Below are 461,373 nucleotides of genomic sequence, written 5' to 3'. Positions count from 1 at the left end.
CGATCCTCGAACCCGACAGCATCGAGGAGCATCGGTTCCGCAATCCGTGGGATCTGTCCGAGGTGCGCACCTTCGGTCGTGACGCCGACGAGGTCGCGGGCGAGCTGCGTGCACGGGCACTCTCGGCAGTCGAGAAGATGCAGGGTGCGAGCGACAACGTTCGCCAGGCGGCCACGCAGATCCTGGAGCGGTTCGACGACAAGCAGTCGACGCTGGCCCGCCAGTGCCTGCTGACGTCGTCTCCGGCGTACCTGCGTGCGTGGTCGAAGATGGCCCGCAATCAGCAGCATGCGCTGAGCGCTGAGGAATCCCGCGCGATCGCCGAGGTCCGCGCGATGTCGCTGACCGACGCCAACGGCGGCTACCTGGTTCCCTTCCAGCTCGATCCGACGGTCATCGTCACCTCGGACGGATCGCGCAATGACATCCGCCGGTTCGCCCGGCAGGTAATTGCCACCGGCGATAAGTGGAACGGTGTGTCGGCGGGCGCCGTGTCTTGGTCGTGGGACTCGGAAGGTACTGAGGTCTCCGACGATTCGCCGACCTTGGGTCAACCGTCCATCGATGTGCACAAGGCGTCCGGCTTTGTGCCGATCTCGATCGAGGCACTCGAGGATGAGCAGAACGTCACCGCCGAGGTGGCCAAGCTGCTCGCCGCTGGCAAGGATGACATCGAGGCACCGGCCTTCATCACCGGCTCCGGGACGGGTCAGCCGAAGGGCCTGATCACCGCACTCTCCGCGGTACCAGGGTCGATCGTCGCCCCGGCGACCGCCGAGACGTTCTCTCTGGCAGACGTGTACGCGCTTCGGAGCTCGCTCCCGGCACGGTACCGGACGAACGCGGCATGGCTGGCGAACGATCTGATCTACAGCAAGATCCGCCAGTTCGACACCGCCGGTGGTGCGGGGCTGTGGACGTACCTCGGTGGCGATCGGCCGGACGAGCTGATCGGCAAGCCGGTCGGTGAGGCCGAGGACATGGACGACACCCTCAACCCGGCGGTCACCTCCGCGCACAACTTCCTGTTGGCGTTCGGTGATCTGTCGAACTACGTCATCGCCGATCGGGTGGGCATGTCGGTCGAGTTCATTCCGCACCTGTTCGGCGCCAACCGGCGTCCGACCGGGCAGCGCGGCTGGTTCGCGTACTACCGGACTGGCGCTGACGTCGTGAACGCGGGCGGTATCCGCGTGCTGGATATCCCCACCACGCTCTGATCCGACGAGCCGAAGGGCGGTCACCTATCGATGGCCGCCCTTCGGCGACCCCAGACTCCACCACTACGAATCGAGGCAATCCCAGATGTCCATACTTCGTGCACGCGAGGCGTTCGCATTCACCGACTCGCAAGGCGTACCGCGGGTCGTCCGGCCTGGAGATCTGTTCGACGACAGCGATCCGTCCGTTGTTGGCCGCGAGAAGCTGTTCGAGCCCGTCGAAGTCGCCGCCCATCGGGCCGAGGCCGCGGTCTCGGGAGGTGTCGAAGCGGCAGTAGCGGCTCCCGGCGAGAAGCGGTCGGTGACGACCACGGGCCGAGGCGGGCGTGGCAGGGGTGCCGCCAAGGCTGCGGCGGACGAGGCTGCTGGCCAGAATGAAACCGGCGGAGCATCCACAGCGCCGTGATCGACTTCTCGGAGTACCCCAACCTGTGCGACTATCCCAGTCCCGAGACTGCGATGGCGGCCGACCTCGTACGTGGGGAATGTGGTTGGCACATCGCCCCCGCGCATGAGGTGACGCTATTCCTCGACAGCGATGGCGGGCAGGTTCTGTCGCTGCCATCACTGCATGTGGTGAGCGTGTCGGCGGTGACCGACGCCGACGACGAGGCGATCGAAGGTTGGGAGTTCTCCACCATGGGACTCCTCGAGCGCACGGGCGGTCGCCGCTGGCCACGAGGTCGCCGCGCCGTGAAGGTTACGTTCACACACGGGCTGGCCGCGGCACCGCATGCGATCATCGCGGTGGTCAACGACATTGCCGACACGCTGGTGGTGTCGCCCGACTTGGTGGGGGTCAAGCAGGTTGCGCATGACGGTGCATCGATCACCTACGGGGATGCTGGTGTTACCGCCATCGGTCAGAGGTACGCGCACGTTCTGAAAAGGTTCAGCCTGTGAGCCGCGATCCGCTGGCCGTGTTCTACACCTGGCCGATCACCGTCGAGCGATACCTCGGCGGCAACGCCCGCGGCAAGTCATACGACGCACCGGACAAGTCGCTCAAGGCGAAGGTCACAATCACTCGTGATGTTGTGACGGACGCGGACGGCCGCGAGGTTGTCACCAAGGCACGGATCTCGCTTCCGGTGGGCACACCCACGATTCCTGCCGAATCGCTTGTGACCCTTCCTGAGCGATTCGGCGGCGCCAAGGTCAAGGTCGTCGCAGAAGCGATCACCGACAGCGGTCTGCCGGCACTGCCCAAGTTCTATCGGCTCGACCTCTCGTGAGGAGGTTCAATGGCCCAGCTCCGTTGGCAACCGAATGTGGTCGGCGCGGACAGCGAGGACCTTCGACTGTGCGGGGAGGCTCTCCTCGATGACGCCAAAGCTCTCGCCCCCGAGTTGTCGGGTGACCTCAAGCGCAGCGGATTCGTCCGTGTCGAAGGGGACGCCGTCAAGATCGGGTTCGGCGCCGAGTACGCCGTGAAGCAGCACTATCGACAGGACTTCGAGCACCCCCGTGGCGGCGAAGTGTTCTTCCTGATGAAGGCTGTCGAGGAGTTCGGACCGGTCGTCGAGCAGATCCTCGCGGAGCAGCTCCGGCGGAGGCTCGGCGGATGACGACGTTCTCCACCACCAGCAACGAACTGCTCAAGGCGCTCGGTCTGCGGCTCGTCGAGCTGGACCTGGTCCAGTACAGCGAGGCTGACGACGTCGTCTACGAAGAGGATCCGGAGCTACCGGCGTACGTGTGGCGGGAGTTGCCCGCCGAACCGGACACCGCGGTGTCGGCGACCGTCACCAACGATGCCCGGGACCGCGACCACTGGAACCCGGACTACTACGTGCGGCTTCGAATTCGCACCGCTGAGAACACCTCTGTTGACGCGGACGATCTTGCCGACCGGTTCTTCAACCATCTCCACGTCCCGGATCACTACTACCAACCACAGACGTGGCCTGGCGGTGTCCGGGTCATCGATGTCCGCAGGGTCGTGCGGGCGCAGTCCGTCCCGGACTCGAACAACCGCTTGATGCGGGCCGACTCCTATCGGATAACCCTCAACCCACCAGGAGAAATATCATGACCGCACCCCTCATGCCCCCGGACACCTCGAACATGGACGCCACACTCGCCCGGAACTGGGCGGTCCGCGTCAAGATCGACGGCGTCTGGACCTGGATCAAGGGCATCAACAGCTTCGACGCTCCGATCTCCGATTCCCTGCAGGAGGCCGGCGACTATCATTCCGGCGCCTGGGGTGCCCAGATCTCCACCGAGAAGGCGTGGGTCGCGACCATCGGTGTCGGCCGCAAACTCGATCCCACCAAGGCTCCCGACCCTGGCGTGGAGTACCTGCGCGCCAAGGGTGTCGAGGTCGGTTCCGACGGCATGGCCGAGATCCAGTGGTGGCGCACCGACGGCCTGCCCGACGCGTACGAGGGTCGCGGCACCGTCAACTTCACCTCCGCTGGCGGCGACAAGACGGGTCTGCAGGGCGGCACCATCACGATCACCGGATACGGCAAGCTCAATGTGATTGAGAAGCCGACCGCGGTCGCGGTGAACGAGGTCCAGCGCATCGACATCGTGAGCGCCCCGACCAGCTTCAAGGTGAAGGTGCTCGCGGCCGAGACGGCCGCGTTGACCGTGTCCTCGCTCGATGCGGCCACGCTGCAGACCGCGATCACGGGTCTCTCCCCCATCGGCTCCGGCAACGCCACCGTCGCGGGCAGCAACGCCGCCGGGTACGTCGTCACCTTCGGTGGTGCACTGGCTGGCGTGGATGTGCCCACCCTGCAGATCACCACCCTCGTCGGTGGTACCTCTCCGGAGGTCACCGTCACGGTGGTAACCCAGGGTCACCCCGCCGGATAGCCAGTGTCATTCGACGCTGTCGACGAGTACCTCGACCCGGGCTTCCGTATCACCATCGGTGGTCGGGAGTTCCGGGTCGAGGCCGCCTCGGCGGACACGGTGTTGCGGTTGCAGCGCAAGCTCGCAGATCAGCCGCGGTGGTCGAGACGGCAGGAACTCGACGAGATCCGCCGCCTGCTCGGCTCGGCATGGGACGACCTCGTCGCCGCGAGAATTGCTGCAGAGAAGGTCCTCCGCGTCGGGCGGGCCGTGACCGCGAAGTACACCCTCGACGAGAGCGCCGCCGTTGAGTACTGGACTACCGGGACGGTCGCTCCGAAGTCTGCGGCTACAGAACCTACGGCGCCGAAGGATGATTCGGCGCCCGGCCGGTACGGGCCGTTCGACCCCGGTGGTGGCACGTACCGGGAAGAGTTCGGTGACCGCGAGTGGTACAACCCACCGCACATGGCCCCGGCGTTCAGGAAGCAAGCGCAGGCGCGCAAGCGACGCATCACCTGGCCCGATCTCCTCGAGCTGTGGACTGAGCTCGAGCTGGACTTCCAATCCGAGGGGATCGACCTCGGCTCCGACATCCTCACCCGCCGCCCGTGGCGCTGGTTCGAGGTCCGTGTCGCACGCTTCGTGCGCACCCCGACCTCTCAGCTACGGCAGGCGATCGACGAGCGAAAGGATCACGATGGCAACGATCCTCACTGATCTCGACGAGATCTACGACCCCGACCTGTACCTGCCGATCCGCGGCATGGTGTACCGGATCCCGTCGCCCACCGTGAGTGAGGCCGACCGGCTCGCTGAGCTGATCTGGAAGAAGAAGCTGCACCCGCAGGTGATGCATGAGGAGATCATCAAGATCCTCGGGCCGGCGCACGACCAGATGGTCGAGGATGAACTCCCTGCCCCATTCCGGAACCACGCGGGTCGCACCGCGATTATCCACTTCGCAGTGGATGTGGACATGGGCCGGCAGTTCTGGCTGTTCGATCACCTCACAGAGGTCATCGACATCGATGTCCTGATCGAGCGACTGATGTCGCAAGACGACGCGGCGCCGGTGGCCGAAGCGGTGGCTGATGGCGACTAGAGTCGCCGAGCTGTACGCGGAGCTGACCCTCCGTGACGACAGCCTCAACGAGGGCCTCGAGGGTGCTCGCGACAACCTGAACCAGCTGGGTCAGGCGTCGGATCAGGCGGCCACGCAGGCGCAGCGCGGTGCGGCGCGGCAGGCTCAGGCGTATCGGGAGCTGGCGAAGGACACCGAGAAGGCGTACACCGCTGCCCGTACACAGGCGTCCCGCGCTGTCACCGCCCAGGAGCGTGTCGAGGTCGTCCAGCGTCGGCTGGCCGACGCGGTCCGCGAGCACGGGCAGGCGTCGGAGCAGGCGCAGCGAATCGAGCGGCAGCTCACGCAGGCGCGTGGTGACGCCGAACGGATCGCCCGGAACGCTGAGCGGGCGAACGACAACTACACGATCTCGCTGCAGCGGTCCGAGCGCGCGCAGCGGGAAGCGTCCCGCGCGGCCGAGCAGGCGGGCACCAGTCTGCGCGATCTGATGCAGACCAGCGAACGCGCGGGCCGCAGCATGCGCGAGGCCATCCCGGACGACGGCCAGGTCAACCGGTTCTCCAGCGCGCTCGGCCGCGCCGCGCAGTCGGCGGGTCAGTTCGGTGCATCCGGTGGAGCGATGGGCGGCGAATTCCTGTCCGGATTCGCCGACAAGGTCGGTGACCTTGCGGGCAAGACGGGCCCGATTGCAGGGTCGCTGCTTGGTGTCGCCGCTCTCGGTCTCACCGCCGGCGCACTCCTCGCGAAGGCCATTCAGGACGGCATGGCTCAGGAGAAGAATCTCGACCTGTTCCAGGCGCAGACCAGGATCACTGAGGAGCAGGCCCGGAAGTTCGGCCTGGCGGCCGGCGAGGCCTACGCGGATGTGTTCGGTGAGTCCGTCGAGGGGAACCTGTCAACGTTGAAGCTGTCGCTGCAGAACGGCATCATCGACCCTGCTGCCAGCCAGCGTGACGCCGAAGCGGTGATCGCCAATCTGGACACCATCTCGACTGCCCTCGATGGTGACGTTGCGACATCGGTGAAGGCGGTGTCGGCGCTGATGTCGACGGGGCTGGCATCCTCCGCGCAGGAAGCGTCGGACATGATCGCCAACGCAGTCGGCGGCAGCGCGAACAGGGGAGAGGATCTCCTCGAGGTCATCTGGGAGTACTCGGCTGGCTGGAAGAATGCGGGCGTATCCGCCGAGCAGGCCCTTGCCCTCATCGAGCAGGCTACTGACAACGGTGCCTGGAACGCGGATGCTCCGGGTGATGCCCTGAGAGAATTCGGGCGCCGAATCGACGAAGAGGGCGACACCATTGTCTCCACTCTCAACGACATCGGCCTCAACGGTAAGGAAATGTACGACGCCTTCGTCGAAGGTGGGGACAAGGGCAACGAGGCCTTTGACCAGATGTTCGACAAAATCCGGTCGCTGAAGGACCCGATCAAGCAGGAGCAGGCCATCCTCGCGCTGCTCGGCGACACCTCGGGTGACTTCATGGAGGTCTGGAAGTCATGGGACCCGTCGGAGGCGCTGAAGAACTTCGGTGAATTCGAAGGTGCCGCAGGCAGACTCGCCAGCACCATCGGCGGCAACGCGGCCACCTCAGTCGAAGGTGCCTCCCGGGCAATCGGCCTCGCAGCGGACGGACTCAAGGGGGCCCTTGCGCAGGCAGCCGGTCCGTACATCCAGAACTTCGCAGACACGATTTCGAACAACCGGGCCGGTGTCATCCAATTCTTCATCGACATGGGCAACGCGGGATTCGAAGCAGCGAAGGGTGTGCTCCACTTCGTCGAAGGGGGCCTCCGCGGCCTCGCAGACTTCTCGGGATCGGCCGCAGAGGCAGGCGCGTCGTTCCTCGAAATGGGTGCGAATATCATCTCGGTCGGCGACGCCATACCCGGATTCGGCCAGTTGATGGGGCTCGCCACCGGTGACGCCGCGGGCAAGCTCCGCGACCTCGCAGACGCAACCCGCACCGGCGGCGAAGGCGTCCACGACGTGCTGATTGGGGCGGCGGACGGTATCCGCGACACCCTGCTCCCCGCGGTCGATCAGATGCAGGTCAAGTGGAACGAAGCCGCCGGAGACATGAAAGACTCGGCTGCCTTCAACGACGCCACCGCCAAAATGTCGAAGTCGATCGGTGAGGTCGGGATCCAAGCGGACGGGTCGAAGATGAAGCTCGAGGGCTTCACCGGGGCAGCGGGCCAGATGGTTCCGCCCGGACTCGCCGCCTCTATCACGGAGGTGAAGGACGGACTCGCCGAGCAGGTCCGTACCGGCATCGAAGCGGGCAACACCATCGAGCAGCTCACCGCGCAGTACGGCAACAACCGAGTCGCGCTGATCGAGCAGCTGATGTCCCTGGGCATGACGAACGAGGCCGCCCTCAACTACGTCAACACCCTCGGTCTCACGCCGGAATTGATCAACACGGTCATCAATCAGGAGGGCATGCCGGAAGCGCAGTACGCGCTCGACGTGCTCAAGGGCAAGGTGATCGATGTCCCAGACAGCAAGACGATTCACACCCAGGCGCTCACCGAGGAAGCGATCTATCAGCTCCGCGAGGTCGGCTACATCGTAGAGACACTTCCCGACGGCACTGTGAAGATCACCGCCCCGACCGATCAGGCAGAGGCGGACGTCAGGGCGTTCATCGAGCGTGACCGCTGGGCGACCGTGAAGCTGAGGGCTGAGTTCTACGCCAACGCCTACTTCAACGCGGACGGGTCCCCGAAGAATGTGGCCGGACCGACGAACTATGGCGCCGGCAACAACGGACCGCAGTACGGGCCCGCAGCACCGCGGGCTGACGGTGCCATCATGGCTGGGAAGTTCGCCGCCGGCGGGTTCAACGCGGCACCAGGATTCGACAAGCTCCCGGACTGGGCGACGATTATGTCCCCGCGCAACAACCTGATTCAGTGGGCGGAACCGGAAACACAGGGCGAGGCGTTCATCCCGCTGGCATTCAACAAGCGGGCTCGGTCGATGAACATCCTTGCCGAAGTGGCCCGCCGCTTCGGGATGCGCTTGATCAACGACGAGTACAACAAGGTCTTCAAAGGTGACCCCAGCAGCCTCACCGCGGACACCGATCCCACGGGGTGGCGGGCACTGCTGGGTGGGCAGTACTCGAATCGGTCCCGCCGGTTCAGTGTCGAGGAGTCCAACCCGTTGGTTGCCGCGGCCCTCGGTATGCGGCAGATGATCGTGAACGGCAACTACGACAGCAACCTGCGCGCTGTGGGGATTGAAGAGGACCACTCTGTGGTCGATGCCGTACTGAGGGGCCGGAAGATGGCCTTCGCGGATGGCGGAATCGTCGACAGCCTGATCGGCATCCAGCAGTCGAAGTTCCCGGCCCTCCAGGTGACCGACACCTACCGGCCCGGAGCTGCGGACCTACACGGTGCCGGGCAGGCGGTGGACTTTTCCAACGGGTCGGGCAACACGGACGAGCAACTGGCGTTGGCGAACTACCTTGCCGACAACTACAAGGACCAGCTCGCCGAGCTGATCTACATCGACCCGAGGTTCGGGCGTTGCATCAAGAACGGTGAGTTCGTCCCGGATAGCTTCTACGCGGACGCCGGTGACCACACCAACCACGTGCACGCGGCCGCGATGGAGCCGTTGGGGGAGCCGTCCACCAAGTCGTCGACCGGCCCGGACAACCGCACCGAGCGCGAGAAGCTCGTCGACACGATCGTCGCCGAGGGCCGCCGCCGGGGCATCTCCGAGAAGGGCATCAAGGCCGCCATCGCCGCCGGGCTCGCCGAGACGGATCTCCAGAACCTCGACCACGGGATGGACGGCGACAACGCTGGCATTCTGCAGCAGCGGGACAACGGCGCGTGGGGGACCCTCGAGGACCGGAAGGATCCGGCCAAGGCGGTCGGCATGTTCTACGACAAGCTCGACGACTTCGACTACGAAAGCATGGACCCGGCCGACGCCGCGCAGAAGGTGCAGCAGTCGGGCACCGCGGATGGGTCGAACTACCGGGCTGAGCTCGCCGAGGCTGACCAGCTGTATGCCGACTCGGTTGCCCGTGGCGCGAGCACATCACCCGCGTCCGGTGACTCGTCTCCGTCTCCCTCGTCTTCGTCGATGTCAGGTGGCACACAGGACGTTCGTGTGACGAACTTCGGTGACCTCGTCGACGCGTTGAAGGCCGGCGCCGACTCGGCGAAGCCAGAGGAGCGGCAGCCGAAGGTGATCGGGAATCTCAAGATGTACGCCGGCGGCGGCATCGAGGACCACTCACCGCAGATCGTCCGCCCCAGGCGACTACCGAGTGTTCGGCGAACCGGAAACCGAAGGCGAAGCCTACATCCCGTTTGCGATGTCGAAGCGCGCACGAGCACTGGCGATCTGGCGTGAGACCGGACGTCGGCTCGGCGTCACGGAGTACTCCGGCGGCGGATTCGGCGATTACTCCGGGCCGGACACCGAGGATTACATGAAGCCGAAGAACCTCTACGACGCCGCCGCCCTGGCGACCGGCATCGGATTCACCGCGGTCTCCGGCGCCTCGAACATCATCGGCATGGCCCAGTCCGGGAAGTGGGACCTGTCCAAGATGGTGCCCTCGTTCGACACCGGCAACAACGACATCCCCGGCCTGAGCCAGGCGTTCGATCAGATGACGCAGCAGCTCGAGGAGATCACCGAGACGCTGCAGAAGGGGGGCATGATCCAGGTGGATATCGACGTCGATTCCAACGGTGTGCCGACCGTGTCGTTCACGAAGGCCGGTCTCGCGTGAGGCCGGAGCAGTTCACCATCGTCGGTGTCGACGAGGTGGAGTGGCCGATCGGTGAGATCGACGAACCTGGCACGTTGATCCGGACCCTGAACCCGACCGGTCTCGGTGGTGCTGGTTTCAGTCACGATGACGACCAGAACGCCAACCAGGCTGGTGTGTCGTGGCGCGACACGATGTACGACCCGAACGTCATCGGGATGACGATCCGTTCGCAGCTGATGCCGGGTGATCAGGCGGTGTCGGTGGAGAAGGCGCTGCGTCGCTCGCTCGGGTTCCAGGCTGGGCGACGGCTGGGGGAGTTCTGGGTGGACTCATTGCAGGAGGGGCAGCCGCACCGCAGGTTTCAGGTGTGGCGGCTGGCGTCTGTGCTGCCCAGTCCGACATACAGCGTGACGCAGCGGCTCGGGTACTTCGAGATCAGGGACGTTGCCCTGAGGTCGGATGAGTCGTGGTGGCGCACCGACCCGTACGTGCGCACCCTATTCGCGGCGGATTTTGCGGGCGCGACCGTCGACAACGTCTCGGACGAGGACGTGTGGCCGCACTTCGCGCTGACCGGTCCGATCACTTCGCCGACGCTGGGCCTGAATGGTGAGGCGGTGCCGTTGCCGACGATCGGCGCCGGCCAAACGTGGACGATCGAAACGGATCCGAACTGGTTCGAGATCCACGACCACACCGGCGCTGACCGCACTTGGCCCGGCCGCCGGTGGTACAGAAAGGCGCCCGCCGACACTCTCGACATCCCGCTGACGATCACCGGTACGGGCACCACCTCGGCCACGAAACTCGTCGTCACCCTGCCCCAGCTGTACGGGACGGCAGCGTGATCAACGCACCCGGGTATGCGCGTCCGACCGCCGCGCCGGTGGACGGCTTCGACATCGAGCTCGGCAAACGTAACGGAACGAAGATCGAGTGGACACCGCTCGGCTCCTACAAGGCCGCCGAGTTCGGATGGCACTTCTTCGATCCCGCGAACTTCCAGATCGACCTCAAGCCCGACCACCGCCTCATCCCCGAGCTGACCGGACTGCGCCGCAAGGCCATCCACGTCCGCACGTTCCGGAATGGGATCCCGTATACCGGCCGCCTGATGCAACGCCGACTGACCGGGAAGCCCGGCAAGGAATCCGTGTCGCTCACCGGGTTCGACTACAAGTTTCAGATGCAGCGCGCCACCGCGTGGGTCAACCCGTTGTTCCCGCCGGAGGTCCAGGTGGGCCTGACCGGCAAGCAGGACATCATGGCCGGTGATCCCGACTTCCTGTGCAAGTACTTCGGGGCGAAGAACTGGACACGCCTCGACAAGCCGATCTATGCGTCGCTGCCACTGCATTCTGTCGGGGAGGACCTCCCGGACCTCGACGACATCGCCACCCTCGACGACCTCCTCGAGCTGGTGAACACAGCCGTCGGGAACGTCGCGGTCGTCTCCGCCCGGTTCACGCAGCTCGACGAACTCTTCAAGCTCACTCGCAACCGGTTCGAGTTCGGCTACAAGATGGACCTGTGGGACGGCACCGGCACGCCGCCGCACGTGTTCAACACATCGAATCTCGCCCAGCTCCAATCGGTGATCGATGCCACGTCGGACAACTTCCTGAACTTCCTCAACCCGGACAATTTCCTCGGACTCCTCGACCCCGACTCCTGGGGGAAGATGGACCGCGCCGGATACGTGTTCGACACTCGCAAGAAGCGGGACATGCGCAAGCTGCAGTGGAACACCGATGGCGGGCAGATCCTGCACGTCGACATGAGCGAGGACCATGCCGACGCTACCCGCGCCATCGTCGGCGGCAAGGCACCCGAGATTATGAACCAGGTCATCGAGTGGGGTGCGAACTTCGCAATCCAGCTGTTGCTCAACGCGATCGCCCCGGGTCTCGGTCTCGGCCTGGTCGTCGGCGACCTGTTCGACAACATCTTCTTCGCGTACCAGCAGTTCTACGACGAGGACCTCGAGGACGACATCGGCAAGGACGACGCGTTCGGTGAAGTGTTCGCCGACAACACAGCCGCATGGTCAGCCGATTCCTACGCCGTCGGCCAGGGCTCACTGAAGGACCACTCCGGCGGCGAGACCATCGCGCTGACCGTCGCCTCCGGCGGCCCGGACGGGCGCGGCAACAGCTTCGGCGTCGACGACAACACCGGCCGCCGGTACGACGTCGGCGACATCCACACGTTCTACGACCGCGGCACCACCGTCGAGCAATACGTCTCCTCGGTCACGGTGAAGGACTCCCGCGACGGCCGAATGGTCGAAACACCAATCCTCGGCGAGGACAAACGAGTCCGCGGCGCGTGGACCAACTTCATCACAAACATGCAGGGCTTCGCGCAAACCACGCGGGGCATCGCAAACAGCGTCTAGGAGAACCATGGCACCGAAGTTCTTCCCGGTCGGCCGCGACTTCTACATCACCAGCGGATTTGGGTTCCGCACCTTCGACAACTCGATGCACTGGGGCACCGACTACGGCCGCAACGGCGGGTCAGGCGGACAGCCGATCTACGCCGCGCAGGGCGGAACCGTCACGGCGGCAGGCCCCGCGACTGGGTTCGGCCGGTGGATCAACATCGATCACCCGGCTGAGGACGGAAGCGGACTCACCGTGTACGGGCACGTGATCCCCGAGGTGCGCGTCGGCCAGCGCGTCGCGGCCGGTCAACGCATCGGTCGCATTGATCCCGACAGCAGGACCAACGGCGGAGTGGCGCCGCACCTGCACTTCGAGGTTCACCGCTACGTCTGGTCGCCACCCGGCCCGAACCGGCTTGATCCCGTTCCGTGGCTGGCCGGCGCCGCTTACCCCGGCGCCGCACCACCACCCGCACCAGGAGGTACTCCCTTGGGACAGCTACAGGCTGACGTCACGATGCTCTCGCCCAACGACTCAGGCCCGCGTAACCCGGCGCACTGCACGCTCGCGATCGTTCACACGGACGAGGGCGACCCCAACGGCCGGATCGAGGATCTCCTCGGCTGGCTCGCCCAGCAGCGGGCGCAGGCGTCGTACACGCTTCTCGTCGGGCGGGATGGACGGATCGGCCGGTCGAACGACGACAACTACATCCCCTGGGCCGCGGGCTCGCCCGCCAACGAGCGCGGCATGCACCTGTGCTTCAAGGGCCGCGCCTCACAGTCCCGCGCCGAGTGGCTCGCGCAGGGTCGCCAGCTCGACGCTGGCGCTCGCGTGCTGCGCGACTGGCATGACCGATACGGCATCCCGCTCGTGAAGCTCAGCGGCTCACAGATGCGAGCTGGGCAGAAGGGTGTCGGCGGCCACGCAGACACCGTCGATGCCTGGCACTCGACCGATCACACCGACCCCGGCCCCGGATTCCCGTGGGATGTCTTGCTCGCCAAGGCCGCCGGGAACACAACAACTCCTGAGGAGGGGTTTCTCATGGCACTGTCCGATGCCGAGCAGCGACGCATCTACACCGAACTGACCCAGAAGCTGCCGTCACGATCGAAGTACCGCATCAACGATGAGCCGGTCGACACGCTCGCCGGGATGGTGCTCAACATCGACGCCCGGATTCACGAGGAGTCGACCGAGCGTGACGCGCTCAACGGCGTAAAGGCCGCGATCGACCTCGTCCGCCGCGAGGCAGACAAGGGCGACGCAGGCGCACAGGCAGTACTCGCAAAGATCAACGGAGGTAAGTGACCATGGCTGAGTTCCCGAACAATATCCCCGTCACCGTGGAAGCAACGGTCGAGCTCCGCAGCCTCGACTCGCGGGCATTCTGGCTGGACGCCCTCGACCGTGCTGGTCGATCGTTCCTGCAGAACGTCCTGGTGTTCTTCGGCGCCGGTGTCACCATCGTGTCGGTGTCGTGGACCAGCCTCCTCGGGGCCGCCGCGCTGGCCGCCCTGGTGTCGTTTGTTCTGGCGGTGTCGAGCGCGACGGCTGTCACGTCGGGGAACTTCCTCGTCGACCTCGCCGACCGGGCCGTACGCACCGGCGCCGGATCCCTCGCCGCCGCGATCCCAGTCACCGGCAGCATCACTGATATCGACTGGCCAAGCTCGCTGACGATCGCGGGCACCGCCGTCCTGCTGTCCGTCCTGACGTCACTGTTGACCGAGAACCGCGGTCCCGCGAAGGGCCTTCCCACCCTCGCACCCATTGACGGTGAGGTAATCGAGGTCAGCGACACCGAATTCGGTGAGTGATGCAGATCCTCACGCCCTCCGCGTGGGAGGGGGTCGGCACGGTGACTGTGGTCATCGTGTTCTTCCTCCTCCTCGGGGTGTCGTTGGTGCGTGGCTGGATCGTGTTCGGGCCCGCGCACCGCGAGATCGTGAGGGCGAAAGACGACGCCATCGCGCACGAACGTGGTCGGTCGCTCGAGGACCAGAAGATCATCGCCACCCAGGCGGCGACTCTCGCCGAGCAGAAGGTGTCGGGCGAGCTGACCGCGCACGTGGTCCAGGCCATTCGTGAAGCGACCGGGAACGTGGGTCCGACATGAGGTGGCCGTGGTCGAAGGACATCGAAGCCGCCCGCGCACAAGCACGCGAAGCAGCCGAGGAGCACGCGCACTCCGTGGTCCGGCGCCTCGAAACAGAACATGAGCACAGTGAGGCGGTTCAAGTGACAGACGTATTGTGGGCGGAACTGAGCCGCAATGGGTGGACTGAGATGCTCCGTCAGGCGTGGGGCGGTGCTCGATGACAGAGGCTGCGGACTGGGCGCTACTCGGGGTCACGTCGATGTCGGCGGTCTTCACCATGCTGTACCTCGCTCGGTCCCCCTGGTGGCGAACACAGCTCGGGAAGATCTACCTGTCGAAGTCGGTTGTGCTCACCCTCGTCCTGGTCCAGAACGCTGTCGCCGTGTGGATCTCCACGGACTACACCGGCCGCCAGTCGATTCGCTTCGCGATCTACCTGCTCGGCGCGATCGTGTACGTACCGATGGTGTGGTCGTTGCTGCTCGAGCAGCAGCGGGATCGCGCGCGCCGTCGGGCCGCATGCGAGGCCGCGAGACGTGAACGGCAGAAGCATGTACCTGCGGTCGCCGCAGAGGATGCGTTGGAGGACTGACCGGTGGAACACCTACCCCGCCGGGTTCCTGCCGGTGACATCAATCTTCTCGACTACCTGGTACCGATGCTGCAGGAATTTGTCGGGGACGTGCCGATCCTCGGCGACCTGATAGAGATCCTGTCGGGGGTCGAGGACGGCACTGTCGACGACGTCGGGTCCTGGGTGAACAACCTGGTCGCCAACCTCACTGGCCTCGGCAAGAACACCAACCGGGCCATCATGGAGATTCAGGCCAAGCTGGCTGAGGGCGCAAAGTTCTCCGACACATTCGACCGGGCGGACAACCACACTTCCCTCGGCAATGGATGGATCCAGGGCGGCGAGGGTGAGGGCCTCGGCATCATCGACAATGCTGCGCGACTCGACAACCGGGATGGGGTCTTGGCCTCGACGGGCCGCCGGTACGCCATCTGCCCGCAGACTGCCGATGACGATGACTGCACCGTAGCTGCCGGCGTAAACAACGCGGGTGTCGCTATAGACGCAATGACGTCGTTGTTCATCCGGTCCAACTCGAGCCTCACTGAGTTCGTCTTCGCCAACATTTATGGCAAGTCCGTCTACATGGGGCGGGGCACCCGGTCGGGCAACACCTGGTCGTTTACTGACTGGACCTCGAAGACCTCTGGGATCAACATTCCTGAGGGCGCACTCATTGAGCTACAGGCCGATGGGGCCGACTACTCGCTCAGCGTCAACGGCTCCACCCTCCTGAGCCACACCGATGTTTCGGGCTATCCCATCGACGCTTCACACCGCACCGTCGGCTTTGCCTCGGAGACCCGGACCTCCGGCCTTGGTGGACTCCTCCGGTCATTCTCCTGGGGACTCGTCGCCTTCACGATGCGATCAACGGTCGTGCTCACTGCTATTGACTCGGCATTCAGCAACGCGGCGGCCGCCGTTACTGCGGCAAACGATGCCAGCGACGCGGCTGACACTGCTGTCGTAGCAGCGACTGATGCGACGGATACTGCGGTCGGCGTAGCCAACACCGTTAATGAGTACATCTCAGGCGACGAGGCTGCCGGGGTTGATGGGCAGTCCTACTATGCCAGCTTCCCTGGGCCAGACATTGACCCTATCTGGGTCACCACCACGCCCGGCGAGGTATCAATCAACGGTGGCGCCCTCGGCATCAACTCGAGCGGCTCTGAGGGTACGTTCGCGTACCGATTCAACGCCGCAGTCGACACAGACGACATGGCCGTCAAGTGCGTCCTCACATCTGCTGGTGTGGACTATGCGAACGACGCCCACACCACCCTCTATGCCCGCCTAGCCTCTGGTGGAGGCTCCTTTGTCTACTGCAAGCTTTTCAAAGATCGCATCGAGATTGGTAAGGGGTCGGGTGCATTCCTGACGTTTGACACCCCCTGGGCCACAAAGACGATCACCCTGAAGGCTGGCTACACCATCGAGTTCCGCATGGTGGGCAACGACTACTCCGTCAGGATCAATGGCACGCAGGTATTGGCAGCAACCAATGCCACTGCTACGGTCGGGGCAAGCAATAGATACGGCGGCGTAGCATTCAGCCGCAACAATGTCCCGCCATTCGGATACCTTGCCAGCGCGCGCATCTCGTCGTGGTCGCTGCTGGACCTGTCGGGTACGGAAGTCAACGGAACTTGCTGGACAATGTTTCGGGCCAGCACGAGCGCAATTAACTTTCCCGGCTCTGGATACCAGATTGCACCCAGCGGAACCTTTGACACCTTCCCTTCCGCTATAATCAACAATGTCCAGATCTTTACTGCATCTGGCCAGGTTGTGATTCAAAAGGCCGGGCCTTATTCCATCACGGTCGGGTTTGATACTGCTGCCGGCGTTGCAGATGAAGGTGTGGACAGGATTCCCTGCTTGTTCAAGGCTGGCGACATCATGAGCCCATTCGCCTTGTTCCGAATCGGCCAGGCATCTACCGACATTCGACCCATCGCCTGCACCTGGACCGAGTACCTTGAGGTTGGGCAGGTTCTAGTTCCCGGCCTCTCCGCCGGAGTAAGGGATCAAGTCACCGGCGACACCCTCGGCACCAAAACCTTCTTCACCGGAGCGCTCGTCGCGAATCCCGTAGGCCGTAAGGGAGATAAGGGCGACAAGGGCGACCAGGGCGACCAGGGAATCCAGGGCGTTCCAGGCCCGGGGCTTGCACTCGAAGGCACCGTCGCAACGTACGGGGCGCTACCTGCGCTCACTCTCGGGGACGCCGGCAAGCAGTATCTCGTGTCCGGTGAGAACCGCGCCTACCTCTGGTTGGGAAATGCGTGGCATGCGACGGCGGGCAACGGCATCCAGCTCAAGGGTGATACGGGTACACCCGGCACCAGTGTGACCATCTCCCGCGTCACCAGCCTGCCAGCCTCCGGAACCACGGGTGTCATCTACTGGATCCCGGTGTAGCCATGAGCGGACACGTCTACAACGGGACCACGTGGGAGCGCGTCAAGACGATGCACGTGTGGAATGGCACCGTCTTCGAGCAGGTCAAGGAAGCGTGGCGGTGGACCGGATCGGGGTGGGAACTGCTCTACGCGGTACCGGTTGCGATCTTCGATGACTTCAACCGGGCGAACTCCTCGACTATCGGTGGCCCGTGGGTGAAGTACGGCACGAACTCGGCGATCTCCTCCAACAGCTACGCCACCTCGGGAACCTCGGACGGCTCCCGAGGGATCGTCACCAGCAGCCAAATCAATACCGACGACGGATACGTGGAAGCCGTCCTCGGCGGTGCCATCGCACCGAACGGGAACGCGGACACCTCCATCATGGCGAGAGTCAACGCCGCTGGCACAGTCGGGCTGTCGGCGAACTTCTACAGCGACAGGGTGTACCTGTCGAAGTTCTCCGACGTGTCCGGGCTCACTGCCGGCTACGACTCTGGCATGACGGACATCGCGTCGAACACCTCGGTGTCCTTCGCGTCCGGCGACACGGTCCGACTGGAGTTCGAGGGTGACAACTACGTGGTCCGCAAGAACGGCACCGCGGTGATCACCACCAGCGACGCATCGGTCACCCGCGGGCCAGGCCAGCGGTACGGGGCGATCCGCGTCGAACGCGCCCCCTTCAATAACTCTTGTGCCATCAACAGCTTCAAGATCGCCGACATCGGCGCCTGAACAGGAGGACACCTGTGGTCATCATCAAGGACACGCTGGTCGATCTCGTCGGCGACGCCGACTGGGATCCGAAAGCGTACGCAGAGATCTGGTCGACGGACGAGCTGCGGGACTCCGGCGGGACCACGGTCACCGACAAACGCCGCCAGATCCCCATCACCGCCGAGGGGCTCGAGACACCTGAGCTGGCGGCCGGGACCGCGTTCATCCGGCTCCACCTCGGAACCCTCCGGCCATCGCTCGGGCCCTACGCGATCACCATCCCGGACACCACGGGGGAGCGGCGCATCGTCGAGCTGCGCACCGAGCTCCCGCCGAATGCGGACCCGCCGACGACGATCGACGCGACACGGGTGAACGGTCTGCCCGCCGCGATCGAAGAGGTCGGAAACAGTATTTATGCCCCGTCCTTCCCGGCTGCCACGACCATCACCTACGACGGCGACAACGTGGACACCGTGACGGAGAACGGGATCACGACGGAATACACGTATAACGCCGATGGCAGCGTGGCCACGGACTCACGCACCGTTGGCGGCGTGACCACGGTTCGCACCTACACCTACGACGGCTCAGGAAACCTGACCGGGATTGCGAGCGCATGATGGATCCCGTAACCCTCGGCATGGCCAAGGCCGACGCCAAGCGGAAGTACGCACCCGTCTCGGCGATCCGTGAGATCCCGCTAGTCCGCTCGATCGTGGCCGAGTTGGTCGACGGGAACGTATGGGCCACCGATGTACGCAGCGGCCGACGCAATCAGATCACTGACGGCCTGACGATCACCGCTGGACCCACGGTCGCCGGTGAGGGGATCGTTTTCACCTCGACCGAAGACGGGCCGCAGTGGGTGCACGTTTCCGGTGGCGACGCCCGGGACGCGGCAGCGGACTACACGGCGATGGCTGGGTTTGGCTCATCAACCATGAACGGGCTGCACTCCCGGCTGGGCGCGGTAGCGTCGGCGTACGGCGCATTCTTCTGGCAGGGCGGCGGGTCCGGCCAGCTGATCCAACACATCGCCGCCCGCATCGGATCGCGGCCCGCGCAGATCGACGCCTTCACCATCGCCGCTGGCACCACCCCGGTCACCGTCACCTGCCCGAATCTCCCGGCCGCAGCGAACGGTGCATTCTCGTTCCTCTGCACGGTCAACGGAATCGAGGGCACACTCGCGAAGGCGAGCGGTGGGTCCGCTCCGGTGACGTTCACGCGCACCGTTGCTGGTTCTGCCACCGCAGTCCCTGCGCTCACACCCGCGCTGCCCGTGTTCGATCACGACTACCGCCAGGGTGTCTGCGTCATCAACCTCGGCAAGAATGACGCCACCGGACAGACTGGCGCGCTGAGTATGGATGAGGTCGTCGAGATCACGGACGCTGCCCACGACTACCTCGGGCCGTTGTCCCGCCCAATCCTCGTGTTGGGTCACTTCGTGGATACGAATACCCCTGCGGTGTCGGCGGTCCGCGACAACGTGCGGCTCCTCAACGACCACTTCTCGCAGCGGTACGGCGGCCGGTTCCTCGACGTCGGGGCATACCTCACCTCGGCGCAGGTGTGGGTCGATTCTGGAATCACACCAACGTCTACGGACCTTGCTCAGCAGGCGATCGGCAACAAGCCGCCCAGCCTGTCATCCGACGACCTGCACCTGAACGGTGCCGGCAACGATGTGGTCCGCACACTGATCAAGTCCAAGCTCGATGAGCTGGCGTGGTTCCCGCCGCAGTCCGTCGAGCTGGTGGCCGATGACTTTAACCGCGCCAACGGGGCACCCGGCTTCACCAGTGTCGGCAACCGGGCGTGGGCGGACATCTCCGGGAACTGGGCCATCGCCTCCAACCAGCTGTCGGCATCCGCCCTCACCGGAACGTCACCATTGCTCGTGGAGACCAGCGCATCCGACGAGACGATCGAAGCGACACTCACCGCGGTCGGTTCCACGGCGGCGACAGCTCAGGGTGGACTCATCGTCCGAGGTTCGGATGCGAGTAACTACTTCTGGTTGTCCACTCGCGTGAGTGGTTCGACAGCCGGTTACCGCTTCTACCGCCTACAGGCTGGCACGGCCACCGCCGTGGGCACACAGACAGCGACCACCCCGGTAGCAGGTGCTCGCCTGAAGATCGTCGCGAATGGGCCTCTGCTGATCGGCTACGCCGATGGTGTCGAGGTCGCTCGGGTCACTGATGCCACGTTCAACCAGACGGCAACGCTGGCCGGAATCCTGGGCGCAACAGGCGGCCTGGCGTCCCGGTGGGATGACTTCGCTCGGACCGCTTAGCTCACCTGCGAGGGCACTCGGATTTGTTCGGGTGCCCTCGCTTTCTCGGTGGCACGGGTTGTCACTCCGAGCCCGACCAGTAGAAACGCCAGGTAGGAGATCGGAAGCGTGTCGATCGCAGACCCGGTGAGGCCCATCGCCAGCAAGCCGACTGCGGATACGACGGCGACCTGCCCCTGAGCTGTCTTCAACGTCAGGCGTCGCAGGACTGCAACGGCAAGGAATAGAACCAGACCGAGACCGATCAGTCCGCCCTCGACAGCGAACTTCAACAGGAGGTTATGGGGGGTGACGTGCTGCGCGGAGATCCCGAAGAGGCTGCCCAGGGTGTCACCTGCCGAGCCGGCGCCCCAACCGTAGAACGGCGACGAAAACATGAGGTCTCGACCCTCCAACCATTCCGGAATGCGGTTCTGGAACCGGCCATCGGTGGAGTATCCCGAGATCGAGTCAACTGTCGTAGTCAGACTCCCACTGCCATAGGTCATCACCGCGAACGTTGCGACACACCCCACCGCCAGGAGATACAGCCGCTTGGTACGCACCGCACCGGACGCCGACGCGAAGACCGCAACCGCGAGCACCAGCGCGATCGCCACATAGGCGCTGCGCACGTAGGTGAAGTAGGTGACGAGGACCCCGATAACCAGGGCGACGAGTGCTGTCTTCGGGTGCTGCTTGCGGCGGATCAGCGCCCACCCGATTAGAAGGATGCCAGCGGCAGCCACGTGGAAGGGCCCAGAGAACAATCCCTGTAGCCGCTCCTCGCCGCGGTATAGCGCGGTGTACTTGTCCGCGGCCCTCGGCACCAACTCGGCAATCTCCGGGATGAAGAAGTACCCGACGAGCGAGATCGCTGCGGCCAGGGACACCAGTCGCACGACGAGAAGTTCCACCTTCGGCACCAGCGAGGGCTTGATCGCGCAACCCAGGACGATCCCGCCCAGCGCGAGCACCGTTTTCCGGAAGCCCAGCATGCCGACATCGAAGCTGGGAACGTTCGGATGAAAGATGAGCAGAGCCCAATAGGCGGTGACCAGTGCGCATGCCAGCACCACGATCCCGCCCCGCCGATCAGTCTTCGGAGTCAGCAACCACATGATGTAGCCGATCATCAACCCGAGGATCTGGATATACAGGCCGATGCTGCCCGGGACGATCGAGCTGAAGGTGAACACCGTCAAGAACAGAATTAGCGGACGCGGTAGCGCTGTGGACGGCCACGGCCCGACGAACCACACCAGTAGCGCGAGCGCGCCGAGGATGAGGAATGCGCCGGTAGTCGAGTTCAGCAACGCCAGAGTTTGGCTGCCCATGCGAGATCTTCCTGCCGAAGGGGAATTTGCCAGTCACTCACATAGGAGCGTCTTCCTGAGCCAGCCGAGCGTGTTCGTTCCCGCAGTACACCGCTCCTGGCGGCCGGTAGCCTTGGTTCGCGGGCACGATGATCGGGCACCGTTCGCCGTCGAGGTCGGCATACTGGCACTGGTGCTGCACGTCGTCGGCCACCCGCTCGTACTGGTCGTCAGGGGTGGTCAGCGCAGCGAAGAACTTCTTCAGGATTCCGGCCATGAGAAGCATCATCCCGTACCACCCGGTCTGCGCAAATCGGCCGCCTGAATGACGCGTCGTTTCGTCAGAGTCGCGAGAGGTGAAGCGGCCTGTATTCTCCCTCGGGACCGGAGGGGAATCGCATGGGATCGATCAGCACGTCGTTCAATCGACGAAGAAACAGCTTGAACTTCATTCGACTGGTGTTCGCTCTCGCCGTCATCGTCTCGCACACTTGGCCGCTGACTGGCGCCGGACCTGAGCCGATGCTCGGCGACATGACACTTGGCCATTGGTCTGTTGCAGGATTCTTCGCGATCTCTGGATACCTCATCACAGCCAGTCGCATGAATGACGATTCCACGCTGCGATACCTATGGCGAAGAGTGCTTCGGATCTACCCGGCGTATTGGGTTTGCATTGCCCTCGTGGGCTTAGTCGCCGCACCAGCGGTTTGGTACCTGAGTGGCCATGGAGGGCTCGGCGTCTACACTCGCACGGACGGTGGGTTGGCGTACATCGTTAAGAACGCCACGCTCTTCCGGGGCCAGGCGGACGTTGCGGGAACAACCATCGACGGGTTCCCGCATTCTGGCGAGTGGAACGGGTCGTTGTGGTCGCTGCCCTTCGAGTTCGCCTGCTACGTCATCGTCGCGGTGCTGGGTGTCACAGCAGGGCTACGGAAGACGAAGGTGCCCCTGTGTGTCACCGCGGTGGCACTACTGATCCTGAACATCATCTACCAGTACGGGCCTCTGGAGATGGACAGCTACTACATCTCGCGCTTCCTGACGTTCGGATTGTTCTTCTTCGGTGGTGCCGTGCTGTGGGCTTTGTCGGACCGGCTGCCACTGACGTGGATACTCGCGGCAGCTTCTGCGGTCGCGATGGTTGTGTTTGCCTGGTTGGGAGTGACTGAGATTCTCTCGGCGCTCCCGCTCGCTTACGTTTGCATCTGGCTCGGCGAGGTGCTGCCCCTCGACTCGGTCGGGTCGGTCAACGATATTTCTTACGGCGTCTACCTCTACGCATTTCCAATCCAACAGCTCTTGGTCTTCGCTGGGATGCGATATGGCGGACCGTGGTTCTTCGCGTTCATAGCCGCGCTGTCCTCCGTTGTCGTTGCGTACGCGAGCTGCAAGCTAATCGAGCAACCCGCGCTCCGGTTGAAATCATGGGCACCGACACGCCGTCCGCGGAACCCGCAGCCTGGGGAGACTCCGGTTGGAGCGGGTGAGGTATTCACCCGCCCATAAACCCACATTATGCCCCGCTTCACACCGAACGGAGCGCCGCATATGCAATCATCTTGCGATGCCAAGACGATCACGCGATGAGCTCCTCGAAGCCCTCGATGAGCAGAGGCAATTTCTGCGCAGATCCGCCGAGGACTACGACGAAGGCCACTTGATCGAGGCTAAACGGATGGCGGTTACTCTCCGCGTTCTGTTTCACAACACATCGTCGTCGCACGCGCTGCTGAACCAGTTGATGCTTCACAACGTACTGACGTGGGTCGACTCGGCTGGAGAAGTCACACCCGAAAATCTCTTGCCGCAAGCAACCCTCACTCACATGCGGATGGCGACCGGTGCGGAGCGAGCGGAGGTCGAATACGTGGCGGGACTCGACGATCGCCCACCCGGCCCGATCCGGGTCAATGGTGTAGACGTGCCACGCAACAGTCGCATCGCATTCAAGACTTGGTGGTCAGAGCGCGTGGTAAGGGACGGAGCCCATGACTACTACACACGGAGTTCTCTCGTCCTGGCGCTGTCCAACCAGGAAGGCGGTGCGCATGTCGACCCCAAAGTGCGGTCCGCCTACTTCAAACTGGCGAAGAGCAACTCCCTCGGGTGGACCGTATCTGACGCCCAAGGCGAACGGCCGTTGGACAGCAACCCCGTCTACCCGTCGGTCAGGCAAATTACCTACGAGGTACTTGAATCCCTGGTACAGCAGGAACACTTGCTCGTCTAGTTCCTGGTTCTTGGAGGCATTGAGTTGGGGGTTGGAACGGTTCGCTGCTTGGTGTAGCTTGGCATCAAACGTTCCACCCCGCCGACAAGAGCCCCTGGGCTTTCCGCAAGGTAGGCGGGGTGGTCACCTTTTCCAGTACTCGGTATGGCCGTATCTGAACAGATTGAATTCTGTCCAGTAAATTCCCTTGAGCGATGTCCGAGGCTGCTCATCGTGACTCTCTACGAGCCGATACCATGCCCACGAGAAATAGTCGGCGATCTGGCCGTTCATGTCGGATTTCACAGGGTGAAATAGCAATCGGAATGGTACGTGCAGGCTCTTCAGCTTGGGTTTCACCGCTGCCTTGAACGCAGACTGTTGCTTTTTGGTCAGCACTGAATCGAAGATCATGATGACCTGGTCGTGCTCTTTCGCGACGACGGTTCCCAGCCATTTCCCCATCGCTGTACCAAAGATGCTGAAAAGTTCGACAGGGTCCTGCTTGGACGGGTGGGTATATCGCTTGTCGATCCACAAGGTGTGAACGCGAATGTTCTCAAGTTCGCGGATCCGGTCGGCGACCCGAGCGCGCGTCCCCTTGGAATTCTCAGTTGCGTGGAACTCGAGATCCCCGCTGCCTGAAGACATCAGGTCATACTTCAAGTCTTGCAGGCGTGCAGCCGAGACACAGGGGTCGTCGGTGTACACAGCGGACAGGATGAAGTGGCCGCTCGCCTTCGGGCCAAACACCATGTCCCCGGACTCATCCAGGAACACGTAAAGCGTCCGCGTAGGGGTTGTCATCTGCGAGGTGGTCCTCCTGCTCGTTGGAATGTGAAGTCGATACCGATCACTCCGACCGGCCCTGCAGCACCGAGCATTGCCGATTGTCGTCCAACGTTCAAACAAACCTGTGCATGGGTTTGTGGAGAGTGTGTGGATGAATTTTGTAATAACGTGTGGAGTGTGCAGCGTATGGATTGTGGGCAACTAGAGGGCGATGCAGGCCACGCCGTTTAATCGTGTGGAGAAAACTATGTTCGGCGTGTCGTTTCATTCCCGGCGTGTCGCGGCCATCTTGCACGCTGTCTGCGGGGGCGGACATGGCGCGAGTCTCGAATTCTGCTGCGTGAGTTAGGCCCCGCCGATCGCGCTTCGGGTTCGGCGGCCGCGTTCACGCTTTCGCTGCCGCGCGCCGACGGACGCAGCAGCCAATGCCATCGCAATGATGGCGATCGTCTACTTCACCTGCGCACCGAATTGCACGCTCTCCTTTGTGCTTCAGCGTTCGGTCGTAGGCAGAGCAGGCTGCATGGGCTAGTCTTTCGTGAGGTTGTCCAATTCCACCTTCGATGCTGCAATGAATTCCTTGCGCAGTGTCGAGCGCCAAGCCTCGTCATGCGAATAAGCTGACCGAATCCTGGGCAGCACGGAGAGGAAGACATCCTCGACAAGCTTATGTCCGAAAGTGTTTGACGTGTGGTCGGCGACGTTTCGGTCCTTATAACGGCTCGACCTGAACACAGAGTACCCGCCGTCGTGCCAAAGATGGAGGTCGTAGTCGGCCTCGGGATCCAGGTCATCATGTACGGAGATCTTGGCCGGACCGAGCCGAGCCTGACCTTTCGCGATCATCGCCAGCAGATCGACCCGGTCTACTCCAGCTCCAGATCCATACCGGCCGCGTCGGCTCTGTAGGTCAAGGGAGTCAATCTCATCCACATCCGTGATGGTGAGACCCCTCCCAACTTCCTTCGAAGTGGACTTGTGGCGATATAGCAGCCACAGGAACAAATCGGGGTCGAGTTCCTCTGGAAGATTGTCCGAGGACACGGTCGCACCGGGGTCAGCAGCGTTCATCAAATTTTCAAGCGCGGGGATGACATCAGCTCTCGTGTGCTTTGTCTCGCGAGTGCTGACGAGGACCGAATGATCCGATTCCTGTCCGCCGTCGAAGATCACCACATCGAAGGCGTCACGCTCGTGGTAGTGCCGCCATCCTGACGATTCGCCGTAGCTGCGTTTCAGGGTGGAGCTCACCCGATCCCAATAGAAACGCAGACGTATTCGCTCGGCGGTTCCATTTTCGCGAAGTACTCGCTGGGGCATCCCACCCGAAAACGCCACAGTTACTACCTGGCCAATGTGAACGTTCGAATCCCAAGAACTTCCCCAGCCGGTGGTTTGATGCTCGGGGTCAATTGGATAGCGAAGCCCGACAGCGGCATCGTAGATCTTGTCGAGAGACATCGACGTCCGAAGCTTGTAGATGCGGATGTTCAGCTGCCCCTTTGTAAGTATGCCCATCTATGTCGACCTCACCTGGAATCCATCAACTCCCTTGTCGATACCTACTAGTCGCCCAAACGGGATTCTCGTCGATGCTGGCCGTAGTCTTGCTGAAAAATCCAGAGGTGCTGCCATCATCGGCCCGCTCGCGAGCGGACGGATAGCGATCTCAACTGAGTCGTTCACACCAATTCTCAACCCATTGTTGATATGGAACGTAATCTGACTTGGAGTGACGTCCACCTCAGGTGCATAGCTTTGTTTCGATAGCGCCACAAGTCCGGTCGGCCTAAATGACAAAACGAGATCCAGGGGCCGGCCGATGGTCCAGGCGCATACCCAGCGCGACATGGGAGTTGTGCCGGCAGCGTGAAATTGCAGCTGTATGACGCGTCGGCCGTTTACTGGAATAGGCAGGTCCGGGCGCCCTATGGCAAGTACTTCCTCTTTTAGATACCACATTAGGTGTACTGTGGGACGCCCTAGTGCGACCTCGAAGATGCCGTACGTAATGACACCCGCAATGAGGGCTAGCAAGATCTGTTTGAGGACGTCTGCCCACATCGCATCGAACTCTGGGGCTTTCCATTCGAAAAGCCTGAATACGCCGACGCAGATTGCGAACTTTATACTTTCTTCGAACCAGATTCGAAGCTTGCTCACTCCACAAGCCTCATATGCATGGCTTCCGCGAGCCCTTTCTTTACGTCCGCGGCCGTCGAGTCGTCAGCGGTAAGCACGCCATCTTGCGCGAGCGCGATGACGCCACCACCAGGACTCCGCAGGCGAACGCGGGAAACATAGACGCCGGCCATCATCTTCGACTCATGGAAGTTGCGTGCAAGCTCAACGTCGCCCGCGTCCATCGCGACAAGCAGTGGAGCAGCAAGTTGCTCGCTGCGATCTTCCTCGATCGGCGAGAAGTGTCGATCGACGAGATCAACAGAGATGGTTTGAAAGCCAAGTGCGGCCAACTTGGCGGCCACCTCGACGAGATCGTTCGATCCGAGGAGTAATGCATGCCCGGATTTGGAGCTGAACGCTTCGGGAGCGGCCTGCTTCGGATTGGGTAGAACCGCGAGACCCGCGAACTCATCCTCGGGTTGCGTTACGACGAGTTGGAGAACTGACACACCAACCTCCTCGATCGCCTTCAGTGATACGAGACACCGCCGTGGTCCTCGAAGATCCGTCAATTACAGCACAGCGTTTTCAACAGGTGCAGCAGTTGGTGTATCTCGCTATTCGGGGCATCCGTTACCGCGAGAGTAACCGCGACCAACTCGACTCAAACAATCTCGATGAGCTTGAGGGTTCACCCCGTCAACTCAAACGCCGGTCAAATGCTGCGGCCTGGGGCCCGTCAGCGAGTGCGCGACGCTGACCTTGATGGGGGCCATTGACGACGAGTCGATTGTCTAGTACCCCGGGCGGCTTCCCTCCGCACCGGGGCGTGAGCGACGCTATCAAAGTTCGAACGTGTGTGCGAAGCTTCCGATATGCATTCGAGCGAGCCCGCGCCGAGCCGATGCCCGAACGGGCACGGCCTGGGACCGTACGCGTGCCTTGTCGGCTGGGAGGTGTGTGGGTGCATGACGGCGAGCAACGGTGGGCACAGGACGCACTACTGCCGCGAGTGCGGCGAGACGGTGAGAACGCCGCCGTGCGCTGGCGCCGAACCGCAGCGTGACCGCTGGGCGAATTGAGACGGAGGGTGCGACTCTCCACTTACTCTCCACTTTGGTCGACACAACCAGGCACAAGTGGGAACAACCGTTCGAGCGAAACGCGGATGGGAGTTCGGAATCCGCTGGTAATTGGCCCTTTTGACATATTCCCACTTGTGCCTTATGTGCCCCCGGCAGGATTCGAACCTGCGACCAAGAGATTAGAAGGCTCTTGCTCTATCCCCTGAGCTACGGAGGCGCGGTCGAAATATTACCTGTTGCCCGGACGCCGCTCGAGCACGGCTGCATTGCTCGTGTCGTCAGCTGATGGAAGCAGCCCATGCCAGCATCCCGGCCAGAACGAGCTCGACGACAAAGTAGAACCAGACGGGGCAAAAGCGCTGGGGTCGATCGACGAGCCCGGCGACGATGCGCCCCACGGCCATTCCGACGAGTGCCACGGCCACCACGACGGCGGCCACCGATCTGATGCCCTCGACGTCGAATGCGGCGAATCCGAGCAACGCAGCCACCGCGACGCCGAATCCGCCGTACACCGCACGAACCTCGGCGCGGGCGGTCGGCGAGTCGGCGGTCAACCCGAACGGCGCCACCAGCCGGGCAGGCATGACCAGGCCGTAGAGGCCCATCCCTGCGAAGAACAACGCCACCAGAATGATCAGAAGCGCGGCCATACTGTCTCCTCGACTCCGCGGAACGGGCTTCCGCCGACGGTAGCGGAGCATCCGCCGACCCTCGGTCTCCGACACGGCGTCGTAGGTCCTACCCTGGAGGTATGGCTACACCCCAGCTCACGGCCTCCGACTCGACGTCCAACAGTCCGGCTCGGGCCGATTCCACGGCCCTGTTCGTCGTGGCGGGACTCATTGCCGGGCTGGTCGCTGCACTCGTCGTCGGCTTGTCTGCCGCTCAGGCCCTCGTGCTGCTCGGTATCCCGGATCCGGGACCGGTTACCACCTATGGTCTGCCTGCGTTGCGGGCGGTGTCGGAGATCGCGGCCGTCGTCACCATCGGATCACTCCTGCTCGCCGCCTTCTTCGTACCGCCTCAGAAGTCAGGGGTACTGGACGTGGACGGCTACCGTGCGGTCCGGACGGCGTCCTATGGCGCCATTGTGTGGGCGGCGTCCGCGCTGGTCCTCGTTCCACTGACGCTGTCGGACACCTCCGGGCAACCGTTCACGGAAGCGGTGAAGCCGAGCAACATGTTCGCCGCGATCGACCAGGTGGAGCTGGCCGGGGCGTGGCGCTGGACGGCGATCATCGCGGTCGTCCTCGCGATCGTGTCCCGGTTGGTGCTGCGATGGTGGTGGACGCCGATCCTGCTCGTCGCAGGCATTCTGGGGCTGATGCCGCTGGCACTGACCGGGCACTCGTCCTCCGGCGGCTCCCACGACCTGGCTACCAACAGCCTGATCCTGCACCTGGTTGCGGCATCGCTGTGGGCCGGCGGGCTCTTCGCCCTGCTCGCGCACGCCCGTCGGCGAGGCGCCCACACCGATGTCGCGGCGAGGCGTTTCTCCGCGGTGGCAACCGTGTGTTTCGCCGTGATGGCAGCCAGCGGCGTGATCAACGCCCTGGTGCGTGTGCCCATCGGCGACCTCGTCGACACCACCTACGGGCGCCTGGTGGTGGCCAAGACGGTCGCGCTCGTCCTCCTCGGCGGGTTCGGCTGGGCGCAACGCCGCCGGGCTCTGCCCGCACTGCAGAAAGACCCCTCGAACCGCGGCAACCTCATCAGGTTCGCGGGCGCGGAAGCCATTGTCTTCGCCGCGACGATCGGTCTCGCTGTCGGATTGGGTCGGACGCCCCCGCCTGCACCGACTAGAGCACCGACTCTCACCGAGGTCGAACTCGGTTACAACCTCTCCGGACCGCCGACGTTCGCCCGACTGATGTTGGACTGGCGGTTCGATCTGCTCTATGGCACCGCTGCACTGGTGCTCGCCGTCGTCTATGTACTCGGTTTGCGCAAGCTCCACCGCCGCGGCGACGGCTGGCCGCTCGGCCGGACGCTCGCCTGGATGTGCGGATGCGCGGTGCTCCTCCTGGCCACGTCGTCCGGGGTGGGGCGCTACGCGCCCGCGGTGTTCAGCGTGCACATGGGTGCGCACATGGCGCTGTCCATGCTGGCCCCGGTTCTCCTCGTTCTCGGGGCTCCGATCACTCTCGCGCTGCGAGCACTCGATCCGGCGGGCAAGGACGGTGCGCCGGGGCTACGGGAATGGATCCTGGCCGCGCTGCACAGCCGGTTCTCGCAGTTCATCACTCACCCCCTCGTCGCGGCGGCTCTGTTCGTCGGCGGTTTCTATGCGCTGTACCTGGGCGGAATCTTCGGCGCCACCGTCGACTCACACTCGGCTCACCTCTTGATGAACCTGCACTTCCTGCTCAGCGGGTACCTCTTCTACTGGGTGGCGATCGGCGTCGACCCCTCCCCGCGTCAGCTGCAGCCCGTGACGAAGCTCGCGATGGTGTTCGGGTCGCTGCCGTTCCACGCCTTCTTCGGGGTCGCGCTGATGAGCATGGGCGCCGTCATGGGGGAGTGGTACTACCGTTCGCTCGGCCTCGGCTGGAACTCGGACCTGGTGGGGGACCAGAAACTGGGCGGCAGTATTGCGTGGGCCACGGGCGAAATCCCTCTAGTGCTCGTCATGATGGCGCTCCTCATCCAGTGGTCGCGCAGCGACGACCGCACCGCGCGACGCGTGGACCGGGCGGCCGACCGGGACGACGACGCGGACCTCGCCGCCCACAACGCCATGTTCGCCGAGCTCGCGAAACGCGACCGCGAGGCGGGACTCTGACCGCTAGCACGCATCCCCGACACTGCGGGCTGGTCATTCCCGGTTTTCGGTCGGTTGTCCACACCCGGCCCGTTTCTCCACAGATTCGTCGCGGGCGACGATTGCGCGGTTCCACAGAGGCAGGCTGTGTCCAATGGCAATCGCAGAACGACACAGGGGGAGCGCGATGTACGAGACACACGGCACGGTGGTCGGCACGGTTATCACTACACCGGTCACACGATCCGGATCCGCCGGCGAGGAGTTTCTCGCCTTCCGGATGGCCAGCACGGTACGCCGCCGCGACTACACGACGGGGGAGTGGCGCGACGGCAGCACGCTGTACCTCACGGTCACCTGCCGGCGCCGACTGATGTCCGGCGTGGTGCACTCGCTGGCGAAAGGGGATCCGGTGATCGTCACCGGTGAACTGCGGACCAACGAATACACGACGCGAGACGGCGTCGCTCGGACCGATCTCGAGTTGAGCGCTACCGCGGTCGGACCCGATCTCGCGCGGTGCACAGTCGTCCTCAACCGGGAACCTCGGACCGTTGCACCCGTGGAAGCAACGGAAACTTCTTCCACGGAATCTGTCTCCACAGATTCGATCTCCACAGAACAGGTAGCCGCAGAGACGCTCGTCGCCTGATGCCTCGCCCGGGCGCCCGCGCAGCCGGGTGCCCGGGCGAGCCGGAAAGCATCCGTTCACCTCTTCCACGATCCGCAAATGTGGGTTCGACGCCCTACACCATTAGGCTGGCCACATGGCTGAGTTCATTTACACGATGAAGAAGGTGCGCAAGGCGCACGGTGACAAGGTCATCCTCGATGACGTCACGATGAGCTTTTACCCCGGCGCCAAGATCGGTGTGGTCGGCCCGAACGGCGCGGGTAAGTCCAGCATCCTCAAGATCATGGCGGGGCTGGATCAGCCGGGCAACGGTGAGGCATTCCTGGCTCCCGGTGCCTCCGTCGGAATCCTGATGCAGGAACCCAAGCTCGACGAATCCAAGACTGTTCGCGAGAACGTCGAGGAGGGCATGGGCGAGACCATGGTCCAGCTCAAGCGGTACAACGAGATCGCCGAGCTGATGGCAACCGACTACTCCGACGAGCTGATGGAGGAGATGGGCAACCTTCAGGAAAAGCTCGACCACGCCGATGCCTGGGAGATCGACTCCCAGCTCGAGCAGGCCATGGACGCATTGCGCTGTCCGCCGCCGGAGGAGATGGTCACGCACCTCTCCGGTGGTGAGAAGCGCCGCGTCGCGCTCTGCAAACTGCTGCTCAGCAAGCCCGACCTGCTGCTGCTCGACGAGCCCACCAACCACCTCGACGCGGAGAGCGTCCTGTGGCTGGAACAGCACCTGGCGGCCTACCCCGGCGCCATCCTGGCCGTCACCCACGACCGGTACTTCCTCGACCACGTCGCACAGTGGATCTGTGAGGTCGACCGCGGCCGCCTGTACCCGTACGAGGGCAACTACTCCACCTACCTGGAGCAGAAGGCCGCCCGGCTCGAGGTCCAGGGCAAGAAGGACCAGAAGCTGCAGAAGCGCCTGAAGGAGGAGCTGGCCTGGGTCCGCTCCGGAGCGAAGGCCCGCCAGGCCAAGAACAAGGCTCGCCTCGACCGGTACGAGGAGATGGCGAACGAGGCGGAGAAGACCCGCAAGTTGGACTTCGATGAAATCCAGATTCCGGCGCCGCCGCGCCTCGGTGACGTGGTGGTCGAGGTATCGAACCTCGACAAGGGTTTCGACGGCCGTGTGCTGATCAAAGATCTGTCCTTCACACTTCCGCGGAACGGAATCGTGGGCGTCATCGGTCCCAACGGTGTCGGTAAGACCACACTGTTCAAGACCATCGTCGGTCTCGAGGAACCGGATGCCGGTGAGGTGAAGATCGGTCAGACCGTCAAGCTCAGCTACGTAGACCAGAACCGCACCGGGATCGACCCCGACAAGACGGTGTGGGAGGTCGTATCGGACGGTCTCGATCACATCGTCGTCGGCCAGACCGAAATGCCGTCCCGCGCGTACATCAGCTCATTCGGCTTCAAGGGGCATGACCAGCAGAAGCCTGCCGGTGTGCTCTCCGGTGGTGAGCGGAACCGGTTGAACCTGGCAATGACCCTCAAGCAGGGCGGCAACTTGATCCTTCTCGACGAGCCGACCAACGACCTCGACGTTGAGACGCTCGGCTCGCTGGAGAACGCGCTCGAACAGTTCCCCGGCTGCGCCGTCGTGATCTCCCACGACCGGTGGTTCCTCGACCGGACCTGCACGCACATCCTTGCGTGGGAAGGCGGCTTCGGTGACAACGAGGCTGCCTGGTACTGGTACGAGGGCAACTTCGAGGGCTACGAGGAGAACAAGGTCGAGCGCCTCGGACCGGACGCGGCACGTCCGCACCGTGTCACGCACCGCAAGCTCACCCGGGACTGACGTGGGAGAGCCGGCAGTCTTCACCTACGAAGTGCAGGTGCGGTGGGGCGACTCCGACAGACTCGGGCACGTCAACAACACCAGATTCGTCGAGTACATGCAGGAAGCGCGGATCCATTTCCTGACGACGGAATTGGCTGCTGCCGGTGCGCGTCCCGGTGCGATGGTTGTGCGCAAGATGGACGTCGAGTTCCTGCGCATCATCACCGACGACTCCGGTCCGTTGAAGGTTGACGTGACAGTGCAGCACGTGGGCACCTCGTCGTACACGATTCGGCATGTCGTCACCGACCGATCCGGGGCAGTGTGCGGGACGGGTGACGCCCTGCTGGTGGCCTTCGACGTCAAGACCGAACGCTCACGCCCGCTGTCCGACGCCGAACGTGCCGGGCTGGGGCGTTACCTCGCACCGGTCAGCACCGGCTGACCAGCGGGGTACGCGGCGGGCTGAAGTTCACCCTCCGTTCCGACCGCCGCGGGATAGTCTCGAGGAGTACTGCCCGCGGCGATCGGACGAAGAGGATGTGATCACCGATGACGGAATCGGCAGCGCTGAGGGATGCGGAGTGGGCCCGGAACCTGCCCGAGGCGCTGAGATCTCAGGTGCCGGCCCTCGCTGCCACGTACTTTCGCCATGTCGATCGTGGAGACAGTGAAAGCGCGGTCAACGGTGCCTCCGACGCCGTGCTCGCCGCCCACCTGACACTCGCGCTGCAACGCCCGCCGGAGCGAGCCGTGACCCGGGTGTATCGCCCCGGAGACGGCCACCACCTGGGCGCATCCCTGCAGATCGTCAACGACGACATGCCGTTGCTGGTCGAATCGATCACCGGGCTGCTCAACCGACTCGGTATCGGCATCAGCGAATTCGTCCACCCCATCATCTCGGTACACCGCGATCCCATCGGGGCGCTGCGCGGAATCCTGCTCGGCGACAAGGGTACTGACACCACCGAGCATCGCCTCACCGAGTCCTGGATTCACGTTCAACTCGACCCCCGCGCGGAAGCCACCGTCCTGGACAGGCTGGAGACGGAAGTCGGGAACGTCCTGTCGGATGTTCGCCAGGTGGTCCGGGACACCGACGCCATGCGGACTCTCCAGCGGAACCTGGCCGACCAACTCGAGGCGTCGGCGCCGAGGCCGGGCGCGACGAAAGAAGACTTGGAAGACTGCGCCGACCTACTTCGGTGGATGTCGCAGGGCAATTACGCGGCCCTGGGATACCGCCGATTCGAGCTGGGCGAGCCCGACTCGTCAGGACAGCGGAAACTGGAGGTCGTCCCGGGTAGCGGACTGGGACTGCTGCGGTCCGACACCGTCACCGACGGACAGTTCGGCCTGCCCCCGGCGGCGGAGATTCCGGACCGCCCGCTGCTGGTTCTGACCCAGGGGTCGTTTCCGGCCACCGTGCACCGTTCGGTGTACCCGTTCTATGTCGGGGTCAGCATTCTCGACTCGAACGGCACCATCGTGGGCGAGCACCGGTTCCTCGGTGTCTTCACGGTCACCGCACTGCACGAGAACGTCCTCGACATCCCGGTCATCGCACGCCGCGTGCGTGCAGTGATCGATCGGGCAGGCTTTCAGCTGAACTCGTACTCCGGGCAGGCCATGCTCGAGGTCATCCAATCGTTCCCGCGGGCGGAACTGTTCTCCAGCGACGCCGACACGTTGTTCGACACCGTCACGGCCGTGCACAGCATCGGGTTGCGCCGGCAGCTCCGTCTATTCGTGCGGGAGGACTTTCTGGGCAGGTTCGTCTCCTGCCTGATCTACCTTCCCCGGGACCGATACACGACGCGGGTGCGGATCGCGATGCAGAACATTCTCCTACGGGAATTGGGAGGGGGCACACTCGAGTACACCGCCCGGGTCACGGAACTCGACCTTGCGCTGTTGCACGTCACCATCCGCAGGACCGCTGAGGAGATGGGCACCAGACTGGCTCCGTCGGACGCCGATCGTGAGCGCATCCAGGCGATGCTGTCCGAGGCGAGCCGCAGCTGGGACGATCATCTCGGTGATCTCGTCGCGGTCACACCTGGCGCGGATTCGGTTCTGGTGCAACGTTATGCGGACGCTCTTCCGGAGGGGTACAAGGAAGACTTCGACCCCGCGCGTGCTCTGGACGACCTGGTTCGACTCGAAGCTCTGGACGAGGGCACGATCGATCTTCATCTCTACCGTGACCCCGACTCCGTGGTCGGGCACTGGCGTCTCACCCTGTACGTCGGGGGTGAGGGGATCTCGCTGAGCAAGGTGCTCCCCGTCCTGCAGAGTCTGGGAGTCGAGGTACTCGACGAACGGCCCTATGCGGTTCCGCGGCCGGACGGCTTCAGTTGCTGGATCTATGATTTCGGGCTGTCGGTTCCGGCCGAGTTGCTGCGCGATTCGGTGGAGGACGACCTGGATGCCGAGTTGGCGGACGAGGGTGAGAGCTCGGCGCCGAAACTGCAGGAACGCTTTACTGAAGCTTTCACCGCTGTGTGGTTCGGACGTGCCGAGGCGGACCGGTTCAACGAACTGGTCCTCCGGGCCGGGTTGGCGTGGGGGCAGGCGGCAATCCTGCGTGCGTACGCGAAATACCTGCGGCAGGCCGGGTTTCCTTACAGCCAGTTTCACATCGAGGGCGTGGCACTGGCCAATCCGCGTTCGGCGTGCACCCTGGTCGAACTGTTCGAGGCCATGTTCGATCCCGAAACTCCGTCCGTCGAACGGGTGTCCGAGCTCGAGACCCGGCTGAGGCACTTCATCGACAGAGTCGTCAGCCTCGACGCGGACCGCATCCTGCGGGGTCTCTTCGGTCTGATCCAAGCCACCTTGCGTACCAATTACTTCGTCACGGACGAGGCCGGCAACCGACGTGAGTATCTGTCCGTCAAGCTCGATCCGTCGAAAATTCTCGAGTTGCCGAAGCCACGCCCGAAGTTCGAAATCTTCGTCTACTCACCGGACGTCGAGGGCGTCCATCTACGATTCGGGCCGGTAGCCCGCGGTGGTCTTCGCTGGTCGGACCGACGCGAGGATTTCCGCACCGAGATCCTAGGCTTGGCGAAGGCGCAGGCCGTGAAGAATGCCGTCATCGTGCCGGTCGGTGCGAAAGGTGGATTCGTCGTCAAGAATTCGCCGGTTCCCACGGGCGATGCGGCGCTCGACCGGATGCAGGCGCTCGAGGCCGGTCAAAACAGGTACCGCACCTTCATCTCCGGGCTGTTGGACCTCACCGACAATGTCGACCAGGCGTCGGGCAAAGTGGTACCGCCCCCCGGGGTCGTGCGCCGGGACGGTGACGACCGGTATCTGGTCGTCGCCGCAGACAAGGGCACCGCCAAGTTCTCGGACCTCGCCAATTCTGTTGCCCAGCAGTACGGATTCTGGTTGGGTGACGCCTTCGCATCCGGTGGGTCGGCGGGATACGACCACAAGGAAATGGGCATCACCGCGCGGGGTGCGTGGGAGAGCGTGAAGCGGCATTTCCGGGAAGTGGGGTTGGACACGGCGCGCGAGGACTTCACCGTCGTCGGTGTCGGGGACATGAGCGGTGACGTCTTCGGAAATGGAATGCTGCTGAGCCGGCACATTCGTCTGGTCGCGGCATTCGACCATCGCCACGTTTTCCTCGACCCCGATCCCGATGCAGCGCAGTCCTTTGCGGAGCGATCCCGCCTGTTCGCTCTGCCTCGTTCGTCGTGGGCCGACTACGACACCAGCCTGATCAGCGACGGCGGGGGCGTGTGGGACCGGACTCGCAAATCGGTTCCGATCAGCGCTCCGGCCCGCGCAGCTCTCGGGCTGGACGACACGATCACCGAACTGTCCCCGCCGGAACTTGTCCGTGCCATCCTGCGGGCACCGGTCGACCTGTTGTGGAACGGCGGCATCGGTACATACATCAAGGCCTCGGGCGAAACCAATGCGATGGTCGGAGACAAGAGCAACGACGCCGTCCGGATCGACGGCAACGAGGTCCGTGCCCGAGTCGTCGGGGAGGGTGGCAACCTCGGGGTGACCGCGCTGGGACGAATCGAATACAGCCAGAACGGTGGACGAATCAACACCGACGCCATCGACAACTCGGCAGGGGTCGACTGCTCCGACCACGAAGTGAACATCAAGATCCTGCTCGATTCCCTCGTGAACAGTGGCGCGTTGCCGTCCGAGGAGCGCAACCCGCTCCTGGCCTCGATGACCGACGAGGTCGCCGACCTCGTCCTCGCCGACAACGTCGCGCAGAACAACCTGCTCGGTGTCTCACGGACGAGTGCGGTACCGATGCTCACCGTGCACCGGCGGCAGATCGCCGACCTGGTGAAGCGGCGCGGACTCGATCGGAAGATCGAGGTGCTGCCCACCGACGCCGAGATCACGCGCCGCCGTCAGGCCGGTCAGGGTCTGACGTCGCCGGAACTCGCCACGCTCGTCGCCCATGTGAAGCTGGCGCTGAAGGATGATCTCCTCGCCACCGACCTGCCCGACAGCGATACGTTCGCGCCGCGGCTCCCGCGGTACTTCCCGAAAATACTGCGGGAGCGCTTCCGGACAGCGATCAAGGCGCACCCCCTGCGCAGGCAGATCGTGGCGACCATGCTCGCGAACGAAACCATCGACAACGGCGGCATCACCTTCGCGTACCGGTTGGCGGACGAGGCCGGAGCAAGCAGCACCGACGCCATTCGTGCCTACGCCGCAGTCACCGAAATTTTCGCCCTCCCCGATGTGTGGGCGCGCATCCGGTCCGAGCGCCTGCCGGCCGCACTCGAGGACGATCTGATTCTCGAATCGGGGCGGGTCCTCGATCGTGCGTCGCGGTGGTTCCTCACCAACCGGCCGCAGCCGCTGGCCGTGGGAGCGGAGATCGCGCGCTATTCCACCGATGTCCGGAAGATGTCCCCCAAAGTCCCACACCTGCTCAAAGGCCATCAGGTCGAGGACCTCGAAACCCGGGTACGGCCGCTGATTCTCCGCGGGGCGCCCGAGGGCATCGCCTTCGAGGTATTCCGCCTGCTCGACCTGTACTGCCTCCTCGATATCAGCGACGTGTCGGACATCGCCGAACGGGATATCGACGAGGTGGCCGAGCTGTACTACGAACTCGACGCCCACCTCGGGATCGACTGGCTGCTCAGCGCTGTCTCCACGCTGGCTCGCGGTGACCGGTGGCATTCACTGGCACGGCTGGCGTTGCGGGACGACCTCTACAGTTCGCTACGGCAGCTCACGATGGAGGTGCTCCTCGGCGGCGAGCCGGACGAGAGTCCGCGCGAGAAAATCGACGACTGGGAATCGACCAATGCCTCCCGACTCGGTCGGGCGAGGTCCGCTCTCACCGAAATTTTCGAGTCTGGGACCCTTGACCTCGCGACGCTCTCGGTGGCGGCGCGTCAGGTACGCAGCATGGTGCGAGGTGTGGGCACCCGATCGGAGGTATGACGTTGAGCGAGGGTTTTCACGCCGAGGTCGAAGTTCGGTGGTCGGACATGGACGTTTTTCAGCACATCAACCACGCTCGCATGGTCACGTTGCTGGAGGAAGCGCGGATTCCCTGGCTGTTCGAGAACGATCGTCCGACGGTCACGCTGCGCGACGGCGCCGTCGTCGCCGACCTCCACGTTCGTTATCGCGGGCAGCTTCGGCACAGCGACTCTCCACTCGACGTCCTGATGTGGGTGCAGAAGGTGCGGGCGGTCGACTTCACGATCGCGTACGAAGTGCGCCCCAAGGGGGTCGACATATCGGTGCCGGCGTCGATCGTGGCGTCGACGCAGATCGCGGCCTTCGACATCGACACGCAGCGGCTGCGCAGGCTCACCGCCGTCGAGCGCGAGTATCTGGAGAGCTGGCAACGTGCATGAGCGGACCCTGTCCATTCCGGATTCCACGGAGCGGGGTGACCTCGCCACGTTCGTCGCACGCGTCGTCCGTTTGGACGAATCCGCGGTGGTCCGCCTGCGCCAACGGGGCGCGAATCGGCTGACCGTCTGGGCGGCAACAGGATTCGATGTCCTCGCAGTGCGCACAGTCGATGGGTCCGTCTCTCCGGACGATACGTCCGCCGCCGGTGACCAGCTGCTCACGGCACTGCGATCGGTGAACGCGGGTGACATCGACCCCGGATACTCGATGGACTCGGCGTGGCGGGGCGCACTGCCGCCGGCGGAGGGTTTCGTGCACATCGACGACGTCCCGGCGCGGGTGCTGGTCGACCTCGCCCAACGCGGAGCCGCCCTGGCGCAGGAGCACGGAAGCAGTCAGGGCCCTCCCGCGTCGCTGCTCGATCAAGAGGTGCTGCAGGTGCACGGTGCCGGGCAGACGGTGGGTGTGGCCATGCGGGTGGTGTTCGCCCTCACAGCACTCGGATTCATCCCGCACGCGGGCTCGGATCGCTTGACTGCCGACATCGACCTCGCACGCATCGACGCCTCGGAGCTGGTCCGGGTCCGCGCCACCGCGTCGTGGCTGCGGGTGGATGCTCGGTTCGGGTCCGTCTACCGTCACCGCGGCGGGACGATCCCGCTGTCGGTCATCCGGTAACACCTCACGGTGTTCGGAGCGTGCTCACCGCGAGGACGGCAAGTGACGCGACCACCGCGGCCATCCCGATGCCCGCGACGAGGGTCAGTTCCTCGCCGAGTATCGCGGTACCCAGGAGCGCCGCGACGACGGGCTCGGTGAGCGTGAGCGTGGCAACCGTGGCGGGCGGGAGACGGCGCAGCCCGGCCGCGAACAGTAAGTAGGCCAGCACCGTCGGAACGAGCACCAGATAGCCGGCCGCGGCGGCCCCCGCCGCCGTGTTGAGACCGCCGGGCCAGGTCGCGATCAGAACGGGCAGCAAGAACAAGCCGCCGAACCCGAACATCTGTCCCATGGCGGCCTCGGGACCTGCCCCAGCTTCCATCAGGGACGAGCCCGCCACCGTGTAGGTGGCGTAGCCGAGGCCCGCGATCAGCGCGGGGACTGCGCCGGCGAGCATGTCGGACGAGTCGGTGTTTGCGCCGGTCCCCGTCACGATCAACGCCATTCCGGCCACCGCGATCACCGTGGACACCGCCCATAACGGGCCGGGCGGGTGTCGATGGACTGCCCATTGGAGTGCGCCGGTGAATGCGGGGCCGGAGCCGAGCGCGATCATCGTCCCGGCCGCGACCCCCGCGCTCTGCACACCACTGAAGAACCCGAGTTGGTAGGCGGCCAGACCCAGTCCGCCGCACACGGCCGGCAGGTACCGACGGGCTCCGGGAGCGCAGTCGAATCCGAGGCCTCCCCGTAGCGCCGCGAAGGCGGCGAGAAGAGCCCCGGCTGCCGCTACCCGGGCAGAGCCGACTGCCAGCGGGTCGAGATCGAACCCGAGTGAACGGGAGGCGAGTGCCTGAGCGGTCCCTGTGGTTCCGAACAGGATCGAGGCGGCGACGACGGCCGCGACGGCGGGGGTGCGCGTCAGATGAGCCACGCAGCAGCGTTAGGGGGAAGCTGCCCGTCGACGAGGGGAGCGCTGCTCAGAAGTACTTCGCCCGGCGGCAGCGAGATGGGTGCATCGGTGGCGTTCAGCGCGCAGATGAGGCCACCGCCACGACGGAACGCGAAGCAGCCAGGGGGACTCCCGTACCAGTCGACGCCGGGACCGGAGAACTCCGGGCGGAGCTCGCGCAGTTCGAGCGCAGCGCGGTAGAGGGAGAGAGTGGAGGTGACGTCCTCGAGCTGCGCCTCCGCCGTGAGCGTCGACCATTCCGCGGGCATCGGAAGCCACGTCGACGCGCCGGTGGTGAACCCGAAGGGCGGTTCGGTGCCTTCCCAGGGGAGCGGGACTCGGCACCCGTCACGACCCCGCTCGGTGTGTCCGGAACGCTCCCACACCGGGTCCTGCAGGGCGTCGTCGGGAAGGTCCACGTTGGGCAACCCCAGCTCGGCGCCGTTGTAGATGAACGTGGTGCCGGGCAGCGCCAGTTCGACCAGCGCCATGGCGCGGGCGCGGGCGAGGCCGATCACACCACCGCCGTAACGGGTGACCTCCCGGTCGACGTCATGATTGGACAGCGTCCAGGTGGGCGTGGCACCCACCTGTTCGACCGCTGCCAGGGAATTCTCGATGGCCTCGCGCACGGATTCCGCCGAGAATTCGGCCTCGGCAAGGCGGAAATTGAAGCCGAGATTCAGCTCGTCGGGGCGGATGTACTCACCGAAGCGCACGTTGTCGCGCACCCAGATCTCCCCGACCGCCATGGCGCCGGGGTATTCGTTCAGGATCTTGCGTATCCCGCGGTGGATGTCATGGACGGACGGGTGGTTGAACCGCGGGTCGTCATCGGAGTTCTGTAGAAGTGCGTTGGTGTCCCAGTCGTGGTCCGGCAAGCCCTCGGGTTTGGCCATTCCGTGGGCGACGTCGATGCGGAACCCGTCGACGCCCCGATCCAGCCAGAACCGGAGCGTCTTCTCGAGGTCCTCGAACACCTCGGGGTTGTTCCAGTTCAGGTCGGGCTGTTCCGCGGCGAACAGGTGCAGATACCACTGCCCGGGCCTGCCGTCGGGCTCGGTGATCCTCGTCCATGCGGGACCACCGAAAATGCTCGGCCAGTTGTTCGGCGGTTCGGAGCCATCCGGTCCCCGGCCGTCCCGGAAAATGTAGCGGTCCCGTTCGGGGCTGTCCGGCGACGCCTGCAGGGCGGCGCGAAACCACTCGTGCTCAATGCTGGTGTGATTGGGGACCAGGTCCATCGTGACTTTGATCTGACGAGCGTGCGCGGCTTCGATCAAGTCGTCCATGGCGTCGACGTCGCCGAACAGCGGATCGATGTCGCGAGGATCGGACACGTCGTAACCGTGATCGGCCATTGGTGACCGCATCACCGGGCTCAACCAGAGGGCGTCGACACCCAGCAGTTCCAGGTATCCCAGTTTCTCCTGCACACCTCGGAGGTCGCCGACACCGTCACCGTTCGCGTCGGCGAACGAGCGCGGGTAGATCTGGTAGAAGACCGCTTCGGACCACCAGGGTGCCGGCTGCATGTCGTCGGCGGACGTTTCGGCGGGAGTACTCACAAACGCCCATCGTGCCAAAGGTTCGCGTGCACCACGAGTCGACCGGCGGAATCGACGCAGCGCCCGTTCAGAACGCGGAGTTCACCATCGACGCCGCAGCCATCTCCATGTAGTCGGTCAGGGCGCGCCGATGTGCGTCGTCCAGGGTTTCCGCATCGATGGAGGCAATCGCCGTGTGCATGCATCGCAGCCAGGCGTCGCGCTCGAGGGGGCCGATCTTGAAGGGGTGATGGCGCATCCGCAGGCGCGGGTGTCCCCGTTCGTCGGAATAGGTGTGCGGTCCACCCCAGTACTGCTCGAGAAACATCCGCATCCGGCGCTCGGCCGGACCCAGATCTTCCTCCGGGTACAGGGGCCGGACGATGTCGTCCTTGGCGACTTCCTCGTAGAACCGCGCAGTGAGCTTGCGGAACGTCTCCGCTCCGCCCACTGCCTCGTAGAAGGTCTGCTGCACGTCAGTCATGGCATCTCCCATTGTGCACGTGCCTTCGGGGAACTCGTGCCGCCGGATACCCCGGCCGTTCCCGGCAGGGCGTTTCCACGGCGGCGTCACCGTCCGTTCATCCGCCGTCCCTGCAAGTTTGTCGAAAAATGGGCGTGCACGGGCAGGCATTTCATGATGCACTTGGTGGCAATCTCTCGGAGGTCGCATGAAGAATCGACACAGCGCCCGCGCGCACCGACAACGTGTGCCCACTGATGCCCGGAGTGCCGAGGTGTCAGGGGCGTTTGCACTACAAGTGATTACCGAAGGCTCCGCGCAGCGCGCAGGGCCTTCTTTCCCGGTCGAGAACGCGGTACCCCTCTGGGTCAAGCGCCGGGTGCTGCTGCTCAATGTCACCTACGAGCCCCTCACCGCCCTCCCGGCCCGACGCGCAGTCGTACTCATGACCTGCGGAAAAGCCGACACGGTCCACGAAGACCCGCAGGCGCCGGTCGTGCACTCCGAGCAGTGGTCGGTGCAGGTACCGTCCGTGATCCGTCTCCGGAACTATGTCCGCGTGCCCTATCGCGCCCGCATCCCGATGACCCGTGCGGCACTCATGCACCGCGACCGGTTCCGCTGCGCGTACTGCGGGGCCAAAGCAGAGACCGTCGATCACGTCGTTCCCCGCAGCCGCGGTGGGGAGCACTCGTGGGAGAACTGCGTGGCCTGCTGCGCGCCGTGCAACCATCGCAAGGCGGACAAACTCCTCAGCGAACTCGGATGGACGCTGCGGGCCGCCCTGGTACCGCCCTCGGGGCCGCACTGGCGTCTGCTGGCATCCACCAAAGATCTCCATCCCTCGTGGATGCCCTACCTGGGCGAAGGCGCAGCCTGACACTCCGGTCGCTCGCTCGCGGAGAACTTCGGCCCTGACGCTTCGTCGCACACCGTTCTCGGCTACCGTTTGCCGTGTGAGCATTCTCGAGACAGTGCTGATATTCGTAGGAATCCCGGCGTTGATCACCGCTTTCTTCGCGGCGATGTCGTTCGTCGGCAAGAAGACGCCCGGTCCCGTGCCGCCTGCATTCCACCTCGGTGAGGAATGGACGCACGCACCCGTGTTGTGGAGTGCCGTCGACGAGGTGACCACCCATGGTCACCACGGGGGGCACCATTCCGCTGTGGCCGGCTCGGCAGATCTGATTGGAGGCAGGGCAAGTGGCAAGTGGTGATCTGATTCCCGCGTCCCGGGTATCCGAGGAAGATCTGCCCGTGGGCCACGTGGTGACGGCCAGTGGCCGGATCTCGGGCGTGCACCGCGCGGGTGAGCCTTTCGAGGACGACCTGCCGTTCACGACGGACGAACTCGTCCGCCTCGACGATGCTCTCACCGAAGGCACCCGGAAGACGAAGGTGCGGTTCAACGCCTACATCGGCGATCTCGGCGTCGACACCGCTGTCGGAGCGGATGCACTGTTCCCGAGCACGCCGGAGGCGGAGCGTTCCGTTCTGATCGCAGTCTCGCCGAACCAGCGGACGGTCGAGATCCGCAGCGGCGTCGCAGTGGCCGACCGAGTGACCGACCGTGTCGCCCAGCTCGGCGCCACCGCCGCCGTCGCCTCGTTCGGCGACGGCGATCTGATCGACGGACTCGTCAGCGCTATCCGCGTGATGAGTGCGGCGATCTCTTCCCCGTAACTCCGGCAGTACCGGCTTTTCAGACGGCCCGGCGAGCTTCAGTCCACTGAACCCCGCCGGGCCGTCGGCTGTCGAACGGCTGTCGAATGGGTGCCGACGAGGGGGCGTGCGCCTTCCGCGACGAGGACACTCGACTTCTGTCGGTGGTCGATGCGAACATATGTTCGTGTCGTCATCTTCGCGCCCCCGGATCTCGAGCGGTCCCGACGCGACCATCCTGCATGCCGACCTCGATGCGTTCTACGCCTCGGTGGAGCAGCGAGACGATCCCAGCCTGCGTGGCCTGCCGGTGATCGTCGGCGGCGGTGTCGTGCTGGCAGCCAGTTACGAGGCAAAGGCCTACGGGGTCCGCACGGCCAGCAGCGCGTCTCGGGCGCTTCACCTGTGCCCGCATGCAGTCGTGGTGCCTCCGCGTATGTCGGCGTACGCGGCCGCGAGCAAGGCCGTGTTCGACGTGTTCGCGCACACCACCCCGCTCGTGGAAGGCCTGTCGATCGACGAGGCTTTCCTCGACGTCGCCGGTCTACGCAGGATCGCGGGGACCCCGGTCGAGATCGCCGCACGACTGCGCCGCGAGGTTCGCGAGCAGGTGGGCTTGCCCATCACCGTCGGCGTTGCCCGCACCAAATTTCTCGCGAAGGTGGCGAGTGCGGTGGGCAAGCCCGACGGCCTGTTGCACGTGCCGCCCGATCGGGAACTGGAGTTCCTCCATCCACTGCCGGTCGAGCGGCTGTGGGGGGTCGGTGCGATCACGTCCGGAAAGCTCCGCGACGTGGGGATCGGGACAGTGGGTCAGTTGGCCCACTACCCGGAAGAGGTGTTGGTCACCATCGTCGGCCCCGCCGTGGGTCACCACCTACATGCGCTCGCGTGGGCCCGCGATCCCCGTCCGGTGGAGGTCGGCCGCAGGCGGAGATCGGTGGGCGCCCAGCACGCCCTCGGTAGGCGGCCGAAGTCGCGGGAGGACGTCGACGCCGCCCTCGTCACATTGGTCGATCGGGTGACGCGCCGGCTTCGCCGCGGTCGACGGGTCGGGCGAACGGTGGTACTCCGACTGCGTTTCGACGACTTCACCCGGGTCACCCGCTCGCATACTCTCGTGCAGCCGTCGGCGCAGACGCAGACCATTCTTCTCTCGGCGCGGGGCTTGCTGGACAAGGCGATGCCGATGATCGAGTCGAAGGGAATCACCCTCGTCGGTGTCGCCGTCGCGAATCTCGAGGACGATTGCCCGCAGCAGCTGGCACTGCCGTTCGATCCTTATTCCAGCAGTTCCCTCGACACCACACTCGACAGCGTCCGCGACCGCTTCGGGTCTTCTGCCGTCACGCGCGCCGTACTCCTTGGCCGGGACCCCGGCATTTCGGTGCCGATCCTGCCGGACTGACACGTCCTCTGACTGGCTCGTACGTCCTGAGCGGACGCTGCGGGGCGAAGGAACCTTTCGGCGCACCTGACGCGTCGAAAGATTCATTCGCCCCGCGACGCGGTCAGCTCGCGTCGAACTTGCGTGCTGCCAGGGAGCGGACGATGCCCGCGCGGCCTTCCACCACCAGCCGGCGTAGAGCGGGCGGGTGGTCACCGGCGAGGAATTCGTCGGCCGCTGCCACCGACTTCTCGCTGATCGACCAGGACGGGTACAGGCCGACCACGACGGTCTGTGCCACCTCGCTCGACCGCCGCTCCCACACCGCGGGAATGTCCGCGAAATAGCGGGCCACGTACGGCTCGAGCAGTTCCGACTGACCAGGTCCGGAGAACCCGCCGATGATGGCGCGGGCGGTGATGTTCGGCAGCGAGTCGTCGCCGATCACCTTGGTCCAGGCCTGCTCTTTGACGGCCGCCTGCGGCCGGAGCGTGGCCGCGGCCGCAGCCTGGCGGGCCCCTGCGGCCGTGGGATCGCGCTTGGCTTCGGCGTCGATGAACGGCGATTCGACGCCGTCCGCATCGATCTCACCGGCTCCGGCCAGTGCCCCCACGATCCGCCAACGGAGATCGGTGTCGACCACGAGGCCGGGCAGCCCGACGGTGTCGGGTTCCGCGTCGAGCAGCTCCTGCAGGACCTCGGTGTGCCACGCCGACAGCTGCGCACCGGTCAGCGCGTTCACGAACGCCAACTGGTGGTCCGATCCTGCCTCGGCCTCCCGGGCCAGTTCGAGGAGCCGGTTCGCGAAGTCGGGCCAACCGTGCTCCTTCGCCCACTCGGGGTCGGCGTAGCTTCCGAGCGCGGTGTGCGCCTGCATCAGGAGCCGCTGCACCACACCGACTTCGGTTTCGGCGCTGATGCCGCGCTGTACCAGAGCGACGAAGTCCCGTGCCTTCAGCTCTGCCTGACGTGTCATCTCCCACGCTGCGGACCAGACGAGGGTGCGGGGGAGGGATTCGGCGATGTCCCCGATCCGCTCGATGGCCGTGGCGAGGGAGTCCGGATCGAGGCGCACCGAGCAATAGGTGAGGTCGTCGTCGTTGACCAGGATCAGTTGGCCCCGCTCCACACCCACCAGTTCGGCGACGTCGGTGCGTTCCGTGGCCTCGAGATCGAGTTCGGCCCGATGGGTACGCACCAGCTTGCCGTCTCGATCGCCGTAGACGCCGACGGCGATGCGGTGCACGCGGCGCTCGCCGGCACCCGGTGCGGCACCTTCCTGAATGACGCTGAAGCGAGTGAACTTACCGTCGGCGTCCACCTCGAAGTCGGGGCGCACGATGTTGAGGCCGGTGGTCTTGAGCCATTGCGCACCCCAGTCCGACAGGTCGCGGCCCGAGGACTTTTCGAGCGCGCCCAGCAGGTCGTCGAACGTCGCGTTGCCGAACGCATGCTCGCGGAAGTAGTCCCGCAGCCCCGCCAGGAACGGCTCCAGCCCGACGTAGGCGACGAGCTGCTTGAGGACGGACGCGCCCTTGGCGTAGGTGATGCCGTCGAAGTTCACCTCGACGGCGGCGAGATCGGGGATGTCGGCGGCGATCGGGTGAGTGGACGGCAGTTGGTCCTGACGGTAGGCCCACGACTTTTCGACATTGGCGAAGGTCGTCCAGGCGCTGGTGTACTCGGTCGCCTCGCTCTGGCACAGCACCGATGCGAAGGTGGCGAACGACTCGTTGAGCCACAGGTCATCCCACCAGCGCATGGTGACGAGGTCGCCGAACCACATGTGCGCCATCTCGTGCAGTACGGTCTCGGCCCGGCGTTCGTACGACGCCCGGGTCACCTTGGACCGGAACACGTAGTCCTCGAGGAAGGTGACGGCGCCGGCATTCTCCATTGCCCCGGCATTGAACTCGGGCACGAAGAGCTGATCGTACTTGCCGAACGCGTAGGGCGTGCCGAAGTTGCGGTGATAGAACTCGAAGCCCTGCTTCGTTTCCGTGAAGAGACGCTCGGCGTCCATGTGCTCGGCAAGCGAGGTGCGGCAGAAGATTCCGAGAGGAATGGCACCGTGCTCGTCGGAATACGTGTCGGTCCACTCGGCGTAGGGTCCGGCGATGAGCGCCACCAGGTAGGTGCTCATCTTCGGGGTGGTGCGGAAGAGATGGCGGCCGGCCTCGGCCTTGACGGATTCGACGGTGGCAGAGTTCGAGATCACCTTCCAGTCGGCGGGGGCGGTGACGTGCACGTCGAACGTCGCCTTCAGATCCGGCTGATCGAAGCAGGCGAACATTCGCTTGGCGTCGGCAGTCTCGAACTGCGAGTACAGGTAGACGGCCTGATCGGTGGGATCGACGAATCGGTGCAGTCCCTCACCGGTATGGGAGTAGACGCAGTCGGCCTCCACGACCAGTTCGTTCTGCTCGGACAGGTCGGTGAGCGCGATACCGGTGGCCTCGTCGTAGTCCGCCACGTCGACGGGGGAACCGTTCAAGGTGGCCGAATGCACCCGGGCCGCAACGATGTCGATGAAGGTGGACGTGCCGGCGACGGCGCCGAAGGTGACGGTGGTGCGTGAGCTGAACGTCTCCGCACCGGGCTTCCCGGCCCCGTCGGTGAGATCGAGTTCGATGAGGTAGTTGTCGACGGTCAGCAACCGGGCGCGTTCGGCTGCCTGTTCGCGGGTCAGGTTCGGTGGGGCCACAGAGGTCTCCTCGGGGATGGGCGGCGGTGCTCGTACTCGATGCTGCCATCCCATCACGAGTGGACCGGGGCCGTTAACCGGAGACGTCGACCAGTGGGACTGCCGGATCGGCCAGACGGTCGGGGTCGACCGGAGCCGACGAGGACACCAGTTGCTTGATCTGATCTGTGACGTCCCAGATATTGACGTTCATTCCGGCGAGCACCCGGTTACCGGAATCGAGCCAGAAGGCGATGAACTCGCGGGTGGCGTAGTCGCCGCGCACGATGACCCGGTCGTAGGAATCGTGCGGTGCGTATCCCACGTACTCCATGCCGAGGTCGAACTGGTCGGTGAAGAAATACGGCAGGTTGTCGTAGTGCGCCGTGTGGCCGAGCATCGTGGCTGCGGCGACTGCGGGCTGGTTCAGCGCGTTCGCCCAGTGCTCGACCCGGATTCGCGTTCCGAGCCGTGGATGCAGATGCGCGGCGATGTCGCCCACTGCGACGACGTCGGGATCGCTGCTCTGCAGTCCCGCGTCGACGAGGACGCCGCCGCCGTCGACGTCGAGTCCCGCCTGCTCGGCGAGTTCGATGTTGGGGGCGGCGCCGACCGCTACCAGGACCGCGTCGGCGGGCAGCACGGTGCCGTCGCCGAGTCGCACGCCGGTTGCCCGGCCGTGCTCGACCAGTATTTCTTCGACCTTGGCGGCCAGATGCAGGTGGACGCCGTGCTCGCGGTGCAGCTCCGCGAAGACCGTCCCGATCTCCGGGCCGATCGAGCCGCTCAGTGGGACCTCCGCAGCCTCCACCAGTGTCACGTCGGCGCCTCGTTCCCGCGCCGACGCGCCGACTTCGAGCCCGATCCAGCCGGCACCGATCACGACCAGACGGTCGTGCTCGCCGACTGCTTCGATGAGGGCGTCGGACTCGTCCACAGTGCGAAGGTAGTGAACCCCTGCAGCGTCCGACCCCGAGATGGGTGGCCGGCGCGACCGGGAGCCGGTGGCGAGTGCCAGCTTGTCGTACGAGAGGGTCGAACCGTCCGGGAGCGTCACGGTGTGGGCGGCGAGATCGAGGGCGGTGGCAGCGGTGCCGAGCCGCAGATCCACGTGGTGGTCGCGGTACCAGTCGCCGCGGTGCACGATGAAATCGGCGAGCGCCTTCTTGCCTGCGAAGTGTTCCTTCGACAGTGGAGGCCGCTCGTAGGGGAGGTGGTCCTCCTCGGACAGGAGGATGATCGAACCGTCGAAGTCTTTGGCGCGCAACGCCTCCGCAGTTTTCGCACCTGCGAGACCGCCGCCGACGACGATGAACGTACGAGTGGAAGACATTGGGGAACTCCCTTCCAGCCGGTGCCCCTGGCTGATCATCTCGACCCTACTGCGGCGCGGGGGACCGGCGGGAAGGATTGGCCGCGACTCCGTGTTGACACCCGTAGACCTGGAATGGGCCGACGACACCACCGAGAAGGAGCAACACGTGAGTGCTGGTACGAACGCTGGAACCACGAAGGACACCGCGGATTTCTGGTTCGATCCGCTGTGCCCCTGGTGCTGGATCACGTCCCGATGGATCCTCGAGGTCGCGCAGGTCCGTGACATCGAGGCCAACTTCCACGTGATGAGCCTGGCGGTTCTCAACGAAGGTCGGGACCTGCCCGAGCAGTATCAGGAATTGATGGAGAAGGCGTGGGGGCCGGTGCGGGTGCTGATCGCGGCTGGGCAGCAGCATGGCGACGACATCCTGCTGCCCCTGTACACGGCGATGGGCACGAAGATCCACAACGAAGGCAACAAGGATTTCGCCGACGTCGTGGTCAAGTCTCTGGCCGAGGTGGGACTGCCCGCCGAGCTCGCGGGCGCGGCCGAGTCCGACCGGTACGACACCGCGTTGCGTGAGAGCCACGCCGCGGGCATGGACGCCGTCGGACCCGATGTCGGAACACCGACCATCCACGTCAACGGTGTCGCGTTCTTCGGCCCGGTGCTCTCACGCATTCCGCGCGGTGAGGACGCCGGCAAGGTGTGGGACGGCGCTGTCGCGTTGGCCGGCTACCCGCACTTCTTCGAGCTCAAGCGCACGCGCACCGAAGACCCTCAGTTCGACTGAGGTTCGATCACATCCGGGCGGGCCCGGCCGGGTCGATCGCGTACTGCAGCTGCTGTGGATCGCGGTAGATCTGGCCGGGCTTGACGAAGAGATGCCCGTGTCGGGTGCGGTTACGCAGCGCCGCCGCACGCCAGGTGAGAACCGGATGTCCGGACAGCAGATTGACGAACCACGGAAAGAAACCGCGTTCGGTGGTGGCCCGATCGGCGAGCTCGTCGAAGCCGACGACGCTGACGAGGTATTTGCCCGCACCGAGGACGCCCATCGCGCCGCGAGCGCCCTGGGGCCGCACGCAGAAGCCGTGATTGTCCGCGGTGTACTCCATGGACCGGAACAGCGCCGATCCGACGACGGGAATGTAGTTGGCCGCGAACTGTCCCAGCTGCCGCCAGTAGGAGGCGTGACCCGCCGCGATGTGTCCCACCTCATGGCCGATGATGAAGGCGAGAGCGTCCGGTTCGCGTGCCTCCCCACCGATCTCGAAGAGGTCGCTGTACACCACGACGAAACGTCGGAATCCGTGCCCGGACGCGAATGCGTTGATCCGGCCGTTCCCGAGCACCACATAGGCGTCGGGCGGCTCGGCCATACCGAACCGTGCCGCCGCCTCGGCCACCATGCGGTATCCGTCCGGGAACTGGGTGGGCGTCATCTTGATGCCGTTCACCTGTTGCGAGCCGTACAACTGCCCGCGAGCGATGGCGATGAGAATCGGGGCGACGAGCACGACCACAACCCAGGTGGAGACCACACCGAGTACGAGCGACACGATCGCCGCCGTGTAGGCCACGACCGTGAGGGCGACGGCGCACACCAGAAGCGGAATCTCCCATGAATGCCGCGCCGGGCGGTCGTTCGGCATCAACCCCGGGGCGGGCAGCGGGGGAGGTGTCCATCCCATTCCGCTGTTCCACTGCGGCTGCCTGGATGCCGGCAGGTGTCCCGGATGCACGTGTCCCCAGTTCTGTCCGTTATCGGGATACATGCTGATCACGATAGGCGCACCGGGGTCGTGACACGATTCGCTCCCATCGCCTGACAGAATCTCCAGTCATGCGCGTATACCTGGGTGCCGACCATGCCGGATTCGAACGTAAGAACGAGATCATCGACCACCTCACCGCCACCGGTCACGAGGCCGTCGACTGCGGTGCTCGCGTCTACGACGCCGTCGACGACTACCCCGCCTTCTGCATCGAGGCGGCTCGCCGGGTGGTCGAGGACGAGGGCAGTCTCGGCATCGTTCTGGGCGGTAGCGGCAACGGCGAGCAGATCGCAGCGAACAAGGTGCCCGGCGCCCGCTGCGCGCTCGCGTGGAGCGTGGAGACGGCTCAGTTGGCGCGTCAGCACAACAACGCCCAGCTGATCGGGATCGGCGGACGCATGCACTCACTCGAGGAGACCCTGGCGATGGTCGACGCCTTTCTCACCACGGAGTGGTCGAACGAGGAGCGGCACCAGCGCCGGATCGACATCCTCGCCGAATACGAGAAGACCGGCGTCGCCCCGGCAGTGCCCGAGGCCTGACGAGAGAACTTCCATGCCCGAGGGCCCCACACTTCACCGGCTGGCGCGCTTGCATCAACGCCGATTCGGCCGTGCTCCGGTGCGGGTGTCCAGCCCGCAGGGCAGGTTCGCGGAAGAGGCGGCGATTCTCGACGGGCGCGTCCTCCTGAAGGCGGAGGCGTGGGGCAAGCATTTGTGGCACCACTACGAGGGCGGGTTCGCCGTCCACGTTCACCTCGGTCTCTACGGCACCTTCATGGAGGCGCCCGTTCCGATGGACCCGCCGGTGGGCCAGGTCCGGATGCGGATGGTCGGTGCCGAGTTCGGCACCGACCTTCGGGGTCCCACCGCGTGTGAATTGCACGACGAACTTCAGGTCGCCGCTGTGGAGGCCAGGCTCGGACCTGATCCACTCCGCAAGGACGCCGATCCCGAGAAGGCGTGGAATCGGATCTCCTCGTCGAAGACGGCAATTGGAGCCCTGCTCATGGACCAAGCCGTCGTCGCAGGAATCGGCAACGTCTACCGGGCGGAGGTGCTCTTCCGGCATTCGATCCACCCCGAGCGGCCCGGCCGCGAGCTGTCCCACGACGAGTGGGACGCAGTGTGGGCCGATCTCGTCGACCTCATGAAGCTGTCGGTGCGCCGCGGTCAGATTCATGTGGTCCGGCCCGAAGACGACCACGGCGAACCGCCCTACGCGAAGGGGCGTCCCCGAACCTATGTCTATCGTCGGGCAGGCGAGCCGTGCCGGATCTGTAAAACAGCGGTTGCCCATTCGGTCATGAAGGGGCGCAACCTCTTCTGGTGTCCCACCTGCCAGCCGTCCTGACCCGGCGGCGTCGCGCACACCAACTCCCGGTCACGAGACGGCGGCTCAGATGTCGAAACCGCCGAAACCGCCGTCGCCGCCGAAGCCCATGAACCCATCGCCGCCGCCGCTCATATCGCCGCCGGCGTCGCCGCTCATATCGCCGCCGGTGTCGCCGCCACCTCCACCGTCTCCGCCCGAGTCTCCGGCGCCGGCAGCGGCGTCGCCCTGACCGCTTTCCCAGTCCTGGGCGCCGTACGCCACCCCTGACATTCCGGAGAACATCGCGGAGAACAGGAACATCGAGCCGACGCCCCAGGCGCCGGCAATGAGCGCCGGTTTCCACCACGGCTCCGAGTACCAGCCGGCGGGGACGGGGCGGCCGGCGACTCGACCGCCGGGGAAGTAGTTGGGGGTTCTCGGCGAGGGATTCGGTGACGCGGCTACCTGACGCCCCTCGAAGTCGACCTCCCGGTCCTCGGTGACCTGACCGGCCACCTTCTGGCCTTCGAGGGTGGGAATCTCGGGCCCGGGGTCCATCCCCATCGCGATGCGCGCGGCGCGGATGTAATACAGTCCCTCGAGGGCGGTCTGCTTGGCGAGACGCGCCTGCATCGGGGTGTCGGCCTGATCGATCTGCGATCCAGCGGCGATGTAGCGCTCGGACGCGTCGGCCAGCGCCTGCTTGGACGCGTCGTCCGAACCGACGAGGTTGTAGACCTGTCCGCCGAGACGCTCGATGGCCTGCCGGGCGTCCGCCTTGGCATCCTCGAGTTGGTGTGCCGTCTGCTCCGCCCGCGTGTTGCGGCCTCGCACGACCAGGAACCCGACCGCGGCGATGATCACGAGGATGAGTAGGAGTTCCACGAGAGCCTCCAAGGGCCGAGCGGCCGTCGCCAGGACGAATCGGACAACTCCCAGCCTACCGAGGAAACCGGGGATTACGCGTTGGGCGAACGCGGGGACGGTCGGGGAGCGGGATCTCCAAGTTTGTGACGCATGTCACAAGGCCGTGGATTGCCTGCCCGGCCACCAAAGCACGAAAAAGGAGCGCTTCCGCGACGGGAAACGCTCCTGTGTGGAGGGGATGACGGGAATCGAACCCGCGTAATCAGTTTGGAAGACTGAGGCTCTACCATTGAGCTACATCCCCGTGCATACGACAACCTGGGATCGCCATGCATGTCGTCTGCGATGTCAGACTGTACCCAATCCCGCTTTGGATTTCATAATCGGGGGGCCGTAGGATTCTTCCTCGGGTCCTCGCGAGGTTGGCGAGAGCCTGCTCGGACCGGGGTGTAGCGCAGCTTGGTAGCGCATCCGCTTTGGGAGCGGAGGGTCGCAGGTTCAAATCCTGTCACCCCGACCAGAACCACAGGGCAGGCAACTGCCGCACAGTAAAGAGCACGACCACACGAAGGAGCCAGTCCGTGAAGAGCACCGTCGAGCAGCTCAGCCCGACGCGAGTCCGTATCAACGTTGAGGTGCCCTTCGAGGAGCTCAAGCCTGATTTCGACAAGGCCTACAAGGCCCTCGCGCAACAGATCCGTCTCCCCGGCTTCCGTCCGGGCAAGGCACCGGCCAAGTTGCTCGAAGCTCGTGTCGGACGTGGAGCCGTCCTGGAGCAGGTCGTCAACGATGCACTCCCGTCCCGCTACTCCGAGGCCGTCACCACGGCTGCGGTGAAGGCGATCGGTCAGCCCGAGATCGAGATCACGAAGATCGAGGACGGCGAGCTCCTCGAGTTCACCGCCGAGGTCGACGTGCGTCCCGAGATCACGCTGCCCGACTACAGCGAACTCAGCGTCACCGTCGATCCCATCGAGATCACCGACGAGGCCGTCGAGGAGCAGCTGCTGTCGCTGCGTCAGCGCTTCGGCACCCTCACCGGCGTCGATCGTCCGGTTCAGGACGGCGACTTCATCTCCATCGACCTGTCGGCCACCGTCGACGGTGAGGCCGTTCCCGAGGCCACCGCGAGCGGACTGTCGCACGAGGTCGGCTCCGGTCAGCTGATCGAGGGCCTCGACGAGGCCGTCATCGGTCTCTCCGCCGGCGAGTCCAAGGAGTTCACCTCGACACTCGTCGCCGGTGATCATGCGGGCAAGGAAGCCGTCGTCACCGTCACCGTCGGCACCGTCAAGGAGCGCGAGCTCCCGGCGGAGGACGACGAGTTCGCTCAGCTGGCAAGCGAGTTCGACACCCTCGATGAGCTGAAGGCCGACCTGCGCGAGCGCGTCGGACGGGTTCGCAAGGTCGAGCAGGCGGGGCAGATCCGCGACAAGGTCCTCGAGACCCTGCTGGAGACCGTCGAGGTTCCGCTGCCCGAGGCAGTCGTCAAGGCCGAGGTCGACGCGGCACTGCACGACGCCGTGCACAGCCTCGACCACGACGAGGACGCCCTGAACAAGGCTCTCGAGGAGCAGGGCACCAGCCGCGAAGAGTTCGACAAGGACGCCAAGGAGAGCGCCGAGCGCTCGGTGAAGACCCAGCTGCTGCTGGACGCCATCGCCGACGCGTCCGACGTCACTGTGGGCCAGGACGAACTCACCGAGCGCATCCTGTTCCAGGCCCAGCGCTACGGCATGGCTCCGGAGCAGTTCATTCAGCAGATCCAGCAGGCCGGCCAGCTCGGTGCCGTCTTCGCCGACGTGCGCCGCGGCAAGGCTCTCGCCGGTGTCGTCGAGCAGGCCACCGTCACCGACACCACGGGTGCCACGGTGGACACTGCGGAACTGTTCGGCAACGGCGAGACCGAAACCGATGAGCCCGCCGCGGATTCCGCCGAGGGCGAAGACCAGAGCTAACGCTGGTCGCGGGGTGTTTCCCGCATGTTCGGCGGTGAGTTGTTTTCCGCTTTGAGCGAAGTAGGGCGGCACCGGGACTCCGGTGCCGCCCTCCTTCGTTAGTGTCTGTGTCAGCAATCAACGATTTACGGAGAAGGCAGGTACCGTGACTTCCAATCACCTGGAGACTTTGCAGAGTCCCGCCATGACTTCAGCCACCGCTGGGTTGAACCTCAGCGATTCGGTGTACGAGCGCCTGCTGCGCGAGCGCATCATCTTCCTCGGTACCCAGGTCGACGACGACATCGCGAACAAGCTGTGCGCTCAGATCCTGCTGCTGTCGGCAGAGGATCCCAATCGGGACATCTCCCTCTACATCAACTCGCCCGGCGGCTCGGTCAGCGCCGGAATGGCGATCTACGACACGATGCAGTTCGCGGAGTGCGACGTTGCCACGTTCGGAATGGGTCTTGCCGCCTCGATGGGTCAGTTCCTGCTCTCCGCCGGTGCGAAGGGCAAGCGTTACGCTCTCCCGCACGCCCGGATCATGATGCACCAGCCGTCCGCCGGTATCGGGGGCACCGCCAGTGACATCGCGATCATGGCCGAGCAGTTCGCCCACACCAAGCGTGAGATGGCCGAGCTGATCGCCGAGCACACCGGTCAGACCGTCGAGCAGATCACCGCCGACTCCGACCGCGACCGCTGGTTCACCGCCAATGAGGCTCTCGAATACGGCTTCGTCGACCACGTCGTCTCCCGCGCACGCCAGGCGGGTGGAACCGGTAGCTGAATCCGGCCCCTGACCCTCCCCGTGTCCCACACATCCTTGGAGAACTGATGACCAACCTGTTCGATCCCCGCAACCTGGGAGGCCAGGCGCCCGCCGCCCCGCAGTCGCGCTACATCCTGCCGTCGTTCATCGAGCACTCGAGCTATGGCGTCAAAGAGTCCAACCCGTACAACAAGCTGTTCGAGGAGCGCATCATCTTCCTCGGCGTCCAGGTCGACGATGCCTCGGCAAACGACGTGATGGCTCAGTTGCTCGTCCTGGAGTCGCTCGACCCCGATCGCGACATCACGATGTACATCAACTCCCCGGGTGGTTCGTTCACCTCGTTGATGGCGATCTACGACACCATGCAGTACGTGCGCGCCGACATCACCACGGTGTGCCTGGGTCAGGCGGCGTCGGCTGCGGCCGTGCTGCTGGCCGCCGGGTCGCCCGGCAAGCGCCTGGCGCTGCCGAACGCTCGCGTCCTCATCCACCAGCCGGCCTCTGGTGGCATCCAGGGCCAGGTGTCCGACCTCGAGATTCAGGCAGCCGAGATCGAGCGCATGCGCCGCCTGATGGAGACGACGCTGTCGAAGCACACCGGCAAGACGCCGGATGTGATTCGCAAGGACACCGATCGCGACAAGATCCTCACCGCCGAAGAGGCGAAGGAATACGGGATCATCGACGACGTGCTCGAGTACCGCAAACTCAGCGCCCAGAAGTGATGTATTGCCGCCCCGGCTCGGGCGACACGCCGTGAGGGTGGAGTTGCGACGGGCCGGGTGCGGCGTCGGTAAGGCTGGCGTTCCCAGAAGATCGGCGAGCGAATCACCGACAACCAGTCGACCTCGCTCGCGATCTGCGGGTACGGTCACATAACGGGCTTTCGTTTTCGATGGGTGCGCAGCATGCGTGTCATCGGGATTCGGTGGTTGCACGTAAACGAAGGAAGTAGGGACCTGACGAGATGGCACGCATCGGTGACGGCGGGGATCTGCTCAAGTGCTCTTTCTGCGGTAAGAGCCAGAAGCAGGTCAAAAAGCTCATTGCGGGGCCTGGGGTGTACATCTGCGACGAGTGCATCGACCTCTGCAACGAGATCATCGAAGAGGAGCTGGCCGAGTCCAGCGAGGTCAAGCTCGACGAGCTGCCGAAGCCTGCCGAGATCCGGGACTTTCTGGAAAATTACGTGATCGGCCAGGACGCCGCGAAGCGGACCCTCGCTGTCGCCGTCTACAACCATTACAAGCGCATCCAGGCCGGTGACAAGGGACGCGACGCGCGTGGTGAGACGGTCGAGCTGGCCAAGTCGAACATCCTCATGCTCGGCCCCACCGGCTGTGGCAAGACCTACCTTGCTCAGACGTTGGCGAAGATGCTCAACGTCCCGTTCGCGATCGCCGACGCCACGGCACTCACCGAGGCCGGTTACGTGGGTGAAGACGTCGAGAACATTCTGCTCAAGCTGATCCAGGCCGCCGATTACGACGTCAAGCGCGCCGAGACCGGCATCATCTACATCGACGAGGTCGACAAGATCGCCCGCAAGAGCGAGAACCCGTCGATCACGCGCGATGTGTCCGGTGAAGGCGTGCAGCAGGCGCTTTTGAAGATCTTGGAGGGAACGCAGGCGAGCGTGCCTCCGCAGGGCGGGCGTAAGCACCCCCATCAGGAATTCATCCAGATCGACACCACCAACGTGCTCTTCATCGTGGCCGGCGCCTTCGCCGGACTCGAGCGGATCGTCTCCGACCGGGTCGGCAAGCGCGGAATCGGCTTCGGCGCCGAGGTGCGTTCCAAGGCGGAGATCGATACGCAGGACCACTTCGCCGAGGTCATGCCCGAGGACCTGATCAAGTTCGGTCTGATTCCCGAATTCATCGGTCGCTTGCCGGTGGTGGCGTCGGTCACCAACCTCGACAAGGAATCACTCGTCCAGATCCTGTCCGAGCCGAAGAACGCGCTGGTCAAGCAGTACAACCGGCTCTTCGACATGGACGGCGTGGAGTTGGAGTTCACCACGGACGCGCTCGAGGCCATCGCCGACCAAGCGATTCTTCGCGGCACCGGTGCCCGCGGTCTCCGCGCGATCATGGAAGAAGTTCTTCTCCCGGTCATGTATGACATCCCGAGTCGCGACGATGTCGAAAAAGTCGTGGTCAGTGCCGAAACGGTCAACGACAACGTTCTGCCGACCATCGTGCCGCGCAAGCCCGACCGTGGGGAACGCCGGGACAAGTCCGCGTAGGCGGAGGCGCGCTGTATCCTGATTGCGGACTAACTCACTAGTTCGTACATACGGAGGTAACGCGCGCGATGACAGCTCCAGGACCGATCTTCGTTCTGAACGGCCCCAACCTGAACTTGCTCGGGCAGCGCCAGCCCGAGGTGTACGGATCCGAGACGCTCGATGACGTCGTCGAACTCTGTCGCACTTCGGCTGCGCAGGCCGGTCGGGAGATCGTGGCTCGTCAGTCCAATCACGAGGGCCAACTGATCGACTGGGTGCACGAAGCGCGGACCACTGCGTCGGGTGTGGTGATCAACCCCGGTGGATACACCCACACCTCGGTGGCGCTACGCGATGCACTCGTCACGCTCGAGGTGCCGTTGGTGGAGGTTCACATCAGCAATGTTCACGCGCGCGAGGAATTCCGGCGACACTCGTACGTCTCCGGCATTGCCACCGGCGTGATCGCCGGGCTGGGTATTCTCGGGTACGGGCTGGCCGTCGACTTCATCTGCAACAAGGGCTGAGTACGTCGTGGCAGAGCGGATCCGGACAAGTGTCGCCACCGTCTCCCTCAGCGGGTCGCTGGAGGAGAAGGTCGCCGCGATCGCCGCCGCGGGTTTCGACGGGTTCGAGGTGTTCGAACCCGACTTTGTGAGCTCGCCGTGGTCTCCACGTGAACTCGATATCCGCGCAACTGATCTCGGGCTCACGCTCGATCTCTATCAGCCGTTCCGTGACCTCGATTCGACGGACGATGCGACCTTCGCCCGCAACCTGGTCCGGGCCGAACGCAAATTCGACATCATGGAGCAGCTCGGCTGCGACACCATGCTGGTCTGCTCGTCTCCGCTGCCGGAGGCGGTACGCGACGACGGTCTTCTCACCGCGCAACTCCACATTCTTGCCGAACGTGCGCACGCCCGTGGACTGCGGATCGCGTACGAGGCGCTGGCTTGGGGAACGCACGTCAACACCTATCGTCATGCGTGGAAGATCGTGGCGGACGCGGACCATCCCGCCCTCGGAACGTGTCTCGACAGCTTCCACATCCTCTCGCGCGGCGACGACCCGTCGGGTATCCGCGACATCCCGGGTGAGAAGATCTTCTTCCTGCAACTCGCGGACGCACCACGCCTGTCGATGGATGTCCTGCAGTGGAGTCGGCATCACCGAAACTTCCCGGGGCAGGGCAACTTCGACCTCGCGGCGTTCGGTGCGCACGTGCAGGCGGCGGGGTACCAGGGCCCGTGGTCACTCGAAATATTCAACGACACGTTCCGGCAGTCGTCCACCGGTCGCACGGCGGCCGACGCTCACCGTTCGTTGTTGTATCTGCAGGAGGAAGTAGGCCGAGTTCTGGCGGAACGCGGCGAAGAGGCCGACGGCGGGCCCGTCCTCTTCCGGCCACCGCCCCGCGCGCCGCTCGAGGGAATCGTCTCCTTGCGCCTCGCGGCGGGTCCCGGAAAAGAAGCGGACCTGCGGCAGGCACTGCAGCACATCGGTTTTCAGCTAGCGGGGCGGCATCGCAACCACGACCTCCAGTTGTGGCGGCACGGGCCGTTGACCGTCATCGTCGACGCCACGGCCGGTACCGTGTGGACTGCCCCGGGCCTGCCTGCGCACTTGCCGGTGCTCACCCAGATCGGTATCCGGTCGAGCGACCCAGATGCGTGGGGTGAGCGGGCGGCAGCGCTCGAGGTGCCGGTGCACGAGGTTCAGTTGCCGGGCGTGGACACGGCTCTCGAGTCAGATGTAGTGCGGCTGAAGATCACCGATGCGACCTCGCTGGACCTGCGAGGGCCCGGGAGTGCGGCTGCGTGGCAGTCGGCGTTCGACCTGTACCCCACCGAGTCGCGATGGCAGGACGACGTTCCCGTCTTCACGGGTGTGGACCATGTGGCTCTGGCGGTGCCGTCCGACAACTGGGACGGCATCATGCTGCTGCTGCGGTCGGTGTTCGCGATGGCGCCGCACGAGGGCCTCGATGTCACCGACGCGGTCGGAATGATGCGCAGTCAGGCGCTGACGATGGATCAGACGGGTGTGGACGGCGTCGACCGGCCGCTGCGCATCTCCCTGAACATGGTTCCGGGCGCAGCGCCCGGCAATTCGCACATCGCCGCGACCAGGCGTGGTGGGATCAGCCATGTGGCGTTCTCGTGCAGCGACATTTTCACTGCGGCGGCGGCGATGCAGTCCAACGGGTTCGAGCCGTTGTCGATTTCACCGAACTACTACGACGACCTCGAGGCCCGGTTCGGGCTGTCGCGGGAGTTGCTGGACCGGATGAGCAGTTCGGGCATCATGTACGACGCCGATCCGCACGGGGAGTTCTTCCACGTGTTCACCAGGACGGTGGGCGCCGACCTGTTCTTCGAGGTGGTGCAGCGGATCGGCGGGTATGAGGGCTACGGCGACGCCAACTCGGCGATGCGCTTGGCCGCCCAACTGCGGGCGGCCGGCTGAGGGGCCCGGCGCGGCGTCACTTACCGGTCGTCCGGACTCCGGATCGAGGATCGCTGGACCATCTCCACTGTGACGCGTTCACCCGTCTCGAGTGACTCGACCCCCGCAGCGCACACTGCGGCGGCCGCGTAACCGTCCCATGCGTCCGGCCCGTCGATGTAGTTGCCCGTCCTGAACCCCGAGCGGACAGCATCGACCCACCGCTGAATCTCGATGTCGTAGGCCTGCCCGAACCGCTCCGTGAAGGTCCGCGTGATCCGACCGCTTCGAATGCCGGGCGTGCTCGTACGAATCAGTCCTACATCGAGACCGATCATTGCGCTACCCGATTCCCCGACAACCTCTGTACGGACCTCGTAGGCGACCCCGGTGGTGACGAACACCTCCACGTCGACGTGCATGCCGGACGTGGTGGTGAACAGGGCGATCTGCGGATCTTGCAGGCCCTCCGGTGCTCGCGGGTTGGGTCGGGGCGTGATGATCTGAACGGAGGAGATCTCCTCGTTCAGCAGGAAGCGGGTCACATCGACCTCGTGCACCAGCGAATCCTTGACGATCATGGCGCTGTCGAAATGAGGTGGCACGCTCGGGTTTCGGTGGATGCAGTGCAAGAGCAGGGGGCGCCCCAATTGCCCCGAGTGGAGGAGGGCCGCGAGTTGCCGGTACTCGGGATCGAATCGGCGCATGAAACCCACTTGTATGAGCTTCGTGCCCAGCTCCGCTTCACGCGCGACCACTTCGAGTGATGTGGCGACGTCGGTAGTGAGGGGCTTCTCGCACATCACCGGCTTGCCGTGCTCGAGGCACGCAAGCAGTTGCTTCTCATGGGCCGGGCCGGGAGTGGCCAGCAGTACGGCGTCGACGTCAGGGTCCGCGATCGCATCTAGCGGATCTTCGACGACGCGGCATCCCGGGATGGTCGCGGCGAGTCGCGCAGCCTTCTCGACGACGTAGTCGTTGACCACCGCGACCCGGGCACCAGAGATTGTGGAGGTAATGCGTGTGACGTGATCGGCGCCCATCATTCCGACGCCCAGTACGGCGATGCGGAGGTTCCGGCTTGCGGTCATCGGGGAACGAACTCCTGACGTTGTCAGTGGAAGCGAACGGAACCTATCCCGCAGCCCTCCAGATACTTTCGAGTGCGTTGCGCGATCGGCAAGGGGACGTGGGGGGCGCAGGGATAGAGGTCTTGCTCGACGATGGCGAATACGTCTATATCGAGCGTGTCGATCGCCGCGAGGACAGACGGCATGTCCGGGATTCCCAGCGGAGGCTCGATCATGACGGCGAGCTGCACGGCTTCACCGAACGGCAGGTCGCCGGCTTCGACCGTGGCCCGGACCTCGGGATCGACCTGCTTGAGGTGCAAGTAGCCGATACGCTCGGCCGCGCGCGCGATGATCGCGAGATTGTCGCCACCGCAGTAGCTGATGTGCCCGGTGTCGAGGCACAGATTGACGAATTTTTCGTCGGTGGCATCGAGAAAACGATACACCCGCTCCTCCTCGTCGATATGGCTGTCGGCGTGCGGGTGGTACTGCGCTTCGACACCGTACTGCTCGAACATTCTCTTGCCCAACTCGTTCATTCCTGCGGTCTTGTTCGTCCATTGTTCCGCGGTGAGGTTGCGATCTTCGAGGACCTTGCCGCTGCCCGGATCGCGCCACATCTCGGGGATCACGACGACGTGCCGGCCACCGACAGCCGCAGTGAGGGCGGCGACGTCCTCGATCCGGGACCAGACGGCTTCCCGGGAATCGGGTCGATGCAGGTGCTCGAACACCGTCCCGGCGGACAGTTTCAGGCCGCGGGCGTCGAGTTCGTCACGCAGCTTCTCCGGCTGGGTGGGCAGGTAGCCGTACGGGCCCAGTTCGATCCATTCATAACCGGCTGCGGACACCTCGTCGAGGAAGCGGTCGTAGGAAATCTGCCGCGGGTCGTCGGCGAACCAGACACCCCAGGAATCAGGGGCTGATCCGACGCGGATCGCGCTCATCTCGGCGCTCCTTTCGGGTTCTTGGGTAGTCGCTCTAGTTTCCGGAGGGACGCAGGAAGGGGCGTTGGATCTTCTTCCACTGTGCGTACGTCTCGTAGGCGGTTCGGGTCGAGTCGAGCGTGGACGTGGAAGACACCGGAACGTCCCACCAGGATTCACTGTCCGGGCCCGGGGAACGCGGATCGGTTTCCACGTGGATGACAGTAGTCGTCTCGCCGGCCTTCGCGACCTTGACGGCGTCGGCGAACTCCGCAGCTGTCTGCACGCGAATGACATCTACGCCGAGACTGGCTGCGTTGGCTGCCAAGTCGACCGGGAGCACCTCGCCGTCGAGCCGGCCCGATGCGCCGCGGCGACGGTACTCCGTGCCGAATCTCTGGGATCCCACCGACTCGGAAAGCGATCCGATCGAGGCGAAACCGTGATTCTGCACCAGGATGACGATGAGCTTGAGATTCTCCTGCACTGCAGTCACCAGCTCGGTGGCCATCATGAGGTACGAACCGTCACCGACCATGACGAAGACGTCGCGGTCGGGACAGGCCATTTTGACGCCGACTCCGCCGGCGATCTCGTATCCCATGCAAGAGAAGCCGTATTCGACGTGGTAGCCCTTCGCATCACGCGTCCGCCACAGCTTGTGGAGGTCGCCGGGCAGGGAACCAGCGGCGCCGACCACGACGTCACGTGGGTCCGACAGGGTGTTCGCCAAGCCGATCACCTGGCTCTGGTTCACCTGCCGAGTGTCGTCGGTGATGCGGTACGCCGACTCGACTTTCGCTTCCCAGCGGGATACGAGCTCGCGTGTCCGCGTGCGGTACTCCTCGGATACGCGATAGTCGCCGAGCAAGGGGCCGAGCGCCTCGAGCGCTTCCCGGGCATCCGCGATGACGCTGACTCCGCCCTGTTTCACCGAATCGAGCGATGCCACATTGATATTGACGAACTGCACGTTCGGGTGTGCGAACGCGGTCCGCGACGCCGTCGTGAAATCGCTGTACCTGGTACCGATGCCGATGACCACATCGGCGTCGGTGGCCAACGTGTTGGCCGCCGTGGTTCCGGTCGAGCCGATGGCTCCCAGCGACTGTGGGTGATCGGAAGCGAGCGATCCCTTGCCTGCCTGCGTCAGACCGACAGCGACGCCGGTCTGCTCGACGAACGCGACGAGGGCGTCGGTCGCACCGGAGTAGATGACACCACCACCGGCGATGATGAGCGGGTTCTGTGCCGAGCGAATGATATCGGCAACGCGGGTGAGCACGGACCGTTCGGGCAGGTGCCGGGCGACGTGCCAGGTGCGAGGGGCGAAGAGCGAGCGCGGCCAGTCGAATGCCTGTGCCTGAACGTCCTGCGGGATGGCGACCGTGGCGGCGCCGGTCTCGGCCGGGTCGGTCAGCACGCGCATCGCTCCGAGCAGCGCCGCCGGCAGCTGCTCCGGGCGCCACACCCGGTCGAAGTATCGCGACAGCGGCTTGAAGGCGTCGTTGACGGTGACATCACCGCTGGACGGCAATTCGAGTTCCTGGAGAACCGGGGCACTCGCACGGGTCGCGAACGTGTCGGCAGGCAGCAGTAGCACCGGCAACCGGTTGATCGTGGCGAGTGCCGCACCGGTAAGCATGTTGGTCGAGCCCGGCCCGACACTGCTGGATACCACCCACGTCTGCAGGCGGTTCTTCTGCCGCGCGTACGCGACGGCTGTGTGCACCATCGCCTGCTCGTTGCGGCCGGGCACGTAAGGCAACTCGGGTGTGGTCCCGGCTTCGGCGGCGTCGATCTCCGCCTGCAGCAGCGCCTGTCCCACACCGGCCACGTTGCCGTGGCCGAAGATGCCGAGGCAACCGGCGAAGAACCGGTTCCGTGCGCCGTCCCGCTCCACATACTGGTTTTCGAGGAACCTGAGGGCCGCCTGGGCCACAGTGAGGTGCACGGTGCCCTCGGCGTCGGGATCTTCGTTCTCCGATCGAGGCGCGATGGTCACCACGTCATGCTCCGTTCGGAAAGGTGGAGCGGTGCAGGGGCAGTCGTGGATCGACGGTCTGGTGCTCCCAACTGGTGCGGACCCAGGCGTGCGCCGGGTCGTCGCAGATCTTCCAGGACCGCTCGTCGCTGGGACCGGCCATGACGTTCAGGTAGTACATGTGGTGGCCGGGTGCGGCAATCGACGGGCCGTGATACCCGTGCGGAACGAGGACGACGTCGCCGGTTCGTACTTCCTCGAGCACCTCGATCGGCCGCTCGGGTGTGCCGTACACGCGGTGGTAGCCGAATCCGGTGCCACTGAAATCTGTTGTCCGCGAATGTGCCTGGGCGATCTCGAAATAGTAGATCTCCTCCAGCTGGGATTCGGCAGCGCTGTTTTCGTCGTGCTTGTGGCTCGGATACGACGACCAGTTGCCGCCGGGCGTGATCACCTCGCACGCGATGATCGAATCTGCCTCGAACCGGTCTGCGGTCGCGAAGTTGTGCACCTGCCGGCTGCAGTTGCCCGCGCCGCGCAGTTCGACGGACACGTCTGCGGCGGGTACATATCGGAACGGGAACTTCTGCCGGGCCCGGGCGCCGCAGAGCGCGAAGCGTCCACCGTTCGAGGCCGTCATCCGGTAGGCGGAGTCGATGCCGACATACGCGAAGTCGGTGGGACCGTCGAACACCGATCGTCGCCCGGCGAGGACGAACTCCTCGGTCGCGCAGGACACCGTCACCGATCCCGAGAGGGGAACGACGAGAATTTCTTCTGCGCCGGTGTCGAATTCCGCAGAGCCGTCGAGAGGAAGTGTCAGAACGCGCAGGCTCGACTCGGTCCAGCCCGCGGATTCGGGCGTCACCTCGAGGTCGAAGGGGCCGGTGGCGGCCGAGCCGACGGGCAGGTAATACTTGCTGCTCATCGCATCCCCTCCGGCGCGGTCAGTGGCGAGTCGCGATGCGCACAGGGGACGAACGTGTCAGACATCGATGACCTCCGCAGTGTCGACTTCGGCACGTGCGCGTACCTCCTCGGCCGTCGGCATCGCCGTGGAGCATTCGAGGCGGGACGCCACAATCGCCCCTGCGGCATTGGCGTATCGCAGTACTTTCTCGAGCGGCCATCCGGACAGAAGTCCGTGGCACAGGGAGCCGCCGAAGCTGTCACCTGCGCCGAGTCCATTGACCACCTGCACGTCGATCGCGGGTACGGTGACGCGCTGGCTGCGCGTCTTTCCGAGCACACCATGCGGGCCCTGTTTCACTATCGCGAGTTCGACACCGAAGTCGAGGAGGGCGTCGGCGGCGTTGTCCGCGTCGGTCTCACCGACCGCGATCTCACATTCTTCGCGGTTGCCCACCGCAATGGTGACGTGTCGGAGAGCGCGCTGCATCTGCACGGTGGCCTCGGCCGCACAGGCCCAGAACATCGGCCGGTAGTCGAGATCGAGAACGGTGTGCTGCTGAAGGCCCCGCGATTGCCAGGCTGCGAAATGAGCACTGCGACTCGGTTCCTCGGACAGTCCGGTCGCCGTGGACCAGTACAGCTTCGCCTCTCGCACTGCGGCGGTGTCGATGTGCTCGGGGGAGATCTGCAAGTCGGGGGCCGCGGGCTTGCGGTAGAAATACAGCGGAAAGTGGTCCGGGGGAAAGATCTCACAGAACGTGACCGGTGTCGGGTATGCGGGGTCGATGTGCACGTAACGGTTGTCTACTCCGAGGTCGGTGAGCGCCGAGCGCACGAACCGTCCGAACGGATCGTCGCCGACGCCGGAGATGAGGGCACTGCGGCAACCGAGGCGCGCGGCGGCGACGGAGACATTGGCTGCGCTGCCGCCGAGGAACTTGCCGAATGTCTCTACCTGCTCGAGCCCGACCCCGGTCTGGAGTGGGTAAAGGTCGACCCCACAACGACCGATAGCGAGGACATCCCAGCCGGGGCGGCTGCGGTGCGTGCTGTCCGTGGTCAATGCTGACTCCCGGGAGGTCGTTGCGGCGCTCTGCGCTGGTGTGAGATCTGATGGAGACTGTTCTCCACATCGCGCGCACTGTCAACGCTTTGTCCTGACATTAAGACGTAACGTTCACCGGGTGTTAGTCTTTTCAGCGCCGCTCTGGGCGGGAACGAGGATCGGGGTGATCCGTGTGAGTGCGCAGCTCGCAGTCGAGCTCGACAGATCCAGCCCCATCCCGCTCTATTTTCAGCTGGCACAAAGGATCGAGAAGGCGATCATCGCTGGCGAACTCGCGCCGGGAGATCGATTCGAGAACGAACTCTCACTGGCCAAGCGTCTCAATCTCTCGCGCCCCACAACTCGGCGTGCGATCCAGGAAGTCGTCGACAAGGGGTTGCTCGTCCGAAAGCGCGGTGTGGGGACGCAGGTGGTGCACAGTACGATGCACCGGCCGGTGGAGCTGACGAGTCTGTTCGACGACCTCACCAGGACGGGGCAGAGCCCCACCACTACGCTGCTCGAGTTTCGCGTGACGGCGCCCGGAGCGAACGTCGCGGCCGAACTCGGCCTGGAGCACGGCGCGGAAGTGGCGTGCATCCGGCGACTCCGCGGCGCCAACGGGGAGCCTCTCGCGCTGTTGACGAACTTCCTCCCGATTGCCCTCGCGCCGGACCCGGAGGAACTGGAAGAGTCCGGGTTGTATGCCGCACTGCGAGCACGCGGAGTGCACATTCGGTTGGCTCGGCAGCGGATCGGCGCATCACTGGCGACCGACGCCGAGGCACTGCTGCTCGAGGAGAAGGCCGGTGCACCGTTGCTGACCGTGAACCGGACTGCCTTCGACGATTCCGGCCGCGCTGTCGAATGCGGTAGCCACTGCTACCGGGCGTCTCGCTACAGCTTCGACACGACCGTCGTCGACAAATAGGCCTCGAGTCCGGTACCTCGACACGAAGAACGCGCCCGGCAAGGTGCCGGGCGCGTTCGATGGTCGTGACGAGATCAGACTTTCAGCTTCGCGAGCGCGACGTCTTCCTTGTCGAGTTCGAGGAGCGGGGTGCGCGAGTTCTCCTTCGCGGTGGCGGCGGAGGCTCCGGCGACGAGTGCGCACACTGCTGTGAAGACTGCGACGGGCACCCAGTTCTTGGGGTCGGCACCGCGGAGTGCCTGGGCGATGGTGGGGGCGAATCCGGCGAGCGCGAACCCGAGCTGCGTGCCGATCGCCATGCCGGAGTAGCGAACTCGGGACGAGAACATCTCGGCGTAGAAGGCGGGCCAGATGGCGTTGGTCCCGGCGTACACGCCACCCATGAGCAGGATTCCGGCGAGGAAGATCAGTGTGACGTTGCCGGTGCCGATCGCGGCGAAGTACAGGAAGATTCCGGCGGCGGAGCCGATCGCGCCACCGATGAAGACGGGCTTGCGGCCGATGCGGTCGGACAGGATGCCGAGCAGCGGCTGTGAAATGAGCGCGACGCAGTTGGCGGCGATCGCGACCCACAGCATGGTGGTCCGGCTCATCCCGATTTCCGGAGTGGTGGCGTACGCGAGGCCGAATACGGAGAAGACGGTGCTGACGACGGCGATGAATGCGCAGAACACGACCCGCAGTACGTCACGCCAGTGCGTGCGGAACAGGTCGACGACGGGAAGTGGCGCGGGGGCCTCGTCCAATGCCTCCTTGTTCGCAATGAAGATGTCGGGCTCTTCGAGCTTGCGACGCACGATGTAGGCGACGACGAGGACGAGGAGGCTGCACCAGAACGGGACACGCCAGCCCCAGCTGTAGAGGGTCTCGTCCGGCATCGCGGCGACCGGGATGAACGCGAGGCTGGCGACGATGAAGCCGGCCTGGGTGCCGGTCAAGGTCCAGCTGCAGAAGAATCCGCGACGGTGGGCGGGGGAGTGCTCGAGGGTGAGGGAACCGGCTCCTGACTGCTCGCCGGCAGCGGAGATGCCCTGACAGATACGCAGGAGAACCAGCAGCGCCGGTCCGACCATGCCCGCGGTTTCCGAAGAAGGCAGACAACCGATCAGGAAGGTGACGACACCCATGAGCACCAGGCAGAACATCATCACCTTCTTGCGCCCGGCCCGGTCGCCGAAGTGTCCGACGAACACCGCACCGACCGGACGTGCGACGTAAGAAATGCCGAAGGTGGCCAGCGACAGCAACAGCGGGTTCTTCGAGCCTTCGAAAAACACGTGGGGGAACACCAGCGCAGCAGCCGAGGCGAAGATATAGAAGTCGTAGTACTCGAGCAGGCTGCCGAAGAAGGCGGCTTTCGCGGCCTTCTTCGCGTTGGTGGGATCGGCGTTGGGGTCGACGGCGGAACGGCCGTTGCCGTCACCGCCTCGACCGGAGACTCCGGTGCCGTAGTCGATGGTCATCGATACTCCTGGGGAGCGAGGAGGGCGAACACGCTGCGCTCGGCGAGCGGCTGTTCGAAGGTTGTGCAAGCAAGGTAACCCCCGTCACACGCTCTCGTCAATAATGGTCGAAATGGTTAGTTCATAATTTCCCGGGCTGCTGGAGGTAGGCGAGGACGACGTCACCGAGCATCGTGCGCAGGTGGGGGCGGTTCTCGGCGCCCGTGAGATCCCAGTCGAACAGCGCTCTGAAGGTGTACCGGTTGGCTACGCGAAAGACGCAATACGCGCTGATGAGCATGTGAATATCGAGGGCGGTCGTATCGGCACGGAAGATTCCGGCATCCTGCCCGCGCTGAAGAATTTTCTCGAGTGTGCGGATGGCGGGGGTCTGCGTTTCCTGTAGGCCCTCGGCCTGGCTGAGATTCGCGCCCCGATTCGTGTTCTCGATGGCGACCAGCCGGATGAAGTCGGGGTGCGCCTCGTGGTGATCGAAGGTCAATTCGGCGAGCGCTCTGATCGCCTCCGACGGATCGAGGTGGTCGATGTCGAGCTGCGACTCTTCGTAGCGAATCTCCTCGTACGCGCGCTGGAGCACCGCTCGATACAGGCCGTCCTTGTCGCCGAAGTAGTAGTAGAGCATCCGCTTCGTCGTGGCGGTCTTGGCTGCGATCTCGTCGATGCGGGCACCGGACAAACCTTTGTCGGCGAACTCCTTCATCGCCACGCGAAGGATGTCCTCCTTGGTCTTCTCGGGATTCCGAGTGCGTTTGGCACCCTCGTGCCGGGGTGTCTTCTCCGTAGCGTCACTTCGTGTCATCCCGAGAACTCCTGTTCATCGCTGTTGCTTTCGCGCGGTATGGAGGTATGCTACCGTGACATAACTCACTAGATAGTTAATTAGCTCCCGTAAGTCCTCTCCCGGAAGTGAGCACCATGATTTCTCCCGACCTCGACACCGTTGCCGTATCCCGCCCGTCGTACCTGTGCGGGCTCATCGGTTCGGGAATCTCGAAGTCCCTGACGCCTCCTCTGCACGAGTCGGAGGGTCAGGCGCAGGGAGTCGGGTACGTCTACCGCATTCTCGATCTCGACACGCTCGCGCTGGGTGAGGATGGGTTGCCACGGCTCCTCGCCTCGGCGAAGCTGCTCGGATTCGATGGTCTCAACATCACGCATCCCTGCAAGCAGGCCGTCATCCCGTTGCTCGACGACCTGTCGGACGATGCGCGCACGCTCGGCGCGGTCAACACGGTGCACATCGCTAATGGACGGCTCATCGGCCACAACACCGACTGGTCCGGATTTGCGCGGAACATGGAGGAGGGCCTCGGCGGCGCGCCGACCGATCGTGTGGTCCAGCTAGGCGCAGGCGGCGCGGGCGCGGCCGTCGCATACGCGGCGCTGACCCGTGGGGTCCTGCACTTCACGATCATCGATGCCGACGCCACCCGTGCACAGCTGCTGCGGGATTCACTCGCCGCCATGTTCCCGGACCGCGTCGTCGTCTCCGGTGACCTCTCCGCGGTGCCCGCCGCTGTCGGGCAAGCGCAAGGTCTCATCAATGCAACCCCGCTCGGAATGGCGCAGCACCCCGGTATGGCGCTGGATGCCGAACTGCTCCGGCCCGACCTATGGGTTGCCGACGTCGTCTACCGGCCAGCAGAAACTGAGCTTCTGCGACGTGCCCGCGACATCGGGGCGCGCACCCTCAGCGGTATCGGAATGGCCGTCGGACAGGCGGTCGATTCGTTCCGCATCTTCACCGGACTCGAACCCGACGTCCTGCGGATGCAGGAGCACATGCGACGGCTGCTCGCCGAAGAGGACAGCGCCACCCTCGCCGCATCACCGTCGTGAACCGTGACGGGGCCCTCGCAGGCAGGGGGATTCGGCGGCAACCTCGACCAGCGACGTCCTTGTCTTCGGGACGTCCTTGTCTCCGGGTTGCTGATCGCAACGGGCTTGGCAGGGTTGGTGAGGACCAAGGTCGATGCAATCTGGCCTCGCGCTTGGCGCTTGGCATTTGCATGACGGCATGCCGGCTCTGCAACAGGAGTGGTCCTGTTGCAGAGCCGGCAAGTGTGTGTCGCGCCTCGGGGGTCAGGCCGCTCGGGGTCGGGCCTGGTTGTGCGCGGGGATGGGTGTGCGTTCCCAGTCGACTTGCCGGGGCGGAATGAAGGCGGGGTGCCGGTCTGCCCCCATTTCGATTTCCCAGTCACTGTGGTGGAGCAGTCGGTGATGGAACCCGGTCCACGCGACCCCGTCGACCGCGAACAGCGACGGGTCGGTCGCGCAGGCGCCGCGCTGATCTTCTGCGCTGGCGCCGGTGTGGTTGGCGTGGTCGGCGAGGTCTTTGACGTTGATGTGGAGGGAGACGTGGGGTCGTTCTCCGCCTTCTTCGCCGGCGATTGCGGAGTTGAGGTAGCGGCGCAGCAGTTCGGTGAATCCGTCGGCCCTGCGCTGTCCGGGGGTGCGGGTGTCTGTGGTTCCGTCCTGCGCGGGTCGCGGCTGGGAGAGTCCGGAGAGCGCGGAGAGCAGCATTTCGCCGGTGACGGCGTCGAGGTCGCCTTTGACGGCGACGCGTCCGTTGAGTGTTCGGGAGGCGTGGAATTCGTTGAGTTCGGTGTCTTCGGCGGGCGGCGGGTCGTCGGATTCGAAGGCGCGTTCGAGTCGCGCGATGACGGCCCGCACGGCGTCGGTGTTGGCGGTAGGACCGCTCGCCGCGTACAGCAATGCGGTGCGGCAGTCGTCCATCGCTTCGAGTGGCATGCCTTTGGGCGGTCTCTCGCAGAATTTCATGATCAGTGCGGCGTGCTCCGCCGACATTGTGGTGTCGAAGTATGCGTCCGCGATTTCCGGTTGGGAACGTAAACCTCGTCCCAACATCACGATTCGTCCCGCCGCACCGACCTCGAGCAATGTTGTGGAGGCCAGCCACATCTTGGTGTTCGGAAACCCGAGCACATCGACCTTGCAGCGGTGGTCGACGGCACCGACGAGCCTGACCCGCAAAGCCTCGAGTCGCTGAATCTCCTCCGACACAGCAACCACCGATTCGAGCAACTCGGCCTCGGCCAGACGCCACGCATCACCGACCGCAGTCGCCAAAATCTCGCCCGGCAACGCCCCCTGGATATCCTCCCCGACCCCCATGATCGAATCCTACTTCGAACGCATGTTCGAGTCAATGGCCCGCCACCCCGCCCAACGACATCGTCGTCAAGCGGACAATGGGGGCATGGCAACTACCGGGGTGGTCCGTAGCTGGGACATCGGGAGGATTTCAGCTCCGTCGCGGGCCCAGGCTTCCGTTCGCTGACGCCAGGACAGCACGTCACCTTCGAACCCGAGAGAGTGGTCAGCGGGACGCAGGACGGCCACAACTACCGCGCACTCGATGTTCGAAGGTGACGGAGACCAGCCGCGACCACCCGATCAGGACACCGGCTGTACGGTCCTCAGACAACTCGACTTCTGAGCCCCTGAGGATTCGGGTGCACTGATCGCATCGATGTGCGCGCGAGGGGTTGAACTGCTGGGTCTGCGAGGGCGACGATGTCAGACTCGTTCGAAGACAGCAGCGAGTCCCTGGCCGCCTCCGATGCACATCGTTTCGAGTCCGTAGCGGGTTTCGCGGCGGTCCATTTCCCGCAGCAGGGTGGCGAGAATCCGCCCACCGGTGGCACCGACGGGATGCCCGAGGGAGATGCCCGATCCGTTGGGGTTGAGTCGCTCGTCGGTGGGGTCGAGGCCCCAGGTTCTGAGCACCGCGAGGGCCTGCGCGGCGAAGGCCTCGTTCAGCTCGATTACGCCCATGTCGGACAGCGACAGTCCAAGTTGTCCGAGAGCCTTCTCCGTCGCCGGCACGGGACCGATGCCCATCGTGCGCGGTGGAACTCCGGCCACTGCCCAGGACGCCATACGGGCGAGCGGCCTCAGCCCGAGCTCCTTGGCCTTCTCGGCGGTGGTCACGATGCACACGGCGGCACCGTCGTTCTGCCCGCTGGCGTTACCCGCGGTGACGGTCGATGCCGAGTCGATCTTGGAGCGGATGGCGCGGAGCTTCGACAACGACTCCACCGTGGTGTCGGCCCGCGGGTGCTCGTCGGTGTCCACCACGACGGGTTCGGACTTTCGTTGCGGCACAGTGACACCGACGATTTCCTCGGCGAAACGGCCGGCCCGCTGTGCCGCCACCGCCCGCTGATGCGACTGCACTGCGAGCGCGTCCTGATCTTCGCGGCTGATGTCGAACTCTGCCCGCAGATTCTCGGCAGTCTCGATCATGCCGCCCGGAACAGGGAAGTTGTCGCCGCCTGCGGTGACGCGGGCGCGGGCGAGGCGATCGGCGAGCTGCACGCCCTCGCCCTTCACTCCCCAGCGAATGTTGGGGTGGGTGTAGAACTCAGCCTGGCTCATCGATTCGGTACCGCCGGCGAGGACGAGGTCGTTGCCGCCGGACGCGACCTGCAATACCGCGGTGATGACCGCCTGCAGGCCGGATCCGCATCGGCGATCCACCTGCATCCCGGGAACGTCGATACCGAGGCCGGCGTCGAGCGCGGCGATCCGGCCGATCGCCGGAGCCTCCCCGCCCGGAGATGCTTGACCGAGGATGACGTCGTCGATCGCGCTGCCGGCGATGCCGGTTCGTTCGACGAGTGCGGTGATGACGGTGGCAGCGAGACTTTGGGGAGTGAGGTCTTTGAACACTCCGCCGAAACGCCCTACCGGGGTGCGCAGGGGCTCACAGATGACGACGTCACGCATGGGAAACCTTTCATAGCTGTTCTGAACGGACCACGTCAGCGATTGACTGTGGCGAGGTCGCGTTCGATGTCGTGCGCGGCATGACGCAGCGCGGGAATCAGATCGGAGTACAGGTCGTCGAGGCTGTACCGGGCAGCATGGGTGGAGATGTTGACAGCCGCCACCGTCTCGCCGGAGGCCGACCGAATGGGCGCAGCCATCGAGCGCAGCCCCGCCTCGAGTTCCTGGTCGAGTAGGCAGTAGTCGTTCTTCCGAACCTCGAGAATTGCTGATCTCAGATCAGCGGGAGCGCTGATGGTGCGTTCGGTGAGCGGCTCGATCTCGATCCGCGAGAGATACGCGTCGAGTTCCTCGTCGGACAGTCCGGCCAACAGCACGCGTCCCATCGAGGTGGCATAAGCCGGGAACCGCGTGCCGATGGTGATGCCCACCGTCATGATTCTGCTGACCGGCACCCTTGCGACGTACACGATGTCGTCGCCGTCGAGAATCGACACCGACGACGACTCGTGCACCTGGTGACTGAGCTTCTCGAGGTGCGGCTGCGCAACCTCGGGCAGCGAGAGGCTCGACAGGTAGCTGTAGCCCAGTTCGAGTACGCGCGGCGTGAGCCAGAATGCCGAACCGTCGGTGGCCACGTACCCCAGTTCGACGAGTGTCAGCAGGAAGCGACGCGCGGTGGCCCGGGTGAGATCGGTCGCGCGGGCGACATCGCTGAGTGTGCGTCGCTGGTTCTGCTGGTCGAAGCAGCGGATCACCGCGAGGCCACGGGCCAGCGACTGCACGTAGTCGGGGGAGGGGAGAATCTTCTCCGTCGGTTCGGTTGCGGTCATGTCTGCGAATCATCCTCGCTGTCACCCGGCGACAGGTCGGCGAGGGCCTTCTTTCCGAGCGCAAAACCTCGGTTGCTGTTGGGAACACCGGCATAGACGGCGGTGTGCAGCAGTACTTCGCCGATCGTGTCCGCATCGACGCCGCCGCGCAGCGCCGCGCGAATGTGCATGTCCAGTTCGTGCTCGTTGCCGACGGCGGTGAGGACGGCGATGGTGAGAAGGCGCCGCGTCGTGTGGTCGAGGCCCGGCCGTGCCCAGATGTCACCCCAGGCCGTGCGGGTGATGAAGTCCTGGAATGGTGCGGTGAACTCTGTGGTCCCCTCGATCGACCGATCGACGTGTGCGTCACCGAGAACGGAGCGTCGTACCTTCATGCCCTCGGCGTGCGCTGCCCGGCGTCCTCGTGCGTACCCACCACCGAGAATGTGCTCGCGCAGCAAGGCGGTGACGGCACCGGCCTGTTCGAGGTTGGCCACGTGCGCAGCGGGGGAGAGGATTTCGAATCGAGCACCCGCGATCCCGTCGGCGAGCACCTGCATGACGGAGGGCGGTGTCGACGGATCGTCGGCGCCGGCCAGAACAAGCGTGGGTGCGGCGATGCGGGAGAGATCGGCGGTGAAGTCCCAATCGGCCAGAGCGTCGCAGCATGCGGCGTAACCCTCGGGGGAGGTCGCCGCGATCATCTCCCGGTAATGCCGCACGAACTCGGGATCACGCTTGGCGAGCCCCTCGCTGAACCATCGTGCCACGACGGCATCCGCAAGTGACTCCGGACCGTCGGTGCGCGAGGCGGCAGCACGCTCCACCCATGCGTGCGGTTCGCCGAACTTCGCTGCCGTGCACAGCAGCGACAGGGACAGCACCCGGCGCGGAGCGTGGGCTCCGAGCCATTGCGCAATGGCGCCGCCCATCGAGAGCCCCACGATATGGGCGGCCTCGACATCGAGGACGTCGAGCACCGCGAGGACGTCTTCGGAGAGTTCGCGCACGGAGTACGGCCCGTCCGGTGCGGGCGACTCGCCGTGGCCGCGCTGATCGACGGCGACGACCCGGCAGTCGTCGGACAGCGCAGCGATCTGCGGATCCCACATCGACCGATTGGAGCCGAGGGAGCCGAGCAGTACCACGACGGGGGCGTCGGGCGATCCGTTCCTGGGGCCGGAGACTTCATGTGCGAGTGCGACTGTCATCGCGTTCCTTCCCGTCCGCGGGTCACTGTGTCCAGTGCGCGGTCGACGATGTCGTAGGCGTGGCCGAGGTAGCCGGCCGGGTCGAGAAGCGCGCGGATCTCGTGCGCCTCGAGGTGTTCGAGAAGCGCGGGATCCTCGTCGAGGGGACGTCCCGTGCGGCAGGCGGCAGTCACGAGGTCGCGCGCGTTGTGGGTGCGCGTGGACAGGGCGCCGGTGACCCGTTCGGCGAGCAGAAGTCCCCCGGTGAGGTCGAGGTTGCGGGCCATCGCGTCGGGATGCACCTCGAGGTCGCCGAGGCAGTCGGCGATGCGGGCGACGGCCCCGCCGGTGAGGCGCAGCAGGTCCGTGAGTGTTTCCCATTCGGCGTGCCAAGCTCCCGCCGCCCGTTGCTGCTCATGGTCCATGGAGGCGAGGACAGTGGCGACGAGGCCGGGAACGCGTCGGGCGCCGGCACGGGCGGCGATGGCGGCCACCGGGTTGCGTTTGTGTGGCATGGCGGAGGAACCACCGGGCGTGCCCTCGCTGACCTCTCCGATTTCGGTGGCGGAGAGGAAGACGATGTCGGTGGCGATCTTGGAGACCGCACCGGCCGCGGTTCCGAGGGCCGAGGCGAGGATCGCGATGCGTGTGCGGTCGGTGTGCCAAGGGACGTCCTGACGCGGCAGACCGAGTTCGTCGGCGAGGGCGTCCGCCACCTCGAGGCCGTGCGGATAGAGCGCCGCCGACGTTCCTGCCGCGCCGCCGAGCTGCACCGGCAGATCAGTGAGCGCGTCGTCCAGGTTGCGGGAAGCTCTGTGCAGTGCGGTCATCCAGCCCGCGGCGAGAACGCCGAAGGTGGTGGGCAGTGCCTGCTGTCCGAGTGTGCGGCCGGCGATCGGCGTGGTGCGTTGCGCCCGCGCCAGCGCCTCGGCGCACACGAGCGCCTCATCCAGCAATGCCAGTACGTGAGCGCCCGCTCGGCGGGCCAGAAGCACGAGCGCAGTATCGAGGATGTCCTGACTCGTCGCACCTTTGTGGACATGACCTCCGGGGACGGCAGGATCGGCGGCCGCGAGTTCGGTACGCATAAGTTTCACGAGCGGTATCACGGGATTGCCGCCCGCCGCCGCTGCCTCACCGAGGTCACCGACGTCGATGGTGCCCGCGGCAACCAACTGCCCGAACAACGACGAGATGGTGTCGGCGGACGTGGTGGGGATGACTCCGCATTTTCCCTCCGCCCTGGCCAAGGCAGCTTCCACCTCGACCATCGCGGTCACCCATGCCTGGTCGGAGAGCAGCGTCGACAACTCCCCGGCGCCGAACGTCGGGTCGAACAATGCGCCTCGGATGGGCGAATTCACGCGAAATCCTTTCACCGATCGGTTACAGGGCGAAGAACGGCGTTTCCCGTCCTTCCGCATTCTGCACGTGGATCGTCAGGTGGTACCCGCGATCGGTCTTCGCGGCGATCAACTTCGGACGGTCCGCTTCGGGAACGGCGGCGAGGACGGGGTCCGCTTCATGAGCCTCGGTGTCCTCGGGAAAGTAGAGACGGGTGTAGAGACGCTCGAGCATTCCGCGGGCGAAGAGACCGACGTTGATGTGGGGCGCCTCCGCAGTGCCGTTCTCCGCGGGGAGAGCGCCGGGCTTGACCGTGTGCACCACGATCGTGCCGGTGTCGTCGGCGAATACTCGTGCCAGACTCCGGAAACCGGCCGGAGTCGCCTCCGCCGCACCGCGGGGATCGGCGGGAGTGTCGAAGCGGCCTTCGGCATCGGCCTGCCAGGTCTCGATCATCGCGTCCACGATGGGCTGCCCGGCGCCGTCGAGCACCGTGAAGGAGACGTCGACGCGTCCCGGCGCATCCTCGGGAACAGTGGTGCCGCTGTTCTCCCAGCGGGGTAGCAGGCCGATGTGCACATACGGTCCCACCGTTTGGGAGGGGGTGACGCCGAAGGGCACTTCGTCCTGACTGCGCGCGAAGACGGGGTAGCGGGGTGCGTCGGGATTCTGGGTGTCGATCATCAGTGGCCCCCTGTCTCGGTGGACGGCTCGAACGGAGTGGCGTCCCGGCCGCGCAGGACGATGTCGAATCTGAACCCGACCGCCCAGTTCTCGCGGGTGTGGTCGTAGTCGAACGTAGCGATCATCCGCTCGCGAGCGGCTTCGGGAACCGAGTTGTAGATCGGATCCTGGAAGAAGAACGGATCGTCCGGAAAGTACATCTGGGTGACCAGTCGCTGCGTGAACGCCTGGCCGAACAGGGAGAAGTGGATGTGCGCCGGCCGCCAGGCGTTGTGGTGATTGCCCCACGGGTAGGCGCCGGGCTTGACGGTGGTGAATTCGTAGTGGCCCTGCTTGTCCGTCAGGCAACGAGCCACACCGTTGAAGTGGGGATCGAGAGGTGCCGGCCAGGAGTCGTTCTTGTGGCGGTAGCGTCCGCCGGCGTTGGCCTGCCACACCTCGATGAGGGTGTCGGGGATCGGTTTGCCGGCGCTGTCGAGGACCCGCCCGTGGACGATGATGCGCTGTCCCTGCGCCTCGCCACCGTTGGCGTGAGTCATGTCGTTCTCGCCCTTGGCGACATCGCCGTCACCGAAGACCGGGCCCGTGATCTCGCCCAGACGCTGGGGAATCAGGATCAGGTCATTCTTGGGACTGCGTAACCGGGTCGTCTTGTACTCGGGGAAGAGCAACGGCGCATTGGCTTCGTGCCCAGCCCGGTGCGCTGGTAGGTGCAGCATGAAATCCTCGCGTTCTCGATGTGAACAGTCGCCCGCTATACGTACATAGTAGGCGGGATCTGTGATGGGGCCAACAGCCGGGGCGGAACTTGTTCGCAATGTGGATGGGTGTTCACTGTGTGAACATTTTCGGGTAGCCTGGGTCACATGGTCAACAAAGTCTTCCCAACAGCGGCCGAGGCTGTTGCCGATGTCCCCGACGGTGCGTCCCTTGCCGTGGGCGGCTTCGGCCTCGTCGGCATCCCCTCGGTGCTGATCGACGCCCTCCTCGCGCAGGGTGCGACCGACCTCGAGACCGTCAGTAACAACTGCGGCACCGATGGTTTCGGTCTCGGGCTCCTGCTCGAGCAGCACCGCATCCGCCGCACGATCAGCTCGTACGTGGGCGCCAACAAGGAATTCGCGCGCCAATACCTGAGCGGCGAACTCGAGGTGGAACTCACTCCCCAAGGCACGTTGGCGGAGCGCATGCGCGCCGGGGGAGCGGGCATTCCCGCCTTCTACACCCCGGCGGGGGTGGGAACGCAGGTCGCGGAGGGCGGACTGCCGATCCGTTACGACGGCCAGGGCGGTATCGCCGTGGCAAGCAAGCCGAAGGAAACGCGTGAATTCGACGGCGAGGCCTACGTCCTCGAACGTGCCATCCGCACCGACTTCGCGCTGGTCCACGCCTGGAAGGGCGACCGACTCGGCAATCTCGTCTACCGCGAGACGGCCCGCAACTTCAACCCCGATGTCGCGGGCGCGGGTCGCATCACCATCGCGCAGGTCGAGTACCTGGTCGAACCCGGTGAGATCGATCCGGCCGAAGTCCACACACCCGGCATTTTCGTTCAGCGTGTGGTCGAGGTCGGCAAGCAGGAAACGGGAATCGAGAACAGGACGGTGCGGGCATGAGTTGGACGCGGAACGAGATGGCAGCACGAGTCGCCGCAGAACTCGAAGACGGACAGTATGTGAATCTCGGCATCGGGATGCCTACATTGATCCCCGGCCACATCCCGGCCGGCAAGGACGTCATCTTGCATTCGGAGAACGGGATCCTCGGCGTCGGGCCGTACCCCACCGACGACGAGGTAGACCCCGAACTGATCAATGCGGGCAAGGAAACCATCACGGTGGCACCCGGTGGGGCGTTCTTCTCGTCCTCCGATTCGTTCGCGATGATCCGCGGCGGCAGCGTGGACGTGGCCGTTCTCGGCGCCATGCAGGTCAGCAGCCACGGCGACCTCTCCAACTGGATGGTTCCCGGGGCAATGGTCAAGGGGATGGGCGGCGCCATGGACCTTGTTCACGGTGCAGGCAAGGTCATCGTGATGATGGATCATCTCACCAAGAAGGGTGAGCACAAGATTCTCGAGGAGTGCACGCTGCCGTACACAGGCAAGCGGTGCGTACAGAAGATCGTCACCGACCTTGCCGTCATCGACGTGACGGCGAACGGTCTGCGCCTCGTCGAGACCGCGCCCGGCCACAGCATCGAAGAAGTCCAGGCGGCAACGGGCGCCACGCTGCTGGTCGACGCCACCGTGTAGTCCGAGACTTCCGTGTAATCCGAGACTTCGGAGGGCGCGCGGATCGTCGTCGGCTCCTTCGTCAGCCGATGGGTGTCACAGCGGGAGGCCCGCGACTCGTCCTGCGGGCACTGTCCGGCCGCACATCACGAGGGCGAGGTCTTCATCCGAGCCGAGGAGTTCGGTACCCGACCCGAATGCCCAGTCCATGTCCGTGGCCACCAGCCGCCGGCCCTCGATGTCGATGCCGAAGCGAGCGTGTTCGCCGCCGTGCGTGAGATCGTCCAGCACGGCCCGGATGGTCTCGTCGGGTACCCGGCGGGTGCATCCGAGCGGCACGGTGGCATCGAGGCCATGGATTACCACGTGGTTGAGGGCGCCGTGATAACCGCCGCCCGGCGGTGTCCAGTGCTGCATCACCTCGGAACGCAGGTTGTCCACGAGCTCGGTTACCGGGAGGCGGGCATCCTCCCGGGCGATCTGGTTGGACAGCCGGGTGAAGTCGAATTGGCAGTCCTGCAACTTGGCCATGAACTCGTCGCCTGAATAGCGCGCCGCCATGGTCAGATGGGCAATCACTTCGCGCACCCTCCACCCTTCGCAGAGCGATGGCGTGTCCCACCGTGCGTCGGAGAGTGTCTCGAGTTGATCGGCGAGTGCCGAGAATTCTGCAGCGACCGCGGGTTGGAGATGCGCGTCGTCATCAGTCATCGCAGACCTTCCCGCCTCCACGTGTTCGGCGACTCCCCGCCGTGTACACCCACCGTAGACCCGGCTGCACGGAGGTTGGGCTTAATCGGGCCTGCATGGTCAGTGTGTGCCGGCGTTCCCCGTTACCGTCCTCGTGCGGTCATGATGGGGCGGTGACTGCAGACCCTCCTGCTCGAGCCGTGCGCCGGCGGTTTCCGTTCCGCGCGGCCGCGACGCTTCTCCTCGCCGCATTCCTGATGTGGATCAGTGCCGCCTGGTATTTCGGTTCACTCGACTACCCGCTGGACGATTCCAACGGTGCATTCGTCGAGTGTGGATCGCCGTTTTCACCCACACCTCGGGAAAGCCTCGCAGTCACTCCGGAGGGTCGACAGGCTGTGTCAGAGGAGGAGCTGTACCGGTTGTGTGCGGCTGCACTGGACGGCACGGCGCGCATCTCGCTGGTAGCCGCCGTGTTCGCGGTGGGTGTCGCTCTTCTCGGCGCACGGTTGCTCCGGAACTTCGTGCAGGGCACGAACTGACCGGACGCCGTCCTCCCTCCGGCGATAGTGTGGATGGCATGGTCCTGCTCGTACCTCACCGTTTTCGCGGGCCCACGGCGTCGGGCAACGGCGGGTACGTCGCTGGACTTCTTGCCGCGACGCTGAATCACGACGACGCCCCGGCGGCTCCGGTGACCGTGACCCTGCGCAAACCCCCACCGCTGGAAGTTCCACTGAAGGTGGTGAGAAGCGGAGGGCACTCCAGCGCCCAGGACCGGGACGGCACGACCATCGCCGACGCCGAGTCGGCCACTGTCAACGAGCTACCACAGGTCGCGGCAGTGGGCCTCGACGTTGCTCGTGCCGCGTCCGAGAACTATCCCGGCCGAGACCGTCATCCGTTCCCGCAATGTTTCGTGTGCGGCCCCGACCGCGCAACCGGTGATGGAATGCGCCTGTTCCCCGGCCGGATCGCGGACGGCAGCACCGCGTGCGTGTGGTGTGTCGACCCCGACCTCGCGGGGCAGGCGGCTTTCGTGTGGGCGGCGCTCGATTGCCCTGGCGGCTGGGCCGCACCGATCGAAGATCGCCCCATGGTGCTGGGCAGGATCACCGCTCGGATATCGGCGCTGCCCGAGCCTGGCGAGAACTGCGTGATCACGGGCCGACTGATCGGCTCCGAAGGGCGCAAGGTGTGGACTGCGACGACGGCCTACGGAGCCGACGAGCGTGAACTCGGTCGTGCCTCCGCTACGTGGATTACCCTGTGAGTTGGCCGCTCCCGCTGCATCGAGGGGGACCTGGAAAAAAGTAGGATCCGAACGGCAGCGGCGGCGACCTCAGTCGGCGATCGCCTGTGCCAATTCCGCGACCTCCTGGATGACCGGTTCAGGCACACGGACCGTACCGGGGGTGTAGGTGACCGATCGCAGTCTGCCGGTGAAGCGGAAAGTCCCGCGGCGCTCTCGAAGCTCCCACACCACCGGTCCGCGGGCGTCGACGCCCACCGAGATCCCGGTCCAGGGCGCCATGCCGACCAGCTGGAACTGGTCGTCGAGGGTGGCCACGTCCCTCGTGACCCCGGCCGAGTCGGTGAGGGCGACGGTGAAGTTCCACCGGACGGATTCGGTGGCCTCCGCCCGCACCTGCACACCCACCACACCCGCGCCGAGGGGTGCGGAGGTGTGCGCAACCCGGCCGTAGCTGTTGACGGCGAACAGAATTCGACCGTCTTCGACGTAGAGCACGTATCCGCCGTGCGGGTCGCCGTGGGCCACGAGCACGCCTTCGTCGTCCCCGGTGATCTCGTGTGTGGCGACGTCAATGGTGAAGTCGCGGTACTGGTCAGCACACTGGACCGATAGCGTTCCAGCGTCGGCGTGCCCGCGAGGATCTTCACCGGCTCTGCCAGCCGACGCTCGTCGGGGCGCCGCTGCACAGCTTTGCGGTCGTTCAGAATAGGGAACACCGTGTTGTGCCAGGCCGCCCGGTCCCAGGCCTCGGCGAGTTCGCGCACCTTCTCGGGAAACAGATGTGCGACATCGGTGGTCTCGGCCGGGTCGGACTCGACGTCGAACAGCTGCCACTGCGGATCGTCGACCCGGGTCGGATCCGTGTGCAGCGACAGTAATTTCCAGCCGTCCCGGTAGAACCCGCGGTGACCGCCGAACTCGGCGTACTGCTCCGTGTGGGGTGTGGGCTGCGCAGCGTCCCGCAGGATGTCGGCGATGCTGACGCCGTCAGGCTCTTGGGCGAGAAGTCCGTTCCGGTGGCTCGGAGTCACGAGTCCGGCGAGATTCAGGAGGGTCGGGGTGATGTCGGTGACGTACGAGTAGTGCCTGCGCAGCCCGCTGTCACCGGCAGCACGCCGGAGCCCGGCCGGCCAGGACAGCAGAAACGGCACCCGCACACCACCGGCGAACGTCTGACCCTTGTAGAACCGGAACGGGGTATTCGACGCCTGCCCCCAGCCGCGCGGGTAGTGGACGCCGATCTTCTCCGAGCCGATCAGTTCCTCGTCGTGCGGAACGTCACGCACCCAGTCGTCGGGGACGGGTCCGTGCACGAATTGACTGAAGTATGAGCGTGTTCCCACCGCGCCGCCCTCGCCGGTGCCCCCGTTGTCGGACGTGAACACGATGATCGTGTTGTCGGTCTCGCCGAGTACGTCGAGGGTGTCGAGAACCCGGCCCACGCTCTGGTCGATGCTATCGACCATCGCGGCGTAGACCTCCTGGTACCGCGCGAACCGCAGCTGCTCTTCTTCGGTGAGCTCGTCCCACGGCGGCGCGTCGTAGCCGGGTTCGGTGTTGCGTTCGGCCATCTGGGTGCCTGGCGGGAAGAACCCAGCCTCGACCTGTGCGTCGAAGCGGCGGCGTCGCACAGCGTCCCAGCCCTCGGTGTAGTGGCCACGGTACTTGGCCCGGTCTTCGGGCTTGGCCTGGTGCGGTCCGTGCATCGCGATGTGCGAGAAGTACAGGAAGAACGGCTTGTCGGCGTCGTGGGCGCGCAGGCTCTTGATGCGCGAAATGGCCTTATCCGTGATGTCATCGGTGACGTAGTAGTCCGGCGGATACTCCTCGACGTCGACCACGGAGTTGTCGGAAATCAGCTCGCTCGGGTAGTAGAACGAATTCAGTCCCTCGAGCGAGCCGTAGTAGCTGTCGAATCCACGCTGCAGTGGCCAGGAGTCGCGGGTGCGACCCGGCGCGAGGTTGGTGTCGCGCGCGAGATGCCACTTACCGACCGCGTGGGTGGCATAGCCGTTCGCGCGCAGAATCTCGGCGAGGCTGAGTGCGTACTTCCCGGACAACCCGAGAAGACGGTACGGGTGCCGATCCCGCCCATCAGTATTTGAAATCAAGTGGATTTCAAGCCCGCCGGACTGGCTGCCCCGTGTCGGCCTCGCCCGGGGGTCGTACCAGCGGTACGTTCGTTCGATCTGACGCAACGAACGTCCCGTTCGTGCGGAGTGCAGGGGTCGGCGGAGTACAGGGGTCGGCGGGGCAGCAGGGGGATCTGTGAAGTCGTATCAGGGAAGGCCGCACGCAGAAACGGCGCACGCACGGACAACGGATAAGGCGACTCGGCCCCGTATCCGGGAGTTGTGGCCGTACGCGCGCGAGCATCGGCGGCTTCTCGGTGCGGCGGTGGTGTTGTCGGTGGCTGCGGCCGGGGTGAGTCTCGCGCAACCCCTGGTGGTGGGTGGAATCATTGCCGCAGTCAGCGACGGACGATCATGGGGCGGGATGGGGTGGGCGCTGTTCGGCTTGCTGGCCGTCGAAGTCGGCGTGGGGACGATGCAGTATTACCTGCTGCATCGGACCGCAGAAGGTGTGGTCCTCGGCGCCCGCACCGATCTGATCCGTCATGTGCTGCGCTTACCGATCAGCGAGTACCGCCGCCGTGATGTCGGTGATCTCGTCTCCCGGGTGGGATCGGACACGACGCTGCTTCGCGGTGCACTGACCGAGGGGCTCGTCGATGCGCTCGGCGGTGTCTTCGTTCTGGTCGGTGCGCTGGCAGCGATGCTGCTCCTCGACCCGGTGCTCGCCGGGGTGACGGTGACGGTGACCGCGATAGTCGTGGCCGTCTCCCTGCTGGTGGGCAACCGACTGCGCAAGTTGATGTTCGACACCCAGAGCCACCTCGGCGACCTCACCGGCGATCTGACCCAAACACTGTCCGCCGTCACCGTGGTTCGTGCCAACGGCGCTACCGAACGGGCACAGGCTCGGCTCGACGATCGGGCTGCAGCCGCATTCGCTGTCGGCGTGCGCGCGGCACGGTCGAGCGCTGCGATACAACCGCTCGGCCGGGCCGCGGGTCAGGCGTCGCTGCTGATCGTCCTCGGCATCGGCGGCTACCGGGTGGCCGCGGGACATATGACGGTGGCCGAGTTGGTCACCTTCGTTCTCTTCATGTTCTTGTTCATGGGCCCGGTGAATGTCGGGTTCGCCGCGGTCCAGTCCGTCGCAGGGGCGCTCGGTGCCCTGCAACGCATCACCGAAATCCGCCGCGTGCCCATCGAGGACGCCGCCGACACCATCCGCCACCGCGCTCTGCCGAACACAGTTGGACCCATGCTGCAATTTCAGGACGTTCACTTCGCCTACACGCCGGGGCATGCCGTGTTGAATGGGGTGAGCGTCAGCGTGGAGCGCGGCTCCCGTACCGCAGTGGTCGGGCCGTCCGGGGCCGGTAAAACTACACTCCTGGCCCTGATCGAACGCTTTTACGACACCGACCGCGGCCGAATCGCCATCGGTGGCATCGATATCACCGAGTTGCCCCGCGCAGTCCTGCGCGAGCAGATCGGGTACGTGGAGCAGAACTCACCCGCCGTGGCCGGGAGTATCCGCGACAACCTCACGTTCGGAGCCCCGCACGTGAGCGACGAGCGGTGCCGCGCGGCGCTGAAAGCTGTCGACCTCCTCAGCCGGGTCGATGCCGAGCCCAGGGGTCTCGACGCACAGATCGGCGAGAACGGTGTCCGCCTGTCCGGCGGGGAGCGGCAACGGCTTGCGCTCGCCCGTGTACTTCTCGCCGAGCCGCCGCTGCTTCTGCTGGACGAGCCCACGTCGAGTCTCGACAGCCGCAACGAGGAAATCTTTCAGATCGCTCTCGACGCCACCGCCTCCGATCAGACGGTGCTCATCGTCGCGCATCGTCTCGCGACGGTGAAGAACGCCGACCAGATCGTCGTACTCGACTCCGGCCGCATCTCCGCTGTGGGTACCCACGACGAACTGTTGACCTCCAGCCCGCTGTACCGCGAACTCGCCCGTCACCAGATGATCGGCGCCCCGAATCGGTAGGAATCCTCGCAGGGAAGCGGACAGACCCCGAATTATTCCGACGGCGCGACGCGCAGCGGCCGTACCCTCGACGCATGGGTGTGAGCGTTCGTGCCGTAACCAGGAAAGACATCTCCGAGTCGGCCCGGGTCCTCGCCGACGCCTTCTTCGACGACCCCGTCATGGAGTGGATGTGGCCCGATCCGGCTCGCCGACGACGCGGACTGCCGCTGCTCTTCGCGGCCGATATGAAATATCACCACCTTGCCGGGGGAGGGGCCGAACTCGCCGTCGATGCCGACGGCGTCGTGCGCGGCGCCGCGATGTGGGATCCGCCCGGGCGGTGGAAGCAGTCCACGTGGTCGTCGGTTCTCAGCCTTCCGCGCCTGGTGCAGGCATTCGGTGGGCGCCTCGGCGTCGGTGCGGCAGTAAGCGGAACCATCGATTCGGCGCACCCGGCGGAGCCGCGGCACTGGTATCTCGCGACGATCGGGACATCGGGTGCCGGCCGTGGCGGTGGCTACGGCAAGGCACTGATGCAGTCGCGGCTCGACCGCTGTGACGCCGAAGGGTTGCCCTCCTACCTCGAGTCCAGCAAGCAAGGAAACATCCCGTACTACGAGCGCTTCGGCTTCGAGGTCACGCGGGAGATCCGGATACCGGACGGTGGCCCCGCAGTGTGGGCGATGTGGAGAGAGCCCAGAAGGGATCCCTTAGGATAGGCTCGCCAAGCCTGAACCGGAGCGAACGTTTCGCCCGGCGAACGAGAGGGTCGCCTGCATGAACCTGGGTCAACAGAGAGCCGGCCTGAGCCGCCGCGGTTTCCTCGTCGGTACCGGGGGAGCACTGCTCGCTTTCGCCGCGGCCTGCAGCAGTTCCGGTGACTCGGGCGGTGACGATCCCTCGGGACCCCTGGTGGCGCACAAATACGGGGAAACCCAGGTGCCGGTGGATCCGCAACGCATCGTGAGCGTCGGCTACAACGACCACGACACAATTCTCGCTCTCGGTGGCACTCTCGCCGGCACGTTCGACTGGTACGGCGACTACCCGTACGGAGTCTGGCCCTGGGCGCAGGATCTGCTGGGCGACGCGCAGCCGGAAATTGTCGGCACCGCCTCCACCAACATCGACTTCGAAAAGGTCGCGACGGTGGGGCCCGACCTCATCGTCGGCACCTACTCCGGCCTGACACAGGCGCAGTACGACAAACTCGGGGCCATCGCTCCGACAGTGGCGCAGCCATTGGGTTTCGCCGACTACGGCGTTCCCTGGCAGGACCAGACGCGCGTTCTCGGCACTGCCCTCGGTAAGGAGGACAAGGCAGCCGAACTGGTGTCCGCGGTGGAGAAGCAGTACGCCGACGTCCGAGCCGCCAACCCGTCTTTCGCCGGCAAGACCGTGCTCGTGGGCGCACTCAAGGGTCCTGGACAGTTCGGGGTTTACGGGCCGGAAGACCCGAAGGTGCGATTCTTCACCGACCTCGGCTTCGTCAATCCTCCTGTCACCCAGCAGATCACCGGCAACTTCGCGGAAATCAGCACCGAGCAGCTGTCGCTGGCGAATGTGGATCTGCTCGTCTGGTACGCGGGCGGTGGTTACGGTGACAAGTTGCGCGAAGAACTCGCCAAGACGCCGATCTACCAAGAACTCGACGTGGTGAGAGCCGGCCGCACCATCATCCTCGAGGACGCCGCCGCCGAGGCGATGGCCTGGAGTACGGTGCTGAGCCTGCCGTACGCCCTGACCGAAATTCCGCCGCGGATCACACCGCTCATCGACTGACCACGCGCGGTATCGAACGTCTCGGCCTTTCAGCGGCGCGACGCTCGGCGAGGTCCGACGACACGCGGCGTGTCCGTGGTACCAACGAACCGTGACCGCGATTCCTGAACTCCACGCCGGAACTCCATTCGACGATCTCGACGACTATCTGACTCTCGGCCGCCTGGGCGGCCTGGTGCTGTCCCCGGACGGGCGCCGTGTCGTCGTCGCGCAGTCGACACTCGACGCGAAAGCGACCAAATACGTCACGGCGCTGTGGGAGATCGATCCCACCGGAGAACGGGCGGCACGTCGACTGACACGAGGGCGGACCGGTGAAACCAATCCGGCGTTCACGAGCAACGGTGACCTCCTCTTCACGTCCTCGCGGCCGACGCAGGACGAGGAGGAATTGCCCGAATCCCTGTGGCGGCTCCCCGTGGGCGGTGGTGAGGCGGCCGTGATCGCTCACCGTAGCGGTGGGATCACCGGGGTGCGGGCGGCGCGGTGTGCTCCGCGGTTCGTCGTGACCACCGGCGTGCTGGGACGGTCGGGGGAGAAGGACGAGGACGAGCGCCTGCGCGCCGAGCGCAAGGACAAGAAGGTGTCCGCGATCCTGCACTCCGGTTACCCGATCCGGTACTGGGACCACGACCTCGGACCCGATGTTCCCCATCTGCTGTCCGGGACGCTGGGCGACGCGTCGCAGGACGAGGCGGTAACGGACCTCGTCGACCTCACGTCCATGCCCGGCCCTGCACTGCGTGAAGCGAACTACGCGCTGAGTGAGGACGGTACCTTCGTCGTCACGTCCTGGACGGTTCCCGGTCCGACGGCTTCCATCCGGACGATCCTCGTGCGCATCGATACCGAGACAGGGAATCGGACGACACTCGTCGACGATCCCGCCGCCGACCTGTCGAATCCGGTGATCTCGCCCAGCGGCGAGTACGTGGTCTTCAGCAGGGAGTCGCACGCGACTCCGGACGGTGCACCTCGATTCACGCTGCACCGCTACAGCTTCGAGACGCGAACCGTGGCGGACGTGGCACCGGGCTGGGACCGCTGGGCCACTTCCGTGCAGTGGCTACCCGACGGCTCGGGGCTGGTGCTGACGGCCGACGACCACGGCCGTGCACCTCTCTTCGTTGTCCGCGGCGGTGCGGAACCGACGCGGGTGACGACGGATGATTACGCCTACACCGATATCCACGTGGCCCCGGACGGATCCGCGGTGTTCGCCCTGCGGGCGTCGTACGCGGCTCCGCCCCACCCGGTGCGCGTCGACCTCGCCACGGGCGCGGTCACGGTGCTGCAGGCGCCGCAGGATTCCCCCGAGCTTCCCGGAACGCTGACCGAGGTCGAGACCGCCGCGGACGACGGGGTGCCGGTGCGGGCCTGGCTGGCCTTGCCGAACGGCGCGTCCGCACACGCACCCGTCCCGTTGGTGTTGTGGGTGCACGGCGGACCGCTGGGCTCGTGGAACACGTGGTCGTGGCGTTGGAACCCGTGGTTGCTGGTGGCACGCGGCTACGCGGTGCTGCTGCCCGACCCGGCCCTGTCCACGGGGTACGGACAGGAGTTCGTGCAGCGGGGCTGGGGACAGTGGGGCAAGGCGCCGTTCACCGACCTCATGGCGATCACCGATGCGGCGGTGGCATTGCCCGAGATCGACGACAAGCGTACGGCAGCGATGGGCGGATCGTTCGGCGGATACATGGCCAACTGGATCGCGGGGCACACCGACCGATTCCAGGCGATCGTCACCCATGCGAGCCTGTGGGCGCTGGACCAGTTCGGACCCACCACGGACGCCGCCTGGTACTGGCAGCGGGAGATGACTCCCGAGATGGCCGTGGAGAATTCACCGCACCTCTACGTCGCCGACATCGTGACGCCCATGCTGGTGATCCACGGCGACAAGGACTTCCGCGTTCCCGTCGGCGACGGGTTGCGGTTGTGGTACGAACTGCTCTCGGAGTCGGGGCTGCCCGCCGACGACGAGGGCCGCACGGCGCACCGCTTCCTGTACTTCCCGGACGAGAACCATTGGATCCTCAGCCCGCAGAACGCGAAGATCTGGTACCAGGTGGTGTTGTCGTTCCTGTCCGAACATGTTCTCGGTGAAGAGGCACCCCTGCCGGAAATCCTCGGATGATCGGCCCGGAAATCCGCCGAGGGGCCTCTCGCCGAGGCGCCGGGAGGCAGGTGGGCAATTCGGACAAGACGTGCGACACGTCGGCTGGATGACGTGAAGTAGCGATTCTCTCGCTACGGTGTTCGATAAGCACCCCGAAATGAAGGAGACATCGTGGCACTTCCCCAGCTCACTGACGAACAGCGGGCCGCAGCTCTCGAGAAGGCCGCAGCCGCTCGACGTGCGCGTGCAGAACTGAAGGGCAAACTCAAGTCGGGTGACGTCACTCTCAAGCAGGTCCTGTCGAAGGCCGACGTAGATGACATCATCGGCAAGACCAAGGTGAGCGCCATCCTCGAGGCTCTGCCCAAGATCGGGAAGGTCAAGGCTCAGGAAATCATGGCCAACCTCGAGATCGCCCCGACTCGGCGCCTTCGTGGCCTGGGTGATCGCCAGCGTGACGCCCTGCTGGCTCACTTCAGCTGACACTGCCTCGGGAACCGCACCGCACCGCCGTTCGGGGTGCGGTGCGGTTTTCCGTTGAAGGACCCCCGACACCTCGCCCTCTGTGCAACCACTGGGTTGCGCAACGGCGATCAATGTGCAACCCTGGGGTAGCACATATGCGGCGAGGTGAGGATGATCATGAGCACTTCCGAGGTGTCGACCGACCGGATCGAACGCGAAATCTTCATCGCGGCCCCAGTGGAGCGGGTGTACCGGCTGGTGAGCGAGCCCGGCTGGTTCATCGGTGACGGAGACCCGAGTGCACGCACCATCGTTCGTGAGGGCGACGTCTACGTGGTCGAATACCCGCCGTACGGACGATTCCCCGTTCTGCCCGTCCGGGCCGACGCTCCGCACTACGTCTCGTTCCGTGGGGGAGACGAGCCTGGTACGCCCGTGAACGAGGGCAACTCCACGCTGGTCGAATTCTTCCTGTCCGAGCACCGTGACGGCACGATGCTGCGGGTCGTCGAGAGTGGATTCGACGCACTGTATGCGAGTGCAGAACGGCGGGCTGCCGCTCTCGACGACAATTCCCGAGGCTGGGAAATGCAGCTCGCGATCGCAAAGCGGGACGCCGAGCGGTTGTAGCGAACGATTGGTGCGCGTGTTGCAGCGTCAACTGCGCGGTCCGCAGCGAGTTGGGGGCATACTCGACATAGAGGCCGGACCGAATCTCGGGAACCCGGAGATGTGTACACGGCCCCCCACCCGCTTCAATCAGCGGAACTGCCGCGGCCCGCTACGGCAGACGAACCGGAGGAAACCTTGACCCACCAGCATGTGCAGCTCTTCTCCGAGCAGCACCCGCCCGCCGGAACCACGCCCCTCCCGCGTGGAGACGAGGGCGACGAGCCGGCGCAGTCCGTGGACGCCCACCATCCCACGGCAACCGAGATTCACCTCACACTGTTCAGCGACCGGTAGAGAGCAGCAGTCGGCAGCCCGATACCGCAGTCGGTCGCTCTCGGCGGCCCGCACGTTCGAGGGCCGCGTCCGCGTTCACTAGACTCGACGGGTGACCAGTGCAGCTCCCGAAAATTCCCAGAACCGCGCCGATGCCCTCCCGAAGAGCTGGGATCCCAGCTCCGTCGAGGCCGACCTGTATCAGGGCTGGGTAGACGCCGGTTACTTCCGTGCCGATCCTTCCAGCAGCAAGCCCGGTTACTCCATCGTGCTGCCGCCGCCCAACGTGACCGGCAGTCTGCACATGGGTCACGCACTCGACCACACGCTGATGGACGCCCTGAGTCGCCGCAAGCGCATGCAGGGTTACGAAGTGTTGTGGCTGCCCGGCATGGACCACGCCGGCATCGCCACGCAGAGCGTGGTGGAAAAGCAGCTCGCCGCCGACGGCAAAACGAAGGAAGATTTCGGCCGCGAACTCTTCATCGAGAAGGTCTGGGACTGGAAACGCGAGTCCGGCGGAACCATCGGTGGGCAGATGCGCCGCATCGGCGACAGCGTCGACTGGAGCCGCGACCGTTTCACCATGGACGAGGGACTGTCCCGGGCAGTCCAGACCATGTTCAAGCGGATGTACGACGACGGACTCATCTACCGGGCCGAGCGTCTCGTCAACTGGTCGCCCGTGCTGCAGACCGCCATCTCCGACATCGAGGTGAAGTTCGAGGACGTCGAGGGCGAGCTGGTGTCGCTTCGTTACGGCTCGTTGAACGACGACGAACCGCACGTCGTGGTCGCCACCACCCGCGTGGAGACGATGCTCGGTGATACCGCCGTGGCCGTCCACCCGGACGACGAGCGGTACAAGCACCTGATCGGAACGACGCTCGAGCACCCCTTCACGGGGCGCGACATCCCGATCATCGCGGACGAGTACGTCGATCCCGAATTCGGTACCGGCGCAGTGAAGATCACCCCGGCGCACGACCCCAACGACTTCGAGATGGGTCTTCGGCACAACCTGCCGATGCCGACCATCATGGACAAGACCGGCAAAATTGCCGACACAGGAACTCAATTCGACGGGCTCGATCGTTTCGACGCGCGGGTCAAGGTGCGGGAGGCGCTGGCCGAGCAGGGCCGCGTTGTCGCCGAGAAGCGCCCCTATCTCCACAGTGTCGGCCATTCGGAGCGCAGCGGTGAGTCCATCGAACCGCGCCTGTCGCTGCAGTGGTGGGTCAAGGTCGAGTCCCTCGCGAAGGCGGCCGGCGATGCGGTTCGCAACGGCGACACCGTGATCCACCCGACGAGCCAGGAGCCGCGATGGTTCGCCTGGGTCGACGACATGCACGACTGGTGCATTTCGCGCCAGCTGTGGTGGGGCCACCGGATTCCCATCTGGTACGGACCCGACGGTCAGGTGGAATGCTTCGGGCCCGACGAGACCGTGCCCGAGGGCTGGGAGCAGGATCCCGATGTTCTCGACACCTGGTTCTCTTCCGGACTGTGGCCGTTCTCGACCATGGGCTGGCCGGAAAAGACCCCCGAGCTCGAAAAGTTCTATCCCACCAGCGTTCTCGTCACCGGGTACGACATCCTCTTTTTCTGGGTGGCGCGGATGATGATGTTCGGCACCTACGTGTCGGAGGACGAAGCCCTTGCGGCCGGAAAGTCCGGCCCGCAGGTTCCGTTCGAGGACGTTTTCCTGCACGGCCTCGTCCGCGACCAATTCGGCAAGAAGATGTCGAAGTCGCGGGGCAATGGCATCGATCCCCTCGACTGGGTCGACCGCTTCGGCGCCGATGCGCTCCGGTTCACTCTCGCCCGCGGTGCCAACCCCGGGAGCGACCTGTCGGTCGGTGAGGATCACGCGCAATCGTCGCGGAACTTCGCCACCAAATTGTTCAACGCGACCAAGTTCGCGTTGATGAACGGCGCTGCGCCCGCTCCGCTTGCCGATCGTGGGGAGCTGACCGACGCCGACCGGTGGATCCTCGACCGTCTCGAGCAGGTGCGCGGTGAGGTCGATGCGGCTTTCGACCGTTACGAGTTCAGCAAGGCCTGCGAGGCGCTGTTCCACTTCGCGTGGGATGAGGTCTGCGACTGGTACCTCGAGTTGGCCAAGGTGCAGTTCGCCGAGAACGACACCGTTGCCGCGACCACCCGAAGCGTTCTGGGCACCGTGCTGGACGCAGTGCTCCGGCTGCTGCATCCGGTGATCCCGTTCGTCACCGAAACGCTGTGGAAGGCGCTGACGGGCGGTGAATCCGTCGTTGTCGCAGAATGGCCGCAGAGCACCGGAGCGGAGGCGGATCCGGTTGCAGCCCAGCGCATCGAGGACATGCAGCGCCTCGTGACCGAGGTGCGCCGTTTCCGCAGCGATCAGGGGCTCAAGCCCTCGCAGCGCGTGCCTGCCCGCGTGAGCGGCATCGTGGAGGCGGATCTGAACACCCAGGTCGCCGCCATCACGTCGCTGGCACGGCTGACGGCGCCGGAGGAGGGTTTCGAGGTATCGGCGTCCGTCGAGGTGCGCCTGAGCAAGGGCACCGTCACCGTCGACCTCGACACCTCCGGCAACGTCGACCTCGGCGCGGAGAAGGCCCGGCTCGAGAAAGACCTCGCTGCGGCGGAGAAGGAACTCTCGGGCACTGCCGCAAAGCTGTCCAACGAGGCCTTCCTGGCGAAGGCTCCCGACGCTGTCGTAGAGAAGATCCGCACCCGCCGGCAGATCGCCACCGAAGAGATCGAACGCATCACCAAGCGACTGAAGGAGCTGGAAGGCGCGTGACCTCGCCCGACTCCACACCGGAGAAAGTCAGCCCGGTCGACCTCGCCGAACTGGCATTGGTCGAGGCGGAACTCGACAAACGCTGGCCCGAGACGAAGATCGAACCCTCGCTCACTCGCATCGCAGCGTTGATGGACGTGCTCGGTTCGCCACACAGGGGATACCCCGCTATCCATGTCACCGGAACCAACGGCAAGACGTCGGTGACGCGGATGATCGACGCCCTGCTGACCGCACTGCACCGCCGGACGGGACGCACCACCAGTCCCCACCTGCAGCTCGCCACGGAGCGGATCAGTATCGACGGGCGTCCGGTGTCACCCCGGCGGTACGTAGACACGTATCGCGAGATCGAACCCTACGTCCAGATGATCGACCAGCAGTCGGAAGCTGCGGGTGGGCCGCGGATGAGCAAGTTCGAAGTACTCACCGCGATGGCCTACTCGGCCTTCGCCGAAGCGCCGGTCGATGTCGCCGTGGTGGAGGTGGGTCTCGGCGGGCGCTGGGATGCGACGAATGTGATCGACGGCGAGGTCGCCGTGATCACACCTGTCAGCCTCGACCATGCCGAGTATCTCGGCGACGATCTCGCCGGAATTGCCGCGGAGAAGGCCGGGATCATCAAGAAGGGTCGCGAGGATGCCCTCGTGCCGCGCGACGCGGTCGCCATCATCGCCGAGCAGACGCCCGAGGTCATGGACGTGCTCCTACGCCGAGCCGTGGAGGTCGACGCTGCCGTGGCTCGGGAAGGGGCCGAATTCACTGTCCTGGCGCGGCAGATCGCCGTCGGGGGTCAGCAGTTGGAACTGCAGGGCCTCGGCGGCGTGTACACGGACATCTTCCTGCCACTACACGGAGAACATCAGGCGCGCAACGCCTCTCTCGCACTGGCTGCCGTCGAGGCGTTCTTCGGTGCCGGCCCCGACCGCCAACTCGATCAGGAGGCGATTCGGGCGGCCTTCGCCTCGGTGGTCAACCCCGGTCGCCTCGAGCGTGTGCGCAGCGCCCCCACCGTCTTCCTCGACGCCGCCCACAACCCCGACGGCGCACGGGCGCTCGCCGCGGCGCTCACCGCCGAGTTCGACTTCCGCAAGCTCGTCGGGGTCGTCAGCGTCATGGGGGACAAGGACGTCGAGGGCATCCTCGCAGCGCTGGAGCCCGTTTTCGACGAACTTGTGGTGACCCACAACGGCTCGCCTCGCGCCATGGACGTCGAGGACCTCGCCAATCGGGCGGTCGCGAAATTCGGTGACGAGCGCGTCGTCGTGTCTCCCACTCTCGCGGATGCGCTGGAGACAGCCATCGGTCTGGCCGAGGAAGTTGCGGAACCGGGTGAGGCAGTATCGGGTGCGGGCGTGGTGGTCACCGGATCCGTGGTGACCGCCGGTTCGGCCCGCACCCTCTTCGGAAAGGACCCAGCGTGAGCGAGCCAGATTCGAGTGCCCCGGACTTCGGCCCGCCGGCCAAGGATCCCTGGAAAGGTTTCCGCGGTGTGGTCGCCGGATCGCTGGTTCTCGAAGCGATCGTCGTGCTCCTCGCCCTGCCCGTCGTCGCCACCGTGGGTGGGGGAATCACCTGGGTGTCGGGTTCCTACTTGGTGGGTCTCGCCGTGCTGATGATCCTCGGAGCCGGCTTGCAAGGCCGGTCCTGGGCTATGACCTACAACCTCTTGCTGCAGGTCGCGCTCCTTTTCGGCTTCTTCGTGCACGTGTCGATCGGCGCGGTCGGCGTGGTCTTCGCCATCCTGTGGGGATACCTTCTCTACTTTCGGAAGAATGTCCGAGAAAGAATGGAGCGGGGCCTGCTTCCTGGGCAACGGGACTGACCATTTAGGCTGTCCGCCGTGACTGAGCGCACCCTTGTACTGATCAAGCCTGATGCTGTTGCCCGCGGTTATGTAGGAGAAATCCTCGGTCGGATCGAGCGGAAGGGTTTGACGATCTCTGCGCTCGACCTGCGCACCGCACCCACCGACGTCGCGGCAACCCACTACGCCGAGCACGAAGGACGTCCCTTCTACCCGAGCCTGCTCGAGTTCATCACCTCGGGACCGCTCGTCGCGGCGGTACTCGAGGGTCCGCGGGCAATCGCAGCGTTCCGTCAGCTGGCCGGCGGCACCGACCCCGTGGAGAAGGCGTTGCCGGGAACGATCCGCGGCGACTTCGGGCTGGAAGCCCAGCATAATCTGGTTCACGGTTCCGACTCGGTCGAGTCGGCCGAGCGGGAGATCGGCCTCTGGTTCCCGCACCTCGCCTCACGCTGACCAATACTTCCCCGCCGCGGCGTGGCGTCCGTCAGAACGTGTTGCAGACGGATCGGTGCGCCGCTGGCACGGAGTGCGGCACACGTGTGGGATACTGAGGGCGGTTGAACCGCAAATTGTGCTTCACGCGGCTTCGACCGGATGACACCTCGGCTCGATGCCCTTCATCGCTGCCCCTACGTCAACAGGAAGTACCTGGGCGTATCGGCAAGCTGGATGATCAGGCGCTCGCGCCGCGGACTCCCGCCATCCGCAAGGCACTACATGGATGTGCAGTGAAAACGGACACTGCATGCGCCGTGTGGAGCGAGACCAGACAATCTCGCGCTCACAGCAGTGGCGCGAGTACACACACTGCGCCCTCGCGTGGCCGCGTGACATTCCCAGACAGGGGAGTGGACGCGCCCGGGGGCTGAGGAGACTACGTGGCCGATCAAGCGCCGCCCACAAATTCAGAACCGAACGCCGACAGCGCAGGACGTACGGTTCCTGTTCTTCCGGAAAAGATGCGCGTCCACGCTCTGGCCAAGATCCTGGGCGTCACCAGCAAGCAGGTTCTCGCCGAGGCTGCGGCCCTCGGAACCGAACTGCGCAGCGCGCAGTCCAGTCTTCAACGTGAGGTAGCCGAGCGCGTGTACGCAGCGTTCGCGCCCACCGACGTCCCTGAGCCGGCGGTCGAGGCCGAACCGGCCGTTCCTGAGCCCGAGCAGGCGGCTGAACCAGAACCGGCAGTCGCCGCTGAGCAGGCCGTTTCCGAACCGGAGCAGGCCGTCGAAGCCGAGTCGGTAGCTGCAGCCGAGCCGACAGCTGAAGCCGAGCCGGCGGCGGCGGTCGAGGACGCCGCACCCGAGGCGAGCGCGCCCGACCAGGTACGGGCTGAGAAGGAACTCGGCCGCGACCTGTTCACGACCTCCGCGTACGAGGTCGAAGCCCCCGCAGCGGAGCCCGGCCCCGAGACCACTCCCGCCGTCGCGCAGGTTCCGTTGTTCCTGCAGCCCGACCCCGCTGCGGTCGAGACGCCGCGTCGTCGTCGCAGCCGTCGGGACGCAGGAACGCCGGACGCCGCTTCCGAGCAGGCGCAACCCGCCCCCGAGAAGCGGGACGTCCCCGCTGAGCCCGCACGGTCCGCCGACACCGGAACCACAGAAGCCGAATCCGACGATGCCGATGCCGATGGCGACCAGCCGCGCCGCCGCCGCCGGGGACGCCGGGGCCGCGGCCGCGGCCGCGGCGAGCAGCAGAACGAGCAGGGCACCGAGACCGACTCCGACACCGAGTCCTCGGACACTGTCGACACGGTCGAGCAGACAGGGGAAGAGAAGGCGGGGGACGAGAAGACCGCCGACAAGCCTGCCCGCGAATCCGCCGACGCAGCCGAGAAGGAGCCGGCCGAGGCCGCGGAGTCGGACGAGACGGATTCGGATCAGACCGGTGACGAAGAGTCCGGCGACGCCGACTCGGACGGTTCGAGCCGTCGCCGCCGCCGCCGTCGTCGGCGCAAGTCGGGTACCGATGCTTCCGGCGAGAGCGTTTCCGAGGACGATCCGCCCAATACCGTCGTCCACGAGCGTGAACCCCGCAACAAGAGCCGGGCGAAGGACGAAGTCCAAGGCATCACCGGGTCGACACGACTCGAGGCGAAGCGTCAGCGTCGCCGCGACGGTCGCGATGCCGGCCGCCGTCGCCCGCCGATTCTCACCGAATCCGAATTCCTGGCTCGCCGCGAGGCGGTGGACCGCGTCATGGTGGTCCGTGACCGGATCGCCACCGGGCAGCCCCACGCCACCACGCAGGTTGCGGTTCTCGAGGACGGGGTTCTCGTCGAGCACTTCGTGACCACGTCCGCGTCGGCCTCCATGGTCGGGAACGTGTACCTCGGACGCGTCCAGAACGTTCTGCCCAGCATGGAGGCGGCGTTCATCGACATCGGCCGCGGCCGTAACGGCGTGTTGTACGCGGGTGAGGTCAACTGGGAGGCCGCCGGGCTCGGCGGGAACTCCCGCAAGATCGAGCAGGCGCTCAAGCCGGGCGACCAGGTCCTCGTGCAGGTGAGCAAGGATCCGGTCGGGCACAAGGGTGCGCGGCTGACCACGCAGATCAGCCTGGCCGGCCGATTCCTCGTGTATGTGCCGGGCGGCACCTCCACCGGAATCAGCCGCAAGCTGCCCGACACCGAACGCAAGCGTCTCAAGGACATCCTCCGCGACATCGTTCCGGCGGACGCCGGTGTGATCATCCGCACCGCTTCCGAAGGTGTGAGCGAGGAAGAGCTGGCGCGTGACGTCACCCGTCTGCAGGAGCAGTGGGCCGGAATCGAAGAGCAGGCCGCCAAGGCGGACGCCGGCAAGTCCGGGAATCCGCAGGCCCTCTACGAGGAGCCGGACCTGCTGGTCAAGGTGATTCGCGACCTGTTCAACGAGGACTTCTCCAGACTCGTCATCGAGGGTGAGAAGGCGTGGTCGACGGTCGAGTCCTACATCAAGTCCGTGGCTCCCGACCTCTTGCCGCGGCTCGAGCAGCACACCGGACACAACGGTGTCGACGTCTTCGAAGCGCACCGCATCGACGAGCAACTTGCCAAGGCACTTGACCGCAAGGTGTGGTTGCCGTCGGGTGGCACGCTCGTGATCGATCGCACCGAGGCCATGACCGTGGTCGACGTCAACACCGGCAAGTTCACGGGTGCCGGCGGCAACCTCGAGGAGACCGTCACCCGTAACAACCTCGAAGCCGCCGAGGAGATCGTGCGGCAGATGCGCCTGCGCGACATCGGCGGCATGATCGTCGTCGACTTCATCGACATGGTGCTCGAATCGAACCGGGACCTGGTGCTGCGGCGTCTCACCGAGGCCCTGGGCCGCGACCGCACCCGCCACCAGGTGTCGGAGGTCACGTCCCTCGGCCTGGTGCAGATGACCCGCAAGAAGTTGGGTACCGGCCTCGTCGAGGCGTTCTCCACCACCTGTGAGCACTGCCACGGACGAGGAATCATCGTCCACGCCGAGCCGATCGACGCGAAGGTCTCCGAGGACAACGGGGCACGGGGGTCCTCCCGCGGCGACGCCGGCGGCTCCCGCAAGAAGCGCGGTCGCGACAAGTCCTCCGGTGCCGATGTGTCGCCGACGCCCCCGCAGGAGACTGTCGTCCCGGCCGTGGATGCCACCGTGAAGCGGGCGCATCCGGTGGCTCTGGCCATGGCCCACCACCATCACGAGGACGCGGCAGCGCCCGAGCGGCCCCGCGAAACGGCAGCGCACGACGCACCTCGTGACGAGGCTGTGCACGACGCATCTCGTAACGAGGCTGTGCACGACGCGCCTTCTGCCGAGGCGGCGCAGGTGGATGCTCCGGCCGCGGAGGTCGCCGAGGCTACGGAGCAACCGTTCGTCGCTTCTACCGCGGCGGAGCAGACGACGGACGGGACGCCCACGGCGGACCTGGCCGGAATCGAAGAGGCCGTTGCCGAGGCACCGGCGGCAGTCGCCGGCGAAGCGGTGACGGCACCGGAACCCGTGGTCGAGCCCGTGACGCCCGAAACTGCGGTGACACCGGAACCTGCTGTCGCGCCGGAACCTGCTGTCGCGCAGGAACCTGCTGTGACATCCGGACCCGTGACTCCGCAGCGGCGTCGTAGTCGCCGAGTATCGAGGGCAGCGGCCGCACCGGTGTCCGAAACCCCGGCAGCGGGCACCGTCTTCGTGATTCCTGCCTCGTCGGAGTCGGAATCGGAGTCTCGGTCGGAGAGGGCTCCGGAATCAACTCCGGAACCGGCGATGTCCTCATCGGCGCCGAGCGGGTCGGCCGGTTCCTCGCCCTCCGGCACGGGTGTGCAGCCTGCGCCTCGTCGGCAGCGTCGTCGCGCAGCGGCGCGTCCCGCCGGTCCGCCGGTGGACGCCGACAACTGATCAGAGGCTGCGGGAAGGCAATCCGCCCAGTTTGTATGGAACGGTTGCCTTCCTGTAACCTTGACCAGTCGCTACTCGGCGATAAGGGTCAGCTGTGCCTTCACTTGTGAAGGCTGCGCGATCTCGACCGAGCTAGCCGTACCAACAGACCAGTCGCGCACTTCGTGGCGCGAGCAAGTTCGAAGAAGCAAGGGGTAGCCCTCCGATGGCAACGTACGCGATCGTCAAGACCGGCGGAAAGCAGTACAAGGTCGCTGTTGGTGACCTCGTCAAGGTCGAGAAGATCGAGGGTGAGCCCGGCACTGCTGTCTCGCTTGCTCCGGTTCTCGTCGTCGACGGATCCGATCTGACGACCGACGCCGACAAGCTGGCCAACATCTCGGTCACCGGCGAGGTCGTCGAGCACACCAAGGGCCCGAAGATCCGCATTCACAAGTTCAAGAACAAGACCGGCTACCACAAGCGTCAGGGCCACAGGCAGAAGCTGACGGTCCTCAAGGTCACCGGTATCAAGTAACTAGAGCTTCAGAGCTGATTTCACCCGAGGAGGGTCAAGAAACATGGCACATAAGAAGGGTGCATCCAGCTCCCGTAACGGGCGCGATTCAAATGCACAGCGACTCGGCGTGAAGCGCTTCGGCGGTCAGTCCGTCAGCGCCGGCGAGATCCTGGTGCGTCAGCGCGGAACCCACTTCCACCCCGGCGTCAACGTCGGACGTGGCGGCGACGACACGCTCTTTGCTCTCTCCGCCGGTGCCGTCGAGTTCGGCACCAAGCGTGGACGCAAGACCGTGAACATCGTTCCGGCGGCGGCAGAGGCCTAGTCCTGCCGCGAGTATGTACCGTCCTGACATAGGACGTACCAAGCTCCCGAATAGGGGCGGACCAGGGTCGAGATACCCGGTCCGCCCCTATTGTTTTTTTCGAGTTCATTTATTGACTGAGGAAGGATCCGGCAGTCATGTCCCGATTCATCGACCGCGTCGTGCTGCACGTCAGCGCCGGCAAAGGCGGCAACGGCTGCGCCTCCGTACACCGGGAGAAGTTCAAGCCGCTCGGCGGCCCGGACGGCGGTAACGGCGGGCGTGGCGGTGACGTGGTGCTCGAGGTGGACGGCAATGTCCACACCCTCCTCGACTTCCACTTCCATCCCCATGCGAAGGCCACCAACGGCAAGCAGGGGATGGGAAGTAACCGGGACGGCGCCCAAGGTGAAGACCTCGTCCTGAAGGTCCCCGACGGCACCGTCGTCCTCGACGAGAACGGCAAGGTTCTCGCCGACCTCATCGGTATCGGCACCCGGTTCGAGGCCGCCCAGGGTGGGCGTGGTGGGCTAGGAAACGCCGCGCTGTCTTCCAAGGCACGCAAGGCGCCCGGCTTTGCCCTCCTCGGTGAGGACGGCGTCGAACGCGAGCTCGTCCTCGAACTCAAGTCTGTCGCCGACGTCGGGCTCGTAGGCTTTCCCTCGGCCGGCAAGTCCTCCCTCGTGTCCGTGCTCTCGGCGGCAAAGCCCAAGATCGCCGACTACCCGTTCACCACTCTCGTCCCCAACCTGGGTGTCGTGTCCAGCGGTGACACCACCTTCACCGTCGCCGACGTGCCCGGGTTGATCCCCGGGGCGAGCGAGGGCCGTGGCCTGGGGCTGGACTTTCTGCGGCACCTCGAGCGCTGTGCTGTGCTGGCGCATGTCGTCGACTGTGCGACCCTCGACCCCGGTCGTGACCCGATCTCCGACATCGACGCCCTCGAAGCTGAGCTCGCGGCCTACAAACCCGCGCTGTCCAGCGACGCCAGCCTCGGTGACCTCGCCGATCGTCCTCGCATCGTGGTCCTCAACAAGGCCGACATTCCGGAAGCTGCGGAGCTGGCCGAGATGGTCACCCCCGACCTCGAGGCCCGCGGTTGGCCGGTGTTCACGATCTCCGCGGTGAGCCGCGAAGGATTGCGTCCGCTGATCTTCGCGTTGGCGAAACTTGTCGAGGAGTACCGCACGGCGCATCCGCCGGAAGTCCCCAAGCGGCCCGTGATTCGCCCGATTGCCAACAAGGACAACAGCTTCAGCGTTATAGCCGACCCGGAGGTGCCCGGCGGCTTCATCGTCCGGGGAACACGTCCCGAGCGCTGGGTGCGGCAAACCCAGTTCGACAACGACGAGGCTGTGGGTTACCTGGCCGACCGTCTCGCTCGACTCGGAGTGGAGGACGCCCTCGTCAAGCAGGGAGCCGAACCCGGCGCGTCCGTCACGATCGGTGACGTGAGTTTCGACTGGGAACCTCAGACGCCCGCAGGTGTCGATCTCACTCGCACCGGCCGCGGTACCGACCCACGTCTCGATCAGGTGGAACGTATCGGCGCGTCGGAGCGCAAGCACGCACACAGGATCCGTCGCGGTCTCGAAGGCCTCGACCCCGAAGAGCAGTGAGCGCCACCCGGCGCACGATTGCGTCGGCCGACAGCATTGTCGTGAAGATCGGATCGTCGGCGCTGACCAGTCTGGTCGGCGGACTCGACGTGGGTCGTCTCGATGCGCTGGCCGACGCAATCGAGGCACGGATGCGTGCCGGCTCCGACGTGATCGTGGTGTCGTCCGGTGCCGTCGGCGCCGGTCTGGCGCCACTGGGGCTCACGCGGCGACCGCGCGACCTGGCCACCAAGCAGGCCGCCGCAAGTGTCGGGCAGCTGGCCCTGGCCCACGCCTGGGGAACGTCCTTCTCCCGGTACGGCCGAACCGTGGGGCAGGTGCTGCTCACCGCCGACGACATCGCACGCCGTGCGCAGCATCGCAATGCCCAGCGGACCCTGGACCGTCTGCGGGCGCTGCATGCCGTGGCGATCGTCAATGAGAACGACACCGTCGCCACCGCCGAACTCCGGTTCGGTGACAACGACCGCCTCGCTGCACTCGTGGCGCACCTGGTCGGTGCCGACGCCCTCATCCTGTTGTCGGACGTCGACGGTCTCTACGACGGCGATCCACGCAAGGGGAACGCCACCCTGATCCCGGAAGTGAACAGCCCCGAGGACCTCGACGGAGTGGTCGCCGGTTCGGGTGGTGCCCTCGGGACGGGCGGCATGGCGTCCAAACTGTCCGCGGCCCGTCTCGCCTCGGATGCCGGTGTGCCGGTGTTGCTCGCGGCAGCCTCGGAGGCGGGTACGGCGCTGCAGGACGCGGCCGTGGGAACAGCTTTCGCGGCCCGGCCCACCCGGCTGTCCGCACGCAAGTTCTGGGTGCGGCATGCCGCGGACGAACAGGGAATCCTCCACATCGACGAGGGCGCGGTTCGTGCCGTCGTCACCAAGCGGCGGTCGCTGCTGCCCGCCGGGATCACTGCCGTTTCTGGCCGGTTCTACGGCGGCGACGTGGTTTCCCTGCTCGGCCCCGAGGAGCGTCCCGTAGCGCGGGGCGTGGTGGCCTACGACTCCACCGAGATCAACGACATCCTGGGGAAGTCGACAACCGAATTACCGCCGGAGATGCAGCGACCTGTGGTGCACGCCGACGACCTCGTTCCGCTCTGACGAGGGTGCCTGTCACGCTGACATCGCGGTGGATGCGTCGAGCAGCGCCCGCAGCGCGTCCGAGCAACCCGCATCGAGTGTGAGGGTGGCGAACTCGTCACCTCTCGTCGACCCGCGGTTGACGATCACGATCGGTATCGAGCGCTTGGCGGCGTGCCGGACGAACCGTAGTCCCGACATGACGGTGAGCGACGAACCGGCCACCAGCAGCGCTTCCGCTTCGTCGACCACGGCGTAGGCAGCCTCGACCCTCGGCTTGGGAACCGACTCGCCGAAGTACACGATGTCCGGTTTCAGGAGCCCGCCGCAGGCCTCACAGTCGACCATCCGGAAATGCTCCGTGCTGGTGACGACGGCGTCCGCATCCGGTGCGATCTCGACTCCCTCCGCGGCGGCCACGGTCTCGGCGAACCCGGGGTTGGCTCGCTCGAGACGCTCGGCCAGTGTTGCCCGCGAGATCAGTGCACCGCACGACAGACAACGCACCTGTGCGTACGTGCCATGTAGATCGATGACCCGGCGACTGCCTGCCTTGGTGTGGAGCAGATCCACGTTCTGCGTGATCACCGCGTGCACGGCGCCGGCGCGTTCGAGACCGGCCAGGGCCCGATGACCGGCGTTGGGCCGGGCGGCGTCCATGTGCCGCCAGCCGAGATGATTCCGGGCCCAGTAGTGACGACGGAAGTCGGGGTCGCCGGTGAATTGCTGGAAGGTCATCGGGTTGCGCGGGGGAGAGTCGGGACCCCGGTAGTCGGGGATTCCGGAATCCGTGGAAATGCCGGCGCCGGTGACCACACACAGACGCCGGCCGCTGAGTACGTCGAGCAGTCGGTCGAACACGCACTCCAGGGTAGCGCCGGGTCAGTAACCGACGACCGGATCGATCAGGGCGGTGAGCCGCTCACCGGCGACGAAACGGGTCACGTTCAACGCCACATGATCGGCGAAAGCGGGCGGACGCACGGACGGCGGGTTGGAATCGTGGGGGGTGATGATCACATTGGGCAGTTCCCAGAGCGGGTGACCGTCGGGAAGCGGCTCCGGATCCGTGACATCGAGTCCGGCGCCGCCGATGCTGCCGTTCCGCAATGCCTGCACGAGGGCATCGGTGTCGATGAGCGACCCGCGGGCCACGTTGATCACCCACGACGTCGACTTCATCTGAGCCAGTTCGGCGCCGCTCACCAGGTGATGTGTCGCGGACGTGGCGGGCGCCCCGATGACGAAATGGTCGGCCCGCGGCCACACCTCGTTCAACCTGGTGGTCGGAAGCGTTTCGATGGCACCCGGAACGGGGCTGCCCGAGCGATTCACGGCGATCACGTCGGCTCCTAGCGAGGCCAGCATGGGAATGAGTGCCCGGCCGATTCCGCCTGCGCCCACCATGGCGACCATCGCACCGCGCAGGGTGCCGACCTTGGAGTAGAAATCGTGCTGACGCCACGTTCGGGCCGCCATGTGTTCCGGCAGTGCCCTCACTCCGGCCAGGAGGAGCGTCAGGGCATGTTCGGCGACGGTGGCCGCGAACGCACCCGCGGCCGACGTCCACATGATCGGGGTATCGGGTGTGATGAGTTTCGCATCGAACCACTGCTCGACTCCGGCGGAATCGAGCTGCACCCACCGAATATTGTCCGGGAGCGGGTCGGGAAACCCGATCGGGCCCGCGGTCCACACCAACGCATCGGCGGACTCGAAGGGCGATAGACGGGCGCCGCCCCGGCGCACCGCGTCCTCGAGGAGCGGGTCCGGGGCGGGTCCGATGGCAACAGCTGGAACAGCAACGTCGTCGGCCATGGTTCGACGCTACGCGGGAACCTCGATCAACGGGTAGACACCATTCTCGTCGTGCACCTCACGTCCCGTCACGGGCGGGTTGAACACGCAGAGCATGCGCATTTCGGTCTCCGGCTCGACGCGGTGCCGTTCGTGCCCGTTCAGCAGGTACATCGATCCGGGGCCGAGGTCGTAAACCTTGTCGTTGTCGAGGTCGACCAATTTGCCCGTGCCCTCGACCAGCCACACGGCCTCGACATGGTTGGCGTAGTGGAACTCGTTGACAGTTCCCGCCTTGATCGTGGTTTCGTGGAAGGAGAAGCCCACCTTGTCACCGCCGAGGACGATGCGCTTGCTGCGCCAATTGCCGTCCTCGCTGGTGATGTCGCGCTCGGTGTCGGTGATTTCTGCGGTGGTGCGAACGATCATGGGTACTCCCATCCTCTCTCTAGCTGCAAACCTTGCCGGTCGCCTCGGCGAGAATGCCGAGTCCGTGGTCGAGTTCCTCGTCGGTGATGGTGAGCGCCGGTAGCAGCTTGACCACCTCGTCGGAAGGTCCGGAGGTTTCGGCGAGCAGTCCCTCGTCGAAGGCGAGTTTGCAGACCTTGCCCGCATTTTCGGGCTCGTCGAAGACGAGACCCTGAACGAGGCCTCGACCGCGGGTGAAGACCTTGCCCTCGAACTGGTTGGACAGTGCGGTGAACGCCTGATGAATCTTCTCGCCCTTGGCCAGCGTCGACTGATGCAGGGCGTCGTCGGACCAGTACTGGTCCAAGGCCACTTTGGAGGTGACGAATGCGGGATTGTTGCCACGGAACGTGCCGTTGTGCTCGCCCGGACCCCACACGTCGAGTTCGCGTTTGAACAGCGTGAGCGCCATGGGGAGCCCGTAACCGCTGATCGACTTCGACAGGCAGACGATGTCGGGGGTGATCCCGGCGATCTCGAAGGAGAAGAACGGGCCGGTGCGTCCGCAACCCATCTGAACGTCGTCGACGATCAGCAGGATGTCACGCTCGGCGCACAGCTCCGCCAAGGCGCGCAGCCACTCGGCCCGAGCCACGTTGACGCCACCTTCGCCCTGAACGGTTTCGACGATCACGGCGGCCGGACGGTTCAGGCCACTGCCCGAGTCGTCGAGGACCCGGGAGAACCAGTGGAAGTCCTCGGTGACCCCGTCGAAGTAGTTGTCGAACGGCATCGGAGTGGCGTGCACCAGCGGGATGCCGGCCCCGGCACGTTTCATCGAGTTACCGGTGACCGAGAGCGCGCCGAGCGTCATGCCGTGGAACGCGTTGGTGAAGTTGATGATCGACGAACGGCCCGTGACCTTACGGGCAAGCTTCAGCGCGGCCTCGACGGTATTGGTGCCGGTGGGCCCGGGGAACTGGACTTTGTAGTCGAGGCCCCGCGGCTTCAGGATCTTGTCCTCGAAGGTCTCGAGCAGTTCGCGTTTCGCGACGGTCGACATGTCGAGACCGTGAGTGATTCCGTCACCGACGATGTAGTCGACGAGTGCCGATTTGAGCACCGGGTTGTTGTGCCCGTAGTTGAGCGAGCCGGCGCCGGCGAAGAAGTCGAGGTAGTCCTTGCCGTTCTCGTCGCGAATCCACGATCCGGACGCCGTTTCGAAAACGGTCGGCCACCCGCGGCTGTAACTGCGAACCTCGGATTCGAGGCTCTCGAAGATATCGGTATGAGCGTTAGTCGTACTGGTGTCAGTCATGTTGCTGCATTCCTCCGGGGCATGCTCTTAGCCGATCGTGTACAGATCTTCGGCTTCGTGTCCATCGGGAAAATCGTTGGGCGAGAATAACGTCTGCTTGGTGATCGCCGTATCTCGGCGACGCGCCAATGCGGTGAACAGCGCGATCGATGCCTCGTTGTCGGGGCTGATCGTCGTCTCGAGATGGGTGATCCCTTCAGGCGCAAGACGATCGAGCAAGGCGCCCAGCATGCGTCCGGCAATTCCCTTGCCACGCTGGTCTGCGTCTACGGCGACCTGCCAGACAAACAGTGTCGCCGGGGATTCGGGGCGGATGTAGCCCGAAACGAATCCCACTGCTCGTTCGTCGACCACTGCGACGATCGACGTGCGGCTGAAATCTCTGCACCACAACAGGTAGGCATAACTCGAGTTGAGGTCGAGCACTTCCGTGTTCCTGGCGATCTCCCAGAGCCGGACTCCATCAGAGATCTGTGGACTTCGAAACAACACCGCGTCCGGCGCGGTGGTCGGGATGGCACTCTTCTGAACAGGCGTCATTGGAAAAACCAACCTAACAACCATCTATGCCGATTTCACGTGCGTCGCGAAATTGGCCCGTCCGGGCACAGAGCCTTCGCAGGTGAGACGGGCAATGTGACGCTGATCACGTTATGTAACTTTTCGGTGATCCGCAAGCGACACACTTGTCCTTTTCGAGATCTCGTGGCACTCGACAGCCCTGGGGAGTCACTTCACGGCTGCCAGGGCGAAAGGCAGCACCGAGGTGGCGCCCGCCGCCCGCAGCGTGCGGGCAGCCATCGTCAGGGTCCAGCCGGTATCGGTGAGGGTGTCGACGAGCAGAACAGGCCCCGTGGAACCCGGAAGTTGAGGGGTTTCCCACGCGTCTGCCAGACCGGCCACCCGGTAGGCGGAGTTGGCCGCAGAGACCGGCGGATGGCCGGGTCGTTGCCTCAGGACTCCCAGGTGCTCGAGCCGTCCGATCTGGGCGAGCCGCTCCGCCAAGGAGGCCGCGAGAAGGGGATGGGTGGTCGATTCGACGGCCATGACGGCGGTGGGCCGCTGCGTCCAGTCCCACGATGCCAGCACGGCGATGCAGGCCTGCAAGACGTTCTCCGGTGCCGGACCGTCCGGTCCGTCCATCAGAGTGCGCAGTCGTTGTCCCCAGCCGAGGTCGGACAATCGGCCGAGGACACGACCCGGTTCCGGCCCGTCCGTAATTTTCCCCGACAGCGCGACACCGAGCTTTCTGAGCCCCGAAGGCCACTGTTTCCGAGGCGCGAGGTCGATGCCCGGCCTCTCCAGCCGCGATCGGGTCTGAGCCACGGCGTCTGCATCCACAGCGGTGTCGTAGTGCTCGCCTGTGCAGTTGTCGCACCGACCGCAGTCGGACGCCCCCGCTACCAGTCCCGGGTCGTCGAGCTGCTCCCTCAGAAACGCCATCCGGCACGTGGTGATGCGTTGATAGTCGAGCATGGCCTGCTGCTCGGACTCACGGGCCCGTTCGAGACGTTCGTAGCGTTCGGCGTCGTAGGTCCATGGCTGCCCGGTTCCCACCCAGCCCCCACGGACCCGGCGAACCGCACCGTCGACATCGAGAACCTTCAACACCATCTCGAGCCGCGTCCGCCCCAGTTCCACCAGCGGCTCCAGGGCCTGTGTGGACTGCGGCCGGTCGGGGTCGAGAACCTCGATGACCCGCCGCACCATGTGCTCACGGGGAAACGCCACCGATGCGAAATAGCTCCAGATCTGCCGGTCTTCCGAGCCGGGGAGCAAGATCACTTCAGCGCGATCCGTGGAACGCCCCGCACGGCCCACCTGCTGGTAGTACGAGATCGGGGACGACGGCGCACCGAGGTGCACCACGAATCCGAGGTCGGGCTTGTCGAAGCCCATGCCGAGCGCCGACGTAGCCACCAGGGCTTTCACGCGGTTGTCGAGTAGATCCTGCTCGAGGCCTTCCCGTTCGCCGGCATCCGTTTGTCCCGTATAGGCGGCGACGGTGTGCCCCTGCTCGGTGAGCAAGCTCGCCAGATCTCGTGCCGCCGACACCGTCAACGCATAGATGATCCCCGACCCGGGCAGGCTGTCGAGCTTCTGGGCGAGCCACGCGGCGCGGGCCGTGGCCTCAGGAATCTGCACCACCGACAGATGCAGCGATTCGCGTTCGAGCCCGCCGCGCAACACCAGCGTTTCGCCGCCGCCCACCCCGAGCTGGGTCGAGACATCGGTGACCACGCGGTCGTTTGCGGTGGCCGTGGTCGCAAGCACGGGAATACCCTGCCCGAGCTCGCCGATCAGCGTGCGGATGCGCCGATAGTCCGGGCGGAAGTCGTGGCCCCAGTCCGAGACGCAATGGGCTTCGTCGACGACGACCAGGCCGGCGTCGGCGGCGAGGGAAGGAAGAACCTGGTCGCGGAAGTCGGGGTTGTTCAGGCGTTCCGGGCTGACCAACAAGACATCCAGCTCTTGTGCCGCGACACGGGCGTGAATTTCGTCCCACTCCGTGACATTGCCCGAGTTGATCGTGGCGGCCCGGACTCCCGCCCGTTCTGCCGACGCCACCTGATTCCGCATGAGGGCCAGAAGCGGCGACACGATGACGGTCGGCCCGTGCCCGTCGGCCCTCAACAGCTTGGCCGCGATGAAGTAGACAGCTGATTTACCCCACCCGGTCCGTTGGACGACGAGCGCGCGTCGTCGGCCCACGACGAGCGCCTCGATGGCAGTCCACTGGTCGTCCCGCAGCCGCGCTTCGGGTCCTGCCAGCTCTCGGAGCAGGCGTTCGGCCTCGTCGCGGAGTGCGGGCGTGGTGGCGGTGGTCATGACCCCATGGTGCACGACTGCTGTGACACTCCACCTGCGGAGCGGGGGAACGACCTGCTCAGCGGTGCAGAGCGGTCTCGATGGCGGTGCGGGTGGGGGAGGATGTCGAGGCTCCACGCCGGGTTGTCGCGAGTGCGCCTGCCGCGGTCGCGAACGGCAGTGCGGTCTCGGGGCCGCGCATCCACGACACCGCCAGGGCGCCTGCGAACGCGTCACCGGCACCCGTCGTGTCGACTACCTCGACCGAGGGGGCGTCGGCATGTACGGCGGCGCCGCCCGGGTTCGTGTACTCGGCGCCGGATCCGCCGAGCGTGGTCACCAGATGGGGGACGGCGGAAATCACGTCGGGCCCGAGTTGCGCGGCTTCTGTCTCGTTGACCACCAGCACATCGACGAGTGCTACGAGTTCTCGGGGAAGCGGCTGAGCAGGTGAGGGATTGAGCATCACCACCGTGTCGTGTTCGGCGGCGTGCGCGACTGCGGCGAGCACGGTCGCGACCGGGATCTCGAGTTGGCAGAGGAGCACGTCGGCGGCAGAGATGGCCTCGAGATCTGCCGGTTCGAGAGCGGTCAGAGTGCTGTTGGCGCCCGGGACCACCACGATGCTGTTCTGTCCGGCGGCGTCGACGGTGATGGCCGCGATTCCACTCGGCCCGTCGACCTCGCGCAGGTGGGTGGTGTCGACCTCGGCCTCCACCAGGGTTTGGCGCAGTTCGAGGGCGAACGTATCGGATCCGACGGCGCCGATGAACGTGACCCGTCCCCCTGCCCGCGCCGCGGCGATGGCCTGATTCGCGCCTTTGCCGCCTGGGGTGGCGGCAAAGGCGCTGCCGAGAATGGTCTCGCCGGGGGCGGGTAATCGTTCGGTCGCCGTCAGCAGATCCATGTTGACGCTGCCGACCACGGCGATCCTGGGAGCGGACATGATGGAAACACTATCCCGCGTCGACGCCGTCCGCCTCGTGCTCGGACCTCGGTGACTCGCCGGCCTTCGTCCGCCGCAACCGGCCGAGGACACGACGAGCTTCCGCCTCCGTGGCGACGGCAGGCGGCGATCCCTCGAGCGGCTTGCGGGCGGTCTCGGAGATGAGGAGTACCGCGATGGCCCCGATCACTGCGGCCACCATCATGTACATCGGAGCGACGAGATCGCTGCCGGTCGCGTCCTGCAGGGCGGTCAGCACCAGAGGCGTGGTACCACCGAAGATCGAGACGGCGAGGTTGTATCCGATCGCGAGGCCGCCGTAGCGGATTCCCGTCGGGAAGAGAGCAGGAAGGACCGAAGGGAAGACGCCGACGAACAGCAGCAGCAGTCCGCCGAGCATCGCGAGGCCGACGAAGACGGTGAAGTAGTGCCCGACGCCGATCAGCAGGTACGCGGGCAGCGACAGCGCGAAGAAGCCGACGAAACCGGTCAGCAGCAACGGTTTACGACCCACCCGGTCGGACAGCTTTCCGACGAAGCTGATGCACACCATCATGATGAGCATCACGATGATCATGAGGACGAGGCCGTGCGACTCGTCGTAGCCGAGCGTGTTCGACAGGTACGTCGGCATGTAGCTGAGCAGACCGTAGTGCGCGATGTTGTAGGCGGCGACGAGGATGACGCACAGTACGAGGGGTCGCCAATTGTCGACCAGTGTCTCGCGCAACTTTCGGCCGGTGGATTCTTCTGCGAGAGAACGTTCCTCAGCCTGCTGTTGCTGCTGGAAGGCCGGCGTCTCTTCCAGCCGCAGACGCAGGTAGAGGCCGATGAGTCCCAGGGGACCGGCGAGCAGGAACGGGATTCGCCATGCCCAGTCGACCAGAGCGTCGGCACTGACAGCGCTGCTGATGACGGTGACGAGCCCCGCCGCCGCGACATACCCGGCCAACGTGCCGAATTCGAGAAAACTCGCGAAGAAGCCGCGACGCTTGTCGGGCGCGTACTCGGCGACGAACGTACTGGCGCCACCGTATTCGCCGCCGGTCGAAAATCCCTGTACGAGGCGAAAGAGCACGAGAAGGATCGGTGCCAGGATGCCGATCGATTCGTAGCTCGGGATCACGCCGATCGCGAAAGTGCTTCCCGCCATGAGGATGATGGTCGTGGCAAGCACCTTCTTGCGGCCGATACGGTCGCCGAGCGGGCCGAAGAAGAAACCGCCGAGCGGCCGGACGATGAAGGCTGCAGCGAAGATTGCGAACGTCGACAGTAGCTGCGCCGTGCCGCTGGCCTCGGGAAAGAACACCTGGCCGATGGTGGTCGCGAGGTAGGCGTAGACGCCGAAGTCGAACCATTCCATGGCGTTGCCGAGCATGGTCGCTTTGACGGCCCGCGAGACCGAGGCCTCGTCGATGACGGTGACGTCGGGTGACTGCGCCACCTCGTCCGCAGTGATGGAGTGATCTGGTGCATTCATGAGTCGTGCGCTCCCCAGCGCCGGTATCACCCACGCGGGGCACGTACCTGATGCACGCATCTTTTCGTCGCCCGCCGGGTGAAGTGCTGGTTCGGGTCTCCTGGCCACGGGCCCTTCGGCGCGATGCGGCCCCCGCCGATCGGCTCTGGCTCGTGGCTGGTCCCGCCCCACCGTCCGGGGTGCGGGACTACCAGCTGTAAGAGTGATTACCGTAGCAAAGGATGCGGGGGCTTGTCGGTCCGAGTCTCAGTACGCCCGGGCGTACTGCGCTGGAATCTGCGGCGTCACCTGCGCATTCAATGCCAGTGCGGCTTTTCGCGGCCAATACGGGTCGCGCAGCAGTTCGCGCCCGAGGAACACGGCGACGGCTTCTCCCGACTCCACGATCCGCTCGGCCTGCCCCGGCTCGGTGATGAGCCCGACGGCGGCGGCCGGGACCGTGGTCTCGTTCTGGATGCGACGGGCGAACGGGACCTGGTAGCCGGGCCCGACCGGGATCCGGGCGGACGCGACGCCACCGCTGGAGACGTCGACGAGGTCGACGCCGAGGTCCGCGAGGGCCTCCACGAGGGACACGGTCTGATCCGGCGTCCAGCTGTCCGCGTCGAGGCCGGGCTCCTCCGAGAGCCAGTCGGTTGCCGAGACCCGGACGAAGACGGGCAACTCGGCCGGCCAGACCCCGCGTACCGCGTCGACGACCTCGAGCAGCAGGCGAATGCGGCGCGCGAAGCTGCCGCCGTACTCGTCGGTGCGGTGATTGCTGACCGGTGAGAGGAACTGGTGCAGCAGATAGCCGTGTGCCGCATGGATTTCCACCACCTTGAAACCGGCCCGCGACGCCCGCTCGGCGGCGGCGGCGAAATCGGCGACCACCTTCCGGATGTCGGCGGACGTCGCCGCGGCCGGCGGGGTGTGGTCGCCGAAACCGATCGCGCTCGGCGCCACCGTCTGCCAGGACAGCCGATCGTCGCCGTCGAGGCTTCCGCCCCCGCGCCACGGGACATGCGCGGAGCCCTTGCGCCCGGCGTGACCGAGCTGGATGCCCGGGACGGCGCCGAAGTACTCGAGCTGTGCGTTGATCTCCGCGAATGCCTCGGCCTGGGTGTCGTTCCAGATGCCGAGGTCGGCGGGGCTGATGCGGCCCTCCGGGCTGACGGCCGTCGCTTCGGTGAGGATCAAGCCGGCACCGCCGATGGCGCGCGTCACGAGGTGCGTCCGGTGCCAGTCATTGGGAACTCCCACATCGCGGCCCGTCACGTCGGCCGAGTACTGGCACATCGGCGCCATCCACACCCGATTGGGGACGGTGACTCCGCGGAAGGTGATGGGTTCGAACAACACGCTCACTACAGCACTCCTGCCTCTGATGGTCTCGACCAGTCGCAACCTGCGCGGGGGACGAAATCATTCCCGGTCGTTCCCGCGCCGCGCTGCACAGACCCCGGTATATAGGCTGTCTTCATGACTGCAGTGACCTCCACCGCGTCGACCGGTGCCGTGGACACCCGTGAGGCCGTTCACGCGGCGGCTCGTCGTGCCCGCACCGCGTCGCGGGTCCTTGCTCTGCTCACCACCGCGCAGAAAGACGCGGTCCTGCACGCCGCCGCCGATGCGGTGCTGGCCGCTACGGCTGACGTCCTTGCCGCCAACGCGGCCGACCTCGAGTCGGCCCGGGCGTCCGGCACCGAGGAATCCCTTCTCGACCGGCTCCGGCTGACCGAGGCTCGGATCGAGGGAATCGCCGCCGGACTCCGTCAAGTAGCGGGTCTGCCCGACCCGATCGGAGAAGTGGTGCGCGGCTCCACACTGCCCAATGGGCTCGAACTGCGACAGCTCCGAGTGCCGCTGGGTGTGGTGGGCATGGTGTATGAGGCCCGTCCCAACGTCACCGTGGACGCGTTCGGCCTGGCCCTGAAGTCGGGCAACGCTGCGCTTCTGCGTGGATCCTCGTCCGCGGCGAAGTCGAATGCGGCGCTGGTCGTCGCCTTGCGCGCCGCGCTGGCTGCGCAGGATCTGCCGGAAGACGCGGTGCAATTACTGCCCACCGAGGACCGCTCGAGTGTCACCCATCTCATCCAGGCGCGCGGTTTGGTCGACGTCGTCATCCCTCGGGGCGGCGCCGGACTGATCAGCGCCGTCGTGCGAGACGCCTCCGTCCCCACCATCGAGACGGGCGTGGGTAACTGCCACGTCTACATCCATTCCGCCGCGGACCTGGAGATGGCCGAACGAATCCTGCTCAACTCGAAGACGCGGCGGCCGAGCGTCTGTAATACCGCGGAGACGGTTCTGGTCGACGCCGGCATTGCCGACGTCGCCGTCCCGAAGCTCCTGCAGGCGCTGCAGACGCACAGTGTCACCGTCCACGGAGATCTTCCCGGCATGGTGCCCGCCACCGAGACGGACTGGTCGGACGAATATCTCACCCTCGATGTGGCGCTGAAGGTCGTCGACGATCTCGATGCCGCGGTAGAGCACATCGATCGATATGGAACCGGTCACACCGAGGCCATCGTGACCGCCGACCTGTCGGCCGCGCGCGAGTTCACCGCCCGCGTCGATGCCGCCGCCGTCATGGTCAACGCGTCCACCGCCTTCACCGACGGCGAGCAGTTCGGGTTCGGCGCCGAGATCGGGATCTCCACCCAGAAGCTCCACGCCCGCGGTCCGATGGGGCTGCCGGAGCTCACCTCCACGAAGTGGATCGTGTGGGGGGACGGGCACACGCGTCCGGCCTAGCGCCACAGTTCGACCACCAATGTCCGCAAGCCCATCGAAAGGAGCGAGCGTGGATCGCGCACTACCCACCACGACGCCGTTGTTCGCGAGCGTCGACGACGTGATCGCCCGGCTCGCCGAAACCGGCTACCTGGCAGACAAGGGCACCGCGACCGCGGTGTTTCTCGCCGACCGGCTCGGTAAGCCCCTGCTCATCGAGGGACCGGCGGGTGTCGGCAAGACCGAGCTGGCCCGAGCCGTCGCGCAGACCACCGACGCCGAACTGGTGCGGTTGCAGTGCTATGAGGGCGTCGACGAGGCTCGCGCGCTCTACGAGTGGAACCACGCGAAGCAGATCCTGCGCATCCAGGCCGGGGCGAGCGCAGCGACGGGGAATCTTCACGGCCGCGACAGCAGCTGGGACTCCACCAAGGCGGATGTCTTCTCGGAGGAGTTCCTGCTGTCGCGTCCGCTGCTGACCGCGATCCGGCGCGAGGATCCGACGGTGCTGCTCATCGACGAGACCGACAAGGCGGACGTCGAGATCGAGGGCCTGCTCCTCGAGGTGCTGAGCGATTTCGCGGTCACCGTTCCCGAGCTGGGAACGATTACGGCCGTCCGGAAGCCGTTCGTGCTCCTCACCTCCAACGCCACCCGTGAGTTGTCCGAGGCGCTCAAGCGTCGCTGCCTCTTCCTCCACCTCGACTTCCCGGATGCCGAACTCGAACGCAAGATTCTGGCGAGTCGAGTCCCGGAGCTTCCGGAAGCGATCGCCGAGCAGTTGGTGGCGACCATCCGGGTGCTGCGCGGAATGCAGTTGAAGAAACTGCCCTCGGTAGCCGAGACGATCGACTGGGGCCGCACGCTCCTCGCACTCGGGTTGGACACCCTCGACGACGACGCCGTGCGGGCCACCCTGGGCGTGGTCCTCAAACACCAATCCGACCAGCAGCGCGCCGCTGCCGAACTGCGACTGAACTGAGGGTTCCCATGGCTGCAGGTGGTCCTCCCACGTCCCGGTCGGCAACATCGGGGCCCGCCGCGCCGCACGGGTTACCCGGCCACCTGGTCGACTTCGTCGAGGCGTTGCGGCGACGCGGCATCATGGTGGGCCCGTCGGAGACCGTCGACGCCGGGCAGGTCATGTCCGTCCTCGACCTCCTCGACCGCGAGGCACTCCGAGAGGGACTGGCGTGCGCCCTGCTGCGCCGTCCCACTCACCGCTCCACGTTCGACGCTCTTTTCGATCTGTGGTTCCCCGCGGCCGTCGGGAATCGGTCGAGCGGGGCCGTTGACACCAGGCTTCCGCGAACCGAGAAGGGCGACATCGATTACGACGCCCTGCGTGAGTTGATCGTCGAGCTCCTCGCCGACGGGTCGCCCGAAGCGCTCGAACTCACCGAACTCCTGACCGCGCAGATGGTCGAAGAACTCGGGCAGTACCAGTCGGCGAACGGGCCGTCGTTCTCGGCCTACCAGGCGTTGCGGGATGTGGCGCCCGAGACGCTGCTGAAGAAGATCCTCGACGGACTCCTGGGCAATCAGCAGGACGGCCAAGCCCGAATGACGGACAGCTACGAATCCGAGGTGGCCAAACGCACCGCGGCGCAGCGGATCGCCGACTTCCGCAAGATGGTCGAGAAGGAGACGCGTCGGCGGTCGGCCGAGAACCTGGGCAAGGAGCGGGTGGCGTCGTACGGCGTGCCGCGGCTGGCCGAGGAAGTGGACTTCCTGCGCGCGTCGGACTCCGAGCTGACCGCTCTCAAACGTAACGTCACCCCGCTCGCCAGACTGCTGGCCAGCCGGCTCGCGGTGCGCCGCAGTCGTCATCGCGCCGGGTCGATCGATCTTCGGCGGACCCTGCGCAAGTCGATGTCCACCGGGGGAGTTCCCATCGATCTCGTCCAGCGCAAGCCGAGACGCGCACGCCCGGAACTGGTGGTGATGTGCGACGTGTCGGGTTCGGTGGCGGGGTTCAGCCACTTCACATTGCTGCTCGTCCATGCGTTGCGGGAGCAGTTCTCGCGGGTGCGGGTGTTCGCTTTCATCGACACCACCGACGAAGTCACCCGATTCTTCGACACCGGCGCAGACCTCGGGAACGCGATGTCGCGGATGATCCGCGAGGCCGACCTCGTCAGCTACGACGGGCACTCCGACTACGGCAACGCATTCGGTGTGTTCGCGGAGCGGTTCACCTCGAGCATTACCTCACGCACCTCACTGCTCGTCCTCGGGGACGGCCGCAACAACTATCGCGACCCCAATCTGGAGGCGCTGGCGCGTCTGGTGTCGGTGGCCAAGCATGCGCACTGGCTCAACCCCGAGCCACGCGGACAGTGGGGTTCCGGGGATTCGGCCGCCAAGGTGTACAACGAGGTCATCAGCATGCACGAGTGCCGCTCCGCGCAGCAGCTCGCGTCGGTGGTCGCCGGGTTGCTCCCGGTATGACCACGTAAGCTCGGCACTCGTGGAACAGGGAACAACGGGCGCACGTCGGCGCCGTCTCGGGGTCATGGGCGGCACCTTCGACCCCATTCACCACGGTCACCTGGTGGCCGCCAGTGAAGTCGCCGACCGGTTCGGCCTCGACGAGGTGATCTTCGTCCCCACCGGCAGGCCCTGGCAGAAGCAGGGGAAAGTGGTCAGCCCCGCGGAAGACCGGTACTTGATGACGGTCATCGCCACTGCATCGAACCCACGGTTCTCGGTGAGCCGGGTGGACGTCGATCGCCGGAAGATCACCTACACCGTCGACACTCTGCGCGATCTCGCCAGCTTCCATCCCGACGCCGAGCTGTACTTCATTACCGGTGCCGATGCCCTGGCGAGTATTCTGTCGTGGCAGGACTGGGAGGAACTGTTCTCACTGGCGAAATTTGTGGGAGTGTCGCGCCCGGGATTCGATCTCAATACCGAACATCTGGCCGCTCATCTCGACGCGCTGCCGGAGGACGCGGTCACGTTGATCGAGATACCGGCGCTGGCGATCTCCTCGACGGAATGTCGGCGGCGCGCCAGCCGGCACCGGCCTGTGTGGTATCTGGTGCCGGACGGCGTGGTCCAGTACATCTCGAAGCGGAACCTGTATCGGCCGCCGGACGCCGAGCGCCTGGACGGCGCGACGACGATGTCCGAACCGGCCCCCGGCAAGACCAAGAGCTAGCACTTTTTTCTACGAACTGGAGAACATCGAGTGAGCGCAACGACCGAAGCCATTGCGATGGCACGCATCGCGGCAGTGGCGGCCGACGAGAAGCTGGCCTCCGATGTGGTGGTGCTCGATGTTTCCGAGCAGCTGGTCATCACCGACTGCTTCGTCATCGCGTCGGCGCCCAACGAGCGCCAGGTGAACGCGATAGTCGAGAACATCGAGGAACGTCTGCGTGAGGCCGGTCACAAGCCGGTGCGCCGTGAAGGCACCCGGGAGGGTCGGTGGGCGCTGCTGGACTTCGTGGACGTCGTCATCCATGTGCAGCACAACGAGGAACGTAACTTCTACGCACTCGAGCGGCTCTGGAAGGACTGCCCCACCGTCCCGGTCGACGGGATCGGCCTGCACGCCCCCGCGACCAACGGTGCCGATCCCGGCTCCGCGAACAGTGAGGAATCCGAGCAGTGACGGACGCTCCGCGCGCCCCGCGACGGCTCATTCTGCTGAGGCACGGCCAAACCGAGTACAACGCCGGAAACCGCATGCAGGGTCAGCTCGACACCGACCTGTCCGAACTCGGCCGGAGGCAGGCCCGCGCCGCTGCCGCCGTCCTCGTCGGTCGCTCACCGATCTCTATCGTGTCCTCGGACCTGCGGCGTGCGTACGACACGGCGGTGGAGATCGGCGACAACGCCGGACTGCCGGTGCAGATCGACGAGCGCCTGCGGGAAACCCATCTCGGTGAATGGCAGGGGCTGACTCACCTCGACGTCGACGCGCGGGCACCGGGTGCTCGCGCGGCGTGGCGTAGTGACGCGACGTGGGCACCGCCCGGCGGAGAGAGCCGCGTCGATGTCGCGCGCCGCAGCACGCCGGTGGTGGCCGAGCTGCTCGAGAAGTACGAGGATTGGGCCGAACAGCCCGTCGTCCTGGTCGCCCACGGCGGATTGATTGCTGCACTCACCGCGGCGCTTCTCGATCTTCCTGTCAGTCATTGGCCGGTGCTCGGTGGTCTCGGTAACACCAGCTGGGTTCAGCTCAGTGCGCACGGAAACTCCGACTCGCCGAGCTGGCGCCTGGACGTCTGGAACGCATCCGCGAGCGTGGCAAGTGACGTCCTCTGACTTGGAGGCCGGTTCCGGAGAGCGGCCGGTCCTTCTCGTGCTCGCCGATTCACTGTCCTACTACGGGCCCAAGGGCGGCTTGCCGTCCAACCATCCCGATATCTGGCCCAACATCGTTGCGCGCGAGTTGGAGTGGGACGTAGAGCTCGTTGCGCGGATCGGTTGGACCAGCCGTGACGTCTGGTGGGCGCTGACCCAGGACCCCCGCGTGTGGTCGGCCGTCCCCCGGGCGGGTGCTGTGGTGTTTGCGGTCGGGGGAATGGATTCGCTCCCGTCCCCGCTGCCCACCGCGCTGCGGGAGCAGCTCCGCTACATTCGCCCGCCCGCGCTGCGGCGGGTCGTGCGTACTGCCTACCAATGGTTGCAGCCGCGGCTGTCTCCGCTCGGATGGCCGGTCGCCTTGCCCCCGAAGTTGAGCGTCGAGTACCTCGAAAGCTCCCGGGCGGCGCTCGAATACATGCGACCGGAACTGCCCGTCGTCGGCACTCTCCCGTCCGTCCACCGCAGTGAGGCCTACGGCAAGGTGCACTCCGGCCGGCCGGGTGCTGTCGCGGCCATCACGGCGTGGGCGCAGGACAAGAACGTTCCGCTCGTCGACCTCGCGGAGGCCGTGCGAGCCGACATCTTCGGTGGCCGAGGAAATCCGGACGGAATCCACTGGGGCTGGGACGGTCACGCCGAGGTAGCGGCGGCCATGCTGACCGCTCTTCGTGCCACCGGAGCGGCACCCCCGCTGGGTGCAGACGTCACTGCCGCGGACGCGGTGTCGAGCAGGGCCGAGTAGTCCCATGCCCGTTGTCGTTGTCACCGATTCCTCGGCCTCGCTCGTCCCCGAGGTCGTCGAGGAGCAAGCAATCCAGGTCGTGCCCCTTCATGTTCTCAGCGGCGACGAGGACTTTCGCGAGGGAATCGACGTCATTCCGGAGGACCTCGCCGGCGTCACCACCGCGGGTGCCTCGCCTGGCGAGCTGTCCGAGGCCTACGCGGCGGCGTGGGAAGCGAGCGAGGGCGCCGGCGTGGTCGCCGTGCACATTTCCCGCCAGTTGTCGGGAACCTGGGAGGCCGGACGACAGGCGGCGCAGGAGTTCGACGGTCGCGTGCGCATCGTCGATTCCCAGTCGGCCGGAATGGGTTTGGGATACCCGGTACTGGAAGCAGCACGGCTGGCGAAGAGTGGTGCCGACCTCGAGACGGTGTACCGGCGGGCTGTCGACGTAGCGGGTCGCAGCCGTTGCCTGATTGTCGTGGACCGGCTCGATCAGTTGCGCCGCGGGGGGAGGATCGGCGCGGCGGCCGCGTTGCTCGGCACCGCGCTGGCGATGAAACCGGTGCTGCATCTCGTCGATGGACGACTCGTCCTGAAGGAGAAAACCCGGACCTCCACCAAGGCGATGGCGAAGATGATCGATTCCGCCGTCGAGCTGGCAGGGGTGGACAGAACCTCGGTGGCTGTGCATCACATGCATGCACCCGACCGAGCCGAGTCGGTGGCGCAGCGGCTGAAAGAACGGATTCCGCAGGTCAGCGACCTCGTCGTCACTGATTTCAGTTCGGTGATCGGGGTCCACGTGGGGGCAGGCGCTATCGGCGTCGTTCTCTGCCCAGAGCCCGCCGAGGGTTATGCAGACGCCGATTCATCCACAACCTCGAGCTGATCCACAGGCCAATTTTTCTCGCCCACAACCTCGCTGATCGGCCGCCGCGACGTTCTACCTTCTCTGCATGGGCAACAGGGAAGAGCGTTCGCGAGGACGGAGCCGTCTTGCGTTCATCACGTCGGGGGAGGACGCGCATCTTCCTCCGGGTGCGGTAGCCCCGTCCGGCCCCTCCACACCGGGATGGTTGGCGCACGCCGAGGACGCCGAACCCGAAGACGCGCCGTCGTGGTCTGCGCAAGGGCGATGGTCCCGCGCCCTTCCCGAACGCTGGCGGGATGCGCGCGTCGACCCCGGCCGCGCAGGCGCAGCCGTCCTCGTCATAGTGGGGCTGATTCTGGCGACAGTCGCCGTGATCAGTGTTCGCAGCGGTCAGCCGGAGGCGCAGGCCGTGCCCTCCCTTCCCCTTGCGCACGTCCGTTCGGAGGCCACCCCCGCCGCGGAGCCAGCCGAGGCGGCTCGGCCGCAGCTTCCGCCGCCGGTGGACGAAATAGTGGTGAGCGTGGTCGGTTTGGTGAGCACGCCCGGGCTCGTGCGGCTGCCGCCTGGCTCACGGGTTGCCGACGCACTCGCCGCCGCGGGAGGAGTGCGCACCGGCGGCGACACCCTCGCTCTCAATCTGGCGCAACGACTTTCCGATGGTGATCAGATCGTGGTCGGGGTGGCCGCGCCCGTCGCGGCGCCCAGTGCGGTGGGCGGCGTCTCCACTCCGGGCGCCGCACCGGCGGACGGGAAGGCAACGACGGGCGGGCTCGTCGATCTGAACACGGCCACGGTGACCGAGCTCGATGCCTTGCCTGGCGTCGGCCCGGTGACCGCGGCAGCCATCATTGCGTGGCGCACCACCAATGGGAAGTTCACGGACGTCGCCCAACTCGGTGAGGTGGACGGGATCGGGCCGGTGCGCCTCGAGAAGCTACGGTCCCAGGTCACCGTGTGAGGTCCGAGCGGGAGTCGCACCGGCTCGACGTCCGCCTCGTTCCCTTCGCTGCGGCCTGCTGGGCAACGACCGGAAGCGGGATCCTGTGGGGTTCACGAACCGCGTGGTGGGTGGTGGGAGGCGCGTTTCTCCTTGCTGTTGCGCTGGTCGCGGCGAGTATCCGGTCGGGCGACTCCCGGTGGACGGCGCATCGGACGACGGCACTGGCGCTTCTGCTGTTCGGATGCGCGTGCAGCACGGCCGTCGCCGTGCGGGTACAGGCCGCCGAGACGCACCCGATGGTGAACCTGGCGTCGAACGGGGCGTGGGTGACGTTGGTGGTCGAAATCGCCGACGACCCACAGAAACTCGCGAGTTTCGGCCGACGGGTCCGCGTCGACGCGCACCTGCGCGAGATACGCAAACCCACCGAGACTGTTCACGCGAGTGGGTCGATAATCGTTCTCGCCCCGTCCGGTGGGTGGTCCGGTCTGCTGCCGGGACAGCAGGTGGTCCTGCGAGGGCAGGTGAGCCCACCGATGCACCGCGACCTGACTCTGGCCACGGTCCGGGTGTCCGGTCCGCCCTCGAAAGTGGGTCCGGCACCTCCTCACCAGCGATGGGCGGGCACCCTGCGCGCCCGGTTCACGGCCGCGGCCGCCGTTCTACCGCCCGACGAGGCCGGACTGCTGCCGGGGCTGGTGGTGGGGGACACGTCGTCGCTGTCGGCCGAAGTGAAGGACGATTTCACGACGACCGGACTGACACACCTGACCGCGGTGTCCGGCGCGAACGTCAGCATCCTCCTGGGGGCGGTATTGCTCCTGGTCCGGGCGCTCGGACTCGGCCCGCGGGCCGGCGCAGTTCTGGCCGCCGGCGCGCTGGTCGCTTTCGTCGTGGTGGCGAGGCCGTCGCCCAGCGTGCTGCGCGCCGCGGCGATGGGCTCTGTTGCGTTGCTCGCTCTCGTGAGCGGTCGGCGAAAGCAGGCGGTACCGGCTCTCGCCGCGGGTGTCATCCTGTTGCTGATGTGCTTTCCGGCGCTGGCCGTGGATTTCGGTTTTCTCCTGTCCGTCACGGCCACCGCGGCGTTGATCGTCGTCGCGCCGGTCTGGGTCGACCTTCTCGTCGGGCGGCGATGGCCGCGCGCGGCAGCGGAAATGGTGGCCGTCGCAGTGGCTGCATTCGCGGTGACCGCGCCCATCGTCGCCGCAATGACGGGGACCGTCAGCGCGGTGTCGGTGGGGGCCAATCTCCTGGTCGCGCCTGTCATCGGAATCGTCACGGTGCTCGGCGCCGTCACCGCCCTCGTATCAGCGATCTCGGTGCCGGTCGCGGAAGTGACGGTACGCCTGACTCAGTGGCCACTCTGGTGGCTCGTCACCGTGGCCGACCAGGGGTCGCGGATCCCCGGGGCGTCGATACCGGTCCCGCCGGGGCCGGTAGGCGCACTGTCCGTCCTCGCCTGCACAGTCTTGATCGGGGTGGCGCTGCGCGTCCGACGATTCCGGCTGCTGCTGTTCGGGGCCGCGGTCGGTCTCGCGCTGCTCTGGGCACCGGTGTGGCCGTCCTCTCTCGCCGGCGCTGTGTGAGTACGCCGCCGTGCGGGCAACCTGCTCGGAACTCGACGACACAGGAGGATTCCTCATGCAGGTCGGTTTCAAGCTCATGGCCGAAACATTCGATCCACGGGAAATCGTGCGCCAAGCGGTGGAGGCCGAGCGTGCGGGTTTCGACTTCGTCGAGGTGAGTGATCATTACCATCCTTGGCTCTACAGCCACGGACACTCGGGATTCGTGTGGTCGATGCTCGCCGCGGCCGCCGCCCGAACCAGCAACATCGGCTTGGCAACGGGTGTCACCTGCCCGTTCGTCCGCTACCACCCCGCAATCATCGCGCAGGCCGCCGCCACCACGGCAGTGCTGAGCGAAGGGCGCTTCACACTCGGTCTGGGCTCGGGAGAGCGTCTCAACGAACATGTGGTGGGCGGGGGGTGGCCGTCGGTGCGGGTGCGGCACGAGATGCTGCGCGAATCGCTCGACATCATTCGCCTGCTGTGGTCGGGTGGCTACCACTCCTACGAGGGCAAGCACCTGACGTTGGACGACGCCCGCGTGTACGACCTGCCCGAGGTGCCGCCCACGATTGCCGTCGCGGCGGGGGGCGCGGAAGCCGCGCGGCTCGCCGCGGAACTGGGGGACGGCTTGTTCGCCACCGAACCCGACGCCGAACTGGTGCGGGCGTACTCCGACGCCGGCGGATCGGGGCCCAAGTACGGTGAAGTGCCGCTCGCGTGGGCGCCGGACGTGGAGTCGGCCGTGAACTCGGCGCACGACAAGTTCCGTTTCGGTATGACGGGATGGAAGGTGCAGGCGGAGCTGCCGAACCCGATCAACTTCGAGGCGGCCACGGCGACAGTACGTCCGGAGGACGTCCGGGAGGGGATGGCGTGTGGTCCTGACGTGCAGCGTCATCTGGAGGTGGCGGGTAAGTTCGTCGACGCCGGGTTCGATCGTCTGGCGCTGATCAACGCGGGTCCCGACGTCGATGGATTCTTCGAATTCTTCTCGAACGAACTGAGCGAACCGTTACGGGCACTTCGGTAGGCCGCACCGATTGCGGATTCGATGCGCGATGTGTGTATGCCGCGCGGCAACTACGACTACCATCCGGTGACAAATACTGCGGCGAATGGTCCTGAAGTGCATCCGCATTGGAGGTGAGAGGTATGTCGGAAGCTGAGCAGGCAGATCTCGATGTGGACGATGTCCTCGACGCGGGTCAGGTTCGCCGGGCGCAGCGCGTCGTCGCCGCATCATCGCTGGACGCCGACGATTGCCGGTTGCTGCTGTCCATGCTGGGCATTGCCGGGAACCCGGAGGCCGCCGAGCTGGAGTGAAGTCGGGGGCTGTGCGGGTCAGCTCAGGGTCTTGTGGTGGTGAACGATGATTTCCTCAGCCAGCGCCGAGATCTTGATGTTCATTTCCTGAGATGTTGCCTGCAGGATCGCTAGCGCCTGGTCTTCGGTGATGTTGTGAAACGCCATCATCAAGCCCAATGCCTTCCCAATCTCCCGGTTGCTGGTCAACCCCGCCCGTAACGTCTCCGCTTCGAGGTGCTCATGCGCCGCGGTGAGGGCTACAGCGGCGAACGATGCGAGCATGATCCCTTGTTCGACGGATGCTGCCGTCAACGCGCCGGGCGTATCGGCGAAGAGGTTGAGAGCGCCGACCTTGCGACGCCGGACGACGAGGCGGAACCCGGCTGCACCGCGAACCGGGGTCTCGGCGAGCACCCGGCGCACCAACCGTGGCCACTCGTGTGCGGCGGCGAGGTCCGGTACCAATTGCGGTGTCTCCTCGACGATGGCATCGACACAGGGACCTTCGTTTTCGCTCCGCTCCAATTCGTCCACCCGGGCGGCGACGGTGTCATTGGCAGCGGCGGTGACAAATCGCCCCTTCTCGTGAAGCATCAGGCTGGCGTGGGAACAGCCGTCGACGAGAATGGGGGCGACGTCGCAGACTGCTTGCTGGACATCGCGAAAGTCCGCGCCGGCGTATACCAGTTCGGCCAGTCCGGTCAACGATGCCGACGCTTTGTCGACAGGCTGTGAGCGAGTCGCTTCCTGCTCGTCGTCCCGCATCGGGTCCTCCACATCCGGGCACACCCAGTGTTGACGCCCAGTCTGCCAGATGGTGGTCGGGCCGGGCCCTGGCTGAGACAATTCCCGGACCCTGGCTGAGACAATTCCCGGACCCCGGCTGAGACAATTCCCGGACCCCGGGGTGGAGAATTCCTGGAACCGACTCGTGAATCCTTGTCGGCAGCGAAGATGGCGGCATGGTGCCGTCCACCGATAGTCCACTCGTGACCATCGCTCAGGGAACCGCGCGAGGCGTGCGCCTCGCTCGCGCACTGGTGTGGAAGGGGATACCCTATGCGGCTCCGCCGATCGGCGACCGGCGCTTCCGTGCCCCCGGGGCCGCCGAGGCGTGGGAGGGCGTGCGCGACTGCTCGGCGTTCGGGCCGATAGCACCGCAGAACGAGCACGGGCCGCTGCCCATCGACCCCGGCCTCACGGTCGACGAGGATTGCCTGTCACTGAACGTCTGGGCCCCCGAACGTCCGCAGAATCGGCCACGCCCCGTCATGGTGTGGATTCATGGTGGCGCCTACTACCTCGGGTCCTCGGCGCAGCGGATGTTCGATGCCTGCCATCTGGTGGAGCGCGGCGACGTCGTGGTGGTCACGCTCAATTATCGACTGGGTGCTCTCGGTTTCCTGGACTTCTCGTCGTTCTCGACGGCAGAGCAGCCTTTCGATACGAACCTCGGTCTCCGCGATCAGATCGAGGCGCTGACGTGGGTGCGAGCGAACATCGCCGCGTTCGGTGGTGACCCGGCCGATGTGACTCTGTTCGGCGAGTCCGCGGGGGGCGGCGCGGTGACCACGCTGATGACGTCGCCTGCCGCGGAGGGACTCTTCCACCGGGCGATCGCCGAAAGTTCACCCGCGACCTCGGTCTACGGCAGCGAGCGTGCGGCGTCCATCGCCGAGTCGTTCCTCGAACTGATAGGCCTGGCCCCCGCCGAGGTGGGACGTCTCCGCGATCTTCCCGTCGACGTGTTGACGGCGGCCTGCGTGGAACTCGTGCAGCAGGTGCCCGCACGCGTCCCCGGCACGCTGGCGGTTGCGCCCACCGTGGACGGTGACGTGGTACCGCACTACCCGGTCGCCGCGTTCCGTCACGGCCTCGCGCACAAGGTGCCGCTGCTGATCGGGACCAACAAGGACGAGGCATCGATGTTCCGGCTGATGAAGTCTCCGCTCATGCCCATCACCCCGGACGCCGTCCACCAGATGTTCGTGGCGATCGCGGCCGACCACCCCGACCTGCCGGTGGACGAGGAGCAGCAGGTGGAGGCGGCATACCCCGATTACCCGAAGAAGCGGTCCGCAATGGAGATCTCGCGGGACGCCGCTTTCCGGATGCCCACTTTGTGGATCGCCGAGGCACACAGTCGCGTCGCACCCACATGGTTGTATCGGTTCGATTACGCCACGCCATTCCTCCGGGCGGCGCGAATCGGTGCCACCCACGGGACGGAAGTGCCCTATGTGTTCGGGAACTTCGGTGTCGTCCCCCGAGACCCCACCTTCAAGCTCGGTGGCCGCCGGACCGCCGCTCACGTATCCGATCGGATTCAGCGGCGGTGGCTGTCCTTCGCGTCGGCGGGCAACCCGGACGGCGGGGAAACCGAAACGCCCTGGCCACGGTACGACGAGACGGACCGCGCCACGCTGTTGATCCGCAATGCGGATGCGGTGGTGGCGGACCCCGATCGGGATCTTCGCCGTGCGTGGGGTGAAGAGGTGATCGGCTTCACCTGAGCGGGTGCTCCGGTTTCGTATCGACCGTTCGGGGGATACCTCTCGGATGGGCGCTGCAGCAAGGGAATCGGTTCGAAACCTCACCGTCGGCGTCGAGGAGGAGTTTTTTCTGGTCGACTCCTCGGGGCATCTCTCCGACGCGGGACCAGATGTGGTGGCGGAAGCCGGTGAGGAAATCCAGGGACTGCAGCGGGAACTGTCCCGGCCCCAGATCGAAACGGCGACCGGTGTGTGCTCCACCGGTGAAGAGGTGCACGAGCAATTGCGCACTCTGCGCAGCAGTCTGGTGAAGGTTGCCGCGGAGCGCGATCTCCTGCTCCTGCCCAGTGGCACCCCGCTGATGGTCGAGGAAGGTCCCGCTGCGATCACGCCGACACCGCGCTACCAGAAGATGGCTCGTCGTTTCGGGCCGATCGTCGATTCGGTCACTACGTGTGGCTGCCATGTTCACGTGGGGATACCGAACCGTCAGATCGGTGTACAGGTGAGCAACTACATCCGAGGATGGCTGCCCGTCGTGCTGGCGCTGGCCGCGAACTCGCCCTTCCACTGCGGGCAGGACACCGGCTACCACAGCTGGCGTCACATCCTGTGGTCGCGCTGGCCGTCCGCAGGCCCGCCGCCGCGTTTCGATTCCGCCGAGGAGTACGAGGACACCGTGACCGCGATGATCGCCAGCGGCGCTGCTCTCGACCGCGGCATGATCTATTGGCACGTTCGGCTGTCCGACGCACAGCCGACCATCGAGATTCGGATCGCGGACGTTGCCATGACCGCCGCGCACACTTCCGTGTACGCCATTGCGGTGAAGGGGCTGGTCGCGAGGGCGATGCGGTACATCGACGACGGGGTGTCCGTCGACTCACCGCGGATCGAACTCTTACGTGCGGAGCAGTGGCGGGCAGCCCGAGAAGGGCTCGACGGGGAATGCACGAGTCCGGTTTCGACCCGGCCACTGGCGATCCGGCGGCAACTCGAGTTGATGCACGACACGGTGTGTGACGTCCTCGGCGCGGAGGATCGGGGCTTCCTCGAAGCCGGACTCGATTCGATGCTCCGTGACGGAACGGGCGCAGAGCAGCAACGCGCCGTGTTCGAACGGCGCGGTTCACTGGCCGACGTGCTGGCATTCCTGACGCGAGAGGTGATCAGTTGAGGGCGCGTCCGTCCGGTAGGCGCCGGGGGTCGCCGTTCGTGTCCGCCGCCCGTGGCACGATTGTCGCGTGAGCACCCCAACCCAGCTCGAACAACTTCACCTGGTCCTCGGTGACGAGGAATTCCTCGTCGAACGCGCCGTGTCGACCGTGATCGCCCAGGTCCGGGCCACTGCGGCCGTCGCGCCGGGTGCTGAACTGCCCGTCAACCGGCTGCGGGCCGGTGATGCCGGTGCTGCAGAACTGGCCGAGCTGCTGAGTCCGTCCCTGTTCGCGGAAGACCGGGTGGTGGTGCTCGAGTCCGCCGCGGAGGCGGGCAAGGATGCGGTCGCGCTCATTCTCGACGCCGCAGCAGACCCGCCGCCCGGTGTCGTACTCGTGGTTCTGCACTCCGGCGGTGGGCGTGCGAAGGCGATGACCGGCTCACTCGAGAAACTCGGCGCGGTCACTCACCCGTGCGCCAAGTTGAAGTCCGGTGACATCATCGGCTTCATCCGCGGCGAGTTCCGCACGCTCGGCGTCCGGGTGTCACCGGAAGTGGTGCAGACCGTGTTCGAGGGAGTGGGCTCGAATCTGCGGGAACTTGCGGCCGCCTGCTCACAGCTCACCGCTGACACCGGCGGAAAGATCGACGTGGCTGCCGTTCAGCGGTACTACTCGGGCAAGGCTGAGGTGACCGGGTTCGATGTCGCGGACAAGGCTGTGGCCGGGGACACGGCGGGTGCCAGGGAAGCGCTGCGATGGGCCATGCTTCGCGGGGTACCACACGTGCTGCTCGCCGACGCGCTCGCCGACGCGGTGCACTCGATTGCGCGCGTGGCGCCCGCAGGCAGGGGGGATCCGTTTCGGATGGCGTCCGAGCTGGGCATGCCGCCCTGGAAGATCAAGAAGGTGCAGGCCATCGCAAAAGGGTGGACTCCCGCGTCCGTCGGTGAAGCGCTGCGTATCGTCGCCGCTCTCAACGCAGACGTGAAAGGTGCCGCCGCGGACGCGGACTATGCCGTCGAGCGCGCGGTCGGACGCGTGTCGCTGTTACGGCAGCTCTGATCGGCGCACGACAACAGCCGCTCGATCCGAGGACCGAGCGGCTGTTGGAGAGCTACGACGAAGGTGTCGTCAGATCTTGTTGAGAGCCTGCGCGAGAGCAGACTTCTTGTTGGCAGCCTGGTTGGCGTGAATGACGCCCTTGCTGGCCGCCTTGTCGAGCTTGCGGCTGGTGGCGACGAGGAGCTCGTTGGCCTTGTCCTTGTCACCGGCCGCCGCAGCCTCGCGGAACGAGCGGATGGCCGTGCGCAGCGAGGACTTCACCGACTGGTTACGGAGTCGGGCCGCCTCGTTGGTACGGATCCGCTTCACCTGGGACTTGATGTTGGCCACGCGTAAAATCCTGTCGTCTTAAGCTGGATACGGTCTAGAAAGCTGTGGGCGCACACTTATGCACCGACAGGCGAGATTACCAGTGATCGGGGTCCGATCTCAAACCGGACCCCGGACGCGCCGGGGACAGGGCGGCTGCGCTGCTGAACGGGTGTGCATGTAGCAGCATGTCTGGGATGACGCCCCCAGCATCGAAGTCGTCAACAGTATCGAAGTCGCAGGGAACCTCGAAGGTGCCGGCTCCCACCTCGGGCGACAGCAGACAGAAGGGCGTGAAAGCGTCAGCAGTTCAGTCGCGAGCCTCTGTGACGACCCGATCACGCAAGCCGGCGCGGCCCGCGCACGTGTTCGACGGCTATGTCGACGTGGGAGGGTACGGGCTGGCGTTCGACGAGATGTTCGACCGTGACGGCAGTGTCCGGCCGCCCTACAAGGGTGTCTTCAAGGCCCTCGAGCCAGCCGACAGCGCCGATCTCGCCGCCCGCTCCGAGGCGCTGGGCAGGGCCTTCATCGACCAGGGCGTGACATTCTCCCTCTCAGGTCAGGAACGGCCGTTTCCGCTCGATCTCGTCCCCCGGGTGATCGCCGCCGCGGAGTGGACGCGTCTCGAGAAAGGGATCAAGCAGCGCGTGAAAGCGCTGGAGATGTTCCTCCACGACGTCTACGGGGAGCAGCGCATCCTCCGCGATCACGTCCTCCCGAAACGATTGGTCACCTCGTGTGAGCACTTCCACCGGGAGGCGTCGGGCATCGTTCCACCCAACGGTGTGCGCATTCACGTGGCCGGTATCGACCTCGTTCGTGACGAGAACGGGGTGTTCCGCGTACTCGAGGACAACCTGCGCTCGCCGTCGGGAGTGTCCTATGTGATGGAGAATCGCCGCACCATGGCGCGCGTCTTCCCCGACCTCTTCATGTCCCACCGCGTGCGTTCGGTCGGCGACTACTCCACGCATCTACTGCGCGCGCTGCGGGCGTCTGCCGCGCTCAACGAGGCCGATCCCACCGTGGTGGTGCTCACTCCCGGTGTCGCGAACTCTGCCTATTTCGAGCATTCACTGCTCGCGCGCCAGATGGGGGTGGAACTCGTCGAGGGCCGCGACCTCTTCTGCCGCGACAACATGGTCTACATGCGCACCACCGAGGGTGAGCGCCAGGTGGACGTGATCTACCGCCGCATCGACGACGACTACCTCGACCCGATGCATTTCCGGCCGGATTCGGTATTGGGCGTGGCCGGTGTTCTCAACGCCGCGCGGGCCGGCAACGTCGTCATCTCGAGTGCCGTCGGAAACGGTGTCGCCGACGACAAGCTGGTCTACACCTATGTGCCGCAGATCATCGACTACTACCTCGGTGAGAAACCGCTGCTCGCGAACGTCGACACGTTCCGGTGCTGGCTCGACGACGAGTGCGAGCAGGTGCTCGACCGCGTGGACGAACTGGTCATCAAACCGGTGGAAGGTTCGGGTGGATACGGCATCGTCTTCGGTCCCGACGCCTCACCCAAGGAACTGAACACGATCACCCGGAAAATCAGGGCAGACCCGCGCGGATGGATCGCCCAGCCGCTGGTCCAGTTGTCCACGGTGCCGACCAAGATCGGTGACGAGCTCGTGCCCCGGCACGTCGACCTTCGCCCGTTCGCGGTGAACGACGGCGAGGACGTGTGGGTGCTGCCGGGGGGACTGACCCGGGTTGCCCTGCCCGAGGGTTCTCTCGTGGTCAATTCCAGTCAGGGCGGTGGCAGCAAGGACACCTGGGTGCTCGCCAGCCGAACCTCGGATGAGGAACAGGAACTCGCGGGCGAGGAACTCGTCACCGAACCTGCGCAGACCGCAGAAGCCGAACAGGGTCCCGAACTCAGTACGTCGCAACAGCAACAGCAACAGCAACAGCAACAGAAGTGTGGAGGTGAGGGCTGATGCTGGCGAGAAACGCGGAATCGCTGTACTGGATCGGCCGGTACGTCGAGCGTGCCGACGACATGGCGCGGATTCTCGACGTCGCGGTGCATCAACTGCTCGACGATGCGTCGGTGGATCCGGACCGAACGTCCCGGCTGCTCCTGCGGGTTCTCGGGATCCCTGCTCCGAGTACGGAACTCGACGTGCGCTCGGTCACCGAACTCGTCGCCTTCAGTCGTAATCAGGTCGGCTCGATCATCGACTCGCTCGCCAGCGCGCGCGAGAACGCCCGAGGCGCCCGCGAGGTCACGTCGAGTGAGATGTGGGAGTGCCTCAACGCCACGTACAACGGTCTGGCGGAACGCGAACGCGCAGCCAAACGGCTTGGGCCGCACGAGTTCTTCCGCTACGTCGAGGAGCGCGCGGCGATGTTCGCCGGTCTCGCCGACTCCACGATGAGTCGTGACGACGGCTACCGCTTCCTGCTGCTCGGCCGCTCGATCGAACGTGTCGACATGCTGGCGCGAATGCTGCTGTCCCGCGCGGGCGACCGACCGTCGTCTCCGGCGTGGGTGACGGTTCTACGTTCGGCGGGCGCTCACGACACGTACCTGCGCACCTACCGCGGCGCGCTCGACGCCAACCGCGTCGTCGAGTTCATCCTCCTCGACCGCTTGTTCCCGCGGTCGGTGTTCCATGCCATCCGGCAGGCGGAACAATGTCTCGCGGAACTCGACCATCAACCCGACAGCCGGGTGGGACCGCGCGCCGAGGCGCAGCGTCTGCTGGGACGGGCGCGGAGCGAACTCGAGTTCCTGCCCCCCGGCGTTCTCCTCGAGGACCTCCAGGACCGGTTGGTGGGCTTGCAGGACACCTGCCGTGAGCTCGGAGAAGCGATCGCACTGCAGTATTTTCACGCCGCGCCGTGGGTGGCGTGGACCGATGCACGAGCCGTCGGCGCAGAAGCCGTCGTGGAAGGAGAGTTGTGAGCTGGCGAATGAGGGTGGTGCACACCACCGGTTATGCCTACGACGCGCCGGTGACGTCTTCATACAACGAGGCGCGGCTCACGCCCCGCGGCGACAGCAGGCAGACGGTGATTCTCAACCGAGTGGAGACCACCCCGGCCACCCGTTCGTATCGCTACACCGACTACTGGGGTACCGCGGTCACCGCCTTCGATCTGCATGCGCCGCATCGGGAACTCGAGGTCACAGGGCTGTCGGTCGTGGAGACGGAACCGTTCTCGGCTCCCGAGGAGTCGGTGGATTGGGACGAACTGGCGGGGCCGGCGGTGACGGACCGGTTCAACGAGCAGCTCAGCAACACCGAGTACGCGCCCCGCCACCGGAAGCTCGACGCGATCGCTCGCGACCTCCGCAAGGGGTGCACGCCCGAGGAAGCCGTTGTGGCCGCAGCGGACTGGGTGCACGCGGAAATGGCGTACGTTCCCGGGACCACGGGCGTGCACACGTCGGCAGTCGAGGCCTGGGCCGAACGGGAAGGCGTATGCCAGGATTACGCCCACCTGACGCTCGTCCTGTTGCGGAGCATGGGGATTCCCAGCCGGTACGTGTCGGGATATCTGCACCCGAAAGCGGATGCGGCACTGGACGACACGATCGCGGGGGAGAGCCACGCCTGGGTGGAGGCATGGACCGGCGCGTGGTGGGGATACGACCCCACCAACGCTGTGGCCGTCAACGAGCAGCACGTGTCGGTGGGTGTCGGGCGTGACTACGCCGACGTCCCGCCGCTCAAGGGAATCTTCTCGGGAGGGCAGGCAACAGACCTCGAAGTCGTCGTGGAGATCACACGCCTGGCGTAAAGTCCGGCGCAGAACTGTGGAAAGCAAGGACTAACGATCCATTCCGACGAAGGTGGGTTCAATGTCTCCAACCGCACAGGAATACGTAGAGGTCGAGCCGATCTCGGACATCAAGAAGTACTCGGCGGAGGCAATCGGCACTTTCGTGCTGGTTTTCTCGGCAGTGGGCACGGCGGTGTTCGCCGGAGCCAAGGTCGGCAATCTCGGTGTCGCCCTGGCTTTCGGACTGACGCTCCTCTTCCTCGTCTACGCCATCGGTCCCATTTCCGGGTGTCACGTCAATCCGGCCGTCACCATCGGACATCTGGCCCTCGGCCGAGTGTCGGTGGTCCGGGCCGGTCTGTACATCGTGGCCCAGGTGATCGGCGGCCTCCTCGCAGGACTCGTCATCTACGCAATTGCGCAGAGTCTGCCGTCGTACGACCGCAAGGCCGACGGGCTCGGGGCCAACGGCTGGGGTGAGCACAGCCCCTCGGCGATCAAAGGCCCGCTGGGCGGCATTCTGGAGAACGGATACGGCATCGGTGCTGCGATGATCGTCGAGGTCCTCCTCACCGCTTTGCTCGTGTTCGTCGTCCTGGCCTCGACCGACCAGATCTCGGATGTACCGCTGGCGGGTGTGTCCATCGGCTTCACCCTCGCGGTGATCCACCTGGTGTCCATTCCGATCGACAACACGTCGGTGAACCCCGCCCGCAGTCTCGCTGTGGCCCCGTATCAGGTCGGCGCGCTGTCGCAGGTGTGGTTGTTCCTTGTTTTCCCGTTGATCGGCGGTGCGGTGGGCGCCCTGGCCTACCGCTCGCTGTTCGGCAGGTACGACCGCCTGCAGAGCTGACGAAAGCCGGCTCCCTTTGACGAACGCCGGGCACGGCTCACCCGGACGAGCGGGCGATGGCCGCCATCGCCGAGATGGTCGCGGTGGATCTCACTGCCAGCTGAAATCGGCTCTCAGCCGCCTTGCCACGAGCTCGAACGTCGTCCGCTCCATGACGGCGCCCTCGCGCCGGATCCCTTCCTCGGGCACGTCGAGCACCCGGTCGAGGCGGACCCAGCTCGGGCGACGCTCGGAGTCCCAGGAACCCGAGCCGACCGCCACCCAGTCGCGGTCACCGTCGTGCTTGCTCTGCGAGGACAACATGAGGCCCAGGAGCGTCGCGCCGTCCCGCCCGACGACCAGTACCGGCCGATCCTTGCCCTGTGCAGGATCTTCCTCGTACGCCACCCAGGTCCACACGATCTCGCCCGGGTCCGCGCGCCCGTCCAGATCGGGGGAGTACTGCACCTTGCGGGCACGGTGGGCAGTCGGCGCGGAGTTCGCGGTAACCGGGCGGCCAGGGCTCGGCTTCGGCGCGGTGGTCGCCGAACCGGTCAGCACACCGGCTGCGCGGTCGAGTGCGCCGGACTTCTGCAGCTGCTGCAGCAACTGGGGGCCCTTGTCTCGCGCCAGTTTGGCCAGTGTCTTCCCGATGCTGCTCCACGTGCTCGCCATGGCCGTCGAGCTTAGTGCGTGTATGCCGCAGCAGCCGGAGTCCGGTGGCTTGGATATCCTGACAGGTGACAGTGGCCCGGAACCGGGCCGGTGCCGGTCCAGGTAAGGGGTCCCCCATCAGCAGCTTCGCCGACAAGACGTTCACGGATCCCGCACAGATCCGGAATTTCTGCATCATCGCGCACATCGATCACGGCAAGTCGACGCTGGCCGACCGCATGCTTCAGCTCACCGGCGTGGTCGAAGAACGGCAGATGCGGGCCCAGTACCTCGACCGCATGGACATCGAGCGCGAACGCGGCATCACGATCAAGGCGCAGAACGTCCGGTTGCCGTGGAAGGTAGGTGACGAGGAATTCGTCATGCACCTCATCGACACGCCCGGGCACGTCGACTTCACGTACGAGGTCTCGCGCGCCCTCGAGGCGTGCGAGGGCGCGGTGCTGCTGGTCGACGCCGCTCAGGGCATCGAGGCGCAGACACTGGCCAACCTGTATCTGGCGATGGAGAAGGACCTCACCATCATCCCGGTGCTCAACAAGATCGATCTGCCTGCCGCCGATCCCGACCGCTACGCCGAGGAAATCGCGCACATCACCGGCTGCGAGCCGGGCGACGTGCTGCGCGTGTCCGGCAAGACCGGTGTGGGCGTCAAGGAACTTCTCGACGAGGTCGTGAAGCAGATCCCGGCGCCGGTCGGCGACGCCGACGGACCGGCGCGCGCGATGATCTTCGACTCCGTGTACGACGCCTACCGCGGTGTCGTCACCTACGTCCGCGTGGTCGACGGGCGGATCTCCCCACGCGAGAAGATCACCATGATGTCGACCGGCACCACCCATGACCTCATCGAGGTCGGCATCATCTCGCCGGAGCCGAAGGCCAGCATCGGACTGGGTGTCGGCGAGGTGGGCTACCTCATCACCGGTGTGAAGGACGTGCGGCAGTCGCGCGTCGGCGACACCGTCACCGCAGCCCGTGGCGGCGCCACGGAACCGCTCGTCGGCTACCGCGACCCCAAGCCGATGGTCTATTCGGGTCTGTATCCCCTCGACGGCTCCGACTACCCGGTGCTGCGCGATGCCCTGGACAAGCTGCGCCTCAACGACGCCGCACTCGCTTACGAACCGGAGACGTCGGTGGCGCTCGGATTCGGTTTCCGGTGCGGGTTCCTCGGACTGCTGCACATGGAGATCACCCGCGACCGCCTCGAGCGCGAGTTCGGCCTCGAACTCATCTCCACGTCACCCAACGTGGTGTACCGCGTGGTGATGGAGGACGGCGCCGAGCACGTCGTCACCAACCCGTCCTACTGGCCGGAGGGCAAGATCCGCGAGGTGTACGAGCCGATGGTGAAGTGCACCGTCATCGCGCCCAGCGAATTCATCGGGGCGATCATGGAGCTGTGCCAGAACCGGCGCGGTGAACTCGGCGGCATGGATTATCTGTCGGAGACCCGAGTCGAGCTGCGCTACGAAATGCCCATGGGCGAGATCATGTTCGACTTCTTCGACGCGCTGAAGTCCCGCACCAAGGGGTATGCGAGCCTCGACTACGAAGAGTCCGGTGAACAGCAAGCGGATCTGGTGAAGGTCGACATTCTGCTCCAGGGCGAGGCCGTCGACGCGTTCTCGTCGATCGTGCACCGCTCTGCCGCCGGCGCCTACGGCGGCAGGATGACGTCCAAGCTGCGCGAGCTCATTCCGCGCCAGCAGTTCGAGGTGCCCATCCAGGCGGCCATCGGCGCGAAGATCATCTCCCGTGAGAACATCCGCGCGATCCGCAAGGACGTGCTTGCCAAGTGCTACGGCGGCGACATCAGCCGTAAGCGCAAGCTGCTCGAAAAGCAGAAGGAGGGCAAGAAGCGCATGAAGACCATTGGCCGAGTGGAAGTTCCCCAGGAGGCTTTCGTCGCCGCGTTGTCCTCCGAAGCGGTCGGCGACAAGCCGAAGAAGTAACGCAGCCCCGCCTGGAGGCGTTCCCTCCGGGGTGTCCGAACGAAAGTAGGTACGCGGCGTGGCAATCGAAACCTGGCTGACCCGGACTCTCGGGATCGAGGTGCCGATCTTCGGAGCCCCGATGGGCGGGCGGGCAGGCGGCACTCTCGTCGGTGAGGTGTCGAAGGCGGGCGGGCTCGGCCTACTCGGGGCAGCCCGCTATGCCACCCCGGAGTGGATCGCAGACGAGGTGGCGATCGCGCGCGGTATCGGCGGGGACGCCTTCGGGATCGGCCTGATGACCTGGGCGCTCGACGACGATGACGCGTTGCTCGACGCCGCTCTGGCTCAGAACCCGCGGGTGGTCTCGCTCTCGTTCGGGAACCCCGCACCGTATGTGGATCGGGTCCACGACATCGGTGCGCTCGTGGTGTCGCAGGTCAACACCGTCGAGGACCTTCGCGTGGTGGAAGCTGCCGGCGTGGACGTCGTCATCGCCCAGGGCGGTGAAGCCGGTGGTCACACCGGCCGAATCGGGACGCTGCCCCTGCTGCAGGAGATCCTCGAGGCCACGTCGTTGCCCGTGCTCGCCGCAGGAGGAATCGCGACCGGCCGCGGCCTTGCCGCGGTGATCGCCGCCGGCGCCGAGGGCGCGATGATCGGGACCGTCCTGCTCGCGAGCCCGGAGACCGTCGGCCCGGAGTATGCGCGGAGTAAACTGATCGCCGCGGGCAGCGCCGACACCGTCTACACCTCGGTGTTCGACCAGGCCCGCAGCCAGCCGTGGCCTTCGCGGTGGGGTGGCCGGGCGCTGCGCAACGACTTCACCGGCAAGTGGCACGACGCCGGCGCCGCAGAGAGCGAACTCGCCACGGCGTACGACCCCGCGAATCCCGACCTCGGGGTCGTGTACGCGGGCGAAGCGGCCGGGTTGGTCACTTCCGAGCAGCCAGCGGGAGAGGTGGTCCGCCGGATCGCCGCCGACGCGGAGCGACTGCTGACGCGTTTCGCGAAGTGACGGCAATGAAGGTGTAGCGCCGAGTTCTCCGATATGCCAAGGTTAGCCTTGGCTTATCGGAGAGGGGTGCGCTGTGCGTGGAGGTTTGGTCATCGCGGTCGTGTTGTCGGTGATGTTCGCCGGTGCCGGCTGCAGCGTCGACGCTCGTTCCGACGAGGTAGCCGAGCGGCAGATCACGGTCGAACATCGCTTCGGCACGACGACCGTGGAGGGCGCACCGACCCGGATCGTCGCGACGAGCAGCCAATGGCTCGACGCGTTGCTGGAATTCGGCGTCCAGCCGGTGGGATATCTTTCAGCTGGTCCGATGGGGGACGAGCGGGGACTGTATCCCTGGGAATCCGACGTTGCCGAGTCGGCGGTCGAACTGGACCGCGCGTCGGTGACCCAGTCGGGTGCGCCGTTGCCTGCCGAAGAAATCGCCGCCATGAATCCCGACCTGATCCTCGGTTCGTTCGCCATCACGGATCAAGACGACTTCGATCGAATCTCCGGCATCGCACCCACCGTTGCGGCGATCGGCAATGAACAGGTCGACCCGTGGGAATTACAAGTCGAGACGCTCGGTCGACTGCTCGGTAAGGAGGGGCAGGCAGCCGAGATCGTCGCGAAGACCGACGGATTCGTGAACGGCCTGACCGAGCGCCTGCCCGGCCTCGCGGGCAAGACGGCTGTCCTCTCCCAATTCATGTTCGCCACCGATCAATTGGTGGTGGTGGCCGATCCTGACGACGGCGCGAGTACCGTCTTTCGCCGGCTGGGGCTGACATTGCCGCCGGATCTCGTCGAGGAGGCGGGTGCCACGGGCGGTCGGCTGATGCTGAGCCCGGAAAGGGTCGACGCCCTGGACGCCGATCTCGTCGTCATGTTGCCCAACGGCGGCACGCGCGAGGACCTGATGGCACTGCCAGGATTCGCCGAGCTCCCGTCGGTGCGTGGCGGTGGGCTCGCGGCCCAGGACTACGCAACCGTGGTGGGATTCAACACGCCGTCGAGCCGCTCGCTGGTGTATTCCCTGAACCGGATCATGCCCCAGCTCGAGGCAGTGGCCACCTGATCAGACGGTCTGATGCGCAGGTTGGAAGCCGCCCGCGGCGGCCTCTTCGGCGCGGATGACGTGAACCACTGCGTTGATCAACGCCAGGTGGGTGAACGCCTGCGGGAAGTTGCCCAGATGTCGTCCCGACGCCGGGTCGATTTCCTCCGCGTACAACTTCAGTGGACTCGCGAAGCCCAGCAGCCGGTTGCACAAATCCTTGGCGCGGTCGAGCTCACCGATCTCGACGAGCGCCGAGACCAGCCAGAAGGAACAGATCGTGAACGTGCCCTCCTTGCCCTCGAGTCCGTCGTCGGTGGTCTCCACCTGATAGCGCAGGACCAGGCCGCCCTCGGTCAGCTCGTCGGCGATGGCGAGGACCGTGGCGCGGATACGCGGATCGTCCGCTGGAAGGAACCGCAGTAGCGGGGCAAGGAGCAGTGAGGCGTCGAGGTCGTCGCTGCCGTAGCGCTGAGTGAAGACACCGCGACGATCCACCCCGTGCTCGAGGATGTCCTCCTTGATCTCGTCGGCCAGGTCCGACCACTGCTGGGCATAACTCGCCTCACCCTGCTGCTCGGCGAGTTTCGCGCCGCGGTCGAGAGCGACCCAGCACATGATCTTCGACGAGGTGAAGTGCTGTGGTTCGCCGCGCACCTCCCAGATGCCGCGGTCCGGGTGCCGCCAATGCTTGACTGCTTCCTCGACCTGACGTTTGAGCATCGGCCACAACGTTTCGAAAACTCGCTCCCGCGACTTCACGTGCAGATAGACCGAGTCGAGGATCGTTCCCCAGATGTCGTGCTGGTTCTGGTTGTATGCACCGTTGCCGATGCGCACCGGCTTCGCCCCGCCGTACCCGGACAGGTGGTGCAGTTCGGCCTCTTCGAGGGTCTGCTCGCCCCCGACGCCGTACATGACCTGGAGCGGATGATGGTGGCCGTCCTCGGAGGCAGAAACGTCATAGATGAACGAGAAGAAGTCGTTGGCCTCACGGTCGAGCCCGAGACTGTACAGACCCCACAACGCGAAGGTCGAATCGCGAACCCATGCGTAGCGATAGTCCCAGTTGCGCTCGCCGCCAGGTGTTTCCGGCAAGGAGGTGGTGGACGCGGCCAGAAGGGCACCCGTGGGCGCGTACGTCAAACCCTTCAGTGCGAGCGCGCTCCGCTGCAGGTAACCGCGCCACTTGTGGTCGGGGAAACGGCCGATGGTGATCCATTCGCGCCAGCACTTCGCGGTGTGCCACATCTTCTGGGCGGCCTCGTCGAACGTCTGGGGTGCGGGCAGGTGCGACCAGGACAGCGCAACGAACACGTTGTCCCCCTCGACCATGCGGGTTCGGGCCCTGGCCTCGCGGCCCTCGAGGCCGATCTTCAGGTTGGTGGTGAGCCGCAGCACCGGGTGATCACCCGGGCCGCTCGCGTTGCAGGTGGCCGTGGCCTCCTCGTACACCTTCCCCGTGTACTCCCAGTGCGCTGTGCCACGGTGATAGTCGAAGGCAGGTTCGCAGCTCATCTCGAATTCGACTGTTCCGTTGACGCACTTGACCGTTCGCAGCAGAACATGCTCGGCGTCCCAGTCGGTGGGTGTGCGCCGATGCGAACGGGAGCGTTGCTCGGTGTTGTGCCACGGGCCGAGGACCAGCGCGTCACGGACGATCAGCCACCCCGTCTCGGTTTGCCAGGTGGTCTCGACGATGAGCCCGCCCGGCAAGTAGCGGCGGGCTGCCGGCACGTTCTGCCCGTACGGACCGATGCGGAAGTGGCCGGCGCTGCGGTCGAGGATCGCGCCGAAGACGCTGGGGGAGTCGGGACGTGGGATGCACATCCATTCGACGGCCCCGTTACGGGCGATCAGGCACGTGGTTTCACAGTCCGAGAGGAACGCGTAGTCGTCGATCGGTGGAAACGTGTCGTGCCGATGGTGCCCGCCGGATGCGGTCTTACCAGGGGTCGTCGGCCCGAACGGAAGCTTCTGGTTCTCGGTGGACACCATCTGGACATCATCGACCGCCTGCGTCGCGCCGTCCACCTGTGCGGCCTCCCGGCATCGGCGGGCGATAGGGTGGTGCGGTGGAATTGATGGCGGGTTGGTGGGACGGCTTCGAGCTGTGGATCGCCGGCCTTCCCTTCGTTCCTCAAGTCGCTCTCGTGCTGCTGGTCATGGTGCCGGTGTGCCGCGGCGTCGCGTGGCTGCTCGATCGAGCACTGGCCGCAGTCTTCGTCCTGCTCAGGCGGGATGTTCCCACAGTGGAGGAACCCTGATGCCGCGCTCCCGCGTCACACTCGCCTTGCTCGCGCTCCTCGTTCTCGTTGTCGTCGCCTGGCTGCTCACCCGATAGCTCGGTTCGATTCGAGAGGCTGGTTCAGCCTCTGCTACAGTCCACGGCGTGTCTGAAGCCGCTGTACACCAGGTCCGCCATGAATTGGCGTTGATCGCTGTCGGCATGCTTGCAGTCGCCGACATCGACTGTTGTTGATTCTCACCTCGCACCCAGCAGTCGGCGTTTCCCGCATCGAGCAGTTCCGCCGCCGATGCCGCATCGCTCTTTCCGTTGCGTTCCTGCGGGTGCCGACGGGCGCGTCCCCTCTTTCGTTTCCTACTACTCCTCTGTCAATATTTCCCAGGAAGGTTTCTCCATGAAACGCCGTTCTCGTAGCCTTCTCACGGCCCTCGTGACACTCGGAGCTGTGGCGCTGACCGCGTGCAGCGGCGGCGCGAGCGACACCGTCGGCAGCGACGCGGTGGGTGCAGACGGCAGTGCCGGCACCATCAACCTCTTCGCGTACGCGGTGCCCAAGCCCGGCTACGACAAGCTGATGCCCGCGTTCAACGCCACCGAAGAAGGCAAGAACGTCGCGTTCCAGCCGTCGTATGGCGCGTCCGGTGACCAGTCTCGCAAGGTCAAGGACGGTGCCGAGGCCGATTTCGTCAATTTCTCGGTCGAGCCCGACGTCACTCGTCTCGTCGACGCGGGACTGGTCGACAAGACGTGGAATCAGGATGCTTACAACGGAATCCCCTTCGGTTCGGTGGTCACGATCGTCGTGCGTGAGGGCAACCCGAAGAACATCCGAGACTGGGACGACCTCCTGCGCCCCGACGTCGAGGTGGTCACGCCCAACCCGTTCAGCTCCGGATCGGCGAAATGGAATCTGCTCGCACCGTATGCCGCGAAGAGCAACGGCGGCCAGGATCCGAACGCCGGTCTCGCCTACATCACCTCGCTGGTCAACGACCACGTGAGGATTCAGCCGAAGTCGGGCCGCGAGGCGTCGGAGGCGTTCCTGCAAGGCACCGGTGACGTGCTGCTCAGCTACGAGAACGAGGCGCTGTTCATGGAGAGCAACGGTGATCCGGTCGAGCATGTGACCCCGCCGACCACCTTCAAGATCGAAAATCCGGTCGCCGTGCTGTCCAACAGCAAGCACCTCGACAAGGCCAACGCGTTCAAGGACTTCCTCTACACCCCCGAGGGGCAGAAGCTGTGGGCGGAGGCCGGGTTCCGTCCGGTCGACCCGGCCGTGGCGACGGAGTTCGCCGACAAGTTCCCCCAGCCGGCGAAGTTGTGGACCATCGCCGACCTCGGCGGCTGGTCGAAGGTCGACCCCGAGTTGTTCGCCAAGGACACCGGGTCGATCGCCGTGATCTACGACAACGCAACCAGGTAACACCGACATGAGCGACGCACCAACGACGACGGCGGTCGGCACCGGCACCACGGTGCCGTCCCCGCCCGATCGCCGCACCCGTAAGAAACTCGTTCAGGTCACCGGCGCGGTCGGACCGTTGGGCATCGGTGTCGCGACCCTGTGGCTGAGCATCATCGTGGTGCTTCCCCTCGCCGCCCTGACCGTTGCGTCGTTCGGTGACGGCATCGGCGGCTTCGTCGACGCCATCACCAGTCCGGTCGCGTTGGCCTCCCTGCGGGTCACCATCATGGTGTCGGTCGTGGTGGCGGTGATCAACGTGGTGATGGGCACGCTGATCGCGTGGGTGCTCGTCCGCGACGAGTTTCCGGGCAAACGGATCGTCAATGCGCTGATCGATCTCCCGTTCGCACTCCCGACGATCGTGGCCAGCATTGTCCTGCTGGCCCTCTACGGGCCGGAAAGTCCCATTCACATCTACCTCAACGCGACGCAACCCGGACTGATCGTGGCACTCGCATTCGTGACGCTGCCCTTCGTGGTGCGTTCGGTGCAGCCGGTACTGATTGAGGTGGACCGGGAAGTGGAAGAAGCTGCGGCGTCGCTCGGTGCAGACAATGTGACGATCTTCCGGCGAGTCGTCCTCCCGACCCTCATGCCTGCGATCATCAGCGGTGCAGGGCTGGCGTTCGCCCGCGCGATCGGCGAATACGGGTCGGTGGTCCTCATCGGCGGAAACATTCCGCGTGAGACCCAGATGGCATCGCAGTACATTCAACAACAGATCGAGATCGATCGGCCTGCCGCTGCGGCGGCCGTGTCGGTGGCACTTCTGGCCATCGCGTTCGTGACGTTGTTCGTTCTGCGGCTTCTCGCGAGTCGTGGCCAGCGTCGTGAGGAGCAGGCGGAATGAAACTGTCGGGACCCACCCGCATCACTCTGCGCACCGTCGCGCTGCTCTACCTGTTCGGCCTTCTCGTCGTGCCGATCGCGGTCATTCTCTACCGAACGTTCGAGCGTGGCATCGGTGCGTTCATCGACTCCATCTCGACCCCGGCGGCAATCTCGGCGCTCAACCTGTCGATGCTGATCGTCGCCATCGTCGTGCCGATCAACGTGGTGTTCGGAATCGTGACCGCCCTCGCTCTCGTACGGGGACGATTCCCGGGTCGTGGTCTGGTGCAAGCCGTGGTGGATCTTCCGTTCGCCGTGTCCCCGATCGTCGTGGGTGTGTCGCTGATCCTGCTGTGGGGTACCAATGGCTGGTTCGGGGGAGTGGAATCGCTCGGGTTCAAGGTCATCTTCGGACTGCCGGGAATGGTGATTGCCACGTTGTTCGTGACGCTTCCGTTCGTGGTGCGCGAGGTGGAGCCCGTGCTGCACGAGATCGGGGAAGAACAGGAGCAGGCGGCCGCGACGCTCGGAGCAAACAAGTGGCAGACCTTCTGGTTGATCACCCTCCCTGCCATCCGGTGGGGTCTGACGTACGGGGTAATTCTCACCATCGCCCGCTCGTTGGGCGAGTTCGGCGCCGTCATCATGGTGTCGTCCGGGTTCCCCGGAGTCTCGCAGACCCTGACACTGCTGGTGCATTCGCGGTACATCGACGACCACAACACCTTCGGGGCATATTCGGCGGCCACCCTGCTGATGGGCATTGCCGTACTCAGCCTGCTTCTGATGACTCTGCTCGACCGTAAGAGGAGCACCACATGATTACCGTGACCGGCGCGCGCAAGAACTACGGATCGTTCGCTGCCCTCGACGACGTGACCATCGACATCCCCTCGGGTTCGCTCACTGCGCTCCTCGGTCCGAGTGGTTCCGGCAAGTCGACACTGCTGCGCTCCATCGCCGGCCTGGAGGCACTCGACTCCGGCACGGTGGTGATCGGCGGGAAAGATGTCACGAACGTCTCGCCGCAGAAACGTGACATCGGATTCGTGTTCCAGCACTATGCGGCGTTCAAGCACATGACGGTGCGCGACAACGTCGCATTCGGACTCAAGATTCGTAAGAGGCCGAAGCCGGAGATCGACAAGAAGGTCAACGAGCTCCTCGGAATCGTCGGGCTCGACGGGTTCCAGCACCGATACCCGGCTCAGCTGTCCGGCGGGCAGCGACAGCGCATGGCGCTCGCCCGGGCATTGGCTGTCGATCCACAGGTGCTGCTCCTCGACGAGCCGTTCGGTGCCCTCGACGCCAAGGTGCGGACCGACTTGCGCACCTGGCTGCGCCGGCTCCACGACGAGGTGCACGTGACCACCGTCCTCGTCACCCACGATCAGGAGGAGGCACTCGATGTCGCCGACCGGATCGCCGTGCTCAACAAGGGCCGCATCGAGCAGATCGGTGAACCGGCAGACCTCTACGATCGTCCGGCCAACGATTTCGTGATGTCGTTCCTCGGTTCGGTGGCCAAGCTCAACGGCCAGCTGGTCCGTCCTCACGACATCCGGCTCGGCCGCGACCCCGACATGGCACTTGCCCAGAAGGCGGGAACCGCGGAGTCGCTCGGGGTGACACGGGCCACTGTGGAACGGGTGGTGCATCTCGGGTTCGAGGTGCGGGTCGATCTGCGCAACGAGGCGACCGGCGAGCGTTTCTCGGCCCAGGTGACGCGGGGTGACAGCGCGGCGCTGCACCTGCAGGAGGGTGAAACTGTGTACGCGCGGGCCACCCGGGTACCGGAGCTTCCCGAGGCGGAAATCCCGGTGTCTCTATAACCCGGTGTCTCTATAACCCGGTGTCTCTCTAGCCCGGTGTCTCTGTAATCCCGAGCCGACGAGGGGCGATTGTGACAACTCCGGCAGTGCCGGCGACCCGTGACAACGTGCTGATCGTGCACTGGCACGATCTCGGCAGGCATCTGGGTTGTTACGGTGCGTCCGGTGTGCGAAGTCCGAACCTCGACCGGCTCGCCGCGGAGGGAGTGCGGCTGACCGACGCGCACGCGGTGGCACCCCTGTGCTCCCCGTCGCGGGGCGCATTGTTTTCGGGCCGGTACCCGCACAGCAACGGTCTCGTCGGACTCGCCCATCACGGATGGCAGTATCACGACGACGTGCAGACGTTGCCGTCTGTTCTGTCGAACGCCGGGTGGTACACGGCCCTGTTCGGCATGCAGCACGAGACGGCATACCCGAAGCGGCTCGGCTACCACGAGTACGACGTGACGAATTCGTACTGCGACTACGTCACCGATCGTGCGTCCGGGTGGTTGTCCCGATTCCCTCCACAGCCGTTCCTGTTGACGGCTGGATTCTTCGAGACGCACCGCCCGTACCCGGCGGACCGCTACCGGCCGGCCGACCCGGAGAGCTTCGCGGTGCCGTCGTACCTGCCGGACCGGCCGCAGGTGCGCGAAGACCTGGCCGGGTTTCACGGTTCGATCGAGGTGGCTGACGCGGCCGTTGGACGGCTGCTGCACACGCTGGAGGCCGAGGGACTCGACGACAGCACGTGGGTCGTGTTCTTCACCGACCACGGCGAAGCGTTCCCCCGGGCCAAGTCGAACCTGTATGCGCCGGGTACCGGGATCGCGACGATCATCCGCCCACCGCGCCGGTTGCGCGCGGCGCCCCGTGTCTACGACGGATTGTTCAGTGGTGTGGATCTGGTGCCCACTCTTCTCGACCTGCTCGGTGTGCCGGTGCCCGCGGAGGTGGAGGGCGTCTCCCACGCCGAACAATTACTGGGTGCGTCGAACGACCAGGCGCGCGAGGTGGTGTTCACCGAGAAAACCTTCCACGACACGTTCGACCCGATCCGCGCTGTGCGATCGAAGCAGTACAGCTACATCGAGAACTATGCGCCCCGGCCCGTTCTCGACCTTCCGCTCGACATCCAGAACAGCCTGTCCGGTGACGCGATGGGTACCGAGCACCTCGGGCCGCGTCCGAGCAGGGAGCTCTACGACCTCGCTGCCGATCCGGACGAACGCGTCAACGTCGCAGACACCGAATCCTTCGCCGGCATCCGGGCCGAGTTGTCGCTCGAGCTTCACGCGTGGCGACGGGACACCGGCGACGCCATTCCGAGCGATGAGGAGGGCACCGCCTACGCCCGAACCCCAATGGAGAAGTATCTCGCCAAACTGGACCGCACGCCCGATGTGCGGTCGGCGTACAGCGCGGAGCGCGGCATCCTCGACGAACCGCGGAACAACACCGACACCTGACCGGCCGGATCGAAGATCCGGTTCAGCCCTCGCACGCCCCGCGGCAGTGGTGCACTGAGAGCGTGAGCATCGACTGCCCGTCCCGTCCGCCCACACCTCTGCGCGAGGTGCTGCGCCGCCTCGGCGGGGCGGCAGTGCTCTTCGGGACCGGGGAGGAAGTCGTGACGGGTATCAGTCAGGACTCGCGTCTCGTCCGTCCGGGCGACCTCTATGCGGCGCTGCCCGGCCAGCGCTGGCACGGCGCCGCGTTCGCCGCCGAAGCCGTCTCGCGTGGTGCGGTCGCGATGCTGAGTGACCACCCGTCGGAACTCCTGCCGACCATCGTCGTGGACGATCCGCGGTGTGCTGTAGGGCCGCTCGCTTCCGCACTCTACGGAAATCCCTCCGGCGCACTCGATGTCTACGGCGTGACGGGAACGAACGGAAAGACCAGCACCGCATATCTACTCGAGGCCGGTTTGCGCGGCGCCGGAATTGCCGCCGGACGGATTACCGGCATCACGGTGCGGGGATGCTGCGGTTCGCGGGACGCTGTCCGGACCACTCCCGAGGCATCCGAACTCCAGCAGACTCTCGCCGCTTTCAAAGACCAGGGTGTCTCCGCGGTGGCGATGGAGGTGTCCAGCCACGGGCTCGCGCTGCATCGCGTCGACGGAACGTCGTTCGGTGTAGCCGTATTCACCAATCTGGCACGGGACCATCTCGATTTCCACAAAGATATGGATTCTTATTTTGCCGCGAAGGCGAGGTTGTTCAGCGCCGAGCGTTGTGCGACTGCGGCAATCGGCATAGACGACGAATTCGGTCGCCGCCTTGCCGCCACTGTGTCCGTGCCCCGGCTGACCTTTTCCTCGAGGTCTGTGGCGGCAGATATTTACGGCGACGACGTGCACGCCGACGAGGGCGGAACGTCGTTCAGGTTGCACGGCCCGTCGGGGACGACCACGATTCGACTGCGGCTCCTGGGCGCCCATCAGGTGGACAACGCACTTGCCGCTGTCACGGCCCTGACTGTGCGCGGGGTCGACCTCGACGGCGCGATCGCCGGAATCGAGGGCCTCGACACCGTGCCGGGTCGTCTCGAAGCGATCGATGCCGGACAGCCCTTCCTGGCCTTCGTCGACTACATGCACAACACGGGAGGTCAGCGGCGGTTGTTCCCGTATCTTCGCTCCCTGACCCGGGGCAAGGTCATCGTCGTCATCGGGGCGACCGGCAATCGTGATCCGGGTAAGCGTGCCCCGCTGGGGACGACGGCGGCCGAGCTCGCCGACATCGTCGTCGTCACAGACGAAAGCCCATTCTCGGAAGATGCCGAGGTGCTGCGGGACGACGTCGCAGGAGCGGCGCGGAGGGTGAAGACCGCTGAGGTACTCGTCGTCCCCGAACGCGGCGAGGCCATCGCGACCGCGGTCACGCTGGCCGCACCCGGTGACGTCGTCGTCGTAGCGGGTCGCGGTTCCGACGCCGTGCAGGATTTCGGCCGGGTCCGGCGACCTTTCGATGATCGCGTCGCCCTTTACGACGCCGTACTCCGGTCCGCGCGGGCGTGAGCAGACCCGGCCTCGGGCCTCCACGGCGCCGCGCCAGCGCTACCGAACCTCGTGTCGGGCCAGTACGGCAAGGATGCGTTGGACGAGTTCGTCGAGATCGGCGCCCGTGGTATCGAACGCGAGGTCCGGATCATCAGGCTCCTCATAAGGCGCGTCCACACCTGTGAGGCCGCGCAGCTCGCCGGCCCGCGCGCGAGCGTAGAGGCCCTTCGGGTCTCGTCGTTCGCATTCCTCTACCGGCGTGCTCACGTGAATCTCGAGGAACGGCAGTCCCGCCGCCCCGTTGAGGGCCCTCGCAATGGTGCGATCCGACCGAAGTGGAGACACCATCGAGGCGATGGCGACCACCCCGGCGTCGGCGAACAATCGGGTGAGGTGTCCGACTCGCCGAATATCTCGGCGCGGTCCCCCGGGCTGAACCCCAGATCGTCGGAGATTCCGTGCCGCACATTGTCGCCGTCGAGCAGATATGCCGTTCGCCCGCATCGACGAGCGTGCGTTCGAGTGCTACAGCGACCGTCGACTTCCCCGAGGCGGGAAGCCCGGTGAGCCAGATGGTGGCGCCGCGGCTGACCCGTCGCCGCCCATCGACGGCCACGGTCGAGAGAGGAAGGGTGCCAGGTGATATCGCGTCTCGTCTGCGCTCCCGGTACCACTTCCCGGGAGTCGAGGACAGTGCCGGCGCCGATCGTGTCGTTACTGCTCTCGTCGATGAGGATGAATGCGCCGCCATCCCGGTTTTTCGCATACGTGTCGGCGAGGACGACGGTACTGGTGCGCAGCGTTATCCGGCCGATGTCGTTGAGAGCGAGTTCGGCGGGGGAGTCGTGTTCGTCGAGAGTTTCCGGGTCCAGTCGAGTGTGCGACGCCTGCACCGTGGCGGAACGGTGCGGGAGGTGTGCTTCACGGCGATGCGATCGCCGGCACGCAAAGGGGTTTCACCGAGCCAGCACACGGCCGCATCGATCTCTCGCGCCGGCATCGGCGCCGAGGCATCGGCGTGGGCACTGATGATGAGATCGCCCCGTGCGATATCGATGCCGTCGGCAAGTTCCAACGACACCGAGAGGGGCGCGACGGCGACGGAGCGTTCGGGGTCGAGCGTATCGAGGGCCGTCACCGTGCTTCGCGTGCCCGCGGGCAACACCACAACTTCGTCGCCGACTGTGAGAGTGCCGGCCGACAGTCGACCGGTTTAGCGCCGTCGGCGGCCTTCAGTCGGGCGCGCAACCCACTGGACGGGCAAGCGCAGCTGAGCGGTGTTCGCCGAGGGGGCAGCGAGTTCCACGGATTCGAGATACTCGAGCAGAGTGGGACCTGCGTACCACGGAGTGGTGGTGGAGCGGTGCACGACGTTGTCGCCCAGTGTCGCCGACACAGGGATGACGGTGAGATGGGCCGCCCCCAGATGCCCGGCAAGTATGCGTAGATCGGACTCGACCTCCCGGAAACGTGCCTCGTCGAAACCCACCGGATCGATCTAGTTCACGACTGCCACCACGTGGGGCACTGCTTCTGTCAACCAAAAAGACGCAGTTCAGGAGCATTTTGGATTGCTGGATGCGACGCGGGATTCCGGCACAAGATTGGTTCTGTACTACGTCGATATTAATTAGCCTGATCGCAATTGCCTGCGTGCGCTCAGCCTTTACGGCAGACCAGCACCGGGCACCGTGCGTGGTGGATCAGGCTCTGACTGGTGGAGCCGATGAACGACGCGGTGAAGGGGCTGCGCCCGTGACTGCCGACGGCAATCAACTGCGCCCCGAACGAGTACTCGAGGAGCACTTTCATCGGCCCGCCCCGCTCGAGGCACCGCGTGACCTCCACCTCAGGGTACTGCTCGCACCATCCGGCAAGGCTCTCTGCGAGCCAGGCCTCCTCGTGCTGAACGAGGTCGGTCCAGTCCATGAATCGCCGCGCCTCCGAGTACCACGCCCCGAACGTGGAGTGCTCCGCCCAGGTGTGCACGGCGACCAGTGGGGCGCCGAAAAAGGACGCGAATTCGAAGGCGTGGGACACCGCCATGTCGCTCAGTTCACTGCCGTCCACACCCACCACGATCGGGCGATTGCCGCTGACCTCGTGGCCCTGGATCCCACGCCACACAACGACCGGGCATTCGGCGTGGTTCGACACCCGCACGACGTCGGAACCGGCATACACCGATTTCATTTCACTGGTGGCCGCAGGCCCGAGGACGATCATCCGCGCGGTACGGGACAGATCGATCAACACTCGTGCCGGGGGTCCGTCGACGATGCTCCGCTCGATCTCCATGTCAGCACGACCATCACGCAACGCGCGTTCCGCTGCCGCGAGGAGCGCCTCTGCCTCGGCGCGGAAGTCGTGCCGGGGCTCGCCCGCGGGCACCCGGCCGCGTGACTCGGGATGCTTGGGCAGCACGTGGACCAGGCGCAGCGGCTCCTCGAAGCGCTCCGCTGCGGAGGCGGCCCACTGCGCCGCCTCCACTGCGCCGTCCGATCCGTCGATGCCTGCCACGATTCCGTGCCGGATGATCTCAGTAGCCATGGTGGACTCCCTCGCCTCTGTTTCAGTTTGATCCAGAAAGACGGCGGTGCGCCAGAGGCGAATGAATGCGTCGCGAGGGGTTGATCCTGTTTTCGTGCCGGGCGGCGGGTGCTCAGGCGGACAAGACAGTGCACGTCCGCGACTCGGTGCGCATGTCCGCATACCGATCGAGCATGACGTCGAGCAGCCGAGAGTGCGGTCCGATGGTGGCGGAGTACGTGATGTCGCCTGCGCAGGACTCGGCTGCACGGCTCAGCCGGTCGGTGAGCAGTCCGGGGGCGAGGAACCACGGCGCGATCACGATGCGTGACGCACCTGACGCGTGAAGATGCGCAATCGCCTGCTGCACCGTCGGTTCGGTTGAAGTGGCGAAACAGGTGACAGCGCCGGACCATCGGGTGCCGGCGAGAAGTGCGTCGGCCAGCCTCCGGGTTCGGTCGTTCGCTGCCGGGTCCGAGGAGCCGACCGCCGCGAGGACCACCCCGAGACCGGACTCGCCGGTGGAGCCGCCGGCCTCGACGATCCGGTCACGGACGGCGTCGAGGAGCCGGGGATCATGCCCGAGTACGTCGGCTTGACGGACCTCGAGCCGGGGGTGCCGTCGCCGGGCGGCGTCGAGAAGTGCGGGTAGGTCGACCCGGGCGTGGAAGGCAGCGCCCAGTAACATCGGTACGACCACCGCCGAGTCATGGCCCTCCGCGGCCACCGCGTCGATCACCTGATCGACCGACGGCGCAGTGAGGTCGAGGAAGCACAGACGGACATCGAGGTCCGGACGTCTCTCGCGCAGCGCCGACACGGCAGCCGCCACCACCTGCGCACTGCGCGGGTCGCGACTGCCGTGTGCGACAGCGATCAGCGGCGTCACTGCACTCAGACGCGCTCGCCGAGCTCCACCGAGGCGATGGCGTCTCCGACGAGTCCTGCGGCGAGCGTGTTGCCGCCGGCCGGATCGATCAGCAGGAAGCTGCCGGTGTGGCGGTTCACCGTGTAGTCGTCCGCGACGATCGGTTCGGCGACACGCACCGAGATCTTCCCGATCTCGTTGAGCTCCAACGACTCCGGGTTGGGCTCGGAGGTGAGTTCCTGCTCGTTGAGACGCTCGACCAGGGTGCCGACGATGGCCTGGGTGGTGCGGGTGCCGTGCTTGAGGAGCAGCCGCGCCCCGGGACGCAGCGGCTTCTCGGCCAACCAGCACACGGTGGCATCGAAATCACCGAGCGGTTCCGGCGCATCTGCGGGCGAGGCGATGACGTCGCCACGCGAGACGTCGACGTCGTCGGCGAGAACCAGGGTGACGCTTCGGCCTGCGTGTGCGCTGTCGAGTTCACCGTCCGCGGTATCGATCCGGGTCACCGTGGTGCGCACACCGGACGGCAGGATCACCACTTCGTCCCCGGGCTCCACCGCACCTGCCGCGACCTGCCCGGCGTATCCGCGGTAATCCGGGAATTCGGGGGTGCGGGGTCGGATCACGTACTGGACCGGGAAGCGGAGGCCGACCCGGTGCGGTTCGGCGTCCACCGGCACGGACTCGAGGTGCTCGATCAGAGTGGGACCGTCGTAGTACGGCGTGTTGTCCGATCGGACCGCGACGTTGTCGCCGTGCAGTGCTGACACGGGGATCTCGAGGACGTCCTCGGACGCCCAGCCGAGTGAACTGGTGAGCGAGTTGAACTCCGCCGAAATTTCGGCGAACACACTGGCCGGATCCTCGACGAGGTCGATCTTGTTGACCGCCAGCACGAGCTTGGGAACCCCGAGCAGAGCCAGAACTGCAGCGTGCTTACGGGTCTGCGAGATCACACCCTTACGGGCGTCGACCAGCAGAATCACCAGCTGGGCGGTGGACGCGCCCGACACGGTGTTGCGGGTGTACTGGACGTGCCCCGGGGTGTCGGCCAGCACGAAGGACCGGCGCGGGGTGGCGAAGTACCGGTAGGCGACGTCGATGGTGATGCCCTGCTCGCGTTCGGCGCGCAGACCGTCCACCAGCAGCGACAGGTCGGGGGTGGACAGACCCTTGTCGACCGAGGCCCGAGTGACGGCATCGATCTGGTCGGCGAGTACCGACTTCGTGTCGTACAACAGTCGGCCTACGAGAGTGGACTTGCCGTCGTCCACACTGCCGGCGGTGGCGAGCCGAAGTAACTGGGTGCTTCGGGGGCTACCCACGTGGAGGTCGCTCATGATCAGAAGTAGCCCTCTCGCTTGCGGTCTTCCATGGCCGCTTCGGAAACTCGGTCGTCGCCGCGTGTCGCGCCGCGCTCGGTCAATCGGGATGCCGCGACCTCGGCGAGGATCGCCTCGTTGTCGGCGGCGTCGGAAAGGACTGCGCCGGTGGTCGATCCATCACCGACAGTGCGGTATCGCACCGACAAGGTCTGCAGTTCCTCGCCTTCGGTCGGACCGCCCCACACGCCCGGGGTCATCCACATGCCGTCGCGCTGGTACACCGCACGCTGGTGGGCGTAGTAGATGCTGGCGAGTTCGACGTTGTCGCGGGCGATGTAACGCCAGATGTCGAGTTCCGTGAAGTTGCTGAGCGGGAAGACGCGGACCTGCTCACCGGGGGAGTGTTTGCCGTTGTACAGGTTCCACAGTTCGGGGCGCTGCTTCTTCGGGTCCCACTGGCCGAACGCGTTGCGCAGGGAGAAGATGCGCTCCTTGGCCCGGGCGCGTTCTTCGTCGCGGCGAGCGCCACCGAAGACGGCGTCGAAACGGTTCTCGGCAATCGCGTCGAGCAACGGCACAGTCTGAAGGGGGTTGCGGATCCCGTCGGGACGTTCGGTGAGGCGACCGTCGGCCAGGTAGTCCTCGACCTTCGCGACGTGCAGGCGCAGGTTGTACTTCGAAACCACATGGTCGCGGAAGTCCAGCACCTCCTGCAGGTTGTGGCCGGTGTCGACGTGCAGCAGGGCGAAGGGCAGCGGTGCAGGCCAGAACGCCTTGATGGCCAGATGCAGCAGCACCGTCGAGTCCTTGCCACCCGAGAAGAGGATGACCGGGCGTTCGAACTCGCCGGCGACCTCACGGAAGATGTGGATCGCTTCCGACTCGAGTGCGTCGAGTGTGTCGAACTGAGTGCCGTTCAACTGCGGGCGAACGCCCGTGTCGGCAACGGAGGTGGAGAAATCGATGCTCATGAGGCGTGCAACCCGCATTCTGTCTTGGCCTGACCGGCCCAGCGGCCGCTGCGCGGATCGCTGCCGGGGGCTGGCTTGCTGGTGCACGGAGCGCACCCGATGGACGGATAACCTTCGTCGACAAGCGGATTCACGAGAATCGAGTGCTCGTCGATGTAGGCCTGCATGTCTTCGTCGGACCACGCGGCGATCGGGTTGATCTTCACCAGACCGAACGCCTCGTCGAACGAGATCAGCGGCGCGTTGGCCCGCGTGGGGGCCTCGACCCGCCGGATACCGGTGACCCAGGCCTTGTAACCGGCGAGAGTCTTCTTCAGCGGCGCGACCTTGCGCAGTGCGCAGCACCGGTTGGGCTCACGGGCGAACAGATCCTTGCCCTCCGCCGCGTCCTGCTCGGCCACGCTGGCCTCGGCGCGCGCGTTGATGATGTTGACCCCGTACACCTGCTCCACGGCGTCGCGGGTGCCGATGGTCTCCGCGAAGTGATAGCCGGTGTCGAGGAACAACACGTCCACGCCGGGATGAACCTGGGCGGCGAGATGAACCAGAACACCGTCCTGCATGTTCGACGCGACGATGTAGCTGTTCCGATACCCCGTCGCGTCGCTCGCACCGTCCCCGAACGTCTCTTCCGTCCACTGCAACAGTTCGTGCGCGGTGGCACCTTCGAGGTTCGCTGCTCCGCGCTCGGCAAGGAGCCGGAGATCGTCGTGTGTGGCTGTGGCGAGATTCACCGCAAGTCTCCTTCGTCAGCTCGAACGACCCATTCCGCGAAGCGCTCACCTTCGTTGCGATGCTTCACGAACTGGCGGACGACGCGATCGATGTAGTCACCGAGTTCGGTGCTGGTGACCTTGTGTTGCCGGAGCTTCCGGCCGAAAGCTGCATCGAAACCGAGGCTGCCACCGAGGTGGACCTGGAAGCCCTCCACCTGATTGCCTTCGCCGTCGTCGACGAGCATTCCCTTGAATCCGATGTCGGCGACCTGGGAACGGGCGCACGAGTTGGGGCAGCCGTTGATGTTGATCGTGATCGGCACATCGAGCTGCGCGTTGATGTCGGCCAGCCGCTGCTCGAGTTCGGGAACCAGTACCTGCGAGCGCTTGCGCGTCTCCGCGAACGACAGCTTGCAGAACTCGATGCCCGAGCAGGCCATCAGGTTCTTGCGCCAGTGCGACGGACGAGCGGGCAGACCCACCTCGTCCAGGTCGGCGATCAGCTGGTCGAGCTTGTCGTCGGCGACGTCGAGGATGATCAGCTTCTGGTAGGGCGTGAAGCGGATCTTGTCGCTGCCGGCGCGTTCGGCAGCGTCGGCGACCTTCGCGAGAATGGTGCCCGACACACGGCCGGCGATGGGCGCGACCCCGACGGCATTGAGGCCGTTGCGGGTCTTCTGCACGCCGACGTGATCGATGGGACGCAGCGGCTTCTCCGGCGCCGGGCCGTCGATCAGCTTGCGCTTCAGGTACTCGGTCTCGAGCACCTCACGGAACTTCTCGATACCCCAGTCCTTCACGAGGAACTTGAGGCGGGCCTTGGCGCGCAGCCGGCGGTAGCCGTAGTCACGGAAGATCGAGACAACGGCTTCCCAGACGTCGGCGACCTCGTCGAGCGGCACCCACACGCCCACGCGCTGCGCGAGCATGGGGTTGGTGGACAGTCCGCCGCCGACCCAGAGGTCGAGGCCGGGACCGTGCTCCGGATGGTTGACACCGATGAACGCGACATCGTTGATCTCGTGGACCACGTCCTGCTGACCCGAGATGGCGGTCTTGAACTTGCGCGGCAGGTTGGAGTACTCGGGCTTGCCGATGTAGCGGCGGACGATCTCGCCGATTGCGGGCGTGGGATCGAGGACCTCGGTCAGCGACTCACCGGCGAGAGGCGAACCCAGCACCACGCGCGGGCAGTCGCCGCACGCTTCAGTGGTCTTGAGGCCGACACCTTCGAGGCGCTTCCAGATTTCCGGCACGTTCTCGACCTCGATCCAGTGGTACTGGACGTTCTCGCGGTCCGAGAGGTCGGCGGTGTCGCGGGCGAACTCCGTGGAGATACCGGCGATGGTGCGGAGCTGTTCGACGTTGAGTGCGCCGGCGTCGCACCGCACCCGCATCATGAAGTACCGGGCCTCGAGCAGGTCGATGTTCTCGTCACCGGTGAAGGTGCCGTCGTAACCCTGCTCGCGCTGGGTGTAAAGACCCCACCAGCGCATGCGGCCACGTAGGTCGCTCTTGTCGATGCTGTCGAAACCTTGCTTCGAGTAGATGTTCTCGATGCGTGCCCGGACGTTGAGCGGGTTGTCGTCCTTCTTCGCCTGTTCGTTGGCGTTGAGCGGCTCGCGGTAGCCGAGGGCCCACTGTCCCTCGGCCCGTCGGCGGGTCGGCTTCGCCGTGCGGGTGCGAGTGGGCGCGGGAGCTGCGTCGGTGGCAGCGGGGAGGCGTCGGTGGTCGACGTCATGGAGCACTCCTGTGTCTCACGGTGCACCGGCTGAGGCCGAGGAGGAACGTTGTTCCTCGCTCGGGGCGTACGAATCCGGCCGGAAGTCGAGAAGAATGATGAACGGGCTGACAGGCTGGTTTACTGCGCGCAGCAGGGCAGACAACAACAGCTGCAGACACGCTTGAGATCGACGTGGCGACGTGCCACCAGTCGCACTCCGGGTCCGGTCATGCGGTCCATTGTGCCACGTCAGATCGCTGACTCCGAGCCGGGGACCGATTTCCACCATTTTTGCGGGAAATATCACGCTTGCGCGCATTTCTTCCGGTCGGTCGGGCGGTGGACACGTCCCGTGGAATCGCCGCGACGCAACCGTGGACACTGGAGGAGTGAGCGGAACTAGTACGACCCCCGGCAGTCTGCGAGAGGCGGGCCCCTTCGTGCTGCCGGAACGGTCCCTTGCCGGCGTGGGGAGTCGTCCGTTCGGCATCTACATCCACGTTCCGTTCTGCGCCACACGCTGCGGTTACTGCGATTTCAACACCTACACGGCCGGTGAACTCGGCAGCTCCGCGTCCCCGCAGTCGTGGATGGAGGGATTGCGCCGCGAACTCGACGCGGCAGCGGAGCTGACCGGGGCGCCGGCCGTCGACACGGTGTTCGTCGGCGGCGGTACCCCTTCACTGCTGGGCGGTGACGGTTTGGCCGACGTGCTGGGCGCCGTCCGCGCGAGCTTCGGGCTGGCCGATGGCGCCGAGGTCACCACGGAATCGAACCCCGAGTCGACATCGCCGGCGTTCTTCGACCGGCTCCGCGCAGGCGGGTACACCCGCGTCTCGCTGGGCATGCAGTCCGCAGCCCAGCACGTCCTGAAAGTGCTCGATCGGACGCACACTCCCGGTCGGGCGGTCGCCGCCGCCCTCGAAGCGCGGGCCGCCGGGTTCGAGCACGTCAACCTCGACCTCATCTACGGCACACCGGGTGAACGCGACGAGGACCTCGACCTCTCGCTGGATGCGGTGCTCTCGGCGGGGGTCGACCACGTCTCGGCCTACGCGCTGATCGTCGAGGACGGTACCGCGCTGGCCAGGAAGGTCCGCCGCGGTGAACTGCCCGCACCGGACGACGACGTGCTGGCATCGCGCTACGAACGTATCGACGCCCGCCTCGCCGACGCCGGCCTGACCTGGTACGAGGTGTCGAACTGGGCTGTGAGCGGAGCGGAATGCCGGCACAACCTGGGGTACTGGGACGGTGGTGACTGGTGGGGAGCCGGCCCGGGCGCTCACAGTCACGTCGGGGGCGTGCGCTGGTGGAATGTCAAACACCCGGCCCGCTATGCCGAGCAGCTCGCGGCCGGATCGCTACCGGTCGGCGGAAGTGAACACCTCACCGACGACGACCGCCACCTCGAACGGGTGATGCTGACCGCACGGTTGCGGACGGGCCTGCCGGTCGCCGAGCTCGACGCCGGGGAACGCCGCTCCGCCGACGCAGTAGTGAAGGACGGGCTTCTGCTGCGAGACGGCGATCACCTGGTGCTGACCGATCGGGGTCGGCTCCTCGCCGATGCCGTTGTCAGGACCGTTCTCCGGTAGCCGGACCGCGATCAGGCGGTCACGATGCCGGGCATCTCGTCGTAGTCGAACACCCGCGCGTGCAGCACCACCCGGTTTCGCAGGGCCGAGCGCACCGCCCGGTGTAGTCCGTCCTCGAGGTACAGCACCCCATGCCACTGCACGGCGTGCGGAAAGAGGTCGCCGTAGAACGTCGAATCCTCGGACAGCAGCCGGTCGAGTTCCAGAACCTTGGTCGTGGTGACGATTTCGTCGAGTCGAACCTGCCGCGGCGGGATCTTGGACCAGTCGCGCAGCGACAATCCGTGGTCCGGGTAGGGCTTGCCGTCCATGACACCTTTGAAAATCATCGCCTCGTCATCCGCCCGTAGTCGTGCCGTGCGCTCATCGACGCCCGAATATCCAGCTGGTCACCGATGCGCGACTTCCGGTCACCACAGTAAGGCCTCGACGGGTGCGGGCGTCCGGACGATTAGACTGGATCGAGCCGCGATGCACGTGCCTACGCACGGAGCTCAGGGGACGTGAGGGCCTCACCGAACCCGGTTCGGTGAGGGCCGTATTCGTGATGATCGAGAACTGGAGGTGGATGGCGGTGTCGAGTACTGACGACAGACGTTTCGAGGTTCTACGCGCGATCGTCGCCGACTACGTCTCCACACAAGAGCCCGTGGGGTCCAAAGCGCTGGTCGAGCGGCACAACCTGGGGGTTTCCAGCGCCACCGTGCGCAATGACATGGCCTTCCTCGAGAACGAGGGATACATCGCCCAGCCGCACACGAGTTCCGGCCGCGTGCCCACGGACAAGGGTTACCGGCAGTTCGTGGACCGCATCGCCGAAGTGAAGCCGCTGTCGACCGCGGAACGGCGCGCCATCCTGGAGTTCCTCGAGTCGGGTGTCGACCTGGACGACGTGCTCCGGCGGGGCGTGCGGCTCCTCGCGCAACTGACGCGGCAGGTCGCGGTTGTGCAATATCCCACACTTTCGGCGTCGAGCGTTCGCCATCTCGAGGTGGTCGCCCTGACACCCGCTCGGCTGCTGCTGGTGCTGATCACCGACTCCGGCCGCGTCGATCAACGCATCGTCGAACTCGGTGACGTCCTCGACGACGAAGACCTGGCACGACTGCGCAGGCTCCTCGGCGGCGCTCTCGAAGGCAAGCGGCTGGCGGCGGCGTCGATCGCCGTGTCGGAACTCGCCGAAGAGGCGCCCGAAGACCTCCGCGACGCCGTGGTCCGTTCGGCCACCGTGCTCGTGGAAACGCTCGTCGAACATCCCGAGGAGCGACTGGTGCTCGGCGGCACGGCGAACCTCACCCGCAATGCCGCCGATTTCACCGGTATCAGCGGGCTGCCCGGTTCGTTGCGGGCCGTCCTCGAGGCGCTCGAGGAGCAGGTGGTGGTCCTGAAACTGCTGGCCGCCACCCAGGATGCCGGCACCGTCACCGTGCGGATCGGCGAAGAAACACAGGTGGAGCAGATGCGCGGCACCTCGGTCATTTCCACCGGCTACGGCGCCGCCGGCACCGTGCTCGGCGGCATGGGAGTGCTCGGACCTACCCGAATGGACTATCCGGGAACAATCGCGTCGGTGGCAGCCGTTGCCAGATACATCGGCCAGGTACTCGCCGAGCGGTAACCGCCGGACCCATGAGCTCGACGGGAGCCGGGGACGCGAAGACGGATCAATAGCGAGATGACGAAGTAGAGAAGGACGAGAGACTCAACGTGGCACGGGATTACTACGCAACGCTCGGCGTCGACCAGAAGGCGACCGACCAGGAGCTCAAGCGCGCCTACCGCAAGCTTGCGAGGGAACTGCATCCCGACGTGAACCCCGACGAGTCGGCGCAGGCTCGGTTCCGGGAGATCTCGACGGCCTACGAGGTGCTGTCCGACCCGGAGAAGCGGCGCATCGTCGATCTCGGTGGCGACCCGCTGTCCTCCGGCGGTGGTGGTGCGGGTGCCGGCTTCGGAGGCGGTTTCGGTGGCGGCCTCGGCGACGTGTTCGAAGCGTTCTTCGGTGGCGGAGGTGGCGCGGGACGCGGTCCCCGCGGCCGGGTGCAGCCCGGAGCGGACTCCCTCCTGCGCACCCGTCTGACGCTGGCCGAATGCGCGACCGGCGTGAGCAAGCAGGTCGCGGTCGAGACGGCGATCCTGTGCGACAGCTGCACCGGCTCCGGCACCAACGGAAACTCCAAGCCCGTGCGCTGTGAGACGTGTGGCGGTGCCGGTGAAGTGCAGTCGGTCCAGCGTTCGTTCCTCGGTCAGGTGATGACCTCCCGTCCGTGTCCGACGTGCCGCGGCGCGGGCGAAACCATTCCGGATCCCTGCCACAAGTGCGGCGGCGACGGCCGCGTGCGCGCCCGCCGCGACATCACCGTCAAGGTCCCTGCCGGCGTCGCCGGAGGTATGCGGATCCGGCTCGCCGCGCAGGGCGAGGTCGGCCCCGGCGGTGGTCCGGCCGGTGACCTGTACGTCGAGGTCGTCGAGCAGGCACACGAGGTATTCGTCCGCGACGGCGAAGATCTGCACTGCACCGTCCGGGTGCCGATGGTCGACGCCGCGCTCGGAACCACGGTCACCATCGACACCATCATCGACGGCCCCAAGGACATCGTCATCGAACCCGGCACCCAGCCCGGGTCGGTGACGGTCCTGCGCGGACACGGCATGCCGAAGCTGCGCTCCGGTGTACGCGGCGACGTGCACGCGCACCTCGAGGTCGTCGTGCCCTCGCGCCTCGACCACAAGGAAGCCAAGCTTCTCCGCGAGCTGCGCGATCTGCGTGACCGGGACGTCGCCGAGGTCGTCTCCACCCAGTCGCAACACAGCGGCGGGCTGTTCTCCCGTCTGCGCGAAGCGTTCAGCGGCCGCTGACGGTGGCGGCCACCGTCTTCTTCCTCGACCCCCTGCCCGAGGTCGGGCAGACCGCGGTGCTCGACGGCCCCGAGGGCAGGCACGCGGCCACCGTGCGCCGAATCGGTGTCGGTGAGCGGATCGTCCTCGCCGATGGACGCGGCGGCCTCGCGGACACCGAAGTCACCGCAGCCGGAAAGGACCGGCTCGAACTCACCGTCCACGAGCGTCGTCAGGTATCTGCGGCGTCCCCCACGGTCACGGTGATCCAGGCACTGCCGAAGGCGGACCGCTCGGAGCTGGCCGTCGAACTCGCCACCGAGGCCGGTGTCGATGCGATCATTCCTTGGCAGTCGTCGCGGTGCGTGGCCAAGTGGGAGGGTCCCAAGGTGGCGAAGGGCGTCGCCCGCTGGCGTAGCGCCGCACTGGCCGCCGCCAAGCAGTCGCGGCGGGCGATCGTGCCCGAGGTGTCGGAGCTGCACCGCACCGCCGGAATGCTCGCCGTCGTGCGTGAGGTGGTGGGCCGCGGCGGAGTCGTCGCGGTGCTGCACGAAGCGGCCACACAGGGTCTCGCCGAACTGCCACTGCGTTCGGCCGCAGAGATTGTGCTCGTCGTTGGACCCGAGGGCGGCCTCGCCGACGACGAGGTCGCCTCGTTGACGGAGGCCGGCGCTGTTCCCGTACTGCTGGGACCGCACGTCTTGCGGACCTCCACGGCAGCCGCGGTCGCCCTCGGGGCCCTCGGCGTGCTCACGGACCGCTGGGGCGCCGCCCCCATCGCCTGACGCTGCGTCTTCGTCGCCGATTAATCTGACTGGCCGTGGACCGCATTCGTATCGCCTACGGCACCGAACCGCAGCAGTTCGGGCACTTCTACGCCCCCGAGGAGCCGGTCGAGGGTCCCGTCCCCGTGGTGATGGTCGTGCACGGCGGGTTCTGGAGCGGCAAGTACCACCTCAACCTGGGAACGAGCTTCTCGGTCGATCTGGCGCGGCACGGAGTCGCGGTCTGGAACATCGAGTACCGCAGATTGGGTGCGGGTGGGACGTGGGACGAGATGTCCGTCGACGTCGTCGCCGCGCTGGAGGCAATCGCCGGTCCGGTCGCCGAGCAGTCACCGGTGGCCTTCGACTTGTCTCGCGTTCGGGTGGTCGGGCACTCGGCCGGGGGACAGCTGGCCGTGTGGCTCGCAGGCCAATCGCACACCGCGGTGCGGCCCGACATGGTGGTGGCACAGGCCGGGGCGCTCGACCTCGCGTCGGCGGCGGAGCGTGGGCGGCGTATCGGGTACATCGAGGACCTTCTCGGCGTTCCCTTCGGCGACGATCCCGAGCGCTACCGCTCGGCGTCTCCTTACCACCGGATTCCGATCGGCGTACCGGTCGTCTGCGTGCACGGCACGGAGGACGTGCAAGTGCCTGCGAAGGTGAGTGTGCGGTACAGCGAGGCCGCGCGGGCGGCCGGGGACCCGATCGCGCTGCATGTCGTCGAGGGTGAAGACCACTACGCCTTCCTGAATCCCGAGACCGACTGTTGGAAGATCTCGCGGCATGCGCTGTTGACCGGTCCGGTCGACGGGTGACGTTTCCCCGCCGCCGTCGCCGATCATGCCTGTGTTGTCACGTAATCGGGTGGGCGCGCTGACCTGCGAGCGATAGACTGCGGAGAGCACGGCGACCGCCGTGAATCGCCGGGAACCGGAAGTAGGCCATATACCTCACGTGAGCGAACAAGACCAGAATGGCGAGACGTTCGGCGCCACGCGCCCGGCGGAACGCACCGTGCGTTCGAGTATCGATCTCCCACCCGAAACGGTCCCGCCCCTCCTCGGTTCTGCCGACGAGAATCTGCGAGCTCTCGAGCGGGTCCTGGATGCAGACATCCACGTACGCGGCAATGCGGTCACACTCACCGGAAAACCCGGGGACGTTGCCCTGGCCGAGCGCGTGATCACCGAGCTCGCCGCCATCGTGGGCCGGGGACAGCCGCTCGCACCCGATGCGGTGCGGCGCACCGTCGGGATGCTGACCCAGGGGTTGAGCGAGTCCCCCGCCGAGGTTCTCACTCTCGACATCCTGTCGCGGCGCGGCAAGACCATCAGACCCAAGACACTCAATCAGAAGCGGTACGTGGACGCGATCGACGCCAACACGATCGTCTTCGGTGTCGGCCCCGCCGGCACGGGCAAGACGTACCTGGCGATGGCGAAGGCCGTGCAGTCGCTGCAGACCAAGCAGGTGTCGCGGATCATCCTCACCCGCCCCGCGGTCGAGGCGGGCGAGCGGCTCGGATTCCTGCCCGGCACGCTGCACGAGAAAATCGACCCATACCTGCGGCCACTGCACGACGCGCTGCACGACATGATGGACCCCGAGGCAATCCCGAAACTGATGCAGTCGGGCATCATCGAGGTCGCGCCGCTGGCGTACATGCGAGGTCGCACGCTGAACGACGCGTTCATCATTCTCGACGAGGCACAGAACACCACCGCCGAGCAGATGAAGATGTTCCTCACCCGGCTGGGCTTCGGTTCCAAAGTGGTCGTCACCGGTGACGTCACCCAGGTGGACCTGCCGGGAGGTGCGCGATCGGGCCTGCGAGCCGCCAGCGAGATCCTCGGCGACATCGACGACATCCACTTCGCCGAGCTGAACAGCAGCGACGTGGTCCGGCACCGGCTGGTATCCGACATCGTCGACGCCTACGAGCGTTTCGAGGCGGACCGCGACGGCAAGGTGGAGCTCGGAAACCGCGCACAGCGGAGAGCGGCGCACTCGCGTTCTCCGCGACGGTAGGGTGAGTGTCGCCGGAACCAGGAGGAAGCGACACACATGAGCATCGAAGTCTCGAACGAATCGGGCATGGACGTCTCCGAAGAGGAGCTGATCAGCGTTGCCCGCTTCGTGATCGCACGGATGGATGTCCATCCCGCGGCCGAGTTGTCGATGGTCCTCGTGGACTCGGCCACCATGGCGGACCTGCACATGCGGTGGATGGACCTGCCGGGCCCCACCGACGTGATGTCCTTCCCGATGGACGAGCTCGAGCCGGGTGGTCGGCCGGATGCGCCGGACCCCGGACCGTCGATGCTCGGCGACATCGTGCTGTGCCCGTCCTTCGCAGCGGATCAGGCCGACAAGGCCGGTCACCCGCTGGCCCACGAACTCGCGCTGCTCACCGTCCACGGAGTGCTGCACCTTCTGGGCTACGACCACGCGGAGCCCGAGGAAGAGAAAGAAATGTTCGGCCTGCAGAACCAGCTCCTCGAAGAGTGGTACGAGGACCTTCGCCGCGCCGAACGGGACGCGGCACTCGCTGCCCGCGATCAGAAGTTGCTCGGCAAGGCCGGGTTCTTCGACTCGCCGGATCAGTAACCGCGACGTGAAGGGTTCTTTGTGACTAGCGCCATCGCGCTGATCGTCCTCGCGATCGTTCTCGTCCCCCTCGGCGGTGTGTTCGCCGCCGTCGACTCCGCACTCAACACCATCTCGTCGGCGCGCGTCGAGGAGATGGCCAAGGAGGATCGGGCCGGCGCCCACCGGGTCCTCCGCATCCTGTCGGATCGCCCACGCTACGTGAATCTCATGGTGCTGCTTCGCATCCTGTGTGAAATCACCGCCACTGTGGTGCTCGTCGGCGGGTTGATCGACCTCCTCGAACCGGTGTGGGCCCTCACGGTCACCGCCATCGTCATGGTGCTCGTCGACTATGTGGTGATCGGCGTCGGCCCGCGCACACTCGGCCGTCAGCACGCCTACTCGATAGCGCTCATCGCGTCGTTCCCCTTGCAGGTCATCGGTACCCTCCTCGGCCCGATCAGCCGCCTGTTGATCCTCATCGGTAACGCGATCACGCCGGGCCGTGGTTTCCGCAACGGCCCCTTCGCTTCCGAGATCGAGCTTCGAGAACTCGTCGACATGGCGCAGGAGCGTGGCGTGGTGGCCGACGAGGAGCGGCGCATGATTCAGTCGGTGTTCGAACTCGGCGACACCTCGGCCCGTGAGGTGATGGTCCCGCGCACCGAAATGGTGTGGATCGAGAGCGACAAGAGCGCCGGACAGGCGACGTCCCTCGCCGTCCGCAGCGGTCACTCGCGGATCCCGGTGATCGGCGACAACGTCGATGACGTCCTCGGGGTGGTCTACCTCAAAGACCTGGTCCAGCAGACGTACCACTCGCGTGACGGTGGGCGCAGCGTCCGCGTCCGCGACGTGATGCGCCCGGCCGTGTTCGTGCCGGATTCCAAACCACTGGACAGCCTCCTCGCCGAAATGCAGCGCGACCGCAACCACATGGCGGTGCTGGTGGACGAATACGGCGGAGTCGCCGGGCTCGTCACCATCGAAGACGTCATCGAGGAAATCGTCGGGGAGATCGCCGACGAGTACGACCAGGACGAGACACCGCCGATCGAGGACCTCGGTGACGGTATGTACCGGGTGTCGGCGCGGCTGCCCATCGAGGATCTCGGCGAACTGTTCGGACTCGAACTCGAAAACGATGAGGTGGAGACCGTCGGCGGGTTGATCGGATACGAACTCGGCAGGGTGCCCCTTCCCGGCTCCGAGGTCGTGTCGGAGGGGCTGATCCTGCGCGGCGAGGGCTCCCCCGACGTGCGGGGCCGGGTGCGGATCAGTACGGTCTTCGTGCAACGCGCCCCCATCTCGGAAGACGATCACGACGACGAACGCGAACGGGAGAGCGACGATGCCTGAACTCGATACCGAGGACGCCAAGCTGATCGTGCTTGCGCGGGGAGCCCTGGGACGCAGCGGAAGCGGGCAGGGCGCTGCCGTCCGCGACCTCGACGGCCGCACCTACGCCGCAGGCGCCGTCACCTTGGCCGCGTTGTCGCTGACAGCTCTGCAGGCGGCCGTCGCCGCGGCGGTGTCGAGCGGCGCCGAAGGATTCGAAGCGGCTGTCCTGATCGGCGCAGCCCCGGACGACCCCGGCATCGCCGCACTACACGAAGTCAGTGCGCAGGCGGCGATCGTCTTCGCGCGAACCGATGGATCCGTGATCGAGGAGAAGCATGAGTAAACCCGAATTCCGTTCCGGATTCGTCTGTTTCGTCGGGCGGCCCAACACGGGCAAGTCCACACTCACCAACGCGTTGGTGGGCAGCAAGATCGCGATCACGTCTTCGCGTCCGCAGACGACCCGGCATACGATTCGCGGCATCGTGCACCGCGAGCACGCGCAGTTGATCCTCGTCGACACCCCGGGGCTGCACCGGCCCCGGACGCTCCTCGGTCAGCGCCTCAACGACCTCGTGCGCGACACCTACTCCGAGGTCGACGTGATCTGCCTGTGCATTCCCGCGGACGAGAAGATCGGTCCCGGCGACCGGTGGATCGTGCAGCAGGTTCGCCAGATCGCGCCGAAGACGACGCTCATCGGCATTGTGACGAAGATCGACAAGGTCACCAAGGACAAGGTCGGGCAGCAGCTGCTGGCCGTGTCCCAGATGCTCGGACCGGAATCCGACGTCGTGCCGGTCTCGGCTGCGTCGGGTGAGCAGGTGGAGGTCCTGGTGGACGTGCTCGCCTCCAAGATGGAGGAAGGGCCCGCGTTCTACCCGGACGGCGAGCTCACCGACGAACCCGAAGAAACGTTGATGGCCGAACTCATCCGTGAGGCGGCGCTCGAGGGCCTCGGCGACGAACTGCCGCACTCTCTTGCGGTGGTCATCGAGGAAGTGATCCCCCGCGAGGGGCGCACCGAAAAGCAGGGCGAAATGCTCGACGTGCACGCCCTGCTGTACGTCGAACGCCCGAGCCAGAAGGGCATCGTCATCGGGAAGGGTGGCGCCCGGCTCCGGGAGGTCGGGACCAAGGCCCGCCTGCAGATCGAGAAGTTGCTGGGCACCCGGATCTTCCTCGAGCTGCACGTCAAAGTCGCCAAGGACTGGCAGCGCGACCCGAAGCAATTGGGCCGCCTGGGCTTCTAGGCGGCTGCGCCGCCCGTGAGTGGTTAACGAGTCCTGAGGCTCGTCAACCACTCACGGGCGCGGAGCGCCTACCGACATGGGACACTGGACCGGTGAGGCTGTATCGAGACAATGCGGTGGTCCTGCGCCAGCACAAGCTGGGCGAGGCCGACCGTATCGTCACACTCCTCACCCGCCAGCACGGTCTGGTGCGCGCGGTGGCCAAGGGGGTGCGCCGCACCAAGTCCAAGTTCGGGGCCAGGCTCGAGCCGTTCGCGCACATCGACGTGCAGTTGTATCCGGGCCGAAACCTCGACATCGTCACCCAGGTGCAAACTGTCGATGCGTTCGCCACCGACATCGTCGACGACTACTCCCGGTACACCACGGCGTGTGCAATCCTCGAAACCGCCGAACGACTGGCCGGTGAAGAGCGCGCTCCCGCGCTGCAACTGCACCGCCTGACGGTGGGTGCGCTGCGCGCCGTCGCCGAACACCATCGGCCGTGTGAGCTGATTCTCGATGCCTTCCTGCTGAGGGCAATGGGCTACGCAGGATGGGCACCTGCACTCGACGAGTGTGCGCGGTGCAGCGCACCCGGACCCCACCGGGCATTCCACGTGTCCGCTGGCGGCGCGGTGTGTACCCACTGCCGCCCACCCGGTGCGGCCACCCCGTCTCCCGGGGTGCTCGCACTGATGGACGCGCTGTTCCGTGGGAACTGGGCAGAAACCGAAAATGTGGCGGCGCCGCTGCGCAGTCAGGCCAGCGGACTGGTCGCCGCGCACCTGCAGTGGCATCTCGAACGACAGCTGCGCACCCTTCCCCTGATCGAACGGTCCCGTCCGCATCCGGCCGTCGGGCCGGAGAATTCGGTCAGGCAGGATGGGGACCGTGATTCGACGACGCGAACCTCGAACTCCGCTTGACGGTGCGGCCGAACGCCACATTCGGCCGCCCGACCCGCATCCGTCGGGGGCTCGGCCGCCGGGCCTGCAGACCGAACTGATACCTCGGCACATCGCGCTGGTCATGGACGGGAACGGCCGTTGGGCGCAGGAACGGGGACTGCCCCGGACTGCGGGCCATGAACGCGGTGAAGCCGTGCTGATGGACGCGGTCTGCGGTTGTATCGAGATGGGTGTCGAATGGCTGTCGGCGTATGCCTTCTCGACGGAGAACTGGAAACGCAGTCCCGAAGAAGTCCGCTTCTTGATGGGCTTCAACCGGGACGTGATCCGCAGGCGCCGCGACGAAATGCACGAGATGGGTGTGCGCGTGCGCTGGGCGGGACGCCGACCACGGTTGTGGCGCAGCGTGATCAAGGAACTCGAGATCGCCGAGGAGTTGACGAAGCACAACACGGTGATGAACCTGACGATGTGCGTCAACTACGGTGGTCGCGCCGAGATCGCCGATGCGACGAAGGAAATCGCACGCAGGGTTGCGGCGGGACAACTCGATCCGGAGAAGATCACCGAGGCGACGGTGGCCCGGTACCTCGACGAGCCGGACATGCCGGATGTCGATCTGTTCCTGCGGCCGTCCGGTGAGCAACGAACGTCCAATTTCTTGATCTGGCAGTCCGCGTACGCGGAAATGGTCTATCAGGAGAAGCTGTTTCCCGACTTCGACCGGCGCGATTTGTGGGCGGCCTGCGTCGAATACGCCTCTCGGGACCGCAGATTCGGTGGCGTCAAGTGACGGCCGACGGAGCGCCGGCACTTCTGGCGCGCGCCGAGAATGCACTCGCTCATTTCGCCACGGTCGACAGGGCGGACGACGGCTCGCTCAGTTTCGAGTACGCCGGAGCGCTGTGCTCGATCAGTGCGATGACCCTGACCGAGGGACTGGACGTGTTGTCGATGACCTGTGTCCTCGCCTGGGATCGCCCCGTCAGTGCGTCACTGCACAAGAAGGTGGCCGAACGAAACAGCGCCCTCCAGTTCGGCTCGATCGCCGTGTTCGGACACGGCAGACTCGCCGACGTCATCCTGCGCTACACGTTCCCCGCCGCCGGCCTCGAGGACGAGGCCCTGACCACGATGTTGCTGCTGGCCCTGTCCGGGGCGGACACGGCTCGTCAGGGACTGATTCCCTGACGCTCACCGCGGCGCGTTGCAGTCCTTGCAGACGCCGAAGATCTCGATGGTGTGGCTGACGTCGGAGAATCCGTGATCGTCGGCGATCGACTGCGACCACTGTTCCACGGTGGGTCCTTCGACCTCGACGGTGTAGCCGCAACTGCGGCACACGAGATGATGGTGGTGCCCCGACGAGCACCTGCGGTACACCGATTCACCCGTGTCCGTTCGCAGGACGTCGACCGTCCCGGCATCGGCCAGCGTCTGCAGCGTGCGGTAGACGGTGGTGAGACCGATGCCTTCTCCACGTTTACGGAGTTCGTCGTGGAGTTCTTGTGCCGAGCGGAATTCCTCGATGTCGTCGAGGAGGGCGGAGATCGCACTGCGCTGCTTGGTGGCGCGCACTCCGACGACCACAGGTTTGCGATGCTCGGCGTTCTGGGTCGACATTCTCATCCTTCCTCGGCGTGCGCGACGGCGTCCACGACGATGTGTGCGAGGTGGTCGTCGACGAGCCGGTAGAGAACCTCGCGCCCGGTGCGTTCGCCGCGCACCACTCCGGCAGCCTTCAAGACGCGAAGGTGCTGGCTGATCAGCGGCTGGGTGACTCCCAGCGCCCCGACGAGTTCGTGCACGCAGCGCTCCGATTCGCGCAGTTGCAGCACGATGGCGATGCGGACCGGTGCAGCGAGCGCGCGCAGAATGTCACCTGCCGCAACCAACGTCTCCTTCGACGGCACAGGCGCGGGCGGTGCGGTGTCGAACGGATGAAGATCGCCGGTATCGGTCACGCTCACAGCGGATCTCCTTCGGTATGCCGGACACGAAGCGACAGAATGGTCGGGGAGCACGTTCGGTCAGCTCGTCGCCCATCTTATTGCAAATCGATTCCATTTTGATATGCATGAATTCGCATGTCAACCAGGCGGGTGAACCGGACGGAAACGGGCAGATAGGCTAGGAGCCGAAAACTGCACGTAAACCATGCATCTATTACCCAGATGGAGAGCACTCGAGTGGCACCGAAATCCAAAGTCGAAACCGTCGTCAACCTGGCCAAGCGTCGTGGCCTCGTCTATCCGTGCGGTGAGATCTACGGGGGCACGAAGTCGGCCTGGGATTACGGCCCCTTGGGTGTCGAACTCAAGGACAACATCAAGAAGCAGTGGTGGCGCAACATGGTCACCAGCCGCGAAGACGTCGTCGGTCTCGACTCGTCGGTAATTCTTCCGCGGGAGGTATGGGTGGCGTCCGGCCACGTCGGCGTGTTCAACGACCCGTTGGTCGAGTGTCTCAACTGCCACAAACGCCACCGTCAGGATCACCTGCAGGAGGCGTACGCGGAAAAGAAGGGTCTCGATAACCCCGACGACGTCACCATGGACGTCATTGCCTGCCCCGACTGCGGCACGGTGGGGCGTTGGACCGAGCCCCGCGACTTCAACATGATGCTCAAGACGTATCTCGGCCCGGTCGAGAGCGAAGAGGGAATGCACTACCTGCGGCCCGAGACGGCGCAGGGCATTTTCGTCAACTTCGCGAACGTGCTCACCACGTCGCGTAAGAAGCCGCCCTTCGGCATCGGCCAGATCGGTAAGAGCTTCCGCAACGAGATCACCCCCGGCAACTTCATCTTCCGCACTCGCGAGTTCGAGCAGATGGAGATGGAGTTCTTCGTCAAGCCCGGTGAGGACGAGGAGTGGCACCAGTACTGGATCGACTACCGCATGGACTGGTACACGGGCCTGGGTATCAACAAGGACAACCTGCGCCTGTACGAGCACGCCGCGGACAAGCTGTCGCACTACTCCAAGCGGACCGTGGACATCGAGTACCGGTTCCACTTCCAGGGCAGCGAGTGGGGCGAGCTCGAGGGTGTGGCCAACCGCACCGACTTCGATCTGTCGACGCACTCGACGCACTCGGGCACCGACCTCAGCTATTACGACCAGGCCAGTGGTGACCGGTACACGCCGTACGTCATCGAGCCCGCCGCCGGCCTCACCCGGTCGCTGATGGCCTTCCTCGTCGACTCCTACACCGAGGACGAGGCACCCAACGCGAAGGGCGGCGTCGACAAGCGCACGGTGCTGCGGCTGGACCGTCGCCTCGCGCCGGTGAAGGCCGCGGTGCTGCCGTTGTCCCGCAATGCCGATCTGACGCCCAAGGCGAAGGATCTGGCCGCGACGCTTCGTCAGAACTGGAACGTCGAGTTCGACGATGCCGGCGCCATCGGACGCCGTTACCGTCGTCAGGACGAGATCGGTACGCCGTTCTGCATCACCGTCGACTTCGACACCCTCGAGGATCATGCGGTCACCGTCCGTGAGCGTGACTCGATGGCTCAGGAGCGTGTCGCGCTCGATCAGGTGGAGGGCTACCTGGCCCAGCGCCTTCTGGGCTGCTGATCCGGAAGACGAGCAGGGTGAGCAGTTCCCCGGTTGCGGTCGATTCCCGACCGCAACCGGGGATCTGTTGTAATTGCCTCAGACGAAACGGGGGCATTGATGAGTGATGTGCTGGTATGCGGTGCGCTGCTGATCGGGAGCGCAGGTTTTCTGGGACTGGCGGTGGCCCTGTTCGGGTCGGCTGGTGCCCGCTCGTGCAGCGACGTCGAGTAGGCCGCGGAAGGTCAGAAGCGGCCGCCTCCGCTGATTCGGCCCGAGCTGCGCGGACCACCGAAGGAGCCCGGCCCACCCCCGAAACCGCCACCACCGAAACCGCCACGGGAGCCTCGGCCTCCCCAGCTGCCGCGGCCGCTGAATCCGCCCCGCATGACGCTGTCGATCAGGATTCCGCCGAGGACCGCCCCGGCGAGGTTCCCGCCGGCCCCCGGCCCGGCGCCTTGCCGAAGTTCCCAGTCCTGCACGTCGTTTCGGGCAGAATTCAGGGCGTCGACGGCGAGAGTCGACGCGGCCTGCGCATGCTGCAGGGCGCCGGAGACATCGGTCTCGCGGAGCTGACGCGCGGCGGCGAGATGACGCTGGGCCTCGGTGAGCCGGGTCCTGGCCTCCGCACCGATCGCACCGCGCCGGGTGCCGATGAAATCCGAGGCCGCGGTCACCTGTGACTGCGCTGCCACCAGGTTCTGGTCGAGACGCTGCTGCGCGCGTTCGCTCTGTCGGCGGGATTCCTGGGCTGCTGCCAGGACGGCGTCGAGTTCGGCGTCTGCCTTGACGATCGCGGTGAAGGTGCCGAGCGGGTCGGCATCTTTCGAGGTGCGTGCCGATGCGAGCGCTGCCTGGGCGGCGTCCCGCGCCGATTCGAGCGGGGGTCCACCCTGCTCGGTGAACTGGGCGGCAGCGGCCACCCCGTTCTCGAGGTCGGTGATCGCCGCGGGCAGGGCGGCGATCGCGTGGCGAATGTTGTCGGCTGCGTGATCGACGGCGTCGAGCAACGTCCGGGCCTGCTCGAGTGCGCCCTCGGCACTGCGGATCGCAGACACGGCCGGCCCCTGCTTTCCCGGCGGCAGGGCGATGGTGTCCCGCGCCTCGCTCACTGCCTGCTCCGCAAACGCCAGCCGTTCCTGCGCCATCGTCACATTGGCCGCGACGGACGCCAGCGTCTCGGCCGGGAACTGGGTGTGCAGTGCCTCGAGTGTGCGGGTGGACTCCGGAATGCGGACGCTTGCCGCGACGATGTCGCGGGTCAGCGCGTCGAGTCGCTCGGGTGCGTTGATCAGGAGATTTCGCAGACCGTCGAACTCCTGAACCCGTTCGTCGAGTTCCCGGTCTGCCCGGCCGCAGGAGGAGATGATGTCGATCAGCATCTCTCGCTGCTGCTGGGGAGTCTCGGGAATCGCGTCGTCGAGTCGTTGACGGACGGTGAACGCGGCGGCCAGCGCCGCCTGCGCCTTCTCGAACGCCGTGGTGAACGACGCGGTCGACTGCTCCCCGAACTCGCCCCGGGCGAGGTCGAGTTCTTCGCGGCTGGTGCGCAGCGCGTTGTCCGTGTCGACCAGAATTTCCCTGGCCCGCTCGTCCAGCGTGGGCAGCGGCAGGGCGGCAAGTGCGTCGGTGTCCTCGGGGTCGATGTTCCTCGCGGCCGCGACAGCGTCAGCGGCTCGGTCGTTCTTCTTCTTGCGGGAGTACAGGACAATTCCGCCGACGCCTGCCGCCACCACGCCGCCGCCGATGAGCAGCGTGCGCACCGACATTCCGCCGCTCGCGCTCATCGCATCGCCGAGACCGCCCGCCGCGGCAATGGCGCCACCCGCCCAGTCATCCTCGCGCAGAGCGGGTTCGACGGCGTCGACCCGGATGCTCTCCGCTTCATCGGAAGATATTTCCTCGAGGCCGTCCGAGGCGATGAGAGCGTATTCGCGGTCGACGGTGGCGACAGCCAACAGCGCGTCCCGGTCGCCGAGCGAGGAGGCCTGCGCGGTGCGATCGGCCCACGGTCCTGCGCCGAGACCGTCGAAGTCGGCGACATAGACCACCCACAACCGCACCTTGTGCTCGTCGTAGAGCTGATCGATCGCGGCCTCGACCTCGGTTCGCTGATCCTCGTCCAGCGCGCCCACGTTGTCCGTCACCTGAGTGGGCAACCGGAAGGGTGCATCGGCCGACGCGACCGCCGGTCCCCACAGGATCGTCACCACACCGAGGACGGCTGCGACCGCACCCAGGACCGAGAACCGTCGAGCAGGTGGAGCGAGGATTCGTCGGCGGGACGACGGCAACTGCTCGAGTGGCGATGCGACTGGCATGGCAGCAAATCTATCCGGTGTGGCGAGTCGTCAGCGGGACAGTTCGACGGCAGCTGGCAGAATCGGGGAGTGAATACTGCACCGAGCCGTGAACGCCACGACCTGCCGCGCGCCGAGGCGCGTCTGGGTTTCGTCGGCACGTTCGCGCGGTGGACCCGCCGGGTGATCGTCGGAGTGGTCCTGATCGCCGTCGCCCTCGTGTTCGGCACGGCAGTCCGGGTGTGGCAGGTGGCGCGGATCGACGACGTCTCCAGCGCCGACGCCATCGTCGTCCTGGGAGCCGCGCAGTACTCGGGGACCCCGTCGTCGGTGTTCGAGGCCCGACTCGAACAGGCCTACAAGCTGTACGAACAAGGCGTGGCTCCCGAGGTCATCACCGTGGGCGGGAAGCAGGAGGGCGACGAGTACACGGAGGCGGCGTCGGGTAAGAACTACCTGATGTCGCGCGGGGTCCCCGCCGATAGCATCACCGCAGTCGAGGAGGGGTCCGACACCCTGCTGAGCATCGAGGCCGTCAGCGAGACCATGGGGGAGCAGGGCATCAACTCGGCGGTCCTGGTCAGCGACCCCTGGCATTCACTGCGCACCCGCACGATGGCGCGCGACGCCGGACTCGATGCCTGGACTGCGCCCACCCGGCAGGGCCCGGCCGTCTTCACGCGCGAATCCCAGCTACACGGGATAGCGCGGGAAACCGGGGCCCTGATCTGGTACCAGCTCACCCACTTCTCCGCGGACTTCCCCTACACGGCAGGACAATGATGGCCGGATACTCGACTCACGACGTCGCACGGCGCGTCTCCGAGCCGCCCAAACGGGCCGGTCTGCCGGGGAGCCAGATCGCCGCGGCCCAGCACCGCTCCGATTTCTCCCGGGACCGCGCCCGCGTGCAGCACTCCGCTGCGTTACGCCGGCTCGCGGACAAGACACAGGTGGTGGGACCGAGGGACGGTGACACACCCCGTACCCGGTTGACTCATTCGATCGAGGTCGCACAGATCGGGCGGGGAATTGCGGACGGACTCGGATGTGACCCCGATCTGGTGGATCTCGCGGGGCTCGCGCACGACATCGGCCACCCGCCCTACGGACACAATGGTGAGAAGGCACTCGACGAGGTCGCGGCGAGCTGCGGCGGCTTCGAAGGTAACGCCCAGAATCTGCGAATCCTGACCAACCTCGAACCCAAGGTCCTCGATCCCTCGGGCGCCAGCGCCGGACTCAACCTCACGCGCGCGGCGCTGGATGCGGCCATCAAGTATCCGTGGACGAGGCCCCGGCCGGGTGCCAAATTCGGGGCCTACGACGACGACGCCGAAGTGCTGATCTGGGTGCGCGAGGGCGCACCGGAGAATCGTCGGTGCCTCGAGGCGCAGGTGATGGACTGGGCCGACGACGTGGCGTATTCGGTTCACGACGTCGAGGACGGGGTGATCGCCGGGCGCATCGATCTGCGTTCGCTCGCCGACCCAGTGGAACAGCGGGCGCTGGCGGAACTGGGTGTCTCCGAGTTCCCCGGGCTGGTTGTCGACGATCTCGTCGAGGCGGCGCATCGGCTCAGCCTCCTGCCTGTAGTGGTGGAGGTGGGCAGCTACGACGGAACGCTGACCAGCGCCGTCGCCTTGAAGAATCTGACCAGCGAGTTGGTCGGCCGTTTCGCCACCGCCGCAATCAGCGGCACACGGAAGGTCAACGGGGACGAGCCGCTGGCCCGGTACGACGCGGACCTGGTGATCCCCCCGGTGGTGGCCTCCGAAGTGGCCCTTCTGAAAACCGTTGCGCTGTATTACGTGATGTCCGACTCCGGTCACAAGGCGCGGCAGGAGCGGCAGCGCGACCGCATTCACCGAGTGGCCGAATGGCTCCTGGCCACCGCTCCGGCGGGACTCGACTCCCTGCTGTTGCCGGCCTGGGACAAGGCCGGCGACGATTCCGCGCGGGTCCGGGTGATCGTCGACCAGATCGCCTCGTACACCGAGAGCAGGCTCGAACGCGTAGACAAGGCCAGCCTGGGGGCGCAAGCGAGCTGGGGCTGACGAGAAACGGACCAATCCGTCCGCTCCGGTGCAACGAATACGGTGCGAGAGCGCTCACACGACCTGCACAGGGAGCCCGGATGAAGTCTGTACTGCGCAAGATCATCGGTTCGATGTCCGCCGCCCTGGCGGTTGCGGTCCTCGACGGCATCCGGGCAGCGCAGCGACTGCCGCAGACCGGTCTGGGCGTCGGCCCGGTGGGGTTGGCGGGATACTCCGGTGGCGCCATGGCAACTAATTGGGCGACGGCACTCGCGCCGACCTACTCGCCCGAGCTCGACATCGTGGGCGCAGCCCAGGGCGGTACCCCGGTGAACATCGGCGAATTGGCCGACCGGTTGGGCGGCGCCCCCTCGGACGCCTTCGGTCTGGGTTTCGCGGCCGCCATCGGACTCGAACGCGAGTACCCGACGCGCTCGCCCCTGGGAAACGGCCTCAACGACGAGGGTCTCGAGCTCCGCGACCGGATGAGCAACCTGTGCCCGATTCGATCCTCGCTGCCGGTGCCGGCATGTCGCTGGCCGAACTCACCGACGGTCCGAGCATCCTCACCGATCCCTCGGGACGGTCGGTCATGGACGAGAACAGTGTGCAGCTGTACCCGGGCGTGCCGAGAACGCCGATGTACGTCTGGCACGGCAGTGCGGATCCCCTGGTAAACATCGGGCCGGTACGCGAGACCGTCGACAAGTACTGCGCGCAGGGCGCGAGGGTTCAGTTCGACGTGATCCCGGGCGCCGACCACGGCGCCGCCACCGTGCTCGGTGTGGGGCCGGCGTTCAGCTACCTCGGTGACCGGTTCGCGGGGATTCCGGCGCCGTCGAACTGCTGATTCCGAGTCGGAAATTGCGGCCCCGGCGGAGCGCCTAGACTGTGTGCCGTGGCTGGCAGAATCCCTGATCGAGACGTTGCGGCCATTCGCGAGCGCACCCGCATCGAGGACATCGTGGGGGAGTACGTGTCCCTCAAGCGTGCCGGCGGTGACTCGATGAAGGGCCTGTGCCCGTTCCACGACGAGAAGTCGCCGTCGTTCCATGTTCGGCCCAATCATGGGCACTATCATTGCTTCGGCTGTGGTGAGGGCGGCGACGTCTACTCGTTCCTGCAGAAGATCGACCACATCAGTTTCGTCGAGGCTGTCGAGCAGCTGGCCGATCGGCTGAACTACTCGATTTCGTACGAGGGTGGCGGCACCTCCGTCCAACGCGACCGCGGCACTCGTGCGCGGCTGGTGGCGGCCAATGCGGCAGCCCAGGAATTTTATGCCGCGCGTCTGCAGGAACCGGACGCGCAGGCGGCCCGCGACTACCTGACGGAGCGCAACTTCGACGCGCACGCCGCGCAGCAGTTCGGTTGCGGTTACGCGCCCGACGGCTGGGACGTGCTCACGAAGCATCTGCTGGGCAAGGGTTTCGAGGTCAAGGAACTCGAGGCGGCGGGGCTGTCGAAGGCCGGCCGCCGCGGCCACATCGACCGCTTCCATCGGCGCCTGCTCTGGCCGATCCGCAACCTGTCGGGCGACGTCATCGGCTTCGGTGCGCGCAAACTCTTCGACGACGACACGATGCCGGGGAAGTATGTGAACACCCCGGAAACCATGCTGTACAAGAAGTCTCAGGTGCTCTTCGGTCTGGATCTCGCCAAGCGCGACATCGCCAAAGGGCATCAGGCGGTCGTGGTCGAGGGCTACACCGATGTGATGGCGATGCACCTCGCCGGGGTGAAGACGGCCGTTGCCGCCTGCGGAACCGCGTTCGGTGAGGACCACCTCGCCATGCTGCGTCGTCTTTTGATGGACGACAGCTATTTTCGCGGCGAGATCATCTACACGTTCGACGGCGACGCAGCCGGGCAGGCCGCGGCGATGAAGGCTTTCGAGGGCGATCAGAAGATGGCCGGGCAAACCTTCGTGGCCGTCGCCCCCGATGGTATGGACCCGTGCGAACTGCGGCAGAAGTCCGGTGACGCGGCTGTCCGCGATCTGGTGGCGCGCCGGACACCGATGTTCGAATTCGTGGTCAAGTCGATCCTCACTGAGCACGACCTCGAGACCGCAGAGGGACGTGTGGAGGCGCTGCGCCGCACGGTGCCGGTGGTTGCTCAAATCAAGGAAGCGACGCTGCGTGACAGTTACGCCGTCCAGCTGTCCGGTTGGGTGGGCTGGGACGATATCGCCGCCGTTCGTCAGCGGGTGCGCGACGAGGCGCGCAAGCGGGCGTCGACGCGGGGTTCGGTGCCTGCTCCGCCGCGCCGCAAAGCGGGCAGGGACGACAGCGATGCGCCGCAGCTTCCGGTGGGCCTGTCCCGTCCCCGGCCCAACGACCCCACGCTGTGGGCGCAGCGGGAGGCGCTGAAGAGCGCGCTGCAGCACCCGTCGATCGCCGGCACGGTGTTCGACTCACTGCCCGTCGAGACCTTCACGCACCCGGCGTACGTGATGATCCGCGAAGCGATGATCGCCGCCGGCGGAACGAGTGCAGGCCTCGGCGGAGGCGAGTGGGTCGACGCCGTCAGCCGGGGAGTGGGAGACATCACGGCGGCATCGCTCGTCTCCGAGCTCGCCGTCGAGCCGCTCCCCGCCGAAGAAGATCGAGTGCCCCGATACATTTCGGGCGTACTCGCACGCCTGCAAGAGGTGTGGGTCGGTGAACAGGTGGCCGAGCTGAAGTCCAAGCTCCAGCGCATCTCCCCGGCCACCGAATCGGACGAATTCCACTCGCTGCTCGGCGACCTCGTCGCGTTGGAGCAGTACCGCCGCAGTCTCCTCGATCAGGCGATCGGCGACACCACCAGGGACGGGATGGCCGGCTGAACGCCTGCGGCGCTCACCGGTTCTTCAACTGCTCGTGGGGAACGAACACCGTGGTGTCCTCGTCGATCGGCTTCATCGGCTCGAGTTTGGGCTGCGTGTTCAGGGAATCGGACAGCTTCTGCCGCGACACCTGCAACACCTTCTTGGTGGCCGGACTGGTGGCCACAGCCCTCGTTGCCCGGCTGATCTGTTCGTAGCGTGCACGTCCCGCCCGCGTACCCAGCACGTACCCCGCCGCGATACCGATCAACAACCGCATCATTCCCGCTTCCTCCCGGTGCACATCGACCGTCCCCATCCTGCCTGATACGTCGACAGGCAGCCGATTTGGTACTGGGGTAGGGCTATGCGCTACAGTTTCTCAGGCGTCGCCGGGAACGGCGAAGCACAGCAGAATAATCCCCTGTAGCTCAATTGGCAGAGCTTCCGACTGTTAATCGGACGGTTGCTGGTTCGAGTCCAGCCGGGGGAGCAACGAAACCCCCGCCCGGATCTTTCCGGGCGGGGGTTTCTGCTGTCCCGGGCCAATCCCGATCGGTGTGCGTGCCAGGCGGGTACATTCCCGCTGTATCGGCAGCAAACGACCGCGGGGTGTGCGATGAGCGAGGACGGCGGCCAGGCGGAGCGGACCCGGTCAGCCGGAGGCATTGGTCCGCGCGACGCCCCACGCTGGCTGCGACCGGCCGTCTTCTACGTGCTCCTCGCGGTGGCCGCCTACCAGATGTCGGGCTGGCTGTTCCACAACCTGCGAGGCTTCCTGGGACTGCTGTTCCTCGCGTGGTTGTTCAGCATCACCATCGAGCCGGTCGTCGATTGGATGGCCTCTCGGGGTGTTCGCCGGGGCGCCGCCACCGGACTGGTTCTGTTCGCACTGTTCGTCGCGGCAATCGCCTTCCTGGCCCTGTTCGGGACGCTGCTCGCCCAGCAGCTGGCCCAGCTGCTGAAGGCACTGCCCGGCGCGCTGTCCTCGGTCACCGAATGGTCCAATCGCGTTCTCGACACCGATTTCGCGACGGGCGAAGACTTGATTCATCTCACCCCCGACACCATCCGCGACCTGGCGCAGCGTTTCACCCCAGGGGTTCTGGGCGTCTTGTCGTCGCTACTCGGCGTCGTGTTCCAGATGCTGACGCTGCTGTTGTTCGTGTTCTACATGTCCGCGCAGGGACCCACCCTCCGCCGGACGATCTCGAGCTGGTTCCCGGCACGGCAACAGCGCGTCATCTCCACCGTCTGGGCAATCTCCGTCGAGAAGACCGGCGGATACATGGTGTCGCGGCTGATCCTCGCCGCGGTGAGTGCAGTCGCCACCGGAATCTTCCTCGTGATCATCGGCGTCCCCTATTGGCTGCCGCTCGCGCTGTGGACCGGGGTCGTCTCACAATTCGTCCCCACCCTGGGCACATATCTCGCCATTGCCCTGCCCGCGGTCATCGCGGCGGCGGCCCAGCCGATCGACGGCGTGTGGGTAGTGGTGTTCGGAACGGTCTATCAGCAAGTCGAGAACTACATCCTTCACCCGCGAATCACGTCGCGGACGGTGTCGATCCACCCTGCGGTCGCGTTCGGATCGGTCATCGTCGGCGCGTCGCTGTTCGGCGCGGTCGGGGCACTGATCTCCGTTCCCGTGGTAGCGGCGATCCAAGCGCTGGTCGAAACCTACGGGCGACGTTACGAACTCGTCGCCGACGAGAGACCGATCGACCCAGGGCAGTCGACAGTTACCTCAGTCGAACAGCGCGAACACGCGCGCGACGAAAAAGGCCCCGATCCCCAGGATGAGTAGGCCGACCAGCACGAAAGTGAGCACCGGCAGACTGCGTCCCGGCATCGGTTGAGGATGGGACAAGCCAGAGGTCTGCCCCGCGTCGGGTGGTGTATCCCCCGCGGGAACACCGCCGCCCTCGTCGAGTGTGGGTGCATCATCCGGGTCCGGTCCTGGATTCTGAGTGCTCACATTGCTCCCTTCACGAACCGCGATCACGTAGCGACGACGGCTGACAGCAGAGGTACCCGCGACCGCGTCATCCCACACACCCAGCGCCACGACCGGCAGCCGAAGCGGGGCGTCTCGAAAGCCCAAGGCGACAAGGACGCGACGCCGCGGAAGCCCCGAGATTCGCTCTGCATCCCGCGTGCCACCTCACGGCCGCGGCACGGTAACATCGGCTCGCCGCAGTCCGGACATGCCGCGGCGATGGGGCGGTAGCTCAGTCGGTTAGAGCCGTGGACTCATAATCCATTGGTCGCGGGTTCGAGCCCCGCCCGCCCCACCCCTTTCACTGCGGCGCGGAATTCGTGACCGGCGTCCGGAATTCCCTGCCACGGCGATGAGCCGATCTCCTGCGTCCGAGCCGTGGTCGCGGATAGAATCGGGTTTCTGCGCTGGACGGGGGGGCTCTCGGATTGGAGCTGATCTCGGATGGCCGATCAGGCGAAACTCCTCGACTATTTGAAGCGGGTCACCGCAGAGCTCTATCAGGCGCGGGCGAAGTTGCGCGAGGCCGAGGGGGTCAGTCGCGAACCGATCGCCGTCATCGGAATGGGTTGCCGGTTCCCTGGCGGGGTGCGGTCACCGCAGGATTTGTGGCGGCTGGTGGAATCGGGTTCCGATACCGTCACCGAGTTCCCCGAGGACCGCGGCTGGGAGCTGGCGGATCTCTACGATCCGAAAGCCGAGCAGGCCGGCAAGACGTACACGGTGCAGGGCAGCTTTCTCGACGATCCCGCGGGCTTCGACCCGGAGGTCTTCGGCATCTCGCCCCGCGAAGCGCTGGCCATGGACCCGCAGCAGCGACTTCTCCTCGAAACGAGCTGGGAAACGTTCGAACATGCCGGCATCGATCCGCGGTCCATGCACGGTCGCCAGGTCGGCGTCTTCACCGGGTTGTCGGGAATCGACTACGCAGCGCGGGCGGGCGGCATGCCGCCCGAGGACCTCGAGGGGTACTTCATCACCGGCAACGCCATGAGCGTTGCCTCCGGCCGGGTGGCATACAGCTTCGGCCTCAGCGGACCGGCGATCACGGTCGACACCGCCTGCTCTTCGTCGCTGGTCTCCATCCACCTCGCCATGCAAGCGCTGCGCAGCGGTGAGTGCGAACTGGCTCTGGCGGGCGGCGCGACCGTGATGTCGACCCCCGCGGTGTTCGTCGAGTTCAGTCGCCAGCGCGGACTGGCTCGCGACGGGCGGTGCAAGGCGTTCTCCGCCGCGGCAGACGGCACGGCGTGGGGTGAAGGCGCGGGGATAGTGGCGTTGGAACGTGTTTCCGACGCAGAGCGCAATGGTCGCCGGATCCTGGCCGTCATCCGCGGCAGTGCGGTGAACCAGGATGGCGCGAGCAACGGCCTGACCGCTCCGAACCGGCAGGCCCAGGAGCGGGTGATAGGGCAGGCACTGTCCAACGCGGGGCTGGGACCGGCCGACGTCGACGCGGTCGAGGCGCACGGAACCGGCACGAAGCTGGGCGATCCGATCGAGGCATCGGCCCTGCTGGCCGGCTACGGCCGGAATCGTCCCGTCGACCAGCCGCTGTGGCTGGGCTCGGTGAAGTCCAATCTCGGACACACCCAGGCCGCCGCCGGCGTTGCCGGCGTGATCAAGATGATCATGGCGATGCAGCACGGGGTTCTCCCGCAGACGCTGCACGTCGACCGGCCGACCCCGCACGTCGACTGGTCAGCCGGTGCGGTGTCGCTACTCACCGAGCAACGGAAGTGGCCCGAGGTCGATCGGCCCCGCCGGGCAGCGGTGTCGTCGTTCGGCATCAGCGGCACCAACGCCCATGTCATTCTCGAGCAGCCCCCGACGTTCGAGCCGGTGACCACCGGATCGCCTTCTCCGGCAGACGAAGTCGTGGCGTGGTGCGTGTCCGGGCACACCGAACCCGTGTTGCGCACCCAGGCCGCGAAGTTGCGCGACTACGCCGCAGACCATCCCGAACTGACGCCTGCCGCGGTAGCCGGCGCACTGCTCGGCTCACGTGCCACCTTCGACTACCGGGCCGCGGTGATCGGGGCGGAGCCGCGGGTGCTGCTGGCCGGCCTCGACGCGCTCAGCCGAGGCGTGCCCAGCCCTCACGTGGTCAGTGGCGTGGCCTTGGAAGCCGGGGACCGGCCGGTGTTCGTCTTTCCCGGGCAGGGCTCGCAGTGGGTGGGGATGGCCACGGAGCTACTGGATTCTTCGCCAATCTTCGCCGACAGTGTGCAGGAGTGTGCCGACGCGCTTGCCCCCTTCACGGACTTCTCGCTGCTCGAGGTACTGCGGGATCGAGATCCGGCCTCACTGGACCGGGTCGATATCGTGCAGCCGGCGCTGTTCGCGATGATGGTCGGTCTCGCGCAGTTGTGGCGTGCACACGGCGTCGACCCGGCGGCGGTGGTCGGTCACTCGCAGGGCGAGATCGCGGCCGCCTACGTCGCCGGCGCACTGAGCCTTTCCGACGCGGCGTTGGTCGTCGCGGCGCGCAGCAAGGTGATCGCCGCATCGGCCCGGCGTGGCGGTGGAATGGCCTCGCTGGCATTGCCGCACGACATCGTGCGGGAGAAGATCCAATCCTGGTCCGGTGCCATCGAGGTTGCGGCGATCAACGGTCCGTCGGCGACGGTGGTCTCGGGTCCCGTCGATGCCCTCGACATCCTCGTCGAGCAGGTGCAGGGCGACGGCGTCCAAGCGAGGCGGATCGCGGTGGAATACGCCTCCCATTGCGCCGACGTTTCGGTGCTGCGCCAACCGATTCTCGACGCCCTGGCCTCGATCGAGCCGCACCGGTCACAGATTCCGTTCTACTCGTCGGTGTCAGGTGGTGCGTTGGACGGCAGCGCGCTCGACGCGGACTACTGGTACCGGAATCTGCGCCGCACGGTTCGATTCGAACAGGCGACGAGAGCCCTTGTGGCAGAGGGATATCGATTCTTCGTGGAGTCGTGTGGCCACCCTGTCCTGACCGTGCCGTTGCAGGAAACGCTCGAGGCGGCGGGCGTCGCCGGACGAGCCATCGGCACCCTGAGACGCGACAATGCAGGCCTACGCCAGTTCACCGCCGCACTCGCCGAAGCCCAGGTACACGGAGTGCACGTCGAGTGGGACCGGGTGCGGTGGGCTCACCGCGACGATCGGCAGCAGTGGGTCGACCTGCCCACGTACGCATTTCACCACCGCCGCTACTGGCTGGAAAGTTCGGTGCCGCAAGGCGACGTCGCATCGGCGGGCATGGAGACCGGGGGACACCCGATGCTCGGTGCGTCGGTCGAACTCGGCGACGGTCGTGGCGCTGTGTTCACGGGAGTGCTGTCGCCGCACCGTGTTCCGTGGCTGAGTGATCACGCGGTGAACGGCACGGTCATCCTGCCGGGCACGGCTTTCGTAGAGCTCGCCCTGCACGCAGGAAGCCGCGTCGCGTGCGGACGGCTCGAAGAACTCACCATCGAGGCGCCCTTGATGATCCCCGGCGACGGTGAGGTGGCCGTGCAGGTGAGCGTGCTCGCCGACGGCGAGGCCGGCCATTCGACGGTGTCGGTGCATTCTCGACCCGCGGATGCGTCGGGGGATGCTCCGTGGACCCGGCATGCCACCGGCGTGCTCACCGCAGACGTGGACAGCGCCGACTCCCCCGAAGAGTGGCCGCCGGCTGATGTCACACCGATCGACGTCAGAGGGCTGTACGAGGTGCTCGACGACGCCGGCTACGGGTACGGCCCGATGTTCCGGGGGTTGCGCGCAGCGTGGCGCCGCGGTGACGAGCTGTTCGGCGAGGTGCGGCTGGGCGGAGAGGACCCGGCTGCGGCGGTGGCGGGATACGGAATTCATCCGGCCGTGCTCGACGCCGCGCTGCACGTTATCGCGTTCGGAGTCGCAGACACCGGCGCACGCGACGTCCGGCTGCCGTTCGCCTGGGGGACAGTGCAATTGCACGCGGTAGGCGCAACCGCCTTGCGCGTGCACATCACCACCATCGGGCCCGAGCGATATCGGGTATCGGCGTACGACTCCGCCGGCAAGTCGGTGCTGACCGCGGACTCGTTGGCGCTCCGGCCGCTGGGAGAAACCGGGGTGTCACCCGCCGGGGCCGGCGAAAGCCTCTACCGCGTGGAGTGGATGCCCGTCGGGGCATCCGCTGCGGCCCCGGCCGAGCTGCTGCCCCTCGCGGAGGCGCTTTCCGGAGCCGATCCCGACGGCCGCGTGCTGTGGCTGGCCGGCGAACCGGGTGATCAGTCGGACGTGCCGACGCGGGCGCACGCCGTCGCCGAGTCGACGCTCCGGGCGGTCCAGTCCTGGCTCCGGGACGAGCGCCTCGCCGAGACCCACCTACTGGTCACGACCCGGCTCGCGGTAGCCGTCCGCGACGACGATCCGATCGACAACATCTCTGCCGCGCCCGCGTGGGGACTGATCGGGGCGGTGCAACACGAGCATCCGGACCGCATCACCCTGGTCGACCTGGACATGCAGCCCGGCGACCTGTCCGATCCCACGCTGTTGTCCATGGCGCTGGGATGCAACGAACCTCAGCTCGCCATCCGCGAAGGGGTTCTACTGGCACCCATGCTCGTCGCCGCAGCGCCCGCCGCCGCGGCGCCCGACGCGGGACCGGCACCCTTCGGTCCGGCCGGCACGGTCGTGATCACAGGTGGGACCGGGACTATCGGCAGACTGATCGCGCGCCACCTCGTGGCGCGGTACGGGGTCCGCCGGCTGGTGCTCACGGGCCGGAACGTACTCGATGCCGAGAGTGCGGCCCGACTGCGAGAGGAGGTTGCCGAGCCGGGTGTCGAGATCCGTGCGGTCGCCTGCGACGTGGCCGACCGCGCAGCTGTGGCGGACATGCTCGCCGACATTCCCGACCTGTCGGGCGTCATCCACGCTGCCGGTGTGCTCGAGGATGCCACCGCCGCTGCCGTGACCCCGCAGCAATTGCACGCCGTTCTGCGTCCCAAGGTGGACGGTGCCTGGCATTTGCACGAACTCACCCGCGACCGCGAGTTGTCGGCATTCGTGCTGTTTTCCTCTGCGGCGGGTGTGCTCGGTGGCGCCGGCCAAGCGAATTATGCAGCGGCGAATGTTTTTCTCGACGCACTCGCGCAGCACCGCCGCCTCCGCGGACTGCCGGCGATCTCCATGGCCTGGGGATTGTGGGACCGCCCGAGCGGGATGACGTCGCATCTCAATGCGGCCGACCTCGACCGGTTGCAGCGCACGGGCATCGACACCCTCAGCCCGGAGTCGGGGCTTGCGCTGTTCGACGCGGCGCTTGCCGTCAATCGTCCGTTGATCGTGCCGATACGGTTGTCGGCGCGTTCCTCGAAGTCCGACGGTGAGTCGGTGCCGCCCATCCTGCGCCGCGTGCTGGGTATCCGCCACCGCCGCGCTGCCGCCGCCGACGCGCCGACGGGCCTGGCCGACGAGTTGCGCGCACTCGGTCCCGCAGAGCGGCACGGCCGGGTGCTGGACATCGTCACCACCCACGTTGCGGCCGTACTTGGGCACGAGGGGAAGGAGGCGATCGACCCGGAACGGGCGTTCAAGCAACTCGGTTTCGACTCGCTGACCGCCGTGCAACTGCGGAATCAACTGACGACTGCCACCGGCGTGCGGCTCGCGGCGACAGTCGTTTTCGACCATCCCACTGCTGACGCGCTGACTCAGGAGTTGGTCGCGCGACTTCTCGGCAGTTCTGCTGCTCCGCAACCGACCCAGAAAGCGCGAACCCGCAGAGACGACGACCCGATTGTCATTGTCGGAATGGCGTGTAGATATCCGGGGAAGGTGTACGGCCCGGACGACTTGTGGCGGCTCGTCCGCGACGGCCACGACGCGGTGGGGGCGTATCCCGACAATCGAGGCTGGAATCTCGACGAGGTGTACGACCCGGACCCGGACCGCAGCGGCACAACGTACATGAGTGAAGGAGGGTTCCTGTACGACGGAGACGAATTCGACGCCGCATTCTTCGGAATCAGTCCGCGCGAAGCCGTCGCGATGGACCCCCAGCACCGCCTGCTGCTCGAGTGTGCCTGGGAAGCGTTGGAAGCGGCGGGGATACGGCCCGATTCCCCCGACCTCACCGACACCGGCGTGTACGTGGGGATGATGGGCGGTGACTACGGGTTCCACCTGATGAGCCAACGCAATGTAGATGCCGAGGGCTATCTGATGACCGGGACCAGCAACAGCGTGGCCTCCGGTCGGATCTCGTACTCTCTCGGATTCACCGGTCCCGCAGTCACCGTCGACACGGCCTGCTCGTCGTCGCTGGTGGCCATGCATCTCGCGGCGCGGGCGCTGCGCGACGGCGAATGCACCCTCGCGCTGGCCGGTGGAGCGACGCTGATGGCTACGCCCGGTGTTCTCATCGAGTTCAGCCGCCAGCGCGGGCTCGCCGCGGACGGGCGGTGTAAACCGTTTTCGGATAGGGCCGATGGCACAGGGCTCAGTGAAGGCTCGGGGATGGTGGTGCTCGAGCGGCTCAGCGACGCAGAACGCAACGGTCACCAGGTATTGGCGATCGTCCGCGGATCGGCGGTCAACCAGGACGGTGCCTCCAATGGATTGACCGCACCGAACGGGCCGTCGCAGGAGCGGGTGATCCGCCAAGCGCTGGCCAATGCCGGGGTCGGCCCCGCCGACGTCGACGCCGTGGAAGCACACGGCACCGGCACGACGCTCGGTGACCCGATCGAAGCGCAGGCACTGCTGGCTGCGTACGGGCAGGAGCGGGACGGACGGCCGCTGTGGCTCGGTTCGGTCAAGTCGAACATCGGCCATTCTCAGGCGGCGGCGGGCGTGGCCGGTGTGATCAAGATGGTGATGGCCATGCGGCACGGGGTGTTGCCCCCGAGTTTGCACGGTGATGCCCCGACGCGGCACGTCGATTGGACGGCGGGTGAGGTCTCTCTGCTGGGCGAATCGGTTGCCTGGCCGGAGACGGGACACCCCCGCCGGGTCGGGGTTTCGTCGTTCGGCATCAGCGGCACCAATGCACACATGATCCTGGAGCAGCCGGCCGGCTCGGCCACGCCGAAGGTCTCGCCCCCGTCGGCATCGCCGTTGGTCTGGGTGATCTCCGGAAAGACCGGGGAGGCATTGCGCGCGCAGGCCACACGGTTGACCGTCTTCCTCGATCGCGACGACGCGGAACTCCCGGATCCCGCCGACCTCGCCTACTCGCTGGCCACCACTCGATCCGGTTTCTCCCACCGCGCCGCCGTGGTCGGGGAAACGCTGACCGATCTGCGCGACGGCTTGGCTCGCATCGCCCTGGGCCGACCTGGCGGCAACGTCCTCAGCGGGACGAGTTCTCGCGGCAAGACGGCGTTCATGTTCACTGGCCAGGGTGCGCAACGGATCGGGATGGGCCGCGGTCTCTACGGCGCCTACCCGGTGTTCGCCAGGGCTCTCGACGAAGTCTGCTCCGCCCTTGATGAGCATGTGGAAAGCGCTGTCCGGCAGGTGATGTGGGACGAAGCTGACGGTGGCGCCGCAAAGCTCGACAGCACCGAATACACCCAACCGGCGCTGTTCGCGGTGGAGGTCGCGCTCTCCCGGTTGCTGCGGGACTGGGGCATCACCCCTGACTACCTGATCGGTCATTCGATCGGCGAGATCACCGCAGCACACGTCGCGGGAGTGTTCAGCCTGCCCGATGCCGCCGCCCTGGTGGGTGAGCGCGGACGGTTGATGCAGTCCACCCGTCCGGGCCGGATGATCGCGGTACGGGCACGCGCGGACGACGTCGTGGCCCAGCTCGACGGCCGGGTCGATCTCGCGGCCGTGAACGGTTCCGAGTCGGTGGTGCTCGCGGGCAGCGAGCACGACATCGACGCCGCCGCAACCGAGCTGTCCGCCGCGGGCATGAAGACGACGAGCTTGCGGGTAGAGCGAGCCTTCCATTCGACCCTGATGGAACCCATCCTCGACCAGTTCGTCTCGGTCGTGTCGAGGCTGACCGCGCAGCCACCGAAAATTCCGGTCGTCTCCAACGTGACCGGGCGGATCGCCTCCGCCGAGGAGCTCACGTCACCGAGATACTGGGCGCAGCACATCCGCCAACCTGTGCTGTTCGCCGACGGCATTGTGGCCCTGGACGATCTGGGCGTCACCCGACTCGTCGAAGTAGGTCCCGGCGCAGCCTTGGCCGCGAACGCCGCGGAGGTCGTCCCGACTGCATTCGCCGCACTGCCCGGACGCGGCGACGAGGCGCACGAAATCATGGAAGTCGTCGCGGCGGCCTATGTGTCGGGTGTCTCGGTCGACTGGGAGCGGGTGATGTCGGGTCGTAGCCGGGTACCTCTGCCCACCTACGCATTTCAGCGCCGCTCCTTCTGGCCGTCCGCGGCCGCGCGTAACGCCGGCGATCCGACGGAGCTGGGGCTGAGTCCGGCGGATCATCCACTGCTCGGCGCGGCGGTGACACTCGACGACGATGAGACGTTGTTCACCGGACAGCTTTCGCTGCACCGGGATTCATGGCTCGTGCCGCCGCCGGCCGATGACGGTAGCCCATCGACGGCCGACGATTCGCACACGGTAATGCCCGCAGTGCTGGTCGAGCTCACGTTGCACGTAGCCCACCACGTCGGTCTGGACCATATCGACGAACTCACGCTGCACCACCCACTGACCCTTCCGGAGTCGGGGCTGGCCTCACTTCGCGTGTTGGTGTCGCCGAACAACGACACCGGCGGCCGCACCGTCACCATTTCGTCGAACGTGGGTGAGGCCGGCAGCGCAGACACCTGGGTTCGGAACGCGTCGGCGACCATCGACGACGTCGTCAGCTCCGAATCCGAAGTACGGCAGCACGTTTCCGCGGACGACGATGGCGAAGTTCGCCTCGGTGAAGGCGTCGACACCAGCGGCTTCGGCATCCATCCGGAGCTGCTGCAGGCAGCGCTCGAGCCCCTCCTCGAAGGGGACGGCTGGCCACTCACATGGTCGGGAATCCGTCTGCACACCGTCGGTGCGGAGGCAGTATCGGTACGTTTCTCGACGACCGAGGACGGGCGATACCGCATCGTCACTGCGGACCCCGAGGGTTCGCCTGTGTTGACCATCGATGCGCTGAAGGTGGTGCCGCGAGCGGTCGGCGGGGAAGGAGCGGGCCGCTCGGCAGGCCTGCCGCTGCACCGGCTTACATGGATTCCGGTCGAGGGCGGAGCGTCCGAGCCGGCCCTCGGCCCGGCGGTCATCCTCGGCGCAGAGGGATTGGGCGGCGACGGGATCGGTTCCACCTTGCCGAATTATCCCGATATGGCGGCATTGCGGGCCGCACGGGAGTCGCTGCCCGACGGAGACGACCGACGTCCGTGGACGGTGCTCGTCGGGTGTGGCACCGAGGGCGGAGGCGGGCCGGAAGCGACCCATGCGCTGTGTGCTCGGGTGCTGCGTCTGCTGCAGTCGTGGCTCGACGACGACGAGGTTGCCGACATCTCGCTCGTGATCGTGACCCGTGATGCGATGGTCACCGAGGACGGTCGGGACCGAGGCGATCACCTCGAGGCTGCGGCAGTGTGGGGTCTTGTCGGCTCCGCGCAGAACGAGAACCCGGGCCGGATCGTCCTGATCGACCTCGACGATGCATCGGACGCCGAATCCGCCGTTGCCGCGGCGGTGGCGAGCGGAGAACCTCAGCTGGCAGCTCGGAACAACACCTTGCTCGCGCCTCGGCTGCGGCGTCTTCGCGCCGTCGACGAATCCGGCTCGGCCGTCGATCCCCGCTCGCCCTTCGATTCTCGCGGTACCGTTCTCCTCACCGGCGGCACCGGCACCGTGGGAGCACTGGTCGCTCGCCACCTGGTAGCCGAGCATGGGGTCCGGCACCTGTTGGTGACCAGTCGGCGCGGGCCCGACGCCGAGGGTTCCGACCAACTGCGGAGCGAACTGAGCGGCCAGGGGGCCGAGGTGAGCATCGTGGCGTGCGATACCTCCGACGAATCGGCAGTCGCCCACTTGCTGTCCCGAATACCGGAGGAGCACCCACTGACGGCTGTGATCCACGCGGCCGGAGTGATCGACGATGCCACCTTGTCCTCGCTGACCCCCGAGCGACTCGACGCCGTGCTGCGGCCCAAGGTCGACGCGGCCTGGAATCTGCATCGGCTGACCGCCACGTGCGATCTGCGCGCGTTCGTCATGTTCTCTTCGCTCGCCGGAGTCCTCGGGGCGCCTGGGCAAGCGAACTATGCTGCCGCGAACATGTTCCTCGACGCGCTCGCCCGTCACCGCAGCGCCTTCGGGCGGCCCGCGCTGTCGATCGCCTGGGGCATGTGGGCACCGCCGAGTGCCATGACCGACAATCTCGGTGCGATCGATCTCGCTCGTGCCCGTCGCAGCGGGATGGTTCCGATGACCGCTGCCGAAGGCCTGGCTCTCTTCGACAGTGCGTTGACCGCCGGTGTGCCGACCGTGGCGGCCGCTCGGTTCGACCTGTTCGGTTCGGCCGCTCCGTACGTTCCCGCCCCACTGCGTGGTCTGATACGGGAGGTGCGTCCACGCGCTGCAGGTGCGGACTCGGCGGCGACCGGATCCAGCGGGTCCGGGACCTCGGATTGGGCTCACCGCCTTGCTGATCGGTCGACGCCCGAGCAGCGGCACCTGATGCTCGATCTGGTTCGGGGTGGGGCTGCAGCCGTCCTCGGCTACGACTCTCCTGACGCGGTAGACGCCGACCAGGCGTTCAAGGAACTCGGTTTCGACTCGCTGGCCGCCGTTGCGCTCCGCAACTACCTCGGCGCCGCCACGGGCCTGCGGTTGCCGCCGACGATGGTGTTCGATCACCCCAGTCCGCGTGCCGTCGCCGAATTCCTGCGCGGAGAACTTGTTCCGGATCCGGTGTCGGTCGCCCTGTCCGACGTCGACCGACTTCGCGCTGCCATCGCCGAGCTCGGCACCGACATCGAGGCGCGGTCGGCCGTCGCGAAGCGGCTGGAAAATCTTCTGGCAGAGGTGGCGGCGCCCGAAGAGGCGCACGCCGACACGGTCGACAAGATTCACGCCGCCACCAGTGAGGAGATCCTCGATTTGATCGACCGCGGTTTGTGAACCGCCGGACTACAGACTGCGCGCGAGGGTAGGTTCGGACGAGTGGCCAGCGAGGATCCCGATCGGCTCTCCGCCGATGACGCGCGCATCCTGGCGCTCGAATCGGCGGAAATCACCGGTCATACGCTGAAGTTGATCGTCCTCGAGCCGGATACCGGACCGCTCGACCTCGACGCCCTGAGATCCTCGGTAGCGGCGCGACTTCCCGGTCGACCCCGCGCGAGGCAGCGGGTCGACACGTCGGGACCGGAGCCGCGCTGGGTCGACGCTGACGACTTCGAGATCAGCGACCATGTCCGGCGTCTGGCAGAGCCCGCTTGCGTCTCGCGGGCAGATTTGTGGCGGGCCGTCAGCAAGCTGATGTCCGAGCGACTCGACCATGACCGACCGTTGTGGACAATCGACGTGATCGGCCCGCTCGGCGACGGCCGCGAAGCGATCGCGGTCCGGATTCACCATGCGATGGCCGACGGGATCACGGCGGTCCGCTTCCTCGATGCCGTGCTCTGGGATCCGCACCCGTATCCGGACTCCGGCAAGGTGGCGCGACCGGGCATTCGCTCGGCTGCGGCGAAGCGGTCGTGGTTCGCCGAGGCTCGGCGGATGCCCGGAGCGGTCTGGCGGGAACTCGTCTCGCGCGGGTCGCGCTCTCCTTTCGACCACCCGATCGGTGTCTCACGGGAGGTGGCCTTCACGGTCGCCCCGCTGGCAGAGCTGAAGTCGATCGGGAAGTCGCGTCCAGACCACACAACGGTCAACGACGTTCTCCTCGCGATCGTCGCCGGTGGGGTGCGCCGATGGCTCGGCGAAAGCGCGGCGGGGCTTCCGCGACTTCGTGCCCAGGTTCCGGTCAGCCTCCATCACCGAACGGAGAGCGCGGGGGAGTTCGGGAATCGGGACTCGTTCCTCAACATCGATCTACCGCTGGGGGAGACCGACCCGCTCGAACGGCTCGACCGGATTGCCCGAGAGACGAGGGAGCGCAAACTCCTCGGCGATGCCGAAGAACTCTACGACCTGTTCCATGCCCTCGGGCGCACGAAGCACCTCGGCAGCGCTGTGGAACGGCTCGCCGGGAGCGCGCGAGAATTCAGCCTGTCGATTTCGAACGTTCCAGGCCCGGCCGTACCCGTGGGGGTGGCCGGGCGCCGGGTCGAGCATCTCTTCTCGTCTTCGGAGCCGGCCGCGCACCACGCCCTCCGTATCGCCGCGATCTCGTGCGCCGGGAGCATGGGGATCGGGCTTTGCACCGACCCGGCGACGCTGCCCGATGTCGCTCGGCTCGCGGCCGCGATCGACGACTCGTACACGGAACTGCGCAGGGCGGCGATCGGGTGAGGGTGATCGCCGAACCCTACGATGGCGGACATGGCGATCACTCCCGACACCAAGAACTGGACCTGGGTGCTCGAACGAGCTTGTCCCGACTGCGGGTTCGACTCCGCGGAGGTCCGGTACACCGACATTCCCGATCTCGTGCGCGCGAACGCCGCGGCGTGGGTGCCGGTTCTGGAGCGGCAAGATGTGGCTGTGCGCCCGGACGAGGGGACGTGGTCGGCGCTCGAGTACGCCGCCCACGTGCGTGACGTGTTCCGCATCTTCGACGTGCGACTGCAGTCGATGCTGGACGAGACGGATCCGGTGTTCCCCAACTGGGATCAGGACGAAACGGCAGTGGCGGAGCGGTACAACGAACAGGACCCGGTGGTGGTGGGGAGGGAGCTGGCTGCGGCGGCGGCCTCCGTGGCGGATGGCTTCGACGCCGTCGAAGCCGAGCGACGCGACCGGACCGGGCGGCGTAGTGACGGCGCGTCGTTCACAGTGGAGTCGCTGGCTAAGTACTTCGTCCACGATCCGATCCACCACCTCCACGACGTGACCCGGTAACAGTTTCGGATTCTGGGGCCCCGATTCGGTAGAACGTGTTCCAATTCTGGCTGATTGTGTCTATCGTCACATCAGCAGATGCGCAGACATGAATGAAGGGTTGGAAGTCACATGAAGACCAAGGGTGCGATCCTGTGGGGCCTGAACGAGCCGTGGTCGGTCGAGGAGATCGAAATCGGCGATCCGGTTGCGGGTGAGGTGCAGATTCGCATGGAAGCCGCCGGCATGTGCCACTCCGACCACCACATCGTCACCGGCTCGATGCCCATGGCATCCTTCCCGGTGATGGGCGGCCACGAAGGGTCCGGCGTCATCACCAAGCTCGGGCCGGAGGTGAAGGACCTCGAAGTCGGCGACCATGTGGTGCTCTCGTTCGTGCCTGCCTGCGGACGCTGTCCGGCGTGCTCGGCGGGACACCAGAATCTCTGTGACCTCGGGATGGGGCTCCTGAGCGGGTTGGCAATCAGTGACGGCACCTTCCGCATCCACGCGCGCGGCGAGAACGTCATTCCGATGTGTCTCCTCGGCACGTTCTCGCCCTACATGGTCGTGCACGAGACCTCGGTCGTGAAGATCGACAAGGATATTCCCTTCGACGTCGCCGCCCTCGTCGGCTGCGGAGTTCCCACCGGGTGGGGGTCGGCCACGCGGATGGCGGAGGTGAAGCCGGGTGAATCCGTCGTCATCATGGGTGTCGGCGGCGTCGGCATGAGCGCCCTGCAGGGTGCGGTGGCGTCCGGAGCGCGCCAGATCTTCGCCATCGATCCCGTTCCGTGGAAGCGGGAGCAGGCACTGAAGTTCGGGGCCACCCACGCGTTCGAGAGCGCCGCGGCCGCCATCGAGCCGATCATCGCCCTCACGAACGGGTTGATGGCGCAGAAGACGATCATCACGGTCGGGGAGATGCGCGGCGAATACGTCGAGGAAGCCCTGTTGCTCACCAGTAAGTTCGGCACCTGTGTCGTCACGGCCATGGGCGCGATGACCGACATGGACGTCAAGTTGAACCTGTTCCTCTTCTCGATGCTGCAGAAGGACCTGAAGGGCACCATCTTCGGCGGCGGAAACGCACGGGTCGAGATCCCGAACCTGCTGGCCATGTACAAGTCGGGGCAGTTGAACCTCGACGACATGATCACCCGCACCTACACCCTCGAAGGGGTCAACGACGGGTATCAGGACATGCTCGACGGCAAAAACATTCGCGGCGTCATCCGGTACACCGAAGCCGACTGGTGACGGCTCGCCGCAGCAGACCACGGGGTGCTCTCGTAGGCTGACCGGGTGCAGAGTCTGGATCAGATTGCCCGATGGCCCGTGGACAACGCTGCGGCGGTCGTCCTGTCGCGAGACGAAGGGGTGATCGGCGAGTACGGCGACCAGCAGCGCGTCTTCCCGCTCGCCTCGGTCACCAAATTGCTCTGCGCGTACGCAGTCCTGGTGGCCACCGAGGAGGGGGCCGTCGAACTCGACCAGCCCGCAGGCCCTGAGGGTTCGACGGTGCGTCACCTCCTGGCGCACGCGTCGGGCCTCGCCTTCGACGACAATCGGGCGCAGACCACGCCGGGGCGTAAGCGGATCTACTCGAGCGCTGGCTACGAGGTGCTCGCCGACTTCGTCATCGCCGAGACGTCGATCGACTTTCCCGACTATCTGGCCGAATCCGTCTTCGCGCCGCTGAAGATGGGGGCGTCCGCACTCGTCGGTCCCGCCGGCCACGGCGCGGAGTCGTCGGCCGGCGACCTCGGACGCTTCGCCGCCGAGTTGCTCCGGCCGGCGCTGTTGTCGCAGGAGACGTTCGACGCGGCCACGTCCGTGCAATTCCCGGGCCTGGACGGCATTCTGCCCGGCTACGGGTCTCAGCGCCCCAACGACTGGGGTCTGGGATTCGAGCTCCGCTCCCACAAGAGCCCGCACTGGACGGGCCTGAGTAACTCGCCGCGCACCTTCGGGCACTTCGGCCAGTCGGGCACGTTCCTGTGGACCGATCCCGCGGCGGGGCTGGCGTGTGTGGTGCTGACGGATCGCCCTTTCGGTGACTGGGCCAAGCCCCTCTGGACCGAGGTGAGCGACGCGGTGCTGGAGGAGGGCCGGCGATCATGACACACCGAATGTGCGAATCACTGGCGCAACACGGGCAACACAAGGCACACTGGTCCACCGAGCGTGCTGCACGCATCGACTGAGGCCGTTGGGGAAGACGTCCCTCGTCGAAGCAGGAGGCTGGAGTGCGCGCATTGGATCAGTTCGCGGACGCGACGGCTGGAGTTGTCTACATCCACTCGTCGCCCGCCGCGTTGTGCCCCCATATCGAGTGGGCGTTGACCGCAACCCTCGACTGCCCACCCAATCTCAAGTGGACCTCGCAGCCGGCTTCCAAAGGGGTTCTGCGCGCCACCACGAGTTGGGTCGGCCCCGTCGGCACCGCCTCCAGACTGGTCAATGCGCTTCGCGCCTGGCCGATGCTGCGATTCGAGGTGACCGAGGATGCCAGCGAAGGCGTGGACGGCGAGCGATACAGCCACGTCCCCGGCATGGGTCTCTGGCACGGTTCCACCAGCGCGAACGGCGACGTCGTCGTGGGGGAGATGCGACTCCGGGCCCTGATGGAGGCCGGTGGCGACATCGCCGCCGAACTCGACTACGCGTTGGGCACCGCGTGGGACGAGGAACTCGAGCCCTACCGCAGCGGAGGGGAAGGCGCAGAGGTCACCTGGCTGCGCAGGGAAGTGGGCTGACCGCTCCTCGCTCGCGTCGCCGTCGTCTCGCTGGACGTGTTCGCCGCACCGCACCCGAAGAACCGGGATGCGTGGTTTGTTGTGTCCCAGTACACCGACAGACCCGGATGTCCGCTGACGATCCGCTAATCGAAGCAGTCGCGCTGTGGATCCCGACGAGAACGCGAGAGCCAGTACTGACGCGACGTCGAGTACCGGCAGGTCAGCACATCAGCAAGTGGCAAGTTAACGAAACTGCCCTGGTCCTTATGCACTTCGGCCCCGGGCCACCTGGCACTCCGACAGTGCCGCTCGCGCCATAGCCCGCACCGCTCACGAGCACCAGCGATATCCTGGGGAGTACGTGATGGAAAGGCTGATCGTGCGGATTTCATTGAACGTACCGCGGACCTGACGAATCGACTCGGCTGATGCCCGATATCGATCCGTTCGAGACCCACCGCGATGTCACCCCGTCGGTCGCATCCGAACTGGCAGCCGACGGGTTCGGCGACGCCCTGGAAATCGGACGTGGCGGCTTCGGCGTGGTGTACCGGTGCACGCAATCCGCTCTCGATCGGACCGTCGCCGTGAAGGTGCTCACCAACGATCTCGGGGAGGAGAACAGGGAGCGATTCTTTCGGGAGCAGCGTGCGATGGGTCGTCTGACCGGTCACCCCAATATCGTTAATGTCCTCCAGGTCGGGTTCACCGACAGGGGACAACCATTCATAGTAATGCCGTACTACCCGCAGGGCTCCCTCGATGAACGTATCCGACGGCACGGTCCGCTAGGTGTGGATGAGGCACTCCGGTTGGGGGTGAAACTGGCCGGCGCGTTGGAAGCCGCCCACGGCCAAGGCGTCGTCCACCGCGACGTCAAGCCCGCGAACATTCTGCTCACCGACTATGACGAGCCGGCGCTCACGGACTTCGGGATCGCCCACGTTTCCGGCGGATTCGAGACCGCTGCCGGCATTGTCACCGGTTCGCCCGCATTCACAGCGCCCGAGGTCCTCGGCGGCGCGGCTCCGAGCCCCGCCTCGGACCTTTACGGGCTCGGAGCCACCCTGTTCTGTGCAGTTACCGGCCACGCTGCGTTCGAGCGCCGCAGCGGCGAACAGCTGGTGGCCCAATTCGTTCGTATCACAACGGAATCCGTTCCAGATCTGCGAGATCAGGGCCTTGCTGATGATGTTGCCACTGTCATCGAGCAGGCAATGGCCGGCCGCCCCGAGGACCGGCAAACCTCCGCCGCCGTGTTGGGTGAACGCCTACGCGAGATTCAACTCAGCCGCGGACTGCCCGCAGGCAAAGTGGCTCTCCGCGCGCGAGCCACAGTGGAACAAGAGTCGACATCACCCGGGCACTTTCCAACAAACCCTTCCCGCCACGAACGTGGGAACCTCCCCCTGGAGCTGTCAAGTTTCGTCGGTCGCAGGCACGAACTGACCGAAGCGAAGAACCTGCTGGCATCGTCACGATTGGTGACACTGGTCGGAATCGGCGGGGTCGGGAAAACACGTCTCGCATTGCGACTTGCCACGAGTATCCACCGCGAGTTCCCCGATGGAGCCTGGCTCGTCGAGCTCGACGATGTCCGCACAGAATCCCGATTGATCGACGTGGTGGCTGCAACCCTGGGTGTGCGGGACCACTCTGGCCGGTCGCTACGCGAGATCCTGTTCGATTTCCTGTCGTCGCGAGAACTGTTGCTGGTGTTGGACAACTGCGAGCAAGTGGTCGACGCCGTGGCGGATCTCGCCACAGCTTTGTTGCAACACAATCGGAACCTGCGCATCCTCGTCACAAGCCGGGAACCTCTTGCGATAGCCGGTGAGGCGACGTTGCGCGTTGCCCCACTCACCGTCCCCGACCCCGACCGCGAGCCGTCATTGCAGGGTCTGCCCCGCTACGATGCCGTGTCGTTGTTCACCGAACGCGCCGCCACTGCGGTCTCGACATTTACGCTGACCGATGAAAACAAGTCCGCGGTGACACGGATCTGTCACCGGCTGGACGGGTTGCCGCTGCCTATCGAATTGGCGGCCGCGCGGTTGCGCGCGATGTCGCCTGAGCAAATCCTGCAGAGACTTTCCGATCGCTACGCGCTGTTGACCCGCGGGAGCCGGGGTGCACCCTCCCGCCAGCAGACGCTCCGGTTGTGCGTCGACTGGAGCTACGACCTGTGCAGCCCGCTGGAACAGAGGACATGGGAACGACTGTCAGTATTTACCGGTGGTTTCGATCTCGATGCCGCAGAACATGTGTGTGGGGACAGGATCCCGCCGGAGGCGTTGCTGGACTCGGTGGCATCCCTCGTAGACAAGTCGGTCTTGATCCGCGAAGAACACGGCACAGCAGTCCGTTTCAGACTGCTCGAAACGCTCCGTGCTTACGGACGAGAGAAGACCGAGGAATCCGGCGACTACCACGATCTGCGCCGACGGCATCGGGACTGGTATCGCCAGCTCGCTCGAACGGCCGCCGACGAGTTCATCGGGCCCCGGCAGATCGAGTGGATCGCGCGACTCAGCAGTGAACAGCCGAATCTGCGCGAGGCCATGGACTTCTGCCTCGCCGACGACGATGTCGAAGCCGGCCTACAGATCGCCACGCCCTTGTTTCAACTCTGGGGGTCACGGGGCCAGCTCAGCGAAGCGAGACGCTGGCTCGACCAATTCCTCTCACGCCATGGAGCACACCCGACCACCGCCACAATCAGAGCGCTGTACGCCGACTGCCTGATGACCGGACAGCAGCGGGACCATCAGAGAGCTGCTGCTCTTGCCGCCCAGGCACGCACCCTCGCCGATCAGATCATCGACCCCATAGCGCACGCGATCGTCGATCACACCGACGGTCTGGTCGGACTGATCACCGGCGATCTCGACCGGGCCGCCGCGAGTCTGGAACGGGCTCAGTCAGTGTTCCGGCAAGCCGAGAACGATACCGCGCTACTGATCGAGTCCTTGACGTTGCTGGGATTGGCGTATCAGCTGCACGACACCGAACCTCACCGGGCAATCGAATGCTATGAGGAAGCTCTCGCTATCACGAATGCACATGGTGAATCCGTCTACCGGGCCTACGCGTTGTGGGCGATGGCTGTTGCGCAATGGCGCCTGGAAGAACAAAGCCGTGCAATCGAGCTGCTCGAAGAGGGATTGCGGCTTGCTCGGCGCGTCGACGACCCGGTCAGCTGCGCGAACTGCGTCGAAGTACTCGCCTGGATCGCCGGAACAAATGACCCTGCACGCGCCAGCACGCTGATGGGGGCCGCGGAGGCGCTCGGCGGCTCGGCCGGGAGCCCTTCCGTATTCGTTCCCACCCTATTCGTCCATCATGAGGAATGCGAGCGGTCCGCCCGCCGGATGCTCGCCGCCCGCGTCTTTGAGCAGGCTTGGCAGCACGGCAGGGCAATGGATCTCGCGTCCGCTGTCTCCTACGCACTCCGGGAGCACACCCCGGAGACGAGCCCTCCAGGTTCCGCCACCTTGACCAAACGCGAACTACAGGTCGCGGAACTGATCGCCGAGGGTCTGACCAACAAGGCGATCGCGGCCCGTCTCGTCATCTCGCAGCGCACCGCTCGAGGACATGTCGAACACATCCTCACTAAACTCGGATTCACCTCACGAGCACAGGTCGCAGCCTGGATCGTCAAAGATCGACAGTCGTCCTGATTGCCGATCTCGGGCCGGTGGGGCGGGGTGCCGCCGGCGAGCTGAGGAAGGCTCCGCGGGTATGCACCCCGTGGGGCATCAGCGACCGGCTTCCGACGACGATGGCTCCGACTGCCGCTCCGACGCGTCTGCGGGATCCGATGAGCACTCCACGATTGCCGGGTTGACGCAGGCGAACAGGCGACAATGTGGTGCTCTCGTTCATCCCTGCCCGCGGGCAGTGTGCCGTGCTCGACCGGCCATCAGAAGCTGTATGACCTGGGCGCCGGCCTGTTCACCGGCAAGTCGATCAACGGCACCTCCCGGAATCCCGGCGCGCGGCAAGGGACGTGGTCCCGATGTGCCCGAGGCGAATCGCGAAGGCGGATGGTGGGTCGCCAGGGCCATCGCCGCCGGCTTCTTCGTCGTCTTCGCGATAGGTTGAGCCGGGCCCCGGCGTGCTCGCGACCGCTACTGCGGGGGCAGATTACCGCGGAACAGCAGATAGGCGATCGCCTTGACCAGGTTCTCGATGGGGTCGACGAGGTCGATGATCATAGGTCTCCTAGGGGAGTAGGGATTCAGGCCGGGTCGAATTTCGAGACGAGCCAATTGTCGCCGTGACGTTCCAGTTCGACGCGGACCGTCGTCGTGGTCGGCGTGGGTTCGGGGTGCGGTGCCAGTGTGGTTTGCTGATTCACGAAAACCACGGCAACGGCACGACTCTCGTCGAACTCGGCGATTCCCCTACCCGTCACGGTGGCGGTGGTGCTGATCTTCTTCTCCTTCGCTGCCGGTGCGACGACGTCGCGGGTGAACGTGCGGTAGTAGTCCGCGAAGGTGCCGGTGAGGTATCTGTTCGCGGCGTCGAGGTCGGCGTCGACGGTGTCTGCCCGGTAGGTGAGGATGGCGACCGTCGCGGCGGCGGCGGCGTCGACGGCAGCCTGCTGCCGATCCGGTGCCAGCGCACGGTCCTCGGCCCGGACAACGAAGACCAGGTACGACCAGGCGGTCACCGCCGTGACAGCGAGCACGACGGCGATCACCAGCCTGCTCTGCCCACGCCGTGGCGGCGGATTGGAATCTACGGGGGTAAAGGCTGATTCGGACTCGGTCTCGGGCGTCAACTGTTCTGTGATCATGCGACGAAATCCACCTTCGACATCTTGTAGGTCCCTTCGTGCTCGGTCATCGTCACCCGCAGCCGCCAGTTGCGGCTCTCGTTCGCCGCGCCCGCGGCATTGGTGACCGTGGACGACGCCGCCACGATCACCGTCGTGGAGTCGCCGTCGCGGGATTCGATTCCGGCGGCGACCACCTGCCCCTGCGTCACGACCTTCGCCGCCTGGACGACGGAGACGAACGAGCCCGACCGCGCTTCGAAGTCCTTGGCGAACGCGCCGGTCGAATGGTCGAGGACCGCGCGCACGTCCTCGGCTGCGGAGCTCTCCCGTACCGAAAGCATGGCCTTCACACCGGAATTCGCGGCTCCGAGAATCTCAGCGTCCTCGGCACGGGCGGCCTCGGCCGCCTGGTGCGCGGCGAATTGGAACGCCGCGAGCACCGCGAAAATCGCCGCGACGGCGACCAGGACGAGCGGGACGGCTGCGGTCTTGACTACTTTGATCATGTTACGGACCTCCGATCCAGGGATTCGTGCCGAGCGGTGCGGTGCCGCCCGCGCGGCAGGAGTCGACATCGGGAGCACGCACCCCCGGGTTCTCCATGCACGGCATATTGCGGGCGCCACGTGGCACATAGGGTTCGCCTGGCGCGACACCGCAGTAGTTGGGTGTCGGGCTGTCGATCACCGCCGACTCGCTCGGTGATCGGCGCTGATCGGGCGGCACGAACCCGGTCAGGCACGGTGGGGGCGCGTTGACGTTCAGGTTGAAGTCGAGGTTGGCCATCCCGGGTTGGGAACCTTTGACGATGCTCTGCGCCATCGCGGCCAGCGGCGGGTAGACCACGAGGATCTGTTCGAGGCTCATGTTGTAGATTCGCAGGACCTCGGCGACCGACTGCAGGTTTGCCAGGGCGCGGGGCAGGGTCGGGCTGATCCGGCGGAACAGGTCGGCCGCCTGGGTTCCGGCCTCCTCGCCATCGGCCAGCAGGGCGCCCACGTGGGCGTCGTTGGCGGCGAGCGAGCCGGTGATCGCACCGAGATACCCCGTCCACACCCGGATGTCGTCGCCCGCGGCCACCTGGGTGTCCAGCAGGGCGCCGGCATTGTCGATCAGGTGCAGGGTCGGTGCGAGACTGCGGTGGCCCTCGTCGAGCACGTTGTCGAGGCCGTCGAGGATCTGCTGGAGGTTGGGTCCGGAGTTGCGAAACGCCGTCCCGCTCTCGGTGATCACCGTCTGCAGGTCTTCGCGGGGGATGTCGCCGAGTGCCACATCGAGGGCGTTGACCATGTGCGCCGTCGGGGTCGGCAGCCGGGTGCTGTCGATGCGGTCACCGTCAGCGAGGTAGGGCGCCGAATCCGTCTGGGGCAGCAGCTCGATGTACTGTTCGCCGATCGCCGACCGGCTGTGCACCTCGGCGCGCAGGTCGGTCTTGGGGATGTCGAGGTCGGCGTCGAGATACACGGTGACGACGACGGTGTCGGTGTCGATTCGCAAGCTGTGCACGACGCCCGCGTGCACACCGCGGTAGGTCACGTTCGATTTCGGGTACAGCCCGGCGCCCGAGGCCAGCGCGAGTTCGACTGTGCTGCGTCCGATTCCGAGCATTGCGGGCACCCGGAGATAGGAGACGAGGATCCAGTTGACGACGACGACCGTGATGATCGCGAATGCGCCGAGCTGGTAGCGGACGAATTTCGTGAGGAGCATCAGTTTCCTCCTCGGCTCGGCGGATTCAGCGGGATGAACAGCGGGTTGTCGGAAGTCGGTGGGAGCGGGGGCAATTGGCCGATCAACGCGCCTAGCGAGGCGAGCTGACCGGCGGCGGGAGTGCCGGTGAGCAACGCCCGGTCCAGCCGAGCGGTGGTCAGGTCGAGATTCAGGAACAGGTTCGCGAAATCACCCTGGACTGCGTTCCGGTAGGTGTTGAGCGGGAACGGGATGGTCCCGAGGAACGACAGCGACGACGGCAGCGCGGGCCCCGCGTCGGCCAGCCCGCGCAGGGTCGGCTCGAGCGCGCGCAGGTTCGCGTCGAGTTCGGCGCGGCTGCCGGTGATCACCTGGTTCGCGGCGTCGGCAAAGTCGCCGATCGCCAGTAGTGCGGCGGCCAGGTCGTCTCGTTGTTCGTTCAAGGTGCTCAGTGCCGGTGCCAGGGTGGCGACACCGTTTTCCACCACCTGGCGGTCGTCGGCGACGATTTGGGCGAAGCGGTCGATGCCCTCGAGGGCGCGGATGAGGTCGTCGCGTTGCGCGTTGAGCCGGGTGGTGAAGTCCTCCACATTGGTCAGCAAGTTGCGCACCACGTCCGCGCGCCCCGACAGGGCAAGCGTCACTTCGCGGTTGATTTCCTCCAGCTTGCCGATGCCACCGCCGTTGAGCAGGAAAGACAGGGTCGACAGGGTCTGTTCGGTGGTCGGGTAGGCACCGCCGCGATCGAGGGGAATGCGGTCACCGTCGCGAAGTTCGCCCGCCGGCTGGGGTGGGGCCAGCAATTCCACGTGGGCGGAACCGAGCAGGCTCGTCGAGCCGATCTTCGCGGTGGCGTTGGCAGGCAAGCGCACCTGCTCGTCGAGGGAGACCGTGATCAGGGCGTGATCGCCGTCGACCTCGATCCGGCGGACGGTGCCGACATTCACGTCCCCCACGCGTACCCGAGCGTTCTCGGTCAGTGTTGTCACGTCAGGCAGCTCGATCTGCACCTCCCATGCCCCGTCACCGCCGCCTGCCGCGCCGGGGAGGGCGAACTGGTTCGGGCCGGTCCACCCGCAGCTCGACAGCAGAGTGGTCGCGGCGAGGCCGCCGGCGAGGGCGAGCACGGTGCGCGCGCGGCCGGTCATCGCGGACCGGTCCCGAACGGCGCGGCCAGTGGCGGCAAACCGGGCAGCAGCAGACCCGGCAGCCCACCGGTCGCCGGTGGTGCGGTCGCCGCCACCGGCTCTGGGCTGGTCACGGCCGGTTCCGCCAGTCCGGGTTCGCTGTAGACGATCTGATCGGGCAGGGCCCCGACCGTGTTGCCGACCACCGTCCCGAGCGAAATGTGGTTGAACGCCAGGGTTTTCAGCACGGGGCCGAGATAGTGGATGCATAGATCGGTCGCTTCCTGTGCGTCCTGTTCACCCGCGCCTGCGATCGCGCCGCAGAGGAACTGGACCGGATTGGCGGTATTGGTCAGCACTGTCGCCGAGGTCAGCGAGTTCTGCGCCGGCTGGTAGATGTTGCTCAGGTTGACAAGGGTCGTCGGGGCAATGTGGAAGACCTGTTCGAGGTCGCGACGCTTGTCCACCAGTGCCTGGGTGGCGGCACCGAGCCCGTCGACGGTGTCCCCGAGAGCTTGCTTGTTGTCCCGGACGAACTGCCCGATATCGAGCATTGCCCCGTCGAGTTCGGCCACCGCGTCGCCGAGCGTCGTCTCGCTGGTGCCGAGCAATTGGGTCACCGAGGCCAGGTGACCGTTGAATTGCACGATCTGCTCGTGGCTCTGCGACAGCGCCTCGACCAGCATCGACAGATTCCGCACCATCGCGAACAGGTCGGTGCGCCCGTCCGACAGCGCCGTGGTCGTGCGGGCGAGCTTGTCGAGGGTGTCGTGCAGAGTCGCCCCGTTGCCGCGCGCACTGTCCGCGGCGTTCCCGACGAACTCGCCGAGGGTGCCGGTGGCCGGCCCGGTACCGTCGGCGCGGGGTCCGAGGGTCTGGGTGAGCCGGGTGAGCTGGTCTTTGACGACGTCCCATTCCACGGGCATCGCGGTGTGCTCCTGCGGGATCACGCCGTCGTCGGGGAGTGCCGGGCCGCCGGTATAAGCGGGGGTGAGCTGGACGAACCGGGTGGTCACCAGCGTCGGCGCCACGATCACCGCTTGCACGTCGGCGGGCAACTCCCACCGGCGGTCCAGTCGCATCCGGACGGCCACCCGTGTCCCTTCCGGGTCGATCCGCTCGACACTGCCCACGTCGACGCCGAGGATCCGCACGGAATCCCCCGGAAACAGGCCGACGGCGGCCGGGAAGTACGCGGTGACCGAACGCTGCGACAACTTCGGGACGATGACGTAACTGAGCAAGGCCAGGAACACGAGGATCCCCACGCCCGTGGCCAGGGAAAGGGTTCGGCGGTTCATCCTCATCGTGGTCCCTCCGTCAGGGTCTCGGCGGGTGGGGTCGGTAGGCGGCCGTCGCCGAGCGCGGCGTCGATGAACGGCTGAACGAACTGGCCGGGCAGCAGATTGGTGATGTAGGCCTGGAAGAACGGGCCGCTGCCGAGTGCCTCGTTGAGTGTCCGGGCATAGGTGGCCAGCCCGGGGATCGCCGCCTCCAGTGAGGCCTGATGCCGTTCGAGCAGATCCAGCACCCGGTTCACCCGCTCGAGTGCCGGTCCCAGCTGCTCGCGGTTGTCCGCGATCAGCCCGCTGATCTGCTGCGCAACCGCCGACAGGTGCGTCGCCAAGGTGTGCAGTGCAGCGCGGCGGGCATCGACCGCCGCGAACAGTGTGTTGCCGTCCAGAACAAGCGCGTTCAGCTGGGTCCGGCGTTCGGCGAGCACCCCGCTCACCGTCGAACCGTGCCGCAACAGCTCCTTCAATGCCTCGTCGCGGGAGCCGAGAGTGTCCGAAAGCCGGGCCACCCCGTCGAGCGCGGTGTGGACTTCGGGCGCCGAATCCGCGAGCACCTCCGAAGTGGCGCGTAGCGCGTCCGACAGCTGATCGGTGTCGATATCGGCCACGTTCGCGGTCAGTGCGCCCAGCTCGGTCGGCAGGTCGTAGGGCGCGCGGGTGCGCTCCAGCGGAATCGGTACCTCCGGGTCGTAGCGGCCGGGGTCGTCGCTGGGAACCAGCACGATCGCCTTGGCGCCGAGCACCGCTCTGGTACGCATCTGCGCTCGCGGCTGCTCGCCGAGGGCGAGATCGTCGCGCACCGACATGGTCACCTCCACGTCGGTGCCTCGCAACGCGATCTCGGTGACCTGCCCGACGTTCACGCCGACGAGCTCGACCTTGTCGCCGACCTCGATGCCACCGGCATCGGCGAAGATCGCGGTGATCTCGTGATCGATGTCGAGGAAGACGAGGTCGTCGTAATAGGACACCGCGACCACCGCGGCGAGAATGACTGTGGCACCGATGATTCCGGCCCTCGTGCTCCGATCTCTGTTGTAGCTGATCATTGTGGGGTTACACACCTGCCCTGGTCTTGCTGCACGAGTTTCGCCTCGATCGGCGCACCGCCCGGCCCGTCGACGCGGATCGACACCGAGCACAGGTAGAAGTTGAAGAAGCTGCCGTAGGAGCCGAGGCGGCTCAGGCGCCGGTAGGCCTCGGGCAGTTCGCTCAGCACCGACTCGATCTGTTCGCTGCCGTCATCGAGAAGCGTTGCCGTGCGGTGCGTTTCGGTGACGACGCCCTGAACGGCCGCTCGGTCATCGAGCAGCAGGTCGGCCAGCGTTGCCGAGCCGTCGTCGAGATGGGCCAGTGCCTCGGCGATCGGCACGCTCTGGCTCGACAGCCGGGTCACCAGTTGCTGGAGCCGGTCGATGATGGTCGAGACCGCACCGCGGTCCTTGCCGATCGACTCGAGCGTGGTGCCGAGCTCGGCGATCACGGCGCCGATCAGCACGTCCCGATCGGCCAGCTGGTTGGTCAGCACGGCGACCTGCTGCAGGATGCCCGTGACGCTGCCGCCCTGGCCCTGCAGCACCCGCAGCAGATCGCCGGAGAGCTGGTCGATCTGTTCGGGTTCCAGCGATCTGGTCAACGGCGCGAGCCCGCCCAGCAGCGCGTCGATATCAAGTGCGGGTTTCGTCTGTTCGACGGGGAAGACCCCGCCTTCGGGCATCGCTTCGGACCTCGCCGGGCCGTTGGTGATCTCGAGGTAGCGATCACCGAGCAGGTTCTGGTATCGCACCTGCAGGATCGCGTTCTCGGTGATCTGCACGGTGTCCATAACGTCGAACTGGACGTGGGCCCGGCGCCCGTCGAGATCCACCGCGTGCACCCGCCCCACATCGACTCCCGCGATCCGCACTTCCTGGCCCGAGGTGAGTCCGGAGGTGTCGGCGAAGATCGCCTCGTACGGTGTCCGGTTGTCGAGCCGGATCCGGCCGAGCACCAGGATCAGCATCACCAGGACGAAGATCATGGCGACACCGAAGATCCCGAATTTGGCCGTAGTCTTGGTCATCGCGGTCCTCCTGGGATGCCGTACAGCAGGAAGTCGAGCACGTTGAGCTGGGCCTGTTTGCCGTCCGGCGCAAAGGGGTTCACCCCGGTGTCGGTAACGACGTAGGGCGCGGGTCCGTCGGCGGGGTTCACCAAAGGTAGGTGTCCGCACCTGGGTCCGCCACTGGCCGCGACTTTCGGTAGGTTGTCCGGGTTGTGATAGGGCGTCTCACCCGCCAGCACCGTTCCGCTGACATTGATGCCGGGAACGGTGCCGCCGATCGCCGTCTCGACCGCAGCCCGTGCCTCGTCCAATCCTTGGAAGAAGCAGGGGAATTCGGGGGAGTAGTCGCCGAGCAACCCGGTGGTAGGCACCAGATCGCGCAGCAGGCCGGCGACCGCGGCCCGATTGTGGTCCAGCAGCGTGCTCCCGGAGTCACCGAAATCGACGGCGGCGAGGAGGAACCGGTCCAGATCGTCGGCCTGCTCGACGATCGTCGAGCCGGTGGTGGTCAGGGATTCGACCGTGTCGAGCAGGCTTGGCGCCGCGTCCGCGTAGATGTGTGCGACATCCGCGGTGACCCGGAGGTCGCGTTGCAGGTGCTCGAGGCTCGGCCGCAGCGCGCTCGAGTAGGAGTCGGCGCGCTCGAGTGTACCGCCGATCCGGGCGCCGCGGTCACGCACGGCGTCGGCGATGGCGGTGAGGGTGGCGTTGAGATCCTGGGGCGACACCGCGCGCAGCACGGTCGTCAACCGCTCGAACAAAGTGTTCAGTTCGGGTGTGATTTCGCGGGCATCGATGGTGTCACCGGTGTCGATGTGACGCGTCGAAGGCTGCGCCGGCCGAACGAGATTGATGTACTTGGCGCCGAAGACGGAGGTCGAGTCGATCGTGGCGAGCACATTGTCGGGCACCGCGTCGACCTGATCGGGGAACAGGTGCACTTCGACCCGGGCATAACCGTCGGTTTCCTCGACCTTCGCGATCCGACCGACCTGCACGTCGAGCATCTTCACCCGCGCGCCCGGCTCGAGACTCAGGCCCGAGCGCGGCGTCAGCAGCACGACATCGACGCTGCGCACGAAGGTCCCGCGAAACTGGAGCGCGACGAACACGGCGACAACGGCGAGCACTGACAGGAAGGCCACACCGTCGAAGGTGTAGTGCGGTTCCCGTGGTCCGCGCCGCGGCGATCGGCGCTTCATCCGGCGAAGTGGAAGTTGCCCGACACGCCATAGACGGCCAGGGAGACGGCAAGGGTGACGAACACGACGGCGGCCAGCGACGCGCGCACCGCGCGCCCGACAGCCTCACCGACCCCGGCGGGACCGCCCGAGGCGGTGTACCCGAAGTAGGTGTGGATCAGCATGACGACCAGTCCCATCAGAATCGCTTGCAGAAATGACCACAGCAGGTCCGTCGGTACAAGGAACGACCGGAAGTAGTGGTCGTAGACGCCGCCGGACTGACCCCAGACGACGACCGTGACGGTGCGGCTAGCCAGGAACGACGCGACGACCGCCACCCCGTACACGGGAACGATCGCAATCACCCCCGCCACGATGCGGGTCGAGGCGAGATATGGCACCGACTGCACGCCGATAACTTCCAGCGCGTCGATCTCCTCCGAGATCCGCATGGCGCCCAGTTGCGCCGTCGCGCCCGCGCCGATGGTCGCGGCGAGTCCGACGCCGGCGATCGACGGCGCGGCGATGCGGACATTCACGCAGGCCGCGAAGAACCCCGTCAACGCCTCGACACCGATGTCACTCAGTGAGGCGTACCCCTGCAGCGCGACGACCGCACCGGCGGACAACGTGAGGAAACCACAGATCACTACCGTGCCACCGATCAGTGCCAGCGCACCGGAACCGAGCGCGACCTCGGCGACCAAGCGCAGCGTCTCGCGGGGGAAACGCCGCACGGCGAATGGTATTTCCAGGATGGCGTCGCGGTAGAAGACCGCTTGCCTGCCGACCTCGTCGAGCGTTCGCTTCGCTCCTGATACTCCGACGATCGCCATCAGCGACCTGCTGTCATCTTGATACCGATGGCGGTCGTCACGACGTTGACCAGGAACAACGCCATGAACGCGTAGACGACCGTTTCGTTGACCGCCTGTCCCACACTCTTGGCGCCGCCCTTGACGGTCAGGCCCCGGTAGCACGCGATCAGGGCCGCGATGAGCCCGAACGAGGCGGCCTTGACCTCCGAGATCACCAATTCCGGTACCCCGGTGAGCAGGGGAATTCCGTCGACGAACGCGCCGGGGGTGACGTTCTGGAAGAACACCGAGAAGATGAAGCTGCCGACGATCCCGATCGCGCAGACCAGCGCGTTGAGCAACAGCGCCACCAGCGTTGAAGCCAGCACCCGGGGCGAGACCAGCCGCACGATCGGGTCGATGCCGAGCACCTCCATCGCGTCGATCTCCTCGCGGATGGTGCGCGACCCGAGATCGGCGCAGATCGCGGTTGCCCCGGCTCCCGCGACCACCAGCACCGTCACTACCGGTCCCACCTGGGTGACCGCGCCGAGCGTGGCACCCGCGCCCGCCACATCCGAGGAACCGAATTCGGCGGCGAGGATATTGAAGGTGAAGCTGATCAACGCGGTGAACGGCAGCGCGACGAGCAGCGTCGGCAGCAACGACACCCGCACGATGAACCAGCACTGGCTGATGAACTCGCGCCATTGGAACGGCCACACCATCATTCCGCGGAAGGCGTCGGCCGACATGGCGAAGAACTCGCCGAGCAGAGTCAACGGGCGCGCAACGGGATTCGTCATCGCGCCCGCCGCTTCTTGCCTGCCGCGCCGCGCAGGCCCGCCACAGCGGCGACGAAGACGAGCAGCAGTGTCCAGGCCGCGCCGGCGGTGAGTTCGAACGGCAGCGAGTTGATCCGGTAGACCGAAACCCCACCGCGGGCGAGCAACCACGCCGCCGCCCCGGCGGCGACACCGGCGACCACGGCCGCCGCCAGCCAGCGCAGCGTCGGGTCGGCATCGGGCGCCCGGTCGGCGCGCTTTCCGTCCCACGCTCCCCACGCCGCCGCCGCCCCGACGACGACAACGGCGCCCGCGCCACGGAACCACGCCCCGTGCTGTGGCCAGGTGTCGAGCAGGGAACCGATGAGCACCCGCACCGACACCATCACCGCGGCACACCCGGCGCCACGGACGATCCGGGGATCGCCCAGCCTACGGGCGAAGTTGGCGGGCGCACCGGTTTTTGGGTGGGTGCCGTGTCGGGTCAGGACAGGACTGCTCGGTATCAGCACTACGGTTTCCTCGCGATCGGGCGGCAACGCGCGGGACAGGGCATCGAGCGGTGAGAACAAAATCTTGGTGCGCAAGAGATTTCGGGGCGTCGATTGCTTCTCGGCGACATCGATCTGGCGGCGGGGAATCGGCTGCCGGTTCACGGACCCAGCCCTCGGCACCCGCCGGTTTCGACGTAGCGCATGTCACAGTAGGCAACTGTTCTGAGCTGGACCATATGCCGACCGCACGAAATTGGGGTCCCCGTTCGTGCGATGAGCACCAAGGAGTCAGTTGTCCTCGGGCCTGCTCAGCACGGTCGAACCCAGCCAGCGGCAGGCCTGCAACGCGAGCTGGATGTCGAGCACGATCGCCGGATCCTCGAAGTCGTGTCCCAACCGCTCCGCGGCCTGCTGGAGCCGGTACTGAATCGTGTTGCGGTGCAGATGCATCGCGTCCGCGGCCGCGGTGTAGCTGCGACCGCACGACAGGAATGTCAGCAGAGTCTCGCGCAGCCAGCAGTCGCGTTCCCCATCGGCCGCCAGGTCGCCGAGTGTGCGGCGCACAAACCACCGCAGTGCGTCGATGTCGTCGGTCATGAGGGCCAGCGGCGTGATCTGGGCATAGGCGACGACCCGGCGACGGCCCGCGCAGGCGAGGGCCACGCGCTGGGCACGGGTGGCCTGCAGATGTGAACGCCGGAAACCGTTCTCGCCGCGACCGGGGTCGCCGAGCGCCAAGCGGACGCCGAGGCCATGCTCGGCCAGCGCCGCTTCCATCGCCTCGACGTCGAACGGCTCGTTGCCGCGCAGCGGAATCCACAGCCTGACCTCGTGCTCATCGGTCGGCACCATCAGTGGATGGCCTGTCGCACCGACGTACTTGGCCAGCAGCGAGCGCGTCTCGTCGAACAGGGTCAGCGCGTCGCGGGTGGACACCGACTCGTCGAGCCACGCCGCGACCGCGAGGTGGACGGTGTCGAGCCGATATCCCAGGGCTTGCTCGGCGTGGTGCACTTCGGCACCCGCTCCCGTCAGTAGCGTCTCGACCCACTGCCTGTGCAACCCGCTGCGGCTGCTCACCCACCTGTCCCGCTCGGCCTCGTAGACCTCACCGACCTGTTCGAGCATGCGGTCGATCCACAACGCGGTGCGGTTGACCAACGCGATGATGGCTTGCGGACTCGCCTCGGGGCCGAGGGTGAGGGCGAAGCTCATCGCCTGATCGAGGAAGTCGGTCTGCGCCATCCGGTAGGCGCGGATCACCACGGTGATGGAGACATCCCGTTGGGCGAGGACCCGCAGAAACGAACGCACCGGCAGGGGCAGCTGGATATCGGCTTCGCCGACGGCATCGTCGAGGAATTCGATCACCGCGATCACGTCCTCGACGATGCTGGCCTCCAGCAGGGCGGCCATCCGCTCGTCTTCGGTGAGCTCGGGCAGTTCCGAACGCGCCGAGGTCATCAGGTCGGCGACGAACGCCTCCATCCGGTGGCCCATCTCCAGGGCAACCGGTCGAAGGATGTTGTCTCCCCGAGAAATACCGCCAATAGATGTCGTCATGGATCCGGCCGATCTTGCGGTCGACCTTTTCGCCGCCGAGCAGCACACCGGGGTAGCCGCGGTAGGCGAGTGCGGTGCACATGCGCCAGTATTTGCCGACCCCGCCGACATGGCCGAGGAACGTGGACAGTTTGCCGACCATATTGGATCCGCGCTACCAGGAGTCGGTGGCGTAGAGGGTCTTGCCGACGATGTCCTCGCAGATCGTCGCCCAATTCGTCCTGCGCTTCGGGGGTCCCCTCGATGATTTCGACGCCCTCGGTGCGAGCGTGCTCGATCAGGTCGGTGACCCGGTCGACCGCCTTGAAGAACGTCGAAAGCCCGGTCGGTGACGGGGCGATCGGGAATGCCGTCGACTTCGAGGGCGAATCTCGAAGCCGGCGAACGACCAGTTGTGTTGCTTGGCCTGGTAGGCGACGTAGTGGCCGGAGAAGCCCGCTCCGACACAGATGACGTCGAGCGGTTCGGAGGTGGAGTGCCTTCGGGGTGTCCGGATGCGTGTGCATCGTGCAGGGGACAGGGATGCGGTGGGCGCATGACCACTGATCATATGACTATGACAAGTGACGCATAAATTATTGCCGGTTTCGCCAGTCGTCAACAGGAGCTCGCTCGCGCCCATCGCGGTGACCCAGCTAGCCGCGCGGAAGCTTGCACAGGTACTGGCATACCTCGTCGACCGCCTGCTTCGCCTGCGCGAACACGCCGATTTCGGTAATGAAGCCGTGGAAGACGCCGGTATGTCTCGTCAGGGAGACGGGGACGCCGTCGCGCCGCAGCCGCTGCCCGTATGCCTCGGCGTCGTCCCGAATCGGGTCGACCTCCGCGGTGATGATCAGCGCGGGCGGCAGATCACGCAGCGACTCGGCACGCAAAGGGGCTGCGAGGTGGTCACCGCCCGGGTGGTCCACACCGACGTACTGCTCCCAGAACCAGCGTGCGTCGGAGGCGCTGAGCAGTGGCGCGTCGGCGAATTCCGACCACGACCGCGCGGTGAACGTGTCGTCGACAGCGGGGTAGGCGAGCACCTGCGCCACGGGCAGGGCGCTGCCTTCCTCGCGTCGGTGCAGGCACAGGGCGGCGGCGAGGTTGCCACCCGCGGAGTCGCCGCCGACCGCGATCCTTTCCCGGTCGATGCCTAGCTCCGGCGCTCTCCGGGTCAGCCACGCGTAGGCGTCGATGCAGTCTTCGAGCGCTGCCGGGTACGGGTTCTCCGGAGCCAGGCGGTATTCCAGGGACACGACCGTCCAGCCGCCCGACCCCGCGGCGATCGCGCGACACAGCTCGTCGGCCCCGTCCAGGGTGCCCAGGACGAAGCCACCGCCGTGTAGGTAGACGAGGGCGGGACCGGAGCCGCCGGAAACGGCGCCGTCCGCGCGGTACACGCGGGCCCCGATCGCACCCGCTCGGGTCGGCACGGTCAGCTGTTCGACATGGTCGAGCGGCGTGATCGACTCGCCGGACGGAGCCGTGTTCAGAAGCGCCCTGGTCTGCTGTGGACCCAGCTCGCGGGCGGGTTTCTGCAGAACGCGCGTGATCAACCGGGCCGCAGCCTGGGCATCGTCGTCGAGCAGACTCCACCAGGCGGGAGCGTCGTCGTTCATTTCGAAACCTCGCAAGTCATTGACAGGAAGTGATCTGTACCTCACCATCATAGTCATACGACCAAGACAAATGACTGTAAGTCGGAGTTTCTGCGGATGCACTGCTGACGGTGAACCGCGCAACACGATCTTGTCGAACTGAAAGGACAACAAGATGACCGAAACGACGATCGGTCCCGCGACGCGCGGGGCTGACGCGGTCGGCGGGGTCGACATTCGGATCGAGGACGACGCGAGTCCGATCGTCCGGCTGATCGGCCGCACGATCACCGATTCCGTCCGGGCTGACGGCTCCGTTCCGGGGTCGGTGGAAGGCACAGTCGCCGTCCGCTCCCACGACACCCCGCAGGCCGCGACGATCAGCATCTCCCAGGGAGCAATCGCGGTGTCGAGTGGTGTGTTCGTCGAGCCTGACGTCACCCTGACCGTCGACCTGAACGGCCGGTTCACCCTGGTCGGAAAGCCCCTCGGCGCAGGCGATCTCGCTGTCGCGGCGCGTGCGCTGCTGTCGCCGCCGCTGCCGGATTGGAAGGCTGCCGCGGATTCATTCTGGGCCGCGGCCCGGTCGGTGCCGGGCATACCGGACATGCTCATTGCGATCACCGAGGGCTCCGACGGGCTGGATCAGCACGTCGTCGGCGAGGGCGAGGGCCATTACGTCATCGCCGGCCCGCCGGAGCTGCTGGCCGGCATCTTCTCGGGCGCCGACGACCTGATCGCCGCACTGTCCACCGGCCTGATCGGCGTCCGCGGCACATTCTCTCAGCTGTCGGTCCTGGTCGCCGCATCCTGGAAGGTTCGTTACGATGTCTGAAACTATTTCCGCTGCAACGGAGCTCGAGACTCCCGTGCACACGGTCCGGCTCGAGTCCACCAACCACGACGGTAGCTTCCTCGGCAAGAATCTGGCGCCCAAGAAGTTCGCTGCGAGCGCCGGCTCGGGCTTCGCGATGGCTGATCTCCTGTTCGGCCTCGACCTCGGCAACGCCCCGACCTTCGGCTTCGCCTTCCCCGAATGGCGTGGGCATGTGTCCGACGTGCAGTTCCGGCCTGACATGTCGACGCTGGTGCAGTGGGCGCCGGGCCTGCAGTCGGTGATCGGCGACTACTGGCAGGCCGACGGCACCCCGATCGGGACCTGTCCGCGCAATCTGGCCCGCAAGCTGGTCGACCGGCTCGCCACGCGCGGTTTCACCGCGACCATCGCGGTCGAGATCGAGGCCACCCTGTTCCAGGAATCCATCCACGAGGCCCGGGCCAAGGGGTACCGCGACCTGACCCCGCTCGGCGGTTCCGCAGGCACCGCATACCACCTCGCGAGGTCGAAGGACTGGGTCGACTACATGTCGGCGGTCGCCCGCCGTCTCGACGAGATCGGCATCGAGTGGGAAGCGTGGAGCGACGAGGACGCGGCGGGTCAGGTCGAACTCAATCTCGTCCCCGGCGACCCGGTCTCGGTGTGCGACAACTGGGCTCGCGCCCGACAGGTGATGCGTGAGGTGGCGTTCGAGTTCGGGCACACCGTGACCTTCATGGCCAAGCCGACCGCCGGATACGGCCAGGCCTCGCACGTCAACCTGTCCCTGCAGCGCGACGGCGTCAACGCCTTCTACGCCCCGGACGGGCCGACGGACACCATGCGGCATGCGGTCGGCGGGCTGCTCGCGACCATGCGTGGGGCGGCATCGGTGATGCTCCCGCAGATCACCTCCTACCGCCGCCTGGTCGACCTGAGCGGCCCGCCCACGACGGTCACCTGGGGCATCGCCAACAAGAGCACCGCGGTGCGCGCCGTGTGCGGTCACCCGGCCTACTCCCGCCTCGAGTACCGCGTTCCCGGCGCCGACGCCAACCTGTATCTCGCGGTCGCGGCCATTCTCGGCGGTGTGATCGCCGGCCTCGACGGCGGAATCGAGCCGCCCGAGCCGGTCAGCGACCTGGCCTGGTGTGTGCCCGACCTCGAGCGGCTGCCCGACACCATCACCAAGGCGGCCGACGCGCTGGAGGCCGACCTGATCCTGCGTGAGCAGCTCGGCGACGAGTTCGTCGACTACTGGGTGGGCACCCGCCGCTGGGAGTGGATGCAGTTCCACACTACGGGCGGTGATCCGTTCGCCGAGCTCTCCGAGTGGGAGTCGGCGCGATACTTCGAGTTCCCGTGACCGCGGGAATCTCGCCGCCGGGCGCCGTACGGCCGATGATCGGTATCACCGGCAGACGGGTCCGGCTGGGGTTGGTCGAGGGACTGGACAAACGCTACGGGCATCTGTTCGCCGACACCTTCATGTCCGACTTCTCGGAGCGGATCGCCAGGGCCGGTGGTGTTCCGGTGAACCTGCCGTACGACGCCGACCCGGAAGCGCTGTGCCACTGGCTGTCCGGTGTGGTCATCACCGGCGGTCAGGATGTTCACCCCGCGTGCTGGGGTGGCGATCCGTCGGTAGTCCGGGACGTGGACCCGCGGGAGGATCCGATGGTCCACGACGCCGAACGCGACGAGTTCGAGATCGGGCTCGTGCGTGCCGCACTCGACCGGAACATTCCGGTTCTCGGCGTATGCCGGGGCCTGCAAATCCTGAACGTCACGCTCGGCGGCACGCTGATCCCGCATCTTCCGCCCGGCTCCGTCGAGCACCTGTCGGCTTCGCCTCCGCTCACCGACGGTGCCGACGACCATAAGGTGACTTTCGAGCCAGGCTCGATCGCGGAGGGGCTTTTCGGTGCCGGCACTGTGACCAACTCGTGGCACCACCAGGCGGTCGACCGTTGCGGTACCGGCCTTGTGGTGACGGGGCGCACGGCGGACGGCGTCGTCGAAGCGGTCGAGTTGCCCGGATCGCCGGTGCTTGGTGTCCAGTGGCATCCCGAGTGGATGGAGCGTGACGATCCGGCGCTGAGCTGGATCGTCGACGAGGGCAGTCGGCGCATTTGACCCAGGAAAGACGGTCGGCCGCCACCGAACGGTGGCGGCCGACCACTACTTTCAGGTCAGCGCGGTTTCACTCCACGCCCACCCAGGACACGAGCGAGCGCATGGCTTCCTCGGGCGAGGCCGCCTTCGGGGCCGGGGCCGCAGGCGCGGGGGCATCGCCGAGGTGGGCGGCCATCCAGGCGTCGAGCACACCGAGGGTGAGTTCGATCTGTCGCTCCGCCGCTGTGGGGTCGGTGAAGACCAGCCAGTTGAGTGCGAATCCGTCGGACAACGTAGACAGAATGTAGGTCAGTTCGTCGACGGTGTCGGAGTCGACCGACTGGCCCGCAGAGGTCGCCGCGGCCTCGAGGATCACCCGTATGGTCGCGAATGCCTCGTTGTACACCATCTTCGCCTGCTCGCCCTCCTGACGCTGGCCCCAGCTGATCAGCTCGACGATTGCCGCGCCGAAGTCCGGATTCGCCAGGTACCACTCCATCACGCCGCGCAACAGGGCGCGTGCGGTGGTCGTCACGTCATCATGGACATCGTTGCGTATCAACACTTCTCGATACAGTCGCGCGACGTGTTCGAAAACCGCCGCGAACAGTACCTCCTTCGTGGCGAAGCAGTAGTGCAGCGTGGCCAGCGGAGCGTTCGCCTCCTGCGCGATGCGGCGTGTGGTGGCGCCGTCGACCCCTTCGGCGGCGATCACGCGCACGGCCGCCGCCACCAGCTCGGCGCGACGTTCTGCAGCGGGAATGCGAGCCATGCCCCCTCCTGTCAACAGATTTGAACGGATGATCAAGTCGGTTCCACGTTACCAGGCGGAACGGTAGGCGGGCTGTCATAGTTGCCTGAAGAACCGTCGTGAGGCGCGTGCACGACATGAATCAATAGTCATATGCCTTGATCAGCCGACTCACTTTGGCTCACGGTATGAGCCGGATCACAGAGGCGGGGTCGGCGCACTCCGATGCGACCAACACCGGTTCCGAAGGACCAGACCCGTCATGACCGACGAACTCACGTGTCTCACTCCGACGCCGAAGCCATGGTCGACCTGATCATGCGAGACGGCGGCGTGATCATCGAAGGAAGCAATTTATGACAGAGATCCACCCGCAATCCGGACCCGGCCGTCCGGGGACTGCTCGCCCCGCGCCGAACAAGGCAGTGCTCATCGGTGTCGGCACGCTGCTGATCGTCCTGACCAACGCGGTCATCTTCATCCTGCCGCCGCTGTTGCCGATCATCCAGGCGCAGTACGGCCTCGCGACCGTGGCCGAGACGACGTGGCTATACACGGCGCTGACCCTCGGCGGGGGAGCGGGCTTCATCTTGCTACCGCGTCTCGCCGATCTGTACGGCGACCGTAACGCCGCGGTGGCGGCGTCCACATTCCTTGCCGTCGGTGCGCTCGTTCCGGCTGCCGGCGACTCGTACTCGACCCTTCTGGTCGGCTGTATTCTCATGGGATTCGGGGGCGCGGCGCAGCTGCTTCCGCTCGGTTTTCTGCGCCGCAATCTCGGTGCGGACGGCATCACGGTGGGTGTCGCGGTTCTGGTCGTCGCCACCGGTGTCGGCATCGTCGTGGGCATGATCGGCGGTGGCTTGATCGTCGAGAGTCTTTCGCTGCGAGGCTTTTTCATCATCCTCACCATAGTGTGCGCAGTGACGGCCATTGCGTGCCATGCCGTGATCCCACACACCCCGCCTGCTGAGCGTTCCGGCCGCATCGCGGTACTCGGCACGGTGTGGATGATCGCTTGGGTCGCCGCGATCCTGTTGACTCTGACGCAAGGCCTCGTGTGGGGCATCGCGGCACTCATTCCGTTGATGGCCGGCATCGTCGGGGGCATCGCCTGGGTGCGCGTCGAGCGCCGCTCGACCTCCGCGGTGTTCGACGTCGCACTGATGAAGGCGCCTTTGGTCACCGCGTCGTGCGTGTGTATCGCATTGTTCGCCGCGGTGAACTCGGCCTTCCTGCTGCTGCTCAGCACGTATGCCCAGATCACTCCCGAAAATCTTCGTCCAGCGGACGCCTACGGACTCGGGCTCAGCGCGCTGCAGACCGGCTGGCTCATGGCACCTTTCGCGGCGGCGTTCTTGATCCGCGGAACCGTACTCGAACGTGCCTTGTTCAACGGCCGTGGTGCGACCGTCTTTGTCATCGGAGCGCTCATCAGTGCATCGGGGCTGACCTGGCTCGCCGTCGCGCACGACCAGCAGTGGCACTACCTCGCGGGCGCTGCCGTCATGGGTCTCGGAATCAGAATCGGCTACGCAGCGGGGTTCACCATGGTGCAGATGGCAGTGCCCGAGGAGAAAGCCGGGATGGCGGCCGGTATCGCCGGCACGTCCATGGCTGTGGGTTTCGCCTTCGGTACGGCACTGGTCAGCGCCGACCTCGGCGCCTCCTTGGTTCCGGTGGTCGGAACCGGTCTCGACGTCGCTGCCAAAGGTCTCTACGGCATCGGCTACTGGTTATCGGGACTTCTCGCTCTGCTCGTCGTGGTGACCGTGCTGGTCTCACGCGCCCGCTCCGGTCGGCGCGTCTGCGCTGCCGCATCCTGAAAGTGGCTGGGTCGATCGCCGCCCCAGACCGTGCGCGATGATTCGTGCGGGCAGCCGCTGCCGTGGCGCTCACTATCACTCCACGCTCACCCAGGACACGAGCTTGGCGGGTGAGGCCTGCGAGGGGTGGGCGGCCGGTCCGGAGGTGTTGTCGAGGTGGGCGGCCATCCAGGCGTTGAGCACACCGAGGGTGAGTTCGATCTGTCGTTCCGCCGCTGTGCGGTCGGAGAACACCAGCCAGTTGAGCGCGAATCCGTCCGACAATGTGGATATGTTGTAGGTCAGTGCGTCGATGGTGTCCGGGTCCAACTTCTCGATACTGTCCGGCGTCGGAATCGAAGACCGCCGCGAGCTCGGCGCGACGTTCAGTGGCGTGGATGCGAGCCATGCCCTCTCGTGTCAACAGATCTGAACGGATGATCAAGTCGGCTTCCGGTTACTGATCAGAACGGGCAACCAGCCGCCATATCGGCGCGTAAACCGACCTCTCGGTGAGTGACCCTACTTGTCATAGTCAGTTGCCTTGATCATTTGACTATGTTCTTCTAGGCTATGACCGAGACCACAGTCCGGCACCATCGGTGATCGGAAGGGTCGCGGGCCTCGAGCTCACCGCGGATGCGCCGTCACGACGAGAGATCGCGAGCTGCATCCGCATCGCACCCGACAAGCGTGAAGGATGACCATGACCGGAGTCGAATCAGTTCCCCGGGACCGCGCGATCGCACTCGATCGCATGGCTGTGGACCCGCCGATCGACACCGTCGTCGGCCTGCTGGCGGTCCAGGCCGCCCGCTGTCCCGACCGCGAGTTCCTCCGGTTCGCGGAAGGGTCATGGACATTCGGCGAAATCGATGACTGGTCCTCGCGCCTGGCGCACCGACTCGTCGCCGAAGACGGGGTGTGCGCAGGCGATCGGGTCGCGATCATGTTGCCCAACGTGGTGCAGTGGCCGGTCGCCTGGCTTGCGATCCTCGGGGCAGGCGGCGTCGCGGTGCCGGTGAACTCGTCTTACCAGCGCGCAGACCTCGAATTCGTGCTGCGGGACTCCGGCGCCCGGGTGATGTTCACCGACGCCGCGCACACCCCGCTCGTCGAAGAGGTGCGCGCCGCCAATGACGATCTGGCCGATGTCCGGATCGTCGAAGTCGGTGCACGCAACGAGGTCACGCAGTATCCGGCGGAGAGGCCGGGGGTTGTCATGTCCGGCGAAACCCTCGCGAACCTCCAATACACCTCAGGTACAACTGGATTCCCCAAAGCCTGCATGCTCACCCACGATTACTGGACCCGGCTGGGCTGGGTCTGCGCGAACGCAACCGGCCTCGGCCCCGACGACGTGGCGCTCACCTCGCAGCCGTTCTCCTACATGGACCCGCAATGGAACACCTCGTTATGCCTCACGATCGGCGCGCCACTGGTGGTGCTTCCCCGGTTCTCCGCCTCCGGTTTCATGGCCGACGTCCGAAAGCATCGGGCCACGTTCTGCTACGTGCTCGGTTCCATGCCCACGCTGCTGTTCAAGCAGCCGCCCAGCCCCGAGGACCGCGACAACGACCTGCGGATCGTGCTGTGTTCTGCAATCCCCATCGGTCTGCACGAGCAGCTCGAACAGCGCTGGGGCGCACCGTGGCGGGAGATCTTCGGGATGACCGAGAGCGGGGTCGACCTGGTCAGCCTGCCCGAGAGGATTGGTGATGTCGGCAGCGGACGGCTGGGTCAGCCGGTTCCCACCAAACAGGTCCGGGTGGTCGACCCCCAGGGCCGGGAAGTCGCCGACGGCGAATCCGGCGAACTGATCACCTCCGGCGCACCGATGATGCTCGGCTACTGGAACCGGCCCGAGGACACCGCGCGCACCCTGCGCGACGGCTGGCTGCACACCGGTGACGTCGCCGTTCGTGAGGCGGGTAGCTATCGCCTGGTCGGCCGGATCAAGGACATGGTCCGCCGCGGCGGGGAGAACATCGCCAGCGCCGAGGTCGAACGCGTCCTCGAACGTGACGACACCGTCGTTGCGGCGGCAGTGGTCGGCGTCCCGGACGAGCTGTTCGGCGAGGAGGTCAAAGCCTTCGTGCAGCTGGCACCCGGCGTCGAGGAGAGCCGCGCGACCGCAGAGCACATCGTTGACGGCGCGCGAACCCAACTGGCGCGCTTCAAGGTTCCGCGTTACGTCGAGTTCGTCGCCGATTTCCCGCGCACGCCGTCCGAGCGGGTGTCGAAGCCTGCGCTGAAGGTTCGCGCCACCGAGCATCCCGGCACCACCTACGACCTGCAACCCCCGCGTGCCTGAGGAGCCAGACATGACCGACCGCTACCTGGACGTGCACATCGACGACGATGTCGCGGTGCTCACGCTTAACCGCCCAGCGAAGCTGAACGTGGTGGACGTGGCCACCCGGGTGCTGCTCGCGCAAACGATCCGCCGATTCGGTGCGGGTGATCTCGTCCGCGGGATCGTCCTCACGGGCACCGGGCGGGCATTTTCCGCCGGGGAGGACCTGCAGGCGGTGCCGATCGACTACGACGAGATTCGCGAAGCCTTCGCGACCTTCCACGACATCACCCGGGCAATTCTCGAGACGAAGGTCCCCGTCATTGCCGCCGTCAACGGTATCGCGGTCGGCGGTGCCTCGGAGATCACGCTCTGCTGCGACTCCCGGATCGGCAGCCCCACCGCCGAGTACTACCAACCGGAGAACCACCGCGGGATCATTATTTCGAACGCTGCCAGCCTCCTGATGGGCCGGCTGGTGCGCAATCACGCGATGCGAATCATTCTCGGCTCCAGCCGGGTCGGCGCGGACGAGGCCCTGCGAATCGGGCTGCTCGACGAGATCACGGCCCCAGAGGCGCTCGTGGACCGCGCGGTCGAGGTGATCCGGCAGTGGAACTCCGACCCTCGTATCACCGCGCTGCACCTGGGTTTGCTGCGGCCGCGCCCCGAAGACATCGAGGCCGCGTTCGCCCGTGAAGACGACGCCGCCCGCCAGTCGTGGGAGTCCGGCGCCTTCAGTGAAGGCATCGAGGGCTTCTGGACATCGAAGAACGCGGCGCCGTCGGCGTCGCAATAGTGCAATCGAGATCGGAGACATGATGATCACCACCGAAGCAGCTGTCCTCACTGCGGTGAACGAACCGCTGCAATTCACCGAGATCCAGGTCGACGACCCGGAGCCCCACGAGGTCCGCCTCGCCGTCTCGAATGTCGGCCTGTGTCACAGCGACCTGCACTACATGACCGGTACCGTGAGTGCCGACCTGCCTGTGGTCGTCGGGCACGAGGTGGCGGGCGTCGTCGAGTCGGTCGGCTCCGAGGTCACCTCGTTGCGCCCGGGCGACCGCGTCGTCGGCGCGCTCACGCCGTCGTGCGGGTTGTGCCGCAACTGCCAGGTCGGGCATTCGACGCAGTGCCAGCGTGTCGCGCTGATTCGGCAGCGGCCGCGCCCGGCTTTCCAGCTGCCGGGGGGACGCGTCGTCGAACGACTCGGTGACGTCGGCGCGTTCTCCCGCCACGCCCTGATGCGGGAGAACTCGCTGGTGAAAGTTCCCGACGAGGTGGGACTGCATGTCGGGTGCCTGCTCTCGTGCTGCGTCATCACCGGTGTCGGCGCCGTGTTCCGCGCCGCCCAGGTCCGCCCCGGCGCCACCGTGGCCGTGATCGGTTGTGGTGGCGTCGGGTCGGCCATCATTCAAGGGGCGCGGCTCGCGGGCGCCTCGGCGATCGTTGCCGTGGATCTCGACGAAGCCCGGCTCGCGGCCGCGCGGACCTATGGTGCCACGCACGTCGTGAACGGGGCGGCCGATGTCCCTGCCGAGATCCGGAACGTGCTCGGCGACGGGGTGGACTACTCGTTCGAGGCCGTCGGCAACGCGCGGACCGCGGCTACCGCGCTGGCGATTCTGCGGGCCACGGGCACCGCATGCCTCGTAGGTATCGCGCCCGACGGCACCGACCTCACCCTCCCTGCGTCGGACTTCTTCTTCGGTGAGAAGCGCCTCATCGGTTCCTACATGGGCTCCGGCCAAGCACACGAGGACATCATCCAGTTCGCCCGCTTGTACCTGCAGGGTCGGCTGCTGCTCGACGAGATGGTCAGCGACGTCATCCCGTTCCACGAGGTCGACAAGGGCTTCGAAGCGATGAAATCGGGAGAGGTAACCCGCATCGTCGCCGACCTCACCGTGTGAACCCCGCCCCATACGAGCACCCAAGGAGCCCCAGATGGCGAATCCGCAACTGTCCCAGCCAGTCAACTACATTGCCGACGAGTGGTCCGAGTGCCGGACGATCCCGGACGCGTGGAATCTCGACCCCAACACCGGCCAACCCGTCCACCGGGCCGTCACCACAACTCCGGACGACGTGGAGCGCGCGCTGCGCCATGCCGAACAGTCCTACGGCTTCGAACGCTGGGACGACGCGGCGAGCGAGGAACGTGCGGCGGTCATCGAGCGCGCAGCTGAGATCGTCGAGACCCGGATCGAGGACATTGCCCGGACCGACGCCCTCACCAGCGGTGTCCCAATCGCGAAGGCCCGGATGGTCGCGGAGTTCCTCCCGCACAGGATCCGCTCGTCCGCGGCGGAGATACGCGCCATTCCGCGGCGCACGGCGCTGGCGGCCGGCGGCCGCGACGTGCGGTTGTACAAGGTCCCGTGGGGGCCCGCGGCCATCCTCACCCCATGGAACGGTCCGAGTTTCATTCCCGCCGCGAAGATGGTGAGTGCGCTGGCCGCCGGGTGCCCTGTCATCCTCAAGCCCTCGGAGCACGCGCCGAGCAGCGCCCAGATCATCGTCGAGAGCTTCGTCAAAGCCGGACTGCCCGCGGGCGCGCTGCAGCTCGTCCACGGCGCAGGAGACGTGGGCGCGGCGATCACCGGTGATCCCCGGGTGAAGGTCGTCTCCTTCACCGGTGGCCCGACCGCGGGCCGGGCGATCGCCCGCGCGGCCGCGGAAGACTTCAAGGTGCTTCAGCTCGAGCTCGGTGGCAACAATCCGGCCCTCGTCCTGGACGACGCCGACATCGACGTGGCCGCCGACGGGATCCTCGAGGGGATGACCAAACTCAACGGTCAGTGGTGCGAGGGCCCCGGCAAGGTGCTGGCGCACAGGAGTCTCGTCGAGCCGCTCCTCGACGCGCTGCTCGATCGCATCTCCCGCATCGAGATCGGGCACTCTCTCGATGAGACCACGCAAGTGGGCCCCATCTCGAACGCGCCGCATTTCGCCACGCTGCAGAGCCGGATCGAAGGGCTGCGGGCACACGGCGCGACCATTCATCAGCCCGCACAACTCCCCGCACTCGACGGATTCTTCCTTTCGCCCACCGTCGCTACGGGAGTCGATGCGTCGGTAGCGACCGCCGAGCTGTTCGGGCCGATCGTCAGCCTGCACGCCGTGGGATCCGACGAAGACGCACTGCGCGTCGCCAACGCCGACCCGTCGGGTCTTGACGCCTACGTGTTCGGCGGCGACCTGGACCGCGCCATCGAGGTCGGATCCCGGGTGCTGTCGGGCGAGGTGCGCGTGAACGGCGCCAAGGTCGCCGATCTCGCCGACGGTTCGGCACAGAGCTTCTGGGGCACGTCCGGAATCGGCGGTCACGCCCCCGGCGAGTCCGTCCGTGTGTTCTGCGGCGACCGAGTTGTCGGGGTCGATTCACCCCACCTTCCGATGTAGCGACCAGGACTACTTTCGCGTCACCTCTTGACTGTGACCGGGACCACTGGTCTACTGAACTGAGTCAATTGATCGAGTCATATGATCACCAAGACGAAAGCGGCAAATTCCATGAACTTCCCCTCCACCTCGGATCCCGGGATCGTCGATGTCATCGGCGTCGGCGCCGGCTTCTCCGGCCTCTACCTCTCGCACCGGCTCACGAGCGCGGGGTGGACCTTCGCGGGATTCGAGGCCGGACCCAGCGTCGGCGGTACCTGGTTCTGGAACACCTACCCCGGCGCCCGCTGTGACGTCGAGAGCATCTACTACTCGTACTCGTTCGACGAGGCGCTCCAGCAAGAGTGGACGTGGAGCCAGCGATTCGCGCCGCAGGCCGAAATCCTCAGCTACATCGAGCACGTCGCCGACCGCTTCGACCTGCGTAAGCACTTCACGTTCAACACCCGAGTGGTCGGCGCAACATGGAACGCGGCCGACCGGCTGTGGGAGGTACAGCTGGACAACGGTACGACGCGCCGCAGCCGCTACCTGATCTCGGGCGCCGGCGGCTTGTCCACCCCCAAGGACTTCGACGTGCCGGGCCTCGAGAACTTCACCGGACTCCAGGTATCCACCAGCCGGTGGAATATCTCACTCGACGACCTCGCCGGCAAGCGCGTCGCCGTGATCGGCACCGGATCCTCGGGCGTTCAGGCCATCCCCCTGATCGCGGAGGTGGCCGAGCATCTCACGGTGTTCCAGCGCACCCCGAACTACGTGATGCCCGCACGCAACGCCGACCTCCCCCCGGAGCAGGTCGCCACCATCAAGGACGACTACCCGGCGATCCGCGAGGAATGCCGGCACTCACCCGGCGGCATCCCCGACCGCCCCGTCACCGACAACGCCTTCGACGTCTCGGACGAGGAGCGTCAGCGGCGCTACGAGGAAGCCTACGAGCGCAGCGGCTTCCAGGGCGTCGGCGCCGAGTTCGCAGACCTGCTCACTGATCCCGAGGCGAACCGGACCGCCTCGGAATTCATCCACGACAAGATCCGCGAGATAGTGAAGGATCCGGTCACGGCGGAACTGCTGGTGCCCAAGTACCACCCACTCGGCGCCAAGCGCAGCGTGTTCGGCACCGACTACTACGAGACCTATAACCGGCCGAACGTGTCGCTGGTGTCGCTGCGTGGCGAGTCGATCGAGACGATGACCGAGAACGCGATCGTCACCTCGAAGGGCACCTACGAGGTGGACGCCATTGTGCTCGCGATCGGGTTCGACGCCTTCACCGGCCCGCTGTACGGGCTGAATATCACCGGCGCGTCCGGCGAGAAGCTGCAGGAGGCCTGGAGCGACGGTATCCGCTCCTACCTCGGGGTCATGGCCGCCGACTTCCCCAACTTCTTCATGGTCGGCGGACCGCTGAGTCCCGCGCTGGCCAGCAACGTGGTGGTGACGATCGAGCAGGCCGTCGACTGGATCGCCGACCTCATCGAGCACGCCCGCGACTCCAACGCCACGCTGATCGAGGCCACCCCTGAGGCCCAGGACGACTGGGTGGACATCACCGAGGGGACCGTCGCCCAGACGCTGTATGCCACGACCGACTCCTGGTATCGCGGCTCCAACATCGAGGGCAAGCCCAACACCTTCATGGGCTACGTGGGTGGCGTGGGCAAGTACCGCCGGATGTGCACCGAGATTGCCAAGCGCGGGTACCCCGGCATCCAGATCGACGGCGAAGCGCAGTCCCGCACCCTCGGCCCCATCCATCAGGAAATCTCATGAGTAAGACCGTGCACCGACGCTATGTCGCCTTCTCCGACGCACACTATGCCGGAAACCTGGTCGACGGTGCCTTCGCCCTGAAGTTGTTCGGTGACGTCGGCACGAACCTGTCGATCGAGATCGACGGCCACGAGGGGCTGTTCGCCGGCTACTCGTCCGTCGAGTTCCTCGCCCCGGTTCGTGGCGGCGATGTCGTGGAGGCCGAGGCCGCGCTGGTGAAAAAGGGCAACCGCAGCCGCACAGTCGATTTCGAGCTCCGGGTGATCTGCCGCGGTTCCGACGACACCGGCCGCTCGCAGGTCCTGGAGACGCCCCTGGTCGCGGTGCGCGCTCGCGGCACCGCGGTCATTCCTGCAGATGAGACGGAGTAGAAGCATGGAGCTGATCCACGACACTGGCTGGGCCGCAACGCCTGTCGCCGCTGAACCATCCCTGCGCGGTGACATCGACTGCGACGTGGTGATCGTCGGCGGCGGCGGGGGTGGCATGTCGGCCGCACTGCGCCTCGCGGAGAGAAGCGTTGACGTGGTCCTCCTCGAGGCGAAGACCCTCGGCTGGGGCGCGACCTCCCGCAACGCCGGATACATCACCAACTCCATCGCCGCCGATCCGGAAATGCTGGGCTTCCTGCTGAAGCGCGAACGGCTGCGCGACCTCTACCGGTACGCCGAGAACGCGGTGCACTTCGCCGAAGATGCCATCACACACCACGGGATCGACTGCGGCTACCAGCAGGAGGGGATCGTAATGGCCGCCGTGTCCAAGGGTCAGCTGCGGCACGCACGCCGCAACGCGAAGGTCATGGCCGCGGCCGGATCGTCGGCCGAATTCGTCGAAGGTCGCGCAGCAGGCCTCCCGGACGGCTTCCTCGGCGGAGTGCGTGAGGGCGTCGGCGGCACGCTCAACCCGGGGGAGTTCGTGCTCGGTCTGCGGGCCGCGACGATCGCGGCCGGCGTGCGTGTCTACGAGCACACCCTCGCCCGCGACGTCACGGACACCGGCGGCGGGGTCACCGTCGAAACACCGGACGGAAGAATTCGGGCTCGCAAGGCGCTGCTGACCACAAACGCCAACAGCAACGGCTTGTCCATCGCACCGAAGCACCTCGCCAGCCCGGTGTGGACGTCCCTGGTGGAGACCGAACCCGTCGCACCCGAGCGACTCGACGAGATCGGCTGGACTAGCCGTGCCCCGATGGTCACGCTGCACATGATCATCGAGAGCTACCGCATCACCCCGCGGGGCACGATCGTGTTCGGCACCCGCCGCGTACAGACCGGGCGGAACCCACTGCCCGACCGCACCCCCGCGCGGAACGTCGCAGACGATCTCGTCCGCGGATTCCACGACAGATTCCCGGGCCTGCGCGACGTCAAGCCGCAGCGGGCGTGGGGTGGCTGGATCGGCATGAGCTCCACCTGGCTCCCCGCCGCCGGCGAGGCCTCTGACAACGTGCTGTACTCGCTCGCCTGCAACGGCCACGGCTTCGCCCAAGCACAGTATGTGGGCCACCTGCTCGCGGACCGCATCGGCGGCGCGCCGCTGCACGACGACCTGGCGGCAATTTGGCACAGGCGCAAGCGCTTCTGGCCCAGCCTCGTCAGCGGCCCCGCGCTGTACGCGGCCTGGCTCGCCGACCGCGCCTCCGACCGCCTGGCAGCACTCACGAAATAACTATCGGCGTAAGCCACCTTCCAAGGAGATGCTCATGTCCATCAAAGAACTGCTCTTCGCGGTCTCGGACATCTGGATGATCGCCGTCGGATTCACCTACGGGATCAAGTTTATCCGGAACTACAAGAATTACCTGCTCGGCATCGAGTGGATCGTCGTCGCGACGTCGGGCACGAATTTCCTGCTCTACGGTCTCCTGAAGGCTGGTCACGACAGCCCGATGTATGCCTTCGCCTACTTCCTGGACGCCTTCTCCCGGTCGATCGGCATCACGCTCATCTTGGTCCTGGGGCTGATGAAGGTCACCCACCGGTACAAGCCGTCCGCGGCGGTGGACATCGGCGCGTTCGCCCTGGCGGGTGTGGTGGGTTTCCTCCTCAGCCATTTCGCGGAGGAGATCGGTCTGCCCGGCAAGTTCTTCTACATCGTGGTCAACGTGCTCACCACGATTTTCCTCATCTACTTCGTCAAGCGACTGTGGGGCATCGGCGAGCGCGGGCACGCGGCGTGGGCCGCCGTCGCCACCGCCTGCGGGTTCGTCATCGCGGCGACCTACGACTTCGTTTCCATTCCAGGGGACGACGCCGAGCACACGATCTTCTACATCTTCGCACTGTCCACGTGGGGCCTGCAGATGTTCGCGTACTACCGCGCCTACCGAGCATTCGACGCCTACAACAAGCGCGTCGACGCCCAGACGGTCAGCGGCAGCGCTCCAGCAACGGCGTAAGCGGCCGAACCCTCCGTGGTGATCGATCCATAGTCAGGAACCGAAATGTCAACGCATGTCATGCACGAAGAGACCACCGAGGTTGTCGTCGTCGGCGCCGGAATGTCGGGTCTGATGGCGGCCACCACGCTGGCGCCGGAGACCGACGTGGTGGTGCTCGAATCCACCGAGCGCACCGGTGGACGCGTCGAGACCGTCCGTCGGGGCGACTACTGGATCAACGTCGGCACCCAGTTCACCGAGGGCACCGGCACGCTGATCGATGCCCTCGACCGGCACGGCATCGAGATGGGCTCGCTCGCAGGCAAGAGCGTCGCGCTGTACTTGAACGGCGAGGTGGTCGACACCTCGAACCCCGTCGCGCTCATGTTCCGCACGCGGATGACCATGTTGGACCGTCTCGGGATGGCCATCGTCGGCGCGCGCATCCTCTCGGTCATGCCGTTCCTGGAGTCGCAGAGCCGTATCGCGCAACGGGTTCGCGCCAAGCTCGACACCATGCTGGCGTCATACCTGCTGAAGGGTGTCCGGTCGGAGTTGGCCGCCGCCGTCGTGCGGTCGTGGTCGGCGCAGTGGATGGGATGCGAGGTGGAGGAGACGGCCGCCACCCAGTTCGTCACGTCGGTGGGCCTCGCGCTGGCCGACCCGGAGAAGATCCCGAACTTCTCGCTGCCGGTGGGTGGCAATCAGACGTTGACCGACGTGCTGACGGAAGATCTCGGTGGCCGGATCCGGCTGAACTCGGTGGTGCGCTCGGTGCGGCAGGACGGTGACGGCGTGGTCGTCGACTATCACGACGGTGACCGACCGGTGCGGCTGCGGGCAAAGCGCGCGATCGTGACCGCACCCGCCGATATCGCCGAGCGAATCATCCCGGACCTCCCGCAGCAGCACCGGAATGCTTTCAACGACATCACCTACGGCCGGTACGTGATCGTCGGATTCTTCACCGACGAAGTCGGGCCGCAACGCTGGGACGACTACTTCGCTGTCTCGACACCGCAACTGTCGTTCCAGGCGATGTTCAACCACGCCGCGGCGATGCGGAACGGCGACGACCGTAGGCCGGGTGGAGCGCTGGCCTGTTTCGCCGGCGGCGCTCACGCCGACGCGTTGTTCGACCTCCCCGACGAGGAAATCATTTCGCAATTTGCGAAGGACCTGCTCGCAGTGTTCCCCGAACTGGAAGGGAAACTGGGCGAGGGCATCGTGCGACGGCACCGTCGGGTCGTGCCCTTCTGGGCGCCCGGGCGGAGGAACTCGCTTCCAACGTTGCGTGATCCGCTCGGAACCATCCACCTCGCCGGCGACTACCAGCTCGATCTGCCGTCGCTCGCCGACGCAGCGACGGCGGGCGAGCGAGCGGCGAAGGCCGTACTGGCGAGCCTGAACCAGGCCGCGAGAGACAGGACTCGGCAATCAGAGTTTGAGAAGTCGCTTCACCAGCTTGCCGGAGGCGCGGGGTAGTTGCTGCGTAGTCCGGGCACGCCCTCAAAACCGAACAACTCGGGGTCGACGCGATCGGCATCGACGGCTTCGAGTGCGCCGGACACCCCGGCGAGGACGATGTCCCGGGCTCGTGCTGATCCCCGCCGCGGCCCGGGCACTGTCCGTCCCGATCATCGCGAGCGGCGGACTCGCCACCGGCGCCCGGCCACCGGGCCACGTGACCCATTCACCACTGCTGCAACACTTCGAGGGAGAGGCCCCAGTGAGCTTCAAGAGCCCGTTTCCGGACGTTGAGATTCCGAACCTCAGTGTCTACGATTTCCTCTTCGGCCAGGTCGATCCGGCCGATGGGGACCGGCCTGCGCTGATCGACGGTGCCTCCGGCGCGGTCACCACGTACCAGTCGCTGGTCGCCCAGATCAACGGGGTGGCCGGGGCGCTGGCCGCGCGCGGTCTCGCCGTCGGCGAGGTGGTGGGTCTGCACTCGCCGAACGTTCCCGCGTTCGCGTCGGTGTTCCACGGGATCCTCCGGGCCGGTGGTGTCGCGACCACCATCAACGCCCTCTACACCGCCGAGGACATCGCCAAGCAGCTCACCGACTCGAAGGCGAAGTTCCTGTTCACCGTCTCCCCGCTGCTGCCGCAGGCCAAGGCCGCGGCCGCGAAGGTCGGGATTCCGGTAGAGAACGTGATCGTCCTCGACGGCGCCGACGGGCACCCGTCGCTGAAAGATCTGCTGGCCGAGGGCGCCCCCGCCCCCGACGTGTCGTTCGACCCGGCCACCCAGCTGGCGGTGCTGCCGTATTCGTCCGGGACCACCGGCCGGCCGAAGGGCGTGATGCTCACGCACCGCAACCTGGTGGCGAATGTCTGCCAGATCAACCCGCGGATGGGCATCGGCGCCGACGACAAACTGCTGGCGGTGTTGCCGTTCTTCCACATCTACGGGATGACGGTGCTGCTGAACGCGGCCCTGTACAACCGGGCGAGCTTGGTGACGATGCCGAAGTTCGACCTGGTCGAATTCCTGTCGATCGTGTCCGGGCAGAAGTGCACGTATGTGTTCATCGCCCCACCGGTCGCGGTGGCGTTGGCCAAGCACCCGCTGGTCGACGAGTACGACCTGTCGAGCGTGCATTCGATCTTCTCCGGCGCCGCCCCGCTCGATCAGGAACTGGGCAAGGCCGTCGCCAACCGGCTCGGCTGCCGGGTGCGGCAGGGCTACGGGATGTCGGAGATGAGCCCTGTCTCGCATGCGATTCCGTTCGACCGCGACGACATCGCCCTGGACTCGGTGGGGCCGTCGATCGCGAACATGGAATGCAAGCTGGTCGACCCGGCCACCGGCGAGGAGGTCGCCTACCCGGCCGACGGGGTCAGCGAACCGGGTGAGTTGTGGTGCAAGGGCCCGAACATCATGGCCGGGTACCTCGGCAACGACGAGACCACCGCGGAGACCCTGGATGCGGACGGGTTCCTGCACACCGGCGACATCGCGACCGTCGACGCCGAGGGCGTCGTGACGATCGTGGACCGGATGAAGGAGCTGATCAAGTACAAGGGCTACCAGGTGCCGCCCGCCGAACTGGAGGCGTTGCTGTTGACGCACCCGCAGATCGCCGACGCCGCCGTCATCGGTGTCCTCGACGACGAGGGTGAGGAGGTGCCGAAGGCGTTCGTCGTAAAGCAGCAGGGCGCCGAACTCGACGAGGCCGCGGTCATCGGGTTCGTCGCCGAGCGGGTGTCGCCGCACAAGAAGGTCCGCAAGGTCGAGTTCATCGACCTGGTGCCGAAGTCCGCCGCGGGCAAGATCCTCCGCAAGGACCTACGCGCCGCCGAAACTGCCGGGAGGTAGGCCCTCCGACAAGACACACACCGACCGACCACTACCGCCACACTCATCGACGGTGTCCTGCAGCTGCCCATCTCCACGGCGGCCGCAGGCATGTCGATGGATTTCACCCAGATCGACGAGGCCACCGAGGCCGTGCGCCTCGGCTTGCTCGACCAAATTGTCGCCGACGACGAGATCCACACCGAGCGCCCCAGAGCGCCATGCTCGACGGTATAAGGGAGCCGCCGCCAGCGTGAACGCAGCATCTGCGCTGCCACACGTGTTCGTGCAGCATCGAGTCTGTAGGTGTCGTGAGGGGGTTCGAGGCTACCGTAGCTCGCATCGTTCAGGCTACCGTCAGCGATATCCTGGAAACACGTCATCGAGAGGCTGAACGTGCAGATTTCATCGAACACATCGCGGACCGGATGAATCGATCCGGACGATGTCCGATATCGATCCGTTCGAGACCCATCGCGATGTGACCCCGTCGGTCGCGTCGGAACTGGCGGCTGACGGATTCGACGACGCCCGGGAGATCGGGCGTGGAGGCTTCGGTGTCGTGTACCGGTGCACGCAACCTGCACTCGACCGGACCGTCGCCGTGAAGGTGCTCACCAACGATCTCGCGGAGGAGAACCGGGAGCGCTTCTTTCGCGAACAGAGGGCGATGGGCCGCCTGACCGGCCACCCCAATATCGTCAATGTCTTCCAGGTCGGGGTCACCGACAGCGGACAACCATTCATCGTGATGCCGTACCACCGGCAGGGCTCCTTGGACGAACGTATCCGACGGCACGGTCCGTTAGGTGTGGACGACGTACTGCAGTTGGGGGTGAAACTTGCAGGCGCGTTAGAGGTTGCCCACGGCGAGGGCATCGTCCACCGCGACATCAAACCGGCGAATATCCTCCTCACCGACTATGGTGAGCCGGCGCTCACAGACTTCGGGATCGCGCATATATCCGGCGGGTTCGAGACCGCGACCGGCATCGTCACCGGTTCACCCGCGTTCACTGCGCCCGAGGTCCTCGGCGGCGCGGCCCCGAGCCCCGCCTCGGACATCTACGGACTCGGAGCCACCCTGTTCTGCGCAGTCACCGGCCACGCTGCATTCGAGCGCCGCAGCGGCGAACAGTTGGTCGCCCAATTCATCCGCATCACAACGGAATCCGCACCGGATCTTCGGGATCACGGCATTGCCGACGATGTCGCTACCGTGATCGAGCAGGCAATGGCCAGTCGCCCCGAGGACCGGCAACCCTCAGCCCTAGCGTTGGGCGAGAATCTGCGCGAGATCCGACGTAGCCGCGGGATATCTGCAGACGACATGGCGCTCCACGTGCGACCCGCCCCGGAAACAGAACCACCACCGCAGGAGAGGATTCACCTGAACCCTTCCCACCACGAGAGGGGGAATCTCCCCCTGGATTTGTCCAGCTTCGTCGGTCGCAGGCACGAGATCACCGAGGCGAAGAATCTACTGGCGTCGTCACGATTGCTGACGTTGGTCGGAATCGGCGGAGTCGGGAAGACACGTCTCGCACTTCGGCTTGCAACGACTATCCGCCGCGAGTTCGCCGACGGAGCATGGTTCGTCGAGCTCGACGAGGTCCGCACTGCGTCCCGATTGATCGACGTGGTGGCGTCCACGCTTGGTTTGCGGGACCAAACTGACCGGTCGCTACGCGAGATTCTGCTGGACTTCCTGTCGTCGCGAGAACTGTTGCTGGTATTGGACAACTGCGAGCAAGTGGTCGACGCGGTGGCCGATCTCGCGACGGTTCTGCTGCAGCAGAACCCGAATCTGCGCATCCTCGCGACAAGCCGCGAACCCCTTGCAATTGCCGGGGAGGCAGCACTGCGCGTTCCCCCACTCACCGTCCCCGACCCCGACCGCGAGCCGTCCCTGCAGGGTCTGCCCCGCTACGACGCCGTCTCGCTGTTCACCGAACGCGCCACCACGGCGGTATCGACCTTCGCGTTGACCGATGCCAACAAGTCCGCTGTAGCGCGGATTTGTCACCGGTTGGACGGGCTGCCGCTGCCGATCGAATTGGCGGCGGCGCGTTTGCGTGCGATGTCGCCCGAACAGATTCTGCAACGGCTTTCCGACCGCTATGCGTTGTTGACTCGCGGAAACCGAGGCGCGCCTTCGCGCCAGCAGACGCTTCGGTTGTGCGTCGACTGGAGCTACGACCTATGCACCCCGCTCGAGCAACTGACGTGGGCACGACTGTCGGTGTTCCCCGGCAGCTTCGAACTGGATGCCGCAGAACACGTGTGCGGGGAGAACATGTCGCCGGAGGCGTTACTGGACTCACTGGCATCCCTCGTCGACAAGTCGATCCTGATCCGCGAAGAACACGACTCCCTGGTCCGCTTCAGACTGCTCGAGACCCTCCGTGCCTACGGCAGGGAGAAGGCCCAGCACAACGGTGACTACCACGACCTGCGCCGGCGGCACCGAGATTGGTACCGCCAGCTGGCTCGCACCGCCGAGGACGAGTTCATCGGTCCCAGGCAGCTCGAGTGGATGGAGCGACTGAGCAGTGAGCAGCCCAATCTGCGGGACGCGATGGATTTCTGCCTCGCCGAAAGTGATGCCGATGGGGGACCTAGCGGGTGTTGTGTTCTTACTGAGGGTGGAGGGCGAGAGGAATGACTCGGGTCCTACAAACAAGAGAGGACTGATTGGTTTCAGAATGTGAAGTTGGATGTGACCTGTGTTTCGATGCATCTCACCGTCACGCCAACTGAACGCGAGTTCGCCGTTCCGGATCAAGATCGGCTGACCCGATCTTTCGATACGCCATTGGTTACCGGGTCCGTGCCAGAATTCCCATGTGCCCTCGTCGACGTCGCCCGTGCGAGTGACGTATCGATAGCTCAAGGACGCCGAGGTATAGAGCATGTCGCTGGCCGCATGACGGCCCATCAACTCGACCCACGATGGAGTGCTTACGGTCATACTCTGCAACGATACGGTCGAGAACCTACGTGTGGTCGCAGGAGCGATCCTGGACCGGTCATCGATCCGCTTACGGTCTAGATTGCGGCGTTCGAGGCAGCCTCGCGGCTCATGCTGTCAGTACTGTCGGTGGGACCGTCCGCGGTAGGTCCCACCCGGAAAGCTGGGTCTTCAGCCGAGACCTAGCTTCGGAGCTTCGGAGCTTCGGAGCTTTGGATCGACTGGGCGAATGAAGGACAATCAGCTCAATCACGCTGGAGGACAACCACATGAGTGGCACTGAGAAGGATGCCTCAGAACCTCGCGACCTGATGCGAGATGTCCGGCAGGTCGCGCAGATAGTCTGTGGCGTCGCCCTGAGCGTCGCATATTGGTGGGCTTCGGCTTGGGTGGTTCCGCAGGATCTTTACGGACTGCATTGGTCTGTCACTGTCCTGGTATTTCCGCTGATCACAGCGCTGATGGTTGCCGGTGTTGTGTACGTGACGCTTAGGCAGTTGAGGATGGCAGTGGTGGCTTTCCTGGTCGGGATCCTGGTAGTTGGCTTTCTTGCGTTGGTTTTCAACGTGACAATGGGTACGCAGTGATCCAGGGTGCGGCGCCTCGGACGGCACACCCAACGATTCCTGAATGACGATCGCTGACCGAGATTCCGGGGCTCATCGGCGGCGGGATGGCGGACACTGCATTCATGGACTTCGCCCATGGCTTGTGGTGGTGAGCAACCGATGACAGCCAACGATCAGAGGTGGCGCCCGCGTCGGCGCTTGCGGCTGCTCGCGACGGATACCGCGATCCAGGACGGACAGATTCCGCGTCCGACGGTCGGAGAGGTCGGCCGGTTCTGGCTGCTGTTCAACGAGGTCCCGCCCGACGACGATGATCTGACACTGTCGACGATCGAGGCCGACGCCGAGCCCCTGGGCCCTCCGGTACTCCAACCGTCCCTCGATTCCCCACGCCCGTCCCCGCGCTGGTGGGAATGGAGAATCCTGCTGCACGGTGACGGGTGGGAGGCAACCTGGTACAGCCGACGACCGGCCGTGGGACGGGTGCGGCTGACCGGGCGCCTCGTCGGCGATTTCTCCTATGCCACTACCGGATCAGCACGTGGCCGTGTCCTATCGGCGCGCCGTATCTCGGCGGCAGTGCACCATGAGAGTGGGGTGCTGGCCGAACTGGACCTCGACGACGTGCCTCCGCCACCGCTGCGCCCGTCAATCGTGCCGGCGACAATTTCCGCTTACGGCCATCAGTTGTGGGTGGCCGACCATGAGCTGCCGCAGGTCGTGCGCCTCGACGACCAGGGCCTCACCGAATTCGTGCTGCCGGGCCGGATCTACCCGAATCCGTCCGGGCACCCCTGGCGAGTGCATGCCGATGCAGAAGGGTGCTGGGCAGCCGGATGGGACGGGATCTACCGCTGCGCCAACAGTGGAAACGCGCGCCGGCTCAGCGATCGGTCGGTCGGCACCTAGACCACGCTCGATCGGATGTTGCTCACCTGCACCGGCGACAAGGACCGAACACTATTGGGGTTGTGGCATCCCGATGGCAGCCACACCGAGATCGACGCCCCCGCCGGCCAGGTCATGGCGGTCACCAAACGGCCTGATGGGTTCTGGGTACTGGTCCGGCAGCGGACCGGATTGCCCCGTACCGGCTTCGTGGTAGCGGTCGACCTCGACGGAGCCCTGACGATCGGCCCGGAGATCGAGGATCTCGACAACGACGCCGTACTCACCGCTGACCCGCCGCAGCTGTTCGATCTGCGCGGCATCATTCGCGCGCTCCACCCCGACCTGACGGTAGGCGAACCGATGCCGGGTCCGGTCTCCGGATTCCGTGCCGGCACCGCCGACGGCTGGGTCTGGATCATGCACCACGACCGGGAGCGGGCCCTGTTCGACAACCGCCGGTACTGGCACCTCACACTGGTCGATCCATTCACCCAAGACATACTGACCCGCGTCGAGGTTCACACCCCCGATCCGGACGTCGCGGTCGATGCATCGGGGACGGTTTGGGTCGCCGAAAAGGTTCTCGTCCCCGCGTACTCGCCTTCAGGCATCCTCCCGCCGCCGCTCCAAGTGGCAGACCTGCTTGACAACACCCGGACCCAGCGACAAACACGTCAGGGATAGGCCAGGCCAGGCAAAGCCAACCCGCATGTGCCCGTTTACCCCGTTTACCGAACCTGCACCGGGACGAGATCGGCGCCCAGCGCGCACCGGAAGGGTCAGGCGCTCGTCCCAAAAGCGGATCTCGTTCCGGGGACGGGCCGCATGGATGTCGTCCGCCTTAGTACTCGTCCTTGAATGCCGCGTGCAGTCGATCGACGTCAGCACCGTAAGTGTGTGATGCGTGCGAGAGTGTGCGTATCACGGCGGCCAGTGGGTTTGGGTCGAGTGCGCTGAAGTAGGCCGGGATGGCGTGATAGGGGAGGCTTCCCCCGCCGTGGTCGAACGGTCCGCGCAGCTCGTGGAACGGTCGGATCGGTTCGTCTTTGTCGTTCTCACGGTCGGTCTGCCACCTGGCGGAGACGTGCTGGATGTCCTCGAACGGGGCAGGTGGTGGTTGGTCGCTACTGAGTGCGGTCAGTGCTGGAGCGACCCATTCGCGGTCAGCGAGGCCGGCGTATTCGTACGCGCGAATTGCGCACCAACGGGCGGCCTTCCGCTGCGTTGGCTCATCCATCTCGATGATTCTTCGCATCAGATCTGCGTCGTAGGCGAGGAGCTGATCGGCCCCTGGGATATGTGTGATCGGGGCAAACCCCTGGGCGACCCATTCGGCCTCGGCAAGTTCTTCGGCCTGAACAGATGTTCGTATCAGAGCGTTCAGGTCGTTGTCGTCGCCAGCGCGGTCGTCTCTGAACGTGACTGCGTGGCCGCCTACTGGCTGAAGCGTGGCCGCAGGATCTTGGCCTTCCAGTGAGTCGCAGACCATGTCTTCGATCGTGTGCGGGGGATCTCCGTCGATGACGGGCTCCTCACGGTCTAGCAGGTCGCGGTCCTCGTCATCGCGTTCCGTCTCGAAGTCCACTGCGCGAACATTACGGGCTCGATACATGAGAACGTGTTGCGGTGAGGCAGATAGGTCCTGCCACTCGAAATCGACGTACTCGCCAGGTAGCAGCTCGGGAGTGCCTTCCGCATCCAAGATCTCGCCGGCCTCAACCCAGCAACCGCCCGGTGTCTCGGTAGCGTCGAGAACTCCCCATTGGCCGTGCCAAACGCGAACAGTCCCTCGAACCGGCAACGCGACCTCCAGTTCTTATCGCAGATGGACATTGACAGCACCGAGCGGACTCACTGCAAGCACGTGCCGGACAACGATCGGTGACCGGTTCTCCCGGTTCCCCGAGTGCATATGGCACTGTGAGCGGATGGTTGAGGCCGAGTGCAGGAGTGATCCGTACGGGTTGCAGGCGTCGTCGAGAGGTGGTGTTGCCCGCATTATGGCGTTGGCCGCGGTCATTCCTGGCTGCCTCATGCAGCACCGCACCGCAGTATCCGGGTGCGAATATCGAAACGCTGCCCGCGAATGCCGTAGGAGCCGTGTCCCTCGGCGGCCTCACCGTCGAATCATCCGGTGGTCGGACCCTGGTGTTCGTCTTCGACGAAAGCGGAAACGTCGTCGGCCGTATGGAAAACGGACGCGTCGACGGCAACCAGGTCGTGGCCTCACGCCACAACGTCGTCACCGCTTCCTCCCGGGCAGTGACCACACTGACCGACACCGCCCGCATCGATACCCCGATCACCGAGCACACCGTTGCGTCGATCTCGAATAACCCGGACAGCGGCGCCACCACGATCTGGTTCAACAGCGGCCGCTCGAACAGCTACGTGTCCGTCAGTGCCGAACACTGGATTCTGCACGGGTCCGTTCCCGGCATGGTCCGCACGACGGCCTACTGCGGTGACCGTCACTTCGCGGTCGTCGATAACTGGCGGGCTGTTGATGCTCCCATCCCGAATCGGCTGTACGAGCTGCCGCCCGGAGGAGAGCTGGTGGTGCGGGGTGCATGGGACAGCCCGAGCGATTTCAGCCCCGCCTCACGCACATCGGTCTGCTCGCCAGACGGACAATCGATCCTCGCCCTCTACGGCACCTACCGTTACGGAATGGATGAGACCGTCGGTCCTGCTATGACCCTGGTGACGATCGATGTCGTCGACGGATCGCGAATCGAAACGCCACTGGTGATGCCCGAGGCTCGTGGTGGTGCCATTCGCGGAACCATGGCGGTTCTGGGCGATCGGTTGTTCTGGCTCAACGAGGACGCAGACGTGCTGTCGGTTTCCGTTGCGGGATCGCCCACGGTAACCCATGAATGGACAATTCCCGAGGGTGCCGACGCCACCGTAAGCTCGGTGAGCGGCTCCGTTGTCACCGCCGTCAACTACAAGGGCCGTCCTGTGTTCTCCCAGTACGACCTGCTCACCGGAAATGCTCTCCGGGACCCGATCGAGTTGCCGTGGCTGGAATCGATCGTCGGATCCCCAGCCGGTGACACCACCTATGCGATCTCGAGTGTCACCGCCACCCCATGACCTGAGAGCGATCGGTTATCGCTCAGTCTCGTACGTGGCTGTCAGTACCCGAATCTTCGCGATGTGGTGCAGTAGGACCATGGCCTGGGATCCCGAAACGACAGATAGCCAGGACTGGACCGAGCGCGGCCTCCGATTGGCAGCCGATACCACCGCCGGCACCTGGATCGTCGAACACGTGCACAACTTCGACCACACCGTCGCCGCCCTGGTGCCACCCGTATTCCCCGCGTACGCCCGAATCTTCCACCCCGCAACCACCCTTGACGACGAGCCGGTGCGTTGGGCAGCTGTCGCCGAAGCCGACGGCACCCTCGCGCACCCCGTCATGGACTGGGGGTCCATCGTGGGCAGCTGGCACACCAGCGAACAGGAGGGTCTATGGCACGACGCCCCGGTCACCGGCTCGTTGCCTGCGCGAACAACACGCGCGCTGGCCGACATTCTTCGGCGGTTCACGTCCACACCGGAGCTGTGCTGGTTCGCCCACTGGGAAGGATCCGGATTCCTCACCGTTCCGTCGAACTACGCGCAGCTGCCCATGCCCAACCGCAGGATGGCCCTGTTCTCGGGAGGAATCGATCTGGCTGATATCCGGTTCGGGGCCAATAAGTGGTTCCCGGACGGGATGAGCCCGCATCTGTGGTGGCCCGATGATCGGGCATGGTGCGTGGCGACGGACATCGACCTCATGACGACGTATGTGGGAGCATCGCGCGATTGCGTAGATGCCGTTGTCGCTGCCGGCGACCTCGAAGCGCTGCCCGTGACACCCGATCAGAGAATCACCTGGGACAGTGACACAATCAACCCGCTGCCTTCGAGTCCGTCGGGCCTGTGACCCCTCCGCAAGCCGATCGCCGACCGAACACCGATCCTTGGCAACTCCGAGCGCTACCTACCGATTCGTTCGACGCGCCAAGGTGGGATCTCCCGCCGCGGCCTGACCTTGATCGCACGGAATTTGTATCCGTCCTGATCGATGACCGACTCCCATTCGAAGTCGACCTGCTCGCCGACGTCGAGACCACGGATTCCTCCGCCGATGCTGAAGCTGTCGCCCGGCTGGGCGTTGATGACTTCGTCGGGGTGTAGGGCGCTGTAGAAGGTCCAACAACCGCCCGGTGTGTCCGCAGAGTCGATGACTCCCCAGCCTTCGTCGTCATCCCACGTGGTGACGACGCCGCTCGCTGGGGTGCCGATCCGGGGCGGGATCGTGTCGTCGAGGTCGGTAATCTCGTGGGCACTGCCGTCGGGATCGATATGCCAAGCCCTGGAGCTGAACGGCCCCGGCCGCGTGTAGGGCTCGGTGCCGACTGGCCATGCGCGCACCGTGTGAAAGTCGTAACCGTCTGCCGGCTCGTCGAGTTGATGCCACTCGAACTCGACTTCCTGACCTTCAGCCAAACCGGGGAACCCAGGAACCGCTACGGATATCCATGGAGTCCAGCTACCGCCGGGGGTGTGTGCGGAGTCGATCACGCCCTGCATACCCCGCACGTCCCAACTGCGGACCACTCCACGGCTCGTCATGACCTCAGTATGTCCAAGACCGCTGGTGGCCGGCGAGCGGAACCCGAAAGCCGAACCACCAGCGGGACGAGATCGGCGCGAGCGCATGTCCGGCTGCCGGCGACGCTCGTCCCGGAGCGGGATCGCTGAACGGTGGCCCGATCGGCTGATCCACGAGCGTCAGGTCCTGGGCGTGGTGACTATTGTGCGGGTTGGTATCCGGGAGATTTTTGGGTTCTGCGGAGTGCAAGATTCTCTCCGTGTGCGGCGGCGAGTGCCGCCTGCAGGCGGGTGATTTCGGCCTTGGCGTCGCGGAGCTGGCGGGTGAGGGTGAGCACGATGACGGGGGAGGGCAGAATTTTCATCACAGTGACGTAAGTGCCCGAGCGGTTCCGGTTCCGAAAACTTCTCCGACTGAACCGGATGGCGTGCGCAGCGTGGCATCGTCAGCAAGCGAGCGCCCAGACGCTCCGTGGCCGCGACAGCAGGCGAGGATAGCTAACACCGCTACGCTAGCTAGCAACGCAATGGAGAGTTGCATGGGCGGCAATGCTGGGCGCCCGTCTTGTGGCTCATGGGTATTGACCACCCTGGCAGTGACTTCTCGTGGCGCGTGGATAGTGGTGGAGCCGGTCGACGGCATCGACGGAGACTGTGTTCGCCGTTGAGGGAGAAAGCAGCAGTTACACGCCAGGCATTGTCGAGTACGAGAGTTCGCGGACGAGAACGTTGTCGAGTTCTGTGCAGACCTCGAAGCATTTCGAGGAGAATGGGCGGTTTGGTGTTGGTGCGCAGCTCATTTCGTGTCCGTGTCCGCTCAGAGGTCCCATAGTGCGAGCAGCGCGGTCCGCAGGCTGGGGGAGCGGACGTAGTGATCGGTCCGCAGCCGTGAGCCGGGGTGCCCGAGGTCGGTGAGCGCCTTCTCGGCGTCGGTGAGGGGCACGGGTGGCAGGTCGGTGCGGGTGCGCAGGAAGAACAACATCGCTCCGCCCGACCGTGGGATCCGCATCGGATCGGAGATCACCACGGCCGGCGGGTAGATCCATTCGTCGCCGGTGTCGACGAAGACGATCACGTCGCCGCGCCGAATGGTGCCGGGTGTGTCGAGGCGGAGCGAGTCGAGCTGGTACTTCACCACCGGGCCGCCCGCGGCGTTGTGGCGGCCCCGCTGGTTGTCGAGGACCTGTTGTTCGGTGTCGGTGGGTTCGTAATCGACGGCGTGTTTGACGAACATCCGGCGCACCGGGGTGGGCAGGAAATCTGTTTCGGTGCGGACGCGGCCGGTGACCCCGGGCAGGGGGACGGCGCGGCCGATCTCCCACTCGAGGATCGCGTCGTCGAGGAACACCTGATCGACCTCGGTGATCTCGTCGAGGCTGTCGATGAACGTGCGGACACCGGCGACGATGTCGGGGTCGTCGGTGATGATCACGGCGTCGTCGGCGAGGGTGGAGTTCTCGGACGCGTTCGCCGACCCGATCACCGCCCGGGTGTTGGTGGCGATCACCTTGGCGTGCAGGGTCGGTGATGACAGCACCCGCACCCCCTTGTTCAGGTAGTAGGTGAGGGCGGCGGGGGAGGTGGCGTGCGCCCGGAGAGCGGCCTTGGAGGCGTTGACGACCAACAGGTCCCCGGCGCGCAGCGGGAGCAGTTCGGGTGCGTCCTGGCCGAGGTAGCCGATTGCGGCGTACCGGGCGCCGCGGGTGCGGATGGCGCGGGTGATGTGCGGCCACGGGCTCGGCCCGTGGAAGGTGGTCCCCATACCGACAGACGGTAACCGGCGCGCCTTGGGTGTGGTGCCGGTCCCGGCAACGCTAAAAGAAGCTGAAGGGGGGCGCCGCCGGTCCGTCGCTCCCGGCGCGCGTCGACAGTCGCGTGGAGCGGGCTGACCGCGGTCGCCCCAAGTGCAGCGATTCGACCGAGTCTCAGCTGAGGAAAATGTGTCCGTACCGGCCACAACGGTCGGTCCAGCACTCTTACGCTGTGAGCACCACGACACCAGCGAGAGAAGGATCATGAGTTACGAAGCGATCTACGACGGGGTCCGCTATCCGCTCGCCGACGCGGCCGCCGCGCACGGCCTCGAGGACGCTGTCAGAGGCATCTTCGAGAACAACGGCAACGGCGGATTCGTCGGTTTTGTCAGCCAAAACTCGACGGTACGCCTGCTGATTACACCGGCGACTCCGATTGCGATTCGCGGCAGTGACGAGCCGAACCCGAGCATCGTCTACCGCTGGTAACCCCACCCAGAGCCGATACCCCCACGGACCGCGACGGTACCTGGCGTCCTCACCGATCGAGGTGTCACAACACTTTCCGCAACGATCCACCGGTCAGCAGAAGGAGGATAGGGTGCCCAGCCTCATCTTTGGGCGGCGTCACCTACGGCATCAGCCCCACCAGATTCGAGGCCACCCGCGAACTGCTCTCCCGCTTCGCCGAGGGACACACCATAGGAGTGACCATGTCCCTCACCCACGGCGGCGCTCGACACCACCTCTACATCACACCCGGGGTGCCCATCACGCTGGTGGAGTGACGAGTCCGGCCGATCATCGACTCCGGTTTCGCGAGAAGGCGCGTAGTCCAGGGACCGTGCGTGACTCCGTGTCTCGGATCCCTGCACACACCGTACTGACCTCTACTTGCATTTATGCAAGCAAGTTCGCGCGCGTAGATGCGTGCAAGCAGGCACGTAGTGGGTAGGATGACTGAAACCGAAGTAGCACGGGCGAAGACGAGTGGGTGGGTGGGTATGGCGAAGACGGGAAATGCCGGGGGCGGTGCCCGCCGCGCGACCGGGGGCGGGCGCGGCGGTGCCGCTCGGTCGGGGAAGGAAGGTCCCGATCAGGGCGTCTCGGGGTCGGGAACGCCGAGTCCGGAGTTGACGGTGAAGCTGGAGCCGCGGAAGGGGCCGACGAAAGTTCCGCTCAACACCCGGGTCTTGGCCTCGACGGAGGCCCGGTTGAACTGGCTGGTGAACCACCGCCAATCCACGGTGACCAACGTCGTGGACGTCGCCCTGCAGGAATTCTTCGACCGCTACCGCGTCCCACCGGCCGATCTCGACGGCCGGATCGCCGAGCAGGAGTCATGAGCTCCCCGTGGGAGCAAATTCCCCTGTTCACACTGCCCGACACCACCCCGACGACGCCCCCCGAATCCTGCGAAAAAGACGGTTCCCCCAACTCAACCGATCAGGCGGGTGTCACCGACGAGGCGGGCTCCGAACCGGCGGTTGCCACACACCCTGAATTCCACGAGCAGGGGGACGCTGACTCGCACGAGCGGGGGGACGTCGCCGAAGCTCCTACGAGCCCGGGGTCTCCCGAGCTGGTCAGCGCTGAGGCCGATGGCGACGTGGCCGACCCGCGGGTGTGGGAGGCGCTGCCGGCGGGGGAGGCCGCGGATGGGCATGCGTTGATCGTGACCGCGGCCGGGACGTATACCCCGTCGGGGCGGGAGCTGACCGGTCCGGTCGATTCACTCGAGAAGCTGGACAAGCTGATTCGCTGGGCGTCTTTGACCCCGTTGGGTGCACCCCGCACAGATCTGGGTCGTCGGGGTGGCTGCGTGTGAGCTACTCGGGTGGGTCATCGATCCGGGCAGTGAGGACGACGTCGACGACATGGAAGCGTTGCGGACCCGCGCCGCATCCGAGTTGACCGCCACCCTCCACGCCACCCTGCCCCCGTTGCTCGGTGCGGGGTGGGAGCTGCGCGGGGAACCCGGGCATGTGGTGCACCTGTCCCGCACGATCGGGAACTTCACGTCGATGGTCGATGTGGTGATCGAACCGTATGTGTGGACCTATTGGAACAAGGACTTCGGCTGGCACAACCGGGTCGGCGATATGGGTGTCCTCGGCTCACCGACAGCGGGAACCTATCTTCCGGACGACGACCTGTCTGCGGCGCGGGAGTTGGGTCGCCGGCTGGCATGGTGCGCGCAGCATCTCGGGGTGCTCCCCGGGCCGACCCCGGCCCGCACCGGCGCCGCGATCATCGACAAGATCAAACGCGAACGCACCCGCAGCGGTAAGGGCATCGTGGTGACGACCGCGGGTCCGGTGCCGCCGCTCGACGGGGCGCCGCGTGGGGATCTCGAGCCCGCGGTCGGCTGGACCCGGATCCCGGAGGCGAGTGATCTCGAGGATGCGGACCGGTTGGTGTCGATCGACCAACGCGCCGCCTATTTGGCCTCGGCCGGGATGCTCGAACTCGGCTACGGGCAACCGAAGCATCTGACCGGTGGGGCGGCGGCCGCCGCAGCATCAGGGGAGAAGGGCGCCCCGTTCGGGTTGTGGCGGATCACCCTGCCCGCGGGGCAGACCTTGTCGCTGCCCGAGAAATTGCCGTTGCCGCACCCGCACATGCTCGCCGATCAGCCGGTGCAGACCTGGGTCACCACCGTCACCCTCGATGCCCTTCGGGAGCCGGTCGCGGACGGTGGGATCGGCGCCGATCTCGACGACCTCGACATCACCGAGGCGTGGGTGTATCCGCAGCAGGGGCGGGTGCTGGACAAGTGGGCGAAGATCCTGCGCGAGGCCCGCAAGACGGCGGTGGACACCCGGGATGCGGCGATGAAGGGGTTCGTCGGTGCCTGCTACAAGGGGTACATCGGGCGGATGGTGAACTCGGACATGTGGACCGCGACCCGGATGCAACATCACCACCAGCCGTTGTGGCGGGCGTCGATCATTGCGCATTGCCGGTGGCGGGGCCGCCGCGTCGCGATGCGCATCGCCCGCGAGCACCATCGTTGGCCGGTCCGCACCGTCACCGACTCCTGGGTGTACCTCCTCCCAGGTGGGAGGACATTGCCGACCCGAGCGGCGCGCTGGGAAAGATGACGGTGGAAAAGGACGTGGCCCTCACCGACACCCTCCTGCACGCTATGGCCTCGGCGGCGGATGTGCACGAGGTGAACCTGGCGATCAAGGCCGCCTTCGCCGACCACGAGGACGCCGACGACCACGAGGACGCCGCCGACGACGAACCCGAGGGGGTGCTCTGATGGCCCTGCATCTTCCCAAACCCCGCACCACGAAACCGGCCCAATAGGCGGTCGGGCTCGACGGCCTCAAAGTGTCCGTCGCCAACGCTGCGACTAGTGGGGTGGAGAAGTCGAAGCAGGTCAAAACCGGGGACTGGCCGGACTGACCAGCAAGGTCTCCGTCAAGCAGTTGCGCACCGAACTCGGCAACGAGGGTTTACGTCAGGCGGCGATCGATGCCGGCCGCACCCCGCCGTCGGACCGCACACTGCGCCGGTGGGCGCAACAAGGCCGGATCCCGCATGCGGATGTGCTCGAGCGGGCGCAGCGGCGGGCGGCGATCGAGCGTCTCGGTGGTATCGATGCGGTGGCCGCGAAGATCGGACGGTCTCGCTCGGCGGTGTCCCGGTACCGGTCGGGGGAGACGAACGAGTTACGTGCGGACGCGAGCAAGAAACTCAAAAATGTTCGGGCCGAGGACATCATGGCCCGGGCTGGGGTGTTACGCCCCGATGGAACACCGAAGACCGCGGTCATCCGGGTCAAGGGTGGGGTGATGGTCCGCAACGGTGCCGACGAGGGCTACGACTACCGGGTCCGGACCCTGGACTTCGCGAACTCCGACACCCCGTTCACCCCCGAGGAGTCCCGTGAACTCGCCGCCGCGCTGGCGAATGATGATCATGCCCGGGTCGTCGCCTTGCTCGAGCGGCATGCCACCCTCGACTACCCGGAGAACAAGGGCTTCGACAGATACAGCGACCAATTCGGATTCCACTTCGACCACATCGACTCCGTCCACATCGACTGGATCTGACAGTTCCTCCACTTACCCCGGCTGGACGCCGGAATTTTACAGGGCTGCTGGATATTTCAGGACGCTGTGTCCCTCACCTTGACCAGGGTGTGGCCCCGGCCAGGACAGCGGTCTGCCCACCACGTGGGTCAACTACCACTGTCCGCCGGATGGAGGGGCGAGCGCCCATTGGCGTCCGGAGACAAGGGCGGTGGGATGTCTATCCGGCAGGCCTTGCTGGTTCGTGGGCCCCGTGGGCGTGGGCCGGGGAGACCCGAGGGCGGCAAGTGGACGCCTCTCGTCGTCGGGCAATGCGTTGGCTCGCCACTTCTTCACCGCCCGGTAGAGCCACTCGCCTACCTGTTCACCGTCGGCGGTGACATAGTTCGCGGGAACGAGTGCGTCGCCGTGCTCTTCGCGGTAGGCGGCGATTTCGGCAAGCATCCGTCGCCGCTTGCCGTCGGCCGGTGACACGGCAGGAAGAGGAAGATCGTCATCACTCCACACGAACCGATCGTATCGAGTTGCGCAATGCGTTGGGGCGGAAGGGTACCGAGCATACGGGCAACCCGCTGGCGGTCCTGCCAGAGTCCCAGACGAAAACCGCATTCGGTGACATAGTCGACGGGCACCACGATTCGGGGGTGATGCCGGCGAAACGCAGCGTAGAGCTGCAGAGCTGAGGCCGAGGACCGGTGTGCTCGCATCGAGATCGCATCCTTGTGGAAGCCGTCAGGCGTTGTCCAGATAGCCATTAATTCGAGTATGTCAATCAGATTGACGATCTGTCACGGAAGTCGATACGTGTTGGTTGCAACGCGTCAGGTAGTGAGAACGGGTGGAACTCACAGCTGATCGCCAGCACGAAGGACCCGTCGCGCTCGCGCACCGGAATATCGAGGTCCTTGGCCTGGTCCCCCGGTACATGGAAGCGCTCCCGTGTCCTGGCGTTGGCCTGATCACTCCAGCCCGTGCCCGCGGCGATGTCGGTGCGCCGTCACTGTCGGGGACATGTCGTATTTACAGGTCAAGCCCGGAAACCTCCGGATCGGGTCAGAGGTTCCAGAGTTGGAGCAGCGCGGCCCGCAGGCCAACGGAGACGATGCGATGGTCGGTGCGCAGCCGCGGGTTCGGGTGCCCGACGACGGCGAGCCGTACTTCCGCGTCGGTCACCGCGATCGGCCCCAGGTCAACTCGGGTGCGCAGTTGGTACGCCACCGCTGTGCGGGTGCGGGATCGTGATCGGGTCGGAGTCCACGACCGCGGGCGGGTAGAGCCAGTCGTTGTCGGCGGTGACCTGGAGCAGAACGTCACCCCGCTGGAGTCACCCGCGGCTGCGGCCGCCGGGGGTGTCGAGGCGAAACCATTCGAGCTGGTACTTCGCCGACGGCCCCGCAGACGTGGTGCGGCGGCTGGTGTGGGCCGCCCGCTCCTGTTGTTCGGCGGGGCCGGGTTGGTAGTCGATGATGTGCCACAGGAACATCCGAATTACCGGGGTGGGCAGGAAATCGGGTTCGGCGCGCATCCGGCCACCTAGTCCGGGCAGGGGTACGGCCCGGCCGATCTGCCAGATGGCGTGGCGTTGTCGAGGAACACCTGGTCGACCTCGGTGATCTCGTCGATACCGTCGACGAACTGCCGCACGGCGGCGACCGCCTCGGGATCACCGGTGATGACCACGGCCTCGTCGGAGATCGTGGAGCTGTACGAGGCGTTGGCGGAGCCGATGACCGCCCGCCTACCGGTGGCGATCACGTTGGCGTGCAGGTTCGGCGACGACAGCACCCTCACACCGGCGTCCACATAGTGCGCGAGCGTGAGCGCGATCGGGGAGGTCGCGTGTGCGCGTACCGCGGCGAGGAAGGCGTTGACGACGAGGACGTCCCCGGCACGCAGCGGCAGCAAAGTGGGTGCGTCCTCACCGATGTGGGCGATCGCGGCATGCCGGGGCCTGCGTGTTCGGATCGCGCGAGTGATGGCGGCCAGAGGCTCGGCCCATGGAAGGTGATCCCCATACCCGAAAAGGGAAGCGGGTGACCGCTACGGACCCGATTGACCCCGCACCAGCGAGGTCACCATCTCCTTCGTGAGGTGCGTGTGACTGCCGTAGGAGGACATCTCCGCAGCGGTCTCGGGGTATTCCTCCGCCGACAACACTTTGACTCTGCGGCGTGCTAATGAGAGTGCTGTCAGCGAGTGGGATATCCGAGTGGGCGCGTGAGTACCGGAGTTCAGGCGGTGGGCTGGCGACGAATGAAGTCGGCCATTCCCGGGACGGTGAACGCGATGCGACCGTGTTCGGGCGACCAGATAAGACCCTTTTTGATGGCGGAATCACGGACATCGCTGACCGCGGTCGTCGCCACACCCATGGCTGCGGCGACCTTCCCGGACCGGGGCGTGGGTTCCCCGGTTTCGGCGATGGCGCGTAGGTACCGGCGCTCCCGGTCGGTGGCCCGGGTCCACCGGGACGGGAAGAACCCGTCATCGAGTGCTCGACGGCCTTCCTCGACCGCGAGGTGGGCGTCCTCGATATCGAAGGGGGAGGCGGGGGCGGTGTGCCAGATCGCCTTGCCGAACTCTTGCAGGAAGTACGGGTAACCGCCGCTGGCTTCGACGACGATCTCGAGCGCGTCCGGGGTGAACGCACCCCCGTGTGCCTCGACCGGGACCCGGAGCGCGTCGGCGGCATCGGCCGCCGAGAGGGGTCCGATGGTCCGGTAGGAGAATTGCCGTTCGGCGTAGGAGCGGCTGTCGGCGAGCACCGCCGGCAGGCTGGGCAGGCCGGCGCCGATGACGAAGAACGGCCATTCCCGTTGGCTGGCACGGTGTTGCACCGCGAGCAAGGCGCCGAGCAGATCGGGGTCGAGGTCCTGCATTTCGTCGATGAACAGTCCGAACGCGGCACCCTTCTTGCGCATGACGTCGCTGATCGCCTCGACCAACTCCTCGAGGTCGAGGTCGATGTCTCCGCTGGCAGCCCGCCCGCCGAGAGCGATTTCGATCTTGGCCGGGCCCAGCCCAACTCCGAGAGTGAACCCGCGGGCGAGGGAGACGAGATCGTCGATGACCTTGTGGAGTTGATGTTTGCGGCTGAAGCGGCGCAGACCGACGGCGAGTTCGTAGCCCAGGCGGGCGCGGACCGCAGCTATCCCGGCCTCGTTCGGCCGTGCCTCGATGTTGATCGCCAACCATCCCTGCCGCTCGGCGTGCTCGGCCAGGGTATTGAGCAGGGTGGTCTTCCCGACCCCACGCAGGCCGGAGAGCACCATCCCGCGGTCATAGTTGCCTGCCTTGCTGCGGGCGACGAGCAAATCGAACTCCTCGCGCTCCCGGTCCCGGCCCTCCAGAGCCGGTGGCCGCAAACCTGAGCCGGGTTTGAACGGGTTCAGCGCGGGATCCATATCGACAACTATAGACGTTTATGGGAAAGTGTCCATAAATACTTATAACTAGCTATAGCTGCCTATAGGTCGGCCCGATTTCCGCTGCTGCGGGTGCCGTTAACAACGGCGGATCCCTCGCCGATCCGGAGACGCATATTCTCCGGTCCGTCGAGCAGCGGTGGGGAGAGGGGGAGCCGCAGCAAAGCGGCAGTTAAGACGCATAAACGGGTTGTCGACGCGGCCGGGAGTCGGGACCGAATCCGGCGCAGGAGCGAGTTGAAAGACACTTGATCAGTCGGTGGTGCCGACGTCAGTGGTGCCGATCGCGGTCGTCGCGCACCGTAACCAACGCGGTGCGGACATGCCCGAATACGTCGGCCGAAAATCTTGCTTCCGCGCTTGTCCTGACCACCGGCCCAAGGACCTGCTTATCGCCCCAACCCCGGCACGGGGTAGTCCCTGCTCCTCTTGGAGTATTACCCGCGTGTCCTGAAAACCGGCTTCAGGTTCCGTTGTTTACCGCGGTAAACAACGGATAAAACGGACAGCTCGATGTCGCGGCCCGCGTACTGACCCATCCGGACGGCGCACGATAGTGCCCCGTGGAGTGGTGGACTTCGGATCGGCACGCGGTACGCATAGCGATCAACGAGTCGCGGTGAATACTATGCTGTTCCGCTCGAGCCGGTCAACGACAACGCCGGCTCGGTAGCGTGTCCCTTCGCGGCGATCACCGCACGGAGCTCGTCCATGCTCACATCCGAGACGTAGCGGCGGGTGACCTGCCATTCGTCGTGCTGCTCGATCACCACCGCGGTCGCCAACCGCAGGAACGCGGCCGGGTTCGGGAAGATCTCCACCACATCGGCTCGACGCTTGATTTCCTTGTTCAACCGCTCAATTGGATTGTTGGACCAGATTTTTGCCAATGCGCCTTCGGAAACGCGGTGAAGGCGAGCACATCGTGCTTGGCGGCTTCCATCAACGCCGCAACCTTCGGGAACGAACCGGTGAAGGTATCGGTGACCTGGTCCCACTGCGCGGCCACGTCGACCGGATCGGTGTGCGAAAAGATCGTCTTGACCGCCGCCATCACCGGCGGCACATGCTTGGCCGCCACTGCCGATCGGATGTTACGCATGAAATGAACCCGACACCTCTGCCACGATGATCCCGCGAACTGCTGCATCACAGCAGCTTTGAGACCGCTGTGCGCATCGGAGATCACCAGATGCACCCCCGACAGACCACGGTCTTTGAGGCTGGTGAGGAACTCACGCCAGAACTCGTAGGATTCACTGTCGCCGACCGCGGTACCGAGGACCTCGCGGGTGCCGTCGATCGACACCCCGGTGGCGACCACCAACGCCTGGGACACCACGTGCGCACCGACCCGGACCTTACAAAAAGTGGCATCGAGGAACACGTACGGAAAGCTCGTGTGCGTCAGGGTGCGCTCCCGGAACCGGGCGATCTCGGTATCGAGACCGGCGCAGATCCGCGAGACCTCCGACTTCGAGATTCCGGATTCGACCCCCAATGCACCGACCAGGTCATCGACGCTGCGAGTCGAGACCCCGTGCACATACGCCTCCATCACGACCGCGTACAGGGCTTTGTCGATCCGCCGGCGCCGTTCCAGCAAGGATGGGAAGAACGACCCGGACCGTAGCTTGGGGATCTTGACCTCGACATCGCCGCTGGTCGTGGAGACGGTCTTGGTGCGGTGGCCGTTGCGGTGGGTGGTGCGGGTAGCGGTGCGTTCGTAGCGGCCGGCGCCGAGCTTGTCGGTGGCTTCGGCTTCGATCAAGGCCTGCAGGCCGGCGCGGATCAGTTCGGCGAACACGCTGGCGCTGTCGGCGCCGGTGAGTGCGTCGAGTTGGGCGAGCAGTGCAGAATGGTCGTGGGTCATCGCGTAGCTCCTGGTAACGAGTCACTGTGAGAGGTAACTCGTTGATCACTACGCGATGGCCCACCCTTTTCGAGGGAGCGACACGCCCGGACCTGGCCGGATGCCGTCAGCCGATTCCCACCACTCCCTGGGACTTACCCCGGCGCACCGCCTCGAATCACACGGTGCGCGTCCTGCAGCAAGTGCGGCGGCTCGAGAAGGTGAGATCGGATATGGCTTCTATTCCTGGCCCCACGCCCAACCAGCCCAAACCCTGTTGGATTGCTCCCCTAGATTCGCGGGAGGGAGGCGAAGGCGGCGTCGGCCGGACAGGCAGTGTTCGAGCCCGACGACTATCGACACCATTCGCGGTATTCGAAAAAAACTGGCGCGAGATGGGTGTGGCGTGGACTCGGCGACGAGTGGGCCAGGCTTGCGCGGGAGACCGTCGACCGGAACGGTGTCAGTCCGCCTCCGATTGCAGGCGCCAGAGGATCAATGTGCGGACGTGGCCGAGACGGCGCCCGCGATTCATCGCGGGCCCGGACGACCGCCTCGTAGCTTTAGGGTTCGGTGCTGGTGGGGCCGAGAAGGCCGAGGCGAGTTCCCGTTAGTCAACTTCGGTTCACTGATCGGTGCCTGCCGTGTCGTGGGTGCCTCGATGGGCGGGATGACGTAGTTGATCGGGCAAGGGGAAAATCCGGAGCTCGCTTGCGGTCTGGTCTTGGTCGATATCGCGCCGAAGGTGGAAACGGCCGGCACCGCGGAAATCATGGACTTCATGCGCAGTGGCCTCGACGGTTTCGAAAGCCTCGACGACGCTGCAGCGGCGATCGCGGCGTACACCCCGAACCGCGTCCGCAAGCCCAACCCGCAAGGGTTGCGCAAGAACCTGCGTCTGCGTGAGGGCCGCTGGTATTGGCATTGGGATCCGGCGTTCCTACGCCAGGGTGACGAACCCACTCGCCAAGCCGACTCGATCATGCGCTACGAACGCGCCCGGGACGCCGCCGCGGCAATCTCCGTACCTACGATGCTCGTCCGTGGCAAGCAATCCAATGTGGTCAGTGAAGAAGGCGCCAAGGAGCTGCTCGAGCTGATTCCGGCCGCCACGCTGATCGATGTCGCGGGGGCAGGTCATATGGTTGCCGGCGACGACAACGATGTCTTCAGTGGGGGATTGAAAGAATTTTTGGACGAAGACGTCACCGCATCGCGTCACTGATGATGCGGGTCGAGGCACTCGCATGAAACGCCAGAAGGGTGATTCGGGTCAATCTGGACGTCGACCTGTAAACGCATCAGCCTTGGTGGGGTTCACAGGTGCGCGAGAATGGGGAACAGGGCGATCGCGGAGACGGTGATCCCCGCGGCGCCGGCTACGACGCCCAGTAGGGCCCGCAACGATGCCGCCTCGTCATCGACCACCGCGGACCGCGAGGTGGCGACCACCGCGGACCGCGAGGTGGCGACCGCGCCGCAGACCACCGCGGCCACTCCCAGAAGGAAGCCGAGTCCGACCACCCAGAACGACGCAACCGACAGGGCTCCAGAGCGATCGACACTGCGGGCAACCGCGAGCCATGCTGCTTTCGGTTCTCGTTGTCGTCGATGGAGGAACACAGGCGGGAGACGGCGACGGTTGGTGCAGGTAGCGGACACCGAGCTGGTATCCGCCGATGTCACCGCGTTCGCGCAACCGGCTGGCGGGGCCCAGCCGGTTGCTGTCGCGCGAACGTAGCGAGTCGGTTGTGTGCTGGCGCATTTGGGTGGCCACCGTCCGCACGATGACGGCCGACTGCTTAGGCGGCGGTTCGATCGGATGGTTCGTGCAGGTCGGGTCGCGTACCGGGCTGGTCGGTGCTTATGCTCGATCTCGGGAGTTTCGCCGAGCGAAGAGGTGCAGCAGCATGGCTCGAAACAGCGGCGGCCGGCCGGTCGGTGGCCCGGAGTTGACGGTCGGTGTCCGGGTGCTGGTCCGCAGGAGCGTCGGGGCCGATCTCACCGGTGAGGTGGTCGAGGACTATGCGGCGGTGACCGATCCTGGCGGTGGTGGGCACGAGTGGGCGCCGGTGCATCGGTGGGCGGTCACGCTCGACGACGGGCGGCTGGTTTTTGCCGACACCGAAGACCTGACCATCGATCCGGGCTTCCACCACTCCGCCCCGAACCCGAACCCGAACCCGGGCCCGGATTCGGGGGTGCGGGCACCCGGCCGACACCGGGGAGAGTGAGCGGCGGTAGCCGCTTCGTGGCCGGTTCTGGGCGGCGTCAGGCATCGTGCACACGAATTGCGCTAGTAGTCAGTCGATTACATGCATGACGCGGATGAGGTCCTGAAGGGTTACGTTGATCTCACGCATGATCTGTCGGGGTATTCCTTAGTCGTGGCATAGCCGCACCGGACGTGATTCGCGTTGTGGTGTTGTTCGGAACGGGGGCTTCTGGCTTACCGTGTCGGGTATGAGGGGTGATGAGGCTCGCGTGGCCCGGGACTTCGCGGGGTGGTGTCATCTCACGGGTGGATGGTCCGTACCGATTCGGATGTCGTGGCCATCGTTGCCGAGAAGGATGGCCGCCGGCTCTACGCCGAGGTCGAGGGTGCGTCCACCGCGCCGGGGTTGGATGTCGATACCGCGATCGGGCAGTTGGTGCGGCGGATGCCGAGCGAGGCGGATCAGTCGGTGTTGTTTGCGTTGGTCGTGCGGGACGAGCCACGTTCGGTGGACGCGGCGGGGGTCAGCAGAGCATTCAAAAGGCCCCCACCGTGCGGTGGGGGCCTTTCCGATGTCAGTACATTCGGATCAGAGCGGGATGTTCTTGTGATCGCCGCGATGCGCGGGGGCGGCCGCGAGGGCTGCGGTGATGACGCTGCGTGTCTTGGCCGGGTCGATCTCCTCGTCCACCACGCCGATCGCGACGGCGCGATCGACACCACCGGCGATGCTTTCGTGCTCGACGGCCAGACGCTCGTGCAGCGCCTCACGCTCTTCTTCGGGCGCGGCGGCGAGGGCGCGCTTGTGGAGGATGCCGACAGCAGCCTTGGCGCCCATCACGGCGACCTCGGCGTCGGGCCAGGCGTAGACGGCGGTGGCCCCGAGCGCGCGAGAGTTCATGGCGATGTAGGCGCCACCGTAGATCTTGCGCGTAACGACCGTGACCCGGGGAACCTTGGCCTCGGCGAAAGCGTGGAGCAGCTTGGCGCCGCGGCGAACCACGCCTTCCCATTCCATGCTGACGCCGGGGAGGTAGCCGGGGACGTCGACGATGACGACGAGGGGAATCCCGAACGCGTTGCACAGGCGTACGAAACGCGCCGACTTCTCCGCACTTTCGGAGTTCAGGCAACCGCCGAGGCGAAGCGGGTTGTTGGCGATGACGCCGACCGTGCGGCCGCCGAGGCGGCCCAGCCCGGTGACGATGCTGCGCGCGTAATTGCCCTGCAGCTCTTCGAAGCTCGACTCGCCTTCGACGTTGTCGAGTAGTTCGTGCACGATCGGGCGAACGTCGTAGGCGCGCTTGGCCGACTCCGGCATGAGGGCGCGGAGATCGGTGTCACCGTGTTCGGCTGCGGCCTGGTCGAATTCGCCTTGCTCACAGAACATCGACACGAGGCGGCGCGCCCGATGCAGGGCATCGGCCTCGTCGTGGGCGGCGATGTGCGCCACACCCGACTTCTTGGTGTGGGTGTCGGGGCCGCCGAGGGACACCATGTCGACCTGCTCGCCGGTGACACTGCGCACCACGTCGGGGCCGGTCACGAAAACGCGGGCCTCGGGCGCCATGATGACGATGTCGGTGAGGGCGGGGCCGTATGCCGCTCCGCCGGCGGCGAAGCCGAGTACTACGGAAATCTGGGGGATGCGGCCGGAGGCACGCACCATGGCCTCGAAGACAAGTCCGACGGCGTGCAGTGCCTCGACGCCTTCGGCGAGGCGCGCACCACCCGAATGCCAGAGCCCGACGATGGGGGCATCTTCCTCGAGGGCGGTGTCGATCGCCGTGACGATGTGCTTACAACCTTCGACTCCCATGGCACCGCCCATGACGGTGGCATCGGAGCAGTAGGCGATGGTGCGGACACCGTCGATGTTGCCGGCCGCAGCCAGCACACCGGACTTGTCACGCGGGTGCAAGGGGACGACGGTCCCGGCATCGAACAGCTTCTCCAGACGCGCAAGGGGGTCGCGCGGATCGACTGACGCATCGGACTTCGTTGCGGGTGCCAAGATTGTCATCGCGTCCTCCTTGTAGCGGCCCTGAGGGGCTGTCGATGGGTGGAGACCCCCTGAAGAAGGAGGTCTCCACCCGCGATCTAGCTGGACCGGCTTGTCAGACCCGGCCGAAGGCGAGCGCGACGTTGTGCCCACCGAAACCAAACGAGTTGTTGATCGCGAACTCGATCTCGCCGTAACGGGCTTCGCCCTTGACGACATCCAGATCGATTTCTGGATCCTGATTCTCGAGATTCAGCGTGGGCGGAATGACTCCCTCACGCAGACTCAGGACCGTGAGCACCGCCTCGAGCGCACCGACGGCGCCGATCGAGTGCCCCAACGCGGACTTCGGTGCGTACACCGCAGCATGATTGCCGACAGCAGCCTTGATGGCGTTCGCCTCTGCTGTGTCACCGATCGGCGTGGCCGTGGCGTGCGCGTTGATGTGCTGGATGTCCTTCTTCGTCAACCCAGCAGTCTCGATTGCCCTCGTCATGGCCCGCGCAGCGCCCGAACCCGAAGGATCGGGAGCGACGATGTGGAACCCGTCGGAGGTGATTCCCGCGCCCAGCAGACGGGCGTGGATGGTGGCACCGCGAGCCTTGGCGTGCTCCTCGGTCTCGAGAACCATCATTGCGCCGGCTTCACCGAAGACGAAGCCGTCGCGATCCTTGTCGAACGGCCGCGAAGCCGCCTTCGGATCGTCGTTCCGCGTGCTCAGCGCACGCATCATCGCGAAGCTCGCGATCGGCACGGCGTCGAGGTAACCCTCCACACCACCGGCGACGATGATGTCGGCGTCACCCATCACCAGCATGCGGTACGCATGGGCGATGGCCTCGGAACCCGAAGAGCAGGCCGAGACGGGGGTGATGACCCCGGCGCGGGCGCCGAGTTCGAGTCCGACGGTGGCCGACGGACCGTTGGGCATCACCATCTGCACCGCGAACGGCGACACCTTGCGGTAGCCGCCGGCCTTCATCTTCTCGACTGCGTCGATGAGAGCCTCGCCGCCGCCCAATCCGGTGCCGATGACGACACCGAGTCGGTCCTTGTCGACCTCTGGGCTGCCGGCGTTCTCCCAGACCTGACGGCCCAAGACGAGCGCCAACCGCTCGACGAAACTCATCCGGCGAATCTCGACCCGGGACAGCGACTCGTCGGGCGACACCTTGAGCTTGCCACCGATCGTCACCGGAAGGTCGTTCTCGGCGACGAAGGGCTCCTGGATGGTGTCGATGCCGCTCTCGCCGGCCAGCAGGCCCTTCCACGTGGCATCCACATCACCAGCGATCGACGTCGTGGCCGCGAGGCTCGTGACGACGATGTTGGGGAACTGTTTCCCGTTGGTCGAGGCGGAAGTCACGGTTGAGCTCACTCCTCGTCGTTCTTGGCTGCTTCGAGCTTGGCCTTTACGGCGTCAGCCTCGGCGCCGCCTTCGGCTTCGAGCTTCTGGATGTAGGACACGGCGTCACCGACGGTGCGCAGGCCTGCGAGATCCTCGTCGGGGATCTTCACGCCGTACTTGTCTTCGGTCTGAACGGCGATCTCAACCATGGAGAGGGAGTCGATGTCGAGGTCGTCGACGAAGGACTTTTCGATGGTCACCTCGGAGGGTTCAATGCCGGTGACCTCCTCGATGATCTCCGCGAGTCCGGCGATGATGTCTTCCTGGGTGGCGGCCACTGAGTGGCTCCCTTCTGATTCGGTGTAGATGTATCTGGAGTTGTGCGGACGCGTCCCCATCGGCCGCGCCCGCGGGCCCTGCACGCACCCTGAGGTGCGCGCAGCAAACTAGCCGACTTGTGTGAGTTCGGCCAGCGCGGAGATATCCCCCGGGGTCTTGAGTGCCAGAGTCGGCGTACCGCGCATTTCACGCTTGGCGATGCCGACCAGGGTTCCAGCTGGTGGAAGTTCCGCGATCGCGGAGACCTGAGCGGTCCGCAGACTCGCGGTGCACAGGTCCCAACGCACAGGTCGGGTCACCTGCGCAGCCAGCTTAGTCAGTGCGTCGGCTCCGGATGCGACCGGTGCGCCGTCGGCGTTGGAGAGCAGTGTGCGAGTGGGTTCGTCGGGCTTGATCTTGGACGCCGCTTCGGTGACGGCTTCCTGGGCGGGTGCCATGAACCGGGTGTGGAAGGCGCCGGCGACGGGGAGTGCGCGCACCCGTGCCTTCTCCGGTGGGTTGGCGGCGAGTTCTTCGAGCGCGGAGAGCAGACCCGCTGCCACGATCTGGCCGGCAGCGTTTCGGTTGGCCGGCTCGAGGCCCAGCTCTTCGAGGCGGGCGAGGACCACGGTTTCGTCGCCGCCGAGGACGGCGGACATTCCGGTCGGTTCGAGTGCGCAGGCCTTGGCCATCTCTGCGCCGCGGATCGCGGCGAGGGCGACAGCATCGTCTGTGGAGAGCACACCGGCGATAGCCGCCGCGGCGAGTTCCCCGACCGAGTGCCCGGCCGCGATGGCGTCGGCGGGGATCACACCGCGGGTGTCGAGCTCCTCGAAAGCGAGCAAGGCGGCGGCTACGACGAGAGGCTGGGTCACCGACGTGTCGGTAATCTCCTCTGCCGTCGCTGTGGTGCCGAGCCGGACCAGATCGAGGCCGGAAGCCTTCGACCACAGTGCGACACGGTCATGAGAACCCGGCAGCTCCAACCAAGGAATGAGCATGCCGGGAGTCTGAGAGCCCTGACCCGGGGCGAGCAACGAAATCACTCTTCAAGAGAACACCGTCAGGTACGTACTGCGAGATGTCGTTGCGGATGAACCTTTGTCAGCGGATTTGTTGGGTTCCCACAAAATTGCACGTGGGCCCCTCGCATCGAAATTGGACAACCGTTCGTTACAGCGCTGGTTCTCCGAATGGGAAGCCTGTGACTGGTGTTAAACGTGTGATGGGTTCGTTATGGGAACGTGTCAAACGACCGACTGTGGCGGCCACCCGAAGCACGTACGCATCCCTCGGATTCGTCGGATCACGCCCCGTAACTTCGGCGATTCGCTTGAGTCGATACCGCACAGTATTTGGATGAACAAACAGCTGCCGTGCACAAGTCTCAACCGCACCTCCACAGTCGAGATAGGCGTCCAAAGTGTCCGTCAGGACCCCGCCCGCGGCCGCAAGCGGCGCGACTAGATGTTCGTTGAGGGCAGTGACCGCCGCGTTGTCACCGAGCAGCGCGCGCTCGGGGAGAAGCTCGGCGGCGTGGACCGGCCGGGGCGCACCCCGCCAGCCCGCTACCGCCTGCATCGCGGCCAGCGCCTCGACGGCACTGAAGTGGGCTGCGCCCAGCGTCGGGGTGGTCGGACCGATGATCACCGGCTCTTCCGAGAACTTGCCAAGCAGATCCGACATGAAACTCGAGTGCCCCGACCCCTCCTGTAATTCACCGCTGACCACCATCACCAGGCGGGAGCCCTGCACGACGGCCAGCGCCGCACGGCCGTGTTTCTGCGCAATGGTGTGCACCGTCCCGACCACGGACACGCGCTCGTCCTCCGGCGGTGTGCCCACGATCACGGTGGCGGGCGCGGTCGCGTCCCAGTTGAGGGTGGCCGCCCGCGACAACATGTCGGACCCGGTGTCGCCCCGGACGACCGCATCGACGACGAGTGCCTCGAGCCTGGTGTCCCAGGCGCCGCGGGATTCGGCGGCGCTCGCGTAGACGGAGGCGGCCGCGAAGCCGAGCTCGCGGCCGTACCGGAGCACGGCCTCGGTCAGTGCGATCAACTGCTGGTCGTTGCGGGCGAGGGCGGGAAGCCACTGCTCGAAGAATTCCATGGCCACCCGCACCATGTCGACCGTTTGCCGGAGAGTGAGTCGGCGGGCCAGGTCCTGGGGGATGACCTGGAAAGCGTCGAGGCTGAAGCGGATATCGCTGTCCGGGTCCTTGAGCCACTCCAGAAAGTTGACGACCGCCGTCTGCACGAGGAGCTGCACGTTGGAGCGTTGAGCGGCATCGAGGTCGTCGAAGAAGGGCAGTTGATCCTGCATGGTGGTGACGGCCTCGGTGGAGAGGCGGCCGGAGTACTGCTTGACGCGGCGCAGGAGAGCATCGGGCAACGGATCTCTGGGCTGTCGTCTGCGGGAGACCATCGGGCTCTGCTCGACCATGGTCAAGAACCTACGCTCACCGCCGCCCGAGATGTCCGACGGACACCCGGGCGGCGGTGAGGCGAGGAACTATCTGTCGGTTACGCGCTTCCGGTGTCGGTGTAGGACACCTCCGCGGCGCCGACCTCGTCGATGCGGTACCTCGACGCAGCCTCGACGGCCTTCGACCGGTCGACCGCTCCTTCCCCGGCGAGCGCGCTGAGGACGGCGACGACGATCGATTCGGCGTCGACGTTGAAGAATCGACGCGCGGCCGGACGGGTGTCGGAGAAGCCGAACCCGTCGGTGCCCAGGGTGGTGTACGAGCCGGGGACCCACTGACGGATCTGGTCGGGGACGGCGCGCATCCAGTCCGAGGCGGCGACGAACGGGCCGGCCGCATCGGAGAGTGCCTGCGTGACGTAGGGCAGTGGTGCATCGTTGCCCGGGTCGCGCAGTGCCTGCTTCTCACACTCGACGCCGTCGCGGCGCAGCTCGCCCCACGACGTCACCGACCACACATCGGCGGCCACACCCCAGTCGTCGGCGAGGAGGTCCTGCGCGCGCAGAGCCTCGGGCATCCCGACGCCGGAGACCAGGATCTGAGCCTTCGGGCCGGAACCTTCCGACTTCTTGAACAGATACATGCCCTTGAGCAGGCCCTCGACGTCCAGATTCTCCGGCTCGGCCGGCTGCGAGTACGGCTCGTTGTACAGGGTGATGTAGTAGAAGATGTTCTCGCCACCGAAACCGTCGACACCCTCGGTGCCGCCGTACATGCGGCGCAGACCGTCCTTGATGATGTGCGCGATCTCATAGGAGAACGCCGGGTCGTAGGCGACGGCCGCCGGGTTGGTCGACGCCAGCAGCAGCGAGTGTCCGTCCGCGTGCTGTAGTCCCTCACCGGTCAGCGTGGTGCGGCCGGCGGTGGCGCCGAGGACGAATCCGCGCGCCATCTGATCCGCTGCTGCCCAGAGCCCGTCGCCGGTGCGCTGGAAACCGAACATCGAGTAGAAGATGTACAGCGGGATCATCGGCTCGCCGTGCGTGGCGTACGAGGTGCCGACTGCCGTGAACGACGCGGTCGACCCCGCCTCGTTGATGCCCTCGTGCAGGATCTGCCCGATCTCGCTCTCCTTGTAGGCGAGCATCAGTTCGGCATCCACCGCCGTGTACAACTGACCGTTGCGGTTGTAGATCTTCAGCGACGGGAACCACGAGTCCATACCGAACGTGCGCGCCTCGTCGGGGATGATCGGCACGATCCGTTTGCCGATCTCCTTGTCCCGCAACAGTTCCTTCATGATGCGGACCAGTGCCATCGTGGTTGCGACCTGCTGCTTGCCGGAACCCTTGCGCACCACGTCGTAGGTCTTGTCGGGCGGCATCGGCAACGGCGCGACGTTGGAGCGACGTTCGGGGAGGAACCCGCCCAGCGCGCGGCGACGGTCGAGCATGTACTGGATCTCGGGTGCGTCCTTGCCCGGGTGGTAGTACGGCGGCATCTTCGGATCTCGCTCGAGCTCCTCGTCCGAGATCGGGATGCGCTGCAAGTCGCGGAAGTTCTTCAGGTCGTCGAGAGTGAGCTTCTTCATCTGGTGGGTCGCGTTGCGGCCCTCGAAGTGCTTACCGAGGGTGTAACCCTTGATGGTGTGCGCGAGGATCACCGTCGGCTGGCCCTTGTGTGCCATCGCGGCAGCGTAGGCGGCGTAGATCTTGCGGTAGTCGTGACCACCACGCTTGAGGTTCCAGATGTCCTGATCGGACAGGTTCGCGACGAGTTCCTTGGTCCGCGGATCGCGACCGAAGAAGTGCTCGCGCACGTAGCCGCCGTCGTTGGCCTTGTACGTCTGGTAGTCACCGTCCGGGGTGACGTTCATGAGATTGACCAGGGCGCCGTCGCGGTCCGCATGCAGGAGCGCATCCCACTCGCGTCCCCACACGACCTTGATGACATTCCAGCCGGCGCCGCGGAAGAAGGATTCGAGTTCCTGGATGATCTTGCCGTTACCGCGGACGGGGCCGTCGAGGCGCTGCAGGTTGCAGTTCACCACGAACGTCAGGTTGTCGAGACCTTCGGTGGCGGCCACGTGGGCGAGGCCACGCGATTCCGGCTCGTCCATTTCGCCGTCGCCGAGGAACGCCCACACATGCTGATCGGAGGTGTCCTTGATGCCGCGGTCGTGCAGGTAGTGGTTGAACCGGGCCTGGTAGATCGCGTTCATCGGGCCGAGACCCATGGACACGGTCGGGAATTCCCAGAAGTCGGGCAGCAGCCGCGGGTGCGGATACGACGGCAGGCCGCCACCCTCGTCGGCGTGGGAGGCCTCCTGACGGAATCCGTCCATCTGCTCGGCCGGAATGCGGCCCTCGAGGAACGCGCGGGCATAGATGCCGGGGGAGGCGTGACCCTGGATGAAGATCTGGTCGCCACCACCCGGGTGGTCCTTGCCGCGGAAGAAGTGGTTGAAGCCCACCTCGTACAGGGCCGCAGAGGACGCGTACGTGGAGATGTGGCCGCCGACGCCGACGCCGGGACGCTGCGCGCGCGTCACCATGATCGCCGCGTTCCAGCGGATGAAGGCGCGGTAGCGCCGCTCGACTTCCTCGTCACCGGGGAACCAGGGCTCGTTCTCGGTGGGGATGGTGTTGACGTAGTCGGTGGATGTCAGCGCGGGAAGAGCGACGTGCTTCTCGCCGGCGCGTTCGAGCATGCGCAGCATCAGGTATCGCGCGCGGGTCGGACCGGACCGATCGAGCAGTCCGTCGAACGATTCCAGCCACTCAGTGGTTTCGTCCGGGTCGATGTCGGGCAGATACGACGCGACACCCTCACGGATGACGCGAACGCGGCCGTCGGAGCCCGGGGTCGCACTGGGGGAAGGTTGGGCCGCTCCGGCGCCGGGTGTGGCGGAATCCGGTTGAGACGCGGGTCCCTGGATCAGGTCTGACAACGTTGCTCCTCATTGTGGTGGGACGCGCGGTGTGGCGTCCTCTCCATGTGATCGGGACCTTGTTAGGTCCGACCCATCTCCTTTATGAAATATGGCGCAACCCCCATCTTTCCCCATCGCGACGCAGTCGGCACACTCCGCTCGGGTTACTCTCCGGTAGCGTTTGCGCAGTTACGGGGCCTGGCGGTTCACTTGTCGGGGGGTCGTCGTGGAACAGGGGAGACGAATGCGCGCCGGAACCGAAAGAGCAGCCCTGCTCGGCGTTGCCGCCGCGGTGATCGGACTCGCCCTGGTCGTGGGTTGCTCCGCTCCTGTGGAGGGTCACCCACAAGAGAACCGAGCGCAGGCGGCCGAGTACGCCGCGGAAGTCACGTCGTCGATGGCGGCAGCGTCGTCCTCCCAGAAGGCCGCGGACGAACTCGCCGCACTGGAGACGGAATGCGCGCTGTTCCTCACCCGCGCCGGCGACACCATCGACTCGTACAACGCCTTCATCGATGCGGCCAACACCGACGCCGCGGACGCCGGCGCGAAAGCCGCTCAGGCCGTAGGGGCTCTGCGTTCCGCGGCGGACCGGGCCGAGGAGGCTGGCCCGGCGTTGCCCCCGGATCTGGCGGGTCTCTTCGTCGACTACGCCGCCACGTATCGCGACCTCGCCTCCGCGGTCGAGAGCGGCGAGCGAGGCGACTATCTGAACACGCTGGCGGGTCGTGGGGACGAACTCCGCGACTCGATTCGGGCAGCCTGCCCCACTTCCTGAGCTCCGCACCGTAGGCTCGGTCGATGACCACGCGGCACTTTCTCCACAATTTTCGCGTGGTCGGCTTGCGCGAAAGCGTCCGAGCATGTTCGCTTTCACCTAATTGATCTTCATTCGGCCGGTGTTCGGGTACCCGAGCACCGTCAACAAAAGGAGGACCCCACCGTGGTCGCCGCGGCGGACGCCCAGAACTACGCTCAGAAACTCGGGATCACTGCTGACATGGCAGTACAAGAACTGGGCTGGGACGAGGACACCGACGACGACCTGCGTGCCGCGGTCGAGGACACCATCGGTGGAGACATGCTCGACGAGGACTCGGACGAGGTGATCGACGTCGTGCTGCTGTGGTGGCGCGACGAAGACGGCGACCTCGTCGACGCCCTCATGGACGCGATCGGCCCGCTGGCCGACGACGGGTTCGTGTGGGTCCTCACCCCCAAGACCGGCCAGCCCGGTCATGTGGAACCCAGCGAGATCGCCGAATCAGCCCCCACGGCCGGGTTGACCCAGACATCCGCGGCCAACCTCGGAGACTGGACCGGAAGCCGCCTGGTGCAGCCGAAGTCACGCCCCGTGAGCAAACGCTGACCCGCCGGAACGTTCATCACACATCGAAGGATCACCTCATGCCGCTCGAGGTGGGCACCACCGCCCCCGATTTCACCCTCAAGGACCAGAACAACCAGCAGGTGACGCTGTCCGACTATCGCGGGAAGAAGAACGTCCTGCTGGTGTTCTACCCCCTCGCCTTCACCGGCACCTGCCAGGGGGAGCTCTGCAAAGTGCGCGACGAGCTGCCGAAGTTCGAGAACGACGACACCGCCATTCTCGCGCTGTCGGTCGGTGCCTCGCCCACACACAAGATCTGGTCCGCTGAACAGGGGTACACCTTCCCGCTGCTCGCCGACTTCTGGCCTCACGGCGAGGTCGCACAGGCATACGGCGTCTTCAACGAGAAGCTGGGCTTCGCCAACCGCGGCACCTTCGTGATCGACAAGGAAGGCATCATCCGGTTCGCCGAAATGAACGGCCCCGGAGAAGCCCGTGACCAGGGAGCTTGGGAGAAAGCGCTCGCCACGCTAGAGTCCTGATGCACATCCGGCGAGCCTCTCGCCGGATGTTCGGGCGTGTAGCTCAGTGGTAGAGCTCTGGTTTTACACACCAGCGGTCGGGGGTTCGAAACCCTCCGCGCCCACCGTTTTCGTCTTGTCCGCATCCGCGCACCGATTCGCGCGACTCGCCGGCCAATCGCAGTTCCTCAGTACCTGACCAATCCGTACGCGTTTCGTCGCGGCCACCGCGCGCAGCGGCTACCGCGCGCGGGTGCCCGGGCCGACCGTCTCGTAGGCCTCGGTCAGAAGCGCGGTGAGGGTGTCGTCGAGCTGGCCGTCGGCGGTGATCGTGAGCCGATGCGTGATCACCGTTTTGGTGGTGGGGAAAGCGTCGCGCAGCTGCGGGTGGTGCACGCGTCGACGAAGGTCGAGGGCGATCTCGAGTCGGGACGAGTAGATGAACGCGGCGGCGAACACGCGGGTGCGCGCCCAGGCGATCTCGGTCCTGTGCACTCGCTCGTCCACCTCACCGCACGCCAGCACCAGGTCCCGGAACTGCAGAAGACGCTCCGTGGCGTCCGGATCTTTCCCTGCCAGATACTCGTCGATCACGGCACTCATGGACGCTCCTTCACTCCACTGCAACGTTAGTTGATACAAATAGCGGCGTGTATCCAACCTCCCGCCCCGGCACCGCGCGTGCAGTAGGCCTGCTGCTCGGCTTCGGCGCCGACCGACTGTTGGCCGACCCGGCCCGGTGGCATCCGGTGTCCGGATTCGGCAGGGCGGCAGCAGCATGCGAGAAAGCCACCTACCGCGACTCGCGACTGTCGGGTGTCCTGCATGCAGCGGTGCTCGTGGGCGTCGTCGGGGCATTGGGGGCGGTCACCACGCGGGCTGCGCGGCAGGGAGGCTGGGCAGGCGAGGCAGGCGGGACCGCGATCGCGACGTGGGCCGTGCTCGGCGGAACGTCCCTCGGCCGCACCGGCGCGGCGATGGCCGAACACCTCGCGGGCGAGGACCTGACCGATGCCCGTGCACTGTTGCCTTCCCTGTGCGGCCGGGATCCCAGCGTGCTCGACGCGCGGGGGATCACGCGGGCGACGCTCGAGTCGGTGGCGGAGAACACATCCGACGCGGCCGTGGGACCACTTTTCTGGGGTGCGCTGGCAGGCATCCCAGGCCTGTTCGTCTACCGGGCGTTCAACACACTGGACGCGATGGTCGGGTATCGCTCGCCGAGATACCGCAATTTCGGGTGGGCCGCGGCGCGCGGCGACGACGTTCTGAACCTTCTGCCCGCCCGGCTGACGGGCGCGGTCACCGTGGCGCTCGCCCCAGCGGTGGACGGTTCGCCGAGGCAGGCCTGGATGGCATGGCGCCGGGATGCGGCGGGGCATCCCAGCCCCAACGCGGGCGTCGTGGAAGCCGCGACCGCGGGTGCTCTCGGGATCTCCCTCGGCGGCCGGACCCAGTATGCGCACGGAGTCGAGATGCGCCCGCAGCTGGGGAGTGGCCGTATGCCCACGCCTACCGACCTGCGCCGTGCGGTGCGGCTGTCGACCGCGGTCCAGTGCGGTGCGGCGTGTGCCTCAGCGGCTCTTGCCGTAGCGGTCGGCCATCTTCGCTTCCGCCGCCGTCCGCGGGGCTGAGTCGGCGGGCTTGGACCGCGTGAACGGCGTCTTCTTCGGGGCGGGAACGGGGGCGGAAGTCGGGGACGCGCTGCCTGCGGCAACCTTCTCCTTGCGACGTTCCCGCAATTCCGCGCGGACGAAGTACGCCAATCCCAGGGGAGCCATGATCCCGAACGCCAGCCACTGCAGTCCGTAGGACAGGTAGGGGCCGGCGTCGAGCTGGGGGAGCGGGATGGTGCCCAATCCGCCGGGCTGATCGGGTTCCAACTGCACGTAGGCGTCGAGAAGGTCGATGCCGATGAAGTCGCCGATTTGACCGGCGTCGATGAAGTAGACCTGCCGCAGCCCGTTCTCCGTGATCGGGTCCTTCCCGGCGACGGTGCCCTCCGACTTGCGGATGCGCCCGTCGAGCGTGACCTGTCCTGCGGGGGGTGGTCCGACAGGGGGCGCTTCGGTTCCCTGGACCGGTCTCACGTATCCGCGATTGACGAGAATGGCCCGGCCGTCCGTGAGCTGCAGGGGTGTCAGTACCTCATACGCGGGCTCCGACCCGATGGACCGCAACCGGACGAGGATGTCGCTGTTCTGCACGTACGAGCCGGTGGCGGTGACACGGCGCCACTCGTCGTCCGGATTCGGCGCCGACCCCGGGATCAGGCTCTCCAGGGGCACCGGCTCGGCCTCCACCGATTCGGCGATCAGCTGGTTGCGGTGTTCCGTCGAGGTGTTCTTGCCGAGCTGCCATGGCGCCAGTACGTAGAAGCACATGAATGCGAATCCGGCGACCACCACGGCCAACACCAACCAGCCGGGTCGCAACAGAAATCTCAGCCTTCGCACCCTTCCACGGTAGCCGCTCGCAGGTGAGACCCCTGATCGCGGGTCAGCGACCGCGTACCCACTCGAGCAGTCCGGGCACCGCGGCCTCGATCTGGCGGCGCACCCGTTCGAAGTCCTCGAGACCGCCGTAGAACGGATCGGGGACGGACGAGGAGTCGGCGTCCGGATCGAAGCTGCGCAGCAGCCGGCGACGCTCCTCGGGTACGCCGAGGTGAGCGAGTTCACGATCGTGATTGGCCGCCAGGGCGACGACGAGGTCGGCGCCGAGGTGGTACGGCCCGACCTCGGCAGCGGTGTGGCCGGTGGGGTACCCGTTCAGCTTCAGGATCTCGTTGGTCCGGAGGTCCGCCTCCCGGCCGACGTGCCAGCCGTGCGTGCCGGCGCTGCTCACCCTCACCCGGTGGTCCAGGTCTGCGCGTCTGACATGCTCGCCGAAGATCTTCTCGGCCATGGGGGAGCGGCAGATGTTGCCGGTGCACACGAAGGTGACGTGCAACCGCGGGTCAGGCTGCGCCATCGAGCATCTTCCCGAGCTCGGTCACTGTGCGCGCCGAACGGTGCGCACCCGACGCCTCGGCCGGCGAACCGTACCCCCACTCGACGAAGACCGCCGGAATACCCCACCGCGCCGCACCGAGCACGTCGTGGTCGCGGTCGCCGATCATCAGCACATCGGACGTCGCACCCTCGGTGGCGGAGACACCCAGGGCCTGCAGAGAGTGCGCGATCACGTCTGCCTTCGCGCGGCGCTGCCCGTCGTTACTGGCGCCGCCGATGAACTCGAAATAGTGGGCCAACTCGAAATGCTCGAGGATGCGGACGGCGAACCGCTCGGATTTCGACGTGGCGACGGCGAGCCTCCTGCCGCTGTCGCGGGCGCCGGCCAGCACGTCCGCGATGCCGTCGAAGACGGAGTTCTCCGCCCACCCCACACTGTCGTAGCGGTCGAAGTACGCCGCGAGTGCGCGCTGGACATCGGCCTCGTCGAGGCCCAGTGAGCGGAAGGTGTCGATCATCGGCGGCCCGATCACGTTGTCGAGCATCTCCGGGGTCGGTTCCGGCTGCCCGATGGTGGCGAGCGCGTGGCGGAAACCGCCGTGGATACCGGGAGCCGAGTCGGTGAGGGTGCCGTCCAGGTCGAACAGCACGATCGGCGCAGACAGGGCCGAGGGGGCGGACAGGGTCGACTGGGCGGACAGGGCCGACGGGGCGGTGGAGAGCGAAGTCACCGGACCATTGTCCCTTAGGCTCGACAGCTGTGGACATTCGTGCCGGTAGCCGGGAGAGCCTGCGTCATCACGGGGATGTGGAAGCGGGCCCAGGTCTGCTCGATTTCGCAGTGAACGTGCAAGGTGACGGCCCACCGGAATGGTTGCGCCGCCGCCTCGCCGACGCGCTCGGGAGTCTGGGCACGTATCCGACGGTGGCCGCCGACCTCGCTGCCCGCACCGCGGTCGCCGAGCGGCACGGACGGTCACCGGACGAGGTACTGCTCCTCGCGGGTGGGGCCGAGGGATTCTCGTTGCTGCCCCGGCTCGGTGTGCGGCAGGCAGCACTGTTTCATCCGTCGTTCACCGAGCCCGAATGGGCACTGCGGGAGGCCGGGATTCCTGTCACCCAGGTACTGCTCGAGGATCCGTACCGACTCGAGCACGCGCCGGTGCCCGACTCGGCGGACCTCGTCGTGGTCGGAAATCCGACCAATCCCACGTCGGTGCTGCACCCCGCCGAGGACATTCTCCGGTTGCGCCGTCCCGGCCGGATTCTGGTAGTCGACGAGGCCTTCGCCGACGCGGTGCCCGGTGAAGTGGAGTCGCTGGCCGGTTTGTCGCTGCCCGACGTCCTGGTGTTGCGCAGCCTCACCAAGACCTGGGCGCTTGCGGGACTGCGCTGCGGGTACGTCCTCGGATCGCCCGAGCTTCTCCAGCGACTGCAGGTGGGCAGGGCCCACTGGCCGCTGGGAAGCCTGCAGGTGGAGGCGATAGCGGCCTGCAGTAGTGCCGCCGCCGTCGCCGCCGCCCGGGACCGCGCCGTGCTCCTGGACTCCTGGCGGGACGACATGATCCGGCGACTGCGCGACCTCGGTGTGGCAGTGCACCAGCCCGCATCTGCTCCTTTCCTGCTGCTGCGCCTCCCGGACGGCGAACTGATGCGCAAGCACCTCAGGGAGCGGGGCATTGCCGTCCGGCGGTGTGACACCTTCCCGGGTCTGGACGCGAACTTCCTGCGGGTGGCGGTGCGGCCCAGCGAGCAGACCGACGTCCTGATCGGCGCGATGAAGGAGATCCTGTGAACCCTGTTCGTCTCGGTGACATCATCGCGGTCCTGGACGACGCCTATCCTCCTGCCCTCGCGGAATCATGGGACTCCGTCGGCCTGGTCTGCGGCGACCCCGAGGACTCCGTCACCACGGTGATGATTGCGGTGGACCCGACGGCTGCGGTGGTCGCAGAGGCCGTCGATGCGGGCGCCGACCTCCTCCTCGTCCACCACCCGTTGCTGCTGCGCGGCGTCGACACCGTCGGCGCGCACACGCCCAAAGGCGCGTTGATCCACCGGCTGATCAAGGCGGGCTGCGCCCTCTTCACCGCGCACACCAACGCGGATTCCGCAGACCCCGGCGTGTCCGACGCACTGGCGGAGGCGCTGGGCCTGAACGTCACCGGGCCGATCGAGCCGCAGCCCACCGAACCACTCGACAAATGGGTGGTCCCGGTGCCGGTCGACGATGCCACGAAGGTCCGCCGTGCGTTGTTCGACGCGGGAGCCGGCCACATCGGCAACTACCGAGACTGCAGCTGGTCGGTCACCGGGCAGGGACAGTTCCTTCCGACGGAAGGCGCGCAACCCGCCCTCGGCTCGGTCGGGGAGCTCGAACTCGTCGAGGAGAGCCGGATCGAGGTGATCGCGCCGCGGCGGATCAGAGCGGGAGTGCTCGCCGCGCTGCGGGCCGCGCACCCCTACGAGGAGGTGGCGTTCGACGTCTTCGAGACCGCCGCGTTTCCAGGACCACGCGGACTGGGCCGGGTAGGCGAACTACCCGAACCGGTGTCGTTGAAGACCTTCACCCAGCAGGTCGCCGACGCTCTTCCCGCAACGTCGTGGGGAGTGCGGGCGGCCGGCGACCCGGACGCGACGGTACGCACGGTCGCTGTGTGCGGGGGATCGGGCGACTCCTTCCTGGACGCCGTCTCCCGGTTGGGCGTCGACGCATATGTGACCGCGGACCTGCGTCATCATCCCGCCGACGAGCACCTGCGCGCCGGCGGTCCCGCGCTGATCGACGTCGCCCATTGGGCCAGTGAGCAGCCCTGGTGCGCGCAGGCGAAGGGCGTACTGGACAACGCCCTCGGTGACAGGCCCGGATGGCAGGCGCGGGTGTCGCAGGTACGGACCGATCCATGGTCGGTCGGCGCGACATCGGACTGCTCGCGGTAGCGCCGATCGACGCCCGCGGCCGGGGTACGGTTGGCCTACACATCTCCAGAGAAGAACCCTTCACAGAAGACAGCAGGAGTTACCACGCGTGAACGTCGAACCACAGGTCCAGTCCAAGCTCCTCGACCTCGCCGGCGTCGATGCGGAGCTCTCGAGGATCGCCTACCGCCGCACCGCCCTCCCGGAACAGCAGGAAGTCGAGCGACTCGAGGCCGAACGACTCACCCGCAAGGATGCGGCAGTGGCCGTGGAGATCATCCTGGACGACCTCGACCGCGACATTCGCAAACTCGAGGGCGAGGTCGACGCGGTGCGCAAGCGTGAGGATCGCGACCGCGCGCTGCTCCAGAGCGGCTCGGTGGGGTCGAAGCAGCTCACCGAACTCGAACACGAACTCGGCAGCCTGGTCCGACGGCAGGGTCTCCTCGAAGACGAACTGCTCGAAGTGATGGAACGGCGTGAAGCGTCCCAGTCCGATCACGACCATGCCGGTGCCCAGCTCTCGCAGATCGAGGACGAACTCATCGACGTACGACGCCGCCGCGACGATGCGGTGGCCGACCTCGATTCCGCGGAGCAGCGGTGCACAGCGGACCGGACCACACTGGCGGAGCAGCTCCCTGCCGACCTGATCGCGATCTACGAGAAGCAGCGTAAGCAGAACAGCGTCGGCGCGGCACTGCTGCAGGCGCGGAGGTGCGGCGCATGCCGTATCGAACTGGACCGCGGCGAAATCTCGCGCATCACCGCCACCGCACCGGACGTCGTGGTGCGGTGCCCGGAATGTGGGGCAATCTTGGTGCGTACCAAGGAGTCCGGTCTGTGAGTGTCGGACGGGTGGTCGTCGAGGCCGACGGCGGGTCGCGGGGCAACCCCGGGCCGGCCGGGTACGGCGCCGTCGTGTTCGACTCGGCACACGGCACCGTTCTGGCGGAGCGGAAGGAAAGCCTCGGTGTCGCCACCAACAACGTCGCCGAATACCGGGGATTGATCGCCGGTCTCGGAGCGGCGGCCGAACTCGGTGCCTCCGCGGTCGAGGTGCGGATGGATTCGAAACTGGTGGTCGAGCAGATGTCCGGGCGCTGGAAGGTCAAGCATCCCGACATGATTCCGTTGCAGCGCCGCGCCGCCGACCTTGCCGGACAGTTCCAGCAGGTGACGTACACGTGGATTCCGCGGGCGGAGAATGCGCATGCCGACCGCCTCGCGAACGAGGCGATGGATGCGGCCGAAGGCGCGTCATCTCCCACGCTTTCCTCGGCGACACCCTCCCCGGCCCCGGCGCCATCCAGCCCCGCCGCGCCGGGCTGGATGGACGCACACGGTGCACCCACCCGAATGTTGCTGTTGCGGCACGGGCAGACGGCGTTGTCCGTCGACCGCCGCTACTCCGGGCGCGGCAACCCGTCACTCACCGAACTGGGGCAGGCGCAGGCGGGGGGCGCCGCCAAACGTCTCGCCGGGCGCGGCGGAATCGCGGCGGTCGTCTCTTCCCCGCTGGGGCGCGCGCAGCAGACCGCGGCCGCGGCTGCCGAAGCGCTCGGGCTTCGCGTCACCGTGCACGAGGGTCTCACCGAAACCGACTTCGGGAAGTGGGAGGGGTTGACATTCGCGGAGGCCGCGGCCCGCGACCCCGAACTTCACCGCAGCTGGCTGTCGGACACGTCTGTGCGTCCGCCGTCCGGAGAAAGTTTCGACGAGGTGCGCGAGCGGATCGAGCAGGTGAGAGAAGACCTGACTTCCTCCTACTCCGGTTCGACCATCCTCGTGGTCACCCACGTCACTCCGATCAAGACGCTCCTGCAGCTGGCTCTGGCTGCCGGACCCTCGCTGCTGTACAAACTGCACCTGGATCTGGCGTCGCTGAGCATCGCCGAGTTCTATCCGGACGGCGGCTCGTCCGTACGCCTGGTCAACGACACCTCGCACCTCTGACCCGGCTCACCGCAGGACCAGCCACAGCGCGGTGACGGAGGACAGCAGTGTCAGCGGCGTGGTGACGAGGCCCAGCGCGGTGAACGTACGCAACTCGGGCGGCGAACCGGCGCGCGCGGACACCCGCCGCCACAGCATGATGGCCAGCGAGCCGACGTAGGTGAGGTTGGGGCCGAGATTGACACCCAGCAGCATCGCGAGAACCAGGCCGGGTGGGGCCTGAGTGCCCAGCCCGGCCAGCAGGAGAAGCGTCGCTGGAAGATTGTTGACGAGGTTGGCCGCCACCGCCGCCACCACGGCCATTCCGAGCAAGCCGAGGAAGGTGGCGCCGGTGGGAAGCCGCTCGCTGATCCACTGACCGATCGGACCGTTCGCCACCCCGGCCACCACGACGCCGAGGAGAAGGACGAACAGGCAGAACCACGCGTCCAGCGCGTAGAGGATGTGACGGATCCTGGTTCGCCCCTCCCGTAAGACGAGGACACCCAGAGCGAACGCTCCGAGAGCCGCCACCCATGCCGGGGCGACGTCGACGACGCCGGACACAGCGAAACCCGCCAGCGTTGCCCCCACGATCGCCAACGCCGCAGTAGGCGCGGGTACGTCGCGTTCCGCCGCCGGTTCGGCGCCTCGCCGAGCGAGTAGTTCCCGCCGGAAGAATACGCGGAACAGCGCCAATTCGACGCAGACCGACACGATCCAGGGCAACGCCATCACCGCGGTGAAGTGGAGGAAGGTCATGCCCGTCGCGGAAAACGCGATGAGGTTGGTGAGGTTGGACACCGGCAGGAGTGTCGACGCGGTGTTCGACAGATGCGCCGTGGCATATGAATGTGGCCGTGGGTCCATCTGCAACGCCCGCGCCGTGGCGATGACCGCAGGCGTCAGAAGCACCACCGTGGCGTCGAGGCTCAGAACCGCCGTGGTGAGCGCGGCGGCGCCGAACACCAGCGTCAGCAAACGTGTCGGCTTTCCTCGTGCGCCGCGCCGTAACCGGCTCGCGATCCAGGCAAACACACCCATCGCGTCCGCCAGGTGCGCCAGGACGAGGATCGCGGCCAGGAACCCGACGGTCGGCGCCATCTCGGCCACCTCGTCCCAGGCCTGGGACGGCGTCACCAGGCCCACCCCGACGGCGACGGCCGCGGCCGGGGCGGCCACCACGACCTCGGGGAGGCGGTACGGGCGGACGACCGCGAACAGGAGGACCGCGGCGACCAACGCCGCTGCCAGAACTGTCACCGCGAGTTACTTCAACAGCTTCTGCAGGGTGCGCAGGTTGCGGGTGGTGGTGGAGGCCTTGAGTCGCGGTGTGCCCGTGCTCTTGCCGAACGCGCTCTTCAGTGTCATCCCACGCTCGACCTCCCAGTACAGAACCCCGTTCCCGGCCTGGATTCGCTCGACGGCAGGATCCAGCTCCTCACGCTTGGCGACGAACCCGGAGAGGACGTCAGGGTCGGGCGTCACGAGTACGTACGGGTGCCAGCCTTCTCGTTCGGGATCGAACGGGTAGTCGTCGACGATCTTCCGAACCGTGTCGAGGTCCAGAACGAAAACCCACGCCTCGTAACGGAACTCGGCACTCAAGGCCTTCTCGATCTCACCTTTCAGCCCCGCGGTGTCGGTGCGATCGGAGTCGAAGAGCACGTTGCCGGACGCGAGCACCGTCTTCACGTTCTCGAATCCCAAGTCGCTGAAGGTGCGGCGTAGCTCTGCCATCTTGATGTTGATGCCACCCACATTGATTCCGCGCAGAAGGGCGACGTATCGAGTCATGATTCCGACCATAGTGCGAGGGGACGACACCGCGACGTCGGAGGCGGAGCGCGCGCCGAGTATCCTGATCGGGCGGACGAGTTGGCCGGGCGGCCGCGGCACAGGGAACCAGCATGCAGATGCACAGGCCCTGAGCCGAGGAAAGTCCGGACTCCACAGAGCAGGGCGGTTGTTAACGGCAACCCGAGGTGACTCGCGGGACAGTGCCACAGAAAACAGACCGCCGACGTCACATTCTCCGGGATGTGCGTCGGTCAGGGTGAAACGGTGCGGTAAGAGCGCACCAGCACCCCGGGTGACCGGGGTGGCTAGGTAAACCCCGCCCGGAGCAAGGTTGAAGACCGCACCAGGCCTTTCCGGGTCCCGGTGCGGTTGCGCAGGTGTTCGAGGGCTGCTCGCCCGAGCCTGCGGGTGAACCGCTCGAGGTACCCGGCGACGGTGTGCCCAGATGGATGGTCGCCACCCGGCATTTCGGTGCCGGGGACAGGATCCGGCTTATACGCCAACTCGTCCGCGCTCCTCGTTTCTCCCGGGAGCTGTAAGTGTTACCGGTGGGAGCGCTAACATCTGCCCATGGACTTGCCTCATGACATCGCCGGCTCCGGCCCCACGCTCGTCCTCGTGCACGGCGTGGTGCATCGCCGCCAGGCGTGGAACGCCTTGCTGGATCAGTTGACGCCGTATCGCCGGGTGGTCACGGTGGATCTTCCGGGCCACGGGGAGTGCCCGGCTCTCGAGCACGACGGTGTGGATGCGATGGCCGCGCTCCTCGAGGAGCTGAGCGGGTTCGTCCGATCGGTGACGCCGCCGGGAGAACGCGCACACATCGCCGGGAACTCTCTCGGGGGCTGGCTTTCCCTCGCGCTAGCGGCCAGGGGTGAGGTTGCCTCCGCCACCGCCCTCTCGCCGGCCGGGTTCTTCGTCAACAAGGCCGATCAGGCGCGCACTATCTACACCTTCCGTGCGCTCCGCAGGGTGACGAGGGCAATGGGGGAGAATGCGCCGAAGGCGCTGAGCTACCGCGCAGTCCGCTATCCGTCGCTGGCCGCCTTCTTCGCCAGGCCGAGCCACGTACCGTACGAGGATGCCGTGATCGACGCCCGGTCCCTCACCACCAACGTGTTGGTCGACCAGGGACTGACGGCGTCGTTCGCGCTACCGCCCGTCGTCGACGCCACCGTCCCCGTCACCGTGGCGTGGGGCCGGCGCGACCTCATCCTGCCGGTGTACCAGGCGCGACGCGTACGTAAATCCTTCCCGCAGGCCCGGCTACTGGTGCTCCCCGGAATCGGTCACGTTCCCATGAGCGACGACCCCGATCTCATCGGCACCATTCTGCTGGGCGGTAGCTCGGCGACATCCTCTGCGCCGCGCTGACCGGGACGCCCTCAGCGAAGCGAAATCCACACCTGGGACTTGCCCAGCACCGTATGGCCGTCGCACGTCACGGTCAGATCGATCCGGGCGCTGCCGGCTTCGTCGTCCACTCGAGCGGCCTTGGCGACCACATCGACGACCGCACCGTCCTCGGCATGAACGATGACCGGCTTCGTGAAGCGGGCCCGGTAGCCGGTGATTCGCGCCGGGTCGCCGAGCCACTCGACGACACACTGAGTGGCGAGCCCCAGCGTGAGCATCCCCTGAGCCAGGACACCGGGAAGTCCGACCGTCGCGGCGACGTCGTCCCGATAGTGAATCGGATTGAAATCGCCGGAGGCGCCGGCGTAGCGAACCAGTGATTCGCGGGTCAGGTGGTATCGCGCCTTGACGACAGTGTCGCCCAGCAGGATTCGCTCCGGCGAACTCACAGTTCACCTCGCACGAAAAGGCTGGAGGTCATGGTGCTGACCACAGCACCGCTCGCGTCGGTGATGTCGATGCCGGCCACGATGAGGGTGTGGGGACCTCTCGGGGCCACCTCGGTCACGGTCAATACCGCCGACAACTCGTCACCGGCGACTACGGGACGGAAGGACGACGCGTGTTCGGTGCTGTGCACCAGGTTGACGGGCTCGATTCCCGTGGTCGGATCGGCGACCAACTGTGCGAGGGCCCGCTCCTGCACGATGACGGGAAATGTCGGCGGCGCAACGAGATCAGCGTGTCCGGCGGCTCGGGCGCGCTCCACGTCGTAGGACGTCGGGTTGGTGGCGAAGACGGCCCGTGCGAACTCGCGAATCTTCTCACGGCCGACGAGGTACGGCTCGGTGGGCGGATAGACCCGTCCCTCGATCGCTCGATTGACTGCCATCATGACAGCGTAGAGAGACTACGGGCGCCGGGCGCAGTGAAACGGCCGGAACTCTACGCATCCGGCAACGGCGAAGCCCCCGCCGAGAAGTTCGGCGGGGGCTTCGTTCGAATCAGCTGACCGGCATCCCGTCAGACGGGATCGACCATCAGAAGCTGGGCCCAGTAGGAGGCGCCTTCGGCGCCGAGGTAGGGAAGTAGCTGATCAAAAATGATCGTTGACATGCTCGCTCCATTCTCTGTTCGGGCACTGCACGCGGGACACGTTGCCACGACACCGCACGTACCGGCGCCGGGGAACGAATCACCGGACAGGCCCCGAGGGTAACAGTCTGAGCATGATCCACAACTCCAGACGCCCTGCCGGTGCGACACTGAGAACATGACTGACGAAGATCAACTCTGGTACTACAACGTCGACGACGGATCCGTCACGCAAGGTAAGGCGGCTTCGTCGATGTCCAGGATGGGCCCGTACCCCGACCGGGCTTCGGCCGAGAAGGCGCTGCAGATCGCCGCCGAGCGGAACAAGGCGGCAGACCGCGCCGAAGAGGAATGGAACAACTGACAGCGCGCACCGTCAGGGTGCCTACGGCGTGAAAGGGGCTACCCACGGTGCCGATCACTCGTTTTCTCGCGCACGGGATCGATTTCGGTGCCGTGCGCGAGGAGTTCAACCTTCCCCACGGTTATCCGCCCGAGGCGGTGGCCGAGGCCCTGCGGGCTACGGACCGGTGTTCCGCCGAGCGTGAGGACCGCACGGATCTGCCCCTCGTCACCATCGACCCGCCGGAGTCGATGGACCTGGATCAGGCCCTCCACCTCGAGCGCACCGCGGACGGATTCGTCCTGCACTATGCGATCGCGGACGTCGGCGCCGTCGTCGAACCCGGTGGTGCCCTGGAGGTGGAGAGCCGCAAGCGGGGTCAGACGTTCTACCTGCCGGACGGCAAGGTTCCGTTGCACCCGAAGGAGCTGTCGGAGGGGTCGGCGAGCCTTCTGCCGGACCAGATCCGCCCCGCAGCCCTGTGGCGGATCGAGCTCGACGAACAGGCAGCACCGGTGTCTTGGACGGTATCCCGCGCGACCGTCCGCTCGGTGGCGCGGCTCGACTATGCCGGGGTCCAGGCGGATTCCGACGCGGGCCGATTGCACCCGTCCATCACCTCGCTCCCCGAGTTCGGCCGGCTTCGGGCCGCAGCCGCGGTGGCGCGCGGGGCCATCGAGCTGCGACTGCCGGAACAGGATGTGGTACCGGACGGCGAGGGGTGGCGCATCGATCTGGCGCCGCGCACCGAGGCCGACGACTGGAACGCCGAGGTGTCCTTGCTCACCGGAATGTGCGCCGCTGCCATGATGATCGACGCGAGGATCGGGCTGTTGCGGACGTTGCCGCCCGCCGGGCCCGACGCCGTCGCCGCATTGCGACGCACCGCGGCGGCACTGGGCATCGAGTGGCCACGCGACGTCGGTGTGGGCGAAATGCTGGCCGGGCTGGACCCCAATTCGGCGCCGACGCTCGTGCTGATGACCGAGGCCCCGTCCTTGCTACGCGGTGCCGATTACGCCGCCTTCGACGGCAGCGTTCCGGAGCTCACCGTGCATGCGGCCATCGGCGCCCCGTACGCACACGTGACCGCACCGCTGCGGCGGCTGTCGGACCGCTATTCGACGGAAGTGTGCCTGGCCGTAGCGTCCGGCGCCGCGGTCCCGACGTGGGTGCGCGGCGCCCTGGGGTCGATGCCCGAGATCATGGGGGGCTCCGACACGCTGGCCGGGAAGGTGGAACGCGCCTGCATCGACCTTGCCGAGGCGACAGTGCTCGCCGACCGGGTGGGGGACGTGTTCGATGCGACCGTTCTCCGCTCACGCAACGGCAAGCGCACCGCCGACGTGTTCGTCCCTTCCGTGTCGGTGATGGGCAAGTGCGTCGGGGATCCCGCGGAAGGGGAGCAGGTCAAGATCCGGCTCGTCGCCGCCGACGTACACAAGCGGTCCGTCGAGTTCAGCTACCCGGCGTAGTTCGTTACGGGCGGAACCGGTCGGTGGCCCGTACCAGACGGTCGACGATCCCCGGCTCCATCGCCGAATGACCGGCATCGCCGACGATGTCGAGCTGCGAGCCGGGCCACGCCCGGTGCAGCGCCCACGCGCTCGTCGCCGGGCATACCACGTCGTAACGACCCTGCACGATCACCCCGGGAATCCCCTCGAGCCTCGCAACGTCACGCAACAGCTGTCCCTCGTCGAGGAACCCGCGGTGGTGAAAATAGTGGTTCTCGATGCGGGCGAACGCGAGTGCGAACCGAGGCTCCGAACTCTCGGCGATCCGCTCCGGCTTGGGCAGGAGCGAGCTGGTCGCCCCTTCCCAAGCCGACCACGCGATCGCGGCCCGCGTCGCAATCTCCACATCTTGGGCGTGCAGCAGCCGGTGGTAGGCCTCCACCAGATCGCCGTCCCGCTCCTGCTCGGGAACGGGCGACAGGAACTGCTCCCACCGTTCCGGAAAGAGATGTGCGGCACCGCCGTTGTAGTACCAGTCGATCTCGCTGCGCCGCAGCAGGAAGATTCCTCGCAGCACCAATTCGGTGACCCGGTGCGGATGCTTCTGCGCGTAGGCGAGGGCCAGGGTGGAACCCCACGAACCGCCGAACACCTGCCACCGCTCCACGCCCAGATGATCACGCAGCATCTCGATGTCTGCGAGCAGGCGGTCCGTCGTGTTCAGCGACAGATCGGCCCCGTCGGCGACGTGCGGTGTGGAACGACCACACCCGCGCTGGTCGAACAGAACGATCCGGTACGCGGCCGGGTCGAAGAACTGCCGATACGCAGGATCGGTGCCGCCGCCCGGGCCGCCGTGCAGGAAGACGACGGGCTTTCCGTCGGGATTGCCGCTCAGTTCCCAGTACACCTGCTGGCCGTTACCCACATCGAGATGCCCGAACCGGAAGGGTTGGATCTCCGGGTAGAGAGTGCGCAGGTCCTGCTCGCCGGACACCTCAGAACCCGATCAGGCCGGACGCCAGGTCGGGTATCTCCAACGCGGTCACGGCTTCCTGACGGATGTCCGGGCAGGCCGCCGTCGTGATCACGTCGATGCGACCGCGATCCTGCAGGAAGTCGAGGGCATTGAGGTTGTTCTGCGTGATCCAGGTGCCGACCAGCCCGTTGAGTCCGGTCTTCCCGATGGTCGGCGTGTACGTACGCCAGCTCTGCAGCTGCCCCTCGAGATCCCGGCACAACTGGGTGGCCTGGGCCTCGGTCACTCCGCCAGGGACCGCGGCGACTCCCGGCTCGACGGCGGGGGAACTGGTGGGAACAGCGGATTGGGGCGCGGGTGCGGTGCCCTGTCCCGCGCACCCCGTGAGCGCGGCGGCGAGTGCGACCGCCCCGGCCGCGAGTGCGGCCGGGCGGCGACGGTGGCCGGTCTGCGACGCACGTCGTACTCGCATGAACACCTCTCTCGAATTGTGGAGCCGAACCGGATGAGAAGAGATCAGAAGCTGTGCTCGTCCGCGGGGAAGGCGCCCGAACGTACTTCGTCTGCGTAGGCCGCGGCTGCTGCGCGGAGCTCGTCACCGACGTTGCCGAAGCGCTTGACGAACTTCGCCGTCTTCCCGCTGGTGTAACCGGCCATGTCCTGCCACACCAGCACCTGGGCGTCGCATTCGGCGCCGGCGCCGATGCCCACAGTGGGGATGGTGAGCTTGCGGGTGACCTGCCCGGCGATCTCCGCGGGCACCATCTCCATGACGACCGAGAAGGCGCCTGCTTCCTGGACGGCGATGGCGTCGGCCACCAACTGCTCGGCCGCATCACCTCGGCCCTGCACCCGGAAGCCGCCGAGTGAGTTGACGCTCTGCGGGGTGAAGCCGACGTGGGCCATGACGGGAATGCCCGACGCGGTAATTGCGGCGATCTGGGGTGCGACGCGTTCGCCGCCCTCCAACTTGACGGCGTGGGCCAGGCCTTCCTTCAGGAACCGGGTGGCGGTGGCCAGGGCCTGCTCGGGCGAGCTCTCGTAGCTGCCGAACGGGAGGTCGGCGACGACGAGGGCGTGGGGTGCGCCTCGAACGACACCTCGTACCAGGGGAAGGAGTTCGTCGACGGTGACCGGAACGGTGGTCTCGTACCCGTAGACGACGTTGGCGGCGGAATCGCCGACCAGAAGGACCGGGATGCCGGCTTCCTCGAAGATGCGGGCGCTGGAGTAGTCGTAGGCGGTGAGCATCGCCCAGCGTTCGCCTTCGGCCTTCATGGCCTGCAGGTGGTGGGTCCGGGTCTTGCGTCGGGGTGCATCGGGGAAGGGGGCTGATCCGTAGAGCCGATTCTCGGACGTGCTCTCGGAAGTCTTGCTATCGGACATCGTTGTCCCTTTCTGGCCTCGAGGCCCTTGGCGGGTCCCCGGGTGCGGGTGATGACGCCTACAGTCTGCCACCGGGCCATGAGGGTGCGAACCCCCGGCGCAGGTGCGATAGGTCACATCGATCTCCGGGGTCTGACCTGCCCTCGAGGCACGCACCCGGTGAACCCTGGCACGATCGTCGTATGTTTCGCAGTGCTCGCGTGCCGGCCGCGTTCGCGGGTGCCGTCGCCGTTGTCCTCGTCTTCGCAGGATGCAGTGGGAGTGGAGGGGATTCCGGCGAGGCCGTCGCCGGGCCTTCGACTTCTGCGGCGTCGCCGGGAGCGTCCGCACCCGACGGACTGGAAGCCTTCTATACGCAACAGGTGAACTGGGGTTCGTGCGAGGGATACAGCACGGACGGCACACCGCTCGGGGACAACCTCGACTGCGCCAAGGTGACCGTGCCCAACGACTACGCGGACCCGGGCGGCGCCACGGCACAGATCGCGATCTCCCGTTCCCGGGCGGGTGGACCGAAACTCGGGTCTCTGCTGGTCAATCCCGGCGGTCCCGGGGCATCCGGGCTGGCTCTGGCATCGGTCGCCGACGGCACCGAACTCGCCGAGAAGTTCGACGTCGTCGGATTCGACCCGCGCGGTATCGGCGCATCCACCCCGGCGGTGACCTGCCTGACCGACCCCGAGGTGGACGCCAAGCGCAGGGACGACGACGTCGACATGAGTCCCGCCGGGATCGCGCAAACCGAGGCGGAGAACCGTGACTACGCGGCCAAGTGTGCAGAGCGGACAGGTCCGGACGTACTGGCCCACGTGGGCACCTACGACGTCGTCCGCGACATGGACGTCATCCGGGCGGTGCTCGGCGACGCGAAGCTGAACTACCTCGGATATTCCTACGGCACCCGGCTGGGGTCCTCCTATGCGGAGACGTTCCCCGCCAACGTGCGGGCGATGGTGCTCGACGGCGCCCTCGACCCCGAGCAGGATCCGACCGACGAGGTCATCTTGCAGGCCGAAGGCTTCCAGAAGGCGTTCGACGCCTTCGTCGCGGACTGCATGAGGCAGCAGGATTGCCCCCTGGGCACCGACCCGGCGCAGGCCGACGAGAACTTCCGCGCTCTGGTCGATCCGCTGATCGCGAAGCCGGCGGCCACGACCGATCCACGAGGACTCAGCTACACCGACGCGATCACCGGCGTCCAGCAGGCGCTGTACTCGCCCAACCTGTGGGGACCGCTGCGCGGCGGATTGCAGAGTCTGCGGACGGGCACCGGGGATTCGCTGCTGATGCTGGCCGATCTGTACGAGGGCCGGGCGGACGACGGCAGCTACTCGAACCTCAATGACGCTTTCAACGCCATCCGGTGCGTGGACGATCCGCCGGTCACCGATCGCGTGAAGGTCGGCGAGGCCGATATGCGGTATCGGCAGGCGGCTCCGTTCCTCGACGACGGTCGCGGCACGGGCAACGCGCCGCTCGACGTCTGCGCGTTCTGGCCGGTGCCGAGCACGGGTGCACCGCACACGGTGGACGTCCCCGGAATCCCGACGATCGTAGTGGTCTCGACCACAGAGGATCCGGCCACTCCCTATCAGGCGGGAGTGGACTTGGCGAAGCAGATGAACGGCGCGCTGATCACGTACCGGGGCACTCAGCACACCGTCGTTCTCGATGGCGAAGCATGCGTCGACGACGCCGTCATCGACTATTTCGTGACCCTCGAGCCGCCGCCCGCAGACCTCACCTGTTGACACGCCCCTCCTCGGCGAGGGATCGAGGTGGCCACACGCTGGCACGATGCGGAATCGTAGCCGGGTGAATTCACGAAGTAACACAGATTTAACGAACTTTGCTTACTCTCGCGGACATGGATCGCCAAAAGGAATTCGTGCTTCGCACCCTGGAAGAGCGCGACATTCGGTTCGTCCGATTGTGGTTCACGGATGTTCTCGGATACCTGAAATCGGTGGCGATCGCCCCCGCGGAACTGGAAGGTGCCTTCGAGGAGGGCATCGGCTTCGACGGATCCGCGATCGAAGGGTTCTCGCGGGTGTCCGAAGCCGACACCGTCGCGAAGCCGGACGCCTCCACGTTCCAGGTTCTGCCCTGGAGCTCGAGCAAGGGCCATCAGCACTCCGCCCGCATGTTCTGCGACATCGCCATGCCCGACGGGTCCCCGTCCTGGGCCGATTCGCGGCACGTGCTGCGACGGCAGTTGAACAAGGCCAGCGACCTCGGCTTCAGTTGCTACGTGCACCCCGAGATCGAGTTCTTCCTGCTCGAGAACGGGCCTATCGACGGCACGCCGCCGAAGCCCGCAGACTCCGGTGGGTACTTCGACCAGGCAGTCCACGACTCTGCCCCCAATTTTCGCCGCCACGCCATCGACGCGCTCGAGTCGATGGGAATCTCCGTCGAGTTCAGCCATCACGAGGCGGCCCCCGGCCAGCAGGAGATCGACCTGCGGTATGCGGATGCCCTGTCGATGGCCGACAACGTCATGACCTTCCGGTACGTGGTCAAGGAAGTCGCCATCGCCGAGGGGGTGCGGGCCACGTTCATGCCCAAGCCGTTCAGCGATCAGGCCGGCTCGGCGATGCACACGCACATGAGCCTGTTCGAGGGCGACACCAACGCGTTCCACAACCCGGACGATCCGATGCAGCTGTCGGAGACCGGTAAGGCGTTCATCGCAGGCATCCTCGAACACGCCAACGAGATCAGCGCGGTCACCAATCAGTGGGTGAACTCGTACAAGCGGCTCATCCACGGTGGAGAAGCTCCGACTGCGGCCTCCTGGGGTCCGTCGAACCGGTCGGCGCTCGTGCGGGTCCCGATGTACACGCCCAACAAGGCGTCGTCGCGTCGTGTGGAGATCCGCAGCCCAGACTCGGCGTGCAACCCGTATCTCACTTTTGCGGTCCTGCTCGCTGCGGGACTGCGCGGTATCGAGAAGGGCTACGCACTGCCGCCGGAGGCGGAGGACGACGTGTGGGCGTTGACATCGGCCGAGCGGCGCGCCATGGGGTATCGCGAACTCCCCGGGAACCTCGACGGGGCGTTGCGGGAAATGGAGAAGTCCGAACTGGTCGCCGAAGCACTCGGTGAGCACGTGTTCGACTTCTTCCTCCGCAACAAGCGTCGCGAGTGGGAGGAGTACCGCAGCCACGTGACGCCGTTCGAACTCAAGACGTATCTGGGGTTGTGAGCAAGAACATGGTGAAGCCTCCGGCAGCGCGTTCTGCCGTTCCCGGCCCGGGTCGACTGGGCCTCGTCGAACCGACCGCTCCCGCCGAACTTCGAGATTTGGGCTGGGTAGGCGAGGACAGCGTCGAGCTGCTCTGGTCGCTCTCCCGCGCAGCCAACGCCGACCTCGCGCTCCGCACGTTGGTGCGGATGAAGGACGGTCTGGGCGACGGGTGGGAAGCCCTCGACAAAGCCCTGCGCACCGACAAGGCCCTGCGCGGGCGCTTGTTCGGCTTGCTGGGTGCTTCCAGTGCGTTCGGCGATCATCTCGTAGCGGACCCTGCGCTGTGGACCACTCTCGCCGGCGACGTGACCCTGCCGACGAGGGAAGAGACGAACGCCCGGATGCTGGCGTCCGTCGACGCCCACCCGGAGGAAGGCGTCCATCCCGAGGCCAATCTGTACCGGGCGGCCGTGACGGGCTCGGACGCTGTCGCCGCATTGCGCAAGTCGTACCGTGACCAGCTCATGCTCCTGGCCGCCGTGGACCTCGCGGCGACCGTCGAAAACGAACCGGTACTTCCGTACCAGACCGTCGGGCGTCAATTGTCCGATCTGGCGGACGCCGCACTCAATGCCGCCCTGGCAGTCGCCGTCGCAACAGTGTGTCCGGAAGCGCCCTGCCCGGTGCGGCTCGCGGTGATCGCGATGGGCAAATGTGGTGCACGCGAACTGAATTACGTCAGCGATGTGGACGTGGTCTTCGTCGCCGAGCCTGCCGATACGATCGCCAGCCGGATCGCGGGTGAGCTGATGCGCATCGGATCGACGGCCTTCTTCGACGTCGATGCGGCACTGCGACCCGAGGGTAAACGCGGCGAACTCGTCCGCACCCTCGAATCCCACGTCACCTACTACAAGCGGTGGGCCAAGACGTGGGAATTCCAGGCGCTCCTCAAGGCTCGGCCGATGATCGGCGACCTCGAGCTGGGACGGCAGTACGTCGAGGCCCTCAGCCCGATGGTGTGGACGGCCTCCGAGCGGGAAGACTTCGTTCCCGAGGTACAGGCCATGCGCCGGCGGGTGGAGGAGATGGTTCCGCCCGAACTGCGCGAGCGGGAGCTCAAATTGGGCCGGGGCAGCCTGCGGGACGTCGAGTTCGCGGTGCAGCTGCTCCAGCTGGTCCACGGACGTGCGGACGAGGCGCTCCACGTGCAGAGCACCATCGACGCCTTGACGGCGCTTGCCGCGCGCGGGTACGTCGGGCGCGACGACGCCGCGAACCTGGCTGCGTCGTACGAATTCCTGCGGCTGCTCGAGCACCGGCTGCAACTGCAGAAGTTGCGACGCACCCACACGCTTCCGCCCGCCGAGGACGAGGAAGCATTGCGGTGGCTGGCGCGGGCCGCCCACATGCGGCCGGACGGCAGCAAGGATGCCCTCGGCGTCCTCAACGCCGAAATCAAGCGCAACGCCCACCGGGTGCGGCGCCTGCACGCCAAATTGTTCTACCGCCCACTGCTCGAATCGGTGGCTCGGATCGACAAGGATGCTCTGCGGCTCAGTCCCGACGCGGCAATCCGTCAGTTGGCGGCGCTGGGATACACGGCACCCGAGAACGCCCTCGGACATCTGACGGCGCTCACGAGCGGTGCGTCCCGTAAAGGCCGCATCCAGGCGCTGCTGCTGCCGACGTTGCTCGAATTCCTCGGTGACACACCGGACCCCGACGCGGGGTTGCTCGCCTACCGCAGGCTGTCGGATGCGATGAACGACCAGACGTGGTTCCTGCGTCTACTCCGTGACGAGGCGTCCGTGGCCGAGCGACTGATGACCGTGCTGGGTTCGTCGGCCTACGTTCCGGACCTGCTGATCAAGGCCCCCGATGTGGTGCGATTGTTCGCCGATTCCCCGAGCTGCCCGCGCCTGCTGGAATCGAAACCGGAGGATGTCGCGCGGGGAATTCTGACGGCGTCGGCCCGCCACGACGATCCGGCGCGTGCCATCGCGGCCGCGCGGTCCCTGCGCCGGTACGAACTGGCCCGGATCGCCTCCGCCGACATTCTCGGCATGCTCGACGTGCCCGGGGTGTGCCGGGCGTTGTCCTCGGTGTGGGCGGCCGTCCTCAACTCCGCGCTGACCTCGGTGATCAATGCGAGCGAGAAGGAGCTGGGCGAACCGGCACCCGCAACGTTCACGGTGATCGGGATGGGCCGGCTCGGTGGCGGTGAGCTGGGCTACGGATCCGACGCCGACGTGCTCTTCGTGTGCGAGCCCCGCGAGGGCGTCGACGAGACCGTCGCCGTCAAGTGGGCCAACGGAGTCGCCGACAAGGTGCGTTCGCTCCTGGGTGCGCCCAGCACGGATCCACCACTCGAGGTCGACACCGGGTTGCGGCCGGAGGGTCGTAGCGGTCCCGTCGTGCGCACGCTCGCGTCGTATGAGGCCTACTACGCACAGTGGGCGCAGGCCTGGGAGATTCAGGCGCTGCTTCGAGCACACCACGTTGCCGGCGACGCCGACCTCGGACTGCGCTTCCTGCACATGATCGACAAGACGCGTTACCCCGAAGGTGGGGTGTCCGAGCAGGCGGTACGCGAGATCCGGCGCATCAAGGCGCGGGTCGACTCGGAGCGGTTGCCTCGCGGCGCCGACCCGGCCACGCACACCAAACTCGGTCGCGGCGGGCTCGCCGACATCGAGTGGACTGTGCAGCTGATCCAGCTTCGGCACGCCCACGACATCGAGTCGCTTCACAACACGTCGACCCTCGAGACTCTCGACGCTATCGGGGCCGCAGAACTGCTCAGTGAGGCAGACGTCGAACTGCTACGCGACGCGTGGATCACGGCGACGAAAGCTCGCAACTGCCTGGTGCTGGTGCGCGGTAAGCCCACGGACCAGCTGCCCGGCTCCGGTCGTGTCCTGTCCGCGGTCGCGCAGATTGCCGGCTGGGGTAGTGACGACGCGGGCGAGTTCCTCGACCATTACCTGCGCGTCACCCGACGGGCCAAAGCAGTGGTGGAGAGGGTCTTCGGCGGGTGATCGCCGCCTCGGGGGTGCGGGCGCTCACTGCCCTCGGGTGGTGCGCGGTGCTCGTCGGGGTGTCCGGTGTGGTGCTCCGATTCCTCGACGTGCACAACCAACGACTCCTCGTGCTGGCGTCGGCCGCCCCCTATTTGATGGCCGCGGCAGCGGTCGGGGTACTGGTTCTCGGAGTGACGCGGCACTGGGTCGGATTCGGGGTGGCCCTGACAGTCGCGGCGGTAGCCACGTTGTCGCAGGCTCCGCTCTATCTGGCGAACGGCTCGGCGCCGGCGGCATCTGGTCCGGAAGTGACTGTGATGCAAGCCAATATCTGGCTTGGCAACGCGGATCCCGATTCGCTGAGGAGGCAGATCGAGGATAACGACGTCGATGTGGTCACCGTGAACGAACTGACGCCCGAGGCTGTCGGGCGGCTCGAGGCGTCGGGTATCTCGTCCGTGTTGCCTCACTCGTTTCTGCGGCCCGGGACCGGCGGAGTAGGAACCGGGATCTGGAGCCGGTATCCGCTGTCCGAACAGATACACCACGAGGAGTTTCTGCTGACGGCGCTGTCGGCGCGGATAACCCTTCCGGACGGCGCGAGTGCGGCCGTGTACGCCCTGCATCCCGTTCCGCCCTGGCCGGTGGATTCCGCGGTGTGGGCGGGGGAGATGGACCGCATCAAGGCGTTGCTCGACGGGATCCCCGAGGACTCGGGTCCGGTGATTCTCAGCGGCGATTTCAATTCCACCCGCGATCACGTCAAGTACCGCAATCTGGTGAGCGGCCGCTTCCGGGACGCCGCCGACCAGGTGGGTGCCGGAATCCAGAACACGTATCCGGCGGACCGGCAGCCATTTCCGCCGATGATCGCAATCGACCACATCGTGACGAGCGGGGCACGGGCGCAGTCGATCGAGTCGGTGGTGATCGCCGGTTCGGATCATCGGGGCTTGATCGCAACAATCACCCTCGGACCCTGAGATCAGGGGAGTGTCACAAATCCCTTGTTCGCCAGCCAGTCACGAGCCACGTCCGCCGGTTCCTGTCCTTCAACGTCGACGAGCCGGTTCATCTCGGTGACCTCCTCGTTGGTCAGGGCGTCCGAGATGGGCGCCATGACGTCCGCCACCTGTGGGTGGGCATCGGCGAAGTCCTTACGCATCGTGATGGCAGGGTTGTACTTCGGGAAGAACTGCCGGTCGTCCGCGAGAAGGACCAGATCGAGCGCGATGATGCGCCCGTCGGTGGTGAACACCTCACCGAACTTGCATTGTGTGCCGTCCGCGGTGGCTTGATAGATGATGCCGGTCTGCAGGATCTGCCGGTTCGCTCGCGCGGGATCGAAGCCGTAGGTGGCGGCCAGCCCGGGGAAGCCGTCCTGTCGCACATTGAACTCGGTCTCGACGCACGTGGTGGCGGCCGCAGGGTCGCGGTTGACCAGGTCTGCGTACTGCGACAAAGTGGTGATGCCGGTCTGCTCGGCGGTCTGCCTGTTCATCGCCAGGGCATACGTGTTGTTCATGGGTGCGGGCTCCACCCACACCATGGCATTGCGTTCGAGGTCTTGGTCCCGCACGGCCTCGAATTGCGCGACGGGGTCGGGCACAGGAATCTCGTTGCCCAGATAGTTGATCCAGCCGGTTCCCGTGTACTCGTAGGTGACGTCGATCTGCCCGTCCAACTGCGCGTCCCGGGTGCTGTTCGATCCCTGGATGTTGGTGAGATCGCGCACGTCGGCGCCTGCGGCGCTGAGCGCGAATTCGATGATGTACCCGAGGATCACCTGCTCGGTGAAATCCTTGGACCCGACGGTGATCTTCACACCCTCGAGTTCGGGGACCGGCGCGATACTGCCGGGGAGTACGGACAGCGGCAACGCGCCACCGGATTCGAGACCGCAGCCGGCCAGGAGTGTGACACTGCACGCCAACGCCGTTGCAGCAAGAGTGCGCCGGAATCCTCGTCGCAGGGTCATCAGCGCAGTCCCTTCGGGCCCAGGAACTCCTCGGCTAGCGCACCGCACCAGTCGACCAGAAGCGCGAGCGCGACCGCGAGCACCGCGCCGACGACCAGTGTGACGTTGTCGCGCAGCTTGTATCCGGTGTCGATGAGGATGCCGAGACCGCCGGCGCTGACGAGGAAACTAAGGGTCGCGGTGCCGACGGCGAGGACGAGCGAGGTGCGCAACCCGGCCAGGATGTACGGAACGGCCAGTGGCAATTCGACTTTCTGCAACACCAGGCGTGCCGTCATTCCCTGCCCGCGCCCGGCGTCGATGACGGCGGGGTCGACCTGCTGCAGACCGAGCATGGTGTTGCGAAGCACAGGAAGCAGCGAATAGAACGCTATGGGCAGAACGCCGATCCAGAACCCGGTGGTGCTGGTGGCCAGGAACAGCAGCACGAGTAGCCCGATCGCCGGCGCGGCCTGACCGATGTTGGCGATACCGATGAAGACTGGTGCCAGCCTGGTGAAACCGGGGCGCGTCAGAAGGATTCCCAGGGGAACAGCGATGGCGACGACGATGGTGACGACCACGACCGTGATCAGCACATGCTGCCACGTCAGGGTGGCGATGTTCGCGGCGTTGAGACTGCCCTTCTGAGTGGCCGTGAGTTCGCGGTTGAATGCCCACCCGAGGACCCCGGCCACGAGTACGAGCACGATCACGGGTTGGACCAGCAACCGGGCACGTTCGGACCGGCGGGCGGCGGGGATGTCTTGTGCGACAACGGCGGTGGTCATGACGGCGGACCCGCTACGCTCGTTTCCCCGTTCTCGCTGTTCGGCCCGTGCTCCTCCCGCATCGCGGAGAGGTGGTTCACCAGCGTGTCGATACTGATGAGACCTTCGTATTCGCCCCGCCGGCCGGTGACGACGGTCGAGGCGCTGCTTTCGGCGAGCAACGCCTCGAGCGCATCCTGGAGCGTGGACTGGGTGGAGACGACCTCCTCGATCGGGTCACCGACGTCCTGCAATGAGGTGGCGTGAGCCAGGTGGCCGAGGGACACCCAGCGGATGGGGCGATCACGTGCGTCGAGGATCAGACCCCACTTGATCTTGCGTGGTGTGATGGCCGCCCGCAGCTCGTCGACCGAACCGACGGCATACGCGGTGGGGCAGTCGAGGAGCGGCACGTCCCGGACCCGGGTCAGCGTCAACTGTTTGAGCGACGCGTTCGCGCCGACGAAGCCGGCCACCATGTCGTTCGCGGGACTCGCGAGAATGGCATCCGGGGTGTCGTACTGCATGATGTGCGACTGATCCCCGAGAACGGCGATGCGGTCGCCGAGTTTCACGGCCTCGTTGAAGTCGTGGGTGACGAAGACGATGGTCTTGCCCAGATCCGACTGCAGTCGCATCAGTTCGTCCTGCAGCAGTCCGCGCGTAATCGGATCCACCGCGCCGAACGGCTCGTCCATGAGCAGGACCGGGGGATCGGCGGCCAGGGCCCGGGCCACCCCGACCCGCTGCTGCTGCCCACCCGACAGCTGCCGGGGATAGCGGTCCCGGTAGACGTCCGGGTCGAGCCCCACCAGGTCGAGCATGTCGTCGGTGCGCTGGGCGATCTTTTTCTTGTCCCACCCAATCAGCCCCGGCACGGTGGCGACGTTCTTGGCGATGGTCAGATGCGGGAAGAGCCCGGCCTGCTGTATCGAGTAACCGATGCCCCGTCGCAACCTGTCGGGATCGATGGACAGCGCATTGTTTCCGCCGATCGTGATCTTGCCCGACGTTGGTTCGATGAGGCGGTTGATCATCCTCATGGTCGTGGTCTTGCCGCAGCCGGACGGGCCGACGAATACGACGATCTCGCCCGCCGGGATGCGCATCGAGACGTTGTCGACGGCCGGTCGGCTCTGGCCGGGATAGTTCTTGACGACATTTTCGAGGACGATCTCGACGCCTGAGACGGTGTCGGCGCCGGTGCGTGCTGTGTCGAGTTCAGTCACGGATCCCCCTGGAAGTGGTGAGTCGCCCGACGACCACGAAAAGACCGTCGAGCACGAGAGCGAGAAGCACGATCAGAACGGTGCCCGTGAGGGCCTGCGGGACTGCGGTGGGGCTTCCCACCCGGGACAGTCCGGAGAAGATGAGGTTGCCCAGTCCGGGGCCCTTGGCGTACGCCGCAATGGCGAGAATTCCCATCGACATCTGGGTGCTCACCCGCATGCCGGTGAGGATCGACGGCCATGCGAGCGGCAGCTCGATCCGGCTCAGAACTGCGATCCGGCTCATACCGACACCTCGTGCCGCGTCCGTCACCGCCGGGTCCACCGACGACAGACCGAGGATCGTGTTCCGGATGATCGGCAACAGGGCGTACAGGACCAGGGCCGTCACGGTGGGAGCCACACCGAGACCCAGGATGGGGATCAGGAGGCCGAGCAGGGCGAACGACGGGACGGTGAGGATGGTGCTCGCGAGCGCTGTGGCGATGGCCGAGCCCGCCGGACTGCGATACACGACGATGCCGACGACCACCGCGACGACCGTGGCGATGACCACCGATTGCACCACAGCACTGACGTGCAGATAGGAATCCGTGAGCAGTTGCTGCTTCCGCGCAGAGACGAAATCCCACAGCTGCGCGATGTCCACTGTGCGACACCTTTCACCCGTCGAACCTGTTCCGAGATATTTCACAGTGCTATGCGCCGGCCCTGTACGCAGGCAAATGCGAATTTTCGGCGGGTTGTACACGGTCAGTCGGGGCGGTGATCGTCGATCTCGGCAGGACACTCGCTCACTCGGACAGAAGATCAGGAGCCGGTCAGCCAGGACAGCAAGCGGCCCCGCGACCAGCAGCGGCCAATGGCCTCGGCGCGCAGAGTGGACGCGTCGAACACCACCAGCCCGATGATGCTGTGGCCGGAGGCGCGGCGATCGCCGAGCGTCGGTATGGACGGCGCGACCCCGACTCCCTCCGCCGATACCCACGCCACCGCCCGGCCGGCAGCTGCGTTATCGAGGCGGTGCAGGAAGCGCAGGCGGCTTTCGAGGGGCAAGCGCGACAGCGCCCACGTCGTGGTCACGACGGGCAGGGCGTCGGCGGGCACACGGGCGAAGGCATCGGGCAGAACCTCGACGGCGTCACCTCGGAGCAGCAGCGGAGGTTCCGTCGCCGCCAACGCAATCTCCGCATCGAGTCTGGCGACCCGCTCCGGCTGGTCCGGCCACACGCAGGCGCGTAACCAGCGGGCTTCGTCCGCGTCGGTCACGTCGACCGGATCGAGGTCGATGCCCACCCGGGCGACAACCTCGGGCATCGCCCGCGTCGGGAGGGGGCGATCTCCCACGATCGAGGACGACAGCTGTACCGGAGATGACGGGTCGCCCAGGAATTGTCCGTTGCTGTAGGTGATGCCGACGCGATCGACGGTGAGATCGAACCCGGCCGAACAGCCCACGTCGATCAGCGCAATCCTCTCCGCACCCACGCGGCGCGCAGCCTCGGCGATGGCGGGATACAGCACAGTGCAGCGACCGGTCTGGTCGGCCCGCATCGGCCGGCGCACGGCGGTGGCCACCACAGAGTCGGTCATGTGCACCAGCGTCTCGACCGCCGCGCCGGCGGCAGCGTCGCGGTCCGCGGCGGCATAGGCGGCGGCGAGCGCGGGGGCGCGTCCGGCGAGCGCGAGGTCGTGGAGCGCGGCGAGAATGACCGTGGGATGCCGCTTGCGCGCCGGCGCGGCCTCGATCGCGCGCAGCGCTTCGGCGGACTCGCTCAGGGCGACGGCGATGCGATGGTACAGCGGCGATGTCGGGGCGGCATCGACCTCACCGAAGTCTCGGTACACCTGAGCGAGTGTGCGGGCCCTACTCACGATCCCGACCCTCACCTGGACGAGCTCGGCGCTCACTTCCCCGGAACATCAGGTGGTGGGAATGGCGAAAAGCAGGGTGGACACGGCGATCGAGACACCGAACAATGCGATCATCACGGCGTATCCGATATTGCGCCGGCGAGGAGAAATCGCCGGGTCCATCCACCATCCGAACGCCTTGAACGCGGCCGGAACCGCCCACCACCCCAAGATCTGGGTGGTGACGACATTGCCGATGAACAGCGCTACGGCAACGGGGACACCGCGAGCCTCGATGAGCGGTGCACTGACGAAGTGGCCCCAGATCACCACCATCGGATACAAGACGAGGAGTACCAGAAGGTTGCTCCGCGCAACCGGAACCTCCGCGGACTGTTCGCCTTTCGCCCCGCGAAACCAGAAGTCGAAACCGTAACTGGCCCTGCGGACTCGAAGGTCCTGATTGAAGCGCGCCCCCTGTTCGAGAAGTTCGGCGCGCTCCGCCGAGTTCATCCATCGCTCGAGATTCTCTTCGGTGTCGAAGCTGAGAACGATCGTCCAATCGTCGGTGACGCCGCGGACAGGCCGCTCCACCTTGTGCCCGCGAAAGCCCGTGAACCGGGCCTCGGCGGCGGAAATCCGACGCTGCCAATCCATGAAGGCGGACTCGTCCTCCGGATCGATGCGGCAGGAGATGACCACCGACGACGCAGCCTGCGCGGCAGTCTGTTCACCGGTGAGTAGGTGGACGTCCTCGTTGCCGATGAATGCGTGCTTGATCTCCGCGACGAGGGTAGTCCGTTCGGCACTGTCCAGCCATGCTCTGGCGTCGTCGATCGTGGTGAACCGCTGGACCGTTACCCAGTCGTCCTGCACGGGCGGTGACGGCGGGATGATGTCTTGATCGATGAATCCTGGACGACCCGACAGGATTTCGGCCGAGTGGTGCTCCCAGCGCAGGTACTCGTCGAAACTGGCGTCGTCGATCCTGCGTCGGAAGATGATCGATACCGGCGATTGCGCCGGATCGCGGGCGGAGCGAGGCACCGCGTTCACCCCCCATCGGTTCGGCCAGGACAGCGTGCGGCCGGATGTCCGGATCATATCGCCGGTCTCGGTGGCGGCGAGGAGATTCCTGTACTTCTCGGAAGTCCTCCCATCCACGGCCGCCGCGGTGACGAATAAAGGAGGGTCGGAGAATCACGGAAGGTGCACGATGAGCGGAGTGAGTGGGAACGGACTCGCTGATCACCAGTTCGACGCGCTGAAGGATGCGATCCACAGCGTGTACTCCGAACTGGACTCGGCGGGGGGAACGGACCGATTCCTCGAAGAAGTCAGCAGGGAGGCCCTCGCCCTGGTGCCGGGCGCCCACCTGGCGGGCGTCACAGTCCTTCTGGACAACGGAGACGCCACGACGAGAGCCGCCACCGACCGCGTGGTCGTCGACGTGGATCGTGTCCAGTACGACGCCGGCGACGGGCCGTGCCTCGAAGCTGCCCGTACGCAGACGATCACGCGGGCCGATTCCGAAGAAGCGACACGGCGATGGCCGTCGTTCGCACACAGCGCCCGACGCTTAGGTGTCGCGAGCTACCTGTCCGCGCCGATACTGCTCGAGGGAAAGTACCTCGGCGCACTGAACGTATACGGCCGGGACGCACACGGTTTCACCAGGGCCGATGCCGCCGTCCTCAACCTGCTTCTCGTTGCCGTCCGATACGCCCTCGACGGCGCCTCGCGACTCGAGGAGGCGCGCAGGCGTGGTGAGCAACTGGCGACGGCGATGAAGTCGCGTGCGGTGATCGAGCAGGCGAAGGGTGCCATCATGGCGGCCCGCCGGGTCTCCGCCGATGAGGCGTTCCAGGTTCTGGTCACCGAGTCGAAGAACCGCAACATCAAGCTGCGCGTCATCGCCGAGGAGATGCTTCACACGCTGCAGGAAGGGTGAGGCGGCGGCGCCGCCTCGACTTCTGAACCGGCGCCGCCTGGACGATCCAATGGTCCGGAACACTGGAACGCCTGGTGTGGCGGTTACCCGAGTCGCCTGGAGTGAAACAGGTGTGCCACAGGAGAGACGAACGAGCCCATCCGCGGAAATCGGCTGCAGGCAGCCGAGACCACGGATGGGCTCGTCGGAGAAACGATCCGCGCGAACGCGGGAACCTACGACTTACACGTCGTAGTACAGCTGGAACTCGTAGGGGTGCGGCCGCAGGTTGACCGGAGCGATCTCCTGCTCACGCTTGAGCGAGATCCAGGTCTCGATCAGGTCGGAGGTGAACACGCCACCCTCGGTGAGGTAGTCGTGGTCCGCCTCGAGGCGGTCGATCACTGCCGACAGGCTGGTGGGGGCCTGCGGGATGTTGCGGGCCTCCTCCGGCGGGAGCTCGTAGAGGTCCTTGTCGACCGGAGCCTGCGGCTCGATCTTGTTCTTGATGCCGTCCAGGCCGGCCATCATCTGCGCCGCGAAGTTCAGGTAGGGGTTACCCGAGGAGTCGGGGGCACGGAACTCGAGGCGCTTGGCCTTCGGGTTGTTGCCGGTGATCGGGATACGCACGGCTGCCGAGCGGTTGCGCTGGCTGTACACCAGGTTGATGGGGGCTTCGTAGCCCGGCACCAGGCGGTGGTACGAGTTGACGGTCGGGTTGGTGAACGCGAGCAGCGACGGAGCGTGATGCAGGATGCCGCCGATGTAGTGGCGTGCCATGTCGGACAGACCCGCATAGCCGGCCTCGTCGTGGAACAGCGGCTTGCCGTCCTTCCACAGCGACTGGTGGACGTGCATGCCCGAGCCGTTGTCGCCGAACAGCGGCTTCGGCATAAAGGTGGCGGACTTGCCGTGCTTCCACGCGGTGTTCTTCACGATGTACTTGAACAGCTGGAGGTCGTCTGCGGCTGCGAGCAGCGTGTTGAACTTGTAGTTGATCTCGGCCTGACCGGCGGTGCCCACCTCGTGGTGACCGCGCTCGAGCTCGAAGCCCGCGTTCTGCAGGTTGGTCGAGATCTCGTCGCGCAGGTCGACGTAGTGGTCGTACGGTGCGACGGGGAAATAGCCACCCTTGGGACGGACCTTGTAGCCCAGGTTGGGGCTGCCGTCGGCGTTGAGTTCGGCGCCCGTGTTCCAGGATGCGGAGACGGAGTCGATCTCGTAGAAGGAGCCGTTCATCTGCGAGTCGTAACGGATCGAGTCGAAGATGTAGAACTCGGCCTCGGCGCCGAAGAACGCCGTGTCGGCGATGCCCGTCGACTTCAGGTACTCCTCAGCCTTGCGGGCGACGTTACGGGGGTCGCGACTGTAGGACTCACGCGTGAACGGGTCGTGGACGAAGAAGTTCACGTTCAGTGTCTTGGCGGCACGGAAGGGGTCGATCTGCGCGGTAGCGACGTCGGGGAGGAGCATCATGTCCGACTCGTGGATCGACTGGAAGCCGCGGACGGACGAACCGTCGAACGCGAGGCCGTCCTCGAAGACATCCTGGGTGAACGCAGAGGCCGGGATCGAGAAGTGCTGCTGGACGCCGGGAAGGTCACTGAACCGAATGTCGACGTACTCGACGTTCTCGTCCGCGATGAACTTGATGACCTCTTCGGCCGTGGTGAACGCCACGCTTGTGCTCCTTAAGTCGCTTCAGCCAAGTAGATATTGGCGAATTCGTCGTGCCAGACGGTATGGACCTGGTGTTGCCCGCTGGTCAACCTTTTGTTTCCGGCATGTTACGCGTCGCAACGTCCTGGGCTTTTGCGGCCGGTTGTGACTGCGCACACAGGCCCGAACGCCAGTGTGAGGTGCCCCGAGCGGCGACGCCTATCCTGGACAGCATGGCACGTATCACCGGCTCCTGGCTCTCCGGACCCTCGGCTGCCCTGCCGAACGGGGCAGACGAGGCGCAACAGTCCCATCGAGGTGAACGCCTCGGGTTGCCGGCGGACGGGCCCGGCGCGCTCGTCGGCACCGGCCGCCGTCTCGCGGCCCTCATGATCGACTGGGTGTCGTCGGCGGGCGTGGCCGCGCTGATCATCGGAGACAATCCGCTCGAAGGCCCGTTGTCGAGTGTCACGTTGCTCGTGTGGTTCGTCGTCGGGATCGCCGCCGTCACCTTGTTCTCTTTTACTCCCGGGCAGTTGTGCCTGGGAATACGGGTGGCGCGGGTGGACGGCCCCGTGCGTGTCGGCTTCGTCCGCGCGCTGGTGCGCCAGGCCCTGCTCGTCTTCGTCGTGCCGGGCACCATCACCGATGTCGACGGCCGTGGCATGCAGGACCGCGCCACCGGCACCGCCCTCGTGCGCACACGTTGACCTCGACCTCGACGAAAACGCCGATGCCGGGCCGATGCAGTCGAGCTGCATCGGCCCGGCATCGGGCTGGTGGTGACAGAGGCGATCTCAGCGACGACGGATGGTGCGCTGCACCCCGCGCATCTTGGCGCCGCCCGGCATGGGGCCCTTGGGTAGTGCGGCACCGCCGCTCCGGCTGCTCAACGCCGCGAGACGCGACTCGATAGCGTCCATGCGCTTGGTGTCGATGTTCTTCGGAAGCTTGTTGAGGTACTTCTGCAGCTGCGAGAGCGGTACCTGCCCCTCGTCGTTGCCGATGACGATGTCGTAGATCGGCGTGTCACCGACGAGTCGAGCGGTCTTCTTCTTCTCCTGCGCGAGTAGCGATTTGACCCGCTGCGGTGATCCCTCGGCGACGAGGATGACGCCGGGACGTCCGATCACGCGGTGCACGGCATCGAGCTGAGTGGTACCTGCGACTGCGCTGGTCACTCGCCAGGCGCCCTGCATGTTGTCGAGCGCCCACGCCGCGGCGCCCGCCTGCCCTTCGGCTTTTCCATACACCGTCTTTTGCACACGCCGCCCGAAGATGATGAACGCTCCGAGGACGCCGAGCAGGAGACCGATGGGCAGCAGAAGCCACTGGATGCCCCAGATCAGACCGACGAGGAAGAACACCACCGCGAGTCCGACCAGGGTCCCGAGCATGAGCGGCAGCAGCAGCTTGTCGTCCTTGCGCTGCATCTGGAAGGCCTGCCAGAGCTGGGTTCTACGCTCCTTCGATGCCTGCCTGCGAGCTGCCTTGGCGGCTGCTTTCGCTTCCTTGCCGGGTTTGCCCGCTTTACCAGATTTACTGCCGTTCGCCATGCTGTTCAGGATACGTCCCCAGCACTCGGGACCGATGACCCGTCCGGTGTTGGTCGACGTCGCCGGTTCGCGTTACCGCGCGAGCCTGGCCATGAGGGAGCTCGCCTCCTGCGACGCACTGCCGCCCTCCGCGAGATGTGCTTGCCCCGCGGGCAGTTCACGGCCGTGGTGGGCCATCGCCTGCGCGTACAGTCGGCCGGCCCGGTAGGAGGAGCGGACCAGTGGTCCGGCCATCACGCCGGCGAAGCCGATCTCTTCGGCGGTGGTGGAGTGCGCCACGAATTCCTCGGGCTTGACCCACCGCTCGACGGGGTGATGCCGCGGCGAGGGACGCAGGTACTGGGTGATGGTGATGATGTCGCAGCCGGCGTCGTGCAGGTCGTGCAACGCCTGGGTGACCTCGTCGGGGGTTTCGCCCATTCCCAGGATCAGGTTGGACTTGGTGACGAGTCCGTCCTCGCGGGCGGCGGTGATCACGTCGAGGCTGCGCTGGTAGCGGAAGGCCGGGCGGATGCGCTTGAAGATGCGGGGGACGGTCTCGACGTTGTGCGCGAGGACCTCGGGGCGGGCGGAGAACACCTCGGCGAGTTGCTCGGGTTTGGCGTTGAAATCCGGGATCAGCAGTTCGACGCCGGTGCCGGGGTTGAGTTGGTGGATCAGCCGCACGGTTTCCGCGTAGAGCCAGGCGCCGCCGTCGGGGAGGTCGTCGCGGGCGACACCGGTGATGGTCGAGTAGCGCAGGCCCATGGCCTGGACGGACTCGGCGACGCGGCGTGGTTCGTCGCGGTCGAGGTCGTCGGGTTTGCCGGTGTCGATCTGGCAGAAGTCGCAACGGCGGGTGCATTGCTCGCCGCCGATGAGGAAGGTGGCCTCGCGGTCTTCCCAGCATTCGTAGATGTTGGGGCAGCCGGCTTCTTCGCAGACGGTGTGCAGGCCCTCGCGTTTGACGAGGCTTTTGAGCTCGGAATATTCCGGGCCCATCTTCGCTCTCGTCTTGATCCAGTTCGGTTTACGTTCGATCGGGGTCTCCGCGTTTCGGATCTCGAGGCGGAGCAATTTGCGTCCTTCTGGGGCCACAGTCACGCAGACGATGGTACGCCCGGCCCGAGGTACCCGGCGGGCCGGGGACGCCGGTCAGCCGTACTGAACAGTAGTGAAGGTGGGAGCCGACGAAGAGCGCTGGGCGGCCGCGGCAGCGTCGAACTCGACCCGTTCGATGTCGTGATCGGTGATCGGCAGAGTGCCGTCGAGTGCGGCCAGGACCGCCTCGGTCACGGCGGGAGTGACCTCGTCGACCGTCACGTCGCGGCCGAGTTCGTGCGAAAGCGTGGTGACCCCGGCGTCGCGGAGGCCGCAGGGAATGATGTTGTCGAAACCCGTGAGAACAGAGTTGCAGTTCAGCGAGAAGCCGTGCAAAGCGACGCCCCGCTGCACTCGGACGCCGATGGCTGCGACCTTGCGCTCCGGCAGCCACTGCCCGTCGGTCAGGGAGGCAGCCAGCCACACTCCGGAACGGCCCTCCACCCGGCCGCAGGCCAGGCCGAGGTCGGTGCAGACGGTGATCAGTGCCTGCTCGAGGCGGCGCACATACTTCACGACGTCTACGGGTTCGGCGAGCTTCAGGATCGGGTAGCCGACGAGCTGGCCGGGGCCGTGCCAGGTGATTTTCCCGCCGCGGTCGACGTCGATCACGGGCGTGCCGTCGCTCGGCAGGTCCTCGGGTTGCGTCCGACGCCCGGCGGTGTACACGGGCGGGTGCTCGAGGAGCAGCAGCGTATCGGCGCCGATGTCCTCCGCGCGTTGGGCAGCGAGCTCACGCTGACGATTCCACGCATCGACGTAATCGATCAGGCCGAGATTCTCGACGGTGATCGGGTCGCGACTGAAACGGGCGGAAAGTGGCACGCTGCTCATGTGCTAGAGATTACGCCCGGCTCGACTTCGCGCGGACGTGACCTCCTTCACCGCACGAGGCAGGCATCGAGTGCCTCACCGATCGTGTTGTGGCGAAAAGAGAAGCCGCACGCCTCCAGAACGGTGGGGATGGCGCGCTGGCCCGCCAGGATGCCTTCTCTCGCGAACTCGCCGACCAGTGCGTTCAAGGCGAAACCCGGGACGATCCAGGGCGCCGGACGGTGCAGGGTCCGCGCCACCGCACTATTGAACTCGGCATTGGTCACGGGTGCGGGCCCGGTGAGATCGACCGGCCCGTCGACGTCGTCGCGGGTGAGGAGGAACTTGATGGCATCCACCTCGTCCTCCAGCGAAATCCATGACAGGTACTGGCGGCCGTCCCCGAGGCGTCCACCGAGGCCGATCGAATACAGCCGCCGCAGCTTGCCGAGCAGCCCACCCCGCGGTGAGAGGACGATCCCGCTGCGAATCAGAACCGTCCGGACGTTCGACGCGACCGCAGGAGCTGCGGCCGCCTCCCAGTCGCGACAGGTGTCGGCGAGGAACCCGATACCCGACGGCGAGCTCTCGTCGACGACGGTATTGCCCGTGTCGCCGTAGTAGCCGACAGCGCTGGCGCTGACGAACGCGGGGACGCGAGCCTCCGCAACCGCCTCGGCCAGGACGTCGGTGGCCGCAATGCGGCTGTCCCGGATCAGCTGTTTGTACGCCCCGGTCCATCGTTTGTCACCGATGCCGACACCACACAGATTCACGACCGCGTCGGCGTCGGCGAGGATCGGCGTATCGAGCCGATCCTTCTGCGGATCCCACCGAGATTCGTCGGGTCCGGCCGTCGCCCGCCGCACCAGCCGGACGACGTCGTGGCCGTCGCCGCGTAGAGACGAGACAAGTGCAGTTCCGATCAGCCCCGAGGAGCCGGCGATGACAACGCGCATGTGCAACAGCCTCCTTCACAAGGCAGGGGCACCATTCCCGAATGAATGGTGCCCCTGCGCGAATCCGAACCGTACCGACTCGGTGTGCTCCGCGAACTACAGGCCGAGATCAGCCTCGAACGAAGCCTCCTCCAGGCGATGCTTGACCGTGGTCAGGAAGCGTCCGGCATCGGCGCCGTCCACCAAGCGGTGGTCGTACGTGAGCGGCAGGTAGCACATCGAGCGGACGCCGATGGATTCGCTGCCGGACTCGTCCGTCACGACGACCGGGCGCTTGACGATCGCGCCGGTACCGAGCATCGCCGCCTGCGGGGGCACGAGGATCGGGGTGTCGAACAGGGCGCCCTGGCTACCGATGTTCGTGATGGTGAACGTGCCACCCGACAGTTCGTCGGGCTTGAGGCCACCGGACCGGGCGCGCTTGGCGATGTCGGCGATGGCGCGGGCCAGCCCGGCGAGCGACAGGTCACCGGCGTTGTGGATCACCGGGGAGAGCAGGCCCTGCTCGGTGTCGACCGCGATGCCCAGGTGCTCGGCGTCGTAGTAGGTGATCTGCTTGTTCGCCTCGTCGTAGCTGGCGTTGACGTTCGGGTGCGACTTCAACGCCTCGACGACAGCCTTCGCGAAGAACGGGAGGAACGTGAGCTTGACGCCCTCGCGCTCGAGGAAGGTGTTCTTGGCCCGCGCACGCAGTGCGGCGATCCTGGTGACATCCACCTCGAAGGTCTGGGTGAGCTGCGCCGTGGTCTGCAGCGACTCCCGCGTCTTCGTCGCCGTGATCTGGCGAATACGGTTGGCCTTCTGCGTGGTTCCGCGCAGGTGGGCCAGCTCCGGGCGGACTCCGGCCGAGGTGGGCGCCGGTGCCGAGGCGGCCGCCGCGGGGGCCGATGCCGGTGCTGCAGCGGGAGCCTTCTTGGCCTCCGCGGCCGCGAGGACGTCCTGCTTGCGGATGCGTCCACCGACGCCGGTGCCAGTGATCGAGGACAGGTCGACGCCGTTGTCCGCGGCGAGCTTGCGGACGAGGGGAGTGACGTACGGGGTGCTGTCGCCGGACGGTGCAGCGGGTGCCGACGTCGCGGCCGAGGGTGCCGGTGCGCTCTTGGCGGGCTCCGCCTTCGCGGGCTCAGGCTTGGGTTCGGGCTTCGGCTCCGCCTTCGCGGGTTCGGGCTTCGGCTCTGCCTTCGCGGGCTCCGGGGTCGGCTCGGGTGCCGCAGCAGGCTTCGCGGCGGGAGCGCCGGATCCGATGACGGCGAGCTGACCGCCGACCGACACCGTGTCGTCTTCCTGCGCGCTGATCTCGAGGAGGGTGCCGGCCACGGGCGACGGAATTTCGGTATCGACCTTGTCGGTCGAGACCTCGACGAGCGGCTCGTCGACGGCAACCTCGTCGCCGACGGCCTTGAGCCACCGGGTCACGGTGCCTTCGGTGACCGACTCGCCCAGTTCGGGCATCGTCACCGGGGTGCCGTCGGAGCTTCCGTTGCCGGACGAAGCCGGTGCGGATTCGGCGGCCGGTTCCTCCCGAGCGGGTTCCGCGGCCGGCTCTTCGGCCGGCTCTTCCGCGGCAGGCTCGGGTGCGGAGTCGGACGACGGCGCTTCACCGTCGTCACCGATCACGGCAAGCTCCCCACCGATTTCCACGGTGTCGTCTTCCTGAGCGACGATTTTGCTGAGCACGCCGGCCACGGGGGACGGGATCTCCGTGTCCACCTTGTCCGTGGAGACTTCGAGCAAGGGTTCGTCAACTTCGACCGTGTCTCCTTCCTGCTTGAGCCATCGCGTGACAGTTCCCTCGGTGACACTCTCACCAAGCGCTGGCATCTGGACGGAGAAGGCCATGTCTTTTGACTCCTCGACAGTTGTGTTCGGGTTGTTGAATTTTGTCGACTTGTGGTCGTGAACCATTGTGCTCGAGATGCACATATCTTGCGGCTACTCGCAGGTAATTCCGATTCGTCGTCACCCACTCGCTGTGTCGGCGCTCCACATCTTTCCATTGATCGGAGGCGCGCGTCCGTCGAGGGTTCCCCCACGTCGGCTCGGGTGTGTCGCGACGTTCGCCCTACCGGCGAGTAGTTTCCGATCGCGGCACCGAGCGGAAGTTGCCTGGCAAACTGGGGGAACCGCGCCGGCACCGACCGGCGCACGCTCCGGAGGAGGCCCGACGTGGGGTTGTTCGACCGTTTCTCGCGGCCACGACCGGGCCGCCGATCCCAGGCATCGCCCGAGGACGCTTCCTATCTGGCGAACTGGGCGCGAACCCACCTCGGCGTCGAGGCCTATGTGGAACCGCAAACCACGGTGACCGAGGTCACCGTGGTCTTGGTCGCCGCCGACGGGGAATGGACCCGGCGCCGCGTCGGCGGCGAACGGGGCGCCCGCAAGCTCGGCGAAGATCTGCAGATCCCCGTCTACGACGTCCGCAAGACCGGTTACCCGCAGCGCATGCGCGACCACGACGCGCGGCGGCGCATCGAACGCCGACGCGAGCGGGAACGCGACCTGTAGGCGGCTTCGCCGCCCGTGAGTGGTTGACGAGTCCTCGGACTCGTCAACCACTCACGAGCGCGGAGCGCCTAGCCGTTGGCTGCGATGTCCTCGATCACCGAAATCATGGTGCGCACCGGGACTCCGGTCCCGCCACGCCCGGTGTACCCCCACGGGCCCGACGAGTTGTAGGCCGGTCCGGCCACGTCGATGTGTGCCCACTGGACGCCGTCGGCGACGAACTCTTTGAGGTACAGCCCCGCGGCCAGCATGCCGCCCCAGCGGTGATTGGTGACGTTGGCGAGGTCGGCGACCTTCGAATCCAGGTCCGCACGCAGCTCCGCCGGGAGCGGCATCGCCCAGGCGTTCTCGCCGATCGCCTGCGAGATCGACGCGACACGGTCCCGGAATTCGTCGGTGCCCATCACGCCGGGTGTGCGAGTGCCCAGCGCGACCACCTGCGCGCCGGTGAGAGTTGCGGTGTCGATGAGGTAATCGGGGTCGTCCTCGCAGGCGCGGACGATGGCGTCGGCGAGAATCAGGCGCCCTTCGGCATCGGTGTTGATGACCTCCACCGTTGTCCCGCCGTACTGGGTCAGCACGTCACCGGGACGCTGGGCGGTGGACGAGGGCATGTTCTCGGCCATCGGCACGGTGGCGATGACGTCGACGGGCAGTCCGAGTTTCGCCGCGAGGACAACCGTGGCGACGACCGCTGCTGCGCCGCCCATGTCGGAGGTCATGTTCTCCATACCCGCAGCAGGCTTGATCGAGATGCCGCCCGTGTCGAACGTGACGCCCTTGCCGACGAGCGCGACCTTGGGAGCGTTCCGCTTCTTCGACGAGTAGCTCAGCCGGACCAGCCGAGGAAGGCGCGACGACCCCTTGCCCACGCCGAGGATCCCGCCGAAACCGTTCTTCTCCAAGGCCTTCTCGTCGAGGATCTCGACCTTCAACCCGGCCTCTGTGCCGAGAGCCTTTGCGCGCTCGGCGAATTCGGCCGGAAACAGGTGGCTCGGGGGAGTGTTGACGAATTCGCGTGCGGTGGCGACGGCCTCGGCGATCGCGGCCGACCTGGCCAGCGTCTCCTTCGCTTCCTTCGCGCGGGGGGACGACACGAGAAGCTCGACCCGCGAGACCGGCTGTGCCTCCGGCCCGGGCGCGGATTTCACCGACTTGAACTCCGTGAATCGGTACGCGCCGAGCGCGAAACCCTCGGCCGCGGCGCCGAGATCCAACGACGACAGGGTGGTGGCGACGGTATCGACACCGCCGAGTGAGCGGGCCGCCGCCCCCGCGGACCGGCGGATCTGCTCCGCGTCGAGCTTGTCGGCCGCACCGAGGCCGACCGCGAGGACGCTGTCGACCGGAAGCGTGTCGGGAGCGGGGATACGCGTGGTCTCCTCCGCCTTGCCCTTGGCTCCGACCGCGACGAAACTGTCGAGGAGTCCGGCGAGGACCGATTCGTCGACGATGCCGTCGCCCAGCGCGATCTCGGGGCCGTTCGACGTGGACGTCAGCCCGATCACCAGCACGTCCACCCGCTTGCCGACAGTGCCTGCAAGGGCGAGTTGTGGTCCGAGGGGTCGAGCTGTGCGAGTGCTCACGGTGTCTCCTGAAGCAGTTCGGGTGTCGGGTCGTGCCGGGCCGGTCCGGCGCTCGTCCCGATGGTAGTGCGCGTGTGCCGTCACCGACGCGGGGTGCTGCAGGGTCCGATAGGTTTGAGGCCATGACCGAGGAGCAACTCTCGCAAGGGCCGATTCACGCCGTTCACGTCGAACTCGGGGCCACGTTCGCGCCCTTCGGTGGATGGGAGATGCCCGTGTCGTATTCGGGGGTCGTCGCCGAGCACACTGCCGTGCGGGAATCGGTGGGCGTGTTCGACGTCAGTCATCTGGGCAAGGCTCTCGTGCGCGGCAAGGGAGCTGCAGCTTTCGTCAACTCCGCGTTCACCAACGATCTGGACAAGATCGGCCCCGGTAAGGCGCAGTACACGCTCTGCTGTACACCCTCCGGCGGAGTGATCGACGACTTGATCGCCTACTACGTGAGCGCCGAAGAAGTGTTTCTCGTCCCCAACGCCGCCAACACCGCTGACGTGGTTGCGGCGCTGGCGGCCAAGGCGCCCGAAGGTGTCACCGTCGACAACTGCCACCGCGATTTCGGTGTCATCGCAGTTCAGGGGCCGAAGTCGCCGGAAGTGCTCGCCGCGCTGGGCCTGCCGACCGACATCGAGTACATGGGCTTCGCGGACGCCACCTGGGAAGGCGTGCCCGTACGGGTGTGCCGTAGCGGGTACACCGGCGAAATCGGATTCGAAGTCCTGCCCCGCTGGGAGGACAGCGAGAAATTGTTCCGGGCCGCGGTCGAGCAGGTTCGGACCCGCGGTGGTCAGGTCGCGGGACTCGGCGCCCGCGACACCTTGCGGACCGAAATGGGATACCCGCTGCACGGTCACGAGTTGTCCTTGGAAATTTCTCCGCTCGAGGCGCGGTGCGGCTGGGCGATCGGGTGGAACAAGCCGAAGTTCTGGGGCAAGGAAACCTTGGCCGACGAGAAGGCCGCCGGACCCGCCCGCAAGCTGTGGGGCATCAAGGCGCTCGACCGCGGGGTTCTGCGCGCCGGGCAGAACGTCCTCCGCGGCGGTGAGCCGATCGGTGAGACGACGTCGGGCACCTTCTCGCCCACACTCAAGGTCGGTATCGCCCTCGCTCTGCTCGATTCGGATGCCGGTGTCGCGGCCGGTGACGCTGTCGACGTGGATGTGCGCGGACGCGCGTTGCGGGCGGAGGTCGTGTCTCCGCCCTTCGTGAAGACCAGCACCAAGTAGCCGCCGCGGGTCGACCCTCTCGGGCGCTGGCGAGCAGGAGGCGTTCGATAGGATCACCGGCATGACAGGTGTCACCGAGTTTCTTCGCGTCCCGCATCCTTCCCCCGCCTCGGATGAGGCGCGGCGAGAGATATTGGCGGCGCCCGGATTCGGTCGGTACTTCACGGACCACATGGTGTCGATCACCTACTCCGCCGTCCACGGTTGGCACGACGCCCGGGTGGAACCCTACGGTCCGCTCCAACTCGATCCGGCGGCCATGGTGCTGCACTACGGGCAGGCCATCTTCGAGGGCCTCAAGGCGTACCGGCAGCCGGACGGTGGCATCGCGACGTTCCGCATCGAGGCGAACGCCGAACGACTCGTCACCTCGGCTCGTCGGCTCGCGATGCCCGAACTTCCCGCCGAGTTGTTCGTCAAGTCGATCACTGAACTCCTCGACGTCGATCACGCGTGGGTGCCTGCCGCCGGCGGTGAGGATGCGCTGTATCTGCGTCCTTTCATGTTCTCCACCGAGGCCGGCCTGGGGGTGCGGCCGGCCGACGAGTACCGCTACCTCCTGATTGCCTCGCCTGCGGGGGCATACTTTCCGCGCGGGGTGAAGCCGGTCAGCGTGTGGCTTTCGACGGAGTACGTGCGCGCGGCTCCCGGAGGAACCGGCGCGGCCAAGTTCGCCGGCAACTACGCGGCTTCGCTTCTCGCCCAGGCGCAGGCGGCCGACGAAGGCTGTGATCAGGTGGTGTGGCTCGACGCCCTCGAGCGTGCATACGTCGAGGAAATGGGCGGGATGAATCTCTTCTTCGTCTACGGGTCCGGTTCCGATGCCCGCCTCGTCACACCCTCGCTGTCCGGCTCGCTACTTCCGGGCATCACCCGGAATTCGCTGCTGACCCTGGCAACCGACGCCGGTTTCGCAGTCGAGGAACGTCGTATCAGCACCGAGGAATGGCGAACCAAGACCCTGTCGGGAGAGATCACCGAGGTATTCGCCTGCGGCACCGCAGCAGTCATCACCCCGGTGGGACGGGTCAAGTCGGCAGAGGGCGAGTTCGTCGTCGCCGACGGGGAGCCGGGAGAGGTCACGATGGCCCTGCGGGACACCCTTACCGGGATTCAGCGTGGCACGTTCGCCGACACCCACGGCTGGATGCACAAGCTGCGCTGAATCAGCGCTTCTCGGCGGTCGCTCAGAGGAGGAAACCGACCGCTGCGGCCGCAACCGTGATCTCGATCGCGGCACCCAGCACGTCACCGTTCACGCCTGCGAACCGGCGGACACAGTGCGCCACCAACAGAGCCGACAGGGCGAGAGTCACCGCGACGACGATGATCCCGTGCCACCAGTCGGGGCCGCACCACGCCGCTGCTGCTAGCAGCGGGACCGTCCAGGCGAACGCCGTCCACCACGACTGTGTTTCGGCAACGAGTGCGCCGAAACCTTCAGTGGCCGATGCCGGAACTCCACGGCGGCAAGCGAATACGACGGCGACGCGCCCGGTCGCCACGGCGACTGCTACGGCCCCGAACTGTCCTGCAACGGCGAGGGAACCGAAAGCAAGAGCCTGTGTCCCGAGGCAGATCAGCAGGGCGCACACGCCGAACGGGCCTGCGCCGCCACTGTGCATCACAGCCTTTGCGCGTTCCGGCGGCCCGTAACACCCGAGACCGTCGACCGTGTCGGACAACCCGTCGATGTGCATGCCACGAGTGGCGAGCGCGAGAGCCCCGACCGTCAACAGCCCTCCCAGGGCCGGGATCAGTCCTGCCGACACCAGGAGCCACAGTAGGCCGGCAGCCAACACGCCCAGAGCCGCACCGGTCACGGGTGCATATCGGATCGCGCGCCCGCCTGCCACACGGTCCACGCTGTCGGGGCCGCGGAGCGGGAGCACGGTCAACCAGGAAAATGCCAGCAACAACCCAGACACGATCAGTCCACGTCGGCGACGTCGGCCTCGGTGACGTCGCCGGTGCTGACTCCCGCCTCGTCGAACGTCGCCATGAATGCGAGTGTGGCCACGGCACCTTGCAGGATCGGTAGTGCGGCCACCGCGCCCGACCCCTCACCCAAGCGCATGTCGAGTTCGAGGAGAGGGTCCAGCTGCAGGTGTTTCAGGGCGATCGTGTGTGCCGGTTCGGTCGACCGGTGTCCCGCGAGCCACCACGCGCGGGCGCCGTGGGCCAGTTCCTCGGCAACCATGGCAGCGGCCGTGACGACGACGCCGTCGAGGATCACCGGCGTCCGGCGCGCGGACGCCTGCGCGAGAAAACCTGCCATCGCTGCAATGTCCGCGCCCGACACGGTGCGTAACAAGGCCACCGTGTCGCGGACGACGGGCCGAGCGCGGCGCAGGGCGTCGCGGATCACCGCCGTCTTTCGTATCCACCCGGCGTCGTCGATACCGGTTCCCCGACCCACCGCTGCGACGGGCTCGGTGTCCGTCAGCGCCGCGATGAGCACCGTGGCAGGGGTGGTGTTGCCGATTCCCATGTCTCCGGCGATGAGAAGATCAGCGCCGGAATCTATTTCGTGATCCGCGATGGAGCGGCCGGCTTCGATGGCCCGCAGGGTCTCTTCGGAAGTGAGTGCGTCCTCGCGGTCGATCACCCCCGACGAGCGCCGCACCTTGTACGCCGACACCGTCGGATCGGTGTCGCCGTCGACCGACATGTCGACCACGCGCACACTGGCACCCGCTCGGTCGGCGAGAGTGTTGACCGCGGCCCCGCCGCCGAGAAAATTGGCGACCATTTGCGCCGTCACTTCGGGGGGATACGCCGACACCCCGGTGCGCGCGACTCCGTGATCCCCGGCAAAGACGACGACGCGGGCCCGTTCGAAAGGTGCGGGCGGGCATATTCCCTGGCATGCCGATGCCCAGCATGCGAGTACCTCGAGCCGTCCCAGTGAGCCGGCCGGTTTGGTGAGCTGCAGTTGACGAGCTTCGGCCGTGCGGCGGATCGTGTCGTCCGGTGGGGGAACCGGATCGAACCGACCGGGGTCGTTGCTCACGGACTCGCTCGTCACGCTTGGCCTCTCGTTCGACTGGGAACTGTCGTCCCGGATGCATTCGCGGCGGGAAGGTCTTTCAGGGTCATGGTCAGCCCGGCCACCACGAGGACTGCCCGATCGCAGACCTCGGCCAGCCGGGCGTTGAGGGCACCGATTTCGTCGCGAAAGAGGCGTCCGGAGCGGGTCTCCGGGATGACGCCGAGGCCGACCTCCGGTGTCACGAGGACGAGGTCACCGGGGTAGTCGCGGACGCTCGCGACCAGTTCCTCAACCTCGCCTGCGAGGGTGCCTCGTGGCAGATCCCAGGCACCGGCGGCGTCGAACTCCACGGTCAGCCAGGTGCCCAGATCGTCCACCAGGGTGACAGGGGCGTCGGTGGACGACCGCAATTGTTCGGCGAGGTCGCGGCCCGGGGCCGTCTCGATCGTGGTCCAGGTGGCGGGACGGCGGACTCGGTGCTGCTCGACGCGGTCCTCCCAATCGACATCGCTGGGATCGCGGCGACTGGTGGCGAGGTAGCGGACCGATCCGGTACCCGCGAGAGTGTGCGCCAGCCGTTCGGCGTATGCCGACTTCCCGGATCGTGCGCCGCCGAGAACCAGGGTTCGCGAGGACCTGTGGGGGAGATCCGGTCGGTTCGGGGGTTCGGCGGGGGACACGGACGCAAACGCTACCAACCCGACAATTTGGCAGTATTTTGACGTACATCGTCATTTGCGCCACTGTTGGCCGGAAGGCGTCGAGCGGAGACTTTCAGCCATGACTGAGTTCCTCGCCCTTGTAGCGCTGAACGCGGCCGTGATGTTCGCCGGGAAGCGCCTGGGCACGCCACGCCCGTGGATTCGCCGCAGTTTCCGCGACAACTTTTTCCGGCCGGCCGACCCGCGTGCGGATCAGTCCGATAGCCACGACGCCCAACTGGGCCGACTACTCGCCGAGTCGCACCGCGCGCCGCATCACTGATGCGAAGAGGGTGAGTCCTAGATTGCGTCGCCCGGACGAACCCGGGGCTTCGGAGCGCGAAGCTTACGAATCTGCGACGCCCGAACGAACGCATACCAGCCGAGTTTGAAGCCGCCGTCGATCGTATCCGGGAAGCGCTCGCGCACCCGGGAGTTGATCTTGCGACCCAGCCACACGCCTTCTGCGGCCATGAACAGCATCATCACGAGCATCGCCAGCGTCACGATCGCCTGCAGGGCGGGGCTGACGAACATCGCCATGATCAGTACCAGCGCCAGTGGCATGAAAAGTCCGACGAGGTTGCGCCGGGCGTCGACGATGTCGCGGACATACGCGCGGACCGGCCCCTTGTCGCGAGGCAGGAGGTACTTGTCCTCCCCTGCGAGCATGCGGGCGCGCCGCTCGGACGCCGTGGCCCGCCGTTCCGCGGCAGCGATCTTGCGTTCTTCCTTGCTGCCCCGCGTGGCTTTGCGGCGGGCCCGCGCCTCTTTCGCTGTCAGAGGTGCCGGTGCCACAGGTCCTCGCCGCCTCGCTTCCGCGTCGCGGCGTTTAGGGGTCGGACGGCCCTTGCCGACCTGTTCGGCGGACTCGGATTCCGGTGCCGTGGACGGCGCGGCCGTCTCGGCATCCCGCTTGTCTGAATTGTCCGAATCACCGCGGCGTAGCAATTTCACTCTTCCAGCCTATGGGAAGACGCGGTTACGAGGAAAACTGCCCTCGCACCGATATGCGGGGTGGCCTCGGCGGGCGAAGGCTTCGTGGGTGCGAGGACTTGCCCGGTTTCGGTAGAGACGGCGGATTGCGCGTTATTATCTGCGTATGAATGCAGATAACGGTTCATGCCGTCGGCGCTTGCCGGACGATCAGGTTGATCTGGTGGTCGAGGTCTTCCGCATGCTGGCCGATTCCACCCGCGTGCAGGTGCTGTGGGCGTTGGTGGATCGAGAGTTGTCGGTCAACGACCTGGCCGAGCATGTGGGAAAGCCTGCCCCGTCGGTGTCGCAGCATTTGGCGAAGCTGCGGATGGCGCGTTTGGTGCGTACACGGAAGGAAGGCACCCAGGTGATCTACCGGCTGGAGAATGATCACATCCGCCAGTTGGTTACCGATGCCGTGTTCAATGCGGAGCATGCCGGGCCGGGTGTTCCAGGGCATCACCGCACCGGTGACGAGTTGCGGATTCTGCATCCCGAGCGAAAGTCGGGTTCGGCTCCGTCTTCGGCAGGTGCCGAGGTTCCGGCACCCGCACGTGCGGAGGGTGGACAGGCATGAGTCACGCACCGAAACCACCGACTCACACCCACGGTCGCGGTCACGGGCATGAGGGTGGTGGCCGGTTCCGGGCGGCAGTGCGGGAGGTGTTCGCCCCGCACAGTCACGACGCAGCGGACAGTGTGGACGACGCCCTCGAATCGAGCGAGATCGGCATTCGGGCGGTGAAGATCAGCCTGGTCGCGCTGGGTGTCACCGCGATTGCTCAGTTGATGATCGTCGCCGTGTCGGGTTCGGTCGCATTGCTGGCGGACACGGTGCACAACTTCTCCGACGCACTGACCGCGATTCCGTTGTGGATTGCGTTCGCGCTCGGGCGTCGGGCGGCCACTCGCCGCTATACCTACGGGTTCGGGCGGGCCGAGGACTTGGCGGGGCTGTTCGTGGTCGCGATGATCACGCTGTCCGCATTGATCGCCGGAGTCGAAGCCGTGCGGCGACTGATCACCCCGGTCCCGATCGAGCACGTCGGGTGGGTTGCCGCGGCAGGACTCGTCGGATTCGTCGGTAACGAATTCGTCGCCCTCTACCGCATTCGGGTGGGCCGCCAGATCGGCTCCGCCGCCCTGGTCGCCGACGGATTGCACGCACGCACCGACGGTTTCACCTCCCTGGCCGTGCTGTTCGGCGCGGGGGGTGTGGCCCTGGGCTTCCCCTTGGCGGACCCCATCGTCGGACTGGTCATCACCGTGGCGATCCTCGCGGTCCTGCGCACCGCGGTGCGGGACGTGTTCCGCCGTTTGATGGACGGGGTCGATCCGGAACTCGTCGACGCCGCCGAGGAATCGTTGTCCGTAGAACCCGGGGTGAGTGAGGTGCGCAGCGTGCGAATGCGGTGGATCGGGCACCGTCTGCATGCCGACGTCGAGCTCGACATCGACCCCGAAATCAGCCTGGCCGAAGCGCACCGGTTAGCGCACGAGGCCGAGCACACCTTGACCCATGCGGTGCCGAAATTGTCCACCGCACTCGTCCATGCCTACCCCGCCCACCAACACGTTGTCGCCGGCGCGCCCTGATGCGCGTCGGCCGGGGTAGCTCACCGAAGGGAAAGTCGTCATGGGACTCGCTCAACGACTGCTCGGCGGATCTCACGGACACGCCGACCACTCGAGCGGAGGACTGATTCGGCGCGCCCAATTATACGAGTGGTTCTCCGCAGTGGGGTTCGGTGGTTTCCGTCGCCGGGTCTTCGACGGCCTGGTCGCGCTGTCCGGTGCGAAGCCGGGGGATGAGGTGCTCGACATCGGTTGCGGAACCGGCATCTTCTCCCGCCGTGCAGCCCGCGTGGTGCGTCCGGGTGGGCGGGTGGTGGGCATCGATCCGTCACCGCCGATGATGGAGTACGCGGCCCGGCGAGCCCTGGCGAACTGCACCTTCGTGATCGCCGGCGCCGAAGACCTTCCCCAGCCGGACGCGTCTTTCGACCTCGTGATCTCCAGCCTGGCCATTCATCACATTCCACCCGAACTGCGAGCGAAGGCGCTTGCAGAGGCGTTCCGGGTGCTCAGGCCCGGCGGGAAATTGTTGATCGCCGACTTCCGGCCACCGCGCAACCGCATCGCCAACCACCTCGTCGGAGCTGTGAGCGGCCATGCGATGCAGCACATCCGATCCACGAATTGGCCGGTTCGGTTCGCGGCGCCGGATTCGCGGTCACCGGGAGCGGTGACCGCTGGCCCCGCCTGCATTGCCTTCAGACAACACGACCCTGATCCACGATTTTCAGGCGCTCCCGGCTCGAGACCTATCCTGGTCCGAAAGTTCGTTGCTCCCCTGGAAGACCTTCTTGCCAGCGCGCTGCCTTCGCGGATCGGTGACTGTGCTCGACACCAAAGAAATGAAGAAACACATGACTTCCTGGTTCACCCGCGCCGTCCTCGTCGCGGCCGCGGTCTTCGCCTGCGCCGCTCTGACCGCCGGCCCGGGAATGGCTCACGCCGCGCTTGAAAGCAGCAACCCGGCCGACGGCACCCAGATCGATGCCGCCCCGGACAACGTCACCCTGGTGTTCAATCAGGACATTCAACCGAACTTCGCCGCCCTGACCGTGGTGGGTTCCGACGGCGCCCAGTGGGGGCGCTCCGAGCCGGCCGTCGACGGCCGGCTCCTGAGCGTCGACCTGGACGGTCTCGGCGCTGCCGGGCAGTACACCGTCGCGTTCCGGGTCGTCTCCTCCGACGGTCATCCGATCGCCGGCACCTACACCTTCGACCTCACCCAGGCAGGGGCCGAGGCTACTCCCACCGCCGGTACAGCGCTTTCGGTGACCAGGGCTGCAAACCCCTCCCAAGCGCAGCCTGCGGAGGAGTCCGGTGGATTCCCCGTCTGGATCCTGCTGGTGATCGGTGTGGTGGTCGTCGGCGGCGCGGTCACCTTCATGCTCGCCAAAACGCCGAACACCCGAAGATGACCTCACGGTTCGTACTCGGCCGTCCACCCCGCCGACATCCGGCGGGGTGGACGGCCGGTCGTGTTTCCGGCCTCCGCTGGACGGCCCGATCTCGGTACACTTCGGGTACAAGCGAGGTGCTGACGATGTGGACGGTAGCGAAGCTCGAGGTCGAGGATCTGCGGTGGTCCTGGGTGGTGATCGCCGTTGCCGCCGGCATCCTGGGCCTGCTGGTTCTGCCCCCGATATACCTCTTCTTCCTCGCGGCCGTGATCGGCTTCTCAGGGATGAGCATGTTCAGCACCCGCACCCACCGAACCAGCGGTGCCACATTCGCATCTATCGGTCTCGGCATGCTGATTCCGGCCTCGGCAGCACTCGTCCTGCAGGGGATCAATTCTCTCTGACGACGGCCGCGGGGGCACGGCCTAGTTAAGGGGAACCCTTCGGTAGTAACCGGAAATCGCGACGTCGGATACCATGGACGATGATTGCTGTGCGGTCGCGCCGCAGAGGCAATGAAACCCGGGAATAAGTCGGGCGCGGAGTACCGTTGAAGCGTTCACGGGTTTGTTACGAACTACAGGGAGAGCCCATGACTGTGCAGAACGAGACCGCCACCCACGGCGTCAAGATGACCGAGGCTGCGTCCGCCAAGGCAAAGGCGCTGCTCGATCAGGAGGGTCGTGACGACCTCGCACTGCGTATCGCCGTGCAACCCGGCGGCTGCGCAGGACTGCGTTACCAGCTTTTCTTCGACGATCGCAACCTCGACGGCGACCTCATCGTCGACTTCGGCGGGGTAGCCCTCGCTGTGGACCGGATGAGCGCGCCGTACGTCGAAGGTGCGTCGATCGATTTCGTCGACACCATCGAGAAGCAGGGGTTCACGATCGACAACCCCAACGCCACCGGGTCCTGCGCCTGCGGCGACTCCTTCAACTGAGTCCCGGGCCGGCCGACAACTGAATCGAAAAGTCTGATGCGGAGCTCAGGTTCCGTGTCAGACTTTTTGGTGTCCGGACACCACTGTCCACCTCGCCGTGCTCCCACCCGATCATGGGTGGTACTGCGGGTACGGTGAGAAATCCCGCCCGAACTCACCGAAAGGCATCCGCCCGTGACAATTGCGGTAACCGGTTCCATCGCCACCGACCACCTGATGCGGTTCCCCGGCCGGTTCGCCGAGCAACTGCTCGCCGATCAGCTCAGCCATATCTCGTTGAGTTTCCTGGTCGATGACCTCGTGGTCCGGCGTGGGGGAGTGGGCGGCAACATCGCGTACGCCATGGGTGTTCTGGGCGGCTCGCCGCTCCTCGTCGGTGCCGTGGGGGCCGACTTCGCCGATTACCGTGAGTGGCTCGAGAGCAACGGCGTCGACTGCACCGCCGTTCGGATCTCCACGACGGCGCACACCGCGCGGTTCGTCTGCACCACGGATGAGGACATGGCGCAGATCGCGTCGTTCTACCCCGGCGCAATGAGCGAGGCTCGCGAGATCGAGCTCGAACAGGTCACCGGAACTAGTGGAAGTGTCGACTTGGTGCTGATCGGCGCCAACGACCCCGCCGCGATGATCCGACACACGGACGAATGCAGGCAGAAGAACATTCCATTTGCGGCCGACCCCTCGCAGCAGCTGGCCCGACTCAACGGTGACGAGGCAACGGCGCTGATCCGAGGCGCCAAGTACCTGTTCACCAACGAGTACGAATGGGGATTGCTCCAGCAGAAGACCGGGCTGTCCGAGGAGCAGATTCGTGCGCAGGTCGGCGTCCGGGTCACCACGCTGGGTTCGAAGGGCGTCGACATCGTCGAGTCGGACGGAACCCATACCCGGGTCACCGTCGTACCGGAGAAGGGCAAAGTCGACCCCACCGGTGTCGGCGACGGATTCCGGGCCGGATTCCTTCTCGCGCACAGCGCCGGCCTGAGTTTCGAGCGCTCCGCCCAGCTGGGATCGCTCGTCGCCGTGCTCGTCCTGGAGACAATGGGAACCCAGGAGTGGACCTTCGACCGGGACGAGGCCGTCAAACGACTGGCCGATGCGTACGGCGCCACCGCGGCCGACGAGATTGCGGCGTTTCTCCCGTAAGAGGCGGCTCCGCCGCTCGTGAGTGGTTGAGGAGTCCCTGGACTCGTCAACCACTCACAGGCGCGGAGCGCCTAGAGGGACACCGGGTACGCAGGCTCCGCGATCTTCGGGGTGATCCGGTTCTCGACGAAGATGCCGTGCCAGACCATGAAGGTCAGGACGGTCCACAGGCGACGGCTGTGATCTGAGACGCCGTCCCGGTGATCGTCGAGCATCTTCGCGACGGCGGCCTTGCCGAGCAGATGGTCGGTGCCGGACGCGGCGATCTGCTCGTGCGCCCAGTCGAAGAGTTCCGTGCCGCGTAACCAGTGCCGAAGCGGCACGGGAAACCCGAGCTTGGCCCGGTGCAGCACGTGGCCGGGCACGATGCCTTCGAGAGCCTGCCGTAGCGCGTACTTCGTGGTGTTCTTGGTGATTTTCTGTTCCAACGGCACCCGGGAGGCCACCTCGAACACCTCCGGGTCGAGGAAGGGCACCCGCAGTTCGAGGGAGTTGGCCATGGTCATCTTGTCTGCCTTGACCAGGATGTCACCGCGCAACCAGGTGAACAGGTCGAGGTGCTGCATGCGGGCCACGGGGTCCCATCCCTGCGACTGGGCGTAGATCGGGTCCGTGACGTCCCGATGCGTCCATTCGGGACGGAAATCGCGCAGCACCGTGCGCAGCTGGGCGTCGTTGAAGCTGCGGGCGTTGCCGTAGTACCGCTCCTCGAGGGTGAGCGAACCGCGATTGAGCAGGCTCTTTCCGCGTGTCCCGTCGGGGATCCGTTCCGACAAGCGTCCGGCGGCCCGCCGCAGACCCTTCGGCAGATACTCGAACGGCTTCAGTGACAGCGGCTCGCGGTAGATGGTGTAGCCGCCGAACAACTCGTCGGCGCCCTCGCCCGACAGCACCACCTTGACGTGCTTGCGGGCTTCCTTCGCGACGAACCACAGCGGGACGAGGGCCGGATCGGCGACGGGGTCGTCGAGGTACCACACGATCTCCGGGATAGCCGCCGCGAATTCCGCGGGGCTGACCACCTTGACGACGTGCCGTGCCCCGATGGCCTCTGCCGACTCGGCCGCGACGTCGACCTCGGAATAGCCCTCCCGCTCGAAGCCGGTGGTGAAGGTGATCAGGTTCGGATTGTGGCGCATCGCGAGCGCCGCAATGGCCGTCGAATCGATGCCGCCCGACAGGAAGGACCCAACCGTGACATCGGCGCGCATGTGCTTGGCGACAGAATCCTCCAGAGCCGCCGCGATCTCCGCATACCGGGCCTTCTCCGTTCCCGCGGTGAAGGGCTGCACCGGAAAGGCAGGGGCGAAATACCGGGTGATCACCGGTGCCTCGCCCGGACGCACCCGCGCGAAGCAGCCCGATTCGAGTCGGCGGATGTCCTTGTGCAACGTCTCCGGCTCCGGCACGTACTGCAACACCGTGTAGTGCTCCACGGCCCGCGGATCGAGGTCCGTACCGATACCGATGAGGTCGGCCAGCTCGAGCAGGCTCTTCTTCTCGCTGCCGAACGCGGTGCCGCCCGTCCCCGTCGCCAGAAACAGAGGCTTGATGCCGAAGGGGTCGCGGGCGATGAACAGCTCCCGCGTCTCGGTGTCCCAGATCGCGAACGCGAACATGCCGCGCAGGCGCCGCACAGCGTCCTCGCCCCAGTAATGGAACGCCGCGACGATGGCCTCACTGTCGCCTTCGGTCACGAACTGCGCCCCGAACTGCTCGGCCAGTTCCGCGCGAACCTCGAGGTAGTTGTAGATCTCACCGTTGAAGGTGAGGGCGTACCGCTGCGGGTTCTCGGCAGGACCCCACCGCAACGGCTGGTGGGAGTGTTCGATGTCGATGATCGACAGCCGATTGAAGCCGAACACGAGGTGATCGTCGTGCCACGTCCCGTGCTCGTCCGGCCCGCGATGCCGCAGGCAGTGCATCGCCTCGTCGACCTGTGAGACGGCGTAGTCGCTGGTTTCTCCAGAGGTCAGTAGCCCGAGCAGTCCGCACACAGCGTCCGGTACCTCAATTCAGAATCTGGGATGCTCCACACGGGTGTGGAGAGGTCAGGGAACTCTGCCGGAAAGTATGCCGCAGATTCCCGCGGCGGCCGGTTCCGGCCGTCGAGGACACCGCCCCGGCAGCGGCGGCGACACGACCGCCCGACCCGAGGAGGGACGGCCATCCGCTTTGGTCTACGCTGCGTAGTAATTGGGCCTTCCCATCGGGTGTGCCCTAGTGGAATTTGCGGCGATCAGGAAGGCGTGAACGTGGCGCAAGGTCGGATCCTTCGGCGGGCAGGGTTGGCAGCATCTTTGGGCGTTGCTGCCTTGCTGCTGTCGGGTTGTTCAATCGACAACGAAGTGCTTCGTTTCGGGTGGCCTTCGGGCGTAACCCCGCAGGCAGAACGCATGCGTGAGCTCTGGACCTGGTCGGTCATCGCCGCCCTCGTCATGGGCATCCTGGTGTGGGGCCTCACCTTCTGGGCGGTGATCTTCCATCGTAAGAAGAAGGACTCTCCCGAGTTCCCTCGCCAGACTGCGTACAACGTGCCGCTCGAGTTGGCGTACACCGCCGTCCCGTTCGTCATCATCGCCGTTCTGTTCTACTTCACGGTGGTCGTGCAGAACCACGTCCTCGACAAGGAGGACAACCCCAACGTCGTGGTCGACGTCACTGCCTACCAGTGGAACTGGAAGTTCGGTTACCGCTCCATCGATCTCGGTGACGGCCAGGCCAAGTACGACGGCATCGACCAGGAGGCCCAGGCGGCCGTCGAGGCAGGCGCGGCGTCCGGAACCGAGCACGGGGGCGAGGGCGGTCACGCGCAGCCCGGTGCAATCCACGGCAAGTCCCCGCAGGACCTGTCCTACCTGCACTACGACAAGATCGAGACCATCGGCTCCAGCCAGGAGATCCCGATCCTCGTCTTGCCGACCGGTAAGCGGATCCAGTTCGAGCTCGCCTCCTCTGACGTCATCCACTCCTTCTGGGTGCCGGAGTTCCTCTTCAAGCGGGACGTCAACCCGAACCCCAAGGAGAACCAGTCCGACAACGTCTTCCAGATCAGTGAGATCGAGAAGGAAGGCGCCTTCGTGGGACGCTGCGCCGAGATGTGCGGAACGTTCCACGCGATGATGAACTTCGAGGTTCGCGCCGTGAGCCCGGACAAGTTCGCGCAGTACATCGATCTGCGTAAGCCTGCCGACGAGGGTGGCCGGGCGCTGACCACGGCGGAGGCTCTCGAGGCTATCGGCGAGTCGCCTGTGGCGACCTCCACCTCACCGTTCACCACCGATCGCGGCTACCAGCAGGCGAGCGGTGTCGAAGGTAACTGACCCCGCTGCTGATACCTCATTGACCAAGGACAAGTGCTGATATGAAGATCGAAGCCAAGCTCTTCGAGATCCTGACGGTATTCTTCATTCTCGTCGCGATCGTCTACGGCGTGTTCACCGCCGTCTCCCGGACCGGTATCGAGTGGGCGGGTCTGACCGGCATCTGCCTGTCGGCGGGCCTGACATTGATCATCGGTACCTACTTCCGGTTCGTCGCCCGCCGCCTCGACACCCGGCCCGAGGACTACGAGGACGCAGAAATTGCCGACGGCGCCGGCGACCTCGGGTTCTTCAGCCCCGGAAGCTACTGGCCCATCCTGCTGGCCGGTGCAGCGGCCCTCGCCGGCCTCGCGCTGGCGTTCTTCCAGCCCTGGATGATCGTCGTTGCAGTTGTTGCCGTGTTGGCGGCAGCGGCAGGCCTGGTCTTCGAGTACCACGTCGGACCTGAAAAGCACTGAGCATCAACACCCACGGCGGGGCGTCGGAATCCTTGGGGATTCCGACGCCCCGCCGTTGTTGTCGCATCTCTAGCGGGAGGCCGTGACGGCCGCGCGCAGCAGTGCCTGTGACCGAGCCGACGCGAGGGTGAGCGCGTCCTCGAACACGTGAAGACCATGTGCCACCAGAGCCCCCTCGTGGAGCAGCATGAAGGTGCAGGCAAGTTCGTCGGCGTCTGACACCGCCGCGTCGGCGCATACCTGCGTGAACAGTGCGAGCATCCACCGCTTCTGATCGATGATGACGCGGTACGCCGGATGGGCTGGGTCGCTGATCTCGGCGTGCGCGTTCACCATGCTGCAGCCCTTTGTACTGTGCTGACCGGCCCAGTCGCGGGATGCGTCGAAGATAGCCTTCAGGCGTCCGTCCGGTGAGCTGCCCGCTGCGTCGAGATAGCCGGCAAGGAACAGTCGCCAGCGCTCGTCGCGGTCGGCGAGGTACTCGACCACGAGCTGTTCCTTGGACCCGAACCGGTCGTACAGCGTCTTCTTCGTGACGCCCGCCTCCGCAGCGATGAGATCGACCCCCACAGCCGAGATTCCGCGTTCGTAGAACAAGCGGTCGGCTGCGGCCAGGGCACGTCGGGCCCCCGGGGTCAGCGTGACTCGTCTCGGTTCCGGCACTGTGCTCATGACAGAAGTATACAGATCGGTATAGCGTGGGTTGCTACATAGATCTGTATACCCGGGGAGGTTCTTCGTGAATGTACTTCTCGCTGTGGCCTTCGTCGTGTGCTGGAGTTCGGGCTTCATCGGAGCGAAACTCGGTGCCGGCACCGCCGATCCCATCACCCTGCTCATGTGGCGGTTCCTGCCCCTCGCCGTGGTGCTTGTCCTCTGCACAATGCTCTTCGGACTCCACCTCTGGAGTGGCATACGAATGCACACGGTGCGGCGCGAGATTGTCATCGGCGCCCTGTCGCAAACGGGCTACCTCCTCACCGTCTACCAGGCAATCGGCTTGGGGGTCTCCAGTGGGACCACGGCGCTGATCGACGGTACTCAGCCTCTCGTCGTCGCCGTACTTGCCGGACCGCTGCTGAGGGAGTATGTCGGGCCGCGTCAATGGTGGGGTCTGGCGCTCGGTGTGGCCGGAGTCGTGACGGTCACCGTCGGCGATGCCGCCTCGTCCGGAGGAGTGGTGTGGTGGGCGTATATGGTGCCGTTCGCAGGGATGCTCTCACTGGTAGCCGCGACGTTCTTGGCGCGCCGCTCACCTCGGGACACCGATCCCACGGTGTCGCTGACGATCCACTGTGTCACCAGCGCGGTGTTGTTCACCGCGATGGCCGCAGCGGGCGGAGATGTGACTCCACCGGCTGACGCCACATTCTGGCTTGCCGTGACCTGGTTGGTGGTTCTGTCCACCTTCGGCGGCTACGGCCTGTACTGGCTGGTGCTGCGACGCAATGGTGTCACCCGGGTCAATACGCTGATGTTTCTGATGGCACCCGTGACGGCGGTGTGGGGGGCCGTGGCCTTCGGTGAGCCCTTCGGAGCCCTCACCGCGACAGGCCTGCTGTTGAGTCTCGGTGCAGTGATAGTGGTGTTCCGTGCGCAGTCGCGAGAGGAGGGAGGAGACGTAGCTCGTCCTATAGAGGCAGGGCCCCGAACCACAAGTGGTTCGGGGCCCTGATCAGTGCGGGGTCAGCCTCAGTGGGCCTCGCCGTTGCCGGAGCTTCCATTGCCGGAGCGTCCGTTGCCGTGCACCCGATTCTGCAGCTCGGTCAGCATGGTGAGCTGTTCGCGTTCACCATGATGCAGAGCGGCCTCGAGAGCTTCGCTCTCTTCGATCGGGTCAGCGGTGACAAGGCTGCCGGAGCCGGGCTTGCCTGCGGAGCCGAGCTTGTTCATCTTCTTCGGGATGGCCGCACCCTGGTACTCGAGCGGAATCGGGTGGCCATGGCCGTCGACCGGGCCGAGCGGCTGGTGGATCTCGATGTACTGACCGTTGGGCATCCGCTTGATGATGCCGGTCTCGATGCCGTGCTCGAGAACCTCACGGTCGCTGCGCTGCAGACCCAGGCAGAACCGGTACGCCACGAAGAATGCGAGGGGCGGCAGCAGCACCATGCCGATACGGCCGATCCAGGTCATCGCGTTCAACGAAATGCTCAGGTGGTACGCGATGATGTCGTTGATGCAGGAGATCGTCAGAACGGCATAGAACGTCAGTGCCATCGCGCCGATCGCCGTGCGGACCGGAACGTCCCGCGGACGCTGCAGCAGGTTGTGGTGAGCGTCGTCCTTGGTCAGACGCTTCTCGATCCATGGGTAGGCGATGAGGACGGTGAAGACGAGCCCCATGATCAGCGCCACCGCGAACACGGCAGGGATGGTGTACCGGTCGAACAGGTAGATCTCCCACGCGGGCCACAGACGGGCCAGGCCGTCCGTCCACATCATGTAGATGTCGGGCTGCGACCCGGCGGACACCTGTGCCGGGTTGTACGGGCCGATGGTCCACACCGGGTTGATCTGCAGCACGCCGCCCATGACGGCGAGAACACCGAAGGTGATGGCGAAGAACGCACCCGACTTGACGGCGAAGACGGGGAGGATTCGGACGCCGACGACGTTCTGTTCCGTGCGGCCGGGGCCGGGGAACTGCGTGTGCTTCTGGTACCAGACGAGCGCGAGGTGACCGGCGATCAGCGCGAGGATGATGCCGGGGAAGAGCAGGACGTGCGCCACGTAGAGCCGGGGGATGATCAGGTCGCCGGGGAAGTCGCCGCCGAAGATCACCCAGTGCAGCCAAGTGCCGGCGATCGGGATGCTCAAGGTGATACCGGAGAACGCGGCACGCAGGCCCGTGCCCGACAGGAGGTCGTCGGGAATGGTGTAACCGAAGAAACCCTCGAACATGGCCAAGATCAAGAGAAGGCAACCGATGACCCAGTTCGCTTCACGCGGACGCCGGAAGGCCCCGGTGAAGAAGATGCGCATCAGGTGCACCACGATGGATGCCGCGAACATCAACGCCGCCCAGTGGTGAATCTGCCGGACGAACAATCCGCCGCGCACCTCGAAGGAGATGTTCAGTGTGGTCTCGTATGCGCGCGACATGGTGACGCCACGCAGAGGCTCGTACGCGCCGTTGTAGACCACGTGGGCCATCGACGGGTCGAAGAACAAGGTCAGGTAGACACCCGAGATCAGCAGAATGACGAAGCTGTACAGCGCGATCTCACCGAGCAGGAACGACCAGTGGGTGGGGAAGACCTTGTTGATCTGCCGCCGCATTCCGGCCGCAAGGTGGTAACGGGAGTCCATTGCCTCCGCCTGGCCGGCGGCCATGGCGTTCAGTTTGGACGGTTTGTTGTTGGTCACGGTCGACGCTCCCAAAATGCCGGGCCGAGAGCTTCGATGTAGTCACCGGTGGCGACCAGGAAACCCTCTTCGTTCACTGTAATAGGCAACTGCGGAAGTGCACGAGCAGCAGGACCGAAAATCGGCTTTCCGTAGGTCAGCGCGTCGAACTGCGACTGGTGGCACGGGCAGAGGATTCGGTTGGTCTGCTGTTCGTACAGCGACGTGGGGCAGCCGAGGTGGGTGCAGATCTTCGAGAAGGCGAAGTAGTCGCCGTAGTTGAAGCTCTCCTGGCCCTTACGCTTGGTGACCCTTTCGGTGTCTTCGGTGCGCAGACGGATGAGCATCGTCGCGTTGCGGATGCCGCGCAGGCCTGCGAGCAGGGCGTCGTGGTCGCCGCGGTCGGACTCGCGGAAGGGGAAAACGGTTTCCATGGCACCGGCGTCGAGGTCTTCCGGACGGACGAGGACGACGTCCTCGGGTCGACCGGTGTCTCGGCGCAGGTAGATGGTCTCGCCGGCGTAGCGGGGCGTCCAGCCGGACACCCAGAGCGGCGAATCGTCACGCTGCGCCCACGGGTTCTTGACCAGGCCACCGAGCGGCATCAACGACATGATTCCGAGTGCGCCACCACCGAAGAGGAGGCTGCGCTTGATGAGCTTGCGGCGGCCGAGCGTCGAGGTGTCGAAGGAGTCTCCGAGTTCCGCGACGATGGTCCGGCGGTCCGTCTCGGACGATCCGCCGTCGTGGCGATCCTGAACGGACAGCTCTTCCGGGATGAACTTCTTGGTGAACTGGACGGCGCCAACACCCAGGCCGAGGATGGCCAGACCCATGGTGAGACCGATCAGCGGGGTGTACAGGCTGTACGCCGAGTAGTTCTCTTCACCGGCGCCGGCGTACTCCCACGGCCAGAACAGGTAGATCGCGATGAACGCCACGGCCGAGACGCCGGCGAGGGCGAACCAGAACGCCACGGAGCGTTCGGCACGCTTCTCGGCCTTGGTTCCTTCGACCGCCCAGCGGTTGCGGCGGAACGCGACATCGACCCCGTCGAGGTTGGTACCGAGTTCGACCAGCTCGTCGCGGCTCAGGTTCTCGAGTTCCGCGTCCGTGTATTTCTTTGGCGTAGCGCCGCCCGGTTGGCCAGCGTCGCTCATGACCTTGCTCCGATCCACAGTGCTGCACCGACGACAGCGATGATTCCGACGACCCACATGGCCAAGCCCTCGGATGCCGGACCTATGCCGCCGAGTCCGTATCCACCGGGCTGCTTCGTCTCGCCCGACGACTTGATGTAGGCGATGATGTCCTTCTTCTCCTCGAGGGTCAGCTGACGGTCCGAGAACTTGGGCATGTTCTGCGGTCCGGTGACCATCGCGGTGTAGATCTGCTGCTCGTTGGCCGGGTCCAGGACGGGCGCGTACTTGCCGGAGGACAGTGCTCCGCCGCGACCGGTGAAGTTGTGGCAGGACGCGCAGTTGAGGCGGAAGAGTTCGCTGCCTCGTCCGATGTCGCCGCCGCGCAGCGAGGACTGGGCGATTTCGCCGTTCTCGTCGCGCACGACCGTGGGGCCGCCGCCGTTGGCCTGGATGTAGGCGCCGATGGCGTCCGTCTGCTCCGCGTCGAACTTGAGAGGCTTGCGCTCGATCTGCGCCTCGTTACGCGAGGCGGGCATGCGTCCCGACGACACCTGGAAGTAGACGGCGGCCTCACCGACACCGATCAGGCTGGGCCCGCGGTCCTGCACACCCTGAAGGTTCGCACCGTGGCAGGTGATGCACGACGTGTCGTACAACTGTTTGCCTTCGCGGATCAGTGCTGCCTGATCGTCGGTTGCGGTGGCCACCTGCGGGGTAGGCGTCAACGCGGACGCGAGGAAACCGGCGCTGACCAGTCCCATCATCAGGACCAGGGCGCCCGTGACGCGACGGCGTAGCTTGCGCTGGCGACGCGTCTTCGCGGCAGACGCCGTGGTATCGGATGCGGGCGGGGGGGATGAACTCATCTGTATCCCTTTGGTATGTCGGGACGGACTGGACGTCAGGGGGCTGCCTGGGCGTTCAGCTGATCAACGGATGAAATAGATCGTGGCAAACAGGGCGATCCACACGATGTCGACGAAGTGCCAGTAGTACGAGACGACGATCGCGGCGGTGGCCTGAGCGGGCGTGAACTTGCTGACCTTGGTGCGGGCAATCAGGAAGACGAACGCGATGAGACCGCCGATGACGTGGAGACCGTGGAATCCCGTGGTCATGTAGAACACCGAGCCGTACACGCTGCTCGAGATGGACGTGCCGTGCTCGACGAGGTGCACGTACTCGTATGCCTGGCCGAGCACGAAGAACGTGCCCATGGCGAGGGTGAGCAGGTACCAGCGACGCAGACCGAAAACGTCACCGCGCTCGGCCGCGAACACGCCCATCTGGCACGTGAACGACGAGGCGATCAGCACGAGCGTCACCGGCACGGCGAGGAAGAGGTTCAGCTCGGTCGGCTCCGGCGGCCAGTTCCCATTCGCCTGTGCTCTGGCCACGAAATACATGGCGAAGAGCCCTGCGAAGAACATGAGCTCACTTGACAACCACACGATGGTGCCAACGCTGACCATGTTTGGTCGGTTCAGCGAGTGCACGCGTTGGGTGATTGCTGATCCTGAAGTCCCTACTGCGCTCGTCACAGACAGAAGTATGACGCTTCGTCGTAAGAGACGACTACCCGGGTCCACCCTCGGCGCGCCGACGCGTCCCGCTTGTCCGATTCTGCCTGCTGACACGCTGGTAGCGGGGCATGAAAGGGTGGAGGAATGCGAACTCGTGACAACAGTACGGGGTGGTGGCGGAGACTGTTCGGCGGCGGCAGGTCGGCGCCTCCACTGGATCCGGACCGGGAAGATCTCGTCGTGGTCGCCTCCTGCTTCGACGACGTGGAGGCGTGCTCGACCACGCTCGAACGCGCGGCCTCGGAGACTCCGGTGTGGCGGGCCGGCGAGGAGGCCGTGCTGCGTCACCATTTGCGACTGCCGGCGACCTCGGTCGGCGAGGCGGAGTCCATTGCCGCGCAGGACGGATACCGGCCACGGCGCACCGGCGTCGCGGTTGCCGACGCCTCCGACGCCTCCGGGGCGGCCGAGGGGACCGCGGAGTTGGTGTTGCAACGGGTCCAGGTGCTGGACGCGCTGCACTGTTCCCAGGAACGGTCGAGAATGGCCGGGCTGGCGCAGCGTCTCGGTGGGGACGTCGCGGGGTGGGACGCAATGCAACCGGTGCGCGAGACGGATGCGCAAGGCAACTAGGCTGCGGAGAGCGGATCACACGAGTACACATCGCTACGAGTTTCGAGGGGACACGACGATGCAGAGCCCGATCGTGCAGGGCCCGGACGCCCAGGGGACGAACGACACGACCCCACCGGTCCGCACGTGGCCGTCGGTTCTCGGGGCGCTCACCGAAGGACGCGACCTGTCGGTGGAAGACGCGACGTGGGCGATGGACGAAATCATGTCCGACAATGCCACGTCCGCCCAGATCGCCGCGTTCGGTGTCGGCCTCAAGATGAAGGGTGTCGTTCCGGAAGAACTGCGCGGACTGGCCGACTCGATGCTGGGCCATGCGCGCAAGGTGCCGGTCGATGCCGATGTCGTGGACATCGTGGGTACCGGTGGCGACCGGTCCAACACCGTCAACATCTCCACGATGGCGTCGATCGTGGTGGCGGCCAGCGGTATTCGGGTGGTGAAGCATGGAAACCGGGCCGCTTCCTCGAAAAGTGGCGGCGCCGACGTACTCGAAGCACTCGGTGTCCGGATCAACTTGGGGCCCGACGAGGTGGCACGCTCCTTGCGCGAGGCCGGTATCGGTTTCTGCTTCGCGCCGGTCTTCCATCCCGCCCTCCGGTTCGCGGCGGCGCCGCGTAAGGAAATCGGCATCCCGACGGTGTTCAATGTGCTGGGGCCTCTCACCAATCCGGCGCGGCCGCGCGCGGGACTCATCGGCTGCGCGTTCCTCGATCTGATCCCGGTTGTCGCTGGGGTGCTGGCGCAGCGCGGTAACTCCGCACTCGTGGTGCGGGGGGATGACGGCCTCGACGAGCTGACGACGTCGAGCACGTCGACCGTGTATCTCGTGTCCGAGGGATCGGTGACGGTGCGTCAGCTCGATCCTCGCGATCTCGGTATCGCCCGGGTGTCGCTGGACGAGCTGCGGGGCGGGGACGCCGAAGTGAACGCGCTGGTGGCACGGCGCCTCCTCGACGGCGAGGCCGGGCCGGTGCGTGACGCGGTGCTACTCAACGCTGCCGGCGCCATTGCGGCCTTCCGTGGTCTCGGCGACCGCCCGCTCGAAGAAATCTTGGCCGAGGGTATTACGACGGCAGCTCAGGCAATCGACAGTGGAGCGGCGGCGGCACTTCTGGCGAAGTGGGCCGCAGTCACCTCGGCGATGACGGCGACCAAGTAGCGCGCCGCCCGGCGCCGGTCATTCGCCGATGGAGAATCCGGCCTCGACATCGGCGCTCGAATAGGACTGGAACGCGATGTGCGTTGCCGTCCTGGACACTCCGTCGACCTTGTTGATCCCCTCGGTGACCACTTCAGCGATCTTCGCGTGGTCCCGGACCCGCACGATCGCGATCAGGTCGATGTCGCCGGCGCAGGAGTAGACCTTGTCGACGCCGTCGATATCGGCGACGGCCTGCGCCGTTTCCGGGATGCGGCGAGCTTCGGCGTGGATCAGGACGATGGCGTTGATCATGAGTGCCACCCTATGTGGTGGGGAACAGCGTCGGGCACAGGCGCTCGGGACTCCGGTTCGGGTGTCGGTTCACTGCCGGCGCGGGCCCGCTCGCACCACTCCGCCCACGATCCGGCCCCCCGCGCGGGTTCGCAGTATCCCGCGGAGGCGCTGACTATGCGGGTGCCCTCGCTATCGAGCCAGCGGGCCAGCAGACCGGCTTCCTCGGGCGAGGCCCCGCGGAGCGGCGCATCATCCGGAACGACGGTCTCTGCAGCGAGCACCAGAGCCTCGACCACCGGCATCGGGTGTATTCCGCGCCGCGCACGCCCGGAGGATGCGAGCCGGCCGTGCCGGATCACGGCGAACTCCCAGCCTCCGGTGGCGGCCCGGCGGGCCGCCACGATTTCCTCGAGCGCGGTGAGGGCAGCCAGCCGTTGCATTCTGCGCAGTGCGAGGGCCACGTCGGCAGTGCGGTCGCGCAGTCGGGCGGCGTTCTCGAACAGCTCGTTCGCCGCGAGCGCGTCCAGCCGTGTGCGCATCCGCCGCAGTGGCGTGTCGTCGGCGCCTCGCAGCAGGTGACGGAAGAGTCGGGGGCCGGGGCTGTAGTCGTCCTCGGTTTTCAGACCCTGCACGGCCGCCGGGCACGGGGCGAGTTCGCGCGGCGGACATTGCGGTCCATGTTCGCGTCCTTTCGGTATCCGGGTGGTGCAGGTTCGCAAGACGCAGTACTCGGCGAGCGTCTCTGCGACCTCGACCGCGGTGGAGCGGGAGCGGAACGGGCCGAGTGAATCCGGAGTGGGAGTGCGTACGACGGACAGTCGGGGAAAGGCCTCGACTGTGAGTGTGATCCACCATCCGCGCTTCGGATACTTCGACCGCCGGTTGTACGGCGGCGTGTGTGCGGCGAGTAGGCGCAGTTCACGGACACCGGCCTCGAGCGCGTGCGAGCACTCCACATGATCGATCCGCGTGGTGAGCGCCACCATCTCCTTCATCCGTCCACGCGTCTCGGACCCGGTGAAGTAATTGCGTACCCGGCGCCGCAGATCTGTCGCCGTTCCGACGTAGAGCACCTCGTCCGAGGGGCCACGGAACAGGTACACCCCCGGGGCGTGCGGTAGGTGACTGGCGAGGGTGCGCTTGGCTCGCTGGTGGGAGGAAACGTCGGGAAGGTAATCGACGAGTTCGGTGAGACTGTGCACTCCCTGGTTGCCGACCCGATCGATCAGAGCGTGCAGGACGTCGACGGTGGCGCGGGCGTCGTCGAGTGCGCGGTGAGTGGGCTGTGTGCTGACGTCGAAGAGCCGGGCAAGGGAGGACAGCTTCACCGACGGTGCTTCGTCGCGGGTGAGGACGCGGCGCGCCAGCTTGACCGTGCACAGCACCGTGAACTTGGGCCAGGGGGTGTCGGTGGCCGCCGCGGCGGCCTTGAGGAAACCGGTGTCGAAGGGAGCGTTGTGCGCAACCAGCACCGAGCCGCGGGCGAATTCCAGAAAGGCGGGCAGTACCCGCTCGATACGCGGGGCGTCCACGACCATCGCCGTGGTGATTCCGGTGATCTCCACGATGTGCGGCGGGATGGAGCGACCCGGATCCACGAGGGTGGCCATCTCACCGAGTACTTCGCCGCCGCGCACCTTCACGGCGCCGATCTCGGTGATCGCGTCCTCCCCGGGCCGTCCACCGGTCGTTTCGAGATCGACGATCACGAAGGTGGTATCTCGCAGCGGGGTGTCGAGCTCGTCGAACCTCAGTTGCTCGAACTTCGGTTGCACGAATTTCGGTAACTCGGGTACGCCGGAAACTCTCACAGCCCGGAGCGTATGGGCGGGTACCGACAAGCCTCTTCCGACGAACACTCGAGAGGCGAGAGACGAGGATCACACTGCCTTTTCCCGGCTCGTCCCGGAGTGCGGTAGCGGGCAGCGATTGTCGTGCAGTGGGTGTGCCTCGGGCGGACGACGACAGGTGTTCGGCCTCGGCGACGCGTTGCGGGTCTCCTATCGAGGAAGGGTATGTGAACTGCAAGGATGCGGGGTCGGCGAAGGCTCGTCGCGAAAAGGTCGGGCGAAATCGCCACAGCCGCTATCGAAAAGAGATCGGAAACCAACCGGCTGTTATCTCGCTGTTATCGGAACCCAGGTACAGGCGCCCGCGGCGGGTATCCCTGCGCCCGATGGGCAATCTTCGCGTGTCCCGGTCGACATCCGGGTACTCCATTTCGTAACCTTCCTGAGACCTAGCGGAGTCTTGCCGCCCCACACCGGGACAGCATCGCTAGTCACCGCCTAATCGGCTTCTCGTGAGAGGGCCGTACCGGGAACCCAAGTTTCTACTGGGGTGAATCCTGCCGGGACGTTCGTCGGACCGGTGGGTAGGGCTGATCTTCCCAGCCCGAACCCGTCAGCTAACTCGGTCGGCGGACGAATGGAAGAAACGGAGTACCCCTTTCGTGGCGTCACAAGTTTCCAAGCGGAATGTGCGGCGGGCAATCGTCGCCAGCGCTCTTGCAGTAGGTGCGCTCACCGCTAGCGCAGCCCCGGCCGCTGCGGACCCCATCACCATCCCCGGAATCGGAACCTTCGAGATCCCGGGCGTCGTCATCCCGCAGGTCCCCGGAGCGCCCGCTCTGCCCGCGCCGCCCGCGTCCTCCACCGGCGATAAAGCTGTTCAGGCAGCTCAGAGCAAAATCGGTGCCCCGTACGTCTACGGCGCCGCCGGTCCCAATTCGTTCGACTGCTCCGGTCTCGTGCAGTGGGCGTTCAAGCAGGCCGGACTCAACCTGCCGCGCACCAGCTACGACCAGGCCGCGGCCGGGACTCCCGTCGCGCAGTCCGATCTTCGTCCCGGCGACGTCGTGTCCTTCTACGGTGGGTCGCACTCCGGTATCTACGCCGGCAACGGCAACGTGATCCACGCCTCGACCGAGAGTCAGCCGGTCAAGTTGGCGCCCATCGCGTCGATGCCTTTCGACGGCGCACGCCGCTACTGATCCAGGCGCGTGGCACACGCATCTCCGGGACTCGCCCGGGGATGTACGGGGTAGCTTCGCAGGATCGCGCACGACCACCGAGGGTGGGTTCGAATCGCCATTCGAACCCACCCTTTGTGACATTTCGGCGCCCTGTCACCGTCGGAAATGCGCCCCGGTGGCGTCTGTGCCACGAGGCTGCTTCGGAGGTGGACACGAACGTATGCCATTCCGTAACCTATCCGAGACCTTGCGAACTCATGTCACCCGAACCGGACGACAACGCGGGTCGCCACCTCTTCAGCATTCCGTGGCCGTGCGCGACCGCGGACCCTCGTGTCGCGCATCGCATCGCGTCTCGGGTGGTGGAGATCGATGAACGGAGAACCGCATTCCGTGGGCTCGAACAAGATGAAGCGCTCGCTGCGCAGCATGCTGACCGTGGGCGTCCTGTCCCTGACACTCACCTCTCTGCCCACCGTGTCGGCGGGCGCGGACCCGGTGATCACCAACCCAACGGAGGCACTGGCCAAACTCGGTGATCTCTCCCGGCAGTCCGAGCAGACGTCCGAAGCACTCCACAACGCGCGGATCGACCTCGACGCCAAGTTGGCGGCACAACGTGACGCCGAGGCGAAGCTCGCCGGTGATCAGGGGGCTCTCGACGCCGCCAACGCGCGTATTGCGGTGTTCGAGCCGGTGGTCAACAAATTGGCGACGGCCAATTACCAGGGAGCCCGCACCAATAGGCTCTTCGCGGTGATGGTCAGTGATTCGCCGCAGCAACTTCTGGACCAGATGTCGGCTCTCGACGTCATCTCCAACGAGACCCGCAACCAGGTCGCGCAGTTCCAGGCAGCGACGTCGGATGCGGCGAAGGCAGCGGAAGCATCGAAGCAGTCCGCGGACACCGCCCGGTCCGCAACCGAGCAGGCCAAGGCGCTCAGCGACGATTTGCAGCGCAAGCAGAGTGACCTGCAGGCACAGATCGGTGAGGTGATGAAGGCGTTCGGTGACCTCACGGGCGCCGAGCGTGACCAGTTGGCCGGTACCCCGTTCCCGCCGGGATTCGATCCGAACACGATCCTCGCCCACCTCACACCGGGCTCCGGGTCGAGCGCACTCCAGGCTGGGATGACCCGCATCGGCGACCCGTATGTCTGGGGCGCCACCGGTCCGAACGAGTTCGACTGTTCTGGTCTCGTGGTGTGGGCTTACAAGCAGGTCGGGAAGGCGTTGCCGCGGTCGAGTCAGGCGCAGGCCGGCGGGGGCACCCCGGTGTCGCGCGATCAGCTCCAGCCCGGCGACGTGGTCCTCTTCTACGATGACGCCTCTCACGTCGGCCTGTATGCGGGCAACGGCAACATCCTGCACGCGTCCACATTCGGTGTTCCGGTGAAAATCGAGTCGATGGCCAGGTTCCCGTTCTACGGAGCACGCCGCTACTGACGGTGACCGTCCCGCAACCGCGCGGGGGCATGCTCATACACTCACCGGCGTGCCCGAATCAGAGCCGGCGACCGCCGGGGAGCCGACATCACGCCGCCGGGCGCGTCCCTGGGAACTCGCCGCCCTGGTAGGACTCGTTCTCGCCGTCGTCGTCGTACTGACTTTGACTGGATTCTCGCGAACCGGCGAACGCACGGACGGCGCCGTCGGCAACGCCGACACCGCGGAGCAGAGCCGTCGCATCGCGGTGCAGACCCTTCTGGATCGTTGGGCGGAGGCAGTTCGCTCGAACGATCCGGCAGCCTTGTCGCAGCTGATGGATGCGTCGGCATCACCCGGATTTCTCGCCGCGGAGACGCGGCGAGCCGCGAATCTCGCGGCTGTCGAATTCTCGGACTGGGGATACGAGCTCGCCGACGGTACCGCGACCGAGGTGCCGGAGAGTGAGGTGCCGGAGAGTCTGGTCGACGCGCTCGGCGCCGACGAGGTGTGGTCACCCGCGGTTCGGCTCCGCTATGCGATCGCGGACGTGGACGTGCTTTCCACCCGTAAACCTGTGTCACTGGTCGTCGCCCGGCGCGGTGATCGTTGGACCCTGGTGAGCGACAACGCCACAGTGGACGGGGATCATCGGACTTGGCGTGGGCCGTGGGATTTCGGCCCCGTGGTGTCGCGCCGCGTGGACACAGGCGGCGGACTGACGTCGGTGGTGCTGGGGCACCCCGACAACGCCGCAATGGTGGACCGGCTGGCCGAAGAACTCCCGTCTGCGGTGGTCAACGTCACGCAATTGTGGGGGCCGGGCTGGGCTGGTAGGACGCTCGTGTGGGTGGCGGCGTCGCAAGACGAGTTCACGGCGCTGGTCGGCCCGGATCACGACGGACGTGACATTGCCGCCGTCGCGATCTCGGATGCCGTCGACCCGGAGGCAGCAGCGGTGAGCGGACAGCGGATCGTGTTCAGCCCGGCGTCGGCGGAGCGCCTCACCGAGGTGACCCGCCGGGCGATCCTGCGGCACGAACTGACCCATGTGGCGGCGCGGGCCGACACGGTGGATCGCTCGCCGATGTGGGTGCTCGAAGGGTACGCGGAGTACGCGGCATACCGCGGTTCCGACGAGGAGAAACGCCGGATCGCACCCGCGCTCACGGCGCTGGTGGACGAGGAAGGCGCACCGCAGGAGTTCCCCCGTGACGAGGACTTCTCTGCGGCAGGTGAGCGCGGGTCCATCGCCTACGAGACGGCGTGGTCCCTCAACGCGTTCGTGGCAGAGGAATTCGGTGAATCGAACGTGACGCAGCTGTATCGTGCGCTGGCCGTCGGGGAGAATGACCCCGTGCAGGTCGACGACACACTGACCGAGGTCCTCGATATCGATGCCGATCAATTCCGGGACGAGTGGGCCGACTGGGTGGGCGCCCGACTGGGGTGACCCTGCGTCGCCCAGCGCCTGGTCAACCGCCTACGGTGGTCACATGCGTCGAACCCTGTTGGTGACGAACGATTTTCCGCCCCGCCCGGGTGGTATCCAGTCGTACCTGCACACCTTCGCCAAGCACTTTCCGGCGGACGACCTGGTGGTGTATGCCCCGCGGTGGCGGGGCGACTCGCATGTCACCTTCGATGCGCGACAGCCCTTTCCGGTGGTACGCCATCCCACCACGCTGATGGTGCCGACACCGTTCGTGGCCCGGCGCGCCGCGCGGCTGATCGAGGAGTACGGGTGCGCGAATGTGTGGTTCGGGGCCGCCGCGCCACTCGCCTTGCTCGCTCCGACCCTTCGCCGCGCGGGCGCCCAGCGCGTCATCGCCAGCACGCACGGGCACGAAGTGGGCTGGTCGATGCTGCCCGCCGCGCGGCAGGCGTTGCGGCAGATCGGTGAGCATACGGACGTCGTCACCTACGTGAGCCGCTACACCCGTGGCCGCTTCGCGTCCGCATTCGGTGCGGGCGCCGCGCTCGAGCACGTGCCGCCGGGGGTCGACACGGAGCGGTTCGCGCCCGACAGCGGCGCTCGGACGGAATTGCGGGCCCGGTACGGGCTGGGGGAGCGGCCGACTGTCCTGTGCCTGTCGCGTCTGGTGCCGCGCAAGGGGCAGGACGTTCTCATCCGGGCCCTCCCGACCATCCGTGAGCACATCGACGGTGCGGTACTCGTGATCGTCGGCGGCGGGCCCTACGAGGACCGCCTCCGGTCCATAGCCCGGGCGGTGGGTATGGAGGACCACGTGGTGTTCACCGGAACGGTCCCGTCGGCCGAACTGGCGGCACACCATACGATCGCCGACGTGTTCGCCATGCCGTGCCGCACACGGGGCGCGGGACTGGACGTGGAAGGCCTGGGGATCGTGTTCCTCGAAGCATCCGCCAGTGGAGTCCCCGTGGTCGCGGGACAGTCGGGTGGTGCACCGGAAACGGTGCGCCAGAACGAGACCGGGCTCGTCGTCGACGGCACGTCGGTGAACGAGGTGGCCCGTTCGGTGATCGCGGTTCTCGCCGACCGCGATCGCGCGGCCGCCATGGGTGCGGCCGGACGCGAATGGGTCAAGGCGGAGTGGCGATGGGACGTACTCGCCGCCCAGCTGCGGGCACTGCTTGCGTGAACCGCCCGTGAGTACTTCTCAACCGCGGGCGGTTGAGAAGTACTCACGGGCCGGAGGGCACTACTTGGCGTAAATGGCGGCGATCTCCTCGGAGAAGCTCTCGTGCACGACGTTCCGCTTGAGCTTCATCGTGGGCGTGAGTTCGCCTGTCTCCTCGGTGAAGTCAACGGGCAGGACACGAAACTTCTTGATCGCTTCCGCGTGCGAGACGAGTTTGTTGGCTTCGGCGACCGCCTCGTCGATCTCCGCCGTGAGATCGGCGTCGGCGAGTAGATCGCCGACCTTGGTCTCGGCGGGCTTGCCGTTGCGCTCGTTCCACGCGGGGAGGGCGTCGGCGTCGATCGTGATCAGAGCGCCGATGAACGGCTTCTGGTCGCCGACGACGATGGCCTGGCTGATGAGCGGGTGCGCACGAAGGTGATCCTCGAGCTGCGCGGGGGACACGTTCTTTCCACCGGCCGTGACGATGATCTCTTTCTTGCGGCCGGTGATCGTGATGTAACCGTCCGAATCGACCGACCCGAGGTCGCCGGTGTGGAACCAGCCGTTGTCGAGTGCCTCGGACGTGGCGGCCTCGTTGCGCCAGTATCCGTGGAACACCACCGGTCCCGACAGCAGGATCTCGCCGTCGTCCGCGATGCGGACCGAGTTTCCTGCGAGGGGTTTGCCGACCGAACCGACCTTCTGTTCGCCGATCGTGTTGACTGCGAATGCCGCTGAGGTCTCGGTGAGACCGTAGCCCTCGTAAATCGTGATGCCGATGCCGCGGAAGAAGTGGCCGAGCCGGGCGCCGAGCGGTGCGCCGCCCGAGATCGCCAGCTGGCACTTTCCGCCCAGCGCCGCGCGTAGCTTCGAGAACACCAGCTTGTCGAACAGTGCGTGCTTGGCCTTGAGGACCAGTCCCGGCCCGCCCTTGTCCTGAGCTTCGCTCCAGGCGATGGCCGTCTCGGCGGCCGCGTCGAAAATCTTGCCCTTGCCCTCGCCGTGGGCCTTGGCGCGGGCACTGTTGTACACCTTCTCGAAGACACGGGGCACCGACAGGATGAAGTCGGGGCGGAACTCGCCGAAAGTGGGGACCAGGTTCGGTATGTCGCTCGTGTGTCCGAGCGCAGCACCCGCGTCGAACGATGCGATGCTCACTGCCCGCGCGAGGACGTGCGCGATCGGGAGGAACATCAGCGTGCTCACACCGGGGGACTTCAACAGGGTGCCGAGGCTCGAGTCGAGGATGCCCTTCGACTCGGCGATCAGATTCGAGTGCGTCAGCTGGCAGCCTTTGGGGCGACCGGTGGTACCGGAGGTGTAGATGAGAGTCGCGGGGTCGCTCGACTTCAGAGCCGCGACCCGGGCCTCGATCTCTGCGTCCGGGACGTCGATGCCGAGCGTGGTCAGTTCGTCGACGACGCCGCGCTCACCGCCGGCCGCCTCGATCTGGTAGACCCCACGCAGCGCCGACGCCTCGGCGGCGACCTCCTTCACGGTCGCCGCATGCGTGGCGTTCTCGACGATCAACTGGGTGGCTTCGGAATCGCCGAGGATCCAGCGGACCTGCTCCGCCGAGGAGGTTTCGTAGATCGGGACGGTAACGCCGCCGGCGGACCAGATGGCGAAGTCGAGGAGCGGCCACTCGTACCGGGTGGCGGACATCAACGCGACCCGATCTCCCTGCTGGACGCCCAGGGCGACAAGGCCCTTCGCGACCGCGGTGACCTGTGCCGCGAAATCGGCGGCCGTGACATCGGTCCAGCTTCCCGCGACCTTCCGCTTGTACACGATCAGCGCCGGACGGGCCGCTGCGTGGGCGAACACCGAGTCGACCGCGGACGCGTCCTCCGCGATTGTGAACGACTGTGGCGCGCTGAACTCGGGCACGAAAAACCTCCGACGCTGAAAGATACTGACGAGTAGGATTGTCTGGCTCAACTTTAGACCTTCGCCTGCACCTGGCTGTCCCAGCCCGACGGACCCCTGCTCAGTGCCTGTTCTCGGCCGCCGGAGGAACCACGCGGCGATCGCGGCGCGGCAGTGTGTGAAGCTAGTCGCTGTGAGCAGTATTCAGGTCGCAGACCAGACGTTCGTTGCGGCGCCACCCGCGCAGGTAGCGGCGGCGATTGCCCCGCCCACCCGGTGGCGACGGTGGTGGCCCGACCTCACTCTGTCCGTCCGCGAGGACCGTGCCGACAAGGGGATCCGGTGGGTCGTGGCCGGGGCCCTCACCGGAACGATGGAGGTGTGGCTCGAACCGGTGCTCGACGGGGTGATCGTCCACTACTTCCTGCATGCCGAACCGGCCCGGAGCGAGGGCGACGGTTCACCCGACCTGGCTGCACTGAACCGTCGCCGCCGTGTCGAGGGGAAAGAGATGTCCTTCGAGGTCAAGAAGGAACTGGAAGCGGGTCGCGCGCCCGGGGAACCACCATCCTGACCTGGCGACCTTCCCCGGGGGCGCCGTCAGCATTGTGTCCGAGCACAGGAATCGTGTGTGATAGTCGGGCACGACACAGTCACGGAACCAAGTAACAGTGTGGCCCGGCCATCGGCGCGCGGGATCGCACACGCGAAAGGAAGCGTTCAGTCCATGCCCGAGAGGACCAAGAGGTCGATCAGTATCGAGGCGCCGGCCGCCCGGGTGATGGATGTGATCGCCGACTTCGACGCGTATCCGGCGTGGGTGACGGCAGCGAAATCCGTGGAGGTACTGGACCCGGGGCCGAACGGCAGGGCCGATCGGGTGCGCTTCGTCCTCGATGCGGGAATGGTCAAGGACACGTATGTGCTCCGCTACCGATGGGCGCCGGACGGCAAGGCCGTGAGCTGGGAGCTCGAGTCGGGCGAGATACAGAAGGCGCAATTCGGTTCGTATGTGCTCGAGGAAGAATCGGGCGGCAGTACCACCGTCACCTACGAACTGACCGTGGACCTCACCATCCCGATGATCGGCCTGTTCAAGCGCAAGGCCGAAAAGGCCATCACCGATACAGCGCTCAAGGAACTGAAGAAGCGGGTGGAAGGCTGATCAGCGAGGGCGGTAGCGGTCCCGCACGGGTCCAGTTCTTCGTTGGCAAGGGCGGTGTGGGTAAGACCACACTCGCTGCCGCGACGGCGCGGGCGGCTGCGGACAGTGGTAGTCGGACACTTCTCGTTTCCCTCGATCAAGCGCATTCACTCGCCGACGTCCTCGGTGTCGGGTCGGCACGGGACCTCATGTCGGCGGCCGACTGTCTCGACGTCATCGAACTGGATACTCTCGCCGTGCTGGAAAGGCGCTTCAGGAGCGTGTCGGCACTGATCGCCGCCGCAGGCAACCACGACCACGGCGCACAACTGTCGGCACTGGAACCCGAGGAGTTGACGGGGCTGCCGGGTGTGCAGGACGTGCTGGGTTTGCGGGAGGTCGTCGGCTTCGCCACCAGCGGGCGGTACGACACCGTCGTCGTGGACTGCCCACCCACCGCGGATGCGCTGCGGATGCTCGACGCGCCCGCGATGACCCTCGACTACATCGAGCGGGTGTGGCCGCAGCATCGTCGGATGATCGCCCTGGTGGGCACGGATCCGCGGCTGGTCATGCTGGTCTCGTTGCTCGAGCAGGTGGTCTCGGCCGTCGGCGAGGTCCGAGCGTTGCTGACGAACCGCTCGAAAACCACTGTGCGACTGGTGACCGCGCCCGAGCGGGTGGTGCTCACGGAAACTCGCCGTACCTTGGCCGCGGCGGCGCTCTCGGACCTGCGGGTCGATGCCATCCTCGTGAACAACCTTCTGCCGCAGTTCGATTCGACTGAGCAGGGAGATGGTCCCGGAGTCGCCTGGCTGAGGCGGCGACGGGCGCTCCAGCAGAGGGTGCTGGCCGAGCTCACCGCGTCGGTCGGAGCGACCGTGATCCGCACGGTGACCCGTTCGGTGACGGAGCCGGTAGGGTTGGCCGATCTCGGCGATATCGCCAGGGAGTTGTATACCGACGGCGCGGACGCGGTTGCGGTGCTGGGGAAGAACCCTCCCGCAGTGCGGGTGAGGCTGGAATCGGGGGCCGGTGTGGATTCTGTGTACACGATGCGGATGTATCTGCCGCTCGTGAATCCGTCGACTCTCACCTTGGGTCGAGTGGAGGACGATTTGGTGGTGGGTGCCGAAGGGGTGCGCCGGCGTATACGGCTCGCCTCCGTCCTACGCCGATGCGTCGTTGCCGGCGCGGAACTGGACGGCACCGACCTCGTGGTGCGCTTCACCCCGGACCCTCAGGTGTGGCCGGTATGAACGACGATCACGCCCAACTCGTCGCGGAACTGCGGGCGCTGGCCGAAAATGCCCTGGAGCGACTCGAACCGATCCTGCAGCGCGCCGCGGCACCCCACGCGCAGGATGGACCGAACGATCCGGCGGCGGGCACCGGCGAATGGTCGGGGTGCACGTGGTGCCCGGTGTGTGCGCTCGCGGCGTTGATTCGCGGAGAACAGCACGACCTCGTGACACTTCTGGCGAATCAGGGGACCGTGCTCATCGCGGTTCTCCGGCAGATACTCGACGAGCATCGTGTGCACGACACCCCGGATGGCCCGCAGGCCCCGGACCCTCCGCCGGGTAACGCCGAGGACGCACCACGCGGTCCCGCCGGATCGGCGTTCGTCCCCATTTCGGTCACCATCAAGCAGTGACCGCCGACGCCCTGTCCGCAGATCTCGTGCGCGCGGGCGGCCCGGCGTGGGCACAATCATGTCCATGAATAACGGCGCGGGCAGCGACACGGGCGGCAGCTCGCCACTGACCATCGGCATCGACGTCGGCGGGACCAGCATCCGTGCTTCGGTAGTCGATGCGAGTGGCGAGGTTCTGGACTCGCTCCAGTCGCCGACACCGGCGTCCGCGAAGGCTCTCGAGAACGGCCTCGACCGGGCCGTGCGGGAGCTGTCGGGGCGACACAGTATCGCCGCTGTCGGGCTGGCGGTCGCCGGATTCATCACCCCGGACCGCACCACGGTGCGGTTCGCGCCCCACCTGCCCTGGGTGGGTGCACCGGTAGGGCGGGACCTGGGCGAGCGGCTGGGCCTCCCGGTGATCCTCGAGCACGATGCCAATGCCGCCGCATGGGCCGAGCACCGTTTCGGCGCTGCGGCCGGAGGTCGGAACGTCGTGATGCTTGCCGTCGGGACGGGCATCGGGGCCGCGCTCCTCGCGGACGGGCAGCTCTACCGCGGCAGCCATGGTGTCGCACCGGAGCTCGGGCACATTCAGGTGGTTCCGGGCGGCCGTCCGTGCGCGTGTGGGAAGCGCGGGTGCTGGGAGCGGTACTGCAGCGGTACGGCCCTCGTCGACACGGCGATCGAGCTGCTGGCCGCCGACCCGACGACCTCGACGATCCTCGCCCGTGAAGTCGCCGTCGATCCGGGTGCGCTGACGGGACGCCGGATCGCAGGCGCCGCCCAGGACGGGGACCCCCTGGCCCAACAGACGATGCGGGAATTCGCGCGCTGGCTCGGGGTGGGGCTGGCACTGATCGGCGACGTGTACGACCCTGATCTCATCGTGATCGCAGGCGGCGTGGCAAGCTCGTCCCCGTTGTTTCTCGACGCGGCACGCGAGCACTACGCTGCATTGACCACCGGCGCGGGCCACCGGCCGTTGGCGCGAATCCGGTCGACTCAACTGGGCGAGGCAGCGGGCATGATCGGTGCCGCGGAACTCGCCCGAGCCGTCCTGCCCGACCGGGTAGGTTGACTCCGCTTCGACCCCTGTAAACCTGCAGTGTGATGCTGTGCGGGGTACCAGGGCGTATGTAGCGGCCCTCACCTACCCGAAGTAGAGTCGACCCGAACGAAGCTTGGGTTGCAACGGGAGGGACGCCATGTGGTACTGGCTCTTCAAGTACGTGTTTTTGGGGCCGGTTCTCTGGATTTTGGGTAGGCCCACGGTGGAGGGAACGGAGAACATTCCGGCCGAGGGTGGTGCCATTTTGGCGAGTAACCATCAGGCAGTGCTGGATTCATTCTTCCTTCCGTTGCGTGTCTCGCGCAGGATCACCTTCCTCGCGAAGAGCGAGTACTTCACCGGGACCGGACTGAAGGGCGCCTTCCAGCGCTGGTTCTTCTCCGTCGCCGGGCAGGTGCCGATCGACCGCACCGGGGCCGACGCCGCGCAGGACGCGCTGAATGCCGGTCTGCGCGTGTTGTCGCAGGGGAAGTTGCTGGGCATCTATCCGGAGGGCACCCGTTCTCCGGACGGCCGGCTCTACAAGGGGAAGACCGGACTGGCGCGGTTGGCGCTCGAGTCCGGTGTGAAGGTCATCCCGGTGGCCATGATCGGAACGGCGAAGGTCAACCCGATCGGTTCGCGGCTATGGCGTCCAGCGAAGGTGACCGTCCGGATCGGGGAGCCGATCGATTTCTCCCGGTTCGAGGGAATGGGCGGCAATCGGTTCGTCGAGCGAGCCGTCACCGACGAGGTGATGTACAAGCTGATGAAGCTGTCCGGTCAGGAGTACGTCGACATCTACGCGGCGACCCTCAAGAAGTCGACGCCGACCGGCCCGACTGCGGTGCCGGAGGCAGGACTCGCCCCGGCCACCGACGTCACTCGGATGCCGGACACACGCGCGAGCTGACTTGCCACGGCCTCAGGACACGGGGACGGACACGTCGCCTCAGGACACGGGGACGGACACGACGCCTCAGGACACGGGGACGGACACGTCGCCGGACGGTGTCCGGCGTTCGTCCCCGTCCGGCCGGGATGCGGCCGTGCCGAAGGTGACGAACGCCACGGCTACCACAGCGAAGCCCCACCACACGTAGGACGACGCCAGGATCTGGTCCCACACACTCCAGTGGACGCCGCTCCAACGGCCGACTCCCAGTTTCCAATGGGCGGCCACCTTGATGACGGCCAGTCCCGCGACTGCGACGAGCCCGAGCGCGATGCTGCGTCGCCGGTAGGCGAGGACCCCGAGCACGAGGGTGATCGGCACCGACCACACCCAGTGGTGTGACCAGGACACCGGGGACACCAGAAGTCCCAGCACCGCGTTCACCCCGAGCGCGAGCGCGGCCTCTCCGGCGCGGAGCGTTCGGAGCATCGCGACGATCACCAGGGCGAGGACCCCGAGGCTGAGCAGCAGCCAGATCGGTGTACGCAACGACTCGCTCACGTCGAAACGTGCCAGCACCCCGGTGATGCTCTGATTTGCCGGATACGCGGGAGTGCCGATCCGGCCCGAGTCGAAGAGTGTGCGGGTCCAGTAGGTGACCGAGTCGCTCCACGTTGCGATCGCGCCCACCGCGCTGAACGCAACGAAGGCGGCCGCCGTCGTCACTGCCGCGCGAAAGTCTTTGCGCAGCAGGAAGTACAGCACGAACACGGCGGGGGTCAGCTTCACTGCGGCGGCCAGTCCGATCAACACACCGCGGGGCAGGGGTGTGCGCTTCGCGAGGCAGTCGAACGCCACCAACGCCATCAGCAGGATGTTGATCTGCCCGTAGTCGAGAGTGGACGACACCGGTTCGAGTGCCATGGCCACGGCCAGCCCGCCGAGCGCCGTCCACACCAGGGTGGTCCGCGGGGCGATTCCGAGGGAGTCGAGAGTGACGAGGAGTGCGCCGAACAGGGCGACCAGGGACAGCACGGTCACCACCACGCCTGCCGCCTCCAGTGACACCAGCGACAGTGGACTGAAGACCACCGCCGCGAGCGGTGGATAGGTGAACGGAAGGAAGTTGCCCATCTGCGTGGGTGGCATCGATCCGTAGAGAGTGGGCCCGTGGAGGAACACCGACCCGCCGAGACGGTAGACGTCCAGGTCGAGCCGGTAGTAGAAACCGAAGTCGCGCAGACCCGGCAGACCGACGAGGTTGTACGCGAAGCCGGTGACGAGTCCGGCGACGATCAGGACCCGAATCAACACACCTAAAACTTGTTGTCGCTGCAGCGTCCGCGGCGCCTCCGAGCGGTCCGCGGCAGTGCCCGCGGACCGACGACCGTCGGGGGTAGCGCTCACCAAGGTCTCCTTCAGGAGTGAGGGGTGGATCCGGTCGACGCCGACGAATGAGGCATAGTCTGCGGGCGTGCGTTACTTCTACGACTGCGAGTTCATCGAGGATGGTCGCACGATCGACCTGGTGTCGATCGGGGTGGTCGCAGAGGACGGACGTGAATTCTACGCCGTGTCCACCGAGTTCGATCCCGCGCGCGCCGGAAAGTGGGTGCGGCGGAACGTTCTGCCGAAACTGCCGCAACCGTCGTCCCCCTTGTGGAAGAGCCGCGCGCGGATTCGGGACGACCTGTACACGTTCCTGATTCCCCGACCCGGCGTGGTGCCCGAACTGTGGGCGTGGGTGGCCGCCTACGACCACGTCGCCCTGTGTCAGCTGTGGGGAGACATGACGGCGTTGCCGCAGTTGCTGCCCCGCTACACCCGAGAGCTCCGTCAGTACTGGGAGGACAACGGCAGTCCAGCCCTTCCACCTGCACCGGGAGACGCACACGACGCACTGGCCGACGCCCGGCACAACATGGCAAAGTTCGAAGCCGTGCGGGTGGCGCGGTCGCTGCGGTGACCTGACTCGCCATCCGTCCTGCCGAGCGAATATCCTGTATGGGTGAACTGGACTGTCGACGTGCCGATCGACCGCTTGCCCGAACTTCCGCCGCTTCCTTCCGTGATGCGTGAGCAGCTCGACGCTGCCCTGGCCAAGCCGGCTGCCCAGCAGCCGCAGTGGCCGGAGGGGCAGGCCGCGGCGATGCGGACCGTCCTCGAGAGCGTTCCGCCGATCACGGTCGCCAGCGAGGTCGTCGCGCTGCAGGAGAAGCTGGCGCAAGTGGCCCGTGGGGAGGCATTCCTCCTCCAGGGCGGTGACTGCGCGGAGACCTTCGCCGACAACACCGAGCCGCACATCAAGGGCAACATTCGCACGCTGCTGCAGATGGCGGTCGTCCTCACCTACGGCGCGAGCCTGCCCGTGGTGAAGGTTGCGCGCATCGCCGGTCAGTACGCGAAGCCGAGGTCGTCGAACGTGGACGCTCTGGGGCTGCAGTCGTACCGCGGTGACATGATCAACTCCCTCGTCGCGGATGAGGCGGTGCGGGCCCACGACCCGTCGCGGCTGGTGCGCGCCTACGCGAACGCGAGTGCAGCGATGAACCTCGTCCGCGCGCTCACCGGCGCGGGCATGGCCGATCTGCACAAGGTCCACGACTGGAACCGTGAGTTCGTGGCGTCCTCACCCGCGGGTGCCCGCTATGAGGCACTTGCCGCGGAAATCGACCGTGGGCTGCAGTTCATGAACGCGTGCGGCGTCACCGATCCGAGCCTGCATCAGGCGCAGATCTTCGCCAGCCATGAGGCGCTGGTCCTCGATTACGAGCGAGCGATGCTCCGTCTGGACAATGACGACGATCACCCCAAGCTGTACGACCTGTCGGCCCACTTCCTGTGGATCGGTGACCGCACCCGTCAGCTCGACGGAGCGCACATCGCGTTCGCGGAACTGGTGTCCAACCCGATCGGACTGAAGATCGGTCCCAGCACCACCCCCGAGATGGCCGTCGAATACGTCGAGCGTCTCGACCCCACCAACAAGCCGGGCCGGCTGACGCTGATCTCCCGGATGGGCAACAACAAGGTGCGCGACCTGCTGCCGCCCATCATCGAGAAGGTGCAGGCCACCGGTCATCAGATCATCTGGCAGTGCGACCCGATGCACGGCAACACGCATGAGGCGTCCACCGGCTACAAGACCCGTCACTTCGACCGCATCGTCGACGAGGTTCAGGGATTCTTCGAGGTCCACAACGGCCTCGGCACCTACCCGGGCGGCATCCATGTCGAGTTGACCGGCGAGAACGTCACCGAGTGCCTCGGCGGCGCCCAGGACATTTCCGACCTCGATCTCTCGGGCCGGTACGAGACCGCCTGCGACCCGAGGCTCAACACGCAGCAGTCACTCGAACTGGCGTTCCTCGTCGCGGAGATGCTGCGGGGCTGATCCGGCCAGAGTCAGGGCAGCGACACCAGGGTGACGGTGCTCCCGGGTTTCACCAGGTCGCCGCTGCCCGGGTTCTGGCTGATCACCACGGACCGGTCGGTGTCGGTGACTTGACGCACCTTCACCTCGAGTCCCAGTCGCGTCAGTTCGTCGCGGGCGGATCCGACGGTGCGTCCCAGCATCGACGGCACCCGCACAGCGTTGGATACCGTCAAGGTGACACTGGTGCCTGCGCTGACCTGGGTACCGGCCTTCGGGTCGGTGGCGATGACATCGCCTTCCTCGACCTTCCGGTCGAAGTCGGTGGCAGTGTCCTGCACCACGATGCCGACCGCTTCGAGGGACGCGCGTGCCTCAGCCTCCGACATTCCCCGCACGTCGGGGATGTCGACGGGGGGAGCGCCCTTGCTGACGATGAGTTTTACCTGCGAGCCCGTGGGGAGTGAGGTACCGGGCGCCGGATCGAGCGCGGCCACCGCACCGATCGGAACCTTCGCGCTGAATGCCTGACCCCCGTCGACGGGCATGAAAGTCCGGTGCCGAAGCTCCCGCTCGATCTCGGAACGATCGCCGCCGGCGGGCAGGGGCGGGACGGTCGGCCGTCCGAGTGACACGACGAGCGCGACCGTGCCGTCCCGGGAGATTCGCGAGCCGCCCGGGGGATCCGTCCCCAGCACGGTGTCGAGGGCGGCTGTATCCGAATACTCGCCGCGAATCTCCGAGGTGAGCCCTGCCGCCTCGATCGCCGACACCGCGGCACCTCGATCCAGCCCGTCGATGGCCGGGACCGCGGTGTACCGGCCGGAACCCATCCACCAGCCGCCGAACCCCACGGCGAGGGCGAGCATCAGTACCACCAGCAGCCACAGGATCGTCGTCCGTCGCGACCGCTGACGTTCGGCGGCGAAATCCGGATACCGGTACCCCTCGTCGGGTTCGTCGTCGCCCTCCGATCCGTGCCCGTCCATCGGGGGCCGCGGGGTACCCGCCGTCACGATGCGGGTGTGCTGGATACCGGGCTGTCCGCTGTGTTGCGGGAGCGGTGCGTGGAGAGGAGCAGCGGGAAGGTGCGCGGTGGGTGGGGCGAGCGGGCTCGGCGGCGAGGTGAGTGGAGGTGCGCTCGCAGCGGCCGCAAGATGCTGGGCCGAGCGGCGGGGTGCGGGCACCCGGTAGGTGGGCAGCTCGAGCGCCGCCGCGATGCTACGGAGTGCCGTTCCCATCTGTTCGGCGTTGGCGAAACGGTGTGAGGGTTCCCGGTGGGTGGCCTCGGCGACGAGTTCGTCGAACTCGTGCGGAACCCCGGCGATGTACGACCCCGGTCGGGGAACGTCCTGGTTGATGCGCTGATACGCAACGGAGAGGGAGGTGTCCCCGGTAAACGGTGTGCGCCCGGTGAGAAGCTCGAACAGCAGGATTCCGGTGGAATAGACGTCGCTGCGGGTATCCGCGACCCCGGACGTGACCTGCTCGGGAGACAGGTACGCGGCGGTACCGAGAATGACGCTGTTGGACGTGGTGTTCGACGCTGCTGCGGCGCGCACCAGGCCGAAGTCGGCGATCTTCACCTCGCCGCCGTCGGAAATCAGGATGTTCTCCGGTTTGACGTCCCTGTGCACGAGTCCGGCACGGTGAGCGACGGCCAGCGCATCGAGAACCGGCCCAGCCACCGCGGCCACGGCATGCGGAGGCATCGGCCCGCGCTCGCGCAACAGTTCCCGTAGCGTTCCCCCATCGACGAGTTCCATCACGAGAAAGGCGTGTTCGCGGTCGTGTCCCTGGTCGTAGACGGCGACGAGTGAGGGATGCCCCAGCCGGGCCACCGAACGGGCTTCGAACTCGAAGCGGGAGACGAAGGCAGGGTCGGCAGCGAACTGCGGGTCCATCACTTTGATGGCCACCGGACGGTCGAGGCGCATGTCGAGCCCCCGATACACGGTGGACATACCCCCACGCGCGATCAGGGCATCCACCCGATAGCGCCGGTCGAGCAGTTCGCCGATCAAACGTTGACCTCCATCGTGCACTGTGTCCGTCCCCCGTATGTCCGCGCAGTCCGGCCACGCGCCCTCCAATCGTAGCCAGCCGGACCGACCGGTAGCGCCACGGCGGAACCGACCAGATAACGTTAGGGGAGTGAGTGCCATCCCTTACTGTGACGATGTCCTGGACCCTTCCGTCTCGCTACTACAGCTGGTGGACGTGGCGAAGTCGCTGGGTGTACCCGTCACACGCGTGCAGCAGCTTCTACGGGATGAGCAGCTGATCGCTGTTCGCCGCAACGGTGTGCTCGGCGTTCCGGAACTGTTCTTCGGCGAGGACGGGCAGACGCTGAAGTGGCTGCCCGGTCTCATCGCGGTACTACACGACGGCGGTTTCCGCGACGAGGAGATTCTGCTGTGGCTTTTCCGGGAGGACGACAGCCTTCCGGGGACTCCTGTGCAGGCGCTGCACGGGGATCTGGCTCGAGAGGTCATACGCCGGGCACAGGCGATGGGTTTCTGAGCGCCGTTTCATTGCGTGCCGCGTGAGGGCACCGCGAGCCGGGCGAATTGGGGCACGGCGGTGGACCACCGGTTCCTGCGCGGCACCGTCGCGCGCTGGTGTAAGACGGCGTAGCCGCTGCGTTCTATTTCGTCGAGAATCCTCGAGTACAGCATGAAGGCTGTTCTGATCCCGGGCTGTACCCGGCGGTCCAGCATGCCGATTCCCGGCTCCGCGTCGCGGTACACCGCCCGGGTGACCGCGATGAGGTGGGCGAGCGCACGAACGATGCGCTGATCCGTTGTCCCGGTGCGCCGGCTGGACATCAGCAGGTCGGTGTCGACACCGAAAGCTGCCAGCTCGTCAGCGGGGAGGTAGACGCGTCCCCGGTCGAGGTCTTCTCCGACGTCCCGGAGGAAATTGGTCAGCTGGAAGGCTTCGCCGAGCGCAGCGGCGTGCGGCTCCGCCTCGTTCGCGGGACAGATCGTGCCGAGCACGGGCAGCATCTGCAGCCCGATCACGGCGGCGGACCCGTACATGTACTCCCGCAGTGCCGGCATCGTGGTGTACCGGGCACGGTGCGACGGGGTATCCGGAATGTCCATCCGCATCGACTCGAGGAACGCGAAGAAGTATTTGGGCGCGATGTGGAAGGTCGCGACCGAGTCGAGGAATGCGGGAAGGACGGGCGCCAACTCGGGAACCACTCCCGGGTCGATTGCAGTCTGGTCGTCGAATCCCCGTCGAAGCGTCGTTTCGATCCGGTCGAGCTCTGCTGCACAGTCTTCGGTGGACCGCACGCCGCCCATCTCGACATCGACGATGTCGTCGACGGTGCGGGCGAATGCGTAGAGCGCGTGAACCGCGTTGCGGCGGTGCCGGGGAAGTAACCGGGTGGCGAGGTGGTACGTGCGTCCGTGCTCCGCTGTCAGAGCACCGCAGTAACGATAGCTCTCCGCCAGCTCCGTCATGGCCCGGCTATTCCACGCCGGGTGACGCGGCTACGCGTCGGAGTCCGGAGGAAGGGACCTCGGGGGACGGCCGGGACGCGCGCAAGTGCAGAGGGTCGATCGTGCGCAGCGACACCGCCGCGACCACAGCCGCGAACGTGGCGAGAGCAACGTGGGGGAATGTGTAGAGGCCGATCGAGCCGTCGGGCTGGAATACCAGCATCAGCCAGGTGGACAGCCCGACGAGCACCATCAGCGTGCGTGTGGACAGGGCGAAGCCCGCTGCGATGGCGACGGGCCAGGAGTAGTACCAGGGCAGCGCGGCCGGCGAGAGAATGACGATGGCGACGAGGACGATCAGGATTCCGAGTATTGCGTCACGTTCGGTGTTCTTGAATTTCCACCAGACGGTCAGGACGATCGCGACGAGTGCGGCTGCGCAGATCGGCCGGGTGATCGCGAGGATTTCGCCGAGCCGCAGATCCGCGAACCACGACGTGCCGACGGTCACGACATGGGCAAGGATCGTCGGCAACGACAACCAGTTGATGATCTTGTTCGAACCTGACAGGGCCGTCATCCAGCCCAGTCCGACCCCTGCCACCATCGACGCCGCGGCGAAGATGACGACGAACACGGCGACCCCTGCGCCGGCAGTTTTCGCGAACAATGCCAGCGGCGATGCCGGACTACGCCCTTCGGCCTCCGCTCTCTCCTTCTCGTGCAGCATCCAGATCCACACCATGAAGGGGAGTGCCGCACCGGCGGTCGCCTTGATCGCCACCGCGATCGCGACGAGCCCGATGCCCGCGAGATGGCGTCGCTCGAGGACGAGCGCAATGCCCGCCGTCATCAGGCCGACCATCAGCATCTCGTTGTGGACTCCACCGATGAGATGGACCAGAACGAGGGGGTTGAGCACTGCCAGCCACAGGGCGATGGCCGGGTTACCGCCGAGGTGACTTGCGAGGTGGGGGACCGCCCAGATCATGAGAGCGAGCCCCGGTAGCATCGTCAGACGCAGCAGCATGGTGCCGGCGATGACGTTGTCACCGGTCAGGGCGGTGATTCCCTGACCGAGAAGCAGGAAGACCGGACCGTAGGGCGCCGTCGTCGTGGTCCACACGTTGCTGACGTTGTCGAGCAGAATCCCAGGATTGACCACCGGGCCCACGGCATAGGGATCGAAGCCGTCGCGCAGGAGGGCGCCCTGGGCGAGATACGAGTAGGCATCGCGGCTGAACATCGGCACCGCCAGCAGCAGGGGCGCCGTCCAGATCGGAACGATCAGGCGCAACTGCCGCAGAGCCACATCCCCGGCCAGCGTGCCGCGCCCCAACCGGACCCAGGCGGCGATCATCGAGATGACGCCGATCCAGACGATGGCGGTGGACAGTATCTGGCCGTGCCCGAACCGCAGCCACGACAGATGCATCGCCTCGAGCAGGGGATCCTCACGGCGGACGCTTCCCGCACCGAAACCACCGAACGTGATCATGATCGCGCCGGCGAAACCCAGGATCGCCGCATGTCCCGCCTGGCTGCGGAGGAAGTCGGCCGTGGTCTGAGGCCACGAACGGTGCGTCGGTGTCGTCGCAGGGGCGACGGTTGCCTGCGGGGCAGAGGACGTCATGGGTGCAGATTCCTCCCCCGAGGTGAGTTCGGTTGCGATCGGTGCACCGATCATCGCGCGCACCACATGGTCGCGCCTAGTTTAATTGCTCCCGACACCACTTATTGCCACGCCTCGCTCATATATCTGCCTTTCGGGCTCCTGCACACCGGTGATGCGGCGAGCGGCGAGCTTCCCCGACAGCAGGACGGTCGGAACACCGACACCGGGGACCGTGCCGGAACCGGCGAGGACGGCGTTGTCCACGCCTGGCACCAGATTCGGGCGCCGGAAGGGGCCTGTCTGGCGGAAGACGTGTGCTGCCGCGAACGGGCTGCCCGCGCTCATGCCCTTGTTCAGCCAGGTCAGAGGCGTATCCACGTGGTCGATCTCGAACTGCGCGGCGATGCCCGTGTATCCGCGGTCCTCGAGCACCCGCAGAAGTTCGCGCGTGTAGGGGCCGGTCAGCGACGACCACTCGAGCGGGGCGCTGTGCAGATTGGGGCAGGGCGCCAGCACCGACAGCGGCTCGGACGGAACACCCGAGCGGTCCACGAGGATGCTCGGGTCGGACAGCGCGGGCCGGGTGATCAGCAGGGAGGGGTCCGTCATGAGGCGACCGCGGCCGGCTTTCGCGGTGATCTCCGCAAAGGTTCGCTCCCACGCGGCGCCGAAGTCGATGGTGTGGTGACGCTGCGCCGGCCACCGCGCGGTCACCGCGGTGGGGATCGTGCCGTGGAGCACTACCGCGGACGGTGACACCCGTACGCGGCCGGGGATCCTCCGGGCGACCGGCCGAAGGAGTTCGTCGACGACAGCGGTGTCCGGGGTGAGGACCACGGCGTCGCACCCGACGCGTTCACCGGACGCGGTGTGGAGGGCACGCACCCGGCCATCGGACGTTTCGACCCGCGTGACCGTTGTGTCGAGCCGGAGGTCGCCGCCCGCCGTGGTGAATGCGTCGGCGAGTGCGAGAGCAATGGAGCGCATGCCGCCCTGCGGGAAGTAGACGCCCAAAGAGGTGTCCATGTGGGCGATGGCGCCGTACACCGCGAGCGCATCGGCGGGCGCCACCCCGGCGTACAGGGCCTGGAAGGTGAAGATCCGGCGTAGCCGCGGATCGGTGATCGTGCGATCGACCCGGGAACCGAGCCGGCCGAACCCGCCCAGGGCAGTGAGCCGGACGAGATCCGCCGCGGCCGCCCTGCTTGACACGAGGTCGAGAGGCGAGTCGAAGTTCGCGTCCATGAAACGGGTGTACTCGGCGTCGAAGATGCGACCGAGCCAGCGTCGTAGCTTCAGGTAGCGATCGGATTCTGCGGGTCCGCACACTCGGGTGATCTCGGCGACCATCGCCGCCGGGTCCGAGTGGACGTCGAGCGAGGAACCGTCGATGAAGCGCGCGTGATAGGCCGGGGACAGTTTCTCGAGAATCAGGGCGGGCCGGGTCGAGGTGAAATCCGCTCCGACCGCAGCGAGGGCTTCACGGACCAGTTCGGGCATGGTGAGCACGGTTGCGCCGTTGTCGATGTCGTAGCCGGGACCGCGGTAGGTGCCCACCCGGCCGCCGGGCAGTGGATCCCGTTCGAGGACGGTGACCCGCCGGCCCGACCCCCTGAGGTGCAGAGCCGCCGACAGGCCCGCGAGACCGGCGCCGACGACGACGACGTGATCGGTGGGGCCCGGAACGGTGCGGAGCGTGCGTGCCATCGGGGTGCCTTCAGGAGTTGCGCCGCGTCGCCGCGACAGCCATGTCGGTGAGGTGTTGTTTCGCCTCCGGCGTCGCGGTGCTTGCCGCCAGGGTCGTCAGCGCGGAGTCGACGAGTTCCTCGATTCGTTTCTCGACGTCGGCGACCGCGCCGAGCGAGGTGATCGTCTCGCGGAGCGTATCCACGTCCGCGTCGGACAGGTCGGTGCCGATGCTCCCGCGTAGCGCTGCGGCCGCCCCGGGATCATCGCGGTCGGCCCGCTGAAGGGCCAGCGCGAACAGCACGGTGCGTTTCCCCGCCCGCAGATCGTCACCCGACGGCTTTCCAGTCACGGCCGGGTCACCGAACACACCGAGGAGATCGTCCCGCAGCTGGAATGCGATCCCGATGTCCGTACCGAATCTTCGGTAGGCCGACACGAGGTTCTCGCCGGCACCGGCGAGTGCGGCACCGAGATGCAGTGGCCGCTCGATGGTGTACGCCGCGGTCTTGTACCGATTGACCCGCATCGCCGCGTCGATCGACTCGTCGGCCCGGGCCTCGTTGCTGATGTCCAGAAACTGGCCACCGAGAACCTCGGTGCGCATCGCGGACCAGACGGGGGAGATGCGCGCGGCGGCGTCCGGGCCGATACCGGATTCGCGGATCATGTCGTCCGCCCAGGCCAACGCGAGGTCGCCGAGCAGGATGGCGACAGCCTCACCGAAGTGCGGAGACTCGCCGCTCCAGGAACCGGCGCGGTGGCGTTCCTCGAACTGGACGTGGACGGTGGGGAACCCGCGTCGCGTCGTGGAGGCATCGATGATGTCGTCGTGAACCAGGGCGCAGGCTTGGACCAGCTCGAGGGCTGAGCACGCGCGCAGCACCGGCCCGGCGTCGGGACCCTGCGGGTCGCCGCCCGCGCCGATCCACCCGGTCCACGCAAAGGCCGGGCGTACTCGCTTTCCGCCGCGGAGGACGAAGTTCTCCAGCGTGGTCACGGCGTCGCGGTAGCCGCCGCCCACGGCGTCGACCAACTCCGTCCGGCCGGCGAAGAACTCTCGAAGCGCATTCTCGACCTCGGCCGCAAGAGCGGAGGGGCGCGTTTCGACGGACAGTGTTGCCTCCCAGATCGACGTTCCGCGTGCGCACCGGTAACGGCAGCAGGCCTCGTCACCACCATAGTGGGCGTCCCCCGGTAGGGCCGGAAGCCCTGTTTCCCACGAATGCCGCGTTCCCGCGATCGAAGAGGATCGGCGACGCGGTGGGCACACCCGGCGCGGCTGTACCTATGCTTGTCGGGTGACATTCGATTCCGTCCGGGGGCGGGCCAGCGAAGGCTGGGTGACCCGCACTCCCTCCATCGTCGACCGCATCCGGTCGTGCCGTGACGGTCGGGTGCCCTTCTCCGTCGAATTCTCGCCCCCGCGGGACGAGGCCGCCGAGGCCCGCCTGTGGCGCGCGGTCCGGGAGTTCGAACGTCTGGGACCGGCCTTCGTGTCCATGACCTATGGCGCCGGTGGCTCCACCCGCGACCGCACCGTGCGTGTCACCGGTCAGCTTGCCGAGGAGACGACGCTCCTGCCCGTGGCGCATCTCACCGCGGTGTCGCACAGCGTCGATGAACTCCGGTCAATGGTCGGCGCCTACGCAGACCGCGGAATCAGCAACATTCTCGTCCTTCGTGGTGACCCACCGGGCGATCCGCTGGGCGAGTGGAAGAAGCATCCGGAGGGCGTCGAGTACGCCGAGGAACTGGTCCGGCTCGTGCGTGAGCTCGGTGACTTCCATGTCGGCGTCGCGTCGTTCCCGGAAGGTCACTACCGGGCGCCGGACCTGGACCACGACACCCGGTACCTGGTCGCGAAACTCCGGGCCGGCGCGGAGTACTCCATTACGCAGATGTTCTTCGACATCGACGACTACCTGCGCCTTCGGGACCGGGTCGCGGCCTTCGACGCCGAGCAGGGTGCGAAGCCGATCATTCCCGAGATCATGCCCATCACGTCCCTGCGGTCGGTGCAGCGTGTGATGGAGCTGTCGGGGTCCCGGCTTCCGGTCGCCCTGGAACGCCGGTTGAGCCGGGCGGCTGGTGACGGCCCCGAGGAGAATCGGGCCGCTGTCCGTGAGATCGGCATCGATGTGGCCACCGAGATGGCCGAGCGGCTCATCGCGGAGGGTGCGCCCGGCCTGCACTTCATCACGTTGAACTTCGCCCGGGCGACCAGTGAGGTGCTGGCGAGGCTGGGGGACAAGGTCGGTTCGCGAACCGACCCTCGGCCGGTCACTCCGGCCCGCGTCAGCTGAGGGCCCTCCCCTTCCAGCTGGTTCGTCCACGGTGGTGGGCAAGGTGTGACGACATGATCAGTGCTGCTGTCGCCGCGACCGAGAGCGGGTGGGTCACCGCCCCGGCCACGTCCATGGCGGTCGGCGACGCACCACGCTCGAGTGTTCGTGCGCACAGTCTCGACGTCACGGCAGCGAAATACCCCACTGCACCCCACCGGCGCACCAGCCCACGGCCCAGCGCGAGCGCCACCGGCGGCACCAGATAGGCCAGACCGCCCGCGCCGACGGCTGCCAGCGCCCCCGGCGTCGAGCCGAAGGCCGTCCACAGCCAGCGGTCGTAGCCACAGCGCAGCGCAGTGGCGGTCTCGTACATCCGGCAGGTCGCGGCGCCGCCTGCGACGACAACGTGGGTGAAAACTCCGCGGCGCCGCAGCAGTCGGGCAATGTCGAGATCCTCGGTGAGACTGTTCACCACCGCGCCGTGCCCACCCGCCTGGCGGTACGCCGCGGAGTCGAAGACCATGAACTGTCCACAGGCGACGGCCATGGACGGGCGCAGCGAACGATTGCCGAGTCGCACGGGTAGTGAGGCCGCCCACGACCAGGCCAGAAGCGGCTGGACGGCGAATTCGGCGATCGACACGGACTCCTGGAACGGCCAGGGGCAGATCAACCCGGCCCCGCTCTGGCGAAGCGCGGAATACGCCGCGGCCAGCGCGCCCGGCTGCAACCGCACGTCGGCATCGACGAACACCAGCAGTCCGTCGCGGCGGGGATGGAGTGCTTGGGCGCGCTCGTAGGCGCGGTGGCAGGCGGCGGGCTTCCCCACCCACCCGGGAAGCGGCTCCTCGGTGCTCCTGACGACGGTGAACCGCGAGTCGCCGGCGCACGCAGCCTCGGCTGCCGCGGCCGTGTCATCGGTCGAGGCGTCATCGAACACGAGCACTCGGAGATCGTGGATGCCGCGCTGACCGGCCAGATCCTCGATGAGGGCGGGCAGTCGCCGGACCTCGTTGCGGGCAGGAATGCAGACCGTGACCGGTTCGGTGACGGTGCGGCGCGGCACCCGCAGACGTGGGGCGCTCCGCAGATTGACGGCGGCGACGGCCATACCGGCCATGGACAGCAGCGAACCAGTGCGGACCAGCTGCACGATCGGCGTGGGCGTCACACCGTCGACGAGTCCTTCCGGCGTCCACTGCCCACGGCCGGCTCCCTGTTGCGGGCCAGCCATGCCAAAGCCCCTACGATCACGGCCACGCCGAGCGTCACCCCGGCCATGATCCCCGCCCAGCCCGCGAAGCTCCGGGTGCTCGGGTCGGAGTAGCGCACCTCGGCGCGGATCGTCGACGTGTCACCCGCAGGCAGCTTCCACGACACGATGGAGTCGCCCTCCCGCGTGCCGTTGGTCGTGGCCACCCGGGCCGGGAAGGCGATAGTGAACTGCACATCGGTGCCCTGGGCGGGAACCGAGCTGAGGTCGGCTTTGCCTTCCAGGGTCACGAGGTCACCGGTCCGGCGCAGCGAAATCTGGAAGCTGCCGGTGGCCTGTTCGGACATCGAGCCGAGTTGCTGTACGTCACCGAATGTGAGATCGCTGAAGAACGCCTGGGTGCCGATGTACCCGTCCTTCTTGTACTCCTGTACGCGAATCTTGCCCGCCAACGCATCGGGCGGGGTGAGCTGCGGACCCTTGTCCTGATCGTCTGCGGGTACGGCCGCAGCCACGATCTGACCGGAGACCCGGTCGTCGGCGGACACTCCCATCGACACCTGGACGCGCAGGCAGCCGGCGAGCAACGGGACGATCAGGAGTACCAGGGCCGTCAGGGAGAGGGCCCGGCTCCGCGCGCGGGTGATGTTCGGGGCAGGGAGTGAGGGCGGCTGCACAGTCGTATCGTGCCAGGGGAGTGAACCGGTGTCAGGCGCGAGGGGGCGTGTCGGGGATCTCGGGTCGCCGGACCCGCGACCGCACGAGGACGATCAGCAGGGGAATCCCGAGAACTCCCATCGTGATCCACCCGTAGATCGCGGAGAATCGGAGTCCGGGTCCGTCGAGAAACACCGAGTGGGCCAGCGCCGAACCCAGCCAGGTCCACAGGAACAAGGCGATGGGGACACCGTCCCTGTGCGGCGGCGTTCCGTGCGGTGCGGCGGCATCGGAAATGCGGTGATCGAACCATTCCATCGCCGCAGCCATGGCGGCAGCCACCACACACCATCCGACGTAGTTGGTCAGCGGGATGTGCTCGATACCGGGAAGACCCGCATCGGTGACGCACCATGTCCACTGTCCATCCGCGACCATCTGGGGGTCGAGATACAGATCCCATCCCACGACGCCGACCGTGGTGAGGACCATCCGAATCAGGTGCCGATATCTGTCCCCCGCCAGTAGGGAGGCGACGCACCACACCGGATAGAAGCCCGCTGTCCAGGCGAACGGCACCACGAGGGGGACACCGGCGAGTGCGGGACCGAGTCGGTCGACGCTGTAGTCGTAGCAGCCGTAGGGCACGCCGGTTGACGTCCCGACGACCTCCGAGAGCAGGCCGAAACCCGCTGTCGCCAGAACCAGAGCGGCGGTCCAGCGCGAACCGCGCGTGAGGGCGGCATGGGTGATGCTCGCCGCGGCGAGCAGGAGCACGACGCAGACCGTCACCGCGTCACGGAGGTCACCGCGCACCAGAGGGTAGACAATCTGCGCCGCGATCGCTGCTGCGGCCGTCAGGGCGGGGATGCGCGCGGTCACGTCCCCGGCCACAGGCGGCGCAGTCGCGCGGTTCTGGAGGCGCGGCGTGCGTCGTGGAGCGCGACGTGTGCGGCGCTGCGCCCGCTGGCACCGGACACCCCGCCGCCCGGATGCGTCGAGGCGCCGGTGAGGTACAGGCGTTCGGCTCCGGGGACCCGGTGCCCGGACAGTTCGGGAAGGGGCCGCCACATCATCATCTGGTCGAGCGACATCTCGACGTGCATCACGTTGCCCCCGATCAGCCCCATCTCGTCCTCGAGGTCCTGTGGTGACTGCACATGACGGTCCAGGATCGACGTCCGGACACCGGGGGCGAGTGCGTCGATCTCGTCGACGATGCGCTCGGCCTCGGCCCCTGCCAGGTCGCTCCACCGACGGCCCCCGCTGAGCCGGTAGGGCTGCCACTGGGACCACAGGGTGATCTGATGCCGACCCGGGGGCACGATCGTGGGATCGAGGCCACTGAAGCTCATCCCCAGCACCGCGGGCCGCGGCGGGAGTTCCCCTGCGAGCGCGGCACCGTGGGCGAGGCGCAGGTGCGCGCGATCGGACACGAGGAGCTGCAATCCGCTGGTCACCGAGCTGTCAGGGGCGCTCGGATAGGACGGCAGGGCGTCGGTTGCCAGCCGTACCACCATCCCGATGCCGGGTCCGACGCGGATCCGCCGGCGCCAGCGATCGAGGATCTGCTTGTCGTAGCCGCCTGCTTCGAGGAGATCGAGCGTAGTGAGCACGTGGCACCCGGCAATCACGGTCCGCGAACGAATTTCGCGCCCCACCGACGTCCGCGTGATCCAGGAAGTCCCGTCCCGGCGCAGCGCGACGACCTTCTCACCCAGGGAAAGCACGCCGGAGTCGGCCCGCAACCGCGACACCAGGGCCGCCGTCAAGGCGCCGCTGCCACCGACGGCACGGCCGGGCGGAAGGGTGTGCATCAGTGCCGCGAATCCCACCATCGGGGCGGTGCCCGGCTCGGACATCGGCGGCCCGGACTGGGCGCCGAACCATGCGAGGGCGGCCTTGAGCCGTTCGTCGTCGAAGAATTCGTCCAGCAAGGCGTCCCCCGACGCGAGGAACTGCCGCGACAGGTCGCTGCCGCCGCCCCCCGTATCGAGACCCCAGAACGACGACAACAGCGCGGGGGCGGTCGGCGGCCTGGTGAAGGCCCGCATCACGCGGGCGCTGCGCGGCCCCCACACGTCGACGAACCGCCGATACGCGTCGGCCTCGGCCGGTCCGCAGGACTCCTGGATGGACAGGCAGGTCGCGTCAAGGCTGCGCCGGAACACGATGCCCGGCCGGCCGGTGCCCGCAGGTGCCGGGGCGAACGCCCACGGATCGCAATCCAGGTAGCGCAGACCGTGCGCCTGCAGGCCCAATTCTTCGACGATGCCGGTGTGGCGGACCATGATGTGCGCGGAGGATCCGCGGTCGACGCGGTGACCTGGAAACCATTCCACTGTCGAGACCGCTCCGCCCGGTACGGTGTCGCGTTCGATCACCTCGACCGACCATCCCGTTCGAGCCAGGTAGCACGCCGACACCAGGGCATTGTGTCCCGACCCGACCACCACCGCATCGATCATCGGGTCAGGTTAACGGTTCTTCTCCGGAGGAAGGCTTCTCGGTGGAAAGGCTTTCCAGTGGAAGGCTACGGCCGAGGACCGCGAAGGGACGGTTGTCGCCTGCGAACCGGAAGTGGCGCAGTACATCCCGGAATCCGAGCCGACGGTAGAGCCGCCACGCTCGATTGTTCTCGTCCGCGACCTCGGGGGTGGACAACAACACGCCGCGTTCGGGTCGGCGGTCGAGCAATCGGAGAAGGAGTGTTTCGCCGAGACCGTGTCCCTGGGCGTCGGGATGGACGTGGAGTTCGGTCAGTTCGAAGTAGTCGTCGAGAACTGTGTCGATCCGGTCCCGGGTCCAGCCGGTGTGCCGCAAACCGGTGCGGACCTGCTGGTGCCACCACTGTTCGGGGGCTCCGCGGTAGCCGTAGGCCACGGCCACGAGGCGGTGAGTCGCATCGGATTCGGCGGACGGATCGGCCGGGACCACGGCGCCGACACCGCTCCACCCCGATCGCTGCACATGTTCGGTCCACATCGGCGCGCGGTGGTATTCCGTGCCGCGGGGATAGCCCATGGCGGCGACATAGATCGCGAGGGCCTCCTGGAGGCGGTCGCGGAACTCGGCAGCCGAGAGTTCGACCACGAGCGGTATCTGGTCAGCGTTCGTGTCGACCGGTCTCACCTTTCTCTTGACGACGTGTCGGTGGGTCCAGCTATATTGAATAGGTCGAACGGATGTTCGATAGCGGGGATCCGGCGATGCTCGAGGGAAGCGAGCATCGCCGGGACCCCGGCTCACGACAGGACTACGCCCGGCGGGGTGGACACACCGGGGTTGTGGAGGTGTTCGAAGTGATGAACAACTCGGTTTCAGGACCGACCTCTGGGCCCTCGCGGCGACCGGGGGAGGTGCGTGCTCCGGCATCTCGACGCGCCGCCTCCCTACTCGACCGGGCCGACGCTCTTCTGTCGCAATCGGTCGGCGCCGACTCGCCTGCGGATCGCTTTCACAGCGCGTATCTCGCCGCGCTGCGCGGCGCCGGTGCTGTGCTCGCCGCTGCCGAGGGGTCCTCGCCGGGAGGTCGACGGACACGAACGCGTAACGCTTGGGTTCTCATGGCAGACGCCGCGAGCGACTTCGGCGCATGGGCCGACTATTTCGCTGGGCACTCCGCCACTCGTGCCGCGATCGAGGCCGGGATGTCGCGCACGCTCACCGATCTCGAGGCGGACGAGTTCTTTGTCGAGGTGGGGCGGTTTTTGCAAGCGGTGGAAGACCACATCGGTCGCGGTGCAGACATCGATCTTCGGGCGTCGTAGCTGCCCGTCTCGCCCGGAATCCGGGTCGGTCGCCCACAGTGTCGGCGACGTAGTGAAAGCCCGGAGCAGGGTTCGGTGCGGGAGTCCGTAAGGTTGGTGTCGAACTCGTGCACCGAGTAGGTGGTACCGGGGTCGAACTGCTCGTATTATTGAATCTAGGTAGCCGCCAAAGTCGGTTACCCACCGCCTCGCACCGTGAGGCGGTGGCCAACACTCCAGTGCCGGGGGAGGTACCGTGCCACTCTCCGAGCACGAGCAGCGCATGCTCGACCAGATCGAGAGCGCTCTCTATGCCGAAGATCCCAAGTTCGCCTCCACTGTGCGAGGCGGTCGCATGCGTGCGGCATCGAGTCGTCGTCGTTTTCAGGCCATAGCCCTGTTCGTCCTGGGGCTGGTCCTGCTCATCGCCGGCGTCGCCCTGCCGATCAAACCGGGTGGTTTCCCGGTGATCAGCTTGATCGGCTTCATTGTTATGTTCGGTGCGGGAGTCCTCCTCCTGTGGGGTGGGGGAAAGAGCAAGTCCCGACAGTCGTCGCGTGGCGGCTCGACCACGCCCGACGAGACCAAGAGGGCCGACCGGGGTAAGCCCCGGGGCGGACGAAAGAGTGGCGGGTTCTCGTCGCGAATGGAAGATCGCTTCAAGAAGAGATTCGAGCAGGAGTAGCAGAACTTACTTCGGGCGTTGGCGGCGTGGCATTTCGATGCCACGCCGCCAACGCTTTTTTGTGGCTGTGAGCGCGCCCACGCCTCCCGCCGCGACTGCCTGGTGCTCTCAGTGAATGTCTCTGTGTGATCCCCGGCCCCTACTCGCCCCACTTTCCCCCATCGCGTGCGGACTGATCGACGCGTGACCGCCCAGGACGTCGCTGTCCTCACCTCACCTGGCCTTTTACCGCGTTCACCGCGTGTGTTGGCCGGTTCACCCCATGAGTGGGCCGTGTTCGTGATCACTGAAGGAACTTCCCCCACCTTCATGAATCGGCATTGACCAGCAAGTATTGAGCAAACAGGGGGGAAACACGCCTGCTTCCGCCTTGTCAGTGGGGGAAAGTGGGGTACTGTGGTGCGCAGCGGGGAGCGAAGGTGAACCGCCCGGGCATGCGGCGTTCGATACGGACGTAGTGGGAGGTGTCGAGTGTTTCTCGGTACCTACACGCCGAAGCTCGACGACAAAGGGCGGCTGACGTTGCCCGCAAAGTTCCGGGATGCACTGGCGGGAGGGTTGATGGTCACCAAGGGTCAGGATCACAGCCTCGCGGTGTATCCCCGGGAAGAGTTCACCGCGCTCGCGCGCAAGGCCGCGGCAGCGTCGAGAAGCGATCCGGAAGCGCGAGCTTTCGTGCGCGGTCTCGCTGCCGGCACCGATGAGCAGCATGCAGATGCCCAGGGGCGCATCACCCTCTCGGCAGATCACCGTCGCTACGCAGGTCTCTCCAAGGATTGCGTAGTGATCGGTTCGGTCGATTTCCTCGAGATCTGGGATGCGCAGGCATGGCAGACCTACGTCGAGGAGAACGAGGAGAACTACTCGCAGGCAACGGGAGTCGCGCTCGGCGAGATCGTCTGAGCATGACCGTACGCACGCGAATGCAGCGAGGCCTCTGTCCGACGGAACCCTGACGCACTTCCCCAGCGCCAGGTTTTCATTTCGGGCAGGGACCTCGAAGCATTCGCACCGGCGACCGGCCGAGAAGAGAAGTTCGACATGTGGACTCCGGCTTCGGACATGTCCACCCGCACCACAGAAGCAGGAGCCGGAGGGATCATGGTGGATCACGAGGGGGAAGAATCCTCGCCCGCCGATGGTTTCGGCCATATCCCGGTCCTGCTGCACCGAGCAGTCGAACTCCTCGGCCCCGCGCTCACTCTGCACGACCCGGAGGGTGGGGGAGCCGTCATGATCGACGCCACCCTCGGCCTCGGTGGGCATTCCGAGCATTTTCTCCGGACGTACCCTCGGTTGAAGCTCGTGGCCCTCGACCGGGATCCGCGCGCCCTCGAGATTGCCGGGGCTCGGTTGGCCCCGTTCGGAGACCGCGTGACCTTCGTCCACACTCGGTATGACGGCATCGAGAATGCACTCCTCGAAGCGGGACTTCCTCCTCGAGATTCAGTTCACGGCATCCTGTTCGACCTGGGGGTGTCGTCGATGCAACTCGACGAGTCCGATCGCGGTTTCGCCTACTCCATCGATGCGCCGCTCGACATGCGGATGGATCCGACTACGGGCATCACGGCGGCAGAGGTGCTCAACACATACAGCCACGGTGATCTGGCCCGGATCCTCAGCACCTACGGTGAAGAACGATTCGCGGGAAAGATCGCGTCGGAAATCGTCCGGCAGCGGGCGAAACAGCCTTTCACGACGAGTGCCGAACTGGTCGAACTGCTGTATCGCGCCATTCCGGCGGCGACCCGCCGGACCGGGGGACACCCCGCCAAGCGGACCTTCCAAGCTCTTCGCGTCGAGGTCAACGGCGAACTCGATTCATTGCGAGCGGCGATACCGGCGGCTCTCGACGCGTTGACTGTCGGGGGACGCGTCGTGTTCATGTCGTATCAGTCGCTCGAAGACCGGGTGGTCAAGCAGGAGATCACTCCCCGCTCGAAGTCGAGGAGTCCGGAGGGGCTCCCTGTCGAGTTGCCGGGTATGGGGCCGGAGTTCCGCATCCTCACCCGAGGAGCGGAGCGAGCGTCCGAGCAAGAAATAGAAGAGAACCCACGATCAGCCCCGGTGCGCTTGCGTGCTGCAGAAAGAATTGCCAGGAGGTCGGCGGCATGACGGTTCAGGTGAATTCCCCCGAGGTACGGCCTGCGCGTGGGGGTAACCGTTCGGGCGCTGCCCAGCGAGCGTACGAGCGGCGCACCCAGCGTGCGGCAGTGCACAGCGGATCGCCGACCGCCGTGGCCGGCATGAACCGCGCGGGTTCCCTTGCTGCCCGGATTCCTTTTGTGGCAACGATTCTCGGACTTCTCAGCTTGGGCCTCGCCGTCACTCTCCTGCTCACCACCCGCTCGGCGGAGGATTCCTATCAGCTCAGTGCTGCGCGGGAACACAATCAGTCGCTCGCGGAGGAGAAGGCGGCGCTGCAGCGGGATGTGGAGACGGCCAACTCTGCGCCGAAACTCGCGGAGGAAGCGGCCAAGTTGGGGATGGTTCCGGCCAACGATCCCGCTCGTCTCGTGGTGCACCTGGACGGAAGCGTCGAGGTGGTCGGGAAGCCGGCGCCGGCATCCGGGTCACCTGTGCCCCCGCTCGATGCCGCTGCTCCGTCCGCCCAGGCGGGGAACACGGTTGCGACAGCTCCGAATCGGGGCACCACCACCACGCAGGCGCCGCGCGCCACGCCGCGACCCGGCAATAGCCCGGAGATCCAGGCCCGAGGTGAACAATTGGTTCCCGTGATGCCTTCGACCACTGCACCGACGACAGCACCACCATCGGGTGGTCGCCGGTGAACCGAAACGCACCGAGAAGTCGTCCCCGGCGCCCCAAGGGCGCCGGCACGGGGTCCTTTCCGTTCAGGCAGCGGATCGGACGCGGGATGATGTTCGGAGCGCTCGGCCTCGCCGCGGTGCAACTTTTGTGGATTCAGGTCATCGACGCGCCGCAACTGTCGGCCGAGGCGGCGAATCAACGCACGACCACCCAGGTGGATCCGGCGCTGCGCGGGTCGATCACCGACCGCAATGCCAACCCCATTGCTTTCACCATGGAAGCGAAGGCACTGACTTTTCAGCCTGCGCGGGTCCGTAAGGAGCTCGAGGAGGCGCGCGCCAAGAGCGAGACCGCCCCCGAGGTCGATTCGAGGCTCGATGCCATTGCCAAGGAAATTCACGACCGCCTCGGTGACGCGGCGCCGGAGAAAGAACTGAAGGAGAAACTGCGCAGCGACGAGACGTTCGTCTATCTCGCCCGCAGTGTCGACCCCGCGATTGCGGCCGAAATCAGTGAGAAGTATCCCGAGGTGGGTCTCGAGCGTCAGGACATCCGCGAATATCCCGGCGGATCCCTCGCCGCAAACCTCGTCGGCGCGACCGGCTGGGACGGGCACGGGCTCCTCGGCCTCGAGGACTCACTGGACTCCACTCTCGCCGGCACGGACGGCTCCGAAACCTACGACCGCGGGTCCGACGGCGCCGTCATTCCCGGCAGTTGGCGTGACAAGCAGCCTGCGGTGGACGGGTCGAGTGTAGAACTCACCATCGACTCGGACCTTCAGTACTACGTGCAGCAGCAAGTGCAGATGGCGAAGGACAAGTCCGGCGCCAAGGATGCGTCTGCGGTGGTGCTCGACTCTCACACCGGTGAAGTCCTGGCGATGTCGAACGACAGCACGTTCAACCCGGCGATCGGTGTGGGCAATAACCCGAGATCTGTGGAGATGGGCAATCTGTCCGTCAGTACCCCGTTCGAGCCGGGATCGGTGAACAAGATCGTGACCGCCGCAGCGGCCATCGAGTACGGACTGACCACCCCCGACGAGGTCCTCGAGGTTCCCGGCACCATTCAGATGGCAGGCGTGTCGGTGAAGGATGCCTGGGATCACGGCGTGGCTCCCTACACTTCCACCGGGGTGTTCGGTAAGTCGTCGAACGTCGGCACGCTGATGCTCGCCCAGCGCGTCGGCGAGGACCGTTACGCCGACATGCTGTCAAAGTTCGGACTCGGTCAGCGCACCGAGGTGGGGTTGCCCGGCGAGAGCGCGGGCAGTGTGCCGAGCCGCGACCAGTGGTCGGGCGGCACCTTTGCGAACCTGCCGATCGGCCAGGGTCTGTCGATGACGTTGTTGCAGATGACCGGTATGTATCAGGCCATCGCCAACGACGGTATTCGCATTCCGCCGCGAATCGTCCGGGCCACCATCGATGCGGACGGCGACAGAACCGAGACGGAGCGGCCGGAAGAAATTACTGTGGTCAGCCCGCAGACGGCGGCCACCGTGCGCGATATGTTCCGGTCCGTCACGCAGAACGACACCGGCAACCAGCGCGGCACAGGAGTTCAGGCTGCTGTCGACGGTTACCAGATCAGCGGTAAGACGGGAACAGCGCAGCAGGTCGACCCCGCCTGCAAGTGCTACTCGAATTCGAACTACTGGATCACGTTCGCCGGGATCGCGCCCGCGGACAATCCGCGATACGTGATCGGCATCATGCTGAACGCACCTACGCGGAGCGCGGACGGCACCGGTGGGCAGTCCGCCGCGCCGCTGTTCCACAACATCGCGTCGTGGTTGCTCCAACGTGACAGCGTCCCGATGTCCCCGGATCCCGGACGCAGGCTGGTGCTCCAAGCCGATTGAGCGATGGTCGGCCGAATCCGGCTTTCGGAACGGTCGCGGTAATCTGACACGTCGGCCGTTCAGTGGGCACAGTCGTTCAGTGAACACAGTCGCGTGAAGATGCCCAGGTCGCGCACTGTAGAGCCGTGCACGACGCCCGTAGTCAGTAGAGAGTCGACACCCGAGAGGAGCCCGGTGCCTGTTCCGTCCCGCCCGCAGTCGACGTCCGCGCCACTGAAGTCCGGAGAAGATCTGAAGTCCGGAGAAGATCTGCAGTCCGGAAAAAATCTGAAGTCCGGCGACGATCTGCGCCCCAGTCTGCCGGTTCGTACCCCGGTGAGCGTTCTCGCCGCAGCTGCCGGAGCCAGAATCGAGGCTTCCGCAGGTGGTGCTGCCGAGGTCGTCGTCACGGGAGTGGATCTTCGGGCTCAGGCCATCGCCCAGGGCGATCTCTTTGCTGCCTTGCCTGGTGCCCGGGCGCACGGGGCGGAGTTCGCGGCAGACGCTGTTGCACGCGGGGCAGTGGCGATCCTCACGGACGAGGCCGGGTTCGACATCGTGTCAGGGCTGGAAGCGGACGTGCCGGTCCTGGTCCACCACGATCCCCGCGGAGTTCTCGGCGAGATGTCGGCCACCATCTACGGCCGTCCGTCGGAGCGCATGCAGGTGATCGGTATCACCGGCACTTCCGGTAAGACCACCACCTCTTACCTTGTGGAGGGCGCTCTCACCGCGGCGGGGCGCACCACCGGTCTGTTGGGAACCATCGAAACGCGGATGAAGGGGCGACGGGTGCCGAGCGCACTGACGACGCCCGAGGCCCCGCAACTGCACGCCCTGTTCGCCGTGATGCTCGAGCAGGGGGTCGACACGGTGGTGATGGAGGTTTCCAGTCACGCGCTCGCGCTCGGCCGGGTCGACGGTGTGCGGTTCGATGTGGGTGCCTTCACCAATCTCTCGCAGGACCACCTTGATTTCCACCGCGACTTCGAGGACTACTTCGCCGCCAAAGCCAGGCTTTTCAGCGCCGAATCTTCGGTCCACGCTCCGCGGGCCGTCATCTGCGTCGACGACGTGTGGGGGCAGCGGATGGCCGAGGTTGCCGCCGACGCCGGCTCCGTCGTATCCACGGTGGCCACGGGGACCGGCCCTGTGGAGGCGGGGTGGGCTGCGGGTCCGCCGACGGTGTCGCCTTCCGGTTCGCAGACCTTCTCCCTCACCACACCGGACGGCACGTCGCTCGAGGTGTTGCTACAGCTTCCGGGCCGGTACAACGTCGCCAATGCCTCGGTTGCCGTTGCGCTGAGCGCCTCACTGGGGGTCGATCCGCTCGTCGCAGTGAAGGGCATCGCGGAGGTCGACGTGCCCGGGCGGGTGCAGCGCATCGATCGCGGCCAGGACTTTCTCGCCGTCGTTGACTACGCGCACAAACCCGCCGCCCTCGAAGCCGTGATCGCGACCCTTCGGAGCCAGGTGTCCGGCCGTGTCGCGGTGGTCGTGGGTGCGGGAGGTGACCGCGACGCCGGGAAGCGGCCCCTGATGGGGTCGGCGGCGGCGCGAGGCGCGGATCTGCTGATCATCACGGACGACAACCCGCGTACCGAGGACCCGGCGACGATCAGAGCCGCGGTCCGGGAAGGTGCCCTCGCGGTGCCCGAATCCGAGCGGGGAGAAGTTCGGGAAGTGGGGGACCGCGCGAGGGCGATCACCGAGGCCGTCAGCTGGGCGCAGGCAGGCGACGTAGTTCTGGTCGCAGGTAAGGGACACGAGTCCGGTCAGGAGATTTCCGGGGTGAAGCACCCATTTGACGATCGCGAGGTTCTGGGCGAAGCGATCGAGCAGGTAATCGGAGGAAGCGAATGATCCCGATGACACTCGCTCGCATCGCCGAAATCGTGGGAGGCGAGCTCCACGACGTCGTCGATCCCTCGACCGAGGTGACCGGCAGCGTTGAATTCGATTCGCGGAAGGTAGGTCCAGGCGGCCTCTTCCTCGCGCTGCCCGGTGCCCGCGTCGACGGTCACGACCATGCGGCGGCCGCCGTTGCGGCAGGTGCGGCCGCCGTCGTGGCTGCGCGGCCGGTCGGGGTTCCGGCCGTCGTGGTCCCGCCGATTCCGGTGGACGTCCCGAGCCGGGCGATGGCACTCGAACACGATTCGGACGGGTCCGGCGCTGGGGTGCTCGCCGCTCTGGCGAAGCTTGCCCGTGTTTCTGTCGACGAACTGACCGACAAGGGCTTGACCGTGGTCGGTGTGACCGGGTCAGCGGGCAAGACCTCGACCAAAGACCTCCTGGCGGCTGTTCTGCGCCCCCTGGGCCCGGTGGTGGCGCCGCCTGGATCGTTCAACAACGAGCTCGGGCACCCGTGGACTGCCCTGCGCGCCGATGCCGACACCCGGTTCCTGGTTCTGGAGATGTCTGCGCGAGGGCTGGGGCACATCGCGTCCCTCGCGACCATCGCGCCTCCCCGGATCGGGGTCATTCTCAACGTGGGCACGGCACATCTCGGTGAGTTCGGGTCCCGGGACGCGATCGCCCTGGCGAAGGGGGAGCTCGCCGAAGCGCTGCCGACTGCCGCGGACGGCGGCGTCGCCGTACTCAATGCAGACGACCCTCTGGTCGCCGCCATGGCCTCACGGACCTCTGCGCGCGTGGTGCTCGTCGGGCAGTCGGAGGCGGCGGATATTCGGGCCACCGACATCGTGCTCGACGAGAAGGCGCGTGCGCGATTCACGCTCACCACGTCTTCGGGCAGTGTTCCGGTCGAGCTGGCGGTGCACGGCGAACATCAAGTCGCGAACGCACTCGCCGCTGCTGCAGTGGCTTTCGAGTGCGGCGCAGATCTTGGCCAGGTTGCCCAGGCACTTTCCGGGGCCGCTGCGGTGTCGGCTCGCCGTATGGATGTGCGAGACCGACCGGACGGTGTGACGGTAATCAACGATTCGTACAACGCCAATCCTGATTCGATGCGCGCAGCCATCAAGGCGCTGGTGTCGATGGCGAAGACCGGCCGCGGCGCGGCGCGCCGCAGTTGGGCGGTACTCGGAGAAATGGCGGAGCTGGGGCCAGAATCAGTGGTCGAACACGATGCGATCGGCAGGTTCGCGGTCCGGCTGGACGTGAGCAAGTTGATCATCGTCGGAACCGGGAGACCGGCACGGGCCATGCATCAGGGCGCGGTCATGGAGGGCTCGTGGGGGGACGAGGCGATACTCGTTCCCGACGCCGCCTCCGCGATCGTGTTGCTCGAGGAGGAATTGGCGGCGGGTGACCTGGTATTGGTCAAAGCGTCGCAATCCATCGGACTGTGGGAGGTCGCGGACGCGGTGCTGGCGGGACACACGGGGCAGAAGGGTTCGGAGGCCATGCGGTGAGACAGATCCTCTTCGCGGCGGGCATCGCGCTTGCCGTCTCGATTCTGCTGACCCCGGTCCTCATCAAGGCCTTTTCCCGTCAGGGTTTCGGCCAGGAGATCCGTGTCGAAGGTCCGGCCAGTCACCAGTCGAAGCGCGGGACCCCGACGATGGGCGGAGTCGCCATCCTCGCCGGTCTGTGGGCGGGGTACTGGGGATCGCACCTGATCGGTATCGGCTACGACGCGGACGGCCCCTCGGCGTCGGGTCTGCTGGTGCTGGGCCTGACCACTGCGCTCGGTGGTGTCGGGTTCCTCGACGACTTCATCAAGATCCGCAAGCAGCGCAACCTGGGACTGAACAAGACCGCAAAGCTGGTCGGCCAGCTGATCGCGGCGGTGGCGTTCGGCGTCCTTGCGCTGCAGTTCCGCGGCGCCAACGACCTGACCCCCGGCAGTGCCCACCTGTCGTACGTCCGCGACATCGCGACGGTGACCCTGGGATCCGTGGTGTTCGTCGCGTTCTGTTATCTGCTGGTCAGCGCGTGGTCGAACGCCGTCAATCTCACCGACGGACTCGACGGCCTGGCGGCCGGTTCCATGAGCCTCGTGCTGGGTGCCTACGTCATCATCACGTTCTGGCAGTACCGCAACGCATGTGAGACCAGCCCGGGAAAGGGTTGCTATGACGTGCGGGATCCGCTCGACCTGGCTTTGATCTGCGCCGCCGGGGCGGGCGCCTGCATCGGATTCCTCTGGTGGAACGCCGCGCCCGCCAAAATTTTCATGGGCGACACCGGCTCCCTTGCGCTGGGCGGCATGCTTGCCGGGCTGTCCATTACGACGCGGACCGAACTGCTCATGGTGGTGATCGGCGCACTTTTCGTCGCCGAAGCGGCGTCCGTGGTGATCCAGGTTGCGGTGTTCAGGTCGAGCCGGAGACGAGTGTTCCGCATGGCGCCTTTCCACCATCACTTCGAACTCGCCGGGTGGGCGGAAACCACGGTGATCATCCGCTTCTGGTTGCTGGCGGCCATCGCCTCGGCGATCGGCCTCGCGCTGTTCTACAGCGAGTACCTGGCAGCGATCGGCGGCTGACCCAGTGGCCGAGGATCTGGAACTCGATCGGTTGCGGGGTCGTGCCGTACTCGTCGCGGGGGCGGGGATCTCGGGCCGGGCGACGATCGAACCGCTCCGTGAACTCGGAGCCCTCGTCACCGTCACCGATTCGAATGCCGACGCCCTTGCCGAATGCGCGAGGCTCGGCGCAGCCACCGTGCCCATCGACGACCTCCTCGCCGACCGCGAACGTGTCCGTGACTTCGCACTGGTGGTGACCAGCCCCGGTTTCCGTCCCGACGCACCGCTGCTCTCGGCTGCCGCCGGAGACGGCATCCCCATCTGGGGAGATATCGAACTCTCCTGGCACGTGGACCGATCGGGACTCTACGGCCCGCCCCGCCGATGGTTGGTGGTTACCGGGACCAACGGAAAGACGACCACGACCTCGATGCTGCAGTCGATCCTGTCGGCGGCAAAGGTGCCCAGCGCAGCCTGCGGGAACATCGGACTTCCGGTCCTCGAGGCCTTACGCCAGACGTCTCCTCGGCCCGAAGTGCTGGCGGTGGAACTCTCGTCGTTCCAACTGCACTGGGCACCGTCAGTTCGGCCGGCGGCCGGAGCCGTCCTGAACATCGCCGAGGACCACCTCGACTGGCACGGCGGTATGCAGTCGTACATCGAAGCGAAGGCGCGAGCGTTGACCGGCGATGTCGCAGTACTGGGTCTCGACGACGACGTGGCAGCGTCCCTCGCATCCTCCTCACCCGCCGAACGCATGGTGGGCTTCCGAGTGGGGATCCCGGGGCCGGGGGAGTTGGGGATCGAAAACGGCCACCTGGTGGATCGGGCGTTCGCCGACGGACTGCGGCTGGCCCCGGCGGAGGGGATTACCCCGTCCGGTCCTGCGGGATTGATGGATGCGCTCGCTGCGGCAGCGCTCGCGCGCGCCGCGGGGGTGGGGCCCGAGGCCGTGGCCCGCGGTCTGGCGAGTTACGTCGTCGGCCCGCACCGAGGTGCACGCGTTGCCGAGATCGGCGGGGTCACCTTCGTCGACGACTCGAAGGCCACCAACCCGCACGCGGCCGGGCCGTCGATTCTCGCGCACGAACGCGTGGTGTGGATCGCCGGCGGCCTCCTCAAAGGCGCCCAGGTCGACGACCTGATCGTCGAGGTGGCCGACCGCCTGACCGGAGTCGTGCTACTCGGGCGTGACGCCACCCACATCGCCGAGTCGCTTGCGCGACACGCCCCCGAGGTTCCCGTCGTCAGTGTCGAAACGGGAGACGATGCTGGAGTGAGTGCTGTTGCTCGAGCCGCGACCCGACGGGTGGTGCTGCCGCCCGGTACCGACAGCGACGCGGTCATGGCAGCCGTCGTGCGTGAGGCGGCTGCCCTGGCGACGGCGGGTGACGCCGTCGTACTGGCTCCTGCCGCGGCTTCGCTCGACATGTTCGACAGCTACGGTCATCGAGGTAGGAGCTTCGCCGACGCGGTCGGCCGGCTGCATGCATCGGACATTACCGGGCAGCCGCGATGACGTCGGCCGATCCGCGCCCACGCCGGGTTCCCGACGCGCAGCGCAGCCGTGGGGCCGACGCGCAGCGCCGCCGGGTGTCCGACGCGCAGCGGGGCCGCGGTGGTGAACGGGGTCGCGGTGACGCACCTCGGGGCCGTGCCGGTGATGCGGGACGACCTCGCTCTCCCGAAGGTCCGCGTTCGCAGGACGGTTCTCCGCGTTCGGCTACGCCCCGCCGCCCGCCGCAGGGTCCGCGAACCCGCACGGCGCCGCCGCGCGCTCCCCGCACCCGGATCGGTGCGTGGCTGGCCAGACCGTTGGCGTCGTTCCACCTCGTCGTGACCATCGCGTTTCTGCTCACGGTGCTGGGGCTGGTGATGGTCTTGTCGTCGTCGAGCGTCGAGGCGTATGCCAACGACGGCTCGGCCTACACGCTGTTCACCCGGCAAACGATCTTCGCCGGCGTCGGCATGATCCTGTTCTTCGTCGCGTTGCGCATCCCGGTACGGGTGATGCGCGCGCTGTCCTTTCCCGCCTTCGCGGCGACGATCGTTCTTCTGGTTCTGGTGCTCATACCCGGTATCGGAACGGTGTCGCAGGGCACCCGAGGATGGTTCGTCGTCGGCGGTGTGTCCCTGCAGCCGGCCGAGTTGACGAAGATCGCGCTCGCCATCTGGGGTGCGCACATCCTGACGTCACGCCGGAGCGACCTGGTCGGGATCCGCGACATGCTGGTCCCACTCGTTCCCGCGGCGCTGTTGGCGTTCGTGCTCATCATCTTGCAGCCCGACCTCGGAACGACGGTTTCGTTGGCCATCATCTTGATGGCATTGCTGTGGTTCGCAGGTCTGCCGCTCAAGTTGTTCCTGGGCATCGTGGGAACCGGTCTCGCCGGGGTGGTGGTTCTCGCTCTCACCGCGGGTTACCGTTCGGCGAGGGTCCGGGCCTTCTTCAATCCGGACGAGGATCCGCAGGGTATCGGTTATCAGTCACGTCAGGCGATGTACTCGCTGGCCGACGGCGGAATTCTCGGGCGTGGACTGGGGCAGAGCCGCGCGAAGTGGAGTTATCTCCCCAACGCGCACAACGACTTCATCTTCGCCATCATCGGTGAGGAACTGGGCTTCCTGGGTGGTGCCGCCGTGCTGGGGCTCTTCGGGTTGTTCGTATACACGGGTCTGCGTATCGCCGCACGATCGGCCGATCCCTTCCTGCGCTTGCTCACGGGTACGGCCACGGTATGGATCACCGGTCAGGCGTTCATCAATGTGGGGTACGTCATCGGGCTGCTCCCCGTCACCGGACTGCAGTTGCCGCTCGTGTCCGCCGGGGGAACGTCGACGGCGACGACACTGTTCATGTTCGGCGTGGTGGCGAATGCGGCCCGGCACGAGCCGGAGGCGGTAGCGGCGCTGCATTCGGGTCAGGACGGCCGTTTCGGGCGAATGCTGCGTCTTCCGAAGCCCGAGGCATATTCACCGGTGCGGGCGGACGCTGCCCGGGCGGAGGCGGTGCGGCGGGCCGAGGCACGGCGGCAGGCCGGACGCGAGATGGCAGCCCGCACCCGGAGCATCACATACGACAAGGGCCGCGCGGAACGCGGCAATGCCCGCACACCCGACCGCGGTGTGCGCCAGCAGCGAAGCTCGGGTGGCCGAGCAGGAGAGCGAGGATTTCGTAGGTGAGCGGCGAGAAGCCCACTCTGTCGGTGATCGTGGCCGGTGGTGGAACCGCCGGACACATCGAACCGGCTCTGGCGGTGGCCGATGCGATCAAGGCGATCGACGGGGATGTGGTGGTGACGGCGCTGGGGACGGCGCGCGGTCTCGAAACCACGCTGGTTCCGGAGCGCGGTTATCCGCTGGAACTCATTCCGCCGGTGCCACTTCCCCGTAAACCCACCCTCGACCTGCTGCGGCTCCCGCGCCGGGTGCTGCATTCGGTTCGTCGTACCCGTGCGGTGATGGACGAGACCGGGGCCGACGTGATCGTCGGTTTCGGCGGTTACGTAGCTCTTCCGGCGTACCTGGCCGCGGGTGCCGGTCTATTGCGGCGGCGACGCAGAATCCCGATCGTGGTGCACGAGGCGAACGCGAGCGCGGGCATCGCCAACAAGATCGGCGCTCGCCGTGCAACACGGGTCCTCGCGGCGGTGGCGGGTTCCGGTGTGAAGGCGCGCGGCCGGGCGGAGGCCGAGATCGTCGGTATTCCGGTGCGGGCATCCATCACCGGTCTCGACCGGGCGGGGTTGCGCAGTAAGGCTCGGGCCCACTTCGGGCTTCCCGCCGAGGGACCGGTGCTGCTCGTGTTCGGTGGGTCGCAGGGTGCGCGGTCGCTCAACGAGGCGGTGTCGGGGGCGGCGGAGTCGCTCGCGGCGGCAGGGATCGCCGTCCTGCACGCACACGGTCCGAAGAACACCCTGGACGTCCCCGACTCCGCAGGCGGTCCGCCCTACGTGGCGGTCCCGTACCTGTCGCGGATGGATCTGGCGTATTCGGCTGCCGACGCGGTGATCTGCCGATCGGGTGCGATGACGGTCGCGGAGGTGTCGGCCGTGGGTCTCCCCGCGCTGTACGTGCCGTTGCCGCACGGCAACGGTGAGCAAGAACTCAATGCGCGGCCAGTCGTCGAAGCGGGAGGTGGAATGATTGTCCGTGACGGCGACCTGACCGCCGCCTTCGTCGCGGACACCGTGATCCCGCTGCTGCGCGACCCCGTGCGGCTCGCGGACATGGGGCGGCGCGCGGCGGGAGCGGGTCACCGTAGCGCAGCCGCCGAGGTTGCGCAGATTGTTCTCGACGTGGCCGCGCTGAAGAAGGAAACCCGATGACCGACCTGCCCGCGCACCTCGAACGTGTCCACATGGTGGGGATCGGTGGCGCCGGAATGTCCGGGATCGCCCGGATCCTGCTGGCCCGAGGGGGCCAGGTGTCCGGATCCGACGCCAAGGAGAGCCGCGGCGTGCTGGCCCTCCGCGCTCGCGGCGCGAACGTGCGCATCGGCCACGACGCCAGCGCACTCGATCTCTTGCCCGGTGGACCCACCGTGGTCGTCACCACGCACGCCGCCATCCCGAAGGACAACCCGGAACTGGTCGAGGCCGCGCGGCGCGGCATCCCCGTGATCCTGCGCCCGGCGGTGCTCGCATCGTTGATGCAAGGTCACCGGACCCTGCTCGTGTCTGGCACCCACGGTAAGACCTCGACGACGTCTATGCTGGTGGTGGCGCTCCAGCATTGTGGTTACGACCCCTCTTTCGCGGTGGGCGGCGAGCTGAACGAAGCCGGGACCAACGCTCATCACGGCAGCGGTGACGTGTTCGTCGCCGAGGCCGACGAGAGTGACGGTTCGCTTCTCCAGTACGACCCCGATGTCGTCGTCGTCACCAACGTCGAGGCCGACCATCTCGACTATTTCGGGAGCCCGGAGGCCTATACCCAGGTTTTCGACGATTTCGCCGATCGGCTGTCGCCCGGCGGGCTCCTCGTCACCTGTCTCGACGATCCCGGTTCGGCGGCGCTCGCGTCACGGGTGAGCGCGCGGAACCTCCCCGGTGTGCGAGTGGTCGGCTACGGCAGCGCAGAGTCGTCCGCCGCTCCGTTCGACTCCGTCGACGGGATCGAGGTCGGTGCCCGGCTGCTGAGTTTCGAGGCCAGAGATGTGGGGGGAGTGCTGCAGTTCCAGCTGGCCGGTGAGCGGAGTCCGCGGACCATCCGGATGGGTGTCCCAGGACGGCACATGGCACTCAACGCGCTGGCCGCACTTCTCGCTGCCCGCGAGGCCGGTGCCGACGTCGACGAGATACTCGAAGGAATCGCCGGTTTCGGCGGTGTACACCGCCGGTTCCAGTTCACCGGTCGTGAGCGTGGCGTTCGGGTGTTCGACGACTATGCGCACCATCCCACCGAAGTACGTGCGGTGCTCGGCGCCGCCGCGGATCTGGTGCGCCAGCCGCACGAGGCGGATCGGCAAGAATCCGAGGAATCGGTCCGCCGGGGCAAAGTGATCGTCGTGTTCCAGCCACATCTCTATTCGCGGACAGCAACTTTCGCAGAAGAGTTCGGGCATGCTCTCGATCTCGCCGACGAGGTCGTGGTGCTCGACGTGTACGGGGCGAGGGAGGAACCCATTCCCGGTGTCAGTGGCGCCCTGGTCGCACTGTCGGTGACCAAGCCGGTGCACTATCAGCCCGACCTGTCGCAGGCGCCGCGTCAGGTGGCGGGGTTGGCAGAACCCGGTGACGTCGTGATCACGATGGGTGCCGGTGACGTCACGATGCTCGGAAACCAGATCCTCGACGCGCTGCGCGCGGCCCCACACAACGCCTCCCGATGAGCCGGGAGCGCCGAGGTCGCCCGGAACGGCCGGATCGCCCGGTTCGCCGCGACACCCAGCGCAGTCCGCGGCCCGGTGGCGCGTCCGCGCGGAGTTCCGGCACCAGGGCTGGGTCGCGCCGGACGCCGCCGGGCGGTGACCCGTCCACTCGCAGACCGCGCGGATCGGTCCCGGCCGCAGCATCTCCGGACGTGGAGCAGGAGCCTGGGCGGCCGTGGTATCGCAGGCCGGCGGTGACCGGTCTGATCGGTGTCGTGGTGGTCGTGGCGCTCGGTCTGGTGGCCTGGTTCACGCCGCTGTTGTCGGTGCGGTCCACCGATGTCGCGGGTGCCACGACCATTCCCGAGGAACAGATTCGACAGGTACTCGCCGTGCCGCAGGGGCAGCCACTGCTGCGCGTCGACACCGTGGCGGCCGCGCAACGGGTCGCCGCGATCCCTAAGGTGGCTACCGCCCGCGTGCAGAGAATGTATCCGTCCACCATTCGGGTGACGGTGACCGAACGCGTGCCGGTCGTGTTCGTCGATACTCCTGACGGCACGCATCTTCTGGACGCCGACGCTGTCGACTACGAGATCGCGCCACCGCCTCCCGGTGTTCCTCGCCTGGTCACTGACACTCCCGGGTGGGGCGATGCCAGTACCGCGGCTGCGCTCGAGGTGCTCGAGTCGATGCCGCCGCAATTGCGCGGGCAGGTGGGTGAGGTTGCGGCCAAATCCATTTCGGACATCTCGGTGACCCTGCTCGACGGCCGCGTCGTGGTGTGGGGCGGCACGGAGAAGTCCGAACGCAAAGCGGCGGTCACCTTGCCCCTGCTGACTCAGCCCGGACAGACGTACGACGTGTCGAGTCCTGATCTCCCGACGGTGCGGTAGGGGAATGGAATTCGGAGGCGGCTGCCAGCGAGCGAGTTCGTCAAATAACTGGGCGAGTCTCGGCGCGCCTAATGGCGTATCCCGATGACGGTGCATAGCGTTTCGCTCTAGTCGAGCACTTGACATAACCGTAACCCTATGGTTCAGGTTGAGAGTTTACCCCGACTGATTTGTACGAAAGCGTGATACACACTCATGGAAGGCGAGAGCCGATGACGCCCCCGCACAACTACCTCGCCGTAATAAAGGTCGTCGGCATCGGCGGCGGCGGCGTGAACGCAGTCAACCGGATGATCGAGCAGGGACTCAAGGGAGTCGAGTTCATTGCCGTCAACACCGACGCGCAAGCGCTGCTGATGAGTGATGCCGACGTCAAGCTCGACGTCGGCCGCGAACTCACCCGCGGGCTCGGAGCCGGCGCGGATCCCGAAGTCGGCCGCAAGGCCGCAGAAGACCACAAGGACGAGATCGAGGAAGTGCTCAAGGGCGCCGACATGGTGTTCGTCACGGCCGGTGAGGGCGGCGGTACGGGTACCGGTGGCGCCCCCGTCGTCGCGAGTATCGCACGCAAGCTCGGGGCCCTCACCGTCGGTGTGGTGACCCGGCCCTTCTCGTTCGAGGGAAAGCGTCGCGGCGGTCAGGCGGACACCGGCATCCAGTCGCTGCGCGAATCGTGCGACACCCTCATCGTCATTCCGAACGACCGCCTTCTCCAGCTCGGTGACGCCGCGGTGAGCCTCATGGATGCGTTCCGCAGCGCCGACGAGGTTCTCCTCAACGGTGTTCAGGGGATCACCGACCTCATCACCACCCCGGGTCTGATCAACGTCGACTTCGCCGACGTCAAGGGCGTCATGTCCGGGGCCGGTAGCGCGCTGATGGGCATAGGGTCCTCGCGCGGTGAGGGGCGTGCGATCAAGGCTGCCGAGTCCGCGATCAACTCACCTCTCCTCGAAGCATCGATGGAGGGTGCGCGCGGCGTCCTGCTGTCGATCGCGGGTGGCAGCGACCTCGGACTGTTCGAGATCAACGAGGCCGCCTCGCTCGTCCAGGAAGCGGCGCACATCGATGCCAACATCATCTTCGGCACCGTGATCGACGACTCGCTGGGTGACGAGGTGCGGGTCACCGTCATCGCCGCCGGATTCGACGGCGGCACGCCGGCCCGTCGTCCGGTCGAGTCCACCGCCGCCGGCCGCAGCGCCATCGGGGCCGGACGCGCGGGTGAAGTGAACCAGGGCGCGGAGCCGCAGGGCGGTGAGCCGATGTCCGTGACACGCGAGACGATCAGCTCGCACAGCGCGAGCAGTCTGCCTCCGTTGTCCGGAAACGGCTCTTCCCGGCCCGTGCCGGTGTCCGACGAGGAGGGCGAAGACGACGTCGACGTGCCCTCCTTCATGCGTCGTTGACTTCGCCGTCGGGTCCCGGATTCCGGGTTCGCCGCGTCGTCACCGCACGTGCGGGTGGGCACTCCGTCGGACCGTACGAGTCCTTCAATCTGGGTGACCACGTGGGGGACGACCCCGGCGCGGTAGAGGCCAATCGTCGTCGGCTGGCCGACAAGATCGGTGTTCCGTTCGACCACCTGATCTGGATGGAACAGATTCACAGTCGCACGGTGACGGTGGTCGACAGACCTACCGATACGGCTGTGCCGGCAACCGACGCGTTGGTGACCACGGTGCCGGGTTTGGCGCTGGCCACACTCAGCGCCGACTGTGTGCCCGTCCTGCTTTCCGACGAGGAGGCGGGCGTCATCGCGGCCGTGCACGCCGGACGGATCGGTGCACGCATCGGTATCGTCCCCCGGGTTCTCGAGGTGATGGTGGAGCAGGGCGCCCGGATCGGACGGATCGGTGCCTTCCTCGGCCCGGCCGCGAGTGGACGCCAGTACGAGGTTCCCGCCGCAATGCAGGCGGATGTCGAAAAGTACCTTCCCGGCAGTGCCACCCGCACGGTGAAGGGGACTCCCGGTCTCGACCTGCGGGCCGGCATCCGCAGGCAACTGCTCGACGCGGGAGTGTCGGGTGTCGCCGAGGATCCGCGCTGCACCATCGAGGACCGGACCCTCTTCAGTCATCGGCGGGAGGCACCGACCGGCCGGCTCGCAGCGGTTATCTGGATGGATACTGGGCAGGGCGGCAGGTAGGCGCGCGAGAGGGTGTGGGAGTTGACGGCGATGGATCGTGTTCCGGAGGCGAGCGGAGCGGGCGACCGTGTCGCTCAGATCTCGGGTGCGCTCGGGGCTGTCCGCGAGCGGTTGGATGCGGCGTGCCGTGCGGCGGGACGCGAACCCTCGGATGTGATGCTCCTCCCGGTCACCAAGTTTTTCCCGGAGTCCGATGCTCGCATCCTCTATGAACTCGGTTGCCGCGAGTTCGGTGAGTCGCGTGAGCAGGAAGCGACCGCGAAAATCGGCGAGTTCCGCGCCCGAGTTCCGGACCCGGCGGTGCGGTGGCACATGATCGGCCACCTGCAACGCAACAAGGCCCGGGCGATCGCCCAGTGGGCGTACGCAATTCACTCGGTGGACAGCGAGCGGCTGGTCGGCGCGCTCGGTAAGGCAGCGACCGCTGCCGTCGAGGCGGGAGAACGCACGGAGCCGCTCCGGGTGTTGCTCCAGGTCAGCCTCGACGGTGATCCCCAGCGCGGCGGCGCTGTGGTGGGCGACCTCGAAAGCCTTGCAGCGCAGGTTCGGTCGGCTCCACACCTCGAATTCCGGGGTTTGATGGCCGTCCCACCGATCGAGGCCGACCCGGATGCGGCATTCGAGGAGCTGCACAACATTCACGCCCGGTTGTGCGTGGAGCATCCCGATGCGACGGAGCTCTCAGCGGGGATGACGAATGATCTCGAGCACGCTGTCCGACACGGGTCGACGTGCGTGCGTGTCGGAACCGCTCTGTTGGGCGCGAGGCCTATAACCTCGAAATGATCGCCGAGGCGAGCCTCGATGGAAAGTCGGCTGGGTGATCGCCAACCCGTCCACACCGCTGCGACCGGTCGTAGCGAGATCCTGTCCGCCGCGCCAAGGAAGGTCGATCAATGAGCAGTCTGCACAAGTTCAAGGCTTACTTCGGCATGGTTCCCCTCGACGACTACGAGGACGAGTACCTGGACGAGCCGGAGCCTGCGCGCAGGCCTGCACGCCCGGTACGGGACGGTGGACGTGATCCGTATCTCGACCGCGACGACCGGGACTTCGCCGAGCCTGCGTTCAGCAAGGCGGCGTATGCCCCGGGTAGGCGCGACGATCTCGACGACGAGTTCGACCGCTACGAAGGCCCGCGGCACGCGTCGCGGGTCGAGCCTGTGGCTGTGCGTTCGGCGCGCCCCGGCGTGAGTGGGTCGGTCCGGGGGAGCACCCGCGGTGCGCTCGCTGTCGATACTCGATCCGAGCGGGTGGAAAGCCGCCGCGGACCTCTCTTCGACGAGGGCGGTCCGCTCTCGAAGATCACGACGCTGCGGCCCCGCGACTACAGCGAGGCGCGCACCATCGGTGAGCGCTTCCGCGACGGCACCCCGGTCATCATGGACCTCGTGGAGATGAGCAACGCCGACGCGAAACGTCTCGTCGATTTCGCGGCGGGCCTGGCGTTCGCCTTGCGCGGCTCCTTCGACAAGGTGGCAACGAAGGTGTTCTTGCTCTCACCCGCCGACATCGACGTCTCGGCCGAGGAGCGCCGCCGGATCGCCGAGACGGGCTTCTACAGCCAGAAGTAGCACTGCGTTCAGCAGGATTGGCAGTGCGGGTCAGAGAAAACCGAAGGGCGATCATCGGGATCAGGACGTTCGGACATCACGCGGGCTGCGATGGCTGAGGTACAGAGTGCCCTGGCCGGGCGGCCCGTTTTGATAGACCGAACTGTTTCAGGCAGAGTGAAGGTGTGGCCTTGTTCTCGGTGATCTATTTGATACTGTTCGTTTTCTGGCTGCTTCTCATCGGCAGAATCATCGTCGAGTTCGTACGGACCTTCGCTCGGGACTGGCGGCCGACCGGCGTCGTGGTCGTCATTCTCGAGGCGATATTTACGGTCACAGATCCGCCGGTCAAGCTGCTGCGGCGATTGATTCCCCCGATAAATCTGGGCGGGGTGCGGTTGGATCTATCCATCATGGTCTTGCTGTTCATCGTCTTCATCCTGATGTCGATCGTTCAGGGGCAAGCGCGTGCTACGGGTCTGGTGTGACAGAATGGACCCCATTGATCCAGTGTTGGTTCACCGTTACGTAGACTGCGCTGTAACTGAATGCTTGCTAGACCGCCAAATGACGCGTGAAGGGATCCTTCCATGCCGCTGACTCCAGCTGATGTGCACAATGTCGCGTTCAGCAAGCCGCCGATCGGTAAGCGGGGCTACAACGAAGACGAGGTCGATGCGTTTCTCGACCTTGTCGAGCAAGAGTTGTCGCGCCTGATCGAGGAGAACGCCGACCTTCGGCAGCGAGTGGGTGAGCTCGACAAGGAACTCGCCGATGCGAAGAAGGCCCCGCGCCCGTCCGGCGCGGCCTCAGCGCCTGCGCCCAAGGCCGAGCCCGCTCGTGTCGTCGAGCAGCCCAAGGCGCCGGCGCCCGCACCTGCCCCGGCCGCCGCGGCTCCGCAGGCGGCACCGCAGGGAGCGGACGCTCACATGCAGGCCGCCAAGGTACTCGGCCTCGCTCAGGAAATGGCCGATCGTCTCACCAGCGATGCGAAGACCGAATCCGAGCAGCTTCTCGGTAATGCCCGCACCAATTCGGAGCAGCTGGTCAGTGACGCGCGGCAGCGTTCTGAATCGATGATTGCGGATGCTCGGCAGAAGTCCGAGGCGCTGATCACGGACGCGCAGACTCGTTCCGAGACCCAGCTGCGGCAGGCCAAGGAGAAGGCCGATGCACTGCAGGCGGACGCGGAGAAGAAGCACACCGAGATCATGGCGACGATCAACCAGCAGCGGTCGGTGCTGGAGGGTCGCATCGAGCAGCTCAAGACCTTCGAGCGTGAATACCGCGTGCGGCTGAAGTCGTACCTGGAGTCGCAGCTCGAGGAGCTGGAGCAGCGGGGTTCCGCCGTTCCGGTGGACGGTGGTCAGGATTCGTTCGCGCAGGGCGGATCGCAGTCGAATTACAGCCAGTCCTACGCCAAGGGCAATAGCTGACTGAGCGTGCGGTAGTTGCCCAGCCAGCGGCCCGGATAGAGGTTGAGCCGTGCTGGTCGTGACACTCGTTCTTGCAGCGGTGGGGTTCGCCCTCCTGGTGGTCGCTCTGATGACCGGTTCGGTCATCTGGGCCTGGGGATGCATCGTGGTGTGCGTCGCGGGTGCGGTGCTGCTGCTGATCAGTGCCCTCGCGGGCAGGCGGACGGCAGCGGTGTCCGGCCGCGGTACCGATTCAGTTCCGCCCCCCGACCCGTCGAGTGACTGACCGCGCCGGTTCCTCACGGCGAGGACGACTACACTACGTAGAGCGAGCAATTTCAGATAGCGAGACAACCACGGCGTCGATCCGGCCATCACCGGGGAGCCTTCGGAAGAACGGCCGTACGCGGGCTCAGTAGAACCGAACGGGTGGGCCCGTCACAGCCCGCTAGTGAGAGGCACTCCTCGGAGTGCAAGCGGGGTGGTACCGCGGTGGTGACGCATGAGGCGTCCCCGTCGTCCCCGTGCCGAGTACGTCAGGCACGAGGAGATCGCGGTGAGCACCACCAGTAACGTCACCAGCACCAACGAGTCCTACCCGAAGGTCGATTACGGCGTTCCGCAGGATGCGGGCGTCAAGTTCCCTCAGGTGGAGCAGCGTGTGCTCGCGGGGTGGGACGAGGACGACACTTTCCGGGCGTCCGTGACACAGCGTGAAGGTGCCGAGGAATTCGTCTTCTACGACGGCCCGCCGTTCGCCAACGGTCTTCCGCACTACGGTCACCTGTTGACCGGGTATGTCAAAGACCTCATCCCACGTTTCCAGACCATGCGCGGCAAAAAGGTCGAGCGCCGGTTCGGCTGGGACTGCCACGGCCTTCCTGCCGAACTCGAGGCGGAGAAGCAGCTCGGCATCAAGGACAAGTCCGAGATCGACGTCATGGGTCTCGAGAAATTCAACGAATACTGCAAGTCCTCGGTTCTGCGATACACCGACGAGTGGCGCAACTACGTCACCCGCCAGGCCAGGTGGGTCGACTTCGACAACGATTACAAGACCCTGGACCTCGACTTCATGGAGTCGGTCATGTGGGCTTTCAAGGAGCTGTTCGACAAGGGGCTGATCTACCAAGGCTTCCGAGTGCTGCCGTACAGCTGGTACGAGCAGACGCCGCTGTCGAATCAGGAGACCCGACTCGACGACGCGTACAAGATGCGTCAGGACCCGGCCGTTACCGTCGACATGCCGCTGCGCGGTGAGGGCCCGCTGGATGGCGCGAACGCGATCATCTGGACCACGACGCCGTGGACCCTGCCGTCCAACCTCGCGATCGCGGTGCACCCCGACATCGACTACGTGCAGGTGTCGGGTCTCGACGGGAAACGCTATGTGCTCGCCCGCGATCGTCTGGGCCATTACGCGCGGGAACTCGGGGACTCGCCGGACGTGCTGTCCGAGCACACGGGGGCGGACCTCATCGGTCTGCACTACGACCCGCCGTTCGACTTCTTCGCCGGTCACGAGAACGCGCACCGCGTCATCTCGGCCGACTATGTCACCACCGAGTCCGGTACCGGAATCGTGCACATGGCCCCGGCTTTCGGTGAGGAGGACTACGACTACTGCCTCCGCAACGGCATCGAATTGGTCCAGCCGCTCGACGCGGGTGGCAAGTTCACGTCGATGGTGCCGCCCTACGAGGGGCTTCAGGTGTTCGACGCGAACCCGGCGATCATCAAGGACCTCAAGGCTGCTGGAAAGTTGCTGCGGCACGAAACGATTGAGCACTCGTATCCGCACAGTTGGCGCAGCGGGCAGCCGCTGATCTACATGGCGGTCCCGTCGTGGTTCGTCGCGGTCACCAAGTTCCGCGATCGGATGGTGGAACTGAACCAGGAGATCACCTGGGTGCCGGAGCACATCCGCGACGGACAGTTCGGCAAGTGGCTCGAGGGTGCCCGAGACTGGAACATCAGCCGTAACCGGTACTGGGGCAGCCCCATCCCGGTGTGGGTCTCCGACGACCCGGCCTATCCGCGGACCGACGTGTACGGCTCGCTCGACGAACTCGAGCGCGACTTCGGCGTGCGCCCGACCGATCTGCACCGGCCGATGATCGACGACCTCGTGCGCGCGAACCCCGACGATCCGACGGGGAAGTCGATGATGCGTCGCGTGCCCGAGGTGCTCGACTGCTGGTTCGAATCCGGGTCGATGCCCTACGCCCAGGTGCATTACCCGTTCGAGAACCGCGAGTGGTTCATCGGGGCGACGGGGGATGATGCTGGGGCGAGCGGAGCGGCGGGGGATGATGCTGGGGCGAGCGGAGCGACGGGGGATGATACCGCCCACTTCCCGGGCGATTTCATCGTGGAGTACAACGGCCAGACCCGCGGCTGGTTCTACACGCTGCACGTGCTGGCGACGGCATTGTTCGACCGTCCCGCATTCAAGACGGTTGCGGCCCACGGCATCGTCCTCGGTGACGACGGACTGAAGATGAGCAAGTCGAAGGGCAACTACCCGGATGTCAAGGAGGTGTTCGAGCGCGACGGTTCGGACGCCATGCGGTGGTTCCTCATGTCTTCGCCGATCCTGCGGGGCGGAAATCTCGTGGTCACCGAGCAGGGCATCCGTGAGGGTGTCCGGCAGGCGCTGCTGCCGTTGTGGAACGCATGGAGTTTCCTGCAGCTGTACGCGCCGAAGCCGGGTCAGTGGCGGACCGACTCGACCAACGTCCTCGACCGGTACATCCTCGCCAAGCTGGCCGGCACCAGGGACGTGATCACCGATGCGCTCGAGACGAACGACATCGCCGGGGCGTGCGACGAACTGCGCACGTTCTGTGATGCGTTGACGAACTGGTATGTGCGGCGGTCGCGTTCGCGTTTCTGGGACGAGGACAAGGACGCCGTCGACACCCTCCACACGGTGCTCGAGGTGGTCACCCGTCTCGCAGCTCCGTTGCTGCCGCTGATCAGTGAGGTCATCTGGCGTGGGCTCACCGGCGGACGGTCCGTGCACCTCGCCGACTGGCCGGCCGCAGGTGATTTGCCGGCGGATGCGGAGTTGGTGTCGGCGATGGACGAGGTTCGGTCGGTGTGTTCGACGGTGCTGGGTCTGCGGAAGGCCCAGAACCTGCGGGTGCGGTTGCCGCTGCCGGAGGTGACGGTGGCCGCGGACGACGCCGAGCGTCTGCGCCCTTATCTGGGACTGATTGCCGACGAGGTGAATGTGAAGAAGGTCGACCTCACGACGGATGTGGACGTGCACGGCCGTTTCGAGCTCGTCGTCAACGCGCGTGCCGCGGGGCCGCGCCTGGGCAAGGACGTGCAGACCGTCATCAAGGCAGTGAAGGCCGGTGACTGGTCGGAGAACTCGGAGGGCGTCGTCACCGCGGCAGGGATCGAGTTGCTGCCGGAGGAGTACACGCAGCGGCTGGTCGCTGCCGAACCGGAGTCGACGGCAGCCCTGCCTGATGGGGCCGGCCTGGTGGTTCTCGACTCCGCCGTCACCGAGGAACTCGAAGCCGAGGGCTGGGCGAAGGACCGCATCCGTGAGTTACAGGATGCGCGCCGGGCGGCGGGCCTCGACGTGTCGGACCGGATCACCGTGGTGCTCGAGGTCCCGGCCGAACGGCGGGACTGGGCACGTGCTCACCGCGAGCTGATCGCGGGCGAGATCCTCGCTGTCGAGCTCGAACTGGCAGAGGCGCCCGCCGACGCGGTCGAGCTCGGTGAGGGTGTGCGGGCGGCCATCTCGAAGGTGTGATCTGTCGGACCGCGCGGGTAGGTTGCACCAGGTGAGTCGTCGATGGGTGCTGCACCTCGACATGGATGCCTTCTTCGCCTCCGTGGAGCAGCTCACCCGGCCGACGTTGCGTGGCCGCCCGGTGCTCGTCGGTGGGCTCGGCGGTCGTGGGGTGGTCGCCGGGGCCAGTTACGAGGCGCGGGTGTTCGGCGCCCGTTCCGCGATGCCGATGCACCAGGCCCGGCGGCTCGTCGGGCCCGGTGCCGTCGTGTTGCCGCCGCGCGGCCGGCTGTACGGGATGTTGAGCAAGTCCGTGTTCGATGCGCTGCGTGGCCCCATGCCCGTGCTCGAGCAGCTGTCGATGGACGAGGCGTTCGGTGAACCGGCGGAGCTGGCCGGGGTGGACCCGACCACTGTCCGCCGGTACTGCGAAGCCCTGCGCGCCCTGGTCTTCGAAGAAACCGGACTGGTCGCGTCGATCGGTGCGGGATCCGGCAAGCAGGTGGCAAAGATCGCGTCCGGTCTGGCCAAGCCGAATGGAATCACCGTCATCGCGCCGGAGGAACAGCAGGAGTTGCTCGACGGGTTGCCCGTGCGGAAGTTGTGGGGCATAGGTCCCGTCGCCGAGGACAAGCTCAAACGCCTCGGCATCGAGACGATCGGAAGTTTCGCGCGCACTCCCGAATCCGAGGTGGCTTCCATTCTCGGCACCACGATCGGCCCCGGCCTGCACCGGCTGGCGCGGGGGATCGACAATCGGCCAGTTGCCGAGCGGGCCGAGTCGAAACAGGTCAGTGCCGAGACCACCTATGCCACCGACATCGTCACCCTCGCGGAGCTTCGGGGAGCGGTCGAGTCGAGTGCGGGTTCCGCCTTCGCGCGCCTGCAGAAGGACGGCCGCGCGGCACGGACGGTGGTGCTCAAGTTGAAGAAGGCGGACATGAGCATCGTCACCCGATCGGTCACCTTGCCCTACGCCACCCTGGATCGTCCCACCCTGGTCGCCGCGGCTCAGCGGCAGGTGATCGACCCTCTCGAGCTCGGTCCCGTACGCCTTGTCGGGGTCGGCTTCGCCGGTCTGTCGACGGTGCGGCAAGGGTCGCTGTTCCCCGAACTGGATCTGGACGTGCCCGGCTATCCGGACTCGGCGGCGACGCGAAACGAAGGCGGCGACGCGGTGTCGCCCGTGCAGCCGATCCCGGCACGCGAACCCGATCGACGATGGCATCCGGGTCTGGACGTGAGGCACCCCGACTTCGGGCACGGGTGGGTCCAGGGGGCGGGGCATGGTGTCGTGACCGTCCGATTCGAAACGCGCACAACAGGTCCCGGCATAGCCCGCACGTTCAAGGAGGACGACGAGCAACTCGAGCACGCAGGAGTGGAGGGCTCCCTCGCCTGAGGTTCCGGCCTGGCTGGGACGGAGTGGAGGGTGGCTCGGCGAGAAGGTAGCCTCGGGGGCTGGTGCTTACCCTTGGGTAATGTTGCCCCAGGATGCAGCACTTCGATGCTGAGTTCGCCCGAGAACGAACACCCGAGAATGAAGAGGTTATTCAGTTGAAGCTTCGTAAGATCACGGTTGCCGCAGTAGCGATCGCCGCAGCCCTCACGATGTCCGCCTGTGGTTCGGACGACAGCGACACGGCGACCAAGACCACGACCACCACGACTTCCGCAGCCGAAACCTCGGAAGCCATCGAGGTGCCCACCGCCGCCGAACTCAACGCTCTGCTCGTCAAGGGTCTCGATCCCAACACGCCCCTCGAGGAGAAGTCGGTCATGGTCGAGGGCTCCGAGCAGGACCCTCAGCTGATCAACCAGGTCGCCGCCGCGGCCAAGGCAAACAACGCCGAGGTCACCGTGCTCGACCCGGTCATCGACAACGGTGACGGCACCGCCAGTGGCCAGCTGCAGCTGACCGTCAACGGCCAGGTTCAGCAGGGTGGTCTGCCCGCGATCTTCATCCCGGGCGAGAACGGCGAATGGAAGCTGTCGAAGGTCACCGCGTGCCAGATCGTGTCGCTCGCGCAGCTGACCTCGCCGGCGTGCCCCGCCTGATCGAAGACGATCCGGTCCCGACGGACCGATAAAAAGTAGGTGCCGATGCCGGCGTCCCGTCACGGGACGCCGGCATCGGTCGTTTCGAGTCGGCCGCTCAGCTGGCAGGCGCGGACGCGAGCTTGCTCACGGCGGCGTGCGTCATGTCCTCGAAGACGCCCTCGTCGATCGGCTCCTGCCCGGTGGCCACCAACTGGGTCACGGTGCTTCCGGTCATCGCGACGACCACATCCGAGACGAGGCTGAAGCCGTCACTGGTGGTGACGAGCCGGAACCCGGTCGACGCATCGCCCGCGGGTCGTCCGTCCCGGCCGCCGACCCGGTACTGCACGTCCACCCCGTCGGCGTCCGTGCCGGAGTAGTCGGTGCACTGGGCGAGGGTGGTCTGGATGTCGGTGAACGCCTGTGCCGCGTCGGCGGCCGTGGGGTAGCTCGCCGCATCTTGATCGACGGTCGTGAAGTTCGGGCCCTGAAACCAGGCCGACGCGGACGCAGCGGCGCCGGGATGCTGATCCGCAACAGGGGACAGGACGGCGCTGCACAGGGCCGGGTCGGTGCTCGACTTGTCGGACTGCGCGGCCTCGGAGGCCGGCGGGAGTCCGAGGTCCTCCTCGGGGTCGGCGACGGGGGAGAAGCCGACGGGAAGGTCACCGACGTCGAGCAGTGCAGCCCGTAGCACGGCCGAATCGGTGAACGGAGCACCGGAGGCGTCGGGGGGCGCCGTCACCATCGGGCCGAGCGGTGCGAGGAACTCGTCGGATCCCGGTTCGCTGTCTGCGGCGGACGAGCACGCCGACACTGCGAGGGCTGTCAGGACGGCAGCGATGGCACTGGCGCGCATCAGGATCCCCACTGCACCCGGTTCGAGGTGGTCTGCCGCAGAAGGGTGGCGCCCTCCGGGTCACTGTATTGCTGCTCACCGGACACGGTTACCGTCCCGGCGACAGGCAGCGGAAGGCCGAGATCGACGGTCGTCGTGCCCGCCCCCCGCATGACGTACTGGTCGACGTTCAGGGTCCCCGCCTCACCGGGGAGCTGCCAGATCGGTGACTGCGGTGTCTGGTCGACGGTGTAGTCGATGGTCACCCGGTTCCCGTCGCGGGCGGTGAGGGTGGCGACAGTGGTTTGATCCAGGGCGATGCCGCTCATGACTTTCTGATGGATGGTCCACTGCGCTCCTATGCCGACGGGTTCGGCGGGGAAGGCGATAGTGCGGTACACCGCCTGATAGAACGCCTGCTCGATTGCCGAACGCGCTATGTCCTGCGATTCGGCCGCAGGACGGAGGCGAAGGGCGGTGATCGCGCCGGTCGAATCGAACGTGAAGCCGGCCCCGGATCCCTTGCTCGCTTCCAAGGCGCTCGCCAGGCGGGAGTCCGGACTCGTCACGGCGCCGAGCGTGAGGTCGAGGGCGATGGCCCCGTCGGCGTCTTCGGTCGGGCGTGTGACCACCGCGGTGAGGGGCACCGTGATCTCGGGGGAGGAAAAGTCCTGGACCGGCTGATCGTCGATCCGCTGGAATACCTCGGCGCCCGTGGTCAGCTGCACCTGCTGGGCGACGTCTACCGCCGGCCGGCGCTGAAGCACCTCTCGCGGCTCGTCACCGGGCCGAGTCAGCCGGACGGTCGTCGCGGAGATGGGGACCGTCACCTCGGCGGTGGTCGACGTGGTTCCCGCGGGACCTGCCTGCGAGGAGTCGTCGTCACTTCCACAGCCCGCGGCCAGAGCGACCAGGGAGAGTGTTGCGGCGAGGAGAGAGGAACCGGGTCGCGAAGCTTTCGAGAACAGTGGCACGCCCCCAGGTTAGTGGGCACGGGAGCACGTGAACCGCGGCTTGCCCGCGTAGTGGATGATGGACGGGTGAGTCAAGACCCCGCGGCCGAGAACGACACCGCCGCCGAAGACCCGAACGACACCGACACGACCACCACCTCCGCGCCCGCGGCTGCACGGTATCAGCGCATGCGGTTGCTGTTCGTGATCGCCGGTGTCGTGCTGATCACCGACCTCGTGACCAAGGTGCTCGCCGTTGCCAGGATCGAGCCGGGGGAGTCGGTTCGGGTGATCGGCGACGTGGTCACGCTGCGTCTCGTGCGCAACCCGGGTGCCGCGTTCTCGATGGCCACGGGCATGACGTGGTTGCTCACGCTGGTGGCCGTCGGTGTGGTCATCGGGGTCGTGCGCATCGGACGGACTCTGCGGTCACCGTGGTGGGCGCTCGGTCTGGGACTCGTCCTCGGTGGCGCCCTGGGCAACTTGGTCGACCGTTTCTTCCGGGCACCGGGAGTGATGCAGGGGCACGTCGTCGACTTCGTCTCCGTCGGCTGGTGGCCGGTGTTCAATGTGGCCGACTCCGGCATCGTGTGCGGTGCGGTCTTACTCGTCGTGCTCACCCTGATAGGCCTCGAACCGGACGGAACTCGGAAGGTGGAGAAGAAGTGAGGGAAACTCGGTCGATGCCGGTCCCGGACGGGCTCGACTCGATGCGGGTCGACGCCGGCCTCGCGCGACTGCTCGGGCTCTCGAGGACCGCGGTCGCGCAGCTCACCGAGGACGGGTCGGTTCTCGTCGACGGAGCGCCCGTCGGAAAATCCGATCGACTCTCGGCCGGGACGTGGCTGGAGGTGGAACTCCCGGAGCCGCCGCGCCCGCTGACGATCGAGGCGGAACCCGTCGAGGGTATGGAAATCCTGTACGCCGACGACGACGTCGTCGCAGTCGACAAGCCGGTGGGTGTGGCCGCCCATGCCAGTGTGGGCTGGACCGGTCCCACGGTGATCGGCGGCCTGGCCGCCGCAGGTTTCCGGATTTCGACGTCGGGTGCGCACGAACGGCAGGGCATCGTCCATCGGCTCGACGTCGGCACGTCGGGTGTGATGGTGGTGGCCACGTCCGAGCGCGCCTACACGCTTCTCAAGCGCGCATTCAAACAGCGGACCATCGACAAGCGGTATCACGCCCTCGTGCAGGGTCACCCCGATCCGAGTAGCGGAACCATCGACGCACCGATCGGGCGGCATCGCAGCAACGACTGGAAGTTCACGGTCACCGCGGACGGCAAGCCCAGCATCACGCACTACGACACCGTGGAGGCGTTTCAGGCGGCGAGCCTGCTGGACATTCACCTCGAGACGGGACGGACCCACCAGATCCGCGTGCACTTCGCGGCTCTGCGGCATCCGTGCTGCGGTGACCTCACCTATGGCGCGGACCCCCGGCTGGCGGAACGGCTCGGTCTCGAGCGCCAGTGGTTGCACGCTCGATCGCTCGGCTTCGCGCATCCGGCGGACGGGCGGTGGGTGGAAATCACGTCCAAGTATCCGAAAGACCTCGAGGATGCTCTCGAGGTTCTCCGGTCCAGCTGAGGTGATCCGCGGCCGCCCGACCGGAGTCGCCGTCCCGGTCGGTGTCACCATCGCGGTGGTGTTGCTCCTGGTGATCGTGCTGGGAATCACCAATCCGGTTCGAGCCCCGCTCGTCACGTCAGATGCTCTCGGTCCGGACAACGGCGAAGTGGTGTCCGATTATGTGGCTCGTGCGGCCGGAACGCTGGAACAGCCACCCGGGAACGAGCACTGGGCCCTGGTGTCGTTCGCCCGGCCGGTGTCCTCCGACACGGTGCTCGAGGTCGCGGCCACGGTGCGGGTGTCACAGCTGCTATTCCGGCTTCCACTCGACCGGGTCCAGACGCCGCTCGTTCCGGTGTCGGTCGCCTCGGGTGCCGCAGCGATCGAACGCGCACACGTTCTGGCGTCCGCCCGGGTCCAGCGCATGACCGGCGAGACGGTCCGACAGGGGGACATTGCTGCGGTGTCCTCTCAGCAGTTCGCGCGCGACTGCGCCTGTGTGATCGGCATCGTGGTGCGGGGGGACCTCGACCGGTTGGGCGCACTGCGCTCGACCTCGGCGGTCCGCGCTGTCGAGGCGTTGCACGCCGACGCGGTGTTCGGACGTTTCGCGATCCGGCCTCTACTGCCCGAGCACGCCGAGACGGTCTCGCCCGGCCCCGACGACGGTGCGGTGGTATCCGGAGGTGGCCCGTGACAGCGCGGAAGGCGGAAACCGTCGGCGTGGCCTGCGGAGTCGGTGCCTACACGCTCTGGGGTGCTTTTCCCGCATTCTTCGGAATTCTCGGCCCGGCAGGGTCGGTCGAGATTCTCGCCCATCGGGTGGTGTGGACGCTGGCCCTGATGCTCGTGGTGCTGTGGGCGTCCGGGCGCATCCGCTCGCTGCGCGGACTCGGGGTGCGGACATGGCTCCTCGTCGCCGCGGCGTCGGCGTTGATCGCGATCAACTGGGGCACGTACATCTACGGCGTGACGTCGGACCGGGTGGTCGAGACTGCACTCGGCTACTTCATCAACCCGCTGGTGAGCGTTCTGCTGGGGGTAGTGATCTTCCGGGAGCGTCTGGTGCCGGCGCAGATCGTGGCCCTCGCGCTCGCCGCCGCGGCGGTCGTCGTGATCACCGTCGACTACGGACATCCGCCGTACATCGCGCTCACCCTGGCGCTGTCCTTCGCGCTGTACGGGCTCTGCAAGAAGGTGATGCCTCTGGACCCGAGGACCAGTCTCACCGCCGAAGGCATCGTCGCGGGACCGATCGCGCTCAGCTATCTCGTCTACCTGTCGGTCGTGGGCACCGGCACGTTCCTCGGGCACGGGCCCGGTCACAGCCTGCTCCTCATCGCCGCCGGCCCGGTGACCGCGCTTCCGCTGCTGCTGTTCGGCGCTGCCGCGCAGCGAGTGCCGCTGCGCACGCTCGGAATGTTGCAATACTTGACACCTGCCCTGCAGATGATGTGGGGCGTCGCCGTCCTGCACGAGGACATGCCGGCCTCCCGGTGGATCGGATTCGCGTTGATCTGGGTGGCACTTGCGATCTTCACTACCGATGCGCTGGTGCGGGTTCGGCGCGGGAGACAGTCAGCGCGATCGTCACAGGAGCCCGTCCAGTAACTCTCGTCACGAGTTCGCCGACACCCCGCCGCAGCGGCGGGCGGTGTCGGTCCGAGGGCCTACACTCGTGAGGCTCCCAGACCTTCAGAGAGGCGCACGTGGCTGACTCGTTCGTACATCTGCACAATCACACCGAGTATTCGATGCTCGACGGTGCGGCCAAGGTCGGCCCCCTGTTCGAAGAGGCCGAGCGGTTGGGAATGACCGCGGTGGGAATGACCGACCACGGCAACATGTACGGAGCCAGCGAGTTCTACAACGTGGCGAAGAAGCAGGGCATCAAGCCGATCATCGGGATCGAGGCCTACGTTGCGCCCGAATCCCGTTTCAACACCAAAAGGGTTCTGTGGGGCGACCGCAGCCAGAAGTCCGACGACGTCTCCGGTAGCGGTGCGTACACCCACATGACGATGGTTGCGGAGAACGCCACCGGTCTGCGAAACCTGTTCAAGCTGTCCTCCCTCGCGTCGATCGAGGGGCAGCTCGGCAAGTGGGCGCGCATGGACGAGGAGCTGATCGCCACTTACCACGAAGGCATCATCGCCACCACCGGGTGCCCGTCCGGTGAAATCCAGACGCGTCTGCGGCTCGGTCACGACCGGGAGGCCCTCGAAGCCGCCGCGAAGTGGCAGGAGATCTGGGGCAAGGACAACTTCTTCCTCGAACTGATGGACCACGGTCTGTCGATCGAGCGGCGGGTCCGGGAGGGACTGCTCGAGATCAGCAAGAAACTCGACATTCCGCCGCTCGCCACCAACGACTGCCACTACGTCACCAAGGACGCCGCGGAGAACCACGAGGCCCTCCTCTGTATCCAGACCGGTAAGACGCTGTCCGATCCCACCCGGTTCAAGTTCGACGGCGACGGCTACTACCTGAAGTCCGCCGCGGAGATGCGGGCATTGTGGGACGACCAGGTGCCCGGCGCGTGCGACAACACGCTGCTGATCGCCGAGCGTGTCCAGTCGTACGACGACGTGTGGGCGCACCACGACCGAATGCCGATCTTCCCTGTTCCCGAGGGCGAGACGCAGGGCACCTGGTTGCGCAAGGAGGTCATGCGCGGACTGGACCGCCGGTTCCCCGACGGACCGCCCGAGGAGTACCTCGCCCGCGCCGATTACGAGATCGGCGTCATCCTCGAAATGGGTTTCCCGGCATACTTCCTCGTCGTCGGTGACCTGATCAACCACGCGCGCGAGGTGGGGATCCGCGTCGGTCCCGGCCGAGGTTCCGCCGCAGGGTCGCTCGTGGCGTACGCGATGGGTATCACCAATATCGATCCCATCCCGCACGGTCTGCTGTTCGAGCGGTTCCTCAACCCCGAGCGCGTGTCGATGCCCGATATCGATATCGACTTCGACGACCGTCGGCGTGGTGAAATGGTGCGCTACGCCACCGACAAGTGGGGAAGCGACCGGGTGGCTCAGGTCATCACGTTCGGCACAATCAAGACGAAGGCGGCCATCAAGGATTCCGCCAGGGTCCAGTTCGGTCAGCCGGGATTCGCGATCGCCGATCAGATCACCAAGGCGCTGCCGCCGCCCATCATGGCCAAGGACATTTCGGTGTCGGGCATCACCGATCCGAATCACGAGCGGTACAAGGAAGCGGTCGAGGTTCGTGCCCTCATCGACTCCAACCCGGACGTCGCGAAGATCTACCAGACTGCCAAGGGTCTCGAAGGCCTGATCCGCAACGCGGGCGTCCACGCCTGCGCGGTGATCATGTCGTCCGAGCCGTTGATGGACGCCATTCCGGTGTGGAAGCGCGCCCAGGACGGCGCCATCATCACCGGTTGGGACTATCCCTCGTGTGAGGCCATCGGCCTCCTCAAGATGGACTTCCTCGGCCTTCGAAACCTCACCGTCATCGGTGATGCCATCGACAACATCAAGGCCAACCGAGGCATCGACCTCGACCTCGACACGCTCCCGCTCGACGATCCGGCAACCTACGAATTGCTCTCGCGCGGTGACACTCTCGGTGTCTTCCAGCTCGACGGCAGCGCCATGCGCGATCTGCTGCGCCGCATGCAGCCCACCGGCTTCGAGGACATCGTCGCTGTGCTCGCGCTGTATCGCCCGGGCCCGATGGGCATGAACGCGCACAACGACTATGCCGACCGCAAGAACGGCCGCCAAGAGGTCAAGCCCATCCACCCGGAGCTCGAGGAGCCCCTGAAGGAGATTCTCGCCGACACCTACGGGCTGATCGTCTACCAGGAGCAGATCATGCAGATCGCTCAGAAGGTGGCCGGGTACTCGCTGGGGCAGGCCGACATTCTCCGTCGGGCCATGGGTAAGAAGAAACTCTCCGTGCTGGAGGAGGCGTACGCCGGGTTCCGCGAGGGCATGCTCGCCAACAACTTCTCCGAGCCGGCGATCAAGGCATTGTGGGACACCATCCTCCCGTTCGCCGGCTACGCCTTCAACAAGTCTCACGCCGCCGGGTACGGGTTGGTGTCGTTCTGGACTGGATATCTCAAGGCCAACTACCCCGCCGAGTACATGGCGGGCCTGCTCACCTCGGTGGGTGACGACAAGGACAAGGCCGCCATCTATCTCGCCGACTGCCGCAAGATGGGTATCACGGTGTTGCCGCCCGACGTGAACGAGTCGGAGGTCAATTTCGCCTCGGTCGGCGAAGACATCCGCTTCGGCATGGGCGCGGTGCGCAACGTCGGGGCCAATGTGGTCGCGTCGATCATCAAGGCCAGGAAGGAGAAGTCCAAGTTCGTGGACTTCTCGGACTACCTCAACAAGATCGACGCCGCAGCCTGCTCCAAGAAGGTCACCGAATCGTTGATCAAGGCGGGTGGGTTCGACTCGCTCGGCCATCCCCGCAAGGGACTCATGCTCGTCCATGCCGACGCGATCGACGCAGTGATGGGTACCAAGAAGGCGGAGGCCATCGGCCAGTTCGACCTGTTCGGGGGCGACGACGCCGACGAATCGATCTCCTCGGTATTCAACGTCAAGATTCCCGACGAAGAATGGGACAGCAAGCACCGACTGGCGTTGGAACGCGAGATGTTGGGGCTCTACGTTTCGGGGCATCCACTCAACGGCGTCGAGCACGTCCTGTCCGCACAGTCGGACACGGCGATTCCGGCCATCCTCGAGGGCGATGTTAAGGACGGCGCCCAGGTCACCGTCGGCGGTATTCTCGCCTCGGTCAACCGGCGGATCAACAAGAACGGTCTGACGTGGGCGTCGGCACAGCTCGAGGATCTGTCGGGCGGTATCGAGGTGCTGTTCTTCCCGCAGGCGTACTCGGTCTACGGGATGGACGTCACCGAGGATTCCGTCGTCCTCGTCAAGGGGCGGGTGTCTGTGCGTGACGACCGCATCTCACTTATCGCGAACGACCTTGCGGTGCCGGACCTTTCGGCCGTCGGTGTCGCCAAGCCGCTGGCGGTGAGCCTCCCGTTGCGTCAGTGCACCAAAGACAAGCTGGGCGCACTCCGGCAGGTACTCACTCGGCACCCGGGAACCTCGGACGTGCATGTGCGGTTGATCGGTGGAACCGAGATCACGTTGTGGAAGGTCGACGACGTGCTGCGTGTCGAGCCGTCGTCGGCGTTGATGGGCGACCTCAAGGCGCTGCTCGGGCCCAGCTGTCTGTCGGTGTGACCTATTCGGGAGGGGCGTCGGGAAAGAGCCGGCGCACCCACCAGACCACCACCGCGACAGCGGCTGCGGTGAGGACGGCCACCTGCACGGCCTCGGCGATGATCAGAACGGCCACGAAAACCAGCAATCCGACGGCTAGGGCTTCGAGTTTGTAGAGGGGCCACGCGGTACCGGCGAGATCGACGGTGCGGGGAGCCCGGCTGCCTGTGACGTGAGGGATCGGCGTGTCGGATGTCGTCATCGCGGGTTCACCTCGCTGTTCGTAGATCCGTGTGTGCCGATCAGGGTACGCGCAACTGGGAGTTCGGTCCAACGAACACGCGAGGTCGCGCTGTCGATTCGGGGCGTTCGGTGGCGCAGACCGGGTGGTCGGGGTTCACTGGACGCATGCCACTCACAGGTGAATACGAACCCAGTCCGTCCAAGTGGGCCGCAGATCAAGCGGAGTTGATCGAATCGAGCAACGGCACCGAAGGTACGACGCTCAATGGAATGCCCGTCGTCCTGTTGACCACCCGCGGGGCGAAATCCGGGAAACTTCGCAAGACCCCGCTGATGCGCGTCGAGCACGATGGAAAGTATGCGATCGTGGCGTCCCTCGGCGGCGCTCCGAAGAACCCCGTGTGGTACTACAACGTGAAGGCCGATCCGCACGTCGAGCTCCGGGACGGTCACATGACACGGGACATGGTGGCCCGGGAGGTGACCGGCGAGGAGAAGGCAGTCTGGTGGGAGCGCGCGGTCGCCGCATTCCCCAACTACGCCGATTATCAGAAGAACACCGACCGGGAGATTCCTGTCTTCGTTCTCGAGCCCGCCTGAGAATTGCCCCGGCTGGTACGGCGGGCTGTGGTGGTGGGAACATATGCGGGTGTCCACATCGCCCGATACCGCAGCCCGCAACACCACTTCGCCCCTGACCGTGGGCGACATCGACGCGGCGATCGAGCGAATTTCCCACGTGATCGACGCCACGCCGCTGCAATGGAGCGAGCGGCTGTCGGCACTCACCGGCGCGAATGTCTACCTCAAGCGCGAGGACCTACAGGTGGTCCGCTCCTACAAGCTGCGCGGCGCCTACAACCTCATGGCTCAGCTCGCCCCGGACGAACGTGCGGCGGGTGTGGTGACGGCCAGCGCGGGCAATCATGCGCAGGGAGTGGCCTTCGCCTGCCGCGCAATGGGAATCGTCGGACGAATCTATGTTCCGTCTAGTACGCCGAAGCAGAAGCGCGACCGCATCCGCGCGCACGGCGGCGAGTTCGTCGAACTCATTCTGACGGGGGAGACCTACGATGCGGCGGCCGCTGCCGCCGCCGCCGATGTGCTGCGCACCGGGGCGACGCTGGTCCCGCCGTTCGACGACGCACGCACCGCGGCGGGCCAGGGGACGATCGCCGCTGAGATTCTCGCGCAGCTCGACACGGTTCCCGACGCGGTGGTCGTCCCGGTCGGGGGAGGCGGGTGCATCGCCGGTATGGCGACCTATCTTCACGCTCACGCGCCGCGGACTGCCCTCGTCGGCGTGGAGCCGACCGGCGCGGCGTCGATGACCGCCGCCCTGGTGGCCGGGGCGCCGGTCACGCTGTCGGAGATCGACCCGTTCGTCGACGGTGCCTCGGTGAAGCGGGTCGGCGACCTGCCGTTCGCCGTCGTGTCCGCGCTCGGCGCCGAGGTCGTTTCGCATACGGCGCTGCTGCAGGCTGACGGGTCGACGATCCGACTAGATCCGGAGAGCTTCGTCATGACGAACCTCGACGAAGGTGCCCTGTGCACCACGATGCTCGAGCTGTACCAGAACGAGGGCATCATCGCCGAGCCCGCCGGTGCACTGTCCGTCGCCGCGCTCGGCAGCATCACGTTCGAACCCGGTTCGACGGTGGTGTGCCTCGTCTCGGGCGGCAACAACGACGTCTCGCGCTATGGCGAAATTCTGGAACGGTCGCTGGTGCATCTCGGTCTCAAGCACTACTTCCTCGTCGATTTTCCGCAGGAACCGGGTGCGCTGCGACGATTCCTGGACGAGGTGCTCGGTCCCGAGGACGACATCACGCTGTTCGAGTACGTCAAACGGAACAACCGTGAGACCGGCGCCGCCCTGGTAGGTATCGAGTTGGGGAATGCGGACGGTCTCGGCGACCTCCTCGAGCGGATGGAGCACTCGCAGATGCAGGTGGAGCGGTTGGAACCGGGTAGCCCGGCGTACCGCTACCTCACCTGAGTTACTTCTGCAGGAGTCGCTCCACGACCTTGCTGTACAGCTCGGGCTCGGGCAGGGGGAGTCCGAGTAGGGCCGCGAGGTAAATGCCGTCGCCGACCAGCCGGACGATCTCGGCCTGCACCGGGTCCTCGATTTCGCTGTGCAGGCCTTCGTCCCAGCCGCGCATGACCTCGATCACCGCTCGCTGGATCTCGTCGTGTTGTCCGTCGACGCTGCGCAATGCGGCGATGGTGGATCGATAGAGGGCCAGCTCTTCGGTCGTGCTGGCATCCGGAACCTGCAGATACCACTCGGACAGCGAGGTGCCGCCGGAAACGGCGTCGGCGAGCTGGGCGTCGGCGCGCTCGCCCAGGCGACGCACCATCGCCGCGAGGAGTGCCTCTTTACTGGGGAAGTGGTACAGGAGACCACCCTTGGAGACCTCTGCTTCGGCGGCGACTGCTTCGAGTGTCACCTGGGCGATTCCCACGTCGAGTAACAACTTCTCGAGGGCGTCGAGTATTCGATCGCGCGTACCGGCAGCCATGAAGAGGGACTGTACCTGGAAATAACTTTACCGTCCGGACGGTTCAAGCTACAGTAGCCAGCTGTACCGGCTGGACGGTTTACCGACCGTGTCGGCCCTCCAAGGAAAGTCGTAGGAAAGAAATGTCTGTCTCCACGGATCGCGGGATCAACGACGCCTTCGGCGCGCCGGATCAGGCATCCGCGTCACGCCGAGACTGGCTCGGACTCGTCGTTCTGGCGTTTGCCGTACTTTTGATCGCCGTCGACGGCACGGTGCTCGATCTCGCTCTTCCCTTCATCAGTGCCGACCTCGAGCCGAGCAGCACCCAGCTGCTGTGGATCATCGATGTCTACTCCTTCGTGCTCGCCGGACTGCTCATCACGATGGGCACCCTCGGTGACCGCATCGGCCGACGGCGCCTACTGCTCGTGGGCGCTGCCGGTTTCGGTATCGCCTCGTTGATCGCGGCGTGGGCGCCGACCCCGGAGATGCTCATCGTCGCGCGGGTTCTGCAGGGAATCTCCGGTGCAACCCTCATGCCGGCGACTCTCGGGCTGATTCGGACGATCTTCGCCAACCCTCGCGAGCGCACACTGGCGATCGGTGTGTGGGGCGCGATGGCCGGCGGCGGAACCGCGGCCGGTCCTCTGATCGGGGGCTGGCTACTCGAACACTTCTGGTGGGGTTCGGTGTTCCTGATCAACCTCCCGGTGATGCTGGTCCTCATCGTCGCCGGACCACTCGTGATCCCCGAGTCGAAGGATCCGACACCGGGTCGCTTCGACCTGCTCAGCGCTGCGCTGTCGATGTCGACGATGCTGCCGCTCGTGTATGCGGTGAAGGAAACGGTGGTCCACGGGTTCGCGCCGGAACTCCTTGCGATCGGCCTGGTCGGCGCGGCGTCGGGCGTGGCATTCGTGCGCAGGCAGCGCGCGATGAAAGATCCGATGATCGACGTCGCGCTGTTCGCCAAGCCGGCCTTCTCGACGGCCGTGCTCACGAACCTACTGTCCATCTTCGCCCTGGCCGGCGTGCTGTTCTTCGGATCCCAGTATCTGCAGCTGGTGCTGGGTAACACGGCATTGCAATCGGGTGTGCTGATGCTCCCCGGCATGCTGCTCAGCGCTGTCACCGCGCTCGCCGCCGCCTGGATGGTGCGCCGGTGGTCGACGTCCCACGTCCTCGGTGGGGGCCTCGCGGTCGCCGGACTCGGTGCCGCGATGATGCTGACACTGAGTGTCGACGGTGCCCCGACGATGTTCGTCGTCGGCTTCGCCCTCGCCGGGGCCGGTGTCGGGATCGCCTTGACCCTGACATCCGACCTCGTCGTCAGTGCGGTCGAGCCCGAGCGGGCGGGCGCCGCCTCGGCCGTGTCCGAGACGGCGTACGAACTCGGTGTCGCACTGGGTGTCGCGGTCCTGGGCAGCGTGGTGATGGCCTTCTTCCGCGGCGGCCTCGACACATCGATGTTGGCACCGGAACGGGTGGACGCGGCCCGCGGCACGCTCGGTGCGGCGGTCGCAGAAGCCGAGCATCTACCCGATACGTCGCGATCGGTCTTTCTGGAGTCGGCGCAGTCGGCGTTCGTCGAGGGCATGCACGTGGCCGCAGGCGCCACCGCGCTGATTCTGTTCGCCACCGCGGTGCTCGTGCTCCGGATGCTGCGCGGCCGTCAGCACGAGGCGACAGTGCGCGAGGCATCGAGCACCACGAACGAGTGACCCGGCACGATCGTCGCCGACGCGGTCTCGTCCTGCTTCGGCGGCTCCCACCACAACACGGGGGAGCCGCCGACCGGCACGGTCACCGGGTCCGCTCCGAGATTGCACGCGAGTCGCAGCGCACCGCGATGCACCACGACCCAGCGTTCGTCCTCGTCGTAGTCGACGGTGAGGTCGTTCAGCCACGGGTCGGTCAGCTCGACGCGTTCACGTCGCAGGCGAAGCAACGCGCGGTAGCACTCGAGTAACCGGGCATGGGGTTCGCGCCCTCGTTCGTCCCAATTCAGCTTCGAGCGCTCGAAAGTGAGCGGGTCCTGCGGGTCCGGGACGTCTTCGGTACTCCAGCCGTGCTCGGCGAACTCGGCCTTGCGGCCTTCCGCGGTTGCCCGTGCCAGCTCGGGCTCCGGATGCGAGGTGAAGAACTGGAAGGGTGTACTCGCGCCCCACTCCTCGCCCATGAACAGCATCGGCGTGAACGGCGAGCACAACACGAGTGCCGCCTTCACGGCGAGCTGCCCCGAGTCGAGGTAGGCGCCCGGGCGGTCACCGATCGCCCGATTACCCACTTGATCATGTGTGCAGGTGTAGGTGACCAGCGAACTGGCCGGAATCTGCCGCGTGTCCAAACGACGCCCGTGGATGCGTCCGCGGAACGTCGAGTACGTCCCGGCGTGAAACCAGCCCTGCCGTATCGTTTCCGCCAGGCACGCGAGTGACCCGAAGTCACCGTAATAACCCTGCCGTTCACCCGACACCGCGGCATGGACGGCGTGATGCATGTCGTCGTCCCACTGCGCGTCGAGGCCGTACCCACCGGCAGAACGCGGAGTGATCAACTTCGGATCGTTGAGGTCGCTTTCGGCGATGAGGGTCAGTGGCCGACCCAGATGAGCAGAGAGGCGGCGCGTTTCGACAGCCAATTGTTCGAGAAGGTGGGTCGCGGTGTGGTCGACGAGGGCGTGGACCGCGTCGAGACGCAGCGCGTCGACATGAAACTCCTCGAACCAGCGGAGCGCGTTGTCGATGATGTAGCGCCGCACATGGTCGCTGCCGGGGCCGTCGAGGTTGATGCTGCGACCCCACGTGTTCGCGCCCTGCGCCAGGTAGGGGCCGTAGCGGTCGAGGTAGTTCCCCGACGGTCCCAGGTGGTTGTAGACCACATCGAGTATCACTCCGAGGCCGCGGGCGTGGCAGGCGTCGACCAGGGCCTGCAGGCCGTCGGGACCTCCGTAGGCCTCGTGCACGGTGTACCAGAGGACGCCGTCGTATCCCCAGTTGTGGATACCGTTGAAACCGTTGACGGGCATCACTTCCACGAAGTCGATCCCGAGTTCCACGAGGTGGTCGAGCTTGTCGACGGCCGCGGCGAAGGTTCCTTCGGGCGTGAAGGTTCCGATGTGAAGTTCATAAATCGAGGCCCCGGCGAGCTGGCGGCCGTGCCACTGCGAGTCCGTCCACGCGTCCCGGTCGACGGTGTGCAGCTGTGACGGTGCGTGCACGCCGTCGGGTTGGCGTGGCGAACGGGGGTCGGGGAGGGCGGTGTCGTCATCGTCGAGAAGGAAGGCGTACCGCGAATCGGGAGACGCGTCGACCTCCGCTCGCCACCAGCCGTCGGGCGAGGATGTCATGTCGTGACTTCGGCCGTCGACGTCCACGCGAACGGCGCCCGGAATCGGGGCCCATACCTCGAAAGTGTGCACCCGATAAGCATGCCTTGCCCTCGCGCGGCGTGCAGGGTTGTCGGCCCCGGCTGGTCAGACAGCTCTGCCGCCGACGCGACTGGGTGATGGTTACATGAAATCGAAGGCAGGGGGCACCGCAATCATGGCGAGAGCGGCCCACCCGCCGTACACGGGCAGATATCGGGTTTGCCAGCGCTCGACGGCGCCGAACCCGCACCGACCGCGGACGAAGCCGAAACCGAGTCGAGCGGACCACACCAGGTTGACCAACAACACCACGTTCAGTCCCAGCGCGGTCACTTTGTTCGGTGTGAAGCCGAATTCCGCGATGCGACTGAGCATGGCGGTCAGCATCAGCACGTCGACGGCGAGTGCGCTGACGACGAGGACGAGTTGCAGCTTGTCGAACAGGTCGGGAGGTGCCAGCGGATCACGTGCGGAGATCGCATACAACAGCAGGCCGAGCACGAGCACGAGAATGAGATCCATGAGGATGAGCAGATCTCGGTCGACGCCGACGACGCTGCGGGCAGCCGCGAACGCCGTCAGCAGAGCCAGCAACATGAGAATGGTGAGGGGTGTGAACACGCGAGTGAGCACAGGGGCGATGTTCTCGATGACGTCCTGCTTCGCCTCCACGAGCCAGCCCGCCACGAGAATCGCGCCGGCAATGCCGAACGGCAGGATCCACTGCTCGATGACCCACTCGACATCGAGGTCCAGGGAGGCGAATGCGCCGACCGTCAGGCCGATCAGCACTCCGCCACCGAGCGCAAGCAGGGCCATATAGACCACCCACTCGCCGGTGAACCGGACGAAGTCCATGCGGCGCCCTTGGGATCGCCAGTCGCCACCGACATAGGCCAGCCCGGCGACGAACCACAGCGCAATGGGCGCGTGGATCGCCGCGATCACTTCCGTCGACCCGTTGTCGACGAACGGAAAAAGATTCAGGACGAGTGCCGCGACCGCGAAGGGCACAGCGAGGACTGCGGCGCCGCGCACTGTCATCTTCCGTTTCCACGCGAAGTGTGCCGTCAGGAACGGCAGTACGAGGAGGCTGATGTTTCGGGCCAGGGCAAGTTCGGGCAGCCACTCCATTCCGGCCTTGACGGCCAGTCCCGCTCCGACGGCGAGGGCAAGGACGACGCTCAGTTCGCGTTTGGACGAAGTCGTTTCGGGCTCCGCGGTGGCCGGCATCAGCACGAGTTGCTTCCACAGCCGGTCGGAATGCTCGAGCGCGAACTCGCGGGAGATCGCGTCGAGGTTGCCCATACGTCCGACGGCGACGAGGAAGGCCTCGGCCGCCGTCAGCCCGACCGCGGACAGGTCCGAGACCTGATCGCGGAGGTGACCTTCCATTTCGTCGACATCGGCACTCGAGATCACGCGGTGGCCCCGAACGTAACCACGCCACTGGCCGATCTGCGACTCCAGCTCTGCGTCGGTATCCATCACGACCACCCCTCGGCGGCGGCCGGTGGAAGCTGAGCCGACTGCCACACTCGATGTAGGGCTTCCGCAACGACGGTCCACTGCATGCGCCGGTCGGCGAGCATGTCCCTGCCGGGATCGGTAATGGCGTAATGCTTACGCCGCCTGCCGTTGTCGGCCGTGCGCCAGGTTGCCGTGACGTACCCTGATCGCTCGAGGCGATGCAGGAGCGGGTACAGCATCCCGTCCGTCCACTGCATCCGCCCGCCCGACAACTCGTTGACGCGCTTGATGATGGCGTAACCGTAGGACTCACCGTCGGCGAGAATGCCGAGCACGAGCGGGGTGGCCGAGGCTGCCACCAAATCCTTGTCGATGAACATCCGAGCTCCATACCTAGTTCCTCTAGGGTTCGAAATTGACCCTAGCAGATCTAGGTATGAAGGGAGCTCACTGTTCTCCGGGTGATTCGATGCGATCGAGCAGCCACCGGGGTCCGACTGTGCCGGCCCCGAGCGCCTCGACCCGAGCGCGGAGTCCGCGATCTGCCGTCACCACCCTGACCGGCCGGTCGTTGTTCGTTTCGACCGCTTCAGCCACGATCCCCACGATCGCGTCATCACCGGATCCGTCTGCCCGCACCACCCGCAGGTGTTGCAAAGTCACCTTCGCCTCGTCGGCGACCGCGACTCGCGCCGCGCCTTCGAGCACGGCAATCACCTCGGGTGGTTCATCGAGGCGTTCCTGCCACCGGGTCAGCTTCACGAGCAATCGCCGGGCGGCACCGCCGCGATCACGCCACCAACCATCGGGCCTGGAACCGACGACGTTCGCGGCATCCACCACGATGAGAACGGATCTGGCATCGGTCATGAGCAACGGTTCGAGCGCGTCGGCACGGGGCGCTCAGTTCTTGCCGGAGTCTTCGACCTTCTCGATGATTTCGGCGCCGAGGACCGACAGCCGGTGTTCCTCGGCATCCTGCACGGTGCCGAAGTCGTGCTCTTCCAAGACGTTGTGGTCCTTGTCGAGGTATCGGTAGGTTGCCATGTCTCCACGATGGCACATCGAGTCTGCACATGCCGGTGAGTCAGCCCTTTCGCCGGCGGTCGCGAAGTAGCAAGCTTGAGGTGACGAGTCCAGTATCGCGAGGAGCAGTCATGCACGTAGCAGTGGGAGACCGGTTGCACGTCCAGGGCAGGGTTGTGGGAGCGCACGCGCACACCGCCGAAGTCGTGGAGGTACATGGGGAGAACGGCGAACCGCCCTACCTGGTCCGGTACGACGACGGTCACGAAGCGCTGGTGTTTCCAGGGCCCGACGCCTGGGTGGAACATCCGCAGTCGTAGGGCATCGACGCGTGGGTGGACCACGGTGACTCACCGCATTGGTTGCAGGGGCGCTGCTTCCAATGCGGTTAGCATGAGTTCGTGCTGGAACCGGTCAGAAGGACCTACAGTTCGCCGCTGCGCGCGGAGTCGGCGCGCCGCACCCGCGTCCTCGTCCGGGATGCTGCGGCCCGCCTGTTCGTGGACCGGGGCTATGTGAGCACCACGGTGCGCACGGTTGCCGAAGCAGCGGGAGTCGCAACGCGGACCGTGTTCACGGCGTTCCCGGGTGGGAAGGCCGAGCTGTTCCACGAGGCGCTCGCCGCCGCCATCGAGGGCGGCGACGACAGCATGCCGACGGTGTATGCGTCTGCCTCTCGCGACGGCGATCCGGTCGAGCGCATCCTCGACGAAGTGGTGGGGTACGGCGCTGACGTCCTCGAACGGGCCGGGACTCTCATGTTGACGTCGATCAAGAGTTCGGGCGCCGACGAGGACATGAGGCGATTCGCCGAGGAGGGCGCCCGAGCTTCCGCCGCGAACGCGATGACCCTTGCCGAAGGGCTTGCCGCGCACGACCTGCTGCGACCGGAGATCTCCGTGCAGCGAGCGGCGGACGTGCTCTTCACCGTCGTCTCACCCCAGGTGCATTCCATGCTTCGGCACGACTGCGGGTGGGACATCGACGAGTACCGCAACTGGGTCAAGGCGATGATCAGGGCAAGCCTGCTCCATTGACCCGGAACGCTCTGTGGTTTCATGGACACAGTAATCCATGGACACCGCCGTTTCACGACACGTCATTCCGTGGGACACCGCGCTCGGGATTCCCGGCGCGCTTCGGAGGGGGAATCTCGGTGCCGTACTTTGTCTTCGGTCTCGTCACTCTGCTGTTGTGGGTCTACTGCCTCGTCGACGTGATCACGCGGAACGAGTCGGATATTCGGCACTTGCCCAAGATGGTGTGGCTGCTGATCGTGCTGCTCCTGCCGACCGTCGGGTCGTTGGTCTGGTTGTTCGTGGGCCGCGGTGCAGGAGTCCGCAGATCGGGCACGACAGGCGGGTTCGGCGAGTACGAGCGCCCCGGCCGTCACGTGGCACAGAACCCGGACGACGACGAAGCGTTTCTCCGCCAGTGCCGCGAACGCGCCGAAGAGCAACGCCGTATCGCGCGACGTCGGAGGGAAGAGTCCGGCGAGCCCTGAGGCGGCGCAGCGGTTACGGAAGAAGGACGAACTTCCCCGCAGGATGGGGACCAGCGAGTTCGGTGTGAGCGCGTCCGGCCTCGGCCAGCCAGTATGTCCGGGCGACCCGCACCCTGAGGTCGCCGCGGTCCGCGAGATCGACGACCACCGATCGGAGGCGTCTTCGCACTCCTCGACTGGCGGGATTCTTGCCACCCACTCCGAGGAAGCCGGCGTCGACCGCACGCGGTACTGCCAGAGTCGTGACCATCCGGGACGGGTCGCGTACCGATGCGACGGACACGTCGACAGCCTCCTCGCCGCCGACCGTGTCGATGACGGCGTCCACGCCGTCCGGCGCGAGGACGCGGACGCGATCTGCAAGACCGTCTCCATAGGACACCGGGGTGGCGCCGAGCGACCGGACGTAGTCGTGATGGCCCGGCCGGGCTGTGCCGATCACCGTCGCGCCCCGGCCGCAGGCCACTTGGACGACGCACGACCCGACAGCGCCGGCCGCTCCGTGGACGAGAACCAGATCTCCCGAACCGACTTGGATGACGTCGAGTGTCTCGACTGCGGTCGTACCGGCCACCAGCAGCCCGGCGGCCTCGTTCCACGGCAGCGACGGCGGTTTGCGGACAACGGAATCGGCGCCGACGACGAGTCGATCCGCGTACGCCCCGTCGACCGGGTATGCGATCACTTCGTCACCGGGTGAGAGGGGTCCGTCCTGCCCCGTCGCATCCTCGCCGACCTCGACGATCACGCCGGCCGCCTCGGCACCGAGGTCCATCGGCAGGGAATCGGGATCGGTACCGAACGCGCCGCTGTACCGCTTGTAGTCGATGGGATTGACGCCGATCGCCCGGACTTCGATTGCGACCTCACCGCGCGCCGGCGGAACCGGGTCGACCTCCACGACAGTGAGGACCTCGGGTCCTCCGTAACCTCGGGCAATGACGCGTCGCGTCATGACCCTGGCAACTCGGCTACCGAAGTTCGGCTGAGCAGGGCCACCGGGTAGCGATCGAACAGGCTGGACAGCCGAACGTGGCCGGACTCTACGTCCTCGACGGTCAGCAGGTTCGTCCACGAACCCTCCGGTAACGTGAATCCGGTGTCGCCCCAGCCGCGTTCGCTGAGCCGGACGCTGTGCCGGGTCGCGAGAGCGATGACATCCTGGGCCGCACCGGATCGGCCTCGCGCGAAGCCGATCAGGTGGGCGGCCGCACTTCCCGAGGCGAACACCGGTGTGTACGTGTCGAAGCCTTCGGGACGTGTTCGGCGCAGCCTGAGTGCCGTACGAACAACGTGGAGCTTGGCTGCGCCGGTGGCGTCGACAGGAGGGAGGTCGAGTCCGTCGAGCGCGCGTCGGCGAACGTCGTAGTCCACCAGGCGCCGGTTGTCGGGGTCGACGAGCGAGTCTTCCCACAACTCGGTTCCCTGATAGACATCCGGGATCCCGGGTCCACAGAGCTGGAGCAGCTTCTGGCCCAGAGCGTCCGACCAACCGTGGGGTGCCAGCTGGGTGCAGATCGAACCGAGGGCGTTGCCGACGGCACCGTCGATCACCGTGTCCAGCCAGCGATGGAGATCGCGTTCGAATTCTTCGTCGACATCGTTCCAGGATGTGCGGGTGCCGGCTTCGCGGACCGCTTTCTCGGCGTAGGCGTGGATGCGATCGCGGAAGTCCGGAACGTCCGCGGCCGCCCGGCCGTCCACCGGCCAGACCCCGAACAGGTTCTGCCACAGAAACAATCCGAGGACCGGGTCGGGACTGGGGGCGATGCGTTCCCATTGTTCCACGCACTCGGCCCACAGGCTCGGCACCTGGGACAAGACACCGATACGTGCGCGGACATCCTCACCGCGCTTGGTGTCGTGGGTGGACAGGGTGGTCATCGCCCTCGGCCACCGCGTCGCCCGCCCGGCGAACGCCAGGTGGAACTCGGCGGGGGACACGCCCACCGTCGCGGGATCACCACCCACTTCCTGGAGCGAGACGAGGCGAGCGGTGCGATAGAACAGGCAGTCCTCGACGGATTTCGCCATGACCGCACCGCACACCTGGTGGAACCGCGTGGCCGCCTCACCCCCACGAATGAGGGCCGACGCCAAGGCCGCCAACGGCTCCGCCATGTGCGGCTCCTCGGCGACCACGCTCCCGATCACCCGGTGCGCCAGGCCGGCGAGGGGACTGTAGTCGGACCGGTACACGGGCATGGCCGCGACCACCGCGATGACCGCGTCTCGGACGTCCTCGACGACGTAGTCGCCGTCGGCTTCCCGAAGGATCGCCCGCACCAGCCGCCGGACCTCCGGAGCGAGCATCGTGCTCGCCACTTCACGCTTGATCTCGGGTTCACGCTGTCGAAGCCAGGCGCTGTCTCCCCGCTCTTCGGTCCGCGCCGCAGACAGCGCAGTCAGCGCGGGCGCCCCGGACGAATCGAGGAACACCCCACCCAGTTCGGCCAGCGCGTCGTATCCGGTGGTGCCGTCGATCGGCAGGTGATCGTCGAGTGGTTCCTCATGACCCAGGATCTTCTCGATCACGAGCCACCGATCCGGGCCGATCATGGCGCGGAGCCGGTCGAGGTAACCCGCCGGATCGGCCAGCCCGTCGGGATGGTCGATGCGCACACCGTCGACGAGGTCGTCCGCGATCCAGCTCTGCAGCTCGCGGTGTGAGGCGTCGAACACGCGTGGGTCCTCTTGCCGGATCCCGGCGAGATCACTGACCGCGAAGAACCGCCGGTAGCCGATGATTCCCGAGTTCCACGGGACCAGGCGATACGACTGCGCCTCGTGCACGGCCCGCGCGTCTTCCGAGTCGGTGCCCGGGGCGATCGGGAAGCGGTGTTCGTAGAACGCGAGCAACGGTTCTTCGCCTGTGCGGTCGATCGTGAGCGAGTCGAGGTCGGAGTCCGATCCCAGAACGGGGAGCGCCAGCTTCCCGTCCGCACCGTTGTCCGGCCGCCAGTCGATATCGAAGAAGTCGGCGTAGTCAGATCGCTGTCCGTGGGCGAGAACGTCCCACCACCAGGCATTCTCGCGGGGGTTGGCGACGCCCACGTGGTTGGGAACGAGATCGACGACGAGTCCCATTCCCCGCCGCCGTAGCTCCTCGGACAGGGCTGTGAGAGCCTCCCGACCACCGAGTGCCGGGGACACGGTCGTCACATCGGTCACGTCGTACCCGTGTGTCGAACCCTCGCTTGCGGTGAGGATCGGCGACAGGTAGACGTGCGAGACGCCGAGGTCGTCGAGATAGTCGGCGACCGCAGCGGCGTCCGTCAAAGTGAAGGCGTCGCCGCGCAACTGGAGCCGATAGGTCGCGGTAATCGTCGGATTCCCCATGCTTGCCCGGCCTCAGGCGGTCCGTCGCAGCACGACCAGCGAGCGCGCCTCGACCTCGAGCGGCTTCCCGGCCTCGATCACCGCATCGTTCGACCCCGTCGGCACCGCGGTGTCGAGCACCACGGTCCACTCGTTCGCGTAATCGGAGTTCGGCGTCGAGAACTCGATGGCCTCGTCGTGGGCGTTGAAACACATCAGGAACGAATCCCCGACGACCCGCTCGCCGCGATGATTGGGCTCCGGGATCCCCTCGCCGTTGAGGAACACGGCCAGCGACTTGCCGAACCCGCTGTCCCAGTCCGCCGGTGTCATCTCCTCACCGGACGGGGTGAGCCAGGCGATGTCCCGTGTCTGGTCCCCGCTGCGGATGGGGGTGCCATCGAAGAAACGTCGCCTGCGGAACACCGGGTTCTTGGCCCGCAGGTCGATCACTCGTTTGGTGAACTCGACGAGGTCGGCGTTGGTGTCGGCGAGCGACCAGTCCATCCACGACAATTCCGAATCCTGGCAGTACACATTGTTGTTGCCCTGCTGAGTCCGGCCCATCTCGTCGCCGTGCGCGATCATCGGAGTGCCCTGGCTGAGCATCAGGGTGGCCAGGATGTTGCGGCTCTGACGGCCACGGAGGTCGAGTACCTCGGGGTCGTCCGTCGGTCCCTCGACACCACAGTTCCACGAACGGTTGTGGCTTTCGCCGTCGTTGTTGTTCTCGCCGTTGGCCTCGTTGTGCTTCTCGTTGTAGGACACCAGGTCGCGCAAGGTGAATCCGTCGTGAGCGATGACGAAGTTGATGCTCGCACCGGGACGGCGGCCCGTCGCCTCGTAGAGGTCCGAGGAGCCGGTGAGGCGGGAGGCGAACTCGCCGAGGGTGGCGGGCTCCCCGCGCCAGTAGTCCCGAACCGTGTCACGGTACTTGCCGTTCCACTCGGTCCACAGTCCCGGAAAATTACCCACCTGGTAACCGCCCTCGCCGACGTCCCACGGCTCGGCGATGAGTTTCACCTGGCTGACGATCGGATCCTGCTGCACGAGGTCGAAGAAGGCGGACAGTCGATCGACGTCGTGCAGTTCCCGGGCCAGCGTGGACGCGAGGTCGAAACGGAAACCGTCGACGTGCATCTCGGTCACCCAGTAGCGCAGCGAATCCATGATCAGTTGCAGAGTGTGCGGATGGCGGGCGTTGAGGCTGTTGCCCGTTCCCGTGTAGTCCATGTAGTGCTCGGGGTCACCGTCGACGAGCCGGTAGTAGGCGGCGTTGTCGATGCCGCGGAAGCTGATCGTGGGGCCGAGATGGTTCCCCTCAGCCGTGTGGTTGTAGACGACGTCGAGAATCACCTCGATGCCGGCCTCGTGGAAAGCACGCACCATCGCCTTGAACTCGGACACCGCACCGCCGGGCTTCTCGGCGGACGAGTACCCCGTGTGGGGAGCGAGGAAACCGAAGGTGTTGTACCCCCAGTAGTTACGCAGACCTCTATCGAGCAGCGTCTGGTCGTGCATGAACTGGTGCACCGGCATCAATTCGATCGCGGTGACGCCGAGACCGACCAGATGATCGATGATCGCGGGATGGGCAAGACCGGCGTACGTGCCGCGGAGCTCCTCGGGCACATCGGGGTGCGTCGCGGTCATCCCCTTGACGTGGGCTTCGTAGATGACCGTCTCGTGATAGGGGCGTTTCGGCGCCCGGTCGGTGGCCCAGTCGAAGAACGGGTTGATCACAACGGTCGTCATGGTGTGACCCAGCGAATCGTGCCCGGGCAGGGGAGAACCGGGGTCGTCCTCGTTCTGCTCGGCGCCGCTCTGCTCATCGCTGCTCTGCGAGTCTTCGTCCCGGTCGCCGTCGGCCGCGGTAACGCCCTCGTCGGCGTCGGCGTCGGCGTCGGCGTCGGTGCCGGCTGCGGGGTCGGCGTCTTCCGCCGGCTCGGGCAGATCGATGTCGTACGAGAACAACGACCGATCCCCGTCGAACTCCCCGTCGAACGCCTTGCCGTACGGGTCGAGGAGCAATTTGCTGGGGTCGCAGCGATGGCCCGCCGCGGGATCCCACGGGCCGTGGATGCGATATCCGTACCGCTGTCCGGGTTCGACGGTCGGCAGATAGGCGTGCCAGACGTATCCGTCCACTTCGTCGAGACGCACCCTGGTCTCGGTTCCGTCCCGGGCGATGAGGCAGAGGTCGACCGCTTCCGCGACCTCGGAGAAGACCGCGAAATTCGTCCCTGCCCCGTCATAGGTGGCGCCCAGTGGGTAGGCCGTTCCGGGCCACACGGGGATGTGTGTGGTGCCGATCTCGTCACTCGCAGTCATGAGAAGAACATTAGCCCGCGGCGCCCGGGCGCTCAGCTCGAGGCGAGAGGGCTTCCGGCGCCGCGCGAGCTACTTGCCGCAGCTAGCATTCCGGCTGTGATGTTCCGCACGTCGTCCCCGGTGCACACGTAGGGAGGCATGGCGTAGATCAGGTTGCGGAACGGTCGAAGCCAGACCCCGGCGGCCACCGCGGCGTCGGTTGCCGCCTGCATGTCGACGGGGTCGGTGAGTTCGATGACGCCGATACCGCCGAGCACCCGCACATCCCGCACGCCGGGCAGGTCTCGGGCAGGAGCGAGGCCGGACTCGAGTCCGCGGTGCAGCGCCGCCACCTCGCCCCGCCAGTTGCGCGCGAGCAGCAATTCGACGGCGGCGACGGCGACAGCGCACGCGAGGGGATTGGCCATGAACGTGGGACCGTGCATCAGTCCACCGGCCTCCCCGGCGCTGATGGTCTCGGCCACCTCGGTGCTGCAGAGGGTGGCCCCGAGGGTGAGGTACCCGCCGGTGAGCGCCTTGCCGATACACATGACGTCCGGGCTGACACCCGCGTGATCGGCGGCGAACAGCTCACCGGTCCGGCCGAACCCTGTCGCGATCTCGTCGAAGACCAGCAAGAGTCCCTGCTCGTCGCAGATTCGTCGTAGTTCCGTCAGATAGCGGGAATCGTGGAAGCGCATACCGCCCGCACCCTGGACCACCGGCTCCACGATGACCGCCGCGAGCTCGTCGGCATGCGAGCGTGCGAGGCGCTCGAACTCGTCGACGTACTGCGGATCGAAGTCGCGTGGGGGCGGTCCTGCGAACACCTGCCGGGCGAGCACGTCCGTCCACAGCGAATGCATCCCGCCGTCGGGATCGCAGACGCTCATCGGGGCGAAGGTGTCACCGTGATAGCCGCCGCGCCAGGTCAGGAGCCGGTGCTTCTGCGGCTTGCCCCGGCTGCGCCAGTACTGCAGGCACATCTTCACGGCCACCTCGACCGACACCGAACCGGAGTCGGCGAGGAAGACCTTGTCGAGCCCGCCCGGCGTGATGTCGACGAGCAGCCGCGCCAGCCGCGCCGCAGGCTCGTGGGTGAGACCCCCGAACATGACGTGGCTCATCCGCCCCAGCTGCTCCGCGGCCGCGGCATCGAGAACGGGGTGGCGATAGCCGTGGACTGCCGCCCACCAGGAACTCATTCCGTCCACCAGTTCGCGCCCGTCCGCCAGGACGAGGCGTGTGCCCCTGGCCTCGGTCACGACCAGGGGGGTGGTGGAGGAGGGAAAGGCGCCGTAGGGATGCCACAGCAGCGAGGCGTCGAGGGACGTGATCTCTTCGGCGGACAGGCTGGGATGGGTCACGTTCGTGACCCTAGCCACTGGACGGAAAGGGGGCCCACCCGGGTTGAACACTGTTCAAGTCCCGTATCGTTCCGGAGGTGAGCAACGATCGCACCTTCTCCACGTGGCTCGACGACGTCGAGCATCGACGTCGCGCCGCCGGACTGCGCCGTGAGCTGCGTCCGCGGACGGCCGGAAGCGCACTCATCGACCTTGCCTCGAACGACTACCTGGGTCTCGTCCGTCATCCCGAGGTACTGCACGGAGCGATGACAGCTCTACGCAGATGGGGCGCGGGAGCGACGGGTTCTCGTCTGGTCACGGGATCGACCACCGAACACCAACTGCTGGAATCGGAACTCGCCGAGTTCGTGGGCGCAGAGGCCGGCTTGGTGTTCTCGTCCGGCTACACCGCCAACCTCGGGGCTGTGACCGCGCTGTCGGGGGCAGGGTCGTTGATCGTCAGTGACGCGGGCAGCCACGCCTCCCTCGTCGACGCCTGCCGGCTTTCCCGCGCCCGCGTCGTCGTCGCGCCGCACTCGGACATCGAGTTCCTCCGAGCCGCGCTGGCCACCCGGTCTGAAGAACGCGCCCTCGTCGTCACCGATTCGGTCTTCAGCGCTGACGGCGATCTGGCACCGCTCGTCGCGATGCACCAGGTGTGTCGCGACACCGGCGCCGTCCTCGTGGTCGACGAGGCCCACGGTGTCGGTGTGCGCGGCGAGGGCGGGCGGGGGCTGGTCCACGAGGTTGGGCTCGCAGGTGAACCGGACATCGTGATCACTGCGACACTGTCGAAGTCCCTCGCCAGCCAGGGCGGTGCAGTCCTCGCCTCCGAGAAGGTGCGCGCCCATCTGATTGACGCCGCCCGCACCTTCATCTTCGACACCGGCCTGGCGCCCGCCGCGGTAGGAGCCGCGAGGGCGGCGCTGTCGGTGCTGACACGCGAACCGCACCGCGCGGCTGCCGTGCTCGACCGCGCGCGAGACCTCGCGCGTTTCACCGGCGCCGCGACTCCGGAATCGGCCGTGGTGTCCGTGATCCTCGGTGATCCTCAGCGCGCGGTCGACGCGGCAGCCGCATGCCGGGAGCTGGGTGTGCATGTCGCGTGCTTCCGGCCGCCGTCGGTGCCGGAGGGCACGTCGCGACTGCGGCTCACTGCCCGGGCGACATTGGACGAAGAGGAATTGGCGCTGATCGAGACGGTGCTCACCAGCGTGGTGGCGGGAGCCTCGGCATGAGTGTGCTCATGGTGACGGGAACGTCGACCGATGTGGGTAAGACCGTCGTCACCGCCGCACTCGCTGCGACGGCTCAGGCCGCGGGCCGTTCCGTCGCCGTATGCAAACCGGCGCAGACGGGCGTCGCCCCGGGAGAACCGGGTGACCTCGCCGAGGTGACCCGGCTGTCCGGTGTCACCGCGGTGCGGGAACTCGCGCGTTATCCCGAGCCGCTCGCCCCCGACACCGCGGCCCGGCGGAGCGGTATGCCGCTGCTGCACTGCGCCGACGTAGTGGCGGCGGTCCGGGCGCTCGATGCCGGGCACGACCTCGTCCTCGTCGAAGGTGCCGGTGGTCTGCTGGTCCGGATGGGGGAGGCCGGGTTCACGCTCGTCGACGTTGCGCGTGCGCTCGATGCGCCGGTCGTCGTGGTCGCGGCCGCCGGGCTCGGCACCCTCAATCACACCGAACTGACCATCCGGGCCATCACCGGAGCCGGGCTGTCCTGCGCCGGCACGATCATCGGGTCGTGGCCCGATCACCCCGGGCTCGCCGAGCGCTGCAACCTCGTCGACCTGCCCGTCGTGACCGGAAGCGGCGTGGTCGGCAGTGTGCCCGCGGGTAGTGGCAGCCTCGACGCGGAGACGTTCTCCGCAGCAGCACCGGGATGGTTCGACAGCGGTTGGCGGACGTCGGTGCTCACCGGAGACTGGCTGACGGGACACTGATCGGGCGCACCGGCGAGCGATGCCGTGGTGCCGGGTCAGGACTCGGACAGCACCGACAATATGTTCCCGGCGGGGTCGGTGAACCAGGCGATGTCGGGGCCGTTGCCGCGCATGATCCCCTTGTCGTCCTGCTCGAAACCGTCGTACCGCAGGAAGTGCACCCCGCGTTCGGTCAGGGCGTCGACCGTCTTGTCGACGTCGTCGACGGCGAAGTTCGCGATGGTGTACGTCGCTGGTGTGTGGTCGGGTTTCGGGTAGATCAGCACCACTGGTCCGTTCGGCAGATGCAGTCCCAGTAAGCCCATCTCCTCTTCGGTCACCTCGAGTCCCAAGGTGGTGGTGTAGAAGGACTCGGCGGCGGCAATGTCGTTCACCGCGAATCCACTGAATCCTCGCGACTGGGCCAACACGTCGGTTCGCCCGCTTTCCTGTCGAGTGGTCATGACATCTCCGCTCGCGCACGCTCGCTGAGCTCGATGATCTGTACGTAGTTACCGTCCGGGTCGATCGCGGTGCCGAACCAGCTGCCGTCGCGATCTTCGAGGGGCGACAACCACGTGACACCCAGGTCGTCGAGACGCCCGGCGGCGGCGCGCGCATCGGCGACCTCCACGTTGAGCAGGATGCGTCCGGGTTCGGGGTTCGTGTCGCCGACATCCTCGCGGCGGTCGATCATGATGTAGAAACCGTCGAAGTCGAGTACGTCGTACCCCGGCTCGCCGGGCGTGCGATCAACCTTCGGTGAGAAGGCTGCGGCATACCAGTCCCGCAGTCGCTCAGGATGTGTGCTGGCGAGCAAGATGCTGCCGATGGCTGCGTCGGCCATGATTTCCTCCAGATGTTCGAGAGTGCGGTTGCCTTTCCGAAGGTATGGACTCGTGTGATCGCGGAAAGTCATCGCGGTGGGACTCGCCGGGCCGAAAAGCCGCCCGTATCCGGCGGGATGTCGGTAGTGTGATACGCGTCACGGGTTCATCCGTCTGGGTTGGGAGGGGTCCAATGTCGACCTCCGAAATGCTCGAATTGAATCGCACGATCAACCACCTCCGGCGGTGCGTCGGGTCGTTGCGTTCGATGTACGGCGACGCTGCACAGGTACGCCGGCTCAGTAACGATCTCGAGCGCCTCGAGATCGACGCCCAGGAACTCGACACGTCGCCGCCGCATGTCACGCGCCGCGAACCCGTCGAGCGGATCAAGATCCCCGACGTCCCCTATGACGCCTCGATGTGGGCGGGTGTCGACGACGAAGGTCTCGGCGGCTGCCACTACGAGCGCGGATGAGCGCGCCACCGAAAAATTCCGAAAATCTGGGTGTTGCGTCCCCGAGGCGTGCCCGAATCGCGGAACGGACACTACGCACCGACCGGTGGTGGCAGGCGCCGCTGCTGACCGCGCTCGGACTCGCGGCGTTCGTGATCTACGCGTCGATTCGTTCGTGGGTACGGACCGCCTACTTCACCGAGGAATACCACTACCTGACGCCGTTCTACTCACCCTGCCTGAGTGATTCGTGTGTGCCCGGGTCGAGTGACTTCGGAACTCCGATCGGCGAATTGCCGATGATCATTCCGCTCGGGTTCCTCGTGTTGCCCTTCCTCCTAGGGTTCCGGCTCACGTGCTACTACTACCGCAAGGCGTATTACCGCTCGATCTGGTTCTCGCCCCCGGCGTGTGCCGTGGCCGAACCCCACCGAACCTATACCGGTGAGACACGCCTTCCCCTGATCGTCCAGAACGTCCACCGATACTTCTTCTACGTCGCGGTGATCGTCTCGCTGATCAACACCTACGACGCCATCCGCGCGTTCCACGGTGCGGACGGGGGTTTCGGCATCGGGCTGGGCACACTCATCCTGGTCGGCAACGTCATCCTGCTCTGGGCGTACACCGTGTCCTGCCATTCATGCCGGCACGTCGTCGGCGGGCGGCTCACCCACTTCTCGAAGCACCCCGTCCGCTACTGGTTGTGGACCCAGGTGAGCAAGCTCAACGCGCGCCACATGCAGCTGGCCTGGACCACCCTCGCCACGCTGATGATCACGGACTTCTACGTGATGCTCGTGTCCAGTGGGACTCTGTCGGACTTGCGACTGATCAACTGACCGCGCATAGAAGCCGCCGAACACGAGGGGAGTGGAATGACGGAAGTCGAACGGCACCGGTACGACGTCGTGGTGATCGGTGCGGGTGGCGCCGGACTGCGAGCGGTCATCGAGGCACGCGAGCAAGGCCTGTCCGTCGCCGTCGTCTGTAAATCACTGTTCGGCAAGGCGCACACCGTGATGGCGGAGGGTGGCTGCGCGGCCGCGATGGGCAACGCGAACGACAAGGACACCTGGCAGACCCACTTCCAGGACACGATGCGTGGGGGGAAGTTCCTCAACAACTGGCGGATGGCCGAACTGCATGCGCGTGAGGCGCCCGACCGAGTCTGGGAACTCGAGACCTACGGGGCGTTGTTCGACCGCACCCCGGACGGGCGGATCAGCCAGCGCAACTTCGGGGGTCATACGTATCCGCGGCTGGCGCACGTCGGTGACCGCACCGGTCTCGAACTGATCCGGACGATGCAACAGAGGATCGTGTCGCTGCAGCAGGAAGATTTCGCCGCCACCGGCGACTACGAGGCGCGGGTCAAGATTTTCGCCGAATGCACCATCTCGGAACTGGTCAAGGATGGCGACCGCATCTCGGGTGCGTTCGGGTATTGGCGGGAAAGCGGCCGATTCATCCTCTTCGAGGCTCCTGCCGTGGTGATGGCGACAGGGGGGATCGGTAAGTCGTTCAAGGTCACCTCCAACTCCTGGGAGTACACCGGCGACGGACACGCTCTCGCACTGCGTGCGGGGGCCAACCTCATCAACATGGAATTCGTCCAATTCCACCCGACCGGAATGGTGTGGCCGCCGAGTGTCAAAGGCATCCTCGTCACAGAAGGCGTGCGCGGCGACGGCGGGGTCCTCAAGAACGCCGAGGGTGAACGGTTCATGTTCAGCTACATTCCCCCGGTCTTCAAGGGCCAGTACGCGGAGACGGAGGAGGAGGCCGACGGCTGGTACAAGGACTCCGACAACAATCGCCGTACCCCCGATCTGCTGCCCCGCGACGAGGTCGCGCGAGCCATCAATTCCGAAGTCAAAGCCGGGCGGCAGACACCGCACGGCGGTGTGTATCTCGACATCGCCTCCCGGATGCCCGCCGACGAGATCGTGCGCCGGCTCCCGTCGATGTACCACCAGTTCAAGGAACTCGCGGACGTCGACATCACCAAGGAACAGATGGAAGTCGGCCCCACCTGCCATTACGTCATGGGAGGCATCGAGGTCGACCCCGACAGCGGCGCGGCCAGTGTTCCGGGTCTCTTCGCGGCGGGGGAGTGCTCGGGCGGAATGCACGGGTCCAATCGACTCGGCGGAAATTCGCTCTCCGACCTCCTCGTCTTCGGACGTCGCGCCGGGCTGGGCGCCGCGACGTACGTGTCTTCGCTGACGGACCGGCCAACCGTGTCGGACGAAGCCGTCGATGCGGCCGCACGAATGTTGCTGTCGCCGTTCGACTCCGGGCAGGAGGGGGAAGCGGTCGAGAATCCGTATACCCTGCACACCGAGTTGCAACAGAATATGAACGACCTCGTGGGCATCATTCGCAAGGCCGACGAAATCGAGCGCGCGCTCGACAAGCTCGCCGATATCAAGAGCCGGATCGGTGCCGTCGTCGTGGAAGGGCACCGTCAGTTCAATCCCGGATGGCACCTTGCCGTCGACCTGCGCAACATGGTCCTCGTCAGCGAGTGCGTGGCGCGGGCGGCATTGACCCGCACCGAAAGTCGAGGTGGGCACACCCGGGACGACCACCCCGCCATGGATGCGCAATGGCGCAACACCCTGCTCGTCTGCAGTGTGGACGGCGACATGGCATCCCATCCCGATGCCGTGATCCCCGACGTGGTGGTCACGCGGGAGCAGCAGGAGCCGATGCGAGCAGACCTGCTGGAACTCTTCGAGGCCGACGAACTCGCCAAGTACTACACCGACGCGGAACTCGCCGGGCATCCCGGGAGAAAGGCCTGACATGGGGTACGACGCACAGTTCCGGGTCTGGCGCGGTGACGTCGACGGGGGCGCCCTGCAGGACTACTCGATTCCCGTCAACGAAGGCGAGGTGGTCCTCGACATCATCCACCGACTCCAGGCCACCCAGGCACCCGATCTTGCTGTCCGCTGGAACTGCAAGGCAGGTAAGTGCGGGTCGTGTTCGGCCGAGGTGAACGGTCGCCCCCGGTTGCTCTGCATGACGAGAATGTCCACCTTCACCCAGGACGAGGTGGTGACGGTAACGCCGCTGCGGACCTTCCCGGTGATCCGCGACCTCGTCACCGACGTGTCGTACAACTACCTGAAGGCACGAGAAGTTCCGTCGTTCACGCCTCCTCCCGGACTGGCGCCGGGTGAGTACCGGATGAAGCAGATCGACGTGGAACGGTCTCAGGAATTCCGTAAGTGCATCGAGTGCTTTCTGTGCCAGAACACCTGCCACGTCGTGCGCGATCACGAGGACAACAAGGCGGCGTTCTCGGGTCCGCGATACTTCATTCGCGTCGCGGAACTCGAAATGCACCCACTCGATACTGCTGACCGCCGCAATGCGTCCCAGGACGAGTTCGGACTCGGTCTGTGCAACATCACCAAGTGCTGCACCGAGGTGTGTCCCGAGGGAATCAAGATCACGGACAACGCCATCATCCCGATGAAGGAACGGGTGGTCGATCATCGATACGACCCGCTGGTGTGGTTGGGTAACAAGCTCTTTCGCCGGGGTTAGCGCCTCCCGGCCCCGTGAGTACTTATTAACATCCCGAGGTTGACAAGTACTCACAGGGGCGTCAGCGCACGGCGTGGAGGCTGCGAGCGGTCGGCGACTTCTCCACCGACTCGGGGTCGGGCGCGGTGCCGAGTAGACGGTCCGCCGTTCCTGTGGTGGTCACCGTGAACCAGTAGTGCTCGTTCTTGTAGTGATGGTGCCGGTGACTGCGCCAGATCGCCCGATAGAACCGGGATTTCGGCTTGTAATCGCTGTGGATCAGATAGTGCGTCCACTCGTACATCACGCCCAGAGCGCTCAGTGTGACGAGGAACGTCAGCCCCAGGCCGAGGCGCGGGAAAGCCAGCACGGACAGACCGGCGAGAACCGGAATGAGCCACGTCAGGGTCTGCCAGGGGATGAAGACCAAAGGCACGTCCCGGGGATCGACGTGGTGCTCGCGATGCTTACGGGCAAGCAGTGAGTCGACGGTCAGACCCAGGATTCTGCGGGGCTTCCAGTGCAGGATGCAGACGTGAATGCCCCATTCGGCGAACGGGAACAGCGCCAGCATCACCACCGGCAGGACGGCATCGCTCAGGTGCCAGTCGCCCACTACCAGTCGGGCCGCGACGGCGACCGCCAGCATGCCGCCGACCATCCACGGGGACGGGTGGCGCCGGAATTGATCGGCGGCCTCACGCAGGGTGAGTGACCGACGTCGGCGGCGATCTGCCGAAGAGTGTGTCGTCATGAGTGCTGCTCCTGTTGTTGGAGTTGGTCGATGGCGGTGGTCACCGCAGCAGTCCCGAGGTCGAGAAGAGTGGCGGCGACACCGGTGGCGATGTCCTCGTCGTGCGCGGCGACGGCTTCGGCGAGAGCGCGATAGAGGTCGGATCTCCCGACCTCGGCAACCATGACGCCGGCCATGGCCGTCATGGTCGGCTCATAGGCGTTGCGCAGGCTGTTGAAGATGAGCCGGAAGGCGATCGAATCGGCCGCGTCGACCACCCTCTCCCAGAATGTGAGGGCGTGCACCTGTTGCGAGACCGGATCGCTCGCGGCCGCCAGGGTCTCGGCCGCGTTCTGCACTGCGGCCGCCGCGTCGGGTGTCGCCCTGCTCGCGGCGAGTCGGGCCACCTGCGTGCCGATCATCCGGCGTGCCTCGAGGACGCTCCGCACGACCGGCCATTCGGGTTGTCCGTTCCGGATCAGCAGCTGCGACAGCAGTTCGGGCCCACCGTGCTGCCGAAAGTCGCGCACCGACGTCGCATCGCCCTGACGAACTTCGACGAGGCCGGCCTGCGCGAGCTTCTGGATCGCTTCGCGCACGGCCGGCCGGGACACGCCGAACGCCTCGGCGAGTCGCCGCTCGCTGGGCAGCGATTCGCCTGCGGCGAGGTCCCCGCCCAACACGCGTGCGGTGATCTGGTCGAAAACCTCGGTGGATGCGGACTTCCGCGCGATCGGCTCGAACATCATGCAGTCACGGTAAAGCGGACATAGGTAAGAGGTCAAGTGGTAAGACCAATTTCGGCCGAATGACGAGAGCCTGGTGACGCTGGGGTATGCGACTACGAGAAGGCCTGCCGGACGAACGGCGTGGTGTCGGGAAGGGACGCCGGCATGGTCTGCAGATGCCCGGTCGGGTAGGTGCGGTAGACGAAACTCTGCCCGTTGGCGGCAAGGTCGGCGGTCAACTTCCAGCTGAACGCTGCGGGGACGATGTCGTCGAGCAGTCCCTGGCCGATGAAGAGTGGCCGGTCGTATCCACGGACGGGAACTCCAAGGGTGCCCCGAATCGCGTCGAGGATGGCAGGGTCGTCGAGGTTTCGGGACATCAGTTGTCCGATGGTGACGCCCTGGAGCTGCGGCGCTGCGTCTTGGTAACAGAGTTCCTCGAGGCGGTCGAGCGCGGAGATGCCGAGGGGGCTGAGGTAACTGTCGATGTCGAGGTCGGGGCGAGATGCCCGTAGTCCGGCCAGGGCATACGCGACGAACACGGTGCTCCCGGTGAGGGGAAGGGGTGGGAAATTCGGACCCACCAGAGGTGCCAGCTGTTCGAGATTCGACGGCGCCCCGGTTGCGACCGTGCCGCGGAAATCGAGTTCGGGCGCATATCTGGTCGCCATCGATGCGGCGACCAGCGCTGCGTGTCCGCCCTGAGACTGTCCGAGCGCCAGCCAGCGGTTCGACAGTGACGGCGTCACGCTGCGAGCGGCGCGCACCATGTCGATCATGCTGTGCGCCTCGGTCGGACCGTCCAGATAGGGATGAACACCGGGTGTGCCGAGGCCCACGTAGTCGGTGGCCACCACGGCATATCCCTCGCGCAGCCAATGCTCGACGTATTGCCCGCCGAAGTTCCCGGTGGCGGTGGGAGCGCAAGCGTCCGCCAGTCCGACCGTTCCGTGCGCCCACGACACCACGGGCCACCCTTCAGGCGGCGGTCCGCCAGGTGGCAGAAATATCGCTCCGGTACTGAGCGCGGGCCGGTCCAACGGCCCAGTGGTCCAGTAGGTCAAGAATGAACCCGTGGTGGCACCCGGCGGCCACATCTGCTGCGGCACCGACGAGGACGCGACTACGTCACCCGGTGCGCCGACGGGTTGCGACGGGCTCGGAGCCGGACCGGCGAAAAGGGAGAAGGCCAGTACCGTCGCGACAACAATTGCGGCGCGGCGGCCGACTGTCGACCTCATCGTCACCCCCTGGCCTGACCAAGTAGCCACTCGGTCTCGGATGTGAGTGTGCCCACCCAGCTTTCGATTCGAGTGTGCCCACTCAGTGTGCCCGCTCAGGGGTGCTGCGCGGGGTCTTTCAGCCGTGCACGGATGCCGTCGACGAACAGCGAGAGTCCGAAGTCGAATCGGACCGCGGGATCACCGTCGAGGAGGTCGTCGTCGTAGGCGCCGATCTCCGATGCCGGGGCGTCGGGGGAGAGCGCAGCGCGGGTGAGGGCGCCGACGGATTCCATCTGTGCGCGCGACTGCTCGTCGACCGTGTGTCCGAGGACGTAGTAGAGGAGCGAGTACGACGCCAACTCGGCGTGCTCGCGGGAAAGTCCGGATCGCAGGCCGACGGCGGCGAACGTTTCCCGCACGCGGGAGTTGGTCATCCGCGAGGCGTAGGTCGCGGAGACGAGCTCGGCACCGTCGCGGTGCGACAGCAGGGCACCACGCAGGCGGTGGGCCAGCTCGATGAACTCCTCGTTCCAGCCGGTAGCCGTGGTGGGCGCGTCGACGTCTTCGAGGATCTTGTCGGCGAGAGCGCCGAGAAGGGTCTGCTTGTTGGGAAAGTGCCAGTACAGGGCGCCGGGTTGGACGCCGAGGGCGGTCGCGAGCCTCCGCATCGTGAGGTCGGCGAGGCCGAATTCGTCGAGGATGGCCAGTGCGCCGTCGAGTACGTCGCCGCGTCGCAATTGCACTGCTGTTCTCCTCAGGTATTCGGGCCTTGCTTTGACAGTATTCCATCACGGATCTAACCTGAACGCCGTTCAACTTGTACGGTGTTCAATTCTTACTCATGTCGATCCACGACGCGTGATCGGCCCGCTCTTCAGGAGATACGTGTGACGTCGGCCCCGGTACAGACAGACATTCTCGCCCTGGCGCGTGACCAGGTTCTCGAACGCGGGGAAGGGCTCACGCAGAGCCAGGTACTCGAGGTCCTGCAACTGCCGGACGAGCGGCTCGAGGAGTTGCTCGCGCTGGCGCACGACGTGCGGATGACATGGTGCGGTCCCGAGGTCGAGGTGGAGGGAATCATCAGCCTCAAGACCGGCGGCTGCCCCGAGGACTGCCACTTCTGCTCGCAGTCGGGCCTGTTCCAGTCGCCGGTGCGAGCCGCCTGGCTCGACATCCCCTCGCTCGTGGAGGCTGCCAAGCAGACCGCCAAGTCCGGCGCCACCGAGTTCTGCATCGTCGCTGCGGTCCGCGGACCCGACGAACGGCTGCTCGCCCAGGTAGCGGCCGGTATCGAGGCCATCCGCAACGAGGTCGACATCCAGATCGCCTGCTCGCTCGGCATGCTCACCCAGGAGCAGGTCGACCAGCTGGCCGCCATGGGTGTGCACCGGTACAACCACAATCTCGAGACTGCGAAGTCGCACTTCCCGAATGTGGTGACCACCCACTCGTGGGAGGAGCGGTGGAACACGCTGCGGATGGTTCGTGAGGCGGGCATGGAGGTGTGCTGCGGCGGCATCCTCGGGATGGGCGAGAGCCTCGAGCAGCGCGCGGAGTTCGCCGCGAATCTGGCCGAACTCGAACCCGACGAGGTTCCGCTGAACTTCCTCAACCCCCGTCCGGGCACGCCGTTCGGCGACCTCGAGGTGCTGCCCGCGAGCGAGGCGCTCAAGTCGGTGGCCGCCTTCCGGCTCGCGCTGCCACGCACCATCCTCCGCTTCGCCGGTGGTCGTGAAATCACCCTCGGCGACCTCGGCGCAAAACAGGGCATCCTCGGCGGAATCAACGCCGTCATCGTCGGCAACTACCTGACGACGCTGGGACGGCCCGCGGAACAGGACCTCGACCTGCTCGTCGACCTGCAGATGCCGATCAAGGCACTGAACGACACCTTGTGATGACCGGCACCGACGTTTCACCGGGCAGTGTCGCTGACGAGCGCGCTGCAGAGGAGCGGTACAACCCGTATACGGGCCGCCGAGTCGTTCCCGGAGTCGAGGACAGTGTCCCGACCGCGGCGCAGCTCGGGCTCGAACCGCCGCGCTTCTGCGAGTCGTGCGGTCGGCGCATGGTCGTACAGATCAGTCCCGACGGCTGGTGGGCAAAATGCTCACGCCACGGTGTGTTCGACTCGATCGGGCTCGCCCGGCGGTAGCGTCGTCGGTGTGACCAACTTCCCGCGCATCAGGCTTCGATCTGCCGCCGGAGTCGTCTGCGGAACGGTCGTGGCAAGTGCACTCGTGGGGGCGATATGGGGAGTGCTCGCGCCGGCAGAACACCTGTTGGTTGTTGCGCCCGACCGCGGCGTCACGCTGACGGGTGAGAGTGTGCACCGGTTCGATGCGATCGGCATGTTCGCGTGCGCGGGGCTGGTCGTGGGCATCCTCGCCGCGGTTGCGGCGTGGACGGCGCGGCGGAGTCGTGGTCCGGTAGCTGTCGCGGCTGTCCTCGCCGGCAACATCGTCGGAGCGGGTGTCATGGCACTCGCCGGACTCGGCGTCGCTGCACTGCGGTTTCCCGGCGACGACGTGTCGACGCCCGGAACGATCGTCGCGACGGCACCGGGGATCGGGACGCTGCTCGTGCTGGTGTTCCAGCCGCTGGCTGCCTGCGTCGTGACGTTGGTACTCGCCGCGCTCAACCCATTCGACGACCTCGGAATCAGCGATTCCCCGGTCGAGCTCGACGAATGGGACGAGCGCGACGCGACACTTACTTCATGACCGAGGTTCGCATCCGGACGTCCCCGAGGAGACGCCCACTGGCGAGAGCGCCGATGCGGCGAGTCGCGAACCGGGTGCTGACGGACGACACCCAGTTCATCAGCCCGGATACGACGCTCGGTGGTGTGCTGCGCCGATCCAGCGCGCGCAGTGCTGTCGTCACCACCTGATCCGCGGTCTGCATGCGGCCGACGGCGGCGTCCTCCGAACCGACGACGTCGAAGAATTCGGTGCGGGTAGGGCCCGGGCAGACGGCGAGCACGGTGAGGCCCGTGCCTCGCGCCTCTGCCCACAATGCCTCCGTGAAACTCAGTACGAACGCTTTGGTCGCCCCGTACACGGCCATGCCGGGAGTCGGCTGGAACGCGGCGGTGCTCGCCACGTTCACGAGAGCTCCGCGTCCCCGCAGCAGGTCGGGCAGGAACGTGTGCGACAGCTCGACGAGGGTGGTGACGTTGAGCTGTATCTCGGCGGTGAGGCGCTCGAGTTCGGCGGACGCGAAGTCTCCGTGCGTCCCGAATCCCGCGTTGTTGATCAGTGAATCGATGCGGATGTCGCGGGCAGTCAATTCGGTGCGCAGCCGCTCACCGGCGCCGGGAGTGGCGAGGTCGAACGGGATCACGGTGACCGACACGTGATGCGCGGTGCGGAGTTCGGTGGCGAGTTGTTCGAGCCGATCGACGCGGCGGGCGACGAGGACGAGATCTGCACCCCGCTCGGCGAACCGGCGGGCAAATTCGGCACCGAGGCCCGCGCTCGCGCCAGTGATGAGGACGGTGGTTCCGGATACGTCGAAGGACATGTCAGCTCCTAGCGGTGGGGTGACCTCGAATGTAGTCAGTGACATCTATGTAGTCAATGACAACATTTGGTTAGACTTACGGCATGCCCGTCGCCGAACAGCCGTATCACCACGGGAGTCTTCGCCAGGTGCTGCTCGCGCGCGCCGAGAGCACGCTCGAGCAGGACGGCGTCGACGGCATCTCCCTCCGCCGGCTCGCCCGTGAGGCCGGCGTCAGCCACGCCGCACCCAGCAAACACTTCCGGGACCGTCAGGCCCTGCTCGACGCACTCGCAGAGTCCGGATTCGTGCGGCTCACCGCCGCTCTCGAACGCGCCGTCGAGGAGGCCGATCCCCACGCCCGGGCCCGCTTCGGCGCGCTCGCCGGCGCCTACGTGAGCTTTGCCCTTGCCCACCGCGAGTTGCTGGCGCTGATGTACGGCAACAAGCACGCGCCCGGCGCCGCTCCTCAGGTGGTGGCGGCCGGTCACGCCGCGATGGACCTCACGGTCCGGATCGTCACCGAAGCCCAGGCCGCCGGCGACATCGGGGGCGGGGACGGGTCCCGCATCGCCCTCGTCGCGTTTGCGACATTCCACGGAATTGCCACCCTCGCCGCCGGGGGGATGCTCGACGGCGCGCCGGTGGACGAGGTCGTCACCGCCGCATCGGACACGTTCTGGCGGGGGCTCGGACCGAGGGCCGAGGCCGACTCGCGGTGACGTCGTAGGTCCTGATCGCAAGCGGGTCAGGCCGGCGGTCGAAGCGCCGCGAATTCGTCGGTAACCCGCAAAGTGGAGTCGGTGAACCGGTAGAGCGCGGCGGGGCGTCCTCCGGTGCGGCCCGACGGCGCGGTGTTACCGGTGGGCGTCAGGACCCCGCGCCGCCCGAGGACGCGTTGCAGATTGGTGGCGTCCACCTGGTAGCCGAGTGCTGCACAGTAGATTTCGCGCAGCGTCGACATGGAGAATTCGCCGGGCGCCAGCCCGAACGCGATGTTGGTGTAGGAGAGCTTGGCGGCCAGGCGTGTACGCGCATGCTGCACGACGGTGCCGTGGTCGAACGCCATCTCGGGCAATTCCGAGACCGGATGCCACGCAGTGTCCGGAGGGAGGGTCGGATCGGCGGGGAGGGGAACGAGCCCGAGGAAGGTCGAGGCGATGGTGCGAGGCCCGGGGACGCGATGTGGATCGCTGAACACGGACAGCTGTTCGAGGTGTGACACCTCCCGCACGTCCACCTTCTCCGCGAGTTGCCGCCGGGCGGAGGTGGTGAGGTCTTCGTCTTCACCCAGCAGGCCGCCCGGAAGCGACCAGGCGCCCGCCTGAGGGTCGAGGGCGCGTTGCCACAACAACACGGCGAGTTCGCCGGCGCCGGTCGCGTGACGCGCATCACCGGGGTGACCTGCGCATATGCGATCGGCGAAGTGGCGAACCTGGAACACCGCGGTGAGCACCTCGTGCCTGGTGTTACTATGGGGCATGTTTTCGATCCTAAGTCGAAAACCTCGATTTAGGAATTCGGGCCAGCCCGCCCGAGTCCACGGTGAAGGAGCAGCCATGACGACCAACACGTTGTGGGCGGGAACGCACCCGCAGATTCAGGACGGTCCCGGCGGTTACGGGGGTGTCGAGGCGAGCGAGGAGTGGGCTGCCGAAATCAAACGGCTGGCGCGTGAGCGGGGGGCAACCCTGCTGGCGCACAACTACCAGTTGCCCGCCATCCAGGACGTCGCCGACCACGTGGGTGACTCCCTCGCGCTCTCGCGCATCGCGGCGGAGGCGCCCGAGGACACGATCGTGTTCTGCGGTGTGCACTTCATGGCCGAGACGGCGAAGATACTCAGCCCGGCCAAGACCGTGCTGATCCCCGACGAGCGCGCGGGGTGCTCGCTTGCGGACTCGATCAACGCCGATCAGTTGCGGGAATGGAAGGCCGAATTCCCGGACGCAGTGGTCGTCTCGTACGTCAACACCACCGCCGAGGTGAAGGGACTGACGGACATCTGCTGCACGTCGTCCAACGCCGTCGACGTGGTGGCGTCGATCGACCCGGACCGTGAGGTGCTCTTCCTGCCCGACCAGTTCCTCGGCGCACACGTCAAGCGCGTCACCGGGCGCAAGAACATGCAGATCTGGGCGGGTGAATGCCACGTCCACGCCGGCATCAACGGCGACGAACTCACCGCCCAGGCGAAGGCGCACCCCGGAGCCGAGCTGTTCGTCCACCCGGAGTGCGGCTGCGCCACCTCGGCTCTGTACCTGGCGGGAGAAGGGTTCGTCCCCGAGGACAAGGTGAAGATCCTGTCGACGGGTGGCATGCTCGACGCCGCACGAGCGACCGGCGCCAAGCAGGTTCTCGTCGCGACCGAGGTCGGGATGCTGCACCAGCTGCGCAAGGCGGCGCCGGACGTCGACTTCCAGGCTGTCAACGACCGCGCTTCCTGCCCGTACATGAAGATGATCACCCCCGCGGCGCTCCTCCGGTGCCTGCTCGAAGGCAAGGACGAGGTTCACGTCGATCTCGAGACTGCCGAGCGTGCCCGTAAGTCGGTGCAGCGCATGATCGAGATCGGAAACCCTGGCGGCGGCGAGTGAGCAGCCCGGCCCGGGGGATCTCCTGGGAGGAGCACGCCGACCTGGTCGTGGTGGGTGGTGGGGTGGCCGGACTGACGGCCGCTCGTACCGCCTCCCTGCGAGGGCTGAGGGTCCTCACCGTCAGCAAGGGCGGTCCCACGGACACGGCGACCCAGTATGCGCAGGGCGGGATCGCGGTGGTGGGTGATGCGCTCACCGACTCGGTGGCCTCACACGTGGCGGACACCTGCGAGGCCGGAGTCGGCCTCTGCGACGAAGACGCCGTGCGGTCGATCGTGGCCGGTGGTCGCGATGCGGTCGCCGCCCTCACCGACCTGGGGGCGGTGTTCGATCGTGGACGCGACGGCGTCGTCTCCCGCACCCGTGAGGGTGGGCACAGCACCCGCAGGATCATCCATGCCGGCGGCGATGCCACGGGGGCCGAGGTGCAACGGGCGCTGGGCGCCGCAGGTCTGCCCGTACTCTTCGGCGCGTCCGCGGTGCGCGTCGTCACCGACGCACGCGGGGTCACGGGTCTGCTCGTCGATGCACCGAATGGCCTCGGCGTGATCCACACGCCCGCCATCGTCCTGGCAACGGGCGGACTCGGTCAGCTGTACGCGTGCAGCACCAACCCACCCGGCGCGACCGCGGACGGCATCGCGCTGGCGTTGGATGCGGGCGCAGCGGTGGCTGACCTCGAATTCGTGCAGTTCCACCCGACCGTCCTGTTCACCCCGGGCGGAGTCGGGCGGCGTCCGCTCATCAGTGAGGCCGTTCGAGGGGAGGGGGCACGGCTCGTCGACGCGAACGGCGATTCGGTGACCGAGGGCGTCCATGCCCGCGGTGATCTCGCTCCCCGAGACGTCGTCTCCCGGGCAATCGCCTCCCGGCTGCGGGCACTGGGGCACGACCACGTCTACCTCGACGCCCGGCAGCTACCGGGGTTCGCCGAGCGTTTCCCAACGGTGACGGCGTCTTGCCTGCAAGCCGGGATCGATCCCCGCGAGCACCTGATTCCGGTGGCACCGGCCGCGCATTACTCGTGCGGCGGTGTGGTCACCGACGTCTCCGGACGTACCGAGGTGCCGGGCCTCTACGCCGCCGGTGAAGTGGCGCGCACCGGGCTGCACGGAGCCAACAGGTTGGCGTCGAACAGTCTGCTCGAGGGTCTCGTGGTCGGTGAACGTGTCGGTGTCGCGGCGGCCGAGCGTGCCGGTCTGCGCGTGGAGGTGACGGACACGGTCCGGCCGGGACTGTCGTACGCGTCTCGTGAACTGGTGCAGCAGGTGATGACCGCGCACGCCTCTGTGGTTCGCGACGGAGCGGGCCTCGCGTCGGCGGCGGTTGCGCTCGCCGACGCACCCCGAAGTATTCCCGACGGCCCGACCGAACTCGAGGATGCCGCGCTCACCACCACGGCGTCTGCCCTGGTGCTCGCTGCAGGTGCGCGAACCGAGAGCCGGGGCTGCCACACCCGCAGCGACTATCCGGAGTCCAGCGAACAGTGGCGGCGGAGCACGCACATCCGCTCCCGGGACGGCGAACTCGAACTGCTCGAACCCCAACTGACAGGAGTGCTGTGATGTCCGGCCATGTCCTTCCAGACGGTCTCGACGCGGACGAAGTGCGGGCACTCGTGCGACTCGCGCTCGACGAGGACCTGCGGTACGGCCCGGACGTGACGTCGACGTCGACGGTCCCGGCGGACGCGGTGGCCAAGGCGTCGGTCGTGTCCCGCGCGCACGGCACCGTGGCTGGTCTCGATGTGGGCCTTCTGGTGCTCGACGAGGTGATCGGTGAGGGCAGCTACCAGGTGCTCGAGCGCGTTGCCGACGGCACCCGTGTGAGCCCCGGGCAACCGGTTCTGAGCGTGTCCGCCCCTACGCGAGCGCTGCTCACTGCCGAGCGGACCATGCTGAATCTGGTGTGCCACCTCTCGGGGATCGCCACCGCGACGGCGGCGTGGGTGGACGCGGTCGACGGAACCGGGACGCGGATCAGGGACAGCCGCAAGACGCTGCCCGGGTTGCGTTCGCTGCAGAAATACGCGGTCCGCGTCGGTGGTGGCGTCAATCACCGGATGGGGCTCGGGGACGCGGCGCTGATCAAGGACAACCACGTCGCCGCAGCAGGCTCGGTGGTGGCGGCGCTGCGGGCGGTGCGTGCGGCGGCCCCGGACATCGAGTGTGAGGTCGAGGTCGACAGCCTCGAGCAGCTCGACGAGGTACTGGCCGAAAACGTCGAACTCGTCCTCCTCGACAACTTCCCGCTGTGGCAGACGCAGATCGCCGTGCAGCGCCGCGACGCGAAGGCGCCCGGCACCAAGCTGGAGTCCTCCGGAGGTCTCACGCTCGACGTAGCGGCGGACTACGCCGGCACGGGCGTCGACTATCTCGCGGTCGGGGCTCTCACCCACTCCGTCACAGTGCTGGATCTCGGGCTCGACATGTAACGCCTCGTGAGTACTTGTTCACCGCGGGCGGTGAACAAGTACTCACGGGTCAGGGCGGGTCGATGCAGCTGGTGGGCAGATCCACCAGTGAACAGAATCCCGGTTTCCGTGCCGGGACGTAGCTGTCCGGCAGCCCTGCCACGATGATGTCGCGGTAGGTTGCGACCGCATCTGTGGGGCGGCGGGTGAGGGTCGGATCGGTAAGCGCGTCGACGGTGTAGAGACCGAACCGGGGCCGGTACGTTCCCCACTCGTAATTGTCGGTGATCGACCAGTAGTTGTAGCCGATGACCGGTGCTCCGTCCAGCCGGGCGCGTTCCATCCAATAGATGTGGTCGCGGAGGTGATCCGACCGGGTGTACCCGTCCGGTCGCGGTTGGCCGTTGTCGGTCGGCATACCGTTCTCCACGACGTACAACGGCAGTCCGGGGAACTTGCGGGTGTAGCGCATCAGCGCGGAGTAGATGCTGTCCGGTTGCGGATCGATGCGGTAGAAGTCGTCGGTGATCGCGTTGACGGCGGTGACGTTGTCGAGAGCGAGTCCGTAGTAGTAGTCGACCCCGAGGAAGTCGAGCTTCTCGCGAACCCGGTCCACGAACATCGCATCCACGGCGTCGGTGGCGGCCGGGATGTAGGAGAGATTGCTGCTGACGCGGGCGTCCGGGTCGTACTCGTGAATCAGGTCGTAGGCGCGGCGGTGCACCTCGACCAGGCGGTCGAGCATCTGGGGACCCTGAGCGGCGGTGACGCCGCCGAATGTCAGTTCCTTCTGCAGATACACGGTCGGTTCGTTGATGGTGATCCAGAGAGCGCCCGACCCGGAGTAGCGGGGTACGACCCTGCGGGCGTACTCGAGCCAGTGGTCGACCGTCGCCTGATTCGCCCACCCACCCTTGTCTGCGACCCAGCCCGGATACACCCAGTGGTCGAGGGTGATCATCGGTGTCATCCCTCGGCCGGTGATCTCCCGGACGACGTCGTCGTAGTACCGGAGTTCGGTGTCGTCCCAGGAGCCGGGCGACGGCTGTACCCGCGCCCATTCGATGCCGAAGCGGAACACGTCGACACCGAGATCTGCCGCGCGGGCGATGTCCTCGCGGTAGCGGTGACGGAAGTCGACCGAGTCGCCGATTGCATCGTCGGTCCTGCCCGACGCCGCGTAGCGCGCCCAGTTGCTGTCGGGCGACGAACCCTCCGATTGGAAGCCGGAAGTGGCGACGCCCCAGAGGAACTCGTCCGGTAGCGGTTCGGCGCCCGATGTGGCCGGGCACGTCACGAAGCACAGGAGAAGCGCGGCGGCGCCCAGGAGAGTCGACGGAGTCCGCATCGGCCGAAGAGTAACCGAAATGCTGTGTCGAGTCCGTCGATTTGGGGGATACTCGTCAGTAGGACTACCCGCCAGTAGGAGGCGCGTCATGGTCGACACATCAGCTCCGAAGGTCACCGAGGAAGAAGCACGAGCTGTAGCGGAGGAGGCGAGGGAATCCGGTTGGGACAAACCCTCATTCGCAAAGGAACTGTTTCTGGGACGGTTCCGGCTGGATCTGGTTCACCCGTTTCCCCGGCCCGCGGCCGAGGACGCTGCCAAAGCCGACGAATTCCTGACTCGTCTCCGCGCCCACTGCGAGGAGATGGACGGCAGCGTCATCGAATCCCAGTCGCGAATCCCCGACGAGTACGTTCGCGGCCTCGCCGACCTGGGATGTTTCGGGCTGAAGATCTCCGAGGAGTACGGCGGACTCGGGCTTTCCCAGGTCGCCTACAACCGGGCGTTGATGCTGGTCGCGTCGGTGCACCCCAGCCTCGGCGCACTCCTGTCGGCGCACCAGTCGATCGGGGTACCGGAGCCGCTCAAGCTCGCCGGCACACCCGAGCAGAAAGCCGAGTTCCTGCCGCGGTGTGCCCGAGGTGCCATCTCCGCGTTTCTCCTCACCGAACCGGACGTCGGTTCCGACCCGGCCAGGCTGGCGTCGTCGGCGACTCCCATCGAAGGCGGGGCGGCCTACGAACTGGACGGCGTGAAGCTGTGGACGACCAACGGCGTCGTCGCGGAACTGCTCGTCGTCATGGCACGGGTTCCGAAGAGTGAGGGTCACCGCGGCGGGATCTCGGCGTTCGTCGTCGAGGCCGACACCCCGGGCATCACCGTGGAACGGCGCAATGCCTTCATGGGGCTACGCGGGATCGAGAACGGCGTGACCCGCATGTACAAGGTTCGCGTTCCCAAAGAAAATCTCATCGGGCGGGAAGGCGACGGACTCAAGATCGCGCTCACCACACTGAACGCCGGCCGGCTCGCGATACCCGCAATGTGCGCCGGCGCCGGCAAATGGTCGCTGAAGATCGCCAGGGAATGGTCCGGTGTCCGGGTGCAGTGGGGCAAGCCGGTCGGTGAGCACGCGGCCGTCGCCAACAAGTTGTCATTCATGGCCGCCACCACCTACGCCCTCGAAGCCGTGGTGGACCTGTCGGCACAGATGAACGACGAGGGCCGCAACGACATCCGGATCGAGGCGGCGCTCGCCAAGCTGTGGTCGTCCGAGATGGCCTGCGTTCTCTCCGACGAGCTCATTCAGGTGCGCGGCGGTCGGGGATACGAGACTGCGGCGTCACTGGCGGCCCGAGGAGAACGGGCAGTTCCCGCTGAGCAACTCGACCGAGATCTGCGCATCAACAGGATCTTCGAGGGCTCGAGCGAAATCATGCGTCTGCTCGTCGCCCGCGAGGCCGTCGACGCCCATCTCACGGCGGCAGGCGATCTCGCGGACCCCCACGCCGACACCGGCGCGAAGGCCCGGGCGGCCGCCAAGGCGAGTGGCTTCTACGCGAAGTGGTTGCCGCAGCTCGTCGCCGGCAAGGGGCAGATGCCGATGGCATACGGGGACTTCGGCATTCTGGCCAAGCATCTGCGCTTCGTCGAGCGGCATTCCCGCAAACTGGCCCGCTCCACGTTCTACGGCATGGCCCGCTGGCAGGCGGCGCTCGAGAAGCAGCAGGGATTCCTCGGCCGGGTGGTGGACATCGGCGCAGAACTGTTCGCGATGTCGGCCAGCTGTGTCAAAGCGGAGATGCAGCGCGAGGAGAACGAAGCCGAGGGAGCCGCGGCCTACGAACTCGCCGACGTGTTCTGCCGGCAGGCCGCACTCCGTGTGGAGAAACTGTTCGACGGGTTGTGGCACAACACCGACGATGTCGATCGGCAGGTCGCGCATTCCCTTCTCGAAGGACGGTATGCGTGGCTCGAACGAGGAGTGGTCGACCCCAGCGAGGGCACCGGTCCGTGGATCACCGAATGGACGCCCGGCGCGTCCACCGAAGAGAATCTCGCCAGGAGGTTCGTCGAATCCACTCGTCTCTGACGGCAGCATGCCACGACACTGACCCCCGGGCTGCCACGACTCCGACCCGGGGGGTGCCACGACCTCGCGTAACGGGTGGAACTGAGGTCGACTCTTGCCGTCTTCACGGTCGGCCTCGTCGTGCGACCGACGGTCGGCAATGTCTTCCGCCTATGGACGAAACTGCTGTCGAACTGGGCCATTGAGGTCCGTCCGGGGGTGGTTTAACGTGGAGGTGCGGGCCGTATCCCGTCGGGTCGAGACTGGGCATTCCGGGATACGACTCGCCGGGGGGCACAGATGACGAAGTCGCGCGGCAGGCCCGCCGATTCGAAGTTCGGTGTGAGCCGGCCCGAGAATTTCTCTGCGCGCGATCTCCATCGACCGGACGAGCGGGATCTGCCGGCCCGGCTCGCAGCGGCAGCCACCGACCGGTGAAAACGCGGTACGCCTATCCTGGATAATCGGTGCAGAGCTCTGTTCTCCATAGGACAGCCAGCTCGTCAGTGACCTGCCGGCTCATCCGTGACCTGCGTGTCAGTGACACCGTGTCCCGCCAGTCGCAGAGAGGACCTCTCATGCTCGCCCGCACCGACCTTCGTGGTCGTACCCCTTCCACGGCCGAACTTCGTGCCGCACTTCCTCGAGGTGGAGTGGATGTGGATGCGGTGCTGCATCAGGTTCGCCCCGTGGTCGACGCCGTGCGCGAGCGTGGCGCCGCTGCCGCCCTCGACTTCAGCGAGCAGTTCGACGGCGTCCGGCCTGCGCAGATACGTGTCCCGCAGGCAGAACTCGACCGTGCGCTCGCTGAACTCGATCCCGCAGTCCGGGCGGCTCTCGAAGTCGCGATCGAACGCACCCGCAAGGTGCACGCCGACCAGCGCCGCAAGGACACCACTACCCAGGTAGTCCCCGGCGGCACCGTCACCGAGCGGTGGGTGCCCGTCGACCGGGTAGGCCTCTACGTGCCCGGCGGCAACGCCGTCTACCCGTCCAGTGTCGTCATGAACGTCGTGCCGGCGCAGGCCGCCGGTGTGCGGTCTCTCGTGGTGGCCTCCCCGCCCCAGGCGGAGTTCGGCGGACTCCCGCACCCGACCATCCTCGCGGCGGCGGCGTTGCTGGGCGTCGACGAGGTCTGGGCCGTCGGCGGCGGGCAGGCTGTCGCCCTGCTCACCTACGGCGGCACCGACACGGACGGCGCCGAACTCGCCCCCGTCGACCTGATCACCGGTCCCGGCAACATCTACGTCACGGCGGCCAAGCGCCTGTGCCGTGGCCTCGTCGGCATCGACGCCGAGGCCGGACCCACCGAGATCGCGATCCTCGCCGACCACACGGCAGACGCGGTGCACGTCGCGGCAGACATGATCAGCCAGGCCGAGCACGACGTGATGGCGGCGAGCGTGCTCGTCACCACCAGCATCGAGCTCGCCGACGCCGTCGACACGGCGCTGGCCGCGCAACTGGAGATCACCAAGCACAAGGAGCGCGTCACTGCCGCGCTGTCCGGCACGCAGTCGGGCACCGTCCTGGTCTCCGATGTCGAGGCGGGACTGCGGGTGGTCAACGCCTACGCCGCCGAGCACCTCGAGATCCAGACCGAGAACGCCACTGCCGTCGCCGCGAAGGTGACCAGTGCGGGTGCGGTGTTCGTCGGGCCGTGGGCGCCGGTCAGCCTCGGCGACTACTGCGCCGGATCCAACCACGTCCTGCCCACCGCGGGCTGCGCCCGGCACTCCTCGGGTCTGAGCGTGCAAACGTTCCTGCGGGGCATCCACGTGGTCGACTACTCGGAATCCGCGCTGAAGGAGGTCTCCGGCCACGTCATCACCCTCGCCAACGCCGAGGACCTCCCCGCACACGGTGAGGCTGTCCGGCTGCGTTTCGAGGCCTTGCGGTGACCGCGGCGAACGTGCCGGGTTCGTCCATCGGCGTGGACGCGCTGCCGATCCGGGAGAGTCTGCGCGGCAAGTCGGCGTACGGCGCACCGCAGCTCACCGTGCCGGTGCAGCTGAACACCAACGAGAACCCGCACCCGCCCACGCAGGCGCTCGTCGACGACGTCGCGGAATCCGTGCGGGAGGCGGCGCGGGAACTGCACCGCTACCCGGACCGCGACGCGGTGGCGCTGCGCACCGATCTCGCCGCCTACCTCGCCGGCCAGACGAGTGTGCCGGTCACTGTCGACAACGTCTGGGCGGCCAACGGCTCGAACGAGATCCTGCAGCAGCTGCTGCAGGCGTTCGGAGGTCCCGGGCGTAGCGCGATGGGATTCGTACCGTCGTACTCGATGCACCCCATCATCGCGGACGGAACGCAGACGGACTGGTTGCCGATCTTCCGCCGCGCCGATTTCGCCCTCGACGTCGACGCTGCGGTGGAGGCGATTCGGGCACGCCGTCCCGACGTCGTGTTCGTCACCAGCCCCAACAATCCGACGGGGCACAGCGTCGGCATCGCGGAACTGCGCCGGGTCCTCGACGCCGCGCCGGGCGTCGTGATCGTCGACGAGGCTTACGCCGAATTCTCCGACGCCCCCAGCGCCCTGACGTTGATCGACGAGTATCCGTCGAAGATCGTCGTGTCGCGGACGATGAGCAAGGCGTTCGCGTTCGCCGGCGGCCGGCTCGGATACCTTGCCGCCGCACCGGCATTCATCGAGGCGCTGCTTCTGGTCCGGTTGCCGTATCACCTGTCGGTGGTCACGCAGGCCGCCGCCCGCGCGGCGCTGCGGCACGCGAACGAGACACTCGGCAGCGTGCACGCGCTCGCCACGGAACGGGTGCGTGTGTCGAAGGCATTGGAGGACACGGGGTTCCGTGTCATCCCCAGCGACGCCAACTTCATCCTGTTCGGTGAGTTCACCGACAGCGCCCACGCCTGGCAGGCCTACCTCGACCGCGGAGTCCTCATCCGGGACGTCGGGATCCCCGGATACCTGCGTGCCACCGTCGGACTGGCCTCCGAGAACGACGCCTTCATCGTGGCGAGCGACGCGATCGCCGCCACCGAACTCACGACCTCAGGAGACCGAGGATGACCGACCGCATCGCCAAGGTGGAGCGCACCACCAAGGAATCCAGCATCACCGTCGAACTGAACCTCGACGGAACCGGCATCGTCGACATCTCGACGGGTGTCCCGTTCTTCGATCACATGCTGACCGCGCTCGGCTCCCATGCCAGCTTCGACCTCAGTGTTCAGGCGCAAGGTGACGTCGAGATCGAGGCGCACCACACGGTGGAAGACACGTCGATCGTGCTCGGCCAGGCCCTGGCTCAGGCGCTCGGCGACAAGAAGGGCATCCGGCGGTTCGGTGACGCGTTCATTCCCATGGACGAGACGCTCGCCCACGCGTCGGTCGACGTGTCGGGGCGGCCGTACTGCGTCCACACCGGCGAACCGGAACACCTGCTGCATGCTGTCATCGGCGGTTATCCCGGAGTTCCCTACGCGACCGTGATCAATCGGCACGTGTTCGAGTCGATCGCACTCAACGCCCGGATCGCACTGCACGTGCGGGTGCTCTACGGCCGCGACCAGCATCACATCACCGAGGCCGAGTTCAAGGCCGTCGCCCGCGCCCTGCGGGAGGCCGTCGAACCCGATCCCCGGGTGTCCGGGGTGCCGTCGACCAAGGGCAGCCTGTGATCGGGTCGCCTTCGTGAGCGTCGTCCTGGTGTACGTGCTGTTCATCGCCGCCGGAATAGCGGCAGGCGGCGCGTACTCGATGTGGAAGTTCAACAAGCTGGCCTCGGGTGTGCTGCTGGCACTGGCTGTGCTGGCGGCAGTGGCGGGCGTCGTCAGGCTGCTGTAGTGCCTGTCGCCTCCGTGACCGGACCCCGGTTGCTACGCACTCCTGGTCTGCTCACCGCGCTGGTGATGGGTGCGGCGGCGTTCGGTGGGTGGGCGGTACTGCTCCCTGTGGTGCCGCTGATCGTGTCTCTGTCGGGAGGGTCGGACACCCTCGCCGGTGGTGTGACTGCCGTTTTCATGGCCGCCACGGTGTTGACCCAATTCGGCGTGCCCCGGCTCTTGCGCAAGTGGGGGTACCGATGGGTACTCTCGGCCGGATGCCTCCTCCTGGGGCCGCCGTCCTTACTGTTCCTGCTGTCCACCGAGGCGATTCCGGTTCTCGCCGTGTCCGCGGTGCGGGGTGCGGGTTTCGGGATGCTCACGGTGGCGGGCAGCGCTCTCGTCGCCGAACTGGTTCCGCGGGAGATGCTCGGCCGGGCCATTGGCGCGCAGGGGATCGCGGTGGCTGCCGCGCAGATGGTGGGCCTGCCCGCGGGGCTGGCAATCATGCAGCACTGGTCCGCGACGCCGGTTTTCGTACTCGGTGCGCTGATTCCCGTGCTGGCGGTGGGCGCCGTCACTCGGCTGCCACACCTGCATCCACGCCCGGCCGGTACCGCACGAGGGCGTCTTCCGCTGTCGGTCCTGCTCATGCCGTGGCTGTCCATTGCCACGGCGGCTGCAGCGTTCGGCGGTGTGTCGAGTCTCCTGCCGATCGCGATTGCCGAGCGGGCGTCCCTCGCCGGCGGGGTCCTCGCCGTGGTCAGCGGCGCCGCAGTGTGCGGACGTTACGCGGCGGGGTCGTTCTCCGACCGGGTCGGAGTCGGCCGGGCGCTGATGCCCGCGCTTGCGTTCACCTGCGGCGGTCTGGCGCTGTTCGCGGTCGCGGCGGCACGGAACGGGGACGGGATCGTCCTGGTCTGTGCAGCAGTGATGTTCGGGTTCGGATTCGGCGCCGTTCAGAACGAATCGCTGGTCATGATCTTCACCGCAGCCGGGCCCGCCCGATTCGGTGCCGCGAGCGCCGGATGGAACATCGGATTCGACGCCGGCACGGGATTCGGGTCCCTCACCCTCGGGGCCGTCGCTTCGGTGGCGGGGTATTCGTGGGTCTTTGCGGTGGCGGCGATGGCGGTGGCCGTCGTCCCGGCGACGGGAATGCTGGTCGGCCGCGCCCTAGGGGGCCGGACACAGCCGGATAGAATCGATTCATGACCGTCCCCACCATTGCAGTCCTCGATTACGGCTCCGGCAATCTGCATTCGGCCACCCGCGCGCTGGCTCGCACCGGTGCACAGGTCGAGGTGACGGCAGACCACAAGGTGGCTCTCGCGGCGGACGGCCTGGTGGTTCCCGGGGTCGGCGCTTTCGCCGCCTGCATGGACGGGCTTCGCGCGGTGCGCGGCGAGCGACTCATCGGCCAGCGCCTCGCCGGTGGCAGGCCGGTTCTCGGCATTTGCGTGGGCATGCAGATCATGTTCGAACGCGGAGTCGAATTCGGTGTGGAGGCAGAGGGCTGCGGTGAATGGCCGGGCACGGTCGAACGCCTTCAGGCCGCTGTCCTGCCGCACATGGGATGGAACACGGTAGAGGCGCCCGACGACAGCACCTTGTTCAAGGGAATCGATCCCGACACCCGGTTCTACTTCGTGCACTCCTACGCGGTGCAGAAGTGGGAGATGCCCACGCCGGAGCGGCTGGCACCGCCCGCACTGACGTGGGCGGATCACGGTGGGAAGTTCCTCGCGGCCGTCGAGAACGGTGCATTGTCCGCCACCCAGTTCCACCCGGAGAAATCCGGTGACGCGGGAGCGGAGCTGCTCCGGAACTGGGTGCGGAGCTTGTGACGCCATCACCCGGTGAGGGGAGCGGTGACCTGTCGATCGGCCGGCTCGCCGTGTGCGCACTGGGTGCGGCCACCGTGGTGCTGGTGCTCGCCACCACCGTCATTCTCGTCGTGAAGCCGGGGCCGGTCCTGGGCCTGGTCGTCGGACTTCTGGGAGTCGCGGGGGCGATCGCGTCCATGGGGTACGTGTCGAAGCGCATGACCCGCAACGCCTACGGTGACGATCCGCAGGACCCCGAGCCGGGTTCCGGGCGCTGAGCGACTAGGGTTGTCGCACGTGAGCCTGGTCCTTTTGCCTGCTGTAGATGTCGTCAACGGTGAAGCTGTTCGCCTCGTCCAGGGGGAGGCAGGGAGCGAGACCGGGTACGGCTCGCCTCGTGATGCCGCCCTTGCGTGGCAGAACGACGGTGCCGAGTGGGTGCACATCGTCGACCTCGACGCCGCATTCGGTCGCGGTTCGAATCGGGAACTCCTCGCCGACGTCGTGGGTGAGCTCGACATCCAGGTCGAACTGTCCGGGGGAATCCGCGACGACGAGTCGCTCGAGGCCGCTCTGGCCACCGGGTGCGGCCGTGTGAATCTCGGTACCGCCGCCATCGAGAATCCCGACTGGTGCGCCCGCGCGATCGCGAAGTACGGCGACAAGATCGCCGTCGGTCTCGATGTCAGGCTGATCGACGGTGAGTATCAGCTCCGTGGCCGCGGCTGGGTCACCGAGGGCGGAAACCTGTGGGAAACCCTCGCGCGTCTCGACCGGGACGGTTGCTCGCGCTACGTCGTCACCGATGTGAGCAAGGACGGCACACTGACCGGCCCCAATCTCGAACTCCTCGCGCAGGTGTGTGCGGCCACCGACGCGCCCGTCGTGGCGTCGGGTGGTGTGTCCACCATCGACGATCTGACGGCGATCGCCGGACTCGTCGATCAGGGCGTCGAGGGCGCCATCGTCGGCAAGGCGCTCTACGCGGGACGTTTCACGCTCCCCGAGGCGCTCGCCGCGGTCTCGGGCTGATCCGGTCATGAGCCCGAACCGCGATCCTCAGGAACTGCTCGCCGTTGCCGGTGAGCTGCTCGACGGCGTCCACGACCGGTTCGTTGCCGGGGTGGGGTCGCCGAGTGCCGTGCACAAGGGACCCGACGACTTCGCGACTGCTCTCGACCTCGAACTCGAGAAACGGCTGACCGGAGAACTTCAGGATCGGACCGGCATCGCGGTTCACGGCGAGGAATTCGGTGGCCCCGATCTCGACGCAGGATTGGTGTGGGTTCTCGATCCCATCGACGGCACCTTCAACTACTCGGCAGGATTGCCGACGGCGGGCACACTTCTCGCCCTGCTCGACGACGGTGTCCCGGTCCTCGGTTTCACGTGGCTGCCGCTCGTCGGGCGACGGTACGCGGCCGTGGCGGACGGGCCGCTCCTCGAGGGCGGTCTGCCGCTGCCGCGTCTCACCGAGACGTCGCTGGCCTCGTCGATCGTGGGAATGGGCGCACTGAACATCGACAGCCGCGGACGTATCCCCGGGCCTTATCGGCTGCAGGTTCTCGCTCAGCTCAGCCGGGTGTCGTCGCGGATCCGGATCCACGGCTCCACCGGCGTCGACCTCGCCTTCACCGCGGCGGGAATACTCGGTGGCACGGTGGTGTTCGGCCACAATGCGTGGGACAACGCCGCCGGCGTGGCTCTGGTGCGGGCGGCGGGTGGCGTGGTCACGGATCTCGCAGGTCAGCCGTGGACGATCGCTTCAGATTCTGTGCTGGCGGGTGCCCCCGGAGTGCACGGTGAGATTCTCGACATTCTCGGATCGCTGGGTGACCCCCGCGCCGAGCTTTCGGAAGGGCTTACGTAAATGACTCTGGCAGTGCGGGTTATCCCTTGCCTCGACGTCGATGCAGGACGCGTCGTCAAGGGCGTCAACTTCGAGAATCTGCGCGATGCAGGGGATCCGGTGGAGTTGGCGGCCGCCTACGACGCACAGGGTGCCGACGAGCTCACCTTCCTCGATGTCACAGCCTCGACGGCGGCCCGTGGCACCATGCTCGATGTCGTGAGCCGGACGGCGGAACAGGTCTTCATTCCGCTCACCGTCGGCGGCGGCGTCCGTACCGTCGAGGACGTCGACCGGTTGCTGCGTGCCGGTGCCGACAAGGTCAGCGTCAACACCGCGGCCATCGCCCGGCCCGAACTGCTTCGTGAACTGAGCGAGCGTTTCGGGTCCCAGTGCATCGTGCTGTCCGTGGATGCGCGCACGGTCCCGCAGGGTCAGCCGGACACCGCGTCCGGATGGGAAGTGACCACCCATGGCGGCAAGCGCGGAACCGGGATCGATGCGGTCGAGTGGGCGGTGCGCGGCGCCGAACTGGGTGTCGGCGAAATTCTGCTCAACTCGATGGACGCCGACGGGACGAAAGCAGGCTTCGACCTCCCGATGATCCGTGCGGTGCGGGCGGCCGTGCATGTGCCGGTGATCGCGAGCGGGGGAGCGGGTGCTGTGGAGCATTTCGCACCCGCCGTCGACGCGGGCGCCGACGCGGTACTGGCCGCAAGTGTCTTCCATTTCGGCGACATGACGATCGCCGAAGTGAAGAAGTCCATGCGTGAAGAAGGGATCACCGTCCGATGAGTCTCGACCCCGCTATCGCCTCGCGGCTCAAGCGCAACGACGCAGGCCTGTTCAGCGCCGTCGCTCAGGAACGGTCGACGGGTGACGTCCTGATGGTGGCGTGGATGGATGACGAAGCACTCGCCCGCACCCTCGACACCCGCAAGGGCACCTACTACTCCCGTTCCCGCCAGCAGTACTGGGTGAAGGGGGAGACGTCCGGGCACACGCAGTACGTCCACGAGGTGCGGCTCGACTGCGACGGCGACACGGTGCTCCTGATCGTGGATCAGGAAGGCGCTGCATGTCATACGGGCACGCACACGTGCTTCGACACCGACGTTCTGCTCGCCGCGCAGTAGAGTTCTGGGCGCCTCGGGCAGAATGCCCGCATGCCCTCGGGCAGAATGCCCGCATGCCATTGATCCAGATCAGTCAGACAACCGGGCTCACCACCGAGCAGAAGCGCGCCACCATCGAAGCGGTCACCAAGGCGTACGCCGAGGCGACGGGTAAGGACCCGGCGAAGGTCTGGGTGACGATTGCGGACGTGCCGGCCGAGAACTGGGGTGTCGGCGGGTCGCCGCTGGGGTGAGGTGCACTCGGCGCGTCACGCTCTTCCGGTGCCGGCGGCGATGCCCTTGTCGAGTTGGGTGAGCATGGCGCTGCCGAGTTCGGAGAGCTGACGTACTTGGTCCGTGGAGAGGCCGTCGAAGACGAGTGCGCGGACGGATTCGACGTGGGGTGGTGCTGCCTCCACTACTTTGGCCATCCCTGCGTCGGTGAGGACGGCGTCGGAACCACGGCTTCCCCGGATGCTCTCTCGCCGTACCCAGCCGGCTTTTTCCATCTTGGTGATGACGTGGGACAGCCGCGACAGTGACGCGTTGGCCCGCTGCGCGAGCAAGGAGAGCTGAAGTCGACGGTTGTCTTCGCCGGACAGGGATGCGAGGACGAAGTACTCGAAGTGGGTGAGCGCCGAGTCGCGCTGCAGCTGGGCGTCGAGGGCCGCGGGCAGGCGGGTGACGAGTGCGATGAGGGTCAGCCACGCCTGCTGCTGATCGGCGTCGAGCCAGCGTGTCTCCGTCTGCGTCGAGCTGTCCTCGTCGTACCCACCCATGAGTGGTGTCCTCCATTTCGTGCGCCGAACCGCTGTGCGACCTCTTCACCATAGGCAGCACGCCGCCTGCGGAACGGTACCCGGGAATAGTTGTCGCATCCGCGTGTTGACTCCTATACTAGCTTGAAGGTTCAACTTAGGGCCTTGCGAGTCGGACCTCGAGGAGTCACGATGACGAACGTCATGCCCGCACTGTTCCTGAGCCACGGAGCACCGCCGTTGGTCGACAGCGAACTGTGGGTGTCGCAACTGGCGAAGTGGGCCGGCGACCTGCCGCGGCCGAAAGCCATCCTCGTGGTCTCGGCGCACTGGGAGTCCGCGCCGCTCACCATCGGATCGACCACCACCGGGACCCCCCTCGTCTACGACTTCGGCGGTTTTCCCGAACGTTTCTACCGGGCCACGTACGCCTCACCGGGTGCTCCGGATTTGGCCGCGCTGGTCGCGGCACTCATGCCCGACAACGAGACGGTGGCGCATCAACCGGATCGGGGCCTCGATCACGGCGCCTACGTGCCGCTCACGGTGATGTATCCGGACGCCGACATCCCCGTCCTGCAGATCTCCTTGCCGACGCTCGACCCCGAACGGCTGCTGCACCTCGGTGAGCGGCTGCGCCCACTGCGGGAGCAGGGAGTCCTGATCGTCGGCTCCGGGTTCACCACCCACGGGCTGCCGTTCCTGCGCGACCCCTCGCCGGAGGCGAAGGCCCCGGGATGGTCGGCGGAGTTCGACGCGTGGGCGAACGAGCGCCTGGCTGCAGGCGATGTCGACTCGCTCATCGGCTTCCGCGCACTCGCCCCGGGCATGCCCTATGCGCATCCGACGATCGAGCATTTCGCTCCGCTGTTCGTGACGCTCGGCGCCTCCAGCGACCCCGAGCAGATTCCCCGCCAAGTGATCGACGGGTTCTGGATGGGCTTGGCGAAGCGGTCTTTTCAGGTGGCCTGACGGGCACGGAGGAACGTCAGCGCGTGATCGCCGTGGGCATTCGCGCGAAACTCGCTCGAGATCACCTCGAGCACCGTGCGGTCGGTGTCGATGACGAACGTCGACCGTTTGACGGGTGCGAGTTTGCCGAGCAGTCCGCGCCGGACACCGAACTTCTCGGCGACCGCGCCGTCGCGGTCCGACAGAAGTGGGTAGTCGAACGACTGCGCCTGCGCGAACGACGCCTGCTTGGCCACCGCATCGGTGCTGATCCCGGCGCGGGAAGCCCCGACGGCTGCGAACTCGTCGGCGAGGTCGCGAAAATGGCATGCCTCGGCGGTGCAGACCGGGGTGGACGCCGCCGGATAGAAGAACAGCACCAGCGGACCGTCCTCCAGAAGGCTCGACAGTGAACGTTCGTTGCCGTCCTGGTCGGGCAGGGTGAATTCCGGTGCAAGCTGACCTGGCTTCATGACAGCCGAGGCTACCCGCGCACGCAGACGCGCCGAACGCGCCTGGGATGATGGTTGACATGCACGGTGAGCCCACCACGATGTCCGCGCCCAAATCCGCCGCCACCTTGCCAGGTGGCGGATCCGACTCGACCACCACGCGCGAGCAGTTCCACGCTCTCGCCGCCGAGCATCGGGTCGTCCCGGTGACTCGTAAGGTGCTGGCGGACGCCGAAACTCCGCTGTCGGCGTACACGAAGCTGGCGGGAAACAGGCCCGGTACGTTCCTGCTGGAATCAGCGGAGAACGGTCGGTCGTGGTCACGATGGTCGTTCATCGGCGCAGGAAGTCCCGCCGCGTTGACCGTCGTCGACGGGGAGGCGGCCTGGTACGGAAACGTTCCGGCGGGAGCGCCGTCGGGTGGGGATCCCATCGCGGCGCTCGGTCAGACCCTCGAGCTCCTGCGGAGCGAACGGCTGCCCGACCTGCCGCCGCTGACCGGCGGCATGGTGGGCTTCCTCGGCTACGACGCCGTGCGGCGCATCGAACGCATCGGTGAGCACGCCGTGGACGACCTGCAGATCCCAGAGATGGTCATGCTGCTCGCCACGGATCTGGCGGCTGTCGATCACCACGAGGGGGCCATCACCCTCATTGCCAACGCGGTGAACTGGGACGGCACGGACGAGCGGGTCGACGAGGCGTACGACAATGCCGTCGAGCGCCTCGACCGGATGACGGCCTCGCTGTCGGCGCCCGCGCCGTCCACGGTGTCCACGTTCGCCACACCCGCACCCGACTACCGCCGGCAGCGCACCACCGAGGGATTCGGTGCGGACGTACAGCGCCTGGTGGGGGAGATCGAGGCGGGCGAGGCGTTCCAGGTCGTGCTGTCGCAGCGTTTCGAAATCGATTGTGCCGCTGCGCCTATCGATGTGTACCGCATGCTGCGCGCCTCGAATCCCAGCCCCTACATGTACCTCCTCAACGTTCCCGGTGGTGACGGCGAGACCGCGTTCTCGATCGTCGGTTCCAGCCCGGAAGCGCTGGTGACGGTCAAGGAGGGTGTCGCCACCACCCACCCGATCGCCGGCACCCGGTGGCGTGGTGCCACCGAGGAGGACGACATCCTCCTGGAGAAGGATCTCCTCGCCGACGAGAAGGAGAACGCCGAGCACCTCATGCTCGTCGATCTCGGCCGCAACGACCTCGGCCGCGTGTGTGAACCCGGCACGGTGAAAGTGCACGACTATCGGCACATCGAGCGGTACAGCCACGTGATGCACCTCGTCTCCACGGTGACGGGCCACCTCGCGGCCGGCAAACAGGCACTCGACGCCGTCACCGCCTGCTTCCCGGCCGGCACGCTGTCGGGCGCGCCGAAGGTGCGGGCCATGCAGTTGATCGAGGAACTCGAACCGACGAGGCGCGGAATCTACGGCGGCATCGTCGGATACCTCGACTTCGCCGGCGACGCCGACACCGCGATTTCCATCCGGACGGCGTTGATCAAGGACGGCATCGGGTACGTCCAGGCCGGTGCCGGTGTGGTGGCCGATTCGAATCCCGAATACGAGGACACGGAGGCGCGGAACAAGGCCATGGCCGTGCTCAGCGCCATCGCCGCGGCGCACACGATGAAGACCCTGGGAGGCGGCACGCAGTGACCGAAGGGACCGGAGCGGGAACCGAGACTCCAGGACGCCGCCGGTCGATTCTCGCGGTGCTCCTTCTCGCCGTCGCGGCGGTGTGCTTGTGGGGAGCATCCCGGATGACGTGGGTGGAGGTCACCTCCTCCGACGGACTCGGTGAGCAGCGCACAACGGTGCTCGACGGGGGCACCTGGGCGGCGGCGCTCACGCCGCTGGCCTTGACCCTTGTTGCCGCCATCGCCGCGTCCTTCGCCGTCAAGGGCTGGGCGCTCCGCGTTCTCGGCGTACTCGTGGCCGCCGTGGCCGTCGTAGCGGCCGTCCCGGCGGCAACTGTGCTCGTCTCCGGCGCACCGGACGAGCAGGCGGGGCGGCTGGCGGAATTGCCGGGCCGTGCGGTGATCGATTCCGTGTCGGTGAATCAGGGGCCCGCGGTGCTGGCTCTCGCCGGCGCTGTCGCCGCCCTCGCCGCCGCCGTCGAACTGGCCCGCCGTCCACGGGTACGCGCCGGGCTCTCCTCGAAGTACGACAGCCCGGCCGCACGGCGCGCGGCGGCCCAGAAGACCAGCGCTGATTCTGCCGACGAGCCCCTCACACAGCGCATGCTGTGGGACGCCCTCGACGCGGGCGAAGATCCGACGGTCGACGGCTCCCGCGCAGACAAGAAAGCCGATGATGTCGACCGGTTGGACGGCGACAGCAACGAGCCGGGTACCCGATCGTAGACAGAATCAGAGTGCCATCTACGCTTGCTTCACTCCTGATGATGTTCCTCACATCGGGTTCCTGCCCAGAAAGGACTCGGGCCACGATGACCGTTCTCGACTCGATTCTCGACGGAGTGCGCGCCGATGTGGCCGCCCGCGAAGCCGTCCTTGACTTCGCCGCTGTCAAGGCCGCCGCGGCTGCCGCACCGCCTGCGCTCGACGCGGCAGCTGCTCTGCTCGAGCCTGGCATCGGAGTCATCGCCGAGGTCAAGCGTGCAAGCCCGTCGAAGGGCCCGCTCGCCGAGATCACCGACCCCGCCGAACTCGCCAAGGCCTACGAGGCCGGAGGCGCCCGGGTCATCAGCGTGCTCACCGAGGAACGACGTTTTCAGGGATCGCTCGCCGACCTCGACGCCGTCCGGCGTGCGGTCAGCATCCCGATTCTGCGTAAAGACTTCATCGTCGGGCCGTACCAGATCCACGAGGCCCGCGCGCACGGCGCCGACGTCGTCCTGCTCATCGTCGCCGCGCTCGAGCAGCATGCACTGGCGTCGTTGATCGACCGCACCGAGTCGCTGGGAATGACCGCGCTGGTCGAGGTTCACACCGAAGAGGAAGCCAACCGGGCACTCGAGGCCGGCGCCAGGGTGATCGGCGTCAACGCCCGAAACCTCAAGACACTCGAGGTCGACAAGAACACCTTCGGGGAGATCGCACCCGGACTGCCCACCGAAACCATCAAGATCGCCGAATCCGGTGTCCGGGGTACCGCCGACCTCCTCGCCTACGCGGGTGCCGGAGCGGACGCCGTACTCGTCGGCGAAGGCCTCGTCACCAGCGGAGATCCACGCAAGGCCGTGGCCGATCTGGTCAATGCCGGGGCGCACCCCTCCTGCCCCAAGCCGTCGCGCTGAACCTACTGCGGCCGAATTGACCCGGACGGCGGCAGCGCCCGGCGTTGGGGCAGACTGGACCTGTGACTTCACGTAATCAGGACACCGTCTTCAAGGGTGGCGATCTGCCGACTGCCAGCGCCGGAATCGCCGAACGCACGTCGCACGACCCCGACTCCGGAGGACACTTCGGCGTCTACGGCGGACGCCACGTGCCCGAGGCGCTGATGGCGGTGATCGAGGAGGTCACGGCCGCGTACGACAAGGCGCGGTCGGATGACACCTTCTTGTCCGAGCTCGATCGGTTGCAGCGCGATTACACGGGCCGCCCGTCACCCATCTTCGAGGCCACTCGGATGAGTGAATTCGCCGGGGGCGCGCGGCTGATCCTCAAGCGCGAAGATCTCAATCACACGGGCTCGCACAAGATCAACAACGTGCTCGGTCAGGTGCTGCTCGCCAAGCAGATGGGCAAGACCCGCATCATCGCGGAGACCGGTGCCGGTCAGCACGGTGTGGCCACGGCGACGGCGTGTGCACTGTTCGGCCTCGAGTGCGTCATCTACATGGGCGCGGTCGACACCGAGCGGCAGGCGCTGAACGTGGCCCGTATGCGGTTGCTCGGTTCGTCGGTGGTTTCTGTGGAGTCCGGCTCCCGGACGCTCAAGGATGCCATCAACGAGGCGCTGCGGGACTGGGTGACCAACGCCCACAACACGTACTACTGCTTCGGCACCGCGGCCGGACCCCACCCCTTCCCGACCATCGTCCGCGACTTCCAGCGTGTCGTCGGGCTCGAGGCGCGGGCGCAGGTGCAGGCGCTCACGGGCAGGCTGCCCGACGCGGTCACCGCGTGTGTCGGTGGTGGGTCCAACGCCATCGGAATCTTCCACGCCTTCCTCGACGACCCCGGGGTGCGGCTGGTCGGGTACGAGGCTGCCGGTGACGGAGTCGAGACGGGGCGCCACGCCGCCACCTTCGCGGCCGGCACCCCGGGCGCCTTCCAGGGTGCGTACTCGTATCTGCTGCAGGACGAGGACGGGCAGACCATCGAATCGCATTCCATCTCGGCTGGTCTCGACTATCCCGGCGTCGGACCGGAGCACGCCTTGCTCAAGGACATCGGCCGCGCCACCTACGAGCCCGTCACCGACACGGAAGCCATGGATGCCCTGCGCCTGCTGTCCGAGCGTGAGGGAATCATCCCCGCCATCGAATCAGCGCACGCCGTTGCAGGATCGTTGCGACTCGGCCGTGAGCTGGGGGAGGGCGCGATCATCGTCGTCAGCCTCTCCGGGCGCGGCGACAAAGACATGGACACGGCGGCCAAGTGGTTCGGGCTCTTCGACCCCGACGCCGCCACCGAAACCCCCACGACCACCGACAAGGAAGGTTCGGCCAAGTGAGCGAACGACTCTCGCGCCTCGCCCCGACATTCGCGCAGTGCCGTGAGGAGAAGCGTGCCGCTCTGGTCGGATACCTACCCGCCGGGTATCCCACCGTCCCCGAATCCATCGACGTCTTCAAGGCCATGGTCGACTCGGGCTGTGACATCGTCGAGGTCGGTATCGCCTATTCGGACCCGGTGATGGATGGACCCACCATTCAGGCGGCCGCCGAGAAGGCGCTGAGCAACGGCGTCAAGGTGCGTGACGTGTTCACGATCATCGAGCAGATCGCGTCGGTGGGCGGCAAGGCCGTGGTCATGACGTACTGGAATCCGGTTCTGCAGTACGGTGTCGACCGGTTCGCCCGTGACCTCGCGAACGCCGGCGGCCTCGGACTCATCACCCCGAACCTGATCCCCGAGGAGGCCGGCGAGTGGATCACGGCGTCGAAGGAACACGACCTCGACCGGATCTTCCTTGTTGCCCCGTCGTCGACCGAAGAACGACTGGCCATGACCCTGAAAGCGAGCAGCGGATTCGTGTACGCGGCGTCGACGATGGGGGTGACCGGCGCGCGTGACGCGGTGTCGTCGATGGCGCCGGAGTTGACCGCGCGCATCCGCGCCCATTCCGACATTCCGGTGGGTGTCGGTCTGGGTGTCCGTTCGGGGGCCCAGGCCGCCGAGATCGCCGCCTACGCGGATGCAGTCATCGTCGGGTCTGCGCTCGTCACCGCGGTCGAATCCGGGCTTGACGCTGTGCGCTCGCTGACGAGGGAGCTCGCCGAGGGCGTTCGCTCCGCTACCGTGGCGTCGTGACTTCCACTGTGGACGTGCTGGCGTATATTCCGAGTCCGCCTCAGGGCGTCTGGTACGTCGGCCCACTGGCCCTGCGCGCGTACGCGCTGTTCATCATCGTCGGCATCGTCGTCGCGATCTTCTGGGGCGACCGCCGCTGGGTCGCCCGAGGCGGCGAGAAGGGCACCGTGCTCGACATCGCCATCTGGGCGGTGCCGTTCGGGTTGATCGGTGGCCGGCTGTATCACGTCCTGACCGACTGGCCCACCTACTTCGGGGAGGGCGGGGATCCCGTCGACGCCCTGAAGATCTGGCAGGGCGGGCTCGGTATCTGGGGCGCGGTGGCGCTCGGCGGCGTCGGCGCGTGGATCGGCTGTCGCCGGCGTGGGATACCGCTGCCTGCGCTCGGCGACGCGGTAGCGCCTCCCATCTTGCTGGCCCAGGCGATCGGCCGAATCGGCAACTACTTCAACCAGGAACTGTACGGCCGGGAAACCGACGTGGCGTGGGGGCTCGAGATCTTCGAGCGCCGCAACGACGCCGGGCAGGTGCACCCCGAGTTGATCGACGGTGTCTCCACCGGGCAGGTCGCCTTCGTCGTGCACCCCACCTTCCTGTACGAAGCGCTGTGGAACGTGCTGATCGTGATCCTGCTGGTGTGGGTGGACCGCCGCTTCCGTATCGGGCACGGCCGCCTTTTCGCCCTGTATGTGGCCGGGTACTGCGCCGGTCGGTTCTGGATCGAGCTGATGCGCAGCGATCACGCCAGCCTCATCGCCGGCGTCCGCGTCAACTCGTTCACCTCGGCGATCGTGTTCGTCGCGGCGGTGGTGTATGTCTTTGCCGCGACCAAGGGCCGGGAGGATCCGGCGGAGTTGCAACCGCATCATCCTGCCGCGGCGGAAGACGGGCCCCCCGAGCAGGAGACGCCCGAGCAGGATGACGGGGAGAAAGACAAGCCTGCGGGTGACGACAAGGCTGTGAGTACTGCGAGTGCCGGCACCGACGCGGGCACGACGACCACCGACAGCAAGAAGGATGACGCGAATGACTGATCCGGGGAAAGCATCCGACGATTCCGCCAAGGCCGACACCTCCGGCGACGACACCCAGCGGGTGGATCTGGGGAAGAAGAGCGGGAGCGGTGAGTCGAGCCTTCCGCCCGAGTTCGGTTCGCCCTTCGATTACGACGCCACCGCCGAGGCATCGCTGTCGCAGCCACCCGCCACCTCGGATGCAACGCCCTCACCGGCGTCGTCGGGAACCGGGCCCGGATGGGACACCTACTCCGGGGTCGGCAATGGTCCCGGCTGGGGTTCGACTCCCACCTACCCGTCGCCGAGCGGGACCGAACCGACCACCGCACTGCCGAATGTGGGCGACACCCCGCCGCCGACCGCCCCGTACACCGGTTACGACAAGCCGCAGCAGAGTGCGGACGGCCCGACGTACGGCACTCCCGATCCTTACTACAACGCGCAGTACGGGACGTCGCCGCAGTCCGGGCAGGACTATCAGCAGCCCGGCTACCCTCAGGCCGGTTACGGTCAGCAGGGTGCCGCACCCCAGAGTTACGGCCAGCAGAATTACGGCCAGCAGAATCCCGGACAGCAGTATGGCCAGCAGGGGTACGGACAGCAGGGATACCCGCAGCCCGGATATGCCCCGGCCGGGTACAACGCCTACGTCGATCCGTCTGCGCCGTTCGGCCGGCACCCGGTCAGCGGTGAGCCGTACTCCGACAAGTCGAAGCTCACCGCGGGACTCCTGCAGATTTTCCTGGGTGCCTTCGGTGTCGGACGGTTCTACCTGAATCAGCCCGGCATCGCGGTCGCGCAGATCGCCGTCACCTGGCTGACGTGCGGACTAGGCGGGCTGTGGCCGCTGATCGACGGCATCATGATGCTGACGGGCAGCGTGAAGGACAAGTACGGACGACCCCTCCGGGACCAGTGACGACGTAGCGTCGCCGCTCGATTCCACCGCTGTGGCCTCTGTTGCTCCTGCGACGGGGGCCACAGCGCTGTCCCGTCCGGAAATCGGCATATCCGAGGCTTATCGGTGCTGGTAAGCTGAGCGCGCCGGATGTATGTCCGGTAACAACCTTCACGGGCCGAGGCTGTCCCGGTAGACCCCCGAAATGCAGTTAGCGCCCGTCGTGGCGACCCCGCTAGCGGAGGCCGCCGGCAGGGACGCGCAAGCGCCACCGGTGGTCCCCTCGGCCGATGTGGAGGTATATCGGTGCTGTTCTCTCAGTCGCCCGGTCCGCAAGGTCTCTACGACCCGGATCGCGAAGTCGATTCGTGCGGTGTCGCCATGGTGGTGGACGTGCACGGCCGCCGTTCGCACTCCATCGTCGCGGATGGTCTCGTCGCTCTGGACAACCTCGAGCATCGCGGCGCTGCCGGCGCCGAGACGAACAGCGGAGACGGTGCCGGAATCCTGGTGCAGCTGCCCACCGAGCTCTTCGAGGAGGTCGTCGATTTCGACCTTCCTTCGCCCGCCCCGGACGGAAGTAGTACCTACGCCGCGGGTTTCTGCTTCCTTCCTCGGGACCCGGAGGCGCGATCGAGGGCCCGGAAGCGGATCGAGGACCTCGCCGACGAGGAGGGACTCGACATCCTCGGGTGGCGGGACGTGCCGATCGATTCGGAGGGCGCCGACCTCGGGGCGACGGCACGCGGATGCGAGCCGCACATGAGTCAGCTCTTCGTTGCGGCGCCGCCGACGGGCGGACGGCGGCCCAGTGGTCTCGACCTCGATCGCCTCGTCTACCCGCTGCGCAAGCGCGCCGAGCAGATCACTCCGGAGGTCGAGTCGAGCGGGTCCGGCGTCTACTTCCCGTCGCTGTCGAGCCGCACCATCGTCTACAAGGGCATGCTGACCGTTCCCCAGCTGCCTCTCTACTACATGGACCTGCGGGATCCCCGCATGATGAGTGCGCTCGCGGTGGTACACAGCAGGTTTTCCACCAACACGTTCCCGTCCTGGCCGCTTGCGCACCCGTTCCGCTTCGTGGCGCACAACGGGGAAATCAACACCGTTCGAGGCAACCGGAATCGGATGCGGGCGCGGGAGGCGATGTTGTCGAGTGCCGCCATCCCAGACGACCTCCGAAGGTTGTACCCCATCTGCACACCCGAGGCGTCGGACTCTGCCTCGTTCGACGAGGTGCTCGAGCTGCTGCATCTCGCGGGACGCAGCGTGCCCCATGCGGTGATGATGATGGTGCCCGAGGCGTGGGAGAACGACACGAAGATGTGTCCCGACCGGCGCGCTTTCTACCAGTTCCACGCTTCGCTGATGGAGGCGTGGGACGGGCCGGCATGTGTGACGTTCACCGACGGAACCGTCGTTGGGGCAGTGCTGGACCGTAACGGTCTGCGGCCCGGCCGCTGGTGGCAGACCGTCGACGGGCGGGTGATCCTGGCGAGCGAGAGCGGAGTCCTCGACGTGCCCCAGGACGAGGTCGTGGCGAAGGGACGCCTCGAGCCGGGGCGCATGTTCCTGGTCGACACATCGGAGGGACGTATCGTTCCCGACGACGAGATCAAGTCGCGGCTGGCAGCCGAGAAGCCGTACGCCGAGTGGCTCTATGCAGGGTTGCTCGACCTGAGGACGCTGCCCGAGCGACCGCACGCCCAGAACAACCACGAGTCGGTGGTCCGGCGACAGGTGGCGTTCGGCTACACCGAGGAAGATCTGCGGATCCTGTTGTCGCCGATGGCGGCGTCCGGCGGGGAGCCGCTGGGCTCGATGGGAACCGACACGCCCATCGCCGTGCTCTCCGCCCGGTCGCGGCTGCTGTACGACTATTTCGTCGAACTGTTCGCCCAGGTGACCAATCCGCCGCTCGACGCCATCCGCGAAGAGATCGTGACGTCGCTGTCCCGGGTCATGGGTCCGGAACAGAATCTGCTCGAGCCCACTGCGGCGTCGTGTCGTCAGATAGTCCTGCCGTGGCCGGTGCTCGACAACGACGACCTGAACAAGATCATCAATGTGAACGCGGACGGCAACCACCCCGGTCTGGCGGCGACCGTTCTGCGCGGTCTCTACGAGGTGGAGCGCGGCGGTGCGGGCATGGCCGATGCGCTGGAAGAACTGCGCGCCCAGGCGAGCGCTGCGATCGCGCAGGGATACCGGACACTGGTGATCTCGGACCGCGACTCCGACCATACCCGCGCACCCATCCCGTCGTTGCTGGCCGTGGGCGCGGTGCATCACCACCTGATCCGCACCAAGGAACGAACGAAGGTGGCGCTGGTCGTCGAGTCCGGCGACGCGCGCGAAGTCCATCATCTGGCGCTGCTCATCGGCTACGGAGCGGCCGCGGTCAATCCGTACCTCGCGATGGAGTCGATCGAGGACCTGGTGTCGGAGGGCGAGCTGACGGGAGTCGATCACACGATCGCGGTGCGCAACTACCTGACGGCACTCGGCAAGGGAGTGCTGAAGGTGATGTCGAAGATGGGCATCTCGACAGTTGGTTCGTACACCGCCGCCCAGGCTTTCGAGGCACTCGGCCTCGACCGCGGCCTCGTCGACGAGTATTTCCGGGGGACCACCAGCAAACTCGGTGGCGTGGGACTCGACGAGATCGCGCGGGAAGTGCTGCTCCGGCACCGGCAGGCCTACCCCGACAATCCCACCGAGTACGCGCACCGCCGGCTTGCCCACGGCGGCGAGTACCAGTTCCGCCGCGACGGCGAACTGCACTTGTTCACACCCGAGACCGTGTTTCTCCTCCAGCACGCCACCCGCACCGGCAGACACGAGGTTTTCGCCCAGTACAGCGACGAGGTGAACAGGCTCGCCGCGGCGGGAGGTGCACTGCGTGGCCTCTTCAGCTTCCGCGAGGGCCTCCGGCCTCCGGTGCCGCTCGAGGAGGTGGAGCCGGCGGAGCGGATCGTCACTCGTTTCAACACCGGCGCGATGAGCTATGGGTCCATCTCCGCCGAGGCGCACGAGACGATGGCTGTGGCCATGAACAATCTCGGTGGGCGATCCAACTCCGGGGAGGGCGGGGAGAACGTCGACCGCCTCTACGACCCGTCCCGTCGCAGCGCCGTGAAGCAGGTGGCGAGCGGAAGGTTCGGTGTCACCAGTGATTACCTCGTCAACGCGAGCGACATCCAGATCAAGATGGCCCAGGGAGCCAAGCCGGGCGAGGGCGGGCAGTTGCCCGCCTACAAGGTGTACCCCTGGGTGGCGGAGACCCGGCACTCGACTCCGGGCGTGGGGTTGATTTCACCTCCGCCGCACCACGACATCTACTCGATCGAGGACCTCGCACAGCTGATCCACGACCTCAAGAACGCCAACGACCAGGCCCGTGTCCATGTGAAGCTGGTCAGTTCGGTGGGTGTGGGGACGGTGGCGGCCGGTGTCAGCAAGGCGCACGCGGACGTGGTCCTCATCTCGGGCAACGACGGCGGCACCGGCGCGACTCCGCTGACGTCGATGAAGCACGCGGGTACGCCGTGGGAGATCGGACTGGCCGATGCGCAGCAGACACTCGTGCTCAACGGTCTGCGCGATCGGATTACCGTTCAGTGCGACGGCGGGATGCGTACCGCGAAGGATGTCGTCGTCGCTGCGCTGCTCGGGGCGGAGGAGTTCGGCTTCTCGACGGCGCCGTTGATCGTGGCAGGGTGCATCATGATGCGTGTGTGCCACCTCGACACCTGCCCGGTGGGTGTGGCCACTCAGAACCCCGAATTGCGTAAGCGGTACACCGGCAAGCCCGAGTTCGTCGAGGAGTTCTTCCGCTTCATCGCCGAGGACGTGCGGCAGCACCTGGCGCGTCTCGGCTTCCGCAGCATCGATGAGGCGGTGGGGCACGCGGACATGCTCGAGACGGCCGAGGGAATCGCGCACTGGAAGAGCCGCGGACTCGACCTCTCGCCGATCTTCGCGTTACCGAAGGGCCCCGACGGGACCCCGCTCACCCAGCGGCGCAAGGTGACCGACCAATACCATGCCCTGGACCGGGCGCTGGACCGCACGCTCATCCAGCTGGCCGAAGGTGCCCTCGAGGACGCGCATCCGGTCGAGATCGAGATGCCCGTGCGCAATGTGAATCGGACTGTCGGGACGCTGCTCGGGGCCGAGGTCACCCGTCGTTACGGTGCGGGTGGGCTCCCCGACGACACTATCCGGCTCACCTTCACCGGGTCGGCGGGTCAATCACTCGGTGCGTTCCTGCCGCCGGGCATCACCATCGACCTCACCGGCGACGCCAACGACTATGTCGGGAAGGGGCTGTCGGGCGGGCGAATCGTGGTGCGCCCGGCCGCCGACGTCCTGTTCGTCCCGGAGACTCAGGTGATCGCCGGCAACACACTGCTCTACGGTGCGACCTCGGGTGAACTGTTCCTCCGCGGGCGGGCCGGCGAACGGTTCTCGGTGCGCAATTCCGGAGCGACCGCCGTGGTCGAGGGAGTGGGCGATCACGGGTGCGAGTACATGACGGGCGGACGGGTCGTCGTCCTCGGTCCCACCGGACGGAACCTGGCGGCCGGAATGTCGGGCGGAATCGCGTATGTGCTCGACCTCGATCCCGCCGACGTCAATCCGGCCATGGTCACCCTCCTTACACCCGACCCCGAGGACCTCGACTGGCTGTGCCGTACCGTCAGCGACCATCTGCACTGGACCGGCTCCACCGTCGCGGCTTCGATGCTCGCCGATTGGCCCCGGCGGTCTGCGCTGTTCACCAAGGTGATGCCGGTGGACTATCAGCGGGTTCTCGAGGCCACTCGGCTGGCCCGCGCCGAGGGGCTCGACGTGGACACCGCAATCATGGAGGCGGCTCGTGGCTGATCCGCATGGTTTCCTGCACATCCCCAAGAAGGAAGCACCTAAGCGACCCATTGCGGAAAGGGTGCACGACTGGCACGAGGTCACCAGTCCGCTCAGTCCCGAGGAGCGCAACGCCGAGGTAGCCGAGCAGGCCACCCGCTGCATGGACTGCGGTATCCCGTTCTGCCACTCGGGAAGTGCGGGCTGCCCGCTGGGCAATCTGATTCCGGAGTGGAACGATCTCGTGCGCCGCGGCCGCTGGTCGGCGGCGAGCGAGCGTCTGCATGCCACCAACAACTTCCCGGAGTTCACGGGCAGATTGTGCCCGGCGCCGTGTGAATCGGCGTGTGTGCTCTCGCTCGCCGACACCCACACGACGGGCAGCGTCACCATCAAGCGGATCGAGCAGACGATCGCCGACGTCGCTTGGGAGTCCGGAACGGTGGAGCCTAAACCGCCGATGATCGCCACGGGCAAGAAGGTCGCGGTGGTCGGTTCCGGTCCGGCCGGGCTCGCGGCCGCCCAGCAGCTCACCCGCGCCGGACACGATGTCACCGTCTACGAGCGCGACGACCGGCTCGGGGGACTCCTTCGCTACGGCATCCCCGAGTTCAAGATGGAGAAGTCGGTTCTCGATCAGCGGCTGGTCCAGATGCGCGCGGAGGGAACGCATTTCGTCACCGATTGCGAGGTGGGTGTCGACCTCACCGTGGACCAGTTGCGGGCCAACTTCGATGCGGTGGTCCTCGCCATCGGCGCCCTGCGTGCCCGAGACAACACGACGGTGGAGGGCCGGGAGCTGGGCGGTATCCATCTCGCAATGGAGCACCTGGTGACGTCCAACAAGGAGTGCGAGGGTGACGGCCCTGCGTCGATCACCGCGAAGGGCAAGCATGTCGTCATCATCGGTGGCGGTGACACCGGCGCGGATTGCCTCGGAACTGCGCATCGACAGGGCGCGTTGTCGGTGACCCAGTTGGACTACCGCCCTGAGTTGCCGAGCGAGCGGGACGAGTCCGTGACTCCGTGGCCGGCCTCGCCGATGGTGCTGCGCACGTCGCCGGCACACGCGGAAGGCGGCGTCCGCCGGTATCAGGTTGCGGTGCAACGGTTCCTCGGTGACGAGAACGGAAACGTCAGGGCCATGGTGCTCGCGGAGGTCCGCGTGTCCAGGGAGGACGGCAAGCGCATCATCACCCCGGTGGGGGAGGAAATCGAATTGCCCTGCGGATTAGCGCTTTTCGCGATCGGTTTCGAGGGCGTCGACCTGGGCCCGCTGCTCGACGACTACGGTTTGAGCCCCACCCGTCGGGGCGTGCTGTCCTGTGGTCCCGACTGGCAGACCACCGCACCGGGAGTGTTCGTGTGCGGCGACGCGCATCGCGGTGCCTCGCTCATCGTGTGGGCGATCGCCGAAGGCAGGTCCGCCGCGCATGCCGTCGATGCGTACCTCACAGGGGCGTCCGACCTCCCCTCGCCGGTGCATCCGACGGCGCTTCCGCTGGCCGTAGTCTAAATGGAGATGGGCGGGCGGGACGACTAGGCTTCAGGCCGTGAACCGACGGACGAAGATCGTATGCACTCTTGGACCTGCTACCGCCACCGGTGACCGTATTCGCGAACTCGTCGAAAGCGGTATGGATGTGGCCCGGCTGAACTTCAGCCACGGGGAACACTCCGACCACGAGGAAAATTACAACCGCGTCCGAGCCGCATCGGATGTGACGGGAAAGGCGGTCGGAGTCCTCGCCGACCTCCAGGGGCCCAAGATTCGGCTCGGCCGGTTCGCCGAAGAGCGCACGACCTGGGCCAACGGTGAGCTCGTCCGGATCACTGTGGACGAGGTCGTCGGCACGCACGACCGGGTGTCGACCACGTACAAGCAGCTCGCGGAGGACGCCAAGGCGGGTGACCGGCTTCTCGTCGACGACGGCAAGGTCGGTCTCGTCGTCACCGGCGTCGAGGGCAACGACGTGGTGTGTCGCGTCACCGAGGGTGGCCCGGTCAGTAACAACAAGGGTGTGTCCCTGCCGGGGATGAACGTGTCGGTGCCCGCGCTGTCGGAGAAGGACATCGCCGACCTCGAGTTCGCCCTGAACCTCGGTGTCGATTTCATCGCCCTCTCGTTCGTGCGTTCACCTGCCGACGTCGAGTTGGTGCACGCGGTCATGGATCGCGTCGGTCGCCGCATCCCGGTCATCGCGAAGCTCGAGAAGCCGGAGGCCATCGACAACCTCGAGGCCGTCGTCCTCGCGTTCGATGCGGTCATGGTCGCGCGTGGTGATCTCGGCGTGGAACTTCCGCTCGAGCAGGTCCCGCTCGTGCAGAAGCGGGCCATCCAGATCGCCCGCGAGAACGCGAAGCCGGTCATCGTTGCCACGCAGATGCTCGAGTCGATGATCGAGAACTCGCGCCCCACGCGCGCCGAGGCGTCCGACGTGGCCAACGCGGTTCTCGACGGTGCCGACGCGGTCATGCTCTCCGGGGAAACCTCGGTGGGTAAATACGTGATGGAGACCGTGCGCACCATGGCCCGCATCGTCGAGGCCGTGGAGGGTGAATCGACCCGGGTGCCTCCGCTGACCCACGTTCCGCGCACCAAGCGGGGCGTCATCTCCTACGCCGCCCGCGACATCGGTGAGCGACTCGACGCGAAGGCGCTCGTTGCCTTCACCCAGTCCGGCGACACGGTGCGGCGACTCGCTCGCTTGCACACCCCGCTGCCGTTGCTCGCGTTCACCCCGCTCCCGGAGGTGCGCAGCCAGCTCTCGCTGACCTGGGGCACGGAGACGTTCCTCGTCGATCCCGTCGAGAGCACCGACGCGATGGTCCGTCAGGTCGACCACGCACTCCTGGGCCTCGGCCGTTACCAGAAGGGTGAACTGGTCATCATCGTGGCAGGTTCGCCGCCCGGCACCGTAGGATCGACCAACCTGATCCACGTCCACAGAATCGGTGAAGAGGACCACTAGGTGAGCGAAGTCGCGGCGAAGACCGATCTCGAGACTCTTCTCGAACTCCTCGATCTGGAGAAGATCGGGGAGGACACCTATCGAGGTCGGCATCCCGCGCAGGTGGGCAGTCGGACGTTCGGCGGCCAGTTGATCTCGCAGGCTCTGGTCGCCGCCGGCCGCACCGTCTCCGGTGAACGGGCGGTGCACGCGGTCAACGCCCATTTCATTCGCGGTGGTGACGTGAAAGAACCGATCGAGTATCGCGTCGATCGTCATCGCGACGGCCGAGCCTTCGCCAACCGGCAGGTCACCGCCCTGCAAAACGGTCAGGAACTGTTCGTGATGCTTGCGGCGTTCCAGGACTGGGGCCAGGGACTCGAACACGCGGTCGC

At 66.3% G+C, this 461,373-nt stretch carries 418 protein-coding genes, 6 tRNA genes, 1 other RNA gene, 13 pseudogenes and 1 riboswitch (2 of these 439 only partly in view); of the genes and pseudogenes, 278 read left to right on the top strand and 160 right to left on the bottom strand.

Annotated features, from left to right (window positions below; all coding sequences use genetic code 11):
* The 21 genes from HYG77_RS04790 to HYG77_RS04690 form a co-directional block, all read left to right on the top strand.
* Positions 1-1,220: the 3' portion of a phage major capsid protein gene (locus HYG77_RS04790; RefSeq protein WP_208961978.1), read on the top strand. The gene continues 418 nt to the left of window position 1, outside the view; the window shows 1,220 of its 1,638 coding nt (coding positions 419-1,638); its start codon lies off the left edge, out of view; its stop codon occupies positions 1,218-1,220.
* A gap of 85 nt (positions 1,221-1,305) precedes the next feature.
* Positions 1,306-1,626, top strand: coding sequence for a hypothetical protein (locus HYG77_RS04785; RefSeq protein ID WP_208961977.1), 321 nt, complete (start codon positions 1,306-1,308; stop codon positions 1,624-1,626).
* The gene (locus HYG77_RS04780; protein WP_208961976.1) at positions 1,623-2,123 is read left to right on the top strand and encodes a hypothetical protein; all 501 of its coding nucleotides are present in this window, start codon (positions 1,623-1,625) and stop codon (positions 2,121-2,123) included. The genes HYG77_RS04785 and HYG77_RS04780 overlap by 4 nt, the downstream gene beginning before the upstream one ends.
* Positions 2,120-2,455 carry a hypothetical protein gene (locus HYG77_RS04775; RefSeq protein ID WP_208961975.1) on the top strand — a complete coding sequence of 112 codons (336 nt, stop codon included), beginning with the start codon at positions 2,120-2,122 and terminating at the stop codon, positions 2,453-2,455. Before HYG77_RS04780 ends, HYG77_RS04775 begins: the two co-directional genes overlap by 4 nt.
* A 9-nt stretch (positions 2,456-2,464) precedes the next feature.
* Positions 2,465-2,788: a hypothetical protein gene (locus HYG77_RS04770; RefSeq protein ID WP_208961974.1), complete on the top strand. Its 324-nt coding sequence runs from the start codon at positions 2,465-2,467 to the stop codon at positions 2,786-2,788.
* Positions 2,785-3,255: a minor capsid protein gene (locus tag HYG77_RS04765; protein ID WP_208961973.1), complete on the top strand. Its 471-nt coding sequence runs from the start codon at positions 2,785-2,787 to the stop codon at positions 3,253-3,255. Before HYG77_RS04770 ends, HYG77_RS04765 begins: the two co-directional genes overlap by 4 nt.
* Entirely contained in the window at positions 3,252-4,046 is a 795-nt protein-coding gene (locus HYG77_RS04760) for a hypothetical protein (RefSeq protein WP_208961972.1), read from the top strand. Before HYG77_RS04765 ends, HYG77_RS04760 begins: the two co-directional genes overlap by 4 nt.
* Positions 4,047-4,049: 3 nt before the next feature.
* Positions 4,050-4,745 (top strand): hypothetical protein, encoded by a 696-nt coding sequence (locus tag HYG77_RS04755; protein ID WP_208961971.1) that lies wholly within the window; start codon positions 4,050-4,052, stop codon positions 4,743-4,745.
* Positions 4,726-5,130 carry a hypothetical protein gene (locus HYG77_RS04750; RefSeq protein WP_208961970.1) on the top strand — a complete coding sequence of 135 codons (405 nt, stop codon included), beginning with the start codon at positions 4,726-4,728 and terminating at the stop codon, positions 5,128-5,130. Before HYG77_RS04755 ends, HYG77_RS04750 begins: the two co-directional genes overlap by 20 nt.
* Complete coding sequence (locus tag HYG77_RS04745; RefSeq protein WP_208961969.1) at positions 5,120-9,493, top strand: phage tail tape measure protein; 4,374 nt, start codon at positions 5,120-5,122, stop codon at positions 9,491-9,493. The genes HYG77_RS04750 and HYG77_RS04745 overlap by 11 nt, the downstream gene beginning before the upstream one ends.
* A complete protein-coding gene (locus tag HYG77_RS04740; RefSeq protein WP_208961968.1) occupies positions 9,456-9,878 on the top strand; it encodes a hypothetical protein in 423 nt (140 codons plus the stop codon). The genes HYG77_RS04745 and HYG77_RS04740 overlap by 38 nt, the downstream gene beginning before the upstream one ends.
* Entirely contained in the window at positions 9,875-10,708 is an 834-nt protein-coding gene (locus tag HYG77_RS04735) for a hypothetical protein (protein ID WP_208961967.1), read from the top strand. The genes HYG77_RS04740 and HYG77_RS04735 overlap by 4 nt, the downstream gene beginning before the upstream one ends.
* Positions 10,705-12,258 (top strand): hypothetical protein, encoded by a 1,554-nt coding sequence (locus tag HYG77_RS04730; RefSeq protein ID WP_208961966.1) that lies wholly within the window; start codon positions 10,705-10,707, stop codon positions 12,256-12,258. The genes HYG77_RS04735 and HYG77_RS04730 overlap by 4 nt, the downstream gene beginning before the upstream one ends.
* A 7-nt stretch (positions 12,259-12,265) precedes the next feature.
* Positions 12,266-13,561, top strand: a complete 1,296-nt coding sequence (locus HYG77_RS04725) for a peptidoglycan DD-metalloendopeptidase family protein (RefSeq protein WP_208961965.1) — start codon at positions 12,266-12,268, stop codon at positions 13,559-13,561.
* Positions 13,562-13,563: 2 nt separating this feature from the next.
* Positions 13,564-14,070 carry a holin gene (locus HYG77_RS04720; protein WP_244373464.1) on the top strand — a complete coding sequence of 169 codons (507 nt, stop codon included), beginning with the start codon at positions 13,564-13,566 and terminating at the stop codon, positions 14,068-14,070.
* A 41-nt stretch (positions 14,071-14,111) separates the two neighbouring features.
* A complete protein-coding gene (locus HYG77_RS04715; RefSeq protein ID WP_244373462.1) occupies positions 14,112-14,369 on the top strand; it encodes a hypothetical protein in 258 nt (85 codons plus the stop codon).
* Between the two features lie 199 nt (positions 14,370-14,568).
* Positions 14,569-14,943 carry a hypothetical protein gene (locus HYG77_RS04710; RefSeq protein WP_208961963.1) on the top strand — a complete coding sequence of 125 codons (375 nt, stop codon included), beginning with the start codon at positions 14,569-14,571 and terminating at the stop codon, positions 14,941-14,943.
* Positions 14,944-14,946: 3 nt separating this feature from the next.
* The gene (locus tag HYG77_RS04705; protein WP_208961962.1) at positions 14,947-17,352 is read left to right on the top strand and encodes a hypothetical protein; all 2,406 of its coding nucleotides are present in this window, start codon (positions 14,947-14,949) and stop codon (positions 17,350-17,352) included.
* A gap of 2 nt (positions 17,353-17,354) precedes the next feature.
* Positions 17,355-18,074 carry a hypothetical protein gene (locus tag HYG77_RS04700; RefSeq protein WP_208961961.1) on the top strand — a complete coding sequence of 240 codons (720 nt, stop codon included), beginning with the start codon at positions 17,355-17,357 and terminating at the stop codon, positions 18,072-18,074.
* A gap of 14 nt (positions 18,075-18,088) precedes the next feature.
* Positions 18,089-18,679, top strand: coding sequence for a hypothetical protein (locus HYG77_RS04695; RefSeq protein ID WP_208961960.1), 591 nt, complete (start codon positions 18,089-18,091; stop codon positions 18,677-18,679).
* Positions 18,676-20,361 (top strand): hypothetical protein, encoded by a 1,686-nt coding sequence (locus tag HYG77_RS04690; protein WP_208961959.1) that lies wholly within the window; start codon positions 18,676-18,678, stop codon positions 20,359-20,361. The genes HYG77_RS04695 and HYG77_RS04690 overlap by 4 nt, the downstream gene beginning before the upstream one ends.
* On the opposite strand, the gene HYG77_RS04685 is transcribed toward HYG77_RS04690, so the two are convergent.
* Positions 20,358-21,677 carry an O-antigen ligase family protein gene (locus HYG77_RS04685; protein ID WP_208961958.1) on the bottom strand — a complete coding sequence of 440 codons (1,320 nt, stop codon included), beginning with the start codon at positions 21,675-21,677 and terminating at the stop codon, positions 20,358-20,360. The genes HYG77_RS04690 and HYG77_RS04685 overlap by 4 nt on opposite strands.
* A 37-nt stretch (positions 21,678-21,714) precedes the next feature.
* Positions 21,715-21,933 (bottom strand): hypothetical protein, encoded by a 219-nt coding sequence (locus tag HYG77_RS04680; protein ID WP_208961957.1) that lies wholly within the window; start codon positions 21,931-21,933, stop codon positions 21,715-21,717.
* A 122-nt stretch (positions 21,934-22,055) separates the two neighbouring features.
* Here HYG77_RS04680 and HYG77_RS04675 point away from each other — a divergent pair, with 122 nt between their 5' ends.
* Both HYG77_RS04675 and HYG77_RS04670 read left to right on the top strand, forming a co-directional pair.
* On the top strand, positions 22,056-23,168 hold the full coding sequence (locus HYG77_RS04675; RefSeq protein ID WP_244373460.1) for an acyltransferase: 1,113 nt from the start codon (positions 22,056-22,058) through the stop codon (positions 23,166-23,168).
* Positions 23,169-23,226: 58 nt separating this feature from the next.
* Positions 23,227-23,892 carry a hypothetical protein gene (locus HYG77_RS04670; protein ID WP_208961955.1) on the top strand — a complete coding sequence of 222 codons (666 nt, stop codon included), beginning with the start codon at positions 23,227-23,229 and terminating at the stop codon, positions 23,890-23,892.
* A gap of 123 nt (positions 23,893-24,015) precedes the next feature.
* Here HYG77_RS04670 and HYG77_RS04665 read toward each other — a convergent pair whose 3' ends face one another.
* The 6 genes from HYG77_RS04665 to HYG77_RS04640 form a co-directional block, all read right to left on the bottom strand.
* Complete coding sequence (locus HYG77_RS04665; RefSeq protein ID WP_208961954.1) at positions 24,016-24,678, bottom strand: DUF3800 domain-containing protein; 663 nt, start codon at positions 24,676-24,678, stop codon at positions 24,016-24,018.
* A 513-nt stretch (positions 24,679-25,191) separates the two neighbouring features.
* Positions 25,192-26,181, bottom strand: a complete 990-nt coding sequence (locus HYG77_RS04660) for a hypothetical protein (RefSeq protein WP_208961953.1) — start codon at positions 26,179-26,181, stop codon at positions 25,192-25,194.
* A complete protein-coding gene (locus HYG77_RS04655; protein ID WP_208961952.1) occupies positions 26,182-26,826 on the bottom strand; it encodes a hypothetical protein in 645 nt (214 codons plus the stop codon).
* Positions 26,823-27,296 (bottom strand): hypothetical protein, encoded by a 474-nt coding sequence (locus tag HYG77_RS04650; RefSeq protein WP_208961951.1) that lies wholly within the window; start codon positions 27,294-27,296, stop codon positions 26,823-26,825. The genes HYG77_RS04655 and HYG77_RS04650 overlap by 4 nt, the downstream gene beginning before the upstream one ends.
* A gap of 720 nt (positions 27,297-28,016) precedes the next feature.
* Positions 28,017-28,089, bottom strand: a tRNA-Arg gene (locus HYG77_RS04645).
* Positions 28,090-28,150: 61 nt separating this feature from the next.
* Positions 28,151-28,525 carry a DUF4345 family protein gene (locus tag HYG77_RS04640; RefSeq protein WP_208961950.1) on the bottom strand — a complete coding sequence of 125 codons (375 nt, stop codon included), beginning with the start codon at positions 28,523-28,525 and terminating at the stop codon, positions 28,151-28,153.
* A 101-nt stretch (positions 28,526-28,626) separates the two neighbouring features.
* Between HYG77_RS04640 and HYG77_RS04635 the strand changes: the two genes are divergently transcribed.
* From HYG77_RS04635 to HYG77_RS04605, 7 genes are all read left to right on the top strand, one after another.
* Positions 28,627-30,657 (top strand): cytochrome c oxidase assembly protein, encoded by a 2,031-nt coding sequence (locus HYG77_RS04635; RefSeq protein WP_208961949.1) that lies wholly within the window; start codon positions 28,627-28,629, stop codon positions 30,655-30,657.
* 166 nt (positions 30,658-30,823) lie between these two features.
* Positions 30,824-31,288: a single-stranded DNA-binding protein gene (locus HYG77_RS04630; protein WP_208961948.1), complete on the top strand. Its 465-nt coding sequence runs from the start codon at positions 30,824-30,826 to the stop codon at positions 31,286-31,288.
* A gap of 115 nt (positions 31,289-31,403) precedes the next feature.
* Positions 31,404-33,083 (top strand): energy-dependent translational throttle protein EttA, encoded by a 1,680-nt coding sequence (gene ettA / locus HYG77_RS04625; protein ID WP_109328817.1) that lies wholly within the window; start codon positions 31,404-31,406, stop codon positions 33,081-33,083.
* Between the two features lies 1 nt (position 33,084).
* The gene (locus HYG77_RS04620; RefSeq protein WP_109328819.1) at positions 33,085-33,510 is read left to right on the top strand and encodes a thioesterase family protein; all 426 of its coding nucleotides are present in this window, start codon (positions 33,085-33,087) and stop codon (positions 33,508-33,510) included.
* 107 nt (positions 33,511-33,617) lie between these two features.
* Positions 33,618-38,516, top strand: coding sequence for an NAD-glutamate dehydrogenase (locus tag HYG77_RS04615; RefSeq protein ID WP_208961947.1), 4,899 nt, complete (start codon positions 33,618-33,620; stop codon positions 38,514-38,516).
* Positions 38,513-38,938 (top strand): thioesterase family protein, encoded by a 426-nt coding sequence (locus HYG77_RS04610; RefSeq protein WP_109328823.1) that lies wholly within the window; start codon positions 38,513-38,515, stop codon positions 38,936-38,938. The genes HYG77_RS04615 and HYG77_RS04610 overlap by 4 nt, the downstream gene beginning before the upstream one ends.
* A complete protein-coding gene (locus HYG77_RS04605; RefSeq protein WP_109328824.1) occupies positions 38,931-39,617 on the top strand; it encodes a hypothetical protein in 687 nt (228 codons plus the stop codon). Before HYG77_RS04610 ends, HYG77_RS04605 begins: the two co-directional genes overlap by 8 nt.
* Positions 39,618-39,621: 4 nt before the next feature.
* Here the strand turns inward: HYG77_RS04605 and HYG77_RS04600 are convergent, their stop codons facing one another.
* From HYG77_RS04600 to HYG77_RS04590, 3 genes are all read right to left on the bottom strand, one after another.
* Positions 39,622-40,533 carry an EamA family transporter gene (locus HYG77_RS04600; RefSeq protein ID WP_208961946.1) on the bottom strand — a complete coding sequence of 304 codons (912 nt, stop codon included), beginning with the start codon at positions 40,531-40,533 and terminating at the stop codon, positions 39,622-39,624.
* On the bottom strand, positions 40,521-42,119 hold the full coding sequence (locus HYG77_RS04595) for a glycoside hydrolase family 13 protein (protein WP_109328828.1): 1,599 nt from the start codon (positions 42,117-42,119) through the stop codon (positions 40,521-40,523). Before HYG77_RS04595 ends, HYG77_RS04600 begins: the two co-directional genes overlap by 13 nt.
* A gap of 67 nt (positions 42,120-42,186) precedes the next feature.
* Positions 42,187-42,582, bottom strand: coding sequence for a globin (locus tag HYG77_RS04590; protein ID WP_109335001.1), 396 nt, complete (start codon positions 42,580-42,582; stop codon positions 42,187-42,189).
* Positions 42,583-42,769: 187 nt separating this feature from the next.
* On the opposite strand from HYG77_RS04590, the gene HYG77_RS04585 reads away from it, so the two are divergent.
* From HYG77_RS04585 to dinB, 4 genes are all read left to right on the top strand, one after another.
* Positions 42,770-43,441 carry an HNH endonuclease gene (locus HYG77_RS04585; RefSeq protein ID WP_201453553.1) on the top strand — a complete coding sequence of 224 codons (672 nt, stop codon included), beginning with the start codon at positions 42,770-42,772 and terminating at the stop codon, positions 43,439-43,441.
* Between the two features lie 76 nt (positions 43,442-43,517).
* Positions 43,518-43,778, top strand: coding sequence for a hypothetical protein (locus HYG77_RS04580; RefSeq protein ID WP_109328832.1), 261 nt, complete (start codon positions 43,518-43,520; stop codon positions 43,776-43,778).
* On the top strand, positions 43,765-44,244 hold the full coding sequence (locus tag HYG77_RS04575; RefSeq protein WP_109328834.1) for a DUF5130 domain-containing protein: 480 nt from the start codon (positions 43,765-43,767) through the stop codon (positions 44,242-44,244). Before HYG77_RS04580 ends, HYG77_RS04575 begins: the two co-directional genes overlap by 14 nt.
* A gap of 160 nt (positions 44,245-44,404) precedes the next feature.
* Positions 44,405-45,631, top strand: coding sequence for a DNA polymerase IV (dinB, locus tag HYG77_RS04570; RefSeq protein WP_109328836.1), 1,227 nt, complete (start codon positions 44,405-44,407; stop codon positions 45,629-45,631).
* Between the two features lie 103 nt (positions 45,632-45,734).
* On the opposite strand, the gene pepN is transcribed toward dinB, so the two are convergent.
* Positions 45,735-48,314, bottom strand: a complete 2,580-nt coding sequence (gene pepN, locus HYG77_RS04565) for an aminopeptidase N (RefSeq protein ID WP_208961945.1) — start codon at positions 48,312-48,314, stop codon at positions 45,735-45,737.
* A gap of 73 nt (positions 48,315-48,387) precedes the next feature.
* The gene (locus tag HYG77_RS04560) at positions 48,388-49,626 is read right to left on the bottom strand and encodes an FAD-dependent oxidoreductase (protein ID WP_208961944.1); all 1,239 of its coding nucleotides are present in this window, start codon (positions 49,624-49,626) and stop codon (positions 48,388-48,390) included.
* A gap of 148 nt (positions 49,627-49,774) precedes the next feature.
* Here HYG77_RS04560 and HYG77_RS04555 point away from each other — a divergent pair, with 148 nt between their 5' ends.
* Positions 49,775-50,404: a DsbA family protein gene (locus HYG77_RS04555; RefSeq protein ID WP_208961943.1), complete on the top strand. Its 630-nt coding sequence runs from the start codon at positions 49,775-49,777 to the stop codon at positions 50,402-50,404.
* Positions 50,405-50,411: 7 nt separating this feature from the next.
* On the opposite strand, the gene HYG77_RS04550 is transcribed toward HYG77_RS04555, so the two are convergent.
* Positions 50,412-51,398: a M48 family metallopeptidase gene (locus tag HYG77_RS04550; RefSeq protein ID WP_204164908.1), complete on the bottom strand. Its 987-nt coding sequence runs from the start codon at positions 51,396-51,398 to the stop codon at positions 50,412-50,414.
* 59 nt (positions 51,399-51,457) lie between these two features.
* On the opposite strand from HYG77_RS04550, the gene HYG77_RS04545 reads away from it, so the two are divergent.
* Positions 51,458-51,931: a ribose-5-phosphate isomerase gene (locus HYG77_RS04545; RefSeq protein WP_208961942.1), complete on the top strand. Its 474-nt coding sequence runs from the start codon at positions 51,458-51,460 to the stop codon at positions 51,929-51,931.
* Between the two features lie 13 nt (positions 51,932-51,944).
* The gene (locus HYG77_RS04540) at positions 51,945-52,742 is read left to right on the top strand and encodes an Fpg/Nei family DNA glycosylase (RefSeq protein ID WP_208961941.1); all 798 of its coding nucleotides are present in this window, start codon (positions 51,945-51,947) and stop codon (positions 52,740-52,742) included.
* Positions 52,743-52,787: 45 nt separating this feature from the next.
* On the opposite strand, the gene HYG77_RS04535 is transcribed toward HYG77_RS04540, so the two are convergent.
* On the bottom strand, positions 52,788-53,588 hold the full coding sequence (locus tag HYG77_RS04535) for a DUF1542 domain-containing protein (protein ID WP_208961940.1): 801 nt from the start codon (positions 53,586-53,588) through the stop codon (positions 52,788-52,790).
* A gap of 212 nt (positions 53,589-53,800) precedes the next feature.
* Positions 53,801-53,874 (bottom strand) — tRNA-Gly (locus HYG77_RS04530).
* Between the two features lie 139 nt (positions 53,875-54,013).
* Here HYG77_RS04530 and HYG77_RS04525 point away from each other — a divergent pair.
* The 7 genes from HYG77_RS04525 (at position 54,014) to HYG77_RS04495 (ending at position 60,984) form a co-directional block, all read left to right on the top strand.
* Positions 54,014-54,090, top strand: a tRNA-Pro gene (locus HYG77_RS04525).
* A 61-nt stretch (positions 54,091-54,151) separates the two neighbouring features.
* Entirely contained in the window at positions 54,152-55,528 is a 1,377-nt protein-coding gene (tig, locus tag HYG77_RS04520; RefSeq protein ID WP_208961939.1) for a trigger factor, read from the top strand.
* Between the two features lie 184 nt (positions 55,529-55,712).
* Positions 55,713-56,300, top strand: a complete 588-nt coding sequence (locus tag HYG77_RS04515) for an ATP-dependent Clp protease proteolytic subunit (RefSeq protein WP_109328849.1) — start codon at positions 55,713-55,715, stop codon at positions 56,298-56,300.
* Between the two features lie 47 nt (positions 56,301-56,347).
* Positions 56,348-57,010: an ATP-dependent Clp protease proteolytic subunit gene (locus HYG77_RS04510; RefSeq protein ID WP_109328851.1), complete on the top strand. Its 663-nt coding sequence runs from the start codon at positions 56,348-56,350 to the stop codon at positions 57,008-57,010.
* A gap of 242 nt (positions 57,011-57,252) precedes the next feature.
* Positions 57,253-58,533: an ATP-dependent Clp protease ATP-binding subunit ClpX gene (gene clpX, locus HYG77_RS04505; RefSeq protein WP_109328853.1), complete on the top strand. Its 1,281-nt coding sequence runs from the start codon at positions 57,253-57,255 to the stop codon at positions 58,531-58,533.
* 68 nt (positions 58,534-58,601) lie between these two features.
* Positions 58,602-59,042: a type II 3-dehydroquinate dehydratase gene (aroQ, locus tag HYG77_RS04500; RefSeq protein WP_208961938.1), complete on the top strand. Its 441-nt coding sequence runs from the start codon at positions 58,602-58,604 to the stop codon at positions 59,040-59,042.
* Positions 59,043-59,049: 7 nt separating this feature from the next.
* Complete coding sequence (locus tag HYG77_RS04495; protein WP_208961937.1) at positions 59,050-60,984, top strand: sugar phosphate isomerase/epimerase and 4-hydroxyphenylpyruvate domain-containing protein; 1,935 nt, start codon at positions 59,050-59,052, stop codon at positions 60,982-60,984.
* A 20-nt stretch (positions 60,985-61,004) separates the two neighbouring features.
* On the opposite strand, the gene HYG77_RS04490 is transcribed toward HYG77_RS04495, so the two are convergent.
* From HYG77_RS04490 to iolC, 5 genes are read right to left on the bottom strand one after another with little or no spacing between them, the layout of a single operon-like run.
* Positions 61,005-62,054 carry a Gfo/Idh/MocA family oxidoreductase gene (locus tag HYG77_RS04490; protein WP_208961936.1) on the bottom strand — a complete coding sequence of 350 codons (1,050 nt, stop codon included), beginning with the start codon at positions 62,052-62,054 and terminating at the stop codon, positions 61,005-61,007.
* 23 nt (positions 62,055-62,077) lie between these two features.
* Positions 62,078-62,983: a sugar phosphate isomerase/epimerase gene (locus HYG77_RS04485; RefSeq protein ID WP_109328861.1), complete on the bottom strand. Its 906-nt coding sequence runs from the start codon at positions 62,981-62,983 to the stop codon at positions 62,078-62,080.
* Between the two features lie 34 nt (positions 62,984-63,017).
* Complete coding sequence (gene iolD / locus HYG77_RS04480; protein WP_208961935.1) at positions 63,018-64,970, bottom strand: 3D-(3,5/4)-trihydroxycyclohexane-1,2-dione acylhydrolase (decyclizing); 1,953 nt, start codon at positions 64,968-64,970, stop codon at positions 63,018-63,020.
* 1 nt (position 64,971) lies between these two features.
* Entirely contained in the window at positions 64,972-65,874 is a 903-nt protein-coding gene (iolB, locus tag HYG77_RS04475; protein ID WP_208961934.1) for a 5-deoxy-glucuronate isomerase, read from the bottom strand.
* Positions 65,875-65,931: 57 nt separating this feature from the next.
* Entirely contained in the window at positions 65,932-66,921 is a 990-nt protein-coding gene (iolC, locus tag HYG77_RS04470; RefSeq protein ID WP_208961933.1) for a 5-dehydro-2-deoxygluconokinase, read from the bottom strand.
* Between the two features lie 175 nt (positions 66,922-67,096).
* Here iolC and HYG77_RS04465 point away from each other — a divergent pair, with 175 nt between their 5' ends.
* Positions 67,097-67,834 carry a GntR family transcriptional regulator gene (locus HYG77_RS04465; RefSeq protein WP_208961932.1) on the top strand — a complete coding sequence of 246 codons (738 nt, stop codon included), beginning with the start codon at positions 67,097-67,099 and terminating at the stop codon, positions 67,832-67,834.
* Between the two features lie 74 nt (positions 67,835-67,908).
* Here HYG77_RS04465 and HYG77_RS04460 read toward each other — a convergent pair whose 3' ends face one another.
* Both HYG77_RS04460 and HYG77_RS04455 read right to left on the bottom strand, forming a co-directional pair.
* The gene (locus HYG77_RS04460; protein ID WP_208961931.1) at positions 67,909-69,297 is read right to left on the bottom strand and encodes an MFS transporter; all 1,389 of its coding nucleotides are present in this window, start codon (positions 69,295-69,297) and stop codon (positions 67,909-67,911) included.
* 121 nt (positions 69,298-69,418) lie between these two features.
* Positions 69,419-70,096 (bottom strand): TetR/AcrR family transcriptional regulator, encoded by a 678-nt coding sequence (locus tag HYG77_RS04455; protein WP_208961930.1) that lies wholly within the window; start codon positions 70,094-70,096, stop codon positions 69,419-69,421.
* Between the two features lie 116 nt (positions 70,097-70,212).
* Here HYG77_RS04455 and HYG77_RS04450 point away from each other — a divergent pair, with 116 nt between their 5' ends.
* On the top strand, positions 70,213-71,136 hold the full coding sequence (locus HYG77_RS04450; protein WP_208961929.1) for a shikimate dehydrogenase: 924 nt from the start codon (positions 70,213-70,215) through the stop codon (positions 71,134-71,136).
* A gap of 243 nt (positions 71,137-71,379) precedes the next feature.
* On the opposite strand, the gene HYG77_RS04445 is transcribed toward HYG77_RS04450, so the two are convergent.
* From HYG77_RS04445 to pcaH, 7 genes are all read right to left on the bottom strand, one after another.
* On the bottom strand, positions 71,380-72,432 hold the full coding sequence (locus tag HYG77_RS04445; protein WP_208961928.1) for a DUF222 domain-containing protein: 1,053 nt from the start codon (positions 72,430-72,432) through the stop codon (positions 71,380-71,382).
* A 405-nt stretch (positions 72,433-72,837) separates the two neighbouring features.
* Positions 72,838-74,049 (bottom strand): acetyl-CoA C-acetyltransferase, encoded by a 1,212-nt coding sequence (locus HYG77_RS04440; protein ID WP_208961927.1) that lies wholly within the window; start codon positions 74,047-74,049, stop codon positions 72,838-72,840.
* A gap of 35 nt (positions 74,050-74,084) precedes the next feature.
* Positions 74,085-74,882: an IclR family transcriptional regulator gene (locus HYG77_RS04435; RefSeq protein WP_109328878.1), complete on the bottom strand. Its 798-nt coding sequence runs from the start codon at positions 74,880-74,882 to the stop codon at positions 74,085-74,087.
* Entirely contained in the window at positions 74,879-76,072 is a 1,194-nt protein-coding gene (pcaD, locus tag HYG77_RS04430) for a 3-oxoadipate enol-lactonase (protein WP_208961926.1), read from the bottom strand. The genes HYG77_RS04435 and pcaD overlap by 4 nt, the downstream gene beginning before the upstream one ends.
* Entirely contained in the window at positions 76,069-77,415 is a 1,347-nt protein-coding gene (gene pcaB / locus HYG77_RS04425; protein ID WP_208961925.1) for a 3-carboxy-cis,cis-muconate cycloisomerase, read from the bottom strand. The genes pcaD and pcaB overlap by 4 nt, the downstream gene beginning before the upstream one ends.
* Before the next feature lie 22 nt (positions 77,416-77,437).
* On the bottom strand, positions 77,438-78,079 hold the full coding sequence (gene pcaG / locus HYG77_RS04420) for a protocatechuate 3,4-dioxygenase subunit alpha (protein ID WP_109328884.1): 642 nt from the start codon (positions 78,077-78,079) through the stop codon (positions 77,438-77,440).
* On the bottom strand, positions 78,079-78,798 hold the full coding sequence (gene pcaH / locus HYG77_RS04415) for a protocatechuate 3,4-dioxygenase subunit beta (RefSeq protein ID WP_109328886.1): 720 nt from the start codon (positions 78,796-78,798) through the stop codon (positions 78,079-78,081). The genes pcaG and pcaH overlap by 1 nt, the downstream gene beginning before the upstream one ends.
* Before the next feature lie 147 nt (positions 78,799-78,945).
* Between pcaH and HYG77_RS04410 the strand changes: the two genes are divergently transcribed.
* Positions 78,946-79,695 (top strand): CoA transferase subunit A, encoded by a 750-nt coding sequence (locus HYG77_RS04410; RefSeq protein WP_208961924.1) that lies wholly within the window; start codon positions 78,946-78,948, stop codon positions 79,693-79,695.
* On the top strand, positions 79,692-80,333 hold the full coding sequence (locus tag HYG77_RS04405) for a CoA transferase subunit B (protein WP_109328890.1): 642 nt from the start codon (positions 79,692-79,694) through the stop codon (positions 80,331-80,333). The genes HYG77_RS04410 and HYG77_RS04405 overlap by 4 nt, the downstream gene beginning before the upstream one ends.
* 75 nt (positions 80,334-80,408) lie before the next feature.
* Here the strand turns inward: HYG77_RS04405 and HYG77_RS04400 are convergent, their stop codons facing one another.
* A complete protein-coding gene (locus HYG77_RS04400; protein ID WP_208961923.1) occupies positions 80,409-81,023 on the bottom strand; it encodes a maleylpyruvate isomerase family mycothiol-dependent enzyme in 615 nt (204 codons plus the stop codon).
* 152 nt (positions 81,024-81,175) lie between these two features.
* Here HYG77_RS04400 and HYG77_RS04395 point away from each other — a divergent pair, with 152 nt between their 5' ends.
* On the top strand, positions 81,176-81,544 hold the full coding sequence (locus HYG77_RS04395) for a hypothetical protein (protein ID WP_208961922.1): 369 nt from the start codon (positions 81,176-81,178) through the stop codon (positions 81,542-81,544).
* 38 nt (positions 81,545-81,582) lie between these two features.
* Complete coding sequence (locus HYG77_RS04390) at positions 81,583-82,275, top strand: hypothetical protein (RefSeq protein ID WP_204164909.1); 693 nt, start codon at positions 81,583-81,585, stop codon at positions 82,273-82,275.
* Positions 82,276-82,344: 69 nt separating this feature from the next.
* Here the strand turns inward: HYG77_RS04390 and HYG77_RS04385 are convergent.
* Positions 82,345-84,302 (bottom strand): annotated as a pseudogene (locus HYG77_RS04385) (sulfatase-like hydrolase/transferase); the annotation flags it as partial.
* Positions 84,303-84,525: 223 nt separating this feature from the next.
* Between HYG77_RS04385 and HYG77_RS04380 the strand changes: the two are divergent.
* The 16 genes from HYG77_RS04380 to proB all read left to right on the top strand — a co-directional run bounded on the left by HYG77_RS04380 (position 84,526) and on the right by proB (position 104,090).
* Positions 84,526-86,322 carry an ABC transporter ATP-binding protein gene (locus HYG77_RS04380; RefSeq protein ID WP_208961921.1) on the top strand — a complete coding sequence of 599 codons (1,797 nt, stop codon included), beginning with the start codon at positions 84,526-84,528 and terminating at the stop codon, positions 86,320-86,322.
* A gap of 74 nt (positions 86,323-86,396) precedes the next feature.
* Complete coding sequence (locus tag HYG77_RS04375; protein WP_208961920.1) at positions 86,397-87,023, top strand: GNAT family N-acetyltransferase; 627 nt, start codon at positions 86,397-86,399, stop codon at positions 87,021-87,023.
* Positions 87,024-87,081: 58 nt separating this feature from the next.
* Positions 87,082-88,086, top strand: a complete 1,005-nt coding sequence (locus HYG77_RS04370) for an iron-siderophore ABC transporter substrate-binding protein (RefSeq protein ID WP_208961919.1) — start codon at positions 87,082-87,084, stop codon at positions 88,084-88,086.
* A 91-nt stretch (positions 88,087-88,177) separates the two neighbouring features.
* Entirely contained in the window at positions 88,178-90,223 is a 2,046-nt protein-coding gene (locus tag HYG77_RS04365) for an alpha/beta fold hydrolase (RefSeq protein ID WP_208961918.1), read from the top strand.
* A 153-nt stretch (positions 90,224-90,376) separates the two neighbouring features.
* The gene (gene mihF / locus HYG77_RS04360; RefSeq protein WP_109328903.1) at positions 90,377-90,688 is read left to right on the top strand and encodes an integration host factor, actinobacterial type; all 312 of its coding nucleotides are present in this window, start codon (positions 90,377-90,379) and stop codon (positions 90,686-90,688) included.
* A 153-nt stretch (positions 90,689-90,841) separates the two neighbouring features.
* Positions 90,842-91,300 (top strand): SRPBCC family protein, encoded by a 459-nt coding sequence (locus HYG77_RS04355; protein WP_208961917.1) that lies wholly within the window; start codon positions 90,842-90,844, stop codon positions 91,298-91,300.
* A gap of 177 nt (positions 91,301-91,477) precedes the next feature.
* Positions 91,478-91,636, top strand: coding sequence for a hypothetical protein (locus HYG77_RS04350; RefSeq protein WP_162603210.1), 159 nt, complete (start codon positions 91,478-91,480; stop codon positions 91,634-91,636).
* Positions 91,637-91,727: 91 nt separating this feature from the next.
* Positions 91,728-94,403: a valine--tRNA ligase gene (locus tag HYG77_RS04345; protein ID WP_208961916.1), complete on the top strand. Its 2,676-nt coding sequence runs from the start codon at positions 91,728-91,730 to the stop codon at positions 94,401-94,403.
* A complete protein-coding gene (locus HYG77_RS04340; protein ID WP_109328909.1) occupies positions 94,400-95,827 on the top strand; it encodes a folylpolyglutamate synthase/dihydrofolate synthase family protein in 1,428 nt (475 codons plus the stop codon). The genes HYG77_RS04345 and HYG77_RS04340 overlap by 4 nt, the downstream gene beginning before the upstream one ends.
* Entirely contained in the window at positions 95,824-96,228 is a 405-nt protein-coding gene (locus HYG77_RS04335) for a DUF4233 domain-containing protein (RefSeq protein ID WP_109328911.1), read from the top strand. Before HYG77_RS04340 ends, HYG77_RS04335 begins: the two co-directional genes overlap by 4 nt.
* Before the next feature lie 18 nt (positions 96,229-96,246).
* The gene (gene ndk / locus HYG77_RS04330) at positions 96,247-96,666 is read left to right on the top strand and encodes a nucleoside-diphosphate kinase (protein WP_109328913.1); all 420 of its coding nucleotides are present in this window, start codon (positions 96,247-96,249) and stop codon (positions 96,664-96,666) included.
* Between the two features lie 425 nt (positions 96,667-97,091).
* Complete coding sequence (locus HYG77_RS04325) at positions 97,092-100,571, top strand: translation initiation factor IF-2 N-terminal domain-containing protein (protein ID WP_208961915.1); 3,480 nt, start codon at positions 97,092-97,094, stop codon at positions 100,569-100,571.
* A 205-nt stretch (positions 100,572-100,776) separates the two neighbouring features.
* Entirely contained in the window at positions 100,777-101,088 is a 312-nt protein-coding gene (gene rplU, locus HYG77_RS04320; protein WP_109328917.1) for a 50S ribosomal protein L21, read from the top strand.
* A gap of 43 nt (positions 101,089-101,131) precedes the next feature.
* Positions 101,132-101,395 carry a 50S ribosomal protein L27 gene (rpmA, locus tag HYG77_RS04315; protein WP_005248077.1) on the top strand — a complete coding sequence of 88 codons (264 nt, stop codon included), beginning with the start codon at positions 101,132-101,134 and terminating at the stop codon, positions 101,393-101,395.
* Between the two features lie 137 nt (positions 101,396-101,532).
* Positions 101,533-102,993: a GTPase ObgE gene (obgE, locus tag HYG77_RS04310; RefSeq protein ID WP_109328919.1), complete on the top strand. Its 1,461-nt coding sequence runs from the start codon at positions 101,533-101,535 to the stop codon at positions 102,991-102,993.
* On the top strand, positions 102,990-104,090 hold the full coding sequence (proB, locus tag HYG77_RS04305) for a glutamate 5-kinase (protein ID WP_109328921.1): 1,101 nt from the start codon (positions 102,990-102,992) through the stop codon (positions 104,088-104,090). The genes obgE and proB overlap by 4 nt, the downstream gene beginning before the upstream one ends.
* A 12-nt stretch (positions 104,091-104,102) precedes the next feature.
* On the opposite strand, the gene HYG77_RS04300 is transcribed toward proB, so the two are convergent.
* The 9 genes from HYG77_RS04300 to HYG77_RS04260 form a co-directional block, all read right to left on the bottom strand.
* Positions 104,103-104,930 (bottom strand): NAD-dependent protein deacetylase, encoded by an 828-nt coding sequence (locus tag HYG77_RS04300; RefSeq protein WP_208961914.1) that lies wholly within the window; start codon positions 104,928-104,930, stop codon positions 104,103-104,105.
* A 21-nt stretch (positions 104,931-104,951) separates the two neighbouring features.
* On the bottom strand, positions 104,952-105,887 hold the full coding sequence (locus HYG77_RS04295; protein ID WP_208961913.1) for a D-isomer specific 2-hydroxyacid dehydrogenase family protein: 936 nt from the start codon (positions 105,885-105,887) through the stop codon (positions 104,952-104,954).
* Between the two features lie 9 nt (positions 105,888-105,896).
* Complete coding sequence (locus HYG77_RS04290) at positions 105,897-106,295, bottom strand: ectoine synthase (RefSeq protein ID WP_109328926.1); 399 nt, start codon at positions 106,293-106,295, stop codon at positions 105,897-105,899.
* 19 nt (positions 106,296-106,314) lie between these two features.
* Positions 106,315-107,592, bottom strand: coding sequence for a diaminobutyrate--2-oxoglutarate transaminase (ectB, locus tag HYG77_RS04285; RefSeq protein WP_109328928.1), 1,278 nt, complete (start codon positions 107,590-107,592; stop codon positions 106,315-106,317).
* A gap of 27 nt (positions 107,593-107,619) precedes the next feature.
* Positions 107,620-108,132 carry a diaminobutyrate acetyltransferase gene (gene ectA / locus HYG77_RS04280; RefSeq protein ID WP_109328930.1) on the bottom strand — a complete coding sequence of 171 codons (513 nt, stop codon included), beginning with the start codon at positions 108,130-108,132 and terminating at the stop codon, positions 107,620-107,622.
* A gap of 189 nt (positions 108,133-108,321) precedes the next feature.
* Entirely contained in the window at positions 108,322-110,421 is a 2,100-nt protein-coding gene (locus tag HYG77_RS04275; RefSeq protein ID WP_208961912.1) for a DEAD/DEAH box helicase, read from the bottom strand.
* A gap of 58 nt (positions 110,422-110,479) precedes the next feature.
* A complete protein-coding gene (locus HYG77_RS04270; RefSeq protein WP_208961911.1) occupies positions 110,480-111,346 on the bottom strand; it encodes a ribokinase in 867 nt (288 codons plus the stop codon).
* A 10-nt stretch (positions 111,347-111,356) separates the two neighbouring features.
* Complete coding sequence (locus tag HYG77_RS04265; protein WP_208961910.1) at positions 111,357-112,826, bottom strand: MFS transporter; 1,470 nt, start codon at positions 112,824-112,826, stop codon at positions 111,357-111,359.
* A 246-nt stretch (positions 112,827-113,072) separates the two neighbouring features.
* On the bottom strand, positions 113,073-114,173 hold the full coding sequence (locus HYG77_RS04260; RefSeq protein WP_109328938.1) for an NADH:flavin oxidoreductase/NADH oxidase: 1,101 nt from the start codon (positions 114,171-114,173) through the stop codon (positions 113,073-113,075).
* Positions 114,174-114,287: 114 nt separating this feature from the next.
* Between HYG77_RS04260 and HYG77_RS04255 the strand changes: the two genes are divergently transcribed.
* The 12 genes from HYG77_RS04255 (at position 114,288) to HYG77_RS04200 (ending at position 125,293) form a co-directional block, all read left to right on the top strand.
* Positions 114,288-115,565, top strand: a complete 1,278-nt coding sequence (locus HYG77_RS04255) for a glutamate-5-semialdehyde dehydrogenase (protein ID WP_208961909.1) — start codon at positions 114,288-114,290, stop codon at positions 115,563-115,565.
* A gap of 19 nt (positions 115,566-115,584) precedes the next feature.
* On the top strand, positions 115,585-116,526 hold the full coding sequence (locus HYG77_RS04250) for a MoxR family ATPase (RefSeq protein WP_204164910.1): 942 nt from the start codon (positions 115,585-115,587) through the stop codon (positions 116,524-116,526).
* Between the two features lie 8 nt (positions 116,527-116,534).
* Positions 116,535-117,995 (top strand): VWA domain-containing protein, encoded by a 1,461-nt coding sequence (locus tag HYG77_RS04245; RefSeq protein ID WP_208961908.1) that lies wholly within the window; start codon positions 116,535-116,537, stop codon positions 117,993-117,995.
* A gap of 19 nt (positions 117,996-118,014) precedes the next feature.
* Positions 118,015-118,710, top strand: a complete 696-nt coding sequence (gene nadD, locus HYG77_RS04240; RefSeq protein ID WP_208961907.1) for a nicotinate-nucleotide adenylyltransferase — start codon at positions 118,015-118,017, stop codon at positions 118,708-118,710.
* A gap of 30 nt (positions 118,711-118,740) precedes the next feature.
* Positions 118,741-119,166, top strand: a complete 426-nt coding sequence (rsfS, locus tag HYG77_RS04235; RefSeq protein WP_109328947.1) for a ribosome silencing factor — start codon at positions 118,741-118,743, stop codon at positions 119,164-119,166.
* Positions 119,163-119,822 (top strand): histidine phosphatase family protein, encoded by a 660-nt coding sequence (locus HYG77_RS04230; protein ID WP_109328949.1) that lies wholly within the window; start codon positions 119,163-119,165, stop codon positions 119,820-119,822. The genes rsfS and HYG77_RS04230 overlap by 4 nt, the downstream gene beginning before the upstream one ends.
* A complete protein-coding gene (gene octT / locus HYG77_RS04225; protein ID WP_230990152.1) occupies positions 119,809-120,606 on the top strand; it encodes a diglucosylglycerate octanoyltransferase in 798 nt (265 codons plus the stop codon). Before HYG77_RS04230 ends, octT begins: the two co-directional genes overlap by 14 nt.
* Positions 120,607-120,610: 4 nt before the next feature.
* Positions 120,611-121,477 carry a DegV family protein gene (locus HYG77_RS04220; RefSeq protein WP_109328951.1) on the top strand — a complete coding sequence of 289 codons (867 nt, stop codon included), beginning with the start codon at positions 120,611-120,613 and terminating at the stop codon, positions 121,475-121,477.
* A 67-nt stretch (positions 121,478-121,544) separates the two neighbouring features.
* The gene (locus tag HYG77_RS04215; RefSeq protein ID WP_109328953.1) at positions 121,545-122,417 is read left to right on the top strand and encodes a ComEA family DNA-binding protein; all 873 of its coding nucleotides are present in this window, start codon (positions 121,545-121,547) and stop codon (positions 122,415-122,417) included.
* Entirely contained in the window at positions 122,414-123,985 is a 1,572-nt protein-coding gene (locus tag HYG77_RS04210; protein ID WP_208961906.1) for a ComEC/Rec2 family competence protein, read from the top strand. Before HYG77_RS04215 ends, HYG77_RS04210 begins: the two co-directional genes overlap by 4 nt.
* Before the next feature lie 55 nt (positions 123,986-124,040).
* The gene (locus HYG77_RS04205) at positions 124,041-125,000 is read left to right on the top strand and encodes a TIGR03557 family F420-dependent LLM class oxidoreductase (RefSeq protein WP_208961905.1); all 960 of its coding nucleotides are present in this window, start codon (positions 124,041-124,043) and stop codon (positions 124,998-125,000) included.
* A 122-nt stretch (positions 125,001-125,122) separates the two neighbouring features.
* Positions 125,123-125,293 (top strand): hypothetical protein, encoded by a 171-nt coding sequence (locus tag HYG77_RS04200; protein ID WP_204164911.1) that lies wholly within the window; start codon positions 125,123-125,125, stop codon positions 125,291-125,293.
* Between the two features lie 18 nt (positions 125,294-125,311).
* Here HYG77_RS04200 and HYG77_RS04195 read toward each other — a convergent pair whose 3' ends face one another.
* A complete protein-coding gene (locus tag HYG77_RS04195; protein WP_109328957.1) occupies positions 125,312-126,040 on the bottom strand; it encodes a GAF and ANTAR domain-containing protein in 729 nt (242 codons plus the stop codon).
* A 197-nt stretch (positions 126,041-126,237) separates the two neighbouring features.
* On the opposite strand from HYG77_RS04195, the gene HYG77_RS04190 reads away from it, so the two are divergent.
* The 3 genes from HYG77_RS04190 (at position 126,238) to holA (ending at position 129,989) form a co-directional block, all read left to right on the top strand.
* Positions 126,238-127,788 (top strand): carboxylesterase/lipase family protein, encoded by a 1,551-nt coding sequence (locus tag HYG77_RS04190; protein WP_208961904.1) that lies wholly within the window; start codon positions 126,238-126,240, stop codon positions 127,786-127,788.
* 46 nt (positions 127,789-127,834) lie between these two features.
* Positions 127,835-128,944, top strand: a complete 1,110-nt coding sequence (locus HYG77_RS04185; RefSeq protein ID WP_109328960.1) for a glutamate--cysteine ligase — start codon at positions 127,835-127,837, stop codon at positions 128,942-128,944.
* A 67-nt stretch (positions 128,945-129,011) separates the two neighbouring features.
* Complete coding sequence (gene holA, locus HYG77_RS04180; protein ID WP_109328962.1) at positions 129,012-129,989, top strand: DNA polymerase III subunit delta; 978 nt, start codon at positions 129,012-129,014, stop codon at positions 129,987-129,989.
* Positions 129,990-130,058: 69 nt separating this feature from the next.
* Here holA and rpsT read toward each other — a convergent pair whose 3' ends face one another.
* Complete coding sequence (rpsT, locus tag HYG77_RS04175) at positions 130,059-130,319, bottom strand: 30S ribosomal protein S20 (RefSeq protein ID WP_109328964.1); 261 nt, start codon at positions 130,317-130,319, stop codon at positions 130,059-130,061.
* 305 nt (positions 130,320-130,624) lie between these two features.
* On the opposite strand from rpsT, the gene HYG77_RS04170 reads away from it, so the two are divergent.
* The 4 genes from HYG77_RS04170 to HYG77_RS04155 all read left to right on the top strand — a co-directional run bounded on the left by HYG77_RS04170 (position 130,625) and on the right by HYG77_RS04155 (position 134,889).
* Positions 130,625-132,244 (top strand): circularly permuted type 2 ATP-grasp protein, encoded by a 1,620-nt coding sequence (locus HYG77_RS04170; RefSeq protein ID WP_109335006.1) that lies wholly within the window; start codon positions 130,625-130,627, stop codon positions 132,242-132,244.
* The gene (locus HYG77_RS04165; protein ID WP_109328966.1) at positions 132,244-133,215 is read left to right on the top strand and encodes an alpha-E domain-containing protein; all 972 of its coding nucleotides are present in this window, start codon (positions 132,244-132,246) and stop codon (positions 133,213-133,215) included. Before HYG77_RS04170 ends, HYG77_RS04165 begins: the two co-directional genes overlap by 1 nt.
* A gap of 8 nt (positions 133,216-133,223) precedes the next feature.
* On the top strand, positions 133,224-134,054 hold the full coding sequence (locus HYG77_RS04160) for a transglutaminase family protein (protein ID WP_109328968.1): 831 nt from the start codon (positions 133,224-133,226) through the stop codon (positions 134,052-134,054).
* Positions 134,055-134,115: 61 nt separating this feature from the next.
* A complete protein-coding gene (locus HYG77_RS04155; RefSeq protein WP_109328969.1) occupies positions 134,116-134,889 on the top strand; it encodes an aquaporin in 774 nt (257 codons plus the stop codon).
* Positions 134,890-134,979: 90 nt separating this feature from the next.
* Here HYG77_RS04155 and HYG77_RS04150 read toward each other — a convergent pair whose 3' ends face one another.
* Complete coding sequence (locus HYG77_RS04150) at positions 134,980-135,543, bottom strand: type II toxin-antitoxin system PemK/MazF family toxin (RefSeq protein WP_109328972.1); 564 nt, start codon at positions 135,541-135,543, stop codon at positions 134,980-134,982.
* A gap of 65 nt (positions 135,544-135,608) precedes the next feature.
* Between HYG77_RS04150 and lepA the strand changes: the two genes are divergently transcribed.
* The 3 genes from lepA (at position 135,609) to HYG77_RS04135 (ending at position 139,555) form a co-directional block, all read left to right on the top strand.
* A complete protein-coding gene (gene lepA, locus HYG77_RS04145) occupies positions 135,609-137,501 on the top strand; it encodes a translation elongation factor 4 (RefSeq protein WP_109328974.1) in 1,893 nt (630 codons plus the stop codon).
* A 58-nt stretch (positions 137,502-137,559) separates the two neighbouring features.
* Complete coding sequence (locus HYG77_RS04140) at positions 137,560-138,498, top strand: nitronate monooxygenase (RefSeq protein WP_208961903.1); 939 nt, start codon at positions 137,560-137,562, stop codon at positions 138,496-138,498.
* 73 nt (positions 138,499-138,571) lie between these two features.
* Entirely contained in the window at positions 138,572-139,555 is a 984-nt protein-coding gene (locus HYG77_RS04135; protein ID WP_244373457.1) for an ABC transporter substrate-binding protein, read from the top strand.
* Here the strand turns inward: HYG77_RS04135 and HYG77_RS04130 are convergent.
* Positions 139,556-141,445, bottom strand: a pseudogene (locus HYG77_RS04130) (glycoside hydrolase family 15 protein); the annotation flags it as partial.
* 164 nt (positions 141,446-141,609) lie between these two features.
* Between HYG77_RS04130 and HYG77_RS04125 the strand changes: the two are divergent.
* The 8 genes from HYG77_RS04125 (at position 141,610) to HYG77_RS04095 (ending at position 148,920) form a co-directional block, all read left to right on the top strand.
* Positions 141,610-141,801 (top strand): hypothetical protein, encoded by a 192-nt coding sequence (locus HYG77_RS04125; protein ID WP_159921449.1) that lies wholly within the window; start codon positions 141,610-141,612, stop codon positions 141,799-141,801.
* 125 nt (positions 141,802-141,926) lie between these two features.
* A complete protein-coding gene (locus HYG77_RS40915) occupies positions 141,927-142,016 on the top strand; it encodes an Ms4533A family Cys-rich leader peptide (RefSeq protein WP_317746273.1) in 90 nt (29 codons plus the stop codon).
* Between the two features lie 160 nt (positions 142,017-142,176).
* Complete coding sequence (locus HYG77_RS04120; protein ID WP_109328979.1) at positions 142,177-143,208, top strand: sulfate ABC transporter substrate-binding protein; 1,032 nt, start codon at positions 142,177-142,179, stop codon at positions 143,206-143,208.
* A gap of 7 nt (positions 143,209-143,215) precedes the next feature.
* Positions 143,216-144,100, top strand: a complete 885-nt coding sequence (gene cysT / locus HYG77_RS04115) for a sulfate ABC transporter permease subunit CysT (RefSeq protein ID WP_208961902.1) — start codon at positions 143,216-143,218, stop codon at positions 144,098-144,100.
* Entirely contained in the window at positions 144,097-144,903 is an 807-nt protein-coding gene (gene cysW / locus HYG77_RS04110; protein ID WP_109328983.1) for a sulfate ABC transporter permease subunit CysW, read from the top strand. Before cysT ends, cysW begins: the two co-directional genes overlap by 4 nt.
* Positions 144,900-145,913, top strand: coding sequence for a sulfate ABC transporter ATP-binding protein (locus tag HYG77_RS04105; protein WP_109328985.1), 1,014 nt, complete (start codon positions 144,900-144,902; stop codon positions 145,911-145,913). The genes cysW and HYG77_RS04105 overlap by 4 nt, the downstream gene beginning before the upstream one ends.
* A gap of 86 nt (positions 145,914-145,999) precedes the next feature.
* Complete coding sequence (locus HYG77_RS04100; protein ID WP_208963277.1) at positions 146,000-147,367, top strand: sulfatase; 1,368 nt, start codon at positions 146,000-146,002, stop codon at positions 147,365-147,367.
* 62 nt (positions 147,368-147,429) lie between these two features.
* Positions 147,430-148,920, top strand: coding sequence for a UDP-N-acetylmuramoyl-L-alanyl-D-glutamate--2,6-diaminopimelate ligase (locus tag HYG77_RS04095; protein WP_208961901.1), 1,491 nt, complete (start codon positions 147,430-147,432; stop codon positions 148,918-148,920).
* A gap of 39 nt (positions 148,921-148,959) precedes the next feature.
* On the opposite strand, the pseudogene cysC reads toward HYG77_RS04095, so the two are convergent.
* From cysC to HYG77_RS04060, 7 genes and pseudogenes are all read right to left on the bottom strand, one after another.
* A pseudogene (gene cysC / locus HYG77_RS04090) lies at positions 148,960-150,430 on the bottom strand (adenylyl-sulfate kinase); the annotation flags it as partial.
* Between the two features lie 131 nt (positions 150,431-150,561).
* Positions 150,562-151,452, bottom strand: a complete 891-nt coding sequence (locus HYG77_RS04085) for a universal stress protein (protein WP_109328991.1) — start codon at positions 151,450-151,452, stop codon at positions 150,562-150,564.
* A gap of 112 nt (positions 151,453-151,564) precedes the next feature.
* Complete coding sequence (locus HYG77_RS04080; protein WP_208961900.1) at positions 151,565-152,320, bottom strand: sirohydrochlorin chelatase; 756 nt, start codon at positions 152,318-152,320, stop codon at positions 151,565-151,567.
* Positions 152,321-152,325: 5 nt separating this feature from the next.
* Positions 152,326-153,642, bottom strand: a complete 1,317-nt coding sequence (locus tag HYG77_RS04075) for a GTP-binding protein (protein WP_208961899.1) — start codon at positions 153,640-153,642, stop codon at positions 152,326-152,328.
* 2 nt (positions 153,643-153,644) lie between these two features.
* Complete coding sequence (gene cysD, locus HYG77_RS04070) at positions 153,645-154,598, bottom strand: sulfate adenylyltransferase subunit CysD (protein ID WP_109328997.1); 954 nt, start codon at positions 154,596-154,598, stop codon at positions 153,645-153,647.
* Positions 154,595-155,332, bottom strand: coding sequence for a phosphoadenylyl-sulfate reductase (locus HYG77_RS04065; protein WP_159921471.1), 738 nt, complete (start codon positions 155,330-155,332; stop codon positions 154,595-154,597). The genes cysD and HYG77_RS04065 overlap by 4 nt, the downstream gene beginning before the upstream one ends.
* Positions 155,329-157,062: a nitrite/sulfite reductase gene (locus tag HYG77_RS04060; protein WP_208961898.1), complete on the bottom strand. Its 1,734-nt coding sequence runs from the start codon at positions 157,060-157,062 to the stop codon at positions 155,329-155,331. The genes HYG77_RS04065 and HYG77_RS04060 overlap by 4 nt, the downstream gene beginning before the upstream one ends.
* Before the next feature lie 394 nt (positions 157,063-157,456).
* On the opposite strand from HYG77_RS04060, the gene hemW reads away from it, so the two are divergent.
* Entirely contained in the window at positions 157,457-158,635 is a 1,179-nt protein-coding gene (gene hemW, locus HYG77_RS04055) for a radical SAM family heme chaperone HemW (RefSeq protein WP_244461341.1), read from the top strand.
* Positions 158,636-158,646: 11 nt separating this feature from the next.
* On the opposite strand, the gene HYG77_RS04050 is transcribed toward hemW, so the two are convergent.
* Positions 158,647-158,964: a type II toxin-antitoxin system VapB family antitoxin gene (locus tag HYG77_RS04050; protein ID WP_005261240.1), complete on the bottom strand. Its 318-nt coding sequence runs from the start codon at positions 158,962-158,964 to the stop codon at positions 158,647-158,649.
* A 245-nt stretch (positions 158,965-159,209) separates the two neighbouring features.
* Between HYG77_RS04050 and hrcA the strand changes: the two genes are divergently transcribed.
* From hrcA to HYG77_RS03990, 12 genes are all read left to right on the top strand, one after another.
* The gene (gene hrcA, locus HYG77_RS04045) at positions 159,210-160,253 is read left to right on the top strand and encodes a heat-inducible transcriptional repressor HrcA (protein WP_109335011.1); all 1,044 of its coding nucleotides are present in this window, start codon (positions 159,210-159,212) and stop codon (positions 160,251-160,253) included.
* 89 nt (positions 160,254-160,342) lie between these two features.
* Positions 160,343-161,494, top strand: coding sequence for a molecular chaperone DnaJ (dnaJ, locus tag HYG77_RS04040; RefSeq protein ID WP_109329003.1), 1,152 nt, complete (start codon positions 160,343-160,345; stop codon positions 161,492-161,494).
* Positions 161,495-161,496: 2 nt separating this feature from the next.
* Positions 161,497-162,258: a 16S rRNA (uracil(1498)-N(3))-methyltransferase gene (locus HYG77_RS04035; RefSeq protein WP_109329005.1), complete on the top strand. Its 762-nt coding sequence runs from the start codon at positions 161,497-161,499 to the stop codon at positions 162,256-162,258.
* A gap of 35 nt (positions 162,259-162,293) precedes the next feature.
* Positions 162,294-163,055, top strand: a complete 762-nt coding sequence (locus HYG77_RS04030; protein ID WP_109329007.1) for an alpha/beta hydrolase — start codon at positions 162,294-162,296, stop codon at positions 163,053-163,055.
* Between the two features lie 139 nt (positions 163,056-163,194).
* Positions 163,195-164,268 carry a PhoH family protein gene (locus HYG77_RS04025; protein ID WP_159921481.1) on the top strand — a complete coding sequence of 358 codons (1,074 nt, stop codon included), beginning with the start codon at positions 163,195-163,197 and terminating at the stop codon, positions 164,266-164,268.
* Between the two features lie 36 nt (positions 164,269-164,304).
* The gene (ybeY, locus tag HYG77_RS04020; RefSeq protein ID WP_109329011.1) at positions 164,305-164,847 is read left to right on the top strand and encodes an rRNA maturation RNase YbeY; all 543 of its coding nucleotides are present in this window, start codon (positions 164,305-164,307) and stop codon (positions 164,845-164,847) included.
* Between the two features lie 21 nt (positions 164,848-164,868).
* Positions 164,869-166,188 carry a hemolysin family protein gene (locus HYG77_RS04015; RefSeq protein ID WP_208961896.1) on the top strand — a complete coding sequence of 440 codons (1,320 nt, stop codon included), beginning with the start codon at positions 164,869-164,871 and terminating at the stop codon, positions 166,186-166,188.
* A complete protein-coding gene (locus tag HYG77_RS04010; protein ID WP_109329015.1) occupies positions 166,181-166,513 on the top strand; it encodes a cytidine deaminase in 333 nt (110 codons plus the stop codon). The genes HYG77_RS04015 and HYG77_RS04010 overlap by 8 nt, the downstream gene beginning before the upstream one ends.
* Positions 166,506-167,423 (top strand): GTPase Era, encoded by a 918-nt coding sequence (gene era, locus HYG77_RS04005; protein WP_109329016.1) that lies wholly within the window; start codon positions 166,506-166,508, stop codon positions 167,421-167,423. Before HYG77_RS04010 ends, era begins: the two co-directional genes overlap by 8 nt.
* Before the next feature lie 92 nt (positions 167,424-167,515).
* A complete protein-coding gene (gene recO / locus HYG77_RS04000; protein WP_109329018.1) occupies positions 167,516-168,331 on the top strand; it encodes a DNA repair protein RecO in 816 nt (271 codons plus the stop codon).
* Positions 168,297-169,106, top strand: a complete 810-nt coding sequence (locus HYG77_RS03995) for an isoprenyl transferase (RefSeq protein ID WP_109329020.1) — start codon at positions 168,297-168,299, stop codon at positions 169,104-169,106. Before recO ends, HYG77_RS03995 begins: the two co-directional genes overlap by 35 nt.
* Positions 169,103-169,504: a hypothetical protein gene (locus tag HYG77_RS03990; RefSeq protein WP_109329022.1), complete on the top strand. Its 402-nt coding sequence runs from the start codon at positions 169,103-169,105 to the stop codon at positions 169,502-169,504. Before HYG77_RS03995 ends, HYG77_RS03990 begins: the two co-directional genes overlap by 4 nt.
* Before the next feature lie 3 nt (positions 169,505-169,507).
* On the opposite strand, the gene HYG77_RS03985 is transcribed toward HYG77_RS03990, so the two are convergent.
* Positions 169,508-169,936, bottom strand: a complete 429-nt coding sequence (locus tag HYG77_RS03985) for a Fur family transcriptional regulator (protein WP_109329024.1) — start codon at positions 169,934-169,936, stop codon at positions 169,508-169,510.
* Positions 169,937-169,938: 2 nt separating this feature from the next.
* Complete coding sequence (locus HYG77_RS03980) at positions 169,939-170,283, bottom strand: metalloregulator ArsR/SmtB family transcription factor (protein WP_109329026.1); 345 nt, start codon at positions 170,281-170,283, stop codon at positions 169,939-169,941.
* Between the two features lie 219 nt (positions 170,284-170,502).
* Here HYG77_RS03980 and HYG77_RS03975 point away from each other — a divergent pair, with 219 nt between their 5' ends.
* A complete protein-coding gene (locus HYG77_RS03975; RefSeq protein WP_109329028.1) occupies positions 170,503-171,894 on the top strand; it encodes a glycine--tRNA ligase in 1,392 nt (463 codons plus the stop codon).
* Between the two features lie 224 nt (positions 171,895-172,118).
* On the opposite strand, the gene HYG77_RS03970 is transcribed toward HYG77_RS03975, so the two are convergent.
* Entirely contained in the window at positions 172,119-174,194 is a 2,076-nt protein-coding gene (locus HYG77_RS03970; RefSeq protein ID WP_208961895.1) for a TPM domain-containing protein, read from the bottom strand.
* Positions 174,195-174,263: 69 nt separating this feature from the next.
* Between HYG77_RS03970 and HYG77_RS03965 the strand changes: the two genes are divergently transcribed.
* The 5 genes from HYG77_RS03965 to dnaG all read left to right on the top strand — a co-directional run bounded on the left by HYG77_RS03965 (position 174,264) and on the right by dnaG (position 179,042).
* Complete coding sequence (locus tag HYG77_RS03965; RefSeq protein WP_109329032.1) at positions 174,264-174,956, top strand: YdcF family protein; 693 nt, start codon at positions 174,264-174,266, stop codon at positions 174,954-174,956.
* Positions 174,956-176,230 (top strand): deoxyguanosinetriphosphate triphosphohydrolase, encoded by a 1,275-nt coding sequence (locus tag HYG77_RS03960; protein ID WP_208963276.1) that lies wholly within the window; start codon positions 174,956-174,958, stop codon positions 176,228-176,230. Before HYG77_RS03965 ends, HYG77_RS03960 begins: the two co-directional genes overlap by 1 nt.
* A gap of 80 nt (positions 176,231-176,310) precedes the next feature.
* Positions 176,311-176,889, top strand: coding sequence for a lipase family protein (locus tag HYG77_RS03955; RefSeq protein ID WP_280123291.1), 579 nt, complete (start codon positions 176,311-176,313; stop codon positions 176,887-176,889).
* Positions 176,805-177,062, top strand: coding sequence for a lipase family protein (locus HYG77_RS40595; RefSeq protein WP_280123290.1), 258 nt, complete (start codon positions 176,805-176,807; stop codon positions 177,060-177,062). The genes HYG77_RS03955 and HYG77_RS40595 overlap by 85 nt, the downstream gene beginning before the upstream one ends.
* A gap of 48 nt (positions 177,063-177,110) precedes the next feature.
* Positions 177,111-179,042, top strand: coding sequence for a DNA primase (gene dnaG, locus HYG77_RS03950; protein WP_109329036.1), 1,932 nt, complete (start codon positions 177,111-177,113; stop codon positions 179,040-179,042).
* 13 nt (positions 179,043-179,055) lie between these two features.
* On the opposite strand, the gene HYG77_RS03945 is transcribed toward dnaG, so the two are convergent.
* Positions 179,056-179,304 (bottom strand): hypothetical protein, encoded by a 249-nt coding sequence (locus HYG77_RS03945; RefSeq protein ID WP_109335012.1) that lies wholly within the window; start codon positions 179,302-179,304, stop codon positions 179,056-179,058.
* A gap of 137 nt (positions 179,305-179,441) precedes the next feature.
* Between HYG77_RS03945 and HYG77_RS03940 the strand changes: the two genes are divergently transcribed.
* Together HYG77_RS03940 and HYG77_RS03935 are read left to right on the top strand one after the other, a co-directional pair.
* Positions 179,442-179,514, top strand: a tRNA-Asn gene (locus HYG77_RS03940).
* 126 nt (positions 179,515-179,640) lie between these two features.
* Positions 179,641-180,828: an AI-2E family transporter gene (locus HYG77_RS03935; RefSeq protein ID WP_208961894.1), complete on the top strand. Its 1,188-nt coding sequence runs from the start codon at positions 179,641-179,643 to the stop codon at positions 180,826-180,828.
* Here the strand turns inward: HYG77_RS03935 and HYG77_RS39435 are convergent.
* Positions 180,769-180,999 (bottom strand): DUF6480 family protein, encoded by a 231-nt coding sequence (locus HYG77_RS39435; RefSeq protein ID WP_244373455.1) that lies wholly within the window; start codon positions 180,997-180,999, stop codon positions 180,769-180,771. The genes HYG77_RS03935 and HYG77_RS39435 overlap by 60 nt on opposite strands.
* 242 nt (positions 181,000-181,241) lie before the next feature.
* Between HYG77_RS39435 and HYG77_RS03930 the strand changes: the two genes are divergently transcribed.
* The 8 genes from HYG77_RS03930 (at position 181,242) to HYG77_RS03895 (ending at position 200,371) form a co-directional block, all read left to right on the top strand.
* A tRNA-Ile gene (locus HYG77_RS03930) sits at positions 181,242-181,315 on the top strand.
* A 149-nt stretch (positions 181,316-181,464) separates the two neighbouring features.
* The gene (locus HYG77_RS03925; RefSeq protein ID WP_208961893.1) at positions 181,465-192,081 is read left to right on the top strand and encodes a type I polyketide synthase; all 10,617 of its coding nucleotides are present in this window, start codon (positions 181,465-181,467) and stop codon (positions 192,079-192,081) included.
* A gap of 42 nt (positions 192,082-192,123) precedes the next feature.
* Entirely contained in the window at positions 192,124-193,419 is a 1,296-nt protein-coding gene (locus HYG77_RS03920; RefSeq protein ID WP_208961892.1) for a wax ester/triacylglycerol synthase domain-containing protein, read from the top strand.
* Positions 193,420-193,449: 30 nt separating this feature from the next.
* The gene (locus tag HYG77_RS03915) at positions 193,450-193,968 is read left to right on the top strand and encodes a DinB family protein (RefSeq protein ID WP_109335014.1); all 519 of its coding nucleotides are present in this window, start codon (positions 193,450-193,452) and stop codon (positions 193,966-193,968) included.
* A gap of 111 nt (positions 193,969-194,079) precedes the next feature.
* Positions 194,080-195,207, top strand: coding sequence for an NDMA-dependent alcohol dehydrogenase (locus HYG77_RS03910; protein ID WP_109329042.1), 1,128 nt, complete (start codon positions 194,080-194,082; stop codon positions 195,205-195,207).
* Between the two features lie 45 nt (positions 195,208-195,252).
* Positions 195,253-196,071 carry a serine hydrolase domain-containing protein gene (locus HYG77_RS03905; RefSeq protein ID WP_208961891.1) on the top strand — a complete coding sequence of 273 codons (819 nt, stop codon included), beginning with the start codon at positions 195,253-195,255 and terminating at the stop codon, positions 196,069-196,071.
* Positions 196,072-196,196: 125 nt separating this feature from the next.
* The gene (locus HYG77_RS03900; RefSeq protein ID WP_109329046.1) at positions 196,197-196,706 is read left to right on the top strand and encodes a DUF3145 domain-containing protein; all 510 of its coding nucleotides are present in this window, start codon (positions 196,197-196,199) and stop codon (positions 196,704-196,706) included.
* A 410-nt stretch (positions 196,707-197,116) separates the two neighbouring features.
* Positions 197,117-200,371, top strand: coding sequence for a protein kinase (locus tag HYG77_RS03895; protein ID WP_208961890.1), 3,255 nt, complete (start codon positions 197,117-197,119; stop codon positions 200,369-200,371).
* 560 nt (positions 200,372-200,931) lie between these two features.
* Here HYG77_RS03895 and HYG77_RS03890 read toward each other — a convergent pair.
* The 12 genes from HYG77_RS03890 to HYG77_RS03835 form a co-directional block, all read right to left on the bottom strand.
* Positions 200,932-201,492 (bottom strand): twin-arginine translocation pathway signal, encoded by a 561-nt coding sequence (locus HYG77_RS03890; protein WP_208961889.1) that lies wholly within the window; start codon positions 201,490-201,492, stop codon positions 200,932-200,934.
* A complete protein-coding gene (locus tag HYG77_RS03885; RefSeq protein ID WP_208961888.1) occupies positions 201,489-201,980 on the bottom strand; it encodes a hypothetical protein in 492 nt (163 codons plus the stop codon). The genes HYG77_RS03890 and HYG77_RS03885 overlap by 4 nt, the downstream gene beginning before the upstream one ends.
* A 1-nt stretch (position 201,981) precedes the next feature.
* Positions 201,982-203,184, bottom strand: coding sequence for an MlaD family protein (locus HYG77_RS03880; protein ID WP_208961887.1), 1,203 nt, complete (start codon positions 203,182-203,184; stop codon positions 201,982-201,984).
* On the bottom strand, positions 203,184-204,311 hold the full coding sequence (locus HYG77_RS03875; RefSeq protein WP_208961886.1) for an MCE family protein: 1,128 nt from the start codon (positions 204,309-204,311) through the stop codon (positions 203,184-203,186). Before HYG77_RS03875 ends, HYG77_RS03880 begins: the two co-directional genes overlap by 1 nt.
* Entirely contained in the window at positions 204,308-205,591 is a 1,284-nt protein-coding gene (locus HYG77_RS03870; RefSeq protein ID WP_208961885.1) for an MCE family protein, read from the bottom strand. The genes HYG77_RS03875 and HYG77_RS03870 overlap by 4 nt, the downstream gene beginning before the upstream one ends.
* Positions 205,592-205,593: 2 nt before the next feature.
* A complete protein-coding gene (locus HYG77_RS03865; protein ID WP_208961884.1) occupies positions 205,594-206,634 on the bottom strand; it encodes an MCE family protein in 1,041 nt (346 codons plus the stop codon).
* Positions 206,631-207,647 (bottom strand): MCE family protein, encoded by a 1,017-nt coding sequence (locus HYG77_RS03860; protein WP_109329061.1) that lies wholly within the window; start codon positions 207,645-207,647, stop codon positions 206,631-206,633. Before HYG77_RS03860 ends, HYG77_RS03865 begins: the two co-directional genes overlap by 4 nt.
* Complete coding sequence (locus HYG77_RS03855) at positions 207,644-208,831, bottom strand: MCE family protein (RefSeq protein WP_208961883.1); 1,188 nt, start codon at positions 208,829-208,831, stop codon at positions 207,644-207,646. Before HYG77_RS03855 ends, HYG77_RS03860 begins: the two co-directional genes overlap by 4 nt.
* On the bottom strand, positions 208,828-209,649 hold the full coding sequence (locus HYG77_RS03850) for an ABC transporter permease (RefSeq protein WP_109329065.1): 822 nt from the start codon (positions 209,647-209,649) through the stop codon (positions 208,828-208,830). Before HYG77_RS03850 ends, HYG77_RS03855 begins: the two co-directional genes overlap by 4 nt.
* A complete protein-coding gene (locus HYG77_RS03845; RefSeq protein WP_109329067.1) occupies positions 209,649-210,416 on the bottom strand; it encodes an ABC transporter permease in 768 nt (255 codons plus the stop codon). Before HYG77_RS03845 ends, HYG77_RS03850 begins: the two co-directional genes overlap by 1 nt.
* On the bottom strand, positions 210,413-211,051 hold the full coding sequence (locus tag HYG77_RS03840; protein ID WP_208961882.1) for a hypothetical protein: 639 nt from the start codon (positions 211,049-211,051) through the stop codon (positions 210,413-210,415). Before HYG77_RS03840 ends, HYG77_RS03845 begins: the two co-directional genes overlap by 4 nt.
* Positions 211,052-211,177: 126 nt before the next feature.
* On the bottom strand, positions 211,178-212,452 hold the full coding sequence (locus HYG77_RS03835) for a helix-turn-helix domain-containing protein (protein WP_159921543.1): 1,275 nt from the start codon (positions 212,450-212,452) through the stop codon (positions 211,178-211,180).
* Positions 212,453-212,643: 191 nt separating this feature from the next.
* Between HYG77_RS03835 and HYG77_RS03830 the strand changes: the two genes are divergently transcribed.
* Positions 212,644-212,784 (top strand): hypothetical protein, encoded by a 141-nt coding sequence (locus tag HYG77_RS03830; protein ID WP_208961881.1) that lies wholly within the window; start codon positions 212,644-212,646, stop codon positions 212,782-212,784.
* A 303-nt stretch (positions 212,785-213,087) separates the two neighbouring features.
* On the opposite strand, the gene HYG77_RS03825 is transcribed toward HYG77_RS03830, so the two are convergent.
* Complete coding sequence (locus HYG77_RS03825) at positions 213,088-214,056, bottom strand: alpha/beta hydrolase (protein ID WP_109335015.1); 969 nt, start codon at positions 214,054-214,056, stop codon at positions 213,088-213,090.
* Between the two features lie 154 nt (positions 214,057-214,210).
* On the opposite strand from HYG77_RS03825, the gene HYG77_RS03820 reads away from it, so the two are divergent.
* From HYG77_RS03820 to HYG77_RS03810, 3 genes are read left to right on the top strand one after another with little or no spacing between them, the layout of a single operon-like run.
* Complete coding sequence (locus HYG77_RS03820) at positions 214,211-214,870, top strand: hypothetical protein (RefSeq protein ID WP_208961880.1); 660 nt, start codon at positions 214,211-214,213, stop codon at positions 214,868-214,870.
* Entirely contained in the window at positions 214,863-216,218 is a 1,356-nt protein-coding gene (locus HYG77_RS03815; protein ID WP_208961879.1) for a glutamine synthetase family protein, read from the top strand. The genes HYG77_RS03820 and HYG77_RS03815 overlap by 8 nt, the downstream gene beginning before the upstream one ends.
* Positions 216,215-216,988, top strand: coding sequence for a gamma-glutamyl-gamma-aminobutyrate hydrolase family protein (locus HYG77_RS03810; protein WP_208961878.1), 774 nt, complete (start codon positions 216,215-216,217; stop codon positions 216,986-216,988). Before HYG77_RS03815 ends, HYG77_RS03810 begins: the two co-directional genes overlap by 4 nt.
* Positions 216,989-217,055: 67 nt before the next feature.
* Here the strand turns inward: HYG77_RS03810 and HYG77_RS03805 are convergent, their stop codons facing one another.
* Positions 217,056-217,739, bottom strand: a complete 684-nt coding sequence (locus HYG77_RS03805) for a TetR family transcriptional regulator (RefSeq protein ID WP_109329079.1) — start codon at positions 217,737-217,739, stop codon at positions 217,056-217,058.
* A gap of 335 nt (positions 217,740-218,074) precedes the next feature.
* On the opposite strand from HYG77_RS03805, the gene HYG77_RS03800 reads away from it, so the two are divergent.
* Entirely contained in the window at positions 218,075-219,544 is a 1,470-nt protein-coding gene (locus HYG77_RS03800) for an MFS transporter (protein ID WP_208961877.1), read from the top strand.
* 75 nt (positions 219,545-219,619) lie between these two features.
* Here the strand turns inward: HYG77_RS03800 and HYG77_RS03795 are convergent.
* Positions 219,620-219,853, bottom strand: a pseudogene (locus HYG77_RS03795) (TetR/AcrR family transcriptional regulator); the annotation flags it as partial.
* A 376-nt stretch (positions 219,854-220,229) separates the two neighbouring features.
* Here HYG77_RS03795 and HYG77_RS03790 point away from each other — a divergent pair.
* From HYG77_RS03790 to HYG77_RS03720, 15 genes and pseudogenes are all read left to right on the top strand, one after another.
* Positions 220,230-221,837 (top strand): AMP-binding protein, encoded by a 1,608-nt coding sequence (locus HYG77_RS03790; protein WP_244373453.1) that lies wholly within the window; start codon positions 220,230-220,232, stop codon positions 221,835-221,837.
* Positions 221,838-221,847: 10 nt separating this feature from the next.
* Positions 221,848-222,618, top strand: coding sequence for an enoyl-CoA hydratase/isomerase family protein (locus HYG77_RS03785; RefSeq protein ID WP_109329085.1), 771 nt, complete (start codon positions 221,848-221,850; stop codon positions 222,616-222,618).
* Between the two features lie 22 nt (positions 222,619-222,640).
* Positions 222,641-223,735: a Zn-dependent alcohol dehydrogenase gene (locus HYG77_RS03780; RefSeq protein WP_208963275.1), complete on the top strand. Its 1,095-nt coding sequence runs from the start codon at positions 222,641-222,643 to the stop codon at positions 223,733-223,735.
* A 34-nt stretch (positions 223,736-223,769) separates the two neighbouring features.
* Complete coding sequence (locus HYG77_RS03775) at positions 223,770-225,227, top strand: aldehyde dehydrogenase family protein (protein ID WP_109329087.1); 1,458 nt, start codon at positions 223,770-223,772, stop codon at positions 225,225-225,227.
* A 111-nt stretch (positions 225,228-225,338) separates the two neighbouring features.
* Positions 225,339-227,003: an NAD(P)/FAD-dependent oxidoreductase gene (locus tag HYG77_RS03770; protein WP_208963274.1), complete on the top strand. Its 1,665-nt coding sequence runs from the start codon at positions 225,339-225,341 to the stop codon at positions 227,001-227,003.
* Positions 227,000-227,374 carry a hotdog domain-containing protein gene (locus tag HYG77_RS03765; RefSeq protein ID WP_208961875.1) on the top strand — a complete coding sequence of 125 codons (375 nt, stop codon included), beginning with the start codon at positions 227,000-227,002 and terminating at the stop codon, positions 227,372-227,374. Before HYG77_RS03770 ends, HYG77_RS03765 begins: the two co-directional genes overlap by 4 nt.
* A gap of 4 nt (positions 227,375-227,378) precedes the next feature.
* Positions 227,379-228,677, top strand: coding sequence for an FAD-binding oxidoreductase (locus tag HYG77_RS03760; protein WP_208961874.1), 1,299 nt, complete (start codon positions 227,379-227,381; stop codon positions 228,675-228,677).
* A gap of 34 nt (positions 228,678-228,711) precedes the next feature.
* Positions 228,712-229,407, top strand: a complete 696-nt coding sequence (locus tag HYG77_RS03755) for a transporter (RefSeq protein ID WP_208961873.1) — start codon at positions 228,712-228,714, stop codon at positions 229,405-229,407.
* A 45-nt stretch (positions 229,408-229,452) separates the two neighbouring features.
* Positions 229,453-230,874, top strand: a complete 1,422-nt coding sequence (locus HYG77_RS03750; protein WP_244373451.1) for an NAD(P)/FAD-dependent oxidoreductase — start codon at positions 229,453-229,455, stop codon at positions 230,872-230,874.
* Positions 230,875-230,891: 17 nt separating this feature from the next.
* A pseudogene (locus HYG77_RS03745) lies at positions 230,892-231,055 on the top strand (nitronate monooxygenase); the annotation flags it as partial.
* A 63-nt stretch (positions 231,056-231,118) separates the two neighbouring features.
* Positions 231,119-232,711 carry an AMP-binding protein gene (locus tag HYG77_RS03740; RefSeq protein WP_208961872.1) on the top strand — a complete coding sequence of 531 codons (1,593 nt, stop codon included), beginning with the start codon at positions 231,119-231,121 and terminating at the stop codon, positions 232,709-232,711.
* Positions 232,712-233,135: 424 nt separating this feature from the next.
* Positions 233,136-235,301 (top strand): annotated as a pseudogene (locus HYG77_RS03735) (protein kinase); the annotation flags it as partial.
* A gap of 629 nt (positions 235,302-235,930) precedes the next feature.
* The gene (locus tag HYG77_RS03730) at positions 235,931-236,248 is read left to right on the top strand and encodes a hypothetical protein (protein WP_208961871.1); all 318 of its coding nucleotides are present in this window, start codon (positions 235,931-235,933) and stop codon (positions 236,246-236,248) included.
* 141 nt (positions 236,249-236,389) lie between these two features.
* Complete coding sequence (locus HYG77_RS03725; RefSeq protein WP_208961870.1) at positions 236,390-237,139, top strand: hypothetical protein; 750 nt, start codon at positions 236,390-236,392, stop codon at positions 237,137-237,139.
* Between the two features lie 15 nt (positions 237,140-237,154).
* Positions 237,155-237,805, top strand: a complete 651-nt coding sequence (locus HYG77_RS03720) for a hypothetical protein (RefSeq protein WP_208961869.1) — start codon at positions 237,155-237,157, stop codon at positions 237,803-237,805.
* 157 nt (positions 237,806-237,962) lie between these two features.
* Here the strand turns inward: HYG77_RS03720 and HYG77_RS03715 are convergent, their stop codons facing one another.
* Positions 237,963-238,706, bottom strand: coding sequence for a hypothetical protein (locus HYG77_RS03715; protein ID WP_208961868.1), 744 nt, complete (start codon positions 238,704-238,706; stop codon positions 237,963-237,965).
* A 515-nt stretch (positions 238,707-239,221) separates the two neighbouring features.
* Between HYG77_RS03715 and HYG77_RS03710 the strand changes: the two genes are divergently transcribed.
* On the top strand, positions 239,222-240,220 hold the full coding sequence (locus tag HYG77_RS03710) for a hypothetical protein (RefSeq protein ID WP_208961867.1): 999 nt from the start codon (positions 239,222-239,224) through the stop codon (positions 240,218-240,220).
* 79 nt (positions 240,221-240,299) lie between these two features.
* Positions 240,300-241,061, top strand: coding sequence for a hypothetical protein (locus HYG77_RS03705; protein ID WP_244373449.1), 762 nt, complete (start codon positions 240,300-240,302; stop codon positions 241,059-241,061).
* Positions 241,062-241,114: 53 nt separating this feature from the next.
* Here HYG77_RS03705 and HYG77_RS39430 read toward each other — a convergent pair whose 3' ends face one another.
* From HYG77_RS39430 to HYG77_RS03690, 3 genes are all read right to left on the bottom strand, one after another.
* On the bottom strand, positions 241,115-241,753 hold the full coding sequence (locus HYG77_RS39430; RefSeq protein WP_244373447.1) for a hypothetical protein: 639 nt from the start codon (positions 241,751-241,753) through the stop codon (positions 241,115-241,117).
* 179 nt (positions 241,754-241,932) lie between these two features.
* Positions 241,933-242,097, bottom strand: coding sequence for a hypothetical protein (locus HYG77_RS03695; protein WP_208961866.1), 165 nt, complete (start codon positions 242,095-242,097; stop codon positions 241,933-241,935).
* Positions 242,098-242,549: 452 nt separating this feature from the next.
* Positions 242,550-243,494, bottom strand: coding sequence for a phospholipase D family protein (locus HYG77_RS03690; protein ID WP_208961865.1), 945 nt, complete (start codon positions 243,492-243,494; stop codon positions 242,550-242,552).
* 253 nt (positions 243,495-243,747) lie between these two features.
* Between HYG77_RS03690 and HYG77_RS03685 the strand changes: the two genes are divergently transcribed.
* From HYG77_RS03685 to HYG77_RS03665, 5 genes and pseudogenes are all read left to right on the top strand, one after another.
* The gene (locus HYG77_RS03685; protein ID WP_109335662.1) at positions 243,748-243,975 is read left to right on the top strand and encodes a hypothetical protein; all 228 of its coding nucleotides are present in this window, start codon (positions 243,748-243,750) and stop codon (positions 243,973-243,975) included.
* Between the two features lie 128 nt (positions 243,976-244,103).
* Positions 244,104-244,274, top strand: coding sequence for a hypothetical protein (locus HYG77_RS03680; RefSeq protein ID WP_208961864.1), 171 nt, complete (start codon positions 244,104-244,106; stop codon positions 244,272-244,274).
* 168 nt (positions 244,275-244,442) lie between these two features.
* On the top strand, positions 244,443-244,832 hold the full coding sequence (locus HYG77_RS03675) for a hypothetical protein (protein WP_208961863.1): 390 nt from the start codon (positions 244,443-244,445) through the stop codon (positions 244,830-244,832).
* Positions 244,829-246,754 (top strand): annotated as a pseudogene (locus HYG77_RS03670) (hypothetical protein). Before HYG77_RS03675 ends, HYG77_RS03670 begins: the two are co-directional and overlap by 4 nt.
* Before the next feature lie 71 nt (positions 246,755-246,825).
* A pseudogene (locus HYG77_RS03665) lies at positions 246,826-247,550 on the top strand (hypothetical protein).
* Between the two features lie 215 nt (positions 247,551-247,765).
* On the opposite strand, the pseudogene HYG77_RS03660 reads toward HYG77_RS03665, so the two are convergent.
* The 4 genes and pseudogenes from HYG77_RS03660 to HYG77_RS03645 form a co-directional block, all read right to left on the bottom strand.
* Positions 247,766-248,236 (bottom strand): annotated as a pseudogene (locus tag HYG77_RS03660) (helicase associated domain-containing protein); the annotation flags it as partial.
* Between the two features lie 346 nt (positions 248,237-248,582).
* Positions 248,583-249,544: pseudogene (locus HYG77_RS03655) on the bottom strand (phosphatidylserine/phosphatidylglycerophosphate/cardiolipin synthase family protein).
* A gap of 216 nt (positions 249,545-249,760) precedes the next feature.
* A complete protein-coding gene (locus HYG77_RS03650) occupies positions 249,761-250,933 on the bottom strand; it encodes an ATP-binding protein (RefSeq protein ID WP_208961862.1) in 1,173 nt (390 codons plus the stop codon).
* A 647-nt stretch (positions 250,934-251,580) separates the two neighbouring features.
* Positions 251,581-252,827, bottom strand: a pseudogene (locus HYG77_RS03645) (IS256 family transposase).
* A 625-nt stretch (positions 252,828-253,452) separates the two neighbouring features.
* On the opposite strand from HYG77_RS03645, the pseudogene HYG77_RS03640 reads away from it, so the two are divergent.
* Positions 253,453-254,031 (top strand): annotated as a pseudogene (locus HYG77_RS03640) (alpha/beta hydrolase); the annotation flags it as partial.
* Between the two features lie 92 nt (positions 254,032-254,123).
* On the opposite strand, the gene HYG77_RS39425 reads toward HYG77_RS03640, so the two are convergent.
* Positions 254,124-254,492, bottom strand: coding sequence for a hypothetical protein (locus HYG77_RS39425; RefSeq protein WP_244373445.1), 369 nt, complete (start codon positions 254,490-254,492; stop codon positions 254,124-254,126).
* A 224-nt stretch (positions 254,493-254,716) separates the two neighbouring features.
* Between HYG77_RS39425 and HYG77_RS03630 the strand changes: the two genes are divergently transcribed.
* Together HYG77_RS03630 and HYG77_RS40910 are read left to right on the top strand one after the other, a co-directional pair.
* Entirely contained in the window at positions 254,717-255,040 is a 324-nt protein-coding gene (locus tag HYG77_RS03630; RefSeq protein ID WP_208961861.1) for a hypothetical protein, read from the top strand.
* 250 nt (positions 255,041-255,290) lie between these two features.
* Positions 255,291-255,541 (top strand): annotated as a pseudogene (locus HYG77_RS40910) (hypothetical protein); the annotation flags it as partial.
* A gap of 69 nt (positions 255,542-255,610) precedes the next feature.
* Here HYG77_RS40910 and HYG77_RS03625 read toward each other — a convergent pair.
* From HYG77_RS03625 to aceE, 6 genes are all read right to left on the bottom strand, one after another.
* Positions 255,611-257,044 carry a carboxyl transferase domain-containing protein gene (locus HYG77_RS03625; protein ID WP_109329098.1) on the bottom strand — a complete coding sequence of 478 codons (1,434 nt, stop codon included), beginning with the start codon at positions 257,042-257,044 and terminating at the stop codon, positions 255,611-255,613.
* Between the two features lie 94 nt (positions 257,045-257,138).
* Positions 257,139-258,389, bottom strand: coding sequence for a KasA/KasB family beta-ketoacyl-ACP synthase (locus tag HYG77_RS03620; protein WP_109335018.1), 1,251 nt, complete (start codon positions 258,387-258,389; stop codon positions 257,139-257,141).
* An 8-nt stretch (positions 258,390-258,397) separates the two neighbouring features.
* Entirely contained in the window at positions 258,398-258,709 is a 312-nt protein-coding gene (gene acpM, locus HYG77_RS03615; protein ID WP_109329100.1) for a meromycolate extension acyl carrier protein AcpM, read from the bottom strand.
* 108 nt (positions 258,710-258,817) lie between these two features.
* A complete protein-coding gene (locus tag HYG77_RS03610; RefSeq protein ID WP_208961860.1) occupies positions 258,818-259,735 on the bottom strand; it encodes an ACP S-malonyltransferase in 918 nt (305 codons plus the stop codon).
* Positions 259,736-259,862: 127 nt separating this feature from the next.
* Positions 259,863-261,134 (bottom strand): helix-turn-helix domain-containing protein, encoded by a 1,272-nt coding sequence (locus HYG77_RS03605; RefSeq protein ID WP_109329104.1) that lies wholly within the window; start codon positions 261,132-261,134, stop codon positions 259,863-259,865.
* Positions 261,135-261,214: 80 nt separating this feature from the next.
* Positions 261,215-264,067, bottom strand: coding sequence for a pyruvate dehydrogenase (acetyl-transferring), homodimeric type (aceE, locus tag HYG77_RS03600; protein ID WP_109329106.1), 2,853 nt, complete (start codon positions 264,065-264,067; stop codon positions 261,215-261,217).
* Positions 264,068-264,293: 226 nt separating this feature from the next.
* On the opposite strand from aceE, the gene HYG77_RS03595 reads away from it, so the two are divergent.
* The 4 genes from HYG77_RS03595 to HYG77_RS03580 all read left to right on the top strand — a co-directional run bounded on the left by HYG77_RS03595 (position 264,294) and on the right by HYG77_RS03580 (position 266,025).
* Entirely contained in the window at positions 264,294-264,827 is a 534-nt protein-coding gene (locus HYG77_RS03595) for a hypothetical protein (protein ID WP_109329108.1), read from the top strand.
* Positions 264,828-264,992: 165 nt separating this feature from the next.
* Complete coding sequence (locus HYG77_RS03590; protein ID WP_109329110.1) at positions 264,993-265,418, top strand: DUF3052 domain-containing protein; 426 nt, start codon at positions 264,993-264,995, stop codon at positions 265,416-265,418.
* A 38-nt stretch (positions 265,419-265,456) separates the two neighbouring features.
* A complete protein-coding gene (locus HYG77_RS03585; protein WP_109329112.1) occupies positions 265,457-265,921 on the top strand; it encodes a peroxiredoxin in 465 nt (154 codons plus the stop codon).
* Between the two features lie 32 nt (positions 265,922-265,953).
* Positions 265,954-266,025 (top strand) — tRNA-Val (locus HYG77_RS03580).
* A gap of 115 nt (positions 266,026-266,140) precedes the next feature.
* Here the strand turns inward: HYG77_RS03580 and HYG77_RS03575 are convergent.
* Entirely contained in the window at positions 266,141-266,503 is a 363-nt protein-coding gene (locus HYG77_RS03575) for a DUF5655 domain-containing protein (RefSeq protein WP_208961859.1), read from the bottom strand.
* Positions 266,504-266,550: 47 nt separating this feature from the next.
* Between HYG77_RS03575 and HYG77_RS03570 the strand changes: the two genes are divergently transcribed.
* Positions 266,551-267,534, top strand: coding sequence for a cobalamin biosynthesis protein (locus HYG77_RS03570; protein ID WP_208961858.1), 984 nt, complete (start codon positions 266,551-266,553; stop codon positions 267,532-267,534).
* Here the strand turns inward: HYG77_RS03570 and HYG77_RS03565 are convergent.
* From HYG77_RS03565 to HYG77_RS03555, 3 genes are read right to left on the bottom strand one after another with little or no spacing between them, the layout of a single operon-like run.
* Positions 267,475-268,356 (bottom strand): SURF1 family protein, encoded by an 882-nt coding sequence (locus tag HYG77_RS03565; RefSeq protein WP_208961857.1) that lies wholly within the window; start codon positions 268,354-268,356, stop codon positions 267,475-267,477. The two genes, HYG77_RS03570 and HYG77_RS03565, sit on opposite strands and share 60 nt — an antisense overlap.
* Before the next feature lie 43 nt (positions 268,357-268,399).
* A complete protein-coding gene (locus HYG77_RS03560) occupies positions 268,400-268,873 on the bottom strand; it encodes a low molecular weight protein-tyrosine-phosphatase (protein WP_109329118.1) in 474 nt (157 codons plus the stop codon).
* The gene (locus HYG77_RS03555; RefSeq protein ID WP_208961856.1) at positions 268,860-269,585 is read right to left on the bottom strand and encodes an HAD-IA family hydrolase; all 726 of its coding nucleotides are present in this window, start codon (positions 269,583-269,585) and stop codon (positions 268,860-268,862) included. The genes HYG77_RS03560 and HYG77_RS03555 overlap by 14 nt, the downstream gene beginning before the upstream one ends.
* 29 nt (positions 269,586-269,614) lie before the next feature.
* Between HYG77_RS03555 and cobC the strand changes: the two genes are divergently transcribed.
* The 4 genes from cobC (at position 269,615) to HYG77_RS03535 (ending at position 273,729) form a co-directional block, all read left to right on the top strand.
* Entirely contained in the window at positions 269,615-270,649 is a 1,035-nt protein-coding gene (cobC, locus tag HYG77_RS03550; RefSeq protein WP_208961855.1) for an Rv2231c family pyridoxal phosphate-dependent protein CobC, read from the top strand.
* Positions 270,646-271,794, top strand: coding sequence for a Nif3-like dinuclear metal center hexameric protein (locus tag HYG77_RS03545; RefSeq protein ID WP_208961854.1), 1,149 nt, complete (start codon positions 270,646-270,648; stop codon positions 271,792-271,794). Before cobC ends, HYG77_RS03545 begins: the two co-directional genes overlap by 4 nt.
* A gap of 88 nt (positions 271,795-271,882) precedes the next feature.
* The gene (locus HYG77_RS03540) at positions 271,883-272,620 is read left to right on the top strand and encodes a C4-type zinc ribbon domain-containing protein (RefSeq protein ID WP_109329126.1); all 738 of its coding nucleotides are present in this window, start codon (positions 271,883-271,885) and stop codon (positions 272,618-272,620) included.
* Positions 272,617-273,729: a bifunctional RNase H/acid phosphatase gene (locus tag HYG77_RS03535; protein WP_109329128.1), complete on the top strand. Its 1,113-nt coding sequence runs from the start codon at positions 272,617-272,619 to the stop codon at positions 273,727-273,729. Before HYG77_RS03540 ends, HYG77_RS03535 begins: the two co-directional genes overlap by 4 nt.
* A gap of 6 nt (positions 273,730-273,735) precedes the next feature.
* Here HYG77_RS03535 and HYG77_RS03530 read toward each other — a convergent pair whose 3' ends face one another.
* Together HYG77_RS03530 and HYG77_RS03525 are read right to left on the bottom strand one after the other, a co-directional pair.
* The gene (locus HYG77_RS03530; protein ID WP_208961853.1) at positions 273,736-274,971 is read right to left on the bottom strand and encodes an SLC13 family permease; all 1,236 of its coding nucleotides are present in this window, start codon (positions 274,969-274,971) and stop codon (positions 273,736-273,738) included.
* A gap of 6 nt (positions 274,972-274,977) precedes the next feature.
* Complete coding sequence (locus tag HYG77_RS03525) at positions 274,978-275,505, bottom strand: DUF1697 domain-containing protein (protein ID WP_208961852.1); 528 nt, start codon at positions 275,503-275,505, stop codon at positions 274,978-274,980.
* Positions 275,506-275,582: 77 nt separating this feature from the next.
* Between HYG77_RS03525 and rnpB the strand changes: the two genes are divergently transcribed.
* Both rnpB and HYG77_RS03515 read left to right on the top strand, forming a co-directional pair.
* Positions 275,583-276,019: RNase P RNA component class A (gene rnpB / locus HYG77_RS03520), an RNA gene on the top strand.
* A gap of 59 nt (positions 276,020-276,078) precedes the next feature.
* Positions 276,079-276,882 (top strand): alpha/beta fold hydrolase, encoded by an 804-nt coding sequence (locus tag HYG77_RS03515; RefSeq protein ID WP_208961851.1) that lies wholly within the window; start codon positions 276,079-276,081, stop codon positions 276,880-276,882.
* 11 nt (positions 276,883-276,893) lie between these two features.
* Here the strand turns inward: HYG77_RS03515 and HYG77_RS03510 are convergent, their stop codons facing one another.
* On the bottom strand, positions 276,894-277,313 hold the full coding sequence (locus HYG77_RS03510; protein WP_109329134.1) for a MaoC/PaaZ C-terminal domain-containing protein: 420 nt from the start codon (positions 277,311-277,313) through the stop codon (positions 276,894-276,896).
* A complete protein-coding gene (locus HYG77_RS03505) occupies positions 277,310-277,756 on the bottom strand; it encodes a MaoC family dehydratase N-terminal domain-containing protein (RefSeq protein ID WP_208961850.1) in 447 nt (148 codons plus the stop codon). Before HYG77_RS03505 ends, HYG77_RS03510 begins: the two co-directional genes overlap by 4 nt.
* Before the next feature lie 381 nt (positions 277,757-278,137).
* Here HYG77_RS03505 and HYG77_RS03495 point away from each other — a divergent pair, with 381 nt between their 5' ends.
* Positions 278,138-278,323: a hypothetical protein gene (locus HYG77_RS03495; protein WP_109329136.1), complete on the top strand. Its 186-nt coding sequence runs from the start codon at positions 278,138-278,140 to the stop codon at positions 278,321-278,323.
* Positions 278,324-278,376: 53 nt separating this feature from the next.
* Complete coding sequence (locus HYG77_RS03490) at positions 278,377-279,777, top strand: RNB domain-containing ribonuclease (RefSeq protein WP_208963270.1); 1,401 nt, start codon at positions 278,377-278,379, stop codon at positions 279,775-279,777.
* 4 nt (positions 279,778-279,781) lie between these two features.
* Here HYG77_RS03490 and pip read toward each other — a convergent pair whose 3' ends face one another.
* The 3 genes from pip to panB are packed head-to-tail and all read right to left on the bottom strand — an operon-like array spanning position 279,782 to position 282,124.
* The gene (gene pip, locus HYG77_RS03485) at positions 279,782-280,738 is read right to left on the bottom strand and encodes a prolyl aminopeptidase (RefSeq protein WP_208963269.1); all 957 of its coding nucleotides are present in this window, start codon (positions 280,736-280,738) and stop codon (positions 279,782-279,784) included.
* A gap of 19 nt (positions 280,739-280,757) precedes the next feature.
* A complete protein-coding gene (locus tag HYG77_RS03480; RefSeq protein ID WP_208961849.1) occupies positions 280,758-281,216 on the bottom strand; it encodes a hypothetical protein in 459 nt (152 codons plus the stop codon).
* Between the two features lie 38 nt (positions 281,217-281,254).
* The gene (panB, locus tag HYG77_RS03475) at positions 281,255-282,124 is read right to left on the bottom strand and encodes a 3-methyl-2-oxobutanoate hydroxymethyltransferase (protein WP_208961848.1); all 870 of its coding nucleotides are present in this window, start codon (positions 282,122-282,124) and stop codon (positions 281,255-281,257) included.
* A gap of 182 nt (positions 282,125-282,306) precedes the next feature.
* Here panB and HYG77_RS03470 point away from each other — a divergent pair, with 182 nt between their 5' ends.
* The 4 genes from HYG77_RS03470 (at position 282,307) to HYG77_RS03455 (ending at position 289,320) form a co-directional block, all read left to right on the top strand.
* Positions 282,307-283,875: an alpha/beta hydrolase gene (locus HYG77_RS03470; protein ID WP_208961847.1), complete on the top strand. Its 1,569-nt coding sequence runs from the start codon at positions 282,307-282,309 to the stop codon at positions 283,873-283,875.
* 116 nt (positions 283,876-283,991) lie between these two features.
* Complete coding sequence (locus HYG77_RS03465) at positions 283,992-285,332, top strand: glutamine synthetase family protein (protein ID WP_109329144.1); 1,341 nt, start codon at positions 283,992-283,994, stop codon at positions 285,330-285,332.
* Positions 285,333-285,340: 8 nt separating this feature from the next.
* Positions 285,341-288,355 carry a bifunctional [glutamine synthetase] adenylyltransferase/[glutamine synthetase]-adenylyl-L-tyrosine phosphorylase gene (locus tag HYG77_RS03460; protein WP_208961846.1) on the top strand — a complete coding sequence of 1,005 codons (3,015 nt, stop codon included), beginning with the start codon at positions 285,341-285,343 and terminating at the stop codon, positions 288,353-288,355.
* Positions 288,352-289,320, top strand: a complete 969-nt coding sequence (locus tag HYG77_RS03455) for an endonuclease/exonuclease/phosphatase family protein (protein ID WP_208961845.1) — start codon at positions 288,352-288,354, stop codon at positions 289,318-289,320. Before HYG77_RS03460 ends, HYG77_RS03455 begins: the two co-directional genes overlap by 4 nt.
* 2 nt (positions 289,321-289,322) lie before the next feature.
* On the opposite strand, the gene HYG77_RS03450 is transcribed toward HYG77_RS03455, so the two are convergent.
* The 6 genes from HYG77_RS03450 to HYG77_RS03425 form a co-directional block, all read right to left on the bottom strand.
* On the bottom strand, positions 289,323-290,315 hold the full coding sequence (locus HYG77_RS03450) for a glycine betaine ABC transporter substrate-binding protein (protein ID WP_208961844.1): 993 nt from the start codon (positions 290,313-290,315) through the stop codon (positions 289,323-289,325).
* On the bottom strand, positions 290,315-291,085 hold the full coding sequence (locus HYG77_RS03445) for an ABC transporter permease (RefSeq protein WP_109329149.1): 771 nt from the start codon (positions 291,083-291,085) through the stop codon (positions 290,315-290,317). The genes HYG77_RS03450 and HYG77_RS03445 overlap by 1 nt, the downstream gene beginning before the upstream one ends.
* Positions 291,082-292,293, bottom strand: coding sequence for an ATP-binding cassette domain-containing protein (locus tag HYG77_RS03440; RefSeq protein ID WP_208961843.1), 1,212 nt, complete (start codon positions 292,291-292,293; stop codon positions 291,082-291,084). Before HYG77_RS03440 ends, HYG77_RS03445 begins: the two co-directional genes overlap by 4 nt.
* On the bottom strand, positions 292,286-292,936 hold the full coding sequence (locus tag HYG77_RS03435) for an ABC transporter permease subunit (RefSeq protein WP_204164959.1): 651 nt from the start codon (positions 292,934-292,936) through the stop codon (positions 292,286-292,288). Before HYG77_RS03435 ends, HYG77_RS03440 begins: the two co-directional genes overlap by 8 nt.
* Before the next feature lie 167 nt (positions 292,937-293,103).
* A complete protein-coding gene (locus HYG77_RS03430) occupies positions 293,104-294,168 on the bottom strand; it encodes a DUF2332 domain-containing protein (RefSeq protein WP_208961842.1) in 1,065 nt (354 codons plus the stop codon).
* A gap of 48 nt (positions 294,169-294,216) precedes the next feature.
* On the bottom strand, positions 294,217-295,203 hold the full coding sequence (locus tag HYG77_RS03425; protein ID WP_244373443.1) for an antibiotic biosynthesis monooxygenase: 987 nt from the start codon (positions 295,201-295,203) through the stop codon (positions 294,217-294,219).
* A gap of 160 nt (positions 295,204-295,363) precedes the next feature.
* On the opposite strand from HYG77_RS03425, the gene HYG77_RS03420 reads away from it, so the two are divergent.
* Complete coding sequence (locus HYG77_RS03420) at positions 295,364-296,098, top strand: GAF and ANTAR domain-containing protein (RefSeq protein WP_208961841.1); 735 nt, start codon at positions 295,364-295,366, stop codon at positions 296,096-296,098.
* Positions 296,099-296,320: 222 nt separating this feature from the next.
* Here HYG77_RS03420 and glnA read toward each other — a convergent pair whose 3' ends face one another.
* A complete protein-coding gene (gene glnA, locus HYG77_RS03415) occupies positions 296,321-297,757 on the bottom strand; it encodes a type I glutamate--ammonia ligase (protein ID WP_109329159.1) in 1,437 nt (478 codons plus the stop codon).
* 212 nt (positions 297,758-297,969) lie between these two features.
* Between glnA and HYG77_RS03410 the strand changes: the two genes are divergently transcribed.
* Positions 297,970-298,446 (top strand): RDD family protein, encoded by a 477-nt coding sequence (locus tag HYG77_RS03410; protein WP_109329161.1) that lies wholly within the window; start codon positions 297,970-297,972, stop codon positions 298,444-298,446.
* A gap of 87 nt (positions 298,447-298,533) precedes the next feature.
* Here the strand turns inward: HYG77_RS03410 and HYG77_RS03405 are convergent, their stop codons facing one another.
* From HYG77_RS03405 to sucB, 5 genes are all read right to left on the bottom strand, one after another.
* Entirely contained in the window at positions 298,534-299,292 is a 759-nt protein-coding gene (locus HYG77_RS03405; RefSeq protein ID WP_109329163.1) for a DUF4191 domain-containing protein, read from the bottom strand.
* A gap of 72 nt (positions 299,293-299,364) precedes the next feature.
* Positions 299,365-300,375 (bottom strand): lipoyl synthase, encoded by a 1,011-nt coding sequence (gene lipA, locus HYG77_RS03400; protein ID WP_208961840.1) that lies wholly within the window; start codon positions 300,373-300,375, stop codon positions 299,365-299,367.
* A 51-nt stretch (positions 300,376-300,426) separates the two neighbouring features.
* On the bottom strand, positions 300,427-301,206 hold the full coding sequence (lipB, locus tag HYG77_RS03395; RefSeq protein WP_208961839.1) for a lipoyl(octanoyl) transferase LipB: 780 nt from the start codon (positions 301,204-301,206) through the stop codon (positions 300,427-300,429).
* 47 nt (positions 301,207-301,253) lie between these two features.
* Positions 301,254-302,144, bottom strand: coding sequence for a TIGR01777 family oxidoreductase (locus tag HYG77_RS03390; protein ID WP_208961838.1), 891 nt, complete (start codon positions 302,142-302,144; stop codon positions 301,254-301,256).
* A gap of 96 nt (positions 302,145-302,240) precedes the next feature.
* Positions 302,241-303,983, bottom strand: coding sequence for a 2-oxoglutarate dehydrogenase, E2 component, dihydrolipoamide succinyltransferase (sucB, locus tag HYG77_RS03385; RefSeq protein WP_208961837.1), 1,743 nt, complete (start codon positions 303,981-303,983; stop codon positions 302,241-302,243).
* Between the two features lie 327 nt (positions 303,984-304,310).
* On the opposite strand from sucB, the gene HYG77_RS03380 reads away from it, so the two are divergent.
* Complete coding sequence (locus HYG77_RS03380; protein WP_109329171.1) at positions 304,311-304,652, top strand: oxidoreductase; 342 nt, start codon at positions 304,311-304,313, stop codon at positions 304,650-304,652.
* Positions 304,653-304,720: 68 nt separating this feature from the next.
* Here HYG77_RS03380 and HYG77_RS03375 read toward each other — a convergent pair whose 3' ends face one another.
* Positions 304,721-306,238 carry a leucyl aminopeptidase gene (locus tag HYG77_RS03375; RefSeq protein WP_109329173.1) on the bottom strand — a complete coding sequence of 506 codons (1,518 nt, stop codon included), beginning with the start codon at positions 306,236-306,238 and terminating at the stop codon, positions 304,721-304,723.
* A gap of 122 nt (positions 306,239-306,360) precedes the next feature.
* Here HYG77_RS03375 and gcvT point away from each other — a divergent pair, with 122 nt between their 5' ends.
* Together gcvT and HYG77_RS03365 are read left to right on the top strand one after the other, a co-directional pair.
* Positions 306,361-307,461, top strand: coding sequence for a glycine cleavage system aminomethyltransferase GcvT (gene gcvT / locus HYG77_RS03370; protein WP_109329175.1), 1,101 nt, complete (start codon positions 306,361-306,363; stop codon positions 307,459-307,461).
* A 61-nt stretch (positions 307,462-307,522) separates the two neighbouring features.
* Positions 307,523-308,626 carry a branched-chain amino acid aminotransferase gene (locus HYG77_RS03365; RefSeq protein WP_109329177.1) on the top strand — a complete coding sequence of 368 codons (1,104 nt, stop codon included), beginning with the start codon at positions 307,523-307,525 and terminating at the stop codon, positions 308,624-308,626.
* A 22-nt stretch (positions 308,627-308,648) separates the two neighbouring features.
* Here HYG77_RS03365 and HYG77_RS03360 read toward each other — a convergent pair whose 3' ends face one another.
* Genes HYG77_RS03360 through cobU form a run of 3 tightly spaced genes read right to left on the bottom strand, consistent with a single transcriptional unit; the run spans position 308,649 to position 311,133 of the window.
* Positions 308,649-309,389, bottom strand: coding sequence for an adenosylcobinamide-GDP ribazoletransferase (locus tag HYG77_RS03360; protein WP_208961836.1), 741 nt, complete (start codon positions 309,387-309,389; stop codon positions 308,649-308,651).
* 2 nt (positions 309,390-309,391) lie between these two features.
* Positions 309,392-310,489: a nicotinate-nucleotide--dimethylbenzimidazole phosphoribosyltransferase gene (cobT, locus tag HYG77_RS03355; protein WP_109329181.1), complete on the bottom strand. Its 1,098-nt coding sequence runs from the start codon at positions 310,487-310,489 to the stop codon at positions 309,392-309,394.
* Complete coding sequence (gene cobU, locus HYG77_RS03350; RefSeq protein WP_109329183.1) at positions 310,486-311,133, bottom strand: bifunctional adenosylcobinamide kinase/adenosylcobinamide-phosphate guanylyltransferase; 648 nt, start codon at positions 311,131-311,133, stop codon at positions 310,486-310,488. Before cobU ends, cobT begins: the two co-directional genes overlap by 4 nt.
* 100 nt (positions 311,134-311,233) lie before the next feature.
* Here cobU and HYG77_RS03345 point away from each other — a divergent pair, with 100 nt between their 5' ends.
* Positions 311,234-311,437: a hypothetical protein gene (locus HYG77_RS03345; protein ID WP_208961835.1), complete on the top strand. Its 204-nt coding sequence runs from the start codon at positions 311,234-311,236 to the stop codon at positions 311,435-311,437.
* Positions 311,438-311,454: 17 nt separating this feature from the next.
* On the opposite strand, the gene HYG77_RS03340 is transcribed toward HYG77_RS03345, so the two are convergent.
* Positions 311,455-312,111 carry a DUF3043 domain-containing protein gene (locus HYG77_RS03340; protein ID WP_109329187.1) on the bottom strand — a complete coding sequence of 219 codons (657 nt, stop codon included), beginning with the start codon at positions 312,109-312,111 and terminating at the stop codon, positions 311,455-311,457.
* Between the two features lie 145 nt (positions 312,112-312,256).
* Between HYG77_RS03340 and HYG77_RS03335 the strand changes: the two genes are divergently transcribed.
* From HYG77_RS03335 to HYG77_RS03305, 7 genes are all read left to right on the top strand, one after another.
* A complete protein-coding gene (locus HYG77_RS03335; protein WP_109329189.1) occupies positions 312,257-312,709 on the top strand; it encodes a metalloregulator ArsR/SmtB family transcription factor in 453 nt (150 codons plus the stop codon).
* A complete protein-coding gene (locus tag HYG77_RS03330; RefSeq protein ID WP_208961834.1) occupies positions 312,706-313,728 on the top strand; it encodes a cation diffusion facilitator family transporter in 1,023 nt (340 codons plus the stop codon). Before HYG77_RS03335 ends, HYG77_RS03330 begins: the two co-directional genes overlap by 4 nt.
* A gap of 40 nt (positions 313,729-313,768) precedes the next feature.
* A complete protein-coding gene (locus tag HYG77_RS03325; RefSeq protein ID WP_244373441.1) occupies positions 313,769-314,659 on the top strand; it encodes a class I SAM-dependent methyltransferase in 891 nt (296 codons plus the stop codon).
* Positions 314,562-315,122 carry a copper resistance CopC family protein gene (locus tag HYG77_RS03320; RefSeq protein ID WP_208961833.1) on the top strand — a complete coding sequence of 187 codons (561 nt, stop codon included), beginning with the start codon at positions 314,562-314,564 and terminating at the stop codon, positions 315,120-315,122. The genes HYG77_RS03325 and HYG77_RS03320 overlap by 98 nt, the downstream gene beginning before the upstream one ends.
* Before the next feature lie 125 nt (positions 315,123-315,247).
* Positions 315,248-315,508 carry a hypothetical protein gene (locus tag HYG77_RS03315; RefSeq protein ID WP_208961832.1) on the top strand — a complete coding sequence of 87 codons (261 nt, stop codon included), beginning with the start codon at positions 315,248-315,250 and terminating at the stop codon, positions 315,506-315,508.
* 188 nt (positions 315,509-315,696) lie between these two features.
* Positions 315,697-316,047: an iron-sulfur cluster assembly accessory protein gene (locus HYG77_RS03310; protein ID WP_109329195.1), complete on the top strand. Its 351-nt coding sequence runs from the start codon at positions 315,697-315,699 to the stop codon at positions 316,045-316,047.
* 174 nt (positions 316,048-316,221) lie between these two features.
* Entirely contained in the window at positions 316,222-317,196 is a 975-nt protein-coding gene (locus HYG77_RS03305) for a carbohydrate kinase family protein (RefSeq protein ID WP_208961831.1), read from the top strand.
* Positions 317,197-317,267: 71 nt separating this feature from the next.
* Here the strand turns inward: HYG77_RS03305 and asnB are convergent, their stop codons facing one another.
* A complete protein-coding gene (gene asnB, locus HYG77_RS03300; protein WP_208961830.1) occupies positions 317,268-319,193 on the bottom strand; it encodes an asparagine synthase (glutamine-hydrolyzing) in 1,926 nt (641 codons plus the stop codon).
* A gap of 252 nt (positions 319,194-319,445) precedes the next feature.
* Here asnB and HYG77_RS03295 point away from each other — a divergent pair, with 252 nt between their 5' ends.
* Positions 319,446-320,519 carry a cytochrome c oxidase subunit II gene (locus HYG77_RS03295; RefSeq protein WP_208961829.1) on the top strand — a complete coding sequence of 358 codons (1,074 nt, stop codon included), beginning with the start codon at positions 319,446-319,448 and terminating at the stop codon, positions 320,517-320,519.
* Between the two features lie 41 nt (positions 320,520-320,560).
* Positions 320,561-320,977: a cytochrome c oxidase subunit 4 gene (locus HYG77_RS03290; protein ID WP_109329202.1), complete on the top strand. Its 417-nt coding sequence runs from the start codon at positions 320,561-320,563 to the stop codon at positions 320,975-320,977.
* Positions 320,978-321,046: 69 nt separating this feature from the next.
* Here HYG77_RS03290 and HYG77_RS03285 read toward each other — a convergent pair whose 3' ends face one another.
* On the bottom strand, positions 321,047-321,649 hold the full coding sequence (locus tag HYG77_RS03285) for a TetR/AcrR family transcriptional regulator (RefSeq protein ID WP_208961828.1): 603 nt from the start codon (positions 321,647-321,649) through the stop codon (positions 321,047-321,049).
* 67 nt (positions 321,650-321,716) lie between these two features.
* Between HYG77_RS03285 and HYG77_RS03280 the strand changes: the two genes are divergently transcribed.
* A complete protein-coding gene (locus HYG77_RS03280; RefSeq protein ID WP_208961827.1) occupies positions 321,717-322,652 on the top strand; it encodes a DMT family transporter in 936 nt (311 codons plus the stop codon).
* A 17-nt stretch (positions 322,653-322,669) separates the two neighbouring features.
* Here HYG77_RS03280 and HYG77_RS03275 read toward each other — a convergent pair whose 3' ends face one another.
* The 4 genes from HYG77_RS03275 to HYG77_RS03260 form a co-directional block, all read right to left on the bottom strand.
* On the bottom strand, positions 322,670-324,313 hold the full coding sequence (locus tag HYG77_RS03275; RefSeq protein WP_208963267.1) for a cytochrome bc complex cytochrome b subunit: 1,644 nt from the start codon (positions 324,311-324,313) through the stop codon (positions 322,670-322,672).
* A gap of 29 nt (positions 324,314-324,342) precedes the next feature.
* Entirely contained in the window at positions 324,343-325,485 is a 1,143-nt protein-coding gene (locus HYG77_RS03270; protein WP_109329208.1) for a ubiquinol-cytochrome c reductase iron-sulfur subunit, read from the bottom strand.
* Complete coding sequence (locus HYG77_RS03265) at positions 325,482-326,333, bottom strand: cytochrome c (RefSeq protein ID WP_204164917.1); 852 nt, start codon at positions 326,331-326,333, stop codon at positions 325,482-325,484. Before HYG77_RS03265 ends, HYG77_RS03270 begins: the two co-directional genes overlap by 4 nt.
* Before the next feature lie 63 nt (positions 326,334-326,396).
* Positions 326,397-327,008 (bottom strand): heme-copper oxidase subunit III, encoded by a 612-nt coding sequence (locus HYG77_RS03260; RefSeq protein ID WP_109329212.1) that lies wholly within the window; start codon positions 327,006-327,008, stop codon positions 326,397-326,399.
* 126 nt (positions 327,009-327,134) lie between these two features.
* Here HYG77_RS03260 and HYG77_RS03255 point away from each other — a divergent pair, with 126 nt between their 5' ends.
* Entirely contained in the window at positions 327,135-327,623 is a 489-nt protein-coding gene (locus HYG77_RS03255) for a hypothetical protein (RefSeq protein ID WP_109329214.1), read from the top strand.
* Between the two features lie 73 nt (positions 327,624-327,696).
* Complete coding sequence (trpD, locus tag HYG77_RS03250) at positions 327,697-328,785, top strand: anthranilate phosphoribosyltransferase (protein ID WP_244461340.1); 1,089 nt, start codon at positions 327,697-327,699, stop codon at positions 328,783-328,785.
* Between the two features lie 18 nt (positions 328,786-328,803).
* Here the strand turns inward: trpD and HYG77_RS03245 are convergent, their stop codons facing one another.
* Both HYG77_RS03245 and HYG77_RS03240 read right to left on the bottom strand, forming a co-directional pair.
* Complete coding sequence (locus tag HYG77_RS03245) at positions 328,804-329,079, bottom strand: Lrp/AsnC ligand binding domain-containing protein (protein WP_109335029.1); 276 nt, start codon at positions 329,077-329,079, stop codon at positions 328,804-328,806.
* A complete protein-coding gene (locus HYG77_RS03240; protein ID WP_208963266.1) occupies positions 329,076-330,836 on the bottom strand; it encodes a DEDD exonuclease domain-containing protein in 1,761 nt (586 codons plus the stop codon). The genes HYG77_RS03245 and HYG77_RS03240 overlap by 4 nt, the downstream gene beginning before the upstream one ends.
* A gap of 500 nt (positions 330,837-331,336) precedes the next feature.
* Positions 331,337-331,499, top strand: a riboswitch (cyclic di-AMP (ydaO/yuaA leader).
* Between the two features lie 14 nt (positions 331,500-331,513).
* On the opposite strand from HYG77_RS03240, the gene HYG77_RS03235 reads away from it, so the two are divergent.
* The 4 genes from HYG77_RS03235 (at position 331,514) to HYG77_RS03220 (ending at position 336,084) form a co-directional block, all read left to right on the top strand.
* The gene (locus HYG77_RS03235) at positions 331,514-332,053 is read left to right on the top strand and encodes an NlpC/P60 family protein (protein WP_208961825.1); all 540 of its coding nucleotides are present in this window, start codon (positions 331,514-331,516) and stop codon (positions 332,051-332,053) included.
* A gap of 375 nt (positions 332,054-332,428) precedes the next feature.
* Positions 332,429-333,481 (top strand): C40 family peptidase, encoded by a 1,053-nt coding sequence (locus tag HYG77_RS03230; protein ID WP_208963265.1) that lies wholly within the window; start codon positions 332,429-332,431, stop codon positions 333,479-333,481.
* A gap of 49 nt (positions 333,482-333,530) precedes the next feature.
* Positions 333,531-334,913, top strand: a complete 1,383-nt coding sequence (locus HYG77_RS03225) for a hypothetical protein (protein WP_208961824.1) — start codon at positions 333,531-333,533, stop codon at positions 334,911-334,913.
* 43 nt (positions 334,914-334,956) lie between these two features.
* Entirely contained in the window at positions 334,957-336,084 is a 1,128-nt protein-coding gene (locus HYG77_RS03220) for a glycosyltransferase family 4 protein (protein ID WP_109329224.1), read from the top strand.
* Positions 336,085-336,144: 60 nt separating this feature from the next.
* Here HYG77_RS03220 and HYG77_RS03215 read toward each other — a convergent pair whose 3' ends face one another.
* On the bottom strand, positions 336,145-337,956 hold the full coding sequence (locus HYG77_RS03215) for a long-chain fatty acid--CoA ligase (RefSeq protein WP_208961823.1): 1,812 nt from the start codon (positions 337,954-337,956) through the stop codon (positions 336,145-336,147).
* 172 nt (positions 337,957-338,128) lie between these two features.
* On the opposite strand from HYG77_RS03215, the gene HYG77_RS03210 reads away from it, so the two are divergent.
* The 6 genes from HYG77_RS03210 (at position 338,129) to HYG77_RS03185 (ending at position 342,679) form a co-directional block, all read left to right on the top strand.
* Positions 338,129-338,509 carry a polyketide cyclase / dehydrase and lipid transport gene (locus HYG77_RS03210; protein ID WP_109335031.1) on the top strand — a complete coding sequence of 127 codons (381 nt, stop codon included), beginning with the start codon at positions 338,129-338,131 and terminating at the stop codon, positions 338,507-338,509.
* 153 nt (positions 338,510-338,662) lie between these two features.
* On the top strand, positions 338,663-339,100 hold the full coding sequence (locus tag HYG77_RS03205; protein ID WP_109329228.1) for an SRPBCC family protein: 438 nt from the start codon (positions 338,663-338,665) through the stop codon (positions 339,098-339,100).
* Positions 339,097-340,338, top strand: coding sequence for an ArsA family ATPase (locus tag HYG77_RS03200; RefSeq protein WP_208963264.1), 1,242 nt, complete (start codon positions 339,097-339,099; stop codon positions 340,336-340,338). The genes HYG77_RS03205 and HYG77_RS03200 overlap by 4 nt, the downstream gene beginning before the upstream one ends.
* Positions 340,335-340,736: a hypothetical protein gene (locus tag HYG77_RS03195; RefSeq protein WP_109335034.1), complete on the top strand. Its 402-nt coding sequence runs from the start codon at positions 340,335-340,337 to the stop codon at positions 340,734-340,736. Before HYG77_RS03200 ends, HYG77_RS03195 begins: the two co-directional genes overlap by 4 nt.
* Positions 340,737-340,800: 64 nt before the next feature.
* Positions 340,801-341,796: an ROK family protein gene (locus tag HYG77_RS03190; protein ID WP_109335033.1), complete on the top strand. Its 996-nt coding sequence runs from the start codon at positions 340,801-340,803 to the stop codon at positions 341,794-341,796.
* Positions 341,797-341,923: 127 nt separating this feature from the next.
* Positions 341,924-342,679, top strand: coding sequence for a lysophospholipid acyltransferase family protein (locus HYG77_RS03185; protein ID WP_109329230.1), 756 nt, complete (start codon positions 341,924-341,926; stop codon positions 342,677-342,679).
* A gap of 66 nt (positions 342,680-342,745) precedes the next feature.
* Here the strand turns inward: HYG77_RS03185 and HYG77_RS03180 are convergent, their stop codons facing one another.
* Entirely contained in the window at positions 342,746-344,068 is a 1,323-nt protein-coding gene (locus HYG77_RS03180; RefSeq protein WP_244373437.1) for a glycosyltransferase 87 family protein, read from the bottom strand.
* 67 nt (positions 344,069-344,135) lie between these two features.
* Between HYG77_RS03180 and HYG77_RS03175 the strand changes: the two genes are divergently transcribed.
* Together HYG77_RS03175 and HYG77_RS03170 are read left to right on the top strand one after the other, a co-directional pair.
* Positions 344,136-344,627 carry a polyadenylate-specific 3'-exoribonuclease AS gene (locus HYG77_RS03175; RefSeq protein ID WP_109329234.1) on the top strand — a complete coding sequence of 164 codons (492 nt, stop codon included), beginning with the start codon at positions 344,136-344,138 and terminating at the stop codon, positions 344,625-344,627.
* A gap of 42 nt (positions 344,628-344,669) precedes the next feature.
* Positions 344,670-346,055 (top strand): 3-deoxy-7-phosphoheptulonate synthase class II, encoded by a 1,386-nt coding sequence (locus tag HYG77_RS03170; RefSeq protein WP_109329236.1) that lies wholly within the window; start codon positions 344,670-344,672, stop codon positions 346,053-346,055.
* 11 nt (positions 346,056-346,066) lie between these two features.
* Here HYG77_RS03170 and pknB read toward each other — a convergent pair whose 3' ends face one another.
* Positions 346,067-348,079, bottom strand: coding sequence for a Stk1 family PASTA domain-containing Ser/Thr kinase (gene pknB / locus HYG77_RS03165; protein WP_208961822.1), 2,013 nt, complete (start codon positions 348,077-348,079; stop codon positions 346,067-346,069).
* A 109-nt stretch (positions 348,080-348,188) separates the two neighbouring features.
* On the opposite strand from pknB, the gene HYG77_RS03160 reads away from it, so the two are divergent.
* The gene (locus HYG77_RS03160) at positions 348,189-348,557 is read left to right on the top strand and encodes an Rv2175c family DNA-binding protein (RefSeq protein ID WP_208961821.1); all 369 of its coding nucleotides are present in this window, start codon (positions 348,189-348,191) and stop codon (positions 348,555-348,557) included.
* A gap of 8 nt (positions 348,558-348,565) precedes the next feature.
* On the opposite strand, the gene HYG77_RS03155 is transcribed toward HYG77_RS03160, so the two are convergent.
* The 4 genes from HYG77_RS03155 to HYG77_RS03140 all read right to left on the bottom strand — a co-directional run bounded on the left by HYG77_RS03155 (position 348,566) and on the right by HYG77_RS03140 (position 353,919).
* Entirely contained in the window at positions 348,566-349,507 is a 942-nt protein-coding gene (locus tag HYG77_RS03155) for a phytoene/squalene synthase family protein (RefSeq protein WP_208961820.1), read from the bottom strand.
* A gap of 7 nt (positions 349,508-349,514) precedes the next feature.
* Entirely contained in the window at positions 349,515-351,119 is a 1,605-nt protein-coding gene (locus tag HYG77_RS03150) for an alpha-(1->6)-mannopyranosyltransferase A (RefSeq protein ID WP_208961819.1), read from the bottom strand.
* Between the two features lie 81 nt (positions 351,120-351,200).
* The gene (gene crtI, locus HYG77_RS03145; RefSeq protein ID WP_208961818.1) at positions 351,201-352,808 is read right to left on the bottom strand and encodes a phytoene desaturase family protein; all 1,608 of its coding nucleotides are present in this window, start codon (positions 352,806-352,808) and stop codon (positions 351,201-351,203) included.
* A gap of 10 nt (positions 352,809-352,818) precedes the next feature.
* Entirely contained in the window at positions 352,819-353,919 is a 1,101-nt protein-coding gene (locus tag HYG77_RS03140; RefSeq protein ID WP_208963262.1) for a polyprenyl synthetase family protein, read from the bottom strand.
* 211 nt (positions 353,920-354,130) lie between these two features.
* On the opposite strand from HYG77_RS03140, the gene metF reads away from it, so the two are divergent.
* Positions 354,131-355,093 (top strand): methylenetetrahydrofolate reductase [NAD(P)H], encoded by a 963-nt coding sequence (gene metF, locus HYG77_RS03135; RefSeq protein WP_204164918.1) that lies wholly within the window; start codon positions 354,131-354,133, stop codon positions 355,091-355,093.
* Here the strand turns inward: metF and HYG77_RS03130 are convergent.
* The 5 genes from HYG77_RS03130 to HYG77_RS03110 are packed head-to-tail and all read right to left on the bottom strand — an operon-like array spanning position 355,086 to position 360,077.
* On the bottom strand, positions 355,086-356,246 hold the full coding sequence (locus HYG77_RS03130; protein ID WP_208963261.1) for a glycosyltransferase: 1,161 nt from the start codon (positions 356,244-356,246) through the stop codon (positions 355,086-355,088). The genes metF and HYG77_RS03130 overlap by 8 nt on opposite strands.
* Entirely contained in the window at positions 356,243-356,965 is a 723-nt protein-coding gene (locus HYG77_RS03125; RefSeq protein ID WP_208961817.1) for a DUF3153 domain-containing protein, read from the bottom strand. Before HYG77_RS03125 ends, HYG77_RS03130 begins: the two co-directional genes overlap by 4 nt.
* A gap of 31 nt (positions 356,966-356,996) precedes the next feature.
* Positions 356,997-357,827 (bottom strand): carotenoid biosynthesis protein, encoded by an 831-nt coding sequence (locus HYG77_RS03120; protein WP_208961816.1) that lies wholly within the window; start codon positions 357,825-357,827, stop codon positions 356,997-356,999.
* A complete protein-coding gene (locus HYG77_RS03115; protein WP_208961815.1) occupies positions 357,824-359,413 on the bottom strand; it encodes an NAD(P)/FAD-dependent oxidoreductase in 1,590 nt (529 codons plus the stop codon). The genes HYG77_RS03120 and HYG77_RS03115 overlap by 4 nt, the downstream gene beginning before the upstream one ends.
* Positions 359,414-359,417: 4 nt before the next feature.
* Positions 359,418-360,077, bottom strand: coding sequence for a GNAT family N-acetyltransferase (locus tag HYG77_RS03110; protein ID WP_109329254.1), 660 nt, complete (start codon positions 360,075-360,077; stop codon positions 359,418-359,420).
* Positions 360,078-360,130: 53 nt separating this feature from the next.
* Here HYG77_RS03110 and HYG77_RS03105 point away from each other — a divergent pair, with 53 nt between their 5' ends.
* The 24 genes from HYG77_RS03105 (at position 360,131) to HYG77_RS02990 (ending at position 388,066) form a co-directional block, all read left to right on the top strand.
* Positions 360,131-360,715 (top strand): SAV_6107 family HEPN domain-containing protein, encoded by a 585-nt coding sequence (locus HYG77_RS03105; protein ID WP_208961814.1) that lies wholly within the window; start codon positions 360,131-360,133, stop codon positions 360,713-360,715.
* A 235-nt stretch (positions 360,716-360,950) separates the two neighbouring features.
* Complete coding sequence (locus HYG77_RS03100; protein WP_109329256.1) at positions 360,951-361,379, top strand: DUF3040 domain-containing protein; 429 nt, start codon at positions 360,951-360,953, stop codon at positions 361,377-361,379.
* Between the two features lie 471 nt (positions 361,380-361,850).
* Positions 361,851-362,282, top strand: a complete 432-nt coding sequence (gene mraZ / locus HYG77_RS03095; protein WP_109329258.1) for a division/cell wall cluster transcriptional repressor MraZ — start codon at positions 361,851-361,853, stop codon at positions 362,280-362,282.
* A 198-nt stretch (positions 362,283-362,480) separates the two neighbouring features.
* Complete coding sequence (gene rsmH / locus HYG77_RS03090) at positions 362,481-363,497, top strand: 16S rRNA (cytosine(1402)-N(4))-methyltransferase RsmH (RefSeq protein ID WP_208963260.1); 1,017 nt, start codon at positions 362,481-362,483, stop codon at positions 363,495-363,497.
* The gene (locus HYG77_RS03085) at positions 363,494-364,174 is read left to right on the top strand and encodes a hypothetical protein (RefSeq protein ID WP_109329260.1); all 681 of its coding nucleotides are present in this window, start codon (positions 363,494-363,496) and stop codon (positions 364,172-364,174) included. The genes rsmH and HYG77_RS03085 overlap by 4 nt, the downstream gene beginning before the upstream one ends.
* Positions 364,171-366,021: a penicillin-binding protein 2 gene (locus tag HYG77_RS03080; RefSeq protein ID WP_159921714.1), complete on the top strand. Its 1,851-nt coding sequence runs from the start codon at positions 364,171-364,173 to the stop codon at positions 366,019-366,021. The genes HYG77_RS03085 and HYG77_RS03080 overlap by 4 nt, the downstream gene beginning before the upstream one ends.
* A gap of 267 nt (positions 366,022-366,288) precedes the next feature.
* The gene (locus HYG77_RS03075) at positions 366,289-367,863 is read left to right on the top strand and encodes a UDP-N-acetylmuramoyl-L-alanyl-D-glutamate--2,6-diaminopimelate ligase (protein WP_208963259.1); all 1,575 of its coding nucleotides are present in this window, start codon (positions 366,289-366,291) and stop codon (positions 367,861-367,863) included.
* On the top strand, positions 367,860-369,374 hold the full coding sequence (gene murF, locus HYG77_RS03070; protein ID WP_208961813.1) for a UDP-N-acetylmuramoyl-tripeptide--D-alanyl-D-alanine ligase: 1,515 nt from the start codon (positions 367,860-367,862) through the stop codon (positions 369,372-369,374). Before HYG77_RS03075 ends, murF begins: the two co-directional genes overlap by 4 nt.
* Entirely contained in the window at positions 369,371-370,450 is a 1,080-nt protein-coding gene (gene mraY, locus HYG77_RS03065) for a phospho-N-acetylmuramoyl-pentapeptide-transferase (RefSeq protein ID WP_109329268.1), read from the top strand. The genes murF and mraY overlap by 4 nt, the downstream gene beginning before the upstream one ends.
* A 4-nt stretch (positions 370,451-370,454) precedes the next feature.
* Positions 370,455-371,951, top strand: a complete 1,497-nt coding sequence (gene murD, locus HYG77_RS03060) for a UDP-N-acetylmuramoyl-L-alanine--D-glutamate ligase (protein ID WP_208961812.1) — start codon at positions 370,455-370,457, stop codon at positions 371,949-371,951.
* The gene (gene ftsW, locus HYG77_RS03055) at positions 371,948-373,615 is read left to right on the top strand and encodes a putative lipid II flippase FtsW (RefSeq protein WP_208961811.1); all 1,668 of its coding nucleotides are present in this window, start codon (positions 371,948-371,950) and stop codon (positions 373,613-373,615) included. The genes murD and ftsW overlap by 4 nt, the downstream gene beginning before the upstream one ends.
* Positions 373,612-374,760: an undecaprenyldiphospho-muramoylpentapeptide beta-N-acetylglucosaminyltransferase gene (murG, locus tag HYG77_RS03050; protein ID WP_109329274.1), complete on the top strand. Its 1,149-nt coding sequence runs from the start codon at positions 373,612-373,614 to the stop codon at positions 374,758-374,760. Before ftsW ends, murG begins: the two co-directional genes overlap by 4 nt.
* Positions 374,757-376,265, top strand: a complete 1,509-nt coding sequence (gene murC / locus HYG77_RS03045) for a UDP-N-acetylmuramate--L-alanine ligase (protein WP_109329276.1) — start codon at positions 374,757-374,759, stop codon at positions 376,263-376,265. The genes murG and murC overlap by 4 nt, the downstream gene beginning before the upstream one ends.
* 233 nt (positions 376,266-376,498) lie before the next feature.
* Positions 376,499-377,140 (top strand): FtsQ-type POTRA domain-containing protein, encoded by a 642-nt coding sequence (locus HYG77_RS03040; RefSeq protein WP_109329278.1) that lies wholly within the window; start codon positions 376,499-376,501, stop codon positions 377,138-377,140.
* 212 nt (positions 377,141-377,352) lie between these two features.
* Positions 377,353-378,549 (top strand): cell division protein FtsZ, encoded by a 1,197-nt coding sequence (gene ftsZ / locus HYG77_RS03035; protein ID WP_109329280.1) that lies wholly within the window; start codon positions 377,353-377,355, stop codon positions 378,547-378,549.
* Positions 378,546-379,289, top strand: a complete 744-nt coding sequence (gene pgeF, locus HYG77_RS03030) for a peptidoglycan editing factor PgeF (protein WP_109329282.1) — start codon at positions 378,546-378,548, stop codon at positions 379,287-379,289. The genes ftsZ and pgeF overlap by 4 nt, the downstream gene beginning before the upstream one ends.
* Positions 379,290-379,319: 30 nt before the next feature.
* Positions 379,320-380,075 carry a YggS family pyridoxal phosphate-dependent enzyme gene (locus HYG77_RS03025; protein ID WP_109335040.1) on the top strand — a complete coding sequence of 252 codons (756 nt, stop codon included), beginning with the start codon at positions 379,320-379,322 and terminating at the stop codon, positions 380,073-380,075.
* Between the two features lie 110 nt (positions 380,076-380,185).
* Positions 380,186-380,863, top strand: a complete 678-nt coding sequence (locus HYG77_RS03020) for a cell division protein SepF (protein ID WP_109329284.1) — start codon at positions 380,186-380,188, stop codon at positions 380,861-380,863.
* Between the two features lie 164 nt (positions 380,864-381,027).
* A complete protein-coding gene (locus tag HYG77_RS03015; RefSeq protein WP_005247609.1) occupies positions 381,028-381,330 on the top strand; it encodes a YggT family protein in 303 nt (100 codons plus the stop codon).
* A 102-nt stretch (positions 381,331-381,432) separates the two neighbouring features.
* On the top strand, positions 381,433-382,278 hold the full coding sequence (locus HYG77_RS03010) for a DivIVA domain-containing protein (RefSeq protein WP_109329286.1): 846 nt from the start codon (positions 381,433-381,435) through the stop codon (positions 382,276-382,278).
* A 49-nt stretch (positions 382,279-382,327) separates the two neighbouring features.
* On the top strand, positions 382,328-382,543 hold the full coding sequence (locus HYG77_RS03005) for a hypothetical protein (RefSeq protein WP_109329288.1): 216 nt from the start codon (positions 382,328-382,330) through the stop codon (positions 382,541-382,543).
* A 270-nt stretch (positions 382,544-382,813) separates the two neighbouring features.
* Positions 382,814-386,029, top strand: a complete 3,216-nt coding sequence (ileS, locus tag HYG77_RS03000; RefSeq protein ID WP_208961810.1) for an isoleucine--tRNA ligase — start codon at positions 382,814-382,816, stop codon at positions 386,027-386,029.
* 46 nt (positions 386,030-386,075) lie between these two features.
* Complete coding sequence (locus tag HYG77_RS02995) at positions 386,076-387,410, top strand: DNA polymerase IV (protein WP_208963258.1); 1,335 nt, start codon at positions 386,076-386,078, stop codon at positions 387,408-387,410.
* Between the two features lie 155 nt (positions 387,411-387,565).
* On the top strand, positions 387,566-388,066 hold the full coding sequence (locus HYG77_RS02990; RefSeq protein WP_159921735.1) for a hypothetical protein: 501 nt from the start codon (positions 387,566-387,568) through the stop codon (positions 388,064-388,066).
* A gap of 97 nt (positions 388,067-388,163) precedes the next feature.
* On the opposite strand, the gene HYG77_RS02985 is transcribed toward HYG77_RS02990, so the two are convergent.
* Positions 388,164-388,907 carry a sensor domain-containing protein gene (locus HYG77_RS02985; protein WP_208961809.1) on the bottom strand — a complete coding sequence of 248 codons (744 nt, stop codon included), beginning with the start codon at positions 388,905-388,907 and terminating at the stop codon, positions 388,164-388,166.
* Positions 388,907-389,860, bottom strand: a complete 954-nt coding sequence (locus tag HYG77_RS02980) for a hypothetical protein (protein WP_208961808.1) — start codon at positions 389,858-389,860, stop codon at positions 388,907-388,909. Before HYG77_RS02980 ends, HYG77_RS02985 begins: the two co-directional genes overlap by 1 nt.
* Before the next feature lie 51 nt (positions 389,861-389,911).
* On the opposite strand from HYG77_RS02980, the gene lspA reads away from it, so the two are divergent.
* From lspA to dnaE, 5 genes are all read left to right on the top strand, one after another.
* Positions 389,912-390,508: a signal peptidase II gene (lspA, locus tag HYG77_RS02975; protein WP_201453562.1), complete on the top strand. Its 597-nt coding sequence runs from the start codon at positions 389,912-389,914 to the stop codon at positions 390,506-390,508.
* A gap of 14 nt (positions 390,509-390,522) precedes the next feature.
* Positions 390,523-391,431 (top strand): RluA family pseudouridine synthase, encoded by a 909-nt coding sequence (locus HYG77_RS02970; RefSeq protein ID WP_201453613.1) that lies wholly within the window; start codon positions 390,523-390,525, stop codon positions 391,429-391,431.
* The gene (locus HYG77_RS02965) at positions 391,403-392,110 is read left to right on the top strand and encodes a hypothetical protein (protein ID WP_244373435.1); all 708 of its coding nucleotides are present in this window, start codon (positions 391,403-391,405) and stop codon (positions 392,108-392,110) included. The genes HYG77_RS02970 and HYG77_RS02965 overlap by 29 nt, the downstream gene beginning before the upstream one ends.
* Entirely contained in the window at positions 392,107-393,024 is a 918-nt protein-coding gene (gene rarD, locus HYG77_RS02960) for an EamA family transporter RarD (RefSeq protein ID WP_109329302.1), read from the top strand. The genes HYG77_RS02965 and rarD overlap by 4 nt, the downstream gene beginning before the upstream one ends.
* 98 nt (positions 393,025-393,122) lie before the next feature.
* Positions 393,123-396,659 (top strand): DNA polymerase III subunit alpha, encoded by a 3,537-nt coding sequence (dnaE, locus tag HYG77_RS02955; protein ID WP_109329304.1) that lies wholly within the window; start codon positions 393,123-393,125, stop codon positions 396,657-396,659.
* A 1-nt stretch (position 396,660) separates the two neighbouring features.
* On the opposite strand, the gene HYG77_RS02950 is transcribed toward dnaE, so the two are convergent.
* Positions 396,661-396,900: a hypothetical protein gene (locus HYG77_RS02950; RefSeq protein ID WP_109329306.1), complete on the bottom strand. Its 240-nt coding sequence runs from the start codon at positions 396,898-396,900 to the stop codon at positions 396,661-396,663.
* A 146-nt stretch (positions 396,901-397,046) separates the two neighbouring features.
* Here HYG77_RS02950 and HYG77_RS02945 point away from each other — a divergent pair, with 146 nt between their 5' ends.
* Together HYG77_RS02945 and ilvA are read left to right on the top strand one after the other, a co-directional pair.
* Positions 397,047-397,481: a nitroreductase family deazaflavin-dependent oxidoreductase gene (locus HYG77_RS02945; protein WP_109335043.1), complete on the top strand. Its 435-nt coding sequence runs from the start codon at positions 397,047-397,049 to the stop codon at positions 397,479-397,481.
* A 49-nt stretch (positions 397,482-397,530) separates the two neighbouring features.
* Positions 397,531-398,880 carry a threonine ammonia-lyase IlvA gene (gene ilvA / locus HYG77_RS02940; protein ID WP_208961807.1) on the top strand — a complete coding sequence of 450 codons (1,350 nt, stop codon included), beginning with the start codon at positions 397,531-397,533 and terminating at the stop codon, positions 398,878-398,880.
* A gap of 1 nt (position 398,881) precedes the next feature.
* On the opposite strand, the gene HYG77_RS02935 is transcribed toward ilvA, so the two are convergent.
* Positions 398,882-399,406 (bottom strand): TetR/AcrR family transcriptional regulator, encoded by a 525-nt coding sequence (locus HYG77_RS02935; protein ID WP_208961806.1) that lies wholly within the window; start codon positions 399,404-399,406, stop codon positions 398,882-398,884.
* A 122-nt stretch (positions 399,407-399,528) separates the two neighbouring features.
* Between HYG77_RS02935 and HYG77_RS02930 the strand changes: the two genes are divergently transcribed.
* A complete protein-coding gene (locus HYG77_RS02930; protein WP_208961805.1) occupies positions 399,529-401,109 on the top strand; it encodes an MFS transporter in 1,581 nt (526 codons plus the stop codon).
* Here the strand turns inward: HYG77_RS02930 and treZ are convergent.
* From treZ to HYG77_RS02905, 5 genes are all read right to left on the bottom strand, one after another.
* Complete coding sequence (gene treZ / locus HYG77_RS02925) at positions 401,061-402,809, bottom strand: malto-oligosyltrehalose trehalohydrolase (RefSeq protein WP_208961804.1); 1,749 nt, start codon at positions 402,807-402,809, stop codon at positions 401,061-401,063. The two genes, HYG77_RS02930 and treZ, sit on opposite strands and share 49 nt — an antisense overlap.
* A gap of 90 nt (positions 402,810-402,899) precedes the next feature.
* A complete protein-coding gene (locus HYG77_RS02920) occupies positions 402,900-404,246 on the bottom strand; it encodes a permease prefix domain 1-containing protein (RefSeq protein ID WP_208961803.1) in 1,347 nt (448 codons plus the stop codon).
* Positions 404,246-404,608, bottom strand: coding sequence for a PadR family transcriptional regulator (locus HYG77_RS02915; protein WP_208961802.1), 363 nt, complete (start codon positions 404,606-404,608; stop codon positions 404,246-404,248). The genes HYG77_RS02920 and HYG77_RS02915 overlap by 1 nt, the downstream gene beginning before the upstream one ends.
* A gap of 67 nt (positions 404,609-404,675) precedes the next feature.
* Positions 404,676-405,098: a hypothetical protein gene (locus HYG77_RS02910; protein ID WP_109329315.1), complete on the bottom strand. Its 423-nt coding sequence runs from the start codon at positions 405,096-405,098 to the stop codon at positions 404,676-404,678.
* A 33-nt stretch (positions 405,099-405,131) separates the two neighbouring features.
* Entirely contained in the window at positions 405,132-405,275 is a 144-nt protein-coding gene (locus tag HYG77_RS02905) for a hypothetical protein (protein ID WP_204164920.1), read from the bottom strand.
* A 110-nt stretch (positions 405,276-405,385) separates the two neighbouring features.
* On the opposite strand from HYG77_RS02905, the gene HYG77_RS02900 reads away from it, so the two are divergent.
* The 3 genes from HYG77_RS02900 (at position 405,386) to HYG77_RS02890 (ending at position 406,758) form a co-directional block, all read left to right on the top strand.
* The gene (locus tag HYG77_RS02900) at positions 405,386-405,574 is read left to right on the top strand and encodes a DUF1918 domain-containing protein (RefSeq protein WP_109329317.1); all 189 of its coding nucleotides are present in this window, start codon (positions 405,386-405,388) and stop codon (positions 405,572-405,574) included.
* An 81-nt stretch (positions 405,575-405,655) separates the two neighbouring features.
* Positions 405,656-406,291 (top strand): TetR/AcrR family transcriptional regulator, encoded by a 636-nt coding sequence (locus HYG77_RS02895; RefSeq protein WP_159921765.1) that lies wholly within the window; start codon positions 405,656-405,658, stop codon positions 406,289-406,291.
* Positions 406,292-406,410: 119 nt separating this feature from the next.
* Positions 406,411-406,758, top strand: a complete 348-nt coding sequence (locus HYG77_RS02890; protein WP_109335046.1) for a PLD nuclease N-terminal domain-containing protein — start codon at positions 406,411-406,413, stop codon at positions 406,756-406,758.
* Between the two features lie 13 nt (positions 406,759-406,771).
* On the opposite strand, the gene HYG77_RS02885 is transcribed toward HYG77_RS02890, so the two are convergent.
* The 4 genes from HYG77_RS02885 to HYG77_RS02870 are packed head-to-tail and all read right to left on the bottom strand — an operon-like array spanning position 406,772 to position 413,753.
* Positions 406,772-407,713 carry an NADP-dependent oxidoreductase gene (locus HYG77_RS02885; RefSeq protein ID WP_208961801.1) on the bottom strand — a complete coding sequence of 314 codons (942 nt, stop codon included), beginning with the start codon at positions 407,711-407,713 and terminating at the stop codon, positions 406,772-406,774.
* Positions 407,710-410,097 carry a malto-oligosyltrehalose synthase gene (treY, locus tag HYG77_RS02880; protein WP_208961800.1) on the bottom strand — a complete coding sequence of 796 codons (2,388 nt, stop codon included), beginning with the start codon at positions 410,095-410,097 and terminating at the stop codon, positions 407,710-407,712. Before treY ends, HYG77_RS02885 begins: the two co-directional genes overlap by 4 nt.
* Positions 410,098-410,109: 12 nt before the next feature.
* Positions 410,110-412,407, bottom strand: coding sequence for a glycogen debranching protein GlgX (glgX, locus tag HYG77_RS02875; protein WP_208961799.1), 2,298 nt, complete (start codon positions 412,405-412,407; stop codon positions 410,110-410,112).
* Positions 412,408-412,439: 32 nt separating this feature from the next.
* Complete coding sequence (locus HYG77_RS02870) at positions 412,440-413,753, bottom strand: adenosylmethionine--8-amino-7-oxononanoate transaminase (RefSeq protein ID WP_208961798.1); 1,314 nt, start codon at positions 413,751-413,753, stop codon at positions 412,440-412,442.
* Between the two features lie 77 nt (positions 413,754-413,830).
* Between HYG77_RS02870 and HYG77_RS02865 the strand changes: the two genes are divergently transcribed.
* Both HYG77_RS02865 and bioD read left to right on the top strand, forming a co-directional pair.
* Positions 413,831-414,973, top strand: a complete 1,143-nt coding sequence (locus tag HYG77_RS02865) for an 8-amino-7-oxononanoate synthase (RefSeq protein WP_208961797.1) — start codon at positions 413,831-413,833, stop codon at positions 414,971-414,973.
* Positions 414,970-415,680, top strand: coding sequence for a dethiobiotin synthase (gene bioD, locus HYG77_RS02860; RefSeq protein WP_109329330.1), 711 nt, complete (start codon positions 414,970-414,972; stop codon positions 415,678-415,680). The genes HYG77_RS02865 and bioD overlap by 4 nt, the downstream gene beginning before the upstream one ends.
* A 35-nt stretch (positions 415,681-415,715) precedes the next feature.
* On the opposite strand, the gene HYG77_RS02855 is transcribed toward bioD, so the two are convergent.
* Positions 415,716-416,090: a VOC family protein gene (locus HYG77_RS02855; protein WP_208963256.1), complete on the bottom strand. Its 375-nt coding sequence runs from the start codon at positions 416,088-416,090 to the stop codon at positions 415,716-415,718.
* 29 nt (positions 416,091-416,119) lie between these two features.
* Entirely contained in the window at positions 416,120-416,506 is a 387-nt protein-coding gene (locus HYG77_RS02850; protein ID WP_208961796.1) for a VOC family protein, read from the bottom strand.
* Between the two features lie 173 nt (positions 416,507-416,679).
* Here HYG77_RS02850 and HYG77_RS02845 point away from each other — a divergent pair, with 173 nt between their 5' ends.
* Genes HYG77_RS02845 through HYG77_RS02830 form a run of 4 tightly spaced genes read left to right on the top strand, consistent with a single transcriptional unit; the run spans position 416,680 to position 420,504 of the window.
* Positions 416,680-416,964 (top strand): hypothetical protein, encoded by a 285-nt coding sequence (locus tag HYG77_RS02845; protein ID WP_109329332.1) that lies wholly within the window; start codon positions 416,680-416,682, stop codon positions 416,962-416,964.
* Positions 416,961-417,785 carry a hypothetical protein gene (locus tag HYG77_RS02840; RefSeq protein ID WP_208961795.1) on the top strand — a complete coding sequence of 275 codons (825 nt, stop codon included), beginning with the start codon at positions 416,961-416,963 and terminating at the stop codon, positions 417,783-417,785. The genes HYG77_RS02845 and HYG77_RS02840 overlap by 4 nt, the downstream gene beginning before the upstream one ends.
* A gap of 36 nt (positions 417,786-417,821) precedes the next feature.
* Positions 417,822-419,753, top strand: coding sequence for a fumarate reductase/succinate dehydrogenase flavoprotein subunit (locus HYG77_RS02835; protein ID WP_208961794.1), 1,932 nt, complete (start codon positions 417,822-417,824; stop codon positions 419,751-419,753).
* Position 419,754: 1 nt separating this feature from the next.
* Entirely contained in the window at positions 419,755-420,504 is a 750-nt protein-coding gene (locus HYG77_RS02830) for a succinate dehydrogenase/fumarate reductase iron-sulfur subunit (protein ID WP_109329337.1), read from the top strand.
* 61 nt (positions 420,505-420,565) lie between these two features.
* Here the strand turns inward: HYG77_RS02830 and HYG77_RS02825 are convergent, their stop codons facing one another.
* The 4 genes from HYG77_RS02825 to HYG77_RS02810 form a co-directional block, all read right to left on the bottom strand.
* A complete protein-coding gene (locus tag HYG77_RS02825) occupies positions 420,566-421,237 on the bottom strand; it encodes a sterol desaturase family protein (protein ID WP_208961793.1) in 672 nt (223 codons plus the stop codon).
* A complete protein-coding gene (locus tag HYG77_RS02820) occupies positions 421,234-421,965 on the bottom strand; it encodes a GntR family transcriptional regulator (RefSeq protein ID WP_109329341.1) in 732 nt (243 codons plus the stop codon). The genes HYG77_RS02825 and HYG77_RS02820 overlap by 4 nt, the downstream gene beginning before the upstream one ends.
* Before the next feature lie 92 nt (positions 421,966-422,057).
* Positions 422,058-423,185, bottom strand: coding sequence for a lipase family protein (locus HYG77_RS02815; protein ID WP_208961792.1), 1,128 nt, complete (start codon positions 423,183-423,185; stop codon positions 422,058-422,060).
* Between the two features lie 95 nt (positions 423,186-423,280).
* Positions 423,281-423,910: a TetR/AcrR family transcriptional regulator C-terminal domain-containing protein gene (locus HYG77_RS02810; protein ID WP_109329344.1), complete on the bottom strand. Its 630-nt coding sequence runs from the start codon at positions 423,908-423,910 to the stop codon at positions 423,281-423,283.
* Between the two features lie 144 nt (positions 423,911-424,054).
* Here HYG77_RS02810 and bioB point away from each other — a divergent pair, with 144 nt between their 5' ends.
* From bioB to HYG77_RS02795, 3 genes are read left to right on the top strand one after another with little or no spacing between them, the layout of a single operon-like run.
* Entirely contained in the window at positions 424,055-425,068 is a 1,014-nt protein-coding gene (bioB, locus tag HYG77_RS02805; protein ID WP_109329346.1) for a biotin synthase BioB, read from the top strand.
* Positions 425,068-425,325: a hypothetical protein gene (locus tag HYG77_RS02800; protein WP_159921797.1), complete on the top strand. Its 258-nt coding sequence runs from the start codon at positions 425,068-425,070 to the stop codon at positions 425,323-425,325. Before bioB ends, HYG77_RS02800 begins: the two co-directional genes overlap by 1 nt.
* 10 nt (positions 425,326-425,335) lie before the next feature.
* Positions 425,336-425,893 (top strand): DUF2567 domain-containing protein, encoded by a 558-nt coding sequence (locus HYG77_RS02795; RefSeq protein WP_109329350.1) that lies wholly within the window; start codon positions 425,336-425,338, stop codon positions 425,891-425,893.
* Here HYG77_RS02795 and HYG77_RS02790 read toward each other — a convergent pair.
* On the bottom strand, positions 425,883-426,695 hold the full coding sequence (locus tag HYG77_RS02790; protein WP_109329352.1) for an SDR family oxidoreductase: 813 nt from the start codon (positions 426,693-426,695) through the stop codon (positions 425,883-425,885). The two genes, HYG77_RS02795 and HYG77_RS02790, sit on opposite strands and share 11 nt — an antisense overlap.
* A gap of 83 nt (positions 426,696-426,778) precedes the next feature.
* Here HYG77_RS02790 and HYG77_RS02785 point away from each other — a divergent pair, with 83 nt between their 5' ends.
* On the top strand, positions 426,779-427,396 hold the full coding sequence (locus tag HYG77_RS02785) for a TetR/AcrR family transcriptional regulator (RefSeq protein WP_208961791.1): 618 nt from the start codon (positions 426,779-426,781) through the stop codon (positions 427,394-427,396).
* Between the two features lie 26 nt (positions 427,397-427,422).
* Here HYG77_RS02785 and HYG77_RS02780 read toward each other — a convergent pair whose 3' ends face one another.
* Positions 427,423-428,157: an NUDIX domain-containing protein gene (locus tag HYG77_RS02780; protein ID WP_244373433.1), complete on the bottom strand. Its 735-nt coding sequence runs from the start codon at positions 428,155-428,157 to the stop codon at positions 427,423-427,425.
* 76 nt (positions 428,158-428,233) lie between these two features.
* Here HYG77_RS02780 and nadA point away from each other — a divergent pair, with 76 nt between their 5' ends.
* Genes nadA through nadC form a run of 3 tightly spaced genes read left to right on the top strand, consistent with a single transcriptional unit; the run spans position 428,234 to position 431,705 of the window.
* Positions 428,234-429,271 (top strand): quinolinate synthase NadA, encoded by a 1,038-nt coding sequence (gene nadA / locus HYG77_RS02775; RefSeq protein ID WP_109329356.1) that lies wholly within the window; start codon positions 428,234-428,236, stop codon positions 429,269-429,271.
* Positions 429,268-430,836, top strand: coding sequence for an L-aspartate oxidase (locus HYG77_RS02770; RefSeq protein WP_208961790.1), 1,569 nt, complete (start codon positions 429,268-429,270; stop codon positions 430,834-430,836). The genes nadA and HYG77_RS02770 overlap by 4 nt, the downstream gene beginning before the upstream one ends.
* Positions 430,836-431,705 (top strand): carboxylating nicotinate-nucleotide diphosphorylase, encoded by an 870-nt coding sequence (nadC, locus tag HYG77_RS02765; protein WP_208961789.1) that lies wholly within the window; start codon positions 430,836-430,838, stop codon positions 431,703-431,705. The genes HYG77_RS02770 and nadC overlap by 1 nt, the downstream gene beginning before the upstream one ends.
* A gap of 49 nt (positions 431,706-431,754) precedes the next feature.
* Here the strand turns inward: nadC and HYG77_RS02760 are convergent, their stop codons facing one another.
* Positions 431,755-433,032, bottom strand: coding sequence for a family 1 glycosylhydrolase (locus tag HYG77_RS02760; RefSeq protein WP_208961788.1), 1,278 nt, complete (start codon positions 433,030-433,032; stop codon positions 431,755-431,757).
* A gap of 88 nt (positions 433,033-433,120) precedes the next feature.
* Here HYG77_RS02760 and HYG77_RS02755 point away from each other — a divergent pair, with 88 nt between their 5' ends.
* The 14 genes from HYG77_RS02755 to HYG77_RS02690 all read left to right on the top strand — a co-directional run bounded on the left by HYG77_RS02755 (position 433,121) and on the right by HYG77_RS02690 (position 443,882).
* Positions 433,121-435,064 carry an acyl-CoA dehydrogenase family protein gene (locus HYG77_RS02755; RefSeq protein WP_109329362.1) on the top strand — a complete coding sequence of 648 codons (1,944 nt, stop codon included), beginning with the start codon at positions 433,121-433,123 and terminating at the stop codon, positions 435,062-435,064.
* A gap of 279 nt (positions 435,065-435,343) precedes the next feature.
* Positions 435,344-435,481 (top strand): hypothetical protein, encoded by a 138-nt coding sequence (locus tag HYG77_RS02750; RefSeq protein WP_208961787.1) that lies wholly within the window; start codon positions 435,344-435,346, stop codon positions 435,479-435,481.
* Positions 435,482-435,621: 140 nt separating this feature from the next.
* Positions 435,622-436,944 carry a histidinol dehydrogenase gene (gene hisD, locus HYG77_RS02745; RefSeq protein ID WP_208961786.1) on the top strand — a complete coding sequence of 441 codons (1,323 nt, stop codon included), beginning with the start codon at positions 435,622-435,624 and terminating at the stop codon, positions 436,942-436,944.
* Positions 436,941-438,083 (top strand): histidinol-phosphate transaminase, encoded by a 1,143-nt coding sequence (locus HYG77_RS02740; RefSeq protein ID WP_109329366.1) that lies wholly within the window; start codon positions 436,941-436,943, stop codon positions 438,081-438,083. Before hisD ends, HYG77_RS02740 begins: the two co-directional genes overlap by 4 nt.
* The gene (gene hisB, locus HYG77_RS02735; RefSeq protein ID WP_208961785.1) at positions 438,080-438,694 is read left to right on the top strand and encodes an imidazoleglycerol-phosphate dehydratase HisB; all 615 of its coding nucleotides are present in this window, start codon (positions 438,080-438,082) and stop codon (positions 438,692-438,694) included. Before HYG77_RS02740 ends, hisB begins: the two co-directional genes overlap by 4 nt.
* Positions 438,695-438,707: 13 nt before the next feature.
* On the top strand, positions 438,708-438,860 hold the full coding sequence (locus HYG77_RS02730) for a hypothetical protein (RefSeq protein WP_201453564.1): 153 nt from the start codon (positions 438,708-438,710) through the stop codon (positions 438,858-438,860).
* A gap of 65 nt (positions 438,861-438,925) precedes the next feature.
* Positions 438,926-440,053, top strand: coding sequence for an MFS transporter (locus HYG77_RS02725; RefSeq protein ID WP_208963254.1), 1,128 nt, complete (start codon positions 438,926-438,928; stop codon positions 440,051-440,053).
* Positions 440,050-440,685: an imidazole glycerol phosphate synthase subunit HisH gene (hisH, locus tag HYG77_RS02720; protein WP_159921816.1), complete on the top strand. Its 636-nt coding sequence runs from the start codon at positions 440,050-440,052 to the stop codon at positions 440,683-440,685. Before HYG77_RS02725 ends, hisH begins: the two co-directional genes overlap by 4 nt.
* A complete protein-coding gene (locus HYG77_RS02715) occupies positions 440,682-440,942 on the top strand; it encodes a hypothetical protein (RefSeq protein ID WP_109329372.1) in 261 nt (86 codons plus the stop codon). The genes hisH and HYG77_RS02715 overlap by 4 nt, the downstream gene beginning before the upstream one ends.
* 19 nt (positions 440,943-440,961) lie before the next feature.
* Positions 440,962-441,696 carry a bifunctional 1-(5-phosphoribosyl)-5-((5-phosphoribosylamino)methylideneamino)imidazole-4-carboxamide isomerase/phosphoribosylanthranilate isomerase PriA gene (gene priA, locus HYG77_RS02710; protein ID WP_109335048.1) on the top strand — a complete coding sequence of 245 codons (735 nt, stop codon included), beginning with the start codon at positions 440,962-440,964 and terminating at the stop codon, positions 441,694-441,696.
* A gap of 7 nt (positions 441,697-441,703) precedes the next feature.
* Complete coding sequence (locus HYG77_RS02705) at positions 441,704-442,534, top strand: inositol monophosphatase family protein (RefSeq protein WP_208961784.1); 831 nt, start codon at positions 441,704-441,706, stop codon at positions 442,532-442,534.
* Positions 442,535-443,308 carry an imidazole glycerol phosphate synthase subunit HisF gene (hisF, locus tag HYG77_RS02700; protein WP_159921822.1) on the top strand — a complete coding sequence of 258 codons (774 nt, stop codon included), beginning with the start codon at positions 442,535-442,537 and terminating at the stop codon, positions 443,306-443,308.
* A complete protein-coding gene (gene hisI / locus HYG77_RS02695) occupies positions 443,305-443,649 on the top strand; it encodes a phosphoribosyl-AMP cyclohydrolase (RefSeq protein ID WP_208961783.1) in 345 nt (114 codons plus the stop codon). Before hisF ends, hisI begins: the two co-directional genes overlap by 4 nt.
* A gap of 53 nt (positions 443,650-443,702) precedes the next feature.
* The gene (locus HYG77_RS02690; protein WP_109329378.1) at positions 443,703-443,882 is read left to right on the top strand and encodes a 4-oxalocrotonate tautomerase family protein; all 180 of its coding nucleotides are present in this window, start codon (positions 443,703-443,705) and stop codon (positions 443,880-443,882) included.
* A 15-nt stretch (positions 443,883-443,897) separates the two neighbouring features.
* Here the strand turns inward: HYG77_RS02690 and HYG77_RS02685 are convergent, their stop codons facing one another.
* Positions 443,898-444,407 (bottom strand): MarR family transcriptional regulator, encoded by a 510-nt coding sequence (locus tag HYG77_RS02685; protein WP_159921828.1) that lies wholly within the window; start codon positions 444,405-444,407, stop codon positions 443,898-443,900.
* Positions 444,408-444,578: 171 nt separating this feature from the next.
* Here HYG77_RS02685 and HYG77_RS02680 point away from each other — a divergent pair, with 171 nt between their 5' ends.
* Complete coding sequence (locus HYG77_RS02680) at positions 444,579-445,358, top strand: class III extradiol ring-cleavage dioxygenase (protein ID WP_208961782.1); 780 nt, start codon at positions 444,579-444,581, stop codon at positions 445,356-445,358.
* On the opposite strand, the gene HYG77_RS02675 is transcribed toward HYG77_RS02680, so the two are convergent.
* Positions 445,346-445,810 carry a peroxiredoxin gene (locus HYG77_RS02675; RefSeq protein ID WP_109329381.1) on the bottom strand — a complete coding sequence of 155 codons (465 nt, stop codon included), beginning with the start codon at positions 445,808-445,810 and terminating at the stop codon, positions 445,346-445,348. The two genes, HYG77_RS02680 and HYG77_RS02675, sit on opposite strands and share 13 nt — an antisense overlap.
* Positions 445,811-445,869: 59 nt before the next feature.
* Between HYG77_RS02675 and HYG77_RS02670 the strand changes: the two genes are divergently transcribed.
* From HYG77_RS02670 to HYG77_RS02620, 11 genes are all read left to right on the top strand, one after another.
* Positions 445,870-447,456, top strand: coding sequence for an anthranilate synthase component I (locus HYG77_RS02670; RefSeq protein WP_109335049.1), 1,587 nt, complete (start codon positions 445,870-445,872; stop codon positions 447,454-447,456).
* Positions 447,453-448,163: a TIGR02234 family membrane protein gene (locus HYG77_RS02665; protein ID WP_109329382.1), complete on the top strand. Its 711-nt coding sequence runs from the start codon at positions 447,453-447,455 to the stop codon at positions 448,161-448,163. Before HYG77_RS02670 ends, HYG77_RS02665 begins: the two co-directional genes overlap by 4 nt.
* An 86-nt stretch (positions 448,164-448,249) precedes the next feature.
* A complete protein-coding gene (gene trpC, locus HYG77_RS02660; RefSeq protein WP_109329383.1) occupies positions 448,250-449,059 on the top strand; it encodes an indole-3-glycerol phosphate synthase TrpC in 810 nt (269 codons plus the stop codon).
* Positions 449,060-449,121: 62 nt separating this feature from the next.
* Positions 449,122-450,444 carry a tryptophan synthase subunit beta gene (gene trpB / locus HYG77_RS02655; RefSeq protein WP_159921833.1) on the top strand — a complete coding sequence of 441 codons (1,323 nt, stop codon included), beginning with the start codon at positions 449,122-449,124 and terminating at the stop codon, positions 450,442-450,444.
* The gene (trpA, locus tag HYG77_RS02650) at positions 450,441-451,244 is read left to right on the top strand and encodes a tryptophan synthase subunit alpha (RefSeq protein WP_159921834.1); all 804 of its coding nucleotides are present in this window, start codon (positions 450,441-450,443) and stop codon (positions 451,242-451,244) included. Before trpB ends, trpA begins: the two co-directional genes overlap by 4 nt.
* Positions 451,241-452,278: a prolipoprotein diacylglyceryl transferase gene (gene lgt, locus HYG77_RS02645; protein ID WP_109329386.1), complete on the top strand. Its 1,038-nt coding sequence runs from the start codon at positions 451,241-451,243 to the stop codon at positions 452,276-452,278. Before trpA ends, lgt begins: the two co-directional genes overlap by 4 nt.
* Positions 452,271-453,179, top strand: a complete 909-nt coding sequence (locus HYG77_RS02640) for a TM2 domain-containing protein (protein ID WP_208961781.1) — start codon at positions 452,271-452,273, stop codon at positions 453,177-453,179. Before lgt ends, HYG77_RS02640 begins: the two co-directional genes overlap by 8 nt.
* Positions 453,180-453,464: 285 nt before the next feature.
* The gene (gene gltB, locus HYG77_RS02635; RefSeq protein ID WP_208961780.1) at positions 453,465-458,048 is read left to right on the top strand and encodes a glutamate synthase large subunit; all 4,584 of its coding nucleotides are present in this window, start codon (positions 453,465-453,467) and stop codon (positions 458,046-458,048) included.
* A complete protein-coding gene (locus HYG77_RS02630; protein ID WP_208961779.1) occupies positions 458,041-459,543 on the top strand; it encodes a glutamate synthase subunit beta in 1,503 nt (500 codons plus the stop codon). The genes gltB and HYG77_RS02630 overlap by 8 nt, the downstream gene beginning before the upstream one ends.
* Positions 459,544-459,580: 37 nt before the next feature.
* Positions 459,581-460,999, top strand: a complete 1,419-nt coding sequence (pyk, locus tag HYG77_RS02625) for a pyruvate kinase (RefSeq protein WP_109329390.1) — start codon at positions 459,581-459,583, stop codon at positions 460,997-460,999.
* Positions 461,000-461,373 carry the 5' end (the start) of an acyl-CoA thioesterase II gene (locus HYG77_RS02620; protein WP_109329391.1) on the top strand. The gene runs 505 nt beyond the window's last position, so only the first 374 of its 879 coding nucleotides appear in the window; it begins with the start codon at positions 461,000-461,002; its stop codon lies beyond the right edge, outside the window.

The organism is Rhodococcus sp. ZPP (assembly GCF_017656075.1).
GTDB classification, from domain to species: Bacteria; Actinomycetota; Actinomycetes; order Mycobacteriales; family Mycobacteriaceae; genus Rhodococcus_F; species Rhodococcus_F oxybenzonivorans.
This window is presented reverse-complemented; position numbering and strand designations above follow the sequence as displayed.

Bases quoted from the DNA above. Each gene is read 5' to 3' on its own strand.
- HYG77_RS04785 (WP_208961977.1), top strand. From the start codon at position 1,306: ATGTCCATACTTCGTGCACGCGAGGCGTTCGCATTCACCGACTCGCAA.
- HYG77_RS04770 (WP_208961974.1), top strand. From the start codon at position 2,465: ATGGCCCAGCTCCGTTGGCAACCGAATGTGGTCGGCGCGGACAGCGAG.
- HYG77_RS04765 (WP_208961973.1), top strand. From the start codon at position 2,785: ATGACGACGTTCTCCACCACCAGCAACGAACTGCTCAAGGCGCTCGGT.
- HYG77_RS04760 (WP_208961972.1), top strand. From the start codon at position 3,252: ATGACCGCACCCCTCATGCCCCCGGACACCTCGAACATGGACGCCACA.
- HYG77_RS04750 (WP_208961970.1), top strand. From the start codon at position 4,726: ATGGCAACGATCCTCACTGATCTCGACGAGATCTACGACCCCGACCTG.
- HYG77_RS04745 (WP_208961969.1), top strand. From the start codon at position 5,120: ATGGCGACTAGAGTCGCCGAGCTGTACGCGGAGCTGACCCTCCGTGAC.
- HYG77_RS04740 (WP_208961968.1), top strand. From the start codon at position 9,456: ATGTCGAAGCGCGCACGAGCACTGGCGATCTGGCGTGAGACCGGACGT.
- HYG77_RS04725 (WP_208961965.1), top strand. From the start codon at position 12,266: ATGGCACCGAAGTTCTTCCCGGTCGGCCGCGACTTCTACATCACCAGC.
- HYG77_RS04720 (WP_244373464.1), top strand. From the start codon at position 13,564: ATGGCTGAGTTCCCGAACAATATCCCCGTCACCGTGGAAGCAACGGTC.
- HYG77_RS04710 (WP_208961963.1), top strand. From the start codon at position 14,569: ATGACAGAGGCTGCGGACTGGGCGCTACTCGGGGTCACGTCGATGTCG.
- HYG77_RS04700 (WP_208961961.1), top strand. From the start codon at position 17,355: ATGAGCGGACACGTCTACAACGGGACCACGTGGGAGCGCGTCAAGACG.
- HYG77_RS04690 (WP_208961959.1), top strand. From the start codon at position 18,676: ATGATGGATCCCGTAACCCTCGGCATGGCCAAGGCCGACGCCAAGCGG.
- HYG77_RS04685 (WP_208961958.1), bottom strand. From the start codon at position 21,677: ATGGGCAGCCAAACTCTGGCGTTGCTGAACTCGACTACCGGCGCATTC.
- HYG77_RS04680 (WP_208961957.1), bottom strand. From the start codon at position 21,933: ATGGCCGGAATCCTGAAGAAGTTCTTCGCTGCGCTGACCACCCCTGAC.
- HYG77_RS04675 (WP_244373460.1), top strand. From the start codon at position 22,056: ATGGGATCGATCAGCACGTCGTTCAATCGACGAAGAAACAGCTTGAAC.
- HYG77_RS04670 (WP_208961955.1), top strand. From the start codon at position 23,227: ATGCCAAGACGATCACGCGATGAGCTCCTCGAAGCCCTCGATGAGCAG.
- HYG77_RS04665 (WP_208961954.1), bottom strand. From the start codon at position 24,678: ATGACAACCCCTACGCGGACGCTTTACGTGTTCCTGGATGAGTCCGGG.
- HYG77_RS04660 (WP_208961953.1), bottom strand. From the start codon at position 26,181: ATGGGCATACTTACAAAGGGGCAGCTGAACATCCGCATCTACAAGCTT.
- HYG77_RS04640 (WP_208961950.1), bottom strand. From the start codon at position 28,525: ATGGCCGCGCTTCTGATCATTCTGGTGGCGTTGTTCTTCGCAGGGATG.
- HYG77_RS04635 (WP_208961949.1), top strand. From the start codon at position 28,627: ATGGCTACACCCCAGCTCACGGCCTCCGACTCGACGTCCAACAGTCCG.
- HYG77_RS04630 (WP_208961948.1), top strand. From the start codon at position 30,824: ATGTACGAGACACACGGCACGGTGGTCGGCACGGTTATCACTACACCG.
- ettA (WP_109328817.1), top strand. From the start codon at position 31,404: ATGGCTGAGTTCATTTACACGATGAAGAAGGTGCGCAAGGCGCACGGT.
- HYG77_RS04615 (WP_208961947.1), top strand. From the start codon at position 33,618: ATGACGGAATCGGCAGCGCTGAGGGATGCGGAGTGGGCCCGGAACCTG.
- HYG77_RS04610 (WP_109328823.1), top strand. From the start codon at position 38,513: ATGACGTTGAGCGAGGGTTTTCACGCCGAGGTCGAAGTTCGGTGGTCG.
- HYG77_RS04590 (WP_109335001.1), bottom strand. From the start codon at position 42,582: ATGACTGACGTGCAGCAGACCTTCTACGAGGCAGTGGGCGGAGCGGAG.
- HYG77_RS04585 (WP_201453553.1), top strand. From the start codon at position 42,770: ATGAAGAATCGACACAGCGCCCGCGCGCACCGACAACGTGTGCCCACT.
- dinB (WP_109328836.1), top strand. From the start codon at position 44,405: ATGTTCGTGTCGTCATCTTCGCGCCCCCGGATCTCGAGCGGTCCCGAC.
- HYG77_RS04560 (WP_208961944.1), bottom strand. From the start codon at position 49,626: ATGTCTTCCACTCGTACGTTCATCGTCGTCGGCGGCGGTCTCGCAGGT.
- HYG77_RS04545 (WP_208961942.1), top strand. From the start codon at position 51,458: ATGCGCGTATACCTGGGTGCCGACCATGCCGGATTCGAACGTAAGAAC.
- HYG77_RS04540 (WP_208961941.1), top strand. From the start codon at position 51,945: ATGCCCGAGGGCCCCACACTTCACCGGCTGGCGCGCTTGCATCAACGC.
- HYG77_RS04515 (WP_109328849.1), top strand. From the start codon at position 55,713: ATGACTTCAGCCACCGCTGGGTTGAACCTCAGCGATTCGGTGTACGAG.
- HYG77_RS04510 (WP_109328851.1), top strand. From the start codon at position 56,348: ATGACCAACCTGTTCGATCCCCGCAACCTGGGAGGCCAGGCGCCCGCC.
- clpX (WP_109328853.1), top strand. From the start codon at position 57,253: ATGGCACGCATCGGTGACGGCGGGGATCTGCTCAAGTGCTCTTTCTGC.
- aroQ (WP_208961938.1), top strand. From the start codon at position 58,602: ATGACAGCTCCAGGACCGATCTTCGTTCTGAACGGCCCCAACCTGAAC.
- HYG77_RS04490 (WP_208961936.1), bottom strand. From the start codon at position 62,054: ATGACCGCAAGCCGGAACCTCCGCATCGCCGTACTGGGCGTCGGAATG.
- HYG77_RS04485 (WP_109328861.1), bottom strand. From the start codon at position 62,983: ATGAGCGCGATCCGCGTCGGATCAGCCCCTGATTCCTGGGGTGTCTGG.
- iolB (WP_208961934.1), bottom strand. From the start codon at position 65,874: ATGAGCAGCAAGTATTACCTGCCCGTCGGCTCGGCCGCCACCGGCCCC.
- HYG77_RS04460 (WP_208961931.1), bottom strand. From the start codon at position 69,297: ATGACCATCGACTACGGCACCGGAGTCTCCGGTCGAGGCGGTGACGGC.
- HYG77_RS04455 (WP_208961930.1), bottom strand. From the start codon at position 70,096: ATGACACGAAGTGACGCTACGGAGAAGACACCCCGGCACGAGGGTGCC.
- HYG77_RS04450 (WP_208961929.1), top strand. From the start codon at position 70,213: ATGATTTCTCCCGACCTCGACACCGTTGCCGTATCCCGCCCGTCGTAC.
- HYG77_RS04445 (WP_208961928.1), bottom strand. From the start codon at position 72,432: ATGGGGGTCGGGGAGGATATCCAGGGGGCGTTGCCGGGCGAGATTTTG.
- HYG77_RS04440 (WP_208961927.1), bottom strand. From the start codon at position 74,049: ATGCGTGACGTCGTCATCTGTGAGCCCCTGCGCACCCCGGTAGGGCGT.
- HYG77_RS04435 (WP_109328878.1), bottom strand. From the start codon at position 74,882: ATGACCGCAACCGAACCGACGGAGAAGATTCTCCCCTCCCCCGACTAC.
- pcaD (WP_208961926.1), bottom strand. From the start codon at position 76,072: ATGACAGTCGCACTCGCACATGAAGTCTCCGGCCCCAGGAACGGATCG.
- pcaG (WP_109328884.1), bottom strand. From the start codon at position 78,079: ATGATCGACACCCAGAATCCCGACGCACCCCGCTACCCCGTCTTCGCG.
- pcaH (WP_109328886.1), bottom strand. From the start codon at position 78,798: ATGCTGCACCTACCAGCGCACCGGGCTGGGCACGAAGCCAATGCGCCG.
- HYG77_RS04410 (WP_208961924.1), top strand. From the start codon at position 78,946: ATGGTCAACAAAGTCTTCCCAACAGCGGCCGAGGCTGTTGCCGATGTC.
- HYG77_RS04405 (WP_109328890.1), top strand. From the start codon at position 79,692: ATGAGTTGGACGCGGAACGAGATGGCAGCACGAGTCGCCGCAGAACTC.
- HYG77_RS04400 (WP_208961923.1), bottom strand. From the start codon at position 81,023: ATGACTGATGACGACGCGCATCTCCAACCCGCGGTCGCTGCAGAATTC.
- HYG77_RS04390 (WP_204164909.1), top strand. From the start codon at position 81,583: ATGGTCCTGCTCGTACCTCACCGTTTTCGCGGGCCCACGGCGTCGGGC.
- HYG77_RS04375 (WP_208961920.1), top strand. From the start codon at position 86,397: ATGGGTGTGAGCGTTCGTGCCGTAACCAGGAAAGACATCTCCGAGTCG.
- HYG77_RS04370 (WP_208961919.1), top strand. From the start codon at position 87,082: ATGAACCTGGGTCAACAGAGAGCCGGCCTGAGCCGCCGCGGTTTCCTC.
- HYG77_RS04355 (WP_208961917.1), top strand. From the start codon at position 90,842: ATGATCATGAGCACTTCCGAGGTGTCGACCGACCGGATCGAACGCGAA.
- rplU (WP_109328917.1), top strand. From the start codon at position 100,777: ATGGCAACGTACGCGATCGTCAAGACCGGCGGAAAGCAGTACAAGGTC.
- rpmA (WP_005248077.1), top strand. From the start codon at position 101,132: ATGGCACATAAGAAGGGTGCATCCAGCTCCCGTAACGGGCGCGATTCA.
- obgE (WP_109328919.1), top strand. From the start codon at position 101,533: ATGTCCCGATTCATCGACCGCGTCGTGCTGCACGTCAGCGCCGGCAAA.
- HYG77_RS04295 (WP_208961913.1), bottom strand. From the start codon at position 105,887: ATGGCCGACGACGTTGCTGTTCCAGCTGTTGCCATCGGACCCGCCCCG.
- HYG77_RS04290 (WP_109328926.1), bottom strand. From the start codon at position 106,295: ATGATCGTTCGCACCACCGCAGAAATCACCGACACCGAGCGCGACATC.
- ectB (WP_109328928.1), bottom strand. From the start codon at position 107,592: ATGACTGACACCAGTACGACTAACGCTCATACCGATATCTTCGAGAGC.
- ectA (WP_109328930.1), bottom strand. From the start codon at position 108,132: ATGACGCCTGTTCAGAAGAGTGCCATCCCGACCACCGCGCCGGACGCG.
- HYG77_RS04275 (WP_208961912.1), bottom strand. From the start codon at position 110,421: ATGACCACCGCCACCACGCCCGCACTCCGCGACGAGGCCGAACGCCTG.
- HYG77_RS04270 (WP_208961911.1), bottom strand. From the start codon at position 111,346: ATGTCCGCTCCCAGGATCGCCGTGGTCGGCAGCGTCAACATGGATCTG.
- HYG77_RS04265 (WP_208961910.1), bottom strand. From the start codon at position 112,826: ATGAATGCACCAGATCACTCCATCACTGCGGACGAGGTGGCGCAGTCA.
- HYG77_RS04255 (WP_208961909.1), top strand. From the start codon at position 114,288: ATGACTGCAGTGACCTCCACCGCGTCGACCGGTGCCGTGGACACCCGT.
- HYG77_RS04250 (WP_204164910.1), top strand. From the start codon at position 115,585: ATGTCCGCAAGCCCATCGAAAGGAGCGAGCGTGGATCGCGCACTACCC.
- HYG77_RS04245 (WP_208961908.1), top strand. From the start codon at position 116,535: ATGGCTGCAGGTGGTCCTCCCACGTCCCGGTCGGCAACATCGGGGCCC.
- HYG77_RS04220 (WP_109328951.1), top strand. From the start codon at position 120,611: ATGCCCGTTGTCGTTGTCACCGATTCCTCGGCCTCGCTCGTCCCCGAG.
- HYG77_RS04215 (WP_109328953.1), top strand. From the start codon at position 121,545: ATGGGCAACAGGGAAGAGCGTTCGCGAGGACGGAGCCGTCTTGCGTTC.
- HYG77_RS04205 (WP_208961905.1), top strand. From the start codon at position 124,041: ATGCAGGTCGGTTTCAAGCTCATGGCCGAAACATTCGATCCACGGGAA.
- HYG77_RS04200 (WP_204164911.1), top strand. From the start codon at position 125,123: ATGTCGGAAGCTGAGCAGGCAGATCTCGATGTGGACGATGTCCTCGAC.
- HYG77_RS04195 (WP_109328957.1), bottom strand. From the start codon at position 126,040: ATGCGGGACGACGAGCAGGAAGCGACTCGCTCACAGCCTGTCGACAAA.
- HYG77_RS04190 (WP_208961904.1), top strand. From the start codon at position 126,238: ATGGTGCCGTCCACCGATAGTCCACTCGTGACCATCGCTCAGGGAACC.
- HYG77_RS04185 (WP_109328960.1), top strand. From the start codon at position 127,835: ATGGGCGCTGCAGCAAGGGAATCGGTTCGAAACCTCACCGTCGGCGTC.
- HYG77_RS04165 (WP_109328966.1), top strand. From the start codon at position 132,244: ATGCTGGCGAGAAACGCGGAATCGCTGTACTGGATCGGCCGGTACGTC.
- HYG77_RS04160 (WP_109328968.1), top strand. From the start codon at position 133,224: ATGAGGGTGGTGCACACCACCGGTTATGCCTACGACGCGCCGGTGACG.
- HYG77_RS04155 (WP_109328969.1), top strand. From the start codon at position 134,116: ATGTCTCCAACCGCACAGGAATACGTAGAGGTCGAGCCGATCTCGGAC.
- HYG77_RS04150 (WP_109328972.1), bottom strand. From the start codon at position 135,543: ATGGCGAGCACGTGGAGCAGCATCGGGAAGACACTGGCCAAACTGGCG.
- HYG77_RS04120 (WP_109328979.1), top strand. From the start codon at position 142,177: ATGAAACGCCGTTCTCGTAGCCTTCTCACGGCCCTCGTGACACTCGGA.
- cysT (WP_208961902.1), top strand. From the start codon at position 143,216: ATGAGCGACGCACCAACGACGACGGCGGTCGGCACCGGCACCACGGTG.
- cysW (WP_109328983.1), top strand. From the start codon at position 144,097: ATGAAACTGTCGGGACCCACCCGCATCACTCTGCGCACCGTCGCGCTG.
- HYG77_RS04105 (WP_109328985.1), top strand. From the start codon at position 144,900: ATGATTACCGTGACCGGCGCGCGCAAGAACTACGGATCGTTCGCTGCC.
- HYG77_RS04085 (WP_109328991.1), bottom strand. From the start codon at position 151,452: ATGGCTACTGAGATCATCCGGCACGGAATCGTGGCAGGCATCGACGGA.
- HYG77_RS04075 (WP_208961899.1), bottom strand. From the start codon at position 153,642: ATGAGCGACCTCCACGTGGGTAGCCCCCGAAGCACCCAGTTACTTCGG.
- cysD (WP_109328997.1), bottom strand. From the start codon at position 154,598: ATGAGCATCGATTTCTCCACCTCCGTTGCCGACACGGGCGTTCGCCCG.
- HYG77_RS04050 (WP_005261240.1), bottom strand. From the start codon at position 158,964: ATGATTTTCAAAGGTGTCATGGACGGCAAGCCCTACCCGGACCACGGA.
- ybeY (WP_109329011.1), top strand. From the start codon at position 164,305: ATGAGCATCGAAGTCTCGAACGAATCGGGCATGGACGTCTCCGAAGAG.
- HYG77_RS04010 (WP_109329015.1), top strand. From the start codon at position 166,181: ATGCCTGAACTCGATACCGAGGACGCCAAGCTGATCGTGCTTGCGCGG.
- era (WP_109329016.1), top strand. From the start codon at position 166,506: ATGAGTAAACCCGAATTCCGTTCCGGATTCGTCTGTTTCGTCGGGCGG.
- HYG77_RS03985 (WP_109329024.1), bottom strand. From the start codon at position 169,936: ATGTCGACCCAGAACGCCGAGCATCGCAAACCTGTGGTCGTCGGAGTG.
- HYG77_RS03970 (WP_208961895.1), bottom strand. From the start codon at position 174,194: ATGCCAGTCGCATCGCCACTCGAGCAGTTGCCGTCGTCCCGCCGACGA.
- HYG77_RS03960 (WP_208963276.1), top strand. From the start codon at position 174,956: ATGGCCGGATACTCGACTCACGACGTCGCACGGCGCGTCTCCGAGCCG.
- HYG77_RS03955 (WP_280123291.1), top strand. From the start codon at position 176,311: ATGAAGTCTGTACTGCGCAAGATCATCGGTTCGATGTCCGCCGCCCTG.
- HYG77_RS40595 (WP_280123290.1), top strand. From the start codon at position 176,805: ATGGACGAGAACAGTGTGCAGCTGTACCCGGGCGTGCCGAGAACGCCG.
- HYG77_RS03945 (WP_109335012.1), bottom strand. From the start codon at position 179,304: ATGATGCGGTTGTTGATCGGTATCGCGGCGGGGTACGTGCTGGGTACG.
- HYG77_RS03935 (WP_208961894.1), top strand. From the start codon at position 179,641: ATGAGCGAGGACGGCGGCCAGGCGGAGCGGACCCGGTCAGCCGGAGGC.
- HYG77_RS03925 (WP_208961893.1), top strand. From the start codon at position 181,465: ATGGCCGATCAGGCGAAACTCCTCGACTATTTGAAGCGGGTCACCGCA.
- HYG77_RS03915 (WP_109335014.1), top strand. From the start codon at position 193,450: ATGGCGATCACTCCCGACACCAAGAACTGGACCTGGGTGCTCGAACGA.
- HYG77_RS03910 (WP_109329042.1), top strand. From the start codon at position 194,080: ATGAAGACCAAGGGTGCGATCCTGTGGGGCCTGAACGAGCCGTGGTCG.
- HYG77_RS03895 (WP_208961890.1), top strand. From the start codon at position 197,117: ATGCCCGATATCGATCCGTTCGAGACCCACCGCGATGTCACCCCGTCG.
- HYG77_RS03890 (WP_208961889.1), bottom strand. From the start codon at position 201,492: ATGATCACAGAACAGTTGACGCCCGAGACCGAGTCCGAATCAGCCTTT.
- HYG77_RS03885 (WP_208961888.1), bottom strand. From the start codon at position 201,980: ATGATCAAAGTAGTCAAGACCGCAGCCGTCCCGCTCGTCCTGGTCGCC.
- HYG77_RS03880 (WP_208961887.1), bottom strand. From the start codon at position 203,184: ATGCTCCTCACGAAATTCGTCCGCTACCAGCTCGGCGCATTCGCGATC.
- HYG77_RS03875 (WP_208961886.1), bottom strand. From the start codon at position 204,311: ATGACCGGCCGCGCGCGCACCGTGCTCGCCCTCGCCGGCGGCCTCGCC.
- HYG77_RS03870 (WP_208961885.1), bottom strand. From the start codon at position 205,591: ATGAACCGCCGAACCCTTTCCCTGGCCACGGGCGTGGGGATCCTCGTG.
- HYG77_RS03865 (WP_208961884.1), bottom strand. From the start codon at position 206,634: ATGATCAGCTACAACAGAGATCGGAGCACGAGGGCCGGAATCATCGGT.
- HYG77_RS03860 (WP_109329061.1), bottom strand. From the start codon at position 207,647: ATGACCAAGACTACGGCCAAATTCGGGATCTTCGGTGTCGCCATGATC.
- HYG77_RS03855 (WP_208961883.1), bottom strand. From the start codon at position 208,831: ATGAAGCGCCGATCGCCGCGGCGCGGACCACGGGAACCGCACTACACC.
- HYG77_RS03850 (WP_109329065.1), bottom strand. From the start codon at position 209,649: ATGGCGATCGTCGGAGTATCAGGAGCGAAGCGAACGCTCGACGAGGTC.
- HYG77_RS03845 (WP_109329067.1), bottom strand. From the start codon at position 210,416: ATGACGAATCCCGTTGCGCGCCCGTTGACTCTGCTCGGCGAGTTCTTC.
- HYG77_RS03835 (WP_159921543.1), bottom strand. From the start codon at position 212,452: ATGACGACATCTATTGGCGGTATTTCTCGGGGAGACAACATCCTTCGA.
- HYG77_RS03830 (WP_208961881.1), top strand. From the start codon at position 212,644: ATGTCCTCGCAGATCGTCGCCCAATTCGTCCTGCGCTTCGGGGGTCCC.
- HYG77_RS03825 (WP_109335015.1), bottom strand. From the start codon at position 214,056: ATGAACGACGACGCTCCCGCCTGGTGGAGTCTGCTCGACGACGATGCC.
- HYG77_RS03820 (WP_208961880.1), top strand. From the start codon at position 214,211: ATGACCGAAACGACGATCGGTCCCGCGACGCGCGGGGCTGACGCGGTC.
- HYG77_RS03815 (WP_208961879.1), top strand. From the start codon at position 214,863: ATGTCTGAAACTATTTCCGCTGCAACGGAGCTCGAGACTCCCGTGCAC.
- HYG77_RS03805 (WP_109329079.1), bottom strand. From the start codon at position 217,739: ATGGCTCGCATTCCCGCTGCAGAACGTCGCGCCGAGCTGGTGGCGGCG.
- HYG77_RS03800 (WP_208961877.1), top strand. From the start codon at position 218,075: ATGACAGAGATCCACCCGCAATCCGGACCCGGCCGTCCGGGGACTGCT.
- HYG77_RS03790 (WP_244373453.1), top strand. From the start codon at position 220,230: ATGACCGGAGTCGAATCAGTTCCCCGGGACCGCGCGATCGCACTCGAT.
- HYG77_RS03785 (WP_109329085.1), top strand. From the start codon at position 221,848: ATGACCGACCGCTACCTGGACGTGCACATCGACGACGATGTCGCGGTG.
- HYG77_RS03780 (WP_208963275.1), top strand. From the start codon at position 222,641: ATGATCACCACCGAAGCAGCTGTCCTCACTGCGGTGAACGAACCGCTG.
- HYG77_RS03775 (WP_109329087.1), top strand. From the start codon at position 223,770: ATGGCGAATCCGCAACTGTCCCAGCCAGTCAACTACATTGCCGACGAG.
- HYG77_RS03770 (WP_208963274.1), top strand. From the start codon at position 225,339: ATGAACTTCCCCTCCACCTCGGATCCCGGGATCGTCGATGTCATCGGC.
- HYG77_RS03765 (WP_208961875.1), top strand. From the start codon at position 227,000: ATGAGTAAGACCGTGCACCGACGCTATGTCGCCTTCTCCGACGCACAC.
- HYG77_RS03760 (WP_208961874.1), top strand. From the start codon at position 227,379: ATGGAGCTGATCCACGACACTGGCTGGGCCGCAACGCCTGTCGCCGCT.
- HYG77_RS03755 (WP_208961873.1), top strand. From the start codon at position 228,712: ATGTCCATCAAAGAACTGCTCTTCGCGGTCTCGGACATCTGGATGATC.
- HYG77_RS03750 (WP_244373451.1), top strand. From the start codon at position 229,453: ATGTCAACGCATGTCATGCACGAAGAGACCACCGAGGTTGTCGTCGTC.
- HYG77_RS03730 (WP_208961871.1), top strand. From the start codon at position 235,931: ATGAGTGGCACTGAGAAGGATGCCTCAGAACCTCGCGACCTGATGCGA.
- HYG77_RS03725 (WP_208961870.1), top strand. From the start codon at position 236,390: ATGACAGCCAACGATCAGAGGTGGCGCCCGCGTCGGCGCTTGCGGCTG.
- HYG77_RS03720 (WP_208961869.1), top strand. From the start codon at position 237,155: ATGTTGCTCACCTGCACCGGCGACAAGGACCGAACACTATTGGGGTTG.
- HYG77_RS03705 (WP_244373449.1), top strand. From the start codon at position 240,300: ATGGCCTGGGATCCCGAAACGACAGATAGCCAGGACTGGACCGAGCGC.
- HYG77_RS39430 (WP_244373447.1), bottom strand. From the start codon at position 241,753: ATGACGAGCCGTGGAGTGGTCCGCAGTTGGGACGTGCGGGGTATGCAG.
- HYG77_RS03695 (WP_208961866.1), bottom strand. From the start codon at position 242,097: ATGAAAATTCTGCCCTCCCCCGTCATCGTGCTCACCCTCACCCGCCAG.
- HYG77_RS03690 (WP_208961865.1), bottom strand. From the start codon at position 243,494: ATGGGGACCACCTTCCACGGGCCGAGCCCGTGGCCGCACATCACCCGC.
- HYG77_RS03685 (WP_109335662.1), top strand. From the start codon at position 243,748: ATGAGTTACGAAGCGATCTACGACGGGGTCCGCTATCCGCTCGCCGAC.
- HYG77_RS03675 (WP_208961863.1), top strand. From the start codon at position 244,443: ATGACTGAAACCGAAGTAGCACGGGCGAAGACGAGTGGGTGGGTGGGT.
- HYG77_RS03650 (WP_208961862.1), bottom strand. From the start codon at position 250,933: ATGGATCCCGCGCTGAACCCGTTCAAACCCGGCTCAGGTTTGCGGCCA.
- HYG77_RS03630 (WP_208961861.1), top strand. From the start codon at position 254,717: ATGGCTCGAAACAGCGGCGGCCGGCCGGTCGGTGGCCCGGAGTTGACG.
- HYG77_RS03625 (WP_109329098.1), bottom strand. From the start codon at position 257,044: ATGACAATCTTGGCACCCGCAACGAAGTCCGATGCGTCAGTCGATCCG.
- HYG77_RS03605 (WP_109329104.1), bottom strand. From the start codon at position 261,134: ATGGTCGAGCAGAGCCCGATGGTCTCCCGCAGACGACAGCCCAGAGAT.
- HYG77_RS03595 (WP_109329108.1), top strand. From the start codon at position 264,294: ATGCGCGCCGGAACCGAAAGAGCAGCCCTGCTCGGCGTTGCCGCCGCG.
- HYG77_RS03585 (WP_109329112.1), top strand. From the start codon at position 265,457: ATGCCGCTCGAGGTGGGCACCACCGCCCCCGATTTCACCCTCAAGGAC.
- HYG77_RS03575 (WP_208961859.1), bottom strand. From the start codon at position 266,503: ATGAGTGCCGTGATCGACGAGTATCTGGCAGGGAAAGATCCGGACGCC.
- HYG77_RS03560 (WP_109329118.1), bottom strand. From the start codon at position 268,873: ATGGCGCAGCCTGACCCGCGGTTGCACGTCACCTTCGTGTGCACCGGC.
- HYG77_RS03525 (WP_208961852.1), bottom strand. From the start codon at position 275,505: ATGACTCGATACGTCGCCCTTCTGCGCGGAATCAATGTGGGTGGCATC.
- HYG77_RS03515 (WP_208961851.1), top strand. From the start codon at position 276,079: ATGGACTTGCCTCATGACATCGCCGGCTCCGGCCCCACGCTCGTCCTC.
- HYG77_RS03505 (WP_208961850.1), bottom strand. From the start codon at position 277,756: ATGGCAGTCAATCGAGCGATCGAGGGACGGGTCTATCCGCCCACCGAG.
- HYG77_RS03495 (WP_109329136.1), top strand. From the start codon at position 278,138: ATGACTGACGAAGATCAACTCTGGTACTACAACGTCGACGACGGATCC.
- panB (WP_208961848.1), bottom strand. From the start codon at position 282,124: ATGTCCGATAGCAAGACTTCCGAGAGCACGTCCGAGAATCGGCTCTAC.
- HYG77_RS03470 (WP_208961847.1), top strand. From the start codon at position 282,307: ATGTTTCGCAGTGCTCGCGTGCCGGCCGCGTTCGCGGGTGCCGTCGCC.
- HYG77_RS03465 (WP_109329144.1), top strand. From the start codon at position 283,992: ATGGATCGCCAAAAGGAATTCGTGCTTCGCACCCTGGAAGAGCGCGAC.
- HYG77_RS03460 (WP_208961846.1), top strand. From the start codon at position 285,341: ATGGTGAAGCCTCCGGCAGCGCGTTCTGCCGTTCCCGGCCCGGGTCGA.
- HYG77_RS03450 (WP_208961844.1), bottom strand. From the start codon at position 290,315: ATGACCCTGCGACGAGGATTCCGGCGCACTCTTGCTGCAACGGCGTTG.
- HYG77_RS03445 (WP_109329149.1), bottom strand. From the start codon at position 291,085: ATGACCACCGCCGTTGTCGCACAAGACATCCCCGCCGCCCGCCGGTCC.
- HYG77_RS03420 (WP_208961841.1), top strand. From the start codon at position 295,364: ATGAGCGGAGTGAGTGGGAACGGACTCGCTGATCACCAGTTCGACGCG.
- HYG77_RS03410 (WP_109329161.1), top strand. From the start codon at position 297,970: ATGGCACGTATCACCGGCTCCTGGCTCTCCGGACCCTCGGCTGCCCTG.
- HYG77_RS03405 (WP_109329163.1), bottom strand. From the start codon at position 299,292: ATGGCGAACGGCAGTAAATCTGGTAAAGCGGGCAAACCCGGCAAGGAA.
- lipB (WP_208961839.1), bottom strand. From the start codon at position 301,206: ATGAGCAGCGTGCCACTTTCCGCCCGTTTCAGTCGCGACCCGATCACC.
- HYG77_RS03390 (WP_208961838.1), bottom strand. From the start codon at position 302,144: ATGCGCGTTGTCATCGCCGGCTCCTCGGGGCTGATCGGAACTGCACTT.
- sucB (WP_208961837.1), bottom strand. From the start codon at position 303,983: ATGGCCTTCTCCGTCCAGATGCCAGCGCTTGGTGAGAGTGTCACCGAG.
- gcvT (WP_109329175.1), top strand. From the start codon at position 306,361: ATGACCGAGGAGCAACTCTCGCAAGGGCCGATTCACGCCGTTCACGTC.
- HYG77_RS03365 (WP_109329177.1), top strand. From the start codon at position 307,523: ATGACAGGTGTCACCGAGTTTCTTCGCGTCCCGCATCCTTCCCCCGCC.
- HYG77_RS03345 (WP_208961835.1), top strand. From the start codon at position 311,234: ATGACTGAGTTCCTCGCCCTTGTAGCGCTGAACGCGGCCGTGATGTTC.
- HYG77_RS03335 (WP_109329189.1), top strand. From the start codon at position 312,257: ATGAATGCAGATAACGGTTCATGCCGTCGGCGCTTGCCGGACGATCAG.
- HYG77_RS03330 (WP_208961834.1), top strand. From the start codon at position 312,706: ATGAGTCACGCACCGAAACCACCGACTCACACCCACGGTCGCGGTCAC.
- HYG77_RS03325 (WP_244373441.1), top strand. From the start codon at position 313,769: ATGGGACTCGCTCAACGACTGCTCGGCGGATCTCACGGACACGCCGAC.
- HYG77_RS03320 (WP_208961833.1), top strand. From the start codon at position 314,562: ATGACTTCCTGGTTCACCCGCGCCGTCCTCGTCGCGGCCGCGGTCTTC.
- HYG77_RS03315 (WP_208961832.1), top strand. From the start codon at position 315,248: ATGTGGACGGTAGCGAAGCTCGAGGTCGAGGATCTGCGGTGGTCCTGG.
- HYG77_RS03310 (WP_109329195.1), top strand. From the start codon at position 315,697: ATGACTGTGCAGAACGAGACCGCCACCCACGGCGTCAAGATGACCGAG.
- HYG77_RS03290 (WP_109329202.1), top strand. From the start codon at position 320,561: ATGAAGATCGAAGCCAAGCTCTTCGAGATCCTGACGGTATTCTTCATT.
- HYG77_RS03285 (WP_208961828.1), bottom strand. From the start codon at position 321,649: ATGAGCACAGTGCCGGAACCGAGACGAGTCACGCTGACCCCGGGGGCC.
- HYG77_RS03275 (WP_208963267.1), bottom strand. From the start codon at position 324,313: ATGGCCGCCGGCCAGGCGGAGGCAATGGACTCCCGTTACCACCTTGCG.
- HYG77_RS03270 (WP_109329208.1), bottom strand. From the start codon at position 325,485: ATGAGCGACGCTGGCCAACCGGGCGGCGCTACGCCAAAGAAATACACG.
- HYG77_RS03265 (WP_204164917.1), bottom strand. From the start codon at position 326,333: ATGAGTTCATCCCCCCCGCCCGCATCCGATACCACGGCGTCTGCCGCG.
- HYG77_RS03255 (WP_109329214.1), top strand. From the start codon at position 327,135: ATGCGAACTCGTGACAACAGTACGGGGTGGTGGCGGAGACTGTTCGGC.
- HYG77_RS03245 (WP_109335029.1), bottom strand. From the start codon at position 329,079: ATGATCAACGCCATCGTCCTGATCCACGCCGAAGCTCGCCGCATCCCG.
- HYG77_RS03220 (WP_109329224.1), top strand. From the start codon at position 334,957: ATGCGTCGAACCCTGTTGGTGACGAACGATTTTCCGCCCCGCCCGGGT.
- HYG77_RS03205 (WP_109329228.1), top strand. From the start codon at position 338,663: ATGCCCGAGAGGACCAAGAGGTCGATCAGTATCGAGGCGCCGGCCGCC.
- HYG77_RS03195 (WP_109335034.1), top strand. From the start codon at position 340,335: ATGAACGACGATCACGCCCAACTCGTCGCGGAACTGCGGGCGCTGGCC.
- HYG77_RS03190 (WP_109335033.1), top strand. From the start codon at position 340,801: ATGAATAACGGCGCGGGCAGCGACACGGGCGGCAGCTCGCCACTGACC.
- HYG77_RS03185 (WP_109329230.1), top strand. From the start codon at position 341,924: ATGTGGTACTGGCTCTTCAAGTACGTGTTTTTGGGGCCGGTTCTCTGG.
- HYG77_RS03155 (WP_208961820.1), bottom strand. From the start codon at position 349,507: ATGACGGAGCTGGCGGAGAGCTATCGTTACTGCGGTGCTCTGACAGCG.
- HYG77_RS03150 (WP_208961819.1), bottom strand. From the start codon at position 351,119: ATGACGTCCTCTGCCCCGCAGGCAACCGTCGCCCCTGCGACGACACCG.
- crtI (WP_208961818.1), bottom strand. From the start codon at position 352,808: ATGGCACGCACGCTCCGCACCGTTCCGGGCCCCACCGATCACGTCGTC.
- HYG77_RS03115 (WP_208961815.1), bottom strand. From the start codon at position 359,413: ATGATCGATGCGGTGGTGGTCGGGTCGGGACACAATGCCCTGGTGTCG.
- HYG77_RS03105 (WP_208961814.1), top strand. From the start codon at position 360,131: ATGTTCGATAGCGGGGATCCGGCGATGCTCGAGGGAAGCGAGCATCGC.
- rsmH (WP_208963260.1), top strand. From the start codon at position 362,481: ATGGTGGATCACGAGGGGGAAGAATCCTCGCCCGCCGATGGTTTCGGC.
- HYG77_RS03085 (WP_109329260.1), top strand. From the start codon at position 363,494: ATGACGGTTCAGGTGAATTCCCCCGAGGTACGGCCTGCGCGTGGGGGT.
- murF (WP_208961813.1), top strand. From the start codon at position 367,860: ATGATCCCGATGACACTCGCTCGCATCGCCGAAATCGTGGGAGGCGAG.
- ftsW (WP_208961811.1), top strand. From the start codon at position 371,948: ATGACGTCGGCCGATCCGCGCCCACGCCGGGTTCCCGACGCGCAGCGC.
- murC (WP_109329276.1), top strand. From the start codon at position 374,757: ATGACCGACCTGCCCGCGCACCTCGAACGTGTCCACATGGTGGGGATC.
- ftsZ (WP_109329280.1), top strand. From the start codon at position 377,353: ATGACGCCCCCGCACAACTACCTCGCCGTAATAAAGGTCGTCGGCATC.
- HYG77_RS03025 (WP_109335040.1), top strand. From the start codon at position 379,320: ATGGATCGTGTTCCGGAGGCGAGCGGAGCGGGCGACCGTGTCGCTCAG.
- HYG77_RS03020 (WP_109329284.1), top strand. From the start codon at position 380,186: ATGAGCAGTCTGCACAAGTTCAAGGCTTACTTCGGCATGGTTCCCCTC.
- HYG77_RS03010 (WP_109329286.1), top strand. From the start codon at position 381,433: ATGCCGCTGACTCCAGCTGATGTGCACAATGTCGCGTTCAGCAAGCCG.
- HYG77_RS02985 (WP_208961809.1), bottom strand. From the start codon at position 388,907: ATGCGCGCCAGTGCCATCGCTGCCGTCCTGACAGCCCTCGCAGTGTCG.
- HYG77_RS02970 (WP_201453613.1), top strand. From the start codon at position 390,523: ATGCCGGTCCCGGACGGGCTCGACTCGATGCGGGTCGACGCCGGCCTC.
- HYG77_RS02965 (WP_244373435.1), top strand. From the start codon at position 391,403: ATGCTCTCGAGGTTCTCCGGTCCAGCTGAGGTGATCCGCGGCCGCCCG.
- HYG77_RS02950 (WP_109329306.1), bottom strand. From the start codon at position 396,900: ATGACGACATCCGACACGCCGATCCCTCACGTCACAGGCAGCCGGGCT.
- HYG77_RS02945 (WP_109335043.1), top strand. From the start codon at position 397,047: ATGCCACTCACAGGTGAATACGAACCCAGTCCGTCCAAGTGGGCCGCA.
- HYG77_RS02935 (WP_208961806.1), bottom strand. From the start codon at position 399,406: ATGGCTGCCGGTACGCGCGATCGAATACTCGACGCCCTCGAGAAGTTG.
- HYG77_RS02930 (WP_208961805.1), top strand. From the start codon at position 399,529: ATGTCTGTCTCCACGGATCGCGGGATCAACGACGCCTTCGGCGCGCCG.
- HYG77_RS02920 (WP_208961803.1), bottom strand. From the start codon at position 404,246: ATGGATACCGACGCAGAGCTGGAGTCGCAGATCGGCCAGTGGCGTGGT.
- HYG77_RS02915 (WP_208961802.1), bottom strand. From the start codon at position 404,608: ATGTTCATCGACAAGGATTTGGTGGCAGCCTCGGCCACCCCGCTCGTG.
- HYG77_RS02910 (WP_109329315.1), bottom strand. From the start codon at position 405,098: ATGACCGATGCCAGATCCGTTCTCATCGTGGTGGATGCCGCGAACGTC.
- HYG77_RS02905 (WP_204164920.1), bottom strand. From the start codon at position 405,275: ATGGCAACCTACCGATACCTCGACAAGGACCACAACGTCTTGGAAGAG.
- HYG77_RS02900 (WP_109329317.1), top strand. From the start codon at position 405,386: ATGCACGTAGCAGTGGGAGACCGGTTGCACGTCCAGGGCAGGGTTGTG.
- HYG77_RS02885 (WP_208961801.1), bottom strand. From the start codon at position 407,713: ATGACGCGACGCGTCATTGCCCGAGGTTACGGAGGACCCGAGGTCCTC.
- treY (WP_208961800.1), bottom strand. From the start codon at position 410,097: ATGGGGAATCCGACGATTACCGCGACCTATCGGCTCCAGTTGCGCGGC.
- glgX (WP_208961799.1), bottom strand. From the start codon at position 412,407: ATGACTGCGAGTGACGAGATCGGCACCACACACATCCCCGTGTGGCCC.
- bioD (WP_109329330.1), top strand. From the start codon at position 414,970: ATGAGTGTGCTCATGGTGACGGGAACGTCGACCGATGTGGGTAAGACC.
- HYG77_RS02850 (WP_208961796.1), bottom strand. From the start codon at position 416,506: ATGGCCGACGCAGCCATCGGCAGCATCTTGCTCGCCAGCACACATCCT.
- HYG77_RS02845 (WP_109329332.1), top strand. From the start codon at position 416,680: ATGTCGACCTCCGAAATGCTCGAATTGAATCGCACGATCAACCACCTC.
- HYG77_RS02840 (WP_208961795.1), top strand. From the start codon at position 416,961: ATGAGCGCGCCACCGAAAAATTCCGAAAATCTGGGTGTTGCGTCCCCG.
- HYG77_RS02835 (WP_208961794.1), top strand. From the start codon at position 417,822: ATGACGGAAGTCGAACGGCACCGGTACGACGTCGTGGTGATCGGTGCG.
- HYG77_RS02830 (WP_109329337.1), top strand. From the start codon at position 419,755: ATGGGGTACGACGCACAGTTCCGGGTCTGGCGCGGTGACGTCGACGGG.
- HYG77_RS02825 (WP_208961793.1), bottom strand. From the start codon at position 421,237: ATGACGACACACTCTTCGGCAGATCGCCGCCGACGTCGGTCACTCACC.
- HYG77_RS02820 (WP_109329341.1), bottom strand. From the start codon at position 421,965: ATGATGTTCGAGCCGATCGCGCGGAAGTCCGCATCCACCGAGGTTTTC.
- HYG77_RS02815 (WP_208961792.1), bottom strand. From the start codon at position 423,185: ATGAGGTCGACAGTCGGCCGCCGCGCCGCAATTGTTGTCGCGACGGTA.
- HYG77_RS02800 (WP_159921797.1), top strand. From the start codon at position 425,068: ATGACCGGCACCGACGTTTCACCGGGCAGTGTCGCTGACGAGCGCGCT.
- HYG77_RS02790 (WP_109329352.1), bottom strand. From the start codon at position 426,695: ATGTCCTTCGACGTATCCGGAACCACCGTCCTCATCACTGGCGCGAGC.
- HYG77_RS02785 (WP_208961791.1), top strand. From the start codon at position 426,779: ATGCCCGTCGCCGAACAGCCGTATCACCACGGGAGTCTTCGCCAGGTG.
- HYG77_RS02780 (WP_244373433.1), bottom strand. From the start codon at position 428,157: ATGCCCCATAGTAACACCAGGCACGAGGTGCTCACCGCGGTGTTCCAG.
- nadA (WP_109329356.1), top strand. From the start codon at position 428,234: ATGACGACCAACACGTTGTGGGCGGGAACGCACCCGCAGATTCAGGAC.
- nadC (WP_208961789.1), top strand. From the start codon at position 430,836: ATGTCCGGCCATGTCCTTCCAGACGGTCTCGACGCGGACGAAGTGCGG.
- HYG77_RS02760 (WP_208961788.1), bottom strand. From the start codon at position 433,032: ATGCGGACTCCGTCGACTCTCCTGGGCGCCGCCGCGCTTCTCCTGTGC.
- HYG77_RS02755 (WP_109329362.1), top strand. From the start codon at position 433,121: ATGGTCGACACATCAGCTCCGAAGGTCACCGAGGAAGAAGCACGAGCT.
- HYG77_RS02750 (WP_208961787.1), top strand. From the start codon at position 435,344: ATGACGAAGTCGCGCGGCAGGCCCGCCGATTCGAAGTTCGGTGTGAGC.
- hisD (WP_208961786.1), top strand. From the start codon at position 435,622: ATGCTCGCCCGCACCGACCTTCGTGGTCGTACCCCTTCCACGGCCGAA.
- hisB (WP_208961785.1), top strand. From the start codon at position 438,080: ATGACCGACCGCATCGCCAAGGTGGAGCGCACCACCAAGGAATCCAGC.
- HYG77_RS02725 (WP_208963254.1), top strand. From the start codon at position 438,926: ATGGGTGCGGCGGCGTTCGGTGGGTGGGCGGTACTGCTCCCTGTGGTG.
- hisH (WP_159921816.1), top strand. From the start codon at position 440,050: ATGACCGTCCCCACCATTGCAGTCCTCGATTACGGCTCCGGCAATCTG.
- HYG77_RS02705 (WP_208961784.1), top strand. From the start codon at position 441,704: ATGAGCCCGAACCGCGATCCTCAGGAACTGCTCGCCGTTGCCGGTGAG.
- hisF (WP_159921822.1), top strand. From the start codon at position 442,535: ATGACTCTGGCAGTGCGGGTTATCCCTTGCCTCGACGTCGATGCAGGA.
- hisI (WP_208961783.1), top strand. From the start codon at position 443,305: ATGAGTCTCGACCCCGCTATCGCCTCGCGGCTCAAGCGCAACGACGCA.
- HYG77_RS02690 (WP_109329378.1), top strand. From the start codon at position 443,703: ATGCCATTGATCCAGATCAGTCAGACAACCGGGCTCACCACCGAGCAG.
- HYG77_RS02685 (WP_159921828.1), bottom strand. From the start codon at position 444,407: ATGGGTGGGTACGACGAGGACAGCTCGACGCAGACGGAGACACGCTGG.
- HYG77_RS02680 (WP_208961782.1), top strand. From the start codon at position 444,579: ATGACGAACGTCATGCCCGCACTGTTCCTGAGCCACGGAGCACCGCCG.
- HYG77_RS02675 (WP_109329381.1), bottom strand. From the start codon at position 445,810: ATGAAGCCAGGTCAGCTTGCACCGGAATTCACCCTGCCCGACCAGGAC.
- HYG77_RS02670 (WP_109335049.1), top strand. From the start codon at position 445,870: ATGCACGGTGAGCCCACCACGATGTCCGCGCCCAAATCCGCCGCCACC.
- trpC (WP_109329383.1), top strand. From the start codon at position 448,250: ATGACCGTTCTCGACTCGATTCTCGACGGAGTGCGCGCCGATGTGGCC.
- HYG77_RS02640 (WP_208961781.1), top strand. From the start codon at position 452,271: ATGACTGATCCGGGGAAAGCATCCGACGATTCCGCCAAGGCCGACACC.